The 441,667-nt window shown below is 71.7% G+C and carries 373 protein-coding genes, 6 pseudogenes and 2 riboswitches (1 of these 381 only partly in view); of the genes and pseudogenes, 201 read left to right on the forward strand and 178 right to left on the reverse strand.

Going from position 1 to position 441,667, the window contains the following annotated elements:
• Positions 1–1,072, reverse strand: partial view of a PucR family transcriptional regulator gene (locus ACZ561_RS00980; RefSeq protein WP_470987971.1) — the 5' portion only. Its footprint begins 116 nt before the window's first position; only the first 1,072 of its 1,188 coding nucleotides appear in the window; its start codon is at positions 1,070–1,072; its stop codon lies off the left edge, out of view.
• 87 nt (positions 1,073–1,159) lie between these two features.
• Positions 1,160–1,342: a hypothetical protein gene (locus tag ACZ561_RS00985; RefSeq protein WP_470987974.1), complete on the reverse strand. Its 183-nt coding sequence runs from the start codon at positions 1,340–1,342 to the stop codon at positions 1,160–1,162.
• Positions 1,343–1,583: 241 nt separating this feature from the next.
• Here ACZ561_RS00985 and pgfA point away from each other — a divergent pair, with 241 nt between their 5' ends.
• The 11 genes from pgfA to ACZ561_RS01040 all read left to right on the forward strand — a co-directional run bounded on the left by pgfA (position 1,584) and on the right by ACZ561_RS01040 (position 16,119).
• A complete protein-coding gene (gene pgfA, locus ACZ561_RS00990; RefSeq protein ID WP_470987977.1) occupies positions 1,584–2,540 on the forward strand; it encodes a cell envelope lipid trafficking protein PgfA in 957 nt (318 codons plus the stop codon).
• Between the two features lie 349 nt (positions 2,541–2,889).
• Positions 2,890–4,122: a glycosyltransferase family 4 protein gene (locus ACZ561_RS00995; RefSeq protein WP_470987980.1), complete on the forward strand. Its 1,233-nt coding sequence runs from the start codon at positions 2,890–2,892 to the stop codon at positions 4,120–4,122.
• Positions 4,123–4,186: 64 nt separating this feature from the next.
• Positions 4,187–4,864: a class I SAM-dependent methyltransferase gene (locus ACZ561_RS01000; protein WP_376445481.1), complete on the forward strand. Its 678-nt coding sequence runs from the start codon at positions 4,187–4,189 to the stop codon at positions 4,862–4,864.
• Between the two features lie 22 nt (positions 4,865–4,886).
• The gene (locus tag ACZ561_RS01005; RefSeq protein ID WP_470987983.1) at positions 4,887–9,173 is read left to right on the forward strand and encodes an alpha-(1->3)-arabinofuranosyltransferase domain-containing protein; all 4,287 of its coding nucleotides are present in this window, start codon (positions 4,887–4,889) and stop codon (positions 9,171–9,173) included.
• Positions 9,170–10,783: a condensation protein gene (locus ACZ561_RS01010; RefSeq protein WP_470987986.1), complete on the forward strand. Its 1,614-nt coding sequence runs from the start codon at positions 9,170–9,172 to the stop codon at positions 10,781–10,783. The genes ACZ561_RS01005 and ACZ561_RS01010 overlap by 4 nt, the downstream gene beginning before the upstream one ends.
• The gene (locus ACZ561_RS01015; protein WP_470987989.1) at positions 10,780–11,574 is read left to right on the forward strand and encodes a class I SAM-dependent methyltransferase; all 795 of its coding nucleotides are present in this window, start codon (positions 10,780–10,782) and stop codon (positions 11,572–11,574) included. Before ACZ561_RS01010 ends, ACZ561_RS01015 begins: the two co-directional genes overlap by 4 nt.
• 3 nt (positions 11,575–11,577) lie before the next feature.
• Positions 11,578–12,483 carry a DMT family transporter gene (locus tag ACZ561_RS01020; protein ID WP_470987991.1) on the forward strand — a complete coding sequence of 302 codons (906 nt, stop codon included), beginning with the start codon at positions 11,578–11,580 and terminating at the stop codon, positions 12,481–12,483.
• The gene (locus ACZ561_RS01025; RefSeq protein ID WP_470987994.1) at positions 12,480–12,725 is read left to right on the forward strand and encodes a Trm112 family protein; all 246 of its coding nucleotides are present in this window, start codon (positions 12,480–12,482) and stop codon (positions 12,723–12,725) included. Before ACZ561_RS01020 ends, ACZ561_RS01025 begins: the two co-directional genes overlap by 4 nt.
• 234 nt (positions 12,726–12,959) lie before the next feature.
• On the forward strand, positions 12,960–13,226 hold the full coding sequence (locus ACZ561_RS01030) for a hypothetical protein (RefSeq protein ID WP_470987997.1): 267 nt from the start codon (positions 12,960–12,962) through the stop codon (positions 13,224–13,226).
• Between the two features lie 37 nt (positions 13,227–13,263).
• Positions 13,264–13,752 (forward strand): MarR family winged helix-turn-helix transcriptional regulator, encoded by a 489-nt coding sequence (locus ACZ561_RS01035; protein ID WP_470988000.1) that lies wholly within the window; start codon positions 13,264–13,266, stop codon positions 13,750–13,752.
• A 294-nt stretch (positions 13,753–14,046) separates the two neighbouring features.
• The gene (locus tag ACZ561_RS01040; protein ID WP_470988002.1) at positions 14,047–16,119 is read left to right on the forward strand and encodes an MMPL family transporter; all 2,073 of its coding nucleotides are present in this window, start codon (positions 14,047–14,049) and stop codon (positions 16,117–16,119) included.
• Positions 16,120–16,353: 234 nt separating this feature from the next.
• On the opposite strand, the pseudogene ACZ561_RS01045 reads toward ACZ561_RS01040, so the two are convergent.
• Positions 16,354–16,973, reverse strand: a pseudogene (locus ACZ561_RS01045) (transcriptional regulator); the annotation flags it as partial.
• Between the two features lie 51 nt (positions 16,974–17,024).
• Here ACZ561_RS01045 and polX point away from each other — a divergent pair.
• Together polX and ACZ561_RS01055 are read left to right on the forward strand one after the other, a co-directional pair.
• Positions 17,025–18,767, forward strand: coding sequence for a DNA polymerase/3'-5' exonuclease PolX (gene polX / locus ACZ561_RS01050; protein WP_470988005.1), 1,743 nt, complete (start codon positions 17,025–17,027; stop codon positions 18,765–18,767).
• Between the two features lie 231 nt (positions 18,768–18,998).
• Complete coding sequence (locus tag ACZ561_RS01055; RefSeq protein WP_470988008.1) at positions 18,999–20,897, forward strand: FHA domain-containing protein; 1,899 nt, start codon at positions 18,999–19,001, stop codon at positions 20,895–20,897.
• A gap of 116 nt (positions 20,898–21,013) precedes the next feature.
• On the opposite strand, the gene ACZ561_RS01060 is transcribed toward ACZ561_RS01055, so the two are convergent.
• Entirely contained in the window at positions 21,014–21,661 is a 648-nt protein-coding gene (locus tag ACZ561_RS01060) for a TetR/AcrR family transcriptional regulator C-terminal domain-containing protein (protein ID WP_470988011.1), read from the reverse strand.
• A 137-nt stretch (positions 21,662–21,798) separates the two neighbouring features.
• Between ACZ561_RS01060 and ACZ561_RS01065 the strand changes: the two genes are divergently transcribed.
• Positions 21,799–23,625 (forward strand): ABC transporter ATP-binding protein, encoded by a 1,827-nt coding sequence (locus ACZ561_RS01065; protein ID WP_470988014.1) that lies wholly within the window; start codon positions 21,799–21,801, stop codon positions 23,623–23,625.
• Positions 23,626–23,746: 121 nt separating this feature from the next.
• The gene (locus ACZ561_RS01070) at positions 23,747–25,468 is read left to right on the forward strand and encodes an ABC transporter ATP-binding protein (protein ID WP_470988017.1); all 1,722 of its coding nucleotides are present in this window, start codon (positions 23,747–23,749) and stop codon (positions 25,466–25,468) included.
• A 30-nt stretch (positions 25,469–25,498) separates the two neighbouring features.
• On the opposite strand, the gene ACZ561_RS01075 is transcribed toward ACZ561_RS01070, so the two are convergent.
• The 3 genes from ACZ561_RS01075 to ACZ561_RS01085 all read right to left on the reverse strand — a co-directional run bounded on the left by ACZ561_RS01075 (position 25,499) and on the right by ACZ561_RS01085 (position 28,657).
• Positions 25,499–26,746, reverse strand: a complete 1,248-nt coding sequence (locus ACZ561_RS01075; RefSeq protein WP_470988020.1) for a PP2C family protein-serine/threonine phosphatase — start codon at positions 26,744–26,746, stop codon at positions 25,499–25,501.
• A 104-nt stretch (positions 26,747–26,850) separates the two neighbouring features.
• Positions 26,851–27,615 carry an IclR family transcriptional regulator gene (locus ACZ561_RS01080; protein ID WP_470988023.1) on the reverse strand — a complete coding sequence of 255 codons (765 nt, stop codon included), beginning with the start codon at positions 27,613–27,615 and terminating at the stop codon, positions 26,851–26,853.
• Between the two features lie 181 nt (positions 27,616–27,796).
• Positions 27,797–28,657, reverse strand: a complete 861-nt coding sequence (locus tag ACZ561_RS01085; protein ID WP_470988026.1) for a (2Fe-2S)-binding protein — start codon at positions 28,655–28,657, stop codon at positions 27,797–27,799.
• A 248-nt stretch (positions 28,658–28,905) separates the two neighbouring features.
• On the opposite strand from ACZ561_RS01085, the gene ACZ561_RS01090 reads away from it, so the two are divergent.
• The 4 genes from ACZ561_RS01090 (at position 28,906) to ACZ561_RS01105 (ending at position 35,035) form a co-directional block, all read left to right on the forward strand.
• On the forward strand, positions 28,906–30,105 hold the full coding sequence (locus ACZ561_RS01090) for an ATP-grasp domain-containing protein (RefSeq protein WP_470988030.1): 1,200 nt from the start codon (positions 28,906–28,908) through the stop codon (positions 30,103–30,105).
• The gene (locus tag ACZ561_RS01095) at positions 30,102–31,919 is read left to right on the forward strand and encodes an IucA/IucC family protein (protein WP_470988033.1); all 1,818 of its coding nucleotides are present in this window, start codon (positions 30,102–30,104) and stop codon (positions 31,917–31,919) included. Before ACZ561_RS01090 ends, ACZ561_RS01095 begins: the two co-directional genes overlap by 4 nt.
• Positions 31,920–32,045: 126 nt before the next feature.
• Positions 32,046–33,824: an IucA/IucC family protein gene (locus tag ACZ561_RS01100; RefSeq protein ID WP_470988035.1), complete on the forward strand. Its 1,779-nt coding sequence runs from the start codon at positions 32,046–32,048 to the stop codon at positions 33,822–33,824.
• Positions 33,821–35,035 carry a type III PLP-dependent enzyme gene (locus tag ACZ561_RS01105; protein ID WP_470988038.1) on the forward strand — a complete coding sequence of 405 codons (1,215 nt, stop codon included), beginning with the start codon at positions 33,821–33,823 and terminating at the stop codon, positions 35,033–35,035. The genes ACZ561_RS01100 and ACZ561_RS01105 overlap by 4 nt, the downstream gene beginning before the upstream one ends.
• 68 nt (positions 35,036–35,103) lie before the next feature.
• Here the strand turns inward: ACZ561_RS01105 and ACZ561_RS01110 are convergent, their stop codons facing one another.
• Entirely contained in the window at positions 35,104–35,688 is a 585-nt protein-coding gene (locus ACZ561_RS01110) for a LysE family translocator (RefSeq protein WP_470988040.1), read from the reverse strand.
• Between the two features lie 13 nt (positions 35,689–35,701).
• Here ACZ561_RS01110 and ACZ561_RS01115 point away from each other — a divergent pair.
• A pseudogene (locus ACZ561_RS01115) lies at positions 35,702–36,001 on the forward strand (Lrp/AsnC family transcriptional regulator); the annotation flags it as partial.
• Positions 36,002–36,294: 293 nt separating this feature from the next.
• On the opposite strand, the gene ACZ561_RS01120 reads toward ACZ561_RS01115, so the two are convergent.
• The 5 genes from ACZ561_RS01120 to ACZ561_RS01140 all read right to left on the reverse strand — a co-directional run bounded on the left by ACZ561_RS01120 (position 36,295) and on the right by ACZ561_RS01140 (position 42,963).
• A complete protein-coding gene (locus tag ACZ561_RS01120) occupies positions 36,295–37,242 on the reverse strand; it encodes an NmrA/HSCARG family protein (protein ID WP_470988043.1) in 948 nt (315 codons plus the stop codon).
• A 158-nt stretch (positions 37,243–37,400) separates the two neighbouring features.
• Positions 37,401–38,567, reverse strand: a complete 1,167-nt coding sequence (locus ACZ561_RS01125) for a low temperature requirement protein A (protein WP_470988046.1) — start codon at positions 38,565–38,567, stop codon at positions 37,401–37,403.
• A gap of 199 nt (positions 38,568–38,766) precedes the next feature.
• Positions 38,767–39,438, reverse strand: coding sequence for a DUF4389 domain-containing protein (locus ACZ561_RS01130; RefSeq protein ID WP_470988049.1), 672 nt, complete (start codon positions 39,436–39,438; stop codon positions 38,767–38,769).
• Positions 39,439–39,558: 120 nt separating this feature from the next.
• Positions 39,559–40,905, reverse strand: coding sequence for a nicotinate phosphoribosyltransferase (locus tag ACZ561_RS01135; protein ID WP_470988051.1), 1,347 nt, complete (start codon positions 40,903–40,905; stop codon positions 39,559–39,561).
• An 84-nt stretch (positions 40,906–40,989) separates the two neighbouring features.
• Positions 40,990–42,963 (reverse strand): serine hydrolase domain-containing protein, encoded by a 1,974-nt coding sequence (locus ACZ561_RS01140; protein ID WP_470988054.1) that lies wholly within the window; start codon positions 42,961–42,963, stop codon positions 40,990–40,992.
• A 114-nt stretch (positions 42,964–43,077) separates the two neighbouring features.
• Here ACZ561_RS01140 and ACZ561_RS01145 point away from each other — a divergent pair, with 114 nt between their 5' ends.
• Positions 43,078–44,901, forward strand: a complete 1,824-nt coding sequence (locus ACZ561_RS01145) for a sensor histidine kinase (protein WP_470988056.1) — start codon at positions 43,078–43,080, stop codon at positions 44,899–44,901.
• 7 nt (positions 44,902–44,908) lie between these two features.
• On the opposite strand, the gene ACZ561_RS01150 is transcribed toward ACZ561_RS01145, so the two are convergent.
• The 3 genes from ACZ561_RS01150 to ACZ561_RS01160 all read right to left on the reverse strand — a co-directional run bounded on the left by ACZ561_RS01150 (position 44,909) and on the right by ACZ561_RS01160 (position 46,547).
• The gene (locus tag ACZ561_RS01150) at positions 44,909–45,517 is read right to left on the reverse strand and encodes a response regulator transcription factor (protein WP_376439893.1); all 609 of its coding nucleotides are present in this window, start codon (positions 45,515–45,517) and stop codon (positions 44,909–44,911) included.
• Between the two features lie 167 nt (positions 45,518–45,684).
• Entirely contained in the window at positions 45,685–46,158 is a 474-nt protein-coding gene (locus ACZ561_RS01155; protein WP_470988059.1) for a VOC family protein, read from the reverse strand.
• A 161-nt stretch (positions 46,159–46,319) separates the two neighbouring features.
• Entirely contained in the window at positions 46,320–46,547 is a 228-nt protein-coding gene (locus tag ACZ561_RS01160) for a hypothetical protein (RefSeq protein ID WP_376439898.1), read from the reverse strand.
• 89 nt (positions 46,548–46,636) lie between these two features.
• Between ACZ561_RS01160 and ACZ561_RS01165 the strand changes: the two genes are divergently transcribed.
• Positions 46,637–46,822: a hypothetical protein gene (locus tag ACZ561_RS01165; RefSeq protein ID WP_470988062.1), complete on the forward strand. Its 186-nt coding sequence runs from the start codon at positions 46,637–46,639 to the stop codon at positions 46,820–46,822.
• Positions 46,823–47,061: 239 nt separating this feature from the next.
• On the opposite strand, the gene ACZ561_RS01170 is transcribed toward ACZ561_RS01165, so the two are convergent.
• The 5 genes from ACZ561_RS01170 to ACZ561_RS01190 all read right to left on the reverse strand — a co-directional run bounded on the left by ACZ561_RS01170 (position 47,062) and on the right by ACZ561_RS01190 (position 51,910).
• The gene (locus tag ACZ561_RS01170) at positions 47,062–47,874 is read right to left on the reverse strand and encodes a hypothetical protein (RefSeq protein ID WP_470988064.1); all 813 of its coding nucleotides are present in this window, start codon (positions 47,872–47,874) and stop codon (positions 47,062–47,064) included.
• 565 nt (positions 47,875–48,439) lie between these two features.
• Positions 48,440–49,774: a diaminopimelate decarboxylase gene (gene lysA, locus ACZ561_RS01175; RefSeq protein ID WP_470988066.1), complete on the reverse strand. Its 1,335-nt coding sequence runs from the start codon at positions 49,772–49,774 to the stop codon at positions 48,440–48,442.
• 16 nt (positions 49,775–49,790) lie between these two features.
• Positions 49,791–50,171 (reverse strand): SAV_915 family protein, encoded by a 381-nt coding sequence (locus tag ACZ561_RS01180; RefSeq protein ID WP_470988069.1) that lies wholly within the window; start codon positions 50,169–50,171, stop codon positions 49,791–49,793.
• Positions 50,172–50,511: 340 nt separating this feature from the next.
• Entirely contained in the window at positions 50,512–51,048 is a 537-nt protein-coding gene (locus ACZ561_RS01185; RefSeq protein WP_470988072.1) for a hypothetical protein, read from the reverse strand.
• 175 nt (positions 51,049–51,223) lie between these two features.
• The gene (locus tag ACZ561_RS01190; RefSeq protein ID WP_470988074.1) at positions 51,224–51,910 is read right to left on the reverse strand and encodes an SDR family oxidoreductase; all 687 of its coding nucleotides are present in this window, start codon (positions 51,908–51,910) and stop codon (positions 51,224–51,226) included.
• Between the two features lie 119 nt (positions 51,911–52,029).
• Here ACZ561_RS01190 and ACZ561_RS01195 point away from each other — a divergent pair, with 119 nt between their 5' ends.
• The 9 genes from ACZ561_RS01195 (at position 52,030) to ACZ561_RS01235 (ending at position 64,204) form a co-directional block, all read left to right on the forward strand.
• A complete protein-coding gene (locus tag ACZ561_RS01195; protein ID WP_470988076.1) occupies positions 52,030–52,590 on the forward strand; it encodes a TetR/AcrR family transcriptional regulator in 561 nt (186 codons plus the stop codon).
• 154 nt (positions 52,591–52,744) lie between these two features.
• Positions 52,745–55,051, forward strand: a complete 2,307-nt coding sequence (locus tag ACZ561_RS01200; protein WP_470988078.1) for an ATP-binding SpoIIE family protein phosphatase — start codon at positions 52,745–52,747, stop codon at positions 55,049–55,051.
• A gap of 126 nt (positions 55,052–55,177) precedes the next feature.
• Positions 55,178–55,825, forward strand: coding sequence for a TetR/AcrR family transcriptional regulator (locus tag ACZ561_RS01205; RefSeq protein ID WP_470988081.1), 648 nt, complete (start codon positions 55,178–55,180; stop codon positions 55,823–55,825).
• 227 nt (positions 55,826–56,052) lie between these two features.
• Complete coding sequence (locus ACZ561_RS01210) at positions 56,053–56,463, forward strand: RidA family protein (RefSeq protein ID WP_470988084.1); 411 nt, start codon at positions 56,053–56,055, stop codon at positions 56,461–56,463.
• A gap of 675 nt (positions 56,464–57,138) precedes the next feature.
• Positions 57,139–57,999 carry an ABC transporter ATP-binding protein gene (locus tag ACZ561_RS01215; RefSeq protein WP_376445908.1) on the forward strand — a complete coding sequence of 287 codons (861 nt, stop codon included), beginning with the start codon at positions 57,139–57,141 and terminating at the stop codon, positions 57,997–57,999.
• The gene (locus tag ACZ561_RS01220) at positions 57,996–58,970 is read left to right on the forward strand and encodes an ABC transporter substrate-binding protein (RefSeq protein WP_470988087.1); all 975 of its coding nucleotides are present in this window, start codon (positions 57,996–57,998) and stop codon (positions 58,968–58,970) included. Before ACZ561_RS01215 ends, ACZ561_RS01220 begins: the two co-directional genes overlap by 4 nt.
• A 4-nt stretch (positions 58,971–58,974) precedes the next feature.
• Complete coding sequence (locus ACZ561_RS01225) at positions 58,975–61,041, forward strand: iron ABC transporter permease (RefSeq protein WP_470988089.1); 2,067 nt, start codon at positions 58,975–58,977, stop codon at positions 61,039–61,041.
• A gap of 130 nt (positions 61,042–61,171) precedes the next feature.
• A complete protein-coding gene (locus ACZ561_RS01230; RefSeq protein ID WP_470988092.1) occupies positions 61,172–61,903 on the forward strand; it encodes a hypothetical protein in 732 nt (243 codons plus the stop codon).
• A gap of 66 nt (positions 61,904–61,969) precedes the next feature.
• On the forward strand, positions 61,970–64,204 hold the full coding sequence (locus ACZ561_RS01235) for an FUSC family protein (protein WP_470988095.1): 2,235 nt from the start codon (positions 61,970–61,972) through the stop codon (positions 64,202–64,204).
• 53 nt (positions 64,205–64,257) lie between these two features.
• Here ACZ561_RS01235 and ACZ561_RS01240 read toward each other — a convergent pair whose 3' ends face one another.
• The gene (locus tag ACZ561_RS01240) at positions 64,258–65,076 is read right to left on the reverse strand and encodes an SDR family NAD(P)-dependent oxidoreductase (protein ID WP_470988098.1); all 819 of its coding nucleotides are present in this window, start codon (positions 65,074–65,076) and stop codon (positions 64,258–64,260) included.
• A gap of 171 nt (positions 65,077–65,247) precedes the next feature.
• On the opposite strand from ACZ561_RS01240, the gene ACZ561_RS01245 reads away from it, so the two are divergent.
• Positions 65,248–66,180, forward strand: a complete 933-nt coding sequence (locus tag ACZ561_RS01245; RefSeq protein ID WP_470988100.1) for a MurR/RpiR family transcriptional regulator — start codon at positions 65,248–65,250, stop codon at positions 66,178–66,180.
• 346 nt (positions 66,181–66,526) lie between these two features.
• Positions 66,527–67,774, forward strand: a complete 1,248-nt coding sequence (locus tag ACZ561_RS01250) for an SLC13 family permease (RefSeq protein WP_470988102.1) — start codon at positions 66,527–66,529, stop codon at positions 67,772–67,774.
• 68 nt (positions 67,775–67,842) lie between these two features.
• Here the strand turns inward: ACZ561_RS01250 and ACZ561_RS01255 are convergent, their stop codons facing one another.
• Together ACZ561_RS01255 and ACZ561_RS01260 are read right to left on the reverse strand one after the other, a co-directional pair.
• Positions 67,843–69,066: an MFS transporter gene (locus tag ACZ561_RS01255; protein ID WP_470988104.1), complete on the reverse strand. Its 1,224-nt coding sequence runs from the start codon at positions 69,064–69,066 to the stop codon at positions 67,843–67,845.
• A 170-nt stretch (positions 69,067–69,236) separates the two neighbouring features.
• Positions 69,237–69,836, reverse strand: coding sequence for a malonic semialdehyde reductase (locus tag ACZ561_RS01260; protein WP_470988106.1), 600 nt, complete (start codon positions 69,834–69,836; stop codon positions 69,237–69,239).
• Between the two features lie 129 nt (positions 69,837–69,965).
• Here ACZ561_RS01260 and ACZ561_RS01265 point away from each other — a divergent pair, with 129 nt between their 5' ends.
• From ACZ561_RS01265 to ACZ561_RS01275, 3 genes are all read left to right on the forward strand, one after another.
• Positions 69,966–70,499, forward strand: coding sequence for a MarR family winged helix-turn-helix transcriptional regulator (locus tag ACZ561_RS01265; protein WP_470988108.1), 534 nt, complete (start codon positions 69,966–69,968; stop codon positions 70,497–70,499).
• Between the two features lie 129 nt (positions 70,500–70,628).
• Positions 70,629–71,171: a DM13 domain-containing protein gene (locus ACZ561_RS01270; protein ID WP_470988111.1), complete on the forward strand. Its 543-nt coding sequence runs from the start codon at positions 70,629–70,631 to the stop codon at positions 71,169–71,171.
• Positions 71,172–71,388: 217 nt separating this feature from the next.
• Positions 71,389–72,123: a class E sortase gene (locus ACZ561_RS01275; protein WP_470988114.1), complete on the forward strand. Its 735-nt coding sequence runs from the start codon at positions 71,389–71,391 to the stop codon at positions 72,121–72,123.
• A 109-nt stretch (positions 72,124–72,232) separates the two neighbouring features.
• Here the strand turns inward: ACZ561_RS01275 and ACZ561_RS01280 are convergent, their stop codons facing one another.
• The gene (locus tag ACZ561_RS01280; protein WP_470988116.1) at positions 72,233–73,087 is read right to left on the reverse strand and encodes a LysR family transcriptional regulator; all 855 of its coding nucleotides are present in this window, start codon (positions 73,085–73,087) and stop codon (positions 72,233–72,235) included.
• Positions 73,088–73,155: 68 nt separating this feature from the next.
• Here ACZ561_RS01280 and ACZ561_RS01285 point away from each other — a divergent pair, with 68 nt between their 5' ends.
• Positions 73,156–74,067 (forward strand): EamA family transporter, encoded by a 912-nt coding sequence (locus ACZ561_RS01285; protein WP_470988119.1) that lies wholly within the window; start codon positions 73,156–73,158, stop codon positions 74,065–74,067.
• A 73-nt stretch (positions 74,068–74,140) separates the two neighbouring features.
• Here ACZ561_RS01285 and ACZ561_RS01290 read toward each other — a convergent pair whose 3' ends face one another.
• From ACZ561_RS01290 to ACZ561_RS01325, 8 genes are all read right to left on the reverse strand, one after another.
• Positions 74,141–76,930: a fumarate reductase/succinate dehydrogenase flavoprotein subunit gene (locus tag ACZ561_RS01290; RefSeq protein WP_470989995.1), complete on the reverse strand. Its 2,790-nt coding sequence runs from the start codon at positions 76,928–76,930 to the stop codon at positions 74,141–74,143.
• A 40-nt stretch (positions 76,931–76,970) separates the two neighbouring features.
• On the reverse strand, positions 76,971–77,726 hold the full coding sequence (locus ACZ561_RS01295) for an ABC transporter ATP-binding protein (RefSeq protein WP_470988122.1): 756 nt from the start codon (positions 77,724–77,726) through the stop codon (positions 76,971–76,973).
• Positions 77,723–78,607 carry an ABC transporter permease gene (locus ACZ561_RS01300; RefSeq protein ID WP_470988124.1) on the reverse strand — a complete coding sequence of 295 codons (885 nt, stop codon included), beginning with the start codon at positions 78,605–78,607 and terminating at the stop codon, positions 77,723–77,725. The genes ACZ561_RS01295 and ACZ561_RS01300 overlap by 4 nt, the downstream gene beginning before the upstream one ends.
• Entirely contained in the window at positions 78,604–79,968 is a 1,365-nt protein-coding gene (locus tag ACZ561_RS01305) for an ABC transporter substrate-binding protein (protein ID WP_470988127.1), read from the reverse strand. Before ACZ561_RS01305 ends, ACZ561_RS01300 begins: the two co-directional genes overlap by 4 nt.
• Before the next feature lie 14 nt (positions 79,969–79,982).
• Positions 79,983–80,210 carry a 4Fe-4S dicluster domain-containing protein gene (locus ACZ561_RS01310; RefSeq protein WP_329123551.1) on the reverse strand — a complete coding sequence of 76 codons (228 nt, stop codon included), beginning with the start codon at positions 80,208–80,210 and terminating at the stop codon, positions 79,983–79,985.
• Between the two features lie 44 nt (positions 80,211–80,254).
• A complete protein-coding gene (locus ACZ561_RS01315; RefSeq protein ID WP_470988131.1) occupies positions 80,255–81,022 on the reverse strand; it encodes a GntR family transcriptional regulator in 768 nt (255 codons plus the stop codon).
• 169 nt (positions 81,023–81,191) lie between these two features.
• Positions 81,192–81,809 (reverse strand): dihydrofolate reductase family protein, encoded by a 618-nt coding sequence (locus tag ACZ561_RS01320; RefSeq protein WP_470988134.1) that lies wholly within the window; start codon positions 81,807–81,809, stop codon positions 81,192–81,194.
• Positions 81,810–81,920: 111 nt separating this feature from the next.
• Positions 81,921–82,565 carry a dihydrofolate reductase family protein gene (locus ACZ561_RS01325; protein WP_470988137.1) on the reverse strand — a complete coding sequence of 215 codons (645 nt, stop codon included), beginning with the start codon at positions 82,563–82,565 and terminating at the stop codon, positions 81,921–81,923.
• Positions 82,566–82,751: 186 nt separating this feature from the next.
• Here ACZ561_RS01325 and ACZ561_RS01330 point away from each other — a divergent pair, with 186 nt between their 5' ends.
• The 4 genes from ACZ561_RS01330 to ACZ561_RS01345 all read left to right on the forward strand — a co-directional run bounded on the left by ACZ561_RS01330 (position 82,752) and on the right by ACZ561_RS01345 (position 87,360).
• Positions 82,752–84,197: a glyceraldehyde-3-phosphate dehydrogenase gene (locus tag ACZ561_RS01330; RefSeq protein ID WP_329123563.1), complete on the forward strand. Its 1,446-nt coding sequence runs from the start codon at positions 82,752–82,754 to the stop codon at positions 84,195–84,197.
• 109 nt (positions 84,198–84,306) lie between these two features.
• Positions 84,307–84,503, forward strand: a riboswitch (cobalamin riboswitch).
• A gap of 12 nt (positions 84,504–84,515) precedes the next feature.
• Positions 84,516–85,574 (forward strand): ABC transporter substrate-binding protein, encoded by a 1,059-nt coding sequence (locus ACZ561_RS01335; protein ID WP_470989997.1) that lies wholly within the window; start codon positions 84,516–84,518, stop codon positions 85,572–85,574.
• Positions 85,571–86,584: a FecCD family ABC transporter permease gene (locus ACZ561_RS01340; RefSeq protein WP_470988139.1), complete on the forward strand. Its 1,014-nt coding sequence runs from the start codon at positions 85,571–85,573 to the stop codon at positions 86,582–86,584. Before ACZ561_RS01335 ends, ACZ561_RS01340 begins: the two co-directional genes overlap by 4 nt.
• Entirely contained in the window at positions 86,581–87,360 is a 780-nt protein-coding gene (locus ACZ561_RS01345) for an ABC transporter ATP-binding protein (protein WP_470988142.1), read from the forward strand. Before ACZ561_RS01340 ends, ACZ561_RS01345 begins: the two co-directional genes overlap by 4 nt.
• Before the next feature lie 24 nt (positions 87,361–87,384).
• On the opposite strand, the gene ACZ561_RS01350 is transcribed toward ACZ561_RS01345, so the two are convergent.
• A complete protein-coding gene (locus ACZ561_RS01350; RefSeq protein WP_470988145.1) occupies positions 87,385–88,077 on the reverse strand; it encodes a response regulator in 693 nt (230 codons plus the stop codon).
• A gap of 35 nt (positions 88,078–88,112) precedes the next feature.
• A complete protein-coding gene (locus tag ACZ561_RS01355) occupies positions 88,113–89,150 on the reverse strand; it encodes a sensor histidine kinase (RefSeq protein WP_470988147.1) in 1,038 nt (345 codons plus the stop codon).
• 600 nt (positions 89,151–89,750) lie between these two features.
• Between ACZ561_RS01355 and ACZ561_RS01360 the strand changes: the two genes are divergently transcribed.
• The 5 genes from ACZ561_RS01360 to ACZ561_RS01380 all read left to right on the forward strand — a co-directional run bounded on the left by ACZ561_RS01360 (position 89,751) and on the right by ACZ561_RS01380 (position 98,088).
• Positions 89,751–90,440, forward strand: a complete 690-nt coding sequence (locus ACZ561_RS01360) for an ABC transporter ATP-binding protein (protein ID WP_470988151.1) — start codon at positions 89,751–89,753, stop codon at positions 90,438–90,440.
• The gene (locus ACZ561_RS01365) at positions 90,437–92,827 is read left to right on the forward strand and encodes an ABC transporter permease (RefSeq protein ID WP_470988153.1); all 2,391 of its coding nucleotides are present in this window, start codon (positions 90,437–90,439) and stop codon (positions 92,825–92,827) included. Before ACZ561_RS01360 ends, ACZ561_RS01365 begins: the two co-directional genes overlap by 4 nt.
• Before the next feature lie 205 nt (positions 92,828–93,032).
• On the forward strand, positions 93,033–96,152 hold the full coding sequence (locus ACZ561_RS01370) for an AfsR/SARP family transcriptional regulator (RefSeq protein ID WP_470988155.1): 3,120 nt from the start codon (positions 93,033–93,035) through the stop codon (positions 96,150–96,152).
• A 358-nt stretch (positions 96,153–96,510) separates the two neighbouring features.
• The gene (locus ACZ561_RS01375) at positions 96,511–96,948 is read left to right on the forward strand and encodes an NfeD family protein (protein WP_470988158.1); all 438 of its coding nucleotides are present in this window, start codon (positions 96,511–96,513) and stop codon (positions 96,946–96,948) included.
• A 30-nt stretch (positions 96,949–96,978) separates the two neighbouring features.
• Entirely contained in the window at positions 96,979–98,088 is a 1,110-nt protein-coding gene (locus tag ACZ561_RS01380; RefSeq protein WP_376431717.1) for an SPFH domain-containing protein, read from the forward strand.
• A 74-nt stretch (positions 98,089–98,162) separates the two neighbouring features.
• On the opposite strand, the gene ACZ561_RS01385 is transcribed toward ACZ561_RS01380, so the two are convergent.
• On the reverse strand, positions 98,163–99,317 hold the full coding sequence (locus ACZ561_RS01385; protein WP_470988161.1) for a site-2 protease family protein: 1,155 nt from the start codon (positions 99,315–99,317) through the stop codon (positions 98,163–98,165).
• Positions 99,318–99,569: 252 nt separating this feature from the next.
• Positions 99,570–100,370 (reverse strand): ATP-binding cassette domain-containing protein, encoded by an 801-nt coding sequence (locus ACZ561_RS01390; RefSeq protein ID WP_470988164.1) that lies wholly within the window; start codon positions 100,368–100,370, stop codon positions 99,570–99,572.
• Between the two features lie 462 nt (positions 100,371–100,832).
• Between ACZ561_RS01390 and ACZ561_RS01395 the strand changes: the two genes are divergently transcribed.
• Together ACZ561_RS01395 and ACZ561_RS01400 are read left to right on the forward strand one after the other, a co-directional pair.
• Positions 100,833–104,444, forward strand: coding sequence for a protein kinase domain-containing protein (locus ACZ561_RS01395; protein WP_470988166.1), 3,612 nt, complete (start codon positions 100,833–100,835; stop codon positions 104,442–104,444).
• Positions 104,441–105,673: a protein kinase domain-containing protein gene (locus ACZ561_RS01400; protein ID WP_470988169.1), complete on the forward strand. Its 1,233-nt coding sequence runs from the start codon at positions 104,441–104,443 to the stop codon at positions 105,671–105,673. The genes ACZ561_RS01395 and ACZ561_RS01400 overlap by 4 nt, the downstream gene beginning before the upstream one ends.
• Positions 105,674–105,707: 34 nt before the next feature.
• On the opposite strand, the gene ACZ561_RS01405 is transcribed toward ACZ561_RS01400, so the two are convergent.
• Positions 105,708–106,430 (reverse strand): hypothetical protein, encoded by a 723-nt coding sequence (locus tag ACZ561_RS01405; RefSeq protein ID WP_470988171.1) that lies wholly within the window; start codon positions 106,428–106,430, stop codon positions 105,708–105,710.
• 16 nt (positions 106,431–106,446) lie between these two features.
• Positions 106,447–107,088: a DUF7019 family protein gene (locus ACZ561_RS01410; protein ID WP_470988173.1), complete on the reverse strand. Its 642-nt coding sequence runs from the start codon at positions 107,086–107,088 to the stop codon at positions 106,447–106,449.
• A gap of 172 nt (positions 107,089–107,260) precedes the next feature.
• On the opposite strand from ACZ561_RS01410, the gene ACZ561_RS01415 reads away from it, so the two are divergent.
• From ACZ561_RS01415 to ACZ561_RS01425, 3 genes are all read left to right on the forward strand, one after another.
• Positions 107,261–107,482: a hypothetical protein gene (locus tag ACZ561_RS01415; protein ID WP_329123581.1), complete on the forward strand. Its 222-nt coding sequence runs from the start codon at positions 107,261–107,263 to the stop codon at positions 107,480–107,482.
• Between the two features lie 75 nt (positions 107,483–107,557).
• Positions 107,558–107,917: an ArsR/SmtB family transcription factor gene (locus ACZ561_RS01420; protein WP_376431691.1), complete on the forward strand. Its 360-nt coding sequence runs from the start codon at positions 107,558–107,560 to the stop codon at positions 107,915–107,917.
• A gap of 94 nt (positions 107,918–108,011) precedes the next feature.
• Positions 108,012–109,379 carry an MFS transporter gene (locus tag ACZ561_RS01425; protein WP_470988176.1) on the forward strand — a complete coding sequence of 456 codons (1,368 nt, stop codon included), beginning with the start codon at positions 108,012–108,014 and terminating at the stop codon, positions 109,377–109,379.
• Here the strand turns inward: ACZ561_RS01425 and ACZ561_RS01430 are convergent.
• The 5 genes from ACZ561_RS01430 to ACZ561_RS01450 are packed head-to-tail and all read right to left on the reverse strand — an operon-like array spanning position 109,342 to position 116,820.
• Positions 109,342–112,407, reverse strand: a complete 3,066-nt coding sequence (locus tag ACZ561_RS01430; RefSeq protein ID WP_470988177.1) for an alpha-mannosidase — start codon at positions 112,405–112,407, stop codon at positions 109,342–109,344. The genes ACZ561_RS01425 and ACZ561_RS01430 overlap by 38 nt on opposite strands.
• 33 nt (positions 112,408–112,440) lie before the next feature.
• The gene (locus tag ACZ561_RS01435) at positions 112,441–113,721 is read right to left on the reverse strand and encodes a glycoside hydrolase 5 family protein (RefSeq protein WP_470988180.1); all 1,281 of its coding nucleotides are present in this window, start codon (positions 113,719–113,721) and stop codon (positions 112,441–112,443) included.
• Positions 113,722–113,758: 37 nt separating this feature from the next.
• Positions 113,759–114,604 (reverse strand): carbohydrate ABC transporter permease, encoded by an 846-nt coding sequence (locus ACZ561_RS01440; protein WP_470988182.1) that lies wholly within the window; start codon positions 114,602–114,604, stop codon positions 113,759–113,761.
• Between the two features lie 2 nt (positions 114,605–114,606).
• Positions 114,607–115,479: a carbohydrate ABC transporter permease gene (locus tag ACZ561_RS01445; RefSeq protein ID WP_470988185.1), complete on the reverse strand. Its 873-nt coding sequence runs from the start codon at positions 115,477–115,479 to the stop codon at positions 114,607–114,609.
• A gap of 57 nt (positions 115,480–115,536) precedes the next feature.
• On the reverse strand, positions 115,537–116,820 hold the full coding sequence (locus ACZ561_RS01450) for an ABC transporter substrate-binding protein (protein WP_470988188.1): 1,284 nt from the start codon (positions 116,818–116,820) through the stop codon (positions 115,537–115,539).
• A gap of 124 nt (positions 116,821–116,944) precedes the next feature.
• On the opposite strand from ACZ561_RS01450, the gene ACZ561_RS01455 reads away from it, so the two are divergent.
• The 3 genes from ACZ561_RS01455 to ACZ561_RS01465 all read left to right on the forward strand — a co-directional run bounded on the left by ACZ561_RS01455 (position 116,945) and on the right by ACZ561_RS01465 (position 121,704).
• A complete protein-coding gene (locus tag ACZ561_RS01455; protein WP_470988191.1) occupies positions 116,945–117,976 on the forward strand; it encodes a LacI family DNA-binding transcriptional regulator in 1,032 nt (343 codons plus the stop codon).
• Positions 117,977–118,249: 273 nt separating this feature from the next.
• The gene (locus ACZ561_RS01460) at positions 118,250–120,688 is read left to right on the forward strand and encodes an endo-beta-N-acetylglucosaminidase (RefSeq protein ID WP_470988193.1); all 2,439 of its coding nucleotides are present in this window, start codon (positions 118,250–118,252) and stop codon (positions 120,686–120,688) included.
• 215 nt (positions 120,689–120,903) lie between these two features.
• On the forward strand, positions 120,904–121,704 hold the full coding sequence (locus ACZ561_RS01465) for a TIGR01458 family HAD-type hydrolase (RefSeq protein WP_470988195.1): 801 nt from the start codon (positions 120,904–120,906) through the stop codon (positions 121,702–121,704).
• Positions 121,705–121,711: 7 nt separating this feature from the next.
• Here ACZ561_RS01465 and ACZ561_RS01470 read toward each other — a convergent pair whose 3' ends face one another.
• Positions 121,712–122,164: an SRPBCC family protein gene (locus tag ACZ561_RS01470; protein ID WP_470988197.1), complete on the reverse strand. Its 453-nt coding sequence runs from the start codon at positions 122,162–122,164 to the stop codon at positions 121,712–121,714.
• A gap of 208 nt (positions 122,165–122,372) precedes the next feature.
• On the opposite strand from ACZ561_RS01470, the gene ACZ561_RS01475 reads away from it, so the two are divergent.
• Positions 122,373–122,504: an RCC1-like domain-containing protein gene (locus tag ACZ561_RS01475; RefSeq protein ID WP_470990000.1), complete on the forward strand. Its 132-nt coding sequence runs from the start codon at positions 122,373–122,375 to the stop codon at positions 122,502–122,504.
• Positions 122,501–124,633 carry an N-acetylmuramoyl-L-alanine amidase gene (locus ACZ561_RS01480; protein WP_470988198.1) on the forward strand — a complete coding sequence of 711 codons (2,133 nt, stop codon included), beginning with the start codon at positions 122,501–122,503 and terminating at the stop codon, positions 124,631–124,633. The genes ACZ561_RS01475 and ACZ561_RS01480 overlap by 4 nt, the downstream gene beginning before the upstream one ends.
• Positions 124,634–124,857: 224 nt before the next feature.
• Here the strand turns inward: ACZ561_RS01480 and ACZ561_RS01485 are convergent, their stop codons facing one another.
• The 4 genes from ACZ561_RS01485 to ACZ561_RS01500 form a co-directional block, all read right to left on the reverse strand.
• Positions 124,858–125,073: a DUF6243 family protein gene (locus ACZ561_RS01485; RefSeq protein WP_470988201.1), complete on the reverse strand. Its 216-nt coding sequence runs from the start codon at positions 125,071–125,073 to the stop codon at positions 124,858–124,860.
• A 360-nt stretch (positions 125,074–125,433) separates the two neighbouring features.
• Complete coding sequence (locus ACZ561_RS01490) at positions 125,434–126,054, reverse strand: DinB family protein (RefSeq protein WP_470988203.1); 621 nt, start codon at positions 126,052–126,054, stop codon at positions 125,434–125,436.
• 112 nt (positions 126,055–126,166) lie between these two features.
• On the reverse strand, positions 126,167–126,853 hold the full coding sequence (locus ACZ561_RS01495; protein ID WP_470988205.1) for an HAD family hydrolase: 687 nt from the start codon (positions 126,851–126,853) through the stop codon (positions 126,167–126,169).
• 24 nt (positions 126,854–126,877) lie between these two features.
• Positions 126,878–127,360 (reverse strand): Lrp/AsnC family transcriptional regulator, encoded by a 483-nt coding sequence (locus tag ACZ561_RS01500; protein ID WP_362356832.1) that lies wholly within the window; start codon positions 127,358–127,360, stop codon positions 126,878–126,880.
• A 312-nt stretch (positions 127,361–127,672) separates the two neighbouring features.
• On the opposite strand from ACZ561_RS01500, the gene ACZ561_RS01505 reads away from it, so the two are divergent.
• Both ACZ561_RS01505 and ACZ561_RS01510 read left to right on the forward strand, forming a co-directional pair.
• Positions 127,673–129,175 (forward strand): FUSC family protein, encoded by a 1,503-nt coding sequence (locus ACZ561_RS01505; protein WP_470990002.1) that lies wholly within the window; start codon positions 127,673–127,675, stop codon positions 129,173–129,175.
• Positions 129,176–129,705: 530 nt separating this feature from the next.
• A complete protein-coding gene (locus ACZ561_RS01510) occupies positions 129,706–130,752 on the forward strand; it encodes a lactonase family protein (protein ID WP_470988208.1) in 1,047 nt (348 codons plus the stop codon).
• 76 nt (positions 130,753–130,828) lie between these two features.
• Here ACZ561_RS01510 and ACZ561_RS01515 read toward each other — a convergent pair whose 3' ends face one another.
• The 5 genes from ACZ561_RS01515 to ACZ561_RS01535 form a co-directional block, all read right to left on the reverse strand.
• Positions 130,829–131,749: a sirohydrochlorin chelatase gene (locus ACZ561_RS01515; RefSeq protein ID WP_470988209.1), complete on the reverse strand. Its 921-nt coding sequence runs from the start codon at positions 131,747–131,749 to the stop codon at positions 130,829–130,831.
• An 87-nt stretch (positions 131,750–131,836) separates the two neighbouring features.
• Complete coding sequence (locus ACZ561_RS01520) at positions 131,837–132,808, reverse strand: N-acetylglucosamine kinase (protein ID WP_470988211.1); 972 nt, start codon at positions 132,806–132,808, stop codon at positions 131,837–131,839.
• Positions 132,805–133,482, reverse strand: a complete 678-nt coding sequence (locus ACZ561_RS01525; RefSeq protein ID WP_470988214.1) for a uracil-DNA glycosylase — start codon at positions 133,480–133,482, stop codon at positions 132,805–132,807. Before ACZ561_RS01525 ends, ACZ561_RS01520 begins: the two co-directional genes overlap by 4 nt.
• A 34-nt stretch (positions 133,483–133,516) precedes the next feature.
• Positions 133,517–134,602, reverse strand: coding sequence for a WD40/YVTN/BNR-like repeat-containing protein (locus tag ACZ561_RS01530; protein WP_470988216.1), 1,086 nt, complete (start codon positions 134,600–134,602; stop codon positions 133,517–133,519).
• 201 nt (positions 134,603–134,803) lie between these two features.
• Positions 134,804–135,886, reverse strand: coding sequence for an NADH:flavin oxidoreductase/NADH oxidase (locus tag ACZ561_RS01535; protein WP_470990005.1), 1,083 nt, complete (start codon positions 135,884–135,886; stop codon positions 134,804–134,806).
• A gap of 124 nt (positions 135,887–136,010) precedes the next feature.
• Between ACZ561_RS01535 and ACZ561_RS01540 the strand changes: the two genes are divergently transcribed.
• A complete protein-coding gene (locus tag ACZ561_RS01540; RefSeq protein ID WP_470988218.1) occupies positions 136,011–136,376 on the forward strand; it encodes an ArsR/SmtB family transcription factor in 366 nt (121 codons plus the stop codon).
• Between the two features lie 194 nt (positions 136,377–136,570).
• Here the strand turns inward: ACZ561_RS01540 and ACZ561_RS01545 are convergent, their stop codons facing one another.
• Together ACZ561_RS01545 and ACZ561_RS01550 are read right to left on the reverse strand one after the other, a co-directional pair.
• Positions 136,571–137,992, reverse strand: coding sequence for an FAD-dependent oxidoreductase (locus ACZ561_RS01545; RefSeq protein ID WP_470988220.1), 1,422 nt, complete (start codon positions 137,990–137,992; stop codon positions 136,571–136,573).
• 112 nt (positions 137,993–138,104) lie between these two features.
• Positions 138,105–138,755: a DUF305 domain-containing protein gene (locus ACZ561_RS01550; protein WP_470988223.1), complete on the reverse strand. Its 651-nt coding sequence runs from the start codon at positions 138,753–138,755 to the stop codon at positions 138,105–138,107.
• A 193-nt stretch (positions 138,756–138,948) separates the two neighbouring features.
• Between ACZ561_RS01550 and ACZ561_RS01555 the strand changes: the two genes are divergently transcribed.
• A complete protein-coding gene (locus ACZ561_RS01555) occupies positions 138,949–140,478 on the forward strand; it encodes an LVIVD repeat-containing protein (protein WP_470988225.1) in 1,530 nt (509 codons plus the stop codon).
• Here ACZ561_RS01555 and ACZ561_RS01560 read toward each other — a convergent pair.
• The 4 genes from ACZ561_RS01560 to ACZ561_RS01575 form a co-directional block, all read right to left on the reverse strand.
• Positions 140,454–141,158 (reverse strand): TetR/AcrR family transcriptional regulator, encoded by a 705-nt coding sequence (locus tag ACZ561_RS01560; RefSeq protein ID WP_470988227.1) that lies wholly within the window; start codon positions 141,156–141,158, stop codon positions 140,454–140,456. The two genes, ACZ561_RS01555 and ACZ561_RS01560, sit on opposite strands and share 25 nt — an antisense overlap.
• 129 nt (positions 141,159–141,287) lie before the next feature.
• Positions 141,288–141,965 carry a phosphatase PAP2 family protein gene (locus ACZ561_RS01565; RefSeq protein WP_470988229.1) on the reverse strand — a complete coding sequence of 226 codons (678 nt, stop codon included), beginning with the start codon at positions 141,963–141,965 and terminating at the stop codon, positions 141,288–141,290.
• Between the two features lie 65 nt (positions 141,966–142,030).
• A complete protein-coding gene (locus ACZ561_RS01570) occupies positions 142,031–142,966 on the reverse strand; it encodes a M56 family metallopeptidase (RefSeq protein ID WP_470988232.1) in 936 nt (311 codons plus the stop codon).
• 86 nt (positions 142,967–143,052) lie between these two features.
• A complete protein-coding gene (locus ACZ561_RS01575; protein ID WP_470988234.1) occupies positions 143,053–143,610 on the reverse strand; it encodes a DUF5134 domain-containing protein in 558 nt (185 codons plus the stop codon).
• A gap of 144 nt (positions 143,611–143,754) precedes the next feature.
• Here ACZ561_RS01575 and ACZ561_RS01580 point away from each other — a divergent pair, with 144 nt between their 5' ends.
• Positions 143,755–144,306 (forward strand): GNAT family N-acetyltransferase, encoded by a 552-nt coding sequence (locus ACZ561_RS01580; protein WP_470988237.1) that lies wholly within the window; start codon positions 143,755–143,757, stop codon positions 144,304–144,306.
• Positions 144,307–144,322: 16 nt separating this feature from the next.
• On the opposite strand, the gene ACZ561_RS01585 is transcribed toward ACZ561_RS01580, so the two are convergent.
• Positions 144,323–145,006: a glycerophosphodiester phosphodiesterase gene (locus ACZ561_RS01585; RefSeq protein WP_470988239.1), complete on the reverse strand. Its 684-nt coding sequence runs from the start codon at positions 145,004–145,006 to the stop codon at positions 144,323–144,325.
• Between the two features lie 151 nt (positions 145,007–145,157).
• Positions 145,158–145,721, reverse strand: a complete 564-nt coding sequence (locus tag ACZ561_RS01590) for a helix-turn-helix transcriptional regulator (protein WP_470988242.1) — start codon at positions 145,719–145,721, stop codon at positions 145,158–145,160.
• A gap of 96 nt (positions 145,722–145,817) precedes the next feature.
• Between ACZ561_RS01590 and ACZ561_RS01595 the strand changes: the two genes are divergently transcribed.
• The 7 genes from ACZ561_RS01595 (at position 145,818) to ACZ561_RS01625 (ending at position 152,689) form a co-directional block, all read left to right on the forward strand.
• Positions 145,818–146,951 carry an LLM class flavin-dependent oxidoreductase gene (locus tag ACZ561_RS01595; protein ID WP_470988244.1) on the forward strand — a complete coding sequence of 378 codons (1,134 nt, stop codon included), beginning with the start codon at positions 145,818–145,820 and terminating at the stop codon, positions 146,949–146,951.
• Positions 146,948–147,970, forward strand: a complete 1,023-nt coding sequence (locus ACZ561_RS01600) for an alpha/beta hydrolase (protein ID WP_470988247.1) — start codon at positions 146,948–146,950, stop codon at positions 147,968–147,970. The genes ACZ561_RS01595 and ACZ561_RS01600 overlap by 4 nt, the downstream gene beginning before the upstream one ends.
• Positions 147,971–148,050: 80 nt before the next feature.
• Positions 148,051–149,457 (forward strand): DUF6421 family protein, encoded by a 1,407-nt coding sequence (locus tag ACZ561_RS01605; protein ID WP_470988249.1) that lies wholly within the window; start codon positions 148,051–148,053, stop codon positions 149,455–149,457.
• A gap of 29 nt (positions 149,458–149,486) precedes the next feature.
• Positions 149,487–150,245: an SDR family NAD(P)-dependent oxidoreductase gene (locus tag ACZ561_RS01610; protein WP_470988250.1), complete on the forward strand. Its 759-nt coding sequence runs from the start codon at positions 149,487–149,489 to the stop codon at positions 150,243–150,245.
• Positions 150,242–151,321 carry a threonine aldolase family protein gene (locus tag ACZ561_RS01615; RefSeq protein ID WP_376431766.1) on the forward strand — a complete coding sequence of 360 codons (1,080 nt, stop codon included), beginning with the start codon at positions 150,242–150,244 and terminating at the stop codon, positions 151,319–151,321. Before ACZ561_RS01610 ends, ACZ561_RS01615 begins: the two co-directional genes overlap by 4 nt.
• An 83-nt stretch (positions 151,322–151,404) precedes the next feature.
• The gene (locus ACZ561_RS01620) at positions 151,405–151,983 is read left to right on the forward strand and encodes a transglutaminase domain-containing protein (RefSeq protein WP_470988253.1); all 579 of its coding nucleotides are present in this window, start codon (positions 151,405–151,407) and stop codon (positions 151,981–151,983) included.
• Positions 151,984–151,996: 13 nt separating this feature from the next.
• Positions 151,997–152,689: a B3/B4 domain-containing protein gene (locus ACZ561_RS01625; RefSeq protein WP_470988256.1), complete on the forward strand. Its 693-nt coding sequence runs from the start codon at positions 151,997–151,999 to the stop codon at positions 152,687–152,689.
• 39 nt (positions 152,690–152,728) lie between these two features.
• Here ACZ561_RS01625 and ACZ561_RS01630 read toward each other — a convergent pair whose 3' ends face one another.
• A complete protein-coding gene (locus ACZ561_RS01630; protein WP_470988259.1) occupies positions 152,729–153,451 on the reverse strand; it encodes a lysophospholipid acyltransferase family protein in 723 nt (240 codons plus the stop codon).
• Between the two features lie 199 nt (positions 153,452–153,650).
• On the opposite strand from ACZ561_RS01630, the gene ACZ561_RS01635 reads away from it, so the two are divergent.
• From ACZ561_RS01635 to ACZ561_RS01660, 6 genes and pseudogenes are all read left to right on the forward strand, one after another.
• Entirely contained in the window at positions 153,651–153,986 is a 336-nt protein-coding gene (locus ACZ561_RS01635; RefSeq protein ID WP_376431764.1) for a TlpA family protein disulfide reductase, read from the forward strand.
• Between the two features lie 197 nt (positions 153,987–154,183).
• Positions 154,184–154,699: a flavin reductase family protein gene (locus ACZ561_RS01640; RefSeq protein WP_470988262.1), complete on the forward strand. Its 516-nt coding sequence runs from the start codon at positions 154,184–154,186 to the stop codon at positions 154,697–154,699.
• Between the two features lie 190 nt (positions 154,700–154,889).
• Positions 154,890–155,675 carry an electron transfer flavoprotein subunit beta/FixA family protein gene (locus tag ACZ561_RS01645; protein WP_470988264.1) on the forward strand — a complete coding sequence of 262 codons (786 nt, stop codon included), beginning with the start codon at positions 154,890–154,892 and terminating at the stop codon, positions 155,673–155,675.
• Positions 155,676–155,732: 57 nt separating this feature from the next.
• Positions 155,733–156,695: an electron transfer flavoprotein subunit alpha/FixB family protein gene (locus tag ACZ561_RS01650; RefSeq protein ID WP_376431600.1), complete on the forward strand. Its 963-nt coding sequence runs from the start codon at positions 155,733–155,735 to the stop codon at positions 156,693–156,695.
• A 167-nt stretch (positions 156,696–156,862) separates the two neighbouring features.
• A complete protein-coding gene (locus ACZ561_RS01655; protein ID WP_470988268.1) occupies positions 156,863–158,161 on the forward strand; it encodes a DUF6986 family protein in 1,299 nt (432 codons plus the stop codon).
• A 166-nt stretch (positions 158,162–158,327) separates the two neighbouring features.
• A pseudogene (locus ACZ561_RS01660) lies at positions 158,328–158,623 on the forward strand (protein kinase domain-containing protein); the annotation flags it as partial.
• Positions 158,624–158,704: 81 nt separating this feature from the next.
• On the opposite strand, the gene ACZ561_RS01665 reads toward ACZ561_RS01660, so the two are convergent.
• Positions 158,705–159,739 carry a LacI family DNA-binding transcriptional regulator gene (locus ACZ561_RS01665; protein WP_470988271.1) on the reverse strand — a complete coding sequence of 345 codons (1,035 nt, stop codon included), beginning with the start codon at positions 159,737–159,739 and terminating at the stop codon, positions 158,705–158,707.
• A gap of 129 nt (positions 159,740–159,868) precedes the next feature.
• On the opposite strand from ACZ561_RS01665, the gene ACZ561_RS01670 reads away from it, so the two are divergent.
• The gene (locus ACZ561_RS01670) at positions 159,869–160,825 is read left to right on the forward strand and encodes an ROK family protein (RefSeq protein ID WP_470988274.1); all 957 of its coding nucleotides are present in this window, start codon (positions 159,869–159,871) and stop codon (positions 160,823–160,825) included.
• Between the two features lie 23 nt (positions 160,826–160,848).
• Here the strand turns inward: ACZ561_RS01670 and ACZ561_RS01675 are convergent, their stop codons facing one another.
• Entirely contained in the window at positions 160,849–161,028 is a 180-nt protein-coding gene (locus ACZ561_RS01675; RefSeq protein WP_376431590.1) for a hypothetical protein, read from the reverse strand.
• Positions 161,029–161,232: 204 nt separating this feature from the next.
• Here ACZ561_RS01675 and ACZ561_RS01680 point away from each other — a divergent pair, with 204 nt between their 5' ends.
• On the forward strand, positions 161,233–162,276 hold the full coding sequence (locus ACZ561_RS01680; protein ID WP_470990007.1) for an NUDIX hydrolase: 1,044 nt from the start codon (positions 161,233–161,235) through the stop codon (positions 162,274–162,276).
• Between the two features lie 41 nt (positions 162,277–162,317).
• Here the strand turns inward: ACZ561_RS01680 and ACZ561_RS01685 are convergent, their stop codons facing one another.
• Together ACZ561_RS01685 and ACZ561_RS01690 are read right to left on the reverse strand one after the other, a co-directional pair.
• A complete protein-coding gene (locus ACZ561_RS01685) occupies positions 162,318–162,998 on the reverse strand; it encodes an MBL fold metallo-hydrolase (RefSeq protein ID WP_470988277.1) in 681 nt (226 codons plus the stop codon).
• Between the two features lie 69 nt (positions 162,999–163,067).
• Positions 163,068–164,432, reverse strand: a complete 1,365-nt coding sequence (locus tag ACZ561_RS01690; RefSeq protein ID WP_470988280.1) for a M20/M25/M40 family metallo-hydrolase — start codon at positions 164,430–164,432, stop codon at positions 163,068–163,070.
• Between the two features lie 158 nt (positions 164,433–164,590).
• On the opposite strand from ACZ561_RS01690, the gene ACZ561_RS01695 reads away from it, so the two are divergent.
• Positions 164,591–166,054 (forward strand): geranylgeranyl reductase family protein, encoded by a 1,464-nt coding sequence (locus tag ACZ561_RS01695; protein ID WP_470988283.1) that lies wholly within the window; start codon positions 164,591–164,593, stop codon positions 166,052–166,054.
• A gap of 106 nt (positions 166,055–166,160) precedes the next feature.
• On the opposite strand, the gene ACZ561_RS01700 is transcribed toward ACZ561_RS01695, so the two are convergent.
• Positions 166,161–166,622: a nitroreductase family deazaflavin-dependent oxidoreductase gene (locus ACZ561_RS01700; protein WP_470988285.1), complete on the reverse strand. Its 462-nt coding sequence runs from the start codon at positions 166,620–166,622 to the stop codon at positions 166,161–166,163.
• Between the two features lie 129 nt (positions 166,623–166,751).
• On the opposite strand from ACZ561_RS01700, the gene ACZ561_RS01705 reads away from it, so the two are divergent.
• Positions 166,752–167,456, forward strand: coding sequence for a TetR/AcrR family transcriptional regulator (locus ACZ561_RS01705; RefSeq protein WP_470988288.1), 705 nt, complete (start codon positions 166,752–166,754; stop codon positions 167,454–167,456).
• A 309-nt stretch (positions 167,457–167,765) separates the two neighbouring features.
• Here the strand turns inward: ACZ561_RS01705 and ACZ561_RS01710 are convergent, their stop codons facing one another.
• Complete coding sequence (locus tag ACZ561_RS01710) at positions 167,766–168,572, reverse strand: AfsR/SARP family transcriptional regulator (RefSeq protein WP_470988291.1); 807 nt, start codon at positions 168,570–168,572, stop codon at positions 167,766–167,768.
• Between the two features lie 100 nt (positions 168,573–168,672).
• Here ACZ561_RS01710 and ACZ561_RS01715 point away from each other — a divergent pair, with 100 nt between their 5' ends.
• The 3 genes from ACZ561_RS01715 to ACZ561_RS01725 are packed head-to-tail and all read left to right on the forward strand — an operon-like array spanning position 168,673 to position 172,816.
• The gene (locus tag ACZ561_RS01715; RefSeq protein ID WP_470988294.1) at positions 168,673–170,862 is read left to right on the forward strand and encodes an MMPL family transporter; all 2,190 of its coding nucleotides are present in this window, start codon (positions 168,673–168,675) and stop codon (positions 170,860–170,862) included.
• Between the two features lie 53 nt (positions 170,863–170,915).
• Positions 170,916–172,154, forward strand: coding sequence for a sensor histidine kinase (locus tag ACZ561_RS01720; protein WP_470988297.1), 1,239 nt, complete (start codon positions 170,916–170,918; stop codon positions 172,152–172,154).
• Positions 172,151–172,816: a response regulator gene (locus ACZ561_RS01725; RefSeq protein WP_470988300.1), complete on the forward strand. Its 666-nt coding sequence runs from the start codon at positions 172,151–172,153 to the stop codon at positions 172,814–172,816. The genes ACZ561_RS01720 and ACZ561_RS01725 overlap by 4 nt, the downstream gene beginning before the upstream one ends.
• Positions 172,817–172,966: 150 nt before the next feature.
• On the opposite strand, the gene ACZ561_RS01730 is transcribed toward ACZ561_RS01725, so the two are convergent.
• The 3 genes from ACZ561_RS01730 to ACZ561_RS01740 all read right to left on the reverse strand — a co-directional run bounded on the left by ACZ561_RS01730 (position 172,967) and on the right by ACZ561_RS01740 (position 175,955).
• A complete protein-coding gene (locus ACZ561_RS01730) occupies positions 172,967–173,713 on the reverse strand; it encodes a maleylpyruvate isomerase family mycothiol-dependent enzyme (RefSeq protein ID WP_470990010.1) in 747 nt (248 codons plus the stop codon).
• A gap of 102 nt (positions 173,714–173,815) precedes the next feature.
• Positions 173,816–175,033, reverse strand: a complete 1,218-nt coding sequence (locus ACZ561_RS01735; RefSeq protein ID WP_470988302.1) for an MFS transporter — start codon at positions 175,031–175,033, stop codon at positions 173,816–173,818.
• A gap of 274 nt (positions 175,034–175,307) precedes the next feature.
• Positions 175,308–175,955 (reverse strand): HhH-GDP family DNA glycosylase, encoded by a 648-nt coding sequence (locus ACZ561_RS01740; protein WP_470988305.1) that lies wholly within the window; start codon positions 175,953–175,955, stop codon positions 175,308–175,310.
• Between the two features lie 85 nt (positions 175,956–176,040).
• Between ACZ561_RS01740 and ACZ561_RS01745 the strand changes: the two genes are divergently transcribed.
• On the forward strand, positions 176,041–177,267 hold the full coding sequence (locus tag ACZ561_RS01745; RefSeq protein WP_470988307.1) for an ROK family protein: 1,227 nt from the start codon (positions 176,041–176,043) through the stop codon (positions 177,265–177,267).
• Between the two features lie 88 nt (positions 177,268–177,355).
• A complete protein-coding gene (locus ACZ561_RS01750; protein ID WP_470988310.1) occupies positions 177,356–178,120 on the forward strand; it encodes an SAM-dependent methyltransferase in 765 nt (254 codons plus the stop codon).
• Here ACZ561_RS01750 and ACZ561_RS01755 read toward each other — a convergent pair.
• Positions 178,093–178,713 carry a DUF4865 family protein gene (locus ACZ561_RS01755; protein ID WP_470988312.1) on the reverse strand — a complete coding sequence of 207 codons (621 nt, stop codon included), beginning with the start codon at positions 178,711–178,713 and terminating at the stop codon, positions 178,093–178,095. The genes ACZ561_RS01750 and ACZ561_RS01755 overlap by 28 nt on opposite strands.
• A gap of 29 nt (positions 178,714–178,742) precedes the next feature.
• The gene (locus ACZ561_RS01760) at positions 178,743–179,315 is read right to left on the reverse strand and encodes a TetR/AcrR family transcriptional regulator (RefSeq protein ID WP_470988314.1); all 573 of its coding nucleotides are present in this window, start codon (positions 179,313–179,315) and stop codon (positions 178,743–178,745) included.
• A gap of 197 nt (positions 179,316–179,512) precedes the next feature.
• Between ACZ561_RS01760 and ACZ561_RS01765 the strand changes: the two genes are divergently transcribed.
• From ACZ561_RS01765 to ACZ561_RS01775, 3 genes are read left to right on the forward strand one after another with little or no spacing between them, the layout of a single operon-like run.
• On the forward strand, positions 179,513–179,797 hold the full coding sequence (locus tag ACZ561_RS01765; protein ID WP_470988317.1) for an SHOCT domain-containing protein: 285 nt from the start codon (positions 179,513–179,515) through the stop codon (positions 179,795–179,797).
• Complete coding sequence (locus tag ACZ561_RS01770; protein ID WP_470988320.1) at positions 179,794–180,609, forward strand: ABC transporter ATP-binding protein; 816 nt, start codon at positions 179,794–179,796, stop codon at positions 180,607–180,609. The genes ACZ561_RS01765 and ACZ561_RS01770 overlap by 4 nt, the downstream gene beginning before the upstream one ends.
• The gene (locus ACZ561_RS01775) at positions 180,606–183,167 is read left to right on the forward strand and encodes an ABC transporter permease (RefSeq protein ID WP_470988324.1); all 2,562 of its coding nucleotides are present in this window, start codon (positions 180,606–180,608) and stop codon (positions 183,165–183,167) included. The genes ACZ561_RS01770 and ACZ561_RS01775 overlap by 4 nt, the downstream gene beginning before the upstream one ends.
• A 136-nt stretch (positions 183,168–183,303) precedes the next feature.
• Here ACZ561_RS01775 and ACZ561_RS01780 read toward each other — a convergent pair whose 3' ends face one another.
• The gene (locus tag ACZ561_RS01780; protein ID WP_470988327.1) at positions 183,304–183,915 is read right to left on the reverse strand and encodes an ATP-binding protein; all 612 of its coding nucleotides are present in this window, start codon (positions 183,913–183,915) and stop codon (positions 183,304–183,306) included.
• A gap of 196 nt (positions 183,916–184,111) precedes the next feature.
• Positions 184,112–184,417, reverse strand: a complete 306-nt coding sequence (locus ACZ561_RS01785) for a hypothetical protein (protein ID WP_470988329.1) — start codon at positions 184,415–184,417, stop codon at positions 184,112–184,114.
• Between the two features lie 176 nt (positions 184,418–184,593).
• On the opposite strand from ACZ561_RS01785, the gene cds1 reads away from it, so the two are divergent.
• A complete protein-coding gene (gene cds1 / locus ACZ561_RS01790) occupies positions 184,594–185,736 on the forward strand; it encodes an L-cysteine desulfhydrase Cds1 (RefSeq protein ID WP_470988333.1) in 1,143 nt (380 codons plus the stop codon).
• Here the strand turns inward: cds1 and ACZ561_RS01795 are convergent.
• Genes ACZ561_RS01795 through ACZ561_RS01805 form a run of 3 tightly spaced genes read right to left on the reverse strand, consistent with a single transcriptional unit; the run spans position 185,696 to position 187,523 of the window.
• Positions 185,696–186,196, reverse strand: coding sequence for an SRPBCC family protein (locus ACZ561_RS01795; protein WP_470988335.1), 501 nt, complete (start codon positions 186,194–186,196; stop codon positions 185,696–185,698). The two genes, cds1 and ACZ561_RS01795, sit on opposite strands and share 41 nt — an antisense overlap.
• A gap of 56 nt (positions 186,197–186,252) precedes the next feature.
• Positions 186,253–186,690, reverse strand: a complete 438-nt coding sequence (locus tag ACZ561_RS01800; RefSeq protein WP_470988337.1) for an SRPBCC family protein — start codon at positions 186,688–186,690, stop codon at positions 186,253–186,255.
• The gene (locus ACZ561_RS01805) at positions 186,687–187,523 is read right to left on the reverse strand and encodes a DeoR/GlpR family DNA-binding transcription regulator (protein ID WP_470988340.1); all 837 of its coding nucleotides are present in this window, start codon (positions 187,521–187,523) and stop codon (positions 186,687–186,689) included. The genes ACZ561_RS01800 and ACZ561_RS01805 overlap by 4 nt, the downstream gene beginning before the upstream one ends.
• A 136-nt stretch (positions 187,524–187,659) precedes the next feature.
• Here ACZ561_RS01805 and ACZ561_RS01810 point away from each other — a divergent pair, with 136 nt between their 5' ends.
• A complete protein-coding gene (locus tag ACZ561_RS01810) occupies positions 187,660–190,104 on the forward strand; it encodes a hypothetical protein (RefSeq protein ID WP_470988341.1) in 2,445 nt (814 codons plus the stop codon).
• Here the strand turns inward: ACZ561_RS01810 and ACZ561_RS01815 are convergent.
• From ACZ561_RS01815 to ACZ561_RS01830, 4 genes are all read right to left on the reverse strand, one after another.
• Positions 190,074–192,488, reverse strand: a complete 2,415-nt coding sequence (locus ACZ561_RS01815) for a right-handed parallel beta-helix repeat-containing protein (RefSeq protein ID WP_470988343.1) — start codon at positions 192,486–192,488, stop codon at positions 190,074–190,076. The genes ACZ561_RS01810 and ACZ561_RS01815 overlap by 31 nt on opposite strands.
• 179 nt (positions 192,489–192,667) lie before the next feature.
• Positions 192,668–193,285 (reverse strand): Rv1733c family protein, encoded by a 618-nt coding sequence (locus ACZ561_RS01820; RefSeq protein ID WP_470988346.1) that lies wholly within the window; start codon positions 193,283–193,285, stop codon positions 192,668–192,670.
• A gap of 99 nt (positions 193,286–193,384) precedes the next feature.
• On the reverse strand, positions 193,385–194,209 hold the full coding sequence (locus tag ACZ561_RS01825; RefSeq protein WP_470988349.1) for an MOSC domain-containing protein: 825 nt from the start codon (positions 194,207–194,209) through the stop codon (positions 193,385–193,387).
• Positions 194,210–194,246: 37 nt separating this feature from the next.
• On the reverse strand, positions 194,247–194,720 hold the full coding sequence (locus ACZ561_RS01830; protein ID WP_470988351.1) for a DUF6643 family protein: 474 nt from the start codon (positions 194,718–194,720) through the stop codon (positions 194,247–194,249).
• Between the two features lie 259 nt (positions 194,721–194,979).
• Between ACZ561_RS01830 and ACZ561_RS01835 the strand changes: the two are divergent.
• Positions 194,980–196,257, forward strand: a pseudogene (locus ACZ561_RS01835) (TerD family protein).
• Here the strand turns inward: ACZ561_RS01835 and ACZ561_RS01840 are convergent.
• A complete protein-coding gene (locus ACZ561_RS01840) occupies positions 196,258–197,439 on the reverse strand; it encodes a glycosyltransferase (RefSeq protein ID WP_470988354.1) in 1,182 nt (393 codons plus the stop codon).
• 58 nt (positions 197,440–197,497) lie between these two features.
• Between ACZ561_RS01840 and ACZ561_RS01845 the strand changes: the two genes are divergently transcribed.
• Together ACZ561_RS01845 and ACZ561_RS01850 are read left to right on the forward strand one after the other, a co-directional pair.
• Positions 197,498–198,283: a glutamate racemase gene (locus tag ACZ561_RS01845; RefSeq protein ID WP_470988356.1), complete on the forward strand. Its 786-nt coding sequence runs from the start codon at positions 197,498–197,500 to the stop codon at positions 198,281–198,283.
• A 62-nt stretch (positions 198,284–198,345) separates the two neighbouring features.
• Positions 198,346–198,921, forward strand: coding sequence for a hypothetical protein (locus tag ACZ561_RS01850; RefSeq protein WP_470988358.1), 576 nt, complete (start codon positions 198,346–198,348; stop codon positions 198,919–198,921).
• A 182-nt stretch (positions 198,922–199,103) separates the two neighbouring features.
• Here the strand turns inward: ACZ561_RS01850 and ACZ561_RS01855 are convergent, their stop codons facing one another.
• Positions 199,104–200,138 (reverse strand): O-antigen ligase family protein, encoded by a 1,035-nt coding sequence (locus tag ACZ561_RS01855; protein ID WP_470988360.1) that lies wholly within the window; start codon positions 200,136–200,138, stop codon positions 199,104–199,106.
• Positions 200,139–200,389: 251 nt separating this feature from the next.
• On the opposite strand from ACZ561_RS01855, the gene lnt reads away from it, so the two are divergent.
• The 4 genes from lnt to ACZ561_RS01875 all read left to right on the forward strand — a co-directional run bounded on the left by lnt (position 200,390) and on the right by ACZ561_RS01875 (position 205,476).
• The gene (gene lnt / locus ACZ561_RS01860; protein WP_470988362.1) at positions 200,390–201,991 is read left to right on the forward strand and encodes an apolipoprotein N-acyltransferase; all 1,602 of its coding nucleotides are present in this window, start codon (positions 200,390–200,392) and stop codon (positions 201,989–201,991) included.
• A 145-nt stretch (positions 201,992–202,136) separates the two neighbouring features.
• Positions 202,137–202,619 carry an NUDIX hydrolase gene (locus tag ACZ561_RS01865; RefSeq protein WP_470988365.1) on the forward strand — a complete coding sequence of 161 codons (483 nt, stop codon included), beginning with the start codon at positions 202,137–202,139 and terminating at the stop codon, positions 202,617–202,619.
• A 148-nt stretch (positions 202,620–202,767) separates the two neighbouring features.
• Positions 202,768–203,529, forward strand: coding sequence for a 3-hydroxybutyrate dehydrogenase (locus ACZ561_RS01870; RefSeq protein WP_470990012.1), 762 nt, complete (start codon positions 202,768–202,770; stop codon positions 203,527–203,529).
• 57 nt (positions 203,530–203,586) lie between these two features.
• Positions 203,587–205,476 (forward strand): helix-turn-helix domain-containing protein, encoded by a 1,890-nt coding sequence (locus ACZ561_RS01875; protein WP_470988368.1) that lies wholly within the window; start codon positions 203,587–203,589, stop codon positions 205,474–205,476.
• A 122-nt stretch (positions 205,477–205,598) separates the two neighbouring features.
• Here ACZ561_RS01875 and ACZ561_RS01880 read toward each other — a convergent pair.
• Positions 205,599–206,858, reverse strand: a pseudogene (locus ACZ561_RS01880) (MFS transporter); the annotation flags it as partial.
• 460 nt (positions 206,859–207,318) lie between these two features.
• Between ACZ561_RS01880 and ACZ561_RS01885 the strand changes: the two are divergent.
• The 3 genes from ACZ561_RS01885 to fabV all read left to right on the forward strand — a co-directional run bounded on the left by ACZ561_RS01885 (position 207,319) and on the right by fabV (position 213,248).
• Complete coding sequence (locus tag ACZ561_RS01885) at positions 207,319–207,678, forward strand: CU044_2847 family protein (protein ID WP_470988370.1); 360 nt, start codon at positions 207,319–207,321, stop codon at positions 207,676–207,678.
• Positions 207,675–211,805: an nSTAND1 domain-containing NTPase gene (locus ACZ561_RS01890; protein ID WP_470988372.1), complete on the forward strand. Its 4,131-nt coding sequence runs from the start codon at positions 207,675–207,677 to the stop codon at positions 211,803–211,805. The genes ACZ561_RS01885 and ACZ561_RS01890 overlap by 4 nt, the downstream gene beginning before the upstream one ends.
• A gap of 228 nt (positions 211,806–212,033) precedes the next feature.
• Complete coding sequence (gene fabV, locus ACZ561_RS01895; protein ID WP_470988375.1) at positions 212,034–213,248, forward strand: enoyl-[acyl-carrier-protein] reductase FabV; 1,215 nt, start codon at positions 212,034–212,036, stop codon at positions 213,246–213,248.
• 683 nt (positions 213,249–213,931) lie between these two features.
• Here fabV and ACZ561_RS01900 read toward each other — a convergent pair.
• The 3 genes from ACZ561_RS01900 to ACZ561_RS01910 form a co-directional block, all read right to left on the reverse strand.
• Positions 213,932–214,735: a VOC family protein gene (locus ACZ561_RS01900; protein WP_470988378.1), complete on the reverse strand. Its 804-nt coding sequence runs from the start codon at positions 214,733–214,735 to the stop codon at positions 213,932–213,934.
• 401 nt (positions 214,736–215,136) lie between these two features.
• Positions 215,137–216,042: a non-homologous end-joining DNA ligase gene (gene ligD / locus ACZ561_RS01905; protein ID WP_470988381.1), complete on the reverse strand. Its 906-nt coding sequence runs from the start codon at positions 216,040–216,042 to the stop codon at positions 215,137–215,139.
• 96 nt (positions 216,043–216,138) lie between these two features.
• Entirely contained in the window at positions 216,139–216,552 is a 414-nt protein-coding gene (locus ACZ561_RS01910; RefSeq protein WP_470988384.1) for a hypothetical protein, read from the reverse strand.
• Between the two features lie 632 nt (positions 216,553–217,184).
• Here ACZ561_RS01910 and ACZ561_RS01915 point away from each other — a divergent pair.
• From ACZ561_RS01915 to ACZ561_RS01925, 3 genes are all read left to right on the forward strand, one after another.
• A complete protein-coding gene (locus ACZ561_RS01915) occupies positions 217,185–217,532 on the forward strand; it encodes a hypothetical protein (RefSeq protein WP_470988386.1) in 348 nt (115 codons plus the stop codon).
• Between the two features lie 324 nt (positions 217,533–217,856).
• Positions 217,857–218,759, forward strand: coding sequence for a DUF4436 family protein (locus ACZ561_RS01920; RefSeq protein WP_470988389.1), 903 nt, complete (start codon positions 217,857–217,859; stop codon positions 218,757–218,759).
• 127 nt (positions 218,760–218,886) lie between these two features.
• Entirely contained in the window at positions 218,887–219,525 is a 639-nt protein-coding gene (locus tag ACZ561_RS01925) for a hypothetical protein (RefSeq protein WP_470988392.1), read from the forward strand.
• Between the two features lie 82 nt (positions 219,526–219,607).
• Here the strand turns inward: ACZ561_RS01925 and ACZ561_RS01930 are convergent, their stop codons facing one another.
• On the reverse strand, positions 219,608–220,018 hold the full coding sequence (locus ACZ561_RS01930) for a DUF2255 family protein (protein WP_470988395.1): 411 nt from the start codon (positions 220,016–220,018) through the stop codon (positions 219,608–219,610).
• Between the two features lie 220 nt (positions 220,019–220,238).
• Between ACZ561_RS01930 and ACZ561_RS01935 the strand changes: the two genes are divergently transcribed.
• The 14 genes from ACZ561_RS01935 to ACZ561_RS02000 all read left to right on the forward strand — a co-directional run bounded on the left by ACZ561_RS01935 (position 220,239) and on the right by ACZ561_RS02000 (position 242,180).
• Positions 220,239–220,409, forward strand: coding sequence for a thiazolylpeptide-type bacteriocin (locus ACZ561_RS01935; protein WP_376431800.1), 171 nt, complete (start codon positions 220,239–220,241; stop codon positions 220,407–220,409).
• Between the two features lie 444 nt (positions 220,410–220,853).
• A complete protein-coding gene (locus tag ACZ561_RS01940; protein ID WP_470988399.1) occupies positions 220,854–222,803 on the forward strand; it encodes an AfsR/SARP family transcriptional regulator in 1,950 nt (649 codons plus the stop codon).
• 115 nt (positions 222,804–222,918) lie between these two features.
• Positions 222,919–225,192: a TOMM precursor leader peptide-binding protein gene (locus tag ACZ561_RS01945; RefSeq protein ID WP_470988402.1), complete on the forward strand. Its 2,274-nt coding sequence runs from the start codon at positions 222,919–222,921 to the stop codon at positions 225,190–225,192.
• Positions 225,182–227,146 carry a TOMM precursor leader peptide-binding protein gene (locus tag ACZ561_RS01950; protein ID WP_470988404.1) on the forward strand — a complete coding sequence of 655 codons (1,965 nt, stop codon included), beginning with the start codon at positions 225,182–225,184 and terminating at the stop codon, positions 227,144–227,146. Before ACZ561_RS01945 ends, ACZ561_RS01950 begins: the two co-directional genes overlap by 11 nt.
• Positions 227,147–227,203: 57 nt before the next feature.
• Positions 227,204–228,877: a nitroreductase family protein gene (locus tag ACZ561_RS01955; protein WP_470988405.1), complete on the forward strand. Its 1,674-nt coding sequence runs from the start codon at positions 227,204–227,206 to the stop codon at positions 228,875–228,877.
• A 19-nt stretch (positions 228,878–228,896) separates the two neighbouring features.
• Positions 228,897–231,770 carry a lantibiotic dehydratase gene (locus tag ACZ561_RS01960; protein WP_470988408.1) on the forward strand — a complete coding sequence of 958 codons (2,874 nt, stop codon included), beginning with the start codon at positions 228,897–228,899 and terminating at the stop codon, positions 231,768–231,770.
• Positions 231,758–232,894, forward strand: a complete 1,137-nt coding sequence (locus ACZ561_RS01965; protein ID WP_470988410.1) for a lantibiotic dehydratase C-terminal domain-containing protein — start codon at positions 231,758–231,760, stop codon at positions 232,892–232,894. The genes ACZ561_RS01960 and ACZ561_RS01965 overlap by 13 nt, the downstream gene beginning before the upstream one ends.
• Complete coding sequence (locus ACZ561_RS01970) at positions 232,891–234,012, forward strand: peptidase M50 (protein ID WP_470988412.1); 1,122 nt, start codon at positions 232,891–232,893, stop codon at positions 234,010–234,012. Before ACZ561_RS01965 ends, ACZ561_RS01970 begins: the two co-directional genes overlap by 4 nt.
• A gap of 57 nt (positions 234,013–234,069) precedes the next feature.
• The gene (locus ACZ561_RS01975) at positions 234,070–235,032 is read left to right on the forward strand and encodes an ABC transporter ATP-binding protein (RefSeq protein WP_470988414.1); all 963 of its coding nucleotides are present in this window, start codon (positions 234,070–234,072) and stop codon (positions 235,030–235,032) included.
• Positions 235,029–235,784: an ABC transporter permease gene (locus ACZ561_RS01980; protein WP_376431819.1), complete on the forward strand. Its 756-nt coding sequence runs from the start codon at positions 235,029–235,031 to the stop codon at positions 235,782–235,784. The genes ACZ561_RS01975 and ACZ561_RS01980 overlap by 4 nt, the downstream gene beginning before the upstream one ends.
• Positions 235,781–237,742 (forward strand): TOMM precursor leader peptide-binding protein, encoded by a 1,962-nt coding sequence (locus tag ACZ561_RS01985; RefSeq protein ID WP_470988416.1) that lies wholly within the window; start codon positions 235,781–235,783, stop codon positions 237,740–237,742. Before ACZ561_RS01980 ends, ACZ561_RS01985 begins: the two co-directional genes overlap by 4 nt.
• 140 nt (positions 237,743–237,882) lie before the next feature.
• Positions 237,883–239,178: an amidohydrolase gene (locus ACZ561_RS01990; protein ID WP_470988418.1), complete on the forward strand. Its 1,296-nt coding sequence runs from the start codon at positions 237,883–237,885 to the stop codon at positions 239,176–239,178.
• Positions 239,179–239,339: 161 nt separating this feature from the next.
• Positions 239,340–241,721 carry an ATP-binding cassette domain-containing protein gene (locus ACZ561_RS01995; protein ID WP_470988421.1) on the forward strand — a complete coding sequence of 794 codons (2,382 nt, stop codon included), beginning with the start codon at positions 239,340–239,342 and terminating at the stop codon, positions 241,719–241,721.
• 72 nt (positions 241,722–241,793) lie between these two features.
• Complete coding sequence (locus ACZ561_RS02000; protein WP_470988423.1) at positions 241,794–242,180, forward strand: barstar family protein; 387 nt, start codon at positions 241,794–241,796, stop codon at positions 242,178–242,180.
• A gap of 3 nt (positions 242,181–242,183) precedes the next feature.
• Here the strand turns inward: ACZ561_RS02000 and ACZ561_RS02005 are convergent, their stop codons facing one another.
• The 3 genes from ACZ561_RS02005 to ACZ561_RS02015 all read right to left on the reverse strand — a co-directional run bounded on the left by ACZ561_RS02005 (position 242,184) and on the right by ACZ561_RS02015 (position 244,952).
• On the reverse strand, positions 242,184–243,536 hold the full coding sequence (locus ACZ561_RS02005) for an amidohydrolase family protein (RefSeq protein ID WP_470988424.1): 1,353 nt from the start codon (positions 243,534–243,536) through the stop codon (positions 242,184–242,186).
• Between the two features lie 354 nt (positions 243,537–243,890).
• The gene (locus ACZ561_RS02010; RefSeq protein ID WP_470988426.1) at positions 243,891–244,124 is read right to left on the reverse strand and encodes a hypothetical protein; all 234 of its coding nucleotides are present in this window, start codon (positions 244,122–244,124) and stop codon (positions 243,891–243,893) included.
• A 162-nt stretch (positions 244,125–244,286) separates the two neighbouring features.
• A complete protein-coding gene (locus ACZ561_RS02015; protein ID WP_470988428.1) occupies positions 244,287–244,952 on the reverse strand; it encodes a GntR family transcriptional regulator in 666 nt (221 codons plus the stop codon).
• A 331-nt stretch (positions 244,953–245,283) separates the two neighbouring features.
• Here ACZ561_RS02015 and ACZ561_RS02020 point away from each other — a divergent pair, with 331 nt between their 5' ends.
• Both ACZ561_RS02020 and ACZ561_RS02025 read left to right on the forward strand, forming a co-directional pair.
• Positions 245,284–245,487 carry a cold-shock protein gene (locus ACZ561_RS02020; RefSeq protein WP_033201600.1) on the forward strand — a complete coding sequence of 68 codons (204 nt, stop codon included), beginning with the start codon at positions 245,284–245,286 and terminating at the stop codon, positions 245,485–245,487.
• 138 nt (positions 245,488–245,625) lie between these two features.
• Positions 245,626–247,062, forward strand: coding sequence for a DEAD/DEAH box helicase (locus ACZ561_RS02025; protein WP_470988429.1), 1,437 nt, complete (start codon positions 245,626–245,628; stop codon positions 247,060–247,062).
• Positions 247,063–247,113: 51 nt separating this feature from the next.
• On the opposite strand, the gene ACZ561_RS02030 is transcribed toward ACZ561_RS02025, so the two are convergent.
• Together ACZ561_RS02030 and ACZ561_RS02035 are read right to left on the reverse strand one after the other, a co-directional pair.
• A complete protein-coding gene (locus ACZ561_RS02030) occupies positions 247,114–247,755 on the reverse strand; it encodes a hypothetical protein (protein ID WP_470988431.1) in 642 nt (213 codons plus the stop codon).
• Entirely contained in the window at positions 247,752–249,383 is a 1,632-nt protein-coding gene (locus ACZ561_RS02035; protein ID WP_470988433.1) for a protein kinase domain-containing protein, read from the reverse strand. Before ACZ561_RS02035 ends, ACZ561_RS02030 begins: the two co-directional genes overlap by 4 nt.
• 298 nt (positions 249,384–249,681) lie before the next feature.
• On the opposite strand from ACZ561_RS02035, the gene ACZ561_RS02040 reads away from it, so the two are divergent.
• Positions 249,682–251,745, forward strand: coding sequence for a phosphocholine-specific phospholipase C (locus tag ACZ561_RS02040; RefSeq protein WP_470988435.1), 2,064 nt, complete (start codon positions 249,682–249,684; stop codon positions 251,743–251,745).
• 42 nt (positions 251,746–251,787) lie between these two features.
• Here ACZ561_RS02040 and ACZ561_RS02045 read toward each other — a convergent pair whose 3' ends face one another.
• Positions 251,788–252,582, reverse strand: coding sequence for a DeoR/GlpR family DNA-binding transcription regulator (locus ACZ561_RS02045; RefSeq protein WP_470988438.1), 795 nt, complete (start codon positions 252,580–252,582; stop codon positions 251,788–251,790).
• Positions 252,583–252,731: 149 nt separating this feature from the next.
• Here ACZ561_RS02045 and ACZ561_RS02050 point away from each other — a divergent pair, with 149 nt between their 5' ends.
• Both ACZ561_RS02050 and ACZ561_RS02055 read left to right on the forward strand, forming a co-directional pair.
• The gene (locus ACZ561_RS02050) at positions 252,732–253,697 is read left to right on the forward strand and encodes an SIS domain-containing protein (RefSeq protein WP_470988441.1); all 966 of its coding nucleotides are present in this window, start codon (positions 252,732–252,734) and stop codon (positions 253,695–253,697) included.
• Positions 253,697–254,551 carry a class II fructose-bisphosphate aldolase gene (locus ACZ561_RS02055; RefSeq protein WP_470988444.1) on the forward strand — a complete coding sequence of 285 codons (855 nt, stop codon included), beginning with the start codon at positions 253,697–253,699 and terminating at the stop codon, positions 254,549–254,551. The genes ACZ561_RS02050 and ACZ561_RS02055 overlap by 1 nt, the downstream gene beginning before the upstream one ends.
• Positions 254,552–254,556: 5 nt before the next feature.
• On the opposite strand, the gene ACZ561_RS02060 is transcribed toward ACZ561_RS02055, so the two are convergent.
• From ACZ561_RS02060 to ACZ561_RS02080, 5 genes are all read right to left on the reverse strand, one after another.
• Complete coding sequence (locus ACZ561_RS02060; RefSeq protein ID WP_470988447.1) at positions 254,557–256,296, reverse strand: VanW family protein; 1,740 nt, start codon at positions 256,294–256,296, stop codon at positions 254,557–254,559.
• Positions 256,297–256,483: 187 nt separating this feature from the next.
• Positions 256,484–257,926 carry a GH1 family beta-glucosidase gene (locus tag ACZ561_RS02065; protein WP_470988449.1) on the reverse strand — a complete coding sequence of 481 codons (1,443 nt, stop codon included), beginning with the start codon at positions 257,924–257,926 and terminating at the stop codon, positions 256,484–256,486.
• A gap of 109 nt (positions 257,927–258,035) precedes the next feature.
• Positions 258,036–258,914 (reverse strand): carbohydrate ABC transporter permease, encoded by an 879-nt coding sequence (locus tag ACZ561_RS02070; RefSeq protein ID WP_470988452.1) that lies wholly within the window; start codon positions 258,912–258,914, stop codon positions 258,036–258,038.
• A 4-nt stretch (positions 258,915–258,918) separates the two neighbouring features.
• A complete protein-coding gene (locus tag ACZ561_RS02075) occupies positions 258,919–259,920 on the reverse strand; it encodes a carbohydrate ABC transporter permease (protein ID WP_470988455.1) in 1,002 nt (333 codons plus the stop codon).
• A gap of 108 nt (positions 259,921–260,028) precedes the next feature.
• Positions 260,029–261,375 carry an ABC transporter substrate-binding protein gene (locus tag ACZ561_RS02080; protein WP_470988458.1) on the reverse strand — a complete coding sequence of 449 codons (1,347 nt, stop codon included), beginning with the start codon at positions 261,373–261,375 and terminating at the stop codon, positions 260,029–260,031.
• Between the two features lie 202 nt (positions 261,376–261,577).
• Between ACZ561_RS02080 and ACZ561_RS02085 the strand changes: the two genes are divergently transcribed.
• The 5 genes from ACZ561_RS02085 (at position 261,578) to ACZ561_RS02105 (ending at position 268,400) form a co-directional block, all read left to right on the forward strand.
• A complete protein-coding gene (locus ACZ561_RS02085) occupies positions 261,578–262,606 on the forward strand; it encodes a LacI family DNA-binding transcriptional regulator (protein ID WP_470988461.1) in 1,029 nt (342 codons plus the stop codon).
• Positions 262,607–262,861: 255 nt separating this feature from the next.
• On the forward strand, positions 262,862–263,908 hold the full coding sequence (locus tag ACZ561_RS02090) for a phosphatase PAP2 family protein (RefSeq protein WP_470988463.1): 1,047 nt from the start codon (positions 262,862–262,864) through the stop codon (positions 263,906–263,908).
• A 45-nt stretch (positions 263,909–263,953) separates the two neighbouring features.
• On the forward strand, positions 263,954–266,173 hold the full coding sequence (locus tag ACZ561_RS02095; protein ID WP_376431863.1) for an NADP-dependent isocitrate dehydrogenase: 2,220 nt from the start codon (positions 263,954–263,956) through the stop codon (positions 266,171–266,173).
• A 132-nt stretch (positions 266,174–266,305) separates the two neighbouring features.
• Positions 266,306–266,596 (forward strand): hypothetical protein, encoded by a 291-nt coding sequence (locus ACZ561_RS02100; protein WP_470988465.1) that lies wholly within the window; start codon positions 266,306–266,308, stop codon positions 266,594–266,596.
• A gap of 88 nt (positions 266,597–266,684) precedes the next feature.
• Positions 266,685–268,400: a sigma-70 family RNA polymerase sigma factor gene (locus tag ACZ561_RS02105; RefSeq protein ID WP_470988468.1), complete on the forward strand. Its 1,716-nt coding sequence runs from the start codon at positions 266,685–266,687 to the stop codon at positions 268,398–268,400.
• 28 nt (positions 268,401–268,428) lie between these two features.
• On the opposite strand, the gene ACZ561_RS02110 is transcribed toward ACZ561_RS02105, so the two are convergent.
• The 6 genes from ACZ561_RS02110 to ACZ561_RS02135 form a co-directional block, all read right to left on the reverse strand.
• On the reverse strand, positions 268,429–269,313 hold the full coding sequence (locus ACZ561_RS02110) for a CAP domain-containing protein (protein ID WP_470988470.1): 885 nt from the start codon (positions 269,311–269,313) through the stop codon (positions 268,429–268,431).
• 126 nt (positions 269,314–269,439) lie between these two features.
• Entirely contained in the window at positions 269,440–270,321 is an 882-nt protein-coding gene (locus ACZ561_RS02115; RefSeq protein WP_470988472.1) for a universal stress protein, read from the reverse strand.
• Between the two features lie 339 nt (positions 270,322–270,660).
• Positions 270,661–271,071 carry a hypothetical protein gene (locus tag ACZ561_RS02120; RefSeq protein ID WP_470988474.1) on the reverse strand — a complete coding sequence of 137 codons (411 nt, stop codon included), beginning with the start codon at positions 271,069–271,071 and terminating at the stop codon, positions 270,661–270,663.
• A gap of 168 nt (positions 271,072–271,239) precedes the next feature.
• Positions 271,240–271,704, reverse strand: coding sequence for a hypothetical protein (locus ACZ561_RS02125; protein ID WP_470988477.1), 465 nt, complete (start codon positions 271,702–271,704; stop codon positions 271,240–271,242).
• Between the two features lie 230 nt (positions 271,705–271,934).
• Positions 271,935–273,203, reverse strand: coding sequence for an acyl-CoA dehydrogenase family protein (locus ACZ561_RS02130; protein ID WP_470988479.1), 1,269 nt, complete (start codon positions 273,201–273,203; stop codon positions 271,935–271,937).
• A gap of 161 nt (positions 273,204–273,364) precedes the next feature.
• A complete protein-coding gene (locus ACZ561_RS02135) occupies positions 273,365–273,823 on the reverse strand; it encodes an RrF2 family transcriptional regulator (RefSeq protein ID WP_470988481.1) in 459 nt (152 codons plus the stop codon).
• Positions 273,824–274,233: 410 nt separating this feature from the next.
• On the opposite strand from ACZ561_RS02135, the gene ACZ561_RS02140 reads away from it, so the two are divergent.
• Positions 274,234–275,082: a glutathione S-transferase C-terminal domain-containing protein gene (locus ACZ561_RS02140; protein WP_470988483.1), complete on the forward strand. Its 849-nt coding sequence runs from the start codon at positions 274,234–274,236 to the stop codon at positions 275,080–275,082.
• Positions 275,083–275,110: 28 nt separating this feature from the next.
• On the opposite strand, the gene ACZ561_RS02145 is transcribed toward ACZ561_RS02140, so the two are convergent.
• Positions 275,111–275,569: a rho GDP-dissociation inhibitor gene (locus tag ACZ561_RS02145; protein ID WP_470988486.1), complete on the reverse strand. Its 459-nt coding sequence runs from the start codon at positions 275,567–275,569 to the stop codon at positions 275,111–275,113.
• A gap of 189 nt (positions 275,570–275,758) precedes the next feature.
• Entirely contained in the window at positions 275,759–276,796 is a 1,038-nt protein-coding gene (locus tag ACZ561_RS02150) for an NAD-dependent epimerase/dehydratase family protein (RefSeq protein ID WP_470988488.1), read from the reverse strand.
• Between the two features lie 98 nt (positions 276,797–276,894).
• Here ACZ561_RS02150 and ACZ561_RS02155 point away from each other — a divergent pair, with 98 nt between their 5' ends.
• From ACZ561_RS02155 to ACZ561_RS02165, 3 genes are all read left to right on the forward strand, one after another.
• Complete coding sequence (locus tag ACZ561_RS02155) at positions 276,895–277,179, forward strand: DUF5133 domain-containing protein (protein WP_470988490.1); 285 nt, start codon at positions 276,895–276,897, stop codon at positions 277,177–277,179.
• 143 nt (positions 277,180–277,322) lie between these two features.
• Positions 277,323–277,682: an STAS domain-containing protein gene (locus ACZ561_RS02160; RefSeq protein WP_470990014.1), complete on the forward strand. Its 360-nt coding sequence runs from the start codon at positions 277,323–277,325 to the stop codon at positions 277,680–277,682.
• A gap of 23 nt (positions 277,683–277,705) precedes the next feature.
• Entirely contained in the window at positions 277,706–278,161 is a 456-nt protein-coding gene (locus tag ACZ561_RS02165; protein ID WP_470988492.1) for an ATP-binding protein, read from the forward strand.
• Positions 278,162–278,317: 156 nt separating this feature from the next.
• Here the strand turns inward: ACZ561_RS02165 and ACZ561_RS02170 are convergent, their stop codons facing one another.
• Entirely contained in the window at positions 278,318–279,220 is a 903-nt protein-coding gene (locus ACZ561_RS02170) for a SigB/SigF/SigG family RNA polymerase sigma factor (protein WP_470988495.1), read from the reverse strand.
• Between the two features lie 133 nt (positions 279,221–279,353).
• Between ACZ561_RS02170 and ACZ561_RS02175 the strand changes: the two genes are divergently transcribed.
• Together ACZ561_RS02175 and ACZ561_RS02180 are read left to right on the forward strand one after the other, a co-directional pair.
• Positions 279,354–279,830, forward strand: coding sequence for an ATP-binding protein (locus tag ACZ561_RS02175; RefSeq protein WP_470988497.1), 477 nt, complete (start codon positions 279,354–279,356; stop codon positions 279,828–279,830).
• A gap of 101 nt (positions 279,831–279,931) precedes the next feature.
• The gene (locus tag ACZ561_RS02180) at positions 279,932–282,907 is read left to right on the forward strand and encodes a hybrid sensor histidine kinase/response regulator (protein ID WP_470988500.1); all 2,976 of its coding nucleotides are present in this window, start codon (positions 279,932–279,934) and stop codon (positions 282,905–282,907) included.
• 49 nt (positions 282,908–282,956) lie between these two features.
• Here ACZ561_RS02180 and ACZ561_RS02185 read toward each other — a convergent pair whose 3' ends face one another.
• On the reverse strand, positions 282,957–285,272 hold the full coding sequence (locus ACZ561_RS02185) for a SpoIIE family protein phosphatase (protein ID WP_470988502.1): 2,316 nt from the start codon (positions 285,270–285,272) through the stop codon (positions 282,957–282,959).
• Between the two features lie 190 nt (positions 285,273–285,462).
• Between ACZ561_RS02185 and ACZ561_RS02190 the strand changes: the two genes are divergently transcribed.
• On the forward strand, positions 285,463–285,789 hold the full coding sequence (locus ACZ561_RS02190) for a plasmid stabilization protein (RefSeq protein WP_470988504.1): 327 nt from the start codon (positions 285,463–285,465) through the stop codon (positions 285,787–285,789).
• 43 nt (positions 285,790–285,832) lie between these two features.
• Positions 285,833–287,935, forward strand: a complete 2,103-nt coding sequence (ligA, locus tag ACZ561_RS02195; protein WP_470988507.1) for an NAD-dependent DNA ligase LigA — start codon at positions 285,833–285,835, stop codon at positions 287,933–287,935.
• A 27-nt stretch (positions 287,936–287,962) separates the two neighbouring features.
• Here ligA and ACZ561_RS02200 read toward each other — a convergent pair whose 3' ends face one another.
• The gene (locus ACZ561_RS02200; protein WP_470988508.1) at positions 287,963–288,574 is read right to left on the reverse strand and encodes a DUF6058 family natural product biosynthesis protein; all 612 of its coding nucleotides are present in this window, start codon (positions 288,572–288,574) and stop codon (positions 287,963–287,965) included.
• Positions 288,575–288,685: 111 nt separating this feature from the next.
• The gene (locus ACZ561_RS02205) at positions 288,686–289,981 is read right to left on the reverse strand and encodes a D-alanyl-D-alanine carboxypeptidase family protein (protein WP_470988510.1); all 1,296 of its coding nucleotides are present in this window, start codon (positions 289,979–289,981) and stop codon (positions 288,686–288,688) included.
• Positions 289,982–290,314: 333 nt separating this feature from the next.
• On the opposite strand from ACZ561_RS02205, the gene ACZ561_RS02210 reads away from it, so the two are divergent.
• Positions 290,315–292,177, forward strand: coding sequence for a potassium channel family protein (locus ACZ561_RS02210; RefSeq protein WP_470990016.1), 1,863 nt, complete (start codon positions 290,315–290,317; stop codon positions 292,175–292,177).
• On the opposite strand, the gene ACZ561_RS02215 is transcribed toward ACZ561_RS02210, so the two are convergent.
• Positions 292,170–293,678 (reverse strand): MFS transporter, encoded by a 1,509-nt coding sequence (locus ACZ561_RS02215; protein ID WP_470988513.1) that lies wholly within the window; start codon positions 293,676–293,678, stop codon positions 292,170–292,172. The genes ACZ561_RS02210 and ACZ561_RS02215 overlap by 8 nt on opposite strands.
• A gap of 102 nt (positions 293,679–293,780) precedes the next feature.
• Between ACZ561_RS02215 and ACZ561_RS02220 the strand changes: the two genes are divergently transcribed.
• On the forward strand, positions 293,781–294,290 hold the full coding sequence (locus tag ACZ561_RS02220; protein WP_470990019.1) for a CGNR zinc finger domain-containing protein: 510 nt from the start codon (positions 293,781–293,783) through the stop codon (positions 294,288–294,290).
• Positions 294,291–294,379: 89 nt separating this feature from the next.
• The gene (locus ACZ561_RS02225) at positions 294,380–295,603 is read left to right on the forward strand and encodes a cytochrome P450 family protein (protein ID WP_470988515.1); all 1,224 of its coding nucleotides are present in this window, start codon (positions 294,380–294,382) and stop codon (positions 295,601–295,603) included.
• A 13-nt stretch (positions 295,604–295,616) separates the two neighbouring features.
• On the opposite strand, the gene ACZ561_RS02230 is transcribed toward ACZ561_RS02225, so the two are convergent.
• The gene (locus tag ACZ561_RS02230; protein ID WP_376431915.1) at positions 295,617–295,862 is read right to left on the reverse strand and encodes a hypothetical protein; all 246 of its coding nucleotides are present in this window, start codon (positions 295,860–295,862) and stop codon (positions 295,617–295,619) included.
• 247 nt (positions 295,863–296,109) lie between these two features.
• Here ACZ561_RS02230 and ACZ561_RS02235 point away from each other — a divergent pair, with 247 nt between their 5' ends.
• The 3 genes from ACZ561_RS02235 (at position 296,110) to ACZ561_RS02245 (ending at position 299,193) form a co-directional block, all read left to right on the forward strand.
• Positions 296,110–296,958: a PP2C family protein-serine/threonine phosphatase gene (locus ACZ561_RS02235; RefSeq protein ID WP_470988518.1), complete on the forward strand. Its 849-nt coding sequence runs from the start codon at positions 296,110–296,112 to the stop codon at positions 296,956–296,958.
• A gap of 40 nt (positions 296,959–296,998) precedes the next feature.
• On the forward strand, positions 296,999–297,994 hold the full coding sequence (locus tag ACZ561_RS02240) for an MASE1 domain-containing protein (protein ID WP_470988521.1): 996 nt from the start codon (positions 296,999–297,001) through the stop codon (positions 297,992–297,994).
• 89 nt (positions 297,995–298,083) lie between these two features.
• A complete protein-coding gene (locus ACZ561_RS02245) occupies positions 298,084–299,193 on the forward strand; it encodes an AI-2E family transporter (RefSeq protein WP_470988524.1) in 1,110 nt (369 codons plus the stop codon).
• Positions 299,194–299,212: 19 nt separating this feature from the next.
• Here the strand turns inward: ACZ561_RS02245 and ACZ561_RS02250 are convergent, their stop codons facing one another.
• From ACZ561_RS02250 to ACZ561_RS02270, 5 genes are all read right to left on the reverse strand, one after another.
• Complete coding sequence (locus tag ACZ561_RS02250) at positions 299,213–299,695, reverse strand: NUDIX hydrolase (RefSeq protein ID WP_470988526.1); 483 nt, start codon at positions 299,693–299,695, stop codon at positions 299,213–299,215.
• A gap of 23 nt (positions 299,696–299,718) precedes the next feature.
• Entirely contained in the window at positions 299,719–300,453 is a 735-nt protein-coding gene (locus ACZ561_RS02255; RefSeq protein ID WP_376431925.1) for a D-Ala-D-Ala carboxypeptidase family metallohydrolase, read from the reverse strand.
• A gap of 118 nt (positions 300,454–300,571) precedes the next feature.
• On the reverse strand, positions 300,572–301,858 hold the full coding sequence (locus ACZ561_RS02260) for an NAD(P)/FAD-dependent oxidoreductase (protein ID WP_470988529.1): 1,287 nt from the start codon (positions 301,856–301,858) through the stop codon (positions 300,572–300,574).
• A complete protein-coding gene (locus tag ACZ561_RS02265) occupies positions 301,843–303,363 on the reverse strand; it encodes an FAD-dependent oxidoreductase (RefSeq protein ID WP_470988532.1) in 1,521 nt (506 codons plus the stop codon). The genes ACZ561_RS02260 and ACZ561_RS02265 overlap by 16 nt, the downstream gene beginning before the upstream one ends.
• Entirely contained in the window at positions 303,360–304,811 is a 1,452-nt protein-coding gene (locus tag ACZ561_RS02270) for an FGGY family carbohydrate kinase (RefSeq protein ID WP_470988535.1), read from the reverse strand. Before ACZ561_RS02270 ends, ACZ561_RS02265 begins: the two co-directional genes overlap by 4 nt.
• A 311-nt stretch (positions 304,812–305,122) precedes the next feature.
• Here ACZ561_RS02270 and ACZ561_RS02275 point away from each other — a divergent pair, with 311 nt between their 5' ends.
• Together ACZ561_RS02275 and ACZ561_RS02280 are read left to right on the forward strand one after the other, a co-directional pair.
• Positions 305,123–306,097 (forward strand): hypothetical protein, encoded by a 975-nt coding sequence (locus ACZ561_RS02275; protein WP_470990021.1) that lies wholly within the window; start codon positions 305,123–305,125, stop codon positions 306,095–306,097.
• A gap of 74 nt (positions 306,098–306,171) precedes the next feature.
• The gene (locus tag ACZ561_RS02280) at positions 306,172–307,701 is read left to right on the forward strand and encodes an amino acid permease (RefSeq protein ID WP_470988538.1); all 1,530 of its coding nucleotides are present in this window, start codon (positions 306,172–306,174) and stop codon (positions 307,699–307,701) included.
• A gap of 51 nt (positions 307,702–307,752) precedes the next feature.
• Here ACZ561_RS02280 and ACZ561_RS02285 read toward each other — a convergent pair whose 3' ends face one another.
• Positions 307,753–308,505, reverse strand: a complete 753-nt coding sequence (locus ACZ561_RS02285; RefSeq protein WP_470988541.1) for a GntR family transcriptional regulator — start codon at positions 308,503–308,505, stop codon at positions 307,753–307,755.
• A gap of 235 nt (positions 308,506–308,740) precedes the next feature.
• On the opposite strand from ACZ561_RS02285, the gene ACZ561_RS02290 reads away from it, so the two are divergent.
• Positions 308,741–310,081 (forward strand): DUF2252 domain-containing protein, encoded by a 1,341-nt coding sequence (locus tag ACZ561_RS02290; RefSeq protein ID WP_470988544.1) that lies wholly within the window; start codon positions 308,741–308,743, stop codon positions 310,079–310,081.
• 87 nt (positions 310,082–310,168) lie between these two features.
• Here ACZ561_RS02290 and ACZ561_RS02295 read toward each other — a convergent pair whose 3' ends face one another.
• On the reverse strand, positions 310,169–311,557 hold the full coding sequence (locus ACZ561_RS02295) for an FAD-dependent oxidoreductase (protein WP_470988547.1): 1,389 nt from the start codon (positions 311,555–311,557) through the stop codon (positions 310,169–310,171).
• A gap of 27 nt (positions 311,558–311,584) precedes the next feature.
• Positions 311,585–311,959 (reverse strand): ArsR/SmtB family transcription factor, encoded by a 375-nt coding sequence (locus tag ACZ561_RS02300; protein ID WP_470988550.1) that lies wholly within the window; start codon positions 311,957–311,959, stop codon positions 311,585–311,587.
• Positions 311,960–312,065: 106 nt separating this feature from the next.
• Between ACZ561_RS02300 and ACZ561_RS02305 the strand changes: the two genes are divergently transcribed.
• The 3 genes from ACZ561_RS02305 to ACZ561_RS02315 all read left to right on the forward strand — a co-directional run bounded on the left by ACZ561_RS02305 (position 312,066) and on the right by ACZ561_RS02315 (position 316,001).
• Positions 312,066–313,958 (forward strand): heavy metal translocating P-type ATPase, encoded by a 1,893-nt coding sequence (locus tag ACZ561_RS02305; protein ID WP_470988553.1) that lies wholly within the window; start codon positions 312,066–312,068, stop codon positions 313,956–313,958.
• Between the two features lie 439 nt (positions 313,959–314,397).
• Complete coding sequence (locus ACZ561_RS02310) at positions 314,398–315,492, forward strand: baeRF3 domain-containing protein (RefSeq protein ID WP_470988555.1); 1,095 nt, start codon at positions 314,398–314,400, stop codon at positions 315,490–315,492.
• 14 nt (positions 315,493–315,506) lie between these two features.
• Entirely contained in the window at positions 315,507–316,001 is a 495-nt protein-coding gene (locus ACZ561_RS02315; protein ID WP_470988558.1) for a DUF1269 domain-containing protein, read from the forward strand.
• Between the two features lie 111 nt (positions 316,002–316,112).
• Here the strand turns inward: ACZ561_RS02315 and ACZ561_RS02320 are convergent, their stop codons facing one another.
• The 13 genes from ACZ561_RS02320 to ACZ561_RS02380 form a co-directional block, all read right to left on the reverse strand.
• Positions 316,113–316,646 (reverse strand): PadR family transcriptional regulator, encoded by a 534-nt coding sequence (locus tag ACZ561_RS02320; RefSeq protein ID WP_470988561.1) that lies wholly within the window; start codon positions 316,644–316,646, stop codon positions 316,113–316,115.
• A gap of 32 nt (positions 316,647–316,678) precedes the next feature.
• On the reverse strand, positions 316,679–318,697 hold the full coding sequence (locus ACZ561_RS02325) for an oxidoreductase (RefSeq protein WP_470988564.1): 2,019 nt from the start codon (positions 318,695–318,697) through the stop codon (positions 316,679–316,681).
• Positions 318,698–318,995: 298 nt separating this feature from the next.
• Positions 318,996–319,844: an ATP-binding cassette domain-containing protein gene (locus ACZ561_RS02330; RefSeq protein WP_470988566.1), complete on the reverse strand. Its 849-nt coding sequence runs from the start codon at positions 319,842–319,844 to the stop codon at positions 318,996–318,998.
• On the reverse strand, positions 319,841–320,590 hold the full coding sequence (gene cbiQ / locus ACZ561_RS02335; protein ID WP_470988569.1) for a cobalt ECF transporter T component CbiQ: 750 nt from the start codon (positions 320,588–320,590) through the stop codon (positions 319,841–319,843). The genes ACZ561_RS02330 and cbiQ overlap by 4 nt, the downstream gene beginning before the upstream one ends.
• A gap of 6 nt (positions 320,591–320,596) precedes the next feature.
• Positions 320,597–320,938 (reverse strand): energy-coupling factor ABC transporter substrate-binding protein, encoded by a 342-nt coding sequence (locus tag ACZ561_RS02340; RefSeq protein ID WP_470988572.1) that lies wholly within the window; start codon positions 320,936–320,938, stop codon positions 320,597–320,599.
• Positions 320,938–321,636, reverse strand: a complete 699-nt coding sequence (locus ACZ561_RS02345; protein WP_376431959.1) for an energy-coupling factor ABC transporter permease — start codon at positions 321,634–321,636, stop codon at positions 320,938–320,940. The genes ACZ561_RS02340 and ACZ561_RS02345 overlap by 1 nt, the downstream gene beginning before the upstream one ends.
• Before the next feature lie 29 nt (positions 321,637–321,665).
• Positions 321,666–321,861, reverse strand: a riboswitch (cobalamin riboswitch).
• Positions 321,862–321,935: 74 nt separating this feature from the next.
• Positions 321,936–322,340 carry a PTS-dependent dihydroxyacetone kinase phosphotransferase subunit DhaM gene (locus tag ACZ561_RS02350; RefSeq protein WP_470988574.1) on the reverse strand — a complete coding sequence of 135 codons (405 nt, stop codon included), beginning with the start codon at positions 322,338–322,340 and terminating at the stop codon, positions 321,936–321,938.
• Positions 322,337–322,960 carry a dihydroxyacetone kinase subunit DhaL gene (dhaL, locus tag ACZ561_RS02355; protein ID WP_470988577.1) on the reverse strand — a complete coding sequence of 208 codons (624 nt, stop codon included), beginning with the start codon at positions 322,958–322,960 and terminating at the stop codon, positions 322,337–322,339. Before dhaL ends, ACZ561_RS02350 begins: the two co-directional genes overlap by 4 nt.
• On the reverse strand, positions 322,957–323,949 hold the full coding sequence (gene dhaK / locus ACZ561_RS02360; protein WP_470988580.1) for a dihydroxyacetone kinase subunit DhaK: 993 nt from the start codon (positions 323,947–323,949) through the stop codon (positions 322,957–322,959). Before dhaK ends, dhaL begins: the two co-directional genes overlap by 4 nt.
• A 136-nt stretch (positions 323,950–324,085) precedes the next feature.
• Positions 324,086–324,955: a xanthine dehydrogenase accessory protein XdhC gene (gene xdhC, locus ACZ561_RS02365; protein ID WP_470990023.1), complete on the reverse strand. Its 870-nt coding sequence runs from the start codon at positions 324,953–324,955 to the stop codon at positions 324,086–324,088.
• 1 nt (position 324,956) lies between these two features.
• The gene (gene xdhB / locus ACZ561_RS02370) at positions 324,957–327,362 is read right to left on the reverse strand and encodes a xanthine dehydrogenase molybdopterin binding subunit (RefSeq protein ID WP_470988583.1); all 2,406 of its coding nucleotides are present in this window, start codon (positions 327,360–327,362) and stop codon (positions 324,957–324,959) included.
• Positions 327,359–328,822 (reverse strand): xanthine dehydrogenase small subunit, encoded by a 1,464-nt coding sequence (locus tag ACZ561_RS02375; protein WP_470988586.1) that lies wholly within the window; start codon positions 328,820–328,822, stop codon positions 327,359–327,361. Before ACZ561_RS02375 ends, xdhB begins: the two co-directional genes overlap by 4 nt.
• 575 nt (positions 328,823–329,397) lie before the next feature.
• Entirely contained in the window at positions 329,398–332,757 is a 3,360-nt protein-coding gene (locus ACZ561_RS02380) for a S8 family peptidase (protein WP_470988589.1), read from the reverse strand.
• Positions 332,758–333,347: 590 nt separating this feature from the next.
• On the opposite strand from ACZ561_RS02380, the gene ACZ561_RS02385 reads away from it, so the two are divergent.
• Positions 333,348–333,701: a VOC family protein gene (locus tag ACZ561_RS02385; RefSeq protein WP_470988592.1), complete on the forward strand. Its 354-nt coding sequence runs from the start codon at positions 333,348–333,350 to the stop codon at positions 333,699–333,701.
• A 165-nt stretch (positions 333,702–333,866) separates the two neighbouring features.
• Here ACZ561_RS02385 and ACZ561_RS02390 read toward each other — a convergent pair whose 3' ends face one another.
• Positions 333,867–334,115 (reverse strand): hypothetical protein, encoded by a 249-nt coding sequence (locus tag ACZ561_RS02390; RefSeq protein WP_470988596.1) that lies wholly within the window; start codon positions 334,113–334,115, stop codon positions 333,867–333,869.
• Positions 334,116–334,244: 129 nt separating this feature from the next.
• Positions 334,245–334,787 (reverse strand): GNAT family N-acetyltransferase, encoded by a 543-nt coding sequence (locus ACZ561_RS02395; protein WP_470988598.1) that lies wholly within the window; start codon positions 334,785–334,787, stop codon positions 334,245–334,247.
• Between the two features lie 368 nt (positions 334,788–335,155).
• Here ACZ561_RS02395 and ACZ561_RS02400 point away from each other — a divergent pair, with 368 nt between their 5' ends.
• Positions 335,156–335,761, forward strand: coding sequence for a GOLPH3/VPS74 family protein (locus ACZ561_RS02400; RefSeq protein ID WP_470988601.1), 606 nt, complete (start codon positions 335,156–335,158; stop codon positions 335,759–335,761).
• 211 nt (positions 335,762–335,972) lie between these two features.
• Positions 335,973–337,433 carry an MFS transporter gene (locus ACZ561_RS02405; protein ID WP_470988604.1) on the forward strand — a complete coding sequence of 487 codons (1,461 nt, stop codon included), beginning with the start codon at positions 335,973–335,975 and terminating at the stop codon, positions 337,431–337,433.
• A gap of 56 nt (positions 337,434–337,489) precedes the next feature.
• Here the strand turns inward: ACZ561_RS02405 and ACZ561_RS02410 are convergent, their stop codons facing one another.
• The gene (locus tag ACZ561_RS02410) at positions 337,490–337,912 is read right to left on the reverse strand and encodes a hypothetical protein (RefSeq protein ID WP_470988607.1); all 423 of its coding nucleotides are present in this window, start codon (positions 337,910–337,912) and stop codon (positions 337,490–337,492) included.
• A gap of 217 nt (positions 337,913–338,129) precedes the next feature.
• Between ACZ561_RS02410 and ACZ561_RS02415 the strand changes: the two genes are divergently transcribed.
• The gene (locus ACZ561_RS02415; protein WP_470988608.1) at positions 338,130–338,621 is read left to right on the forward strand and encodes a hypothetical protein; all 492 of its coding nucleotides are present in this window, start codon (positions 338,130–338,132) and stop codon (positions 338,619–338,621) included.
• Positions 338,622–339,166: 545 nt separating this feature from the next.
• Here ACZ561_RS02415 and ACZ561_RS02420 read toward each other — a convergent pair.
• Together ACZ561_RS02420 and ACZ561_RS02425 are read right to left on the reverse strand one after the other, a co-directional pair.
• The gene (locus ACZ561_RS02420; RefSeq protein WP_470990026.1) at positions 339,167–339,610 is read right to left on the reverse strand and encodes a hypothetical protein; all 444 of its coding nucleotides are present in this window, start codon (positions 339,608–339,610) and stop codon (positions 339,167–339,169) included.
• Between the two features lie 306 nt (positions 339,611–339,916).
• Positions 339,917–341,122 carry a hypothetical protein gene (locus ACZ561_RS02425; protein ID WP_470988610.1) on the reverse strand — a complete coding sequence of 402 codons (1,206 nt, stop codon included), beginning with the start codon at positions 341,120–341,122 and terminating at the stop codon, positions 339,917–339,919.
• A 413-nt stretch (positions 341,123–341,535) separates the two neighbouring features.
• Here ACZ561_RS02425 and ACZ561_RS02430 point away from each other — a divergent pair, with 413 nt between their 5' ends.
• Entirely contained in the window at positions 341,536–342,507 is a 972-nt protein-coding gene (locus ACZ561_RS02430) for an endonuclease/exonuclease/phosphatase family protein (RefSeq protein WP_470988612.1), read from the forward strand.
• A 389-nt stretch (positions 342,508–342,896) separates the two neighbouring features.
• Here ACZ561_RS02430 and ACZ561_RS02435 read toward each other — a convergent pair whose 3' ends face one another.
• Entirely contained in the window at positions 342,897–343,094 is a 198-nt protein-coding gene (locus tag ACZ561_RS02435) for a hypothetical protein (RefSeq protein WP_470988615.1), read from the reverse strand.
• A gap of 539 nt (positions 343,095–343,633) precedes the next feature.
• Between ACZ561_RS02435 and ACZ561_RS02440 the strand changes: the two genes are divergently transcribed.
• Together ACZ561_RS02440 and ACZ561_RS02445 are read left to right on the forward strand one after the other, a co-directional pair.
• Entirely contained in the window at positions 343,634–344,002 is a 369-nt protein-coding gene (locus ACZ561_RS02440) for a DUF3885 domain-containing protein (RefSeq protein ID WP_470990028.1), read from the forward strand.
• 114 nt (positions 344,003–344,116) lie between these two features.
• The gene (locus tag ACZ561_RS02445) at positions 344,117–344,494 is read left to right on the forward strand and encodes a hypothetical protein (RefSeq protein ID WP_470988618.1); all 378 of its coding nucleotides are present in this window, start codon (positions 344,117–344,119) and stop codon (positions 344,492–344,494) included.
• A gap of 128 nt (positions 344,495–344,622) precedes the next feature.
• On the opposite strand, the gene lgt is transcribed toward ACZ561_RS02445, so the two are convergent.
• Both lgt and ACZ561_RS02455 read right to left on the reverse strand, forming a co-directional pair.
• Positions 344,623–345,516, reverse strand: a complete 894-nt coding sequence (lgt, locus tag ACZ561_RS02450) for a prolipoprotein diacylglyceryl transferase (protein ID WP_470988621.1) — start codon at positions 345,514–345,516, stop codon at positions 344,623–344,625.
• Between the two features lie 117 nt (positions 345,517–345,633).
• A complete protein-coding gene (locus ACZ561_RS02455; protein WP_470988624.1) occupies positions 345,634–346,182 on the reverse strand; it encodes a TetR/AcrR family transcriptional regulator in 549 nt (182 codons plus the stop codon).
• 580 nt (positions 346,183–346,762) lie between these two features.
• On the opposite strand from ACZ561_RS02455, the gene ACZ561_RS02460 reads away from it, so the two are divergent.
• On the forward strand, positions 346,763–347,875 hold the full coding sequence (locus ACZ561_RS02460) for an ABC transporter substrate-binding protein (protein WP_470988626.1): 1,113 nt from the start codon (positions 346,763–346,765) through the stop codon (positions 347,873–347,875).
• Positions 347,876–347,953: 78 nt separating this feature from the next.
• Positions 347,954–348,694: a VOC family protein gene (locus tag ACZ561_RS02465; protein WP_470988629.1), complete on the forward strand. Its 741-nt coding sequence runs from the start codon at positions 347,954–347,956 to the stop codon at positions 348,692–348,694.
• Between the two features lie 143 nt (positions 348,695–348,837).
• Here ACZ561_RS02465 and ACZ561_RS02470 read toward each other — a convergent pair whose 3' ends face one another.
• Positions 348,838–350,334, reverse strand: coding sequence for an IMP dehydrogenase (locus ACZ561_RS02470; RefSeq protein ID WP_470988632.1), 1,497 nt, complete (start codon positions 350,332–350,334; stop codon positions 348,838–348,840).
• Between the two features lie 242 nt (positions 350,335–350,576).
• Positions 350,577–352,031, reverse strand: a complete 1,455-nt coding sequence (locus ACZ561_RS02475; protein WP_470988635.1) for an MFS transporter — start codon at positions 352,029–352,031, stop codon at positions 350,577–350,579.
• 72 nt (positions 352,032–352,103) lie between these two features.
• Between ACZ561_RS02475 and ACZ561_RS02480 the strand changes: the two genes are divergently transcribed.
• From ACZ561_RS02480 to ACZ561_RS02490, 3 genes are all read left to right on the forward strand, one after another.
• A complete protein-coding gene (locus ACZ561_RS02480) occupies positions 352,104–353,093 on the forward strand; it encodes a GlxA family transcriptional regulator (RefSeq protein WP_470988638.1) in 990 nt (329 codons plus the stop codon).
• Positions 353,094–353,318: 225 nt separating this feature from the next.
• Positions 353,319–354,566, forward strand: coding sequence for an outer membrane protein assembly factor BamB family protein (locus ACZ561_RS02485; protein ID WP_470988641.1), 1,248 nt, complete (start codon positions 353,319–353,321; stop codon positions 354,564–354,566).
• A gap of 133 nt (positions 354,567–354,699) precedes the next feature.
• Complete coding sequence (locus ACZ561_RS02490) at positions 354,700–355,440, forward strand: class I SAM-dependent methyltransferase (protein ID WP_470988644.1); 741 nt, start codon at positions 354,700–354,702, stop codon at positions 355,438–355,440.
• Between the two features lie 46 nt (positions 355,441–355,486).
• Here the strand turns inward: ACZ561_RS02490 and ACZ561_RS02495 are convergent, their stop codons facing one another.
• Positions 355,487–356,596 carry a hypothetical protein gene (locus ACZ561_RS02495; protein WP_470988647.1) on the reverse strand — a complete coding sequence of 370 codons (1,110 nt, stop codon included), beginning with the start codon at positions 356,594–356,596 and terminating at the stop codon, positions 355,487–355,489.
• Between the two features lie 20 nt (positions 356,597–356,616).
• Here ACZ561_RS02495 and ACZ561_RS02500 point away from each other — a divergent pair, with 20 nt between their 5' ends.
• Positions 356,617–356,874 carry a hypothetical protein gene (locus ACZ561_RS02500; RefSeq protein WP_470988650.1) on the forward strand — a complete coding sequence of 86 codons (258 nt, stop codon included), beginning with the start codon at positions 356,617–356,619 and terminating at the stop codon, positions 356,872–356,874.
• Positions 356,875–356,932: 58 nt separating this feature from the next.
• Here ACZ561_RS02500 and ACZ561_RS02505 read toward each other — a convergent pair whose 3' ends face one another.
• The gene (locus ACZ561_RS02505; protein ID WP_470988653.1) at positions 356,933–357,607 is read right to left on the reverse strand and encodes a helix-turn-helix domain-containing protein; all 675 of its coding nucleotides are present in this window, start codon (positions 357,605–357,607) and stop codon (positions 356,933–356,935) included.
• 183 nt (positions 357,608–357,790) lie between these two features.
• Here ACZ561_RS02505 and ACZ561_RS02510 point away from each other — a divergent pair, with 183 nt between their 5' ends.
• The gene (locus ACZ561_RS02510) at positions 357,791–358,981 is read left to right on the forward strand and encodes a cytochrome P450 (RefSeq protein WP_470988655.1); all 1,191 of its coding nucleotides are present in this window, start codon (positions 357,791–357,793) and stop codon (positions 358,979–358,981) included.
• Between the two features lie 317 nt (positions 358,982–359,298).
• Here ACZ561_RS02510 and ACZ561_RS02515 read toward each other — a convergent pair whose 3' ends face one another.
• Entirely contained in the window at positions 359,299–359,562 is a 264-nt protein-coding gene (locus ACZ561_RS02515) for a hypothetical protein (RefSeq protein WP_470988657.1), read from the reverse strand.
• Between the two features lie 208 nt (positions 359,563–359,770).
• Positions 359,771–360,307 (reverse strand): hypothetical protein, encoded by a 537-nt coding sequence (locus tag ACZ561_RS02520; RefSeq protein ID WP_470988660.1) that lies wholly within the window; start codon positions 360,305–360,307, stop codon positions 359,771–359,773.
• A gap of 294 nt (positions 360,308–360,601) precedes the next feature.
• Between ACZ561_RS02520 and ACZ561_RS02525 the strand changes: the two genes are divergently transcribed.
• A complete protein-coding gene (locus ACZ561_RS02525) occupies positions 360,602–361,342 on the forward strand; it encodes a class I SAM-dependent methyltransferase (protein WP_470988663.1) in 741 nt (246 codons plus the stop codon).
• A gap of 185 nt (positions 361,343–361,527) precedes the next feature.
• On the opposite strand, the gene ACZ561_RS02530 is transcribed toward ACZ561_RS02525, so the two are convergent.
• Positions 361,528–362,259, reverse strand: coding sequence for a TioE family transcriptional regulator (locus tag ACZ561_RS02530; RefSeq protein ID WP_470990030.1), 732 nt, complete (start codon positions 362,257–362,259; stop codon positions 361,528–361,530).
• Between the two features lie 58 nt (positions 362,260–362,317).
• On the opposite strand from ACZ561_RS02530, the gene ACZ561_RS02535 reads away from it, so the two are divergent.
• Entirely contained in the window at positions 362,318–363,520 is a 1,203-nt protein-coding gene (locus ACZ561_RS02535; RefSeq protein ID WP_470988666.1) for an erythromycin esterase family protein, read from the forward strand.
• A gap of 180 nt (positions 363,521–363,700) precedes the next feature.
• On the opposite strand, the gene ACZ561_RS02540 is transcribed toward ACZ561_RS02535, so the two are convergent.
• A complete protein-coding gene (locus ACZ561_RS02540; RefSeq protein WP_470988669.1) occupies positions 363,701–365,803 on the reverse strand; it encodes a SpoIIE family protein phosphatase in 2,103 nt (700 codons plus the stop codon).
• A 337-nt stretch (positions 365,804–366,140) separates the two neighbouring features.
• On the opposite strand from ACZ561_RS02540, the gene ACZ561_RS02545 reads away from it, so the two are divergent.
• The 14 genes from ACZ561_RS02545 (at position 366,141) to ACZ561_RS02610 (ending at position 380,107) form a co-directional block, all read left to right on the forward strand.
• Positions 366,141–366,302 carry a hypothetical protein gene (locus ACZ561_RS02545; RefSeq protein WP_470988671.1) on the forward strand — a complete coding sequence of 54 codons (162 nt, stop codon included), beginning with the start codon at positions 366,141–366,143 and terminating at the stop codon, positions 366,300–366,302.
• A gap of 672 nt (positions 366,303–366,974) precedes the next feature.
• Positions 366,975–368,006, forward strand: coding sequence for a 2,5-dihydroxypyridine 5,6-dioxygenase NicX family protein (locus ACZ561_RS02550; protein WP_470988679.1), 1,032 nt, complete (start codon positions 366,975–366,977; stop codon positions 368,004–368,006).
• A gap of 33 nt (positions 368,007–368,039) precedes the next feature.
• The gene (locus ACZ561_RS02555) at positions 368,040–369,311 is read left to right on the forward strand and encodes an FAD-dependent oxidoreductase (protein WP_470988681.1); all 1,272 of its coding nucleotides are present in this window, start codon (positions 368,040–368,042) and stop codon (positions 369,309–369,311) included.
• A gap of 114 nt (positions 369,312–369,425) precedes the next feature.
• Complete coding sequence (locus tag ACZ561_RS02560) at positions 369,426–370,856, forward strand: MFS transporter (protein ID WP_470988682.1); 1,431 nt, start codon at positions 369,426–369,428, stop codon at positions 370,854–370,856.
• Positions 370,857–370,914: 58 nt separating this feature from the next.
• A complete protein-coding gene (locus ACZ561_RS02565) occupies positions 370,915–371,763 on the forward strand; it encodes an FAD binding domain-containing protein (protein ID WP_470988684.1) in 849 nt (282 codons plus the stop codon).
• A complete protein-coding gene (locus ACZ561_RS02570) occupies positions 371,760–374,153 on the forward strand; it encodes a xanthine dehydrogenase family protein molybdopterin-binding subunit (protein ID WP_470988686.1) in 2,394 nt (797 codons plus the stop codon). The genes ACZ561_RS02565 and ACZ561_RS02570 overlap by 4 nt, the downstream gene beginning before the upstream one ends.
• Positions 374,150–374,731: a (2Fe-2S)-binding protein gene (locus ACZ561_RS02575; RefSeq protein WP_470988688.1), complete on the forward strand. Its 582-nt coding sequence runs from the start codon at positions 374,150–374,152 to the stop codon at positions 374,729–374,731. The genes ACZ561_RS02570 and ACZ561_RS02575 overlap by 4 nt, the downstream gene beginning before the upstream one ends.
• Entirely contained in the window at positions 374,722–375,360 is a 639-nt protein-coding gene (locus ACZ561_RS02580) for an SRPBCC family protein (protein WP_470988690.1), read from the forward strand. Before ACZ561_RS02575 ends, ACZ561_RS02580 begins: the two co-directional genes overlap by 10 nt.
• On the forward strand, positions 375,357–376,034 hold the full coding sequence (locus ACZ561_RS02585; RefSeq protein WP_470988692.1) for an isochorismatase family protein: 678 nt from the start codon (positions 375,357–375,359) through the stop codon (positions 376,032–376,034). Before ACZ561_RS02580 ends, ACZ561_RS02585 begins: the two co-directional genes overlap by 4 nt.
• A complete protein-coding gene (locus ACZ561_RS02590; RefSeq protein ID WP_470988694.1) occupies positions 376,031–376,999 on the forward strand; it encodes an alpha/beta fold hydrolase in 969 nt (322 codons plus the stop codon). The genes ACZ561_RS02585 and ACZ561_RS02590 overlap by 4 nt, the downstream gene beginning before the upstream one ends.
• A gap of 8 nt (positions 377,000–377,007) precedes the next feature.
• Positions 377,008–377,487 (forward strand): MarR family winged helix-turn-helix transcriptional regulator, encoded by a 480-nt coding sequence (locus ACZ561_RS02595; RefSeq protein ID WP_470988697.1) that lies wholly within the window; start codon positions 377,008–377,010, stop codon positions 377,485–377,487.
• 84 nt (positions 377,488–377,571) lie between these two features.
• Positions 377,572–378,339: a maleate cis-trans isomerase family protein gene (locus ACZ561_RS02600; protein ID WP_470988700.1), complete on the forward strand. Its 768-nt coding sequence runs from the start codon at positions 377,572–377,574 to the stop codon at positions 378,337–378,339.
• 43 nt (positions 378,340–378,382) lie between these two features.
• Entirely contained in the window at positions 378,383–379,528 is a 1,146-nt protein-coding gene (locus tag ACZ561_RS02605; RefSeq protein WP_470988702.1) for an XdhC family protein, read from the forward strand.
• Between the two features lie 99 nt (positions 379,529–379,627).
• On the forward strand, positions 379,628–380,107 hold the full coding sequence (locus tag ACZ561_RS02610) for a MarR family winged helix-turn-helix transcriptional regulator (RefSeq protein WP_329124001.1): 480 nt from the start codon (positions 379,628–379,630) through the stop codon (positions 380,105–380,107).
• Positions 380,108–380,208: 101 nt separating this feature from the next.
• Here ACZ561_RS02610 and ACZ561_RS02615 read toward each other — a convergent pair whose 3' ends face one another.
• Positions 380,209–381,177 carry a helix-turn-helix transcriptional regulator gene (locus tag ACZ561_RS02615; protein WP_470988706.1) on the reverse strand — a complete coding sequence of 323 codons (969 nt, stop codon included), beginning with the start codon at positions 381,175–381,177 and terminating at the stop codon, positions 380,209–380,211.
• Positions 381,178–381,240: 63 nt separating this feature from the next.
• Here ACZ561_RS02615 and ACZ561_RS02620 point away from each other — a divergent pair, with 63 nt between their 5' ends.
• Complete coding sequence (locus tag ACZ561_RS02620) at positions 381,241–382,386, forward strand: epoxide hydrolase family protein (RefSeq protein WP_470988708.1); 1,146 nt, start codon at positions 381,241–381,243, stop codon at positions 382,384–382,386.
• A gap of 147 nt (positions 382,387–382,533) precedes the next feature.
• Here the strand turns inward: ACZ561_RS02620 and ACZ561_RS02625 are convergent, their stop codons facing one another.
• Positions 382,534–383,727, reverse strand: a complete 1,194-nt coding sequence (locus ACZ561_RS02625; RefSeq protein ID WP_470988711.1) for an FAD-dependent oxidoreductase — start codon at positions 383,725–383,727, stop codon at positions 382,534–382,536.
• Between the two features lie 105 nt (positions 383,728–383,832).
• On the opposite strand from ACZ561_RS02625, the gene ACZ561_RS02630 reads away from it, so the two are divergent.
• Positions 383,833–384,477 (forward strand): TetR/AcrR family transcriptional regulator, encoded by a 645-nt coding sequence (locus tag ACZ561_RS02630; RefSeq protein ID WP_470988714.1) that lies wholly within the window; start codon positions 383,833–383,835, stop codon positions 384,475–384,477.
• Between the two features lie 575 nt (positions 384,478–385,052).
• Positions 385,053–388,892 (forward strand): Pls/PosA family non-ribosomal peptide synthetase, encoded by a 3,840-nt coding sequence (locus tag ACZ561_RS02635; RefSeq protein WP_470990033.1) that lies wholly within the window; start codon positions 385,053–385,055, stop codon positions 388,890–388,892.
• A gap of 46 nt (positions 388,893–388,938) precedes the next feature.
• Here ACZ561_RS02635 and ACZ561_RS02640 read toward each other — a convergent pair whose 3' ends face one another.
• The 4 genes from ACZ561_RS02640 to katG all read right to left on the reverse strand — a co-directional run bounded on the left by ACZ561_RS02640 (position 388,939) and on the right by katG (position 394,969).
• Positions 388,939–390,480, reverse strand: a complete 1,542-nt coding sequence (locus ACZ561_RS02640; RefSeq protein ID WP_470988717.1) for a hypothetical protein — start codon at positions 390,478–390,480, stop codon at positions 388,939–388,941.
• Positions 390,477–392,468 (reverse strand): hypothetical protein, encoded by a 1,992-nt coding sequence (locus tag ACZ561_RS02645; RefSeq protein ID WP_470988720.1) that lies wholly within the window; start codon positions 392,466–392,468, stop codon positions 390,477–390,479. The genes ACZ561_RS02640 and ACZ561_RS02645 overlap by 4 nt, the downstream gene beginning before the upstream one ends.
• 64 nt (positions 392,469–392,532) lie before the next feature.
• Positions 392,533–392,679: a hypothetical protein gene (locus tag ACZ561_RS02650; RefSeq protein ID WP_470988723.1), complete on the reverse strand. Its 147-nt coding sequence runs from the start codon at positions 392,677–392,679 to the stop codon at positions 392,533–392,535.
• A 100-nt stretch (positions 392,680–392,779) separates the two neighbouring features.
• Positions 392,780–394,969, reverse strand: a complete 2,190-nt coding sequence (gene katG, locus ACZ561_RS02655) for a catalase/peroxidase HPI (RefSeq protein WP_470988726.1) — start codon at positions 394,967–394,969, stop codon at positions 392,780–392,782.
• Positions 394,970–395,214: 245 nt separating this feature from the next.
• On the opposite strand from katG, the gene ACZ561_RS02660 reads away from it, so the two are divergent.
• A complete protein-coding gene (locus ACZ561_RS02660; protein WP_470988728.1) occupies positions 395,215–395,640 on the forward strand; it encodes a Fur family transcriptional regulator in 426 nt (141 codons plus the stop codon).
• Positions 395,641–395,655: 15 nt separating this feature from the next.
• Here the strand turns inward: ACZ561_RS02660 and ACZ561_RS02665 are convergent, their stop codons facing one another.
• A complete protein-coding gene (locus ACZ561_RS02665; RefSeq protein WP_470988731.1) occupies positions 395,656–397,242 on the reverse strand; it encodes a DUF4139 domain-containing protein in 1,587 nt (528 codons plus the stop codon).
• A gap of 8 nt (positions 397,243–397,250) precedes the next feature.
• Positions 397,251–399,413, reverse strand: coding sequence for a DUF4139 domain-containing protein (locus tag ACZ561_RS02670; protein WP_470988734.1), 2,163 nt, complete (start codon positions 399,411–399,413; stop codon positions 397,251–397,253).
• Positions 399,414–399,638: 225 nt separating this feature from the next.
• Between ACZ561_RS02670 and ACZ561_RS02675 the strand changes: the two genes are divergently transcribed.
• Complete coding sequence (locus tag ACZ561_RS02675) at positions 399,639–401,117, forward strand: glutamate-cysteine ligase family protein (RefSeq protein WP_470988737.1); 1,479 nt, start codon at positions 399,639–399,641, stop codon at positions 401,115–401,117.
• A 69-nt stretch (positions 401,118–401,186) separates the two neighbouring features.
• The gene (locus ACZ561_RS02680; protein WP_470988740.1) at positions 401,187–402,500 is read left to right on the forward strand and encodes an MFS transporter; all 1,314 of its coding nucleotides are present in this window, start codon (positions 401,187–401,189) and stop codon (positions 402,498–402,500) included.
• Between the two features lie 2 nt (positions 402,501–402,502).
• On the opposite strand, the gene ACZ561_RS02685 is transcribed toward ACZ561_RS02680, so the two are convergent.
• Positions 402,503–403,018, reverse strand: coding sequence for a hypothetical protein (locus ACZ561_RS02685; protein ID WP_470988743.1), 516 nt, complete (start codon positions 403,016–403,018; stop codon positions 402,503–402,505).
• A gap of 84 nt (positions 403,019–403,102) precedes the next feature.
• Entirely contained in the window at positions 403,103–403,687 is a 585-nt protein-coding gene (gene thpR, locus ACZ561_RS02690; RefSeq protein WP_470988745.1) for an RNA 2',3'-cyclic phosphodiesterase, read from the reverse strand.
• 169 nt (positions 403,688–403,856) lie between these two features.
• Here thpR and ACZ561_RS02695 point away from each other — a divergent pair, with 169 nt between their 5' ends.
• From ACZ561_RS02695 to ACZ561_RS02705, 3 genes are all read left to right on the forward strand, one after another.
• Positions 403,857–404,531: a LamG domain-containing protein gene (locus ACZ561_RS02695; RefSeq protein ID WP_470988748.1), complete on the forward strand. Its 675-nt coding sequence runs from the start codon at positions 403,857–403,859 to the stop codon at positions 404,529–404,531.
• Positions 404,532–404,732: 201 nt separating this feature from the next.
• Entirely contained in the window at positions 404,733–405,590 is an 858-nt protein-coding gene (locus ACZ561_RS02700; protein WP_470990036.1) for an SDR family NAD(P)-dependent oxidoreductase, read from the forward strand.
• A gap of 33 nt (positions 405,591–405,623) precedes the next feature.
• A complete protein-coding gene (locus ACZ561_RS02705) occupies positions 405,624–406,796 on the forward strand; it encodes an FAD-dependent oxidoreductase (protein WP_470988750.1) in 1,173 nt (390 codons plus the stop codon).
• A 164-nt stretch (positions 406,797–406,960) separates the two neighbouring features.
• Here ACZ561_RS02705 and ACZ561_RS02710 read toward each other — a convergent pair whose 3' ends face one another.
• Both ACZ561_RS02710 and ACZ561_RS02715 read right to left on the reverse strand, forming a co-directional pair.
• Positions 406,961–407,878, reverse strand: a complete 918-nt coding sequence (locus tag ACZ561_RS02710; protein ID WP_470988753.1) for a S1 family peptidase — start codon at positions 407,876–407,878, stop codon at positions 406,961–406,963.
• A 653-nt stretch (positions 407,879–408,531) separates the two neighbouring features.
• Positions 408,532–409,746, reverse strand: coding sequence for a serine hydrolase domain-containing protein (locus ACZ561_RS02715; RefSeq protein WP_470988756.1), 1,215 nt, complete (start codon positions 409,744–409,746; stop codon positions 408,532–408,534).
• Between the two features lie 226 nt (positions 409,747–409,972).
• Between ACZ561_RS02715 and ACZ561_RS02720 the strand changes: the two genes are divergently transcribed.
• The 3 genes from ACZ561_RS02720 (at position 409,973) to ACZ561_RS02730 (ending at position 414,410) form a co-directional block, all read left to right on the forward strand.
• Positions 409,973–411,796: a glycoside hydrolase family 15 protein gene (locus ACZ561_RS02720; RefSeq protein WP_470988759.1), complete on the forward strand. Its 1,824-nt coding sequence runs from the start codon at positions 409,973–409,975 to the stop codon at positions 411,794–411,796.
• Positions 411,797–412,048: 252 nt separating this feature from the next.
• Positions 412,049–412,615, forward strand: coding sequence for a PadR family transcriptional regulator (locus ACZ561_RS02725; protein WP_470988762.1), 567 nt, complete (start codon positions 412,049–412,051; stop codon positions 412,613–412,615).
• 70 nt (positions 412,616–412,685) lie between these two features.
• The gene (locus tag ACZ561_RS02730) at positions 412,686–414,410 is read left to right on the forward strand and encodes an acyl-CoA dehydrogenase family protein (RefSeq protein ID WP_470988764.1); all 1,725 of its coding nucleotides are present in this window, start codon (positions 412,686–412,688) and stop codon (positions 414,408–414,410) included.
• Positions 414,411–414,428: 18 nt separating this feature from the next.
• On the opposite strand, the gene ACZ561_RS02735 is transcribed toward ACZ561_RS02730, so the two are convergent.
• From ACZ561_RS02735 to ACZ561_RS02745, 3 genes are all read right to left on the reverse strand, one after another.
• Positions 414,429–414,617, reverse strand: a complete 189-nt coding sequence (locus ACZ561_RS02735; RefSeq protein ID WP_470988767.1) for a hypothetical protein — start codon at positions 414,615–414,617, stop codon at positions 414,429–414,431.
• A 169-nt stretch (positions 414,618–414,786) separates the two neighbouring features.
• Positions 414,787–415,533, reverse strand: a complete 747-nt coding sequence (locus ACZ561_RS02740) for an SDR family oxidoreductase (protein ID WP_470988769.1) — start codon at positions 415,531–415,533, stop codon at positions 414,787–414,789.
• Positions 415,534–415,651: 118 nt separating this feature from the next.
• A complete protein-coding gene (locus ACZ561_RS02745; protein ID WP_470988772.1) occupies positions 415,652–416,548 on the reverse strand; it encodes an RNA polymerase sigma-70 factor in 897 nt (298 codons plus the stop codon).
• Between the two features lie 132 nt (positions 416,549–416,680).
• Here ACZ561_RS02745 and ACZ561_RS02750 point away from each other — a divergent pair, with 132 nt between their 5' ends.
• The 5 genes from ACZ561_RS02750 to ACZ561_RS02770 all read left to right on the forward strand — a co-directional run bounded on the left by ACZ561_RS02750 (position 416,681) and on the right by ACZ561_RS02770 (position 421,322).
• The gene (locus ACZ561_RS02750) at positions 416,681–417,316 is read left to right on the forward strand and encodes a LysE family translocator (RefSeq protein ID WP_376430472.1); all 636 of its coding nucleotides are present in this window, start codon (positions 416,681–416,683) and stop codon (positions 417,314–417,316) included.
• A gap of 170 nt (positions 417,317–417,486) precedes the next feature.
• Positions 417,487–418,185 (forward strand): VOC family protein, encoded by a 699-nt coding sequence (locus ACZ561_RS02755; RefSeq protein WP_470988774.1) that lies wholly within the window; start codon positions 417,487–417,489, stop codon positions 418,183–418,185.
• A gap of 28 nt (positions 418,186–418,213) precedes the next feature.
• Positions 418,214–419,107 (forward strand): hypothetical protein, encoded by an 894-nt coding sequence (locus ACZ561_RS02760; RefSeq protein WP_470988777.1) that lies wholly within the window; start codon positions 418,214–418,216, stop codon positions 419,105–419,107.
• Positions 419,108–419,301: 194 nt separating this feature from the next.
• Positions 419,302–420,615, forward strand: coding sequence for a diacylglycerol/lipid kinase family protein (locus ACZ561_RS02765; protein ID WP_470988780.1), 1,314 nt, complete (start codon positions 419,302–419,304; stop codon positions 420,613–420,615).
• Complete coding sequence (locus ACZ561_RS02770; protein WP_470988783.1) at positions 420,612–421,322, forward strand: phosphatase PAP2 family protein; 711 nt, start codon at positions 420,612–420,614, stop codon at positions 421,320–421,322. Before ACZ561_RS02765 ends, ACZ561_RS02770 begins: the two co-directional genes overlap by 4 nt.
• Positions 421,323–421,359: 37 nt before the next feature.
• Here ACZ561_RS02770 and ACZ561_RS02775 read toward each other — a convergent pair whose 3' ends face one another.
• The gene (locus tag ACZ561_RS02775; RefSeq protein ID WP_470988786.1) at positions 421,360–423,378 is read right to left on the reverse strand and encodes a serine/threonine-protein kinase; all 2,019 of its coding nucleotides are present in this window, start codon (positions 423,376–423,378) and stop codon (positions 421,360–421,362) included.
• Positions 423,379–423,652: 274 nt separating this feature from the next.
• Between ACZ561_RS02775 and ACZ561_RS02780 the strand changes: the two genes are divergently transcribed.
• The 6 genes from ACZ561_RS02780 to ACZ561_RS02805 all read left to right on the forward strand — a co-directional run bounded on the left by ACZ561_RS02780 (position 423,653) and on the right by ACZ561_RS02805 (position 428,906).
• Positions 423,653–424,087 (forward strand): PadR family transcriptional regulator, encoded by a 435-nt coding sequence (locus ACZ561_RS02780; RefSeq protein WP_470988789.1) that lies wholly within the window; start codon positions 423,653–423,655, stop codon positions 424,085–424,087.
• Complete coding sequence (locus ACZ561_RS02785) at positions 424,084–424,641, forward strand: hypothetical protein (protein ID WP_470988791.1); 558 nt, start codon at positions 424,084–424,086, stop codon at positions 424,639–424,641. Before ACZ561_RS02780 ends, ACZ561_RS02785 begins: the two co-directional genes overlap by 4 nt.
• Before the next feature lie 16 nt (positions 424,642–424,657).
• Positions 424,658–425,479 carry a maleylpyruvate isomerase family mycothiol-dependent enzyme gene (locus ACZ561_RS02790; RefSeq protein ID WP_470988793.1) on the forward strand — a complete coding sequence of 274 codons (822 nt, stop codon included), beginning with the start codon at positions 424,658–424,660 and terminating at the stop codon, positions 425,477–425,479.
• 94 nt (positions 425,480–425,573) lie between these two features.
• Positions 425,574–426,542: an ion transporter gene (locus ACZ561_RS02795; protein ID WP_470988795.1), complete on the forward strand. Its 969-nt coding sequence runs from the start codon at positions 425,574–425,576 to the stop codon at positions 426,540–426,542.
• A gap of 173 nt (positions 426,543–426,715) precedes the next feature.
• Positions 426,716–428,497 (forward strand): bifunctional metallophosphatase/5'-nucleotidase, encoded by a 1,782-nt coding sequence (locus ACZ561_RS02800; protein ID WP_470988798.1) that lies wholly within the window; start codon positions 426,716–426,718, stop codon positions 428,495–428,497.
• 109 nt (positions 428,498–428,606) lie between these two features.
• A complete protein-coding gene (locus ACZ561_RS02805) occupies positions 428,607–428,906 on the forward strand; it encodes a DUF1876 domain-containing protein (protein ID WP_362016706.1) in 300 nt (99 codons plus the stop codon).
• 56 nt (positions 428,907–428,962) lie between these two features.
• On the opposite strand, the gene ACZ561_RS02810 is transcribed toward ACZ561_RS02805, so the two are convergent.
• The 5 genes from ACZ561_RS02810 to ACZ561_RS02830 form a co-directional block, all read right to left on the reverse strand.
• On the reverse strand, positions 428,963–429,619 hold the full coding sequence (locus ACZ561_RS02810; protein ID WP_470988801.1) for a CBS domain-containing protein: 657 nt from the start codon (positions 429,617–429,619) through the stop codon (positions 428,963–428,965).
• Positions 429,620–429,705: 86 nt separating this feature from the next.
• Positions 429,706–430,944: a glycoside hydrolase family 64 protein gene (locus ACZ561_RS02815; RefSeq protein WP_470988803.1), complete on the reverse strand. Its 1,239-nt coding sequence runs from the start codon at positions 430,942–430,944 to the stop codon at positions 429,706–429,708.
• A 92-nt stretch (positions 430,945–431,036) separates the two neighbouring features.
• Positions 431,037–431,594, reverse strand: a complete 558-nt coding sequence (locus tag ACZ561_RS02820) for a 3'-5' exonuclease (protein WP_470988806.1) — start codon at positions 431,592–431,594, stop codon at positions 431,037–431,039.
• Positions 431,595–431,696: 102 nt separating this feature from the next.
• Positions 431,697–432,362, reverse strand: coding sequence for a GntR family transcriptional regulator (locus tag ACZ561_RS02825; RefSeq protein WP_470988808.1), 666 nt, complete (start codon positions 432,360–432,362; stop codon positions 431,697–431,699).
• A 68-nt stretch (positions 432,363–432,430) separates the two neighbouring features.
• Positions 432,431–433,606: a CaiB/BaiF CoA transferase family protein gene (locus tag ACZ561_RS02830; protein WP_470988811.1), complete on the reverse strand. Its 1,176-nt coding sequence runs from the start codon at positions 433,604–433,606 to the stop codon at positions 432,431–432,433.
• A 137-nt stretch (positions 433,607–433,743) separates the two neighbouring features.
• Between ACZ561_RS02830 and ACZ561_RS02835 the strand changes: the two genes are divergently transcribed.
• On the forward strand, positions 433,744–434,949 hold the full coding sequence (locus ACZ561_RS02835) for an acyl-CoA dehydrogenase family protein (RefSeq protein WP_470988814.1): 1,206 nt from the start codon (positions 433,744–433,746) through the stop codon (positions 434,947–434,949).
• 48 nt (positions 434,950–434,997) lie between these two features.
• On the opposite strand, the gene ACZ561_RS02840 is transcribed toward ACZ561_RS02835, so the two are convergent.
• Together ACZ561_RS02840 and yczR are read right to left on the reverse strand one after the other, a co-directional pair.
• Complete coding sequence (locus ACZ561_RS02840; RefSeq protein WP_470988815.1) at positions 434,998–435,501, reverse strand: FBP domain-containing protein; 504 nt, start codon at positions 435,499–435,501, stop codon at positions 434,998–435,000.
• Positions 435,502–435,616: 115 nt separating this feature from the next.
• Positions 435,617–437,086: a MocR-like transcription factor YczR gene (gene yczR / locus ACZ561_RS02845; RefSeq protein ID WP_470988817.1), complete on the reverse strand. Its 1,470-nt coding sequence runs from the start codon at positions 437,084–437,086 to the stop codon at positions 435,617–435,619.
• A 115-nt stretch (positions 437,087–437,201) separates the two neighbouring features.
• Here yczR and ACZ561_RS02850 point away from each other — a divergent pair, with 115 nt between their 5' ends.
• Positions 437,202–437,378 (forward strand): hypothetical protein, encoded by a 177-nt coding sequence (locus tag ACZ561_RS02850; RefSeq protein WP_470988820.1) that lies wholly within the window; start codon positions 437,202–437,204, stop codon positions 437,376–437,378.
• Positions 437,379–437,534: 156 nt separating this feature from the next.
• Here ACZ561_RS02850 and ACZ561_RS02855 read toward each other — a convergent pair whose 3' ends face one another.
• Positions 437,535–438,932, reverse strand: coding sequence for a DUF6777 domain-containing protein (locus tag ACZ561_RS02855; protein ID WP_470988822.1), 1,398 nt, complete (start codon positions 438,930–438,932; stop codon positions 437,535–437,537).
• A 94-nt stretch (positions 438,933–439,026) separates the two neighbouring features.
• Between ACZ561_RS02855 and ACZ561_RS02860 the strand changes: the two genes are divergently transcribed.
• Positions 439,027–440,352 (forward strand): streptophobe family protein, encoded by a 1,326-nt coding sequence (locus tag ACZ561_RS02860; protein ID WP_470988824.1) that lies wholly within the window; start codon positions 439,027–439,029, stop codon positions 440,350–440,352.
• 118 nt (positions 440,353–440,470) lie between these two features.
• Here ACZ561_RS02860 and ACZ561_RS02865 read toward each other — a convergent pair whose 3' ends face one another.
• Entirely contained in the window at positions 440,471–441,466 is a 996-nt protein-coding gene (locus tag ACZ561_RS02865) for a serine/threonine-protein kinase (RefSeq protein ID WP_470988825.1), read from the reverse strand.
• Positions 441,463–441,667: pseudogene (locus ACZ561_RS02870) on the reverse strand (hypothetical protein); the annotation flags it as partial. The pseudogene ACZ561_RS02870 and the gene ACZ561_RS02865, both read right to left, overlap by 4 nt.

Genomic DNA, 441,667 nt, shown 5'->3' on the forward strand with positions numbered 1-441,667 from the left:
TCAGCCGGTAGCGCACGGTCTGCGGGTGGACCCCGAGCCGGGAGGCCACCTCCGGGGCACCGCCCCGTGTCTCCAGCCAGGCCAGCAGGGTCTCGGCGAGACGGTGGGTGTGGGCCGGGCCACCCGACTCGTCCAGCTGTGCAAGCCGCCGCCGCGCAAGATCGTCGATCAACTCCCCTGCGGGCAGCAGTACCAGGGCTTCGACGTGCTCGGAGCAGTGCAGGAGCCGCCCTCGCGGCAGCAGATCCTCCTCGATCATCCCGACCGCGGCCTCGGCCCAGCGCAGCGACGTCACGGCCTCCGCCAGGGGAACCGACGGGCCGATCGCTCCGGACCAGCCGGCCACCGCCTGGTGCAGCAACTCCGCGCGACCGGGGGCGTCCGGGTCCGGTACGACCAGACGCGGCTGCTCGCCCTCCATGTCGAGCAGCACCCCGTCGCCCACGGCAGGGGCGACAGCCTCCAGGGCGGGGCGAAGCAGCACGGCGACCGCCGCCCTTTCCGGCAGTTGCCAGCCCACGTCGGCCGCGCGGTCGGCGAGGAGGGCGGACGGATCCGTGCGGTGCTCGGCGAGCAGGAGATCGACGAGAAGTCGCTGCCGGCGCAGCCGCTCCCCGGCCTGGCGGGCGACGGCCTCGGCGTACCCGCGTACCGACTGGGCCACCATGACGTCGAGGTACTCGAACGCGGACTCGGCGAGTTCGTACATGGCCGCGGACGGGATGTCGACCTGCTGCCCGATCTCCGCCATGCGCCGCCAGGAAAGGCGCACGCCCAGCCGGTAGATCCCCTGCAAGGAGTCCAGGCTGCGCCCCTGCGCGACCTCACTGCGCCCGAAGTCCTGGAACATCTCGGGGAGGGCGCGAGGCCGGTCCGACCCCGTGGTCATCTGCTCGACGAAGAGCTCCAGGGCGTGCCGGATCGCCACCAGGGCCTTCGGCTCTCCGGACTCGTCGGCGATGAACACCAGACCCGGATAGCTCCGTCGGATCTCGGCCAGGATGTCCTGTGCCAGCTCGGGGACCTGCGCCAGGGCGCGGTCGGCGAACTGCTGAATCCGTTCTTGTGGCACGTCGTGCCACGCTGACGACGCTTCCACAACATCGCTCCTGGATGTCCGGTCCACATGCGCTCGGTCACCGGCCCGCCTCTTCACAACCTAGCCCGCGCCGGAGCCCGGCGTGCTGGTCGTCCCTGAGGCGGGTGGTTCGGGGAACGTGACGAGCGGCACATTCTGCTGCTCGGGTGTGGCGCCGAGAGCGGCGACGATTCCGAAGGCGGCGCCTGCGGCCAGAACGGCGGCGGCGATGCAGGTCAGGAAGGCGGCGAGCAGTCTGGGCATGAGGATGATCGGCCTCTCAGTCGATGAGGTCTGTCACCCAGCGCGCCGGCCCGGTCCGGCGCGGTCAGTATGCGAGGCGCGTTGACAGAAGGTCAAGGGCCGCCTACTTTCGCCGTTCACCGCCACTGTTACTCCTGGGTAAGTCGTTCCTCCCCCCGGACAGGCCGCAATCCGTGCGTGTGGTTCCTTCCCGCGCAGCCCATGAGCCCCTCGCATATCGCACCCGTATCGGAGTACTCGTATGCGTCGTTCAATATCCCCTTTGTCCCTGGTTCTGCTGGGTTCCGGAGTCTTTCTGCTGGTGCTCACCCAGCTCCTCGTCTGGTACGTGGAGCCGCGCGCCAAGCGCACTCCGACCGATGTGAACTCCACGACGGTCTTCCGTGGGCAGGGCAGCTACTTCGACACCGGGTCCGTCGCCACCGTGGACGACCAGACGATCACGATCACCCGCAAGGTGCTGGGGAACGTGGCCGAGAGCGAGCGCAGCGGAAACGCGATCTGGGACGTGTCGACCCAGATCGACACGCCGAAGACACTGCCGCTGGCCGACCCGCGGAAGTCCCTGCAATGGACCACCGAACGCTGGGTGACCGACCGTCGGACGAACCTCCCGGTGCACTGCTGCGAGGAGAAGCCCGGGTTCGAGGGCGAGGCCTACCTGAAGTTCCCGTTCGATGTCGAGAAGCGCGCCTACACCTGGTGGGACAGCACCCTGGGTGCCGCCGTGCCGCTGGAGTTCGAGGAGGTCACCGAGGTCGACGGGCACGAGGGCTACCGCTTCGTCGGCACTGTCGAGGCCACCGCGACAGGCACCCGTATGGTGCCCGGCGTGCTGGTGGGCAGTTCGAAGCCGGGCCAGGTGCTGGCCGAGGAGTGGTATTCCAACGCGAGGATCGAGCTGACCGTGGACCGGCGAACGGGTCGGATCATGAACGCGGTGATCGCGCCGACCAAGACGCTGCGGGCCCCGGGTTCGCAGAAGGACGCGGTCACCCTGCTGTCCAGCGAGCGGCTGGAGTTCACCGACGCGACCCGCCTCGAGCAGGTGAAGCTGGCCTCCGAGGACGGCAGCCGGTTGAAGCTGCTCGGCGAGACCGCGCCCCTCGGGGGCGGGGTCCTTGGCGGCCTGCTCGCCGCCGTCGGCGTTGTGTCGCTGATACGCGGCCGTCGACGGTCGGAACACTCAGAAGGGTGATAAAGCGGCACAGGACCTGCGTCCCGAACTTGTCACCGGGCTGAGTAGCCGGAACGACTTGTCGAACGAAGACTGACGTTACCCCCGAGTAAGAGCAAGGTTGCCGGTGTGAGCGTGCTCCCACCCTCAGGAGTCCGCCATCGGCAAGGTGCTGAGACGGCCGCACCTCCACCGTCCGCGCCTCGATACCCGCAAGACCCGCAGTACCCGCAGGACAGAGCCAGCCCAGCGCTTCATCCCCGGAAGCCCGGCAATCCCCCCACCCGCCTGCCCCCACCCGCCTGCCTCCCGCAGCCGCCTTCTTCCCCCACCCGCCTGCCTCCCGCAGCCGCCGAGTTGGAGCACCTCTATGCCCCAGCGCGCGTCCGCTCTGGCCCTCGGCCAGAAGGACTCCCTCTCCGTCCCCACTCACGTCCGCACCGGCAGCCATGTCGCCGACTCGCTCGCCGCCGACCCGCTCGTCGCATCTCCTGGGACACCACTACCGCGTCCGCGTCGGATCACCTTTCTCGCCCGTCGCGACCTGGCCAACCAGGCCGCCGGCGGATCGGAACTGCTCATCGACCGGATCGCCGACGGCCTGACCTCCGGCGGCCATGAGGTCACGCTCGTGTGCGGCGGCCCGGCCGCCCAACGCGACTACCGGGTGGTCTCCGCGGGAGGTGACGCCGGTCACTTCCTGCGCGCCAGGACGACCTTCGCACGCGAGGTCGGCGACTGCGACCTGCTGGTCGAAGTGTGCAACGGCATGCCGTACCTGGCGCCGCTTTGGCATCGCGGACCAACGTTGTGCCTGGTCAACCACGTGCACACTGATCTTTGGCAGATGCGTTACCCGGGCCCGGCGGCACGGCTGGGACGCAGGCTGGAGCACTGGGCACTGGCCGGCACCCACCGCGACAACCTCATGGTGGCCGTCTCCGAGTCGACCGCCTCCGAGCTGCGTGACATCGGCGTGGCCGCGGACCGCATCCGGATCGTCAACAACGGTGTCGAAGACCCCGGCCCACTGCTGCCCGAGGCCAAGGAACCACTGTTCCTGGCCGTCGGCCGATTGGTGGAGTACAAGCGGATCGACCTGCTCCTCAGGCTGTGGGAGCGGGTCCGCCCCGTCACCGGTGGCCGGCTCGTCGTCGTGGGCGACGGCCCCGAACGGTCACGCCTCGAAGCCATGGCCGGCCCCGGTGTGACGTTCACAGGCCGGGTGTCGGACGCCGAGAAGCACCGGCTGATGTGCGAGGCGTGGCTGCTGCTGCACCCCTCCCTCGTCGAGGGCTGGGGGCTGGTCGTCACCGAGGCGGCCGCCCGGGCCACCCCCGCGATCGGATTCGACATACCCGGCCTGTGCGACTCCATCGAGGACGGGGAGACCGGGGTGCTCGCCCGGGGGGAGAGTTCGTTCGCCGCTGCGTGGTGCGCCCTGTCTCTCAGTACCGAGCGGCGCGCGGCCCTCGGACGTGCCGCCGTGCATCGTGCCAAGCGCTTCCGCTGGAGCGCGACGGTCCGTCAGTTCCAGGCGGTCGCCGCCGAGGCCGTGGCCCGCGCCGCCACCCCGGGACGCGGCAGGAGCGGCCGTGGCTGAGATCACCGAACACGAATTCAAGGATCCGTCGCTGAAGCGATCGGCCGCCCTCTTCCGGGCGTTCATGCGCGAGCCCAGCGATCCCGAACGGTGCTACACCCTGCTGGCCCGCGACTCGGTCGCACAGGTGGCACGGCACATCGACCTGCCCGGCAAGATCGTCGTGGACATCGGCGGTGGCAGCGGCCACTTCACCGAGGAGTTCCGCCGCCGTGGCGCGCAGAGCTACCTCTTCGAGCCCGACCTGCGGGAGCTGAGCGCCCGAGGCCCCGTCACCGAGGGCGCTGTGCTCGCCGACGGATATCTGCTGCCGCTCGCCGACGGGGCGGCGGACGTCTGTTTCTCGTCCAATGTGCTGGAGCACGTGTCGGACCCGCAGACGTTCATCAGCGAGATGGCGCGGGTCACCCGCCCCGGCGGACTGATCTACCTGTCGTTCACCAACTGGCTCTCCCCCTGGGGAGGTCACGAGACCGCGCCGTGGCACTACCTCGGGCCCGACCGCGCCCGCGCACGCTACGCACGGCGCACCGGCCGCGAGGCCAAGCACACGCTCGGCGAGAACCTCTTCCCCGTCCACATCGGTCCCACCCTGCGGCACGTCCGTGGCCGCGACGACGTGCAGGTCGTCACGGCGCGCTCCCGTTACTGGCCATTCCTCGCGAGCACGATCACCCGGGTGCCGGGACTCCGCGAGATCGCCACCTGGAATCTGCTGCTGATTCTCAGGCGAAGCCCATGAGTCTGCGAAGCGAGGAACGGTCATGACCACTACGGTCCAGGCGCCCACCCGGGCGCCGCAGCCCGGCCCGACGCCGTCGGCGGCGCTCGGCGAGCCGCGCGGACGACGCCTGCTGTTCGGCTTCTGGGCCGTCGTGCTGGTGTCGTTCCTCGCGGTGTCACCGGGGAAGATGACGTTCGAGACCAAACTCGGCGTCGCCCTCGACCCCTGGCGCTTCCTCGGCGACCTCGGTTCGCTGTGGAACGGCAACGTGGGCCTCGGCGGCATAGCCAACCAGTACATCGGCTACGCCTTTCCCGCGCTCCCTTACTACGCGTTCATGGACCTGCTGCGGGTTCCGGTGTGGTTGGCCGAACGGCTCTGGCTGTCGATCATCGTGACCGCCGCCTTCTGGGGCGCGCTCAGGCTCGCCGAGCGGCTGCGCGTGGGGACACCCGCGTCCCGGTTCCTGGGCGCTGTGGCGTACGCGCTGTGGCCCACCTTCACGATCGTCATCGGATCGACGTCCGCCGCCGCGCTGCCCGGCGCCCTGCTGCCCTGGGTGCTGCTGCCGCTGACCTCCGCGACGCTGAGCCACCGGATGGCCGCCGCGCGTTCGGCCCTGCTGATCCCCTTCATGGGTGGCGTGAACGCCGCCTCCACGTTGGCCGCGCTGCTGCCCGTGGGGCTCTACCTGCTCAGCCGCCCGCCCGGCCGGCGCCGGCGCGCGCTGCTGGGCTGGTGGATACCGGGAGTTGCGCTGGCCACCGTCTGGTGGGTGGTGCCGCTTCTCCTGCTCGGCATGCACGGCGAGAACTTCATGCCGTACGTCGAGCAGGCCGACACCACCACCGCCACCATGTCCGCGACCGAGCTGCTGCGCGGCGCCGGTAACTGGGTGGCCTATCTGAACTTCGGTGAGGCATGGCTGCCGGCCGGCTGGGCCGTCGCGACCTCCGTCGTCACCATCCTCGGCTCGGCGTTCGCCGCGGCGCTGGGACTCGCGGGTCTGGCCCGGCGGGACCTGCCGGAGCGCCGCTGGCTGCTGCTGACCGTCCTGGCCGTCGTCCTGATCACGCTCGCCGGGTACGGAGGAGCCTTCGGCGGTCCGTTCCACGGGGTCGTCCAGGACTGGCTGAACGGGCCGTTGAAGCCGTTCCGCAACATCTACAAGTTCCAGCCTGGACTGGCCCTCGCGCTCACCCTCGGACTGGTCCATCTGACGGCCGTGCTGTCCGAGAGCAGAGGTTCCCGCGCACTCCGCGGTCGGCGCTGGGTGCCTGCGGCCGCGGCGGTGCTGGTACTGCCCGGCCTGGCGCTCCCGTACGTCAACGGATCGATCCTGCAGCCCGGGGCGTTCACCAAGCTGCCCACCCACTGGGAGCAGGCCGCCGGCTGGCTCGAGGACAACGCCCCCGACAACCGTGCGCTGGTCGTCCCGGCGACGGCGCACGGCATCTACACCTGGGGTTCCCCCATCGACCAGCCGTTCGACGTGCTGGCCGAGACCCCCTGGGCACAGCGTGACTTCGTCCCCTTCGGCACTCCCGGAGCACGCCGCATGACGGACGCCGTCGAGCAGGCGCTGCTGTCCGGCACCGAGGTTCCGGGCCTTCGGGCGTACCTGGCGCGGGCCGGTATGCACGAGGTGGTCGTCCGCAACGACCTCGACCCCGACCAGATCGGCTATGTCCCGCCTCAGACGGTGAAGCGGACCCTGGAGTCGTCCGGCTACCGCAAGGTCGCCGGGTTCGGCCCGCTGGTGACCGGCGGACGCATCGCCGCCGACACCCCGCTCCAGGTGCAGGGGCTCTACCCGCGGCTCCAGGCCGTGGAGATCTACGAGCCGCAGGACCGTGACGGGAGGCCCGGCAGGGTCGGTGTCTCGGCCGTGGCCGACACGGCCGTGGTCAGTGGCGGACCCGAGTCGTTGCTCCAGCTGTCCGCCGACCCCTCGATGGCCGAGCGGCCGGCCGTGCTGGCAGGGGACGGGCTTCCCCAGGGCGTGGTCGCACCGGTGAAGGCGGTCGCGGACGGGCTGCGCCGAGCCGACACCCGGTTCGGCCTGGTCAACAACAACACCTCGTACACCTACACGGCGGACGAGCGCAATCACTCCGGCAGCCTGCAGAACCCGGGGGAGAAGCCCAAGCAGATCCTGCCGTCGGAGGGCACCGACCACCAGACGACGGCGGTGCTGCGCGGTGCCGAGTCCGTGACGGCTTCCAGCAGCGGCAACTGGCTGTTCCACCAGCCGCAGTACGACCCGGTGAACGCCTTCGACGGCAACCCGGACACCGCGTGGGCCGAGGGCAGCCCGGGCAGGCCGGTCGGCCAGTGGCTCAAGGTCGAGTTCTCCCGGCCGACCGACATCCCGGCCTCCGTCCAGCTGACGCCCCTGCCGGGCGACTCCATGCGCGCGGCGCCCACGCAGGTGCGGATCGAGACCGACCGCGGTGCGGCCGAAAGCCCGCTGCAGACGAACGGCCTGCCGCAGACCGTCAGGGCTCCGGCCGGCGAGGCGACCTGGATGAAGATCACCGTCGTTGCCGCGCAACAGGCCCGACCAGGCCTGTCCGGCGCCGGCTTCTCCGAGGTGGCGATCCCGGACGTGCAGGTGACGCGCATGCTGGCGCTGCCTGCCGACGCGGAGCGCACCGACGCGGCGACGACCGTGTACTCCCTGCACCGGGGCACCGACGCGGGCGGTCTGTCGCCCGTATCGGCCGAGGTGGGACTGCACCGGCGGTTCACCACCCAGGAATCGGGCGAGTACAAGCTGTCGGCGCGAGCCGTCGCGGTACCCGGCGGCCCGTTGGACGAACTTCTGGACCGTTCGGCCCCCGGATCGAAGAACCGGCTGACGGCCTCCGTTGACTCCACCAGCCGCAACGGCTCGTCACTCAGCGCCCGCAACCTGGTCGACGGTGATCTGACGACCGCCTGGATAGCGGGCGACCGGCCGGTCGTCCACCTGAGCTGGCCCAAGAAGACGAAGATCGACGAGATCGTCCTCGCGCCGGCGGGCGGGGTGTCCACCCGGCCCGAACAGGTGATGATCAGCTCCCCGGGCGGCGCCGCCGTGGCCGACGTGGACGAGAACGGGCGGGCCCGATTCCCGGAGATCGAGACGAACCGGCTCGACATCACCATCAGCAGGGTCGCCCCGCTCACCGTCCACAATCCGGTGGCGAACGCGCAGTTGCAGCTGCCGGTCGGGCTGAGCGAGGTGCATGTTCCCGCACTCGCAGATCTGCGGGTGCCGCCGCCGAAGCCGTCCGCGCGTTTCTCGCTGCCGTGCGGCAAGGGCCCGGACCTCGCTGTGGGCGGTGTCCTGCACAAGACGACGGCCTCCGGACTCGTCCGGGACCTCACCGAGCGGCGCCCCGTCATCGTCGCCCTCTGCGCGGGGGAGGAGAAGGACGGCACCCTCGAACTTCCGTCCGGCGATCACGAGGTGGAGGCCGGTGACGCGGGCCCGCTGGCGATCACCGACGTCACGCTGACCCGGGGCACCCCGCAGAAGACGGCGGGAGCGGCGGGTCGCGAGGCCACCGTCACCAGGTGGACCGACGACAACCGGACCGTCTCGGTGTCGGCCGGCTCCGGCGGGGCCGCGTACCTGCGGACCTTCGAGAACGCCAACGACGGCTGGAAGGCCACGCTCGACGGCAGGGAGCTGGAGCCGGTGCGCCTCGACGGCTGGCAGCAGGCCTGGGTGATACCGGCCGGGGCGTCCGGCACGGTGACCATGGAGTTCGAGCCCTCCGGGCCGTACAGAACAGCCCTGATCGGCGGTGCGATCGCGCTCCTCGCCCTCGTCGTCCTGGCCTTCGTGGGCCGTCGGCGTCACGCCGGTGGAGCCGACGAGAGGCTGCCCGAACCAGCGGCCCCGGGGATGCTGCTCGGGGTGCTTGCGCTGACCGCGGTCGTCGCGGTCGCGGCGGGGCCGTCGGCTCTGGTCGTGCCCGTACTCGCTGTGGCGGCGCGGATCCGCCCGGCCGTCCTCGTGCCGACCGCGGCGGCGGCGATGGTCGGAGCGGGCCTCGTCGCGGCCGTGGGCGCCGGGGAGCCGGTTGCCGCAGGGGAGGGCGCGTTCAGCGGCTTGGCGCAGGTGCTCGCGCTTGTGGCCCTGGCAGCCGCGCTGGTGACGGCGGTGAGGCCGGAGTCCGTGGCCGCCGGGCGTGGGCACGACGACGGACATGAGGACCACGACGGTGCCGACGCGCCGCAAGCCGGACCGGTCGTCACGGCCAGGCCGCGAAGCACCGGCGAAGGGCACCGGCCCGAGCCGCCTCTCTGGCGGCCCGAAGGCGGTGGCCCCTCGTGATCGCGCCGTGGACCGTCGCCGGGAGGGGGAGCACGCCCCCTCCCGGCACGGTCCGGATTCCCTTTCCGACCGTCGACGAGGTGTCGCGGCACTGCCTCAGTGACGAGGAACCGGAGAGCGTGCACATCGAGGTCCATCTGCCCGGACGGCTGGACGAGGCACGGCTGCGGGCCGCCTTCCGGGGGGCGCTGCTGGCACACCCCAGGGCGTTGATGCGGGAAGTGCCCGGCCGTCGGCACCGCCGGTCCTTCGCGTGGGAGCTGACCGATCAACCGGACAGCGACCCGGTGAGCCTCGCGGGACGGGGCCCCGACGCGTTGGCCGGGGCCCGGGCCCGCGCCCTGAGCGAATGCCCGCCGCTCACCCTGTCGCCGCCGATGCGCCTGGAAGTCGTCGAGGTGGACGGTGGAACGGCCGCCCCGGAGCCGTCGGCGGCGCGCGTGGCTTCCGGGACCGGGACCGTGCTGCTGCTGACGATGCATCACACGGCCCTCGACGCGGGGTCGGGGCTGCGGGTGCTCGCCACGACCGCCGAACAGTACGGCGGCGTGACCGGCCTCCCGGTCACCGGGCGGGTCCGTCCGGAGCGCTCGGGTCAGGCTCCGAGCTTGACCGGCGGCACCGGCGATGCCGTACGTGCGCGCCCCGTACGCGTCGCGCCGGACTCCCGGCCCCGGCCGGTACGTGCCCGCGCCGTGGGCAACGGCATGCTGCAGGCGGACCTGCCCGTTCCACGGCGTGCGGCGCGGAGCGGGGGCCTCGAGCCCTGGACCGTCAACGACCAACTGCTGGTCGCCGCATCGCTGATGGTGGGCCGCTGGAACGTCTCGCAAGGCCGGCCGGCCGGTCCGGTGAGGATCACGATGCCCGTGGACGACCGGCCGCGCGGCACGGAGATGCCGATGGGTAACGGAACCCGCCTTGTCGAGGTGGCCATGACCTCCGAGGACCCGCGCGACACCGACCTGCTGCTCGGTGAACGGCCGGACCCGGCAGCCGTGACCCGGTTGCTGCGTACGACGGCTCGGCGTACCCGCGCGCTGAAGTCGGCCCATGGCGCCCCTCTGGGCGCCGGGGCGAGTCTGCTGACCGCGCCGTTGCTACCGGTCGGCATCCGGGGCGTGCTCACCCGTGGCGCACGGCGGGCGGCGGCGCCTTGGACGTCGACGGCGCTGGTCACCAACATCGGACGCGTGCCGTACGAACTGGACTTCGGCGACGCCGGCCGGGCGACAGCCGTGTGGTTCTCCGCACCGGCACGGATGCCGCGCGGGCTGAGCGTGGCGGCGGCTTCCACCGGCGGGCGACTGCATGTGACGCTGCGCTGGTCGCGGGCGCTGCTCGGTGACGCGGCCGGTGCGGATCTGGTGGGCTTGTTCGAGGAGTCGCTGTCGGCGACGTCGCTCACCCCGGCCGGGGGAAACGCTCCTGGGACGGGGCCGGGAGCCCGCATCCGGGAGGGGGACGCCACCGCCGCGGACACCGAGGCCTCCCCGGCCCGGGATCACGCCCGGAGCCCGGGCGGGCCGTACCACCGCGACACACCCCATCCCGACTCGACACCACGTGGAGCCCGCTCCACCCACGACAGCTGGAAGAGGCCGTCATGACCCTCTCCGCCAAGGGCTCCGCAGCAACCGGGAAGTCGCCCGAAGCGGCGGTGACTTCGCCGAGCTGGCCGGTCCCCGGGCTGCGGGACTTCTACGAGAACCCCGCCGTTCCCGTCGCCTCCGGGGAAGCCCGGACACTGCGTCAGGCCCGGATGCTGGCCGATGCGCTCGGCCCCGTCGGGCCCGGCCGCCCGGCCGCGACCGTGCTCGACGTGGGCTGCGGGGACGGCTCGGCCGGCGCGACCGCAGCCCGCGTCCTGGACGGGCACCGCGTCGTGGGGATCGACTGGTCGCAGGACGCGCTGCTCCGGGCGGCCACGCGCCTGAGCCAGGTCGTCCGCGGCGAGCTGACCGGCAGTGGTCTGCCGTTCGCCTCCGGCAGCGCCGACGCCGTGCTGTTCAGCGAAGTCGTCGAGCACCTTGTCGACCCCGACAGTGCCCTCGACGAACTGCACAGGGTGCTGCGGCCCGGTGGGCATCTGATGCTCTCGACGCCCAACCTCGGCGCTTGGTACAACCGCGCCCTGCTGCTCGCCGGAGTCCAGCCGGTGTTCTCCGAGGTGAGTCTGCGCCGCATCCACGGCAGACCGGGCAGGGAGGTCGTGGGCCATCTGAGGCTGTACACGGCGCGCGCGCTGCGCGAGTTCGTGGCGGCGTCCGGGTTCGAGGTGGTGTCGGTCGCCGGTGCGCCGTTCCACGGAGTGCCGCGACCGCTCCGCCCGCTGGACCGCCTGGCCTGCGGGCTGCCGTCCCTCGCCTCCATCCTCCTCGTGCATGCGAGAAAGGTGTAGCCCGTGGTGTGGGGTGTGATCGCCGCGCTGGTGGCGAACGTCCTGTACAGCACCGGCTTCGTCCTGGAGAAGCGTGCGCTCGCCGGCATGCCGCGGCTGAGCGCCGCACAGCCGGGCCGCGCCCTGATCCTGCTGGCGTGCAGACCCTTGTGGATCTGCGGGGCCATGGCGCTGGCCCTGGGGTTCGCCGCGCAACTGGCCGTCTACCGCACACTGCCGATCGCCGCCGCCCAGGGCTTGTTCCTGTCCGGCCTGGTCCTCCTGCTGGTGCTCTCGTCGGTGGTGCTCGGTGAACGCCCCTCCGGCCGCGAGCGGCGTGCGGTGGCCGTCATCGGTCTGGCGCTGGTGATGGTGGTGGCCTCGCTGTACGGAACCAGCGAGGAGATCAGCCGCAGCGCGCCCACCGGCATCCTGCTGGCCCTGTGTGTACCGACCCTCGCGGCCGGGCTGGTGCTGTACACAGCCGCGGAGCGGCGCGCCCGCCGTCGCCATCGGCAGCCGACCACCGGAGTGGCCTATGCGGTCGCCGTCGGTCTGATCTACGGAGTCAGCTCGCTGGCCATCAAGGGCGTCTCCGGGCATCTGGACACCTCGGACCTCCTGGCCTCCGTGCCCGTCCTGTTCGCCTCCCCCTACCCGTACCTCCTCCTTCTGACAGGGGTCGGCGGACTGGTGCTGTCGCAGACCGCGCTGCAGCGCTGCCGGGCGTCACTGATCGTCCCGGTGTGTACGACGGTGACCTGTGTGTTCACGATCGTGAGCGGCACGATCGCGTTCGACGAACCGCTGCCCGACGACTCGTTGCGGCTGTTACTGCGTCTCGGCGGCACCGCCCTCGCACTGACGGTCCTGCTCACCCTGCCGCGACACGACGCGGACACCCCCACTTCCGAAGGAGCCCGGTCATGAAGCCCGACAACCCGCTGCTGAAGATCCTCGCCTGCCCGCTCGACAAGGGTCCGCTGATCCTCGACGAGACCGGGGGCGCTCTCTACAACCCGCGCCTGCGCCGCCGCTATCCGATCATCGACGGCGTTCCGCAACTGCTTCCCTCCTCCGGCGTGCCCGCCGTCGAGGAGGAACCTGTGATCGAGAACAACCATGACGTGTCCGCCGGACCATCCGACTCCGTTGGCCGGGACAGCGCTTGAATACGGTCGGGGTTGTCCCTGCGCGGAGGTTGGTGGACACGAACAAGGACCACGCGGAGCGTCAGGTGCGGCTGAGCTTCCTCGGGTAGCTCTTGTGCGAGTCACTCAGGAACCACGGGAACTCTGCCAGCTCCCTCGTTCACCTCAATCAGGGCCCGGTCGCAGATCGTGATCAGGTCGCCCAGGCCGAGCCCGACGAAGAGCTGACGTGTCCGTCGAAGAACGCGCCTCTTCGTGTCGGTCCCGGGTGATGTCGTTCTGCTCGGCACCGACGGCATGACGAACCCACTGATCCAGGAACGTGAATTCGTCATGCGCCTGGCCGACTACTGGGGCCGTAGCGAGGTTCCGACGCCCTCCGACTTCTTGTGGCAGGCGCAGTTGCGTGCCAAGACGTACGACGACGACCGCACGGTCGTCTGTCTGTGGGACCAGGGAGGAGCACGTCATGAGGTCCACCATGGGTGCCCGGGTGGGGGACGCCGACCGGAGGGCGGCTGATTCCGTGTTCCTCACGGCGTCCGCATAGGCTGACCGTGTGGATGACGGGCATGCGGAGACGATCGAGACGGATACCGGGAGCAGGGCCGATCTGCAGAAGTTCGGGGTCGCTCTGCGTCGGACCATCGGTGAGATGAACCGCCTGGTCCATGGCTTCGCTTCGACCGAGAGCCTGCACCCCACCGACGTCCATGCGCTCTCGTTCGTGCTCGACAACCCCGATACGGCCACCCCGGGGCTGTTGCGGGAGCATCTCGGCCTGACATCCGGCGCGGTGACCGCCTGCCTCGACCGCCTGGAGAAGGCCGGTCACATCCGGCGCAGCAGGGCCGACGACGACCGGCGGGTGGTACGCATCCACTACGTCCCGGGAGCCCGAGCAGTCGCGCGGGCCTATTTCATGCCGCTCGCGCAGGCGGCGGATCGTGCGCGCGGCCATTTCACAGAGGACGAACTCGCGGTCGTTCTGAGATATCTGGACGCGCTGAACGAGGAGCTCGGCGAGTTGCGCGTTCCCCGCCGCTGACGCAGCCCCGTGCGGTTCGCGCGGCCGGCATCTCCTCCAGGGGCACGTACGGGTCGACGAAGTACCACCCCCGCGCCCGACTGCCCCAGCGATGGGCGACGCCCGTTTCTCGATGGCTGCATCCGTGTCGTACCGGTGCGCGGAAGACGGGGTGGTGGCCGGTGATCGGTGATTCGGTTATCGGTGTGGGCGCGGGAGCCCCGTATGCCCTGACTGTCGGTGCCCGAGATGGTCCATGCTTCAATCTATCTTGATCATTGAGATTGTTGACTGTTGAGAGACGTTGGAGTGTTCATGTCCACACCCCTGCGGTGGGCGAGCAGACTGCTGCCGCTGCTCGTGCTGGTCGTCTGGCTCGTCATCGGGGGAGGCCTCGGCCCCTACGCCGGCAAGCTCGGCGAGGTCGCGACCAACGACCAGGCCGCCTTCCTGCCCCGCAGCGCGGAGTCGACACAGGTCCTGCGGGCTCAGGAGGCGTTCCGCCAGGAGAAGACCCTTCCGGTCCTGATTCTCTGGACCGCCGAGGGCGGAGATCGCATCGATCCGTCGGCACAGGCGGCCGCCACCCGGGCCCTGTTCACCTTGAAGGGCACCGCAGGCGTCGTTGGCACGCCTTCCCCGGCCTTCCCTTCCGAAGACGGCGAGGCACTGCGAGGAATCGTTCAGCTCCGCACCGACCTCGGCGACGAGCTGCCGGTGACACTGGAGGAGGTCGACGCCGCGGTCTCCGTCGTGCCGGGGACCGAGGTGTGGCTGGGCGGCCCCGCCGTCACGCAGGCGGACCTCGGCGACGCGTTCGCCGGCATCGACGGTCTCCTCCTCGTCGTCGCCCTCGTGACCGTCCTGGTCATCCTGCTCCTGGTGTACCGGAGCGTCCTGCTCCCGCTGATGATCATCCTCGGGGCGGTGTTCGCCCTCGGTCTGGCCTGCGCCGTCGTGTACGTCCTGGCCGATCACGACATCGTGCGGGTCGACGGGCAGGTGCAGGGCATCCTCTCCATCCTCGTCATCGGCGCCGCCACGGACTACGCCCTGCTGCTCGCCGCCCGCTACCGGGAGGAGCTCGGCTTGCGGAACGGCGACCCCGTGGCGGCCATGCGGGCCGCCCTCAAGCAGTCCTTCGGACCGATCGTGGCCAGCGCCGCGACCGTCGCGCTCGGCCTGCTCGCGCTCCTCTTCAGCGATCTCACCAACAACCGCGCCCTCGGCCCCGTCGGCGCCATCGGCATCGCCTGCGCCGTGCTCAGCGCCGTGACATTCCTTCCCGCCGTCCTGGTACTCCTCGGCCGGGCCGCGTACTGGCCGGCCCGCCCCAAGGCGAGTACCGGCGACGACGCACACCCCGTGTGGCGCAAGGTCGCGGCGCTCGTCGACCGCGCACCGCGCAAGGTCTGGGCCGGTTCGCTCGCCGCCCTGCTCGCCTGTGCCGCCTTCTCCTTCACGCTCGACTCCAAGGGAGTGCCGCTCGACGAGATCTTCGTCAAGGACGCCCCCTCCGTCGCCGCTCAGGCGCGTCTGAGCGAACATTTCCCCGCTGGTGCGGGCAACCCCGCCGTCGTCATCGCCGGCGCCGGTGCCGCCGAGAAGGTGCGCACCGCCGCCGGGGGTGTCGACGGAGTCGACTCCGCGGTTCTCTTCGCCGCACCGGGTACCACGCAGCCGCTCGTCGCGGGCGGGCGCGTCCGGATCGACGTCACCCTCGCGGACGCCGCGGACTCCGACGCCGCCAAGGACACCGTCGCCCGCCTGCGTACCACCCTCCACGCGGTACAGGGCGCCGACGCACTCGTCGGCGGCTACACCGCCCAGCGGTACGACACCCAGGTCACCGCCGAACGGGACAGGAAGCTCATCGTCCCCGTCGTGCTGGCGATCATCCTGGTGATCCTCGTCGGCCTGCTGCGTTCCCTGCTGCTGCCCGTGCTGCTCGTGGCGACGGTCGGGCTCAACTTCCTGGCCACGCTGGGCGTCGCCGCCGTCGTCTTCGAGTACGTCTTCGGATTCACCGGAACCGACTCCGCCGTACCCCTGTACGGATTCGTCTTCCTGGTCGCCCTCGGCGTCGACTACAACATCTTCCTCATGTCGCGGGTGCGCGAGGAGACGGTGCTGCACGGCACGCGCGAGGGCATGCGCCGAGGGCTGGTCGCCACGGGAGGAGTCATCACCTCGGCCGGTGTCGTCCTCGCCGCCACCTTCGCCGCGCTGGGGGTCATCCCGCTGGCGTTCCTGGTCCAGATCGCCTTCATCGTCGCCTTCGGCGTCCTGCTCGACACGCTGGTGGTCCGGTCGCTCCTGGTTCCGGCCCTCGTCAGGGACATCGGTCCCGCGGTCTGGTGGCCGGGCTCGCTCCGGCACCGCCCCTGACGTTCAGGCGATCGAGGGCGAACGCCCTCGATCGCCTGCCGCAGACGCCCCCTTCGCCCTGAACCCGGCGGCGGCGGGGCGCCCTCCGTGCCGAGGCTTCCTCGCCTCCCGTACGGGTGGATGGCCGCCATCTGCGGATGCTCGCCGACGTCCCGCGCTTCCACCGCGCCGCGTTCCGCCGATCCGGCGACGACCGGAGCCGAGGATGATCCACGGGCCGTCCTCGTACCTGTGTCAGCCTGCGGCGCGCCCGGCCGGCTCCCCGTACAGCCGGGAGATCACGCCGATCGCCTCGCGCAGTCCGGTGGGACGCGCCATGCCGGGCGCGGGCGTCCGGCCGAGCCAGCCGGGGCCCGCGAGAAGAACGAGGGGAGCCGTGCGTGCTCCCAGTACACCGAACGCCGTACCCGCGACGTGCCGGGCCAAGGAGTGGTTCGCGGTGGATCTCACCTGGGACCAGAGGGCCACGGCGGTCGGCCCCGACCGTCGTACCGCCGCGTCGAGGGCCTCCGCGGGCACGGCCGCGCCGAACATCCTGGTCGGCAGGCCCTGTTCGGTCAGTCCCGCCGCAAGCGCCTCCAGGGGCAGCGTGTGCTGCTCCGCGGGGACGCAGGCCAGCACGACCGGAGCGGCCGAGGAGGCGGTTGCCGGGCCCGTGACGGCGGCTCGTCGCAGCGCGGTGGAGACGTGCCAGGAGAGCAGGTGCTCCACCTCGACGAGCGGTCGTCGGATGATTCCCACTTCCGGCCCACCGCGTGCGGCGTCGGGGCCATGATCTCTTCCCATGCGGTGACCAGCCCGTACTTCGCCGGAACCTCCTGAAGCAGCCCTTCCATGGCCGGACCGTCGAGGCGTCGCCGGCGCCCCGGCGTGACTGCCCGGCCGGTGGGGGGCACCCTGGAGGCATGGCCCGAGCCAACGACCAGGTCGAGGCGCTGCTCCAGGAGTACGCAGAGTTCATCGCGATCCGGGGAGGGGAGGCCTTCAAGGCGAGGGCCTACGAGAAGGCCGCACGTGCCGTGGGGGGCTACCCGCAGGACGTCTCCACACTGGACGCGAAGGGGCTGCGTGAGATTCCGAACGTCGGCAAGTCCGTCGCCGACAAGATCCTGGAGTACCTGCGGACCGGCCGTATGTCCGTCGTCGACGAGGCCCGGACGGCCGTGCCGGCAGGAGTGCGCGAGCTGATCGCGATTCCGGGGCTGGGGCCACGGAAGGCCATGGTCCTGTACGAGGAGCTGGGCACCACCACCGTCGACCAGTTGATCGACGCCATTCACCAGGAACGGCTGCGCGACCTGAAGGGCTTCGGGGAGCGGACCGAGGAGAACATCCTGCACGGCATCTCGGTCCTGCGGAAGGCCGGCGAGGGCCGGATCCTCGTCAGCGCCGCCATGGACATCGCCGAGCAGCTCGTCGCGGAGCTCTCGGAGATCCGCGGCTGCGTCCGATGCACGTACGCGGGATCCCTCCGCCGTATGAAGGAGACCATCGGGGACATCGACATCCTGGTGGCGGCGCGCCGATCGGCCCCCTTCATGGACGCCCTAGTCGCCCTTCCGTCCACGGCCGAGGTCATCGCGCAGGGTGAGAAGAAGACCTCAGTACGGACCGTCGCGGGACTCCAGGTGGACCTGCGGGTCCTTCCCCCAACCTCCTGGGGCGCGGGGCTGCAGTACTTCACCGGCTCCAAGGCGCACAACATCCGCACGCGCGAACTCGCGGTGCGCCAAGGCCTCAAGCTGTCGGAGTACGGACTCTTCGACGCCGAGAGCGGCGAGAGCCTGACGTCCGCGACGGAGGAAGCGATCTACGAGAGGCTCGGGCTGCCCTGGATCCCGCCGACGCTGCGCGAGGACCGCGGCGAGATCGAGGCCGGGTTGCGCGGCGAACTCCCCGAGATCCTGACCGAGAAGGACATCCGCGGCGATCTGCACACCCACACCGACCTCACCGACGGGCTGGCCCCGCTGGAGGACATGATCGCCGCCGCCGCGGCCCGCGGATACGCCTACTACGCCGTCACCGACCATGCCCCGAACCTGTACATGCAGCGTATGACCGACGAGAAGATCCTCGCCCAGCGCGAGCGGGTACGCGCACTCGACGGCGTCCACCACAGGATGCGGCTGCTGCACGGCACGGAACTCAACATCGGCCCGGACGGCTCGCTGGACTGGCCCGACGAGTTCCTCGCGGACTTCGACATCTGTGTGGCCTCGGTCCACTCCCACTTCAACCAGAGCCGGCGGGAACTCACCCGCCGGCTGATCCGTGCCTGCGAGAACCCGTACGTCGCCGTCATCGGCCATCCCACGACCCGTCGGATCGGCAAACGCCCGGGCGTCGACGCCGACTTCGACGCGGTCTTCCAGGCATGTGCGCGGGCGGGCACGGCTCTGGAGATCAACGCGCATCCCGAGCGGCTCGACCTGTGCGACGAGGACATCCTGCGAGCGAAACGGTACGGCGTGAAGTTCGCCGTAAGCTCCGATGGGCACGCCATCACGCATCTGCCGTACATGCGCTACGGGGTGGCCACGGCCCAGCGCGGCTGGTTGACGACGGACGACGTCATCAACACGTGGCCGCTGACGAAGCTGCGCCGGTTTCTGAGCAAGCGGGGCATGCGCAACAAGGGCGGCTGAAGCGTGACGCCCGCCGGTGGGCACGGCGCACCTGCCTTGTGGCACAGGGGTGTTCGGCGACGAGGACCGTGTGGTGGCCGGGCGGCTCGGACGCCTTCTCAGCGGCCTCACGGCCGGATTAAGATTGCTCTGCGTGCCGGTCGACTCGCGGTGTGTGGTGCAGGGTGCTGTTGCTCGTGACCGGTTCCGCATTTCGTCATCGGATCCGTGACTCATGGAATTGGGTGACCCATGCCGCCTCGACTTGTCGGCCATCAAGGCTCACTGACAGGACAGAGCTATCCGATCGGCGCCACACCGGTAACCCTGGGCCGCAACAGCGACAACAGTGTCGTGATAACCGGGGGGAACGTCTCACGCTTTCACGCCGAAGTGCGTCGCGAGCGCCATGGATTCGTGCTGTACGACAGCGGCAGCAGTAATGGAACGCGAGTCAACGGGGTCCGTGTGACATCGCACGAACTGCAGCCCGGAGATCTCGTCGAGATAGGAACGGAGACGTTCCGCTTCGAAGCTGCCGATGCGATGGAGACCATCCTCGACCTCTCCGTGCTGCGGCCGCTCACGCCCGCCCGGGCGACGCCGGCGGCAGGGCCCGTGCTCAACGTCACGGTCACGGGCGGTGGCCCCGTCGGCCTGAGTTTCGCTCTGCTCCTGGAACACCTCATGGGGCCTCGTGTGGCCATCACCGTGTACGACGGTCGGTGGGTACAGGACGGGGCGAATGTCGTCTGGAAGAGCGAGGGGCAGGGCAACGTCAGGCGACAGCAGGTCGTCACCGTGCAGAGCCGCCAGTACCTGAACCTCCCCGAAGAGGTGCAGGAGCGGCTGTTCCGCGGCGACGCGTACTCCGAGATGTGGCCGGTGGGTCCCGACTCGCTCCGTGGCTACAACCCGAGAAACCTGCGGATCGCCTACATCGAGGACACCCTCCTCGAATTGGCCAACGAAAAGCCGGATCGGATTCGGCTGGTTCCTGAGGCGTTCGACCCGGCCGAGTACCACACGGCCGAGTCCAAGGACCACGTGCTCGCTGTGTGCGAGGGAGGCCGCTCCCGAACGCGGGAGTATTTCACCGACAAGTTCGGCAACGCCGACAAGTCCATCTACTCGCTGCACGGTCAGCACATCCAGGATGTCGTCCTGGGCCTGCGCGTCGCATCGACTCTGACGGACCCCATGACGGTCCTGCTGACCGTGGCTCAGAACCGGTTCCTCCTCAATGCCCTTCGCGGCGAGGGGTTCCTGAACATGCGGCTCACCGATGCCGAGGCCGCGGAAGTGGTCGGTATCGATCCGGTGCGGCATGTGTTCGAGGACTGCATCGCCTCACGCCCGTGCGTCATGGGGCGGGACGATCACGGCGACTTCCAGTGTTCGACGCACAGCACGCTCTTCCTGCCCGCGATGGTCAGGGGTTCGGCCCTGTGGAAGCGGGTGTTGGAGGGGCTGGCGCTGTTCGGTGTCGCCGAGAGGGACCTGAGCGCCGTCACGGCCTTCCGGCTCGACATGGTGCAGCGGCCCAGGTTCACGACCCGGCTGCGCTCGGCCACGTCGACCACTCCGGGGACCTACGGGTTCCTGCTCGGCGACGCCGCCAACGCCATCCATTTCTGGCCGGGACGCGGGCTCAACAGTGGACTGGGCTCTGCCATCTCGCTGGCTCGGTCCCTCAACGGAGCATGGACCGGAAGGCCGTTCCGGGACGCCGACTTCGCACGCCACGAGGCGGCCATGTCCATGCTCCAGTACCGGCACAAGAGCCGAGCCTGGAACACGATGATCACCACCGACGAGAACGGGGTCAGCTGCGCGATCAAGGAGAAGATCGCGCGGAGCATCGAAGAGTCCGAAGGGCAGGAGCTGGACAGGAAGGCGGACACCGACGCGCTCATGGAACGGCTGCGGGGCATTCGTGACCGGTTGTCGTCACGCGTCCCCGGCATGCCTGACGACTCGACGCTCCGGGACCACCTGGAAACCCTCAACTCCAGTACCCTGCGGACCCTGTTGGAGAGCGGGGCGTGGGACACCCTGATCGTCGGGGGCGAAGAGGTGGACATCGACATCTTCTACCGGCAGGACTCGCCGGCCGAGACCGCCCCCGAGAAGGCTCCCGCCGCGACGTGATCACGGAACGGGTGCCGGGGGCGAACCGCCCCTGGCACCCGCGGCGCGCGCGTGAAGGTCGTCACCACCTACGCATGGGTGAGGGCTTGCCCGGGTGAAACGGGCATCGACCGCCCTCACCCGGCGGGCGAGGTGCCCGCGAGCTCTCTCTCGAATCCGGCCAGCAGCGCGTCGAGAGCGAAGTCGAAGCGTGCCGCGGCCGTGTCCTCGCCCGCCTCCCGGGCCGCGGCGACCAGGAGTGGGTACGTCTCCGGGGCCAACGAGGCCAGGCTGCCGGCCCCGTCGACACGGCCCACCTGGGCGGCTGCGTGGCCGACGACGAAACTGGTCAGCGAGTAGAGAACGTCCAGGGTCCTGGGCAGGGGGAAGCCCGCCCCGTGCAGCATCTCCACCACTGCCTCCAGTGTCCGCAGATTGCGGGGCGTCATGGCGGGCCGGGAGAGCAGCAACGGCACGGCGTGCGGATGCGCGTCGAGCGCGGCGACCAGCGCGTGGGCGTAGGCACTCAGGTCCTCCCGCCAGGTGTCGGCACCGAACGCCGGGGGGACCGCCTCGGCGACGACCTGCTCGATCATCCCGTCCAGCAGGGCGGTCTTGTTCGGCACGTGGTGGTAGAGGGTCATCGCCTCCACACCCAGTTCTGCGCCGAGCCTCCGCATCGACAGGGCCTTGAGCCCCTCCTGGTCGACGAGTCGCAGTGCCGCCTCGAGGACGGCCTGCCGAGTGAGCCCCGCACGCTGCCCGGGAGCCCTCTGGGCCGCCATGGCGCCGCTCCTTCCATGCCGTACCCATCACGGACCGATTGACGATTCTTACGCTGTAAGTATAGCGTCCTGAAACGGCCTTACATCGTAAGAATCGATGTTCGAAGCCTCGACGGGGACGAGAGGACGAGCGGACGATGACCATCACCGAGCCCGCCGAAGCGAGGAAAGAGCCCACGCGGCCACCGGACGATGCCGGTCCCGCCCGGGCGCAGCCCCCGGAGGGGCCGGGTGCGGCAGGACTGCTGCGGCCTTACGCAGGGGGCTTCGCCGCGGTGATCGTCCTGCAGGTCGTCGGCGCGGTCGCGGGGCTGGCGCCGCTGCTCGCGGTCGTCGAGCTGGGCCGGCTCCTGCTCGAACCCGGTCCGGTCGACCCGGGTCATGTCCGGCTCGTCGTGGTCGCGGGCGCGGCGGGCCTGCTCGTCAAGCTGCTGCTGACGGCCGCTGCGGCAGGAATCGGGCATCTGCTCGACGGGCGGGTGCAGTTGGCGTTGCGTCGGCAGCTGGCCGCTCGCCTGGGTCGCGTGCCGATCGGCTGGCTCTCCCGACGCCATGGTGGTGAACTGGCCAAGCTGGTGGGCGATGACGTCGGCGCCGTGCACCCGTTCATCGCCCACACGCCCGGAGAGCTGGCATCCGCCTTCGTCGTGCCGCTGGTGTCGCTGGTCTACCTGTTCACCATCGACTGGCGGCTGACGCTGATCACACTGATCCCGGTGGTCGCGGCGGTGGCGTTGGTCCCGCTGATGATGACCCCGGCTCGGCTGCGCGAGCAGGCCGACTTCGACTCGGCGATGGCGCGGATCGCGCGCTCCGTCGTGGAGTTCGTCCAGGGCATCGCCGTGGTCAAGGCCTTCGGCGGGGGCGAGCGCGCCCACCGCGAGTTCCGTGCCGCCGCCGACGACTTCGTCGCTGTCTTCGGTCGCTGGGTGCGCGGGATCTCACCGACTGCCGCGGGAATGCAGCTCGTTCTCTCGCCTCCGTTCGTTCTGCTGACCGTTCTGATCGGCGGCGCGGCACTGATCGCCGGCGGGGGGATGGCCCCGGCCGACCTGCTGCCGTTCCTGCTGCTGGGACTCGGGCTGACCGCCCCGGTGGCGGCGCTCGGGCATGGCTTCGACGAGCTGCAGGCCGCCCGGCGCGCGGTCGGCCGGATCCGCGACGTGCTCGCGGTGCCGCCGCTGCCGGAGCCGGCCGATCCGGTCGCGCCCCGGGGCCACCGGGTGGAGCTGCGGGACGTTCGCTTCGCCTACGAAGCGGGTCACGACGTACTGCGCGGGATCAACCTCGTGCTGGAGCCGGGTACGGTCACGGCGCTCGTCGGACCGTCGGGAAGCGGCAAGTCCACGCTGGTCCAGCTGCTGCCGCGGTTCGTCGACCCGACGAGCGGCTCGGTACGCCTGGGCGGCGTCGATCTGCGCGAGCTGGGCAGCCGGGAGCTGTACCGGCAGGTCTCCTTCGTCTTCCAGGACGTCCATCTGCTGCGCGCCTCGATCGCCGACAACATCGCGCTGGCGGTACCGGACGCCGGCCAGGACGAGGTGGTGCTCGCCGCCCGTCTGGCGAACGTCCACGACCGCATCCTCGAACTGCCCCGAGGGTACGAGACGGTGATCGGCGAGGACGCCCGACTGTCGGGCGGCGAGGCCCAACGGATCGCGCTCGCCCGGGCGCTGCTGGCCGACACCCCCGTCCTGGTGCTCGACGAGGCGACCTCCTTCGCCGATCCGCTCACCGAGCGGGCGATCCGCCGCGCCCTGGACACATTGCGGGAGGACCGAACGGTCCTCGTCGTCGCGCATCGCCTGGAGACGGTCGCGGGCGCCGACGCCATTGCGGTCCTGGAGGACGGAGTCGTCGTCGAGCACGGCCCGCCGGGTGAACTGCTCGACACCGAGGGGAAGTTCTCCGCGCTGTGGCGCTCAGGACCGGCGGGCCCACCCGGATCGGGGGAGCGGCCGTGACAACGCACGGCCCGGTCGATCCGGGGCGTGACGTGTCCGCGAACCCCCGGACGCACGGCCCGGCCGATCCGTTGGCGACGTGTCCGCGAACCCCCATCCATCAGTGAGGAGTCGATTCCCGATGATCCGCGTACTGCTGCGCGTGCTGGGCCACCAGCATGCCCGGCCGATGCTCCGCACCCTCGCCCTGATGGCCGCGACAGCGGTCCTGGAGGGCCTGTCCTACGCTCTGCTGACACCAGTACTGCGGGCTTTGCTCGGGGGCGAGCCGGACCACGCCTGGCCCTGGCTGGGCGCGTTCGGGGCCACGGTGGCGGCCTACGCGGTGCTGCGCTACCTCAGCGACCTCTCGGGGTTCCGCGTCGGCACCGCGCTGCTGCGCGGCGTGTACCACCGACTCGGCGACCATCTGGCCCGGCTGCCGCTCGGCTGGTACGGCGCGGCTCGGGTGGGAGAGGTGTCCGTCCTGGCCGGTCAGGGCGTTCTCCGGGCCATGAGCGTGCTCGCGCACCTGCTGGCACCGGTCGTCTCCGCCGCCGTGACGCCGCTGACGATCGTCGTCGTGATCCTCTTCCTCAACTGGCAGTTGGGCCTGGCCGCGCTGACCGCCGTCCCCGTCGTGGTGGCGATCCAGATCCTGGCCGGACGTTCCGCGGCGGCCGAGGAGGCGGAGCGTGCCGCACGCGACCGCGAGGCCACCGGGAGGGTCATCGAATACCTCCGGGCCCAGCCCGTGCTGCGCGCCGGCGGCCGGACCGCCGAACGGTTCGGTCTCCTCGACGACGCCTTGCGGCAGGTCCAGAGTGCCTCCCGTCGGTCCACGCTGACCGCGCTGCCCGGCGCGCTGGGCCTGACGCTGACGGTGCAGGCGGTGTTCACCGCGGTGCTGGTGCTGGGTGCGTACCTCGCGCTCGGCGGAGGTATCGGGGCCGCGGAGCTGCTGACGGTCCTGGTGCTGGCCGCGCGATGCGCGGATCCGCTGCTGTCGCTGGCCGACCTCGGCGGCAGGCTGCGCGGCGCGCGTGGCGAGCTGGAGAGGATCGACGCGGTGCTGCGTACGGAGCCGCTGCCGCAGGCCCCCGAGCCGGTCGAGCCGGTCGGCCACGGGCTGGAGTTCGCGTCGGTCGCCTTCCGGCACGAGGGGCGCGCGGTGTTCGACGGCCTGTCGCTGTCCGTCCCCGAAGGGCAGCGGCTGGCCGTGGTGGGGCCGTCGGGCGCGGGGAAGACCACCCTGCTGCAGCTGCTCGCGCGGTTCTACGACGTGGACGCGGGCGTTGTGCGCATCGGCGGCGCGGACGTGCGCGCCGTCCGAACCGAGGCGCTGATGGCACAGTTCGCCATCGTCTTCCAGGACGTCTATCTCTTCGACGGCACGATCGAGGACAACGTGCGTCTGGGGCGCCCCGGCGCCACCGACGCCGAGGTACGGGCAGCCGCGGCTGCGGCGCGATTGGACGAGGTGATCGGGCGCCTGCCGCAGGGATGGTCGACCACCGTCGGAGAGGGCGGGGCCCGCCTGTCGGGCGGCGAGCGCCAGCGCGTCTCGATCGCCCGGGCCCTGTTGAAGGACGCGCCGATCGTGCTCCTCGACGAGATCACCTCCGCGCTGGACCCCGTCAACGAGGCCGCCGTCCACGCCGGCATCGAGCGCCTGATGGCGGGACGGACCGTGGTGGTGGTGGCTCACCGGTTGCGCACCGTCCAGCATGCCGACCGCATCGTCTTCCTCGATGCCGGCCGCATCGTCGAGGAGGGCAGCCACGACGATCTGCTACGCCGTGGCGGCCGCTACGCCGACTTCTGGAAGCTCACCCTGGCGTCCCCCGCGACGACGTTCGGCTGAGAGAGATCGGCCGGGCCGCTCGGCCGGGCGTCACGCCAGGCGGTCCTGGCCGTGTCGGAGCCGGCCCTGCCCGTACCGAAGGCTCTGGACGTCGATGACCTCTCCCTCCGCCGAGGACACCGCTTGAACGATCGCTGCTTCCGGAGCCGTGGGCTTGCGGAGCAGGAGCAGCGCCGCGTCGTCGTGCAGTCGGCCTCCCACGTGCGCCAGCAGTTCGTCGTGGAGCGCCGCGAGGGTACGCGTCGGTTCGTCGGACAGGTGCTGCGCCAGCCGCTCGGCGAGCGGGTAGAACTCGCGGCCGCGGTCGCGGGCCTCGGTGACCCCGTCGGTGTAGAGCAGCAGCTGATCACCGTCCGCGAAGGGCAGGACATGCAGGCCGGGGGTCTCGCCCGTGAGGGCGCGCAGGCCGAGGGGCGGGGCCGGGTGGGCGGGTTCCACCGGCGCGACCGAGGATCCGCGGACCAGCAGCGGAGGTGCGTGCCCACAGTTCACGACTTCCAGCACGCCGGGCCGGGGATGCCCGGCGACCACGGCGGTGACGAAGTCGTCGCAGCGGAGGTTACGGGCCAGACTCCGCTCGATCCTGTCGACGACGGCGAGGAGATCGGGTTCCTCGTAGGCGGCCTCGCGGAAGACCCCGAGCACCAGAGCAGCGACCCCCACGGCCGGCAGCCCCTTGCCGCGTACATCGCCGACGATCAGCCGAACGCCGTACGGCGTGGGCACGAGGGCGTAGAGATCACCGCCGATACGGGCCTCCGCGGCCGCGGCGCTGTAGCGGACGGCCACCTGGAACGGGCCGACGACGGCCGGAACGGGCTGGAGAAGTGCGTGCTGGGCGGCCTCGGCGACCGAGCGGACGGCGGCGAGCACCCGCTCGCGACGCCCGCGCAACGCGCTGGCCAGGCCACTGGCCAGGGTGACGGCCCCCAGGGCGGACAGTACGGCTGCGAGCTCATTCCTCGGCGCACCGTCGCGGATGCCGAGCGTCACGCCCAGCACCCCGGCGAGGAGACCGACACACAGGACTCCGCGAGGCCCGTTGGTGGTGGCGGCCAGTGCGGGCCCGGCGGCGAGCAGCGGCAGCCAGGTCAGCCCGGCTCCGCCGAGGAGGTCGACGACGACGATGACGGAAACGATCAGCACGGGCAGTACGGGCGTACCCGAGGCGAGCTGCACCGCGACGCGCTTCCGGGCCACCGACCCGGGGGTGACCCCGTGCTTCCTCGGCGGCCGTATCGGCTCGTGTGCGCCGCCGTGCTCTCGGGTGTGACTCATGTATCGCCCGCAGTCCTCACCTGTGCGCGGAGCATGTGCGCTCCGCGAATGTCTGTTTCATCCAGGAAAGGTGATGAGTGCCGAGCGTCACAAGGGCACGATTTTCAGATAGTGAGCGAGAGGCCCCTGGTCACGCGACTCGCGGCAGGGACCAGCCGCCTCCGGATCTCCTCGAGGCGGGAGACCCGGTCCGCCCGCAGGGAGACGCCGAGCGAGCCGAGCGTGTCCCCGCTGTACACGGGCACCGCGACACAGACCGTGCCGAGGCTGTACTCCTCCATGTCCGTGACGGCCGGGGCCAGAGGAGTGGAGTCGAGCTGCCGGAGCAGTTCCGGAACGTGGGTGATCGTCCGCGGTGTGAGATCCGCCAGGTGGTGCCGGGAGAGATAGTCCTTGCGGGAGTCCTCGTCCAGCTCCCGCAGCACCGACTTCCCCAGCGCCGTGGCGTGACCGGCGTCCTCCATTCCCACCCAGAGGTCGACCCGGGGCGCCCGGGGGCTGTCGACGATCTCGGCGACCCGGATCTCGCCGTCCTCGTAGAAGGTGAGGTAGGCGGCGGTCGCGCACTCGTCGCGCAGCGCGGCGAGCGCCGGACGGACCCTGCTCAGCAGCGCCTGCCCGCGGCCGGTGGTGTGGAGCGTCTGCACCTTGTCGCCCAGGACGAACCCGCCGTCGTCCAGCTTCCGCAGATATCCGTCATGGACCAAGGTCCGCAGCAGGTGGTAGGCGGTGGCCAGGGGCAGCCCCGTCTCCCGTGCCAGCTGCTTCGCCGGCGCGCCGTTCCCGTGCGCGCTCACGGCCTCCAGCAGGCGGAAGGCCCGCTGCACGGACGTGATGAGCGTAGGGCCGGGGCCATCGTGGGCAGCCATACGACCAGCGTGCGCCGGGTGCGCGGTACAGGCAATTCCCATTCGGCTCCGCGCGCCGCCGCACGGCGTGACGCCGCCGGCGTGGGTGGATCACTCCACGGACGGCCTACGTCGTTCTTCGGGGCCCGCGGACCCGGCGCGGGACGGAAACCGTGGACCGCTTCCAGGAGCGGTCCACCGTTCACTCGTCGACGTCCTCCAGCCTCCGGACGCGTTCCGCGTCGCATGTGCGGGGACAGGTCAGGCACGCCTGAGCTCGGTCGAGCTTGTAGTAGAGGCAGCATCCGAGCCGGGTGCGCGTGTGGTGGCCCCGGCCGCCGGGGCCGGTCAGCCGTCTGAAGTCGGCGCCACCCGGGAAGGGCGGGATGCCGTGCGGGAGCAGCTCCGTCGCGGCCCGCACGGCCTCGTCCTCCCGGTCGAGCATGCGGCCGAGGTACCAGATGCCGGAGACCAGATCGTCGGCCACCATGCCCCACAGAGCCCTCGGCCCACGCCGCACATGGGTGCCGATCGCGGCGATCAGGGGGCGTGCGTGATCGACGACGGCGGCGCGCAACTCGGCGCGCAATGCCTCCTCGTGGCCGATCACCCGGGTGCCGGGCAGTCCGGACGCCGGGTCGTCCGGCAGGCAGGCGAAGTCGGCACCGGGTACGACCTCGAATGCGGCCGTCGTGAGGTCCAGCCGGACCTCCGCCGGGTGAAGTCGCGGCACGCGACGCTCCAGACGCCACGGGCCGCTCATCAGCAGGCTGACGGACCACAGGTAGTCGTGGAGTGCGCGGGACGCGGCGACGTCTCGGCGGGGGGTGTGCCCGTGGCGCTCGTGGATGCGGACCGTCTCGGCGTGGATGAAGGCGTCCAGCGCGTGTTCGTCCTGGGCCAGGTCGGCGCCGGTGACGCAGTCCGCCGGGGGCCTGCCCGGGAGAGCGGTCCGGGCGTCGAGTGCGTCGCACAGCGTGATGACGCGGCCGTAGGTGCCGGTGAGGGCGGCGGTCGAGCTCACGGCGTGTGGCGCCGCCGCGGTTCCCGGTGCCATGGCCATCCCACTCCTTCGCGTGTCGACGACGCGTCGCGTCGGCGGGTTTGAAATAAGGTAAGCCTCACCTTACGTGGAGTCGATCCAGCTCATGACCGGGGGTCAGGTCGCTCGAGGTGAGCGGAAGTTGAGAACTTAGGTTTGCCTAACTTAGGCTGCGCAGTCGGTGGCGACACCGGGGCGCGCCGAACCGCCACGCCGCGACCGGCGCCGTGCGCCGACACCACTCACCACCCGACCCGAAGGGGCCGCCCGTGCGGTTGTATCTCCTCGCCCTCAACCCGACCGACTCGGTCACGGAGGGCTTCCTTCCGGCCGCCGCCCGGCTCGGCCTGGACGTCACCGTGCTCACGGACCAGCCCGCGGCACATCGCTACCGCGGTCCCGGCATCGAGGTCCTGGCGTGCGACGTACGTGATTTCCGTGCGGTGATCACCCGGATCTCGACGCACCGCACACCCGACGGGATCTTCACGAACAGCGACCACCTGCAGACCCAGGCCGCCCTGGCCGCCGACTACTTCGGTCTGCCGGGCAAGAGCTGGCAGGCCGCACTCCGAGCCAAGGACAAGGCGCAGATGCGCCGTCACCTCGCCGCCACCGGCGCCGACACGGTCTGGTCGAGGGAGATCGGTCCCGGGCGGGACCCGGCCGAACTCACCGAAGGGGAGTTCGCCGACGTCCCGTACCCGTGCGTGCTCAAACCACGGGAGGGCGTGGCCAGCGAGGACGTGGTGCTCGTCGACGGGCCCGCGGAGCTCGTGCTGCGCTGCAAGGAGATCCAGGCGCGGCGGCCGGAGGCGGCGCTGGTCGTCGAGGAGTACCTCACGGGCGAGTTGTACACCGTGGAGACGCTCGGTGACGGCCGCACACGCCATGTCCTGGGCGGGTTCCACACCGAGGTGTCACCACCGCCGTACTTCATCGAGCGGGCCATGACCTTCGTGGTTTCGCATCCCGAACCCGTCGTCGGGCAGGTCCTCGCGCAGCTCGACGCGCTGGGCGTCGGATTCGGTGTCTGTCACACCGAGTTCGTGGTGCACGAGGGGCGGGCCCGCATCATCGAGGTCAACTACCGTGCCGTAGGGGACCAATGCGACCTGCTGCTCGCCCGGCTCCTGGGAATCCCGCTGTTCGAGCACATCCTGCGGACGCATCTGGGGGAGCCGCTGCCACGGGTTCTCGGCGCCCGCACCGAGCGGGCCGCCCGGCTCGCGTACCCGTGCGCCGATCGCGCCGGGATGCTCACCGCCGCGCCCGCCGCCGTCGACCTGGTCCAGGACGGTGTGAAGCTGACGTACCGGCCGCTGCGCGAGCTCGGCGAGCGCCACGAGCTGTACCGGACCAACCGCGACTACCTCGGGGTGCTCCGCGCGATGGGGCCCGGCCAGGACGCGGTCGACCAGGTGGTCGCCGGCTTCCTCGCCGCACAACGCTGGGAGATCACCCCATGACCGCCACGACCACCCCGGGCGCCACCTCCTTCACCCCCGAGATGCCTGATGCCCCGGATGCCTGCGAACGCGACCTGCTCCTGCGTGTGCTCGGTGCGTTCCTGCGGGAGGACGTCGTGGGTCTGCGCACCCACGGCGTGAGGGTGGAACGGACGGACGGCCCGTGGCTGCGGCTCGCCGCCTCCGCCGGTGAGGACGCCTTGCTGCTGCCGCTCGCCGACGACGGATTCCAGAGCGCGACCACCGCTCGACTTCCCATGCTCGTACGGGAGTCGGACGGTCGGGAGCTGACCACCACCGCGGAGATCGTCGATGCCCTGGCCGCATGCGCGGACCCGGCCGATCGGGGCGGCTTCGAGGCCTTCGCCGAAGAATGCCGACAGACTCTCGCCACCATGCGGTTGCACGCCCGTACGCGCGGCGAGGTCGGCGGACTTCTCACCGCCCGCTACGGAGCCGACCCCGCTGCGTGGACCGGCCTCGCCGGGGGGCTGGCCCACGACACCCTCGCCGCCCGCATCGACCATCCCGTCTATCCCACCGCGCGAGGTCGCACCGGGCTCGACGAGCCCCAACTGCGGGCCCATGCGCCGGAGTTCCATTCCTCCTTCGCGCTGCGCTGGATCGTCGTACCCCGGCAGGCCGTCACCGTGCCCGAAGCCGACCCGAGCCTTCCCCTCCACTGGCCGACACCGGCGACGCTCGGGCTGCCGGACCTCCTCCCCACGCACATCGCGCTCCCCGTACACCCGCTCACGGTCGGCGCCCCCCTGCGTGAGGCCCTGCGCGCCACCGGCCTGGAGGAAACGGCCGTCCTCGCCGAGCCCGCGTACCTCGAGGTCGTGGCGACGCTGTCGATGCGGACGGTGGCCCTCGCGGCCGACCCGGCCGTCCACCTCAAACTGCCCCTGGCCACCTCCACCCTGGGCCTGCGCAACCGCCGGACCATCAAGCCCGGCACGCTCGTCGACGGCGCCGCCGGCCAGCGGCTGCTGGAAACGGTGATCGCCCACGAGCCGCGCTTTCGCGACACGGTCCTCGTCGCCGACGAGACGGCCTACGCCCATGCCGGGCACGAACTTCTCGCCTTCCTGGTCCGCCGATACCCGGCCGGTCTCGACGACTGCGTCGTCGTGCCCATGGCCGCGCTGCTGAGCCGGGCCCCCGGCGGCCGACCGTTGATCGACCACCTCGCCGACCGCTACTACCGTGGCGACCCGGTCGCCCTGCTCGATGCCGCCCTGACCCTGCTCTTCGACTGGCAGACCACTCTCTTCGGTTACGGCATCGCGCTCGAATCACACCAGCAGAACGTCTCTCTGGTGCTGGACGACGGACCGGACGGCCGCCCCCGCCTGCGGCTGCTCCTCAAGGACAACGACGGCCCGCGCATCAACACGGCCCGTATGCGGGACGCCCTGGCCGGCGACGCGCCCGACCCGTCCACCTTCGACGACGCCCGGATCTTCGGCGACGAGGACAGGCCCGTCATCGACCTGTTCGCCACCATCACGGTCCACCTCTGCGCGGGGGCCTTCGCCTTCGGTCTGGCCCGGCACGGCCGTGCCCCGCTGCACGTACTGCTCGGGCTCGTCCGCGACCGGCTGGCGGAAGCCGTCGAACGGCTCGGTACCGACCCGGGGCAGCCGGGCGCGATCCTGAGAACCCACGTCCTGGACGCCCCGGAGCTACCGGTCAAGGCCATGGTCTCCGCCGGCACCCTGCTCACCAAGGAACGCTCGGGCGCGATCGACATCAACAAGCACTACACCACCGGCCCCAACTACCTGCGCACCAACGGCATCTCGCACTGAGTCCCGCCGTGCCACCGTGTCTCGTCGCCGTTCGCGTCCCGCTCAAAGCCCCAGGGGTGGAGACGACGAGCCGAAACGCCCCCTGCCTTCCGACCTTCGCTCTCCCCGCACGTGCTGGAGCCCCTGATGTCGCTCACCGAATCGCTCGATACCGTGCCACCTCCCGGCGCCCCTGCCCCCGCGGTCCCGGTTGCCCCCACCGAACTGCCCACCGCGGACACGGCCGTGGTCCACACCCTCCTCAACTGCCTGGTGCGTGAGGTCTCCGGCCCCGAGGGGCAGACCACGGTCGTCGACGGTCACCTGCTGCTCCGGCTGCCCCGCGCGGGCGTGCTGCTGAAGGTCGCCCTACGGCGTACGTCCATGCTGGGGGCGCACCGCTTCGCCGGGCCGGTACTGGAGCGGCGCCCCGGCGGCGGCTGGTCGCCGGTCGACTGGCGGCTCCTGTCCGCGTACACCCAGGAGGAGCTGTGGCTGCGCACCGGGGTGCGCAACGAGGAGTTCCCGGACCAGGTCGCCTCCAGTCACGAGGCCGTCTCCACCGTTCTCGCCACGCGTGCGGCGCGGCCACGGCAGGCGCCGCTCGGCGTGTTCTCCCGCTACGTCGCCTCCGAACAGTCGCTGCTGTTCGGCCACCGTTTCCACCCCACCCCCAAGGCCCGCGGCGGCGACGACGCCGCCTCCTGGACGGCGTACGCACCCGAGGCCGAGGCGTCCTTCCCGCTGCGCCACCTGGCCGTGCGGGAGCACCTCGTCGCCGAAGACGGCGAAACCGAAACGCTCGACCGACTGCGTCCCGATGTCCCGGACGGCTATCGGCTGCTGCCCGCGCACCCCTGGCAGTACGAGATGCTGCGCGAACTCCCGGAGCTGCGCGCTGCGTTCGACCGGGGTGACGTCCACGACCTGGGCTCGGGCGGAGGACGGTTCGCGGCCACGTCCTCCCTGCGCACCGTGTACGACGGCGCGTCGTTCCTGAAGTTCAGCCTGAACATCCGCATCACCAACTGCCTGCGCAAGAACGCCAGTTACGAGCTCTCCGGCGCGGTCGCCCTGACCCGTGTCCTGGAGCCGGTACTGGCCGACCTCACCACGCGATTCCCCGGCAGCGGGATGCTTCGCGAACCCGCCTTCCGCAGCCTCTCTCTTCCCGGCCCGGACGGCACGCCGGACCGTGCCCTGCTCGAAGGGTTCGGAGTGATCGTCCGCGAGGGGCTCTCCAGGCGCCTGATGCCCGGCACCACCCCGCTGCTCGCGGCCGCGGTCGCCGACGAGTACCCGACCGGCCCCGGCCACATCTCCCGGCTTCTGGACGGGGCCGGCCCGCAGACCGCCCTCAGCTGGTGGGCCGCCTACCTCGATCTGCTCGTCCCGCCCGTCCTCGCCGCCTACTTCGACCACGGCGTCGTCATGGAACCGCATCTCCAGAACGTCCTCGTCTGCGTCGACGACGACGGGATGCCCGCCCAGGTCCTCTTCCGCGACCTCGAGGGCACCAAGCTCCTCCCCGAGCACCACGCCGACGCCCTTGCCGCGCTGCCCTCCGAGGTCGCCGGGCCCATGACCTACGACGCCCGGCGAGGGTGGGACCGGGTGCTGTACTGCCTGCTGGTCAACCACATCGCCGAGCTGCTCGCCGCCCTCGCCGACCTGCACCCGCGGATCGAACCCGACCTCTGGAACCAGGTGCGCGCGACCCTCCGGTCCTACGCGGACCGGCACGGCTGCCCGCCGCGGCTCGCCGCGCTCCTGGCCGGGGTCCCACTGCCGGCCAAGGCCAACCTGCTCACCCGCTGGGAACGGAAGGCCGACCGCGAAGCCGACTACGTCCGCCTCCCCTCCCCGCTCGCCGACGACATGCTGCGCGACGGCGTCCACAGCCAGAACCGCCCGAGGACCCGATGACCGACCCCACCGCCGCAGTACGCTCCCACGCCCTGGCACTTCCCGCGACCGAGCTGCCGGCGTATGTCTACGACCTGGCGGCGCTGCGCGAGCACGCCACGTCCGTTCGTCACGCCCTGCCCGAGAACGTGGAGCTGTACTACGCGGCCAAGGCCAACCCGGAGCCGGAGATCCTCTCCGCTCTCGCCCCGTACGTCGACGGCTACGAGGTCTCCTCGGGCGGGGAGCTCGCACACGTCGGCAAGGCGGTCCCGGGCCGTCCCCTGGCCTTCGGCGGTCCGGGCAAGACCCCGGCCGAGATCATGGCCGCTCTGGAACAGGGCGTGGCGCGTTTCCACGTCGAGAGCGCACACGAACTCCGTGTGCTCGCCGAGCTCTCCGCCCGCAGGCCGTCGCACTCCCCGATCGGAGTCCTGCTCCGCTTCAACCTCCCGCTCGCCGATGGCTCGCTCGCAGGCAGCTCCCTGGCGATGGGAGGGCTCCCCAGCCCGTTCGGCCTCGACCCCTCCGAGGCCGACGAGGTCGTCGGTCTCCTCGGCGGTGGCGCGTACCCGCAGCTGGAACTGCGGGGCGTACACGCCCACTTGGCCAGCGGCCTGGAGGCCGCGGAACAGGTGGCCGTCGCCGGGTCCGTGGTGACCTGGGCGGAGGCCCTGGCCGCACGGCACCGGACCCCGCTCACCGAGGTGAATGTCGGCGGCGGCATGAACGTCGACTATGCCTCGGCCGAGCGCCGGTTCGACTGGGCCGCTTACGGCGCCGGCCTCGCCCGTCTCGCCGCCGCGCACCCGGGGCTGACCCTGCGTATCGAGCCGGGGCGTGCGCTCACCGCCTACTGCGGCTGGTACGTCACCGACGTGCTGGACGTGAAGCGCAGCCACGGTCGGGAGTTCGCCGTGGTCCGAGGCGGCACACACCACCTGCGCACGCCGGCGACCAAGGGACACGACCAGCCCTGCGCCGTTCTTCCGGTGGACTCCTGGCCTCATCCCTGGCCGCGACCGAGCGCCCGGCAGAACGAGATCACCCTCACCGGCCAGCTGTGCACGCCCAAGGACCTTCTGGCCCGGGATGTGCCCGCGCCGGGGCTGAGAGCGGGCGACCGCGTGGCCTTCGGTCTCGCGGGGGCGTACGCATGGAACATCTCGCACCACGACTTCCTCATGCACCCTCGTCCAGGCTTCCACTTCCTCGACCGGGCGCGGAGCTGACGGGCGCCTTCCGAGCGGTCACCGGACGAGTTCGGCTGTTCGTGCCGGGGTGGAGCGGGGCGGGTTCCTCAGCCGGCCAGGCGTTCCACCAGCAGGAAGGCGCCGATGGCGATCATCATGGCACCACTGATGCGGGTGACGGCCCGGGCGGCCGAGGGACGGGTGCTCAGCACCGTGCGGGCCAGGACGGCGACGGCGAGGTAGACGACGGCGCACGCGGTCACGTGCACCGTGCTGAGCAGCCCGGTCTGCGCGGCGACCGGCCAGCCCGTGGCAGGGTCGATGAACTGCGGGAACAGCGAGAAGTACAGCAACAGCGCCTTCGGGTTCAGACCGCTGATCCCGAACCCCTTGAGCATGACCTGCAGCCGGGAGGCGTCCGCGCTCTCTCCTCCGGCCGTCGGTACGGCCGGCTGCCGCAGCACGCCCCAGCCCAGCCACAGCAAGTACCCGGCGCCCGCCAGGGTCAGGGCGGTGAGCGCTGCCGGAGAGCTCGCCATGATCACCGCCAGGCCCGCGACGGCCACCAACGCGTACGCCATGTGTCCGGCGATGAGACCGGTGACCGCCGGGCCGACGGAACGTCCCCGCAGCCCGGCGGAGATCGCGTAGGCCCAGTCCGCGCCTGGCGTGAAAACCAGCAGCAGGTCCACTGCCAGGAAGGCCGCCAGCGTCGACCCGGCCGCCGTCGGCCTGAACTTCGAGGCCGTCGTCTTCGCCACCCTGCGCTGGGAGGACCCCGACACCGTCACGACCTTCGAAGAGGCCCTGAGGGGCATCCCGCACGTGCTGCAGGCGCAGCGCCTGTTCGGCGAGCCCGACTACCTCCTGCGGGTCGCGACCGCCGACCTGGCCGCCTTCCAGGAGCTGTACGACCAGAAGCTCGCCCGACTCCCCGGCGTCCAGCGCCTGACCTCCACCCTCGTCATGAAGAACGTGATCGACGACCGGCCTCTGCCCGAGTAGGCGAGGAGGAAAGATCACTTCCGCCGAGGACGGCCGGGACACAACCCGGCGGGGCGCAGCGGGACCTCGTTCTCGAGGAATGCGGGTCGGCCGGTGACGAGGCTCGTTCCTTCGCGGTCGGCGATGCCCAGGAGCGACAGGTGGTCCTGTTCGTACCGGCTGGGAACCGCACGAGCGGATCGAAGTCGGCGAAGTGGTACCGGACGCTCGCGCATGACCCGGGACGCGCTGATCGACGCCCTGAGAGCGGTGAGGGCCCGCACTCGTTGCTCCGTGACAGCGGCCCGTCGCGCTCAGGAACGGGGGAAGTCCTTGCGGTGGGCCGAGAGCCAGGTCCTGAAGTCCTGGAGTCCGGGGTACAGGGCCCGTACGGCAGCCAGGTCGCGGGCTGCGGTGAAGTGCTCCTCGCAGTCACGGTAGAACTGGAACATGTTGCCCGCTTCGTCCGCTCCGGGGTGGCCCAGGGCGCGGTAGGCGTCCGGGGTCAGCGGGCGATACGCGAACGGCGCGCCGACCTGCTCGGTCAGTGCGGCGGCCATGTCGGCGACTCTCAGGTGTTCACCCGCGATGCTCACGGTCGCGCCGATGAGATCGGTACCGCGCTCCAGGACGGCCAGTGCCGTCCCGCCGATGTCCACGTAACTGATGCCGGACAGCCGACTCTCCGCCATCGGGAAGTTGAGCACCAGAACGCCGTCGTCGGCCGGCTGCGGGGCGAACATGTCGAACAGGTTCTCCCAGTAGAACGTGGTCCGCAGAAACGTCGTCGGCACGCCGGCCTCGATGAAGTACCGGTCGGCCTCGGCCTTGGCATCGAAGTGCGGAACCTTGTAGGAATCCTGGAGCGTGGGCATGCGGGTGTCGTCGAGCGGGATGCAGTCCCGGGTGTCCTCCAGCGTCGACCAGACGGCGTGCTGGACACCGGCGTGACCGGCCGCCCTGGCGAGCGCCTCGGCCTGCGCCTTTTCGTGCTCGGCGTTCATGCCCTCCCAGAAGTTGGTCATCAGAAACGCTCCGTACGCACCCTCGAACACCGGCCCCAGACTCTCCTCGTCGTCCATGTCGGCCCGGACCACCTCGCATCCGAGCCGCTCGAGCTCGACCGCGGGCTCCGATTCCGGCTTGCGGGTCACGGCACGCACCGTGAAGTCGCCGTCGTGCTTCCCGAGGATCGCGCGTGCGAGAGATCCACCTTGGCGCCCGGTCGCGCCGAACACGGTGACAATGCGCTTCTCCGCCATCGTCCCCGCCTCCTCCGTCCAGGTACTTCCCCCGATCGAGTGGCCGGGCGCGTCTGCCGGAGGCGCCTGCGGCGCGGCTACCCGGTCGAGCGCTCGCCAAGCACCGCTCCGCCGCGAAGAAGGGCCGGACGGCCAAGAACGGCCCCGATTGCCCCGACCTAGCCGGGGAGGGCCGTGCGTCGGCGTGCCAGGGCCTTGGCGTACAGCAGATGGACGATGGCCTCGGCCGCGAGCAGCAGGACCACGAGCCAGGGCGCGAGCGTGTCCGCGCCGAGGACGACGAGGAGCGGGATCCCGATCCCCGGGACCGCCCAGACGGCCACCTGGCGAAGGGGCCGGCCGAACCGCAACGCGATCAGGGCGTGCGCCGCGTGGTACAGCGCCAGGCCTCCACAGAGCGCCCAGACCGCGCCCCGGGCCAGGTGGTCGTGGCCGGACTCCTCCACCGCCGTGGCCAGTCCGGCGGCCATGGAGATGACGGCCGCGGTGACGAAGAAGTGCAGGAAGCCGGCCACGTCACGGGCGAGCAGGTAGGCGTCCCGCCCGCCGGCGGTGCCGATGACCCGCTCCGCGGCGGTCGAGGCGAAGTCGAAGTACGACCACCAGAGCGCGGCCAGCAGGACGAACCCGAGCACCGCCACCACACCGGCCGCGGCGGTCCAGACGTGGTCGGTGGAGGTGATCAGCGCCAGCACGGACTCGCCCAGGACGATGATCACGAACAGTCCGACCCGTTCGACCAGGTGGCCGGTGTGCAGCCGGCCGGGGATTCCCTGGCCCCGCGAGGTGAGCAGCAGGATCATCTCCGCGATCAGCAGGCCGGCCCAGACCGGGTAGATCCAGGGCGCCGGGACCGCGGCGGAGCCGGCCCAGAGCAGCGCGGAGAGCAGGCAGTAGGTCAGCGGCCGCCAGCGCGGCAGCGTCTGGGGCGCGGGGAAGCGGGTGGCCGGCCACCACAGGGCCAGCAGGACGAGGCGCGTCCCCGCATAGCCGAGGGCGTACGCGGGGGCCCGGTCGCCGTCGGCCTCCGGCACCGCGGCCGCCATCAGCGCCAGGCACAGCATCGCGGCCAGCATGGCGAGGCGGCGGCGGGCGCTGTCGTCCTTGAAGAGGTTGGCGGAGACCGTGAGGTTCGCCCACATCCACCACGGTGGGAAGTAGAGCGCGAGGAAGATGCCGAAATCGCGCCAGCTGGGATCGCCGTGGAGACCGTGCGAGAGCTGGGCGACGAAAGCGACGAACACCAGGTCGAAGAAGAGCTCCAGCCACCCGGCGTGCCGGGGCTCGGGCGAGGGCGACGGAGCCGTGGTGTGCGGAGTGCTCATCGGGCCATCCGGAAGGGCGGGTTCGACTGCGGCACGGACTGGCTGCATCAGATCACGGATCCGACCCCGTCGCCGCCCGCCGTCTCCGGCGTCGCCCCGGGATCCTCCGGAGCCGTCACCCGCACGTCCTGTGTCCCCGAGGAGAGCTGCCCCTGGCTCATGTCACCGCACCCGCGCCCGTCGTCCGGTGGGCGCGGGATCAACGCCCGTCGGCGGGCCAGAGCTTCTCGGCGGGCTCCTCGCCCCCTTGGTCGAGGCGGAACGGCGGGTAGGCGTCCGTCATGAGGCCCGCGTAGGCCGCGACCCGGAAGACCCAGCGGTTCAGGCCGACCACCAGGACGAACAGATCGCGCGGATACCGGCCGGTGAACGCGAGGGCGATGGCGGCGAAGAGGGTCAGCAGGGTGATCAGGCCACCGCTCCACCAGCTCGCCCTCATGCCACCGGCGAAGATGGCGATCACGAGGTAGTGCGGGATGGCGAGCAGCCACCACTTGACCAGGACGAGGCCGCGCGAGAGCCGCTCCGGGTAGGCGATGTCCAGCCGCGCGGGGTAGTCGGGCTCCGGCCCCAGGCTGAAGGGTGGGTAGCGGTCGGTGCCGAGGGCGCTGTACGAGTAGTAGGAGACGCGCCAGGCCCAGCGCAGCACTCCGAGATTGAAGTCGAACAGTGGTCGCGGATACCGCTCGGTGAACAGGATGGCGAAGAACGCGATCACGGTCACGATCAGAAACGCGATCCAGAGGAAGATCAGCACGATCCAGTGGGGGATCACGAGGAGCCACTTGACCAGCCACAACCAGCGGGACAGCGGGGTGTCGAGCCGGGCCGTCACCGTGACCGGAGGGTAGGAGGAACGGGAGGTGTCCATGAACGTCACTTCCTCGCCGGACCGGTAGTTTCGTGCGGGAGCCGGCCATGCGCCCCCACCTTCAGGATCACCCCGTTCCGCCCTCCGGCCCACCGGAGCACGAGCCCGCCGGAGTCCTCCTCACGGCCCCGCCTCCTGCCTGCCCTCAGGCCGCGCCTCGATCCGGTGGCGGACGACCGTCGTCAGGACCGTGAGCCGCGTCGACGCCGCGGGGACCGGGGCGACGGGGTTCTCGATGCGCCGGGCCGCCTCCGGGAGCTGCGCCAGGTCGGCCTCGAAACGGGCACGCGCGGCGTCCAGGGTGTCGGGCGGCTCCGTGCGGAGCCCGCCGCGCATCACGGTCCGCAGCAGCGGCTCCGTACCGTCCGGCGGCTCCTCATTCGCCAGACCCACGGTGTCGCGAAGCCCCGGGCCGCGGAAGACCTGCTTCGGTGCGGGCGCCGTCGTCCGGGCGGACGAGAGCCTCATGACCGGACGCCCGTCGTACTCGACAAGCTTGTAGGAAGCATCGAGATACGGGGCGTCGGCGGCGACGCCGATCTTCGCGCCCACGGCGAAGACGTCGATCGGTGCCCCGTCCCGTACGAGAGCGGCCACGCCGTACTCGTCGAGTTCACCGCCCGCGATGATCCGCACGTCCCGCAGCCCCGCCGCGTCGAGAGTGGCCCTGGCCCGGTGAGCGCGCGCTCCGAGGTCGCCGCTGTCGATGCGGATCGCGGACCCCGGACCGCGCCCCAGGTCCGTCAGGACGCGGGCGGCCGTCGCCACCCCACGGTCCGTGTCGTACGTGTCGACCAGGAGGGTCACCGGGCCCGGGTGGGCGCGCGCGAACGCCCGGAAGGCGTCCTCCTCGGAGGCGAAGGACTCGATGTGCGAGTGGGCCATGGTGCCGGACGAGGGAATGCCGTACTGGGCGGCGGCCGCGACATTGCTCGTACCGGCGAAGCCGACCAGCGCGCAGAGCCGCGCCGCCTGCAGGCCGGCCGCCGGTTCGTGGGTCCGGCGCGAGGAGGAGTCCACGAGGGACCGCCCGGCGGCGGCGAGCACACAGCGTGCCGCCTTGGCGGCGACCGCCGTCTGATGGCAGACGAGCGCCACCAGATACGTCTCCACGAGCCTGGCCTGGGGCAGGGGCGCGGTGACCTCCAGGAGGGGTTCACCGGCGAGGACGAGCCGCCCTTCCGCAACCGCGCGGACCTGGCCGTCGAAGGACAGCCCGTGCAGGGGCTCGAGCTCCTCGACCGGCCGTCCCAGGGCCTCCGCGAACGCACGCACATCGGACAGGCCCACCCGGAACCGCGAGAGGTGGTCGAGCGCGGGTTCGAGCCCGGCGGCCACGAGGAAGCCGTGCCCCGGCGGCAGGTCGCGCACGAAGAGGCTGAAGGTGGCCGGTGCCCGCATGTCCTCCCGCAGGTACGAGAGCGCCATCGTGACCTCGTACAGCTCGGTCGTGGTCACCAGGGACATACTTCGAGGATGCGCGGCCGATCTGCGCGCCGCACGCGCAACGGGCGTACGACGCCCGGTTGCCGCACGAGGCCACCCGGCCCGTCAGGCGAACGGGAACCCCGCCAGGTGGTAGTGGAGCAACATGCTCGTCGTCGCGATCGCGGCCGCCGCCGTGATGGAGAACAGCAGACGGCCCGCGACGGTCCACCATCCGCGGAGCCAGGCCCCGACCGCCCCCGCCACCACGCCCAGGGTCAAGGCCACCAGTGCCGTACCCAGCATCGTGACGGCGGACAGGATCGGCGACCCCAGGGGGACCATCTCCATCATCGCGTTGCCGTCCGCGACGACCGACGCGAGTGCGGCGGTGAAGGCCGCCGCGATCAGGCCGGTCACCGCGGCCGCTGCCCGGGTGGCCCGCGCGGCGGGCGGATGCGGGGTCCGGCCACGGGTGCGGCGCAGCAGGGCGGTTGCCGGGAACGCGATCGCACCGATGACCAGCCCGCCCACGCCGAGGGCGAGCAATCCCATGTGCAGGGACGGAGATTGACGCCAGGTCAGTTCCTCGTACGCCGTCGACGGCGTCGCCGACGAGACCAGTACTCCGCCCTTGGTGAAGGCGAGCGTCGCACCATGGCCGCCGCGTTCGCGGAAGAGGCCGTCGCCGAGGGCGAGCCAGCTCTGTTCGGTTCGGTCGGGGTCGAGGGAGAGACCCGTGGTGCGCAGTCCGTTCGGGCCGTCCCTCTCCACGCTGACCGACGAGACCAGGCCTTCGACCGCCATGAGGCCGGTCCGGCTGACCCGGGCGGGGCGGTACGTGCCGGTGTACGAGTCGAGGACGGGGTCCGTGGCGGCATCGCCGGCCGCGCCCGGTGCCGCGGTCGCCGGGCGGTCCGGGACCAGGGCGTCCACGATGCGATTGATCAGGTCCTTGCCGTCCCAGGCGGCCCGGCCGTCCTTGCCGTCACCGTTGAAGACGACGAACACCCCCAGATCATGGCCGGGGACAAGGAGCAGGTTCGAGTGGAATCCGGGGATGTCGCCGTCCTTGAACCAGCCGGTCCGCCCGTCGCGCCGCCACTCCTCGAAGCCGTAGCCGACGCCGGGCAGCCGGGGATCCTGCCGGTGGTGCACCTGCTGCATCAGGCGGTTCGCCGGAGCTGTGTCGGCGAGCTGGTCGGTCATCCAACGGCCCATGTCGGCGGCGGTGCTGACGGCCCCAGGCCCGGTCGGGCTCCACGCGCCGTACTGACCCTTGTCCTCGGTCCAGCCGGACGTACCGCCGGGCCGGTAGCCGCGGGCGAGACGCGCTGCGATCGGCTCCGGCTGCGGCTGGGCGACCGTGGAACGCGTCATGCCCAGCGGCCTGAGGATGTGCTCGTCGACGTAGGAGGGGAAGGGCCGGCCCGAGGTCTCGGCGACGATCTGGCCCGCGAGCGCGTAGCCGTAGTTGTCGTACGAGGCGATCGTGCCGGGGGCGCGGACCCGGGGCGGGCGGCGCGTCACGAGGCTTTCGGCGAGCGGTTCGACGTCCTGGGCACGGGCCCTGCTGCGGCCGACGAGGTCGCTGTCGAAGCCGCCGGTGTGGGTGAGGAGTCGGTCCAGGGTGACGGGGCGTCCGGGATAGGTGTCGGGGACGGTGACAGCGCGGAGGTGGTCGTTGACGTCGGCGTTCGGGTCGATCCTGCCCTCGGCGACGAGCTGGGAGGCGGCCTGCGCGGTGAACAGCTTGGCGAGCGAGCCGAGGAAGAAGACCGTGCTGTGGGGGTCCACCGGCGCCCTGGTGCCGATGTCGGCGACGCCGTAGCCCTTGGTCAGGACGGTCCGGCCGCCGGAGACCACCGTGACGGCCGCGCCGGGGATGCGGTCGTCCGCGAGGTAGTCGGCGACGGCGGTGTCGACGAGGGAGTCGAGAGCGCCGGGGGTGCGGGAATCACGGGCGTCAGGGAGGGCGGCGGGGCCGGTCGGAACGGCCGCGTGAGCGGATGTGGGTACGGAGACCAGCGCGGCGGAGGTGACCGTCATCGTGATCGTGGCGGCCATCGTGGCGAGGGCCCGTATCGGCGTCGTACGCATACGTCGACGATGTCGTCCGGGCGTGGGCCGCTCCAGTGCGAGCCGCATCGGCCTGTGTGTATTTCACATGGGTGGGCCGGGTGCGGTGCCCAGGCGTACGTCTACCGTGACCTCATGAACGCCCGCCAGGCCGACCGCACCGTCGACAGCACCGCCGACGGCTCCGCCGAGCCCGGTCCGACGCCCGCGGTCGTCTCCGTGGTCCTCGTCGTCGTCCTTCTCGGATTCTCCTTCGAGCCCGGTGTCCTCCTGCCGCGCCCGGCCGCCGTGCCGATGCTGCTGCTCCAGATCGTCACCTGCCTGCCCTCGACGCGGCGGCTGCGCGGGGCGTGGACCCTCGCCGCGCAGATCCTGCTCGCGCCCTGGTCCGGCCTGCCCGGGTTCCTCGGCGCCTCCGTGCTGCTCGTCATCGAACGGCCCGTCCGCTGGGCCCTGTTCGCGGTCGTGGTGCTCGCCGGCGGGCTGCTCGCCCCCGGAGACGGCGGTGTCCACTCCGTACTCAACGGCATCGGCAACGCTCTCGCCCACGGCCTGATCATCTACGCACTCACCCGACTCACCGACCTCTACACCGAACTCCGCGCCACCCGCGGCGCATTGGCGCGCGCCCGGGTCGCGGCCGAGCGGGAGCGCGCCGGGCGGGACCTCCACGCGGTGCTGGGAACGGCACTGGCGGAGATCGTCCGGCTGGCCGGACAGGGAACGCGGGGAGCGCGGCAGCTGGTGACGGTGGCGCGGGCGGCGACGGATCGGGTACGAGCCGCCCCGTCCGTGCACTCCGCCGACGGCGCGGACATCCCCCCGGGCGCCCTGACACCCCGGCTGGCGTGGCCCATCGTCGTCGCCACCCACCTCGAGTACCTGATCGTGGGTGTGGCCTTCCTGCTCGACGACGGGGTGACGGGTGGGCGATTCGCCGCGTACACGGCCGCGTTGGCGGCGGTCGTCGGTCTGCAGGCGTACCACTCCCTGCCGCGTCCGCCGGGCGTACGTCCCCGGTACGTGGCGTGGACGCTGGGCGCCCAACTCGCCCTCGCCCTGGGCGTACTGGCGGCTCCGGACGGCCCGTACCCCCAGTTGGTGGCCTTCGCCGCGGCCTCGGTGCTGATCGTTCTCCCGGGGCGCATCGCCTGGCCTGCGGCAGCAGCGCTGACGGGCCTGGTGGCGGTCGTGGCGCTCGTACGGACCGACGGCCCCGGAGCCCGGGGCGCCGCGGTCCTGGTCCTGGACGTCGTGGTGATCGCTCTGGTCTTCTACGGCCTGGCTCTGCTCACCGGCCTCGTCCACCAGGTGCGGGAGGCCCGCGGAGCACTCGCCTCGCTGGCGGTGGCCCGAGAGCGTCGGCGCATCGCCAGGGACGTCCACGATCTGCTGGGCTACGGCCTGTCGGCGATCGCGCTGAAGGGCGAGTTGGCGGACCGCGACCCGGACCCGGTACGAGCCGACGGCCATTTCGCCGATGCGGCGGCGCTGGCGGGCCGAGCGCTCGCGGACCTCCGGGCGATCCCGGGGGACGGCACGGATCTCACGCTTGCCGAGGAGGTGAACTCCGCCCGGAAGGTGCTCGCCGCCACCGGCATCGAGGTGCGGGTGCGGGGCGAGGTGGAGAACGTCGACGAGGTGTCGGAGGCGCTCTTCGCCACGGTGCTGCGGGAGGCGGTGACGAACGTGCTGCGGCACGCCCCGGGAGCACGATGGTGCGAAGTGGAGGTCGGTCAGAGGCTGTTGCGGGTGGCGGACGACGGCCGTGGGTCGCTGGCGGAGGGAAGCACCGCGGTGGCCGGCGTCGGCGGCAACGGGCTGAGGAATCTACGTGAGCGCGCGGCGGCGCTCGGCGGGCGGCTGGAGGCTGGGTCGGCCCCGGACGGAGGCGGCTTCGTCCTGACCGTCCGGCTGGTGACCGAGCCCGTCTCGGCGCCGTCGCGGGCCGGAGGATGACTCCGCGTCATCCCAGCCAGCCTTCCTCCCGTGCGATCCGCACCGCGTCGAGCCGATTGCGGGCCGCGAGCTTGGTGACCGCCGCGCCGAGGTAGTTCCGTACGGTGCCCTGGGTGAGGTGCAGTTCACGAGCGATGTGGTCGAGCTCGGCGCCGGTGGCGGCCAGCCGCAGCACATCGGTCTCGCGGGTCGTGAGCGGGCTCTCCTTGGCGGTGAGCGCCGCGGCGGCGAGCTTCGGGTCGATGACGTGATCCCCGGCGGCCACACGGCGGATCGCGGCGGCGAGCTGGTCCGGCGGGGCGTCCTTGAGCATGAACCCGCCGACACGTGCGGCGAGTGCGGACCGCAGCGCCTCCGGACGGCCCAGCGCGGTGAGGATCATGATCCGGCACTCGGGAAGCGCGACGGAGAGGTCGCGGGCGGCGGAGAGCCCGTCCGCGCCGGGCATCTCCAGGTCGAGAACGGCCACGGTGGGCCGGTGGGCGAGCGCGGCGGGGACGACGGCGTCCCCGCGGGCCACTTCGGCGACGACCTCCATGTCGTCCTCGAGACCCAGCAGGGCGACCAGCGCCCCGCGGATCAGGTGCATGTCCTCGGCCAGCAGAATCCGGATCATGGTTCCTCCCCCTGGAAGATCGTAACGGCTGCCGGGGGGCTCGGTCCCGAGGCGCGTTCCGCCGGAGGGACGTCCGGGGCGGGTGTCCCGCGTGGCCGTTGCGCGGTGCACGCGCTGCTGCGGGGCGTCGGGGTCCGCCGGTCCTCGTGGTCCTCGGGGGCGTGGGGTCAGGAGCCGTCCGCGGCGGCGAGCAGCGCGGCGACGTCCAGCTTTCCCATGGTGAGCATCGCCTTCATCGCCCGCTGGGCGCGTGCCTCGTCCGGATCGCTGAGAAGTTCTTCCAGGACGGAGGGCACGACTTGCCAGCTCAGGCCGAACTTGTCCTTGACCCAGCCGCACGGGCCCTCCTGTCCGCCCTCGGACAGCTTGTTCCAGTAGTAGTCGACCTCCCCCTGGTCCGCGCAGTCGATGAGGAAGGACACGGCCTCGTCGAAGGTGAACTCGGGGCCGCCGTTGATGGCGGTGAAGTGCGTGCCGTCCAGGACGAAGTCGACGGTCAGCACGGTCCCGGCAGGGCGGGGGCCCGCCTCCCCGTAGTGGGACACGTTCTTGATCTCCGAGTTGGGGAAGACCGAGCAGTAGAACTCCGCGGCCTCCTTGCCCTGTGTGTCGAACCAGAGGTTGGGGGTGATCCGGGGCATGGCGTTCTCCTGATCTCGTGTCACCGCCGTCCGGCGGCCCGGGAATCATTGCTCCACCACACCCCGAATCCGCGCAACCACCCCCCTGCGCCGTCTCAAGTCCATGCGGAAGGGGGAGGCCGGAAGCCGATCCGGGTGCCTCCGAGCGCGTGGCCCAGGGGTCAGAGAATGTGGATGCGCTCCAGGGATCCCGCGCTGTCGCGAATCATCAGGTCGCTGCCCTTGGCGCGTTCGCCTTCGACGAATCCGAGCAGCAGGACCGCCCGGTTGATCACGTCGGCCTTGCTGACACCGGTCGCGGCGGTGAGCTCCGCGATCGCGGTGACAGCCGGTGGGCACAACGTCACCGAGTACCGCTCGCTGTCGGGGTGGGCGGGGAGCTGATCCATGGCAATGCCTTCCTGACGACCAAGATGCATCGCAATTGAACCATGAACGCTCCCAGCATGCACCGCATTTGCATCACTTCGTTCGTGACGTGCGCTCCTGCCGTCGTGCCCCGCTCGGCGCGTTCGCCCACCCGGTGACCACGGGCGCCACATGCGAACTCGTCCGGGTCGAGGCGGGGACCAGCGACCGGGTCCGGGGCTGGATCCACGACTCCGCCTACGGCGACGGAAGCCGCATCGGAGAGGAGCTCGGCCGGGCGCCGGCAGGTCGGTAGTGCCTGGGTGGCCGGTCACCCGTGCGCGGGCGCCTGACGGGCCGCCGGGGCGCGCGGCTCGTACGGTCACAGTGACACCACCTGCCGATGGCGGTGTGGTTGCCGGTGGCTCCGCGTTCCCTTCGCACGGCGCGGAGCCACTTCCATGGGTGCGTCAGGGCTTGCCGTCGTAGCCCCACACAACGTCCCGGGTGTCGACGCAGCATGAGTGGATGGCAGGCCCGCCCCCTCGACCGGCTCTACGATCGATTGAGGCTCTTGGAGAGGGCCTTGTCGATGATGGACCGCTGGCCCGAGGTCGGGGGTTCGCCGCTCCTGAACGGCCCCACGGGCACGTTCGTGAACGTGATCTGTTCCCACTCCGCGCCGGTGCAGTCGATCCGATTCATGTTGTTCACGGGGCACTGGAGCTCCCATACGGCTCCAGTCGTGGTGGTCACCTTGTAGTTCAGGTCGTTGGCCTGTGACGACAAGGTCGCGCCGCAGACGGTGCTTTCGTCGGGGTAGTTGGGGTAGGTGGTCAGGTCCTGCTCGAAGTACACCGGCCCCGTGCGGGTCGGCCGGTGGGCCCCGAATGCGGCACCGTCGCGGAGGATGATGCTGAACTCTTCGGTGCCGTTGGGGAGCAGCGAGTCGACGTCCTTGCCGCACCCGGACGGGCCGGTGGCTCCTGTGTCTCCGGTGTCTCCCTTGGCTCCGGTGCCCGCGGGGCCGGTCGGGCCGGTCGGGCCGGTGTCTCCGGTGGCGCCCGCGGGGCCGGTCGGACCGGTTGGGCCCGTCGCCCCCTTGCACTTGTCCTTGTCCTTGTCCTTGTCCTTGTCCTTGTCGAGCGTCCCCGAGGCGCCCAGATACTTGTCGTCACCCTTGTCCTTGCACTTGTCGTGATCGCCCAACGGCGTTGACGACTGCGAGGTCGGGTGGTTTGCGGCCGCTGCGGGACTGGAGAGGCCCAGCGTGATGAGGGCCAGCGTTGCCAGCGCTCCCTCGGCTATCCGCCTGCCCTTCAGGGGGAGAGGCCCCATGACGCTGGGCGGCCTGTGCTCAGGACTCATGAATTGCTCCTTCTGGAACTGGCCGATGGCACGCTCGGAAAGCAGGTTCAGGCTTCTCGCGGGCGTCATTCGGTCCATGTGTGATCAGTGTGAGAGGCGCGATGGCCGATGGGGAGCACAGGCCGGCTGTGAGCACGGCGAGCGCTTGTAGCGGCACGTTCGGCCGGCACGCGAACGGCTGTCGGAGACCGATCTGAGCCTGGTTTCGGCGGCGAGGCTCATCGCCGTGAGGCCCCTTCGGGGTGATGGGAAACGCGCCTCCCTCAGCCAGCCACACACCACGTCCCCTTGCCCGGTCACCGACCACCACTCGAGGCCTCTCCCGCCACGTCACCGCAGGTCATGGCCGGGCTGCTGCGGTGCGTGACCACCTGAACGGCTTCACCCACCGCGGTTGCCGTCCAGCCCGACCCGCTCATCCCACCTGCCCCGCAGGGGACGGAGCCCTGCCCTCTTCGCCGCCTGCGCGCCACACCGGCCGACGGCGGGCGGAGCGGACGTACGGAAGTCCCGCCGGACCGGTGCCTGAGCACCCGTCCGGCGGGATCGTGTTCGGGCTCGGGCCCTATTCGCCGATGTCCCGGCTGCGGAGGTCGTCCAGCGTCTCGCGTCGTACGAGGAGGCGGGCCGTGCCGCCGTCGACCGCGACGACCGGGGGCCGGCCGACCATGTTGTACCCGGAGGCCATCGACAGCTGGTACGCCCCCGCCACGGGGATCGCGAGCAGATCGCCGGGGCGGATGTCACCGGGCAGCTCGACATCGGCGGCGAGGATGTCGCCCGCCTCGCAGTGCCGGCCCACCACCGTGGCCGCGCGGGTGTCGACGGTGGAGTGGCGGCCGACGAGACGAGGGGCGTAGCGCACTCCGTACAGCGCCGGGCGGGGGTTGTCGCTCATGCCTCCGTCCACGGCCACGAACACCTGGGCACCGGTGTTCTTCACGGCCAGCACCCGGTAGAGCGCCACTCCCGCGGGGCCCGCGACGGCACGGCCGGGTTCGATGGTGAGCCGGGGCGGCTCGAGCCCGGCCGCCGTACAGCTCGCCGCGAGTTCGATCCGCAGCCTGCGGGCCAGGGCCGTCAGGTCGAGGCTGGGTTCCCCGGGCCGGTACGCGATGCCGTGGCCGCCGCCCATGTCGAGTTCGGGCAGCACGAGACCGTGGGTGTCGCGGACGCGGGCCATCAGCCCCACCATGCGGCGCAGGGCGGCGACGTACGGCTTGACGTCCGTGATCTGGGAGCCGATGTGGCAGTGCGGGCCGACCAGTTGGAGCTGAGGCTGGGGCAGCAGACGGGCGATGGCGTGCTGCGCGGATCCGTCGGTGAGCGACAGACCGAACTTCTGGCCGTCCGTGCCGGTGCGGATCTTCTCGTGACCGCCGGCCGATACACCGGGGACCACGCGGACCAGCACCTTCTGCCGGCCGCGGGGGCCCACGAGCGCGGCCAGCCGCGCGATCTCGGACGGGCTGTCGATGACGATCCGGCCCACGCCGAGGCGCAGGGCCGACTCGATGTCGTGCGGCGACTTGGCGTTGCCGTGCAGGACGATACGGTCCGGTGGGAACCCCGCCGTGACCGCGAGTTCGAGCTCGCCGGCCGAGCAGTCGTCCAGTCCGAGGCCCTCCTCCGCGACCCAGCGAACCATGGTCCGGGACAGGAACGCCTTGGCGGCGTACAGCACATCGGCGTCGGGGAAGGCGGCCCGGTAGGTACGGCAGCGGGCCCGTACCTCACCCTCGTCCAGCACGTACGCGGGTGTGTCGAAGCGGTCGGCGATGTCGGCCAACGACACCCCGCCGACGGCGAGGCCACCGTGCGGCAGACGGGTCGTGGACGCCGGCCACACCGACAGGTCGTCCGCTTCCGCGGCGACCTCGGAGACCAGGGCAATGGTCATGGAACTCGTCCCCTTCTCAGACGGCCCGGACGGCTCGGACGGCCTCGACGGCCCCGGCGGCCTGGTCCGGCTGTCGGTCCGACCGGCGGTCCGGCGTGCGCGTGGGGACCGCGGGAGCGGACAGTGCCGGGTCGACGGTGACCAGGTCCGCGCCGAGCGGCGCGCAGAGCGCCCGCAGGACGGATTCCGACAGCCGGATGTACGGCTGGGCCTCGCCCAGCACCTCGGTCAGCCGGTCCGTGCGGGTGAAGCCGACGGCGGTACGCGTGCCGAGCGGCGTGCGGAACAGCCGAATCACGGTTTCCGCGCCGCTTCCCGGCCGGACGGGCACGTACAGCGGTCCGGCCGGGACCTGTTCTTCGGGCTCGGGATCGTCGGCGTACTGGAACAGACACATGGGCCCTCCCTGAGGAGCCGCGAACGGTTGGTGGGACCCCGGCCTGCCGAGTCGGCAGGCCGGGGCGCGTCATCGAAGCTATCCCCGCCGCCCAGCCTCCAGGGCAGCGCTTTGACGGCACCTTGACGGCGATGGATCGAGTCCCTACACACCACTGACGGTCGCCACGTGGGGCGTCAGCCGCCGGAGGCGCGGCAGCCGGCCCGGGGCCACGTCGTGCGTGTGGTCGTGGTCGAGGAAGGGCTGCCGCGGCGCCGGGTCGGTCACGCCGGACCGGCTGTTGAAGTCGCCTGCCGAGGACCTCGGGACCGAGCCACGGCGAACGCCGCGCGACGCGGTTCTACTGCAGGCCCGAGATTCGGAAGACGGTGAGGGCCGTCTCCCGGTCGACGCATCGGGCCAGCCGCTCCAGTTCCGCGCTGCCGTGGCGCAGGGTGCCTCGGGCCAGCGAGACCCGGGCGTCCGTCTTCAGCAGGTGCCACAGCGGAGGGTTGGCGATGAACACGCGCGGGTCGATCTCGGCCCGTGCGCCCGTGGCGTCGTACAGGATCAGTCTCTGCGCGACACCGTCGGACCAGCGCACGGAGGCCAGTCGGTCGGTGTGGACGGTTCTTCGGGCCGTCAGACCGCGGACGGTCAGCCGCCCCGGTGACGCCTCGACCCGAGGCGGAAGGAGTATCGCGAACGCCAGGGCGGCTAGCCCGGACCACGGCAGGGCCCGTAACAGGCTCAGCGTGCCGTTCCCGGCCTCGACGGTGAGGGACACGGCGAGCAGCACCACGGCGAAACCGGCGGCGGCACGTGCTTCCGAGGGCCAGCCCGTGTCGTGGACGGAGCCGGCCGCGTGGTACTCCGGCGGTACGAAGGGGAGTTCCATGAAGGGGACGGTAGGGCCGACCAGGTGGTCCGGCCCAGTGCCTTTACGGACCCTGTGTGCGGCAGTGCGGTGGCTTGACGTACCGCTGACGCACGGGCCGCGGACGGGCCCGGTCACGTGGTGGACGTACTCGTGACTCAGCCGGAAGGGAGTGACGCCACCGGTTCGGGGTGCCTCACGCCGGGGTCGGTGCCGCGGAAAGCCCCTGCTTGACCTGACGCGTGACCTCGTCGGCGAGGATCTCCGGCACGCCCTTCTCGATGCCGTCCAAGGCCTGGGCGGCGACCTCGGCGGGGTCGGCCTTCTGCTCGGCGGGGACGCGAGCCGCCATGTCGGTGTCCATGTACGCGACGTGCAGCGCCGAGACGGTGATGCCCCGGGGGGCCAGCTCCTCGCGGGCCGCGTCGGTCTGGGCCCATGCGGCCGCCTTGGCCGCCGCGTACGAGCCGAGGCCGGCCGGGTGGAACCAGGACAGGACGGACAGGACGTTCAGCACGGCGCCGCCGCCGTTGTTCTCGATGACCGGAGCGAAGGCCCGCGTCATGACGAGGGGCCCGTAGAAGTTCGTCTCCATCTCCAGCCGCACCGCGTCCAGGTCGCCCGAGAGCAGCGAGGTGCCGGTGGAGATCCCGGCGTTGTTGACCAGCAGCGTGGCGTCGGACGCGATGCGGGCCGCCGCGCGGACCGACTCCTCGTCGGTCACGTCCAGGCGCAGCGGGACGGCGCCCGCCAGATCCACGGTCTCGGGCCGCCGCGCCGCCGCGTACACCTTCGCCCCGCGCCGCACCAGTTGCTCTGCCAGATGACGCCCCAGCCCTCGGTTCGCCCCGGTGACCAGTGCGACCGCGTTCGTCAGTTCCATGTCTGCTCCCAGCATTGCGGGGCGGTTCCGGTGAGGGTGTCCGCCAATTAGATTATGTAAGCAATCTAAACCGTACACTAGAATAGATGCCAAGCGACATCCAAATGTGGAGGTGCCCGATGGGCCGCGTATCGCAGGCGCAAGCACAGGAAAACCGCCGGCGGGTCGTCGAAACCGCCTCCCGCCTCTTCCGGGAGCAGGGGACGCACGTCAGCGTCGCCGACCTCATGAAGGAGGCCGGTCTCACCCACGGCGGCTTCTACAAGCAGTTCGCCTCCAAGGAAGCGCTGATCGACGAGGCCACGGCCCACGCGTTCGCCGAACTCGCCCAGCGCCGCACGGCGGGTTCGGAGCGGTACGCGGGGCAGCCTGAGGCCGGCCGGCAGGCGCTGATCGCGGCGTACCTCTCCGTCGAGCACCGCGACAACCTGGCGGACGGCTGCCCCACCGCCGCGCTCGCCACCGACATGGCGCGCGGCCTGAGCGCCCAGGAGGCGGGCCGGGTGTACAGCCAGGGCGTGAGCGACTTCGCGGAGTCGCTCAGCACCGAGGACGAGGACGGCATCACCCGCCTGTGCACCATGGTCGGCGCACTCGTCCTGTCCCGCGCCACCAAGGGCTCCCCCCTCTCCGAGGAGATCCTCACCGCCGCCCGCGCGGCCCTGACGGAAGCCGACTGACCGCTCGTGCTCACGGTCCGCCGGGAGCGAGGCGGCGCGCAGCCGTCGGGGAGCGGCGCGGCGTCACCGTCCGTGGAGAGGGCCGCGACCATCGGTGGAGTGCGCGACCGCTTTCGGCGGCGCCCGCATGCCGGTCCGGCGTAACGTCGTCCTTGTGGACTTCACTGCGGACAGTCTTGTGTCCCGCGCCGCGCGTGAGCTCAGCCTGCGAGCAGATCAGCTGATCCAAGACGTGGAGCGGGCCCTGCGACGTGACGTTCCAGAGGTGTGGGCGCACGCGGACGTCGACGCGGCGCAGAACGTCGCCGAGCACGTGCTGGCCGCCTTGGACGGCCTCGAGCGCGGCATCGAGCCGGATCGCATCGAATCTCCGTCCGCCAACCAGGAGCGCGCCCGCCGGCTGGCCCGGCACGGGACGCCCGTCAGCGTGATGCTGCGCGCCTTCCGCATCGGGCAGGGCGTCGTTCTCGACGGGATGCTGGCGGAGCTGCCCCGGCTGACCGGCGACGCGGCGCTGGTCAGCGTGGCCGCGCGCAAGCTGGTCGCGACGATGACCGGGTACGTCGACCTCGCGTCCGAGTACGGCGTCGCGGCCTACCAGGAAGAGAGGGACCGACGTCTGCAAGGGCGGCTGTCGATGGTGAACGAGGCGAGTATGCGCATCGGCACCACACTGGACATCGCCCGCACCACCCAGGAACTGGCGGACTTCGCCATCGCGCACTTCGCCGACCTCGTCACCGTCGACCTGCTCGACTCGGTGCTCCGCGGACACGACACACCGATGGAGCCGCCTCTCGCACTCCGACGGGCCGCTCGCCGCTCGGTGGTCGACGGCGATCCGGACACGACGCTCCGGCCGCAGCAGCTCTTCGTCTGCGCGGACGGCACGCCGTCGGCCCGCGCCCTGATCACGGGCCGGCCCTCGCGTCACCACCTCGACACCGATGGGTCGGCAACCCTTGGGCCGGGCCCCGGTGTCGACGGCGACGGAAGCCGCTCGACGATCGTGGTGCCGCTGCGGGCCCGGGACTCCACGCTGGGCGTCGCGCAGTTCGTCCGCCACCGCGGCCTCTACGACGACGAAGACCTGCTCCTCGCCCAGGAGATCGCCGCCAGGGCGGCGGTGGCCGTCGACAACGCCCGCCGGTACACGCACGCGCGTGCGGCCGCCCTGACCCTGCAGCGCAGCCTGCTTCCGCACGACACCGCGGAGCAGTCGGCCGTGGACGTGGCCTTCCGCTACCTGCCCGCCGGCGCACAGGCGGGCGTGGGCGGCGACTGGTACGACGTCATCCCGCTGTCCGGAGCGCGCGTCGCGCTCGTGGTGGGCGACGTCGTCGGCCACGGCATCCACGCCGCCGCCACCATGGGGCGGCTGCGGACCGCCGTACGCACCCTCGCCGACGTCGACCTGCCGCCCGACGAACTCCTCACGCACCTCGACGATGTCGTCCTGCGTCTGTCGACCGAAGCCGTGCCCGACGCCGACCCGGATGGGGAAGCCGCCCCGGACGCCGACCTGAACGCCGACCGGGACGGGGAAGCCGACCCGGACGCCGACCCGGATGGGGAAGCCGCCCCGGACGCCGACCTGAACGCCGACCCGGACAAAGGCACCGACGCAGCCGGCGACAGCGAATCCGGCGACAGCGAATCCGCGGGGGACATTGGAGCCACCTGTCTCTACGCCGTCTACGACCCCGTCACCCGCCAGTGCACCTTCGCCCGCGCGGGGCACCCGCCGCCCGCCCTGGTGGCCCCGGACGGCACCGTGGAAATCCTCGACCTGCCGCCGGGCCCTCCGCTGGGCCTGGGCGGCCTGCCCTTCGAGGCCGCCGAGTTCGACCTGCCCGAGGGCAGCCTCCTCGCCCTCTACACCGACGGCCTGATCGAAGCCCGTGACCGTGACATCGAGACGGGCCTCGCCCTCCTCCGTCGAACGCTCGCCCAGCCGTCTCCTTCCCTGGAGCACATCTGCGACAGCGTGCTCGAAGCGCTGCTGCCGCCACGTCCGGACGACGACGTCGCACTGCTCATCGCCCGCACCCGCACCCTCGGTGATCGCCAGGTCGCCGACTGGGACGTGGAAGCCGACCCCAGCGCCGTCTCCAGGGCACGGTCGAACGTCACGCGGCAACTGGGCAGTTGGGGGCTGGAAGAGCTCGCCTTCACCGCCGAACTGGTGGTCAGCGAACTCGTCACGAATGCCATCCGCTACGGCCGACCTCCCATCCGGCTGCGCCTCATCCACGATCGCGCCGTCATGTGCGAGGTCTCCGACACCAGCAGCACCACGCCGCATCTGCGCCGCGCCGCCGTCTCCGACGAGGGTGGCCGCGGCCTGCTCCTGGTCGCCCAGCTCGCCGACCGGTGGGGAACGCGGCACGCCCGTCAGGGCAAGACGGTGTGGGCCGAGCTGTCGGAGTCCGCCGAATTCCCCATGTGGGACTCGGTGTAGAGCTGCCCCGGGACTCGGTTCCAGGGCTCGGATCGGGTGGATGACCTGCGTGTCAGAATGGGTCCGCCGTTCGTCGGTTTCTCCGTCGTTCTCCGTCGTTCACCGCACTGACGCACCGAGGTTGCCGTGACCAAGCCCGTGGGCCGCGTTCCCCAGAGAAGCAATGCGCGGTCCAACCGGGCACGCATCCTGGCCACGGCCCGCCAGGAGCTGGGACGGAACCCGGACCTCACCCTGGAGGAGCTCGCGCGAGCCTCCGGCGTGGTGCGCCGCACCCTGTACGGTCACTTCCCGGGGCGTACGGCTCTCCTCGAGGCGCTCGCCGACGAAGCCTCGGAGGCTCTCGACAGCGCTCTGGCGACCGCTGCGCGGCCCGAGGAGCCCGCTGAGCAGGCGCTCGCGCACTTCGTGTTCTCGATGTGGTCTCTGGGGGACCGCTACCGGTTCCTCCTGTCGCTGGCCCGCCGGGACCTCGGGTCGGACCGCGTGGCCGAGGTCCTGGCGCCGGCCCGAAGCGAGGCCACGGCGATCCTGGAGCGGGGACAGCGGGACGGCGCGTTCCACACCCTGCTGCCCCCGGCCGTACTGAGCGCCGGACTGGAAGCGATGACGGTCGCCCTGCTGGAGTCGGTCACCTCCGGGGAGCTGGAGGACGACGGGACCCGCGCGGCCGTCTCCACCCTCGTCGCGGCCGGAGTGCCGGAGAGCCGGGCACGTGCCGTGGTCGAGGCGGGCGCGTCGTCGGGGGCCGCGGAGCCGGGCTCCGACAACTGAGGCGTCGGGGCGGCCCCGGCTCGGGCGTCGCCGCGGCCGCGGTCTTCATCGGCGGTACGGCGGTGGCCACGCTCTCGGTGGCGGTGCCTCGCTCGCGCTTCAGGCCTGCCCGACTCGCCCGGTGGGAATGGATCACGGCCTTCCGCGGCTGTCCCGTACGGATCATGTCGGGGGGCGATCGCGGCCGCTCGGCTTCGTATGTGCCGTTCTGAAGGAGTGTCAGCAGCATGTCCGTCACACAGCCTGCCACCGAGCGCGTGCGCGTCACCGCGGAACCCGACTGGTACGCATCGGCCGGCATCTCGCTCGGGGTGCGGGTCGGGAACCTGGTCTTCACCTCGGGCCAGGCCCCGATCGACGCCCAGGGGGCCACGGTCGGCGTCGGAGACTTCGAAGCGCAGGCGCGACAGGCGCTCGCGAATCTGGCGACCGTACTGACGAACGCGGGCTCCGGCCTCGACGAGGTGGTCAAGGCGACCGTCTTCGTCACCGACATCGCGCGGCAGGACGTCTTCGCCAAGCTCCGCGCCGAGCACTTCCCGAACAAGCCTCACCTCGCGGAGTCGTTCGTGGAGGTCTCCTCGCTCGCCGACCCCGAGTGGATGATCGAGATCGAGGCGATCGGGCTGGTCCGGTAGCTCGAGCCGCACCGCCGGGGGATCGGGGGTTGCCGGGTCGGGGATTGGGGTCGGGGGTCGGGCCGAAGACGGGTCCCGCCTCCGGCTGACGTCCCGTCCGGCCCGGTCGCGCCCCGGCAGCACGGCCGTGCACTCCTCGGCGAGAGTCTCCGCGTGCGGCGGCAGCGTCTCGCCCGCCCGCAGGTGGCGCCGGACCAGGGCGACCGGCAGGTCCACCAGGGCCGGGGTGACCCGGTCCCGGCCCTCGGCGCCCGTCGCGCCGAGGGTCTCCGCGTGGGCGCCGGTCGACCGGTGTACCCGCTGGTTGCCCATGTCGGCGCGGTGTCGTTGCTCCTCGGACCCATCCCTCCCGCCCGAACTCGGCGGCGCCGTGCAGGAGCGGGGCGGCCTCTTCGGGGTGGGAGCGACTCCAGGAGGGGACGCACGGGCTGCCGCGGTGGCGGCCCGGTCCGGGTCGGCGTCGCTGTGCAGTGCGGAGAAGTGCCCGTCATGGAAGTGCGCGCCGTCGTCCGGGTCGCCCGTCACCGCCAGGGAGTTCACGGGTCCCCGGCAGGGTCGTCCGGGTGGCCGCGGTCGACGCTGCCGGGACGATTTTGACCTTGGCCGGTTTCCCTCTTGTCGCGGATCTCCGGGGGGTCTATCCGATCCAAGTAAGGATAGGCTAACCTCTCCTGCGTGCAAGCAGGTGAAGAGACCGTCGCGACCTCACGTCCCCACGGCCATGAACTTTCGGCCACGGGAGTCACCGTGGCCTACGAAGGCGTCGATGTCGTACACGACGCCTCCATGACGCTGCGGCCGGGCGAAGTGACGGTCCTGGTCGGGCCGAACGGCAGTGGCAAGTCGACGCTGTTGCGTACGATCGCGCGGCTGCAGCGGCCCAGGGCCGCCACCCTCGTCATCGACGGCGACACCGACGGCCTCGCGCTGAGCCCCCGTGAGTTCTCGCGCCGCGTCGCGCTCCTCACACAGGGGCGCCCCACGCCCAGCGGGCTGACCGTGCGCGACGTCGTCGAGTTCGGGCGCTACCCCTACCGGGGGCGCTGGGGCAAGGCCGACCCGGGCGGCCGGGCCGCGGTGGACCGCGCGCTCGCCATGACCGGCGTCGAGGAACTCGCCGAACGCGGTGCCGAGCACCTCTCCGGCGGACAGCTCCAGCGCGTCTGGCTGGCCGGCTGCCTCGCCCAACAGACCGGCGTGCTCCTGCTCGACGAGCCCACGACCTACCTCGACCTGCGCTACCAGGTCGAACTCCTCGACCTCATGCGCGATCTGGCGGACGACCACGGCATCGCCGTCGGCGCCGTCCTGCACGACCTCGACCAGGCCTCGGCCGTGGCCGACCGAATCGTTCTGCTCGACAAGGGGCGGGTCGTCGCCGACGGCGACCCCGCGGACGTACTGACACCGGAGCGGTTGACCGACACGTACGGCATCCGCATCGAAGTCGACACCGACCCCCTCACCGGTCGGCTGCGCACCCGTGCGATCGGCCGACACCACTCGCGAAGCGAAAGGCTCAGCACCACCTCATGAGACGCCTCCTCCTCACCGCGGCCGCCACCGTCGCGGCCATCACCCTGTCCGCCTGCGGGACCACCGAGCCCGCCGCCGACGACGCGAAGAAGACCGCCGAGCCCATCACCCTCACCGACGCCACGGGTGCGAAGGTCGAGCTCGACGGCCCCGCCGCCAAGGTCGTCGGGACCGAGTGGAACGCCGTCGAGAGCCTCATCTCGCTTGGCGTCGACCCCGTCGGCGTCTCCGACGTCAAGGGCTACAAGACCTGGGACACCGCCGTCCCGCTGAAGAACGAGCCCAAGGACATCGGCACGCGCGGCGAGCCGAGCATGGACACCGTCGCGTCGCTGAAGCCCGACCTCATCGTGGCCACCACCGACCTGCCCGAGGCTGCCGTCAAGCAGCTCCGCAAGGTCGCCCCGGTCCTCACGCTCCGCCCCGCGGACGCCGCCGACCCGATCGGCCAGATGACCAAGAACCTCGACCTCATCGCGCAGGCCACCGGCACCACGCAGCAGGCCGAGAAGCTCAAGAAGCAGTTCGAGGCGAAGCTCGCCGAGGGTGCCAAGGCCCTCGCCGACGCCGGTCTCGCCGGCACGAAGTACGCCTTCGCCGACGGGTACGTCGTCTCCAACCAGGTCTCGATCCGGCCCTACACGAGCGGCTCGCTCATCGGCGGCGTCAACGAGAAGCTCGGTCTGAAGAACGCCTGGACGGTCAAGGGCGACGAGAGCTACGGCCTCGCCGCCACCGACGTCGAGGGCCTCACCAAGCTGGGTGACGTGCAGTTCGCGTACATCGGCAGCGAGAGCGACAAGCCCAGCACGCCGTTCACCGGTGTCCTCGCCAAGGACAAGGTCTGGACGTCGCTGCCATTCGTGAAGAAGGGCAACGTCCACCGCCTGCCCGACGGCATCTGGATGTTCGGCGGGCCCGAGTCGATGAACAAGTACATCGACGCCGTCGTCGCCGCGCTGACGAAGTAACACCATGGCCGTCACCGCAACAACCCCCGCCACCCGTCCGTCGGCGGCCCCGTCCCGGACGGGCGCGGCCGCGGTGACGGCCGCCCTGGTCCTCCTCGTCGCGGCCCTCGCGGTCGTGGACATCACCCAGGGCACGGCCGCCGTGGGCGCCCCCGAAGTGTGGAAGGCGCTCACGGGCCGGGCCGAACCGGCCGACGCCTCCGTCGTCATTGCCTCCCGACTGCCGAGGATGACCGCGGGCCTGCTCGTCGGCGCCGCGCTCGGCATCGCGGGCGCCGCCCTCCAGGCGGTCAGCCGCAACGTCCTCGCCTCGCCCGACACCCTCGCCGTCAACGCGGGCTCCTACTTCGCCCTCGGCCTCACCGCCATCACCGGCCTCTCGCTCCCGCTCCTCGCCTCGTCCGGCATCGCGTTCGTCGGCGGCCTCGCCGCGGCGGCCGTGGTCCTCGGACTCTCCGGACTGGGCACCGGCACAGTCCGGCTGGTCCTCGCGGGCAGTGCCCTCACCCTGGGCCTCACCGCAGTCACCGAAGGCCTGCTTCTGCTGTTCCCCCGTCAGACGGAGGGGCTCTACCAGTGGAACCAGGGCAGCATCGCCCAGAACGGCTTCGACGGCGTCCTGCAGATGGCACCGATCGCCGTCATCGGCGTCGTCGGGCTGCTGCTTCTCGCCCGCCGGATCGACGCCCTGGCGCTCGGTGACGACGCCGCGCGTGGCCTCGGCGTCCCGGTCCGCGCCACACGCGTCACCGCCGTCGTGCTCGCCGCCCTGCTCTCCGCGGCAGCCGTGACCCTCGCCGGACCCGTCGGCTTCGTCGGCCTGTGCGCCCCCGCCACCGTCCGTCCCCTCGCCCGCAGGTTCCGCGGGTTCACCCGTACGCGGATGTACCTGCCGGCCGCCGGGCTCGCCGGTGTGGCCCTGGTGCTCGGCTCCGACGTGCTGCTCCGCGCCGTCGTCGCGGCGGACGTGGCGGTCGGCGTGCCGACCGGTGTCGTCACCAGCCTCGTCGGCGCCGCCTTCCTGATCGTCATGGCCACGCGGGCCCGGGACACGGCCGAGGGCGCCGCGTCCGAGCGGCTGCGCATCAGGAGCAGCACCGTCTTCCTCACCACCACCTGCGTCCTGGTGCTCGTCCTGGTCGGAGTGACCATCGCCTCCGTGCTCCTCGGGGACAGCAAACTGCTCCTGGGCGACGTGCTGAACTGGGCGCAGGGGCGGGCCGGACGGACCATGACCTTCGTCCTCGACACCCGCGTTCCACGCGTCCTCGCCGCCCTCTTCGCGGGCGCCGCGCTCGCCCTGGCCGGCACGCTCGTCCAGGCCGTGACCCGTAACCCTCTCGCCGAACCGGCCGTCCTGGGCATCTCCGGCGGCGCCGCGCTCGGCGCCGTCCTCCTCGTGACGACCGTGCCCCTGGCCGGAGGGTGGGGCCTGTCCGCGGCGGCCTTCGCGGGCGCCGCGATCAGCTCCGTCATCGTCTTCGGACTGGCCGCCCGGGGCGGGTTCCAGCAGAACCGGCTCGTCCTCGTGGGCTTCGGCGTCGCCATCGGGGCATCGGCCCTGATCAGCCTTCTCATCATCCTCACCGACCCGTTCAACGCGACGAAGGCGCTCACCTGGCTCTCGGGCTCCACCTACGGGCGGTCCCTGACCGACGTGCTGCCCCTCATGGCCGTCCTCGTCGTGGGCGTGTCCCTCGCGGCCATGCGGCGCACCGAACTCGACCTCGTGTCGCTCGACGAGGACACCCCGAGGCTGCTCGGGCTGAGTCTGGGACGGGGACGTTTCGGCTTCCTCGTCCTCAGCGTCCTGCTCAGCGCCACCGCCGTGGCCGCCGCAGGCACCATCGGCTTCGTGGGACTCGTGGCACCGCACGCGGCCCGTGCCCTCGTGGGCCGGCAGCACGCGCGCGTGATTCCCGTCGCGGTCCTCCTCGGCGCGATCCTCGTCTGCACCGCGGACCTGGTGGGCCGTACCGTGATCGCCCCGACCCAGCTCGGCGCCGGACTCATGACGGCCGTGATCGGCACGCCGTACTTCCTCCATCTGCTCATCCGCAGCCGCCGGTAGGGCGAGGTCGCCACCGGCCCCGGTCACCGCCCCCCCCGTCACCTCCCACACAGGGGAGGCGCCGACGGGGGGTGGTTGCCCTTCGGGCGCGCCCGCGAGGCGGTCGTCCAGGGCGGGGGAGAATGGGCGGATGGACACATGGAGCCCCCGGCCGGGCCGGGAACCCGCCCCCGCCCCCTACGGACGCCTGCGCGTCGAGGTCGAGGACCTCGCGCCGGCGCGCTGGCTCACCGAACGCCACCCCGGCCATGGTGACTTCGGCACCGTGGCCGGAGTCGCCGCGCCCGGATTCCCGGCGTACGCGCGCGTGCTGCACCCCGCGAGTCTCGACGAGCGCCCGGTCCGCTGGGACACCGTCGCCGCCGCCCATGGGCGGAAGGTCGACGCGCTGACGGACTGGCACGAGGTCATCGGCGCGGAGCGGTTCTACCAGAACCTGCACGAGTACGGTCTGCCCGGCGTGTGGGACGAACACCCCGCCGAAGGCCCCACGCCCGACGAGGTCGCGCGGGCCGTGATCCCCGTGCTGGCGCGGCACACGGGCACCCCGGAGCGATGCTGGTACGGGCTGTGGGAAGGGTACGGCCGCCGGGAATGGGGCGGGGTTCCCACCTTCCCCACTCCGGAGCGGGACGAGATCCTGCTGTCCGGACCGCTGACCGATGTGGTCTCCCCGGAGCTCGTCGACGAGTTCGCCGAACTCCCCGACCTGTGGTGGCCGCAGGACCGCGCCTGGTGCGTGGGCGGTGACGTCGACCTGGTGAGCACATACGTCGGCGGCTCGGATGAGCTGATCGCCGAACTGCTCGCCACGCCCGGCCTCGAGGTCCACCGGGTGTCGCCGGGGGACGCGGTCGGCTGATCGAGCGGGGCGGCCGGCACCTGACCGCGGGGTGCCGGAGCGCAGCGGGTGGCCGATCCTGGTGGCATGGGTGCCAACGGTGCCGACGGCCGTCCGGGCGCCAGAGGGGTGAGCCGCTCGCACGGTCTGCTCCGGTTGCCCGACGCCTATGTGGGCGCGGCCCGCCGCTCGCTGCGCGTCACGCTGGCCGCGGGGGCCGGGTTCTACCTGTTCCTGTACGGGTTCGAGCAGCCCGTCGCGGCCACGTACGCGCTCTTCTCCGCCGTGTCTCTGGCCGGTCTCTCGCACATCCCGGGGACCGGGCGGCAGCGGGCCGTCGTCCTGGTGAAGCTGCTTCCGGCCGCCTGGGTGCTGGTCGCGGTGGGCACCTTCCTCGCCGTACGGAACTGGAGCGCGGTGGCCGGGATGCTGGTCATCGGCTTCGCTCTGGCCTTCGTCGCCGTGGGCGGGCCACGCCCGGCGGGCGCGGCGCCGGGGCTCCAGCTGCTGTACATCCTGCCGTCGTTCCCGCCGTACGCCCCGGAAACCATCGACGAGCGGATGGCCGGCACCACCGTAGGGATCCTTCTGCTGATCCTCGCCGAGATCTTCGTCTTCCCCGAGCCACCGACCGTGCCGTACCGGGAGCTCGCCGCCCGCGCCGCCGTCACCGCCGAACGCTGCGCCGGGGAACTGGCCCGCCCGCCCTTCGCACTGTCGCCGACGACCGCGGAGGCGGCCGGAGCGGCGGCCGAGGCGCTGCGGCCCTCGCAGGTTCCGGAGGCGGAGCGGCCGGCCGGGGCCGGGGTCCGCTCCCGGGGCCTGACCCACACCGGCCTTTCGGCACGGACGCTCCTCAACCGACTGGTACGGCTCCCCGCCGTACCGGCGGGCCGGGCTCCGGAGGACGCGGGCCTGGACCTGCTGCGCGCCGTCGGGCGATCCACGGCGGACAGTGCCGCGCTGCTGCGCGGCGCCCCCGGAGCGGGGGCGCCGGACTCCGGACCTGCCCGGGAGCGGGCGCTGCTGGCCGCCGTACCGACCCGGTCGGTGGACCCCGCGACGCTCCGCCGCCGTGCGGACCTGCTCGAAGTGGCGGACGCCGCGCTGGCGCTGGCCACGGCCGCCGGACTGGCGGTACGGGGGCGGCTCGTCGACGGGGCCGACCTGCCGGTCGGCCGATTCTGGTACGCGCGCATGAGGGCGCCGCAGCTGTGGTGGCGGCGGCTGGTGGGAAACGCCGGGAGCCGGTCGGTGTTCTTCCAGAACGCGGTGCGGATCAGTCTGGCCCTATCGGCCGCCCGGGCCATCGCCGGCCTGGACACGCTGCCGCACGGCTTCTGGGCGCTCCTCGCGACGCTGACACTGACCCGCACGACCCTCGGCGCGACCTGGGGCAGCATCCGCCAGGCGATCGCGGGCACCCTGATCGGAGCCCTGTGCACGGCGGGGCTGCTCGCCCTCATCGGGGCGGACACCACGGTGTACGCGGCCTTGCTGCTTCCGCTGCTGCTGATCACCTTCACGGTGGGGCCGGTGAAAGGCGTCGGCTGGGCGCAGGCGTTCTTCGCGCTGGTGGTCTCCCTGGTGTTCGCCCAGCTGACGGCGACCACCTGGCGGCTGGCCGAGGTCCGGCTCCTCGACGTGGTGATCGGGAGTGCGATCGGTGCCGTCTTCGGCCTGCTGGCCTGGCCGCGCGGCGCGCAGACCGAGGTGCGGCGCTCGAGCACGATGCTGCTGCGCACCGCCGCCGAGGCCGTGGTCGCCACGGCCTCGACGATCGCGGCCGGAGGGGTACGGGATCCGGGCAAGCCACCTGTGAGCAGCTCGCTCCGGCACGCGCTCGTCCTGGCCGAGACGGCCTACGCGCAGTTCCAGAGCGAACCGCGGGGCCCGAAGGCGGCGGAGTCCGGATCCGGGCAGCCACCCGGTGCGGGGCGGCGGCCGGTCGACTGGCACGCGGCACTGCTGACCGGGCACCACACGCTGTGGGGCTCGGAGCGGCTGCTGTCGGCGCCGCCGACCGTACCGGTGGAGGGATCGGCGGAGCCGGTCGTCGTGGCGCCGCTGGAGCCCGCGGTGGCCGCCGCGCTGACCCGGCTCGGGGACCGGGTGGCGGGGCGGATGCTTCTGCTGTCCGCGGTCCTGGACCCGATGGGGGACACCCCACCGGCCCTGGCGCACGACGCGCCGGGGCCGGTGGGCGACGCGCCGGAAACCGCACCGGCGGAGGCACCGGGCCGCTTCTACGCGGTGGAGGCCTGGCTGGAGGCCCTGCTCCAGGACCTGGAACGGATCGACCCTTCCTCACGCCCGCCATGACGCAACGTCAGGCAGAGCCGTGCCGGGATCGGGCCCGCTTCCCTGGCGAGGCGTCAGGCGCTCGGCGTCCGTGGCTCGATGCGGAAGTCGAAGGCGAGCGTGCCGGGATCGAGGGCGGTCACACCGCCGTCGACGGTGAGCACCGCTCCGTTGACGAACGACGCGGCGGGCGAGAGCAACCAGGCGACGGCCTCGGCGACCTCACGCGGCTCGCCCGGCCGTCCGACGGGCAGGACGCGGGTGACCTCCTCGTACGCCGCCTCGAGCCCGCCCTCCTCCAGCCCCGCCTCCTCGGCGAACCGGTTCATCCGGCGGTCCGCCATGTCGGTGCGCACCCAGCTCGGGCACACGGTGTTGGCGCGCAGCCCCGCGGCCCCGTAGTCGACCGCGAGCGAGCGGCAGAGCTGGAGCAGCGCGGCCTTGGAGGTGGCGTAGGCGGCATTGCCCACGCCGTTGCGCAGCGCGGACACCGAGGCGACCGCGACCACGGCGCCCCGGGCGTCGAGCAGATGCGGGAGCGCGGCGCGCAGCAGATGGAACGGGCCGGTGAGGTTGGTCCGCATGACCTCGTCCCAGTCCTCGAGCGTCACCTCGCCCACGCCTCCGCCGCGCCCGATACCGGCGTTGAGGACGAGTCCGTCGAGGCGGCCGTGCGCGGCGAAGGCCGTGTCGACGAGTGCCCGCACCGCGTCCGGGTCGGCGATGTCGGACGGGACGGCGAGGGCCCCTGTCTCCTCCGCGACGAGGTGCAGGGGTTCGGGCCGGCGCCCGGAGATCACCACATGGTGACCGGCCGCGCGCAGCAGCCGGGCGGTCGCGGCCCCGATGCCCGTCCCGCCCCCGGTCACGAGGTACACGCGCTGGTCCGCCATGTCTTCGAGCCTCCGTCGTCGTCCGTTCGCCGTCGTGATCATACGTACGGAACCGGTCGTACCGAGGGCCCTCGCGGCCGGACGGGGCGCCCATGGCCGGTGTCGCGGCCCGATGAACGCCAGCCCGTGTGAACTATCTTGGGCTGCAGAGAGACGAGAAGGAGGCACCCCGTGCCATCTGGGCAGCAGGCGCGCGCACAGGCAGCCGCGATCACACCGGGCAGGCGCTCGTCGGAGGCGGCGGCCGAGGCGGCCTCGCCCGCCGAGCGGGTGCGATCGCTGTTCGGCAGCCACCGGCTCTCTCCCGCGCAGCGCCGCATCGCCCAGTTCCTGATCGACCACCTCACCGAGGCCGCGTTCCTGTCGATCACCGAGCTCGCGGAGCGTGTGGGCGTCAGTCAGCCGTCCGTGACCCGCTTCGCCTCGTCGCTGGGGTTCAGCGGATACCCCGCGCTCCGGGAGGCCCTTCAGCCCATCGCGCTCAGCGCCGCCGCCGGAGCCCCGGGCGAGAAGGAGGAGAAGCTCCGTAACGAACTCCAGTCGGCGGTCGACGCCGAGATCGAGAACCTGGCGGCCCTGCGGCGGGTGCTCGCGGACCCCGACCAGATCCTCGAGATCGGCCGTGAGCTGGCCCGATCCGTCCCTCTGACGGTCCTCGGTCTGCGGATCTCGGTCTCCCTCGCCGAGTACTTCGCGTATGCGGCGCGGCGCATCCACCCCGACGTACGGGTGGTGACACGGGGCGGCACCGTGGCCTACGACGGGCTGCTCCAGGCGCGCGAGGCGGGCGGGACATGGGTGATGGCCTTCGCGATGCCCCGGCACGCCAACGAGACCCTCGCCGTCGTCCGGGCCGCCCATGGCGTCGGACTGCGCGTCGCGCTGATCACCGATCTGGCGCTCGGGCCGCTCGTCGACGAGGCCGACGTGGTCTTCGCCGCCGGCACTGGGTCACGGCTCGTCTTCGACTCCTACGCGGCGCCCGGGGTGCTGTCCGCAGCCATCCTTCAAGCCATGGCTGACGCGGACCCGGAGCGCACACAGACCCGTCTCGAGAAGTACGAGCAGGCGGCTGACCAGCATCATTTCTTCCTGGACGACTGAGCTCCGCCCCGGGTGAATGGGCGACTTTCCGCCATCAGGTCGTATGAATTTTTTCATTCCCTTGCTTACTCGACGGTATATATGTTTACTACGGGTGCCCCCACGGGCCCGAACAGAACACCTAGACGTCGCCCCCTCCTCCTCAGACGACCTGGTGTTTCGACGGCAGCGCGCCGCGCACAGCGCGGGTGCATTCGTGGCGGCTCCGGTCTACCCCTGGGCCGGAGCCGCCGCGCAGAAGCCGCCGGGCGGAGTGGGCGCATCCATCTGAGACCCTGGTGCGCGTTCGTGGCCGCTGTCCGGCCGGGTTGGTTTCCGTTGCCGGGAGTGCGCGCTGAGTACCGTCGTGGCCGAGTCGCTGTCCCTTGCCCTGCTGCTCGGAGTGCTCGCTTTCGCTGTCGTACGGCCCCGGGGGCTGCCGGAGGCCGTGGCCGCGGTACCTGCGGCCGCCCTGCTCGTGGGGTGCGGCCTGGTGTCGCCCCAGGTCGCATGGGAGCAGCTGCGGGACCTGCTGCCCGTGGTGGGGTTCCTCGCCGTCATCCTGGTGCTCGCGCAGCTCTGTGCCGACGACGGGCTGTTCCGGGCCGCCGGTGACGCGGTTGCGCGAAGGTGCGGGCGCAGCCCGAAATCCCTGCTGGGCGGGGTGTTCGCGGTTGCCGCCGTGATCACGGCCGGCCTGAGCCTGGACGCGACGGTGGTGCTGCTGACCCCGGTGGTGTTCGCCACCGCCGCCCGGCTGGGTACCGGAGCGCGACCCCATGTCTACGCGACCGCCCACCTGGCGAACTCGGCCTCCCTGCTCCTGCCGGTCTCCAACCTCACCAACCTGCTGGCCTTCACCGCGAGCGGTCTGTCCTTCACCCGGTTCGCCGCACTCATGGCGCTGCCGTGGCTGGCCGCGATCGCCGTCGAGTACGCCGCCTTCCGCCGCTTCTTCCGTACCGAGCTGGCCAAGACCCTGGACCCGCCGGTCGAGGCCGAGCGGCCGGCGCCGGTACCCCGGGTCACGCTGTGGGTCCTCGCTCTGACCCTCGCCGGATTCGCCGCCACCTCCTTCGCGGGCGCGAGCCCGGCCTGGGCGGCGCTCGCCGGGACGCTGGTCCTCGGCGTACGGGCCCTGCGCCGGCGCAGCATCACCGTGCGCAGGCTCGGCGCGTCCGCGGCGCCCGGGTTCTGTCTCTTCGTGCTGGCCCTGGGCATCGTGGTCCGGGCGGTCGTCGACCACGGTCTCGGCGACGCGCTCGCCCTCGCCCTGCCGGACGGCGACGGACTCCTGCCGCTGCTCGCGATCGCGGCGGTCGCCGCACTCCTCGCGAATCTGATCAACAACCTGCCCGCGACACTCGCCCTGCTCCCGCTCGCCGCGCCCGCGGGACCGGGGCCTGTCCTGGCGGTGCTGATCGGTGTGAACATCGGCCCCAACCTCACCTACGTCGGCTCGCTCGCCACGCTGCTGTGGAGGCGCATCCTTCAGGAGCACGACGACAGGGTGTCCTTGGGCGAGTTCACCCGCCTCGGCCTCCTGAGCACACCGGCCGCACTGGTCGCCGCCACGGCCGCACTGTGGGCCTCCCTCCAGGTCGTCGGTCCCTGAGGTCATGAGGAAGGCCCCGGCTCGCCGAGCCGGGGCCCTTCTCTACACGAGTCCGCGCGACGCGGCGGTCAGGCCAGGACGAGGAGTGCGGCGAGGGCCGGGCCGATGGCTCCGCCGAGTTGGTAGAAGAGGACGAACAGGCCGATCGCCGCCGGTCGTCGGGCTGCCGGTGCGGGTTGGGAGGCGCGTACGGACAGGACGGCGTTGCTGCCGGTGGCGACGAACACGGCGCCCGCGGCGGCCAGGAGGAGCGCCGGACCCCAGGAGGCGAAGGCGGCGACGAGGGGTGCGGCCGTGCCGACCGCGACGAGAAGGGTGAGCACCTTGCGGTGGCCGAGGCGCACCGCCGCGGAGGCGAGCAGCCAGGAGAGGGCGGAACCGGTGAGGAGTGCGACCAGCTGGCCCGTGCCGATGGCCTCGACGCTCCAGCCCGTTCGCCGCTGCGTGAGCCGGGGGAGAGCGAACAGCAGGATGAAGTAGGAGGTGGAGAACGCGAAGGCGAGGAGGGCGGAGCCGAGGAAGGTGCGCGAGCGCAGTACGGCGGCGGGCACGAACCCGTCCGGACGGCGCCGTATGTGGAGTCCGAGCGGGACGAGCGCGGCCGCGGCGGTGAGACCACCCGCGAGGGGAGCGGTGGGGATCAGGACGAGTCCGGACACGACCGCCACGACCAGCCCGGCCCCGACGGCGTCGAACGGCGCGGTCCGCGGGGCGCCTCCGGGTGTGGAGCTCGCGGTGTGACGCCAGATCGCGGGCGCCGCGAGGAGGGCGAGGGCGGAGAGGGTGAGCGAGGTCCGCCAGCCGGCCACGTCCGCGAGAACGGAGCCGAGGAGCGGCCCTACGGCGCCCAGCACCCCGAATCCGGCGGTGATCGCCCCCATGCGCCGGGTGGAACCGGCGAGGTTCATCGCCACGGCCACCAGCCCCGCACCACCCGCGGCCTGCGCCGCCCTACCGAGCAGCGCCAGCGGGAACCAGGGCGCGGCCGCGACGACGACGGTGCCGACGAGGGCGGTGATCGTACTGGCGACGAGGGCCACCCGCAGGCCCCGCTGCCGGACGAGGGCCGCGGCCAGGGGTGTTCCGACCGTCATGGCCCAGGCGAAGGCGGTGACCATCCACGTCGCCTGCGTGGTGGAGACCGCCAGTGAGTGGGCGATGTCGGGAAGGATGAGGACCGGGGCGTTGGCTCCCGTGGCGATGGGTGCGGCGAGGAGCGCCAGCCAGAGGGCCGGGACCTGGCCGGGCGGCGTCCCGGTGGCGAGACGCGGTGCGGATACGGCGGCGGACATGGTGCCCCCTGGACGCTCGTGGGCGGGCGGATGACGGGCGGTGCGGGTGCCGGCCGGTGACGGGCTTCGGCGGTCGGGCTTCGGCAGTACCGGTGGCGTTCGGTTCCGATGGCGTTCGGTTCCTGTTGTGCCGTACGGGCCGCACCCGTACCAGGTGCGGCCCGTACGGGTCAGACGGTGGTGACGACCTCGTCGAAGTCCAGGCGAGGGGAGCGGGGGAACCAGGCGTCCTCGCCGGGCTTGCCGATGTTGATGACCATCAGCGGGGTGTGGTCGTCGTCCAGGAACTCCTTCTGGACGCCGGCGAAGTCGAGGCCGGTCATCGGGCCTGCGGCGAGGCCGGCGGCGCGGACGCCGATGATGAAGTAGGCGGCCTGGAGGGCCGAGTTCAGCAGAGCGGAGTCCTCGCGGACCGGCCGCTCGGCGAAGAACATGTCCTTGGCCTGCGGGAAGTGCGGGAGCAGGGCCGGGAGCTCCTCGTGGAACTCGTTGTCGGCGGAGAGGATCGCGACCAGCGGGGCGGCGGAGGTCTTGCGCTGGTTGCCCTCGGCCATGTGCGTGACCAGTCGCTCGCGGGCCTCGGGGGAGCGGACCAGGGTGATGCGCAGCGGGCTCTGGTTGAAGGCGGTGGGGCCGTACTTCACCAGGTCGTAGATCGCCTGGACCTGCTCGTCGGTCACCGGCTCGTCGGTGAAGGTGTTGGCGGTGCGGGCCTCACGGAAGAGGAGGTCCTGAGCGGCGAGGTCGAGGGCGAGGGGGGACGTGGTCATGGCAGGCTCCATCTGTTCAGCGTCGATAATTTCAACGTTGAGATAAAATCACTGACGCTCGGTCAACGTCAAGTGAGTCAACGTTGAGATATCCTCGGTGTGAGGCGGGGGCCACTGAGAGGGCACTTCATGGGCGACGTTGAGCGCGGCGGAGCAGACGCCGACGCCGTGGACGGCATCATCGGGCAGTGGGTCGAGGAGCGCCCCGACCTGACCGAGGCACTCTGGCCCGTGGAGGTGCTCGGCCGACTCCAGCGTCTCGGGGTGGTGCTGGAGAAGGAGTTCCGCACCTTCGCCGCAGAACGCAACCTGGAACTGGGGGAGTTCGACGTCCTCAGCACGCTGCAGCGGTCGGGCCCTCCGTACGAACTGACCGCCGGAGCCTTCCGTAAAGCGTCCATGGTCACCTCCGGAGCGATCACCAACCGCATCGACCGCATGGAGGCCAAGGGTCTCGTCGAGCGGATCCGGGACACCGAGGACCGTCGCTCGGTGAAGATCCGTCTCACCGAACGCGGCCACGAGATCACCCGTGCCTACATGGAGGACCACCTCCTCAACGAGGCGCGCATGTTGGAGATCTTCGACCGGGACGAGTGCGACGAGCTGGCGGGGAAGCTGAGGCGCCTGCTGCTCGCGCTCGGGGACACGTCGATCGCCTGACGGCGGCGAACGGCTCCTTCGGCGGTCTACGAGACGTAAGACTTCGGTCATCGACGCAGCTGTGGCCCATCGGTCTCCTGGCGTCGTTCCATGGGCGGCGGAAGACGAGCGATGTGGGAGGGACCCGACATGGGTCGAGAAGGCCGACGACGAGGGCCTCTGGTGGCGGGTGCGGTGATCGTCGCGATCGCGATGGCGGCCGTCGGGCTCTACTGGTTCCAGCCCTGGAAGCTGTGGCAGGACGAGACCGTGCGGGAAGCGCTCCCGACGACGGCCCCCGATGCGGGGGTGCAGGCTGCTCCGTCGTCCTCCGCGTCGGAAGGGCCGCGGACGGTCGCGCAGGGCAACCTGATCAGCCATGAGCACGCGACCACGGGCACGGTGAAGCTCATCCGTCTGCCCGACGGCACCCACACCGTGCGTCTCGAGGGCCTGGAGACCAGCAACGGTCCGGATCTGCGTGTCTGGCTGACCGACGCACCCGTCAAGGAAGGTGTGGCCGGCTGGCACGTCTTCGACGACGGGAAGTACGTCAGCCTCGGCAAGCTCAAGGGCAACAAGGGCGACCAGAACTACGCCGTCCCGGCGGGGGTCGATCCCTCCGGCTTCGGCAGCGTCACCATCTGGTGCGACCGCTTCGACGTCTCGTTCGGCGCCGCGCGGCTCGCTTAGGCCGGCCAGGTGCGGACCGCCGTCCCCCGGTCCGTCCAGGATTCGGGTCGGCCTCGGCGCCCCCGCGTCCTCGGGCGGCTGCTGACCGGGACCGCGAGCTGCGAGGGGAATGCCAGGGGAATACATGCTCGATTCGTGTCGTTCTGGCAGCTGACACGAGCTTTGTCGATGCCGCGACGCCGTTGGCCGAGCGGGTCGAGCGACCCTTCGGAAGGCCATGGACAGAGTCCGAAGCACCCGCCGCGCCACCGCCGCGACCGTCGTCGCCGTGCTTGCCGCGCTCGTCGGCTGTGCGGCAGCCGGGGGCGGCGGTGGTGCCGCCAGTACGTCCGTCTCGTCCGGACCGGCCCCCGGTACGACATCCGTGGTCTCCGTACCCACCTCGCCGACGGTGACCGTGACTCCCTCGTCACCGGCACCCGAGCCGGACCCCAGCAAGCGGTCCCGTAACGCCGACATGGCCATACCGTCGATCGGGGTCCAGGACCTGACCGTCGTGCCGTACGAGGGGACGACCGACGACCCGGCCGGGACCCGGATACAGGATCGTGGCGTGGCCGCCAGCCCGTACGGGAAGCGGGGCGGCGTCGGCCCGGGCGAGATCGGGAACTACCTCGTGACCGCGCACCGGCTCTCCGCCGGTGGACCCATGCACGACCTGCCCGCGGTCGACGTGGGCGACAAGGTCCTCGTCACCTTCGGGGACACCGTCTACGAGTACACGATCACCGAGACGCGGACGACGTCCTTCCGCTCCGCCGCCTCCCTCGCCGAGCAGCGGGCCGCGGTCCCCGGTGAGCCGGGCGAGAAGCCCACCCGCGCCATGATCACCCTCTCCACCTGCGCGACGCCCGAGGACAACGCGGCGGGCAACTTCTGGCGCGACGCCCAGGGCAACCCGGAGCACCGCATCGACAAGATAGGCGTCCTGTCGGCGACCCGGCCCGCCTGAGGCGTTCCACGCCCCGCGGCACAGGCTCGACCGGCGAGTTCCACGCCCCGCGGCGCAGGCCCGTCCCCGCGCGTTCCACGCCCCGCGGTACAGGCCCGACCGGCGCGTTCTACGCCTTGCGGTACAGGGCGGTGAGCAGTTCGATCACGCCCTGCGTCGCGGGGTGAGGATCGTCCCGCCACCAGGCGAGCCGGACGGCGATCGGCTCGGCGTCCCGCACCGGGCGGTACACGACACCCGGGCGGGCGTACTGACTGGCGGTGGACTCCGCTGTCATGCCGATGCGGCGACCGGTGGAGATCGCGGTCAGCCAGTCGTCGACGTCGTGCGTCTCCTCGGTCGCCGGACGGGAGTCCGGCGGCCACAGCTCCGGTGTCGTCGTACCGGTCCGGCGCTCGATCAGCAGCGTGTGGCCGCTGAGGTCGGCGAGCCGGACCGACCGGCGCCCGGCCAGGGGGTCGTCGGCCGCCATCGCGCACAGGCGCCGTTCCAGGCCCACGATGGCGGAGTCGAAACGGCGGTCCTCCAACGGCCTGCGCACCACCGCCAGATCGCAGGAGCCTTCGGCGAGTCCGGCGGAGGAGGAGTTGACGCGGACCAGGCGGAGCTCCGTCGCGGGGTGCGCGGCTGCCCAACGCCGCTGGAACGTCGGGGTGTGGCGACCGAGTGCCGACCACGCGTAACCGATCCGAAGGACCTGGTGACCGGAGGTGGCCTCCCGGACCAGGGCGTCCGCCTCGGCGAGCACCCGCCGGGCATGCGCCACCACCCGCAGTCCGGTGGCCGTCGGGGTGACCGAACGGGACGTCCGCCGCAACAGCCGTACTCCCAGCGCGCGTTCGAGGGAGGCCAGCGTCCTGGAGGCGGCGGCCTGGGAGACCCCGAGCGCGAGGGCGGCATCGGTGAAGGACCCCTCGTCGACGATCGCGACGAGACAGCGCAGCTGCCGCAGCTCCATATCCATGACTCAAGCGTATAGATGTGTGGGGCCATGCATTTTGCGCAAGAACCTCCGGCGAGCACGATCACCTCATGCACGCAGCCCACGGATCAGCGGGAGCGGGAGCGGCACCGGACCTGACCGCCCCGGTGACGCCCGCCCACCCAACCCGCCGAACGTCCCCCGCCGGCGTGGCCGCCATGCTCGGAAGCGGCCTGTCCAACCAGATCGGCGCCGCGACCGGCTCCCTCGCCTTCCCCGTCCTCGGCCCCGTCGGTGTCGTCGCCGTCCGTCAGTACGTTGCCGCACTCGTCCTGCTGGCCGTCGGACGGCCACGGCTGCGGAGCTTCACCTGGTGGCAGTGGCAGCCGGTGATCCTGCTGGCGGTCGTCTTCGGCACGATGAACCTGTCCCTCTACAGCGCCATCGACCGCGTCGGCCTGGGGCTGGCCGTGACCCTGGAATTCCTCGGCCCGCTCGCCATCGCCCTGGCCGCCACCCGCCGCCGGGTGGACGCCTGTTGCGCGCTCCTCGCGACGGCCGGCGTCGTCACCCTCATGCGCCCGCAGCCCTCCACCGACTACATCGGTATGGGCCTCGGTCTGCTGGCTGCCGTCTGCTGGGCGTCGTACATCCTGCTCAACCGCACCGTCGGCCGGCGCGTCCCCGGCGCGCAGGGCAGCGCGGCCGCCGCGCTGCTCTCCGCCCTGATGTTCCTGCCCGTCGGGATCGTCGTCGTCCTCCGGCATCCGCCGACGGCCACCTCCCTCGCGTACGCCGTCGCCGCCGGCGTCCTCGCCTCGGCCGTCCCGTACCTCGCGGACCTTCTCACCCTGCGCCGTGTACCCGCCCCGGCCTTCGGGCTGTTCATGAGCGTCAACCCCGTCCTGGCGGCCCTGGTCGGCTGGATCGGACTCGGGCAGGGCCTGGGCGCGCTCGACGGGGCCGCGATCGGAGCCGTCGTCGCCGCGAACGTCCTCAGCATCGCCACGGCCCGTCGCTGACCGAGCCCCGATCCCTGAACCCCGAACCGCTCAGGCCGGCGCGCCGGTTACCGGCCGCCGGCCCCCCCCGGGTTCAGGCGAGCGCGCGGGCGGCATGGGCGCGGACGTCGGCGTCAGGGTCGGTGGTGACGGAGGCGAGCGCGGTACGGGCCTCGGGGTCCTCCCGGTGGGGACGGAGGGAGAGGACGGCGGCCTTGCGGACGTCCGCGTTCGGGTCGGCCAGGGCCTTGGCCAGCGCGGGGACGGCCTGAGCGGGCGGCGCCGCCCGGAGTGCCGTCGCGGCACCGGCCCGGACCTGCCAGGCGGGTTCGCCGAGCGCCTCCGTGGCCGCCTCCGCGTACTCGGACGGGCAGCCGGTCGTCGCCAGCGAGGCGAGGGCGGCGCCCTTGACCAGGGGGTCGGGGTCGTCGAGCAGGGGCAGCAGCGGCGCGGGCGCCGGGGCGTGTACGGCCGCCAGACCTCGGGCCACGGCGACCCGGACCTCGCGGGCCGGGTCGGCGGCGGCCACCACCAGCTCGGGCACGGCGTCCACCGAGACCAGAGCCCGTACCGCGTGGATACGGACGTCGATGTCGGTGTCACCGAGCGCGTCGGCGTACACCGCGGCATCGGCGAGGCGCAGGGCGCGCAGGACCTCCAGCGCCGCGGAGCGAACGGCCGGGTCGGTGACACCGAGCGCCGCGCGCAGTCCGGCCCCCAACTGGGTTGAGGCGGGAAGTACTTCGACCAGTTCGCGCAGGGCGGCCGCGGCTGCGTGCCGGACCTGGGGCGCGGTGTCCCGCAGCCGTTCGGCGAGCGCGGGTCCGGCCCCGACCGGAACGGTCTCCGCCAGCGCCGCGACGGCGGTAGAGCGGACTGCCGGATCGGCGTCGGTGAGGTAGGGGCGGAGTGCGCCCAGATCGGGCGACTCCTCGGCGAGGGCGAGCAGCCGGAGAAGGGCGGGGCTCGGCCCGGCGGCCGTGTCCGCGGCGGACGCCCGGTCGGCGCCGGCCGGATCCTCGGCGCGAGCCGGATCCTCGGCCCGAGCCGGATGAACGGCCCCGACTCCGGTCGCAGTCGCGGCGACGTCCCGCCGCGCCGCCGGAGCCGCGTCACGGCGACCGGCCGTGGCCGTGGGCACCAGCTGCACCTCGCCCAGCCACCGCTCCGGCCCCTGCTCCGGCGTGAACTCCGGGACCGGGACGACATAGGGCTCGACCGGCCGGGCCGTGAACTCCATGGTCCCGGAGGCCGACTTGCGCAGGTCGAGGTGGTGCAGCCAGCCCGCGTCGTCCTGTTCCGGGTGGTCGAGGCGCTCGTGGTACAGGCCCCAGCGGGACTCGGTGCGGGCCAGTGAGGCCCGTGCCGCCATCTCCGCGCAGTCACGGATGAACGACACCTCGGCGCACCGCATCAACTCGTGCGCGGTGCGCGCCCCCATGCCCGTGATCTCCGTCGACATCCGGTCGAACGCCTCCACCGCCAGCGACAGTTTCGCCCCGGTCTTCGGCGGGGCCACGTAGTCGTTCACGAACCGTCGCAGCTTGTACTCCACCTGCGGCTGCGGCGGCCCCTCGGGGTTGAGCAGCGGCCGGTAGGCGAGTTCGTGGGCGTCGGCCAGCTGGTCCTGCGGCAACTCGCCCTCGTACGCCCGGTATTGGGCCGCGTCCTCACCCGCCAGGTCTCCGTAGACGAAGGCCCCGATCATGTAGTTGTGCGGTACGCAGGCCAGGTCTCCGGCCGCGTACAGCCGGGGCACCGTGGTGCGGGCGTGGGCGTCCACCCGTACCCCCGAGGCGGAGTGCCCGCCGCACAGACCGATCTCCGAGATGTGCATCTCGATGTCGTGGGTGCGGTAGTCGTGTCCGCGGCCCTCGTGGAAGGTGCCGCGGGTGGGACGTTCCGTCGTGTGCAGGATCGACTCGACGGCGCCGATGGTCTCCTCGGGCAGATGGCTGAGCTTGAGGTACACCGGGCCCCGGTCCGAGGCGAGTTCGGCCGCGAACTCGGCCATCATCTGGCCTGACCAGTAGTCCGACTCCACGAACCGTTCGCCGTGCCGGTTCACCTGGTACCCGCCGAACGGGTTCGCCACGTACGCGCAGGCCGGTCCGTTGTAGTCCTTGATCAGCGGATTGACCTGGAAGCACTCGATGCCGGTCAGGGCCGCGCCCGCGTGGTACGCCATGGCGTAGCCGTCACCTGCGTTGGTCGGGTTCTCGTACGTCCCGTACAGATAGCCGGACGCGGGCAGGCCGAGCCGGCCGCACGCGCCCGTGGCGAGGATCACCGCGCCGGCCCGGACGACGACGAACTCGCCGGTCCGGGTGTTGAATCCGGCCGCGCCGACGGCCCGCCCGTCGTCGGGGTGGGTGAGCACGCGCACCGGCATGACCCGGTTCTCGATACGGATCCGCTCCCGCATCTCCCGGCGCCGCAACTGCCGGTAGAGGACCTTCTTGACGTCCTTGCCCTCCGGCATCGGCAGCACGTACGAGCCGGACCGGTGCACCTGGCGGACCGCGTACTCGCCGTGCTCGTCCTTCTCGAACTTCACCCCGTACGACTCCAGTCGCTGGACCATCGCGAAACCGCGGGTCGCGGTCTGCCGGACGGTCGACTGGTCGACGATGCCGTCGTTGGCGCGGGTGATCTCGGCGACGTAGTCGTCCGGTTCGGCCCGGCCCGGTACGACGGCGTTGTTGACCCCGTCCATGCCCATGGCGAGAGCACCGGAGTGGCGGACGTGCGCCTTCTCCAGGAGGAGCACGTTCGCGCCGTGACCGGCGGCCGTCAGCGCGGCCATGGTGCCGGCGGTGCCGCCGCCGATGACGAGGACGTCGCAGGACAGTTCGGTCGCGTCGGCAAGGGCGGGGATGGCCAGAGGGGCGGCCGGGGCCTGTGGGGTGTCCACGGGGTGCCTTTCAGAGGGATGCGAGGATGCGCCGGCGCAGTTCGGCGATGGCGGGCTCCCGGCGCGCGTCGCGCTGCCGCGGGTGCGGGACGTCGAGCACCCGGCCGGAGGGAAGGAGCGCGACGCGGTCCCCGAGATGGAGGGCCTCGTCCACGTCGTGGGTGACGAAGACGACGGTCGCGCCGGTGCCGCGCAGGATGTCCACGAGAAGGTCCTGCATCTCGGCGCGGGTGTGCGCGTCGAGCGCGCCGAAGGGTTCGTCCATCAGCACCGCGCGCGGTCGGCCGGCCAGTGCGCGGGCCAGCTGGACGCGCTGACGCTGGCCGCCGGACAACTGGTGCGGCAGCTTGTGGGCGTGCTCGGCGAGGCCGACCCGGTCCAGCCACTCGGCGGCGGACCGCCGCCGTTCGGCACGAGGGACCCGACGGATCGCCAACGGCAGTTCCACGTTCGCGCGGACGGTCCGCCACGGCAGCAGGGCGTCGTGCTGGAAGACCAGCGCCCGGTCGGCGGCGGGCCCGCCGATCGGCGCCCCGTCCTGGGTCACCCGACCGTCGAGCGCGGGAAGCAGCCCGGCGAGCGTGCGCAGCAGTGTCGACTTCCCGCAGCCGGACGGGCCGACCACGGCCAGCAGTTCTCCCGGCGCGATCCGCAGCTCGTCGGCGGTGAGGACCGTCGCACCGTCCGCGTGACCGAGCCGTACGCCGTCCAGGGCGAGTTCCGCGCCGGTCGGCGCGGGTGCGAGGCGCGTGGGCGCGCTGCTCATGAGACCGACTCCTTCTCCGGGGCGGAGGCAGGGGCAGAGGCGGGGGCGGGTACGAGGGGGGTGGGGGACGCTGCCCGGCGGAGCCCCGTCAGGGGGACGCGGACGGCCGGTCGCGCCGCCGGCGTGGGCAGCCACGAGGTGACGCGGCGGCCCAGGAGCTCCACCGCGGTGGAGGTGAGCCAGCCCAGGGCGCCGATGGTGGCCATGCCGACGAAGACGCCCGGGTAGTCGACGACCGTGTACTCCTGCCAGGTGCGGTAACCCACCCCGTACTCACCCGAGATCATCTCCGCGGAGATCACACAGATCCACGAGACGCCGATGCCCACGGACAGGCCGCCGAAGATGCCCGGCAGGGCACCCGGCAGCACCACGGAGAACAGCACGCGCAGTCGGCCGCCGCCCATGGTGAGCACGGCCTCCTCCCACACCGGGGCGAGGGCGCGCACCGCGTGCCGGGTCGACACGAGGACGGGGAAGAAGGCGGCGGTGAAGGTGATGAAGACGATGCCCTGCTCGTTGGTGGGGAGCAGCAGGATCGCGACCGGGACGAGAGCGATGGCCGGCACCGGCCGTACGACCTCGAGGAGCGGGCCCAGCAGGTCGGCTGTCCACCGGGAGCGGGCGACTGCGGTGCCGACCGCCACTCCGAGCACCGCGGCCAGCAGGAAGCCGATCACGATCCGGCGCACGCTGTGCCCCAGGTCCTGCCAGTACGGCCCGGTGCCGACCCGGTCGGCGAAGGCGGAGGCCACCTCGCCGACCGTGGGGAACTGCTCGAACCGTAGCCACAGATTGACGTCCAGAGAGGTCAGCAGCTGCCACAGCCCGAGGGCCGCTCCGAGCGAGACCACCCGGAGCACCCAGCGGCCCGCGCTCATGACGCCAGGCCGACGGCGGCCGCGTAGTCGACGATCCGGGATCCGGAGTGCGCGGCGACGTACGCCTTCGCGCCGGACGGGGTGACGAAGGCACGCAGCTCGGCACCGTCGACGACCCACACCGCCTTGTCGGCGAACCACAGCGTGCCCGTCACCGCGTCCGGGACGTACGCGGCGCGCACATCGGCGCCCTTGGCGGCCTTCAACAGCTCCTTCGGGCCGGCGAACGTACGGGTGGTGCTCTGGCCCTTCAGCCACAGTTCGGGCTTCGCGGCGGTCGCCTTCGGATACGCGGGGGCCTGCGCGGCCCGCTTCAGCGGCGCCGGGTCCACGAAGGCGTCCACGTCGACGTCGCCCACGAGCTTGGCCGCCTTCAGCAGCGGTACGTCCTCCTTCAGAGCGGCGATCAGCTCCGGGCGGAGCTCCGGGTCGAAGGTGGCGATGCCGTTGGCGCCGTTGTAGAGGTAGACCACCTCGGCGGGCAGGCCGGTCTCCTTGGCGACCGACTCGGCCGCCGCGACCGGCTGGGTGCGGAGGTGGTCGGTGGCCCGCCGCTGCGCGGTGAGGAAGTCGTCGAGGATCCCGGCCCGCTCCGTGGCGAACTTCTCCCGGACGGTGACCCCGTGGAAGGTCGGCAGGTTCAGCTCGGCACCGTCGTACAGCGCCGTGGCACGGCCGTCGAAGGCCAGCAGTCCGGGCCAGGCGACGAACTGGGAGAGGGCGTCGGCGCTGCCGGCGGACAGCGCGGACGCGCCGACGCTGGGCTGCTGGTTGAGCTTCCGGATGTCCTTGTCCGGGTCGAGGCCGGCGCGCTGGAGGGCCCGGACGAGGGTGCCGTCGGCGGCCGAGCCGACGCTGGTGGACACCTTCTTGCCGCGCAGGTCGGCCAGCGACCGCACGCTCGAACCAGGCGCGGTGACCACGGTGTTGAGTCCGCCGCGCAGGTTGTAGCCGGTGACGGCGACCAGTCGGGTGGGCTGCTTGAGCTGCTTGCCGCGCGCCGCGTTGATGAGCAGGGGGAAGTCGCCCATGGAGCCGATGTCGATCTTCCCCGCGGTCATCTGGGCGGTGATCGGTGCACCGGTCGCGTAGTCCTGCCACGCGACCTTGTAGGTGACGCCGTCCTTCTTCCCGCGGGCGGCGAGCTCCTCCTCGAAGTAGCCGAGGGAGCGCAGCAGGGTGCCGGTCGTGACGGTGTTGATGGTCTTGGACTGGTAGCCGACGGTCACCGTGACCGTTCGTGCGCCGGCCGCGTCGTCGGCGCCCGCGGCACCGCCGCAGGCGGTGGCCGAAGGGACCAGCAGGGCGAGGGAGAGAAGCGGGCCGAGGGGGCGACGCGGGGGGATCTTCTTGCCGGGCATGGGAGTCGGGCCTTTCACCGGAGCAGATAGGGCATGTTGACGGTGACCGCGTCGGTGGGGCAGCGGGCCGCGCACGGGCCGCAGTACCAGCACTCGTCCACGTGCATGTACGCCTTGCCGTTGTCCTCGCGGATCGCGAGCGAGTCGAGCGGACACATGTCGACGCAGAGGGTGCAGCCGTCGATGCACTTGGACTCGTCGATGGTCACGGGCACGTCGGCGCGCTGCGGCACGAGGGGCATGGATGTCTCCGGGAAGGGGCGGAAGGGGGGAGGTGGGGCGGGGCTCAGAGGGAGCGGCGCAGTACGCCGCTCATGGTGATGCGGTCGCCGCGGAACCGGATGAACTCCAGGTCTACCGGTCGTCCGTCGGGCAGACAGGTCAGCCGTTCCAGCATCAGTACGGCGGCTCCGCGCGGGGCCTGGAGGACGGCGGCGGAGTGCGCGTCGGCGTTGACCGCTTCGAGGGTGATCTCGGCGTGCCCCAGCGGGCCGCCGGTCAGTGTTTCGAGGAGCCGGAACACGTCCGTGTTCTCCAGGTCGCAGCCGAGGAGTTCACCGCCGATGTCCATGGGCAGATAGGACAGGTCGAGGGAGAGCGGCAGCCCGTTCAGGCGGCGCAGCCGTTCGATGCAGAGCACGTCGGTGTGTTCGGGCAGGCCCAGCCGGTGGGCCACCGGTCCGGACGCGGTGACCGGTCCGACCGTACGTACCTCGTTGGTGACCCGGCCGTGCTCGTGCAGGGTCTCCGCGAGGCCCTGGAGGCGGTCCAGGCCGTGGGGGTACTTCTCGCACACCACGACGGTGCCGACCCCCGGCTGCCGCTCGACGAGCTGCTCGCCGCGCAGCAGGTCCAGGGCCTGCCGGACCGTGTTGCGACTGGCCCGGTAGTCGGCGGCGATGACGTCCTCCAGGGGGAGGACGCCGCCGGGGAAGCCGCCGGTCAGGATCTGGTGCCGCAGCAGGTCGGCGAGCTGCCGGGCCCGGTCCGCGCGCAGCCGCCGACGACGCGCGGCGGCGACCGGGAGGGAGGCGGGGGTGGGTTCGGCTGACATGTCTGGGAACGTACCGGCGCGATGGCCCGGATGGTGTTGCCGCAGTATTGCGCCACCTGACGCTCCGAAGGCGCCGCTGTGACCTGCGGTTTTCCGGATGGGACGACAAGATCCGCCACCCGCCTGTTCACCAGGTGGACACGACCGGCGGACCGCCCCGTCGCGCCGCCTAGGTATCGGTGCGGGGCAGGTGCCCCTTGGCCTCGTCGTAGCCCGCCTCGCCGGCCCCGCCGGCGGGGCCGTACATCAGGTTGAGGACGCCCGTCGCGAAGGTCTCGGAGGAGAGCAGCCTCAGCGGCGTCGGCGACTCGGCCTCGTCGAACAGCCGCATCCCCTTGCGTACGGCGATCGGGTGCACCAGCAGGTTCAGCTCGTCCAGCAGTCCGGCGGCGATGAGCTGCCGCACCAGGGACACCGAGCCGCTGATCGCGATACGACCGCCGCCGGGCTCGTCCTTCAGCGCCCTCACCGCGTCGAGGAGGTCGCCCTGCTGCTGCTCGGAGTTCCGCCAGGTGAAGGTGAGCGGCCGGCGCGAGACGACGATCTTCCGGGCGTCGCCGATGACCTTGGCGAAGGGAGCGTCCTCACCGCCCGCCGCCTCACGCTCGGGCCACGCCCCGGCGAAGCTGTCGTACGTCCGGCGCCCCAGGAGGAGCGTGTCCGCGCGGCCGATGACGGCGTCGACCGCGACACCCATCTCGTCGTTGAAGTAGGGGAAGTGCCAGAGGTGGGGATCCTCGACGACTCCGTCGAGCGAGATGAACAGCTGGGAGACGATCTTCCTCATGCGACGCTCCATGGGGGTGTCCGGCGATGGCTGCCTACCGACGGTAGACGCCACGGGATCCCGGAACTCATCGGTGGTGCCGGGGCGCGCCGGGCCTCGTGTCCCTTCCGCTCACTTCCGCCAGAACAGGTGGTGCGTCACGCCGCTCGGGCTGGGAACGACCTCGAGGTGGAACCGGTCCAGCAGCTCGTCGGGGGAGTCCCAGAGCCGTACCCCGGAGCCCAGCTCCACCTGTGAGACCGCCACGTGAAGGGTGTCGACGAGGTCGGCGTCCAGGTACTCGCGGATGGTGGTCGCCCCGCCGCCGAGTCGGACGTCCTTGTCCCGCGCCGCTTCCTTGGCCTGTGCGAGGACCGTCGCCGGGGAGCCGTCGACGAAGTGGAACGTGGTGTCGGAGAGCGTGAACGAAGGACGCTCGTGGTGGGTCATCACGAAGACCGGGGTGTGGAACGGGGGCTCGTCACCCCACCAGCCGCGCCACTCGTGGTCCTGCCAGGGTCCACGCTGGGGTCCGAACTTGTTGCGGCCCATGATCTCGGCGCCGATGTTGCGTGCGAAGTCCCGGGTGAAGTAGTCGTCGAGGCCGCGGGTCCCCCCGGGATCGGTACGGTTCGGCCAGCTCGCCGTGGCACCGGCCCAGGCGAACATGGCCCCGGGATCGGCGTGACCGAACGGTCTCTCGAGACTCTGGTCCTCACCCGCTCCGAATCCGTCACGCGAGACGACGAAGTTCTGGACCCTCAGCAGCTGCTCCACGCGCTTCCTCCTGTGTCGTCGACAACGACGAGGATAGGGCGGTGGTGGATACAGGGAGGTAATCACGCGAAAGGGATTTTTCCGCCTGCCCTGAGGTGTGCCTTCGGTCTCCCTCGGGTCCCCCTTGAACGATCAAAGGAAGGCCGGGTTAGCATATGAGCGCCGCCTAGCTCGAAAGATAAACCTGTGACTGTCAATGACGACTCGTTCACCAACTGGAAGATCCGCGAGGAGATCGCGGAGTCGATGATCCCGATCATCGGGAAGCTGCACCGGGAGCGGGACGTCACCGTCCTTCTCCACAGCCGCTCCCTGGTGAACAAGTCGGTGGTCAGCATCCTGAAGACCCACCGGTTCGCCCGGCAGATCGACGGTGAGGAGCTGTCGGTCACCGAGACGCTGCCGTTCCTGCAGGCGCTCACCGCGCTGGATCTCGGGCCTTCCCAGATCGACATCGGCATGCTCGCCGCGGAGTACAAGACGGACGACCGCGGTCTCTCGGTCGAGCAGTTCACCGCCGAGGCCGTCGCCGGTGCCACGGGTGCCAACAAGATCGAGTGCCGCGAGGGGCGCGACGTCGTCCTCTACGGCTTCGGTCGCATCGGCCGCCTCGTCGCCCGCCTGCTCATCGAGAAGGCCGGCTCCGGCAACGGTCTGCGCCTGCGCGCGATCGTCGTCCGCGGGGGCGGTGACCAGGATCTGGTCAAGCGCGCCTCGTTGCTGCGCCGCGACTCCATCCACGGCCAGTTCCAAGGCACCATCACCGTGGACGAGGCGAACAGCACGATCGTCGCCAACGGCAACGCGATCAAGGTGATCTACGCCAACGACCCCTCCGAGGTCGACTACACGGCGTACGGCATCAAGGACGCCATCCTCATCGACAACACGGGCAAGTGGCGCGACCGCGAAGGGCTCTCGAAGCACCTGCGTCCCGGCATCGACAAGGTCGTCCTGACCGCCCCGGGCAAGGGCGACGTCCCGAACATCGTGCACGGCGTCAACCACGACACGGTGAAGCCGGACGAGCGCATCCTCTCCTGCGCCTCCTGCACCACCAACGCGATCGTCCCGCCGCTCAAGGCGATGGATGACGAGTACGGCGTGCTGCGCGGTCACGTGGAGACCGTCCACTCGTTCACCAACGACCAGAACCTGCTGGACAACTACCACAAGGCCGACCGTCGTGGCCGCTCCGCGCCGCTGAACATGGTCATCACCGAGACCGGTGCCGCCTCCGCCGTCGCCAAGGCGCTGCCGGACCTCAAGGCGCCGATCACCGGCAGCTCGATCCGCGTCCCCGTCCCGGACGTCTCGATCGCGATCCTGAGCCTGCGCCTGGGCCGCGAGACCACCCGCGAGGAGGTCCTCGACTACCTCCGTGACGTCTCGCTGCACTCGCCGCTGAAGCGCCAGATCGACTTCACCACCGCGCCCGACGCCGTCTCCATGGACTTCGTCGGCTCGCGTCACGCCTCGATCGTCGACGCCGGTGCCACCAAGGTCGACGGTGACAACGCGATCCTCTACCTCTGGTACGACAACGAGTTCGGCTACTCGTGCCAGGTCATCCGCGTCGTCCAGCACGTGTCCGGCGTCGAGTACCCGACGTACCCGGTGCCCGTGGTCTGACCTCGGCGGTCCGGCCCGTCCGGGTCCCGGTGAACGGGGCGGCGGTGGAGCGGTGCGGCAGATCCCGAAAGGGATCGCGCACCCTCCCACCGCCGCCCCGTCGGCGTTCTGGTAGCTTGCGGTAGCCAGTCGAACTCACGTGCGTGACGTACGCGAGTCAGGGAATCCGGTGCGAATCCGGAGCTGACGCGCAGCGGTGAGGGCGACGGGCGGGGCACGAAGCCACTGGACCGGGAAGCCGGTCCGGGAAGGCGCCCCGCCCGGATGACCCCGAGTCCGAAGACCTGCTGGCGGATCCGTACGAAACGGGCCCCGCGCATGGGCCCTCTACGCCGAGGATGCACCGTGCCTCTCGCCCGCACCCCCCTTCCCTTCGCCCTGCTCGCGTCCGGGGCCCTGCTCCTCACCGGCTGCGGCGGCGCCGGCGACGGGACGGGGTCCGCGCCGTCCGCCTCCGCGCGGACGCTCGAGAACTGCGGCCGCTCCGTGAAGCTCCCGCCCGGCGGGCCGCGCCGGGCCGTCTCCCTGAACCAGGGCACCACCGAGATCATGCTGTCCCTCGGTCTCCAGGACCGGATGGTGGGGACCGCCACCTGGACCGACCCGGTGATGAAGGGGCTGGAGAAGGCCGCCTCCGACGTCCCGAGGCTGGCGGAGAACAACCCCTCCTTCGAGAAGGTGCTGGACACCGAACCCGACTTCGTCGCCGCCTCCTTCGGCTCCACCCTCGGCAAGGGCGGCGTCGCCACCCGCGAGCAGTTCGAGCAGCTCGGCGTCGCCACCTACCTCTCCCCGTCCGACTGCGTGGGCAAGGACAACAGCGGTGGAGGCGACGGCAAGCGCACCACGCCGCTCGCCATGGACACCGTCTACGGCGAAGTCCGCGACCTGGCACGGGTGTTCGGCGTCGAGGAGCGCGGCGAACAGCTCGTCGCCCGGCTCAAGGACCGGGTGGCGAAGGCCACCGCAGGACTCGATGTCGCCGACGTCAGCGTCCTCTACTGGTTCTCCGACGCCAAGTCCCCCTACATGGCGGGATGTTGCGGAGCCCCCGGCGTCATCACCCGGGAGACCGGCACCAAGAACGTCTTCGACGACACCACCGAGGAATGGCCCCAGATCGGCTGGGAGTCGGTCGCCGACCGGAACCCCGATCTCCTGGTGATCGGCGACCTCACCCGCAAGGCACAGTCCGGGGAGAGCGCCGCCAAGAAGATCGAGTTCCTGGAGTCCGACCCGGTCACCAAGAACATGGACGCGGTACGCCACAAGCGGTACGTGCTCCTCAGCGGACAGGCCATGAACCCGACCATCCGCACCGTCGAGGGCATCGAACAGGTCGCCGCCGCCCTGCGCGCGCACGGCCTCACGAAGTGACCGCCGCCCTGCTGCGCATCGCGGCCGGCTGCACGGCACTCGTCCTCTCCCTGGCCGTGGCGATCACCATCGGACCGGCGGACATCGGCGTCGGCGACGTGGCGTCCGTCGTCGCCTCCCACTTCGGCGGCGACCCTTCCGGGATCGGCCCGATCCGGGACGGCATCATCTGGAACCTGCGGCTGCCCCGCACCCTCCTCGCCGCCGTGTGCGGCGCCGGCCTCGCCCTCTGCGGCGCCGTGATGCAGTCCCTGCTGCGCAATCCGCTGGCCGACCCCTTCGTCCTCGGCGTCTCCTCCGGTGCCTCGACCGGAGCGGTCGTCGTGGTCGTTCTAGGCGTCGGCGGGGGAGCGCTCTCGATATCCGCCGGAGCCTTCGCGGGCGCCGTGTGCTCCTTCGCCGCGATGCTTCTGCTCAGCCACACGCTCGGCGGCACGACCGACCGGGTCGTCCTCTCCGGCGTCGCGTCGATGCAGCTGTTCTCCGCCCTCACCTCCTTCGTCGTCGTCACCTCCGCAGACGCCGAGACGACCCGCGGGGTGCTGTTCTGGTTGCTCGGCTCGCTCAGCGGCGCCGGCTGGAGCGACGTATGGCTCTGCCTCGCCGTTCTCGCGCTCACCCTGGCCGTCTGCCTCGGCCATGCCCGTACCCTCGACGCCTTCGCGTTCGGGCAGGACGCGGCGGCCACCCTCGGCGTACGGGTCGTCCGCACCCGGCTCGTCCTGCTGTGCGCCACCGCGCTGCTCACCGCCGCGCTGGTCAGCTCGGCGGGCGCCATCGGATTCGTCGGCCTCGTCCTGCCGCACGCGGCCCGCGCCCTCGTCGGGCCCGGACACGGCCGGCTGCTGCCCGTCACCGCCCTCGGCGGAGCGGTCTTCCTGGTCTGGGTGGACACCCTCGCCCGGACGGTGCTCGAACCCCAGGAGGTGCCGGTCGGGGTCGTCACCTCACTCGTCGGCGTTCCCGCCTTCGTCCTCGTCCTGTACCGGAGCAGGAAGGCTCACCGATGACACTCGCCGCCGAACGCGTCTCGCGCACCGCCGGCGGGCGGCTGATCCTCGACGGGGTCGGCATCGCCCCGAAACTCGGCACCACGACCGCGCTGCTGGGCCCCAACGGCTCGGGCAAGTCCACCCTGCTGAGGCTGCTGTGCGGTGTCCTGGCGCCGTCCGCCGGTGTCGTCACCCTCGACGGCCGACGGCTCGCGGACCTGCGTCGCCGGGACGTCGCCCGGCGCGTGGCGGTCGTCGAGCAGCAGGCCGACACCCTCGTCGAGCTGAGCGTCACCGAGGTCGTGCGCCTCGGCCGCATCCCCCATCGCCGGGCCTGGTCGCCCGGGACGGCCGCCGACGAGCAGGCCGTACGGGACGCCCTGCACCGCACCGGCCTCACCGACCGCGCGGAACAGCCCTGGCACACCCTCTCCGGAGGCGAGCGCCAGCGCGTCCAGATCGCCAGGGCCCTTGCCCAGGAGCCGAAGGAACTCCTCCTCGACGAACCCACCAACCATCTCGACATCCAGCACCAGCACGATCTCCTCGACCTGGTCTCCGGACTTCCGGTCACCACGATCGTGGCCCTCCACGACCTCAACCTCGCCGCGATGTACTGCGACACGATCGTCATGCTCGCCGGTGGACGGGTGGTGGCCGCCGGAGCGCCGAGCGAGGTGCTGACCGCCGAACTGATCGCGGAGGTCTACGGGGTACGCGTCACGGTCACCCACCCGGACGACGACGACCGGCCCCACCTGCGCGTCCTGGGCACGCTCGCCACCCGCCGCTGACGTCTCGTCCGAGGACGGGCGGGGTCAGAACCCCCGGCGCGGGTCGCCGTCGGAGCCCGGTGTGACGAGGCCGGTCTCGTAGGCGGCGATCACCGCCTGCGCGCGGTCGCGGAGCCGGAGCTTGGAGAGGATGCGGGCGACGTGCGTCTTGACCGTGGCTTCGCTCAGCCGGAAGCGGACCGCCAGTTCGGCATTGCTGTCGCCCCTCGCCAGCGCCTCGAACACCTCCAGCTCCCGCGGTGTGAGCGCGGAAAGATCGCGGTGCAGGGAGGTCGTGCGCTCCCGCGACACGGCGAATCGCTCGACCAGGCGGCGCGTGATGGCCGGGGCCAACAGGGCGTCCCCGGAGCGGACCAGACGGACCGCGGCCGCCAGGTGCTCGGGGGTGACGTCCTTCAGCAGGAAGCCACTCGCGCCCGCGCTCAGGGCGGCGTAGACGTACTGGTCGAGGTCGTACGTGGTCAGGATGACGACGCGGGGCGGCGACGTCCCCTCGTCCTGGAGGATGCGGCGCGTGGCCTCCAGACCGTCGGTGCCCGGCATCCGAATGTCCATCAGGACCACATCGGGCCGGGTACGGCGGACCACGGCGACCGCCTCGTCCCCGTCGGCGGCCTCCCCGACCACCTCGATGCCGTCGGCGGACAGGATCATCCGGAAGCCGGTCCGCACCAGGGCCTGGTCGTCGACGATCACCACTCGGGGCGCCTCGGTCACGGCGCCTCCACCGGAATCACGGCTCTCCACCGGCATCACCGCCCCTCCACCGGAATCACCGCGCGGATCCCGTAGCCCCCGTGTGGGCGCCTGCCCGCGTGCAGCGTACCGCCGTAGACCGCCAGGCGTTCGCGCAGTCCCAGGAGCCCACGGCCGCTCCCGGGGCCGGCCGGAGGACGCGCCGTACCGCCTGTGTCCGCCACTTCCACCCGTACCTCGCCCGGCGCGTACTCCACGGTGACCGACACGCTCGCCCCCGCGGCGTGTTTCACCGCGTTCGTCAGCGCCTCCTGCACCACCCGGTACGCGGCCAGGTCGACGCCGGCCGGCAGTTCGGTCGCCGGGGTGCCGCGCACGGTCAACTCCACCGGCACGCCGGTGTCCCGCACCCGGGCGGCCAGCTCCTCCAGCCGCTCGAGACCAGGCTGCGGGGCCAGGTCCACGGTCGCGGCGGGATCGGGGCCGTCGGCGGCCATCGTGAGTAGCCCCATCACATGGCGCAGCTCCGACATCGCCGTGCGGCCCGCCGCCTCCACCGCCAGCAAGGCCTCTCTGGCCAGCTCGGGCGACGTGTCCAACACCTTGCGCGCGGCCCCCGCCTGAATCGTCATCATGCTCACGTTGTGGGTGACCACATCGTGCAACTCGCGCGCGATCCGGGCGCGCTCCTGCTCCACGGCCCGCAGCAGTGCGGCCTGTTGCTCCTCCTGCAGTGCCTGCGCCCGCTGCCGCCAGCTGTGGATGCCGTGCGCGGCCACAGCGACCGGGAGCAGGACGAGGACGGGGACCAGATCCCCGTCCACCTTGGGGACCAGAGGTGTCGCTCCGTACAGCACGACACCCGCGAGCAGCGAGGCCGCCGTGGCCATGCGGTGCGGGCTGTACATCGCCGCGCTGTACGCCGCGATCAGACCGGACGCGAAGGTGACCGTGATCGCGTCCTTGGCGACATCGCCCTGGTACAGCACCGCCGTCGCCCCCACCACCGCCCAGTACGTGGTCAGCGGGAAGCGGCGGCGCAGCACCAGCGGCAGCGCGGTCAGCACCGCCGCCATCAGTTCCCAGAGTTCCACCGGCGGCAGCGTGTGCTCCACGGTCGGCACGACGTGTTCGGGCCCGGGCGTCGGCCCCGGCGATACCGGCGACACCGGCGGAACCGGCGGGACGGGCGGGACTGGTGGGACGGGCGGCACCGGCACGACGTGTTCGGCCCCGGGCGTCGGTATCGGTGGCACTGGCGGCACCGGCGGCACTGGTGGTACCGGCGGAGCCGGTGCCGCCGGGGGCTGGTCGGGCTCCCAAGGGGCCAGTTCCACATACGAACGGTTCAGATCGCCCACCACGGTCCACACCGCGGCCGCCAGTGCGAGCACCGCATCGGCCACCCAGGACCGGAGCGACAACGGCGGCGGCGCGCCGACGGACCACAGCGTGCGCAACCGGCGGACGACCGACTCCATTTCCCTGTTCACCGCGTCAGTGTGCCAAGCGGCAGGTGGGGCCGGATCAGCCGTGAGACGCATCCCCGTGCTCCACGGGCGTACATCGCCGGGATGACACGGCCACGACGTCCACCGAGCACGGTACGGATCTTCCACACCGCGGCCGACGTGCGTACATCCCCCTCCCTCCTAGCGTCGATGCCGCCCGACCGACCCAGCTGTGGAGGACCCATGACCGACCCCCTCATCGACGTACGCGAGGTGTGCAAGGCGTACGACGGAGGCTTACCCGCACTGGACGGGCTGACGCTGCAGGTGCGTTCCGGTGACGCGCTCGCCGTGCTCGGCCCCTCCGGCAGCGGCAAGTCGACACTGCTCAACATGATCGCCGGCCTCGACCGTCCCACCGCGGGCAGCGTCAGCGTCGACGGGCTGCGCGTCGACACCATGAACGAGACGGCCTCGGCGAAGTACCGGCGCTCGCGCATCGGCATGGTCTTCCAGTTCTTCAACCTCCTCGACGACCTCACGGTGACCGACAACGTGCTCCTGCCCGCCCAGCTGTCCGGCATGGCGCCCGCGAAGGCAGCGGCCCGCTCCGCCGAACTCCTCGCACAGCTCGGCATCGACCGGCACGCCCGGGCCTATCCCGGACGGCTCTCCGGCGGCGAGCGCCAGCGCGTCGCGGTCGCCCGGGCCCTGATGAACCGCCCGCCGCTGCTGCTCGCCGACGAGCCCACCGGCGCGCTGGACACCGCCTCCGGCGCGGACGTACGCGACCTGCTCCGCGAACTCAATGCCGCCGGGCAGACCATCGTCCTCGTCACCCACGACCTGGCGCTCGCCGAGTCCTGCGCGACACGGACGATCGAGCTGGTCGACGGCCGGATCGCCCGCGACGTCCGGGCGGTGGCCCGATGAGCCGCCCCGTGGCACGGCGCGGCGCCCTGGGCCGGGTGGTCCGGGGCGGGGTCGGGCGGCGCCGCGTGCAGACCGTGGTGATGGCGCTGACGACGCTGCTGTCGGTGGCGGCAGCGGTCCTCGCGGCCGGGCTGCTCGTGGCCTCCCAAGGGCCGTTCGACCGGGCCTTCGCCCAGCAGCGAGGGGCCCACCTGACCGTGCAGTTCGACAGCTCCGCGATCACCGGCAGACGGCTCGCGGCGACCGCGAACGCCGCCGGGGTGGACGTGGCCGCGGGCCCCTTCGCCGTTGCCTCGGTACGGCTGTACGACACCCAGGGCGCTCCGCCGGGCTTCGAACCGCCGGCCCTGACGGTGGTGGGGCGTGGCTCGCCCGAGGCCCCCGTGGACCGCCTGGAGCTGATCGAGGGGCGCTGGGCGGGTGCCCCCGGGGAGATCGTGATGGAGCGGGGCGCGGCGCGGGACCGCACCCTGCTCGGGACCCGCTTGCTGGCCGGTGACACCGAACTGACGGTGGTCGGGATCGCCGAGTCGGCGGGGGAGAGCGCCGACGCCTGGGTCGTACCCGCGCAGCTGCCCGGCCTGACCGGCACACCGTCCGGCGCGCGGCCGGGTGCACCGACCGGACTGCAGATGCTCTACCGGCTCAGCGACTCCGCGACCCGCGCCGACATCGAGGCGGGCCGGGCGGCGATCGCCGCCGCGGTGCCGCCGCGGGCGATCGCGGGCACGCAGTCGTACCTCGACGTCCGGCAGACCGCCCAGGCGAACACCGCCGCCTTCGTCCCCTTCATCACCGCCTTCGCCCTGCTCGGCCTCGCCATGTCCGTCCTGGTCATCGGGATCGTCGTCAGCGGCGCCGTGGGCGCCGCGACCCGGCGGATCGGGATCCTGAAGTCCCTCGGCTTCACGCCGCTCCAGGTGGGGCGGGCGTACGTCGGCCAGGCGCTGATCCCGGCCTCGGTGGGGGCCGTGCTGGGCGTGGCCCTGGGCAACGTGACCGCCGTGCCGCTGATGGCCGAGGTGGCGGAGGCCTACGGGACGTCGGCGGTTCTCATTCCCCTGTGGGTGGACCTCGTGGTGCCGGCGGGTGCCCTGGTGGTGGTCGCCGCGACCGCGTTCGGCCCGGCGCTGCGGGCGGCGCGGCTGCCCACCGTGCTGGTGCTCGGCGCCGGCCGGACCGGGGGCGGTCGGCGGGGGCGGCGCGTACACCGTCTGCTGGGGCGTCTGCGGCTGCCGCGGCCGGTCGCCATGGGGCTCGGGAGTCCGTTCGCCCGGCCGGCGCGGTCGGCGACGACGGCCGCCGCGGTCGCCTTCGGGGCCCTGGCGGTGACGTTCGCCGTGGGCCTTGGCAGCACGCTGGTCGCGGTCAAGACGGACGGGGACCCGGACCGCGGCGGCACCGTCACGGTCCGCACGGTGGCCCGTCCGGAGCCCGGCGCCGCAGGACCCCCGGAGCCGGCCGACCCGGCGAAGGTCGCCGCGGCGATCGAGGCCCGCCCGGACACCGCGTCCTTCCACCGGACCGCCAAGTCACAGCTGGGCGTGGCCGGTCTCAAGGGCGGCGTACCCCTCGTCGCGTACGACGGCGACACCGCAGGTGCGGGTGCGGGCGTCACGATGGTGTCGGGGCGCTGGTTCAGCGGCCCCGGCGAGGCGGTCGCGGCCGCGCGTTTCCTGCAGGCCGCGGGGGTGCGGGTGGGGGAGACGGTCGCCGTGTCGGACCGGGGGCGCACCGTCCGGCTGCTGATCGTCGGCGAGGTCTTCGACCTCGGCGACAAGGGGATGGCCCTGCGCACCGACGCCTCGTCGGTCGCCGCGCTGGAGACACGCTTCATGCCGGCCGACTTCAGCGTCGAGCTCACGCCCGGTGCGGACCCGGCCCGTTACGTCGAAGAGCTGAACGCCGCCCTGACGCCGCTCGGCGCGTGGGCGGCGGTCACGGAGGCCGGCAATTCCAGCGTGATCCTGGCGATGCAGGCGCTGATCGCGATGCTCACGCTGATGCTGGTCGCCGTGGCCTGCCTGGGCGTACTCAACACGGTGGTGCTCGACACCCGTGACCGGGTCCGGGACCTGGGCGTGTTCAAGGCCCTGGGAATGACCCCTCGTCAGACGGTCGTCCAGGTCCTCACCTCGGTGGGCGCGATCGGTCTGGTGGCGGGGGCGGTCGGGGTCCCGCTCGGCGTGGTGCTGCACCGCACGGTGATGCCGGCGATGGGCCGCGCGGTCGGCACCACGATCCCGGGCGCCCACATCGACGTCTACGGTGCGGGGTTGCTCGCCGCACTCGCCCTGGCAGGCGTGGCGATCTCGATCACGGGCGCGCTGGCCCCGGCGCTCTGGGCGGCGCGGACACCGACCGCACGGGCGCTGCGGACGGAGTGACAGGACGGTCCTCCCGGAGCATGATCGCTAGGATGGCGCCGGTCGCCGAGGAGCGGTCGCGTCGCATGTCAACACCGGTCGTACACCGGAGTGTCGGCGCTGTTCGTCCCTCGGCGCGGAACCGTCGAAACGGTCTGGCCCGGGGGAGGCTGAAGCTGTGAGAATTGTCCTGTTGGGACCGGTCGGAGCAGGTACGGACGACGCGATGCCGATCGATGTCGGAGGGGTCCGCCTGCGGATGCTGCTGGCCCGGCTCGCGCTCGAAGGCGGCCGACCGGTGTCCGTCGACGCGCTCGTCGACGGACTGTGGGGCACCGAGTCCCCGGCCGAGGCGGGCAACGCCCTCCAGGCCCTGGCGTCCCGGCTGCGCAGGGCCCTGAAGGGTGCCGCGACCGTGGAGTCCGTGGCCGGCGGGTACCGTCTGTCGGTACGCGACGAGGACGTGGACACCCACCGGTTCGAGGAACTGGCCGCACGGGGCAGGCGTGAGCTGGCCGCGGGCCGCCTCGACGAAGCGGCGTCCGTGCTCGCCGAGGCGCTCGCGCTGTGGCGCGGGCCCGCTCTGGCGGATGTGCTGGACGCCCCGTTCGCGCGGGCCGCCGCCACGCGCCTCGACGACCTGCGGGCCGCCGCGGCCGAGGACCGCTTCGACGCGGAGCTGCGACTCGGCCGGTACGCCGAGGTCCTCGCCGACCTCGAATCGGCCGGCACCGAACGCCCGTTGAGTGAACGTGTCGCGAGCCTGCGGATGCGGGCGCTGTCCGCGGCGGGACGCCAGTCCGACGCGCTCGCGGTGTACGAGCAGATGCGCGGCCGACTCGGCGAGGAGCTCGGCGTGGACCCCTCGGCCGAACTCCGGGAGGTCCATCTGGCTCTGCTCCGGGGCGAGTTGACCGCACCGACGGCCCAGGCCGAGGCCGCGCCCAGCCGCCTCCCGGCCCGGCTCACCAGCTTCGTCGGCCGCGACCGTGAACTCGACCGGATCGCCGCTCTGTTGGCCGCGTCCCGGCTCGTCACCATCGTCGGCTTCGGTGGCGCCGGCAAGACCAGGCTGTCGCTCGAAGCGGCGAGCCGGCACCGGGCCTACCCGCGCGGGCGCGTGTGGTTCGTGCCGCTGGCCGGTGTGGGTCCAGGGGACCGGCTCGCCGACGCGGTGCTCGGCACGCTCGGCTCCCAGGACGGCCGACTCTACGACGCGGGGCGTTCGCAGGCTCCGGTCGACCGGCTGGCCGAAATCTTCGACGGCGGCGAGGCGGTCCTCGTCCTCGACAACTGCGAACACCTTGTCGAGGATGCCGCCGAGCTCGCCGAGGAACTCCTCCACCGCCTCCCTCAGTTGAGGATTCTCGCCACCAGCAGAGAGGCGCTCGCCATCACCGGCGAGGCGCTGTGTCCGCTCGGCCCGCTGGAGCTTCCCGCGCCGTCGCGCGAGCTCGCCGAGGCCGCCGACTCGGCGGCCGTGCGGCTGTTCGTCGACCGCGCCGTAGGCGTCCGGCCGGGCTTCGCGCTCGACGACCGCACCGTGGGCGCGGTGGTGGAGATCTGCCGCCGCCTCGACGGGATGCCGCTCGCGCTGGAACTGGCCGCGGCCAAACTGCGCGCGATGAGCGCCGATCAGATCGCGCGCCGACTCGACGACCGCTTCCGCCTGCTGACCTCGGGCAGCCGAACCGCGCTGCCCCGCCAGCGGACGCTGCTCGCGCTGGTCGAGTGGAGCTGGGACCTCCTCGACGAAACCGAACGGGCGCTGGCCCGCCGACTGTCGGTGTTCCCCGGCGGTGCCACGGTCGCCGCCCTCGAGGGGGTCTGCGCCGACGAGTCGCTGCCGGCCGCCGACGTGCTGTACGTGCTCGGCTCCCTGGTAGAGAAGTCCCTGGTGACCGCCTCCGACGAGGACGAACCGCGCTATCGCATGCTGGAGACGGTACGCGCCTACGCCGCCGACCGGCTCGTCCAGGCCGGGGACGACATCGCCCCGCGGTTCGCCGGCCACTTCCTCGCGCTGGCCGAGGAGCTCGAACCCCTGCTCCGTACCGGCGAACAACTCCGTGCGATCGCGGTCTTCGACGCCGAACACGACAACATGGTCGCCGCGCTGCGGTCGGTGCTCGACGCGCGGGACGCGCCGATGGCCTCCCGGTACGTCCGGGCGATGTTCTGGTACTGGGGGATCCGGGGCATGACCACCCAGTTCGAGACGTTCCTCGGTGAGGTCATGGAGTTCGGCGACGCGCTGCCGCACGAGGCGCGGCTGGCGTTCGGTCTCGTACGCAGCGCGGCGGGCGCCCCGGACGGAGAAGGCGCGGCCGTGCCTCCGTCGGAGGAGGACGTCGACTCCGCGGAGGTACTCGGCTTCCACCCGGCCCTCCCGCTCCTGCGCATGTCCCAGCTGGTCGGCGACGCCGACCGGGAACGCGGGCTCCAGCAGTCCCTGAACTCGCCGGACCCCTGGGTGCGGGCCAGCGCCTACTGGGCACATGACTTCGTCCTCAGCGAGCAGGGGGACAGGGAGACCGGAGCCCACGCCCGGCGTGAGGCGCTCCGAGGCTTCGACGAGGTCGGCGACCGCTGGGGGCTGGTGATGAGCCTGCTGCCCACGGGCTCGACCCACTCGCTGCGCGGCGAGCACGACCGGGCCCTCCTGGCGTTCGAGCGGGCCGTGGCGATCAGCTCCGAACTCGGCACGGAGGAACACCTCCTGTGGACCAAGTACCGGCTCGCGATGGAGCGGATCCGGATCGGTGACCTGGACGGAGCCCTGCGCGACATCCGGGCCGCGGAGCGACAGGCCAGGGAACGCGGCCATCGGCGAGTGGAGGCCGGTCTGCAGCCGGTGCTCGCCGCCGCGTACCGTGCGGCGGGCGATCTGGCCGGCGCCGACGAGGCCCTGGACCGGATGGAGACACTCGTACGCTGGCTTCCCTACCCGGAGGAGACGTCCCGGGACATCATCGCGGTGAGCCGGATGGCGAACCGGCGCGTGGAGGGAGCGGTCGAAGAAGCCCGTGCACTGCTGCCCAGGGCACTGCGCGGCCTCACCGCTCGCGGCGACAGCGACGGCCTGGCCGGGATCGCACAGCAACTCGCCGCGTTGCTCGCCCTCGAGGAGGATCCCACCGGCGCGGCGACCGCTCTGGGGATGAGCCAGGCGATCCGTGGCGCCTTCGACGAGGGCGACCCGGAGCTGCGCGCATTCGTCACCGACCTCACCGTGCGCCTCGGCGAGGCCGCCTACCGTGAGGCGTTCCGCCACGGCGCCGAGATGCCGAGACAGGAGGCGCTGCACCGGCTGAACGAGGAGGCGGGCCTCGCGCCGAAGCCCTAGGGGTCGTCGTCAGGGCGGAGGGAGGAGACGTCGGCGACACCGATCGGATTCGGCTGGAACGGCTCCTTCGCCGTCACGGACCGGCCCCGGGCCGGGGTGCTCGTTTCGACTGCGCCACACTGCCCGGCAAGGGCCTCCTGGTCCTGGCCGATGCGCGCCAGGACGTCGAGCGGTTGCGCCGTGGCCTGACCGGGGCACCCCGATCACCGGGCCACCCCCGATCACCGGACCCGGCCCGTCAGGGGCGGCTCCGGTGCTTCTCCGTGACAGGTGGCGGCGTATCCGGCCGGAAAGGTCCCTTTTGTTCCGGTTCTGGGGGATATGTTGATGGGTAAGTCTTCTGAGGGAGGCTGACTCGATGCCGTGGTTCGTATGGCTGCTCGCCGCCGGGGTGCTTGGTGTCGCGGAGTTTTTCACCCTGACGCTGGTCTTCGGGTTGCTGGCGGGCGCCGCCCTGGTTGCCGCCGTGGTCGCCGGTGTCGGCATCGGGCTTCTCGGTCAGCTGGTGGCGCTCGGAGTGGCAGCGGCAGCGGGCCTCGTGCTCGTCCGTCCTGTCGCGCTGCGGCACATGGCACAGGCACCCCTCATGCGTGAGGGCAGCGACGCGCTGATCGGCAAACGGGCCGAAGTCATGCAGGAGGTCACGGCGACCCGCGGCCTGATCAAGGTATCCGGCGAGGAATGGTCCGCCCGTACCCTCGACGAAAGCCAGGTGATCCCGGTGGGAGCACTGGTGGATGTCATGGAGATCGAAGGCGTTACTGCTGTCGTCTACCCCCGCGAACTCCTTCCGTGAAGCGGCCGAACCCATCCCTACGGAGGAATTGTGGATCCGGTTGTCATCCCGATTCTCGTGGCGGCGATTGTTGTTGTCTTCCTCGTGGCCGCCACGGTGCGGATCGTCCCGCAGGCGCGCCGCTACAACATCGAGCGGTTCGGCCGGTATCGGCGGACGCTGCAACCCGGCCTGAACTTCGTCGTGCCGGTGGCGGACCGCGTCAACACCAAACTCGACGTGCGCGAACAGGTGTATTCGTCCGAGCCCAAGCCGGTGATCACCGAGGACAACCTCGTGGTGAACATCGACACCGTGCTCTACTACCAGATCACCGACCCGCGGGCGGCGGCCTACGAGGTGGCTGACTACCTGCATGCGATCGATCAGCTCACCGTGACCACCCTGCGGAACGTCATCGGCTCCATGGACCTCGAGCAGACGCTCACCTCACGTGAGGAGATCAACACCCGGCTCCGCACCGTCCTCGACGACGCCACCGGCAAGTGGGGCATCCGGGTCAACCGCGTCGAGATCAAGGCCATCGATCCACCGCACACCATCAAAGAGGCCATGGAGAAGCAGATGCGGGCCGAGCGTGACAAGCGCGCGGCCATCCTGCACGCCGAAGGGGAGCGGCAAGCCAAGATTCTCACCGCGGAGGGCACGAAGCAGAAGGACATCCTGGAAGCGCAGGGCACGCAGCAAGCCATGATCCTGCGGGCGGACGGCGAGGCCAAGGCGGTGGAGCGCGTCTTCCAGGCCGTTCATCGCAACAACGCCGACCCGAAGATCCTGGCCTACAAGTACCTTGAGACGCTCCCGCACCTGGCGAAGAGCGAGAACAACACGTTCTGGGTGATCCCGGGGGAGCTGACCGAGGCAGTTCGCGCTGTCAGCCACGCATTCGGCGATCGTTCAACGATGGGTCTTCCCGCATCCGCGCAACCGGAGGAAACAACCACCGCCGATGCCGACGGCGCGCCGGACGAAGGCGGGGCTCCGGAGCTGGAGGCAGGCTCGCCGCTTCCGCTTGACGCTGCCGCCGCTGCTGACGAGGTCGCGAAGCAGGCCGCCGCCGTGGTGAGCGACGCGAAGGCCGAGGCCGAGGCCGCGAGGGCGCCCCAGGTGCCGGGCCGGGGGCAGACGTCCGGCGATTGAGCGCCGTCCGGCGAGGGCCCGGGAATCCGGACGGCGGGGGCCCGGCCCGTCGGTGGACGACCACCCGGGTCTCGTCATTCGTCCGCGTCGTTGTTCGGACCGCTGTCCGTGCCGCGAAGCGAGTGGCGCTGGACGAGCCGGGCGATGTCGCGTGCGGTGATGATGCCCACCGGACGTCGACCGTCGGTGACGAGGATCCGTATGCCGCTCCTGCTCGGGCGGGCCCGTTCGAGGACGTCTTCCAACAGGTCGTCCGGCGCACAGGTGGTGCACTGCGAGAGCGGGGTCGCCAGGTCACGGACGCGCAGTTCCCCGCGCTGCGTCATGGGGATCTTCGCGAACCGGGTCAGGTCGACCAGGCCGCTGGGGCGCCCTTCGAAGTCGGTCAGGGGGAGGGCGGAATGGCGGGCCCGCATCGCCACGTCGTCGACACAGCGTTCAACGGTGAGCCAGTCGGGGCAGGTCTCCACCGGGCTCGACATGGCGTCGGCCGCTCGTACCCCGTGCAGGGCTGTGGCCATTCCGGCCTGCCGTCGTTCCGCGTTGGCGACGACGAGGACGAAGAAGCCGATGAACGTCAGCCACAGGCCGCCGAAGGCGCCACGAAGGACGGAGATCCAGCCGCCGACGATCAGAAGGAAGCCGAGTACCTGGCCACCGCGTGCGGCTGCTCGTTCGGCCCGGTCCCGATCTCCCGTACGCCACCAGATCACCGACTGCACCACACGCCCGCCGTCCAGCGGAGCGGCGGGCAGCAGATTGAACAAGCCCAGCAGGACGTTCACCCATGCCAGCCACACCAGGACGGCGGCCGGCACCGCCCAGCCGAACAGTGCGTTCAGCCCGACGCCCGCCCCGAGCGCCGCCGCGCCGACGACAAGGCTGGTGAGCGGCCCGCCGACGGCCACCAGGAAGGCCGCGCCGGCCGTGCGGGGCCTGCCCATCTGCGTCATCCCGCCCAGCGCCCAGAGCGTGACGTCCTGGACGGGGATGCCCTTGCGCAGGGCGATGATCGCGTGCGCGGCCTCATGAGCCAGCAGGCTTCCGATGAGCAGAAGGGCCCCGGCCAGGCCGGCGACCGTGTACGTGGTGATCGACCGGTCCGGGATCCAGACGGGGAGCGTCTGACTTCCCAGGCTGTATCCGAAGAGGAGCACGAGCAGGGGCACGGTCCAGTGGACGCGCAGCGGCACGCCGAGAACTCGTCCGATCCGTATGGAGCCGTTCATCGCCGTCTCCCATGGCTGAAGCAGGCGGTTCTCCGCCCGAGCCACCCGCCCCGCCGCGCCCACGGCGATCGGATCAGTGCGGTGTCCGCCTACTCACAGTGTTGCTCGTCGGGCCGGCGCCCGGGGCCCACCGCAGGAGCGCCCGGCACGACGGGGCCGACCCCGTCGGAGGACTCCGCCCGCCGGATCCGGCCCGCTCCTGAGAGGGGGCCGGCCGCCCTCTCAGGCCGGAGCCCGGGCCGCCCCGGCGGATCACGGCCGGCCCCCTCGGGCAGTCGCCCCCTGGTCCGCCCGCCCCGTCAGAGCGAGGAGTACCTCGCCCAGGCCCGGGCGGCGCAGGCCCACGTCCTCGGTGCCGATGCCGGCGCGTTCCAGGCGTCGGACCAGGGCGGACAGCAACATCGGGTCGGAGGCCGGCACGGAGAGCAGACCGGAGTGCCGGTCGTGCGAGGGGGCGGCGCCGGCCAGTTCCATCAGGATGCGCTCCACCGCGGCCTCGTCCCCGGGCAGCGTCGGGCGCACGCACAGCCAGGGCTCGCCGATCCGGCGCTTCAGTTCGTCGGGGCGTGCCTCCGCGACGACCCGGCCGCGGTCCATCACGGTGACCCGGTCGGCCAGGCCGTCGGCCTCCTCCGGCCGCTGCGTCGTGAGCAGCACCGAGCTCCCGTGCGCCGCCAGTCGCCGTACGACGTCCCGCAGTGCCTCACGGGCACGGAGGTCGAGCCCGGCGTCCGGCTCGTCCAGGAGCAGCAGCCGTGGCCTGTCCAGCAGGCGACCGAGTGCGTCGAGTGTCCCGGCGCCGGGCAACGGTGGTCCGATCAGCTCGCGGACCCGCGCCCGCTCCCGTACGAGGTCGTGGCCGCCGACCGTCGCGCGGCCCGCGTCCGGCTGCTCCAGAGCGGCCAGGATCCGTACCACGGTGGTCTTGCCCGCGCCGTTCGGGCCGAGAAGCGCCCGCACCTCGCCGACCTGTAGCTCCAGGTCGACCCCGTCCAGTGCGACCGCGTCCCCGTAGCTCTTGACCAGGCCCTCGGCCCGGATCGCGTACGACATCCGTCCCTCCCTCTCGGCCCCTCGGCGCACCCGACGGACCGACTCGACGGTGTCCGACCCGGCTGACAGACCGCTGACCGCGCGATGACAGCCCCCGCCCCGCCCTCGAACCGAGGCGATCGAACCGCATCGCGCAGAAGACGCGCAAAGAGCGTGGCGCCACTCGTCAGCCCCTCCAACGTCCTGGGCTCCAACAGCGTCAACACCCAGTACTCCTCGGCTTCATCGGCGAGCCCCGCGTCGACCTCCTCCAGCTGAACATCGCGCTCAAGGCCCTCGTGGCCAGGGGCTGATGCCCTGTCGCAGGAGGGACGGGAGTCGGCGGGCCGCGGAACGACCCGGTCCGTCGGCTCCCGTCGTACGCCACACGGACGGCGACATACGGCTGATGGCCCTGCGTGGAACTCCCGGTGGCGACCACGACCCGACCCCTTCGTCATCCACGATGGGCACAATGGACCCATGACGGTGGGGAGTTGGCGGCGCGGGGACGTCGTTCTGGATCTGTACGAGGTGCTCGACGTGCTCGACGGCGGCGGGATGGGGCTGGTGCACCGCGTCCGCCATCGTGCGTGGAACACCGAGCTCGCGGTCAAGGTGCCACGCCCCGAGCTCGTGGCCACCAACGCCGGGCGCACCGGCTTCGAGGCCGAGGCGGGCATGTGGGTCGGGCTCGGACTGCACCCCCACGTCGTCAACTGCCTCTACGTCCGCAGGATCGACGACATCCCGTGCGTGTTCGCCGAGTGGGTGGGTGGCGGTTCGCTCGCCGAGCTGGTACGGGACGGCCGACTGTACGCGGACGCGGACACGGACACGGACACGGACACGGTCGCGGGTGACGGGGGCGTGCCGTCCCCCGCCCGTGTCCTCGACCTCGCCGTACAGATCGCTTGGGGCATCGACCACGCGCACCACCAGGGCGTGATCCACCAGGACGTCAAGCCCGCCAACATCATGGTCGACATCGACGCCGAGTGGACCGCGAAGGTCACCGACTTCGGCATCTCCGGTGCCCGGGCGGCGGCGGGGGAGAGCACCACCCCGCCGCCCGGAGCGAGCCTCGCGGCCAGCTACGGCGGCCGGACCCCCGCGTACTGCTCACCGGAACAGGCCGACGCGGCCGCCGGCGCACGCGTCACCCTGACGCGCGCCACGGACGTCTGGTCCTGGGCGCTGTGCGTCCTCGAGATGTTCATCGGCGACCGGCCCTGGCTGTACGGACAGTCCGCGCCCGAGGTGTTCGCCGCCTTCCTGGCGTCCGGCGGGCGCGCCGGACCGGGGACACCCGCCATGCCCCCGGCACTCGCCGCACTGCTTCACGACTGCTTCGCGATCGACCCGGCCGCCCGCCCGCGAGGGATGGCCGAACTCGCCACGGCCGTCACGGAGATCTACGCCGACGTCGTCGGCACGCCCTTTCCGCGCCCGGAGCCCCAGGCGGCCAATCTGCTCGCCGACGGTCTCTCCAACCAGGCGCTCTCCCTCCTCGACCTCGGGCTGCCCGAGGAGTCCGAGGAGCTGTGGCGCACCGCCATGGACATCGACCCGCACCACCCGTCCACGGTGTACAACTGGGCCCTGCACCGCTGGCGGGAGGGCACGCTGACCGACGAAGAGGTCCTGAGCGAGCTGAGCACCGCGCGCACCATCCAGGGGGTCCGCTGGCAGGCGGACCATCTGCTCGGCCTCGTCCACGTCGAGCGGGGAGACGACGAAGCGGCCCGCACGCTGCTGGCGTTCGCGCCGGACCTGCCCGAAGTCGAGCTCGCTCGCGCCGAGTTGGAACGTCGCGGCCCGACGCGGGAGTGGGTACGACTGCCCGGCCACGACAGGGCCGTGACGGCGCTGGCGGTCGACGCGACCGGCGATGTCGTCCTCACCGGCGGCAAGGAGGGCCGGATCCGGGTGTGGTCGACGGCCGAGGGAGGCAGCTGCCGGTACGAGCTGCCCGCGTCCCCGGGGAGCGACGCGGCACCGGTCACCGCCGTCGCCCTCACCTCCGACGGTCGTACCGGGCTCTCCGCGCGGGGCGAAGGCGTCCTGGAGGTGTGGGACCTCGGATCCGGGGCCCTGCTGCGTACCCTCCCCGGCCTCGCCACGCACGTCACCGCGGTCGCGCTGAACGGCGCGGGCCTCGCGGCCGTCGCATACGACGGCGGGTCCGTCCAGGTGTGGGACCTGGCCGGCCGGTTGATCCGGGAGTTCGTCCACCCGCCCGCGCCGTACCGGAAGATGGACCCGACGACGCGCCGGATCGGCTCGGAGACCTTTCACAGACCTTCGACGGCAACGGCGCTCGGGCTGAGCGAGGACGGCTCCGTCGTCGTGTCGGCCGCGCCGTCCGACGGCAGCGCCGTGGTCTGGGACGTCGCCGCGGCACGTCCGCTGCACCAACTGGTCACCTCCGCAGACTTCCACACCACCGGCATCGACGGGGTCGTGCTCGGCGCCCATGGCACGTACGCGCTGCTGACCGGCCGTGCGGCGGGGATGTTCCGTGTCTGGGAGACCCGGACCGACCGGATCCGTCACACCGCGCGGAACCTTCTCAACCCCCACGACGTCCTCGCGCTCAGCGGTGACGGAACGGTCGTCGCCTCCGTCGGCGTGGACGGTCTCGCACAGCCGCTGCGGATCTGGGACACCCGGAACAGCCGCTGCCTGCGCACGATCTCCACCGCGGCCGTCGACGACCTGCGGTTCATGCAACCCGCGTGCGTGGCCCTCAGCGGGGACGGCCGACTCGTCGTCGTGGGCGACGACTACGGCGGCATCCGGATGTGGCGTCTGCCGGAGTCCGGCTTTCGCGCCGGCTGGAGTTACGCCCGCCCGCGGACCGCGCTCGCCCTCGAGGACGGCGAGACACGGGCGCTGCGAGCGCTGGAGCGCGCGGAAGAGCTGGCCGAGCAGGGCTCGTTCGTGGCCGCCGCCGAGGAGCTGCGGGCCGCCCGGGCCATCCCCGGCTTCGAACGCCACCCCCAGCTGCGGAGCGCGTGGAACGACGTGGGGCGCGTCGCCGGCCGCAGCACCGACCTGCTCGCCATCTGGCAGCGCTACGACCTCTACAGCAACTTCGCCCTCACCCTCAAACCGAGCTTTGCCCTGAGCCGCGACGGCGAACTGGCCGTGACCGGGGGAGCCGACTGCCGGATCCGCGTATGGGAGCTCCAGACCGGCCAGTGCCTCCACACGTTTCCCGAGCGCGTGGACAACACCCACACCGTTCTGCTCGCCGAAGAGCCGGGTCTCGCCGTCACGGCGGACTGGGGAGGCGCCGCGCACGTATGGGACTTCGAGAGCGGTGCCAGGCGCTGCCAGTTGTACGGGGACCGGGGGCACGTCACCAAGGCCGCCATGGATCGGGTCGGCCGGTACGCGCTCATCGGCGACAGCGAGGGTGCGGTGTGCCTGTGGGATCCGACCCGCGGCGCGCGGATCCGCACGATGCTCGGGCACGAGGGGAAGGTCGGCGCGGTCGGGCTGAGCGAGGACGGGAAGTACGCCGCGTCGGCGGGGTTCGACGACCGCATCGGCAGACTCTGGCAGACGGCCACCGGACGCCCGCTGGCCGAATTTCCCGTCGGTCCGGGCGAGACCACCCTGAGGTTCGACGTGGACGGTCGGCGGCTGTTCGTGAACGACGCACAGCAGGTCACGGTCCTGGACGTACGGACGGGCCGGGAGATCGGCAGGCAGGAGGCCGCCTACCACTGGACGCTCGCGATGAGCGCCGACGGGCGCGTGGCCGCTTCCTCCGGCATCGGCACGGTGCGGGTGTGGGACACGGAGAGTGGCCGCACCCTGCGCGAACTCTCCGAGTTCACCGAGGTGTACGACCTCAGCCCCGACGGTCGCTACCTCCTGACGGGCGGCAGCGACCGGGTCCTGCGGATGTGGGACGTCCGCACGGGAGAGTGCGCGCACCGGCTCGAAGGACACTCCATGGACCTTTCGGGGGTCGCCTTCACCGCCGACGGCCGCAACGTGGTCTCGGCCGACTTCCGGCCGTCGATCCGGCTGTGGGAGCTGGACTGGGACTACGACTTCACGGCCGGGACCGGCGCCGCGTGAGCGCGTGGGTCACCGTCGCGGTCCACACCCCGGACGGCGTCGAGGAGTACGTGTACGGCGAGCCGGTCGGGCATGACGTGGGAAGGTCGGACGCGTGCGGTATCCGGATCGCCGACCGGTACCGCAGCGTTTCCCGGCGCCACTGCCGACTCGACATCGATCCGCCCGGACTGCGCGTTCGGGATCTGGGGAGCAGCTACGGCACGTACGTCAACGGCTCCCGGCTCGGCCTCCTCACGGAGCGCCTGCTGGCGGACGGCGACGAGATCGCGATCGGGGCCGTACGCCTGCGGATCGGCGTGGAGGAGCGGGCGGACGCGCCCCCGGAGGAGACGGTCGCCCCCACGTTGCCGACCGTCCCGGACTACGAGGTCCTCCGGGAGCTGGGCCGCGGGTCGCAGGGCATCGTCCACCTGGCCCGCCACCGACGTACGGGCGAGTCGGTGGCGCTGAAGCGGGTCCTGGCCGTGGGGGTGGTCGACGAGCACGCGCGCTTCGCGTTCCGGCGCGAGTTCGAGAGCATCCGCGCCCTGCGCCATCCGAACATCGTCGAGTTCCGCGACAGCGGCAACCGGGACGACACGTTCTGGTTCGCCTGCGCATACTGCTCCGGCGGCTCTCTGGAACGGCTGGCCGCCCGGCACGAGGGCCGCGTGCCCATACCCCAGGCGCTGTCCGTCGCACGGCAGGTGCTGGCGGGTCTGGAACACGCGCACCGGGCCGAGCTGCCCGCCGCACGTCTGGCGGACGGCACCGAGGCCACGGCCCGGGGTCTGGTGCACCGCGACGTGAAGCCCGCCAACATCCTGCTCACCGGGGAGGCGACGGACGACGGACCGGTGGTCAAGCTCGCGGACTTCGGTCTGGCCAAGGCGTTCGAGCACGCCGGCCTCTCCGGGCACACCCGGACGGGAGCGCTCGGCGGCACGATCCCCTTCACACCCCGTGGCCAGCTGCTCGGCTACAAGTACGCGGGACCCGAGGTCGACGTCTGGGCGGCGGCCGCCTGCCTGTACTGGATGCTCACGGGCGCCACGCCACGCGACTTCCCGCCGCACAAGGATCCGGTGGCGATCGCGCTGCGCGAGCCGGTCGTACGGATCAGGGACCGCGACCCCTCGATCCCGCCCCGGCTCGCGGACGTGATCGACGCGTCGCTCGTCGACACCCCGACCGTCGGCATCAGGACGGCGGAGGAACTGTCGCGGGCCCTGCGGGAGAGTGACTAGGTGTGTGGTCCGGAGGGCGCCTCCAGGCCCCGGCTCACTCGCCGGAGTCCTGTACGCGCCCCAGTCCGACCCGGGTCGTGAACCCCGAGCGGCCGAGCGGCAGCACCTCCTGGTCGGAGTACGCGACCGCGCGCAGGGCCTTGTCGTGGGCCTCCCGCTGCTTCTGTGAGCAACGGCTCCTGTCCACCTCGATGGTGGGCACGACCGAGGGCAGGTGGTGGTGGAACCGCTCGTCGGTCGAGGCGAGCCGCTCCGCGTACGACGGGTCCGCCGGATAGCTCAGGGACAGCGCGACGGGCGGCTCCTCATCCCGCCGGCCGGCAGCCTCCCGCAGCGATCCGGCCACATAGCGCAGGGCCAGGGTGAGCTGCAGGCCGAAGTCCTTGTTGCCGGGATCGGGCGGATACGGCCAGGTCGCCGACTCCGGTACGACATAGTGCACCCGCACCCGGCTGACCGGCAGAGTCACCACCAGCCCTGGCCATCGGCCGCCCCCCTCGACGGTGAAGTCCGGCCGCTCGGACTCCACCGACCAGAGCAGAGCGATCCATTCGACCATGCTCACGGCCTCGGGCGGCAGATTGTCCGGACTGTACGGACCCCGGCTGCGCCTCTCGAGCGCGTGCTCCCGCATCACCGCCAGGATCCGGGCCCCACCCGGGGCGATCTCCAGGGCCAAGGGGGAGGCGGCGAGCTTCGTCATGGTCCTGCAGACCGACTCGATCAGCACGGACATCGCCGGACCCGTGTCGGTCATCCCGGTAGTCCCGCCCTCAGTCGACGAGCGCGACGTAGAGCGGGCTGGCGAGCAGCACGGTCATGTCGTCCCGAGGAGCCAGCTCCGGGTACGGGCACGGGCCGTGCACCAGCCGCTTGGCCAGGAACTCGACGGTCTGCGCGGGGCCGCGGAGGGCGGCATTGGCCCGCATGACGGTGGCCAGGGTGTCGGACCCCGCCGGCGTGCCGCTCTCGTGGGCGAGCGCGGTCAGTTGTTCGAACAGTACGGGCAGCAGTGAGGCGCTGAGCCGGTTCTGCGTGAGGGGCGCGGCGGTGACGGTGCTGAGCAGATGGTTCGTCGACCCGCCGAGACCGACGATCGTGCGATCGCTCCGACCGCCGAAGTAGACCGCCTCGTCGTCGCCGAGTACGGACCACTGCATCGGCAGCACCCCGTGCACGTACTGGCCCGGCTCGTCCACGTCCCCCAGGTCGGCGTGGTCCTCCAGGTGCCGCACGACGCGCTCCAGGCGCGCGACCCGATCCGTGCCCGCCGCCTCGACGCTGCGCTTGGCGGTCGCCAGCTTCAGATCGACGCCGAACTCCGTGACACGCTTGCGCGCCCAGGCGGGGTCGATCTGTGACAGCAGCATGTCGACCTTGGCGTCACTGACGTAAAGGTAGTAGCGGACCGACACAATCCATTCCCCTCTCGCGGTGAAGCGGATGTTACCCGTCGAACCAGCCCCGAAATCGGCGTACTTGAGGTCGGAGGGGCCCGGCGGAGGGCCGAGGGGGCACGGGGGTCGGACACCGGGCGGGCGCTCGAGTCTGTCCTGAGGCCATCGCGCGGGGCATACTGGCATCACGATGACGAACCGATCCGCGCCCCGGCGCCACCTGTCCACCAGCCCCTTCGCGGCTCCCGTCGATCCCGTGATCAAGGAGTTCGCTGTCGGTGACCGCGTCTCCCACGATCGTCACGGGCTCGGGAAGATCATCGGCCAGGAGCCGACGGGTGCGCTTCTCGTCGACTTCGGAGCCACCCAGGTCCGCGTCCTCAGCCCGTACAAGGGGATGCACAAGCTCTGACCGCTCGTTTCCCCGAATCCGCCCCCGGTGCCCCGTGCCAGGGGCGGTTTTCTTTGCCGCGCCTACGATGGCCCCATGTCCGAACGCGAGGGAACCTCAACAGCGAGCGTTGTGCACCAGCGCACCCCCGGCGCTGCCGAGCTCGCCGCCGCGGCCGGTGTGTTCGCGCTGCTCTCGGATCCGACCCGACTGCATCTGGTGTGGCTCCTGACGCGCGGGGAGTCGGACGTCGGCGCCCTCGCGGAGGCGTGCGGCGCGGCCCGGCCCGCGGTGAGCCAGCACCTGGCCAAGCTGCGTCTGGGCGGACTCGTCCAGCACCGCAAGGACGGCCGGCGGGTGGTGTACACGCTGCCGGACGGACATATGCGGCGCCTTGTGGTCGAAGCGATCAGTCATGCCGATCATCAGGTGACGGGGGAGCCCTGGCACGACTGACCGGGCACCCTCGGTTATAGATTCAACATGTGCGCAACCATGCACGTGTCGGCTACGGTGGTGAACACCCCGTAGCCGAACGAGGGCGTGCCTCATGCTGTCCGTGCTGCGCAACCGCACCTACCGCCGTCTGTTCACCGCCCAGGTCGTCGCCCTCGCCGGCACGGGACTCGCCACGGTCGCGCTGAGTCTGCTCGCGTACGACCTTGCCGGCGCCGACGCCTCCGCCGTCCTCGGGACCGCCCTCGCGATCAAGATGGTCGCGTACGTCGGTATCGCCCCGCTCATCAGTGCCTTCGCCGACCGCATACCCCGGCGCGCGCTGCTGGTCGCCATGGACCTCACCCGTGCGGCGGCCGCCCTGGCCCTGCCCTTCGTCACCGAGGTCTGGCAGATCTACGTCCTGATCCTGCTGCTCCAGGCCGCCTCGGCCGCCTTCACGCCGACCTTCCAGGCCACCGTCCCCGACGTGCTGCCCGACGAGCGCGACTACACCCGCGCCCTGTCGCTCTCCCGGCTCGCCTACGACCTGGAGAACCTCTTCAGCCCCGCTCTCGCCGCCGCCCTGCTGACCCTCGTCCCCTCCGGACTGCTCTTCACCGGCACCGCCGCAGGCTTCCTCGCCTCCGCCGCCCTGGTCGCCTCGGTCCTGCTCCCGAAACCCGAACCGGTGGAGCGGACCGGCGGCGCGTACGCCAAGGCCGCCTACGGGACCCGTCTCCTCCTCGCCACGCCACGGCTGCGGGCCCTCCTCGCACTCGACCTGGTCGTCGCCGCGGGCGGAGCGATGGTCCTCGTCAACACCGTCGTGCTCGTACGGGAGGTCCTGGGACGCCCGGACGGCGACGTCGCCCTCGCCCTCGGCGCGTACGGAGCGGGCTCCATGGCCGTGGCGCTGCTGCTGCCACGACTGCTGGACCGGGTCGGCGACCGCGCGGTGCTGCTCCCCGCCGCCTTCGTGACGGCCGGGGTTCTGGCCCTCCTCCCGGCCGGCCTGGCGGCGAGCCCCGGCCCCTGGTCCTGGCCGGCCCTGCTCGCCGCCTGGCTGCTGCTCGGAGCCGCCTGCTCAGCGGTCCTGACCCCCGGCGGGCGACTGCTGAGGCGCTCGGCGGCCGGCGGAGACCTGCCCGCCGTCTTCGCCGCCCGATTCTCCCTCGCCCACGCCTGCTGGCTGCTCACCTACCCCCTCGCGGGCTGGACCGCCGCGCACGCCGGCCTCCCCCTCGCCGCCGGTGCGCTGAGCGCCGTCGCCCTCCTCGCGGCCGTCGTCGCCGTCCGGCTCTGGCCGCGCACCGACCCGGACGAACTGGAACACGTCCACGCCGAGCTGGCGCCGGACCATCCGCACCTGGCCGGTACGGGCCGGCGCCACGCCCACGACTACCGCATAGACGCCCTCCACCCCCGCCGGCCCGCTCCGATGCTCACCGCGCGGCCCCGGGGACCGCGAAACGCAGCGTGAGCAGCTGGAAGGGGCGCAGGGCGAGCTCGAGCCAGCCGTCCGCCACGGTGACAGCGCCGGCCGGGACGTCGTCCAGCGGGCGCTCCAGCAGGTCGCACACCGTGACGCCGCCGAGGTCGAGCTCCGTGGTGAGCCGGGCGCGGGCCCGGCCGCCCCGCGACTCGTAGAGCCGGACCACCACATCGCCGCTGCGGTCGTCGGCAAGCTTCACGGCGCTGACCACGACGGCGTCGTCGTCCACGGCGACCAGCGGGGCCACGTCCGCGTCCCCGGGCACCCGGCGCTCCGGCAGATTGACGCGGAAGCCCTCGCGGACGGCGTCGCCGACGGAAGCGCCGGGCACCAGCGCATGGCGGAAGCGGTGCACGCCCTGGTCGGTGTGCGGGTCCGGGAAGCGCGGGGCGCGCAGAAGGGACACCCGTACCGTCGTCGTGGTGCCGCCGTCGCCGGTCCGTACGGAACGGGTGACGTCGTGCCCGTACGTCGACGCCGTCACCAGGGCGACACCCCAGCCGGGCTCCTCGAAGTGGACGAAGCGGTGATTGCACGCCTCGAACTTGGCCGCCTCCCAACTGGTGTTGGTGTGCGTCGGACGGTGCAGATGGCCGAACTGGGTCTCGGCGGCGTAGCGGTCGGCGTGCAGATCCAGCGGGAAGGCGGCCTTGAGGAACTTCTCCGTCTCGTGCCAGTCGACCTCGGTCTCCAGATCGAGACGCTTCGCACCGGCGGCCAGGGTGAGCGTCTGGATCGCGCGGGACGAGCCGAAGGAACGGGTCACCCGCACCGAGACGGCCCGCCCCGTCTCCATGGCCACGGCCACCTCGTCCGCGTCGGTCAGGTCGGTCACGGTGTTGCGGTAGAACTGGTCGACATCCCAGGCGTCCCACATGTTCGGGAAGTCGGGGTGGATCTGGAGGAGGTTGGCGGCCGCGCCCGGCGCGACCGTCTCCCGCCCGTCGGCGAGATCGACCACCGACACCACCAGACCGCGCTCGTCCACGACCACCCGCAGCAGCCCGTTGGCGAGCACGAACCCGCCGCCGGTCCGGGCCTCCACCGTGCACTCCTCGGGTGAGCCGTCCGCCGCGGCCACGGCCCTGCGGCCCCCGCCCGCCGGAACGCCCGCCCGCGCGTGCGGAGCCGCGTTGAAGACCACCTCGCCACCCGCCACCGGGTCACCGGCCAGCACCCGCTGCGCCCGCCCGATGATCCCGGTCAGCTCCTCGGCGACCGCCGCGTACGTCCGCTCCGCCTCACGGTGCACCCATGCGATCGAGGAGCCGGGCAGGATGTCGTGGAACTGGTGCAGCAGCACCGTCTTCCAGATCCGGTCCAACGCCTCGTACGGATAGGGCACTCCGGACCGTACGGAGGCCGTGGCCGCCCACAGCTCCGCCTCGCGCAGCAGGTTCTCGCTCGCCCGGTTGCCCTGCTTGGTCCGCGCCTGGCTCGTCAGCGTCGCCCGGTGCAGCTCCAGGTACAACTCGCCCACCCAGACCGGCGGATGCGGGTACTCGGCCTCGGCCTTCGCGAAGAACTCGGCGGGCCGCTCCCAGCGCACCCGCGCCGAGCCCTCCAGATCCCGCAGCCGCGCCGCCTTCGCGATCATCTCGCGCGTGGTGCCGCCGCCCCCGTCGCCCCAGCCGGTCGGCGCGATCGAGTGCCGCGCCCGCCCCTTGTCCTTGAAGTTGCGGACGGCATGGGCGATCTCCTTGCCCTTCATCGAGCAGTTGTACGTGTCGACCGGCGGGAAGTGCGTGAAGATCCGCGTCCCGTCGATGCCCTCCCACAAGAAGGTGTGGTGCGGGAACGTGTTGACCTGGCTCCACGAGATCTTCTGCGTCAGCAGCCACTTGGACCCGGCCGCCTTGATGATCTGGGGCAGCCCGCCCGCGAAACCGAAGGTGTCCGGCAGCCACGCCTCCTCGTTCTCGACGCCGAACTCCTCCAGGAAGAACCGCTTGCCGTACACGAACTGACGGGCCATCGCCTCCGAACCCGGCATGTTCGTGTCCGACTCCACCCACATGCCCCCGGCAGGCACGAACCGGCCCTCCGCGACCGCCTTCTTGACCCGCGCGTACACCTCCGGCCGGTGCTCCTTGATCCACGCGTACTGCTGCGCCTGCGACATCGTGTAGACGAACTCGGGCTCGTCCTCGAGGAGCGCCGTCATGTTGGCGGTGGTCCGTGCCACCTTGCGTACCGTCTCGCGCAGCGGCCACAGCCAGGCCGAGTCGATGTGCGCGTGCCCGACCGCGCTGATCCGGTGCGCCGACGGCTCGGCCGGCGCCGAAAGCACCGCGACCAGCTGCTCACGGGCGGCCGCCGCGGTCCCGTTGACGTCCTGGAGATCGATCGCGTCCAAAGCCCGTTCGATCGCCCGCAGGATGTCCCAGCGCCGGGCGCCCTCCACGGGCAGCTCCGCCATCAGCTCGCCGAGCACCTCCAGATCGATCACCAGCTGCCACACCGTCTCGTCGAAGACGGCCAGATCCATCCGCTCCAGCCGGTACTGCGGCCGGTCGCCCGCCGTCTCCTTGTCGCCGAGCTCGGTCGGCAGGAAGGGGTGGTAGTCGAGAATCACCGGGTTGGACGCCGCCTCCACATGGAGCAGCACCTCCTCCCCACCGGCGGCCGGGGCGGCGATCCGCACCCACTGGTTGCGCGGGTTGAGCCCCTTCACCGGCGATCCGTCGGGCCGGTACACCAGTCCCTCGCACTGGAACCCGGGCATGTTCGCGTCGAAGCCGAGATCGATCAGCGCCTCGACCGTCCGGCCCGCCCAGCCCGCCGGAACCGTGCCGGAGATGGTGAGCCAGCTCGTCCCCCAGGGCGCGCCCCAGGCGTCGCCGGCGGCGATCGGGGTCCGCGGCGCGGCGATCCCCTCCGCCACCGGTACCGGCTCGTCGGGCGCGGTCCAGATCCCCACGTCCAGAGGCACCGACTCCGGATGGATCGCCGGCCGGATGCGCTCGTCGAGGACGCGCCGGAGCCGGGACTCGATCAGGGTGCGGTCGTCATGCATGGCAGTCGCTCCATCACGTAGAGAGGGTGGTGGTCAGGCCCGGCCGACGTCGTCGACGGTGACCGTCTCGGTGATCCCGCGTGCGGTGAGATGATCGCGGTCCGACGCCCGCGACGCCAGTACGGCGGTCGGCCGCGCGCCGTCCGCGGCCAGCCGCATGAACGCCTCGAAGAACGCCCCGCCGGGTGCGCATGTCGAACGCTTCGGCGCGTCGTCGGGCAGGTCGAGGACGAGAGCCGTGGAGCGCGGTCGCGGGCGACGCGTGCGCGCACGGGCCTCCGTCACGGCCTCGGCGAGCGCCCTTCCGGCCGGCTTCACCACTCGGTCGGTGGTCAACAGGCCGAGGTTGTACTCCAGTTCGGGGAAGTCGGCGAGCGAGCGGTCGACGTCGTGGGAGCACCACCAGGTGATGCCCCAGAGGCCTTGGCAGTCGAGCGCGGCGTCCACCGTCGTACGGGTGAATGCGCCGGCCCGGTCGGCGGCGATGTGCGGGGCGGGCGCCCCGACCTCCTGCAGCCAGACCGGCCGCCCCGGGTCGTCGGCCCATGCCTTCGACAACTCGACGAGATACGCGGCGTGTTGCCCGGTCGCGACCGAGTCGGCGCCGTAGCGCTGCGCGGTGCCGTTGAAGACCCAGGAGTGCACGGCCGTCACCGCGCCGATCCTGGCCGCGTGGGCGGGCGTGAACGGATGGTCGTCGAGGTACCAGGCGGCGTCGTACTCCGCGTGCAGATGCAGCCGGCCGGGCGCCCCCCGCTCGCACGCCGCCAGCATGTGGCGCAGCCAGTGCTCCGCCTCGCCCGGGGTGATCCGGTCCGGGTCGGGGTGCGGATCGCCCGAGAACTGGTTGATCTCGTTGCCGAGGGTCATGCCCAGGAAGGTGGGCCGGTCGGCCAGGGCGGAAGCGAGAGTGCGCAGATAGGTGGCCTGGCCGTCGAGGACCTCGGGGTCGGTGAACATGTTGCGCCGGTGCCAGGTCAGGGTCCACGAGGGGCGGAAGTCGAAGCTGGACAGATGGCCCTGCAGCCCGTCGACGGCCGCGTCGAGGCCGCGCTCGGCCGCCGCGTCGACGAGCTCCACCAGCTGCTCGACGGCGCGGGGGCGGATCAGTGTGCGGTTCGGCTGGAAGACGGGCCACAGCGGGAAGACCCGGACGTGGTCCAGGCCGAGGGCGGCGATCGAGTCCAGGTCGGTGCGGACGGCGTCGAGGTCGAAGTCGAGCCAGTGGTGGAACCAGCCCCTGCTGGGGGTGTAGTTGACGCCGAAGCGAGGGGCGCGCTCATGCTCGGCAGGGAGGTCCTGGGGAGTGGTCATGCGTGGTGTCGAGTCCTTCCCGAGTCCGGTGCGGAGGTCATCCCTTGATGGCGCCTTCCTCGACGCCCTTGAAGAAGAACCGCTGGAGCGCGGCGAACACGGCCACGATCGGCAGGAAGGCGATCATGGTGCCGGCCGCGATCAGCCGGGGGTTGGCGGTGAACGTTCCGTCGAGGTACTGAAGGCCGACGGTGAGGGTGTAGCGCTCGGGGTCGTTGAGGACGATCAGCGGCCACAGGAAGTCGTCCCAGGCGCCGATGAAGGTGAAGATCACGACGACGCTCAGCATCCCCCGTACGTTGGGCAGGCCCACGTGGATGAGGCGCTGCCACACCGTGGCGCCGTCCACCAGTGCCGCCGCGTCGAGTTCGGGCGGCACGGCCTGGAAGGCGGTGTACATCAGCAGCACGTTCAGTATGGCGATCGCCCCGGGCAGCGCCACCCCGAGCAGGGTGTCCGTCAGCCCCATGCTCCGGACCGTCACGTACTGCGAGACGATCGTGACCTCGCCGGGCAGCACCAGCGTGGCGAGGAACAGGCCGAGCACCAGGCGGGCTCCGCGGAACCGCAGCCGGGACAGCGCGTACCCGGCGAGGGTGGCGCCCACGACATTGCCGGCCACGGCGATCGCCGCCACCGTCAGAGAGTTGACGGCGTAGGTCCACACCGGGATGGTCTCGGCGACCTGGGCGTAGTTGGAGAGCGTCCAATCCCGCGGCAGGAAGTCCGGCGTACGGGAGTAGACGTCCTCGCCGGGCCCCTTGAGCGAGGTGGACAGCTGCCACAGGAACGGGCCGATCGTCAGCAGCAGGACCACGGTCAGGAGCAGATAGCGGGCCGCCTTCGCGGCCGGGGCGGGCGTGCCGAATCCCCGTGCGGTCATGGTCAGGCCGCCTTCCGGTTGAGCCGTGCCAGGAGCAGCATCGGGCCGACGGTGATGACGAAGAGCAGCAGGCTGAGGGCGGAGGCGTAGCCGATGTGCCCGGTGAAGCCGCGGCTGTACATCTGGATGAGCATCACCACCGACATGTCCCGGCCGCCGGGGCCGCCGGTGCCGTTGGACAGGACGTACAGCTCCGAGAAGACCCGCAGGGCGGAGACCGAGATCAGGACGGAGACCAGCATCATCGTGGTCCGCACTCCGGGCAGGGTGACGTGCCAGAACCGGCGTACTGCGGAGGCCCCGTCGACGGCGGCGGCCTCGTGCAGCTCGCGGCCGACGTTCCCGAGCGCCGACAGGTAGATGACCATGTAGTAGCCGAGCCCCTTCCAGACGGTGAGCCCGATGGCGCTGAAGAGCAGGAGCCAGCGGTCGGTGAGGAAGTCGACCGGCCGGTCGGCGAGCGCGAGCTGTCCGAGGAGACCGTTGATCAGGCCGCGGTCGTCCAGGACCCATCCCCAGATCAGCGCGACCACGACGGCGGAGGCGACGACCGGGGTGTAGAAGGCGGTACGGAAGAAGGTGATGCCCGGGAGCTTCTTCTCCACCAGGAGGGCGAGGAGCAGCGGCATCAGGGTGAGCAGCGGCAGACAGATCAGGAGATAGACGATGCTGTTGATCAACGCGTCGATCAACTGCTCGTCACTCAGGGCCCGTTCGTAGTTGGCGAGGCCGGTGAAGCGGCCGCCGCCCAGTGGCTTGGCGTTGGTGAACGAAAGGATCACCGTGTTGAGGGCGGGCCACAGGTTGAAGACGACGAGCCAGACCACGGCCGGCCCGGCGAGCAGCCACGGCGTGAACCAGCGCCGGTGTGTCATGGGGTGCCTTCCGGAGAGGGGGAGCGGCGCCGGGGGAAGGCGGCGCCGCTCGCCGGATCAGTCCTTGAGCAGCTGGTCGGCGCGGGCGACCGCGGTGTCCAGGGCCTCCTTGGAGCCGGCCTGGCCGCTCAGCGCGAGGGCGATCTGCTGGTTGATCACCGTCTTGATCGCGTCGTTCGCCTGGACGGGCTCCAGCATCGTGGCCTGCGCGAGCGAGGTGAAGGCCGTGACCTTGGCATCACCGGCGTTGGTGCCGTCGCTCTTGCTGAAGAAGGGGTCCGAGGCCGAGGCCTTCGTCGAGGGGAAGATGCTCGTGAGCCGGGCGAAGGCGGCCTGGTTCTCGGCGTTGGTCACCCAGCGGGCCAGCGCCAGCGCGGTGGCCCGGTTCTTGGTGCCCTTCGAGACCGAGAGGCCCTGGACGTACAGCGGCGGGGTGCCGATGGCGGGGGAGGAGACCACCTTGGGGGCGAGACTCGGGTTGTCGGTGGCCAGCGAGGTGATGTAGTTGCCGCCGGCGGTGGTCCACGCGGCCGTGCCGGAGCTGAACAGCTTGGTGTTGCCCGCGTACGTCTCGGTCAGCACGTCCTTGGGCAGCAGCCCCTCCTCGAAGGCGGCGCGGTAGGTGTCGAGGACGGCTGCGGCCTCGGGGGTGTTGAAGGTGAAGCGCGTGCCGTCGTCCGACATGAGCTTCACCCCGGCGTTGGCGAAGTCCATGAGACCGGGCTTGCGGCTCATCAGATAGACCGAGCCGTCGGACTTCTGCTTGACGGTCCTGGCCGCCGTGATCAGCTCGTCCAGGGAGGCCGGCGGCTTCTTCGGGTCCAGGCCGTGCTGGGTGAGCAGCGCGGAGTTCCAGTAGTTGACGTCGGTGTTGAGGTACCAGGGGTAGCCGTACGTACCGTCGCGCCCGCCGAAGCGATAGGCGTCGGTGCCGCCCTTGACGTAGTCGGCGTCCAGCTTCGGGTCGGCCTTCGCCACGTCCAGCAGCATGGACTGCTTCACCAGCGGCAGAGCGAAGTCCGGCGGCAGATTGACCACGTCGGGGAGGGTGCCGCCGGCCGCCTGGCTGAGCACCTTCTCGGAATAGCCCTCGCCGGGCTGGTCGAGCCATTCGACCTCCACGCCCGGGTTCTTCTTCTCGAAGGCGTCGATCACGCCCTCCATGTACGCGGTGAACTTCGGCTTCAGGGCCCAGGTCTGGAGCGAGACCTTGCCCTTCACCTCGCCGACGGGCGCCGCGTCCGTGTCGTCGGAACCGTTCGGGTCGCCGAGGCCGCAGCCGGCGAGCGTGGCCGCGGCGACCGCGGCAACGGCCGCCCGCATCCAGTGGCTTGTTCGCATATGAGAGGTCTCCCGGTCTGTTCCGGCGGAGGATGCAGAGTTACTAAACCGGTCTAGCGATGGGGGACTATGCTCCCGCTACACTCCGCTGTCAAGACAGTGCGCGAGGAAGGAAGGGCGCTGCGTGGCCAGACCGACGATCGCCGACATCGCCCGCCGGGCCGGGGTGTCCAAGGGCGCGGTGTCCTTCGCGCTCAATGGCCGGCCGGGAGTGAGCGAGGTGACCCGGGAGCGCATCCTGCGGGTGGCCGAGGAGATGAACTGGCGGCCCCACAGCGCCGCGCGCGCCCTCGGCGGGGCACGGGCGGGCGCCGTCGGCCTCGTTCTCGCCCGCCCGGCGCGCACCATCGGCCTGGAGCCGTTCTTCGGCCATCTCCTGAGCGGACTGCAGGCCGGACTCTCGGCGCGCGGCACGGCGTTGAACCTGCTGGTCGTGGAGGACACGGCGGCCGAGATCGAGGTCTACCGGCGCTGGACCTCCGAGCACCGGGTGGACGGCTTCGTCCTGGTCGACCTCCAGGTCCGCGACCCCCGAATCCCCGTCCTGGAGGAGCTGGGCGTCCCCACCACGGTCATCGGCGGCCCCGGCCGGCACGGCAGCCTGCCCAGCGTCTGGGCGGACGACCGCGAGGCGATGGTGTCGATCGTCGACTACCTCGCGGCCCTCGGCCACCGCCGGATCGCGCACCTGGCCGGCCTGCCGGCCTTCCAGCACACCCAGCGCCGTATCCGTGCCGTACGGGACAGTGCGCGGCGCCTCGGTCTGACCGAGGCGGTGTCGCTGCCCACCGACTTCAGCGACGCGGAGGGCGCCGCCGCCACCCGGGCGCTGCTCGCCCGGCCCCAGCGGCCGACGGCGATCATCTACGACAGCGACGTGATGGCGGTGGCCGGGCTCGGTGTGGCCACCGAGATGGGCGTGGCCGTCCCCGGCGAACTGTCGATCGTCTCCTTCGACGACTCCGCCCTCGCCCGCATCGTCCACCCCGCCCTCACCGCGCTCTCCCGCGACACCTTCGCCCTCGGCGAGCAGGTGGCGCGGGAACTGCTCGCGCTCGTCGACGACCCGGCGGCGGCGCGGGACATCAAGAACCCGACACCGCGCCTGACGGTCCGTGAGAGCACGGCGCCACCGGCTCTTGACCCGGCGAACTAAAGCCGTTTAGCCTCCCGGGGCGAGACGGACCGATGGCGCCACCCGTCGCGATCGCTCCCGCGTGCATCGGTCCGCACGGCCCCGCGCGGCCCCCGGGGTCGCGTCGGTCGGCACAGCACGCGGGGCACAGCACGCACGGCACAGCACGCCTCGCGCCATCCGGCCCGCCCGCCCGAGCCCCACGTGCCACGCACCACCCGTCACGCGTCATCCGCACCACCAGTACCTCCCGTACGCCCAGCACCCCCACCCTTCGCTGGACCGGAGTATCGGATGAGACGACACCTGCCCCTTCTGCCGATCGCGGCGCTGTTCGCCGCCCTGCTCGGCCTCGCACCTCTCACGTCCGCCGCGAGCGCCGCCGGAGCCGAGGCCCCGGCGCGGCCGCAGGCGGCCGGCGAGCAGCCCCATGCCTCGTACTGGCACCCGAACACCCTCCTGGGCTGGGATCCGGCCACCGATCCCGACGCGCGGTTCAACCGTTCCCGCGTCCCCCTGCGACCGCGCGTCTCCGATCCCGCGCTCAAGGCCAACGCCAACGCCCGAGCCGGCGAAGGGAAGATCGCCTCCCTGGTCTCCTTCGGCCCCACCTCGAACAACCCCTCGCAGGGCTCCACCAACCCGCACTACTACGCCTTCGGTCACTGGCAGTACATCGACAAGCTGGTCTTCTGGGGCGGCTCCGCGAGCGAGGGCCTGATCCTCGCGCCCAACGCGACCGTCATCGACGCCGCCCACCGCAACGGCGTGAAGGTCTACGGCACCGTCTTCTTCCCGCCCACGGCCTACGGCGGCCAGATCCAGTGGGTGCGCGACTTCGCGAAGAAGACCGGCTCCACCTACCCCGTCGCGGACAAGCTCGCCCAGGTCGCGCAGTACTACGGCTTCGACGGCTGGTTCATCAACCAGGAGACCGCGGGCGGCGACGCGGCCCTCGCGACCGAGCTGCGCAACGAGATGCGCTATGCCCGCTCCCTCGGCCCGGTCGAGTTCATGTGGTACGACGCGATGACCGAGTCCGGTGCGGTGAGCTGGCAGGACTCCCTCACCTCCGCCAACGACTCCTTCCTGCAGGAGGGTTCGCTGCGGACCTCCGACTCGATGTTCCTCGACTTCGGCTGGAGCGCCTCGGGACTGAGCTCGTCCCGTACGCTCGCACGCTCCCTCGGCCGCAGCGAGTACGAGCTGTACTCCGGCATCGACACCGAGGCGAACGGCTCCAACACCTCCGTCCCCTGGGCCGCGGTCTTCCCCGCCGGGCAGCCGCACGTCACCTCCCTCGGCATCTACCGGCCCGAGTGGACCTTCACTTCGTCGGCGAACCGGGCCGACTCCCATGCCAGGGAGGCGCGTTACTGGGACGGCGCCAACGGTGACCCGTCCGACACGACGACGACCTCGGCCTGGAAGGGGCTCGCGCACTACGTCCCCGAGTCCTCGCCCGTCACCGCCAAGCCCTTCGTCACCTCGTTCGGTGCGGGCCAGGGCGACTTCTTCCACTCCGGCGGCGTACGGGTGGGGTCGACCGGCTGGAACAACCTCTCGCTCCAGGACGTGCCCCCGACGTACCGCTGGCTGGTCGCCTCCACCGGCTCCGAGCTCACCCCCTCGATCGACTTCAATGACGCCTACGAGGGTGGCTCCTCGCTGCGTCTGACGGGCACCCTCGACGCGGTGAACACCGTCCGGCTGTACCAGACGAAGCTGCCGGTCGCCGCCGACACCAAGCTGTCGGTCGTCGTGAAGACCCCGGCCGCGGGACCCACCCGTCTCAAGGCCGCGATCTCCTTCACCGACGCGCCGACCACCTTCACCACCCTCGACCTCGGCTCCACCGGCACCAACGGCTGGGAGCGCAAGACGCTCGACCTGTCCGCCCACGCCGGCCGGACCATCGCCCAGATCGGTCTGCAGGCCGCCGGGTCCGTCGCCTCGTACGACGTGAAGGTCGGGCAGATCGCCGTCTACGACGGGGCCGTCGACGCGGCGGCCGCACCGACCGCCGTCACCGTGCTCGGCACCACCGACGTGAGCCCCACGCGCAAGTCGCTGCGGCTGTCCTGGACGGCCTCGGCCGCAGGCTCCGTGCACCACTACGAGGTGTACCGGCGCAACACCGACGGCACCCGTACCTTCCTCGGTGCCACCCCCAACGACGCCCTCTTCGTCCCGCAGCTCGACCGCGTCGGAACGGAGACCTCGACGACGCTCGACGTCGAGGCCGTCTCCACCGAGTACGGCCGCTCGCCGGCCGCCACCGCCACCGTCGGCTGGTCGGGCACGACCGAGTCCAATCTCGCGCTGAACCGCCCCGCGACCGCCTCCGGCCAGTGCAACGGCACCGAGACACCCGCCAAGGCTGTCAACGGCACCGTCTCCGGCGGAAACGGCGACAAGTGGTGCAGCACCACGACCGCCAAGTGGCTGGAGATCGACCTCGGTTCGGTCCGTACGGTGGACCGCCTCACGGTGAAGCACGCGGCCGCGGGCGGCGAGAGCGCGTCCTGGAACACCCGGGACTTCACCCTGAAGATCCGCGGATCGACCGCCGACCCGTGGACCACCGCGGCGACCGTCACCGGCAACACGGCGGCCACCACCACACATCCCGTGGCCGCCGCGGCACGCTACGTACGACTGGAGATCACCAGGCCCACCCAGACCACCGACCCCGCCGCACGGATCTACGAGTTCGAGGCCTGGGGGTCTTGACGGGGGTGAAATAAGGAGGAAAATCCCTAATACACCAGAAAACCAGAGCGAGCCGCACTCGCCGGCGAAGACGTTCGCCGACCCGCGTGACCCACTCGCTGGCTCTGGCCAGGCCCCCGGCAGATCCTCCCGGATCTCAGGGCAATCAGCGACGGCTGAGAAGCCCGAGTGCGGAGATGGACTACCGGGGACTGCATGTGTGGAGGCTCCTCCCCATGTCACGTATCCGAGCGGCACTGATCGACATCGACGGCGTGCTCACCGTCTCCTGGAAGGCGCTGCCCGGCTCTGTGGCGGCCATGGAGCGGCTGCGCGCCGCCGATGTCCCGCTCGCGCTCGTCACCAACACCACCTCGCGGACCCGCGCCTCCGTCGCCGCCCGGCTGGCGGGCGAGGGCTTCCCCATCGGCGCCGACGACATCCTCACCGCGCCCGCCGCCACCGCGGCCCATCTGCGGAAGCACTGGCCGGGGGCGCGCGTTCTGCTGATCAACACCGGTGACGTCCGCGACGACCTCGGCGGCCTGACGCTGGTCGACGAGGGCGGCCCGGCGCCGGACGTGGTCGTTCTCGGCGGGGCGGGCGACGCGTTCGGCTACGCCTCCCTCAACCGGGTCTTCCGTCATGTGCGCGACGGCGCGCGGCTCGTCGCGATGCACCGTAATCTCTACTGGCGCACCGCCGACGGGCTCGACCTCGACACGGGAGCCTTCCTCATGGGTCTGGAACGGGCGGCCGGCGTCGAGGCCGAGATCACCGGCAAACCCTCGCCCACCTTCTTCGCCACCGCGCTCGCCCGCCTCGGTGTCGCCGCGGGCGAGACGCTGATGGTGGGTGACGACATCGAGTCCGACGTCCTCGCGGCCCAACGCTGCGGCATCACCGGCGTCCTGGTGCGGACCGGCAAGTACCTGCCCGGGGCCGTCGAGGCGGCCGACGGCGCACCGGACCATGTGCTGGACTCCTTCGCCGATCTGCCGGATCTGCCCGAGATCCTCGGCAGGCGCGAAGGATGATCGTCGATCAGCGAGCCGCTCCCGTCTCCAGAATGTCCTTGAGGGTCTGCTCGTTCCTGGGCATCTCCTTGCGTACGTGCGGGCGCACGACGAGGGGGACCAGCGCCTTGCCGATACCGTGACCCTCGAAATCGAGGGCGATCGTCACCCGTGAATGCTCGCCGTCGTCGATCGGCTCGATCCTGCCCTGGACGTCTCCGCGCACCGGGCCGTCGATGCCGTGGATGTGCCAACTCGTCGGCGGATCGAGCTCGATGACCTGCATGATGCTGACCATCGCCCGATGCCCCATCCGCCGCGTCACGGCGACCTTCGAGCCGACGGCGACAGGCCCCTCGCCCAGGAGGCGGACCGAGACGGCGCTCTCCTGCCAGTCGGGCAGGTGGGTCGGGTCGGTCACGTAGGAGAAGACCTCCTCGGGGCTGCGGGAAATGTCGATGGATTCCTTGATGGCAGACATTTCGCCCTCTTGATCGTCTTCGTCGGGGCTGTTGTTACTTCATACAAATGATCCCACGGGTGGCGGAACGTCGCCATCGTGTCGAAGTGAGTAGCGGTACTCATGCCGCCCACCCGTCCGAGCGGGACGATCCCCGGAAGTCGGCGCCGGGGCAGCTCCGGGGACGGCACCACGACGAAACCACCCCACCCCCGGCGGGGTACGCGAGCTGAGCGGCGTAACGGCGGTCGCCGCCGGTTGCGGCCACAGCCTCGCCCTGCTGTCCGACGGCACCGTCCGCGCCTGGGGCGGAAACAGCGCCGGGCCGCGGCCGGCTGTCTCAGGGCTGTCCCGTAAATGATCTTCTACGGGTCTGGGCGTGGGCTCTCTCGAGCCGAACCGACGCAAAGCACCGCTCCTGGGCGGGCGACCTCTGGCCCCGTACTGATCGGCAACTGCTCCGGTGCGGTGACGGGCCCGCGTGTGTTGGGCGTGTCGGTCGGACCAGGAGGCTGTCGCCCCAAGGATGGTGGCGGCCGCAGGACCGGCCTCGAAGACAACTCCGACCGCGATGGCGAAACGGGACGTGGTGTGGCCAGAAGACGAAGGGCGCGACGGGGTCTCGGCGCAGCGGGTGTGTCGGTAGCCCTCATCTGGGGCTGCGCCGCCGCTGGCAACGCCCAGCCGTCCGATGTGACACCGGGTGGCTTCGAGCGGGCGGCCGAGCAGGCAGCAGCAGAGTTCGGTGTGCCGAAGGAAGTGCTTCTCGGCGTCAGCTACGAGTCCACCTGGTGGGAGGGCAACCATGGCCGCCCGAGCACCAAGGGCGGCTACGGCCCGATGCACCTGACAGACACGACGTCCGGGAACACGTACGCCCACCGCCCGGGCGAAGGGCCGGTGGACGCCACGGGCACCGACGACCCTTCCGAGCACACCTTGCAGGCTGCCGCCGCAATGATCGGCGTCGCACCCCGGACGCTCAAGAGTGACGAACTGCAGAACCTCCGAGGGGGCGCTGCTCTCCTCGCCTCGTATCAACGGCAGATCACCCGTGAGTTGTCGCCGGATCCCGGCAGCTGGTACGGGGCTGTGGCACGGTACAGCCAGGCCGCCGACACCGCGACGGCCGGACAGTTCGCCGATGGCGTGTTCACGGTGATCCGCACAGGTCGGCAGCGGGTGCGCGAGGACGGCCGGACGGTGTCGCTGTCGAAGAGGCCGGACGTCCGTCCGTCGAAGGCGCAACTCGCCTCCTTGAGGTTGCGGACGCTGCCCGCAGCGGCGGTGCCGGAGTGCCCCGGCGAGCTGAACTGCCGGTTCGTTCCCGCTGCTGCCTCGAACTACCAGGTGGCTACACGGAACTCCCAGGGCATCGACGTCGACTTCATCGTCATCCATGACATCGAAGGGCCCTACGACGCGGGAATCAGCTGGTTTCAGGACCCGTCCAGCGGGGTTTCCGCGCATTACGTGATGAAGGCCGACGGCAGTGAGGCAACCCAGATGGTTGCCACCAAGGACATTGCTTTCCATGCCGGGAACTACTGGGTCAATCTGCACGGCGTCGGTATCGAACTGGAGGGGTACGCCGCCCAGGGTCCCACCTGGTTCACCCCGACCCAGTACAAGGCGACTGCCGCGCTGGTGGGCTACCTCGCACGGCGCTTCGACGTCCCAATGGACCGCAAGCACATCATCGGACACGACAACGTCCTCCCACCGAGGCCGGCCCGCGCGCCGGACGCACACTGGGACCCCGGCCCCTACTGGGACTGGGAGAAGTTCATGGCTCTCCTCGATGCCGATGCGCCCCAGAAGCTCGGGGCGGAGGGAGGGGCCGGAGGGGAGAACATCGGGATCGGACAGGCGGTCATGATCGCCCCGGAATACGGCAAGAACCCGCAGACAGTCACGGTGTGCGATCCGAAGTGCCATACCCAGACCCAGCCTTCGAACTTCCTCTACGTCCGCGCGGCGCCCGGCGACGATGCCCCGCTCGTGTCCGATCGGGCCCTCCATCCGGACGGAGCGGCGGGAACCAACCGCATCGACGACTGGGGAGCCACCGCGATGTGGGGGCAGGAGTTCGTCGTCGCCGACGTGCGAGGGGACTGGACGGCCATCTGGTTCGGTGGGCAGAAGGGATGGATCCACAACCCTGCGGGCATCCACACCCGCCCCGCCCCGAACGCGCGGATCGTCCGTCCCGCGAGTGGGGCAGAGTCCGTCTCCGTCTACACAACGGCCTACCCTCGCGTCGGCGAGTACCCCCCGGGAGTGGCTGCGTCGGAACAGACGCGGTTCGACATGTACGCGTTCCCCCAAGGGCAGGCGTACGTGGCCGCTCGCACACCGGTGGGCGCCGACGACTTCTTCCCTGCCACACCCACGCGCCCGGAGGTCGTGGTCATTGGTGACCAGAAGTACGACGTGATCCAGTACAACCGCCGCCTTGCCACCGTGAACCATGCGGAAACGCGCCGCTGACACCCGGATCCGCGAAGCAGAGGTGCGTTGGCTGGTGGTGCAGCTCGGGCGGTGGCGGTGACGGGGCTGCCGAAGCCGCGGCTGCGACGGGTGGTCGGCCGAGGGGCGGGTGGTCGGCCGAGAGCTGACCGGGACCGGCCGTGCCCGAAACGGCAGCAGGGCCCGGGCCGCGCGTCGCGGTCCGGGCCCCGCCCCGAGCGATGCCGCCCCGTGGCGGAGGTGCGTCAGCTCTGCGCGGTGTCGTCGCTCGCCTGCGCGGCGGCCTCAGCTGCCCGCGCCTTCTCGCGCATCTTGCGCACCAGCTCCGCCTTCCGGTCGGCTGCACCCTGGCGGTCGAGGTTCCGGTGCGGACCGTTGTTCTGCCGTTCGGCGCGGGACAGCTTCTTGCGCTGGCCGCCGCCCTGGCCCACGGGATTGTTGATGTTCTTGCTGTCGGTCACGGGTTCTCCCGGTAATGATGTGAAGTGATCTACGGATTCATCGGTGGGGGACGGGCGGCGACGTCGAAGGACGTCAGCGGGCCCGTCACGCTCTCACTCGTGAATCGGCGTCTGGAAGAACATGACAAAGACGGTACCCGGTTCCGTCGGCCCCGCGCGCCAACCTTCCGCCGCCCCGGCGTCGGCCGGGCCTTCGGTGAGCGCCCGGGGTCAGCCTCCTTCCGGGCACCCCGGCACCGCCGGCACCCTCCGGTGGGCGCCGCCCGCCCGGGGCGGGCGCGGTGCCGGGGTCGGACTGAAGCGACCGTCCGCAGTCCCGGCGTGCCTCAGCCGCCGGCACCGTGGTCGCCCGGACAAGTCCTACGCGTTGCGTTCCCGGTGGAGGTCCCGTAGGAGTGCGATCTCGGCTCCGTGGTGCAGCAGTTCCTGGTTGACCCACCAGACGACGTCGAGGAAGGCGTCCTCGGGATCGCTGCCGTGCGGGTAGCTGCTGAGGCCCACCGTGTCGAGCGCCGTGTCGTCGGCCGAGAGCAGCGCCTTCCGCCAGGCTTCCGCTCCCGCGTCGAAGGCCTCGATCGCCGAGGAGGCGTCGCCGCTGATCAGGTAGTCGTCACGGGTCAGGCTGTGGCTGCCGTCGGTGTGGTCCGCGCGCAGCGTCATGAGCTCGCTCAGATGACTCAGCCGCCAGGCGATGGTGGTGAACGGCGGGGGAGTGGGGTGCGGAGGCGGGGTGGCGTCCCGCCCCCACTCGCCCACTCCGGTCAGGACGGTCGCCCGAGGGCCCGGGCCGTCGCTGCGGCGGCGCACCGACCAGCAGCCGGGAACCGGCTCCCAGAGGTACTCCTCGTCGGTGAGCGCCTCGACCCCCACGTCGGTGCCGTTGCCGCTGTCCACGAACGGCCCCGCCATGCGTTGCCGGAGCCTGAGCCGCGCGAAGTCGAACTGGTCGAGCAGCGGGATCAGTCGGGACGGCAGGGACATGAATGCTCCATGGCGCGGTGGGGCGGGGCGTCCGTACCCTGCCACACGACCATGCCGCCCGGCGCCCGGATTTCCGCCGGTCCGATGGCCGGAGGCGCGACGGCCGGAGGATCTACGCCAGGTCGTCGAGCCAGGCCAGCGCCGCATCGGCGGTGAACTCCGCCTGCCCGCCACGGAACACCAGATCCGCCGCGCGGAACGCCGGATCGTCCACCGTCGCCGCCACGTACGGCAGCGCCACACACCGCATCCCGGCCGCCCGCGCCGCCTCGGCTCCCGGGGCCGCGTCCTCGAACACCACGCACCGCGCCGGCTCGGCCCCGAGCCGGCGCGCCGCCTCCAGGAAGACATCCGGCTCCGGCTTGCCCCGCTCGACCTCCTCCGCCGAGACCAGGGTGCTCAGCAACGTGTCCAGGCCCGTCCCGCCGAGGACCGCCTCGATGGCCGTGCGCGACGAGCCGGACGCCACCGCCATCGGCACCCCCGCCGCGTACAGCCGCTCCACGAGGGTCCGCATCTGCGGATAGACCGGGGTGGACGCCCGCGCCAGCTCCAGATAGTTCCGGTTGGTGGCGGCGAGCAAGACGTCGACGGGCGCCTCGATCCCGTACCGCTCCCCGAGGATCTCCAGCGTCTCCCGTGTCCCGATGCCGATGAAGCGGGTGTGCCGCTCCCAGTCGAAGTCCGTGTCCCCGGCGAACGCGACGAGGGTCCGCCTGGTGGCCTCGAAGTAGTTCGGTTCGCTGTCCACCAGCGTTCCGTCGAGATCGAAGATGACCGCAGGGCGCGCAGTGCTCATGGGACCCAGCATCTCAACCCGGGATCAAGCACCTCGGCCCGACGCCCGCCCCACCGCCTCCACCAGGGGCAGCAGCCGGTGCGGAACCCGCTCGCGCAGCGCCATCTCCGTACGGGTGCGGACCACGCCCGGCAGCTGGATCAGCTGCTGGATCACATCCTCGAGATGGCCGTTGTCCCGGGCCACCACCCGCGTCAGCAGGTCCCCGCCGCCCGTGATCGAGAACGCCTCGACGATCTCCGGCACGGCGGCCAGAGCGTCCCCGACCTCGTCCAGATGCCCCTGTGTGACCTCGATGTGGACGAAGGCGAGCACAGGATGACCGAGCGCCGCGGGGGAGAGCACGGGACCGGTGGCGGTGATCACCCCGTCCCGCTCCAGCCGGTCGATGCGGGCCTGCACCGTGCCCCGGGCCACCCCCAGAATCCGTGCGTACTCGCGCACGCTGGTACGTGGCTGCTCGATCAGCAACCGCAGGATGCGCGTGTCGAGCTCGTCCACAGCCATGGTCCGTTGGCCTCCTTCTGGCCGAGTTCTACTCGCGAAGACTGTACCAATGGCACACCTTGAGTCGGTTGAGTTGAGCCAGTGGGTGACCAGGTGTTTTCCTCTGAGGAGAGTACGAAGAGATGGCGCCGCGCACGCGCCGGACCGGCGACGAGGCCGGGAACCGGACCCGCGGCGCCTTTCCCATGTCCAGGGGCCGCCACAAGCAGGCCGGGGCACGAGATCATGCGAAGAGGGTGTGTGTACGGCAGCGGGGGCGGAACAACCGTCGTGAAGCAGCTCCGGGCAGCCGGGCGTCGGCTCGTCCGACTCGTGTTCGTGGCACCCGACCCGGGCCGGGTGAGGCTGCGGGTCTCCTCGCGCGCCGTCCTCGGCGTCGGACTCTCCGTCGCCGCGGCCGAACTCGCCGGACTCTCCCTCACCGCCTCGATCACCGGCGGCCTGGCCGCGCTGCTCGCGCTCTTCACCGTCGGCGACCCGACCGTACGCCGGCAGCTGGCCACCACGGCCCTGCTGCCCGCCGTCGGCTTCCCGGTCCTCGCCCTCGCCACCACCCTGCACGCCGCGCCGCTGCTGCGCGACGCGTCCTGGCTGCTCGTCGTCTTCGCGGGCGTGTACGCACGCCGCTGGGGCCCGCGCGGGCACGCGCTCGGCATCTTCGCCTTCATGATGTTCTTCGTCACCCAGTTCCTGCACGCGCTGCCCGCTCAGCTGCCGGAGCTCTACGTGGCGGTGGCTCTCGCCCTCGCCGTCTCGGGCACGGTCCGGTTCGTCGCCTGGTGCATCGAGCGGCGCGTCCCGCCGCCCGCCGCACCCACGCCGCTGCCCGGCCGCGGCCTCCACCGGCCCACCACCCGGCAGGCGTTCCAGGCCACCGCCGCCTGCGCCGTCGCGCTCGCCGCCGGTCAGTTCATCTCCCACGAGCGCTGGTACTGGGCCGTCGGCACCGCATGGTGGATCTTCGTCAACACCGCCTCGCGCGGGGAGACCCTGGTCCGCGGCTTCCGCCGGGTCGTCGGCACCGTCACCGGTATCGCCGCCGGACTCCTGATCGCGATCCCGCTCGCCGGCGCGCCCGCCCCGACCGCCGTACTCGTCGCCGTGTGCGTCTTCGGGATCTTCTACACCGCCCCGCTCTCGTACAGCTGGATGATGTTCTTCGTGACCGTCATGGCCGGGCTGCTGTACGGACTGCTCGGCGTCCTGCACCCCGGGCTCCTGCTGCTCCGCTTCGAGGAGACCGCGGTCGGTGCGCTCGGCGCCGCCGTGGGTGTCGCCCTGCTGCCCGTGACGACCCACGCCGCCACCAACGCCTGGATCGAGCGGGCGGTGACCTGTGTGCACGACTGCACCACCGTCGCGGCGCGCCGGCTCGCCGGCGACCCGGACGCCGACCCGGCGCCGCTCGCCGCCGAGCTCGAGGTCCTGCTCGGCCGGGTCCGGCTCTCGCTGGCGCCGCTCGTCCACCCGCTGAGCCCGCTGCGGGCCCGCAAGGCCCGCGCCCGCCGCGTCCTCGCCCTGCTCGACGACTGCGCCCGCGAGATCCGCGGTCTCGCCGCGGTCGCCGCCGACCCCGACGCCTCCCACGACGCCCGGCTCGCCGCCGCCTCCTGGCGGGTCGAGGCGGCCGTCCACGCCCTCGTCCCGCCGACCCGTCCCGCGCGCTCCACCTCCGTCGAGGAGGAGGCCCTGCCGCCGCACCACCCGGGCGCCGAAGCGGCCCTCGGCCATCTGTACGGCCTCGAGCGCGCACTGGTCGACCTGGCCGCGCCGATGCGCACCTCCCCGAGCGCCCCGCTCGTCCCCGCCGCATAGGTCGTCTCCGCAAGGTCTCGCCTGGTCCGCGACGCCCGGCACGCCCGCTCGCCGCGTTGGCCACAAGCCCAAGCAGCTCCGCTGCGAGGGCTTCCGGCCGCCTTGCGATCGCACGCACGCCGCGGGCCCCGCCCTGCGGGCGGACGGCGATACTTTGCGGACACTCCCTGGGGGTGTTTCGCCGGTCGGGCCGGGCTCACGGCGTCCGGCACCGCGCCTCGCCGCGTTGTCATCGGTCGGCATGGTCCCCGTAGCCCTTCGGGCACGGGAGGTGGCCCCACCGCCATGCCTTCCGCCACCGCCTCGCGATCCGTCCCCTCGGCCCCGGGGCCTGGGGAGATCCCATGCACCGGACGCCGCTCCCTGATCCGGCCTGATCGGCACGACACCCCCTGGCGCCCTGCTCGTCCCCGCGTCGAGGATCGGCTCCTTCCGGCCACGTGATCCAAGTTGGTCTAGACCGCCTGCTAACGTCGGCCCCGACGACGCGGGCGGTCGGCCATGACCGCCCGGCGGAGAGGGGAGACGCCATGGGCGGCACAGACGCGCGGAGACCTCTACGGGCCTTCATCGGATCGTTCACCTCGGCCGGGGGCCGCGGCATCCTCACCGCCGACGTGGACGCCTTCACCGGCGCATTGACCGTCACCTCCGAGACCACCGCGCTCGCGGACCCGTCCTTCCTCGCCCTCGCGGGCACGGTGCTGTACGCCGTCTCCGAGGCCGAGGAGGGCGCCGTGGCCGCCTTCGACGTGACCGGAGCCGTCCCCCGGCTCCTCGGCGCTCACGTGGCCGTACAGGGCTCCGGGCCCACGCACCTCGCCGTCGCCGGGGGCCACGTCCTCACGGCCAACTACGGCTCCGGCAGCGTCACCGCCCTGTCCATCGGCCCGGACGGCGTGCTCGGCCCCGCCACCGACGTCGCCCGGCACGAGGGCTCGGGACCGGTCGCCGAACGCCAGCGCGGCCCGCACGCGCACCAGGTCCTGCCCGCGCCCGGCGGGCCCTGGGCGACCGCCGTGGACCTCGGCACCGACTCCGTACGGATCTACGCCCTCGATCCCGCCTCCGGGGCACTGCGCCCGCATGCGGAGACCGCCCTGCGTCCCGGCACGGGCCCGCGCCACCTGGCCTTCCATCCGGCCGGCACCCACGCCTACGTCCTGAACGAGCTGGAACCCACCCTGACCGTCTGCCGCTGGGACGGGGCGACCGGAGCCCTGGAGCCGATCGCGGAGACATCCGTGCTGCCCGAGGGCGCCACGGGGGCGAGCTACCCCTCCGGGGTGGCCGTCTCCCCCGACGGCCGCTTCCTGTGGGCCGCCGTACGGGGCGACGACAGCATCGCCGTCCTCGCCCTCGACCCGAATGCCGAGAAGGCCGCCCTGGTCGCCTCCGTACCCAGTGGGGGTCACTGGCCCCGCGACCTGGCCCTCGATCCCTCAGGGCGCCGGCTGTACGCGGCCAACGAGCGCTCCGGCGACGTGACCTGGTTCGACATCGACGCGGAGAGCGGTGTCCCGCGCCGCGCGGGCGCGATCGAGGCCCCGGCCGCCACCTGCGTGGTCTTCGGCTGAACCCGCGGATCCGGCCATAGGGAAGGGCCCGCATCGGATATCTCCGATGCGGGCCCTTTCCTATGCCGTGGATCGATCAGACGGCCGGGGCACCCTGCTGCTGCGGGGCGATGCCCAGCGCGGCCGTGTACTGCGAGAGAACCAGCTTGCCGATCGCCGGGTAGGCGCCCAGCGGCTCGGCCGCGGCGCAGTCGGCCTCCTTGGCGGCCGCGTCGAGCAGGCCGTCGGCCAGCTCGGGGCCGATCAGGTACGGGGCGAGCGCGAGCTGCACCGAGCCGGAGCCGCGCAGCTGCTCGGCGATCGCGGTGATCGAACCCTCCTGGTCCAGCGCGGCGGCCATGACCGGGACGGCCAGCCGGGCGGCCAGCAGCATGCCGGTGATGCCGGCGGCCTGCACGGCCTCCTCGCCACCGACCGTGGCCAGGACGATGCCGTCGGCGGCGGTGGCCACCGTGAAGAGCCGGGCGCGGTCGGCGCGGGCCAGACCGGCCTCCGAGAGGCGCACGTGCAGGGCCTCGGCGAGCAGCGGGTGCGGGCCGAGGACATCCGTCAGCTCGGCGACGTTGCCGCTGTCCATCACGGCCTGGCGGATCCGGCGCATCAGGGCGCTGTCCGGGCCGGCGAGCAGCGGCACCACGACGGCGGCCGGGCCCTCGGGGGCGCTGACCTCACGGCCGGCCGCCAGGGCCAGCTGGTACCGCTCGGTGCGCAGCGTCTCGGCCCGCGCCAGCACGGTTCCGAGGGTGGGGTACTCGGCGTCGTCGCCGTCCAGGTAGCCGATCGCGGCCTCCAGGCCGGGCAGCTCGGAACGGGCGATGCTCACGACCTCGTCGGCCAGCGAGCGTATGGCGGCCGACGGCGCGCCGGGGACGGCGAGAACGAGTGCGGGAGCACCCTCGGGCGCCGCCACGGGTTCGGGGCGACGGTGCCGTCCGGGCTGGCGGGGTCGCGGCATTCGTACAGGCAGGCCGGAAGCAGGCCCAGTGGGGGAGCTCATGGCGCCGCATGTTACTGGTTTCGACCGCCGCGCAGGGCACTGAGGTGCAGCAGCGCGTTATCTGCCCCTCTTTGTCCGAACCGTCGTTTACCGGGTCAATTGCAGCAACTGAGGCTCCGTGGGCAGCCGAAGTGTGTCCGTGGCCAGCCAACCCGCGAGTGCGAGCGACCCGGCGAGCGGATCCCCCGCCGCCGATGTCGGGCGGGCATGCGGCAATTGTTCCGCCAGCTCGGCGCGCAGCGGTACGAGGAGTGGGTCGCCCATCTTGAACAGACCGCCCGTCAGGGCCACTTCGGACTCACCCGCGGCCGGGCACACGGCAGCCGCGGCCTCGGCCACATGCGCGGCGGCCTGCCGCAGGATCGCCGTCGACACCACGTCGCCGGCCGCGGCGCAGTGAGCCACCTCGGGGGCGAAGGAAGCCAGCACGGCGGGCCGGTCGGTCCGTGGATAGAGCGCTCCCGGCAGCCCGGCGGCGGGACCGAGCCGCTCCTCGGCCCGGGCGAGCAGCGCCGGTGAACCGCCCCGGCGCCCGTCGAAGGCCCGCATCGCGGCCTCCAGGCCGGCCCGGCCGATCCAGGCACCGCTGCCGCAGTCGCCGAGCAGATGGCCCCAGCCGTCGGCCCGGCGCCAGGTCGTGAGATCCGTGCCGAGCGCGATCAGGCCCGTGCCGCCCGCGACCACCGCCCCGGGCCGCTGCCCGAGGGCCCCCGCGTACGCGGTGACGGCGTCGGCGGCCAGCGCCAGCCGCCGTACGCCCAGCGCCCGGTCCAGAGCGCCCGGCAGCACGGCACGCAGCTCGTCGCCGAGCGTCGCCATGCCGGCGGCTCCGACCGCCACGGCGACCATGTCCCCTGCCCCGGTGCGGGCCTTCATCGCCTCGACGGCGGGCAGGACCTGTGCGAGGAGATGGGCCGCCTCGATTCCGCCGGGACCGGTCCGCACCGGCTCGCGCGACGTCACGGTCTCCACGGGGCGGGCGTCCGACGCCCGTGCGAGGGCGATCCGTAGCCCCGAGCCGCCCGAGTCGATCCCGACGACCCAGCCCGCGTCCGTCACGGCAGTCGCCAGTCCACCTCCTGCGCCCCCTGGCGCAGGAGCAGTTCGTTGGTGCGGCTGAACGGCCGGGAGCCGAAGAAACCGCGGTCCGCCGACATCGGGGAGGGGTGCGAGGACTCGATCGCCGGCAGATCGCCCAGCAGTGGACGCAGGTTGCGCGCGTCACGGCCCCACAGCACGGACACCAGCGGCTTCCCGCGGGCGGCCAGCGCCCGGATGGCCTGCTCGGTGACGGCCTCCCACCCCTTGTCGCGGTGGGCGCCGGGCTTCCGGGGCGCGGTGGTGAGCGCCCTGTTGAGCAGCAGCACACCCTGGCGGGTCCAGGGCGTCAGATCGCCGTTCGAGGGCCGGGGCAGCCCCAGATCGGTGTGCATCTCCCGGAAGATGTTGTCCAGGCTCGGTGGCACGGGGCTCACCTCCGGCGCCACGGAGAAGCTCAGGCCCACCGCGTGCCCCGGCGTCGGATACGGGTCCTGGCCGACGATCAGGACCCTCACCTCGTCGAAGGGCTGCTGGAACGCCCGTAGGACGTTCGCTCCCGCGGGCAGGTAGGTTCGCCCGGCGGCGATCTCCTGACGCAGGAAGTCGCCCATAGCGGCGATGCGTTCGGCCACGGGCGCGAGCGCGTGCGCCCACCCCGGTTCGACGATCTCATTCAACGGTCGTGCTGCCACGGGCGTCACTCTACTGGCGCAGTGCCCGGGCGCCTCACCCGATCACCGCCGCCCGCACGCAGAGCACGTCCGGCAGGTGCTCGGCGAGCAGCTGCCAGTTGTCCCCGTCGTCCGCGCTGGCGTACACCTCGCCGTTGCGGTTGCCGAAGTAGACGCCCGCCGGGTCGGCGTCGTCCGTGCACATCGCGTCGCGCAGGACCGTGCCGTAGTGGTCGCCCTCCGGCAGCCCGGCCGTCAGCGCCTCCCAGCCGGCCCCGGCGTCACTCGTACGGTAGACACGGCAGCGGTGCCCGGCCGGCACCCGGTCCTCGTCCGCGTTGATGGGGAACACATAGGCCACACCGGGCCGATGGGGGTGCGCGGCGACGGCGAAGCCGAAGTCGGAGGGGAGACCCGCGCCGATGTCGGTCCACTTCGCGCCGGCGTCGTCACTGCGGTACACACCCCAGTGGTTCTGCAGATAGAGCCGGTCGACGTCGCCGGCGTCCTGCGCGATCTTGTGCACGCACTGGCCGAACTCCGGGTCCGGATCGGGCAGGAAGACCGCGGACACCCCCCGGTTGGAGGGATTCCAGCTCGCCCCGCCGTCGCGGGAACGGAACACTCCGGCCGTCGACACCGCGACCGTCACCGCCTCCGGATCGCGTGGATCGGTCACGATCGTGTGCACGGCCTCGCCGCCTCCGCCGGGCACCCACCGCGACCGGGTCGGGTGCTCCCACAGCGGGCGGACCAGCTCGAACGACGTACCGCCGTCGTCGGACCTGAACAGGGCGGCGGGCTCCGTGCCCGCGTAGACGACGTCCGGGGAGTGCGCGGGCGCGGGGTGCAGCTGCCAGACCCGCTCCAGCGAAGCCCCCGTGTCCTTGGGGAACTTGACCGCGGGCTTCGGTGGCTCGGTCCAGGTGGCTCCGAGGTCGTCGGAGCGGAAGACGGACGGGCCCCAGTGGGAGCTGTCGCCGCCCACGAGGAGCCGGGGCGTGGAGCGCCGGGTGTCGATGGCGACCGAGTAGATCGCCTGCGCGTTGAAGTGGGGATCGTCGAACTCCCACCGGCCGTCGCGCCTTCGGCCGATGAACAGACCCTTGCGGGTGCCTACGGTCAGTACTACGTCGGACATGGCCGACACCTCCAGGACGCCGTTGTCGCGGATACGGGCCAGTCTGCACCCGGCCACTGACAGCGGCTCCTGGAACGGGCTTCTCCCCAGGTCACGGGCGTGTTCCGCGTCAACCTGGAGAGAGTCCGAAGCGCGTTCCCGTAGCGAGGAAACCGATGCGGGGGTTCCGAAGCGGGGATTCCGCGGCGGGAACGGGAGGGCTCAGATCGCCCAGGCGTACTGGCTCGGCGCGTGGGTCTCGGCGCCCAGCTCGCGCGCCGCCCGGCGGGCCCAGGAGGCGTCGCGGAGCAGCTCGCGCCCGAGCAGCACGGCGTCGGCCTCGCCGTTGGCGACGATCTTCTCCGCCTGGTCGATCTCCGTGATCAGCCCCACGGCCGCGACGGGCAGATCGGTCTCGGCCTTCACCCGGGCGGCGAAGGGCACCTGGTAGCCGGGGCCGACCGGGATCTCGGCCGGGCCGCCGTTGCCGCCGCTGGAGACGTCGAGCAGGTCGACCCCGTGCTCCCGCAGCAGGCGCGCGAAGCGGACCGTCTCGTCCGGGGTCCAGCCCTGCTCCTCCAGCCAGTCGGTGGCCGAGATCCGGAAGAAGAGCGGGAGCTCCTCGGGCCACACCGCCCGTACGGCGTCGACGACTTCGATGGCCAGGCGGGTGCGGTTCTCGAACGAGCCGCCGTACGCGTCGGTGCGGCGGTTGCTGTGCGGGGAGAGGAACTCGCCGATGAGATAGCCGTGGGCGCCGTGCACCTCGAGCACCTCGAAGCCGGCCGCCAGGGCCCGGCGGGCCGCGTCGGCGAACTGTCCGGTGATCTCCGCGATCTGCGCCGTCGTCAGCTCGGTCGGGACGGGGTAGCCCTCGGCGAACTCGACGGGGCTCGGCGCGACGGGCTGCCAGCCGTGGTCGTCGGTGGCGACCGGACCGCGGCCCTCCCAGGGGCGCTTGGTGGACGCCTTGCGGCCCGCGTGTCCGATCTGGATGCCGGGGACGGTGCCGTGCTCCTTGAGGAACCCGGAGATGCGGCGGAGGGCCTCGACCTGGGTGTCGTTCCAGATGCCGAGGTCCGCGGGGCTGATCCGGCCCTCGGGGGCGACGGCGGTCGCCTCGACGAGGATGAGGCCGGTCCCGCCGGTGGCGCGGGAGGCGTAGTGGGCGAAGTGCCAGTCGTTGGCGACTCCCGCGTTCGGCCCGAACACCTCTGCCGAGTACTGGCACATCGGGGCCATCCACACGCGGTTCGGGATGGTCAGCGACCGCAGGGTGTAGGGCTCGAACAGGGCGACGCTCATGACGGACTCCGTTTCGGTGACCTCGAAGGACGCTCGTACGATACTCATCGTAGTACGTCACCTGTCAAACTACGAGAGTTCTCGTACAATGGGCGCGTACCCCGGATGAAGTGGAGCCGCCGCCGTGACGACCGCGATCAACCCTCGGGTTCTGGACCACCCCGCGCGGGAGGAGATCCGCCTGGAGGGCGTGCTGCACGCCCTGTCCGACGCGGTGAGGCTGACGATCGTGAGCGACATGGCGCGCGAGGGCACCGAGTTGAGCTGCTCCTACTTCGACCTTCCGGTGACCAAGTCGACGACGACGCACCATTTCCGGGTGCTCCGCGAGGCCGGCGTCATCCAGCAGATCTACCGGGGCACCGCCAAGCTGAACGCCCTGCGCCGCGAGGACCTGGACGCCCTCTTCCCCGGCCTCCTGGACAGCGTCCTGCGGGCGGCCGGGGACCAGACGGAGCGGCTGGGGGAGTCGACCGCGGCCGACGCGTAGCGCCTCCACGCCCGGCCCCCGACCGTCTCGTAGCGCCGACGCGCCGGCTCCCCGCCCGGCTCGTAACGCCGACGCGCCGGCTCCCCGCCCGTCTCGTAACGCCGACGCGCCGGCTCCCCGCCCGGCTCGTAGCGCCTCCGCGCCCGGGCGGGGGCGGTGGCCTCGGTTCGGCCGTGACGAGAGCCCGGGCGCGGCTACGCCTCCCGGTCCGCGCTCTCTCGCGCGGCCGCGCGAAGGTCCGCATCCTCCCGCGCCGCCGCCCGAAGGCCCGGCCAGTCCGGGATCTTCACCCGGCCGCGCCCCAGTGAGCGGCCCAGGTCCGACTCCGCGCGCTCGATGGAGAGCCAGCCCCGCCAGGCGACAGGCTCGTGGCCCAGGTCCCGCAGCGCGCCGATCGGGTCGGCCGGAACCGGCCGCCCGGCCAGCTCCGCCGCGTCGGCCAGCAGGGAGGTCACGGTCTCCTTGGCGCACGGGCGGTTGGTGCCGATCACACCCGTGGGGCCACGCTTGATCCAGCCGGCGACGTACTCGCCCGGCGACGGAACGCCGTCCCGCAGCACCCGGCCTGCCTCGTTCGGGACCGTCCCCCGGGCCTGGTCGAAGGGCAGCCCGGGCAGGGCGACCCCCTTGTAGCCGACCGCCCGCAGGACCAGTTGGGCCTCGATCTCCTCGTACCGCCCCGTGCCCCGCACGCCACCGGCTCCGTCCGGCTCCGTCCGCTCGAAGCGGACCGCGGCCACCCGGCCGTCCTCGCCCAGCAGCTCCACCGGCCGCAGGAAGAACCGCAGGCTGATGGTCCGCGCGGCCTCGGCCGCGCCGTCCCGCGCCGACGCGTCCGAGCCCTCCGCCGCACCCGCCGCCCACCCTCGGACGACCTCCAGATTCCGCCGGTTCACGGCGGGCAGCGCCGAGGAGTCCGCGAACGCGGGGTCCAGCGCCAGATCCGCTGGATCCACGCTCACCCGCGCGCTGTCCAGGCCGCCCAGCTCCCGCAGTTCCTTCGTCGTGAACTTGGCCTGCCCGGGGCCCCGACGCCCCACCATGTGCACCGCGCGCACCCGGCTGGCCGCGAGGGCGGCGAGGGCCCCCTGCGGCACGTCCGTGGCCCGCAGCTCGTCCGCGGCCCTGGCCAGGATCCGGGTGACGTCCACCGCCACATTGCCCACGCCGATCACGACCGCCGAGCGGCCGTCGAGACGGAATCCGTTGCCCGCGGCATCGGGATGCGCGCTGTACCAGGAGACGAAGTCCGTCGCCGAGTGGCTGCCCGCCAGATCCTCGCCCGGCACCCCGAGCCGACGGTCCCGCGCCGCGCCCACGCAGTACACGACCGCGTGGTACAGCTCCAGGAGGCGCTCAGGGGTCAGCCCCCGCTTGCCCACCTCGACGTTGCCGACGAACCCGACCCGCTCGTCCTCCAGGACCGTCCGCAGGTTCTGCTGGAGTGATTTGATCTTCTCGTGGTCGGGCGCGACACCGTAGCGGACCAGACCGTACGGGCAGGGCAGCCGGTCCAGGACGTCGACCCGCACCCCGGGCACCCCGGACTGCTGGACCAGCGACTGGGCGGTGTAGACCCCGCTGGGCCCGGAACCGACGACAGCGACACGAAGCACGGTCGTACTCCTTCCCGCCGCGGGGATTCCCGCCGAGAGACTTCCAGCATGGCACCGGAAGCCCCGGCAGGGGAGACGCGCGACAGGCCCGGCCGGCCCGGGACGGGCTCCGCTACATCGAGCGCATCCGGTTGATCTCCGCCGTCTGCTGCGCGATCACGTCGTTCGCCATCTCCTCCACGAGGACGTTGTTCCCCTCCCCCAGCACCTCCGCCGCCATCGTCACCGCGCCCTCGTGGTGCGTGACCATCAGCTTCAGGAACAGCTCGTCGAACGCCTTGCCGTTCGCCTTCCTCAGCTCCGCCAACTGCGTCTCGGTCGCCATCCCCGGCATCGTGTGGTGGTCGTGACCGCTCTGCTCGCGCGGGCCGCCGTTGTTCTTCAGCCAGCCCTCCATCGCGTCGATCTCCGGCTTCTGCGCCGCCGTGATCCGGTCCGCCAACTTCTTGACCTGCGTCGACCCGGCCCGGTCCGGAGCGAGCGCGGTCATCGTGAGCGCCTGCTTGTGGTGCACGACCATCATCTGCGCATAGGTGAAGTCCGCCGCGTTGGGCTTGTCGTCGGGCAGCAGCCGGGACGCCTCGGCCGGCGATATCCTCCGCGCCGGCTCGCCAGGCTTGCCCGGAGCCACCACCGAGGGAGCCGTGGAGTCCTTGCTCTGCGGCGCCTTCCCGTCCGGGGCCGAATCGCAGGCGGACAGCGCCCACACCGCGGCGACACTCAGCGCGACGGCGGCAGCTCCACGGATACGGCGGTTCAACAAGGCGACCTCCAGGGGTGGTTCCGAGGGACCGGGGGGACAAGCGTCGGGCACCGTTCCTAGCACGCTTCTCAGGGGCATCGAGCAAAAACATTCATTACATGTGTGTTGCCATCTGTTGAGATGTGCACGCTAAGGACGATACTGCCGGGGTCCATCACCCGTTCAACTACGAACGGATACAAGGGAGGACGGAGTGACTTCGTTGCGTACCACGCGCATCACGCGTACCCCGCGCGCACGGATCAGAGGTCTGGGTGTGGCGACCGCCGCGGCCGGACTGCTGGTCAGCCTGCTCGCGGCCGGCCCCGCGGCCGCCACGCCCGACCCGGGTGACGCCACCGCGCAGGGCACCGTCTCCTCTGCACAGGCGGCCGAGGCCCGGTCCGCCATCCAGAGCGGCGAGATACCCGGCGTGGACGAGATCGTCCACAGTGACAACATCCAGCACCTCGTGAACATCCCCAAGGATGCGCTCGCGGGCACCAACTCCGACCTGGCCTTCCAGGGCAAGTACGCCTTCGCGGGCAACTACGACGGCTTCCGCATCTTCGACATCAGCAACCCGCGCGCCCCGAAGACGGTCGCCCAGGTCCTCTGCCCGGGCTCCCAGAACGACATCTCCGTCTCCGGCAACCTCGTCTTCCTCTCCACCGACTCCTCCCGCAGCGACAACTCCTGTGCCAGCGTCAGCCAGCCGGCCACGGAGAAGTCCTCCTGGGAGGGCATGAAGATCTTCGACATCAGCGACATCCGCAACCCGAAGTACGTCGCTGCCGTCGAGACCGCGTGCGGCTCGCACACCCACACGCTGGTGCCCAAGAAGAAGGACGTGTACGTCTACGTCTCCTCGTACTCGCCCAACGCCGCGTTCCCGGACTGCCAGCCTCCGCACGACGGCATCTCGGTCATCAAGGTGCCCCGCAAGGCGCCCCAGAAGGCCGCGATCGTGAGCTTCCCGGTCCTGTTCCCGGGCGAGGGCCCTGACGGCGGCGGCAACCCCGGCGGTCCCACCAACCCGGGTGTCTCCAAGACCACCGGCTGCCACGACATCACCGTGTTGCCGGGCAAGGACCTCGCAGCCGGCGCCTGCATGGGTGACGGCATCCTCTTCGACATCGAGGACCCGGAACGCCCGAAGGTCATCGACCAGGTCCAGGACAACGTCAACTTCGCGTTCTGGCACTCGGCGACCTTCAACCAGAAGGCCGACAAGGTCGTCTTCACCGACGAGCTCGGTGGCGGCTCCGGCGCGACCTGCAACGCGGCCGTCGGCCCGAACCGCGGCGCGGACGGCATCTACGACATCGTCGGCAAGGGCAAGCACCGCAAGCTCGTCTTCCGCAGCTACTTCAAGATCCCGCGCCACCAGGCGGACACCGAGAACTGCGTCGCCCACAACGGCTCGCTGATCCCGGTCAAGGGCAAGGACCTCATGGTCCAGGCGTGGTACCAGGGCGGCGTCTCCGTCTGGGACTTCACCGACTCCCGCAAGCCGAAGGAGATCGCCTACTTCGAGCGCGGTCCGCTCTCCGCCACCACCATCAGCACCGGCGGTTCGTGGTCCGCTTACTACTACAACGGCTACATCTACTCCAACGACATCGCGAAGGGCTTCGACGTCCTGAAGCTCGACGACCGTCGTACGGACCCGGCGAAGCGGATCCGGATGGACGCGCTCAACGTCCAGACCCAGCCGGACTACTTCGACGACTTCGAGGACTGAGTCTTCGAGGTCTGTGCCGTGGGCGACTGACACGGCACCCGGAGCTCTGACACCGAGGCCGTGAAGGGAATGCCGTCGGGCGGACCGCCGTCCGGCGGCATTCCCTGCTCCCAATCCAGTCCGTAGCGCTGGAACAGCTCCGACCGCAGCCGCGCCACCGGCATCGGCGCCCCCGGCAGCAGCACCGCCACGACGGCGCCCATCAGCAGCGCCCGCAGCAGCGGATAGTCCGCGTCCACGTTCGCGGAGCCGTACCGCGTCACCGTGTCCCGCAGCAGGAACGCCAGCCGCTGCTGCTCCGGACACTGCACGAACCCCTCGGCCTGCAGGATGCCCGCCATGTGCGTCCGCATCAGCACCGGGCGGTCCACGGCCAGCCCCAGGATCGCGTCGATGGCCCGCGCCATCCGCTCCCGGCCGTCGTCGGTCCGCGGCTCGCGCTCCAGCGCCTCCTCGAGCGTCAGGTGCATCAGCCGGTGCACCGCCGACTGCAGCAGCTGGCGCTTGCCCGGGAAGTAGTACGAGATCAGACCACGTGCCGAACCGGCCCGCTCGGCGATGTCGCCCAGCGTCGTCGACTCGTACCCGCGCTCGGAGACGAGCTCGACGGTCGCCTCGAGGAGGCGCTCCCGAGAGCGTCGTCGAAGCTCTTCATTGACCGATGGGCTACGCGGGGACATGCTTGACTCCTGCGTTGACTGGCTCGCAGCCAATATACTCAGCGCAGCCTGCTGTCGCGCCTTCGTGGCTGGTCAGCGGGTTTGCCGTCTGTTCTGGGCGACGCGGGGGATCGTCCAGGACAGGCGGCTTCATCGCGTCTCTCCCATTCTCCTCCGTCCCGTCCCCGGCGGACCGGCCCGCCCGGCGCCCCGGCCGTACATGCGGAACGTGATGATCGACACCATCACGAGGCAGAAGCCGAGCAACCAGCCGGCCACCACGTCCGACGGCCAGTGCACTCCCAGATAGACCCGGGTCCACCCCACACCGAGCACCGACACCAGGGCCGCCACCACGATCACGCTCCAGCCCCGCCATGTCTCCCGCCAGTGCAGGGCGAGCACCCAGAGCAGCAGCCCACAGCTCACCGTCGCCGTCATCGCGTGCCCCGAGGGGAACGACGCGAACTGCGCCGAGTCCACCGGATCCGGCCAGTCCGGCCGCTCCCGGCCGACGGCCCACTTCATCCCCTGCTGGACGGCCGCCGTCACCAGGCCGGCCGTCGTCAGCCACAGGGCCAGCAGCCGCTCGCGCCGCCACCACAGCACCACCACCGCGACGGCGAGCAGCGCGCGCATCGTCCATGGGTCCCACACCCAGTCGCTCAGGATCCGGTTGAGCTGGGTGAACCCGGGCTCGGCGACGGCGCTGCGGTGCAGCTCCTCGGTGACCGACCGGTCCAGGGAGAGCAGTGGTGGCCAGCCCACGGCCACCAGGACGAGCATCAGCACGGCCAGGGCAGCGGAGACCACGGCGGAGGAACGCATGGGCCGATCTTCCCCGACCCGCGCGCCGGCACGCCGGAATCCCCGACTACGCGCCGGAACCCCCGTTATCCGAGCGCCCTGAGGGCGGGCACGAACGCCACCAGGACCGGTACGACCGGGACGAGCGCCGCGGACGCCGTCAGCCCCAGCCTCCGGCTCGCGGTGAGCCGCGGAGCGGCCGTGAGAAGGCGATTGACCCGCTGCGGAAGATCCGCGTCCGGTGCGGTGCCCGGCCCGAACACCCCGCGCTCCTCGTTCAGTTCCACGAGCGCCAGCGCGATCGTCAGCCGCCCGAACCGCCGCGAGGCCACATCGTCGGCCGCCAGCTCCACCAACCGGTGCATCTCGCCCCTGAAGGCCGCGAAGACCGGAATCCCCGGGAAACCGCCCGCCAGCGCCCCCGAACAGTGCAGCAGCCAGTCGTGGCGCGCCCGGGCGTGTCCCTGCTCGTGCGCGAGCACGGCATCGAGCTGGCGTCCCTTGAGGCGGCGCAGCGCCGCCGTCGTGATGACCAGCTGCGGCGCGGTCCCCGGCAGCCACCAGGCGTCCGGACGTTCTCCCTCCAGCACCACGAGGCGCTCGCTGCCCGGCTCCTCGCCAGGCAACAGCGGGGAACGGACGAGCAGTTCGCAGCGGCGCTGCCGACGACGCGCCCGCGCCCGGCGGATCTCCCGGCCGAGCATCGCGCCGGTCCACAGCCCACCACAGGCCAGGACCACGGCAAGCGCCGCCGACCAGGGCTGATGGGTGCCCAGTTCGTATGCCTCGAGCACCCCGTGCGGCGCGCCCGCGAAGACCTGACCCCGTACCACCTGCCAGGCGGCCGCCGCGCTGAACGTCATCGACAGCGCGAAGCTCAGCAGCACCGCCGCCACCACGCACTGCCACACCCACAGGGCCACCACGGGCTCGCGTTCCGCCCAGTCGGACCGTGACAGCAGCCGTGGGGCCACGGCGGCGGTCAGGACGCCGAGCGAGAGCAGCGCGAGGGAGACCAACATGGCGTCCAGCCTATGAGTGGCGTACTACTCGGGGGTATGGCCTCGCACGCCAAGTGACGTACGCCACGGTTTCGACGTGGCCGGCGTCAGAGGGTCACGAGCATCGCCAGCATCGCGAGCGCCATGGACAGCCGGCACACCAGAGCGAACTCCGGCCGGGTGGCCCAGGCCGTCGGCGTGGCGCCCGCGGGCACCGCCACCGGGACCAGCCGCGTCCCCGTGCGGAGCACGTAGACGACGTAGTACGCGAGGAGCGCACCCGTGACGAGCGGTACGCCCGCGGAGGCCCCTGCCCCGTGTCCTCCGTGCGCTCCCTGGGCCGGGGCCGCCATGACCAGCGCCATGTAGACCATCGCCAAGGAGCCCAGCAGATGGTGCAGATGATGTCCGCCGCGCCGCACCGTCGACAGCGCGTGCAGGGCCGCCGCCCCGAACACGGCCGCGTACACCGCCCACGACCAGGAGGGCGGTGTGAGCACGGCGGGGGGCAGCGCCATCGCCGCCATCCCGAAGCCCATCACGGCCTCGCCCCCCGCCGTTCTGCGCTCCTCGCCCGCGCACCGGCGCATCCGCAGCAGGCAGTACACCCCGCTCGCCCCGCAGAGCGTCAGCAACAGCCAGGCCGACAACGCCGGTCCGTGCACGGCACACCTCCCCGTGGGTTCCTCCGGGTCGATGCCCATGCCCGGCCGGGCGTACGCGAGCGCACAGGCGTACGCGGGGGAGCACGGCGCTGGGGCGTTACGCTCGGGGGGATCGTCAGCGCCCCGAGGGGAGACCCGAACAGCATGGACACCGCCACGCCGCAGGACACCGGTCGGATCGGCTACCGCGACGCCGTCGAGGACGACGTCCCGGTCCTCGTGCCGCTCGTGGAGTCGGCCTACCGCGGCGACTCGAGCCGGACCGGCTGGACCACGGAGGCGGACATCCTGCAGGGGCAGCGGACCGACGCCGAGGGGGTGCGTGCCGTCATCACCACCCCGGGCAGCCGCATGATGGTGGTGGAGCGCGACGGCGAGGTCGTCGCCTGCTGCCAGCTCGAACGCCGCGGCGACGCCGCCTACTTCGGCATGTTCGCGGTCCGCCCCGAACTCCAGGGAGCGGGTCTCGGCCGCCTGATCATCACCGAGGCGGAGCGCCGGGTGCGGGAGATCTGGGGCGTGCGCGAGATGCACATGACGGTGATCTCCGTGCGCGAGGAACTCATCGCCTGGTACGAGCGGTGCGGCTACCGCCGTACGGGAGAGATGACCCCGTTCCCGTACGGCGACGAGCGCTTCGGCGTCCCGCAGCGGGACGACCTGCAGTTCGAGCTCCTGGTGAAGCCGCTGGTCTGAGGGCCGGGCCCGCGAATCAGGCCGTGAAGCGGCCGGTGCGGCGGATCTCCGGATAGTCGGTCGTCGCGCCGTCGAGCTCCAGGGCCCGTACCAGCCGCAGGTGGTCCTGGGTGTTCACCACCCAGCCGATGACCCGCAGGCCCTCGGCGTGTGCGCGCTCGACGGTCTCCAGGGTGAGGTGCCGGATGTTCAGGACGAGCGCGCCGGCACCGACCGCCTTGGCCCGGTCCACGACGTCGGCGTCCCACAGGTCCGCCACGAGCGCGGTACGGACGCCCGGGACGAGCCGGGAGATCTCCGCGAGGGCCTCGTCGTGGAAGGAGAGGACCTCCACGCGCCCCACCAGGTCACGCCGGTTCATCACCTCGGCGAGCACCTGGGCGGCGGCCACGTCCTTGATCTCGGCCTGGAGCGGGGACCGCACCGCGTCCAGGACCTCTTCGAAGACGGGGACGTGCTCCCCGGCGCCCGCGTCCAGCTCGCGCAGCTCGGCGAGGGTCTTCTCGGCGATCGCCCCGCTGCCGTCGGTGGTCCGGCCGACGTCGGCGTCGTGCATGACGACGAGTGCGCCGTCCTTGCTCAGATGGAGGTCCAGCTCGATGACGTCCATGCCGACCTGCTCGGCCCGGACGAAGGAACGCAGGGTGTTCTCGGGCTCGACGCCCATGACTCCGCGATGACCGATGGTGAGGAAACTCAAGATCTTCTCGCTTCCGTCGATGTCCGGGCCCAGGTCCCTCCGGGCTCCCGGTGCGGCTCGGGGCGCAGCCTAATGACTTCACCGCAAGAAGGAAGCGCATGCGCGCGGGGCGTCGGAACCTGACACTCCGGGCGTCACACCCACGGGCCCCTCAGTGCCCCGTGTCACCCCTCGCCGGGGCCTCCACCAGTGCCTCCAGGTCCGTCAGCATCGACTCGGCGAGTTCCAGCTCCGCCAGGTGCTGCCGTTCGCTCCAGCGCAAAGCAAGTGCCGGATGGTGCCACTCGGGCTCGGACTCCGCGCGGGCGAGCGCGTCCCGGACCTCCTTGAGCTCACCCTGTGTACGGGCGATGTGCTCCTCGACGAGCGTCCGCAGCCGCTCCGGGGCCGCGAGATGCCCCAGCCAGACCCGCAGCACCAGCGGATGCTTGAGCACCACGGGCCCGCCGTCGCCGTCCGCCCAGTCGGCCAGCGCCGCCCGGCCCGCCTCCGTGATCGCGTACCGCCGCTTGGTCCGCGGCTCCTCCGGACCCGACCGGGCCGACATCACGTACCCGCGCGACTCCAGCCGGCGCAGCTCCGCGTAGATCTGGCTGATCGCCGGCGACCAGTAGAAGAAGCGCAGGGACGCGTCCGCCCACTTCTTCAGCTCGTAGCCGGTGCGCTCGCCGGGGAACGAGAGCAGCCCGAGCACCGCCCAGGCCGTCTGCGGCAATCCGTGTTCCGTCTCTTGCCTCTTCGCGACCTGACGACTAGTCATATGGCTAATCGAAACAAGGACAGCTTCCCGACACAACCCCCTGGAGGGCATATGAAGTTCTCCGTCATCTTCGAGGCGCAGCTGGCCGACCCGACCGTGGAGCACGAGCACCAGGTCATCCACGACTGCGTCGAACAGGCCGTCCTGGCGGAGGAGATGGGCTTCGACCGGATCTGGGCCGTCGAGCACCATTCTCTGAAGTGGTACGCCCACATGTCCGCCCCCGAGGTCTTCCTCAGCTACGTCGCCGCGCGGACGAGCCGCATCCGCATCGGCCACGGCGTGGTCTGCATGCCGTTCAACTTCAACCACCCCGCCCGCGTCGCCGAACGCGCCGCCATGCTCGACCTGCTCTCCGGCGGACGTCTCGACCTCGGCGCCGGGCGCGGCGGCACCGAGCAGGAGACCTCGCTCTGCGGGGTCGACCGCGACCGTACGACCCAGGAGGTCGAGGACGCCCTGAGGATCATCGGCAGGGCCTGGCAGAAGGACGAGCTGGAGTACAGCTCCGAGCTGATCAGCATCGATCCGCATCCGATCCTGCCCCGCCCGCGCCAGACCCCGCATCCGCCGCTCTTCCTCGCCTGCAGTCGCACGGAGACCCTCGCCCAGGCCGCCGAGCTCGGCATCGGCGCGCTCGTGATGGGTTTCGCCGGGCCCGAGTCGATCGCCGAGATGCGCCGCGCCTACGACACGGCCCGCGCCGCACGCACCGGCGACCGGTTCGTCTCCACGGTCGTCAACGACCACTTCTCCGTCCTCTGCCCCACGATCGTCCTCGACGACCGCGCCGAGGCCCGCCGCATCGGCATCCGGGGCCAGCGTTTCTTCGCCCAGTCGATCGGCCACTGGTACGGGGGAGCGGGCATCCCCGACGAGGCGGTGGTGGAAGGCGCCGACGAGGCCGCCGACATGCGCCGCGCCGCCGAGCAGGTCGTCGCCCGGCTGCACGAACAGCGCATACCGGTGCGCCCCTCCGCCACGGCCACCTTCCACGCCGACCACGCCTACGGCACCGCCGAGGACGCGATCGCCTACGTGGAACGGCTCCGGGACGCGGGCGCCGACGAGATCATGTGCCTGATGCAGATGGGGACCGTGCCGCAGGAGGCCTGTCTGGAGACCCTGCGTCAGTGGGGCGAGAAGGTCATCCCGTACTTCACCGAGGGCGAGGGCGCACGATGACGGACACCGCACCCCCCGGCCGTCCCGACACTCCTCCGGCCGACCGGCTCGACCCCGAGGCCCGTCCCTTCGTCGATCTGCTCACCGCCGTCTTCCCGGACATCGGCGGCGCCGTCACCGACCCCGTCGAGGCCCGGAGGCTGCTCGCCGGCGCCCCCGCGCCGCCCGGTGCGCCGCCCGTCGTCGGCTCCGTGGAGGACAGGACGGTCCCCGGCCCCGAGGGCGCCCCACCGCTCCCGGTGCGGATCTACCGGCCCGAGGGGGACGCGAGGCCCCGCCCGACCGCCGTCTTCCTCCACGGCGGGGGCTGGGTGCTCTGTGGCCTGGACACCCATGACCGCTCCTGCCGGATCCTGTGCCGGGAGTCCGGATCCGTCGTCGTCTCCGTCGACTACCGGCTCGCCCCCGAGGTGCGCTTCCCCGCACCCGTCGAGGACGCCTACGCGGCGCTTCTGTGGGCCGCCGCGCACATCGACGAGCTGGGCGGCGAGCCCGCGGCCCTCGTCGTCGCGGGGGACAGCGCGGGAGGCAACCTCGCCGCGGCGGCCGCGCTGCTCGCCCGCGGCCGCCAGGGCCCCGCGCTCGCCCGCCAGGTGCTGATCTACCCGGCGACCGACCTGGCCGGCGCCCACGCGTCGTACCGGACGAACGGCGAGGGCTACTACCTCACCGACGTCCATATGCGCTGGTACCGCGACCACTACCTCGGTCCGGACGGTGACCCCCGCCATCCGCTCGCCTCCCCGCTGCGCGCGGAGCTCGCCGGCCTGCCCCCCGCCCATGTGGTCACCGCGGGCTGCGACCCGCTGTGCGACGAGGGGCGGGCCTTCGCCGCCGCCCTGGCCGCGGCGGGCGTGGAGGTCACGGAGGACCACCACCCGGGGATGTTCCATGGCTTCCTGGCCCTGCACGAGTACCTCGGTGCGGCGGCTCAGGCCCTCGCCGCCGCGGGGGATGCGATCGCCTCAACGCTCCCCGACAGGAAAATTGACGGTGACGAAGGGGGTCTCGCAGGATAATTTCTCTTGCTCCTCTTGTCCGGAGGAACCGCGGCCGGATACGGTGTCTTGACGCGAGGTTCTCCTGTGGAGGAAGTGACATGACGGAAATTCTTGTGCAGGACGTGACCGGTGGGGGGATATTCACCGATACCCCGGTGATCGAGCACCCTGCCTGGCCCGAGCTCAAGAATGCCGTGGAGGAGATCCGTCCCTGGCAGAGCAAGGACGGGTCCATCGACTTCGAGACCGAGGGCGCGCCGTCCCGCGCCCTCGCCCAGAGTGCGGTCGAGCGCATCGTGGCGGCGGTCGAGCAGCTCTCCCCGCTGCTCCCGCACGACGCCGCGTACCACCGCGCTCTCGTCGCCGACCTGCGCAAGTGGGTCGAGGGCGGCTTCCAGGTACCGGACTTCCTGGACTCCCTGCTGGCCTTCCAGCCGGCCGCCGACCGCCAGGACGGGCTCCAGCACCTGGCGCTCTTCCCGATGTACACGCAGAACGGCAACCCGGACCGCAACCTCGAGGCGGTCGTGCTGCGGATGGTCTGGCCCGAGTGGCTCTCCGAGCTGGAGCGCACCCGCTACGACAACCCGCTGTTCTGCGGCATCACGTTCGAGGACTTCACCGCCGGGTACGACACCAACTCGGCCGTCCTCTTCCCCGAGACCATCGCCGTGCGCGAGGCCCCCGAGCGCTTCAGCTGGGGCGGCATCTTCTGCGACCGCGAGGCGGCCCGCTTCCGCAAGGTCACCGAGGCCGCCGTGGACATCCTCGGCATCGAGCTGCCCGAGGACATCGCCGCCATGGTCGAGGACCAGAAGCGCTGCGAGTCCGCCTTCGTGCTCTGGGACATGGTCCACGACCGCACCCACAGCCATGGCGACCTGCCGTTCGACCCGTTCATGATCAAGCAGCGCCAGCCGTTCTGGATGTACGGCCTGGAGGAGCTGCGCTGCGACCTCACCGCCTTCAAGGAGGCCGTGAAGCTGGAGGGCGAGGGCAACGCCCACGGCCGGGACGTGCAGTACGCCGTCCTGTTCGACCGGATGTTCCGCTTCCCCGTCACCGGCGACCGCAACCGCAACTACGACGGTATGGGCGGCCAGCTCCTCTTCGCGTACCTCCACAAGCACGACGTGGTGCGCTGGACGGACAACACGCTCAAGATCGACTGGAAGCGGGCCCCCGAGGTCACCAACCAGCTCTGCGCCGAGATCGAGAAGCTGTACCGCGAGGGCATCGACCGCCCCAAGCTCGTCCACTGGTTCAAGGCGTACGAGCTCGTCTCCACCTACCTCGCTCCGCACCCGGGGTCGAAGTGGGCCAAGGGTCCGGACGCCCTGGACCTCTCCCTGCCGCCCCGCAAGCTCGTCGACGACGTGCTTCCGGACGAGTTTCCGCTCAGCATGTTCTATGAGGCCCTGTCCAAGAAGCTGAAGGACGTGATCGCCTCCACCAAGGGCATCACCGCCGCGAACGCTTCGCGGACCGAGCAGGCTGCCGCGTGAACCCAGTCACGGAGGAGGAGGGGACGACCATGAACGGCAACGGGAACGGCGGGCCGCTGGAGGGTGCCGTCATCGCGGTCGCGGGAGCGGCCGGTCCGGCGGGACGGGCGACGCTGATGCGCCTCGCCGAAGCCGGAGCCATCGTCGTCGGTGCCGACGCCGACCCGGCCCGCCTGGCCGAGGCTGTAGACGCCGCCCGGTACGCCCACGGCGGCGCCACGGTCGTCGGCGACACGGTCGACCTGTTCGACCTGGGCGCGGCGCGGGAGTGGGCCGACAAGACGGAGAAGGAGTTCGGCCGGATCGACGGGCTCGTGCACCTCGTCGGGGGCTGGCGCGGCAGCTCCTCCTTCGGCGAGACCGACCTCGCCGACTGGAACTTCCTGGAGAAGCTCCTCATCCGCACGGTCCAGTCCACCTCGCTCGCCTTCCACGAGCCGCTGCTGCGCAGCGACCGCGGCCGCTACGTGCTGATCAGCGCCGCGGGCGCCTCGAAGCCCACCGCCGGCAACGCTGCCTACTCCGCCGCCAAGGCGGCGGCCGAGGCGTGGACGCTCGCCATGGGCGACGACTTCCGCAAGGCAGGGGGCGACGAGGGCCCCCGGGCCGCTGCTGCCATCCTGGTGGTCAAGGCACTGGTGCACGACGCCATGCGCGCCGAGCGCCCGAATGCGAAGTTCGCGGGCTTCACCGACGTCACGGATCTGGCCGACGAGATCGCCGCCGTCTGGGACCGGCCCGCACAGGAAGTGAATGGACAGCGTCTGTGGCTGACCCCCAAGCCGTGACCCCGGCTCTGCCCACCAGGACCGACGCGCGTCGTCACCACGACCCGTCGGTCCGGGGCTTCGCCAGCGACAACTACGCCGGAGCCCACCCGGAAGTGCTCGCGGCCATCGCCCTCGCCAACGGCGGTCATCAGATCGCCTACGGCGAGGACGACTACACCGAGCACCTCCAGCGGATCATGCACAGCCACTTCGGCCCGAACGCCGAAGCGTTCCCGGTCTTCAACGGCACCGGCGCGAACGTCACCGCCCTGCAGGCGCTGACCGACCGCTGGGGCGCCGTGATCTGCGCCGAGTCCGCGCACATCAACGTGGACGAGGGCGGCGCGCCGGAACGGATGGGCGGCCTCAAGCTGCTCACCGTGCCGACCCCGGACGGCAAGCTCACGCCCGAGCTCATCGACCGGCAGGCCTGGGGCTGGGAGGACGAGCACCGGGCCATGCCGCAGGTCGTCTCGATCACCCAGAACACCGAACTGGGCACGGTCTACACCGTGGACGAGATCCGGGCCATCGTGGAGCACGCCCACGGCAAGGGCATGAAGGTGCACCTCGACGGCGCCCGGATAGCCAACGCCGCCGCCTCCCTGAACGTGCCGATGCGCGCGTTCACCAACGCGGTCGGCGTGGACGTCATCTCCTACGGCGGCACCAAGAACGGCATGCTCTTCGGCGAGGCCGTGGTCGTCCTCAACCCGGACGCGGTCAGCCACATGAAGCATCTGCGCAAGCTGTCCATGCAGCTCGCCTCCAAGATGCGCTTCGTGTCGGTCCAGTTGGAGGCGCTGCTCGCCAAGGACCTGTGGCTGCGCAATGCCTCCCACGCCAACGCGATGGCCCAGCGCCTCGCGGCCGGCGTGCGGGAGGTGGACGGGGTGGAGATCCTCTACCCGGTCCAGGCCAACGCGGTCTTCGCGCGGCTGCCGCACGAGGTCAGCACCCGGCTCCAGGAGCGCTTCCGCTTCTACTTCTGGGACGAGGCCGCCGGCGATGTGCGCTGGATGTGCTCCTTCGACACCACGGAGGACGACGTCGACGCCTTCCTCCAGGCGCTGAAGGAGGAGATGGCGCGATAGCGCCCCTCCCAGCGTGGCATAAGTATGCGACCGACCGGAAAGTCATTGACTTCCGGTCGGTCGTCTTTCTAGGGTCCCGGTTCATGGAGCTGATCCAGCAGGACCCCGAACTCTCCGCGTACCTCGCCGCGGACGAGGTCATCGACCATGAGCACCCCGTCGTACGGGAGACCGCCTCCGCGCTGCGTGCCCGGCACCCCGACGTCGGCGCGTACGCCCGGGCGGCGTACGCGTTCGTACGGGACGAGATCCCGCACTCGAGCGACACCGGCGACCTCCGGGTCACCTGGCGCGCCTCCGACGTCCTCGCGCGCCGCACCGGGATCTGCCACGCCAAGGCGCACGCACTCGCCGCGCTGCTGCGCGCCGAGTCGATCCCGACGGCGCTCTGCTACCAGAAGTTCGAGGTGCTCCACGGGCTGGTCGCGATCCGCCTGCCCGGCACGGAGACCTGGCACCGGCAGGATCCGCGCGGTGGTGAATCGGGCCGGGAGGCGGAGTTCTCCCTTGCGGGGGAGCGCTTGGCGTTCCTGCCCGATCCGGAGTTCAATGAAGTGGACTACGCGGTGTTGTATGCTGCACCACATGCGGGAGTGCTGAGTGCCATGCGATCGGCGCCGGACAGCCCGGAACTCTTGCGGATCCTTCCGACCGACCTCTGACGCAAGGACGACGATGCCCCTCACCCTGACAGTCTCCGACGAGGTGCGCACCCTCGTGCCCGGCTTCACCCACCTCGCGGTCGAGGCCCACGGACTCGTCAACGGCCCCAGCGACGAGGTCAGTTCGGCACTGCTGGACGACGCGGCCCGGCGCCTGGCCGAGCGGCTCGACGGGCAGACGCCGGACAAGGACCCGCACGTCGCCGCCTGGCGCGCGGCGTACTCCGCCTTCGGTGCCAAGCCTTCCCGTACCCGCAACTCCGCCGAGGCCCTGGCCAAGCGCGCGCTCGCGGACGGTGGACTGCCGCGGATCAACCGGCTCGTCGACGCCTACAACGCGATCAGCGTCGCGCACCTCATCCCGGTCGGTGGCGAGGACCTCGACAAGATCAAGGGCGAGATGCGGCTCGTACGGGCCACCGGCGACGAGGCGTTCGTGACCACGGCGGGCGGCGAGGAGACCGTGGAGCACCCCGAGCCGGGCGAGGTCATCTGGTGCGACGAGGCGGGCGTCACCTGCCGGCGCTGGAACTGGCGCCAGGGGCCCCGCACCCGAATCGACGACGACACCGTCAACGCGGTCTTCCTGCTGGAGTCGCTGACGCCCATGACGCGCGAGGAGCTCGTCGCCGCGGGCAACGAGCTCGCCGAGTCCCTGGAGAAGCTGAACCCCGGGGCGCGGATCACCGTCCGCGACCCGGAGTGACGTTTCGGCCGGTGGCCTTCCGGCCGGTCGGGCCGACGGTCAGCCGGCTTCCTTGACCTGGGCCGGAGTCGGAGCCGTACCCCCGAGGTGCGCGGGCACCCACCAGGTGTCGCTCGCGTCCTTGGGGCGTACGGGATAGGCGCGCTGCGCGGCCTCCAGGAGCTCCTGGCAACGCTCGCGCAGCCGCCGGGTGATGGCACCCGCGTACTGGTCGGCGGGGGCCTCCACCGGCTCGCCCACCCGGATCGTGACCGGGATGTGGCTGCGCTTGAAGTTCCGCGGCCGGCCCTTGGTCCAGACGCGCTGCGTACCCCAGAGCGCCATCGGGATCAGCGGGACCCCGGCCTCCTGGGCCAGTCGCGCCGCGCCCGACTTGAAGCTCTTGAGCGTGAACGACTGCGAGATGGTCGCCTCGGGGAAGACGCCGATGATCTCCCCGGCCCGCAGTGACTCCAGCGCGTGCTTGTAGGCGTGCTCGCCCTGCGAGCGGTCCACCGGGATGTGCTTCATGCCGCGCATGAGGGGACCCGACACCTTGTGCCGGAACACCGAGTCCTTGGCCATGAAGCGCACCAGGCGCTTCTGCGGCAGCGCGGCCAGGCCCGTGAAGATGAAGTCCAGATAGCTGATGTGGTTGCTGACGAGCACCGCCCCGCCCGTGCGCGGGATGTGCTCCGAACCCTGCGTGTCGATCTTCAGGTCCAGCGCCTTGAACAGGGTCAGTGCGGCGCCGATGACCGGCCGATACACGAGTTCTGCCATCTGAGAGGAACCCCTTCTTCTGTTCCTGGGGAGGGTTCTCCCGGCGGAAGTTACGCAGCCGTAGGTTTTCGGCTTTGGGCAGATCGTGCCCCATGTGGGCCCTGGTGACCAGTCCTGACGGCTTCGCAGGGGGAGATTCTCGTCACGCCCGGTGGTCGTGGCGGGAATCGAACGGTGCCATGGAACGCTGCACAGGGACGTGGAGAGCAGGGAGCGGGACGTGACGGACGAGCGACTGGGTGCCGACCGGCTGGGGGTCGAGCTGGGGGAACGGGCCACCCTCGTGCAGTTCTCCACGGCCTTCTGTCAGCCCTGCCGCGCCACGCGCCGGACCCTGTCCGAGGTGGCGGAGATGATCGAGGGCGTCGGCCATGTGGAGATCGACGCCGAGGAGCGGCTGGATCTCGTCCGCGAGATGGGGATCGTACGGACCCCGACCGTGCTCGTCCTCGACCGCGACGGGCGCATCGTCGTCCGCGCGGCCGGACAGCCCCGCCGGGCGGACGTCATCGCCGCGCTGGGGCGCGCCGTCTGACGCGGTGACACTTCTCCCACATCCCGGTACGCACTTGACTGCACCCGCCAACGATCGTCAGGCTGGCGAGGTGCCTGCAGAAATCCTTCTCTACGGGCGGGCCCACGTGGACCTGGCCCGCAACGCGAGCGCGCGCTGTCCGGGCGTCTGAGAACCCACGGACCGCTCTCACGATGCCCTCGCAGAAGGACAATTCCATGACGATCTCGCCCGAGCTCCGCACCATCGGCGCCCCTCGGCAGGCCTCTCCCGATCTCCTCCGCTCCGTCTTCCGCCGGCACGCCGCGGGTGTCGCGGTCATCACCGCCCACGGGGAACACCCCGTCGGCTTCACCGCCACCTCGCTCAACTCCGTCGCGGCGGAACCTCCGCTGATCTCCTTCGGCGTGGGCACCACCTCCTCCAGCTGGCCCGTGCTCTCCGAGGCCGAGCACGTCGGCGTCCACATACTCGGCGAGCACCAGCAGGAGCTGGCCGGCACCTTCGCCCGCAGCGGGGCCGACCGGTTCGGCGGTCCGACGCGCTGGAGCGTGGGGCCCGAGGGCGTCCCGATCCTGGACGACGTACTGGCCTGGCTGGTGTGCCGGGTGGTGGCCCGTGTCCCGGCCGGGGATCATCGGATCGTGATAGCCCAGGTCGTCGCCGGGGACCCGAGTGGGGTGGGCCGGCCGCTCCTCTATCACCAGGGACGCTTCAACGCTCTGCGTGACTGAGGGTTCCCTTACCTGAGCGTTGGCAAGGTCACACGCCTGAGCGCTTGCTTACTGGTAACGGACTGGCTGTACTGACGAGTAATATTCCGGTGGGGGCGGTCGAACGCCCCAACCGGAAACCCGCCCTTCAGGCGCCTATGCTGCGAGCAACAAGGCAGCCCAGTTATGACGATGCAGTAGGAGAGCCGGCGTGAGCTTGAGGATCGTTGTCTGTGTGAAGTACGTGCCCGACGCCACGGGCGATCGGCACTTCGCCGATGACCTGACCGTCGACCGCGACGACGTCGACGGCCTGCTGTCGGAGCTCGACGAGTACGCGGTCGAGCAGGCGCTCCAGATCGCCGAAGAGGCCGACGACGCCGAGGTCACCGTCCTCACCGTCGGCCCCGAGGACGCCAAGGACGCGCTGCGCAAGGCGCTGTCCATGGGCGCCGACAAGGCCGTCCACGTCGAGGACGACGACCTGCACGGCACCGACGTCATGGGCACCTCGCTCGTGCTCGCCAAGGCCATCGAGAAGACCGGCTACGACGTCGTCATCGCCGGTATGGCCTCCACCGACGGCACCATGGGTGTCCTCCCGGCGATCCTCGCCGAGCGTCTGGGCGTCCCGCAGGTCACGCTGCTCTCCGAGGTCTCCATCGAGGACGGCGTCGTCAAGGGCCGTCGCGACGGCGACACCGCTTCGGAGCAGCTGGAGGCCACGCTTCCGGCCGTCGTGTCGGTGACGGACCAGTCGGGCGAGGCCCGCTACCCGTCCTTCAAGGGCATCATGGCCGCCAAGAAGAAGCCCGTGGAGTCCCTGGACCTCGACGACCTCGACATCGAGGCCGACGAGGTGGGCCTCGAGGGTGCCTGGACCGCGGTCGACTCCGCAGCCGAGCGCCCCGCGCGCACCGCGGGCACGATCGTCAAGGACGAGGGCGAGGGCGGCAAGCAGCTGGCCGAGTTCCTCGCGAGCCAGAAGTTCATCTAGGGCTCGCGCGAGCCGCTGAAGTCCGCCCCCTTTTCGTTCGCAGGAGATTGAATCCCCATGGCTGAGATTCTCGTCTACGTCGACCACGTCGACGGAGCCGTCCGCAAGCCCACCCTGGAGCTGCTGACCCTGGCCCGCCGCATCGGCGAGCCCGTCGCCGTCGCGCTGGGCAACGGCGCCGCCGACACCGCCGCCGCGCTCGCCGAGCACGGTGCGGTCAAGGTGCTCACCGCCGACGCCCCCGAGTTCACCGAGTACCTCGTCGTCCCGAAGGTCGACGCGCTGCAGGCCGCGTACGAGGCCGTCTCCCCGGCCGCCGTGCTCGTCCCGTCCTCCGCCGAGGGCAAGGAGATCGCGGCCCGCCTCGCGGTCCGCATCGGCTCCGGCATCATCACCGACGCCGTCGACCTGGAGGCCGGTGACGAGGGCCCGGTCGCGACGCAGTCCGCGTTCGCCGCCTCCTTCACCACCAAGTCCCGTGTCTCCAAGGGCACCCCGGTCATCACGGTCAAGCCGAACTCGGCCCCCGTCGAGGCCGCACCCGCCGCCGGCACCGTCGAGGCCCTGACGGTCTCCTTCGGCGCGCTGGCCACCGGCACCAAGGTCACCGCGCGCACCCCGCGCGAGTCGACCGGCCGTCCGGAGCTGACCGAGGCCGCGATCGTGGTCTCCGGCGGCCGTGGCGTCAACGGTGCCGAGAACTTCGCGATCATCGAGGCGCTCGCCGACTCGCTCGGTGCCGCCGTCGGCGCCTCGCGCGCCGCCGTGGACGCCGGCTGGTACCCGCACTCCAACCAGGTCGGCCAGACCGGCAAGTCGGTCTCGCCGCAGCTGTACATCGCCTCCGGCATCTCCGGTGCGATCCAGCACCGCGCGGGTATGCAGACCTCGAAGACCATCGTCGCGATCAACAAGGACGCCGAGGCGCCGATCTTCGACCTCGTCGACTACGGCGTCGTGGGCGACCTCTTCGACGTCGTCCCGCAGCTGACCGAGGAGGTCAAGACCCGCAAGGGCTGACTTCCGCGGGCTTGACCTGCACGTCTGTACGGTCCGGGGGCCGCGTGGTGATGATCACCGCGCGGCCCCCGGCCGTTTCGGACAACCATTGACGCAGGTCCCGGCGGACTACTAACTTCGCTATACGGATTGTTGATTCCGTGAAGCGGAAAACAGGAGGATGTGGGATGGGTCAGCAGGAGAAGGTGTCGACGAGCCTCGCCGGAGCGGTCAGCGAGGGCATCAGCGCCTCCCTCGCAGCGGTGGACGCCGAGCTCGACCGGCGTTACCCGGGAGACCCCGGCACCCGTCAGCCCGTCCACACCGTCTACGTCCCCGGCAACGTCTTCGACGCCGGAACGATCCGTTCCTGGGGCGACCAGGCCCTCGCGGCCCTCGACGAGCACGCCCCCGACGCCGCCTCCTTCGCAGCCGTCCTCGGCCTCTCCGGCGATCTCGCCGAGGACGTCTACGGCCGCGTACGGGCCAAGCTGGAGCGCGAGCCCATCGAGGACCTCCGCGTCGACTTCGAGGACGGCTACGGGGGACAGGGCGGGGCCGCCGAAGACGCTGACGCCGCCCGCGCCGCCCGGCTGATCTCGGAGGCGTACGAGAAGGGCACGGCGGCCCCGTACATGGGCATCCGGATGAAGTGCATGGAGGCCGCCGTACGCGACCGCGGCATCCGCACCACCGACATCTTCCTCACCGGCCTCATCGAGAACGGCGGCCTGCCCGACGGCCTCGTCCTCACCCTCCCGAAGGTCACCTACCCCGAGCAGGTCACCGCCTTCGTCCGCCTCCTCGAAGCCTTCGAGAAGGCCCACGGCCTGGACGCCGGCCGCCTCGGCTTCGAGATCCAGATCGAGACCAGCCAGTCCATCCTCGCCACCGACGGCACCGCCGCCGTCGCCCGCATGATCGGCGCCGCCGAGGGCCGAGCCACCGGACTGCACTACGGCACCTTCGACTACAGCGCCTGCCTGGGCGTCTCCGCCGCCTACCAGGCCAGCGACCACCCGGCCGCCGACCACGCCAAGGCGATCATGCAGGTCGCCGCCGCCGGCACGGGCGTACGGGTCTCCGACGGCTCCACCAACGTCCTCCCGGTCGGCTCCACCGAGCACGTCCACGAGGCCTGGCGCCTCCACTACGGCCTCACCCGCCGCGCCCTGGCCCGCGCCTACTACCAGGGCTGGGACATGCACCCGGGCCACATCCCCACCCGCTACGCCGCCGTCTTCGCCTTCTACCGCGAGGGCTTCGAGGCCGCCGCCAAGCGCCTCTCCGCCTACGCCAACCACGCGGGCGGCGACGTCATGGACGAGCCCGCCACCGCCAAGGCGCTGAGCTCCTACCTGCTGCGCGGCATCGACTGCGGCGCCCTCGACACCGCCGAGGTCGACGCCCTCACCGGCCTGACCCGCGCCGACCTCGACCGCTTCGCCGCCCCGCGCCGCGGCGACCTCACGGCCACGGCTCAGTAACCGCTCGGACCCCCCCCGAGCGTCACCCGCCAGTGGGTGTCACCCCGGCCCCGTGCTCTGTACGCGTTCAGCGCAGGCGACAGAGAACGGGGCAGCGGTGTCTTCGGGGGAGAACGAGCGGCCGGCCGGCCGCTACCGAGTCGTGCGCCAACTGGGCCGCGGCGGCATGGGCGTCGTCTGGCGCGCCGTCGACGAGGTCCTGGGCCGCGAGGTGGCCGTCAAGGAACTGCGGACGTACGACGACTCGTCGGGGCCCGAACTGTCGATCTGCGTCTGCGGATGCAGCGCGAGGCCAGAGTGGCGGCCCGGGTACGCCACCCCGGGGTCATCGCCGTCCACGACGTGACCGAGCATCAGGGCCGCCCCGTCATCGTCATGGAGTTCGTCGACGGGCCGTCGCTCGACGGCGTCCTGAGCGAACGCGGGGTCCTGGAGCCGCACGAGTCGGCCACGATCGGCGCATGATGCCGGGCCTGCCGGTCTGCTGACCGCGGGCGCCGTGCGCGTCACCGCCCGCTCCGCCGCACCCCGCCCGCGTCCCGGCTACGCGGGCGGCGGCGGGATCTCGCCCGAGCCGCGCGCGATCAGCCGGGTCTCCAGGACCACTTGGGCCGGTGCGTCGTCGATGCCGTCCAGACGACGGAAGAGCCGTTCCGCCGCGGTCCGGCCCAGCGCCGCGGCGTCCTGGGCGATGACGGTGATGCCGAGCAGGTCGGCGAGCTCGATGTCGTCGAACCCGACCAGCGCGACCGGGCGTTCGCGGTCGGCGAGCGCCCGGACGGCGGTGACGGTGACCCGGTTGTTGCCCGCGAAGAGCGCGGTGACCGGCTCCGGTCCCGACACCATGGCCGTGACCGCCTCCCGGACCCGGTCCGGATCCGTCGGGCCCAGGGACACCCAGGAATCCTCGACGGCCAGTCCCGCGTCCTCCATCGCCGCGCGGTAGCCACGAAGACGCTCGGTCGCGGTGTGGATGCGCGGCCGGTCGCCGACGAAGCCGATCCGGCGGTGGCCGTGGGCGATCAGGTGGGCGACCCCGGCGCGAGCGCCTCCGAAGCTGTCCGAGAGGACGGCGTCGGCGTCGATCCGGCCCGCGGGACGGTCGACGAAGACGGTGGCGACGCCCGCCTTGATCTCCGGTTCGAGATACCGGTGGTCCGTGCCCGCCGGGATCACGATCAGCCCGTCGACACGCCGGGCGCACAGCGCGAGGGCCAGCTCCTGTTCCCGGTCCGGGTCCTCCGCGCTGGAGCCGTTGATGAGCAGTGCCCCGTGGGCTCGGGCGACCTCCTCGACCGCGCGGCTGAGCGGACCGTAGAACGGGTCGGCGAGGTCCTCGAGAACGAGGCCCACGGAGGCGGTGCGGCCCTTGCGCAGCACGCGGGCGCTGTCGTTGCGCCGGAAGCCGAGCGAGTCGATGGCTTCCTGGACCCGGCGTTCGGTGTCGGGGGTGACGCCCGGTTCGCCGTTGACGACCCGTGAGACCGTCTTGAGCCCGACGCCGGCCCGGGCGGCGACGTCCTTCATCGTGGGCCGATTGCCGTAACGGTGCTCGGGGCGGCGGGCGGTGTCGGCCACAGTGAGTGGATCTCCTCTGTCTCGTCTCTGTCTCGTCCGAGCATAGGGCCTGGACAACGTTGTCAGAGCAAGGGAGACTGTAGGTCACAGCGATCGACCGCTCCCGCCCCTTCTGGAGACACCGCGCACATGCAGAATGACCTCGTTGTCGCCCTGGACTTCGGCGGCACCAAGATCGCCGGCGCGTTGGTGGACGGCGACGGCGCGATCCTCGCACGGGCTCAGCGACCCACCCCCGCGCGGGAGGACGCCGAGACGGTGATGCGCGCCGTCGAGTCGGTCCTCGCGGACCTCGCGGCCTCGCCGCTGTGGGAATCGGCGCACGTGGTGGGCATCGGGAGTGCCGGTCCCGTGGACGCCTCCGCGGGCACCGTCAGCCCGGTCAACGTGCCCGGCTGGCGCGGCTTCCCGCTCGTCGAGCGGGTCCACAAGGCGACCGGCGGGCGGCCGGTCACCCTCGTCGGGGACGGGGTCGCCATGACGGCCGCGGAGCACTGGCAGGGCGCGGCCCGCGGTCACGACAACGCGCTGTGCCTGGTCGTCTCGACCGGTGTGGGCGGCGGCCTGGTGCTCGACGGCCGCGTACACCCCGGCCCCACCGGCAACGCCGGTCACATCGGCCACATCAGCGTGGACCTGGACGGAGACCCGTGCGCCTGCGGCGGGCGCGGCTGTGTCGAGCGGATCGCCAGCGGGCCCCACATCGCCCGTCGCGCCCTGGACAACGGCTGGCGTCCGGGCCCCGACGGCGACACGTCGGCCGCGGCGGTCGCCGCCGCCGCACGCGCCGGGGACCCGGTCGCCGTGGCCTCCTTCGAACGCGCCGCCCAGGCGCTCGCGGCGGGCATCGCCGCCACCGCGACCCTGGTCGAGATCGACATCGCCGTCGTGGGCGGGGGAGTGGCGGGCGCGGGAGACGTGCTGTTCGACCCGCTCCGGCGCGGACTGCGCGCCTACGCCACGTTGTCGTTCGTCCGCGACCTCGTCGTCGTCCCGGCACTCACCGGTACGGACGCCGGTCTGCTCGGCGCGGCGGCCGCTGCGGCCCCGCGTATCCCGGACGGAGCGCCCCGGGTGGGGCGCTGACGGAGCTTCACCGCCCGGTGTGGTCAACCGCCCACCGGCTCCGGCGTCCTCTGCTCCACGATCACCAGGAACGCGTCGGACTCCAGGTCCATCACGACCTCCGCCGGGAGGCCTTCGTCCCGGCGGGCGCTGGCGAACTCCTCGGCGGGCCAGCTGCCCCGTGGTCCTCCCGCCGGAAACCTCTGCAGTACCGTACGGCTCATCTCCGCACCCCCTTGCCTCGCCGGTCCAACGACGCCCGGTCTCGAAGTGTTACGCACCGGCCCGCACGCGCGTTCGTGGAGTGAGGCGTCTCACAGCCCGTGCACCCATCCTCTCCACGTCGACCCGGCGCCCTCCGGTTCCGCCCGGGGGTTTCCGTGGCAGGGTGTTGCGGGCAAGCCACTGTGGGCTATCGAAGAGGGGGAATCGTGATCGTCTGGATCAACGGGACGTTCGGCGCGGGGAAGTCCACCACCGCGCGCGGGCTGGTCGATCTGATCCCGAACAGCACGCTGTACGACCCCGAGATCATCGGCTCGACGATGAGCCGGCTGCTGCCGGAGAAGCGACTCGACGAGGTCGACGACTACCAGGATCTGCCGATCTGGCGCCGACTGGTCGTGGACGCCGCCGCCGCGCTGCTCGCCGAGGTCGGCGGTGTGCTCGTCGTCCCCATGACCCTTCTGCGCCAGGAGTACCGCGACGAGATCTTCGGGGGGCTCGCCGCCCGGCGCATACAGGTCCGGCACGTCCTGCTCGCCCCGGATGAAACGATCCTGCGCGCGCGGATCCGGGGCCGTACACCCGATGACTCGGACCCGCAGGCACTGGAGCGCGTACGCCAGTGGTCCCTCGACCACATCGAGCCCTACCGCACCGCCCTGCACGACTGGCTGGCCGCCGACGCGCACGTCGTCGACACCTCCGCACTCACACCGGCCGAGGCCGCCGCGTCCGTCGCCGAGGCCGTCGCCTCCGGCGAGGCCGCACCCTGCGGCATCGTCCAGACCCCCGAACCCGGCGGCGAGACGCTCGCCGCCGGGGTCCTGCTCTTCGACGAACAGGACCGATTCCTGCTCGTCGACCCCACCTACAAGCCCGGCTGGGAGTTCCCCGGGGGTGTCGTCGAGCCCGGCGAACCGCCCGCCCGGGCCGGTATGCGCGAGGTCGCCGAGGAGATAGGCATCGAACTCGACTCCGTACCCCGCCTGTTGCTCGTCGACTGGGAACGCCCCCAACCTCCGGGCTACGGCGGCCTGCGCCTCCTCTTCGACGGAGGCCTGCTGCCGACCGCGGACGCGGACCGGCTCCTCCTGCCCGGCGCCGAGCTCCGCGGCTGGCGCTTCGTCACCGAGGAGGAGGCGGCCGAACTGCTGCCCCCGGTCCGCTACCGTCGCCTCCGCTGGGCCCTGCGCGCCCGCGAACGCGGGACGGTGCTCAACCTGGAGGCCGGCGTGCCGGTCGGCTGACGACGCCCACGGGCGCCCTTCGGCCCGAGAGGGCCGATCGACTACGCCGCCGCCTCCGCCAGTCGACGGGCGGTGTCCGTTGTCACCGGGTCCCCGTGCCCACAGCACAGGACCGACGGCTTCAAATCCGCCAGACGCCGCATCGAATCCATGGCGCGCTCGCGGTCCACATGGAACACACCGAACGTCACGCCCTGCACCGTCGCCACCGTGTCGCCGGTGAACAGGACTCCGTGCTCCGGAAGGTGGACCGCGAGCGAGCCGGGCGTATGACCCGGTGTGTGCACCACGACCGCACCGTCCCCGAAGCCCAGCGCCTCCCCGTCCTCCATCTCCCGGTCGACCCGGGTCGCCGGCGCCGCCGGGACGGTCAGACCGCGCTCGTACAGAGGGATCTCCCAGTCGAGCAGGACAGGATCGGGGACCGGGGCCTCGCCCCGGATCACGGCGGCGTCGAGGCGGTGCGCCACGATCTCGGCGCCGAACCGGTCGGCGAGCTCCTGAGCCGAGCCGACATGGTCACGATGGCAGTGCGTGAGCACGATCCGGCGCAGCGCCGACGGGTCGAGCCCCGCACCCCGCATCGCCGCCTCGATCTGCGGCGCCGAGCCCGCCCAGCCGGCGTCGATCAGGGTCAATTCCTCGTCGTCCCGCCACAGATAGGCCTGGCCGATGGAGAAGTGCAGCATGTGCAGTCGAGGCGTGATCTCTATGAAGTCCATACGGCGAACCTACGCATCCGCGCAGGTCCGCCCCATGGTTCTACGCTCTCGGCGAGCTTCGCCGAACGCTTAACCCTGCTTCGAGCGGGCGTAGTTGAGCAGGAAGTGAGCCTCCGCCACCGACAGGCGCTCCAGCTCCTCGGGCGACACCGACTCGTTCACCGCGTGGATCTGCGCCTCCGGCTCGCTCAGACCGATCAGCAGGATCTCCGCCTCGGGGTAGAGCGACGCCAGCGTGTTGCACAGCGGGATCGAGCCACCCATGCCGGAGGTCTGCATCTCCTGCCCGGGGTACGCGATCCGCATCGCCTCCGCCATCGAGACGTACGCCGGGCTGGACACATCCGCCCGGAACGCCTGGCCCTGACCGACCTGCTCGAAGGAGACCCGGGCGTTCCACGGCACACGCTTCTCGATGTGCGCGTACAGCAGCTTCGTCGCCTCGGACGCGTCCTGGCCCGGCGGCACCCGCAGGCTGATCTGCGCCCGCGCCGTCGACGGAATCGACGGCGTCGCTCCCGCCACCGGGTGGCAGTCGATGCCGATGACGGTCACCGCCGGACGGGCCCAGAGACGGTCGGCGACCGTGCCGGTGCCCGGCAGACCGACACCCGCCAGAACCTTCGCGTCCGCGCGGAAGTCGTCCTCCGGGTACTGCAGCCCCTCCCACACCGCGTCGGCCGGCAGACCGTCGATGACCGTCGAGCCGTCCTCGGCGCGCAGCGTGTCCAGGACCCGGATCAGCGCGGCCAGCGCGTCGGGCGCGGCGCCGCCGAACATGCCGGAGTGCAGGTTGCCTTCGAGGGTGTCGATCCGGACCCGGATCATCGTCATACCGCGCAGGGTCGCGGTGACCGTCGGAAGACCGAGCCGGAAGTTGCCGGTGTCGCCGATCACGATGGCGTCGGAGGTGAGGAGTTCGGGGTGCGCCTCGGCGTACCGCTCCAGACCGCCCGTGCCCTGCTCCTCCGAACCCTCCACGATCATCTTGACCGTGACGGGCACTCCGCCGTTCGCCTTGAGGGCGCGCAGCGCCAGCAGGTGCATGATGAAGCCGCCCTTGCAGTCGGCCGCACCGCGGCCGTACCAGCGCCCGTCGCGCTCCGTCAGCTCGAACGGCGGGGTGACCCAGGCCGACTCGTCCAGCTTCGGCTGCACGTCGTAGTGGGCGTAGAGAAGAACGGTCGGGGCACCGGCGGGGCCGGGCAGCACGCCGTACACCGACTGCGAACCGTCCGGGGTGTCGAGCAGTGCCACGTCCTGGAACGCCTCGGCGCGCAGGGCGTCCGCCACCCAGTTCGCGGCCGCCTCGCACTCGCTCCGTGGTGCCACGGCCTCGTCCGCCACCGACTCGAAGGCCACGAGCTCCGCGAGCTCCGCCTTGGCACGGGGCATCAGCTCGGCGACGGTCTCGGCGATCGGATTGGCGGTCATGGGCACGCTCCTGGTGGGTGCGACGTTGTAAGGACGTCGCCGTATGTCGGTTGTACGGCGAACGTATGGCCGATCCTACGGCGCGGGGCCTCACCTACCGCGCCGTAGGATGCCCGAAGAGCATGGACCGTCGGTCGGATCAGGAGCAGAAGCACATCGTGAGCAGCGAGAACGCAGACGCCGAAGAGGTACGCGCGGGAGAGTCGCGGGAGGCGACCGTCTGGGACGTGGTCGTGGTCGGGGCCGGCCCGGCCGGTGCGTCGGCGGCCTATGCGGCCGCGGTCACCGGCCGCCGTGTGCTCCTCCTGGAGAAGGCCGAACTGCCCCGGTACAAGACCTGCGGCGGAGGCATCATCGGGCCGTCGCGGGACGCACTGCCGCCCGGCTTCGAACTGCCGCTCCAGGACCGGGTGCACGCCGTCACCTTCTCCTTGAACGGCCGCTTCGCCCGGACGCGCCGCTCACGCCGGATGCTCTTCGGGCTCATCAACCGGCCGGAGTTCGACGCCGGGCTCGTCGAGCAGGCGCAGAAGGCGGGCGCCGAGCTCCGCACGGGCGTCACCGTCTCCCGTGTCGAGCAGCACGGTCCGGCCGTGCCCGACCGGCGGACCGTCGCCGTGGTGCTGGCCGACGGCGAGACGCTCCTGGCCCGTTCGGTCGTCGGTGCGGACGGCAGCGCCGGCCGCATAGGCGCCCATGTCGGCGTCAAGCTCGACCAGGTGGACCTCGGGCTCGAGGCGGAGATCCCCGTGCCGCCGTCGGTGGCCGAGGACTGGAAGGGGCGCGTCCTCATCGACTGGGGGCCCATGCCCGGCAGCTACGGCTGGGTCTTCCCCAAGGGCGACACGCTCACCGTCGGCGTCATCTCGGCGCGCGGCGAGGGCGCGGCCACCAAGCGCTATCTGGAGGACTTCATCGCCCGCCTCGGGCTCGCCGGCTTCGAACCGGCGATCTCCTCGGGGCATCTGACGCGCTGCCGAAGCGACGACTCGCCGCTGTCGCGCGGCCGGGTCCTCGTCTGCGGCGACGCGGCGGGGCTCCTCGAGCCGTGGACGCGGGAGGGCATCTCGTTCGCTCTGCGTTCGGGCCGGCTCGCGGGGGAGTGGGCGGTACGGATCGCGGAGTCGAACGACGCGGTCGACGCGCGCCGCCAGGCGCTGAACTACGCGTTCGCGATCAAGGCCGGCCTGGGTGTGGAGATGGCGGTCGGGCGGCGGATGCTCGCGCTCTTCGAGCGCAGTCCCGGACTGCTGCACGCGGTGATCACGGGCTTCCGTCCCGCCTGGAACGCCTTCACGGACATCACCCGGGGGTCGACCACGCTGGCCGGCCTGGTCCGCTCGAACGGAATCGCGCGGCGGGCGCTCGACGTCCTGGACCGCCGGCTGGACACCGGGGCGGGTACGGCGAAGCGCGGTGTCACGGAGCCTGCCGTCGCGTCCGGACCGGCCGAGCCGCAGGGTGCGGTGGTCTCGGGGGGCGCGGCGAAGGGCACGGACGAGGTGGACGGCGCGGACGTCACCACGGGCTCCGACGGCGCGACCGAGGGCTCCGACGGCGCGGCGGGCGCGACGAAGGTCGCGGGAGAGTCCGAGCGTGCTGGGGACGCCGAGGCGTCGTGATGTCGCTCCGGTAGGTCCGGCGTCATGGTGGGGCGGGCCGCATCGGTCCGGCGGAACGGTCGGGTGCGTCGGTCCGGCGGCACGGCCGGCCGGGTCCCGCCCCGCCTCAAGAGGTCGTGGTGATCCGGAAGACGGGGTGCTTGGGGGCGATCGCCCTCAGCTCCTCGTCCGTGGAGTCCGGCCCGACCCCGCCGAAGAACACGCCGACCTCGGCCTTCCAGCGCTTGAGGTAGGCGCGCAGCAGGACCGGCTTCTCCTCGTCGGCCAGCTCGACGGCGGTGAACGTCTGGACACGCTTGCCGAGGTGCAGTTCGCCGCCGCCGGCCGCGCGCATGTTGTGGGTCCACTGGACATGGCCGCGCGGGGCCACCAGGTACTGGGCGCCGTCGAACGTCATCAGGTTGACGGGGGTGGTGCGCCATTCGCCGCTCTTGCGACCGCGGACCGCGAGAACACGGGAGCCCCAGACGCTGATGCCCCGGCGGGTCATCCAGGCGACGAATCGGTTGAGGACGTTGACCGTGATCCAGCCGGGCTTCATGACGTGGGGAGCGGGCTGAGCGGACATGGCAACCTCCGGTTGAGAAACTGTGAGCACTGCTCTCGCTTGAGATCAGTGTGCACGGATCGGCGCGCCAAAGCAAGAGCGGTGCTCTCGTTTTAGTGCGGTGCTCCGAAAGATGGCAGACTGTTCTCCATGACCAGCGTTCAAGGAGCCCGGGCCCGCGCCCGCATCGAGATCACCGCCGCCATCAAGGACGAGGCCCGTAAACAGCTCGCCGCCGAGGGTGCCGCGAAGCTCTCCCTCCGCGCCGTCGCCCGCGAGCTCGGCATGGTGTCGTCCGCGCTCTACCGCTACTTCCCCAGCCGCGACGATCTCCTCACCGCGCTCATCGTCGACGCGTACGACGCCGTCGGCGCCGCCGCCGAACAGGCCCTCGCCGCCACGGACGCCGGCCGCGCGCCCGACGCCCTCGCCCGCTGGACGGCCGTCTGTCGAGCCGTCCGTTCCTGGGCCGTCGCGCACCCCCACGAGTACGCCCTGATCTACGGCTCTCCCGTGCCCGGCTACTCCGCCCCGCAGGACACCATCGGCCCGGCCTCCCGCGTCGGCCTCGTCCTCATCACCATCGCCCGCGACGCCTTCACCACCGACGGCATCGCCCCGCCGCCGCTCCCCGGAAGGCTGCGCCCCGAGGCGGAGCGCATGGCCGCCGACTTCGCCCCGGATCTGCCGCCCGCGCTCGTCGTCGCCCTGGTCGCCGCCTGGTCGCAGCTCTTCGGGCTCATCTCCTTCGAGGTGTTCGGGCAGTTCAACCGCATCGTCGAGGAAGGGGAGGAGTTCTTCGCCGCGTCCGCCGCCCGACTGGGTCAGGACATCGGCCTGCTGTCCCGCGCCTAGCGCGAAGCCGCACCCCTCAGACCGCATCAGGCCGCATCAGGCCCGAACGCGCGCCCCTCGGGCCGGGCCATGGCCCGAACGGGCAGCTCGGGCCGGAGTAACTCCCGCAGGCGCGCCCTTCGGGCCGGAGCAACGCCGAACGCGAGCCCAGGGTCGGCCGCATCGCCCGACCGCGCGCGCCTCAGGGCGCTGCGCCGTGCGAAAGCGGGCCCCTCAGGCCGGAGCAACGCCCGAAAGCGGGCCCCTCGGGCCGCCGCATTGTGCAAGAGCGCGCCCCTCAGACCGGAGCCTCGCCCGAACGCTTGCCCCTCAGGCCGCCGAACCCCGCTCCGCCGGGCCCCGCCCCGCCATGTCCGCGACTCCGCCGAAGAGCGTCGGGTCCTGTCGCAGGATCCGCTCGTGCAGGGCGCGCAGGGCGGGGCCCGGGTCGGCGCCGATGGCCTCCGCGATCCTGCGCCGGGCCTCTTCGTACGCGACCAGCGCGTCGGAGGAACGCCCTCCCCGGTACAGCGCCAGGATCAGCAGCGCCACCGGCCGCTCCCGCAGCGGATGGGCGGCCACCAGACGCACCAGCTCGTGGACGCATTCGTCGTACCGCCCCTGCGCGATCGCGCCCTCGAGGCGCGCCTCCAGGACCAGCATCCGCTTCTCCGCCCAGCGCCGCCTCTCGGCCTCCAGATAGGGACCGGGCAGCCCCTCCGCGTACTCGCCGCGCCACAACGACTCGGCCTCGCCCGCCAGTTCCCCGGCCCGGCGCAGATCCCCGATCTCACGTGCCGCGATCGCGCTGCGCAGCAACTCCCGCCGCTCGCACAGGTCGTCGATCCGGGCCCCGGTCAGCCGATAGCCGCTGCCCGTCCACACCAGTTCGGGCCCGCCCTCGCCGAGGGCGCGGCGCAGCCCGGAGACGTACTTCTGGACGAGATTGCGTACGTGTACGGGGGTTTCGGGCCCCCAGACGGCGTCGACGAGGCTCTCGTACGCCATCGACCGCCCGTCGAGGTGCAGCAGGACGGCGAGCACGGCCCGTTGCTTCGGCGGCCCGAGCGGCACCTCGACCCCCGCGCGCAAAGCCCGCAGCGGTCCCAGGAGTTCCCATCGGATCGTTTCGGCCATGCGCCGAGACTACCCGGAGCCGGCCTTCCAGTGGATCTTCCAGTGGATCTTCCAGCGGGCGTTCCAGTGACCGGTCAGTACGTCGTCCGAACGTGGCCCCATGCAGCAAGAACCGTCGCCGCAAGCCGGCCCCCGTACCCCCTTCGCTCCGCTCACCCGCCTCGGCCGTCTCGCGGTCCGACGCAGCGGAGCCGTGCTCGTCACCACCCTGCTCCTCTTCCTCGGCCTCGGGGTGTACGGCGCCGGCGCCCAGGCCGATCTCGACCTCGCCCGCTGGGACGCCCCCGGCTCCGAGTCCGCCACCGCCGCCCGCATCCTGCGCGAGGACTTCTCGACCGGAAACCCCAACCTGGCCCTCCTCGTGACCGCCCGCGGCGGTGACATCGACGACCCCGCCACCGCCCGCGCCGCGCGGGCCCTCGCCGACGAGGTCGCCGCCCTGCCGGGCGTCGTGGACACCCGTACGTACGGGAACGGCGAGAGCCCCGCCCTGCGCTCCGAGGACGGCAGCCGCGCCCTGATCCTCGCCCGCCTCGAGGGAAGCGCCACCGAGACCCGCGCCCGACTCGCCACGCTCTCGCCCCTGCTGACCCGCACCACGCCGGAACTCACCGTCGAGGTGGGCGGCCAGGAGGAGATCTCCCGCCAGGTCGGCGAAGAGGCCCGCGCCGATTTCCTCACCGCCGAGGTCCTCGTCCTGCCGGCCGTCGTCCTGCTCCTGATCCTGGTCTACCGCCGCACCGCCGCCGCGCTGATCACCGTCGGCACCGGGCTGCTGTCCGTCGTCGGAACGCTCGCCGGACTCCGGCTGCTCGCCCAGTTCACTCCGGTCTCCACCTTCGCCGCCAACATCGCGCTCGTCCTGGGCCTCGGACTCGGCATCGACTACAGCCTCTTCCTCATCACCCGGTACCGCGAGGAACGCGCCGCCGGGCACCCCCAGCCGGAAGCCGTCGTCCGAGCCACCGCGACCGCCGGCCGCACCGTGCTCTTCAGCGGCGTCACCGTCGCCGTCTCCCTCTCCGCCCTGCTCGTCTTCCCCTTCTTCTTCCTCAGCTCCTTCGCCTACGCCGGCGTCCTCGTCGTCCTCACGGCCGTGGCCGGTGCCGTCCTCGTCCTGCCGGCGGCCCTTGCCCGCTGGGGCCGTCGCATGGAACGCCCCGCCTCGACGTCCGCCGGGCGCGGACTGTGGCACCGGATCGCCCTGCGCGCACTGCGCCGTCCCGCGCTCAGCGCCGCCGCCGTGCTCGGCGTTCTGCTGATCGCCGGCTCCCCGCTCCTGGGCCTGCGGTTCGGCCTCCCCGACGAACGGACCCTGCCGGCCGGCACCTCCTCCCGTACGACGTCGGAGATCGTCCACCGGGAGTTCGCCGCCGAACCGACCGACACCGTCCATGTCGTCGTGCCCTCGCCCGTGGACCGAACGGAACTCGCCGCGTACGCCTCCGGGCTCGCACGCATCCCGGGCGTCCACAGTGTGGAGCCGCCCCGGTACGGGAAGAGCGGCTCGGCCCTCCTCGCGGTCCTCCCGACCCAGCAGGCGATGTACGGGGACGTGCCCGCCTTCGTGGAGCGGATCCGCACCGCCGACGGTCCGCCCGGCATCCTGGTCGGCGGCTACCCCGCCGAGACCACCGACTTCCGCGCCACCCTGCTCGACCGGCTGCCGATCGTCGTCGGACTCGTCCTCGCCGCGACCTTCGTCATCCTCTTCCTCCTCACCGGCAGCCTGCTGCTCCCGGCCAAGGCCACGGTCCTCAATCTGCTCAGCCTGTCGGTGATGTTCGGCTGCCTCGTCTTCGTCTTCCAGGACGGCCACTTCGCCTCCGTGCTCGGCTTCACCCCCACCGGCTCGATCGAGCCGAGCATCCCGATCCTGATGTTCTGCATCGTCTACGGCCTGTCCATGGACTACGAGGTGTTCATGCTGGCGCGCATCAAGGAGGAGTACGAGCGGACCGGCGACACGGAGCGAGCCGTCGTCGAGGGCATCCGCCGCAGCGCCCCGTTGATCACCGCCGCCGCCGGAATCCTCGCCCTCAGCTTCGCCGCGTACGCGACCGGCGGCGTCGTCTTCCTCAAGGAACTCGGTGTCGGCGCGGCCCTCACCATCCTGGTCGACGCCACGCTCATCCGGGTCGTGCTCCTCCCGGCCACCATGCGGCTCGCGGGCCGCGCCAACTGGTGGGCCCCCGCCCCACTGCGCCGCCTCCACCGCCGTATCGGTCTGAGCGAGGCGCCACCGGCCGAACGGGCGCCGGGCGGTGTACTCCGGCGGGAGTACGTGTGATCACCACGCCCGGCTGACGCCCCGGCGGCCCGACCGCGTCTAGCGTGGCGGGCATGGACGAACCGCGCAGAGACGGCCAGGGCGGCCCGCCCCGGGCACGAGACGGCCAGGGCGGCCCGCCCTGGCTGCGGCAGTGGGCCGACCGGGAGCCCGGAACCGGACTGCCCTGGCGGTCCACCCTGCTCCTCGCCGTCTTCGTGATGGTGGGCTCCGGCTTCGCCGCGCGGAACCAGCCGGACCGGGAGTCGCTGGACGCCCTCGGCCGCTCGCTGCTGCTCGTCGGCTCCGCCCTGCTCCTGCTGCGCCACCGCCACCCGGTCCCCGTGGTCTTCGGCACCGCGGCGCTCACCCTCGGCTACTTCGCCGCCGGCTACCCCTACGGTCCGGTCTTCCTCCTCGTCGCGGTCGCCTGCTACGCCGCGGTCGTCAACGGCCACCGGCGGTCGGCCTGGTGGGCGCTGGGCCTGCTCTGGGTGGGGCATCTGCTCCTCGCCCACTGGCTCCACCGCTACCTGCCCCCGGACGGGGACTCCGCGGCGCCCTGGGGCCAGGAGATCCCGGTCGCCCTCTTCGTCGTCGCGATCCTCGCCGCCTCGGAACTGGTCCGCGTCCGCCGCGAGCAGTGGGCGCAGCAGCGCGCCGAACGCGCCGCTGCCGAGCGGCGCCGCGCCGACGAGGAGCGCCTGCGGATCGCCCGCGAACTCCACGACGTGCTCGCTCACTCGATCTCCGTCATCAACGTGCAGGCTGGCGTCGGTCTCGCCCTGCTCGACACCGACCCCGAGCAGGCGCGCACCGCGCTCACCACCATCAAGGCGGCGAGCAAGGAGGCGCTGGGGGAGGTCCGGCAGGTGCTCGCCACGCTGCGCGCCCCCGGCGAGGCCCCGCGCACCCCGGCGCCCGGCCTCGACCGGCTCCCGGAACTGGTCGAACAGGCGGCGTCCGCCGGTCTGACCGTACGCACCTCCACCGAGGGGGAGTCCGTGGCGCTGCCGCCCGGCACCGACCTCGCGGCCTTCCGCATCGTGCAGGAGGCGCTGACCAACGTCGTCCGCCACTCCGGGTCCCGCACTGCCCGCGTCGTGATCGCGTACCGGCCCGGCGGCGTGGAGCTCCGTGTCGACGACGACGGACCGGCGACCGGCGGCGACGCCGGCGGCAGCGGCAACGGAATCGCCGGGATGCGGGAGCGTGCCGCCGCGCTCGGTGGCACGATCGAGGCGGGCACCCGCCCCGACGGCGGCTTCCGGGTGCGCGCCGTCCTTCCCGCCCGCCCGAAGGAGACCCCGTGATCCGTGTCCTGCTCGCCGACGACCAGTCGCTGGTACGGGCCGGCTTCCGCGCGCTCCTGGACGCCCAGCCGGACATCGAGGTCGCGGGGGAGGCCGCCGACGGTGACGAGGCCGCGGCGAAGGCGAGCGAGCTGCGCCCTGACGTCGTCCTGATGGACATCCGGATGCCGCGGCTCGACGGCCTGGCCGCCACCCGGAGGATCACCGGCGACCCGGCCCTCGGTGCGGTGAGGGTGGTCATGCTGACCACGTTCGAGCTCGACGAATACGTCTTCGAGGCCATCCGCTCCGGTGCCTCCGGCTTCCTCGTCAAGGACACCGAACCCGACGAGCTGCTGCGGGCCGTGCGCGCCGTCGTCGAGGGTGACGCGCTGCTCTCGCCGGGGGTGACGCGACGGCTCATCGAGGAGTTCGCCGCCCGGTCGAAGGCCCCGCCCGGCGCGTCCGGTCTCGATGAACTCACCGAGCGGGAGCGGGAGGTGATGGCCCTGGTCGGCATCGGCCTCTCGAACGAGGAGATCGCCCGGCGCCTGGTCGTCAGCCCTCTGACCGCCAAGACCCATGTGAGCCGGGCGATGGTGAAGCTGGGCGCGCGGGATCGGGCCCAACTCGTCGTCCTGGCCTACGAGTCGGGTCTGGTGCGCCCGGGCTGGCTGGGCTGAGGACGGGTACGGGGCCGATGGCTCGGGGCGGGTCCGGGCTCGCGCTGCGGGGGTCGCTGAGGTCCGTGTCCGGGCTTGCGCTCCGGGGGGCGCTCAGGTCCGTGTCCGGGCTTGCGCTGCGGGGGTCGCTCAGGTCCGCGCCCCGCCTTCTCACGACCAGGTGATGCCCGACGTCTCCCGCCACAGCCGGGCGAGCGACGCGTCGCCCTCCACGGTCACGGCGCCCTCCGGAAGCCGGTTCCAGAGCGTCAGACAGAGACGGTCGGCGGGACCGCTCAGCTCGCAGTCGGCCGGGCCCGTCGCGTCGCGCGCCGTGCGCGGTGCCTCCTGGGAGAGCCGTACCGTCCATACGTCCCCGGTGTCCGTCGCCCGGACCCGCAGGGTCTTCGGCTCGGGTGTGCGGACGCGGCTCCGGTCGCGGCCGTGGAAGGCGCGCAGCAGCTCGTCGATGCCGTCCACGGCGACTACCGGGTCCACCGGACCCGGAAGGCCCGACGGCAGTGCGGACTCGGCGTCCGCGCGGTGCACGGTCGTCTCGTGGGCCTGCCTCCGCGCCCAGAAGGCGAGCGGGGAGGGAGCGGGCAGGAAGGTCCAGCACTCCAGGGTGTCGGGCGCCGCGCGCAGGGCGGCGACCAGCAGGGCGTGCCCCTCGCGGAAGTGGGCGAGGAGCTCCTCGCCGTCGAGATCCGGCTCCCCTCCATCGGGGTGGTAGGAGGTGTGGCCCTCGGCGACGAACGCCGTGGCCCACCGGTGCACCATCGTCGTGTGGCGCAGGAGGTCCCGCACCCGCCACCCCGGGCAGGTCGCCACCTCGGCGTCCGTGCCCGCCTCGGCCGCGGCGTCGGCCAGGCCCCTGCCCGCGGCGTCCAGGGTCTCGATGTGCTCGTCGATCTTCATGATCCCCATGTGGCGGATTCTGCCAGGGGACGGCGCGGGCCGGGGCGGAATCACGCCTGCGGTGGCCTGCCGCGCGGCCTGAGGGCGGCTGCCCGGGCAGGGCTACTCGGCCTGCGCCGGGACCCGTACGTTCCTGGCCGCGTAGCCGATCACCGCGGCACCCGCCGCGAGGACGGCGACGGTGGTCAGGGCGACCGGCAGGGAGAACCAGTCGGCGAGGAATCCGATCGACGGCGGGCCGAGCAGCATGCCGCCGTAGCCGAGGGTGGAGGCGGCGGCGACCCCGCTCGGGCCGGCGAGGGCGCCCGCGCGGGCCACGGCCACCGGGAAGATGTTGGCCAGGCCGAGACCCGTGACGGCGAAGCCGAGCAGTGCGGCCCAGACGCTCGGGGCGAGCGCGCCGAGCACCATTCCGGCCGCCGCGGTCGCCCCGCCCGCCACGAGCGTGCGGGTCTGGCCGAGCCGTTCGAGGAGCGCGGTGCCGGAGAGCCGGCCGGCGGTCATGGTCAGCGCGAAGAGGGAGTAGCCGGCGGCGGCGACGCCCGGATGCGCGTGGAGGTCCTGTTCCAGGTGCAGCGCGCCCCAGTCGGCCAGTGCGCCCTCGCCGTACGCCGTGCAGAGCGCGATCACCCCGAAGACGAGGACGAGCCCGCGTGAACCGGCCTTGCCGCGGGGCCGGTCGGGGGCGACCGCTTCCGGCGGGGCGGGGGAGGGCTGCCTGAGCAGTACGGGACCGGCCACGGCCGTCAGGAGCAGCCCGACGACCGTCAGAGCGAGGAGATGGGTCGCGGGTGCGAGGCTCCCGGCGACGAGTCCGCCGAGCCCCGCGCCGACCATCCCGCCGAGGCTGAACGCGGCGTGGAAGCTGGGCATCACGGGGCGGCGCAGGGCGGCGACGAGGTCGACGGCGGCGCTGTTCATGGCCACGTTGATGCCGCCGTACGCGGCGCCGAAGACCAGCAGGACGAGGCCGAGCGCGAGCGGTGAGTGGGTGAGGGCGGGAAGAGCGATGGAGAGCGAGAGCAGAACGGCGGTGACGACGGTGACGGCATGGCTGCCGTGGCGCCGGCAGAGGCGCCCGGTCAGAGTCATGGTCACCACGGCGCCGGCCGACACCCCGAGGAGCGCGAGCCCGAGGTCGCTGGCGGAGGCCCCGGTCTGCTGCTTGATCGCGGGGATGCGAACCACCCAGCCGGCGAAGAGGAAGCCGTCGAGGGCGAAGAAGAGCGTCAGGGAGGTGCGGAGGCGGGACAGGGAGGGAGCGGTGTCTCCGCCAGGGCCCCCCGGAACGGCCGTCCGTACTTTGTTTAGTAGCGGCACAAACTCAGGATAGGGGTCGGCGGACGTGGATTCAACCTGGACGCCGGCGGAGCTGCGGTGCTCGGCCCGAGGTGTCGGCGTGGTCGGCGGTGCTCGGCCCGAGTGCGGGCTCGGTCTGCTCGGCCCGAGGTGTCTGCTGGCTCGGTGCTGCTCACCCGAGTGCTGTCGGGGTCGCGGTGCTCAGCCCGAGGCGTTGTCGGGGTAGGTGCTGCTCAGCCCGAGGCGTTGTCGGGTAGGCGCCGCTCACCCGAGATGCCGTCGGGCGCGGCGGGGCTCAGCCCGACGCGTCGGCGGTGTCCCGTCGCAGCGACGCCCGTACGAGCGCGGCGGCAAGCAGGGGGAGGTCCTCGCGGGGGACGAGTCCCGCGAGTGCGGCGGCGTCCACGGGGAGGTGCGCGCGCCGGGCGCCCTCCAGGGCACGCTCGTCCAGGTAAGGGGCCAGTTCCGGCCAGATTCCCTGGACCTCGCGCAGGAAGATGTCCGCGCCGGCCGGGCCGATCCCGGGCATGTCCTGCAACTCCGACCGCAGCACCTCCACGTCGCCGTCCGCCGCCTCCCGCATCCGCCGCAGATCGCCGCCGTAGTCCGCCAGGACCAGCTCGGCTTCCTCGCCCAGCTGCGTCGAGGTCCGTTCGTCATAGCGCCGATAGCCGCCCTCGCCCAGCGCGTCCACCCGCTCCTGCCATGTGGCGTCCCGCATCCGCCGCGGGCTGCGCATCCCCGCGTCGAAGAGCGCCCTGGCCGTCGCGACCGCCGTCTCCGCGCGGATCCGGGCGCTCAGCAGATGGGCCAGGACGAGCAGCTGGTACAACGGCTGCGGAGTGTTCTTGAGCCGGATACCGGCCTCTTCGGCGTACGTCCCGTGCTCCTGGTCCTCCAGCAGGGCCCGGACGCGGGTCGTCGACGTGTCGGAGCCTGTCATGACACCTCCCGTTTCCCGCCGCGCCGCTACCCGCTGGGCACCCGCCGAAACCGCGCCACCGTCCGATCATGGGAGACTCGCCCCCATGAACGGCAAGGCGACGACGACCAAGACACGGCTGGACAGGGGGCGCGGCGCGCTCGGGCCCGCACTGGAACTGGTGCACACGGGCCGCGCGCCGACCCGTGCCGTGCTCACCGCCGAACTCGGCGTCACCCGCGCCACCGCCGGTGCCGTCGCCGCCGAACTGGAGGCCCTCGGCCTCATCCGCGTCGACTCCAACCCCGGCGCCGCCGCCGGATCCCAGGGACGTCCCTCGCACCGCCTCGCCGTCGACGACAAGGGCCCCGTGGCCCTCGCCGCACAGGTCCACGCCGACGGCTTCCGCGCCGCGCTCGTCGGCCTCGGCGGCACCATCGTGGCCACGGCGCCCGGCTGCGTCACCGTCTCCGCCGACCCCGCCCAGGTTCTCGGCGCCGTCGTCGACGCCGGCGCCGCCCTGCTGGAGGAGAGCGGCCGCCGCTGTGTCGGCGCGGGCCTTGCCGCGCCGTCCGCCGTCGCCGAGCCCGAGGGCACCGCCCTCAACCCGCTGCACCTGGCCTGGCCTGCCGGTGCGCAGGTACGGGAGATCTTCGCGGAACGCGTCCGCGCCGCCGGCATCGAGGGCCCGGCCTTCACCGGTAACGATGTCAACCTCGCCGCCCTCGCCGAGCACCGCCACGGCGCGGGCCGTGGCGCCAAGGACCTTCTCTGCGTCGCGACCGGACACCGGGGCGTCGGCGGCGCGCTCGTCCTCGACGGCCGTCTGCACACCGGGAGTTCGGGCCTCGCCCTCGAGGTCGGACACCTCACGGTCAACCCCGAGGGGCGCCCGTGCCACTGCGGCAGCCGGGGCTGCCTCGACGTCGAGACCGACCCGCTCGCCTTCCTCACCGTCGCCGGACGCGCGCCCGGCCCCGAGGTCTCGCTGCTCCAGCAGTCGCGCGACCTGCTGCGCACCAGCCCCGACGACCCTGGCGTACGGGCCGCGACGGCGGAGCTGATCGACCGTCTGGGGCTCGGTCTCGCCGGCCTCGTGAACATCCTGAACCCGGACCGGATCATCCTCGGCGGTCTGCACCGCGAACTGCTGGACGCCGACCCCGACCGACTGCGCGCGGTCGTGGCGGACCGCAGCCTGTGGGGTCGCAGCGGCGGGGTTCCGATCCTCGCCTGCACCCTCGACCACAACAGTCTGGTGGGCGCTGCGGAGTTGGCCTGGCAGCCGGTCCTCGACGACCCGCTGGCGGCTCTGGGCAGGCCGGTGGTGTGAGGAAGCGGAAGGCCGGACCCCATGCCTGAAGCCCCTCACCACGATTTCGGTTGGGCAGACGGCGTCACTCGCACTAGCGTTCCGCCCCATGACAGATAACGATCTTCCCCCGCGCCTCGGCAGCCTGACCTTCCACGGGCCGCTCTCCGAGGCCCGCGCCAACCGCATGATCGAGCGGCTCGCCGCCGCCTCGCCCGCCACCGTGCTCGACATCGGGTGCGGCTGGGGCGAGTTGCTGATGCGCGTCCTGGAGGCCGCGCCCGGATCGACCGGTGCCGGCCTCGACATCAACGCCGAGGACCTGGCCCGGGGCCGGGTCCTCGCCAAGGAGCGCGGACTGGCGGACCGGGTCGAGTTCGTGGAGGAGTCGGCGCTCGGCACCACCCGCGGGCCGGTCGACGCGATTCTCTGCCTCGGTTCCAGCCAGGCCCTCTGTGACCCCGACCAGCCCCACGACCCGGCCGCCGCCCTGCGTGAACTGCGGCGCCTGGTAAACCCCGGCGGCCGTGTCGTTCTCGGCGAGGGCTTCTGGCAGCGCACGCCGACGGAGGAGGAGCTCGCCGGGATGTGGCCCGGCGCGCATGCCGGGGAGCACTTCCTGCTCGGACCGCTCGTCGACCTGGCGATCGAGGCCGGCTTCCGCCCCGCGTGGATCGAGACGGCCGGCGCCGACGAGTGGGAGGAGTTCGAGTCCGGCTACCGCAACGACACCGAGCTCTGGCTGGCCGCCCATCCCGACCACCCGCTCGCCGCCGAGACCCGCGAACGGGTCGACCGCCAGCGCTCCACCTGGCTCAACGGCTACCGCCGTGTCCTCGGCATGGCCTATCTGACGCTCGTCCCGGTGGGCTGAGCCGCCAGGTCCGCCCGCTCCGGCGCCGACACGTGCAGCACCTGGAAACGCTCGTACGCGCCGAATTCGGGGACGGAGCCCGGGGCCGAAGCCGCAGGCTCCTCCGCCCACAGGGTGAAGTGCAGCAGCTCCCAGTGCCGGGGATCGATCGCGAGCGCGCTCGCCACCACGCCGTCCTCACGGGCCTCGCGTGCGTGGCGGGCGCGCGCCTCCGCCACGGCCTGCGCCGGAGCGATGCCCATCGGAACGGGGAGCCTGCGGCGCGTCGCGGTCCGTGGCGCCCGGTCGGCCGCCGGCCCCTCCTCGTAGGCGAGACCCGTCCAGTGCTGCACCACCGGCCGGCCGAAGTCGTTCACGATCCCATGGAATCCGGGGCCCCAGAGGAACGAGTTCATCCCTTCCGGAGTGGTCCAGAGGTAGAAGGGCGCGTACTGGTTCACGGGCGAGCCGTCCTCGCGTTCCCTGATCAGATACGCCTTGAGGCCGAGGCCGGGGAAGTCGTCGAGGAGATGACCCTTCGTCGCGACCCGGTCGCGGATGATCCCCATGTCGTAGTCGGCGGGCAGGGTGATCTCGTACTGCATGGCGTCCATCGGGCGGTCTCCGATTCTCTTGTGCGCGCTCAGTCGGCACGGCTCGACAGGGTCGACAGCAGGGCGAGCAGGCCGCGGACGGCGGTGTCGAAGGCGGCGGGGGAGCCGGACGCACGGGCCAGCACATAGCCGCCCTGCACGGTCGCCACGATCGTGGCCGCCAGCTCCGCCGGATCGATGGGGCCGGTCAACTCCCCGCTGTCCAGGCCCTCCTGGACGACGTCGGCGAGTCGGCCGCGCAGCCATCCGAGTGTCTCCTCGACGGGAACTCGCAGTTCGTCGCTCGCGACGACGTCCGGGTCCATCGTCAGCCGCCCGACCGGGCAGCCGCGCAGCACGTCGCGCTCACGCAGCAGATACGCCTCCAGCCGCGCGTACGCCGAGCTCCCGTCGCCCAGGACGGCTTCCGCCGTGGCCCGCGTCTCCTCGGCCGTACGACGGATCGCCGCGAGCGCCAGATCCGGCTTCCCGGCGAAGTGGTGGTACATGCTGCCCTGCCCGGCGCCGGCGGCCTGCTGGATCGCCTTGGGGCTCGTCCCCACGTAGCCACGCTCCCAGAGCAGCTCCCTGGTGGCCTCGATCAGTCGCTCGGACGTCGTCATGAGGGAAGTGTACATACCAGTAGGTACAGAAGTCTCGAGTGGGCGGGAGCAGTCGGCAGCGCGGTCCGTACTCCCCACGTCGTACGGACGAAGCCGCTGGCCGTACGACGACCCGGACCGCCTCCGCGAGCGAGTCTCGAAGCAACGTCACGCGACACACGCGACACACGCGACTTACGCACGAGGAGTTGAGAGACATGAACACACTCGCCCACGCCGGCCCCGGGCCTTGGGTCCTGTTCATCCCGCTCGTCTGGGCGGCCGTGATCCTGACCGTGGTCACGGTCCTGCGCCGGACCGGACGGATTCGCGGCCGTCGAGGCCCCGGGCCGCGCCCGGCCTACGACGAGCAGTCTCCGATCGCGCTCCTCGGCCACCGTTTCGCAGCCGGTGAGATCGACGAGGACGAGTACTGGCGGCGGCTGACCGTCCTGGAGGAGCAGTTCGGTCGTACCGCGGGACCCAAGGGGCGTGCGGCATGACCACGACCACCGCCGCGGCCACGCGCGCCGCCCGCACCGCCGCCCGGGTCGTCGACGCCGTGAAGGTCTACGGCGTCGGCGACACCGAGGTCAGAGCCCTGGACGGGGTGAGCGTCGACTTCCCGGCCGGTCGCTTCACCGCGATCATGGGCCCCTCGGGGTCCGGCAAGTCCACCCTCATGCACTGCGCCGCCGGGCTCGACACCCTCACCTCCGGCGCCGCGTTCATCGGTGACACCGACCTCTCCGCCCTCGACGACCGGCGGCTGACGCTGCTGCGTCGCGAGCGGATCGGCTTCGTCTTCCAGGCGTTCAACCTGCTGCCGACCCTCACCGTCGCCGAGAACATCACCCTGCCCCTGGACCTCGCCGGAACCACCCCCGACCGGGCCGGGCTCGACAGGCTGATCGACACCGTCGGCCTGCGCGACCGGCTCCACCACCGGCCGAGCCAGCTCTCCGGCGGCCAGCAGCAACGCGTCGCCGTCGCCCGCGCCTTCGCCGGCGACCCCGACGTCGTCTTCGCCGACGAACCCACCGGCAACCTCGACTCGCGCTCCGGCGAGGAGGTGCTGCGGCTCCTCGGCCGGACCGTACGCCAGACCGGCCGTACCGTCGTCATGGTCACCCACGACCCGGTCGCCGCCGCCCACGCGGACGAGGTGGTCTTCCTCGCCGACGGCCGCCTCGTCGACCGGATGACGGAGCCGACCGCCGAGCGTGTCCTCGACCGCCTGAAGGCGTTCGACGCCAGGTCCACCACCCAGGGGGCGGGCGCCAGGTCCAATACTCAAGGGGCGGTGACGTCATGAACGCCGCCCGAGCCTCGCTGAAGATCAGCCTCTCCGCACTTCGCGCCCACAAGCGGCGTCTTGTCGGCACCTTCACCGCCATCCTGCTCGGCGTCGCCTTCCTCGCCGGCACCCTCGTCATGGGCGACACACTGCGCGCGAGCTTCGACTCGCTGTTCGGCAACGCCAGCAGCGGTACGGATGCCGTCGTCCGCAGTGCGAGCGTGGTCACCGTCGAGGGCGAGAGCCAGGGGACCCGCAGCCCCGTCGACGCGTCCCTCGCCGACACGATCGCCAAGGTTCCTGTCGTCGCCGCGGCGGTCCCCCGGATCGAAGGCGCCGGTCAGCTCGTCGCCGCCGACGGAGACCCCATCGGCGGCCAGGGCCCGCCCACTCTCGCCGGCAACTGGATCGAGGACACGGAACTCAACCCGTACGCCCTGGCCGAAGGCCGCGCCCCGGAGAAGTCCGGCGAGGTCGTCGTCAACCGAGGCGCCGCGAAGGCGGGCGACCTGTCCGTCGGCGACACCACGGTCCTGCGTACCCCCGACCCGGTGAAGGTCACCGTCGTCGGTCTCGCCACCTTCGGCGGCGAGGACGGCATGGGCCAGGTGACGTACGCCGGGATGACGCGCGCCGACGCCGAGAAGTACCTCACGCCGAAGCCCGGCGACGCGGCGGGCATCCTCGTACGTGCCGGCCCGGGCACCTCGCAGCAGGAACTGGTCGCCGCGCTGGCGCCGGTGCTCCCCGAGGGCGTCGAGGCGATCACCGGAGAGCGGTCCGCCGCGGAGAACACCGAGATGATCTCGGGGCAGTTCCTGACCCTCTTCACCACCTTCCTGCTGGTGTTCAGCGGGGTGGCGCTGCTCGTCTCCGTCTTCTCGATCCACAACACCTTCGCCATCGTGGTCGCCCAGCGCACCCGCGAGAACGCGCTGTTGCGCGCGCTCGGCGCCTCCCGTCGGCAGGTCGTCGGCTCGACACTCGTCGAGGCCGTGGCGGTCGGTCTGGTGGCCTCCGTCGCCGGGCTCCTCGGAGGCATCGGTGTGGCGGCCGGGCTCCAGGCGCTCTTCCCGGCGATCGGCTTCCCCTTCCCCGAGGGCGCGCTCGTGGTCAGCGGCCTGTCGATGGCGCTGCCCTTCGCCGTCGGACTCCTTGTCTGCGTCGGCTCGGCGCTGATGCCGGCCGTGAAGGCGGGACGTACGGCCCCGCTCGCCGCGCTGCGCGAGACCGCGGTGGACGAGTCGGGTGCCTCGCGGATGCGCGTCCTGGCCGGCTCCGGACTGCTGCTCGCCGCGATCGCGGTCGTGCTCACCGGAGTTCTCGCCACCCCGTCGCTGTGGCTCGCCTCCGTGGGGGCCGTGCTGGCGCTCGCCGCGTTCGTCGTCCTCGGCCCGGTGGCGTCCTCGGCCGCGGTACGGGTCCTCGGCGGCGCGCTGCGCGGGACGAACCGCGGGCTCGCGCGCCGCAACGCGCTGCGCAGCCCCAGGCGGACCGCCGCCACGGCCACCGCTCTGATGATCGGCGTGGCGGTGGTCTCGCTCTTCACGGTCTTCGGGGCCTCGCTGAAGGCCACGATGGACCAGACGGTCTCGCGCTCGTTCGCCGGTGACGTCGCCGTCAGCACACCGTCGTTCGGCGCCGGGGGCGGCGGGCTCAGCCCGCGGCTCGCCCCGGCGATCGCCGAGCTGCCCGAGGTGGAGACCGCCGTCGGCCTCGGTCAGGGCGTCGCGGAGATCGACGGCGAGGGGCGGGCCCTGACCGTCACCGAACCGACCGCGCTCGCCCGCTCCTTCGACCTCGGAGACGTACAGGGGTCGCTGAACGGCCTCGGCACGGACGGCCTCGCCGTCGCGGACACCGAGGCGGCCAAGTCCGGCCTGAAGCCCGGCGACACCACCGAGCTGGCCTTCACCGACGGCAGCCGGCACACCTTCACCGTCAGGGCCGTCTACCAGCAGTCCGAACTCGCCGGCGACTACGTCGTCAGCCGCGAGGCCTGGGCCCCGCACCGCGCCCAGGACTCCGACACGCTCGTCGCCGTGACCTTCGAGGACGGCGTCTCCGTCGATGCGGGCAAGGCCGCGGTCGAGGACGTCGCCGAGCGGTACGGCAACCCTGAGGTGCAGACCCGCGACGAGTACGCCGCCTCCTCGGCGAGCGGCATCGACATGATGCTCACGCTGGTCTACGCGCTGCTCGCACTGGCCGTGCTGATCGCCCTGCTCGGCATTGCCAACACGCTCACCCTCGCGGTCCATGAGCGCACCCGTGAACTCGGCCTCCTGCGCGCCGTCGGCCAGACCCGGGCCCAGCTGAAGGCGATGGTCCGCTGGGAGTCCGTCCTGGTCGCGGCCTTCGGCACGGTCGGCGGACTCGTACTCGGCGGCTTCCTCGGCTGGGTGCTGGTCACGGCGTCCGACGGGGCGAGCGACAGCGCGTTCGCCTTCGCCGTACCGCCGTTGCAGCTCGCCCTCGTGGCGCTGGTCGGCCTGACGGCGGGCGTCGTGGCCGCGTGGCGCCCGGCCCGGCGGGCGGCCGGGCTGGACGTCCTGCGGGCGATCGCGACGGAATGACGCCGGTACCGGAACACGCGTACCGGATCACCCATGTCGGATCTCTTGGATCCCGCGTGGATATCGGATCCTGGATCTTGGATTTTGGATCCGATACGTGTGGTCCGGTCCGCGGCATTCCCGCCCCGCCCCCGACTCAGCCCATGAGAACCGAGCGGGCGACCGACGGGGCGCGGGCGGGCTCCGTCGGGGACCCGAAGGGCACACCCTCGAGTCCCGTGCCATGCGCACCGGGGAAGCGGGTCTGGTCGGCGAACGGACCGTCGGTCGTCGCGCCGTGGACGGCGTGCGACCGGAAGGGGACGGCCACCATGGGGGTCGGCGCGGAGAGAGTGAACCACACGACCTTCCCCGTCTCGCCGTGCGGGCGGATGCCCCAGCTCTCGCTGACCGCCTCGATGATGGCCAGACCGCGGCCCGACGTGGCCAACTCGTCGATCCCGACGAGGTCCTGGGCCCCCAGGATTCCCGTCCTGCCGGCGAATCCCGGTATCCGCGGGTCGTGGTCATGGACCGAGACCATGAGTCGGTCGAGGAGCAGCTCGATCTCGACGGTGCACCTCTTGTCCGGCTGTGCGTGCCGGTGAACATTGGTCAGCAGCTCGGTGACACCGAGCGCCGCATGGTCGATCAACGCATCGAGATGCCAGTAGCGCAGATGCGCCGATACGATTCTGCGGACCTGACCGATCCGCGACGGCAGGGCCTGGAGCTCCACCGTGCAGTGCCTGCTTGGCTCGCTGATCACGGCTGCGACTCCCCGAAGTAGGTCCGGAAGAAGACGAAGATTCGGATCTGTCATGCGGTACTGCAGGGCGGCGGGCTGGATCACAGCGTCACCGCCGGTAAACCCTCGGTGAGGTGGTTCCAGCGTGAACCAGTGGTGAGTGGCCCGCAACTCGCGGCGACCCACCGCAGGTCACCGGAGTGTCATCGCTCCGCGCCTACCTCTTCCTGGCCGCCTTCTTCAGTGCTTCGAGGAAGCGTCCCGGGTCCGACGCCCGGTCCTGCGGCCCGTCCATGGTCAGGCGGTAGCGCGTCCCGTTGACCGTGGCCACCGTCTCGTCGGGCTTCGCGAACCAGGGCCGTCCGGCCCGCACGGAACTCACCGGGGCGCTGTCGATCTCGCTGCCGTAGCTGGTCAGCAGCGACAGCCGGCCGTCCTCGATCCGGACCTCGCCCGCCCGGGTCAGCGAGCGGGGCCAGCGCTCGATCCGTACACCCGTGGCCGTGAACTCGGGCTCCGTCATATCGCTCCGCCCCCTTCGCACCGGTTGTTCCGACCAGTGTGCCCGGCGTGCGGCAGGCGCACCAGAGTGCCCTTCTGCAAGGGACTCCTATGGACCCCCAAAGTGAACGTTTGTGCAGGTGAGCGAGTTATCGTCACCAGTGGGGACCGTCGGGGGAAGGATGAGGAGAGGGACGCATGAGCACCACGGAGAACACGGTGTCGGGCAGCGCGCCACGGGCCGCGGCCACCATCGACATCGACCGCAGCGACCCGGCGTACCGCGCCTGGCTGAAGGAAGCCGTCCGCAAGGTCCAGGCCGACGCCAACCGCTCCGCCGACACCCACCTGCTGCGCTTCCCGCTCCCGGAGAAGTGGGGCATCGACCTCTACCTCAAGGACGAGTCGACCCACCCCACCGGCAGCCTGAAGCACCGTCTCGCCCGCTCCCTCTTCCTCTACGGCCTCTGCAACGGCTGGATCCGGCCCGGCAAGCCCGTCATCGAGGCGTCCAGCGGCTCGACGGCCGTCTCCGAGGCGTACTTCGCCAAGCTGATCGGGGTGCCCTTCATCGCCGTGATGCCCCGCACCACCAGCCCGGAGAAGTGCCGCCTGATCGAGTTCCACGGCGGCCAGTGCCACTTCGTGGACGACTCGCGCAAGATGTACGAGGAGTCCGCGGCGCTCGCCGAGCGGACCGGCGGGCACTACATGGACCAGTTCACCTACGCCGAGCGGGCCACCGACTGGCGGGGCAACAACAACATCGCCGAATCCATGTACCAGCAGCTGAGGCTGGAGCGGTACCCCGAACCCACCTGGATCGTCGCCACGGCGGGAACCGGCGGCACCTCGGCGACCATCGCGCGCTATGTGCACTACATGCAGCACGACACCCGCATCTGCGTGGCCGACCCCGAGAACTCCTGTTTCTTCGACGGCTGGACGAACAACGACCCGCTCGCCTCCTCCGACTGCGGTTCGCGCATCGAGGGCATCGGCCGGCCGCGTATGGAGCCGAGCTTCGTGCCGGGCGCCATCGACCGGATGATGAAGGTCCCGGACGCGGCCAGCGTCGCCGCCGTCCGTGCCCTGGAGGCAGCGATCGGCCGCAAGGCGGGCGGCTCCACCGGTACGGGACTGTGGAGCGCGCTGAAGATCGTCGGGGAGATGGTCGAGCACGGCCGTACCGGCAGCGTCGTGACCCTGATCTGCGACCCGGGCGACCGCTACCTCGACAAGTACTACTCCGACGCCTGGCTGGCCGACCAGGGCATGGACATCGCGCCCTACGCCGCCGCTATCGACCGGTTCCTGGAGACGGGTTCCTGGCCGGAGTGAGCCGCCGGTCCAGGCTGCGCATCGCGTCGCGGAAGGACTTCCCGACGCCCGGGCGGGCCAGGCGCATGGCGACGAGGCAGGGCCGGGGGCCGTCGACGGCCATCGTCCAGCGGACCCGGGTGCCTGGTCCGGCGGGGGAGAGGGACCAGTCCTCAAGCATGGCGCTGACGCCCGGTGCGTTGGTCTCGTCGATCCGGTAGGCGTAACGGGTGTCCGGTTCGTCGGCCATGATCGTCTCGTGGAACACGATCCCGCCCCGCAGCCGTACCGTACGGCCGGCGCCGTCGGCGGTCGGGGCCGCCGAGGCCACCGCCGCGAACCAGGCGGGCATGCTGCCCAACTCCACCGCCAGTGAGCGGTGCACGGCGGACGGCGGGGCCGCCACCTCCGCCGTGAAGACCAGACGAACGGGCGCGGATGTGGCGAAGTCGAGCTCCACGGGCCTGAGTCGGCGTGCCATGGGACCGTACCTCCGGAGGGCGGGGCTGAAGTGCGCACACCCTAGCTGACGTTCTGTCACATGCCCAGCAGTCCGTCCATCGCCCGTCCGAACAGCCACCGCCCGGCGCGGGCCAGTACGAGATCGAAGGCGCCCGGAACGCCGCGGAGGCGAAGCTCCTCCACCCACACCGCGCGGGAGCCGCCGCCCGGCGTCCCGTACACCTCGATCACGGCCCGCCCGAGCACCACCCTGCCCCGCTTCTCCAGCAGGCACCTGCCGGGCCGCCCGGCCGCCGGGGGCTCCCAGCGCACGACCTCCATGGGATCATCGAAGGCGAGCCGTCCGATGCCCGTACGGGCCACGAACCGCGTTCCCACGCCCACGGGCCCGGGAGAGAGCAGCCGCGTCCGGGTCAGCGGCACCAGACGGCCGTGCGCGCGGAAGTCGGTGAGGCGCCGCCACACCTCCTCGACCGGCAGGGCCGAGGAGCGCTCGACGCGGAAGAGGCTCACACCGCGTCGTCCTCGTTCTCGTCCTCGCTCGCCACCACCAGACCCGGCAGCAGCTCCGCCATCTCCGCCCGGGTCTCCGACGACAGGCCCGCGTCCGTCACCAGCGTGTCCACCTCGTCGAGCCGGGCGAACGAACTCAGCCCCACCGTCCCCCACTTGGTGTGGTCCGCGACCACCACCACCCGGCGCGCCGAGCGCATCAGTCTCCGGTTCGTCTCCGCCTCCGCGAGGTTCGGCGTGGAGAGCCCCGCCTCCGCGGAGATGCCGTGCACCCCGAGGAACAGCACGTCGAAGTGGAGCGAACGGATCGCCTGGTCGGCCACCGGCCCCACCAGCGCGTCCGACGGAGTCCGTACGCCACCCGTGAGCACCACGGTCGCCGCACCGGGCCGCGACTCGCCGCCCGCGTAACCCGCCGTGTGGAAGACGTCGGCGACCCGTACCGAATTGGTCACCACCGTCAGATCCGGCACATCGAGGAGCTTCTCCGCCAGGGCGAACGTCGTCGTACCGCCCGACAGTGCGATCGCCGAACCGGGCGCGACCATGCGCGCCGCCGCCCGGGCGATGTCCTCCTTCGCGCCCAGCTCCAGCGCGGACTTGGCCTCGAACCCCGGTTCGTGCGAACTCGTCTCCACCACCGGCACCGCGCCGCCGTGCACCTTCTCGACGACACCCTGGCGGGCCAGTGCGTCCAGGTCCCGGCGGACCGTCATGTCGGAGACATTGAGCCGCCGCGTCAGTTCGTTGACCCGTACACCGCCGCGCCGCCGCACCTCGTCCAGAATGAGGGCGCGCCGCTGCTCCGCGAGGAGATTCTGATGGTCGCTCACCACCGGGGGCCGTTCCTTCCGAAGGGGACTGGGGGATTGCCGTCGGATTCGGTGAGAGCCCGTGCACGAGTGCACGGCCTTCCGCGATCCTGTTGCCTGTCGTCGAATCCTGCCACCCAGAGAGCGAGACGCCGAAGTGTCCCCTGCCACACCTGCCCCGAAGAGCGGAGGTGCGGCGCTCGAGCTCCTCGTCCACGGTGTCGGCGGCGCCACGCCGCAGGACATGCTGGGCGACCCCCGTACGGTCCGGGTCACCGGCGACACGACCGCCGCCATGCACCGCCGCACCGACGACCTCGACGCCGAGGAGCACCCCGAGCGCTACGCCGAACGGCCGGTTCCGGAGGCGTACTGCTGGTCCAACCTCACCTCCGGCAACGGCGCCCGCGCCCTGTGGCTGCTGCTCCTGCCCTTCATGGTCGTCAACCTCGCCCACTGGATGCGTCCGCCGGCCAAGAGGCGCCCCGGTCTCGTCCGGCTGTACGGGGTCCTGGTGCGGCTCGTCGCCCTCACCCTCACCGTGCTGCTCACCGCCGCCGCATGCGAGGTCGCGCTCGATCTGACGGCCTGGCAGTGTGCCGGATCCGCCGCCTGCACGGAGGACCGCTCCTGGCTCGGCTTCCTCTCGGCCGAACGGGGCGGCTGGTGGTCCCAGCCGGGCCGCCGTCTCGCGCTCGCCGCCGTGGTCCCGGCCGCGCTCGTGGGACTGCTCTGGTACCTCTCCAACCGGACGTGGAGCGCGTACGAGGCCCAGCGCCCGCCCACGGGGTACGACGAAGCGGCGGCGGCGCCGACGGAACCGGCGGACACCTCGCCGGCCGAGTCCGGGTCGGACGCGGCGACGGCGGACACCGAAAGCGCCGACGCCCCCACCCCCATCGAACTCCGCCCAGCCCTCGGCCGGCCCGGCTTCTGGTACGGCCGCCGCCTCGTCGCCCGGCTGCGCGCCGCCCACACCGCAGCGGGCCTTCTGACGGTCGCCTCGGCCGTCACCGGAGCCGCCGCCCGCCATGACCGTGGCGCGTCCGACGCCCTGCTGAAAGCCTTCGCCTGGTCCCTCCAGGCGGCCTTCGTCGTCCTCGCCGCCGTCGTCCTCTGGGTCGTCTGCCGCCGCGGCCGCAGCGAGAAGCGCCTCGACCTGCGGCTCGAACGGGCCATGGTCTCCTGGCTGCCCGGCGCCTCCCTCGTCCTGCTCGCCCTCGCCGTGCTCCACGCCGGCTGGTCCCGCCCCGAGTGGCGCTCCGCCGGCACGCTGCCAGGCGACGCCGCCTTCGGCGTCCTGACCCTGGCTCAGGGCGGCCTCGTCGTCGCCCTCGCTGCGGTCGCCCTCCTCCTGCACCGCCCCCACCGCGAGCCGCGCACCGCCCTGTACGGCCTCGGCGGCCCGGCCGTCGCCATGCTTGCCTGCGCCCTCGGGGGCGTGATGTCCGGCGGAGTCGCCCAGCGTATGGCCGACTGGCTCGACGGTCCCGGCACCCCGGGCATGGGCGCCGGCTCTCCTGTGGCCCCGCCCGTGCTGCTGAGCTGGCAGGCGTCCGTCATCCCCGTCCTGCTCCTGATGCTCCTCGCCCCGGTCGTCTTCCTCGCCGTACGGACCGCGCGTGCCGCCCGCCGCCTCGGGCCCGTCGTCGAGGCCGAGTACGGAGCCGAGGTCTCCGACCCTGTTCGTACCGCACGGATCGCCGCGGGCCGGGCCACCGCCGGACTCACCGACGCCGCTCCCGCCCTCGTCGGGATCGTCTCGGGCGCGACCCTCCTGCTCGGTGCCGGTTCCGTCGCAGGGGCCTGGGCCAGCGGGAACGTACCCGGCCGGGCCTTCGACGGCGCGCACCCCGCGATCGCCTCCGCCGCCGACACGGCCCAGTCCCTCGGCTCCTGGATGATCGGTTTCGGCTTCCTGCTCTTCGTCACCTGGGGCCGGCGCGCCTACAGGGACGCCTCGGCCCGTCGCACCATTGGCATCCTCTGGGACGTCGGCACGTTCTGGCCGCGTGCCGCGCATCCCTTCGCCCCGCCCTGTTACGCCGAACGGGCTGTGCCCGACCTCACCTGGAGGATGAGCTCCTGGACCAGGCACACGGGCGGCCGGCTCGTCATCTCCGGCCACTCCCAAGGCAGTGTGCTGGCCGCGGCGGCCGTCTGGCAGCTGCCGCCGACGACCCGCGGTCGGGTCGCGCTGCTGACCTACGGCTCCCCGCTGGAGCGGCTCTACGGCCGCTGGTTCCCCGCCTACTTCGGCCCGGGGCCGCTGCGCGCCCTGCACCGTACGGTCCACTGCTGGAGCAACCTCTACCGCGCAACCGACCCGATAGGCGGACCCGTACGGGTCCCCGCCGAGGGAGCCAAGCCGGCCGTCGACCGCGCCGTGCTCCTCGATCCGCTCGTCTACGGCCGCACCCACGAACACCCGCTGCCGGAACCGATCCTGGGCCACTCCGACTACCAGGCCGACCCGGTGTTCGCCGCCGAACGGTCCGTACTCCTCGACCGGTTGCCACCCGCCCTGCCCCGCCAGCGTGACGGCGACGGGGGAACGAACGATCAGGCGGATCAGGGGAGTTCGGGAAGGTCCTCCGGATAGAGCAGGGTCAGGTCGTCCGTGTTCACCTCGGCGAGCACGGCGACCCGTCCGGCGTGCCGCTCCACCATCGACTCGAACGTCTGACGCGCGGTACGGCCGTTGCCGAACGCCGGCCCCTTCGGCAGTTCGGTGAAGTACTTCCGCAGCGCCTCGTCGGTGCCCTCGGCGAGCCGGTACTCGTGCTCGTCCGCCTGCTGCTCCACGATCCGCAGCAGCTCTTCCGGTACGTAGTCGCTGAAGCTGATGGTCCGTGAGAAGCGGGACGCCACGCCGGGGTTGACGGTCAGGAAGCGTTCCATCTCCGCCGTGTAGCCGGCGACGATCACCACGACCGCGTCGCGGTGGTCCTCCATCAGCTTCACCAGGGTGTCGATCGCCTCGCGCCCGAAGTCCCGGCCGGAGTCCTCGGGCGACAGCGCGTACGCCTCGTCGACGAAGAGCACACCGCCGCGCGCCCGGTCGAAGGCCTCCTGGGTGCGGATCGCGGTCGAGCCGATGTGCTCGCCGACCAGATCGACCCGGGACACCTCGACCAGATGCCCGCGTTCCAGGACGCCCAGCGAGGCGAGGATCTCGCCGTAGAGCCGGGCGACGGTCGTCTTGCCCGTGCCGGGGTTGCCGGTGAAGACCAGATGGCGGCGGACCGAGGCGGCCTTGAGGCCGGCCTCCTGCCGTCTGCGCCCGACCTCGATCATGTTGGTGAGCGTGCGCACCTCGTGCTTCACGCTCTCCAGGCCCACCAGCGCGTCCAGTTCACCGAGTACGTCCTTCGAGGAACGTGCCTCCGGAGCCGGCTCGGGGACAGGCGGGGCAGGAGTGACGACGGGGGAGCGCGGCGCGGGAACCGTACCGAGCAGCCCCGCCGACTGCGTCGCCGTCAGCACGGTCCCGGTGTCCGGGGCGGGATTCGTCCGCACGGCGCTCTCGTCGCTCGTGCAGTCCTCCGCGACCGGACCCTCGTCGGGGAACTCGTACCCGCCGCGGGCGCAGCGCTCCGTACGGCACTTGCGCAGGGTCGTGCGGCAGCCGTCCATCACATGGAAGCCGTAGCCGCCGCTGCCGGTCACCCGACAGCCGTGGAAGGAGCCGCGCCCCTCGGCGGAGACGTAGAACCCGGCCTCGGCGGGCGAGGTGACCGTGCACCGTTCGATCGTCGGGTCGGCGCCCTTGGTGACGATCACCCCGGTCTGTACGGCGTCGATGGTGCAGCCGCCGAGCGTCCCGCCGCTGCCGTGGTCCCGGAACCAGGCGCCTGTGGACGCCTCCCGGATCCGGCAGTCGTCGAGCTGCGCGGTCGCCCCGTCGCTCACCGACACAGCCGTGTTCCGCACCTGCGACAGATCGCTGTCGACGACGTCCGCGCGCGAGCCACGGTCGAGGACGAACAGCGCGTCAGGTACGTCGTGCACTCGGCACGCCTCGAGGACGGCGGTCGCCCCGTCGCTGATCCAGACCGCCGGGTAGTCGCCCGTACTGTCGTGGATCTCGCACTGGTTGGCGTCCACCCGGGTGCCGGGGTCCCACACCGAGAGCCCGTTGCGGCCGAAGCGGCGCACAGTGGAGCGGGTCAGCGTGAGCACGGAGCGCGAACGCAGGTCGATCGCGTTCTCGGGGATGTCGTGGATGTCGCAGTCGGAGAGGGTGAGGACCGCGTCCGTGTCGAGCGTGATGCCGTCGGCGGAGGTGCGGTGCAGGGAGGAGTCGGTGAGGTGCGCGGTGGCGCGGGCCGCGATCTGCAGACCGGTGCCCTTGATCTCGTACACCTCGCAGCCGATGGCCTCCAGGCCGCTGCCCTCGCCGTTGACGGTGATCCCGGCGCCCGAGGCGTGATGGACCCGGCACCGCTCCAGCCGCGGATGGGCGCCGCCGCGCACGGAGACGCCGGACTGCCCGGCCGAGACGATCTCGCACTCCTCGAACACCCCGCCGGCGCCGTCGAGTACGGCGATGCCGACGCCCGCCGGATTGTCGACGGTGCAGCGCCGGACGGTGGGGCGGGCGGCTCCGCGGACCTCGAGGCCGGCGGCCGACCGGGTCACGATCCGCAGATCGAGCAGCTCCGGGGTGCCGTCCTCGACGAGCAGCGCCGGCGCGGCGGTGTCCTGGCCTTCCACATGCAGGTCCTGGACGGTCGCGGACGCCCGTACGGTCAGCGGTACACCGTCCACGGGGGCGATGCGGACCGAGCCGACACCGCCTTCCGGGCCGCGCAGGGTGACGGCCCGTTCGATGACGAGGTTCTCCCGGTAGGTGCCGGGCGCGACGGTGAGGACATCGCCGTCCCCCGCGGCCTCCAGGGCTGCGGCGAGGGACGCGTACTCACCCGTGCGGCGCCGCCACCGCGATGTGCCGGTGTGCGTCACCTGGACCGTGCCCTGTGCCATGGGTGTGCTCTGCCCCCGCCTCATGCGTCGCTGCTCATCGGATGCCCCACCGTAGCGCGCGCGACGGCGAGGGGTTGACGGGTCGGCCGCTCGTGCCGGGTACGTCCGGTCGACGGGGTCGGCCGGACGCGCCCGTACGTCGTAGGGGAAGGCGTGGCTGGTCGCGCCGGGTGCGTCGGTCAGCTGCCCGCGCCCGTACGCCCCCAGTCGGGACCGGCCTTGGCCCATGCGCGGTCGAGGCGTTGGTACCGCCGGTGTACCAGCCGCCGTACGACAAGGCGCCTGGCCGCCTCGACGAAGACGCCGGCCAGGGCGGCCGTGAGCAATCCGATGGCGATCGCGTGGGCGTGCGCGGTCTCCGGCTCCATGGGCGCCGTGACCGGGCGGCCGCCGCGGTCCGTCCAGAGCCGGAACGTGTCGCCCGGATCGGCCAGTTCGCGCCGGATGGTCACCGTACCCGTGCGCGACGTGCCGTCCGGCGCCGTCCAGCGGGCCACGACGGACCGGCGGAGCGGCTGTTCGTCCCCGGACTCGGGGCTCGTGAGTCCCGGCGCCGGGGTGTCGGCGAGCCGGACGACCCGCGCCGTCGTGGGCTGGCGCAGCCGGGACTGGGCCTGGACCGCGCGCTGGAGGGAGGCGTCGGTGCGCACCCCGGAGATCCAGCCGGCCGTCGGTACGGCGAGCGCGAGCAGCACCACGGCCGTGAGCGCGACCCACGCCTCGATCAGGTCTGTGGTCCGGCGCAGGGGATTGTGCCGCCAGCGCCAGACCCCGGCGGCCGCTCGCACGCCTCGCACCCCCTCGTCCTCGGCTCTCTCAACGAGTCTGCCCCCGGGGAGGGTTCCCTGCCCGTCGGGACGGGAATTGCGGAGCGATCGGGGGGCGGCCGCCCCACTTCAGTCGATGATCTTGACCTCGTCGCCCACCCGGACGGTGCCGACGGTCTCGGGCACGAGGTTCTGGCCGAAGATCAGCCGGCTGCCGTCCTTGCGGTGGAGGGCGAGCGTCCGCAGCGGCTCCTTGCCGCGCTCGGCGGTCCGCTGGTCGGTGGTGGTCACGACACACCGGCCGCAGGACCTGGCGACCCGGAAGGTGACCTCGCCGATGGCGAGCCGGGTCCAGCCGTCCTCGGCCCAGGGCGCGGTCCCGTCGATGACCACGTTCGGCCGGAAGCGGTTCATCGGAAGGGGGCCCTCGTCGGCGTGATCGCCCTGGGCGATCAGCGAATTGAGGGCGTCGAGGGAGGCGGTGGTGGTGGCCAGGAGCGGAAAGCCGTCCGCGAAGCTCACCGTTTCGCCGGGCAGCGCGAACTCGGGCTTGATCGGACGCCGGTGGTCCGGCTCGTCCATGTGGACGAGCCGGACCTCGGTGCCCAGGTACTCGCTGAACCATGTGTCGGCCGAGGGATCGGCCGGGACCGCCTCCACCGGAGTCTCGAAGACCTCCACCCGGATCGTGGACGACAGCCGCGGCACCTCGACCGACAGCGTGGGGCGGCCGGACGCGGACACCTCGATGCCACCGCTCGGCAGCGGTTGGGCCGAGGCCAACGCCATCTGCGGATGACGGCGTTGGGTCACGACCTTGCCCGACGAGTCCACGACGGCCCAACGGCGGTCACCGGCCAGTCCCCATGGCTGGACCTCCGCCTCGGCGGGTGCGTAACCGCGCAGCGCCTTGACCGGGTGGACATGGACGGAGCGCAGGCGAGGGATCGACATGTCGCCATCCTGCCAGTAGCTCCGTGTTTGGTGTCGCTCAGTACCCCTGACCCTGGTACGGGCGGTTGTAGGGGTCCTGGTACGGCGCGGGCGCCGGGGCGGGCCGTGCCGCCGGGCGCATCGCCTCGTACCCCGTATTCACCGGGCGCTGGGGCTGCTGGGGCTGGCCGCCCGGGTAGCCGCGAGGGCCGGCGGGCTGCTGGGGGATGTACGGCGCAGGAGCGTGCTGCAGCGGAACCGGAGCCATCTGCTGCTGCATCGGCTGCGGGTATCCGTAGGAACCGCCGCCGTTGTAGGCGGGGGCGGGCTGGCTGGGTCCCGCCGGGAGGGCGGGCAGGGCCGCGGGCAGCGCCGGCAGATAGCTGTTGCCGGTGTCGTACGCGGAAGGCACTCGGATCGGGGCGATCTGAGGCGTGCCCCGCTCCGCGACCAGGGAGTCGTAGATGGGGGTGTCGGGGAACGACGGCGCGGTGTAGTAACCGCCGCCGTAGGTGGAGCGGGGGGAGGTCATGGCACATAAGTTAAGCCCACGATGTGCTGGTTGGGGAGCCCGATAAGAGGGTTGTTTGACGGGTTCTGAGTGACCGTCGATCCTTAATGCGATCGAACGTGACAAAAACGGTCGCTCCGAGAGGCTCCGGCGGACCGCTGATCTTGAAAACACGAGCTGGGAAGGGGTTACCCACGGGTTGCCCCGGGCGCCCGGCATGACCCGGCATTAGGTTGACGTAAAGAAATCTTGATGTGCCGCGAGCCGTGAGCGGGGGATCATGTCCATGCTTAAGGGAGCCAATGTTCCGGTGGCGGCGCGCACTGTGCGCGTCGAATTGGGCTGGCGTTCAGGTGCGGGAGTGCCGGATGTCGATGCCTCGGCGCTACTCCTTGTGTCGGGGAAAGTGCGCTCCGATACGGACTTCGTTTTCTACAACCAGCCGGAGCACGCTTCGGGCTCCGTCCGGCACGAGGGAAAGCGGGCCGCAGAGGGTGGAAACGATGCTGCGGACGGCGCGATGGCGGACGTCGTGACCGTGGATCTGGTGCGCGTGGAACCGGTCGTCGAGCAGCTCGTCCTGGCGGCCTCGGTCGACGGCGGGGACTTCGGCCGGGTCCCGGGTCTGTACATCCGCGTGGTGGACGCGGACAGCGGCGCCGAGATCGCCCGGTACGACAGCACCGACGCGAGCGTCGAGACGGCATGCGTCCTCGGCAACCTCTACCGGCGGCAGGGGGAGTGGAAGTTCCGGGCGGTGGGCCAGGGGTACGGCTCCGGCCTGGAAGGCCTGGCGACGGACTTCGGCATCACGGTCGTGGAGCCCGGGCTCCCGGAGCGGCCCGCCGTGGTCGTGGTCGCGCAGGAACCCGCCGCGGCCGTGGTGGCGCCCCCCCACGAATGTCTCGCTCACGAAGATCACCCTGACGAAGGACTCGCCGAAGGTCTCCCTGGCCAAGCAGGGCGGCACCTCCGGCACCCTGCGGGTGAACCTCAACTGGCAGGTCCGCAAGCAGAACACGGGCTGGGGGGCCAAGCTCGGCCGAGCGGTCGGGAAGGGCGGCACCGCTTCCGTCGCCCCCGTCGCCCTCGATCTCGACCTGTGCGCCCTGTACGAGCTCACCGACGGAAGCAAGGGCGTGGTCCAGGCGCTCCAAGGCTTCGGGTCGCTGCACGACCCCCGTACCTCCATCTCGACGGGGACGACCGCACCGGGGACGTCGACTCGGGCGAGAACCTCACGGTCAACCTGGACCACACGGCCGGGTTCCGCCGCATCCTCGTCTTCGTCACCATCTACTCGGGCGCCCGCGGCTTCGCCGGTCTGGACGCCACCGTGACCCTCCAGCCCCAGCACGGTGCCCCTGTCGAGTTCTCCCTCGGCGAATGCGCCGGCCCGGCGACCGTCTGCGCGCTCGCCCTGCTCACCCAGGAGGACGGCGACCTGATCGTCCAGCGGGAGGCGCGTTACCTCGACCCGCTGCTCGGGATCAGCATGCAGCGGACCGTCGACGAGGCGTACGGCTGGGGCATGAAGTGGACGCCCGCCGTCAAGTGATCACCGGTCCGGGGCCGGCCGGGGACGGGCATAGGTCCGCCCCTTCCAGGCCGCGCCCCGGCCCCGGTAGTGCTGCACCGCCGAGTCCACCGTCATAAGGAGATAGAGCAGCGCGGTGAACGGGAGCGTGGGAGCGAGCCAGAGCGGCTGCCGGTAGTAGCGGAGCATCGGGAGGTACGTCCCCGCCATCACCGCCCACGCGATCCCGCCCGCCCACGCTGCCGCGGTGTCACCGCCCACCACCCCGGCCACCAGCGCCACCGGGGGAGCCAGGTAGACCACGGCCAGCCCGGCCACCGTGCCGGCCAGCACCAGCGGATTGTGGCGGAGTTGGGCGTACGCGCTGCGCGAGACCATGCGCCACAGATCGGCCAGGCGTGGATACGACCGGATGCTGTCCACCCGCTCGGCGAGACCCAGCCAGATCCGCCCGCCGACCCGCCGCACCGCGCGGGCCAGCGACACGTCGTCGATCACCGCCTGCCGGATCGAGTCCGGCACCCGTGCCCGCTCGGCCATCGACGTCCGCAGCAACACACAGCCGCCGGCCGCCGCCGTGGCCAGCGGGCGTCGGCGGTTGATCCAGCGGAACGGATACAGCTGGGAGAAGAAGTAGACGAACGCCGGCACGACCAGCCGCTCCCAGAAGCTCGCCACCCGCAGCCGGGCCATCTGGGACACCAGGTCCAGATCGCCTCCGACGGCCGCGGCCACGAGGCGGCGCAGACTGTCCGGCTCATGGGCGATGTCCGCGTCCGTCAGAAGCAGGAACTCCGGGCCACGCGCGCGTGCCAGGCCGATGCCGTGGCGCAGCGCCCACAGCTTCCCCGTCCAGCCGGGCTCGGGCTCGCCCGGCGAGGCCACGGTCAGCGGCAGCCCTCCGTACCGCGACGCCAGCTCACCGGCGAGCTTCCCGGTGCCGTCCGAACTGCCGTCGTCGACGAGGACGACCTCCGCCTCACCCGGATAGTCCTGCGAGAGCAGCGACGGCAGGCTCAGCGGAAGCACCTCCGCCTCGTCCCGTGCCGGCACGACGATCGTGACCCTGGGCCAGTCGCCCGGCCGCACGCGCGCGTGCGCCTTCGGCAGGCGTTGATCGGTACGCCAGAAGAACCCCTGACCCAGCAGCAGCCACCCCCAGGCGGCGAGCGAACCCGTGGCGATCCAGGCAATGGCGCTCATTCGCCGCAGTCTGCCCCAGATCGCCGGGGACGCAAGGGTGGTCGGCTAGGGTGATCGGGTGAAGATCGCGCTCATGGACTCCGGAATCGGCCTGCTCCCGGCAGCGGTCGCGGTTCGCCGACTGCGGCCCGACGCCGATCTGGTCCTCTCCTCCGACCCCGACGGTATGCCCTGGGGCCCCCGCACACCCGAGGACCTCACCGAGCGGGCCCTGACCGTCGCCCGGGCCGCCGCGGAGCACGAGCCCGACGCGCTGATCATCGGCTGCAACACCGCCACCGTGCACGCCCTGCCCGCGCTGCGCGCCGTGCTGGAGCCCCGCATCCCGGTGATCGGCACGGTCCCCGCGATCAAGCCCGCCGCCTCGGAGGGCGGCAAGGTCGCCATCTGGGCGACCCCGGCCACCACCGGCAGCCCGTACCAGCGCGGCCTGATCCGCGACTTCGCCGACGGCGCCGAGGTCACCGAGGTGCCCTGCCCCGGACTTGCCGACGCGGTGGAGCACGCCGACGAGGACGCCGTCGAGCGGGCCGTCGCGGCCGCCGCCGCCCTCACCCCGCGCGACGTGCGGGCCTTGGTCCTCGGCTGCACGCACTACGAACTGGTCGCCGAGCAGATCCGCGCCGCGGTGCAGTCCGCCGACCTGCCGCCGGTGGTTTTCCACGGCTCCGCGGGGGCAGTCGCGGCACAAGCGCTCCGTCGGATCGGCGTCGAGCCCGTGCCCACCGCGACCCCGTCCGGCGGTCTGACCGTTCTGCTGAGCGGACGGGCCTCGGATCTCCCGGCCGCCGCCCTGAGCTACGCGGAAGGCCGCCTGCTCCGGGCCGCGGCGCCCGCCCGCTGACGGAGCCGCCGTCCGGCCCCGAAGGGGCGCCGTACGGGCGGAACGTGAGTAGGCTGCCCCACATGAGGGACCATTTCGGACATCCCCGGCACCACCGGCCTCTGGGCATCGAAGCGCCACTGCCCGAGGTGTGGATCGGCCGGGCCACCAACCGGATGCAGTGGGTGGCCGCCGTCGCCGGTGCCGCCTGTATGGCGCTCGGCATCACCCTCGCGGTCGACTCTGCGTGGACCTCCGGCATCGCGGCCTTGCTGATGGCCGTGATCGGCTGTGTCGCCGCAGGGCTTCTCGTGCTGTTCGGGACGCTCGCCTTCGTCCATGTCGAGGTCAAGGTGGACCAGCGGGCCATGGAGGTCCGTTGCGGCCACATCGGAGTGCCGCGTCGGCGCATCCTGCTCGCCCATGTGGTCGGCGCCGACTACGTCGCGAAGGTCACCCCCCACGAATGGGGTGGCTGGGGCTACCGCTGGCGCCCGGAGAAGGGCAAGGGGGTCATCGTCCGCCGGGGCGAGGCACTGGTCCTGAAGCTGGACGACGGCCGGACGTTCACGGTCACGGTCGACGACGCCGAGTTCGGCGTCCGTGTCATCCGCGACCGACTGCGCCCCCCGACACCGACGGGGCCGACGGGCGCCTGAGCGTTCGCCGTGTCGCCGCACCGGGGGTCCGTCGTCGGGCGGTGGAGTGCGGTGGACGGCCGGTGGGCTCGTTCGTCGTTCGTCAGCCGTCGTTCGTCAGCCGGTCAGCCGGTCAGCCGTCGTTCGTCTGCCGTCTGCCGTCTGCCGTCTGCCGTCTGCCCTCAGCCGTCGTTCGTCTGCCGTCAGTCATCGGTCGGCGCCGGTGCCGCGCGGGCCGTCGCCAGGCCCGCGAGAAGACCGGCGCCCACGGTCACCGGGGTGAAGCTCAGCGCGTTGCCGACCGTGGCGAGCGCCGCCAGCGCGGTCAGGGTCGCCGCCGCCGTCAGGACCACCGCCGTCCGCCGGGGCGAGGTCCACAGGCCGCACACCAGCCAGCCGTAGGTCGCCCCCAGCAGGACGACCCCCGGCACCCCCTGCTCCGCAGCCTGCTGGAGCGGGGCCGAATGCGGCTTGCCGTCGGCGTACAGGGTCGTCCGGGCGGTGGGGCTCAGCGCGCCGAAGCGTTCCGGGCCGACCCCGACCAGCGGGTTCTCCTTCGCCATCGCGGACGCGTCCTGCCACAGCAGCACCCGGTGCCCGGTCAGCTGGCCCTCCAGGGAGACCGCGAGCCCCTCGGGGAGCCGCTCCTCCGCCACGGCCCAGGACACCCCCACGAACAGCCCCGTCGCCAGCACCAGCCCCGCGAGACCGAGGAGCCGGCGTCGCATCCGTACCGCCGCGAGGGAGCAGAGCAGGACACCGAGCGCCGCGACGAAACCCACCACGGAGCCCAGGACCAGCGCCACGGCCGCCACCCCGAGCGCGAGTGTCCGCAGCAGAAGACGGACCGGGACCGAATCGGCGGCCGAGGCCGCGCAGCAGGCCGCGCCGGCGGCCAGGACGAGCAGCGCCGCGGCCGCACCCGTGTGACCGGGAGGTACGGAACCGGTGGGGGTGGCGCCCGGGATGCTCGGCCCGGAGGTCAGCGCGAGGCCGAGCGCGGCGAGGGACGCGGCTGCCGAAGCGGCCACCGGGAGCAGCGTGCCGGAGATCCGGCCGCAGGCGTAACCCGCGGCGAGCGCGAGTACGGCGAGGAGGACGCCCTCGGGGCGGGCGTCCCGGCCGGTGGCGGTGACGAGCGACCACAGCACGACGGCGCCGAGGATCAGCACCCCGGCGACATCCGGTGCCCGCCCACGCTCACGCACGGCGGCCCGCTCAGCCGCAGGTGCAGCCATCCCCGTCGTCCCCCCGCTCCGTCTGGCGGACACCGTAACGGGGCTGCCGGGGTTTGGGGAGCGAATGCGCAGGAACGTTGCGGCAGAGGTGAGGGAACGGTGATGGCGGAGGGCCGCGCCGCGTCGGGCCCGTGCGCCGCTTCCTGCGCGGCCCGCGTGTCGCGTGGTGCGCGACTCCGTGCGCGACGGCGTCGGCGGGCCGCCCGAGCCGGGGTCCTCCGGGCCCGGGTACGCGCCGTAGACTCCGCAGGGTGAGCACCACGATCACCCCCGTCGACGCCTCAGGACCCGCCGCCACCCCGGAGCCCGGTCCGTCCGGCCTGCGGCGCCTCGTACGGCCGGGAGCGGCCGTGCTGTCGGGCGTGCTGCTCTTCCTGAGCTTCCCGCCCCGTCCGCTGTGGTGGCTCGCGCTGCCCGCGTTCGGCCTGCTCGGCTGGGCCCTGCGCGGCCGCCGTCTGCGGGCCGGGTTCGGCCTCGGCTACCTGGCCGGTCTGGGCTTCCTGCTGCCGCTGCTGATCTGGACCGGCTCCGAGGTCGGGCGGTTCCCGTGGATCGCGCTGTCCGCGGTCGAGGCTCTGTTCATCGCCGCCGCCGGTCTCGGGATCGCGGCCGTCTCCCGGCTGCCCGGCTGGCCGGTGTTCGCCGCCGCGGTGTGGATCCTCGCCGAGGCGGCACGCGCGCGTGTCCCCTTCGGAGGCTTCCCCTGGGGCAAGATCGCCTTCGGTCAGGCCGACGGTGTCTTTCTGCCCCTGGCGGCGGTCGGCGGCACCCCGGTGCTCGGCTTCGCCGTCGCGCTCTGCGGCTTCGGCCTGTACGAGGTGCTCCGTCAGGTCCGCGCGTACCGTGCCACGGGCGTCGTCCCGCGCGGCCCGCTCGCGGCGGCGGCGCTCACCGTGCTCCTGCCGGTGACCGGCGCCCTCGCCGCCCTGCCGCTCGTCGACGACTCCGCGGAGGACGGCACCGCGACCGTCGCCGCCGTCCAGGGCAACGTGCCCCGCCTCGGCCTCGACTTCAACGCACAGCGCAGGGCCGTCCTCGACAACCACGTAGCCCGCACCAAGGAACTGGCCGAGGACGTCGCGGACAAGAAGAAGCCCCAGCCGGACTTCGTCCTGTGGCCGGAGAACTCCTCCGACATCGACCCTTACGCCAACCCCGACGCGGCCGACGCCATCAGCGAGGCCGTGCGGAAGATCGGCGTACCGACCGTGATCGGCGCCGTCGTCGCGCCGGACACGGGCAAGCTGCGGAACACGCTGATCCAGTGGGAACCGAACAAGGGCCCCGTCGCCACGTACGACAAGCGGCATGTCCAGCCCTTCGGCGAGTACATCCCGATGCGGTCCTTCGTACGGATCTTCAACAGCAATGTGGACCGCGTCAGCCGCGACTTCGGCGCGGGGACCAAGGTCGGTGTCTTCGACCTCGCCGGCACCAAGGTCGGCCTCGCGACCTGCTACGAGGCCGCGTTCGACTGGGCCGTGCGGGACACCGTCACCCACGGCGCCCAGCTGATCTCCGTACCGAGCAACAACGCCACCTTCGGCCGCAGCGAGATGACGTACCAGCAGCTCGCCATGTCGCGGGTGCGGGCGGTCGAGCACAGCCGCGCCGTCGTCGTACCGGTCACCAGCGGCGTCAGCGCGATCATCAGGCCGGACGGGGAGATCGTGGCGAGGTCGGAGATGTTCACCCCGGACGTCCTGGTCGAGAAGGTGCCGCTGCGCTCCTCGCTCACCCCGGCGACACGGATGGGCACGCTCCCCGAGGCGCTCCTGGTGGGCGTCGCGGCCGCCGGTCTCGGCTGGTCGGTGCTGCGAGCCGTGCGGGCCCGCCGGAGCCGCGAAGCCTGAGGAACCCCGGCCCTCGGTTCGCTGTGTCCGTGGTCGTCCGGCCCTGGGCTCCCCGTCCCTGAGGTCGCCCGGCCTCGGATCCCGTTCCCGAGGGTTCCTGATCGGACGTGAGTGTTCTTGATCCAGAAGGGCTTAGGGTCGGGACATGGGTACCCCTGACTTCATCCGCGAACTCCGGGCCAGCGCCGGCCACCAGCTGCTCTTCCTGCCCGGTGTGAGCGCCGTCGTCTTCGACGACCGGGGCCGTGTGCTGCTCGGTCGCCGGACCGACACCGGGATGTGGGCGATCGTCGGCGGCATCGTCGAGCCGGGCGAGCAGCCCGCCGCGTGTGCCGTGCGCGAGGTGTACGAGGAGACCGCCGTGCACTGCGAGGCCGAGCGGGTCGTGATCGTCCAGACCCTGCGCAAGCCCGTCGTCTACCCCAACGGCGACCAGTGCCAGTTCATGGACATCACCTTCCGCTGCCGCGCCGTCGGCGGCGAGGCGCGCGTGAACGACGAGGAGTCGACGGAGGTCGGCTGGTTCGAGGTGGACGACCTGCCCGAGATGAAGCGGTTCTCGCTCTTCCGGATCCAGCAGGCGCTCACCAGCGAACCCACATGGTTCGACCCCATGCCCTCAAGCTGAAGTATGGGCTCGGAACACATCGGTTGGCGATGGAGCGCTTCATAAGGTGCGGAGCATGAGCGCCCCCACCACATCAGGTCCCGCACCGGCACAGGTATCGGCACCACTCGCGCAGGGCCCCGCACCCGCCGCCACGCCCGGCTCCGTCATGCTCGACCTCACCGGCCGCACGGCGCTCGTCACCGGCGCGGCCGGCGGCATCGGCCGGGCCTGCGCGCTCCGGCTCGCCGCCGCGGGGGCCCGTGTCAGAGCTGTCGACCGGGCCGGTGACGGACTGGACGCACTGGTCGAGGACGCAGACGGTCTCGCCGGCGTCGTCGAGCCGCAGCTCCTGGACCTCACCGACCTCGACGCAGCGGAGGCCGCGGCAGCCGGCACCGACATCCTCGTGAACAACGCAGGGCTCCAGCTCGTCCGCCCCATCGAGGAGTTCCCGCCGGACGTCTTCCACACCGTCCTCACCGTGATGCTGGAGGCCCCGTTCCGGCTGATCAGGGGCGCCCTGCCGCATATGTACGCGCAGGGCTGGGGCCGGATCGTGAACCTCTCCTCCGTGCACGGTCTGCGCGCGTCCGCCTTCAAGTCCGCCTATGTGGCCGCCAAGCACGGTCTGGAGGGACTCTCCAAGACCGCCGCGCTCGAAGGTGCCCCGCACGGCGTCACCTCCAACTGCGTCAACCCCGGCTACGTCCGCACGCCCCTGGTCGAGCGCCAGATCGCCGACCAGGCCGCGGCCCACTCCATCCCCGCCGAGCGGGTCCTGACCGACGTCCTCCTGAAGGACTCGGCGCTCAAGCGGCTCATCGAGCCCGCGGAGGTCGCCGAGGCGGTGCTCTACCTCTGCACACCCCAGGCGTCGTTCATCACCGGAACCTCCCTGGCCCTCGACGGCGGCTGGACCGCGCACTGACGACAGGTTTTCCACAGGGCTGGTGCGATCACCCCTACGACAGGTATCCCTGTGTCCATGTCCCATGAACAGGTCTCCTACCTGGAGCTCCTCGCGCGAGGAGCCGCCACGGAAGGCTTCGACCGGCCCGTGCTGCTCGCCCGTGCGAGCGGCGCGGGCCCCGAGGAGCTGGCCGAGCTCGAACAGGCCAAGCAGCTCGCCCTGCGCGTGCGGGCCGAGCTGGAGGGCAGGCGCCGCCGCGAGGCCGAACTGTCCGCCCTCTTCGAGACCGCCCACGACCTCGCGGGACTGCGCGACCTCGACGCCGTGCTCCGCGCCATCGTCCAGCGCGCCCGATCCCTGCTCGGCACCGAGGTCGCCTACCTCAGCCTGAACGACACGGTCGCGGGGGACACGTACATGCGCGTCACCGAGGGCTCGGTCTCGGCGCGCTTCCAGCAGGTCCGGCTCGGCATGGGCGAGGGGCTCGGCGGCCTCGTCGCCCAGACCGCCCGGCCGTACGTCACCGAGAACTACTTCGACGACCCCCGCTTCCAGCACACCGCCACCATCGACTCCGCCGTGCGCGACGAGGGCCTCGTCGCCATCCTCGGCGTGCCGCTGACCCTGGGCAGCCAGGTGATCGGCGTGCTGTTCGCCGCGGACCGGCGTGCCCGTGTCTTCGAACGGGAGCAGGTCGCACTCCTCGGCTCCTTCGCCGCGCACGCCGCCGTCGCCATCGACACGGCCAACCTGCTCGCCGAGACGCGGTCGGCGCTGGCCGAGCTGGAGCGGGCCAACGACATCATCCGTGAGCACAGCGGAGTCATCGAACGGGCCTCGGAGGTCCACGACCGGCTCACCGAACTCGTGCTGCACGGCGGCGGCGTCCATGACGTGGCGGCGGCCGTCTCGGAAGTCCTCGGCGGAAGGGTCGAGTTCATCGACGCCGGTCTCGACTCCGCCCGGCTCGCCGACGGCCACGCCCTGCGCGAAGGCGACCGCTGGGTGGCGGCCGTCTCGGCCGGCGGCGAGACCTTCGGCGCCCTTGTCCTCCACGACCAGCCCGACCTCGACCCCGTGGACCAGCGCACGCTGGAGCGCGCCGCCCTGGTGACCTCCCTGCTGCTGCTCGCCCGCCGCTCGGCCGGCGAGGCCGAACAGCGGGTACGGGGGGAGCTGCTCGACGACCTCCTCGACGCCCCCGATCGCGACCGCCGGCTGCTGCGCGAGCGCGCCGCCCGTCTCCGTACGGATGTCGACGCGCCCCATGTCGTACTCGCCGCCCGCATGGACCGGACCGGGTCCGGCGGCGAGGGCGACGCCGGGGTACGGGAGAGCGCGGACCGCCAGCGACTCTGGTCGGCCGCCTCGCATCTCGCCGCCACCCGGCGAGGGCTGGCCTCCGCACGCGACGGCGGGACGGTGCTCCTGCTCCCGCTCGGCCCGGGGGAGTCCGCGGCCGAGCTGGCCAGGCAGACCGCCAAGCACCTCGGTGGCGCGCTGCGCGAGAGCGTCACGGTGGGCGCCTCGGCCCCCGTCGCCTCGCCACTCGCCACACCCGACCGGGTCGCGACCGCCTACGAGGAGGCCCGGCGCTGTATGGACGCGCTGCGCCTGCTGCACCGTTCGGGCGAGGGCGCCGCGGCAGAGGACCTCGGCTTCCTGGGCCTGCTGCTCGCCGACACCCGGGACATCGACGGATTCGTCGACCGCACGATCGGCCAGGTCGTCGCGTACGACGAGCGGCGCGGCACGGACCTGGTCCGCACGATGGACGCGTACTTCGCGAGCGGTATGAGCCCCGCGCGCACGAAGGACGATCTGCACGTCCACGTGAACACGGTCGCCCAACGCGTCGAGCGCATCGGCCGCCTCCTGGGCCCCGACTGGCAGTCCCCGTCGAGAGCCCTGGAGATCCAACTGGCTCTCCGCCTCCACGCGATGTCGTCGGCCGTCACCCGCTGAACGGAGCGACGGACGAGCGTCCTCCCGCACCGCATGTCGAACAGTCGGGTGCCGACGGCACGAAGCGGCCCCCTCAGCCTTCTCGGCCGAGGGGGCCGCTCGCTCCCCGTCGAACAGTGCGGTCAGGCGTCGGCGCGGACCTGGGCGGCCGCGGCCCGCGGGGCGTCCTCGGCCACCTCGGACAGGTCGCGGTTACGGGTCTCCCGGGCACATGCGATGGCGACGACGGTCAGGAGCGCGGCGGCGATCACGTACAGGGCGATCGGCGTCGAGGAGCCGTAGTCGGCGAGCAGCGCGGTCGCGATGAGCGGGGCGGGGGCACCCGCGGCCACCGAGGAGAACTGCGCGCCGATGGAGGCGCCCGAGTAGCGCATCCGGGTCGCGAACATCTCCGAGAAGAACGCGGCCTGCGGCGCGTACATCGCCCCGTGCAGGACCAGGCCCACGGTCACGGCGAGCAGCAGGGCGCCGAAGGTGCCCGAGTCGATCAGCATGAAGAACGGGAACATCCAGGCACCGACGCCGACCGCGCCGATCAGATAGACCGGCCGGCGGCCGATCCGGTCCGACAGCGCGCCCCAGGCCGGGATGACGGCGAAGTGGACGGCGGAGGCGATGAGGACGGCGTTCAGCGCGGTCTGCTTGGAGAGGCCCACCTGGGTCGTCGCGTAGACGAGGATGAACGCGGTGATCACGTAGTAGGAGATGTTCTCCGCCATGCGGGCGCCCATCGCGATCAGCACATCGCGCCAGTGGTGCTTGAGCACCGCGACCAGCGGCATCTTCTCGACCTGCCCGGCGGCAGCCGCCTTGCGCTCCTCGGCGGCGGCCAGCGCGGCCTTGAACACGGGCGACTCGTCGACCGAGAGCCGGATCCACAGACCCACGATCACCAGCACACCGGAGAGCAGGAACGGTATGCGCCAGCCCCATGAGAGGAACGCCGAGTCCGAGAGGAGCGCCGTGAGCGCGGACAGCACAGCGGTCGCGAGCAGCTGCCCGGCCGGCGCCCCGGTCTGCGGCCAGGAGGCCCAGAACCCGCGCCGCTTGGCGTCACCGTGCTCGGAGACGAGCAGCACGGCCCCGCCCCACTCCCCGCCGAGCGCGAAGCCCTGCACCAGCCGCAGCACGGTCAACAGCACGGGAGCGATGGACCCGACGGCGGCGTGGGTCGGCAGCAGACCGATCGCGAAGGTCGCGCCACCCATCAACAGCAGGCTCAGGACCAACAGCTTCTTGCGCCCGAGCCGGTCACCGTAGTGCCCGAAGACGAGCGCGCCCAGCGGCCGGGCGGCGAACCCGACCGCGTAGGTCAGGAAGGAGAGCAGCGTTCCGACGAGCGGGTCGGACTCGGGGAAGAAGAGCTTGTTGAAGACCAGCGCGGCGGCCGAACCGTAGAGGAAGAAGTCGTACCACTCGATGGTGGTGCCGATGAGACTCGCGGCGACGATGCGCTTGAGATTCGACTCGGCGGGTGGAGCCGACGCGGGGGAGGCCATGTGCACCACTTCCAGGGGATGTGCGGGGACGTTTTGGTGTTGCCACACCGTAGAAACACGCAGGTCACTGGCGTATGTGGTGGGACACCATAGTTCAGGGCGTCGGGGTGCGCGTCACCACCATGGGGAGCCGGGGGAGCCGCCGCGATCGCCCGTTCCCCAGCGCCCCGGGCGCCGGCGGACCTCCATCCGGCCGGTCCACCCGGTGGGCTGCGCCCGGCCGTTGTGGCATTCGAGGCCGTAGGCGAACGGCCCAGCCCGGCGTGCGGCATATGCCGCGTTCGTGGACGGTGGTGGAGTCCGTGGATGCCCACGCGACGGCCCGAGCTGGAGAGGAGGCGTGGTGACACCTCTGATTCGGATTCCGCTGGACGGCGGCGGCTGTGTACTGGTGGAGCAACCTGGTCTGCCGGACGGGGGGCCGGTGAAGGCCGGTCGCTTCGGCGACACCGTGCGCGAGCTTCCGGCCACACTGGAAGGAGCGCTCGAGCCGGTCACGGAGGCCGCCCGAGCGGCTCTCACGCAGCTGCGCAAGGCCCGCCCGGACGAGATCACCATCGAGTTCGGTGTCGACCTGGCCTTCGAGGCCGGAGCCGTGATCACCAAGAGCCAGGCCAGCTGTCATCTGAAGGTGACCGTGTCCTGGAGGGACGGCGGCTCCGACCATCCGCACACCACCTCGAGTGAGGGCCGACAGCCGTGACCAGCGCGAACAGTACGTCCGGCGACGGCATCGCTTCCGATCTGCCGACGGCCGTGGCCCAGATCCTCACGCCGGACGGCAGAGTGGCCGGTACCGGATTCCTGGTGGCTGACGGCGTCGTGGTCACCTGCGCGCACGTCGTCGAAGCGGCCGGAGGCGGGCCCGGCACAGTGGTCCTGCTGACCTTCCCGCACGTGGTGGGCGCCGACCAGCTGGCGGGCACCGTACCGGAGGAGCTGTGGCGTTCCGCCGAGTACGAGGACGTGGCCTTCGTCCGGCTGAGCGGTACGCCGGCCGGGGCGAGCATCCTGTCGCTCGGCTCCTCGGAGGGCTGCCGGGGCCACACGGTGCGCTCGTTCGGCTTCCCCGCACAGGCCCCGCCGGAAGGACACCTCGGCTTCGGCGAGACCGGCGATCTGCTGCCCGCCACGGACGGGCGGGGCGCACACCTTCAGCTGACCGATGCCAACGACCTCACCACCGGCTTCAGCGGCGGGCCCGTCCTCGACGAGGTGACCGGCCTGGTCATCGGCATGCTCACCGAGATCACCGCCCCCGACGCGTACGAACGGGGACTGAGCATCGCGTACGCCACTCCCACCCAGGTCCTGCGCGAGGTCCTGCCGGAGCTGGCCGAGCGCGAGGTGTGCCCGTACCGAGGTCTGGAGCCGTTCACCGCCGAGCACGCCCGGTGGTTCCACGGCCGGTCGGAGGCGGTACGGCAGGTCCTGGCGAATCTGGGGCGGCAACGGCGGCTGACGCTGCTGCTCGGACCGTCCGGGTCGGGCAAGTCGTCGCTGATCCAGGCCGGTGTGTTGCGCGCACTGGCGGCGGGGGAACTGCCGCGCAGCGACCGGTGGCTCCCGGTGCTGACGCGGCCCAGGCAGGACATGCTCGCCGAGATCGAGCGGGCAGGTTTGCCCGGGGCGAGCAGCGACGGCATCACGGCGGCGGTCAACCGCAGGCTGGCGGCCGAGCCTTCCTGCCAGCGCGTCCTGCTGATCATCGACCAGTTCGAAGAGCTTCTCGTGCAGACGAAAAACGGTCGGCTGCGGGACATGCTGAATGTCGTCGACGAGGTCACCTCGGCCGCCGACGAGTACACCAAGATCACCATGATCCTGATCATGCGGGACGATTTCTATCCGCAACTGGCTGCTCTCGCCCCCCGGCTGCTGGACGCGGCGATGCCGGGACTGCTCAATGTGCCGGGCACCCTCAGCCAGCAGGATCTGCACGACATCATCGTCCTGCCGGCCGAGGATGTGGGGCTGCACTTCCAGCCCGGGCTGGCCGAACGGATCATCGGTGACGTCCTGGACATCACCACCGAGTCGGCCGTCACCCGCCAGGCACCCGTCACCGTGCTGCCGCTGCTGGAGATGACACTTCAGCAGCTGTGGAACCGGCGGCAGGACGGCTACCTCACCCACGACGCGTACCGGCGCATCGGAGAGGTCAGCGGAAGCGTGACCACGTGGTGCGACAGCGCGCTCGACGAGTTGTCTCCCGCCCAACGCGACATCGCGCGGCGCGCGCTCACCTCCCTTGTGCACCCCGCCGACCCCAGCCACCACATCACCGCCGTACGCACCCAGGTCCCCCTCCACGAGCTGCGGGACCTGGCGGCCGCCCCGGGCGACAGCGGCGAGCAGGCGGCTGTCGATTCGGTCATCGCCGCGCTCACCCGACGCCGCATCATCACCACCCAGACGCTCCGGGCCCCGCTGCGTCCCGGTGGCCCGCCCGGGGAGCCGGTGGCCGAGCTGATCCACGAGGCGCTCATCCGCGACTGGGGCGCACTGCGGGAGTGGGTCGACCAGGACCACCGTTTCCAGGAGTGGCTCGACCGCACCCGCGATCGCCAAACCCGCTGGGCCGCCCAGAAGCACCCGGGGGACCTGCTCGGCGGGACGGCGCTGGCGGAAGGCGTCGAGTGGTCTCAGCAGCGGCGGCTGCCGGCGGAGATCACGGAGTTCCTGACGGCGAGCAGTGAGCGCCAGCGGGCCGCGATCCGGCGCAGCCGGGTGCTCAACGGCGTCCTCGGGGGGCTGCTGGTGCTGGCGCTTCTGGCGGCGGGCGGTGCGGTGTGGCAGTGGAAGAGGGTGGGCAGCGAGAAGGAGGCGGCGCTGTCGCGGCAGCTCGCCGCACGGTCCGACGAACTGTTCTACACCAACCCGGAGTTGGCCGCGTTGCTGGCGGTGAAGGCGTACCGCACCAGTCGCACGTCCGAGGCGACCGAGAGCCTGCGCGACGCCGGTGCCCTGCCGGCCCACCGCCGTCTGTCCGAGCACACCGGCGAGGTGCGTGCCGTGGCGTACAGCCCCGACCGCCGCACGCTCGCCACCGCGGGCGCCGACAAGACGATCCGCCTGTGGAACACGGCCACGGGCGAGACCCGCACCACGCTGAAGGGACACAGCGACGGAGTGAATGCCGTGGCCTTCAGTCCCGACGGCAGCACTCTGGCCACCGCCGGTGCCGACAGGACGATCCGGCTCTGGGACACGGACACCGGCACGCCACGCGCCACAATCCAAGGACACACACAGGGAGTGACGTCGGTGGCCTTCAGCCCCGACGGTCGCACACTCGCCACCGCCGGCGACGACTCCACCGCACGACTCTGGGAGGCGTCCGGTGGCAAAGCCCTCGCCACGCTCGAAGGACACACACAGGCGCTGACGTCGGTGGCCTTCAGCCCTGACGGCCGCACACTCGCCACAGGTGGCGCCGACACTACGGTCCGTCTCTGGGACGTGGAGACTCGCAAGACCCGCACCAGGCTCACGGAACACAGCCAGGCGCTGACGTCGTTGGTGTACAGCCCGGACGGCCGGACGCTCGCCACCGCGGATGGTTACGACGTCCAACTGAGGGACGGGGACACCGGCAAGATTCGCATCACGCACGAAGGGGCGGCGTCCCTGCTGGCCTTCAGCCCGGACAGCAGGACGCTGGCCGCCGCGAACGACCGCTTCGTAGGGCTCTGGAACTCGACCACGGGCAGAGTCGGAGCCACGCTCACGGGGCACTCGAACAGTATTCTTGGGCTGGCGTTCAGCCCTGACGGCCGCACGATCGCCACCGCCAGTCGCGACAAGACGGTACGTCTGTGGGAGACGAGACCTCCGGACGACCGCACCACACTCACGGGGCATGACGGCGCGGTGTGGGCGGTGGCCTTCAGCCCCGATGGCGACACGCTCGCCACCGCCGGAGCCGACAAGACCGTCCGCCTCTGGAACACGGACACGGGCAAGACCCATACCACTCTCAAAGGCCACGGCGACGAGGTGCATGCGGTGGCCTACAGCCCCGATGGCGACACGCTCGCCACCGCCGGCGCCGACAAGACCATCCGCCTCTGGAACACGGACACGGGCAAGACCCGCGCCACACTCAAAGGCCACGGTGGCACGGTGTGGGGTGTGGCCTTCAGCACCGACGGCCGGACGCTCGCCTCCGCCGGTGCCGACTCCACCGCACGGCTGTGGGACACGGACACGGGAAAGCTCCTCATCACATGCGAGGGACATCGTGACGAGGTGAACGCGGTGGCCTTCAGCCCCGACGACCGGACGCTCGCCACCGCCGGCGACGACTCCACGGCACGGCTGTGGGACACGGCCACGGGAAAGCCCCTCAAGGAACTCACGGGGCACAACGCCGAGGTGTGGGCGGTGGCCTTCAGCCCGGACGGCCGCACACTCGCCACGGGCAGTGCTGACGGAACGGCTCGCTTGATGGATCCGGCCACGGGTGGAACGCGCATCACCCTGACCGAGCATGCCGCATGGGTGAACGGTGTGGCCTTCAGCCCCGATGGCAAAATGCTCGCCACCGCCGGCGATGACGGCGCCGTCCGGCTCTGGGACACGGTCAGCGGCAAGGCTCGTACCGCACTCACCGACGACGTGGCCTTGGCGTCCTTGGCCTTCAGCCCGGACGGCCGCAAGATCGGCACCACCAGCCAAGACGGAACCGTCCGCATGTGGGACGTGGCCACCTCCTCCGAACCCACCCGGGCCATCGAGCACATCTGCCGCATCTTCGGTCGCGACCTCACTCCGGAGGAACGCGCGGCTTACTTTCCCGACGAGTCAGGGGCATCCGTATGCCCCTGACAGGGATGCTGATGTCGCAGTCGAGACACGCGAAAGCCGGAGAAAGGTCGCCTGCACGGTCGTGGCTGCTCCTGGCTCGACCGGGAAGTGGTGAAACTCTCCAAGATCGACTCGTGATCGTTGTTCCTGGAGGGGCAGCTGGTCGCCGGCCTGCTGGGCCAGACTTTCAGGGCACGGTGGCCCGGCCGGCCGCCGCGTTCCCGTCCCGGCCTACCAAGGACTGCCATCGTGAACGAGCGCGTTCTCACCCCCCGCAACCGGGGTTTTCTCTTTCTAGACTCCCACCCGGCGGGGTGTGGGCAGCTGGTGGCCGACATGTGGGAGGCGTGCCCCGCCCCCGTCGCCGCGCCGGAGGGCGATGGACCGGTGGCGCTGGTCATCGGTTCCTCCGCCGGATACGGTCTCGCGGCCACGCTCGCCGGACTCAAGCGCGCCGGTATCCGCGGCATCGGTGTGTCCTTCGAGAAGGCCCCCACAGCGCGGCGGACCGCGACGGCCGGCTGGTACCGCACCGCCGCCACCGCCGACATCGCCCGCACTGCCGGGCGGGACCTGGTCTTCCTCAACGGCGACGCGTTCTCCGACCCGATGAAGGAGCAGGTCTCCGACCTCATCGAGCGCCGCTTCGGCGGCCGGCTGGACTATCTGATCTACTCGGTCGCCGCGCCCCGGCGAACCGACCCCGACACCGGTACGACCTACGCCTCGGTCCTCAAGCCGATCGGCCGGGCGAACCGCACCAAGACCCTTGTCTTCGACGACGAGGGTGTTCCCGAGGTCCGCGAGGTCGAGACCGGGCCGGCCGAGGGCGACGACGTGGAGCAGACCGTGGCCGTGATGGGCGGCGCGGACTGGGAACGCTGGATCGACCACCTCGCCGGGCGGGGACTGCTCGCCGACGGGTTCGCCACCGCCGCGCTGTCGTACATCGGCTCGTCGCTGACGGCTGCGATCTACCGGCAGGGCACCATCGGCGCGGCCAAGGCCCATCTGGAGGCCACCGCTCGTACGTTGAACGAGCGGCTCGAGAAGATGGTGGGCGGGCGGGCCGTGACCTCCGTGAACGGCGCCGCCGTCACCCAGTCCTCCACCGCGATCCCCGGCATCGCCCTTTACACAGGCCTGCTGCGCGGCGTCCTCGGAGACGACCTCGTTCCGCCGATCCGTCAGCTCGCCACCCTGTGGGACCAGCTCACCGGCGCCGCCCCGCTCGCTCTGGACGACGAGGGTCGTATCCGTCTGGATGCCTTCGAACTGACCGCTGATGTCCAGGCGGCCGTTGCCGAACGCTGGGATACGGCAACCACGGCGACCATCTCGGACCTGGCCGACCTGGACTGGTTCCGGGCCGAGGTCCGACGCCTCTACGGATTCTCCGTACCCGGCATCGACTATGCCGCCCCCGTCGCCACCGATGTCCCGTGGCCCGACCACACCTCCTGACGCCCGCCCGAAGAGATGCCGGAGGAAGGGCCCTGCTGAGCGGCGTCACCCTTCAGCGGCGGCCCGTTCCCCTCTCTCGGATCGGGGCACAGGAGGAGCCGGACCGGCGGGGGTGGCCCGCCGGTCCGGCTCCGAGGGAGGGTGACTTCAGCAGGCGTCGACCCAGTCGTACGACGAGACGTTGTCATTGACGAGCTGGCCCTTGCCCGCACCCGGGCTGAAGAACCTCAGGCCGGAGAGGCCGAGGCCGGGAAGGGAGTGGCCCTGGTGGAGGCAGACCCACGAGCCGCTCCAGTGATGGGGACACTCGTCTCGAGGGAACGCAGCGTGCATCCGGAGCGTCGCTGCAGCGCGCGCAGCGCCCGCCCCAACGCGCGGGCGGGATCCTCGTCGTCAGGCCGGTCGGCAGCCACAGTGGCGTCCTTCTGTTCCGGGCCGCACATGATGATGCGGTCGACCGGCCCCGCAGGAGGGGCACAGGGTGTCACAGCAGGTCAGAAGCCTAGGGCGCGGCGGACCTTGACGGCAACAGGGCACACTCTCCCGAGGGAAGCCGAGGGCGCCGGTTGACGCGGGGCTGTGGAACGGGCCCGGTGTTCCCCACGGTCGGCACGCGTCAACCGCACGAAGCCCCGGTGCGCCCATGAGGTTCCGAGTGAACCGGCCTGGCGAGGCGTCCGTTCCTAGGACTCGCTCGGTGAAGGCGTCAGCACGACGAAGTCGGCGCCCGCCGGGTCGACGCAGACGGCCAGCCGGCCGACGCCCTCCGCGTCATCCGGTCCCATCTGGATGGTGCCGCCGTTCTCGGTGACCTTGGCGACAGCGGCGTCGCAGTCCGTGACGTTGAAGACCGGGTGCCAGTACGGCCGCCCGTTCGTCAGAGCGAGATTCTCCTCGGGCATCTCCATGAGGCCGCCGTGCATGCGCTCCTCGGGCAGTCCGGCGGGGGTGATGAGGCTGTACGTCCCTCCGCCGCCCGGCAGTTCCATGTCGCCGAACTGCCAGCCGAAGACACCTCCGTAGAACTCCTTGGCGGCCGCGGCGTCGCTCGTGTACAGCTCGGTCCAGGACAGTGAGCCCGGCTCGTCCATGAGCTCGGCTCCCGTGTTCTCTCCGGGCTGCCAGACGGCGAACTGGCCTCCCAGCGGGTCGCTGTACTGCGCCATCCGGCCCCACTCGTCGAGGTCCCTCGGCGCGACCCGCACCGTGCCGCCGGCACGCTCGACGGCCTGGGTCGTGGCATCCGCGTCGGCGACGTCGTAGTAGATCATCCAGGCCGAGCGGGCGCCCTTCTCGGTGAGCTTGCCGAGCCCGGCGACGATCTTGCCGTCCTTCCGGAACATCCCACCCTCCATGTCCTCCCCTCCCTCCATGGACTCGTAGTCCCATCCCAGTACGGCCCCGTAGAAGGCCGCGGCGGCCGGGACGTCGGGGGCGCCGAGGTCGATCCAGCAGGGGGAGCCGGGGACGAAGTCGGTGGTGATCACGGAAATGTCCTTTCGTAGCCCAGGTGTCCTCAGCCTGGCACGGGCCACCGCACCGCGCCGCTCGACCGCTCCCGGCGCCTCCGAGGAGGTCCTCCGGACGGCCGTGGCGAGGACGTGGCACGCGCCGTGCCGCGCGGTGACGACCCCCGACACGGTCGTGGACTCCGCCTGCGCCTGCGCCGAGGCGGGTTGCACCGGCCTCGCCCGCATCCGCCGGCGCGGCCTTGTCCGGATCGGCGGCGCGCCCTCGTCCGGATCGGGGGGCGCTTCAACTGCCGTCCCTCCGCTGGGCGGAGACCCTGCCTGCCCTCCGCGACGTGTTGTACGAGACGGCCGGTGAACGACGGGCGATGGACTCCTGCCCCCTCAACGGCCCCGACCTGCCCCGACTTCGGGCGCCGTCAGAGCTTCGCGAGCCTTCGGCGCGCCGCGGCCAGGGAGCGGCCGCGACGCAGAGGCTCCTGCCAGGGATCGTCCCCGTCGAGCCGCTCCGCGACGGTGGACAGCGTCCACCGCCGGGAGGTGAGCCGCGGATCGTCCAGCTCCTCCCAGCTCATGGGGGTGGCCACCGGAGCGCCGGGCAGGGCTCGGACCGCGTAGGGGGCGACGGTGGTCTGGCCGTAGGCGTTGCGCTGGACGTCGAGGTAGAGACGGCCCTCGCGGGCCTGCTTGCGGGCCGCCGTGGTGAGCCGGTCGGGATGCCGGGCGGCCAGGATCTCGGCCGCGTCCCGGGCGAACGCGTGGACGTCGTCGAAGTCGGCGCCGCGGTCGAGGGCGACGACCACGTGCAGGCCGCGGGAGCCGGTGGTCATCAGTGCCGACGGCAGCTCGAGTTCGTCCAGGAGCTCGTGCGTGACCACGGCCGCCTCCCTGACCTGCTGGAAGTCGTCGCCCGACGGGTCGAGGTCGAAGACCAGCCGGTCGGGGTGGTCCGGCCGGTCCGCCCTGGACAGCCACCGGTGCGGTGTGACGCACGCCTGGTCGACGAGGTAGAGCAGCGTGGCCAGGTCGTCGCAGACCGCGTAGGCGACGGTGCCGCCCTCTTTGGGCAGCTCGGCGCGGTGGATCCAGTCCGGGAAGTGGTCGGGAGTGTCCTTCTGCATGAAGCGGCCTTCGTCGATGCCGTTCGGGTGCCGTTCGAGCATCAGCGGACGGCCCCGCAACTGCGGCAGCATGCGCCGTGCGACGGTGCGGTAGTACTCCGCGAGGTCTGTCTTGGTGATGCCGTCGGCGGGGAACAGCTCCTTCTCGGCCCGCTTGATCTCGATCGTTCGGCCGCTCGCCCTGACGGACTTCGTGGTCGTCATCGCGTCCTCCCGGCGGGTCGTCGGCGCCGGTGCAGCGCCAGGGCGTCCTGGGCTCCGGCCGGCGTCGAAAGGCTCCTCACGCGCACTCGGCCGCGCTCACGGCTGCGAGCCGTGCCGTAGCCGGCCGTGTCGCGTATCCGTACCGGTCGGCCCCGATTCGTCGCCCTTGGGGCCGGTCGCCCGCTCCCACATCCCGGGTCGAGCGTCACCGGCCTCGGGCTCGGCGCGGGTTTCGTGCGGTGGCTCCGCCGGTCCGTGGGAAGCCGCGTGGCGCGGAGTTGCCGCGCTCCGCCGGCGTCGGGCCAGGCCACCGAAGATCAAGGCGAGGGCGATGAAGAAGACCAGGGCCATGCCGATGCCGGCGAGGAAGGCGCCGAGGGTGTTCACGGTGGCCGGCGTGTAGCCGAGCATCGTCACGGTGTAGTCGGGGCCACCGGAGCTGTTCTCGGCGACGACGAGGCCGGTGAAGGCTCCGGCGGCGGCGAGCAGAAGAAGTCCGATCAGAAGCATGACGATTCCTTTCGTGGCGATGTGCGCCTGCCCGACACCCGCGCGGCTAACCCCGGCAGCCGCGCGGCCCGCCCGCACGCCTGCGGTACGCCGTCAGCCCTGCCGGCTCCCTCAGGAGGCCGAGAGGCCCATGACGGGGCCCGCGGCCAGATGCGAAAGAGCAGGCCCTTCGGGCCCCTTCCTCCAGATCACCCCAGCAGCGGGCTGGGTGTCGGCGCGGCATGGGAGACAAGAGACAGTGCCTGGGGCGGTGCCCGGCTCGCCGGGCGGTCAGCAGGGTGGGAGTTCAAGCGGCCAGGGCCTGTCTTCCGGATCCTGGCGGCACCCATGGCCAGAAGCCGGATCAGTAGATGATCTCTGTCCATGTGGATCGTTGCGTGCGAGACTGCGCGCCGGGCTGATGCTCATGGGGGGACAGAGTGGTGAGGGTCTGGACGAGCACGGCAGCGCGAGCGTGCCTTGCTCCGGTGCTGAGCGGCGCGATGATGCTGTCCGTTGCGGGGTGCTCACCGGAGCAACGCCCACTGGCGGCGGTGTACGTGGACCAGCAGGGCACCGCACACGCGCTGCTGAGATCGTGCGACGACGACGGTCGGGTCCGCGGTCCCTGGCTGCGTGGCACCGTTGTCCGCGTGACGAAGGAGGCCACGTCGGACGAGGTGCAGGGCACCGCGCCGGAAGCGTCCCGGACGGAGGAGCACTGGATCGGCTGGGACACCCCCGGGCTGCACAAGGCTGCGGACTTTCCGCTGTTCGCCCCGCCCTCACCGTGGGCAGCCGAGACCCGTGGTCCGCAGACCCTGCAACCGGGCTACTCGTATGAGCTCGCGTTCGCCGATCCCGACGACTCCTATGCCTACAGCGGCTCAGTGACGTTCGACGCCAAGCAACTCGCGGGGGTGCCGGACGGAGAGGTTCTGACCCTTCGAGGCACCATGACGAGAGAGTCATTCGAGGTCCTCGCACGCAAGGCCTGTTGACCACTCTCACCTGCTCCGCCGGCCGCTCGCGTTCCACCTCACATCCGGCCGGGCCGGAGACGCCCCTGCCGGCACGTCCAGGCCGGGGTGGGTAGGGAAACGAATCGCCGGGCTGCCCTGTACGCCCCGACACGCCTGCTCGAATGCGGCGGATCGTCGGCCCGGTCGGCGAGGATCGCACCGCGGCCACCGTCCCGCGTCTCGGGCAAGAGGGCTGCCCGCGGCGGCAGGCCAGGCTTCGGCGGGCGCGCCGCCCGACGCGAGGCCCGCTCCCGTCGTCGGCCGGACGAGTCCGTCCCCTTTCCCAAGCTCGTCGGAGTCGCCGTGACCCCACCCTCGGACTCACCTCGCTCACGCCGCTACAGGGCGTCGATCCTGCCGGTACTGCTTCCCATCGCGGTCCTGATCGTGGTGGCGGTGTCCGTGGGGTCGTGGCTGCAGTTCACCGAGCGGCAGGTGATGGACACGGTCCACACGGCCGGATCGGGAGCAGCGGACCGGGTGGATGTGGAGGCCACCGTCCAACACGTCGACGCCGCGGCCAGAGAGTTGGTCATGCGAATCCGGGTCACTCCGCGCGGGACCCTCGGCGAGGAGGACGGGATCGCCCCGGTGGCCGATCTCAGCCTCCAGACCTCCGCGGCGACCCTCAGCGACCTGGCGTTCAAGGCGCACGAGCGCCTCACGACTCGGGACGTGCAAGTCGCGATGACAGGTGGATCGATCAGCGACTACCCGTTCGACACCTACGAGACCGACATCGAGTTCTGGGCACAGCTGGGTGGCGAGGAGGTGCCGGTGCGGTTGCTGTTCTCCAACAACGACACCCTCTTCTCGATCTCCGCGACGCCCACGCCCAACCCGCAAGAGGCGGTCCTGGGGCTGGTGCTGTCCCGATCGGGCAGCCTGCTCGTCTTCGCGGTCTTCATGATGGTCGTGATGTGGGCGCTGGCGGCGTCCGTGCTCATCGGGGCCTGGTACCTGACGACCCGCAGCGAGGGCCTGGTCTGGCCGGCCCTCGCCTGGATGGCCGCCACCCTGTTCGCCCTCTCCGCATTCCGCAACACCGCCCCCGGCACACCTCCGATCGGCTGCGTGCTGGACTGGTTCGCCTTCCTGTGGGCCGAGACCATCATCGCCCTCTGCCTGATCGCCGTGGTCATCACGAGTGTCCACACCGCCCTCCGCCGTGACCTCGCCCACGACACCCAGGGCCTGTCTCCTTGATCGGTACTGAGGTCGGCGAGAGGGAGCACGAGGGAGGGCGCGCCAGATCCAGCTGACTGTGCTGCGCGCCCAGGGCGCCCTGCACCTGGCGCAGGGCGGGCCGGTCGGTCTCACTACTGTTTCCGTCATGCGCATGAAGATGATCGCGGCCGCCGGGTTCCTCGGCCTGCTGCTCACAGGCTGCGGGACCGGCGCGGACGACGACTCCGTGCCGAAGCCCGCCTATCCGGAACTGCCCCAGAAGATCGTGAAGCCGGTACCGCAACCGACGGGCGAACTGCTCCCGTCGTCACCGCCCGGGGCCGCCTTCCACGAGACCGTTGCAGTCGACTTGCGCGACAGGCTTCTCGACATGGTCAACACGGACGGGACGACGACGGCCCAATGCCCCGCGTCCCTCAAGCCGAAGGAGGGCGCCAAGGCCATGTGCGTGAGCACGTGGGAGGGCCTCAGGATCGAGTGGGACATCCTCGTCTACACGTTGCCGGACCCTCCGTACGAACTGAAGTGGGGCGCTGAACCTCGCATGGCGATCCTCACGCGGGACGGCGCCGCCAACGCCGTCTACGGCTACTACGCGCCCGATCTCGTGCGCTGCAACAACATTCCCGAGGCCGTTCTCGTCCCCATCGAGCGGGAGATGAAGGAGTACACCTGCCAGACCGTGACGGACGGCAGAGCAGGCAAACCCATGACGGCACGAGTCACCTTGAGCGGCCCGTTCTTCCGCTGTCAGACAAGGAGGGAGGTCCACGCCTGCGGCTGAACGGGCAGCGACCCTGGATACCCGCCCTCGACCGGTGTGATCCTCGGCCCGGCGACGACGTCCAGCCCTGGGCCCGACCGGCTCAGCGAGGCACGAGCCGCAGCGTCGAGGCGCGCGACTGCGGGGTCAGGACCGTGTCGACGATGCCGGTGTAGCGGCCGTACTTCGCCCGGTAGGCCGCGTCGATGCGATCGTACTCGGCGGGGTCGGCGTCCTGGAAAGCGACGTCCTTGGTGATGCCGCCCGCGCGGACGCGCCCTTGGTGGCGGGTCTGGGTACCGCGGAACCACGGGCCTTCGCGGCCCTTGACGGACCGGACGTAGACACGGTCGCCGTCCCGCACCATCCACATGGTGACGGGCGCGCGCAGCGTTCCGTCGCCGCGCTCCGATTCGAGGTTGATCTCCTCGACAGCCCCGATGCGGTCGAGTTCGGCATCGGTCCATTCCGTCATGGCGGTCTCCCAGGGGTCGGTGTCCTGTTCTGTGATCATCACTCTGCCCGCGCGGGCGTGGAGGCGCTCGCCGGAGAACCCCGGGTCCCCCGAACCGCGCCCCGGACCGCGCCCGGCCCGTCCGCTGGCGCGCCGTGCCAGCGGCATGCCAGCGGGAGACGTGCCGAACGGTGAGCGGGGGTCGCTGGAATGGTCCCGTACCGGTACCCACGAGGTCGCCGGTCATGGCGATCCGCGCCCTCACTCATCGGGAGGCACCATGAACAACGACCTGAGCACCCTCGCGGACGAGATCCTCAAGCTCGAGGCCGAGACCTTCGAGATCTCCGACTACTCGGACGCCAGTGAGGTCGTGCTGGCCGGCTGCACGAGCACCAGCTCCACCTCGACCTCCAGCTCCACCTGCAGCACCACCTCCTGCTCCGCCTGACCTCGGAGCCGGTGCGATAGCGCCCGGTCGGTGCCCTCCCCCCAAGGGAGACCAGCGCCGAGCGGGCCTTTCGCATGCCCGTCGGACCGGCCTCGGCGGCGATGCCGCCCGTCTCGGGCAGGCCCCGCCGGCGTGAAAACCGCGACAACGCTCGGGGAACGCCGCGTCACTGCGAACTCGCTTTCAGAAGAGGGTTGTTCGTCGCACGACGCCGACAGGCCCGTCACCAGTGACGCTGCTGCAGCGACTCCGGCGGCCCCGCCCGGAGCTCCTTCGCAGCCCCCCTTGACCGGCGATCTACGCCAGTAGAAACTCACCACTGCCACACGACCGATTGTTTGGTGAAGCCGCCTTCACACATGCTCCGTGGCGCCAGGACGTACTTCCCTGAAGTGCCGGTCGACCGCCGGTTCGGCAGGTGTTCGACGGTCAACGGGGGTACTCGTGCGTTTCCAGTTGCTCGGTCCGCTCAGCATCACCGACGGGCGTGACGTGGTCGTGCTTCCGCCGGCCAAGCCGACGTCGCTGCTGGCGGCGTTGCTGGTCCGCCCCGGCGAGGTGGTCCCGACGTCCCGTCTGCGGCAGGCGGTCTGGGGCGAGGAGCAGCCGGCGACGGCGAAGGCGGCGTTGCAGAGCTGCGTCCTGCGGCTGCGCCGCCTCTTCGCCAAGTACGACATCGAGGCGCAGGCGGTGGTCGCGGTCGCCGGGGGCTACCTTCTTCCGGCCGACGGCGACACCCTGGACCTCCTGCACTTCCGCCGACTGACCTCCGAGGCGGACGGGGCCGGTGAGTCCGAACTCCCCTTGCTGCGCACGGCACTCGGCCTCTGGCGAGGGCCGCTGCTCACCAACGTCCCCTCCGAGCTCCTGCACCGCGACGAGGTGCCCCGGCTGGTCGAGGAGCGCCTGCGCGTCCTGGAACGTGTCTGCGAGATCCAACTGGACCAGGGACGATGTCGCGAGGTCCTGGTGGACCTCTGGGAGGCCACCAGGGCCCATCCCCAGCACGAAGGACTCGCCGCCCAGTTGATGCGGGCGCTCTACCGGGTGGGACGACAGAACGAGGCGCTGGCCGAGTACCGGCGGATCCGGGCGCACCTCCGGGACGAACTCGGCGTCGACCCGGGCGCGGATCTGCAGAGACTCGAACTGGCCATCCTGCGGGGCGACGAACCCCTCGGCCCCGCCCTGGAGACTGCCGCGCCGGCGTCGACGCCGCACATCGCCCCGGCGCCCGGCGCGACCACGGGCGACGCCGCGTCCGGCACCCCGGGCGCGCAGCACACGCGCACCGCTCCGGCCGAGCCCTACGCGCCAGGCCATCTGTCCCCGGCCGAGGTCCGTCCGGTCGGCGGCGCGCACCGGTCCGCCCACGCGCCGGGACCCCGGTTACCCCACGTCCCCGGCTTCACCGGACGCCCCCGCGAGACCGCCGACCTGGTCAGCCACCTGAGCGGAGGCCACCGGCCCGACGGGCGGACCGACGCCGCCCCCGTTCTCGCGGTCGTCTCCGGCGGCCCGGGCATCGGGAAGACCGCGCTGGCCCTGCACGCCGCGCACCTCGTGGCCGACCGGTACCCCGCGGGCGGCCTGCTGGTCTCACTGAGCGGCCCCGACGGCACACCTCGACCCGCCGACGAGGCCGCCGCCGAACTGCGCTCCGTACTCCCCTCCGGTGCGTCCCGCGGATCGAGCCTGGTGATACTCGACGACGTCGTGCACCCGGACCAGGTGCGCGGGCTCCTCGACGTGACCGGCGCGGGCGCCGTCGTCGTCACCAGCCGGATGGGACTTGCCGCCCTGGTCGCCACCCACGGCCCGGCGGTGCTGCAACTCGGCGCTCTGTCGCCGCGGGAGTCCTGGGCACTGCTCACCACCGTTCTGGGCCAGGAGCGGGTGGCGGCCGAGACCTCGGCCGCGCGAACCCTCACGGACATGTGCGGCCATGTGCCGCTGGCCCTGCGGATCGTCGGGGCCCGGCTGCTGACCCGGCCCAAGATGCCCCTGGCGGACTACGCGGTATGGCTGCGCCGGGACCTGCCCGCCCGGCTGGCGTTGCCCGACGACCCCCGGATGTCCGTACCGCTCGCACTCGACGGGGCGCTGCGCCGGCTGCCCGCCCCGCTGGCCGACGCGCACCTGCGGCTGGCACGACTGGGCGGGCAGATCACCGCGCCGGCCGTGGCCGCGGCCCTCTCCGTCCCCGAGACGGATGCCGAGGAGTTGCTCGAGCGGCTCCTCGACCACGGGCTCCTCGAGGAGGACGAGCCCGGGACCCTCCGTATGAACGAGTTGTTCCGCGCCCACGCGCTCCACAGGGCCGCACGACCCGGCGGCATGCCGCAGGCCGTCGCCGCCACGGCCCGGCGCGCGCTTCCGTCCGGAGCCACCTGACGGTCCGCGTCGCTCCGCGCGGAGCGGCCTCGCCGGCCGCACCCGTACACCCCGCATGTCCCGCCTTTTCAGAACGAGCGGCCGACAGGCCCCGACCCGGAGGTGCGATCCCCGCATGCTCACGACGCCGTACGAGGAGACCGCCGACACCCGGCCCAGGGTGCGCCGCGACGTGCTGTTCACCGAGACGCCCAAGGGCGTGATCTTCCACAACGCCGACGGTGGCTTCCAGCTCAACTCCCCGTCCGCCTACGCGTACGTCACCCTCCTCGTCCCGCACATGGACGGGCGCCGGACCGTGGCCGAGATCTGCGCGGGCTTCAAGGACTCGCAGAAGGCGATGGTGGGAGGTCTGGTCAAGGCGCTCTACGCCCGCGGATTCGCCCGGCCCGTACCGGACCCCGCGCAGCCGGGAGCCGGCGCGTCGGTGGAACCGGCGGTTGCCGCCCGCTTCGCGCAACAGATCGCGTACATCGATCACTACGCCGACGATGCCGAGGGCAGGTTCGCCGCGTTCCGCGGCACCCGCGTCGCCGTGCTCGGCGACGGCCCGGTCGCCCGCTGGTGCGCGCTCTCCCTGATACGCAACGGCTGTGCCGCCGTCGGTGTGGAGACCGCACTGGCCGAAGGTCCCGCCACCGCTGCGGAGTTCGGCGCGCTCCGGGCCGAGGCGGAGGAGCTCACCGCGCAGGGCAGCCCGGCCGAGGTGGCGGTACTGCCCGACGCCGGATCCGGGGGAGCGGGCGACTGGAACGCGTACGACGGATACGACGTGGTGGTGGCCGCCGGTGGTCGCGACGCGTTCCGGACCGCGATCGCCCTGCTCGGCCAGGGCGTTCCGGACGGGCGGTTCCTGCTCCCGGCCTGGACCTTCGGCGGACGCGCGGTCGTCGGACCGGTCGTCGAACCCGACTCGGCGGGATGTCCGGCCTGCGCGGCGCTGAGGCTCGGCGCGACAGGGGACGCGGCCGTCGCGGCCGACCTCTGGAGCGGCCTGGCCCTGGGGGGTGGTGCGAGCGGACCCGCGCCGCGCGGCCCGCTCGCGGCGATGCTGGGCAATCTGCTCGGCTACGAGGTGTTCCGGCTGGTCACCAAGGCGCTTCCGGCCGAGACCCGAGGGCAGGTGCTGCTTCAGGACATGGCCTCCTTCGACGTCCTGGCGGAACGGCTGTTGCCCCATCCGCGCTGCCCGTTCTGCCCGGCCAGGTTCGGGGCTCCCGATCCCGTCGACCTGACCGATGCCCCCGAGCGGCCCGCCTTCCAGCCGGTCGTCGCCGCGGCCCCGGACGACGGCGCGACCGAGGGGCCGCTCGCCGAGCTCGACCGTCGCTCGCTCGCGGTCCGCCCGTCCGTCGGCGTCTTCACCCGGTACACGGACGATCCGGTCACACAGACACCGCTGAAGGTCGGCGCCGTGGAGGTCGGTCTGGGAGCGCCCGGACGGCGAACCGTGGTCGCCTTCGACGTCCAGCACACCGCCGGTGCCCGTCTGCGGGCCCTCAACGCCGCCGCCGAGGTCTACGCCGAGCGGGTCGTACCTGCCGTGCTCGCACCGGACACGATCTCCCACGCGGGACGGCCGGACGCCCCGCGAGCGGTGAACCCGGACGCGCTGACCACCGCCACCGGTGCCGGGGGCGATCCGGTGGCCTCCTGGGTCCTGGCCACATCGCTGCTGACCAAGGAGGAGACACGGGTGCCGGCCGGCGCCGTGCGGCCCTTCGGACCGGACAACCAGGACCGCCGGTTCGAGCCGTCCCGCGCCGGGGCGGGCGCCGGCGACGGCCTGCCGGCGGCCGCGGCCGCCGGCCTGCTGTCCGCGATCGCCCACGACGCGCTGCAGCGATCCGTACGAGGGGCCGGGCGTACGACGGTGATCCCCCCGGCCGTGTTCGCCGACGTCCCCGAGGCGACCTTCCTGCTGCGTTCCGCCGGGCATCTGGGCCTCGACGTCGAACTCCTCGACCTCGGGGAGCAGGATCACACCGGGGTGTCCGTCGTGCTGGCCAGGACCCGGACCGCGGAATCGGGCGAACCGGGACGCTGGGCCACCGGCGCCGCCCTGGACCGCTCGGACGCGGCCACCGACGCCCTGCGCGACCTGCTCGGCGCGGTCCAACTCGCCGCGGAGGAGGCGTGGGGCGCGCCCGACACCGGTGACCCGCTCCTTGCCGACCTCGACGCCTTCCTGATTCCGGTCACGGCACAGGACGGCGCCACCGGATCGACCACCGCCCCGTCCAGGGCGACGTGGACGGACGTGCTGGACCGGCTGGCCGCCACCGGGCGGGACGCCTTCGTGGTGCCCACCCACGCCGCGGACCTGCCCGCCGCAGGGATCCACACCGTACGGGTTCTGCTCACCAAGGCGGCCGGCGATGACCGTTGACCTCGTCGAGGCCGTCGTCGAGGAGACGGAGGAGCCACGGCGCGAGGCCTGCCGCCTCTTCGCCGAGGAGCTCCGTCACGCCCTGACGGAGCTGACGTCGGAGCACGGCCGCCGGCTCCCCGGCATCACCGTCTCCGCCCTCGGGGTACGGGACGCCTTCGCCACCCCGATCCGCACGGACGGCGCCGACCGCGCGACGCTTCCCGTGCACCTGTACGGCCGGCAGGCGATCGTCGGCCCCTGGCCGGCGAAGGGACGGGCCGGCTGCGCCGAGTGTCTGCGGCGCCGCTGGCAGGGCGTGCGCTCGGTGGGGCTGCGGGAGGGCATCGAACTGCGCGGCGACACACGAGAGGCGGGGCCCTGGCCGTACCGCGTGCCGTTCGCCGCGCAGGCCGTCGCCGCCCTGATCGCCCGGCTCGCCGCCGCTCCGCGGGACGAGCGACAGCCGTTCCCCGACGTGTGGCTGCTGGACCTGGAGAGACTGACCGTCCGTCACCATCCTCTGGTGCCCGAACCGGACTGCCCCCGGTGCGGCACACCGCGGCCGATGACCGCGGAGTCCGCTGCCCTCGTCCTGCGTCCCGCGCCGAAGTACCGGCCGGGAACCAGCAGGGTCCGGCCGGTGGACGCGTACGGCATCCAGGTGGACGCCTTCGCCAACCCCCATTGGGGCGCCGTCGGGCCCTCGGTGGTGTGCGACGTCACCTCGCCGACCACCTCGGCCACCGTGGGCTGCTTCTCCAGCCGCTCCGGGGACTATCTGCGGGAGACGTTCTGGGGCGGTCACGCCGACACGTACCACGCCAGCACCCGGATCGGCGTGCTGGAGGGCCTGGAGCGCTTCGCCGGGATGCGAGCCCGGGGCCGGTCCCTCGCCCTGACCGCCTCCTTGGACGACCTCGGGCCGACCGCCGTCGACCCACGCGAGACCGGTCTGTACACGGACGACTTCCACCGGGCCAACCCATGGGTGCCGCCCTTCGCCCCGGACCGTGCCGTCCCCTGGGTGTGGGGATGGTCGCTGCGGGACGCGCTGCCCCGCCCCGTCCCGGAGGTCCTCGCCTTCTACCACAAGCCCGGGATCGAGCACCGGTTCGTCCAGGAGAGCTCCAACGGCTGCGCGTCCGGGGGCAGTCTGGAGGAAGCCGTGCTCAGCGGCCTGATGGAGGTCCTGGAGCGGGACGCCTTCCTGCTGGCCTGGCACGGAATGCAGCCGCTCCCCGAGATCGACCCGGCGACCAGCGCCGACCCGCGCACCCGGGTCATGGTGGACCGGATGGCCATGTACGGGTACCGGGCCAGGTTCTTCGACACCCGGATCACCTTCCCGGTTCCCGTGGTCACCGCGGTCGCCGAGCGGTTCGACGGCGGCCCGGCCCGGATGTGCTTCGGGGCCGGGGCGTCCCTGGACCCGGAGGCGGCGCTCGCCGCGGCGCTGTGCGAGATCGCCACCGACTCCGTGCAGCTCCTGCAGCGCTTCCGGCGCGACGAGGCCGGATACCGCGCCATGGCCGAGGACTTCGAGAAGATCACCAGCCTCCACGACCATCCGCTGGTCTACGCGGTGCCGGAGATGGGCCGGCACGCCGACTTCCTGCTCCGCCCGTCCTCGCCCCCGGAACCGCTCCAGCGTGGACGCGTGGCCGATCTGCGATGGTCCCGCGCCGACGGCTCCGGTACGGACGTGCGGGACGACCTGATCGCCGCGGTGGACGCCGTGACCTCCGCCGGCTTCGACGTGGTCGTCGTCGACCAGACCGTGCCCGAGCAGCGCGCGCTGGGTCTGCACACCGTGAAGGTGCTGGTGCCGGGGTTGCTCCCGCTCGACTTCGGCTGGACGCGACAGCGTGCCCGGCACATGCCCCGGATGCGCACCGCCCTGCGTGAGGCGGGCCTGCGGCCGGGCGACCTGACCGAGGCCGACCTCAACCCCGGCCCGCACCCGTTCCCGTGACCGGCCGCCTGTCCGTACCGGCGCGAGCGCGCCACGAACCGAGGAAAGGGGGAACCCATGGGGTACGCCCATGAGTACGCGCACGCCATCCTGCACCGCGGCCGCGTGCCGATGGAACCCACCGACCATGTCGTGAACTGGGCCGACGGCCCGCGCAGGGGAAAGTACTACCCGAACGCCGAGGCGTTCGCCCTGCCGGGAACCGAGGACCTCCCCGACGTACCGATCGCGCCGGGCCTGCTGCCGGACGCGGGCAAGGATCCCGGCGCCGCCAGGCATTCCCGCACCGCCAGGCATCCGGCCACCGCCGCCGACGGCCCGCGCGGGTTCAGCCTTCCGCTGCTGTCGGCCATGCTCAGGGACTCGTACGGGTTGACCGGGCGCCGCCTCGGGATCCAGGCCAACACCGACCTGGCCGGGCTGCCGTTCTACACCCATGCGAACTGGTCGCGCGGCACCGCGGGCGGGGGCGGCCTCTACCCGGTGAGCGTCCACTGGGCGTCCGGCCCCTCCGGCCCTCTCACCCCCGGTCTCCACTACTACGACGTCCACCGGCACGCCCTGCAGCGGCTGTTGGCCGGCGATGTCACGGGCCGCGTCCGCGACGCTCTGGGCGCGGACGCGCCCGCCGAGGCCCTTGACACCGACCAGTACCTGATCCTCGGCGTCAAGTACTGGCAGAACTCCTTCAAGTACAACAGCTTCTCGTTCCACGTGGTCTCCACCGACCTCGGCACCCTGGTGCAGACCTGGCGGATCTGGGCCGCGGCACGGGGACTACGACTCGCCCCCGTGCTGTGGTTCGACGAACCCGCGCTGAACGAGCTGCTCGGCGTACCGGGCGAGGAGGAGGCGGTCTTCGCGGTCGTTCCGCTGCACTGGGACGGGCCGCGCCCCGGGCACGCAGCATCTCAGGACGCGCCGCGCACCTACCCCTGCCACCGCCCCGCCGTCCGACACCGGGATGTCGAACGCTCCCGTACCCTGCTGGACTTCACCACGCTGAGGGACATGCACGAGGCGACCCTGGACGGCGCCGCCGCCCGTCCCCTCCCCGGTGCGCTGGCCGCCGCGGCGGCCCTCCCGGACGACGGCGACGGAGTACGCGTGGCTCTGACCGAGTCTGCCCTGCCCGGCACCGGCGTACGACGGGTTCTGCGTGACCGCCGTTCCAGCTTCGGCAGGTTCGACGCCCGGCGCCGGGTCTCCACCGGGGACCTGTCGGCGGTCCTGGCAGCCTGTGCCGGGACCCGACTGGCCGGGGACACCGATCCGTCCGGTGAGCTCCGGCTCGCCAAGCTCTACGCCTTCGTCAACCACGTCGAGGGCGTCGAGCAGGGCGCGTACGCCTACGACCCCGACCGCGGCGACCTGCGCCTGGTCGCCGCCGGCCCGCAGGGCTCGTTCCTCCAGGCGAACTATTTCCTGGCCAACTACAACCTGGAGCAGGCCGGCGCGGTCCTGGTGCCCACCGTGCGGACCACCGCCGTGCTGGACGCAGTGGGCGACCGTGGCTACCGGCTCGCCGTCGGCACGGCCGGAGCCGTCGCACAGAGCTTCTACCTGGCGGCCTCCGCACTGGGCCTGGGCGCGGGTGTGGCCCTCGGCTTCGACAACGTCTCGTTCGTCGAACGGCTCGGCCTCGCGGACGGCGACGAGGCCCCGCTGCTCATCATGGCCCTCGGTCACGAACGGCCCGGGCCGGCCGACTTCCACCACGAGATCGCCTGACGGCCTCGGAGGATCCCCCATGACACCCACAGAGTCCGGCGCCCCGGACACCGGCGTGCCGCACCCCGGCGTCCCGGACACAGCCGTCGCGGGCACCGCCGTCGCGGGCACCGGCACGGAGCCCGGCACCCACTGGGAGCCCGGCAGACGCTTCGTGCTCCGCGCGGCAGGTCTGCCCATCGAGACGGTTGCCGGTCTGCGCTGCCCCGGCACCCGCGGCTGGGCCGACGCCGTACTGGCCGAGGAGGACCGGCTGACCTCCGCCGGAGCGGCCCTCAGCGATCTGCTGCACGCCCTGGTCAAGTCGACCACCGGTCCCGGCGAGGGCCCGGACGACGCCGCGGTGCGCCGCCGCCTCCTCGACCTGCGGCGGCGGGTCTTCAACAACCGGCTGCCGGCGGACCCCGATGCCGCCGTCCGGCTGGTGGCGGAGCTGGACCGGGAGGCCGGCGAGCGCACCGCTCGCTGGCTGCGGGACCGTGCGCGTCTCGGGGAGCTCATGGCCACCGGAGCCGAGCTGTTCGCCGGTGAACTCCAGGAGAGCCGAGGCGCGTTGCGCCGCGCGCTGACCGAGGATCGGCTGCGACGAGGCCTTCTGCTCGCCTCGCCCGCCCTGGACGGCCGGCTGGACGCCTACCTGCGCGACACGAGCCGGGGGCCGGGCAACCGCCTGCGCAAGATCGAGCGTTCCGCCCTCACCTATCTGTACCGCACGGCCTGCAAGACCAGCCCCTTCAGCACCTTCACCGCCATCGGCCTCGCGGGCTTCGCGGGTGACCCGGCGGACGACGGTGCCGCGCTGGAGCTCGGCGAGGACTGGGTGAGCCACGTACGGCTCAACGTCGTGGTGCTGCGCAGGCTGACCGAGCTGATCGCCGCCGACCACGAACGCCGCCAGGACCTGCCGGTGGTCCTCTCCCCGGGCTGGAAACGGGACGCAGATCGCATCCGCTACGTACGCCATGTGACGACCACGGGCGACGACAGCGCCGCCGTCACCTTCGACGCGGTCCGCGACCGGTTGTTCTTCCTGGGCAGCAGCGGCACCCTGGACCGGCTCCTGGAATGGCTCGGCGGCCACGACGGCGTGGTGCGCCACCGGGACCTGGTGGACTGGCTGGAGACGGAGCACCGGACCGGACGGGACGAGTGCGAGCGGTACGCGTCGGCCCTGCTGAACGTCGGCATGGTGCAGGTTCCCGCGCTCCGCACGGACGTGCACAGCCGCGATCCGCTGCGGTCCTACCAGGACGCCCTGCGCTCCCTCGGGGCGCCGTGGGCCGTCCGGCTCGTCGACCTCCTCGACGGACCGGCCGCCTGCCTCGCCCGCTACCCCGAGGCCGACGTCGACGAGAGCCGCACTCTGCTCAGCACACTGCGTGGTCAACTCCAGGACGTGCAGCGGGAACTGGGGGCAGCCGAGCCGACCCTTCCGCAGACCTTGCTGTACGAGGACGTCAGCGCGGGCGACGACCTGGTCTGCGGACCCGCCGTGCTGAACGGAGAGACCGGTCGGGCGCTACGGGCCGTCGAGGGTGTCCTGCCGCTCTTCGACCTGACGCTCCCTCAACGCATCACCCTGCTCGGCTTCTTCGTCGCCCGGTACGGCCGGGGCGGCCGCTGCGACGACCTGCTGGGCCTGGTCCACGACTTCCACGAGGACTTCTTCGACCAGTACGTGTCCTTCACCGCCAAGCGCGCCTCCTTCGACGCTGACGGCGCGTACGTACCCGAGGAGAACTGGCTCGGGCAGAGCGAGATGAAGGCCCTCGACCGAGCCCGAAAGCACTTTCACGGCGGTATGCGAGCCCTGTGGGAGCAGCACGGAGCGAAGGACGGCGAGGAGATCGAACTGGCCGGTGACCTGCTCACCGGAACGGCAGCCGAACTTGCCTCGCTCGCGGGCCGCTTCGTCCCGCAGAGCCACCATCTCCAGCTCTCCCGGCCCGACGGAGGACGGCGGCTCGTCGTCCTCAACAAGTCCTACGGCGGACTGGCCTTCCCCTTCAGCCGGTTCACCCACCTCTACGACGGCACCGGACCGGACACGGACACCGCGTCACCCGGCTTCTCCGACGCCCTGCGCGAGGAGATCGCGGACCGCCGGTCGGACGGCACCGTCTTCGCGGAAGTCACCGGAGGGCCGGTCACCAGCAACCTGAACCTGCACGGCCGGCTCACCGACCACCAGATCGTCTGTCCGGGCGAGGCCGGCACCGCGCCCGAAGAGGCCCGCATCCACCTCGACGACCTCTACGTCGAACACGACGAGCCGGCCGGCCGTCTGGTGCTCCGCTCCCGCCGCCTCGACCGTGAGGTCGTGCCGGTCTACCTCGGCTATCTCGTGCCGATCGCGCTGCCCGCCATCCCACGCACCCTGCTTCTGCTCTCCCCGTCCACCATGGCCCCCTTCGACGTCTGGGCGGGGGTGCCCGAAGGCGAGGCGGAGGACGGGGTCACCCGCAGGCCCAGGGTCCGCCACGGAAACGTGGTGGTGAGTCGGCGCAGCTGGACCGCGCTCGCCGAGGTCCTGCCGGCCCCCCGCCCCGGCACAGGGGAGGAGGAGTACTACCTGGACTGGCAGCGCTGGCGGCGCGCCCACGGGCTGCCCGACCGCTGCTTCGCCACGGTCTCCCACCCGGGTCAGGGCCCGATCGGAGCCAAGCCGCTCTACGTCGATTTCGACAGTCCGCTCTCCTTGTCCGCCCTCGACGCCCTCGTCGTGCGGAAGCCGGGCACCCGGGTGGCCTTCCAGGAAATGCTCCCCGCCGAGGACGGGCTCCACGTCACCTCGCGGCGCGGCCGGCACGTCGCCGAACTCGCCGTGGAGACCTTCACCACCCGCCATGTCCCGCAGTCCGGCCAGGAGGTCGCACCGTCATGCCCGAACTGACCGAGCCCGCGGCCTTCCGGGCGGCCCCGGAAGGCACCGAACCCTCGCCCTGGCTGGCGCTGCACATCTTCTACGCCGCCAACCCCCAGCCGCTGCTCGTCGACTGTGTCCGTCCGCTGGTCGACCGGCTCACCGAGGACGGTCTGCTGTCCGGGCACTTCTTCATCACCTACTGGCTGGAGGGGCCGCACGTGCGGCTGCGCCTCCGCCCGAGCGGGCCCGGCGCCGAAGCCGAGGTGCGTCGCCGCGCCGAAGAGGCCATCAACGGCTTCCTCAAGAACCGCCCGGCCCTCTACGAGGTCGACTCCGGTTTCCTCAAGGACTTCTACAACGCCCTCTTCGACATCGAGTTCCCCGGCGAGGACCGCGCCAGGTACATGGGCGCGGACGGCCGGATGAACCTCAGGCCCAACAACTCCTTCTCCTACGAGGTCTACGCCCCCGAGTACGCCAAGTACGGCGGACCGGCCGGGGTGGACCTCGCCGAATGGCACTTCCGGCACTCCAGCGACCTGGTCCTGGAGGCGTACCGGAGCATGAACCTCCATCTGCGGACGGTACTGCTCGGGACATCCGCCCAGCTGATGATGGTGATGGCGAGCTGCTTCCTGCCCGAGGAGGAGCGGCTCGCGGAGTACCTCGACTCGTACTACGCCTTCTGGCACCGGCTGTTCCCGGGGACCGGCTTCATCGGATCCACCGAGTACGAGCAGACCTACGAGCGCATGGCGCCCTCGCTCGGCAGCCGGTTCGCCCAGCTCAGGCAGGCGGTCACGAGCCGCGACCTGGCCCGGCTGCCGGCGTTCCTGCGCGGCTGGGCCGAGCACTGCCTGGAACTGCGCGACCGGGTGGTGGACCTCACCGATCGCGGCCGACTCGCCTTCCCGGCCTGGGAAGGCCCGGCCCGTGAGGACACCGGTCAGGAGCGCGCCGAGGATCCCGACGCGGCTCCCCTGGTGACCGTGACCCATGCGCCGGCGGTGCTGCCCCGGCTGCTTTCGCCGTACATGCACATGACCAACAACCGGCTGCATGTGACGATCCGGGACGAGGCGTACCTGGCGTTCGTTCTGGGCCGGGTGCTGCGTGAGCAGCCGGGTGACGGACCGCGGGAGGCCTCATGAGCGCCACGGAGCACGCCGGCCGTGCCGCCGCGGCCCGCGCCTACCGGCCCGCGCTGCGGCCGGGTGTGCTGATCGGCCCGCCCGTGCTGCGCGGACCGCGCACCGTGCACCTCATCAAACACCCGGTCAGCGGCGCCACGTTCGAGGTCGGCCCCAAGGAGTACTTCGTCATCAGCAGGCTCGACGGCACCCGGAACCTCGACGACGTCGTGTCCGAGTACGCGGCCCGCTTCCACCTCAGGCTCCCCGAGGAGCAGTGGACCCGGCTGCTCGGCCTGCTCGGCACCCGCGGACTCCTGGCCGGCTCCCCGGACCCCGCGCCGCCCGAGCCGCCGCCCGCCCGCACCGGCACGTTCTGGAAGGGCAGCCGACGGACCGTCGCCGACGCGCACGGGACCGCGGGACGCCTCCACCGACTGCTGTCGCCAGTTCTCCGCCCATGGGTGCAACTGCCTTTGGTGGTAGCCGAGTTGTTGATGATCGGCACCGTGCTGGCGGATCCGGTGACGTTCCTCGGCGGCACCCTCGACCTGCTGACCCGCCCCCTCGCGCTGATCCCCTTCGCGGTCTTCCTCTGGTTCAGCATCTGCCTGCACGAACTCGCCCACGGCATGGCCGCCCGGCACTACGGCGGTGTGGTGACCGAGATCGGGCTGCGCTGGCGGTTTCCGGCCGTGATGATGTACTGCACGGTCGACAACTACCTGTTCCTGCCCGGCCTGCGAGCCAAGTCGGTCGTGGCCGCCGCCGGCGCACACGTCAACCTGGTGCTCCTGCTGCCCTTCGCGCTCTGGTGGGCGCTCCTGGAGCAGGCGGACCCCATCCGCCCGCCGCTCGCCGGAGTGCTCTTCATCGGCATCGTGCAGGCCCTGAGCAACCTGGTGCCGCTGCCGCCGCTGGACGGGTACCGCATCCTCGGCCACGCCCTGGGCACCGCCAACCTCGCCCCGGAGACCTGGACCTACGTGGCGCTGCGGCGGCGCGGGCTGGAGGCGGTCGCCGCGTATCCGCGGCGGGCCCGCCGTATCCACACCTCCTACGCCGTCACGGCCGTCGCCCTGGTGCTGCTCGCGGTGGCCGGAACCTGCACGGCCGTCCTCCTGCTGCTCCTCCGATGACCTCGACCTTCCGACTCGACGGCGAAAGATCACGCAACTCATGAATGAGGTACCCGTATGAGCTCCACCGCCCCCCTCGCAGATCCCGGATCCCAACCGGCCGTCGCGGTCGGAGACGTGACCAAGACCTATGGCGACCGCAGGGCCGTCGACGGGGTCACCCTGACCATCCGGCGCGGCGAGTTCTTCGGGCTGCTCGGCCCCAACGGCGCCGGAAAGTCCACCCTGGTGGAGATCATGGAAGGGCTACGCAAGGCCGACTCCGGCACGGTCACGGTCTTCGGCGAGTCGCCCTGGCCGCGCAAGACCGCTCTGCTGCCGCGCATGGGTGTGCAGACCCAGTCCTCGGCCTTCTTCGTACGGCAGACCGTCCACGAGCACCTGCGCACCGTCGCGGCGCTGTTCGGCGCCGACCGCGCGGCCGTCGACGCGACCCTCGGCGCCGTGGGCCTCGACGGGCAGCACGACGTCCGGGTCGACGACCTCTCCGGCGGCCAGCGGCAGCGGCTCGCCATCGCCTCGGCCCTGGTCCACGGACCCGAACTGATCTTCCTCGACGAGCCGACCGCCTCACTCGACCCGGAGGGCCGCCGCGATCTGTGGGAGGTCCTGCGGGGTCTCAAGGCGGAGGGCCGGACCATCGTCTACACCACCCATCACCTCGACGAGGCGGAGGCGCTCTGTGACCGCGTCGGCATCCTGGTGGCCGGCCGACTCGTCGTCACCGACGAACCGCAGCACCTGATCCGGACCTTCGGCGCCAGTAGCCGACTGCTGGTGCCGCTCGGCCGGATCGAGGAGGAACGGGCCCGGTCACTGCCCGGCGTGGACGGCGTCTCGGTGCAGGGCGGACACCTCGTCCTGGAGACCCGCGCCACCGGCCGGGTGCTCGCCGCCCTCGACGCCGTGACCGGCCTCGACGGCGTGCAGACCCGCACGCCCAGCCTCGAGGACGTCTACCTCGAACTCACCGCCCGGCGGACCCCCCTCGCCCCGAACAACCAGGAGCAGCAGGCATGAGCGCCTACTCCGCCCTGACCGCAGCGGGCTACCGCGCCCAGGTCCGGGACAAGACGACCGTCTTCTTCACCTTCGCCTTCCCGCTGATCTTCCTCGTCGTCTTCGGACTCGTCTTCCGTGGCCGGGCCGTCGAGGAGAGCGGCTTCTCGTACCTCTCCTACACGGCCTCGGGGGTGCTCTCCTGGGGCGTCGCGAATGCCGCCGTGTTCGGTATCGGGTTCACGCTGATGCAGTGGCGGGCGGACGACATCCTCCGGATGATCCGTATGTCGCCGGCCCCGCTGTCCTCCGTCATCGGGTCCCGCTACGTCCTGGCCCTGGGCGTGGGGTTCGTCCAGTCGGTGCTGTTCGTCGGCGTGGCGATGCTTCCGGGCTTCGGCCTCGTGCCCGCGTCCCGGTGGCCCCTGCTGATACCCGTCATGCTGCTCGGCATCACGACCTTCCTGCTGCTCGGGGTGATCATCGGCAGCATCGCCGACACCCCGGAGTCGGTCGCCGGCATCGCCAACTTCCTGATGCTGCCCATGGCCTTCCTGTCCGGGTCGTTCTTCCCCCTGGACTCCATGCCCGAGTGGCTGCAGCGCGTCTCGCTGATCCTGCCGCTGCGCTATCTCAACGACGCGGTGTCGGCCGCCCTGACGGGTCGGGGAGACCTCTCCGACATCGGCGTGGGGTGTGCCGGGCTCGTCGCCTTCGCCGTCGTCTTCGGGGCGGTCGCGGCGCGTACCTTCCGCTGGACGAAGACCTCATGAGCACCGCCGCCCGGCTGCTTCCGCATCCGATGGAGGAGGCCCGCGACGCCCTCCAGACCTTCCTGGAGGGCCACTTCGGCGCCGACGCCCCACGGGTCGTGCCGGTGGGTGCCGTCGGCGCGCGGGGTGCGGCCACCGAAGCACCGGACCCCTGGGGTGCGGACCGTCCGACGGCGCTGGTCCACCTCAGCGCCTCGGCGGTCCTGCTCGGCCCCTGGGGAGGAGACGGCAGCGCACCCGCCTGCGGCCGCTGTCTCGCCCTGCGATGGCAGCGGCTGCGCAGCCGCAGCGAGCGCAACGCCCTGGAGACCGGCGGCCTCGACGGCCCCCGCCCGGCCGGGGCCTGGCCGCTGCTCACCCCTCACGTCCACGACACCGTGGCCGCGCTGTGCGAGGCGCTGCTGCGCGGGGGGACCCGCCCGGTGCCGCCCGCCGAGCACCCGGCCGACCGCGCCCTGCCCCAGGTGACGCGGCTCGACCTCGCGAACCTCCTGATCAGGACGTATCCGCTGCTCGCCGACCCGCTCTGCCCGGACTGCGGTCCGCGAGCCCGGGCCCAGGCGCCGGGCGACGTGCGCGCGCTCACCCTCGAACCGCGTCCCAAACCGGACCCCGGCACCTACCGGCTGCGCTCGGCCTTCGCCTACCCGCTCCCCGTCGACGCCCTCGCCAATCCCGTCTGCGGCGCCCTGGGGGCCGGTACCTGGACCGACGTCACCTCGTCCACCACCGCTCCGGTGGCCGGCAGCGCGTTCGTCCGGGGGTACGCGGGGCTCCACGACGTCACCTGGAGCGGGCAGGAGAACTCGTTCGCCACCAGCCGCCGGCTCGCGTTCCTCGAGGGCCTGGAGCGGTACGCGGGCACCCACCGGCGCGGCGGCCACGCGCCGGTCGTCGGCTCGTACGACGAACTGAAGGCCCAGGCGATCGACCCGGCCGCGTGCGGCCTCTACGGCCCGGAGACCTACCGGGACGACCCGATGGTCAGGCCCTTCGACCCCGGCCGGCCCATCCCCTGGGAGTGGGGCTGGTCGTTGCGCGACGAGCGCCCGGTGCTCGTACCGTCGCGGCTGGTCTACTACAGCATCCCGCTCGCCGACGACGACTTCGTCTTCGAGTGCTCCAACGGCTGTGCCATCGGCGGCTGCCTGGAGGAGGCGGTACTCGGCGGGCTGCTCGAACTCGTCGAGCGCGACTCCTTCCTGAACGGCTGGTACGGCGCGGTCCGGCTGCCCCGGATCGACCTGGCGTCGGTCGGCGGCCCGACGGCAGCCGCCATGGTCGAACGGGCCGCCCTGCAGGGTTACGACGTGCACGCCTTCGACAACCGGATCGACCTGGCGATCCCGGCCGTCACCGTGGTCGGCGTGCGCAGGGACGGGGGCCCGGGCACCTTGTCCTTCGCGGCCGCGGCCTCCTTGGACCCGAGGTCCGCGGTCGAGGGGGCACTGTCCGAGGTCCTGAGCTACATCCCGCACCTGGCCCGGCAGACCGCCGAACGCCGCGCCGAACTGGAGGCCATGGCCGACGACTTCGCCCTGGTACGTCATCTGAAGGACCACCCCCAGCTCTACGGACTGCCCCGCATGGCCGAGCACGCGCGGGGCTACCTGGAGCGGTCGGAGGCCCGCCCCTTCGACGAGGTGTACCGGGACTGGGAGAGCCACGGCCGCCCCCGCACCGGCGACCTGCGGGACGACGTCGCCGTGGTCAAGGACGAGCTGGTCCGGGCCGGCCATGACGTCGTCGTCGTCGACCAGACCTCACCCGAGCAGGAACGGATGGGGCTGCGGACGGTCGCCACGGTCGTGCCGGGGCTGCTGCCGATCGACTTCGGCTGGAACAGGCAGCGCGCCCTGCTGATGCCGCGGCTGCGCACCGCGCCACGACGCGGCGGACACCGGGACCGCGACCTCACCGACGCGGAGATCCGCCGGGCTCCGCACCCCTTCCCCTGAACCACCCCTTCCCCTGAACCACCCCGCGTCCCCTGATCCCACCCCGCGTGTCCCGATCCCACCCCCGGATCCCCAGAACCCACGCCACCCGGGCCTCCCCACGCCACGGCGGAGGCCCGGCCGTTCCCCGGAGTCCGCCCATGAACCCGCCGTCCCTCCTCGTCCTCGCCGGAGACGTCCTGCGGCCGGCCCTCACCCTCTACCTGGACCTCCACGCGCATCCCGAGACGTCCGGGCAGGAAGCCCGTACCGCGGACCGCTTCGCCCGGCGACTCACCGCGGCCGGCTGCGACGTCACCCAGGGCGTGGGCGGCCACGGCGTCGTCGGCGTCCTTCGCAACGGGGACGGCCCCCGCGTCTGGCTGCGGGCGGAGCTCGACGCGCTCCCGATCCGCGAGCGGACCGGGCTGCCGTACGCCAGCGGCAACGACGCCATGCACGCGTGCGGCCACGACCTGCACCTGGCCGCGGCGGCCGGTGCCGCAGAGCTGCTCGCCCGTCTCTCCGACCGATGGCGGGGCACCCTGCTGGTGGTGGGACAACCCGCCGAGGAGACGCTCGACGGGGCCGAGGCCATGCTGCGCGACCGACTGTACGAACGGTTCGGCAGGCCCGATGTCGTGCTCGCCCAACACGCCGCACCGATGCCCTCCGGCACCGTCGCGCACGCGACGGAAGAGACGCCGATGGCGGCGGCCGGCGCGGTGCTCGACGTGACGGTGCACGGACGGGGCGGTCACGCCGCCACCCCGCACCTCGCGGTGGACCCGGTCGTCGCCGCGGCCGCCATCGTGACCCGGCTCCAGACCGTCGTCGCCCGCGAGACCGCCCCCGCCGACCAGGTGACGCTGACCGTGGGCACGCTACGGGCCGGAACGGCCGCCAACGTCATTCCGGACCACGCCACCCTCGGCATCGGGATCCGCGCGTCGAGCGAGGCATCCCTCGACCGGGCCCTGTCCGCGGTGCGCCGCATCGTCCTCGCCGAGAGCTCCGCCGCGGGCGCCCCGAAGGAACCCGAGGTGACCGTCACCTCCCGCTCGGCGGTCCTGCGCTGCGACCCGAGCACCACCGCGTCGATACGGCGCTCCCACACGCGTCTCCTGGGCCCGGGACGGGCCCTGACCTGGCCGGGATCCATGGCCACGGAGGACTTTCCGCTGTTCGGGGATGCCGGAGCCGGGATCCACGGGCAGCACGGAGTGCCCCTGGTCTACTGGATGCTCGGCGTGCTGAACCCTCCCGAATGGGGCCGGGCCGCGGGCGACGGCCCCGCCCCTCCCGAATGGGGCCGGGCCGCGGTCGACGGCCCCGACACCCCACCGCCACCCGCCCCGAACCACTCCCCGTACTTCGCGCCCGACATCCGCAGCGCCCTGCGCCCGGCGATCGCCGCGATGACGACCGCGGCGCTCGACCGGTTCGTCGCCACGTGAGAGGGCCGGCGATCGGAGCACGACGGATCAGGAATCAAGAAGCGTGGACCCCGCGCCGCCACTAGCGTGACCGGTACGGAGAGGGCAGCGTCCACGCGAGCCGGGCGACGCCCGCGGAGACCGCCGAAGCGGCCCGCCCAACAGATGGAGACACGAAGAGCATGGCCAAGAGGACGAACACGCAGACGCCCGCGCCGCGCGCCACCGACAACCACGACGTGATCCGTGTGCTCGGCGCCCGCGAGAACAACCTCAAGGACGTCAGCATCGAGATCCCGAAGCGCCAACTGACGGTGTTCACCGGAGTCTCCGGCTCGGGCAAGAGCTCGCTGGTCTTCGACACGATCGCAGCGGAGTCCCAGAGGCTGATCAACGAGACGTACAGCGCCTTCGTGCAGGGCTTCATGCCGACCCTCGCACGGCCCGATGTCGACGTCCTCGACGGTCTGACGACCGCCATCAGCGTCGACCAGCAGCGGATGGGGGCCGATCCCCGGTCCACGGTCGGCACCGCCACCGACGCCAATGCCATGCTGCGCATCCTCTTCAGCCGTCTCGGGAAGCCGCACATCGGCCCGCCCAGCGCCTACGCCTTCAACGTGCCCACGGTCCGGGCAGCCGGTGCCATCACCGTCGAGCGCGGTGAGAAGAAGGCGGTGAAGGCGACCTTCAGCCGTACCGGCGGCATGTGTTCCCGCTGTGAGGGGCGTGGCTCGGTCACCGACCTCGACCTCGCCCAGCTCTACGACGACTCCAAGTCGCTCGACGAGGGCGCCCTGACCATCCCCGGCTACAAGCCGGGCGGCTGGAACTACCGGCTGTACAGCGAGTCCGGTCTCTTCGCCTCGGACAAGCCGATCCGCCGCTTCACCAAGCGTGAGCTGCACGCCTTCCTCCACCACGAGCCGACCCGGATGAAGATCGCGGGCATCAACATGACCTACGAGGGTCTGATCCCGCGGATCCAGAAGTCGATGCTCGCCAAGGACAAGGAGGGGATGCAGCCTCACATCCGCGAGTTCGTGGAACGGGCCGTCACGTTCACCACCTGCCCCGAGTGCGACGGCACCCGGCTCGCAGAGGGCGCCCGGTCGTCGAAGATCAAGCGGGTCAGCATCGCCGACGCCTGTGCGATGCAGATCAGCGACCTGGCCGAATGGGTCCGCGGCCTGAAGGAGCCCTCGGTGGCCCCGCTGCTCACCGCGCTGGGGCACACCCTCGACTCGTTCGTGGAGATCGGGCTCGGCTACCTCTCGCTCGACCGGCCGGCCGGCACGCTGTCGGGCGGCGAGGCACAGCGCGTCAAGATGATCCGCCACCTCGGCTCCGCGCTCACCGACGTCACCTACGTCTTCGACGAGCCGACGATCGGACTGCACCCCCACGACATCCAGCGGATGAACGACCTGCTGCTGCGGCTGCGCGACAAGGGCAACACCGTGCTCGTCGTGGAGCACAAGCCGGAGACGATCGCGATCGCCGACCACGTCGTCGACCTCGGCCCCGGCGCCGGTACGGCGGGCGGCACCGTCTGCTTCGAAGGCACCGTCGAAGGGCTGCGGGCCGGCGACACGGTCACCGGCCGCCACCTCGACGACCGGGCCACCGTCAAGGAGACGGTACGCAAGCCCACCGGGGCCCTGGAGATCCGCGGCGCGACCGCGAACAACCTGCGGAAGGTCGACGTCGACGTTCCGCTCGGGGTACTCGTCGTCGTCACCGGTGTCGCGGGCTCCGGCAAGAGCTCCCTCGTCCACGGATCGATCCCCGCCGGCGAGGACGTGGTCGCGATCGACCAGAGCCCGATCCGCGGCTCGCGGCGGAGCAACCCCGCGACATACACCGGACTGCTCGAACCGATCCGCAAGGCGTTCGCGAAGGCCAACGACGTGAAGCCGGCGCTGTTCAGCGCCAACTCGGAGGGCGCCTGCCCCACGTGCAACGGCGCCGGCGTCATCTACACCGACCTGGCCATGATGGCCGGTGTCGCCACCACCTGCGAGGACTGCGAGGGCAAGCGGTTCCAGGCGTCGGTGCTCGAGTACCACCTCGGCGGCCGTGACATCAGTGAGGTGCTCGCGATGTCGGTCAACGAGGCGGAGGAGTTCTTCGGCGCCGGTGAGGCCCGCACGCCGGCCGCGCACAAGATCCTCGAACGTCTCTCCGACGTCGGGCTCGGCTACCTCACCCTCGGCCAGCCGCTCACCACGCTGTCCGGCGGCGAGCGGCAGCGGCTCAAGCTGGCCACGCACATGGCGGAGAAGGGTGGCGTCTACGTCCTCGACGAGCCGACGACCGGCCTCCACCTCGCCGACGTCGAGCATCTGTTGGGGCTGCTCGACCGGCTCGTCGACGCCGGAAAGTCGGTCATCGTCATTGAGCACCACCAGGCGGTGATGGCGCACGCCGACTGGATCATCGACCTCGGCCCCGGCGCCGGCCACGACGGCGGCCGTGTCGTCTTCGAGGGCACACCCGCCGACCTCGTCGCCGACCGCTCCACCCTCACGGGCGAGCACCTCGCGGCCTACGTGGGCAACTGACCGAAGCCGCACAGGACCGAGGGGGTGTCCGGCGGACCACAGCCGGACACCCCCTGGCGTTAGCCTTGTCGAGTGACAACGATCTTCGTGCTGGACGGCAGGCGCATCGAGACGCTGGAGGACTTCTGGCGGGTGATGGGCGAAGCGGTCAACGGCCCCGGCGGCTACTTCGGAAGCAGCCTCGACGCGTTCAACGACTGCCTCCGCGGAGGCTACGGCGCCCCCGAGAACGGCGACTTCACGGTGGAGTGGCACGACCACGCCCACTCCCGGCACGCGCTGTGGCACCCGGAGACCGCCCGCCAACTGGAGCTCCGGCTGAAGCGCTGCCACCCCGACAACAGGCCGGCGGTCGCCGAGAGGCTGGACGCGGCACGCGCCGGCCGGGGACCGACGGTCTTCGACTGGATCGTCGAGATCTTCGAAGCCCAGGCCCCCGGAGCACTGGTGCTCCGCTGATCCTCAGTCGAGGAACTCCCCGTCGCGGGCCACGACGACTCCGCTGTGCACGACCATGTCACGCCGCGGCATGTCCACCACGACCTGAGGCAGGCATCCGCCCCGTACGAGAACGAAGTCGGCCGGGGCGCCGGGCTCCAGGTCCGCGTGGTCGAGCCCCATGACGTCGGCGCCTCCGTGGGCCGCGACGCGGTAGCAGTTCGTCAGCTCCTCGTCGAGGCGTACGTCCGTCACCCACCCGAGCAGATGCGCGCGGTGCAGCATGTCGGCGTTGCCGAACGGGCTCCAGGAGTCGCGCACACCGTCGGAGCCGAGCCCCACTCGCACCCCGTGCTCGCGCAGTCGGGCGATCGGCAGCACGAGGGAGTCGGACGGCGCCACCGTGGTGAGGGCGATGTCCTGGTCGCCCAGGTCGGCGGCGAGGGAACCGAGTTCGCCGTCGGTCAGGCCGGGCAGACAGAAGACATGGCTGACGGTGACCTTGCCGGCCAGGGACAGGGCGCGCGTGCGGTCGATGATGCCGCGCATGGCCTTGATCCCCTTCTCGCCACGGTCGTGCAGGTGGATGTCCACACCGACGCCGTGCCGGTCCGCGATGCCGAAGACGAGGTCGAGCTGCTCGTCGAGGGCGTCGTCGAATCCGATCGGGTCGATACCGCCGATCATGTCGATGAGGCCGGCGCGCGCCGCCTCCTCCAGCAGCTCCGCCGTGCCCGGGGTGCGGACGACGCCGTGCTGGGGGAACGCCACGATCTGGACGTCGAGGGCGTGGCGCAGCCGCTCCCGCGCCTCAGCCACTCCCTCGACACCCGCGAGACCGTAGGCCGGAGCCACATCGGCGTGGGCGCGCATCGCCCGCGTGCCGCGGGTGACGGCGTGGGCCATCAGCCCGTACGCGCGCTCCGCGACGGGGCGGCGCTGGCTGCGGAACAGCTCCACGTCCTGGGCGACATAGTCGGCGATGCCGCTCGCCGGCTTCCGTGACACCCAGGAGCCGCCCCAGGTCGTCTTGTCGGGGTGGATGTGCGCGTCCACGAGGGAGGGAAGCGCGATCCGGCCGCCGCCGTCGACGACCTTCGCGCCGCGCGGCGCCGGGCCGTCGAAGACGCGGCCGTCGACGACCACCAGGTCCGTGGGCTTCGCCGCGCCGAACGGTCGCACGTTACGGAAGACCACGGCCTTGTCGCGGCGCCCCTTCGCGCCGGACACGGCTGCCGACGCCGACCCTTCGGCGGACACGGTCGCGGCCTCGGCGGGGGTGCCGACGGCCCAGGTGGCGGTGGAGGCCAGGGCGGCGGCACCGGCCAGCATCGTGCGACGGGAGAGCGCGCTGGGGGAGGGCGAGGACGGCTTCATGGGGACTCCTTCGGCGGGGTGGTGAGGGGGGAGGGGGTTCGGTGGCTCTGTCGAGGAATGCTGGACAGCCGGGGCGCGGTGGTGGCGAGCGGGGGATGTCCGGCTGCGGGGGATGTCGGCTGTACGTACGGGAGTTGAAGCGGCGGCGGCACGGGGCGGGCACGACGCTGCGGCGGCCTGGGACAGGGGCCATCGTGCGGGCGTCGGCCCGTACCTGACGGGCCGACGCGCGGGCGCATGGGCCGCGTGGCGTGGGCGCCGACGGGACTTGGGCCCGTCCATGTGCCACGGCGCGCGCCTGGGGCGCACGGGCCGTCGCGCTGTCCGACGGCACCCCGACGCGCGGCCGCCAGGTCAGACCGGGATGCCCGCCCGCACCACGCGGACCGGGCGCATGAGCGTGGTGATGTCGGACAGCGGGTCGGTGTCCACGAGGATCGCGTCGCCCGCGAAGCCGCCCACACGGTCGGAGGGGGCGGCCACCGCGGAACCGGCCGCGGCCACGGTGGCGGCGAGCGCGGCCGCACCGGCGAGGACGCCCCGACGGGTCAGCCTGCTGGGGGGTGGCGGCGTGGCTTCGACGCACATGGGAGCTCCTTGGGGAGTAGGAGAGGCGGCTCCCCGATTTTGTATACCAAACGCGAGAGGCGGGGCAAGGGAGATGCCCTGGTGATGCTGTCGTTCCTGGAGAACGGCAGAGTGTCGGGGATGCCGTGGACGGCCCACTCCCGCCTTGGTATACAAAGAACCTCAGGTGTCGCCGAAGAGCGACCGCAGGGCCACGGCCCTGCTGTCCCGTACGTGCAGCAGCGTGCTCGCCCCCGCCGCCTCGGCGTCGCCGGCCGCGATGTGCCGGAACATCTCGGAGTGCTGGGCCCTCATGTGGGCGGGCTCCGCGCGCAGGCCGAACAGCAGGCGCAGCTGCCAGCTCAGCTGCTCCATCGTGCGCGCGAGCAGCGGATTGCCCGACAGCTCCACGACGCCCTCGTGGAACGCGGTGTGCGCGGCCACCTCGCGCGTCCCCTCGTCCGCCGCGGCCGCCGACTCGGCCTGACGCAGCGTCGCCTCCAGGGTGGCGAGTCCTTCGGTGTGTCCCGCCGTCGCGGCCCGCGCCGCGAGGCGCGACGCCTGGACGGCCAGCGGTTCCCACACCTCGTACAGGTGCTCCACGTCGGCGCGCTCCAGGCGGCGTACGCGTACCCCGCTGTGCGGGAGCAGTTCGAGGAGCCCTTCGGCGACCAGCGCGCGCAGCGCCTCGCGCACCGGCACGCGCGACATGCCGAGCTCCTCGGCGACCTCGCGTTCGACGAGCCGGGCGCCCTGCGCGTACCGCCGGTCGACGATCCTCTGCAGCACGGCCTCGCGCGCTCGCGCGCTCAGCGAGGCCGTCGAGCCGGTCTTCCTGTCGTCCGCCACGTTCCCGGCCCTCCGTTCGGCGTGTCCCGGGCGAGGATACGTCCGGCGACCTGCGCGGCACCGGCTCTCCGGCCGGTCCGGGCCGACTGCTCGAGGATCTTGCCGCGAAGACAAGATGGAATGGGCAATTCCGTGCGCAGATGACCACGCCGTGCTACAGTCGAGATCAGTTGCAGTTGTGGTTCCCATAGACTTCAAGTGCCTTAGGCGATGATGAATCGTCGGGCACTTTTTGTATTTTCGGTGCTGTTTCCGGACGGGGAAATCATCGCGGCGACGCCGGGATTCGCACAGTGCGGATTCCCGGGTAATGCCCCGAAGGAGATATGGCATGGCTACTGGCACCGTGAAGTGGTTCAACTCGGAAAAGGGTTTCGGCTTCATCGAGCAGGAGGGTGGCGGCCCGGACGTGTTCGCCCACTACTCCAACATCGCGACCTCCGGCTTCCGTGAGCTGCAGGAGGGCCAGAAGGTGACCTTCGACGTCACGCAGGGCCAGAAGGGCCCGCAGGCGGAGAACATCCTCCCCGCCTGACGTCCTCAGCGTCTTGACGCAGCTGGGACCCTCACCCGAGTGGTGAGGGTCCCGGCTCGTTGCGTTTCTCGGCCGTTTCCCGTCATCCCGGCCATTTCCCGGCACGCAGGTGCCCACCCAGGTTCCACAAAGGTTTCCATGAGCAGTTCAGCCCGCCCGGACCACACCCGTCGTACCTCCACGTCCAAGGACGAATTCGCGCAGCCGGTCAGCCACACCCCGGCCCTTTCCGCCGTCGCGTCCTTCGACGAGCTCGGCCTGCCCGCCGAGGTACGGGAGCTGCTCACCGCGCACGGCGTCGACACGCCCTTCCCGATCCAGGCCGCCACCCTGCCGAACGCCCTCGCCGGGCGCGACGTCCTGGGGCGGGGCCGCACCGGATCCGGCAAGACGCTCGCCTTCGGGCTTCCGCTGCTCGTCCGCACCGCCGGCCGTAGGGCCGAGGCGCGCAAGCCACGGGCGCTCGTCCTTGTCCCCACCCGCGAGCTGGCCCAGCAGGTCACCGACGAGCTCACGCCGTACGCACGGGCGCTGAAGCTGCGGATGGCCACGGTGGTCGGCGGCATGTCGATCGGGCGGCAGGCGACCGCGCTGCGCGACGGCGCCGAGGTCGTCGTCGCGACCCCCGGTCGCCTCATGGATCTCGTCGAGCGCAAGGACGCCCGCCTGGACCGGGTGGACATCACCGTCCTCGACGAGGCCGACCAGATGGCCGACATGGGCTTCATGGACCAGGTCACCGCACTGCTCGACCTCGTACGCCCCGACGGCCAGCGGATGTTGTTCTCCGCCACCCTCGACAAGAACGTCGACCTCCTGGTCGAGCGCTACCTCCACGACGCGGTGGTCCACTCGGTCGACCCCTCGTCCGCGGCCGTCGGCACCATGGAGCACCACGTCCTCCAGGTGCACGGTGCCGACAAGTACGCCACCGCCACCGAGATCGCCGCCCGCGACGGGCGCGTGATCATGTTCCTGGCCACCAAGGCCTCGGTCGACCGCTTCACCGCGCACCTGCTGGGAAGCGGCGTACGGGCCGCCGCCCTGCACGGCGACAAGTCCCAGCCGCTGCGCACCCGCACCCTGGAGCGGTTCCGGAACGGCGACGTCACGGTCCTCGTGGCCACCAACGTCGCCGCGCGCGGCATCCACGTCGACGACCTCGACCTGGTCGTCAACGTCGATCCGCCGGCCGACCACAAGGACTACCTGCACCGTGGCGGGCGCACCGCGCGGGCCGGGGAGTCGGGCAGCGTGGTCACGCTGGTCATGCCCGACCAGCGGCGGGACGTGGTCCGCCTCATGGCCGACGCGGGGCTCCGCCCCCAGGTCACCCAGGTCCGTTCCGGCGAGGCCGAACTCAGCCGGATCACCGGCGCAAAGGCTCCCTCCGGCGTCCCCGTCGCCGGCAGCGCGCCGAGCAGCGAAGGCCCCAAGCGCGGCGGCAAGCCCTTCCGCGGCATGGGAACCGTCCCCGGCAAGCCGGGCCGCGCCAAGAACGAGTCCCGGCGGTCGGCCGAGGACCGCAAGATGGCCGAGGCCCGCAAGGCCGCCCGCGTTCGCCGCGGGCGCTGACGCCTCAGCCGCCCCGGGGTTCGTCGAACCCGGCCTCGGTCGTACCCGGGCTCAGCCGCACCGGTACGTGAAGCGGGTCTCCGCGGTGTGCCCCGGGGAGGGCGAGACGATCACCAGCCTGGCCGTCGCCCGGTGCTCGCCCCGGCCGCGGAACGTCCACAGCAGATGCAGGCGCGCCTCGGTCTGATGCCGGGCGAGCCGCTCTCGCAGCAGCCCGGACGTGGTGCCGTCGCTGCGCTCCCAGCGATACGTCACGGTGCCCGGCCGCCCGTCGGTCTCCACCACCGCCACGACGTCCGCCGTACCGTCGCAGCCGAGCGGCTGCGCGGGCGCGGCGACCGCCACCCCGCGTACGGACACGGTCGGCCCGAGCCGCTGCCACGCCAGGAACGCCAGCACGGCCAGCAGCACGACACCCGCCAGGGCGTACCGCCCCAGCCCCCGACGGCGGGGGCGCGGGGGAGCTCCGCCGGGGTCCTGCCCGGGCAGCGTGCCGTGCCAGATCTGCGCCGTCGTGGGACCGTCGACGGCCCGTCGACGGACGGCCGCGGTCACGCCGGGGCCGAATCGCAGGACCTCGCCCTCGACGCGGTCGGGCTGTACGTCGTCCGCCGGTCGTTCGAACCACTGGCTGCCGAGCACGGTGGCGCTGTACTCGTCCGAGTCGTACGGGCGGTGTCGTGGATCGCTCATGAGACCGTGCACCCCCGGGTCAGGACCTGCTGCGTGGAACCGCCGTTCGCGGCCGAGGGGTCCGTCGCCGCCCGCACACCCCAGTAACAGCCCTTGCCCTGGAAGGCGTGGGTCAGCGTGAACGTGTAGCGCGTAGCTCCGCTGCGCCGAAGGCTCTCGGAGCCGTCGGCGGTGCCCGGCTCTCCCTTGGCGTCGCTCGTGAACCAGCCGACGAGGACGGTCACCGGGCCGGTCCCGTCGGTGACGACCTCGAAGGTCGCCTCGGCGGTGCCCGTGCCGGTCTGCCGCAGGCCGGTGACGGACACCGACTTCACGCCGACCGGCCGTGTGCTCGTGGGCGGACTGGTCACCGGATCCGTGGGGGGAGCGGTCGTGGTCGGAGCGGCCGTCGTCGGAGTCGCCGTCGGAGTCTCGGTCGGCGACGGTGACTCCGACGGCGGGGGAGTGGTGGAAGGAGTCGATCCGGTGGACGCCGAGGGTGCGGCTTCCGGAGGCGTCGTTCCCGGAGACGTCGTCCCCGAGGGCTCGGCCGTCGGGGACACCGAGCCCGTCGGCAGCGCGCTCGTGGTGGCGAAGGCCTCGGCCGTCGTACGGCCCGCACCCTCGTCCCCGGCGCGCGCGGCGACGGCGGCCAGCAGGGCCAGGATCAGCGCCCCCACGCCGGCCGGAAGCACCTTCGGCCACAGCCGCGTCCCACGACCCCCGCTCGGCGGCAGGGTGGTCGTGTGGAGGGCGGTCGTGCCCGAGGCCTGCCCGCCGCCGTTCGAGGGGAGGAGCAGAGGGATGAGGGCCGCGAGCGCGGCGAGTCTGCGCTGACCGCGCTCCTCCCAGTCCGGCCCGTAGGCGGCCGTGGCGACCGTCTCCAACTCGGTCACGAACGCCGCCGCGTTCGCCGGCCGCTGCTCCGGAGCCTTGGCGAGACCGCGCCGGATCAAAGGACGCAACGGTTCCGGCGCGTCCGCGTCGGGGACCGGGGCGTCGAGGTGCTGGAGCGCCAGTTCGGCGATGTTCTGGCCGGTGAACGGCTTGTGTCCGGTGAGGCATTCGTAGAAGGTCGCGGTCGCCGCGTACACATCGGCGGCGGGGGAGGCGGGCTCGCCGTTCCACTGCTCGGGAGCCATGTACGCGGGGGTGCCGGCGACGCCGGGCCTGCTGCCGCGGTCCGTCGCGATGCCGAAGTCGACGAGCTTGGACGAGCCGTCGGCGGCGACCAGGACGTTCTCGGGCTTGTAGTCGCGGTGCACGACCCCCGCCCGGTGCGCGGCGGCAAGACCCAGGAGCGAGCCCTTGAGCACGACCAGCGCGGCCTCGGGGCCGGTGGCGCCCTCCCGGGCCAGCAGCGCGCGCAGCGCGAGCCCGTCGACCAGTTCCATGACGATGGCCGCGCCGCGCGGGGCCTCCACGTACTCGTACAGACCCACGACGTACGGCGAGTCGAGGCCGCCGAGCAGGCGCGCCTCGGCCCGGAAGCCCCGGATGAACGCGGCGTCGCTCCGCAGGCGTTCGCCGAGGTACTTCACGGCCACCGGCACACCGGTCGCATCATGGACGGCGAGGACCACCCGCCCGCTGGCGCCCGAACCCAGTTCCCGGTACTCCGTGTACCCGGGGACCACCCATGCGTCCATTCCGCCCCCCTTCCTCCTTCATTGGGGACAGATTCCGGCCACGGCCGGTTCCCGGGAAGGGCGCACGGGCGGCGCATGGACTTCTCGTACGACCCCATGGACTCTTCGACGACCGCGCTCGGCCGTGCGACCGCGGACTCTACGGTGATTCCGGCCGTGGGGACGCCCGTCCGGTTCCGCGTTCATGTCCTGTACCGCGCCCCCACGTGTCGACGACACGTCCCCGTCCCCTCACCCACTGATCTTGGGCTCGCTCGGACCACCGTCCCCCCGGAATCCATCAGAGGTGCTCAGACCCATGACGGAACTCAATCGGCGCCGCTTTCTCCAGATAGCCGGTGCCACCGCCGGCTTCTCCGCCCTCGGCAGCAGCATCGCCCGGGCCGCCGCCATTCCCGCCGCCCGCGCGTCCGGGACCCTCGCCGACGTCGAGCACATCGTCGTGCTGATGCAGGAGAACCGCTCCTTCGACCACTACTTCGGCGCGCTGAACGGCGTCCGTGGCTTCGGCGACCCCCGCCCGATCACGCTGCCCAGTGGCAAGTCGGTCTGGCACCAGCAGGACGGCACCAAGACCGTGCTGCCGTACCACCCGACGGCCGACGACCTCGGGATGCAGTTCATCGCCGGGCTCAACCACGACTGGGCGGGCGGCCACCGGGCGTTCAACAACGGCAAGTACGACCAGTGGATCCCCGCCAAGTCCGCGGGCACCATGGCGTACCTGAACCGCAACGACATCCCGTTCCACTACGCGCTCGCCGACGCGTTCACCGTCTGCGACGCCTACCACTGCTCGTTCATCGGGGCCACCGACCCCAACCGCTACTACATGTGGACCGGTCACACCGGCAACGACCGCACCGGCGGCGGCCCCGTTCTCGGCAACGAAGAGGCCGGATACAGCTGGAAGACGTACCCCGAGCGGCTCGAGCAGGCCGGGATCTCCTGGAAGATCTACCAGGACATCGGCGACGGTCTGGACGCCGCCGGCCACTGGGGCTGGATCAACGACGCCTACCGCGGCAACTACGGCGACAACTCGCTGCTCTACTTCAACCAGTACCGCACCGCCCAGCCGGGCAACCCGCTGTACGACAAGGCCCGCACCGGCACCGACGTCAAGAACGGGGGTGGCTTCTTCGACATCCTGCGCGCCGACGTGGCCGCGAACCGGCTCCCGAAGATCTCCTGGATCGCCGCCCCCGAGGCCTTCACCGAACACCCCAACTTCCCCTCGAACTACGGCGCCTGGTACATCTCGCAGGTCCTCGACGCGCTCACCTCCAACCCGGAGGTGTGGAGCAGGACCGCGCTGTTCATCACCTACGACGAGAACGACGGCTACTTCGACCACGTCGTCCCGCCCTACCCGCCGGCCTCCGCCGCCCAGGGTCGCTCCACCGTCGACACCTCCCTCGACTGGTTCACCGGCAACGCCGGATACGCCGCAGGCGCCTACGGCCTGGGGCAGCGCGTGCCGATGCTCGTCGTCTCGCCCTGGAGCAAGGGCGGTTACGTCTGCTCCGAGGTCTTCGACCACACCTCGATCATCCGGTTCATGGAGCGCCGCTTCGGGGTCCAGGAGCCGCAGATCTCGCCCTGGCGGCGGGCCCTCTGCGGCGACCTCACCTCGGCCTTCGACTTCGCGCTCGAGGACACCGCGCCGGCCGCGCTGCCCGACACCTCGGCCTACGAGCCGCCGGACAAGGAGCGGCACCCCAGCTACGTACCGAAGCCGCCCACCAAGCCGGTGCTGCCCGTCCAGGAAGCAGGGGCACGCCCGACCAGGCCACTGCCGTACGAGCTGTACGTCGACGGCTTGGCCACCCCGTCCACCGGTCGCTACACCCTCACCTTCGGTGCGGGCGCCAAGGCGGGGGCCCACTTCTACATCACCGCGCCGAACCGCACCGACGGTCCGTGGACGTACACCACGGGGGCGGGAGCGAGCCTGCCGGACACCTGGAACACGGCGTACTCGGCGGGGACGTACGACCTCACCGCCACCGGGCCGCAGGGCTTCCTGCGCCGCTTCCGGGGACCCGGCACGAAGGCCGGGCCCGAGGTGACGGCCCGTCATGACGGCGTCGGTGGCAACCTGGTGCTGACGATGAAGAACCCGGGCGCTGCGGGCGTCACCCTCACCGTCACCAGCGCCCCGGCCTACGGCGGCCGGTCGCGGACCTTCGACGTGGCCCAGGGCGCCACCGTGACCCACACCGTGGACCTGAGCGGCAGCGGGCGCTGGTACGACCTGTCGGTCGTCTCCAGCGGTGACAGCACCTTCCTGCGACGCTTCGCGGGCCATGTGGAGACCGGTGCTCCCGGCGTCAGCGACCCCGGCATCGTCACGGGCTAGCACAGGAGACGGGCGGTGCGGTGGGTCGGACGGCGGGGCGGGTCAGACGGTGACGACCCGCACGCCGGCGTCCGTCAACTCCCGCACCGCGTCCGCCGGGATCGCCGCGTCCGTCACCAGGACGTCCACGCGGTCGACCCCGCAGATCCTGGCGAAGGCCCGTCGGCCCAGCTTCGAGGAGTCGGCAGCCACGACGACCCGGCTCGCCCGCTCGGCGAAGAGCCGGCTGATCCCCGCCTCGTCCTCGTGATGGGCCATGAGCCCGAGCCGCGGGTCGATGCCGTCGACACCGAGGACGACGACGTCGAGCACGACCTCGTCCAGCACTCCCGCGGCCAGCGGGCCGACCAGTTCGTACGTCTGCGAGCGGGCCACGCCCCCGGACACCACGATCTTGATCTGTGGGCGGACGGCGAGCTCGCCCGCGATGTTGAGCGCGTTGGTGACCACGGTCAGGGCCGGCGTTCCGGTCGTCTCCCGCGCGCCACCGCCCGCGAAGCGCAGGGCAAGGGAGCGGGCCACCTCGGTCGTCGTCGTCCCGCCGTTGAGACCCACGACCTCGCCCTCGTGGACGAGCTCGGCCACCGCCGCGGCGATCCGCTGCTTCTCCGGGGCGTGCCGGGAGGACTTGTAGCGCAGCGGCAGCTCGTACGACACCCCTTGCGGCACCGCCCCGCCGCGAGTACGGACAAGGAGCCGCTGTTCGGCGAGCTCGTCCAGGTCCCGGCGGATCGTGGCCGGGGAGACGTCGAGCGTCGCCGCGGCGTCCTCGACCTCCAGCCTGCCGGTGGCGGCGAGGAGTTCGAGGAGCGTGTTCCACCGCTCGTGCTTCGACATGATCGCGATTTTAGCCCGAACGGCCGTGGGATCCCTGGACCCAAGGCTTCAACTGATGGATACTGCGCACAGAACAGGTGCTCGAAGTTGCTTGAAAGTATGGTGATACGAGCAAGAATGAGCATCACTCGCCAGTGAAGGAGCCGCACGTGCCCACCTCGGGACTCTCCCCCTCCCGCACCGCCGTCGAAATCGCGTCCCAGCCCGCGTCCTGGCGCAAGGCCGCCGAGACCCTGCCCCAGCACCGTGCCGCCCTCCCGGTGCGCGGCGAACGCGTCGCGGTGGTCGGCTGCGGCACCTCCTGGTTCATCGCGCAGGCCTACGCCCAGCTCCGCGAGGACGGCGGTCACGGCGAGACCGACGCCTTCGCCGCCTCCGAGTTCCCCCTCGGGCGCCGCTACGACCGGATCCTGGCGATCACCCGCTCCGGCACCACGACCGAGGTCCTCGACCTGCTGAACCGCGTCAAGGGCAGCGTCGCCACCGGAGCCCTGACCGCGGACCCGGAGACCCCCGTCATGACGGCCGCCGACGCCGTGGCCGTCCTCGACTTCGCCGACGAGGAGTCGGTGGTCCAGACCCGGTTCGCCACCACCGCCCTCGCCCTGCTCCGCGCCCACCTCGAGGCCGAGGACGCCCTGCCGGCCGGGGTCCGGACGGTGGAACGGGCGGCCAAGGACGCCGAGCGGGCCGTCGCCGAACCTCTCGCCGCCGAGATCACCGGTGCCGAGCAGTACACCTTCCTCGGCACCGGCTGGACCTACGGCCTCGCCCTCGAGGCGGGACTGAAGATGCGCGAGGCCGCCGGCGCCTGGACCGAGGCGTACCCCGCTATGGAGTACCGCCACGGCCCCATCAGCATCACCGCGCCGGGCCGGGTGGCCTGGTCCTTCGGTCCCGTCCCCACCGGACTCGCCGACGACGTCGCCCGCGTGGGCGGCACCCTCGTCGCCGAGTCGGGCGACGCCGACGACCACCTCGACCCGATGGCCGACCTCGTCCGCGCGCAGCGACTCGCCGTCCTGCTCGCCGAGGTGCAGGGCCAGGACCCGGACCGGCCCCGCAATCTCACCCGGTCCGTCGTCCTGACCTCCGGTGGGACGGAGCGGTCCTGATGCCACTGACCACCACCGGCGAGATCGTCCTCGGAGCGCGCGAGCGGAACGCCGGCGCCGGCGCGTTCAACGTGATCCAGATCGAGCACGCGCAGGCCATCGTGGCCGGGGCCGAGGCGGCGGGACTCCCCGTCATCCTCCAGCTCAGCGAGAACACGGCGCGCTACCACGGCTCGCTGGAACCCATCGGCCTCGCCACCCTCGCCATCGCCCGCCGGGCCGCCGTCCCGGTCGCCGTCCATCTCGACCACGCCGAATCGCCCGAGCTCGTGCGCGAGGCCGTCGCCCTCGGCTTCGGCTCCGTCATGTTCGACGCATCCACTCTCCCGTACGAGGAGAACGTGGCCGCCACCCGCGAGATGACGGAGTACTGCCACCGCCACGACGTCTGGGTGGAGGCCGAACTGGGCGAGGTGGGCGGCAAGGACGGCGCCCACGCCCCCGGGGTGCGCACCGACCCGGACGAGGCACGGGCGTTCGTCGCCGCCACCGCCGTCGACGCCCTCGCCGTCGCCGTCGGCAGCTCCCACGCGATGCTCACCCGGGACGCCGTCCTCGACTTTGCACTCGTCTCCCGGCTGCGCGAGGCCGTGGGCGTACCCCTCGTGCTGCACGGCTCGTCCGGGGTCGGCGATGTGGACCTCAGCTGGGCGATCAGCGCCGGCATGACGAAGGTGAACGTCTCCACCCATCTGAACAAGGCCTTCACCCTGGCGGTCCGGACCCACCTGGGCGAGAACGGTACGACCGTCGACCCGCGGCGCTACCTCGGCCCCGCGCGCACCGCCGTCGCCGAGGCGGTCACCCACCTGCTCCATGTGCTCACGGCGGAGGCGCCACTCGTGCGGACCTGATCACGTCATTCGCAGGTGACGCGGTCGCGCGGCGTGTAGTGGGTCCGGAAGGTCTCCCGGCCCACCTCCGCCCCGTCGTCGCGGAAGACCCGGTCCACGGTGATGTCGAAGCCCTCCAGCGGGGGCTGCGGCTCGCACTTGGGACCGGTGCCCTTCCGCTCGGCGGGCTCCGTGAGGTTGGTGCGGGGACCCTCCACGGCCTCCACCGCGTCGTACTTCTTCGTGCCGAGGAAGGTGATGGTCACCGAGGAGTCCGTGGCCTTCGCCTGGATGTAGATCCACGCGTCGGAGTTGTTGCGGAACTTCAGGTCCAGCGTGCCCCAGGCCACGGTCGCCTCCCGGCCCGGCGGGTACCGCTCGATGTAGAAGGAGTGCGCCCCGTACTCGACCGGCTTGACCCCGGCGAAGAAGATCGCGTTGAAGACCGTGGTGGCGACGGCGGAGACACCGCCGCCGGGCGCCGAGTGGTACTGCCCGTCCAGGATCATCGTGCCGTCGACGAAGCCGTTCTCCTTGGTGCGCTCTCCGACGGTCCTGTTGAAGCTCCAGACCTCGCCCGGCTTCACCAACGAGCCGTTGATGAGCTCGACCGCCCGGCCGATGTTGGTCGTCCGATAGGGCGCGGTGGGGAAGTTGACCGTGAAGGTCGACATCTGTTCCCTGATCCCCATCTCCGCCACCGACTTCCGGGTGAGGACCGGCTGGATCAGCTGGGTGGCCACCGGTCCGGTCCGCGCGGCCTCGCCCTTCTTCGGCAGCAACGGCATCACCGCGTCGCCCAGGGCCTTCGCTGTCACCTCATGGCCGGCGCGGCCGTCGGACAGCACCACCACCCGGCCGTTCTCCACGCCCAGCGTCGCCTCGACCGGCCCGGTGGCGATGGCTTCGAGTCGGCCCGCGACCGCCGGGTCGCGGATCAGCGCCTGGGAGTTCAGCGTGGGGACGAGCCGGCCCTTGTCGTCCGCCTTCACCGTCAGATGGGCGCCGAGCGTCGTCGGCGTGATCCGCAGGCTCTCGCCGTCGACGGTGAGAGTGACGGGCCCCGACATCGCGGGGGTCCCGAACTCGTTCAGGAACCGCACCGTCTCCGTCTCGTCCACCTTGGGCGGGGACACGGCGGTCGGCAGCGTCACAGGATTCTCCGTCGCCGGCTCGGGATAGTTGTCGCGCAGAGTGTCGACGGCACCGTCGACGTCCAGCTTCTGGCCGTCGCGGGCCTGGACGGTGACGGCTTGGCCCTCCTTGAAGGAGACGGACCCCTCCACGGTCGCGCGGTCGTAGGTCCGAGCCGTCTCGGCCATCGCCGTACGGGCCTTGGTCTCGTCGAAGGCGACGACGGGTTCGATGTCCCGCTCCTGGCTGGAGAACAGCCGTCCGATGACGGTCACCGGGTCGCGGGAGGGGTCGGCGGCCTTTTCGACGGTCTTCTCGACGTCGACGCTCAGGCCCGCCGCGGCCGGTTCGACGGTGCCGGTGCTCTGACCGATCCGTACGGGTACCGGGGCGGTCCAGGACGCCGGTGGGGAGGACGTCAGCTTCGCGCGTGCCTCTTCGCGGCTCATGCCGCCGATGTCCACGCCGTCGACCCGGGTGCCCTCGGATATCTCGTCGCCGGTGGCGACGAGTCCCGCGGCGTACAGTCCACCCGCGGCGACCAGGACCGCTCCGACCGCCGTCACCGCGATGCGTATGCGCCGGTGGCGGCGGGACGGAGCGGCCGCGTCGTCGTGCGTGGAGCCGCGCACACAGCCTCCCGGTGCCGTCGGGTACCCGAGATCCACCGGCGACGTTACGCCGAGAGGGTGTCGTACGCATGTCGTACCCCTCTGACCAGCAGGTATGTCGTGCCCTCGGCCCCGACAGGGGAGCAGGCGCATTTCTCCTGGTCCTGGCAGCAACGCGCCCACCCGACCCCGCCCCACTCCGCCCGACTCAGTCCTCCGTCGGGTCCGCGAGCTCGTTCGACCGCGCCACGCGTGCGTACCAGTGCGCGCTCGACTTGGGGGTGCGAGCGAGTGACGTGTAGTCGACGTGGACGGCGCCGAACCGCTTCGCGTAGCCGTACGCCCACTCGAAGTTGTCCATGAGCGACCAGAGGAAGTAGCCGCGGACGTCGGCACCGTCGGCGATCGCCCGGTGCACGGCCGCCAGATGGCCATGCACATAGGCGATCCGGTCGGGGTCGTGGACCGTGCCGTCGGCCCCGACCTCGTCCTCGTAGGCGGCGCCGTTCTCGGTGATGAGCAGGGGCAGGTCCGGATAGCGCGCGGAGACCCGGGTCAGCAGGTCGTACAGCCCGCTCGGGTCCACCGCCCAGCCCATCGCCGTGCGTTCGCCCGGTGCCCGGTGGAAGGCGATGTCGTCGCCGCCCGGCCAGGGCGAGTGGTCGCTCGCCCCGTGGCCGTCGTCCTGCGGCTTCTCCGCCCCCTCGGCGACCGCCGACACGACAGTCGGTGTGTAGTAGTTGATGCCGAGAGAGTCCAGCGGCTGTCGGATCGTGGCCGTGTCGCCGTCCTGTACGAAGCCCCAGTCGGTGAGGGACGCGGTGTCGGCGAACAGGTCCTCGGGGTACGCGCCGTCGAGCAGCGGGCCCAGGAAGACCCGGTTGCCGACCGCGTCGATCCGGCGGGCCGCCTCCCGGTCCTCGGCCGAGGGCGTGAGAGGCCGGATCTCGTGCAGATTGAGGCTGATGGAGAGCCGGGCCCGGCCGGGCAGCGCCGCGTGCAGGGCCTGGGCGGCGAGACCGTGGGCCAGGTTGAGGTGGTGGGCGGCGCGCAGGGCGGCGACCGGGTCGGTGCGGCCGGGGGCGTGGACCCCGGAGCCGTAGCCGAGGAAGGCGGTGCACCAGGGCTCGTTGAGCGTCGTCCAGCGCGTGACCCGGTCGCCGAGCGCCTCGCCGACGAGCGCCGCGTACGTGCCGAACCGCTCGGCGGTGGCCCGCTCGGGCCAGCCGCCGGCCGACTCGAGGTCCTGTGGCAGGTCCCAGTGGTAGAGGGTGACGACCGGCTCGATGCCGGCGCCGAGCAGCTCGTCGACGAGGCGGCGGTAGAAGTCCAGGCCCTTCTGGACGGCCGGGCCGCGGCCGGTCGGCTGGACCCGCGGCCATGCCACCGAGAAGCGGTAGGCGCTCAGGCCCAGGTCCGCCATCATCCGTACGTCGTCACGGAAGCGGTGGTAGTGGTCGACCGCCACGTCGCCGGTGTGGCCCTCGAAGACCTTGCCGGGGGTGCGCGAGAAGGTGTCCCAGATCGACGGGGTACGGCCGTCCTCGGCCGCGGCGCCCTCGATCTGGTACGCGGCGGTGGCGGTGCCCCACAGGAATCCGGCCGGAAACCGGCGGGTCGTGGTGCGAGGTCGGGGATCTGTCGCGGTCATGCGGAAGTGCTCCCGAGTGAGAGGAGTGTACGTACGGAAGGAGGACCGGAGAGGGACGGCGCCCCGGTCGGGGACGGAGACGGGGTGAACCCGTCACGGAGCACGCCGGTCAGCTCTTGACGGCGCCCGAGGTGATGCCGCCGACGATGTGCTTGCCGAGCACGGCGAAGACCAGCAGCAGCGGCAGGGTGGATATCAGCGCGCCGGTCAGAACGACCGCCTGGTCGACGGTGTGATTGCCCGCGCCGAGGCCGGCCAGGGCGACCTGCAGGGTCGGGTTCCCGTCCGGGGTCAGCGCGATGAACGGCCAGAAGAAGTCGTTCCACGCCTGGACGAAGACCAGCATCCCGAGCACCGCCATCGCGGGCCGGGCCACCGGAAAGACCACGTGCCAGATGATCCGCAGGCTGTGGGCGCCGTCCATGCGGGCCGCCTCGACCAGCTCCACCGGGAGCGCCTCGATCAGATACTGCCGCATGAAGAACACGCCGAACGCGGCGACCAGGGACGGCAGGACGACCGACTGGAGCTGGTCGACCCAGCCCAGGTCGGTGATGATCCGGTACAGCGGGATCACGCTCAGCTGCGGCGGGATCGTCATCGTCGCCACCACGAGGGCGAGCATGGCGTTGCGGCCCCGGAAGGGCAGCTTGGCGAAGGCGAAGCCGGCGAGCGTGGAGAAGAGGACCGTGGACACCGCGACGAGGCCGGCGACGACGGTGGTGTTGATCAGCGCCTCACCCATGTCGACCTGGTTCCAGGCGAAGGTGAGGTTGTCGAAGAGCCGGGGGCCGGGCAGCAGCGGTGCCGGAGCCTCGACCACGCGCTCGCCCGAATGGGAGGCGGCGACGAGGTTCCAGTACAGCGGGAAGAGCGAGACCAGGGCGGCCAGTCCCAGCAGGACGTAGGTCAGCGGGCCGGCGTGGTGCTGGCGGCCTGCGGCCGGGCGCCCGAAGAGGCGCTTCCCGTCGAGGGTGGTGTGCGTCATGAGGTCAGGCCCCCAGTTTCGTGCGGTTCGCCCGGGCGAAGAGCATCCGGACCGCCCCGATCAGCATCAGGAGCAGGAGCATCACCCAGGCGATGGCGGATGCCTGTCCCAGAGCGCCGGTCACCCAGCCCTTCTCGTACATCAGCAGGCTCAGCGTCTGGTACTGGTTGCCGCTGCCGCCGCTCACGCCGAGACTGCCGCCGAAGATCATCGGCTCGCCGAAGAGCTGTGTGGCGCCGATGGTGGACACGATGATCGTGAACAGGATCGTCGGGCGGATCGACGGGATGGTGACGCTGATGAACTGCCGCCAGCGGGAGGCCCCGTCGAGCGCCGCCGCCTCGTAGAGATCCTGGGGCACCGCCTGCATCGCGGCGAGGTAGATCAGCGCGTTGTATCCGGTCCAGCGCCAGATCACGATCGTCGAAATGGCGATCTGGGAGGGCCACTTGGAGGACTCCCAGTCCACCGGGTCGAAGCCGACCCAGCCGAGCACCGTGTTGATCAGACCGTAGTCGGTGTTGAAGAGCTGGGCGAAGACGAGCGTCGCCGCCGCGATCGAGGTGGCGTACGGGGCGAGCACCGCGACGCGGAAGAAACCGCGGCCGCGCAGCTTGTAGTTGAGCAGATGCGCCAGGCCCAGGGCCATGAGCAGCTGGGGGACGGTCGAAATGACCCCGATGGTGAAGGTGTTGGCGAGCGCGTTCCAGAAGAACTCGCTGTCCGCCAGGTTGGCGTAGTTGTCCAGCCCCTTCCACTCCGCGTCGCCGCCGAGCTCGACCCGGTGGAGCGAGAGCCAGCCCGTGTAGAGCAGCGGGAAGAGCCCGAAGGCCGCGAAGGTGAGGAAGAAGGGGGAGACGAAGGCGTACGGGCTGAGCCGCAGGTCCCACCGGTAGAACCGGCTGCGCCAACCGCTGGGAGGCGGAGGGGCGCTTCGGTGGGTGGGGGAGGAGGGCGGGGCGGGCGGCGGGGTGCCGTCGGCCGCGGCCCGGAGGGAGGTGGCCACGAGGGGCGTCCCTTCGGTGTCGGTGCGCGTGCGGTGCGTTCGGAGGAAGGAGGCCGGAGGGCCGGACGGCCGCCCGACGGGGGAGCGCCGGGCGGCTCGTGGGCGCCGCTACTGCTCGATCTTGTCCTCGATGAGCTTCTTGACGTTGTCCCACGCCTTCGCGGGATCGGTGCCGCGCTGCTCGATGTCGAGGATGCCGTTGTCGGTGATGAAGGTCTTCACCTGGCCGTCCCAACGGCTGATCGGGGCGGGCGTGATGCCGGCCGCGGCCTCGGAGTAGATCTTCCCGACCGGGGCCTCACCGAAGTACGGCAGCTTGGCGTCCTGCACCACCGCGGAGGTCAGGGTGTGCTTGGTCGAGGGAATGTTGCCGTTCACGCCGAAGACCTTGGCGTGCTGCGCCGGCGCGGTCAGCCAGGCGGCCAGCTCGGCGGCTTCCTTGGCGTGCTTGCCCGACTTGGGGACGCCGAGGAACGCGCCGCCCCAGTTGCCCGCCACGGGCGGTGCGGCGATGTCCCACTTGCCCTGGTTGGCCGCGCCCGCCTGGTCCTTGATGATGCCCGTCATCCAGCTCGGGCAGGCGACGGTCGCGAACTTGGAGTTCTTGAAGGCGGCGTTCCAGGTGCCCTTCTCGTCGAACTGGCGGAGCTTGGCGGTGATCCCGCCCTGCGCCGCCGCGACGGCGGTCTCCCACGCCTTCTTCACCCCGGGGCTGTTCTCGTAGTCCAACTCGCCCTTGGTGTCGGCGTACTGCACCGGCTCGCTGGAGATGACCGCGTTGAACAGACCGCTCGCGGAGTCGTGGAAGGACGTTCCCGCGGGGGCGTTCTTCTGGTAGTTCTTCCCTGTCTCCAGGAACTTGGCCCAGTCGCCCTGCCACAGTGCGCCGACCGCAGCTCGGTCGGTCGGCAGCTTCGCCTTGGCGAACAGGTCCTTGTTGTAGCAGATGGCCATCGGGCCGATGTCGGTACCGAGGGCGATGACCTTGCCGTCGGAGGTGGTGGCCTGATTGACCTTCCAGTCGAGGAAGGCGTCGAGGTCGGCCCCGCCGCTCTTGCTCAGATCGACCCACTTGTCGGCCATGGCGGGGCCGGTGGCCTCCGCGATGTAGCCGACTTCGAGGGCCTGGATGTCGGCGAGACCGCTGTTGCGGGAGAGGCGCAGCTTGAGGGTGTCCCAGTACTTCTGGCCGTCGGCGACATTGGACTCGACGATCTTGATGTTCGGGTGCGCCTTCTCGTACTCGGCGTAGAGCTTGGCGCCGGTCTTGTCGTCGTAGCCGAAGGAGCCGAAGGTGCCGATGCGCAGGGTGATCTTCCCGTCGCCGCCGGCTTCGTCGGAACCGCTGCCGCCGCAACCGGTGATCAGGGCGGCGCACGCCGTGAGGCCCGCGACCGCGGCCATGGTGGTGCGCCGGCGCCCCTCTCTGGTGCGTCTGGTGCTGGAAGTGCGCATACGACTCTCCTCGTCCGGGTGGTGCGATGCGTGGGCTGTGGGGCCACACGTGGGAGCGCTCCCACTGCGTCTCGCCGGAAGACTGCTGGCTGGCTCGCACGGGTGTCAAGAGGTGGACCGGGATCCGTTACGTGGACTGTGGGAGCGCTCCCACTCTTGATAGGGTCACGGGTAACGCAGGGGACACGAGGGGAGACGGCAGATGGTGGTGAGCGGGCGCCAGACCGGCAGGCCCACCCTGGAGGAGGTCGCGGCCAGGGCGGGCGTCGGCCGCGGCACGGTCTCCAGGGTGATCAACGGCTCCCCGCGGGTGAGCGAACACGCCAAGGCCGCCGTCGACCGGGCCGTCGCCGAACTCGGCTACGTACCCAATCGCGCGGCGCGGGCGCTGGCCGGCAGCCGCACCGACGCCGTGGCGCTGGTGATCCCCGAGACCGAGGCCAGGCTCTTCGCCGAGCCGTACTTCCTCGACATCATCCGCGGAGTCAGCGCCGAACTCGCCGATGCCGACAAGCAGTTGCTGCTCACGCTCATCCGCAGCGACAAGGAGCGCCAGCGCTTCGAGCAGTACCTCGCCGCCCAGCGGGTGGACGGCGTGCTGCTGGTGTCGGTCCACGCCGACGACCCGCTGCCCGACCAGGTGCGGGCGCTCGGGCTGCCGGCCGTGCTGAACGGTCGCCGTGCCGAGGCCGAGCCGGTGGCGTACGTCGACTCCGACAACGTCGGCGCCGGGCGCTCGGCCGTCGCCCATCTCGCCGGCCGGGGCCGCCGCCGCATCGCGACCATCACGGGTCCGCTCGACATGTACGTGGCCCGCTGCCGCCTCGACGGCTACCACCGGGGACTCGCGGAGGCCGGGCTCGCCCCCGACGAATCCCTCGTGGCCACCGGCGACTTCACCGAGGACGGCGGACGGCGGGCCATGCACGAGCTGCTGGAGCGCAGCCCCGACCTCGACGCCGTCTTCGCCGCCTCCGACGTCATGGCGGCGGGCGCCCGCGCCGTCCTGCGCGCGTCGGGGCGCCGGGTCCCGCAGGACGTGGCCCTGGTCGGCGTCGACGACTCGCCGGTGGCCCGCCACATGGACCCGCCTCTGACGAGCGTGCGTCAGCCGATCGAGGAGATGGGGCGCACCATGGCCAGGCTGCTGCTCGAGGAGATCGCGGGGGCGTCGGAGGAGCGCCACCACCGCGTCCTGCCGACGGAACTGGTCGTCCGCGACTCTTCCTGACGTCCCGGGCCCGCTCTTCTGCGCCTCCTGCTGATCGCATCCGCCCAGCGGCCCCGCCAGGATTCGCCGACCCGCCGACCCGCCGACCCGCCGACCCGCCGACCCGCCAGGACCCGCCGACCCGCCGACCCGCCGACCCGCCAGGACCCGCCGAGCCGACGACCCGCCGAGCCGACGGCCCCGGAAAGACCGTTCGGCGATTCGTTCGGGTGCGCACAACGGGCGCCCCGGACCGCGCCGGGTTCGAATCGGAGCATGGCACCCTACGACAGGCTCCGCGCCGACCGCAGAACGCAGTCGCTGGAGACCGGCACCTGGTGGTACGCCAACATCGCCGGTGAAGCGGCCGACTCCTTCAGTGCCCGAATACGCAAGAGGATGCAGCGCTCCTGCCTCGCCGCGGTCCTGCTGCTCGCGGTCGTCTACGCCGGCCTCGTGCTGACCGCCACCGGCCAGCGCTGGGAGAACGCCGTGCTCACCGGCCGGCTCACCGACGAGACCCTGGCCGCCGCCCACGAGGCGAACCGCACCCTGCAGCACATCACGGTGTACTCCCTCGCCGTCGCCATGCTCGTGCTGACCGTCATCGGGGTGCTGCGGCGACGGCACGCCCTCACGCTCGCGGCACTGGGCACCGTCGGCGTCTCCCTCTTCCTCGCCGAGATGCTCAAGGGCTATGTCCTCGCCCGCCCGGATCTGGTCCACGCGCCCGCCCACCTGACCCACAACAGCTTTCCCAGCGGACACACCACGGTCGCGATGAGCGTGATGTTCGGCCTGGCCCTCGTCGTCCCGTACCGGGTCCGCGGCCTCGCGGTGGGCCTCTGCGCCCTGTGGGCGACGGCCGTGGGCGCGTACACGGTGGCCGCCGGATGGCACCGGCCCAGCGACACGATCGGGGCCGACCTGCTCGTTCTCGCCGTGGCGTGCGGACTCGTGGCCCTCCTCGCCCGCCGCGGCAAGGTGGGCCCCGCGCGCTCGCGCCGCTTCCCGCTGCGCACCGTCTTCGTGATCGTTCCCCTGGGCATCGCCGCCGTCGGTGGGCTCGGCGCCGGCCTGGTCCTCCTCGTCGACTCCATGTTCCTCATGGAGCCCACCGATCCGAACGTGTCCCACGTCGCCTACCAGGCCGGACAGGGCCTCGCCGTCGGTGCGAGCGCCGCGGCCACGCTGGTGCTGCTGGCCCTGCTGCGCCACGTCGACCTGGACGCCGTCCCCACTCCGTACCGGCTCACCGGCACCATCGTTCCCACAGAGGAGGCAGGGCCCTTTCCCACCGAGGCGGATCACGAGATATCTTGATGTCGAGCAATCTCGCAGACGCAGACGTGGAGCGGAGCACACCCGGTGACTGACTCGACCATCATCTACACCCACACTGACGAGGCGCCCGCCCTGGCGACGTACTCGTTCCTGCCCGTGATCCAGGCCTACGCCTCGACTGCCGGGGTCAATGTCGAGACCCGTGACATCTCCCTGGCGGGACGCATCATCTCCGGCTTCCCCGAGCGTCTCGACGAGGGTCAGCGCATCGACGACGCGCTCGCCGAGCTCGGCGCGCTGGCCAAGACGCCCGGCGCGAACATCATCAAGCTGCCGAACGTCTCGGCGTCCATCCCGCAGCTGAAGGCCGCGATCGCCGAGCTCCAGGCGCAGGGCTACGCCCTCCCGGACTACCCGGACGACCCGCAGACCGACGAGGACAAGGACGTCCGCGCCCGCTACGACAAGGTCAAGGGCAGCGCCGTCAACCCGGTCCTGCGTGAGGGCAACTCCGACCGCCGCGCCCCGGGCTCGGTCAAGAACTACGCCAAGACGCACCCGCACCGCATGGGCGCCTGGTCCTCGGACTCGAAGACCAACGTCGCCACCATGGGGCAGAACGACTTCCGCTCCACCGAGAAGTCCGCGACCGTCTCCGAGGCCGGCACGCTGCGCATCGAGCACGTCGCCGCCGACGGCACCACCACCGTCCTGCGCGAGTCGGTCCCCGTGCTCGCCGGTGAGGTCGTCGACGCCTCCGTCATGCACGTCGCCGCCCTGCGCACCTTCCTCGGCGAGCAGATCGCCCGCGCCAAGGCCGAGGACGTCCTGTTCTCCGTGCACCTCAAGGCCACGATGATGAAGGTCTCCGACCCGATCGTCTTCGGCCACGTGGTCCGCGCCTTCTTCCCGAAGACGTTCGCCGCCCACGGTGCGGCGCTCGCCGCCGCCGGCCTCTCCCCGAACGACGGCCTCGGTGGCATCCTCAACGGCCTGGCCGCCCTCCCGAACGGTGCCGAGATCAAGGCGTCCTTCGACGCCGAGCTCGCCGAGGGCCCGGCCCTCGCCATGGTCGACTCCGACAAGGGCATCACCAACCTGCACGTGCCGTCCGACGTCATCGTCGACGCCTCGATGCCGGCCATGATCCGCACGTCCGGCCACATGTGGGGCCCGGACGGCCAGGAGGCCGACACCCTCGCCGTCCTCCCGGACAGCAGCTACTCCGGCGTGTACCAGGCCGTCATCGACGACTGCCGCGCCCACGGCGCCTTCGACCCGTCGACCATGGGCTCCGTACCCAACGTCGGTCTGATGGCGCAGAAGGCCGAGGAGTACGGCTCCCACGACAAGACCTTCGAGATCGCCGCGGCCGGCACCGTCCGCCTCGTCGACGCCGCGGGCAACGTCGTCCTGGAGCAGGAGGTCGCCGAGGGCGACATCTTCCGCGCCTGCCAGACCAAGGACCTGCCCATCCAGGACTGGGTCAAGCTCGCCGTGACCCGCGCCCGCGCCACCGGCGCCCCGGCCGTCTTCTGGCTGGACGAGACCCGCGCGCACGACGCCCAGCTGATCGCCAAGGTCAAGCAGTACCTGCCCGAGCACGACACCGAGGGTCTGGAGATCAAGATCCTCGCCCCGGTCGACGCCACCACGTTCTCCCTGGAGCGCATCCGCCGCGGCGAGGACACCATCTCGGTCACCGGCAACGTGCTGCGTGACTACCTGACCGACCTCTTCCCGATCCTGGAGCTGGGCACCAGCGCCAAGATGCTCTCGGTCGTCCCGCTGATGGCCGGCGGCGGCCTGTTCGAGACGGGCGCCGGCGGCTCCGCCCCGAAGCACGTCCAGCAGCTCGTCAAGGAGAACTACCTCCGCTGGGACTCCCTCGGCGAGTTCTTCGCCCTGGCCGCCAGCTTCGAGCACCTGGCGACCACCACGAGCAACGCCCGCGCCCAGGTCCTCGCCGACACCCTCGACCGCGCCACCGGCACCTTCCTCAACGAGGACAAGTCGCCGACCCGTCGCGTCGGTGGTATCGACAACCGCGGCAGCCACTTCTACCTGGCCCTCTACTGGGCCCAGGAACTGGCCAAGCAGACCGACGACGCGCAGCTCGCGGAGGCCTTCGCCGGCCTCGCCAAGACCCTGACCGAGCAGGAGGAGACCATCGTCTCCGAGCTCAACGCGGTCCAGGGCTCCCCGGCCGAGATCGGCGGCTACTACCAGCCCGACCCGGCCAAGGCCGCGGCCGTGATGCGTCCGTCCGCCACCTTCAACGAGGCCATCGCGTCCCTCGCCTGATCCCGGCGCGACAGCTGTTCCGCCCCGGCCGGAGTTCCTCCGGCCGGGGCGGTCCTGTCAGTGGCGGAAGGCCCTGCGGACGGGGTGGTCCCGTCGGTGGCGGATGTGGCATCCGGGTGTGAACCTGGATGGATGAGCTGGGCATCATGGACGACCCCCGGCGTCTACACCGGGCGTGGTGGCGTGCTGACCGAGGAAGTCGGTGCGGTCACGGGCGACCTGACCGTGCACACCACCTGGGCAGATGGCGAAGCACGTGTGGCCGTGCAGTACAGCGGCGCGTCCGACTGGTTCACGATGTCGGGCAGTCCGGTTCCGTGCGCCACCGAACTCGAGAGCCGCGAACTCCACGAGGCCGCGGTCGAAGCCGTACGGGTGGGGAACGCGGCCACCGTGCCGTATCTTCCGCATCCACCGGCATAAACATCGGCGCGAAGTGTTATCCCACCCGCGCCCGCGGGTCTCCCTCACGACGGGGACGGACAGACCCAGGCACGAGGGAGCAGGCAGGATGCACAGCGACGAGCGCGGCACGGCCGCACTGGTGGACGCGGCCGTGGCCGGAGACCCGCATGCCGGAGAGCGGCTGATACGCGCATACCTTCCGCTCGTCTACAACATCGTCGGCCGCGCGCTCGATGGGCACGCCGACGTCGACGACGTCGTGCAGGAGACGATGTTCCGCGCCCTGGACGGCCTGCCCGGGCTGCGCGACCCCGAACGCTTCCGGTCCTGGCTCGTCGCGATCGCGATGAACCAGATCCGCCACCGCTGGCGCGAGCGGCAGGCCGGGCCCGTGCCCGGCCTCGACCGGGCGACCGAGCTCGCCGACCCCGCCGGAGACTTCGTCGACCTCACCATTCTGCGACTCGGCCTCTCCGGGCAGCGGCGCGAGGTCGCCGAGGCGACCCGCTGGCTCGACGAGAGCGACCGCGAGCTGCTCGCCCTGTGGTGGCTGGAGGCCGGCGGCGAACTGAGCCGCGCGGAACTCGCCGACGCCCTCGCCGTCCCCCCGGCACACGCGGCCGTCCGAGTCCAGCGGATGAAGGAACGGCTGGAGACCGGCCGCGCCGTCGTCCGAGCCCTCGCCACGCGGCCGCCGTGCGCGGAACTGCTCGGCATCACCGCCGGCTGGGACGGACACCCGGCACCGATCTGGCGCAAACGCATCGCACGCCACGTCTCCACCTGCGCCACATGCGGCCGCAGCCGCTCGGGCCTGGCCCCCGCCGAGGGCCTCCTGGTCGGCCTCGGCCTGGTGCCACCGCTGCTGGCCTGGGGTGCGGCCCGCCCGGACATCCAGACGGCCGCCTGGGCAGGCCGGTCCCCGGACACGGCTGCGGGGGGCGACTGGGGCGCGGGGCAGGCCGGCGGCCAGGGATCCGACGGGGGCATGGGGCAGACCGGCCCGGGGCCCGACCTGACGCCGTACGGGGGAGCGCCTGCGGATCCGGGGGCCGCCGGGTCGTCGGCCGGGCAGGCGTCCGGAGCGGATCCCCATCCGGACTTCGAGCCCGGGCCGGGGCTCGCCGGTGACGGGACGGGCTCGGTGTCCGGCGGCGGAGGCGGTGGCTTCGGTGAGGCGGGGCGCTCGGTCCCCGTGCCGGGGGCGGGCCGTGGGGGGTCCGGCATGCGCCGGTCCGTCGTCGCCGGGTTGGTCGCCGTCGGCGTCCTCGGCGGGCTCATACTCCTCGTGCCGTCGGAGCCCGAGAGCCGGCAGCCCTCACCCCGTACGCCCGCGGCGGCGCCACCCCCGGCGCCGAGCACCGTACGGGCGTCGACGGCCGCGCCCCGGCCGAGTCCGACCTCCGCCACGCCGACCCCCACGCCGACGCGGACCCCGACCGCCGAGGAACGGCTGACCCGACTGGTCAACCAGCGCCGCGCGGAAGCGGGTTGCGCCCCGCTCCGGCAGGATCCCCGACTCACCGAGGCCGCCCGGGACTACGCCCGGGACATGGTCCGGCGCGGCTACTACGCGCACAGCAGCCCCGAGGGCGAGTTCGCCGACGCGCGGATCTCGTCGGCGGGATACACCTGGTCCGCCTGGGCCGAGAACCTGGCGCGCAGCGGGTCCGATCCCTCCGCCGTCTTCGAGAGCTGGATGGACGGCGCGATGCACCAGGAGAACATGCTGAACTGCCGCTACAAGCACACGGGAGTCGCCGCCGTCTCCGGCCCCGACGGCACGGTGTGGGTGCAGAAACTGGCCTCGCCTGCCTCCTGAACCCACACCGCGCGAGGCGCGGACCCGGTCAGCGGGCGGTGCCGAAGTTCTGCACCCACCAAGGCCCGTTGGCCGTCAGCTTCACCCCGACACCGATGTCCTTGAACGAGCAGTTGAGGATGTTGCGGCGGTGCCCGTCGCTGTTCATCCAGTCCTCCATCGCCGCCGCGGGGCTCTTCGGGCCGCGGTGGATGTTCTCGGCCCAGCTCGACCACGCGTACCCGGCGGCCGTGATCCGGTCGCCCGCGTCCCGTCCCTCGGGGCTGGTGTGCTCGTAGTAGTTCCGCTCCGCCATGTCGTCCGCGTGCGCCTGAGCCGCACTCCGCAGCTTGCTCTGGGAGCGGAGCGGGGAACAACCCGCCTTCTCCCGCTCGGCGTTGGCGAGCAGCACGACTTGCTCGACGTACTGGTCCACCTTCCCGACGACGGGCGCCACCGCCTGGAGCGGGCCGGGCACCGCAGCCTTCTGCCGTGCCGGCGTGGGGCGGGCGGGCTCCGGCACGGAGGTCGGCGACGGGCTCGGCGCGGAGGCCGACGCCGGTTCGGATGGAGGCCCGGACGGAGGCGGGGACGAGGACGGAGTGACCGGAGGAGCGGCCCGTACGGCCGCTGGTGTCCGTTCCGAGGGTGCGGCCGACGGGACGGCCGTCGGCACGGACCCCTCGGCCAGGGGCGCCACCCGCGACAGGGCGACCGCGTCCGGGCGGGTGCCCGCACCCTCCTGCGAGCCCAGGGACGCGACGTACGCTCCCGCCGCCACGGTGAGGACGGCGGTCGCGGTACCCGCGACGGTCACGGCGGTACGGAAGGACGGCACGAGGCGCGCGCGCCGTCCCGCACGCCGTCCTCTGCGGTGCCTGCCACCGCCGTTCGTCCGCCGTTCGCCGGGGCTGTGCTCGTCGTGGTGCTGCATGCGCTCCGCTCTCTTCTCCGAGTCCACCGGACCGTCCGGCGCAAGGGAGAGCCGCCGGGACTAGGTCCATAACCCTTTCCTGCCCCCCACCTGTCGACACGCCTCGTCAACGAGGTGCGCCACCGCTCACTCCTGCGGTACGACCGCAACCGGGCACGGCGCCAGGTGCAGCGCCGCATGGGCGACCGAACCGATCCGGGTCCCGATCGCCCGGCGCCGCGCCCGCCGGCCGACCACCAGGAGCCGGGCGTCGCCCGAGGAGCCGAGCAGTACCTGGCCGGCGCTGCCGATCTCCACGTGTTCGGCCACCCGCACCTCGGGGAACCGCTCCCGCCAGGGCGCCAGCGCCTCGCGCAGCGCCTTCTCCTCGTACGGGACCAGGCCGCCGGCCTCGTCGGCGAGCGACAGCGCCGTCGACGTGGGGCTGTACGCGTACAGCGGCGGCAGGTTCCAGGCTCGTACCGCGCGGACGGACGCGCCCCGGGCCGCCGCCGTCCCGAACGCGAAGCGCAGCGCCGGAGCGCTGTCCTCCGCCGAGCCCTGCTGACCGACGACGATCACCCCGCCTTCCGGGTCACCGCTGCCCTCGCCGTCCCGGGAACGTACCGCCACCACCGGCCGATGGGCGTCCGCGATGATCTGCTGACCGTAGGAGCCGAGCAGGAATCCGGCCACCGCCCCGTACCCGCGCGAGCCGATGACGAGCATCTCGGCCTCCTTCTCGACGCTCAGCAGCGCGGCGACCGGGGTGTCGTGCAGCACCTCGGCGGTGAGGGTGAGACCGGGATGCCGCTCGGCGATCGTCGACTCGGCCTTCCGCAGGACGTCGTCGGCCGTCCGTTCCTGGCTCGGCCGGTCCTGCTCGAGCGGGATGTCCAGGGGCTCCCACCGCCAGGCGTGGACCAGACGCAGGGGCAGGCGCCGGCGTCGCGCCTCGCGGGCGGCCCAGTCGGCCGCCGCGAGACTCTCCGGCGAACCGTCCACTCCTGCGACGATCTCTCGACTCATCGGGTGACTCCGTCCCTCCGTGGGCGGGCCCGGCCCGTCGACCGGTCCCTCTCCCGTCCAGCGTGGGACCGCCGACCACTCGACGAGACGGCCGGAGGTCCCGCCATGACGGTACGTCGGTCCCGGTTCCGCCGCCTCCGCTGCACCGCGTGGGCGCGGCGCCTCGACCGGCGCTGAGTCATCGTCAGGGTGACGCGTCGGAAGGCGGGCGGAGAGCATCCGCTCGGTCGACGACCGCGGTCGGTCCTGTCAGGGTTCCGGTCGACGATGTGCACGGTCGGCTCCGCCACGTCGTCGAAGGCGCCGCCGGCCGCGCCGCCGCTTCGACGGCCGACCGCGTCAGGCGCCGGTCGGTGTCGGGCCGTCGTGGCGCCCGCGCCGTGTGACGGCGGCGGCCAGGGCGGAGAGAGCGTAGGTGCCGACGAGGCTTCCCACCATGACCGTGCCGACGCCGATCACGAAGCGGCCACTGGAGTCGTCCGACCAGTCGTAGAAGGCGGCGACGGTCAGTCCGGCCGTGGTGCCGAGTACGGCGCCGGGGATCCGGTGCCGGGCCGCGGCCCAGTACACCGGCGCCACCAGAGTCAGCACCAGCCCGATCACCTGCCACGCCTCGTACGGGCCGGTGACCGACCCGTCGGGGTGTACGTCGCGATGCTGGTCCCAGCCCAGCCAGGCGGCCCATGCCGCAACCGGCACGAGCACCAGCGGCAACAGGGTGGCGGCGGGTTTCAGTGGTATCCGAGGCATGACCCCGGCATCCCGGCCGCCCGGACCCCGGCGCAGAGCGCACGTACTCACCTCCCCTGAGTAGCAGGGCGACCACCGGCGCGCGGCGGTCGGCCGACGCGACGGAGGCCGCCCGGTGCGTGATGCGCGGGGCGGCCTCCGTCGTGCGCGGTGGGCCGTGGAGGACGGTCAGCCGCAGTTGTGCAGTCGGTACGAACCGCCCTGGAAGGCCAGAGTCCCGTTCTGGTCCCACATGTTGACCTCCTCGGCGACGCACAGGCCGGCGCCGTTCACCCAGTTCGGCCCGGCGTAGCTGCTGAAGTAACCGGGGTCCTCGTCCCAGTCCTTGATGGTCCGGCTCGTTGTCATGGCATACGTGGTGAAGGACATACGAGTGGAGATTCCGGCGAGCGGCCCCCGCTTCACCACGACCTGACAGTTCTGCGAGCCGTTCCAGTAGGTGTAGACGTCCGCGATCTTCTTGCCGGCGTGCACACCGTGGTCGGCGTTGATGCCGTAGCTGTCCACCAGGCCACCGGTGCAGCCGTAGCCGCCGGCCGACGCGGCGGGTGCGGTGACGACCGGCGCGACGACACCGACGCCGAGGACGACGGCGGCGCTGGTGAGCAGGCGGGCAAGCTTGTGGGTGCGCATAGGGTCGGTTTGTCTCCCTGATCGGCGCCCGGGATCCGAAGTGGTCAACTCAACGGTCTCCACCGGGCATTGGAGTTTGACTCTCGATACGCGAGTTGATCTTGTCGAGAGCCGGATCAGGAAGTGTCTGTGATCCCGGTCACCGGGAGGGTCGGCCGACTCCGGCCGGCGGAGGCGCCGCGGCGCCGACTTCGCCGCCGGGGAGGGCACCTCACGGTCCCGGCGGGGGCTCACGCTCGCAGTGTCAGTCGCGGATGGGTGCCGTTCAGGTAGTGGTCGCCGATGTCGCGGAGGCGGTGTGCCGGGGACGAACTCGCCGTGAGAGCACGGGCGTTGCGCCAGAAACGGTCGAAGTCCGGTCCGCCGCCCGCGGTGTCGGCGACGAGTTCGAGTATCCGTGTGGTGATCTGGACCGCGGATCGGCTGGTCACCGCCTCTGCCGCGGCGACCAGTACGGCGATGTCGGCCCGTTCCTCGACGCCGAGGGACCGCTCCGCCCGCAGTCCGCGCGCCAGGGCGTCCGTCGCCCGCTCGACGACCGCCGCGGCGGTGTGCGCGGCCGTGGCCAACTCCCCGTACGCCAGCAGGAGATACGGGTCCTCCCCGTCGCCCACCGGGTACTCGTCGGTCGGCGGCGGGGCGGCCTGGGTGGCGCGGCTGATGTCCCGGGCCTCCGCGAGCGCTCCCTCGGCGATGCCGAGACCCACGTGGAGCAGGAGAAGTCGCCGGGCGAGCGGGGCCAGCGTGGTGAAAGGGGCCACGGCGTGCTCGTCGCCGGAGAGCGAGCCCAGGATGTCCCGGGGACTCACCGCGACCTGATCGAAGGTCACGGTCCCCGCGCCGGCGAGACGCTGGCCCATCCGGTCGGTCGCGGCCTCGGTGAACACCGCGGGATCCGCGGGATCCACCAGTGCGACCAGGGTCTCACCCGTCCCCGTACACCGCGCCCCCACGATCAGCCGATCGGCGACGACGACGCCGGAGGCGAACGACCGGCGCCCTTCGAGAACGTGACCGCCGTCGACCGGTGTGAGGGTCGGCTCGGGCCGGCCGGCCGTACGGGACGGTTCGATGCCGCCGGCGAGCAGCCACCGCTCCTGTGCCGTGCGGTTCTCCAGGTTCCCCAGGTTCTCCGGGGCGCTCGAGGCCGTGGCGCCACCCGAGAGGAAGCGGGCGGTCCAGGACAACACGTAGTGGTGGGCGAGGAGTTCGCCGATCGAGCTGTCCGCCGCCGAGATCTCGCGGATGACCGCGCAGGCGGACCGCCAGTCGGCGCCCCGGCCGCTCGGCCCCGGTGGGGTGAGCAGCGCGGGCAGTCCGGCTTCCCTGAGTCGGGCCACCTCGTCGAACGGGGCCTTGCCGGCGCGGTCCCTGGTCGGCGCGTCGACCGCGAGGTCGTCGGCGAGTTCCCGGGTGACACGGGGCCAGATCTCGTCGTCGGCCGGGCGGTCGACCGGCCCGGAGGTGGGCCGTATCGCTGACTTCTTCGGCGTTCTCACGTCACCTCACATGATCCCTAGTATTCCCACTGGAATACTAGGGATAGTGGCAGAGGGGTGACGGAGGCCTCAAGGGGCGTTCGCATGGTGGACAAGGAGGTCTCGCACAGCGAGACCGGTGTGGGGTCGTCGTCGAGTCGCTGGCGGGGGTCGGGCGCCGGTCAGGGGTTCGTCCATGCCTCCGGGTCGTCCGCCAGCTCGGAGATCCCGGCGGGCAGTTTCGCCGCGGCCACGTCCGCGAGCGACACCCCGTCCAGTACGTGGCGCACATTCGCCCGCAGCGCGATCCACAGCGTGAGCAGCGACTCGGCCGGGCCCGTGTACGAGAGCTCCGGAGGGCGCACCCCGCGCACCGACACCAGGGGGCCGTCCACACATCGGATCACGTCCGCGACGGAGATCGAGTCGGCCGGCCTGGCCAGCCAGTACCCGCCGTTCCCGCCCCGCTGACTCAACACCAGACCGCCTCGGCGCATGTCGCCGAGGATCCCCTCGAGGAACTTGTGGGGGATGTCCTGGACCTCCGCGATCGCCTCGGCCTTCAACGGCCCCGTGTCCTGGGCGGCGGCGAGCTGAAGTGCGGCACGCACCGCGTAGTCGGCCCTGGCTGAGATGCGCATGGCCCGCATTATTCCGCACCCCGGTGACCGGATTCGTACGCTCGCGGGCGCGGGTCTCAGGGCGGTCCGCACCCTTGACGCGGGCCGTGACCGCCCCGACACTCGGGGACGGGAATCCGAGCGAAAGGGTAGGGAATCATGGGGCTCACGGCGGGAACGGACGCGGCTCGCACCGTCCGGCTGCCCCGCTCCCTGCCCCTGACCTCGCGACGCCACATCGACCTCCTGCGTGTGTGCAGCGCGGCGAGTCGTGTGCCTTTCGGGCGCACCGGCACCGCCGTCCCCACCGCGCGCTGAGTCCGCGGCCGCCTTCGCGGCGTCCTCTCCTCCTTCCCGTATCTCTGCTGCCTCCGAGCGCGTGTCGATGGCGCGCTGTCGTGACCCAGCACCGAGCACCCTCAGGGAGAAGCATGTCCGTCATCCCGTCCGTCGTCGCACCGCCCGTCTTCCGTGGCCGGATCGGCTGCGACGTACGCAGCGGCCACTACGCTGTTCCGCACCGCTACCGGCTTCATCTGGCGCTTTCCTGCCCCAGCTGTCTGCGCGTCGCCGTCACCCACAGCCTGCTCGGACTCCAGGACACGCTTCCCCTCACCCTGCTGCCCGCCACCCCCGACACACCCGGCGGCGGTTACGTCACGTTGCGCCCGCTGTACGAGGCCAGTGCCCATCTGTACGCAGGGCCCGCCGCCGCCCCCGTGCTCAGTGACGGCTGGACCGGCCGGATCGTGAGCACCCATGTCCCCGACATCTTGCGTGACCTCGCCCTGCGCTTCCGCGGCACCGGCCCCGAACTGCTGCCTGCGGGCCGCGAGTCCGAGATCGAGGCGATCGGCGACCTGTGTGAGCGAAGCGTCAACCGTGCCGCGCAGCGCGCCGGCGAGCTGGGCCTCGACGACCTGGCCGCGCACCGCGACCCGCTCACCGTTCTCCTCGCCGCCCTCGGTCGGCTGGAACGGAGGGTGGAGCGACAGGCGTACGTGCTCGGCGACGAGATCACCGCCGCCGATGTGCACGTCTGGGTGACGCTCCTCCAGCTGGACACCGTGCACCGCTGGCACCTGGACGCCGGAGCGATGGAGCGTGTCGCGGACCATCCCGCACTGTGGGCCTACGCCCAACGCCTCGCCGCGCAGCCCGCGTTCGGGCGCCACCTCGACCTCGACGGCATCGTGCGCCGTCATCGCGCCCACTGCCGGGGTCAGGAGGCGGCGGGCGCCGCCATGAGCATCGTGGACTGGCAGGCGTACCGCGTCTGAGGACACGTAGGGGACGGCACCGGAACCGTCAGACGAAGGGCGGTTCCCAGTCCTTCTTGACCTCGAAGCGGTAGTCGCGCCGGTCGAGCACCCGGCCGTCCCCGTCGACCAGCGAGGCGGACACGTCGTAGACCCCGCGCGCCCGCGGTCCGCTCGGGACACGCTCCGGTGGGAGCTCCAGATCGTACGGCCCGCCGTGCCGGAAGTTCCCGAGCACCACATCGACCCCGCCCAGCTCGGCGCCGTCCTTGCTCCGCTGGTCGACCACCCGCAGGCCGGTCACCGACGGACCCTCGACCCGGAAGCGCACCACGGCGCGGAATTCCGCGCCCTCCTTCACCGTGAAGGGTTCCGGTGCCGCCCCCGACGGAGGCACCGGCAGCGAGATGTCGCCCGGGCCGGTGAACCGGAGCGCCAGTCCGAGCAGCCGGACGCCACGGCCCTCCTGGAGCGGAACGGCCGCGGCCGGGTCGGCGAGGGAAACCATGGTGTGCTCGTCTCTCAGGACAGGGCCTCGCGGACGAGGCCGGGGTCGGGACGCAAACGCGGCTACCCGAATCGCTCCCGCCCATGCGGCGGGCTGCGCGTCCGGGAGCGCCCGCCGGCCGGCTCGGGCCGGGCGGCCGAGCCGGCCCGCCGATCGATACGGGCCGGGCCTGGCCTCGATACGGGCCCGTCAGCCGACGCGGCGCCCGGCGAGCGGAGCCGTCGCGTCCCCGCTACCCGCGCGTACGCCCCGCAGAAAGGTGCCGAAGGCCTCGACGGGGGTCATGGACGGCGCCCAGTCGAGCTCCCGGCGGGCGCGCTCGGTAGCGAGCACGGGGAGGCGCAGCACGGCGTCGAAGAGGTCCGGGGACGCGCCGGCCACCCGCAGTTTCCAGGCCGCCGAGAGCACGCCGCGTACCGCGCCGTTCGGCACCTTGATCGCCCGGGCGTCCAGGAGCGAGGCGAGGGCCGCGGTGTCGATCGCCGGATCCCCCGCCAGGTTGAAGGCACCCCGGACGTCACGTACGAGCGCCCGGCAGTAGGCATCGGCCGCGTCGTCGGTGTGCAGCGCCTGGAACCGCAACCCTTTCAGCTCGGGAAGGAGTGGCAGCAGCTCGGGGCGCATCAGTCCGCCCGGGAAGAAGCGGCCCGCGAAGATCCGGCGCTGCTCGCTGGCCGACTCCTCCTTGAAGAGGAAACAGGGCCGCATCCGTACCACCCGCGTCGTCGGATGATCGCGCTCGAAGGTGTCCAGGACCCGTTCGAGGTAGGCCTTCTCGCGGGTGTAGGCGGCGCCGGGCCAGCCGTGCGTGGGCCAGGACTCCGAGACGGCGGCACCGTTTCCGGGGCCGGGGGAGTAGGCCCCGATCGACGAGGCGTGCACCAGGACGGGCACCCGCGCCGCCGCCACCGCGTCGAGTACCCGCAGCGTGCCGAGGACGTTCGCCCGCCATGTCTCGGCCACGTCGTGGGTCGGCTGGAAGCGCCAGGCCAGATGGACGACCGCATCGGCGTCCGCGATGTACTGCGCGAGCCGCGGTTCGTCGCCCTCCAGCGACAGGTCCACCTCGGCCCACTCGGTCTTCGACAGGGTCAACGAGGGTCTGCGGCGGGCGAGTCCGAGGACGGAGGCGATCCGCGGCTCTCGTTCCAGGGCCCGGACCAGGCTCGTCCCGACATTGCCCGTCGCGCCCGTGACGACCACCCTCAGTCCCTCACTCGCCTTCATACTTCGACCTTCCGTCATCCCCGGCCGACGCGCACGCCGGGCCGCACCATGACGGATCGTGTTCGGTTGGGTCGCGCGGGTGAAGGAGTGACCCGAATATGGAGCAACGGAGCGGAGGGGGTGTGTGCCAGGAGGACATGATGTTGCTGCCCGACAGAAACACGATCGACCGGCTGCTGCGGCACTACCGGGCGCAGGAACGCGCGGTCCTGGCCAGGCCGGGCGACCTGTCGGTCCGCAGGCGCTTCGAGGACACGGCCTACACGCTGTGTGTGCTGATGGGCGAGCGGACGGCGCGTGAGGCTGTCTTCGCCGCCGAGCGGTACGTGGCCAAGGCGAGCCCCGCGTCCCGGCAAACACTCGAAGGGATGCCCGGCGCGTGAGGGACTGAGTGAGCGAGTGAGCGGGTGGCGTGGGGTCGGCGATCGGGTGAGCGAGTAGGCGGGCGCGTGGGGCAAAAGGAGAGTTCCGGGGCATGAGTGGGGTAGATGCCCCTGTACGGAAGCGGAGGGAGGCGGGTGACCCGATGGCGTCGGAGCGGTTCACCGTCACAGCGGCGCCCGGGCCGCAGCCCGGAGTCGTGGTGCTTGCCCTCACGGGGGAGCTCGACCACGACACCGCGGACGCGCTGCGCGGGGAGCTCGAGGGGCGAAACGGAGCGGTGCGGATCCTGGTCGACTGCGAGGGGCTGCGGTTCTGCGACTCGACCGGCCTGAACGTCCTGCTGCGGGCCCGTCTCCACGCGATGGAGGCCGGCGGCCGCCTGGAGCTGGCCGGGCTACGACCGCCGGTGGCCCGGATGTTCGAGATCACGGGAGCGCGGACCGTTTTCCGCGTGTACGAGAACGTGGCCGAGGCGCTCACGGATCGACGGGCGGACGGCTAGGCGGGGCGATCGCGGAGGGAGCGGTGGGCAAGGAAACCGTGGAGGAAGACCAGGTCCGAAGGCTCGTGCTGTTCGGGACCAAGGGCGTAGTGATGCGCTGTCGCGACTTCACCGCGGACGCCCTCACCGACTGGGGCTGGCTCCCGGCCGAGGACGACGAGGCCCGGGAGCGGGCGGACGACGTGCTGCTTCTGGTCTCGGAGGTGGTCACCAACGCCTGCCTCCATGCGGGAGGCCCCGAGGAACTGGTTCTCCGCCACCGCCAGGACCGCCTGCGGGTCGAGGTCTCCGACGCGAACCCGGAGCACCCCAGGCGGCGACAGCCCCGAGCGCCATCGCTGCCGGGCGGTCACGGGCTGATGGTCCTGGACCGGCTCGCGGGGGACTGGGGGTCGGAGCCGCGCGAGCGCGGCAAGGTCGTGTGGCTGGAGGTCGGCCGCCCGTCCCGACCGCCGTGGCGCGGGGACGGGCGGCCGTGACACCGCCCGCGGCGCCCCGCCGCCGACCGCCGTGCTACTCCGTCGACGCGGGCAAGGTCGTGTGGCTGGAGGTCGGCCGCCCGTCCCGACCGCCGTGGCGCGGGGACGGCAGACCGTGACACCGCCCGCGGCGCCCCGCCGCCTACCGCCGCCCCGCTACTCCGTCGACACCCGTCGAGCGCTGTCGCGGTCCTCCAGCAAGCCCGTCCTGAGCTCGTCCAGGATCCGGGCCAGTAGCCGGGAGATGTGCATCTGCGAGAGGCCGAGCCGCTCGCCGATCTCCGCCTGGGTCAGCTCGTCGCCGAAGCGCAGCGCGAGGATCGTGCGGTCCCGCGCGTCCAGTCCTGCGATCAGTGGTTTCAGCGACTCCAGGGAGTCGATCAGCTCGAACGCGTGCTCCTCCTCGCCGAGGCGCCGGGCGCCCGCCGTGAGGGAAGACTCGTCGTCGCCGGTCGGAGTGTCGAGCGAGCGGGCGACGTAGCCGTTCGACGCCTGTTCGCCCTCCGCCACCTTCTCCTCGTCGATGTGCAGATGCGCGGCCAGCTCGGCCCTGCTCGGGCGCCGGCCGAGCCGCTGCTCCAGGGTGTCGACGGCCTTCGCCAGCTCGATGCGCAGCTCTTGGAGCCGCCGCGGTACCTGGACGGACCAGCTGGTGTCCCGGAAGAAGCGCTTCATCTCGCCGACGATCGTGGGCAGCGCGAACGCCGAGAACTCCACGTTCCGGCCGACCTCGAACCGGTCGATCGCCTTGATCAGGCCGATCGTGCCGACCTGGACGATGTCCTCCGTCGGCTCGGCCCGGTTCCGGAAGCGGCGGGCCGCGAACTTCACGAGGCTGAGATTCAGCTCCACCAGCGTGTTCCGTACGTACGCGTGCTCGGGAGTGCCTTCCTCCAGGCTGCCCAGGCGGGTGAAGAGCGCCGTGGACAGGGTCTGGGCGTCCGTCGTGCTCACCTCGGTGGGCCGGTCGATCTCGGGCAGACCGTCCAGCGCACGGCGGCGCACGGCGGCCGGCTCCGTGGACGACGGCTTGCCGCAGGGCTTGCTACGGGTGGACATAAAAGGCTCCCTCGACGGGTGGCGTGGGCCTTCGCCGCCGTGGGGGCGGCGGGGGTCCGTCGTTCGAGCGTCCTGTAGAGAACCATTCCCTTTGGTCGTGGTTTGACACTGTCTGTCCGGGCAGTCGTGTCCCATGACGACAACGGCACTCCAGTACGCCTTGCCCGACGGCCCCGGCGTGGTGGGCGAGTGCCGCGACCTCACCCGCCGGGCGTTGCTCGACTGGTTCGGCCCGGTGGGAGGCGCGCAGGAGGTCCTCGTGGAGGACGTCCTGCTGCTCGTCTCGGAGGTCGTCACCAACGCGTACACCCACGGTGGCACTCCGTACGAACTCCGTCTCGACCGCACCGACGGGCGGCTGTGGGTGCAGGTCAGCGACACGAGTCCCGTACGTCCGCGGCCCCACGGCCCGCACATCGCGAGCCGATCCTCGGGACACGGGCTCTATCTGCTCGAACGCCTCTCCTCGGCGTGGGGCTCGCTCCGGCGCGGTGAGGGCAAGGCGGTCTGGTTCGAGATGAAGCTGACGTCGGTCCCTGCCGTGGAGGACGCCCCCTCGCCGGCCGGCGCCGCCCCCACAGACGCTGCCGCCCGCCCTCGCCGTGCCTAGAGTGGAGGAGCGGGGCGGGGGCCGTCGCGGGCGCACCACCCCGGATCCGCGGCGGGACCCGATCCGCGTCCCTGCCGTCTCCCTGCCGCGCGAGGTCCGCGATGGAGAGTTCCCCCCGACCGCCCGCGTCCGAGCCTCGCGTGCCGCCGGAGCACCTGGGCGAGGACGGGCTGGGAAAGCTCCTGGCCGGGCTCACCGCCGTACGGGACGGTGATCTCTCCGTCCGTCTCCCGGACTCCGCCGGAGGCATCCTCGGTGAGATCGCGGCCGTCTACAACGACATGGTCGACCAGCTGTCCCTGGTCACCTCCGAGGTCACCCGTGTCGCCAGCGAGGTCGGCGGGCAGGGCCTGCTGGGTGGCCGGGCGCGCGAGCCGCGGGTGAGCGGCGTGTGGCGCGAGCTGACCTCCGGTGTGAACACCATGGCAGACAACCTGACGTCCCAGGTCAGATCCATCGCCCAGGTCGCGACCGCCGTCGCCCTCGGCGACCTCACGCGGAAGATCCGGGTCGACGCGCGCGGCGAGATCCTGGAGCTGAAGGAGACCATCAACACCATGGTGGACCGGCTGTCCTCCTTCGCCGAGGAGGTCACCAGGGTCGCCCGCGAGGTCGGTACGGAGGGCAAGCTCGGCGGCCAGGCCACGGTGCTCGGCGTCTCCGGCACCTGGAAGGACCTCACGGACAACGTCAACTCCATGGCCGACAACCTCACCAACCAGGTGCGCAACATCGCCCAGGTGACCACGGCCGTCGCGCAGGGCGATCTGACGAGCCGCATCGACGTGTCCGCGCGCGGCGAGATCCTGGAGCTCAAGACCACCATCAACACCATGGTCGACCAGCTGTCATCCTTCGCCGCCGAGGTCACGCGCGTGGCCCGCGAGGTGGGTACGGAGGGCAAGCTCGGCGGCCAGGCCGAGGTCGAAGGCGTCTCCGGCACCTGGAAGCGGCTCACCGAGAACGTCAACGAACTCGCCGGAAACCTGACCCGGCAGGTCCGCGCCATCGCCGAGGTCACCGGCGCCGTCGCCGAGGGCGACCTCACCCGCTCCATCACGGTCGACGCCCCCGGCGAGGTCGGCGAGCTGCGGGACAACATCAACGCGATGGTCGAATCACTGCGGGCCACCACCCGCGCCAACGAGGAGCAGGACTGGCTCAAGACGAACATCGCCCGGATCGCCGCGCTCATGCAGGGCACTCGCACCCTGACCGACATCGCCGAACTCATCATGACCGAGGTGCCGCCGCTGGTCTCCGCGCAGTACGGCGCCTTCTTCCTCGCCCGCCACGACGCGCGCGGCACCGAACTCGTCGTGACCGCGTCGTACGGAGCACCCGAGGAACCCGCCACGCCGCCCCGCCGCTTCCGGCTCGGCCAGTCCCTCGTCGGCCAGGCAGCCCAGGACCGGCGCACGGTCGTCGTGGAGCGGCTGCCGGTCGGATACGCCACGGTCTCCTCCGCGGCGGGCTCCGGTGAACCGGCCATGCTGATCATCCTGCCCATCGTCGTCGAGGACCAGGTCCTCGGCGCCGTCGAACTCGCCTCGCTCCAGCCCTTCACCGCCATCCACCGCGACTTCCTGGAACGGTTCGTGGACACCGCGGGAGCTGTCGTGAGTTCGCTCGTCGCCAACCTCCGCACCGACGAACTCCTCGCCCAGTCCCAGCGGCTCACCGATGAACTGCGATCCAGCTCCCAGGAGTTGCAGGCACGGCAGCAGGAACTGCAGCGCTCCAACGCCGAACTGAAGGAGAAGGCGGCGCTGCTCGCCGAACGCAACAAGGACATCGAGTCCAAGAACCTCGTCATCGAACAGGCCCGCCAGGAGCTGGAGGCGCGCGCACAGCAGCTGTCCCGCACGTCCATGTACAAGTCCGAGTTCCTGGCCAACATGAGCCATGAGCTGCGCACCCCGCTGAACAGCCTGCTGATCCTGGCCCGGTTGCTCGCCCAGAATCCGCAGGGGAATCTGTCGGAGAAGCAGGTCGACTACGCCGAGGTCATCCACTCCGCGGGCTCCGACCTGCTCCAGCTGATCAACGACATCCTCGACCTGTCCAAGGTCGAGGCGGGCAAGATGGACATCCGCCCCGAACGGTTCCCGCTCCACCAACTCCTGGAGTATCTGGAGGCCACCTTCGGACCGGTGGCGGACGAGCGCGGGCTGAGCTTCTCGGTCACGGTCTCCTCGGACGTGCCCGAGGAACTCACCACCGACGAGTCCCGGCTGCGGCAGATCCTGCGCAACCTGCTCTCCAACGCGCTGAAGTTCACCGACGAGGGCGGGGTGGACCTGACGATCGAGTACGCCGAAGGGGACGAACCACCGGCCACGATGCGCGCGAGCGGACCGGTGCTCGCCTTCCATGTCACCGACAGCGGGGTGGGAATCCCCGCCGAACGCCTCGAAGGCATCTTCGGAGCCTTCCAGCAGGGCGACGGCACCACGGCTCGCCGCTACGGAGGCACCGGGCTCGGGCTCTCCATCAGCCGTGAGGTCGCCGGCCTCCTCGGCGGCGCCATCGACGTCCGCTCGACGCCCGGTGAGGGCAGCCGCTTCACCTTCTACCTGCCCGCCCCTCGCACTGCTTCGTCGGGCGTACCGACCGGGACCGAGGAGGTGGCCGCCGACGCCGGCACGTACGAGGCCGCGGGGACCGGCAGTGCCCACGCCCCCGGCGGTCACGACCCTTGGGCGGCGGGCCACACCGTCCTCGTGGTCGATGACGACGTGCGCAACGTCTACGCGCTCACGGAAGTGCTGGTGGGCCACGGCGTCCTGGTGCTCCAGGCCGACAGCGGCCGCGCCGGCCTCGACCTGTTGGCGTCCCACCCCGAGGTCGAACTCGTCCTGATGGACGTCATGATGGCCGGCATGGACGGGTACGCCACCACCGACGCCATCCGGAAGCTGCCCGGCCGCGCCCACCTGCCCGTCATCGCCGTCACCGCCAAGGCCATGCCCGGCGACCGGGCCCGCGCCTTGGCGGCCGGGGCCAGCGACTACGTGGCCAAGCCCGTCGACGCCGAAGAGCTCATGGCCAAGGTCCGGCAGTGGCTGGCCACGTGAGGCCGTCGAGCGCCACGTTCCTCGCGCGCCGGTACCCCCGCGCACACCGTCACCGTACGAGCACCGCGACGATGCTCGTGTCGTCGTCCGTGTCGCCGGTGGCCGCCTCGAGAAGCCGTTCCACCTGCTCGTTCGGCGGGTAGCCGGTGAGCCGTTCGGCCGCCGCGGCGAGCTGCGCGAGCCCGTGGTCGAGGCCGTCGTGGCGCCGTTCGACCAGCCCGTCCGTGAAGAGCAGCAGTGTGTCGCCGGGCCGCAGGGCGGTGTGGCGCTCCTGGTACGCGTACGAGGGCACCGCGCCCAGCAGGAGGTCGTGCGGCGGTTCGAGGAGCTGCGCCGCGCCGTCGCGCAGAAGCAGCATCGGCAGGTGCCCGGCGCTCGACCAGACCAGGCCGCGATCCTCGGGGTCGTACAGGGCGCAGACCGCGGTCGCCGTGGGCTGTCCGCTGGTGCGCAGCGTCATCTCGTTGAGCCACTCCATCAGCCGTCTCGGTGACTCGCCGGTGCACGCCAGGCCGCGCTGGGCGTTGCGCAGCGCCACCATGCCGGTGACCGAGTCGATGCCGTGGCCCGCCACGTCGCCGACCGTCACGAGGACCTTGCCGCTGGGCAGTGGCTGGACGTCGTACCAGTCGCCACCGACCCGGTACTCCTCGGTAGCCGGCCGGTAGCGGGCCGCCACCATCAAGTCCGGCAGCTCCTGAAGATCGGGGACCTCGGGCACGATCGCCTGCTGGAGCTGCAGGGCCAACTGGTGCCGGAGCTCGGCCTGGGTCCGTACCTCGGTGAGCTGGTCGAACGTCGCGGTCAGCGCGGCCTCGGTGCGCCGGCTCGCCGAGACGTCCTGGTACACCCCGGCGAGACCGATGACCGAGCCTGCGTCGATGAGAGGCTCCGCCGCCACCCGGACGTGGCGTACGGCCCGGTCCTCGAGCACGATCCGCAGGACCGTCTGCGCGCCGGTGCGACGCTCCACCAGCGTCCTGAGCAGCTCGGTCAAGGCCTCCCCGTCCTCCGGGTGCACCAGCCCCCGCAGCCCCAGCAGGGGTACGGGTGGCTCGTCACGGCCCCGGCCGAAGACGGCGTACGCCTGCTCCGACCACACCGTGTCGCCGCCCGTCAGGCTGTCCTGGAAGAGGGCCACGCTCTGCAGCCTGGACACGGCGCGCTCCGAGGCCAGCCCCGGATCGGTGGTGTCGTGCCACAGCACCACGGCCCGCTCGTCGCCGGCGGGCAGCACGCGCACGTCGAGCAGGGGCGCCGGATCACCCGGCTCGGCGGCCATGGACGCGGGCAGCCGGGCGACCCGCTGGGTGCGCCCGGTCCGGTGCGCGCGTCGTGCGAGATGGGCGAGGTCCGCGTGGAGCCGGGGGAGGACGAGCACCAGGGAACGGTCCTCGGCGGGAGGGGCGCCGCCGAGCGTCGCCACGGCGGAGTCGTTGAGGTGCTCGACGGTCGGCGGTGCGACGGCCGGGCCGACCTTGAGGAGCATCGCGGGATGCACGAGGGCGTCCAGGACGTCCACGAGGACCGGTGCGGCGGACGGGGACGAGTCGGCCGCGTCGAGGACGGTGCCGGCCACGTCCGTCAGGCCCACCAGAGCCCTGCGCAGCGGCTCGTCGAAGGGGTTCGGGCCGGGCCAGGCGACCAGCGCCAGGCCCACCGTCGTACCGCGCAGGCGCAGGGGGAGCAGCGCCCGCGCCGCGTGGGGCGCGGGCCCGGGCAGAACCTCGCCGTTCTCGGGGCCGGAGTCCAGCCAGACCGGCGAACCGTCGGTGAGCGCCGAGCGGAACGCGGGGGGCGCCGCGGGAGGGATCCACTGCCAGGCGGCCGCCTCCGCGGCCCCGACGCCCGCGTGTCCGGCCAGCCGCAGGCACCCCCACGCGTCGCGTCGCCACAGCCACAGGCTCCCCGCGCCGAGCGGTACGAGACCGCCCTCCAGGAGCGCCTGGGCCGCCTCGCCGACGGTGTCCTTCGTCTCGGCAGCCGTGGCCGCGCGCCGTGCGCGCCGCTCGTCGGGGGTACTGAACACGACGGGAGGGGCCGCGGACTCGTCCGGCGGGGCGACAAGGGGCGCGGCTGTGGCCTCGGCTGCTGCGGAGCCGGTCCGTGCGAGTCTCTCGGCCGTCGTACCGCCGACGGCGTTGACGATGTCGGCGGCGAGATCCTCGATGCCGAGGCCCGTGGCGTGGGCGAGGGAATCCAGGTGCTCCGCCGCATCGGCCGGGGACGCGCCCAGCTGGGCCGCGAGAACACCCGTGGCCAGGTCGACGAGATGCCGCCGGGTGAGCTCGGCACGCAGCCGCCTGTTCTCGGCCGAGAGACCGCTGATGCCGGGCTCCGGAGCTTCCGCCGCAGGCGTCGTCACGGCTCCTCCCGTCCCTCCACCGAGTGGTTGTCCGGAATGATCGCGTCCGCTCAGGATTCTACCGGTCGGCCCCCCTCGGGTGTCTGAACCCGAGCCCCCGGGTACCCGCCCGGACGGAACGGACTGGTGTTCCTTCCCGTCCTGTATCCGGGCCTCACGGAATCACGGAATCACGGAAGAGAGGCGCGCCATGCCCCGTGGATCGAGCCCCAAGAGGGAACGGCAGTACGAGCACATCAAGGAGAGCGCGAAGGACCGAGGCGAGGGCGAGAAGCGCGCCAAGGAGATCGCGGCGCGCACCGTGAACAAGGAACGGGCCCGCGCCGGCGAGTCGAAGACCGCGAGCAAGAGCTCCACGGAGGACATGTCCTCCTCCCGACGCGGCGGCCTGCGCTCCCACAGCGGCTCCCAGGGTCCGACGTACGACCAGCTCTACGCCGAGGCGCAGCGGCGCAACATCCACGGCCGCTCGTCCATGGACAAGGCGGAACTGAAGCGGGCGCTCGGCGGCAGCTGACCGGCCAGGGCCGATTGTCAGTGGTGCCCGGCACGATGTACCCATGACAACGACTCCGGTTCTTGCCGATGCCGCCGCGTACGCGCAGGCTGTCGAGGAAGCCAAGCAGGCAGCCGCCGCCTACTACGCGGGTGGCACGTCCCCGCTCGACGACGACGCCTATGACCGCCTCGGCCGGGCGATAGCCGCATGGGAGTCCGCCCACCCCGACCAGGTGCGCGCGGACTCCCCGACGGGCAAGGTCGCCGGGGGCGCGGCGGAGGGCGACGTCCCGCACACCCGGCCGATGCTCTCGCTCGACAACGTCTTCTCGGCCGAGCAGTTCACGACCTGGGCCGCGTCCCTGGAGCGCCGGATCGGCCGCGTGGTCGAGCGGTGGAGCGTGGAGCCGAAGCTCGACGGACTGGCGATCGCCGCGCGCTACGAGCGAGGGCGGCTGACCCGGCTCGTCACACGGGGCGACGGAACGGCCGGCGAGGACGTGTCGCACGCGCGAGGCACGATCGTCGGGCTGCCGGAGCGACTCAGGGAGCCCGTCACGGTCGAGATACGCGGCGAGGTGCTGATGACCACCGAGCAGTTCGAGGCGGCCAACCCGGTACGGGTCGCCCACGGCGGCGAGCCCTTCGCCAACCCGCGCAACGCGGCGGCCGGGACACTGCGCGCCAAGGACCGTCCGTACCGCGTGGAGATGACCTTCTTCGCCTACGACATGCTGCCGCTGGCCGCGGCCGACGCGGACGGGCCCGCGGCGGACCCGGACGGCCTGGACGAGCTCGCCCACAGCGAGCTGATCGCACGGGCGGTCGCCCTCGGCCTGCACACCTCGGGCGCCACCGCCGTGCCCGGCCGTGCGGTCACGGGCACGGAGGAGGTACTGGCCCGCGTCGCCGAGATCGCGACCCTGCGGGCCGAACTGCCCTTCGGTATCGACGGGATCGTGATCAAGGCCGATGTCGCGGCCGACCGGCGCGAGGCCGGCTCGGGCTCCCGCGCGCCGCGCTGGGCGATCGCGTACAAGCTCCCGGCCGTGGAGAAGGTCACCCGACTGGTCGGGGTCGAATGGAACGTGGGCCGCACGGGCATCATCGCGCCCCGCGCCGTCCTGGAGCCGGTGGAGATCGACGGCAGCACGGTCACGTACGCCACGCTGCACAACCCTTCCGACATCACCCGCCGTGATCTTCGCGTGGGCGACCACGTGATGGTCTACAAGGCGGGCGACATCATTCCGCGGGTCGAAGCGCCCGTCGCACACCTGCGGACCGGCGAGGAGGAGCCGATCGGTTTCCCCGAGGCCTGCCCGCAGTGCGGCTCGGAGATCGACCGCAGCGAGCAGCGCTGGCGGTGCGCCCGCGGACGCGACTGCCACCTCGTGGCCTCCCTTTCGTACGCCGTGGGCCGCGACCAGCTCGACATCGAGGGGCTCGGCGCGAGCCGGATCGTCCAGCTCGTGGACGCCGCCCTGGTCGCGGACGTGGCCGATCTGTTCACCCTCACCCGCGAGCAGCTGCTCGGCCTGGACCGGATGGGGGAGACCAGCACGGACAATCTCCTTGCCGCGATCGCCACCGCGCGCACCCGGCCGCTCGGACGTGTGCTGTGCGCCCTCGGCATCCGGGGGACGGGACGCTCCATGTCCCGTCGCATAGCCCGCCACTTCGCCACCATGGACGCCGTCCGGGCGGCCGACGCGGAGGCGATGCAGCAGGTCGACGGAATCGGTGCGGAGAAGGCGCCGGTCATCGTCGCCGAACTGGCGGAGCTCGCAGCGGTCGTCGACAAGCTCGTCGCCGCCGGGGTGAACATGACCGAGCCCGGAGCCACCCCGCCGCCCCCGCCCGGCACCGGGACGGAGTCCGCGTCCGAGGCCGCCACCGCCGAGGCGGCCGGGCCGCTCGCGGGCCTGTCGGTGGTCGTCACGGGTGCCATGACCGGCCCGCTGGAGGCACTGAGCCGCAATCAGATGAACGAACTGATCGAGCGCGCGGGCGGCAAGTCCTCGTCCAGCGTCTCCAAGCGCACCGGCCTGGTCGTCGCGGGCGAGAAGGCAGGCTCCAAGCGGACGAAGGCCGAGGAGCTGGGCATCCGCCTGGTGGACCCGGACGAGTTCGCCACCCTGCTGGGCGACTTCCTGCCGGCCTGACCCGGGAGCCGGGGAGCCCCGGCGCGGTCAGGGCGCTTCGGTGGGCCGGGGGAACCGGGCCCGTATCGCATCGACACAGGTGTCCCGCGAGGTCGGGCCACCGAAGCGCAGCCGGTCGTACCCCGTGAAGGCGGGCTCAAGCCGGTCGAGCTCGTCGACGAGCGCGTGCAGCGCCGCCGTCCACCGCGGCGACCCCACATCAGGGGCCAGTTCGGCGGCGCCGATCGCGGCCGTCAAACGGTCCTTGCGCTGGATCGTCCGCGGAGTGACGGTGTGCAGGCAGACGTACCGTCCGCTCAGATACGCCTCCCACTCGGCCACGGCCACGGCCGGGTCGTCCCAGTGCGCGGTGAACCAGGAGCGGAGCCGATCCGGTCCGCCGGCCTCCTCGGTCAGATCGAAGAGCGAGGCCGGCACCATCTCCGTACCGTCCGAGCGCAGATAACCAGGGAGCGGCAGGAACCCGTCCAGCATGCGCCGACGGGTCTCGTCGACATCACGACCCCGGGACGCGCACAGCTCGCCCAGCGCGACGAACTGCGACGAGACGTAGGCGTCGTCGGCCGCCGTCATCGGGTGGTCACCGTTGACGGCGCGAAAGCGGTCGGCGACCTGACGCCGCAGGTCCGGTCCGGACATCACATACCCCCTTCGGGATCGCCGCAGGGTCCTTCCCCGACGGCGTTCCCGCAGGCTAGGCGCAGGATCGTGCGGCGGTCGCCGAACCGTCGTGGACAGGGGGTGAGCTCGTCAGACGCCCTCGTCGCCGCGCCGGGTCGAGCGGCGGCGCCACAGCCAGACGGAGATCGCGGCCCCGAGCGACGCCCCCACCAGGGCCAGGGGCAGCCCTGCCCAGGGACGGGACGGCACGGCCTCGCGGGAAACGGTCCTCGCCGGTGCGGCGAGCGCGGCCACGTCCGCCGCCTTTGCCGCCGGAGTGGTTCCCGACTGCGGACCGGCATGGCCCGCCTTCGGCGCCGACTCGCGGGCCGGCCGGTCCTTCGTCGCCTTCACCTCCTCCACCGTCCGCTTCGGCTTCTCCTTCGCCTTCGCCTCGTCCCGCGCCTGTGCGAGGGAACCCACCGGCTGCACCCGGCCCGCCGCGTCGAAGCCCCAGTCGAGGAGCGTGCGCCCCTCCTCGTACACCGCGAGTCCGCCACCCGACTGCGGGTTCATCACCGACACCACCAGCGTCCGCGAGCCCCGCCGCGCCGCCGCGATCAGCGTGTTCCCGGCGCCGCTCGTGTAGCCGTTCTTGACGCCGATGAGCCCCGGATAGCGCTCCACGCCGTCCTCCCCGGTCAGCAGCCTGTTGGTGTTGCGGATGCCGTACGACCAGTCCCCGGACGGGAAGTCGGCGTACCGCGTGGAGGCGTACCGGACGAACGACGGATCCTGCAGCCCGGCCCGGCCGAAGACCGCCAGGTCGTAGGCCGACGACACCTGACCCGGTGCGTCGTACCCGTCGGGCGACACCACCCGGGTGTCGCGCGCCCCCAGAGAACGGGCCTTCTCCTGCATCTGACGGGCCATGGACTTCCAGCCGCCGTTCATCGCCGCGAGCACCCGGACCGCGTCATTGCCCGAATTGAGGAAGACCCCGTTCCACAGATCCGACACCTTGTACGTGTAGCCGGCCTGTACGCCGACCATGCTGCTGCCCTCGCCGATGCCCGACAGCTCCGACTCGGTGACGGTGTGCCGCTGCTCCTGGTCGAGAAGAGGGAGCGCCGTCACGGCGAACAGCGCCTTGAGCGTGCTGGCCGGCGGTAGACGTCGATGGGCGTTGCGCGCCGCCAGGACCTCGCCGGTCGAGGCGTCCGCCACCACCCACGACAGCGCGGAGACGGAGGACGGTCTGTCAGGCGCTCCGGCCAGCGGCTGGACCTGGGTTCCCGAGCGGTGGAGCCGGGCGGGGTCGATGACACGGGCGGCGGGAGGTGGGGGTTCGGTGAGGGACGATGCCGTGGCCGCCGGGACGGGCAGCACGAGCAGCAGCGCCGCGGTACCGGCGGCAACGTGACGCACAGCTGACATGACGATCATTCAGCCACCGTAGGAAGCCCTGGCGGCGCCCGCAGATCGTAGTGCGCCGACCGGCGTACGACGAGTGGCGGACGGGCGATCGTCGCCCCGGACGCGCCCGGCCCGGAGGCTCGGACGACCCGCGGGCAGTGACCCGCGACCGGCGGTCGGGCTGTCGGCACGGCAGGGCATCCTGGTGACGTGTCCTCACTTCCGTACCAGAGCCCGCCCGTTCCGCCGGATCCCGTGGAGCGCCCGCCCGCGGCACCGCCCGCCGCCGACCCGCAGGGCGGGCCGTTCGGCGCACCGGTGTTCCGTGGCGAGCGTCCGCCGCGCCCCACCCCGGTCGGCCACATGATCGTGTGCGGGGACGACGTCCTCGCCCACCGGCTCGCGGGCGAGCTCAACGACGTCTACGGGGAGCGGGTCACCCTCCTCGTCCCGGCGAGGACCGAGGCCCAGCCGCAGCCCGCGGGCCGCCCGGGGCGTGCTTCCGCGCTCTTCGGGCGCGTGACGGCGGCCGTGACCCGTACCACCCTCGGAGAACAGCGGGGCGTGCCCGCCGGCCGGGCGGTACGTGTCGTGGAGACGACGGAGGTCGACGACGCGGTGCTCGTCGAGGCGGGGGCGGAGCAGGCCGCGGCCCTCGCCCTCGTCCATGACGACGACGAGACGAACATCCGGGCCGCGCTCGCCGCGCGCCGCCTCAACCCGCGGCTGCGCCTGGTCATCCGGCTCTACAACCGCAAGCTCGGCCAGCATCTGGAGACGCTTCTCGACCAGGCCGCGGCCATCGCCGAGCCCTGCCTGGACCCCAAGCTCCTCGACGCCTCCACGACCGTCCTGTCGGACGCGGACACCGCCGCCCCCGCCCTCGCGGCCACCGCTGTCGCCGGCACGAGCAAGGTGGTGCAGGCCGGTGGCCTGTTGCTGCACGCCGTCGAGCGGACCCCGCCCGCCCGCGGCGAGGTCGCCGACCCCGGCCTGTGCACACTCGCCCTGCTGTCGGCGACCACCAACGACCCGGCCGGCTGCGAGGGCTCGGAGCGCAGCGGCGACCAGGGCCCGCTGCTGCTGCCCGACGACCGGGCGGTCGCGGCCGCTCCCGGGCGGGGCACGGTCGCCCTGGAAGCGATCACGTACGCCGGTCCGATGCTGTCCTCGAACAGGTTCGGCACCTCCGCCCTGCCCGTCGGCTCGCTCTTCTCCCGCCGCCTGCGCTGGTCGCTCGCGGGGGTGACAGCGGCAGTCGGCGCGATCGCCCTCGCCACCTGGCTCACCACCGGGGACCACCCCCTGCACGCCGCCTACCTGACGCTCCTCGACCTCTTCGCCATCGGCGACCCCGCCGTCGAGGACGCGACCAGTCGTCAAGTGCTCCAGATCCTCGCCGGTTTCGTCGGCCTCCTCCTGATGCCGGTCCTGATCGCGGGAATCCTGGAGGCCCTCGGCACCTTCAAGTCGGCGACCTCGCTGCGCCGCCCGCCGCGCGGGCTGTCCGGGCATGTGGTCCTCCTCGGCCTCGGCAAGGTCGGCACGCGTGTCCTCGCGCGATTGCGGAGGCTGAACATCCCCGTGGTCTGCGTCGAGTCCGACCCGGAGGCGCGCGGAATCGCGCTGGCGCGCCGGTTGCGCGTGCCCACAGTGATCGGGGACGTCACCGACGAGGGTGTCCTGGAGGCCGCCCGCGTCCACCGCGCGCACGCCCTGCTCGCCCTGACCAGCGTCGACATCACCAACCTGGAGGCCGCGCTCTCCGCCCGCTCCGTCAAGGCCGACCTCCGGGTCGCCCTGCGGCTGTACGACGACGACTTCGCCACGGCCGTGTACCGCACCCTGCGTGTGGCCCACCCCGACGCCCTCACCCGCAGCCGCAGCGTCTCCCACCTGGCCGCGCCCGCCTTCGCCGGCGCCATGATGGGCCGCCAGATCCTGGGCGCCATCCCGGTGGAGCGCCGCGTGCTGCTGTTCGCGGCGGTGGAGGCCGCGGGCAACCCGCTGCTGGAGGGCCGCACGGTGGCTGAGGCGTTCCGCCCGGGCGCCTGGCGGGTGATCGCCCTGGCGACGGGTTCGGCGCCCCTGGGACGCCACGGAGCGGGCCTGGTCTGGCAACTGGAGCCGGACCGAGTCCTGGCCGCGGGGGACCGGCTGGTCCTGGCGGCCACGCGCCGAGGGCTGGCGGAGCTGCTGGGGCGTCAGCCACGGGGGGCTATGTGACATCTGGTTCCGGGGCTCGGGCCGGGGCCCGGCGGAGCAGGTGGTGGAGCGCCGCGGCGGCGAACTGAAGGGTGGCGGCAGCCAGCAGAAGGGTCGCGGGCCGCGTGCCGGAGGCGAGCCCGGTCAGAGCGGCGCCACCCGCCGCCGCCGAGATCTTGAGACCGGCACCGAGGGTGAACACCTGGGTCCGTACGTCGGCGGGGGCGTGATTCGCCCTGATCCGTAACGTTGCCGTCAGCAGCGGACCGTCGCACAGCCCGGCCGCGCCGAACAGGGCCGCGCAGAGCCACGGCGAGGGAACGAGGGCGGCCGCGCCGAGGGCCGCGCCGGTGCCCAGGAGCGTGACGCCGACCAGCCGCCCGGCCGGCACACGCGGCCACACGCGGTCCACGGCGAGCGACCCGACGAGCGCGCCGACGGCGAACGCGGTCATCAACAGCCCACCGTCACCGGGCCGACCGCGCTCGGCGGCGAGCAGCACGGCCGTGGTGGTGAGACCACCGAGGCCGAGGAAACCGAGGCAGGTGGCGGCGGTGACGGCCCTGAGCTCCCGCACGTCCCGAACGGCCACGAGCCCGGCGAGGAGGTCACCACGTAACGACCGCCGAGGGGCGTCGGCCTTCTCGCGAGGCCTCGTGCGTGGCCCAGACATGGTGGGTGGGCTCCCGCCGGTCGACCGGCGGGAGCCCACCCCAGGCCCCCGCGCCGTTGGCGACCCCGCTTCCGGTCCCGACGTCAGCCTCGGCGGCGACTCCGCTTCCGGTCCCGACGTCAGCCTCGGCGGCGACTCCGCTTCCGGTCCCGACATCAGCCCCGGCGGCGACCCCGCCGCCGCCCCAGGCCCCCGCGCCGGCGGCGTCCCCGCCGCCGCTCCCGATGTCCGCCCCGGCCCCGATCCGGTCCGCCCCGCACCCAAGGGCTCCCGATCCGGCCGTGACCCGCGCTGTCCGGTCAACAGGACCGTGGCCGTTAGGGTCGCGAGGGCTGCCGAGGCGGCGAGTACGGCCAAGGCGGCGGCCGGACCGGCGAGCGCCGCGATCACTCCGGCCAGGGCCGGGCCCGAGACCGCGGCGGCGTTGTAGACCGTGGCGTCCCAGGCGTACGCGCGGTCCCGGGCCGGGCCCTCGGTCACGAGCGAGGCAACCAGGCCGGACAGTCCGCCCGAGACCACCGGGCCGCAACTCCCGCCCAGGGCCGCGACGGTGAGCGTGACGGCGACCGGCGCGTGACCCGTCACGTACGCCAGGCACGCGACGGCGGCCGCGAAGCCGGCCAGTGCGCCGCCGTAGAACAGGGCCGGTCTGCGCACCCGTTCGGCGAGCGCCCCGGTCAGCGGGGCGGCGGCGATGTGCGGCGCCATCCACGCGGTGAGTACCAGGGCGCCCAGGGCCGCTTCGCCGGTCCGGGCCAGCGCCAGCAGCACCAGGGCGACCGGGAAGCCCTCCTCCGCCAGGCGGGCCGGGAACGCCGTCGCCAGATAGAGCCGTACCGCTCTCCCCATGACCTCCACCCCCGTGTAACGTCTTGTCTCAATAAGACGTTACACGAAAGGCGTGGTGCTCCCGTGAGCGAATCCGGCCACGGATTCCGGCCCGTACAACGGATGATCGACCTCGCCAACGCCGTACGCGCCACTCCCGACCTGTCTCGCGAAGCCCTCGCCGAGCTGCTCGCGCACCACGGGGAGAACGCGCGGGACCTCACCCCGACCGCGTTCTCGGTGCACGATGCCGACGAACTGCGCGCGGCCGTGGTCCGTATCACCGACGTCCTCACCGAGACCGATCCCGACCGAGCCGCCGAGGAGATCAACTCCCTGCTCGCCGCGCACGCGGGGCCGCCCCGGCTCTCGCGCCACGACGGACACCCCTGGCACCTGCACATCGACCGGGGCGACGACGCCGACTGGGCCGACTGGTTCCTCGCGGCCGGCGCCCTCGCGCTCGCCCAGGTCCTCACCGAACACGGCCGGATCACCTGGGGCGAATGCGCCTCCGCCCGGTGCGCCACGCTCTACCCGGGAACCGGGCCCGGCAGTGCGCAGCGGTACTGCTCCGCCGCCTGCGCCTCCCGAGAGCGCGTCGCGGCCCATCGCCGCCGCGCCAAGGGGTGACCAACTCGGCGCCCCCCCGAGAGGGGTTGACCGTAGGATCTGACCGCTCGCGAGCCTCATCGATCCGCCTTCGCCGTCAGGAGTGCCCGTTGAACGCCTCGCCGTACCGCCTCGACCCCGCCGGCGGCTGCCCCCACGCGGCCAATGCCCGGCTGCTCTCCCAGGGCTCCGTGACGCCCGTGGTGCTGCCCGGAGAGATCGAGGGCATGGCCGTACTCGGCCACGACGCCCTGCGTGACTTCCTCGCACACCCGGAAGTCGCCAAGAGCGCCCGGCACTTCACCGCGCTCACCGAGGGCCGCATACCCGACGGCTGGCCGCTGCGGACCTTCGCCACCGTCCAGGGCATGACCACCGCCGACGATGCCGACCACCGCCGACTGCGCTCCCTGGTCAGCAGGGCGTTCACCGCCCGCCGCGTCGAGCAACTGCGGCCCCGGGTCGAGTCGGTCGCCGCCGGACTCCTCCACCGGCTCGCCGAAGCCGCCGACGCCGGCGACGGCATCGCCGACCTGCGTCGTCACTTCGCCCTGCCGCTGCCCCTCGGTGTCATCTGCGAACTCCTCGGCGTGGACGAGAAGTACCAGGACCGGCTGCACCATCTCTCCAGCCAGGTCGTCGCCACCGACATCGGCCCCGCCCAGGCCGTGGCCGCGAACAGGGAACTCCTGGAGGTGCTCACCGCCATCGCCGCCGACCGCACCGACCGGCCCGGCGACGACCTCACCAGCGCGCTGATCGCCGCCCGCGACGAGGGCGGCGACCGGCTCAGCCAGCCCGAACTCATCGGCACCCTGGTCCTGTTGATCATCGCCGGTCACGAGACCACGCTGAACCTTGTCACCAACGCTGTCCGCGCGCTGTGCACGCACCGGGATCAACTCGCCCACGTCATCGCGGGGCGCGCCGACTGGGCCGACGTGGTCGAGGAGACCCTGCGCTGGGACAGCCCGGTCAGCTACTTCCCGTTCCGTTACCCCACCCGCGATCTGACCGTCGACGGCACGCTGATCCCGAAGGGCACCCCGGTCCTCGCGGCCTATTCGGCGGCCGGCCGCGACACCAAGGCCCATGGCCCGGACGCCGCCCGCTTCGACATCACCCGCGTCCCCGCCGCCAAGCACCTCTCCCTGGGCCACGGCCCCCACTACTGCCTGGGCGCCCCGCTCGCCCGCATGGAGGCGTCGATCGCCCTGGAGGCGCTGTTCACCCGATTCCCCGACCTCGACCTCGCCGTCCCCGAGCCGGAGCTGACCCGCCATGCGAGCTTCGTCGGCAACAGCGTCCGGTCCCTCCCGGTGCGTCTCGGGTAACCCGTCACGCCCCTCACCCCGCTCGGCCGCGATCCGGCGCGGGGGAGGCGCGCAGGGCCGAGACGAGGCGCAGGAGATGTGCCTCGTTGCCCGAGAGCCCCGCTGCCCGCAGGGCCGCGTCGGCCTCGGCCATGGGGTGGGTGAGCATCGCCGCCGCGTACGGCTCCAGACGCGGATCGGTCAGCACCGCCTGGGTGGACTCCAGCAGACGAAGGTACGCCTGAGCGGCGGCGCGCTCACGGACGGAGAACGTGGTCATGTCGGGCTCCCTCTCGACAGGTTGGACGCTTCCACCCTCTCCTACGGGTCTGACAATGAGGGCGGAGGTGACATCGCTCGGGATGTCGGACACCGCCACCCGGCTCCAGGGCGGCCCGGCAGGCCGCCTCCGGTGGTCACCCTCGGTGACCTGGGCGTTCGTGCCGCGGAGCGGGGCTCCCTGTGGAGCCATGGGGCACCGGCGGCTAGGGTGAAGTCGGGAGTCGGCGGAACCCCCCGGAGCCGTGATGCGCGGACACCGTCCCGATCCGCCCGACAATGCGCAGCAGCTTCTGGTCGCACTCGGGCAGCTCGTCGATCAGGCCCTGGAGCGGATCAAGTTCCAGCGGGCCAGGGTCGAGCTGGCCATGGCCTTGCAGCGTCACATGCTCCCACCGGGACTCCCGGAGGTGCCCGGGTTGCAGTTCGCCGCCAGATACACGCCCTCGCGGGACGGACTGGACGTGGGCGGCGACTGGTACGACGCCTTCGTGATGAGCGACGGGTCCCTGGGGCTCACGATCGGCGACGTGCAGGGCCACGATGTGGAGGCGATCGCCTTCATGGGGCAGGTGCGAACCAGCTTGCGTGCCATCGCCGAGTCGACGAGCGACACCCGAGAGGTGCTGGAGCGGACCAACGATCTGCTGATCGCAATGGGGGGCGGCCGGTTCGCGACCTGCTGTTTCCTGCGCTTCGACCCTGTCACCCGCGATCTGACGGTGTCCCGGGCCGGCCATGTCCCCATGATCTGGGCCACGGCCGCGGGCCAATGGGGCGTCGCGCTCGACAGTGGTGGACCGCCGTTGGGCATCCTGCGGGGCGAGAAGTATCCGGTGACCCACCGACGTCTGAGAGAGGCCGGCGTCCTGGTGCTGGTCACCGACGGAGTGGTGGAGGGCCCGCACTACCCGATGGAGTCCGGTCTGGCCGAGGTCGCCAATCTGGTGCGCGCGGGATTCGACGCAGACCCCGACGTGCTCGCCTCCGCCGTCGTCAAAGTGGCTGATCAGACCGGGCACCGGGATGACGCCGCGGTCCTCGTCGTGCGCTACGAAGGCCCCCAGGAGACTGTCCCGCCCCCGGAGCAGGTCTGACCACGGCGTCCCCGCCGGAGTCGCAGGGATCCCGATGCGCATGCAGACTGCTGTCGTGCGCGGTGCGGAGATGAGTCGCTACGGGCGTGCTGCGCTGCGCGTCCTTGCCGTCGCAGCCGTCTACTACGGCGCCGCCCGGATCGGGCTTCTCCAACAACTCGTACGCGAGCAGGTCACACCCCTGTGGCCGCCGACCGGCGTCGCGCTGGCCGCGCTGCTGCTCATGGGCCTGCGTGTCTGGCCGGGCATCGCCCTCGGTGCGTTTCTGGCGAACGTGTTCCTCGGGCCCTCGGCGGTCGCGGTGCTGGTCATCACCGTGGGCAACACCCTCGCGCCGGTCTGTGCCTTCCTGATGCTGCGCAAAGCCGGATTCAGAGCCGAGCTGGACCGCTTGCGGGACGTCCTGGCGCTGATCTTCCTCGGCGCCCTCGCCGGCATGCTGATCAGTTCGACCATCGGCAGCGGCGTACTGGTCCTGTCCGGAGCCGAGGACGCGGGCGACTTCTGGTCCACATGGTCGGTGTGGTGGACCGGTGACGCCATGGGGATCCTCGTCGTCACACCGTTCCTGCTCGTGCTACGCAGGGCCCGGTGGCCGGTGCGGGCCCGGCCCGCCCGCTGGCTCGAGGCGGGGGCGCTGGCCTTCGGTACGGTCTTCGTCACGCTCCTGGCCACGCGCACGACGGACTCGCCCCTGCTCTTCCTCGTCTCTCCCCTCCTGATCTGGGCGGCGTTCCGCTTCCAGCTGGCCGGAGCGGCGCCCTGCGCGCTCGTGGTCTCGACGCTGGCGATCGTGGCCGCCACCGCGGAGAAGGGTCCGTTCGAGGGCGAGGATCTCTTCTCGAGCATGGTCACGCTTCAGGCGTTCAACGGCACGACGGCGCTGACGGCTCTCCTCCTCGCGGTCGTGATCACCGAACGCAACAACACCCATGACGAGATCAAACGGGTGTGCATGCGGTTCGCGGAGATGGTGGCCCAGATGGAACCGCGGCCTGATCCGTTCGAGTTCCCGCCCGAGGATCCGCCGCCCTGACGTCCGAGCGCTTCTGTCGTCGGACGCCCATGCCCTCATGGGGCAGCAGCGGTTACACAACGTGCCCGCGGCATCAATAGGGTGACCCCATGTCTGCGACGTTGAGTTCCACCAAAGCCGCCGCCGCGCTTCGCACCGCGGCACGAGTCTCCGCGGAGTCCCTGCTGGTCCTCGTGATGGCCGCAGTGAGCCTGTGGATCGTGGGCCGCATGTGGCCGGTCGTCTGGCCGCTCATAGTCGGCCTGTTCCTCACCACCCTCACCTGGCCCCTGGCTCGCTTCCTGCGCCGGCACGGGTGGCGCCCCGCGCCGGCCGCGGCTTTCGTGACCGTCCTGTTCCTCCTGGTCGTCACGGGCGTCCTGGCGCTGATCGCGGTGCCGGTGGCGTCCCAGTCCGGCGAGTTGGCCGACGGGGTGGTCGAAGGGATCCAGAGGCTGCGGGAGTGGGCCGCCGGGCCGCCGCTGAACATCGGCGACGACCAGATCTCGGGCGCGTTCGACTCCGCGATGGCCCGCATCCAGGACAGCGTCGGCAGCCTGGTGACCGCCGTCGCCACGGGCGTCGGCACCGTGTTCAACGGCGTCGTGACCGCCGTCCTGGCGCTCTTCCTGATGTTCTTCTTCCTCAAGGACGGCCCGCGCTTCCTGCCGTGGCTCACCCGACAGCTCCCCGGACGGCTCGCCGTCGACGTTCCGGTCGTCGCCGAGCGCGGCTGGGAGACCCTGGGCACGTTCGTGCGGTCCCAGGCGTTCGTGGGCCTGCTCGACGCCGTCTTCATCGGCCTCGGACTGTGGATCCTGGATGTGCCGCTGGTCCTCCCGCTGGCCGTGCTGACGTTCGTGTCCGCGTTCGTGCCGATCGTGGGTGCGCTCTTCGCCGGCCTGGTCGCGGTGCTGATCGCCCTGGTGTCCAACGGGCCGACCGACGCGCTGATCGTGCTGGCGATCATCGTCGTCGTGCAGCAGCTCGAGGGCAACGTCTTCCAGCCCATGATCCAGAGCCGTGGGCTCGGTCTCCACGCGGCCGTGGTCCTGTTGGCGGTGACGCTGGGCGGGAGCCTGGCAGGCATCGTCGGCAGCCTGCTCGCCGTGCCCGTGGCCGCACTGATCTCGGTGATCTGGAGCTATCTGCGCGAACAGCTCTCCGAACCCCTGCCGGAACCGGAACCCGACGCGCCGCTCACCGACGTCGCTGTGTGACGGGTTCGCAGGGGACGAATCAGGGCCCGCCCCGCCCGTCAAGCCCTGCGGCGAGCCGCTCGAGGAAGACCCGCTGACCCGACACGAGGAGCGGAGCGGCTGCCTCAGGGGTGAACCAGCCGACCCGGTCGATCTCCGGGAACTCCCGCTGGGTGCCCGAGCCGCGGGGCCACTCCATCGTGAACGTGCCCGGCACGATTCGGGTCGGGTCGAGGTCGGATTCGACCGCCCAGATCGTGACCGTCTTGCCGTTGGCCTGCCGCGCCTCGCCGAGCGCGAGCCGCTCGCCGTCGGGCGCCGGCAGGCCGAGTTCCTCCTCGAACTCGCGGCGGGCGGCGGCCTCCGGTGTCTCCTCCGGGCCGTACTCGCCCTTGGGGATCGACCAGGCCGAGACGTCCTTCGAGGCCCAGAAGGGGCCGCCCATATGCCCGATGAGCACCTCGAAGTCACCGTCAGCCGTCCTGCGGAAGAGAAGGAGCCCGGCACTGCGCTTGTCCGACATGGCGTCCAGTGTGGCGGAGCGCGTCAGATGCCGCAGCTGCTCGCCGACCAGAACCGGGAGGCACGGGTGTCCACATGCGCGTGGTCGCCGTGGCCCGGGTAGCCGGGGCCGAGGATCCCGTTGAATCCGTGGTTACGGGCCTGCTTGGCCAGCGTGCACAGCGAGGGCGAGCCCGTGAGGTCGATGCCGTCCCCGTAAAGGTGCCGGCTGTCCGACGCCCCGCCGACCGCCGAGTTGCACGCCCGCGAGCGGAATCCGCTGCTCACCGAGATCGGCACGTCGCCGAGCGCGTGGCGCAACGCCTCCAGCTTCCACATCGCGCGCAGGGCGTTCGACCTCGCGGTGGCCGCGGTGACGGCACCGCCGGAGAAGTCGCCGTTGCACTTGTTGAGCTCGGCATAGGTGAAGTGGATCGGCGTGCAGTCGGCGTCCTGGAGCGCGTACAGCTTCGAGAAGGTCGCGGGACCGGCGACGCCGTCGGCGGCGAGTCCGTACGCCTGCTGGAAGCGGGTCACCGCGGCCTTGGTGGCGGGGCCGTAGTCGCCGTCGACCGTCAGCACGGCGCCGTAGCCGGGATATCCGGCGACCCGGATCTGCAGCTGGGTCACGTCCGCGCCGGACATGCCCGAGGACAGGGTGCGGCCCCAGGTGTAGCACTCGTCGGCATGTGCCGTACCGGATGTGGCGACCGTGCCCGCCAGTGCGGCGACCACCAGAAGAACCATCGAGAGCAGAGATCTGACCATGCGCCGGGCCATGACACCTCCGTGTCGGAACCGGACGGGACCTCCGCCCCGATTCCGCCATGAGCATGACCATGCGGAAGGTCGTGGTCAACGGTTCCGGACGTTCGCCATTGGCCCAGGCCAGTGGCGTCTACGGGACGATCCGGACCGTCACCGGGCCGCCCGCCGGGTCCACCTCGCGCGCCCATGCGGCGCGCAGCCGTACGGAGCGGTGCGGCCACGCCGTGCCCAGGAGCCTGACGCGGTGGAGGATCCGGCCGTCCTGCGCGACCTCCACGACCGGGCGCACCAGTGGCTCCCTCACCCTCAGCAGAAGCGGACGAGCCGCCGCCGCGTCGGTGACCCGGTTCGGCGCCACCCACCCCACCGGGCCGTCCGCGACCACGGGCACCGCCGACAACGGCCACACCTCCCCCGACAGATAGCGGAGGACGGCGTCCGCCACCCCGCGCCCCTCGGCCGCCGCCACGCCCGCCGATTCGACTCCGCGCAGAACGTTGCCCGCCGCGAAGACACCCGCGGACCCGGTACGGAACGAGCCGTCCACCGAGGGCCCTCGCGTACCGGGGTCCAGCGGCACCGCCCGTGCGCGGGCAAGCTCGTGGTCGGGGATCCAGTCACCGGTGAAGACGACCGTGTCGCAGCGGATCGTGACGTTCCGTCCGTCGGGACGGCTCAGGCGGACCCCGGTGAGTCTCCGCCGTCCCAGCAACTCGGTCACCACGGCGCCCGTCAGGAGCGGAGGGAGAGCGGTGGCCGTGAACCGCCGTGGCTCGCGCGGCTGCTCGGTGACCATGGCAACCACGTCGGCCCCACCCCGGCGCAGCGCCCGCACCGCGTGGTGGGCCACCGGTTCCGCGCCCACGACGACGGCCCGCCGCCCGAGCCGCGCACCACGCACCCCGTGCAGATACACGGACTGCTGGAGCTCGCCGGTCGTCAGTACGCCGGCCGGCCGCGATCCCGGCACCAGGCGTGCGGTGCGCGGCCGTTCGCGCGCGCCGGTCGCCAGGATCACCGCCCGCGCGCTGATCCTCTCCAGCCCGCTCGGGGAGGTGACGTCCAGGGTGAGGGGGCCCGCCCAGCCGGTCGCCGAGACTCCCGTACGGACCGTGGCCCCGGCCAGGACCGCCGCTCGCGCCATCCGCCGTGCGTAACCCGGTCCGTCCGTGGGGCGACCCGGTCCGGTCAGGCCGAAGCCGCCGTGGGCGCAGTGGCGCGGCACCCCACCGGCCTGCTGCTCCCGCTCCAGGACCTCGATCCGGTACCGGCTCGCAGAGCCCGGGGCAGGGGGCGAGCCGGAAGCCGCGCCCCAGCCCGAAACCGTCGCCGCGGCGAGCCGAGCCGCCGCCGCGAGTCCTGCGGGCCCCGCGCCGACGACGAGCACTTCCACCGTACGGTTCACCGCTCCGACCACGGGGTCTCCGCCTCCTCGAACATCGCCCGGACCGTCGCCCCGCACGAGAACCCCTGGCACCGGCCGCCTCGTGCCCGCGTCCGGCGCCGCAGACCGTCGAGTGAGCCCGGGGGGATCGTCGAGGCGAGCGCGGCTCGGATCTCTCCCCGCGTGACCCTTTCGCAGTGGCAGACGATCGAACCGAACTCCGGGTCACGCGCGATGAGTTCGGCATCCCGATACGGGCGCGGGAAGGCTTCTCCCAGATTCGGCATCCGCACCGGGGCGAGCGGACGCTCCGCCCCCAGGGCCAGCCCGCTGTCGGCGAGCAGCTCCACCACGTGTGCGGCGATCCCCAGGGACGCGGTCAGGCCGGTGGACCGGATGCCGCCCACCGTGACGTAGCGCCGGCCGGGATGAGCGGCGATCCGGTAGTCGTCGTACTCGGTCGCCGCCCGTAGCCCGGCGTACACGGCGGTCACTTCCTCGTCGAGGAGCTCGGGGAGGATCCGTCGACCCTGCGCGCGCAACGCCGCCAGACCGTCGGCCGTCGAACCGGTGGCCGACCTGTCGTCCAGGTCCTCGGCCGTCGGCCCGAGCAGCACGTTCCCGTACACCGTCGGCGCGACCAGGACGCCCTTGCCGAGCGCACCCGGCACGGGGAGCAGGATGTGCCGGACGAGCGGGCGCGCGAACTTGTCGAAGACGATCAACTGGCCGCGCCTGGGCGTGACCGTGAAGTCGTGTCGGCCGAACAGCGTGTCGAAGCGGTCCGCGTACAGTCCGCACGCGTTGACGACGTACCGGGCACGCAGCACGCCGCGCGGGGTGACCAACCGGTGCGGATCGCCTGGGTCGGCTTTCTCCACACGGCAGTTGAGATGCAGATCGACCCCGGAGCGGACGGCCTGGGTGGCGTACGCGAGTGTGGTGGTCCAAGGGCAGATGATCGACTCTCCGGGGACGTCCAGCGCGCCGAACGCGCCGGGCCCCAAGTGCCTTTCCCGTGCAGCCAGTTCCCTACGGTCGAGAAGCCGTGTGGTGCGGTGGCCATTGCGCACCGCCTTGTCCGCGAGGCCGGGGAGCGCGGCCAGCTGCTCCTCGTCCCAGGCGACGAGCAGCGCGCCGAGCGGCTCGACGGGGATTCCCGTCTCGTGGGCGTAGTCGGCGAGCAGACGTCGCCCGTCCCGTACGAGTCGGGCCTCCAGGGAACCGGGCACGGCGTCGAATCCGGTGTGCAGGATCGCGGTGTTGGCCTTGGATGTGCCCTCGCCGACATCGCCGGACGCCTCGACGAGCGCGACCCGCAGCGGCCGGCGGGCGAGCTCGCGGGCGATCGCGCAGCCCACCACCCCGGCGCCGACCACCACGATGTCGTACTCCGAGCCCGGCGCGGAGGAGCCCGGCAGCGCCCCTCTTCGGGTCACGACGCCGGAGGTCTCGGGCAGTGCCCGAGCCCCGCCGCCCAGGCCGCCCACGCGAGCTCCCGCCCCCGTACCGCCTCCGCCCAGCCATCCCGCCGTCATGGCCGTGACGATCCGGGGGAGCCGTCGAGGAGCGCCGTCACGGCCGTGCGGAATCCGTCCAGCCGTTCCTCCGCCTCTGTGCTCGTGATGGCGGGTTCGTACACGGCCGACGGTTTCCACTCCGGAACGGCCTCCTCGACGGTGAGGCCGGAGTCGAGGCCGAGCCGCGCCACCGTCCCGACGCCCAGCGCCGTGGCGTCCGGCAACGCCGATACCTCCACCGGAAGTTGGAGGAGATCGGCCTGGGTCTGCATCAGCAGTGCGGAACGGGTCAGGCCCCCGTCCACGCGCAGCGCGGTCAGCGGTCTGCCGAGGTCGGCGCCGGCCGCGCCGGCCAGCTCCACGACCTGGGCGGCGATCCCCTCGCACAGGGCGCGCACCAGGTGTCCACCGGTCGTGTCCAGGCCCAGGCCGTGCAGCGAGCCGCGTACATCGCCTCGCCACCACGGTGCGGCGAGCCCGGCGAGGGCCGGGACGAAGGTGACTCCGCCGGAATCCGGGACCGCGCCGCCCACGGTGTCGAGGTCTTCGGCGCCCGAGATCACCCCGAGGTCGGTCAGCCAGCGCACGGCGGACGCGGCCGTGTACACCTGGCCGTCCAGGCAGTAGCTCGTTCGCCCGGCGAGTCGCCAGGCCACACAGCTCACGAGCCCCGAGTCGCCGCGGCGTGGGGTCGGCCCGGTCTGTGCCAGCAGGAACGCCCCTGTTCCGTAAGTGCATTTGGCCGCGCCGGGCTCGGTGACGCTCTGGGCGAGGAGGGCCGCCTGCTGGTCGACGAGGAGTCCGGTCAGCGGGATCGGCGGCCCGAACGCGGTGGTGACGCCCACCCGGGTGTCGGCGTCGACCACGCGCGGCAGGCGTTCGCCGCCGAGCCCGAAGACGTCGAGGGCGGGATCGGACCAGGACACGGTGTCGAGATCGAGTAGTCCGGTGCGTCCCGCCGTCGCGGCGTCCGTGACGAACGCGCCCGTGAGGCGGTGCACGAGCCAGGCGTCGCTCGTGGTGACCACGCCCGCGCCGGTGAGGTGGCGTCGGATCCAAGCCATCTTGGGGGCGGCGAAATAGGGGTCGAGCGGAAGACCGGTCCACCGCCTCAACTCATCGGCATGTGAGGAGAGTTCCGTACACACGCTCTCCGCCCTGCGGTCCTGCCAGACGAGTGCGTCGGTGAGCGGCTCGCCCGTCGCGGGGTTCCAGGCGAGAACGGTCTCGCCCTGATTGGCCAGGCCGACCGCCGCGACCGGGGTGCCCGCCTCGGTCAGCGCGGCCCGGCCCGCGGTGACGACGGAGTCATACAGGTCTGCCGGATCCACCTCGACCAGGCCGCCCGGCAGATACCGCGGCCGCACGGGTGCCGTACCGGAGCCGATCACGCCCCGCTCGGGGCAGACGACAAGCGCCTTCGTCCCGGAAGTGCCCTGGTCGACGGCGAGTACCGGGCCCGTCATGGTCGTACTCCCGTCCCCGAAGCACGTTCGGTTCTTGATCGCGGAAGCGGACAGACTGGTGCACGCGGCCCGTCCTCGTCAAGCGGTGCATGGCCGGGAGGTCAGCTCGTCACGCATATGTGAGGGATCTTCAATTTCGTTCAGTGGCTGGATAGTTACGGTCAGAAGCGAAAGTGGATCGGTCTCGTCCATGCACCTCTATAGTGATCGCCGATCAACGGCCGGGACGCCCACCCGGGGACTGACCACCCCCGCCGCCCACCGAGGACCCACCGAGGACCCATGTCTCCCAGCGCACGCCCCGCTTCGTGATGGCAGGACACGGCTTCCGGCCCGTCTACCATCCGGCGGGCCACGACCACGCCCTGCGTCACGCCGTCCAGGACCTGCGGACCGGCCGCTGGGTGTCCATGGCCCGATTACTCGACGAGACGCCCGGCTGGGACGGCTGGACCCGGCGCACCCAGGTCCTTGCCGCCGTCGCCGCCGGCACCGATGTCGTAAGGATCTGGCGGTCGGAACAGCCGGACAGCATCTCCGCGACCGTAATGCACACCCGGGTCGCCGTGGAGCGGGCCGTACGCGCCCACCGCGGCGGCCACCCCCGCACCCGCGCTCTCTGGCAGGAGGCGTGGACCGCCTGCCGCGATGCCGCCGAACAGGCGCCCGACGACCCCGTCCCCTGGGTCTGTCTCCTCGCCCTCGCCGCGCTCGACGAGCGCCAGCGGATGGAGGAACACCGGCTCCGCCCGCCCGCGCCCATGCTGGCGCCCGGCCCCTGGGGACTCCTCGCCGAGGCCGAGAAGCGCGACCCGCATAATCGCGAGGCGCACCACCGGATGCTGCAGTTCTTCTACGGGCGCCAGTCCGGACCCCTCTCCGAAGCGGTCAACTACGCACAATGGGCAGCCGGTTCGGCCCCCACGGGCTCCTCCCTGCACGCGCTCCCCCTCTACGTCCGGGTGGAGCGCTACCGGCGCGAGCGCGGCCAGGAGCACGCACTCGACCTGCACTGGGTCGCCGAGGACGCCGTCCGTGACGCCAGCCGCGCTCTCGACGCCTGGTTCCTCTTCTGTGCCACCGCCGAGGCGTCCCTCCTGGACCTCAACCACCTCGCCCACGCCCTCTTCGGTGCCCTCCGCTTCGCCGACGCGGCCCGCGTCTTCGAGGCCCTCGGGCCGTACTGGACGGTCCTGCCCTGGGCGTACCGCACGCCACGGCCCGACGACCGGGCCCTCGCCGAAGAGGTCTTCGTACGGGCCCGCGCGCGCTGTATCGACCCGTGACTCCGAAGGCGCGACGTACCCGCACCGCCCCGCTCGACTCCCCAGCCCGCCCACCCACTTCCGGAGGTACCGGCATGTCCCGCACCGTCCCCGCCGACGAGATACGCAGGCCCCCCGCCGCGCAGGACGAGGAGGCACGGCTCCGCGAGCTCGGCTACCAGCCCGTCCTCGCTCGCCGCATGGGCGGCTTCGGCAACTTCGCCATCAGCTTCTCGGTCATATCCATCCTGTCCGGCTGCATGACCCTCTACGGCTTCGGTCTCAGCACCGGCGGACCCGCCGTCATGATGTGGGGCTGGGCGGGCGTCGGGCTCTTCGTGCTGTGTGTCGGCCTCGCGCTCGCCGAGGTCACCAGCGCCTACCCGACCTCCGGCGCCCTCTACTACATGGCCGACCGGCTCGGCGGCCGGCGCTGGGGCTGGTACACCGGCTGGCTGAACCTGCTCGGTCTGCTCGGCGCCATAGCCGGCATCGACTACGGCGCGGCCCTGTTCACCGGAGCCTTTCTCAACCTCCAGTGGGGCATCGTGCCCACGGCCGGTTCCACCTTCCTGATCTTCCTCGCCATACTGCTGCTGCACGCCGTACTCAACCTCTTCGGTGTACGTCTGGTCAGCGTGCTCAACTCGATCAGCGTCTGGTGGCATCTGACCGGTGTGGCCGTGATCGTCGGCGCCCTCGCGTTCATCCCCGACCGGCACCAGTCGGCAGAGTTCGTCTTCACCGAGTTCGTCAACGACACGGGCTGGGCCAACCCGTTCTACGTCGCCGCCGTCGGTCTGCTCCTCGCCCAGTACACCTTTTCCGGCTACGACGCCTCCGCCCATCTCTCGGAGGAGACCTCCAACGCCTCGGTCAGCGCGGCCAAGGGCATCGTCCGCGCCATCTGGGTCTCCTGGATCGCCGGTTTCGCGCTGCTCGCCGGACTGACCTTCGCCATCCAGGACTACGCAGGTACGCAGAACAGCGCCACCGGCGTCCCGCCCGCCCAGATCCTGCTCGACGCGCTCGGCTCCGGCGGCGCCACCGTCCTGCTGCTCGTGGTGATCGTGGCCCAACTCTTCTGCGGCAACGCGGAGGTGGCCGCCGCGAGCCGGATGGTCTTCGCCTTCAGCCGCGACAACGCCCTGCCCGGCTCCGCTCTCTGGCGCAAGGTCAGCAGCCGTACGCAGACCCCGGTTCCGGCCGTCTGGCTCTCGGTCGGGTTCGCCGCGCTCCTCGCCGTGCCGTCGCTCTACTCCGCCACCGCGTACGGGGCCGTCACCGCCATCAACGTCATCGGCATCACCCCTGCCTACGCCATTCCGATCTACCTGCGGCTGCGGGCGGGCAAGCGGTTCACTCCGGGGCCGTGGAACCTGGGGCGCTGGAGCGCCCCGATCGGTTGGATCGCCGTGATCTGGGTAGCCGTGGTCACCGTGCTGTTCTGCCTGCCGCAGAAGTCCCCGGTGACCATCGACTCCATGAACTACGCCGTCATCGCGCTTGCCGTCGTCCTCCTGCTCGCCAGCGTCTGGTGGTACGTGGCCCGCCGCTCGTACGGCACTCCGTCGGCGTACGGCAACGCCCGCGAGGAGGCGGAGATCGCGGAGGGCATCGTGTGAGTTCCGTGAGCCGGCGCACAGTTCGCGGCGGACACGGGTGCGGACGGATCGTCAGCCACTGAACTCGTAGGTCCACGCCGCCCCGTGCGCCGCGAAGTCGATGTCCGTGATCTCCAGCGCGTGACCGTGCTGGTCGCACACCACCCGGTGGACGACCAGCCGGGCCGTGCCGTCCCCGACGCCCGTGGCGGAGGCCGGTGGCACCGCGATCGACTCCCGGCGGGTGAGCCGGAGTCCGGCCTGGTGCATCCAGTGGTAGAGCAGCCGCAGATCGGGCTGGGACAGGGCGCTGCCCACCCGTCGATAGCGGGCGAGCTGCGGTACCTCGGCGACCGCCGGCCTGGAGAACCAGGACACCGAACGCTGCAGCGGAGTGCCGCCGGGGGAGAGGACCACATGGCGGTGGACGAGGGTGGGTTCGCCGGGGGCGAGGGTGAGCCGCCCGGCCGTCGAGGCCGGCGGCGCCTCCCAGGAGAGCGAGGCGCGGACCAGGGCGTCGGCTGCCTCCGTCCCGCCGGGAAAGGTCTGCCGATGTGCCGTCAGGGCCGGTACGTGCGACCTGTGTTGGGTTCCTGCGGCGAATGTGCCGCGGCGGTCGGTGACGACGAGCCGTTCCGCGCGTAGCAGTTGGAGCGCGCTGCGGACGGTCTGCCGGTTGACGTGGTAGCGATGCGCGAGGGAGCGCTCGGACGGGAGCCGGCTGCCGGGGGAGATCTGACGTTCGGCGAGGTCGCTCCGCAGTGCGGCGGCGACGCGAAGGTAGAGCGGGACCACCGCCGCCTGCTCGGGTTCGGGCTCAGTCATGTTCCAAGCCTCTCTTTGCTCAGCGTGACTGCTCGGGTGCCTGGCCGTCACGACTGCTCACCGTGACGGTCCGGACCGCGTGGGTGATCAATTTCTACCATTGGTCTAAACCATCAAGGAAGAGGGGTTGGGAGGAGTGGCCGAAATCGGGACCGCCCCGGGGTGCGCGCGGCGCCGTCTGACCTTGTAATGAGTGACGACCGGTAAGCGCGGTGGAAGAGGCGGGTGAGGCCGGATGACGACACCGGCGGAGCGGGCCCAGGCCGGCAGAGCGGCCCGCAAGAGCGTGCCACGGTCCTCGCACGGCCGGTGGATCCCGTCCTCGCAGCGCCCTGACCCGCTGGCCGTGCTGGAGCGGCAGGCCGTCGACCGCGTACCCGAGCTGATCCCCATCCGGTACGGGCGGATGGTCGTCTCACCCTTCGCCTTCCTGCGCGGCGCCGCCGCGGTCATGGCCGCCGACCTCGCCGCCCAGCGTCACACCGGCCTCACCGTCCAGCTCTGCGGGGACGCCCATCTGCTCAACTTCGGCGTCTACGCCTCACCCGAACGGACGCTTCTCTTCGACGTCAACGACTTCGACGAGACCCTGCCCGGTCCGTTCGAATGGGATGTGAAGCGGCTCGCCGCCAGTGTGGTCGTGGCAGCCCTCCAGAACGGCACCACCAAGGCCAAAGCCCACCGGGCCGCGCTCGTCGCCACCGAGTCGTACCGTACCGCCATGGCACGCCTCGCGGAACTCGGAGAGCTCCCCGTCTGGTACGAGCGGATCGACGCCGACGAACTGACTGCACTCGTACGTCCCGACCGGCGTGCGCGCCTCGAGAACCGCCTCGCCCGTGCCCGCCGCCGTACCAGCCTCCAGGCACTCGCCAAACTCACCGAGGAGGACGCGAGCGGTGGTCGCCGCATCGTCGACGATCCACCACTCCTCGAACGCGTCACGGACGTGGACCGCGTCACCCTCGGCAAGATCTTCAGCGACTACCGCAGTTCCCTCCCCGAGGAGCGCCGACTGCTCCTGGACCGGTTCCACTACGTGGAGGCGGCGCGCAAGGTCGTCGGCGTCGGCAGCGTAGGAACCCGCTGCTTCGTCCTGCTGCTCCAAGGCCGCGACGACGGCGACCCGTTGATCCTCCAGATCAAGGAGGCCGGCCGCTCGGTCCTCGAGCCGTACCTGTCGCCGAGCGCTTACACGCATCAGGGACAGCGCGTCGTCTGCGGACAGCGCCTCACACAGGCCGCCAGCGACATCTTCCTCGGCTGGATGACCGGACCCGAGAAACGCCACTTCTACTGGCGTCAGTTGCGCGACATGAAGGGCTCGGCCGAGGTGGAGACCATGTCCCCTGCGATGCTCCGCGCGTACGCGGGCCTCTGCGGCCGCGCCCTGGCCCGCGCCCACGCCCGCTCCGGCGACCGTATCGCCATAGCCGCCTACCTCGGCTCGTCGGACGTCTTCGACCGGTCGATAGCCGACTTCGCGATCCGGTACGCGGGCCAGAACGCCGACGACTACGCGGCGCTGAGTGCCGCGATCGCCGCCGGAGTGATCACGGCGGCGCCGGGGATCTGACGACCCTCGCGCCGCCGCCGTCGGACCCCGGAGCGGCCGCCGGTGTTCCGATCGTCGCCGTCGCCCCGGACACCGCCGTCGTACGCCCTACGCCTCGCGTCGCATCGGCGGCTCTGCAGGGGTCCGTGGCACCGGGCCGAAGAGCACCGCGCGGGCCACGGCCGGGGCGAACAGCGTCGTCATCGGAGCCGTCAGGGTCAGTACGGAGCGGAACGCGGCGCCCACGACCGGATCCCCGCCGTACCGCTGCTGCAGTCGGCTCAGGTACCAGCCGACCGGCTTGTCCACCGCGCGCGCGGTGATCGCGTTGCCGGTGGCGCCCGGCATGTTCTTGTCCGCGCCGGCCGAGATGTCCCAGGCCTGCTTCGAGGAGTCGAGGAGTGCCCTCTGGACGGTACGGGTGGTCGGCGTCTTCCTGGGGTCGGCCAGCGCCCCGCGCAGGGCGACCGCGTTCAGGGCCGCGACGGTCATGCCCTGTCCGTAGATCGGGTTGAAGGCGCACAGCGCGTCGCCGGTGGCGAGGAAGCCGGCCGGTCGGCGGCCCGGACGGTCGTACCGGCGACGGATGTTGGCGGTCTGCCGGAAGCCGTGGACCGGGGACTCGGGCGTGGCCTTCGCCAGCCACTCGCTCAGGATGGGGTGGGGGAGCTTCGCGGCGAACGCCTCGAACCCGTCGTCGTCCGTCGGGGGCCGGTCGTCCCGGAGCCCGGACAGGGTGACCAGATGGAGCCCGTCCCCGATCGGCAGCATCACGCCGCCGTACACCTGTTCAGGGTTCGGCACGACGTTGAAGCCCAGCGCGTCCATGTCCAGGTCCGCGCCGGCTCGGTACATCCGGGTCGCGTAGGACAGGCCGGTGTCGATCGTCTCCTCGTGCGGGGCTTCCGCCCCGATGGCGGCAAGCCAGTCCGAGGCGTGCGTGCCACGGCCCGACGCGTCGACCACGAGATCGGCTTCGAGGGAGCGGCTCTCCCCCGGGTTGCCCGTTCCGCGCTCGCGCAGCTGGACGCCGCGCACCCGCGACGCGTCGCCGATCAGACCGATGGTCTCGGTGCCCTGCACCGTCTCGACCCGAGGGTCGGCGAGGACCCGACGGCGCACCAGCCACTCCAGTTGGGCACGCGGTCCGGTGTAGAGGTGGGTGGTGGCAGGGTGGCGGCTGAACCAACGCCCGTTCTGCCACTGAACCATGTCCTCCGGCATTCCCACGCGGGGAGCGCCGAGTTCTCGCAGTTCTCCGGTGAATCCGGGGAGCAGTTCGTCGAGCGCCTGCTGCCCGGCGTCGAGAAGCACATGGACGTGCCGGGACTGCGGCACACCCGGCCGGGCGTCCGGTCCCTCGGGGAAGCGGTCGCGCTCGACGACCGTCACCCTCTCCGCGTGCTCGCTGAGCACCCGCGCCGCCAGCAGGCCCGCGAGACTTCCCCCGATGACCACCGCGTGCCGTGTCCCGCGGTGCCCCAACTCGTCGGCCATCCCCGCCCCTTCCCCGATGTGGATCTCCTACTGAGCAGTATCCACGGTCTCGCGGGGCACGTCGCGTGCGCCGAGACGAAGGTGCTCGATGTGGTACACGGCCTCGTCGAGGAGTTGGGCGACATGGTTGTCGTAAAGGCTGTACTCGATCCGGCGGCCCTGCCGGACCCCGGTCACCAGGCCCAACGCGCGGAGCAGGCGCAGCTGGTGGGAGACGGCGGACTGCTCCATGTCGACGGCGTCGGCGAGTTCGGTCACTCCGCACGGGCCCTGGCGCAGCTTGGTGAGAATCATCAGCCGTGAGGGCGTCGCGAGTGCCTGGAGGGTGGCGGCGATGGTGGCCGCGGACTCCGCGTCCAGGTGGGTTGCCGGGGTTGTCTCGCCGTTCACGCCGTGTCCCATGCGCTCATCGTAGCGGCGGCGATAAACTGACGAATGAAGACCTCTTCATGTATTCCGCTATGGTGTTGGCCTCCGCCCCGACGTCCGATCGAAGAGGTGCCCAGCCATGGCTTCTCCGGTGCTCGATGCCCGGACCACCGCCCCTGCGGACAAGGTCCCGCCGGCCTCCCGCCGCACGCGTGCGTCCGCACTGCCCGAGGTCCGCTGGGCCGCGCTGTCCGCCCTCGCCTTCCTGCTCGCCCTGCCGCTGGACCTGACCGGCGCCCCCGCCTGGGCCTGGGGGCCGCTCTACGCGGTCAGCTACGCCGCCGGAGGCTGGGAGCCCGGCTGGGCGGGGCTCCAGGCACTGCGGGAGAAGTCCCTCGACGTCGACCTGCTCATGGTGGTCGCCGCGATCGGCGCAGCGGCGATCGGCCAGTACCTCGACGGCGGCCTCCTCATCGTCATCTTCGCCGTCTCCGGCGCCCTGGAGGCGCTCGCCACCCGTCGCACCGCCGACTCCGTACGTGGCCTGCTCGACCTCGCGCCCGCGAAGGCGGTACGGCTGACGGCCGGGGCCGAGGAGCCGGTGGACGTGGCCGACCTGCGGATCGGCGACACCGTTCTCGTACGGCCGGGGGAGCGGCTGCCCGCCGACGGCAGGGTGCTCGACGGCGCGAGCGACGTCGACCAGGCGACCATCACCGGGGAGTCGCTGCCCGCGGCCAAGTCGCCCGGTGACGAGGTCTTCGCCGGCACCCTCAACGGAACCGGAGCCCTGCGCGTACGGGTGGACAAGGACGCGGCCGACTCCGTCATCGCCCGGATCGTCGCCCTCGTCGAGGAGGCCAGCGCCACCAAGGCGCCCACCCAGCTCTTCATCGAGAAGATCGAGCAGCGCTACTCCGTCGGCGTCGTCGTCGCCACCCTGGCGCTCTTCACGATCCCGCTCGCGTTGGGTGCCGACGTCACAAGTGCGCTGCTCCGCGCCATGACCTTCATGATCGTGGCCTCGCCCTGCGCGGTCGTCCTCGCCACCATGCCGCCTCTGCTCTCCGCGATCGCCACCGCCGGCCGCCATGGCGTCCTGGTCAAATCGGCCGTCGTGATGGAACGCCTGGGCGCGGTCGACCGGGTCGCGCTCGACAAGACCGGCACCCTGACCGAGGGCACGCCCCGGGTGACGCGCGTCGAGGGGGACCCGGAAGCGCTCGCCCTCGCTGCCGCGGCCGAGCTGCCCAGCGAACACCCCCTGGCCCGCGCGGTGGTCGCCGCGGCACGCGCCCGCGGCCTGGCGGTCCCCGAGGCGAGCGACTTCGTCTCGGTACCCGGTGAGGGCGTACGGGCCGTGGTCGAGGGCCGCGAGGTACGTGTCCGGCGCGCGGACGGCGACCATGCCGACACCACCGTCGAGGTCGTCGTCGACGGCACCCGGGTCGCCGTCCTCGAACTCGCCGACAGGCTCCGCGACGGCGCCCCCGAGGCGGTGGCCGCCCTGACCCGCCTCACCGGCACCACCCCCACCCTCCTGACCGGCGACAACGCGGGGGCGGCGGGCCGGGTCGCCGAGCAGACAGGGATCACCGACGTGCGGGCGGCACTGCTGCCGCAGGACAAGGTCGAGGCGGTACGGGCGTGGGAGCGGGCCGGTTCGAAGGTCCTGGTGGTCGGCGACGGCGTCAACGACGCGCCCGCCCTCGCCGCCGCCCACAGCGGCATCGCCATGGGCCGGGTGGGCTCCGACCTGGCTCTGGAGACCGCCGACGCGGTCGTCGTACGCGACGAGCTCGCGACGGTCCCCGCGGTCCTGGCCCTCTCGCGCCGCGCCCGCCGAATGGTGGTCCAGAACCTGGTGATCGCGGGCACCTGCATCGGCGCCCTGGTGATCTGGGACCTGTTCGGCCACCTCCCGCTGCCGCTCGGCGTGGCAGGCCACGAGGGCTCCACGGTCCTGGTGGGACTCAACGGCCTGCGACTGCTGCGCGACGCGGCCTGGCGAAAGGCGGCGACCGGGGAGTGACGGCCGGTGGCGCGGGCACACCGCCGGTGCGCGGGTCGGAGCGAGCCGGGCGGTCGCCCAGGCCGACCCGCCGTCACGCGGCTCGGAGTGAGCCCACGCGAGGGCGCGGGCCCAACCGCCCGATCACCCGGGTTCGAGGGATCGGTCGGAGCGAGCGCAGGCCGACCCCGTCGCTGGGCCCGCGCGCACCCGTTCGCCGCGTCCGGCGACGCCGAGGCGCCGGGAAACGCGGTCGGGAAGGGGAGAGCGGGGCCCCTGATGAGGCGCTCCGCTCGCGGACGACCGCGCTCCGGGCGACGATGGCCCTACGGAGGAGTCCTCGACGTCTCCGCGGCCCAGGCGCGCACCGAAGTGCGGCCGGCCGACCAGCCGGCGGCCTCCGGTACCCGCCGTGACCTGCCACGGCTTCGCGCCCAAGCACTCCGAAAGGTCGGCTCCCATGCAACCCGCGCTCAGCACCGACGTGCTTGCGAAACTGCGTCAGCCCCGTCCCTATCCGGCCGTGTCGCTGCTCATGCCGACACACCGTCGAGAGCCGGACAACACCCAGGACCCCGTCCGTCTCCGCAACCTCCTGGCCCAGGCCGGGGAGCTGCTTCAGGCGGACCCGGCGGTGACCCGCGAGCGGCGTACCGACGTGCTGAGCCAGCTGGAGCAGGCCCTTGCGGAGGTCGATCTCGTCCATGCCGAGGACGGTCTTGTGATCTACGCGGCGCCCGGAGAGCACCAGGTCTGGTCCGTGGCCCGCTCCGTGCCCGAGCGCGTCGTGATCGCCGACACCTTCCTCACCCGCAACCTCGTCGCCGCGCAGGCGGCCGAGCAGCCCTTCTGGGCGCTCGCCGTGGCCGCCGACCGGGTCTCGCTGTGGAACGGCGACGCCGAGCACGTCACCGAACACACCGAGGACGGCTTTCCGCTGACGCGGAGCCTGGAGGACCCGGACGCGGAGCGCAAGGAGCGCATCGGCGACATGCCGAGCACCTTCCGTGACGAGCAGACCCGCCAGTTCATGCGCCAGGCGCACGAGGCGCTGCGCAGGGTGCTCAGCTCCTCCCCCCGCCCGCTGTACGTGCTCGGTGAGGCCGCGGCGGTGTCCCTCCTGGAGGAGATCGGTCCGCTGGGCAAGGACACGACGATCGTCCAGCGCGGCGGGCTGGCCGCCGGTCCGGCCGCCCAGGTGTGGCAGGCGCTCGAGCCCCTGCGTACGGACAAGGCGGCGGCGGAGAAGGCCGCGGTCGTCTCCGAGCTGGACGCGGCACAGGGCCGACGCGAGTTCGCCGGCGGTCTCGACGAGGCCTGGAAGGCCGCGAAGGAGGGCCGTATCCGTCTGCTGGCCGTGGAGGAGCACTTCCAGGCGATCGTCCGCGACTACGGCGACCACCTGGAACCGGCCGAGGCGGCCGACCTCGACTCGCGGGACGACATCGTGGACGAGATCGTCGAGCAGGCCCTGCAGACAGGGGCGGAAGTGCGCTTCGTACCCGACGACACGCTGACCGGCGCGGGCCGGATCGCCGGCGTCCTGCGCTACTGACCACGGAGGAACAGATGTCAGATCTCATCGTCATCGGCTACGAAGAGCGCTCGGTCGCGAACAAGGCCTTCAAGACGGTTCAGGAGCTGGAGAAGGCCCACGTGGTCGACCTCGGCGGACTCGCGGTCGTCTCCGTGGACCTGGAGGGCGAGATCCATGTCGACACGCCCAAGAAGAGCGAGAAGACGGCCGTCTCGGCCACGGCGGGTGCGCTCTGGGGCCTGGTCTTCGGAATCGTCGTGCTCACTCCCGGGCTCGGCGTGGTGGGTGCCGCCATCGGAGGACTGATCGGCAAGCTGAGTCAGATGGGCATCGACAAGGGCTTCCGGGAGAAGGTCCAGTCCCTTCTCGAGCCCGGTTCCTCCGCCGTGGTGATCATGGCGTCGAAGATGAACGAGGAGAAGTTCGCCGCCGCCATGCAGGGTTACGGCGGAACGGTCCTCAAGACCTCGCTCGCGGAGGAGGACGAGAAGGAGCTCGTGGACCAGCTGGCCGGCGACGCCGGGTAGGAGGACGAGAAGGAGCTCGTGGACCAGCTGGCCGGCGACGCCGGGTAGGAGGACGAGGCGCGGGCCGACGACCAGGAGCGGAGGTCGGCACGTCGGCTCGTCGAGCGCGCCTCAGCGCTCCAGCTCCGCCAGCGCGTGCGTCAGCCACTCCACCCAGAACCGCTCCAGATCGATCCCGCCCCGCAGCACCAGATGGCGCAGCCGGTCCGGCTCGCTCTCCCGGCGCGCGGGCGGAAAGTCCCGCCCCTCGATCGCCAGGTACTCCTCCAACTGGCTCCGGTGCAGGTCGAGATGGCGGCTCAGCTCCTCCCGCATGCCGGGCGCCCCGACGACCGCCGCGGCCCGCATCCGCAGCAGCAGCGCCGCCCGCATCGGCTTGGGGTCCTCGCTCCGCGCCACCCACTCGGTCAGCTCCTCGCGGCCCGCGGGCAGGACCTCGTACTCCTTCTTCTGCCCACGCGCCGGCACCGGGGCGGGCAGGGCACGGATGTGCCCCGCCTGCTCCAGCTTGCCCAGCTCGCGATAGATCTGCTGATGCGTGGCCGACCAGAAGTAGCCGATCGACTTGTCGAAGCGACGCGTCAGCTCGAGGCCGGAGGACGGCTTCTCGAGCAGCGCGGTCAGGATCGCGTGCGGGAGGGACATGGACGCATCCTAGAAGCGGCCGGCCACGGTGATCACAGGGTGGCCGCCAGTCGCGTGCCCTGGTCGATCGCGCGCTTGGCGTCCAGCTCGGCGGCCACGTCGGCGCCGCCGATGAGGTGCGCGGTGCGGCCCGCGGCGATCAGCTCCTCGTACAGCCCCCGGCGCGGCTCCTGGCCCGTGCACAGGACGATCGTGTCGACCGGAACGGTCTGCGGCTCGCCGTCGATCGTGAGGTGCAGCCCCTCGTCGTCGATCCGCTCGTACGAAGCGCCCGCGACCATCGTGACGCCCCGGTGCTTCATCTCGGCGCGGTGGATCCAGCCGGTGGTCTTGCCGAGTCCGGCGCCGACCTTGGTGGTCTTGCGCTGGAGCAGGTGGACCTGGCGCGGCGGCTTCGGCCGCTCGGGGGCGCGCAGTCCGCCCCGCGTCTCGTACGAGGTGTCGACACCCCACTGGCGGAAGTAGGTCTCGGGGTCCTGGCTCGCACCCTCGCCGCCGTCGGTGAGGAACTCGGCGACGTCGAAGCCGATGCCGCCCGCCCCGATGATCGCGACGCGCTCGCCGACCGGCGCGCCGTCCCGCAGTACGTCGAGGTAGCTGACGACGCTGGGGTGGTCGACGCCCTCGATCGCCGGGGTGCGCGGGGTGACTCCGGTGGCGACGACCACCTCGTCGTAGCCGTCGAGGTCGCCTGCCGCGACGGGGGTGTTGAGCCGGACCTCGACCCCCCGCTCGTCGAGCTGGGTGCGGAAGTAGCGCAGCGTCTCGTCGAACTCCTCCTTGCCCGGCACGCGCTTGGCGATGTTCAGCTGTCCGCCGATCTCGGCCGCCGCGTCGAACAGGGTGACGGAGTGGCCGCGTTCGGCGGCGGAGACGGAGAAGGCGAGTCCGGCCGGGCCCGCGCCGACGACCGCGATCCGCTTGGCGAGACGGGTGGGAGAGAGGACGAGCTCGGTCTCGTGGCAGGCGCGGGGGTTCACCAGGCAGGAGGTGATCTTCAGGCTGAACGTGTGGTCCAGGCACGCCTGGTTGCAGCCGATGCAGGTGTTGATGGTGTCGGCGCGGTCCGCGGCGGCCTTGGCGACGAACTCCGGGTCGGCCAGGAAGGGACGGGCCATGGAGACGATGTCGGCGCGGCCCTCGGCGAGGATCTGCTCGGCCACCTCGGGGGTGTTGATGCGGTTGCTGGTGACGAGGGGGATGCTCACCGCGCCCATCAGCTTCTTGGTCACCCAGGTGTACGCGCCACGGGGCACCGAGGTCGCGATGGTGGGGATGCGGGCCTCGTGCCAGCCGATCCCGGTGTTGATGATGGTGGCGCCCGCGGCCTCGATCTCCTTGGCGAGGGCGACGACCTCCTCCAGGGTGGAACCGCCCGGCACCAGGTCGAGCATCGAGAGCCGGTAGATGACGATGAAGTCCTCGCCGACCCGCTCACGGATGCGCCGGACGATCTCCAGCGGGAAGCGGACCCGGTTCTCGTAGCTGCCGCCCCAGCGGTCGGTGCGGTGGTTGGTGGCGGCCGCGATGAACTCGTTGATCAGGTAGCCCTCGGAGCCCATGACCTCGACGCCGTCGTACCCGGCGGCCTTGGCCAGCTCGGCGCAGCGGGCGTAGTCCTCGACGGTCTGCTCGACCTCGGCGTCGGTGAGCTCGTTGGGGACGAAGGGGCTGATCGGCGCCTGGATCGCGCTGGGTGCGACGAGTGCGGGGTGGTAGGCGTACCGGCCGAAGTGCAGGATCTGCATCGCGATGCGCCCGCCCTCGGTGTGCACGGCCTCGGTGATGAGCTTGTGCTCGCCGACCTCGTCCTCGGTGCTGAGCTTGGCGCCGCCGTCCCAGGGGCGCCCGGCCTCGTTCGGGGCGATGCCGCCGGTCACGATCAGGCCGACGCCCCCGCGGGCGCGCTCGGCGTAGAACGCGGCCATCCGCTCGAAGCCGTTCTCGGTCTCCTCGAGGCCGACGTGCATGGAACCCATGAGCACCCGGTTCGGCAGGGTCGTGAACCCGAGGTCGAGCGGGCTCAGCAGGTGCGGGTACGGGGTGGTCATGGGGGCGCCTCCTCGCGCAGTGTCGTCGTGACTGTTGTAGACGACCCGAGGGGCGTTGTGCAACAAGTTGCATAAGCAGGGGAGGGTGATCTGCGCGACGTTGCACACCACGGCCCCCTGGCGGGGATCCGCCAGGGGGCCGTCGTGGTGCTTCGAGCGCCTCAGGTGCTCAGATGCGTGAGGCGCCCCGGGCGCGCGGCTGCTTCCGGCGCCTCGGGCACCTGTGGGGGAGCGGTCGCGGCGACCAGCTGCCTCTGGTGCCTTATATGCATAAGACGCCTCGTGCGCCTCGTGCGCCTCACGCGCCTCGCGGTGCCGTGACCCAGATGTCCAGGTCCTCCGCCGTGCGCGGACCCTCCGCGTCCGCGCCGAGCAGGCCGTGCGCGCGCAGCAGTCGCGTCACCGCCATGCCCCAGGGCCGACGCAGGCGCGCCGCGTCGAGGAGCTCGTCGTCGGCGAGCAGCTCCTCGATCGGGCCCGTCCGCAGCCCCTCGGGCGAGAGCACAGCGGCCTCGTCCGCCCAGCGCAGCGCCAGATCGACATCGTGCGTGGCCATGACCACCGTCGTACCGGAGTCCCGCAGCCGCCCGAGCACCTCGAGGAGTCGCTCCTGCCCGTGCGGGTCGAGCCCGGCCGTCGGCTCGTCCATGATGAGGACGCGCGGCCGCATCGCCACGGCGCCCGCGATCGCCGCCCGCTTCCGCTGCCCGTACGACAACAGATGGGTCGGGCGGTCCTCCAGGGCCACGATGTCCAGCGCCTCCAGCGCCTCGCGGACCCGGAGCCGTACCTCCTCCTCCGGAAGCCCCAGATTCATCGGCCCGAACGACACGTCCTGGCCGACCGAGGCCGCGAAGAGCTGGTCGTCCGGGTCCTGGACCACCAGCTGCACGGTCGTCCGCAGCCGGGTCAGCCCCTTCCGGTCGTACGACACCTCCTCGCCGTCCAGCCGCAGTGCTCCGTTGCTGCTGCGCAGCCCCCCGCTCAGCAGCCGCAGCAGCGTCGTCTTGCCGCCGCCGTTGCGGCCGAGGAGAGCCATCGCCCGGCCCTCCGGCACGGCGAAGTCGATGCCGTCGAGGACGACCGGCCCGTCCTCGTAGGCGAACGTGGCCTTCACCAGTTCCACGACAGGAGGTGCTGGGCTCACGGCAGGGACCTTTCCAGTACGAGAGTGAGCGTGACGAGACCGGCCAGGAGGCCGGCCGTCGACGCGAGGAAGCGGGTCGACACCGCCGCCTGGGGCACCAGGACCCGCAAGGTCCCGTCGTACCCCCGCCCGGCGAGCCCCGTCTGAAGGCGCTGCGCCCGGTCGAAGGCGCGCACGAACGCGGTCGCACCGAGCCCCGCGAGGGAGCGCCACGTCGCCGCCCGCGTGGTGAGCCCGAGCCGCGCCGCCTGCGCCTGCCGGATCTTGGATATGGCGTCCAGGAGCAGGAAGCTGATCCGGTACATCACGAGCGCCACGTCCACCACGGGAGCCGGCACCCCGGCCCGTACGAGACGCGGCAGCACGTCCGAGACGGGCGTGGTGAACGCGAACAGCAGCACGCCCAGGGACGCGGCCGAGGTACGCAACAGCAACTCGCCCGCGTGCACCGGTCCGTCCGGCGCGAGGGCGACGAGCCCCCGTGCACCACCGACCTCGAACAGGAGCGGGATCGCGCCCGTCACACAGAACCCCAGCGGGATCCGGAACGCCCGCCACAGCTGGCGCCCCGGCACCCCGGCAGGACCGAGGAGCACGGTGAGCGTGGCCGCCGCGACGAGCACGGCGCCCGGCCAGGGCGGCAGACAGACCGCGCAGAGCGTCAGACCGAACCCGAGCACCGCTTTCTCGCAGGGGTGACGGCGGCGCCAGCGACTGCTGTGCGCCGCCGCGTCGATCGGCAGCATCGGCGCCTACTCGTCGCCGGACGCCGACCGCAGCGCCTTCGCCTCGGCACGGGCCTCACCCTGCTTGCGGCCCCTGTGCACGCCGAAGTAGTACGCCAGCACGCCGGCGCCGAGCGCCGCCTGGAGCGAGAACAGCGCCGACTCGACCTCGCCGGACGGCGGCTCGTACAGCGGGCTGAACCACGGCTCGTAGTCGGGAGCGATCTCCGTGATCGCCGTCTCCGCCTCGGCGTCGGCCCCGGTGAACGGCTCCTCCTTGTGGTCGCCGAGCCCGAGCACCAGCGGGAACACCGCCAGAGCCGCGACGACGAGCAGCAGCAGGGTGTTGATCTTCGCGTTCCGGCTCATCAGGCGCTCGCCTCCGCGTTCTCGTTCTTCTTCCGGGACGGGAGCAGGACGCCGAGGCGGGTCAGGTCCCCCTTGCTGGACTGCGTGAGCAGCCGCATCACGAGCACCGTGAGCAGCCCCTCGCTGACGGCGAGCGGGAGCTGGGTCACGGCGAAGATCCCCCCGAACTTGGCCAGCGCGCCGAGCACACCGCTGCCCGGGTCCGGGAAGGCCAGCGCGAGCTGCACGCTGGTGACGCAGTAGGTGGAGATGTCGGCGACGAACGCGCCGAAGAACACGCTCACCATCAGCGGCACGTTGGACCGGCGCAGCAGCCAGTACGTACCGAAGCCGGCCCATGGGCCGACGATGGCCATCGAGAAGACGTTGGCACCGAGCGTCGTGAGCCCGCCGTGGGCGAGCAGCAACGCCTGGAAGAGCAGCGTGATCGTGCCCAGGACCGCCATCACGGGCGGCCGGAACAGGATCGCGCCGAGCCCCGTACCGGTGGGGTGCGAGCAACTGCCCGTCACCGACGGAATCTTGAGCGCGGACAGGACGAATGTGAACGCACCGGACGCACCGAGCAGCAGGGTGGACTCGGGGTTGGCCTTGACCTCACGGGTCAGCGCGCGAACACCGTGGACAACGAAGGGAGCGGACGCGACGCCCCAGGCGGCCGCGTGCACAGGGGGCAGATACCCCTCGGCTATATGCATGGTTGGGAGACCCTCTCCAGCACCTCGTGGATGGACAACGCACCTTGGCCGGTCTCCTGGCTGACGGGTCATGCCGCCGCGACTCCGCCTTCCCAAACCGCCGCGGTCTCCCGCGGTGGTCCAGTGGCTTCCCCGGAGGGATGGAGCCGGACTTCCCGATCACAGTGGCGAGGGCCGCACCGGTACCGCACCGGTTTCCCGTACACCAAGGCGCTGTGACAGTAGTGGGTTGACCAGGTACATCACAACACGGAGGCCCTTCCGGACGGTGTGTGACAGATCTCGCGCGCGCCCCCCTCTCACTCCTTTCGATACGTGTAGGCCTCCGAGGCCGCGGCCACCACGGCGTCCAGATCCCCGCCCGCGCTCGCCGTGACGAGGGCGGCGACGGCGCCCTCGACGAACGGGGCGTCCACGAGCCGTGCCCCCTCCGGCAGCTCGTCCTCCTCGGCGAGGAGCGCTTTGACCGTGAGCACGGCGCTGCCGAGATCGACGAGCAGCGCCACACCGGCACCCCGGTCGACCTCCTGCGCCGCCCCGACGATCAGCTGGGAGCTGGTGCCGAGGCCGCCGTCCGGTCTGCCGCCCGCGGGGGCGATCGGCGCGGTCGCTCCGCCGCCCGCGAGACCCTGGGCCAGTGCGACGACGGCGTCGGCCACCTCCGCGCTGTGCGAGACGAGGACGATTCCGACCTGCGCGGTCACTCGGCCGCCGCCTCGGCGAGGGCGGCGATCAGCAGCGCGGACGAGGTGGCCCCGGGGTCCTGGTGCCCGATGGAGCGCTCGCCCAGATAGCTCGCCCTGCCCTTGCGCGCCTGGAGGGGTACGGTCGCGAGGGCGCCCCGCTCGGCCGCGTCCAGGGCGGCCGCGAAGGACTCGCCGAGCCCCTCGGTTGCCGGAACGAGGGCGTCCAGCATCGTCTTGTCACCGACCTGCGCACCGCCGAGCTGGGCGACCGCAGCGACTCCCGCGGTGAGCGCCACCGCCAGCTCCTGTCGCGTCACCGCCGCAGCCTCGCCGAGACTCTTGCCCGTCCGGCGCAGCAGCGTCCCGTACAGCGGCCCGGACGCGCCGCCGACGGTGGAGATCAACTGGCGCCCGGCAGCGGCGAGTACGGCGCCCGGCGTCGTGGGCGGATCCTTCTCCAGCGCATCCGTCACGGCGCCGAACCCCCGCTTCAGATTGGCCCCGTGGTCGGCGTCGCCGATCGCCGAGTCGAGCTCGGTGAGGCGATCGGCCTCGCGTTCGACGGCGGCCGCGGCGATGGTCAGCCAGCGCAGGAAGAACGCGGCGTCGAACTCGTCGACTTCGGACACTCCGCTCACCGGCCCCAGCGCAGGGCGGGCGTCTGCACGGGCGCGTCCCACAGTCGCAGTATCTCTTCGTCGGCCTCGCACAAAGTCACCGAACAGCCGGCCATGTCGAGGGAGGTGACGTAGTTCCCGACCAGGGTGCGGGCGACCGGCACCGCACGTTCGGTCAGGACTCGTTGAACCTCGGCGTTGAAGCCGTACAGTTCGAGCAACGGGGTGGCGCCCATGCCGTTCACCAGGGCGAGGACCGGCCCGGACGGCCGCAGATCGTCCAGCACGGCATCGACGGCGAAGTCCGCGATCTCCCGCGAGGTCATCATCGACCGCCGCTCACGCCCGGGCTCGCCATGGATCCCGATGCCCAACTCCAGCTCACCGGTGGGCAGATCAAAGGTGGGACTGCCCTTGGCGGGCGTGGTGCAGGCGCTCAGCGCGACACCGAAGCTCCGCGACCGCTCGTTCACCCGCCGCGCGATCGCCTCCACCCGCTCCAGCGGCGCGCCCTCCTCGGCCGCGGCCCCGGCGATCTTCTCCACGAACAAGGTGGCCCCGGTCCCGCGCCGCCCGGCCGTGTACAGACTGTCCGTCACCGCCACGTCGTCGTTGACGAGAACCTTGGCGATCTGGATCCCCTCGTCCTCGGCGAGCTCGGCCGCCATCTCGAAGTTGAGGACGTCCCCGGTGTAGTTCTTGACGACGAACAGGACCCCGGCCCCGCTGTCGACCGCGGCGGCGGCCCGCACCATCTGATCGGGCACGGGCGACGTGAAGATCTCCCCGGGGCAAGCGGCCGCCAACATCCCGGGCCCCACGAACCCCCCGTGCAACGGCTCATGCCCGGACCCACCTCCGGACACGAGCCCCACCTTGCCGTCCACGGGCGCGTCCCGCCGCAGCACGACGCGATGCTCGACATCGACGGTGAGCTCGGGATGCGCGGCGGCCATCCCCCGCAGCGCATCGGTGACCACGGTCTCGGGAACGTTGATCAGCATCTTCACGGGCATCTCCTGGCAGCGCTGGCAGGTGTGGTGCGACCTCCAGCAGTATCTGCCGTGCGTGTCCCCGATCACAGACCCCCACCGTCCGGTGCGTCGCCGCCGCTTCCAGCGCGGCGCGACACCAAGGGCCGCCAGATCAGGTCGCCATCCGGCTGTTCGCGGGTTCCCGCACAGTGGCGACTGCGGTCGGCCCGTTCCGGTGGCCGTCCTGTTCGAAGGTGCGGAGCAGGTCCGCCGCGACGCTCACCGCGATCGTGGCCGGTTCCTTGCCGGTGATCCCGGCGATTCCGATCGGGGTCTTGATCCGGTCGATGGTGGCGGCGTCGTGGCCGCCCTCGGTGGACAGGCGTTGCCGGAACCGCGCCCATTTGGCGGCCGAGCCTATGAGCCCGATCGAGCCCAGTCCGGGGGTGCGCAGTGCGGCGTCGCACAGTGCGGCGTCCTCGGCGTGATCGTGGGTCATGATCAGAGCGTGGGTGCCGGGAGGCAGCTCCGTGAGCACCTCCTCCGGAAGCAGCGGAATGTGGTGCACGTGGATCTGGGCCACAGCGTCCGCGAGCACCCCGAGCCGTTCGTCGGTGAGTACGTCGGGGCGGGTGTCGATCAGGTGCAGATCGAGGTCGTGGCGGGCCAGGATGCGTGCCAGCTCCAGCCCCACGTGCCCGACACCGAAGATCGCCACCGCTTGGACCACCGGCAGCGGTTCGAGCAGGACGCTGACGACACCGCCGCAGCATTGCACGCCGTGCCGGCTGGTGACCTTGTCGTTGAGGGCGAACTCGATCAGCTCCGACTCCGGATCGGGCGAGCCGATCAGCTCGCGGGCCCGATCGATCGCGACGGCCTCGATGTTGCCGCCGCCGATCGAGCCCCAGGTCTCCGTCCGTCCCACGACGAGCTTGGCGCCGGCCCTGCGGGGTGCATGGCCGCGCACGGTCGCGACGGTCACGAGCACGCCGGCTTCCCGGCGGGCTCGCAACCGCGCGACCGCGGTGACCCACGTCATGTCAGGCATGGCTCAGAGCGCTCGTGTCCGTGGGGATCGCCCCGGCCCCGGGAGCGTGATCGTCACGCCGCACGGCGCTCCCGCGGGCCGCTTCGACGGCCCAGTACACCGCCTCCGGTGTCGCGGGAGAGGCGAGTTCCACGCTGACTCCGGCGGGCCCGAACGCCGCCGCGGCCTGCCGCAGAGCTTCCCGCACCGAGAACGCCAGCATCAGCGGAGGCTCACCCACGGCCTTGGACCCGTAGACCGCGCCCTCCTCGGTCGCGTTCTCCAGCAGCCGCACGTTGAACTCCTCGGGCATCTCCGAGAAGCTCGGCAGCTTGTACGTACTCGCGGCCTGGGTCAGCAGCCGGCCGCGGTTCGGCCCGTCACCGGTGTCCCAGCGCAGGTCCTCGAGCGTCAGCCACCCCGCGCCCTGCACGAAACCGCCCTCGACCTGGCCGATGTCGATCATCGGAGACAGGCTGTCGCCGACATCGTGGACGATGTCCACGCGCCGGATGCGGTACGCGCCGGTGAAGCCGTCCACCTCCACCTCTGTCGCGGCGGCACCGTAGGAGAAGTACTTGAACGGCGAGCCCCTGAACGTCTTCACGTCCCAGTGCAGGCCCTCGGTCCGGTAGAAACCGGCCGCCGACAGCTGAACTCGCTGGAAGTACGCGGTCCGCACCAGGTCGTCCCAGGCCAGCTCCTTGTCGCTGCCCAGGACGCGCGCGACGCCCTCGACGATGCGCACGTCCGAGGCGTTCGCCCCCAGCTGCGTGCCGGCCACCTGCAGCAGTCGCCCGCGCAACTGCTCGCAGGCGTTCTTCACCGCCGCACCGTTGAGATCCGCACCCGAGCTGGCGGCGGTGGCCGAGGTGTTGGGCACCTTGTCGGTCCGCGTCGGGGCCAGCCGTACCTTGTGTGACGGGATACCCAGGGTGGTCGCGGCCACCTGCAGCATCTTGGTGTGCAGGCCCTGCCCCATCTCGGTGCCGCCGTGGTTGATCAGGACGGAGCCGTCCTTGTAGATCAGCACGAGTGCGCCGCCCTGGTTGAAGGCGGTGAGGTTGAACGAGATTCCGAACTTGATACCGGTGACGGCCAGCGCCCGCTTGGTGTTCGGGTGCGTGGCGTTGAAGGCCGCGATGTCGCGCCGGCGATCGGCGATGCCGGCGTCGTCCCGAACCTGATTCCAGATGATGGAGATCCGTTCCGGATGAGTGACCGGCTGTCCGTACGGCGTCGTCTGCCCCTGCCCCTGCCGGTAGAAGTTGCGCTCCCGCAGATCCATGGGGTCCAGGCCGAGCAGTGGCGCGCACCGGCCCAGGATGTCCTCGATCACCAGCATGCCCTGCGGTCCGCCGAAGCCGCGGAAGGCGGTGTTGGAGACCTTGTTGGTCCTGGCGATGCGTCCGGTGACGCGCGCGTGGGGAATCCAGTAGGTGTTGTCGATGTGGCACAGCGCGCGGGCCACCACCGGCTCGGACAGGTCCAGACTCCAGCCGCCGTCCGCGGTCAGGGTGGCGTCCAGCGCCTGGATGCGGCCTTCGGCGTCGAAGCCGATCCTCCACGCGGCGTGGAACCCATGACGCTTGCCGGACATGGTCAGGTCCTGGGTCCGGTTGAGCCGCACCCGAACCGGGCGGCCGGTCAGTGTGGCGCCGAGCGCGGCGACGGCGGCGAACCCGTGCGGCTGCATCTCCTTGCCGCCGAAACCGCCGCCCATCCGCAGACACTGCACGGTCACCTCGTGGCTGTGCAGGCCCAGCACGTGCGCGACGATCTCCTGGGTCTCCGAAGGATGCTGGGTGCTGCTCTGGACGAACACCTGCCCGCTCTCGTCGACGAGCGCCAGCGCCGCGTGCGTCTCCAGATAGAAGTGTTCCTGATCGGAGAACTGGAACTCGCCGGTGAACACGTGCGCGGAGTCGCCGAAGCCGGCGTCGACGTCGCCCGTCACCATCATGGGCCGGGCGCCGTGGAAACTGTCGGCCGCGATCGCGTCCTGCAACGTGATCACAGAGGGCAGTTCCTCGAGTTCGACCTCGACCGCCGCCGCGCCGATCCGGGCCGCCTCCAGCGTCTCGGCGAGTACCCAGGCGACCGCGTGGCCGTGGAACATGACCTCGTCGGGGAACAGCGGTTCGTCGTGCTTCATACCGGCGTCGTTGACGCCGGGCACATCGGCACCGGTCAGTACGCGGACCACACCGGGCACGGCGAGCGCGGGCTCGGTGCGCAGCGCCGTGATCCTGCCGTGGGCCCTCATCACCTGGACCGGGTGGGCGTGCAGCACGTCCTTGGTCCGGTGGACCAGGTCGTCGGTGTAGAGCGCGGTTCCGGTGACGTGCAGGTTGGCGCTCTCGTGGGGCATCGAGACGCCGACGACGGGCCGTGCGGGACGCTCGGACAAATGGCTCATGACGAGACCGCCTCGGTGGTGTGCGCGTACAGCTTCAACAGGCTCTGGCCGAGCATCGCGGAGCGGTAGGCGGCGCTGGCGCGGTGATCGTTCATGGGTGTGCCCTGGGCCTGCAGCACCCCGGCCGCCGCCTCGGCGGTCTCCGCCGTCCACGGCTTGCCCTCGAGGGCCGTCTCGGTGGCGAGGGCGCGGATCGGAGTGGCGGCCACGCCGCCCAGACCGATGCGCGCCTTGCGGACGATCCCGTCCTCGATGTCGAGCGCGAAAGCGACCGCCACGCTGGAGATGTCGTCGAAGCGCCGCTTGGCAATCTTGTGGAAGGCCGACACCGGCGACAGCTGCAGCGGGATGCGCACCGCCCGGATCAGCTCCCCGGGCCGGCGCACGCTCTGCCGGTAGCCGGTGAAGTACTCCGCGAGCGGGACTTCGCGCTCACCGTCGGCGTCGGCGAGCAGCACCGACGCCTCGAGCGCCAGCAGCACCGGCGGGCTGTCACCGATGGGGGAGCCGGTACCCAGATTGCCGCCGAGGGTCGCGCTGTTGCGGATGAGCCGGGACGCGAACTGCGGGAACAGCTCTGCCAGCAGCGGGATCCTGCCGTCGAGGCGTCGTTCGATCTCGGTGAGCGTCAGCGCCGCCCCGATCACGATGTGGTCCGATTCGACGCGAAGTTCCCGCATTTCGGGCAGGCGATCGACGGCGACCACGCAACTGGCCCGCCGGGCGCGGATGTTCACCTCCACGCCCCAGTCGGTGCTTCCGGCGACCACCACCGCGTCGGTCCGCTCGCGCAGCAGCCACAGCGCTTCGGGCAGGGTGCCCGGCCGCAGGAACGCGCTGTCGCCCTGGGTGTACGCGGTGGCCACCGGCTCGGGCGGGGACTGTTCGCGGCGCTGCGCCAGGGCGTCGTCCTGGGTGGGCGTACCGACGGCGAACGCGGCATCGCGGATCGGGCGGTATCCGGTGCAGCGGCACAGGTTCCCGCTCAGCGCGTGCAGATCGAAACCGTTCGGGCCGTGCTCGGAGTCGGCGCCCTCGGCCGGGTCGGCGTGCGCGCAGCGGTCGGGTCGGTAGTACTCGGCGGCCATGCTGCAGATGAATCCCGGCGTGCAGTAACCGCATTGGGATCCACCGCGGACGGCCATCTCCTCCTGCACGGGGTGCAGCGTGGGTGGTTTGCCGGGTTCCCCGGCGGTGGCGAGACCTTCGGAGGTGATGACCTCCTGACCGTCGAGCGCCGCGGCCGGGACCAGGCAGGCGTTGACCGCCACCCAGTCGGTGGGCTTGTTCACCCCAGGTCGGGCCACCAGGACCGAACAGGCACCGCATTCACCCTCGGCACAGCCCTCCTTGGTGCCGGTGAGGCCACGCTCGCGCAGGAAATCCAGCACCGTGGTGTGGGGTGCAGCCGGTGAGAGTGGAGTTTCTTCCCCATTGACCGTGATCCGCGCCGCTACCATGGCACATCCTCATTTCGGTGTGCGGTCGATCCAATTGCCCAAGTCGCCATTTCGGAAGCCTTCTGTATTCGGTGGCGCAGCTCAAGAACCCGGCGCGTGGCGGCACGCAACGACGTGCCGAAGCCGGTGACAGAGATCGGAAGATGCCGGGGCCGCAAACGGGCACGCCGGTGAAGGGGCTGCTCAGCAGCCGTGTGCTACACGACCCGGAGTCCAGGCGGTCTCGTGAGCGAGGCGATGTGCTTCGGAGATGGTCGACATCCGAATGCGCCTCCTTCCATGAACTCACGAACCGGTGCGCTCGAAAATACGTCGCAGCAGGTCCACCGGTCAAGCCTTGGTGCGGAGAGTGCGGAGAGTGCGGAGAGTGCGGAGAGTGCGGAGAGTGCGGAGAGTGCGGAGAGTGCGGAGAGTGCGGAGAGTGCGGAGAGCACGGAGAGCAATTGTCTCCGCCGAAATCGCGGACCGTGGACCGGGCCCGCGGCGGCGCCGTGCGGCGAAGTTCCCCGAACGCACGGCGCCACCACCCCGAGGTGGTGGCGCCGTGACCGGCTACGTCGGTCGACAGGGCAGCGTCACTTGCCGAACCACGCGTTGCGGATGGTCAGCGTCGACATGTTGTCCTGCTGGTCCGTGACCACGGCGGAGAAGGAGATCCCCTTGTCCTTCGCCGGGTTCTTCACGGAGATCCTGCCGTTCTGGACCTGCACGAGCTGCCAGGTGCTCCCGTCGTCGTAACTCACCGAAATGCTCAGTGATTTGAGGTTCTTCCCGGCCGCCGAGCCCTGCACGGTCACCGGGACGACGACCGGCGCGTGCGCCGGCGCACGCGAGGCGAGATCGACGGGGGCGGCGAAGCGGACCGTGGACACCGGCAGCGCCGTGGTCTCCGCGACCTGCTTCGAGCGGAACGTGAAGCCGGTCTCCACGCGGGTGGAGGCAGCCGCGATGTTCGCCGGGCGTTCCACGGAGGTCACCAGCCGGTACTCGGCGTCGGCGGCGTCGACCGTGAAAGGCTGCGAGCCGCTCAGCGGGTCGTCGTTCTCGCCGACCTTGACGCCGTCGCGGTACAGCGTCGACGTGGCCGAGGTGTACGGCGTGGATCCCGTGTGGCCCTCGCCGTCGGCGAACAGGGGTACGGCGCCGATGAGCTGCTGCTCGCCCGTCGCCGGGTCGGGAGCGGTGCGGAAGACGCCCGTCCGCTCGCCCAGAAGCGGGCCGACGACGCCCGTGTTGAAGGTCTCCCGATACGTCCTGCCCGCCTCGTACCGCTTCGGACGGACCATCTCCCAGCTGCCCTCCCAGGCCGGGTAGCCCCACTCGTCGGGCTCGCCGAGCTGGTTGACCTTGGTGAGCCACTCGACGCCGTCGGCGGTGGAGACAAGGAACGTGCGGGTGCCCGGCGCCGCCTGGGGGGCGGAGAACCCATTGCCCTCCGGTGCGCCCGGGAGATGGGCGAACGGGGAGGCGAGAGCGGACTTCCCGGGGGCGGAGGCCCCGAGACCGACCTTGAGCGTGGCCAGCTCCTTCGCCTTCACATGCTTGGTGTAGCCGGTCGCGACCAGGTTCGTCCTGCCACCGAAGGCCACCGAGTACTGGGTGGTGGCGTTCTTGAGGAAGTGCGCGTCCCAGGTCTGCAGAAGGGAGCCGTCGGTGACGGCCGGACCCATGTGTGCGGTGCGGAAGCCGGTGAAGCCCCTGAGGACCCAGCCGTTGCCGATGCGGCCGCTCTCGGTGGCGACCTCGTAGTACGTACCCCCGTAATCCGCCCGGTCGATGCCGGGCACGGTGAGGTCCACCGGCTTGGCCGTGCGTGCGTCGGAGGTGACCGTGGTGTCGCCGGAGATGTCCAGCTTCGGCTGGGCGAGCCAGTCGGTGCCCTTGGTGAAGTCCGACGGGTCCTGGTAGACGGCCGTGTTCAAGGTGTACGAGCCCTTGGGCACACGGATCGTGTGGGTGCCCGGCTCGTTGTCGATGCGAGCCGCGAACCCGGCGGCGGGGCCGGCGACGCCGTTGAGCGTGCTGGAGAAGTTCCGGGCGTCCGTGCCGTCACGGCCGACGGTCCTGAGCGTGAGGTCGTACGACTCGGCCTCCCGGACGGCCACCGCGGCCGTGCGGACCGACTGGCCCGACCCGGTGGCGGTGACGTAGCCCGAATACGTGCCGTCGGAGTCGCCGACCCTGGTGTCCGCGACGAGGTCGACCTCGGCCCTGCCACCGGCGGGCACCGTCACCTTCGAGGTGCCGAGCGTGAAGAACCCGGCCGGGGCCGGGTTGCCCTTCGGGTCCAGGGTGGACACCGAAAGGTCGAGGGTGATGTCGGTGGTCCCGAGGTTGCGGTAGGCGACCTTCTGGGTGGCGGGCCGGTCGTCGCCGTGAGGCCACTGCGCCATGCCGAAATTCAGCGAGACCGGATCGGAGATGACGCTCTGGGCCAGCGCCTTGTCGATCTGGATGCGGCCCGAGCCCTGCTGGAAGGCGGTGTAGGCGCCACCCTTGGCGGACGCGGTCAGCGCGCCCTTGAGCTCGGTGGACTTCCAGGCCGGATGCCGCTGCTTCAGGATCGCGGCCGCGCCCGCGACGTGCGGGGTGGCCATCGAGGTGCCGTCGATCTGAAGGTATCCCGGTGCGGGATGCGGTGTGCCGGGGCGCGTGTCGATGGCGCTGCCGGGTGCCGCGGCCGCGGTGATGGCGACCCCGGGCGCGGTCACGTCCGGCTTGACGGAGCCGTCGCCGACCCGTGGGCCGATGCTGGAGAAGGGCGCGAGCTTGTCGTCCTTGTCGACGGCGCCGACTGTCAGTGCGGCGTCCGCACTGCCAGGCGAGCCCACCGTCGAGTCGCCGGCCTCGCCCTCGTTGCCCGCCGCGATGGCGAACAGGATGCCCTTCTCGGCGGACAGCCTGTCGACCGTGGCTTCCAGCGGGTCGACACCGGGGCTGTCGGCGCCGCCGAGGCTGAGGTTGACCACGTCCGCGCCTTCGGCGGCGGCCCACTCCATGCCCGCGACGACGGCGGAGTCGTCGCCGTAGCCCTCGTCGTCGAGGACCTTCCCGCTGATCACCTTGGCGCCGGGGGCGACGCCCTTGAACCGGCCACCGGACCTGGCTCCGGTGCCCACGGCGATCGACGCGACGTGGGTGCCGTGTCCGACCCGGTCCACGGTGTCGGGGGAGGCGGAGAAGTTCTTCTCACCGACGACCTGGGGCTCGAGGTCGTCGTGGGTCTTGTCGACGCCGGTGTCGAGCACGGCGATCGTGACGCCCGTGCCGTCGTACCCCGACTCCCACGCCTTGTCGGCGCCGATCTGCCGGACGCTGCGGTCCAGGCTCGCCGCGCGCACCCCGTCCAGCCACACCTTGCCGATGCCGGAGGCGGTGGCGCGCGCGCCGCTGCTCTGCCGGTCGGTCAGCGCATCCCACACCCTGGCGACATCGTCCCGGGACGTACGGATGGCGTCGGCGTTGATGGTCGGGAACGTGCGCCGCAGCCGGGTGTCGCCGGCCGCACGCACCTCGGCGCGTGCGGCACCGGCACCCCCCTCGTACTGCACGATCAGCTTGATCCCGTCCCGATGGCTCTTGCGCAGCCGCGCGTCGGTGAGCACGTCGAGGTCGAAGAGCCGCTGGTCCAGCTTGCCGGCGGCGATCAGGCGCCGCGCGTCGCTGGGCACCACCAGGGTGTGGTCCTCGAAGCGCTGCACCTGTACGGGTATGTGTTCACGGCCCTCGGCGGACTCGAAGCCCACCATCCGGCCCTTGGTGTCCACCACCACGCGGTCGCCCGTAATGAGCGGGATTCGCTGGTTGCCGTCGACGTACGTGATGTCCGATGTGGCCGTCGTGTTCGCGGCGAGCGCCGTCACGGGGCCGGTCATGCCTGCCACCAGCGCCACCGATGTGGCTGCCGCGATGGTGAAGGCGCGTGCTCTGTGCACGTGTGCGCGCAAGTCTCCCCCAGGAGATTGGGATGAGGTCGAGTGGTCATTCCGGCCGGGGCGCAACGGCGCCCGCCGCCGGTCAGCGCAGTATGTGAGTCGATCAACGGCGGTGCGGGCGTGGGGGATTGACCTGCGTGGTTTCAAGCCATCCGGAAGGCCCCGAGTTCGACGGGGCCAAGACGGCTCTGTGACGGCTCCATGACGACCGAGCGATCCTTGCGCGACACCGGAACCCGCCGACCCTCCGGATCCCAGGCCCCGCACGCCTTTCGAGGGCCGGTGCCCCCGGGTCGGAGTGTGTTCCTCCCATTGGCCGTATCCGCATCAGGATGGAACTCCGCTCTTCGGCAGGCTGCCGACACTGCGTCGCCAGGTGCCGCCGGCTGTGGCCGGCGGGCGGGCCACCGGGCCGTCACACCTGCCACCTGCCGACGGCGTCCAGCGCGTCGCCCTGGAGGAAGGTCGTCCCAGCGGCGAATGGCGGGGCAGGGTGGCGCGGGCCAGAGCATGCCGGCGGGTGAATCAAGCCCGGAACTCCATGAGTTGCGGCCTGATCCGACGTGAAGGCGCAGGTGTAGGCTCTGCGGATGACCTTGGAATGGGAACAGGTAATCGTTCACTCGGTAGATCCGGCGGCGCTGGGGCAGTGGTGGGCCGAGGCTCTTGGTTGGGTTGTGGTCCACTCCTCCGATGATGAGTTCGAGATCCGCCCGGCGCCGGATCGTATGCCGGGGTTGGATTTCGTCCGGGTCGATGAGACCGAGAAGGCGAAGAGCCGACTGCATCTCGACTTCAGGCCTGATGACCAGGAGGCCGAGGTGGCCCGCCTTGTGGCCCATGGCGCACAGCATGTCGACATCGGCCAGGGTGACCAGTCGTGGGTTGTCCTGGCAGACCCGGAAGGCAACGAGTTCTGCGTCCTTGGCCAGCGGCGTCAGTAAGCGGGCTGTCTGAGCCTCGTACGACCGCCGGCGCTTCGAACTCCGCATGCACCCTGACCACATCACGGTGCGTCGATCACGCAAGGGGGCCGAGGCCTCCCGAGGCGCCGGCAGGGCTTCTGGGCGCGGACACGGTTCACGGCTACGGCCCCGCACAAGCCTTGGTCACCGCCACAGATCTGTTCCGTCGCGTCCACCCGGATCCATCGTCAGCAGGTCCTCGTGAAGACCCGAGAGGACACGGCCGGTGGGAGACCCGTCCTCGCCGGACTCCATGACCATCCAGCCGGCATCGATTCCGGAGACGTTCACGTCCGCGCCGCAATCGAGCTCGTCAACGGTGGCGAAGACGGCTTCATAGGCAATGGCCCGAGCCAGGAGGACCAGGTCCTGCCTGTGCGCTCCGGCATCCACTGCTCGTCGTTGTCTCCCCTGGCCAGGAGGCGCGTACGGGATCGCTTCTCGGCCACCGGGTCACCGTGTGCGACGCGCGCCCTGTGCCGGAAGGCCGGCCTCTGGAGGTTTCGACCGTCCGGCAGCGGCCTAGCTCTTCGAGTCCGGCTTCCAGTCCTGCACGAGGAGCCCGAGCAGTACCTCGTCCAGGAACTCGCCCATGACCCAGGCGGAGGAGCGCAGCACGCCCTCGCGGACGAAGCCGTTGCGCTCGGCGGAGCGCAGCATCGCCGCGTTGTCCGACAGCGTCTCGATCTGCAGCCGCTGCAGGCCGCGGACGACGAAACCGTAGTGGCACAGCACCGCGACCACGTCGGTACCGTAGCCATTGCCGCGGGCGGACGACAGCAGCCCGAGGCCGATGTGCGCGGACCGGTTGTGGTTGTCGATGCCCCACAGCACCGCGGTACCGACCAGCGTGCCGCCGTCCAACTCCACCACGGAGAAAGGGACATGGCCGTGCTCCGTGTCGTCCACGATGAGCGGCGAGTCCTTCGAGCCGGGTGTGATCGGCCGCCACGGCCGGCCTTGGGCCCGCGAGTGGTTGACCACGTCGTCGTAGAGATCGGCCTGCAGGACCGGGATGTCGTTCTCGTGCCGGGCCCTGAGCCCGACCTTGTTGCCCCTCAGCATGCAAGCTTCCTATCCGACTGAGCGGACCGTCGGCAAACCAATAAGACGTGCCGGTCGAACCGGGCCGCGAGCGAAAGCCCGGCACACACGTGACCGATGACCTGACGGGGACGCGGTACAGCGGGGCCTCTGAATGAGCCGGAGCGACATTCTCCGGCCGGCTGACGCAGCCGTCCGCTGTGTCGTCGAGGCACCGCGTCCAACGCGGCCGGGCGCAGGACGCGCTGACGGCCTGGGCGGTACGACACCAGCGACAGGAGTTCCCCGGCGATACTGATGGTGACAGTCGCCCTGCCGCTGGACCGGCCCCGGACGCAGGCCTGGCCGGTGGGACGCCTCTTTGTCGATGTCTCCGAGGGGAGCCGTTCATGACCACGGCGAAAGACCTGTTCATCATCGCCATGGACCCGGGGCTGAAGCGTTCCGTGGGACAGGGAGACCTGTCGCTCGCACTCGCGGGAGCCGAGCTGATCGACCTCATCGGTGCGGGGGCGGTCACCGTGGACCGCGACCGCATCGTGCCGGGCGGGCCGCCGGTGCCGGACGATCGGCTGCTCGGCGAGGCCGCGGCAGCGCTCGCTCGGCAGACGCCTTACGAGCGGATCGAGGACTGGCTGTGGCGCCGAGGCCAGGACCTCTCGGCCGCGTACCAGGCCGCCCTGGAGGAGGACGGTGAGCTGACGCGGAAGCGAAGCGGCCGGTCGCCCTTCGGCTCGGAACGCGTGGAACCGGTCGATACGCCCGCGCGCCGCCGGGCGGCCGACCGCTGGGAGGAGAAGGAACCTGTCCTGGCCGCCCTTGCCTCGGTCGTGGGCATGGAAGGGGGACGATCCGACGACGAGCCAGGCCTCGATGACGAGGCGGTGACGACGGTGGTGGCCATCGTCCACGACGCGGTGATGGAACTGGAGGCCGTACGCCAGAGGCGGTCCATCGAGAACTCTGCCTTCGCCAACCTCTGGCGCGGACCGTGAGTCCGGTGGGGGTGCGGGCACGGGTCCGGGACCGGGTGTCGGACCGGGACCGGGTGTCGGGGTGCGGGCGCGGGTTTGGTCCGGGTCTGCGGTCGAGGCCGACGGCGCGGCACTCCCCGCGCCGCGCGCCCCGTCGCCGGAGATCTTCATGACATAGTGGTGCATTCCTGTACGTGCCGGACTCGACGGGCCCCTTCCGAGGAGTGCTGCTGTGGCATCTGCCGGGGCGACGCGGCCCAGCGGGCTCGGCTGGAACCGTGCCACGGCGGCTCTCGCGCTGCTGTCGTTCGCCATGTTCACGGTTTCGCTCGACCAGTACATCGTCGTTGTCGCACTGCCCGACATCGCCCGCGACCTGGACTACTCCGCGCAGTCGCTGCAGTCCGTGATCAGCGCCTACGCCGTGGTCTCCGCCGGCTTCCTCCTGTTCGGAGGAAGGGCCGCAGACCTCCTCGGGCGGCGCCGGATCCTTGCCGCCGGCCTCACCCTCTACGCGGCCGCGGCTTTCGTGGGCGGACTGGCGACGGGGCCCGGAATGCTCCTGGCCGCCCGCGCGGTTCAGGGCCTCGGCGGCGCGCTCGTCTTTCCCACGACCCTGGCGCTCATCAATGTCACCTTCCGCGAAGGCCGCGTGCGCAACCGCGCGTTGGGGATCTGGGGCGGTGCAGGCGCCGCCGGGCTGGTGATCGGCGTACTCCTCGGAGGACTGCTGACCCATGCCTTCGGCTGGGAAGCGGTATTCCTGGTCAACGTCGCCCTCGCGGTCCCCGCACTGGTCCTCTCCTTCGTGCTGATCCCCAAGGACCCGCAGCGCGACCGGACTCGCAGATTCGACCTGCCCGGTGCGCTCACCGTCACCCTCGGCGTCACACTGATCGTGTTCGCGCTGGTCCAGGGGCCGGGGCTCGGCTGGCTCTCGCCCGGCATCCTGCTCAGTGCTGCGGCCGGGCTCCTCCTGCTGGGAGTCTTCGTGCTCGTCGAGCGGCGCAGCAGCGATTCGCTCGTGCCGCCGCGCCTCCTGGCCAACCCCAGCCTCGTTACGAGCGTCGTCATCGCGTTCATGTTCATGGCGACCTTCGGCTCGGTGCTGTACTTCCTCTCGCTCCACTTCCAGCAGGTTCTCGGCTACGACGCCCTGGAGACCGGCGCAGGATTCGTCGTCCCGACGGCGGTCGTCGTCGCGGGGTCGATGACCGCGGGGCAGCTCGTGACCCGTTTCGGTCTGCGGCGCACACTGCTCGGCGCACTCGCGGTCGGTGCGGTGGGTGCCGTCCTGCTCGGCGCGACTGTCTCCCCCGACGGCTCGTACGCAGAGCTGGTCCCGGGACTCGTCCTGCTCAGCGCCGGTGACGGCATCGTGTTCACCGGCATGTTCATCGCCGCCGGGACCGGGGTGCCCGACCGGGATCAGGGCATCGCCTCGGGGATCGCCTCCACCGGCTCCGGGATGGGCGCCGCCGTGGGCCTCGCCCTCCTGGTGCTGGTGGCGACGGCGGGTCTGGGCGGACTCACGGGGGAGCAGCTGAGCGACGGGACGGCGAACGGGATCAGCAACGCCCTGTTCGCGGTGGCGGCGGGCATCGCCCTGACCTTCCTCGTCGCCCTGTTCCGGCCCGAGGGCAGGCCCGGAGCACAGGACGCGCCGCCGCCGTGCCAGGGTCGGCGCTGCTGACGGCTCCCCGACGGACGGCTCCCCGACGGACGGCTCCCCGACGGACGGCTCAGCGACTACGGCGTGTCCGCCTCCGTGGCCGTGTGCCGCGCCCCGCGCTGCTTCCCCGGGCCGCACCGGCGGGCCCGTACGAAGCGCAGCAGGCGAGTGATGCCGTAACCGAGCAGCCAGGGCAGCACCGTGATGCCCCCGACGTACACGGCCAGGTAGCCGAGGAACTCGTACAACTGCTCCGGCGGTTCCACCGCGCCGTCCACCCGCACCGGCCGGTCCCACCGGCTCAGCGGGAAGATCATGAAGACCGCCGAGGTCACCACCGGTATCAGCGGCACCGACACCGACCACACTCGAGGTCGAGGACCGGGCGCGGAAGCGCACCACACCCCCAGCGAGAGCATGAGGAACGGCCCGAACGGCACCCACAACACCGCTGGGTACAGCAGCAGCACCCACCACTCGTCCGAGTAGCCGAACATCATCGGCGTCGCCCCCCCGGAATCGCCCGCCCCGCAGGGCTTCCTCCCCTGCCACATGCCAGGGCGAACCTACCGCCGGCAGGTTCCGGACAGCACCCGAGTTTCGCGGCCGCCGGGGCCGCGTGCCCGTAACCGGAGACCGGCGCCGACGAAGCGCTGCCCAAGGGCCGAACGGTGTCCTGCCGGATCGGGAACCAGGGCTCCCGCCCCTGACGTCGACATGATCATGATTGCGAATGCGGAAGAGCTGGCCGAAGACTGGGAGTCGATCCGGCAGGGATATTTTCTGGGCGAGCACGACGAGACCTTGCTGGAGTGCGTGGAACAGCTCCGCAGGGCACGGGCCGCGGTGCCCCCGGATCCGGATGTCACCGCGTTCTTCACGTTCGGGCTGGTGCTGATGTACGGCCACGCAGCCACGGAGGCCGAGCCCAAGGCTGCGAACGAAGCCATGGAGGCGCTGCTGGCCGCGGCTTCGGATCCGGCTGTCGCCAATGGGGCCTGCAGTCACGAGATCCATCCGTGCGACGAAAGTGATGTCGACGGGACGTTGGAGTCCTTCGAGATGCTGCTGTCGTTGCTGGCCGGCGACTCGGAGTACGAGTGGACGGACCTCGACTACCCCGACAAGGAACCGGAGGGAGAGTCCCGATGGCGTTGCCCGCGCAATGTGGCGGGCTTCGCCCGGTGGGCTGCGGCGGCGATCCGTTGAGCTGAACAACGTGGCAGGCGCCCGCGCCTGGCAGGGCGCGTCGTTGTGGCGAGATGCCCGTCCGGTGCGGCCGCGGGTCACCCCCTGCCGGCCGAGAACCCCGTGCCCGAGAGGCGGCCCGCACCGTCACCACGCCCAGCGGCCCCGGGGTGACCAGACGCCGAGCCGGGCGCCCCTGACATCACGACAAGCGGCCCCTCTGCCGACCCGGGAGTGGGGCCGCCTCGTGTACGGCTGCAGCCCTCCCCGTACTCGTGACCAGTGGCCGACGACCGCGCACCCGACCCGACCGTGTCGGGGGCGATGGGGCGCACTCGTCACGCCGCAATCGGCGTCACCTAGCCTTATGGAACAAGCTGAGTGAGTGTTCAAGAACGTCATCTCTGAGGCCGCGTTCCTCACTCTCGCGCTTGAGGCCGGGGCCGGAGCAGGTGCGAAAGATAGTTGTGCCATAGGGGCCCTGAGCTTGACCCGTCGGTCGCGAGATCACATCCGGACCGTACGGCGGCTCTGACCGCGATTCCGTGAATGGCGTTGGGAGCAGCTCAGTGAGAGCGCCGGCGACGGTGATACGCGAACGTCAGGGCCAGCAGCAGAGGGCCCCACAAGGTGAACAGACCACTGACCGTCATCGCCAGCACGTCCCACCCCTCGGCGTACGGGAAGCCGTCAGCACCGCCCAGGCGGAAGGCCCCGAACACCCAGTGGACCATCAGGGCGGAGAAGAAGAGGCCGCCTATTGTCGCAGGGAGGATGACCGCGAAGGGCGGGATGCGTCTGCCGCCCAACTTGGGGACCCAGGTGGGCACGACCTCGCCCCACCGGCGGACCAGGCCGAGGCTGAGCAGGGCGAATATCTCGGACAGAACGCTGAGTCCGACGACGTAGGGAATGTTCCACGGTGACGGGGGCAGGACCTCCCCGCCCATGCCGTAGCCGAAGGCGATGGGAAGACGCCACAGGCACACAGGCAGCGCGACCAAAGGCATTGCATGGGCTGCGGCAGCAGCCCACCGGGGAACGGGCCGTTCTGTCGCTGTCGTGTTGAGGTGCGCCGTATGGGTTGTCATGCCTCCACTGTGTCTGGGCAACCAACGAGCCCGGATCAACTCCACGGACGATCCGCCTCCGCCTGAAGGGCGAGGAGCGCGGTCCAGGAGTGGGACCCCGTCGCTGCCATCACCGACGTCATGGCCAGGTTTCACGGAACTGCGGGCGGAGCCCGTACGGCACGGCGCTGACACAGCGCGCGGGACCGTCACGACGAGCATCTTCCGTGATCCCGACGAAACGCCCTAGTCCTGCCAGTAGAACAGCAGCGTCTCGACCGTGAGGGACCCGCGTCCGCCGAAGTAGTAGACACAGAGGTCCGTGACCCGGATCGCGCCGGTTTCCGCGTCGATCCAGCGGAAGCCCGCCCGTTCGAGCGCCCGTCGGCCGGCGGAGTCGTCGTCCTCGGCGGTCGCGAACGGGCCGAGGGTGCTGATCAGGAGACGGTGCTCGCCGACCTCGATCACGTGATAGGTCCCGTCCCCCTGCTGGTTGTCCTCGCCGCACGAGACCGGGGGCTTCGGCGCGAGGCCGGCTGTCGTGAGGGCGGCCATCGCGCGGCGGAGCTGGTCGTCCACGTCGGGGCGGGCGGGCGGTTCGTCGCACAGGGCCTCGAGCCGCCACCGCGGGTCGCTCGCGCGCTCGCAGCCGTGACCGTACTCGTGGACGATCACACCGCGTAGTTCCTCGTCCAGGCCCTCGACCTCGACCCGGGGGTATCCCAGGCGCTCGTAGACAGCCCGGATCTCGGCCTCGTCCTCGGTGAGGCCGTGCAACGCGTACGCCGCCCACAGCTTTGCCTCGGTCGTCGGCGCCTCGTCGAGGTAGGCGCGGAGACGGTCCGGGTCGGTCGCGAGCGACTGCGCAAGGTACGCGACTCCCCGGTCCGGGTCCGCGAGCGCGTCGGTCACGTCGTCGTCGGCGCGATGCCGCATCCGGACGCGGAACGCCCGGTCCTCGGGTCGCTCCATGCCGAGTTCGGCCAGGATCGCGGCGGTCCCGTATCGGTCGACCAGCCCGTCCAGACCGGCTTCGCCTGCGACGCGGGAGCGTTGCCACGGCGAGGCGGCGAGAGTCGCCAGCTCGCGCGCGGCCGAGCGGTCGCCGAGCAAGCCCCGTGCCTTCAGGAAAGCCGTGGCCATTCCGTACGAGGTGTCGGCCCGGCGGTCCTCGTGTCGCAGCCAGGGCAGCAGTTCCGCCTGATCCGCGAGCAGGTCGAGCAGGGCCCTGCGCACCTCGGAAGTGTCGCAAGGATCCTGGATGCGCGCGGTCAGCTCGGGGACGTACCGCTCCGGGATCCGGCCGGTCAGCGCGATCACGCAGGGCCTGCGGCGCCACCACGGGTGCGCGGGGTCCGCCGCGTACCGGGCGAGTTCCTCCGCGTCGATCTCCCGCAGGCCTGCGATGTCTTCGCGTCCGGCATGCGGGATCAGGGCCTCGATGCTTCGCATTCGGGGATGCTACTGCTCCCGCAGCGCTGTGAGCAGGGCATTTTCACCAACGCGCGCACTTGGTCTGCCCTGGTGGGACACCATCAACACTTGGCGCTGTCCAGCGAAACTGACCTCGCCGTCAAAGAGGCGCCGTCCGTGCTCGGGTTGCGGCCGTCGGGGGTTTGCCCCGACTTCACCCACCCGGCACCCGCGGCCTGTGTCCGCCATGCCGACGGTCAGGAGACTGGACCAGTACTTGGGGAAACCTCTGCTGCGACAAGGGTCTCGAACACCGCGTCGCTCTGGTGGCTGCAGATGCGCCGGCCGATGTGACGTGCTGAGTGCTTCGGGGCGTGCCTAAGATCATCTCTGCCGCATCAAGCGGCGCCCCAGCCTGGGGGAGGGCTGGCACTTCATGGGAGGAAGACCTTATGGGACGGTTCCGCAGGATCCGGATCGCTCTCGCGGGCGCGTTGTGCGCCGCGATGCTGCCCGCGGCCGCGGCCCAGGCGGAGACGACGAGCCCGAAGACGTACAACATCTGGCAGTGGAACGTCGCCGGGCACAAGCTCAACGACGGCTCCGTGACCTCGGGCATGGTGGAGGGGGCCGTGTCGTCGATCGTGTACCGCAACGCGGACTTCGCCGCGTTCAACGAGCTCTGCGCGAACCAGTGGCGCACGCTCGTCACTCAGCTGCGAGCGGCGAATTGGCCGGACGATCCTGACAATTTCGGCCGCTTCGAGGCCAGCAGGACGGCGGGCAACGAAGATGTCTGTGATGGGGAGGCGTTCGGCAACGCGATCTTCAGCAAGCGTCCTCTCGGCACCGCCGACCGGATCAAGCTCCCGGACGACGGAACCGACGAGAAGCGGAACATGCTCTGCGCGCCGCTCCTCGCCGACGCGGCCACCCGCTTCTGCACGACGCACATCACGGTGGAGTCGAACGCCGACAAGCTGAATCAGCTGCAGGCCGTCCAGGTGCAGCTCGACGCATGGGTCAACGCCGGCCAGACGGTCATGATCGCGGGCGACCTCAACGTCCAGCCCGACTACCCCTCGCTGGACACGTTCTACTCGGCCACCTTGGACACCACCATCAACGGCGGCAACAAGGGGTTGTTCCGGGAACTGGACGACACCGACCCCGTCAAGACGGTGGCCCCCACCTGCCTCGGATACGGCGAGTGGACAGCCGACGACGACACCGTCAGTCAGTCAAAGTGCAACACCAAGCGGAAGATCGACATGATCTTCGTCTCGGAGGCGGCGCTGGCCAGCCCGGGCAGCTACAGCGCGGACTCGCTGTCGATCTCCACCACCTGCGATCGCACGGAGAAGTCGCCGGACGGCCGCTGCTCGGATCACCGCATCCTCATCGGCACCGCCACCGTGAAGTAGAGGGCCGGACAGAGGCAGTCGGACCTGGCGACGAACGCGACGCCCAGGGCGGAAACGCACCGTCGGGGACCGCGCATACGCGGCCCCCGACGGGATGGCACGACTGCCCGATACACCAACGCGTCCGACGACGGCCCGCAGAGGGTCGGAAGCGGGCCGTCCCGACACCTTGCGGGTTGTCGACCAACGGGCGGGTGTCGAGGATCTCCATCTCGTGCCGCACCTACCGGGAAGGCGGGCGGCTGTGGTCGCTTGTGCAGCGAACCGGGAGCCAAGCCGCCCCGAGGTTACGTCGGCGACGGAGGCGAGATGCTTCTAGCGAGTCTCCGCGTTCGGAACGAGGCGAGCCCCCGGTCTGCGGTGACCGGGGGCTCGTGGGAGATCGAGAGCTAGTAGCGGCACCGGACCCAGACGATGCTCAGGCTGACAGCGCCGCTGCCGAGGCTGTAGCTGGCGCCGCGGATGAGGTGGTGGTGGACGCGGTGTCCACGCAGGTTGAGGCGTTTCCGCAGGTTACGGGCCACACGGGTGACCCAGCTGTCCGCCGGTCGGCTGCCGTCCCCGGCGCCGTGCCAGATACCCTGCATGAGAGTGTTCCTTTCGTCTTCTGAGGGCTGGGATACCGCGCAGGGAGCCCTCCCGACCTGGCCGTCGGGGTTGCAGGGCTCCTTCAGCGCGTCTCTGCAGTGGTTGTCCCGTCCTGGCTCGCCCCGAGCCCCGGCAGGAGCACGCAGGCCCCGCGGTGCCGCCCGGCGCGTAGCCAGCGGTACCGAACTCCTCGAGTCCGCGGCGGGCGGTACCGTGGGGATCGAGGGTCTGGGGGTCGGCGAAGGCCGATGCAGTTGCCTTAGAGGCCGCTTCTCCTGGGCGGGCATGCCGGGCATCATGGGCGTCGGTAGGGGTTAACCCGGGAGGACGAGTGCACCAGGGTGTCTGAGGGCGGGCAGACGGCTTTGACGGAGCTGTGGCATCAGCGCTGGCCCAACTGCCCTCCGGTTGGGTACAAGCTCCGTGATCCGTATCGGGATGTTTGGGTGCGCTTCCACAGCCTGCCGGAGTCGAAGCGATACGCGGCGAGAGTGAGTACGCCGTCCTCCTGGAGCGTTACAACACGGTCCTCGATGCGTTGTTCGCCGGTGGGGACGTGTACGTGATCACACCGGTCTGGACGACCGAAGCCGAGGTTCCGCCGTTCCAGCCTGACGCTGGCTACTGGCAGAGCCTGCTGGTGGAGGACGATCCGGACCCGAAGTTCCGCACCTACTGCCACCTCTTCGTGGCCCGCCGGCCCTGGCGACATGGCTGCCTCGACGAATTGCTGCGTGACATCGCTGACGACAAGGTGGCGGGGGTCCTCGTCACTGACACTCAGATGCGACGCATCCACCACCCCTACGACGGTGGCGCCGACGTCTTCCTCGTCACGCCCGAGGAACGGAATCGGGCGCGCGATCGGTATGCCGGCTGGCTCTCCACCCATCCGTCGGGTCTCTGACGGATCGGGATCACGGCCCTGCCCACGTTGCCAGATTCAGGTAGTCAGCCGACGATGTGCAGCGCCGCTATGGCTACGACGGCGTGGGCACCGCTGGGCGAGGAGAATGGCCGTATGACGGTCTTTCGCTGTGCCAACTGTCAGCAGCCTGCTACCAGCGATGTGGTGCCGGGGGAACCAGTGATGGGCCCTGAGCGGCCGCCGAGCCACGAGGTCGTTCCGCCTCGGATGGCCCTGGGAACCTTCAAGACCAACTTCGACGGCACCCTTCTGATATTTCATCCGGACGACGTTCCAGGAACCGCTCTTCACTCCGATCAACGGCGCGTCAGCGGTTGCTGCGGGCTCGCTGGCCAAGACGGCCCCAATCTCGTCTGTGCTCGATGTGGCGTCGAAATCGCGACGAAAGAGTCCGACTGCTGGACCGACAACCTCGTGGCAGTGATCGCCGCCGCAGTGACCGATGTGCCCAAGGGAGCCACCAGCAACTAGAGGGTGAAAGAGTGAGTGCCGGTCCGCACGCCGCTCGCACGGCGTGGACCGGGGCGGCCTCATCCCGCGCGGACGCGCCGAGGCGAGCCCCCGCTCCGTGAACAGCGCCCGGCCGTCGGTCTCACGCGTCATCCTGCGTTACCAGCTCCTGCCCTGAGGGCGACGCCCGGGCGCGGCTCGTCGTCGCGCTTGCCCTCGTCCTTGGGTCGTGACACGTCGTCCATGCCCTGGTGACGGCGGATCGATACGGCGAGGTAGGCGATGGCGCCGACGAAGACCACGACGGAGGTCCAGCCGTTCAGGCGCAGGCCGAGGAACGCGTGGGATTCGTCGATGCGCAGGTACTCGGTCCAGAACCTGCCGATCGTGTAGGCCGCGACGTACAGGGCGAAGGTCCTGCCGTGACCGAGCGCGAACCGGCGGGCCGCCCAGAGGACCAGTGCGGCGACGCCGATGTTCCAGAGGGACTCGTAGAGGAAGGTGGGGTGGTACGTCGCGATGCCGAGCATGTCGGACGGGCGGTGCGCGGGGTCGATCTCCAGGCCCCAGGGGAGCGTGGTGGGGCGGCCGTAGAGTTCCTGGTTGAACCAGTTGCCCCACCGGCCGATCGCCTGGGCCAGGGCTATGCCGGGGGCGACCGCGTCCGCGTAGGCGGACAACGGGATCCGGCGGCGACGGCAGCCGATCCACGCGCCGACCCCGCCCAAGGCGATGGCGCCCCAGATGCCGAGCCCGCCCTCCCATACGTACAGGGCTCGGATCGGCACGCCGTCTTCGCCGAAGTACGCGTCGGGGCTGGTCACCACGTGGTACAGCCGTCCACCGGCGATGCCGAACGGCACTGCCCACGTGGTGACGTCCGCGATGACGCCCTGTTCGCCGCCCCGCGCAACCCAGCGCCGGTTGCCGAGCCAGACGGCCACGAACACGCCCAGGATGATGCAGAAGGCGTACGCCCTCAACGGAACGGGGCCGAGGTGCAGGACCCCGGTCGAAGGACTGGGCAGGTAGGCGAAATCCATGGTCACTCCGTCGAAGTCTCAGTCCGGGTCAGGGCCGTGAGCCCGAGGGTCCATGCCTCGGCGTGCGTCCTCCGGCGGCGCGGGAGGTGCAGCCCGAAGGCTCCTCGGCGATCGTCGTCATGCGGTGTCTTCCCGGGGCCTGCCCCGGATGGCCTGGGCGAACGCCTCGCAGCCGGTGCGCCATGCGGCGTCCAGGTCTGCGCCGGGCGGGAAGCGGCCGTCGAGTTCGAGTACGACCATGCCGTGCGCGAAGGCCCAGAACGAGCGCGCGATCTCGATGTCGCCGTGCACCGCGCGGGCCAGCGGCGTCGCCGCTCGATCTTCGAGTCCGTCGGGAAGAGCGGCGCGAACCAGCGGCCGAGTGTGGGTGATGCGGTAGAGGTGCGGGCCGACGAGGGCGTGTCGTCGGTAGGCGCGTGCGAGCACGAGCAGGGGCGGTTCGACGCCGATCTCGGCTTCGGCGGCCTCGAGTTCCTCCGCCAGCAGGGTCATCCCCTGCGCCTGGAGCCCGGCTTCGACAGCGGCCTTGTCGGGGAAGTGCTTGTACAGGGAAGGCGCCCGGATGCCGACGCGTTCGGCGATGCGCCGCATCGACAACGCATCCGGTCCCTCGGAGTCGAGCAGTTCGCGGGCGGCGGCCATGATCTGCTGCGCGCGGTCAGTCACGGAGGGCCGTCCCCGTGAGGGCGATGCTGCTGGGCCGTCGGGATCCGGAAGGTGTCATCCGTACGGTGGGCGGGACGGGGAACGCGGCGATCCCGGGACACCGGAGGGGCCGGTTCGGGACGCTGTCGCGCGAGGTGCTGCCGACTGTGGCGGTGTTCATTGCGGCGCCCTCTCACCTACCGACCGATACGGCTAACGGCGATACCCGGGTGGCGTCACGCTAGGGCTAACGGTGTTAGCCGTCAAGTTTCGGGAAATGAGGGCGAGTTGGGTGCCCGCCATCTCGTCGAGCGTGACCGAGTCCTGAGCGCCGTCAAGGGCGACCGTGCCGAGGCGGGCGACGCCCCGGGGGCGCTCGCTCGTCGTTGCTCTCCCTCTGGGGGCATCCGACGCTTACCGGAACGGCCGTTCGGCCGTGCTCGACCTCGAACCGGCGGTGCGTCATCGCCGTCCCTACGGCCGCCTGCGGCGGACGTACCGAAGCCGGCCGCAGTCGGTTCAACTACTCTCGGCACCACTGACGTTCACCGACCGATCCGGGCCCACTGCGACCGAATCGTCACGTGGGAGACTCCATCGCATGACTACGCCACCATCGCCGCCTGGCGCGGAGCCGAATGACGCATCTGTCGTCCGGATCGGGGCCCTCCTTCCGCTCACTCGGCCTGGATGGGTCGAGGCGGGGCAACACCTGCTCGCTGGCCTTGAGTTGGCCGTTCGAGAAGTCAATGACGGCGGCGGGATCGTCGGAAGACCGCTCGAGCTGGTGGTCCGGGACACCGCGGCTGACCCGCAGAGAGCCGTGGCGGCCGTGGATGAATTGGCTCGCCTGGGCGTTGCCGCCTTGGCAGGGGAGTACCACAGCGTCGTCGCCCGCGCCGCTGCTGCCAGGGCCGACGCCCTCGGTCTGCCGTTCCTCTGCTCGTCAGCGGTTCTCGACACGCTCACCGAGGAGCCCACGGAATGGGTCGCGCGCCTCGCCCCTGCGCAGTCCCACGGCTGGCGGATCTACGCGGACTTCCTCCTGAGCGCCGGCCACCGTCGCATCGCCGTGGCGGCCGAGCCGAGTGTCTACTGGGCGGCTGGTGCAGGCATCCTTCGGGACCATCTCGCTCCACGCGGCGGCACCGTCATCGAACTCGACGCGCGCGCGCTCACTCCCACGGCGTTGTGCGACGAACTCGTCGACAATCGCGCGACAGCCCTCCTTCTTCTGGTCGGCCACCCGGAGCCGGCAGCGCCGATCGTCAAGTCCGTCCGCCGCGATCGGCGGCTCGCCGAGATCACGATCGGTGCTCCGGCCGGACAACCGGAGTTCGCCGAATGGGCGACCTTGCTGGGTGACGACGGCGCCGCGATCCCGTTCCTGCGCTATCTGCCCGAGCATCTCAGCCCCCTCGGTGCACGGGTCGAAACGGCCCTCCGCGAGCAGCTGGGCGAAGCGCCCTCCTTCGTCGCCTTCGAGGGCTACGACACGGTCGCAGTCCTCGCCGAGGTGCTCCGTTCGCACGGCCTGGACCGGGTGCGAACTGCCGCATCCTGGGCGCGCGTCGCGGTCCAAGGGACGCGCGGGCAGATCCAGTTCTCCCGCACGCCGGGCATCAACGTGTGGCAATGGGCTTGGGCGCCGGTCCAGGTCGTTGATCGGGATCCGGCAGAACCCGATCGCTTCCGGATTCTCCGCGCCGGCTGAGCGAGCACGGGGTGCGACTCCCAAGATCTGTCGGAACCTGAGGCTGTCGGTGCAGAGACGGCGCATAGGATCGCCGGCATGGGACTGCGACCTGTTCAGGTGAACATCAAGGCTCTCGATGGCTTGGCGGTTGGCCGGTTCTGGGCGGAGGCGCTCGGCTGGAGTGTCTTCCAACCCGGCGTGACCACCTATGTCGGACCCGCCGGCGACCTCGTCTGGCCGGACCCGGTCGCCGTCTGCGTCGACATCGTTCCCGTCCCGGAACCCAAGACGACAACCAAGAACCGTGTGCACCTCGATCTCGCCACCACCTCCGTGGCCCATCAGGAGGAGTTGGTCGCGCGTCTTCAGGCTCTCGGTGCGACGCCCGCCGACGTGGGCCAGGGCGATGTGCCGTGGACGGTCCTCGCCGACCCGGAGGGCAACGAATTCTGCGTGCTGGAGCCTCGCGAGGTCTACCGGGACACGGGGCCGATCGCCGCGGTGGTGGTCGACTGCGCGGATCCGCGGGCCATGGCCCGCTTCTGGGATGAGGCGCTGGACTGGACCCTGCACGAGGTGACCGACGGGAGTGCGGTCTTTCGCTCCGCCAAGGGCGTCGGCCCGTATCTCGAGTTCCTTCGCACGCCCGACGTGAAGACCGTGCCGGACCGCGTCCATCTCGACCTGCTGCCGTCCCCCGATGACGACAAGTCATCGGAGGTGGCCCGGCTGCGCGCCCTCGGCGCCACCGACCTCGACCTCGGCCAGGGCGACGTCCCGTGGACGTGCCTGACCGACCCGGAGAGCCACGAGTTCTGCGTCCTCGCCCCGTCGTGACACTCCAGTCTTGACTCGGTCGGGGCGCGGCCGCGTCTCTCCGACGAGGGCTCGGACGGACAGTCGTCCGTCCGCCTCAGGATCCTGTGACCAGTCCGGCCGCACGTTCGTGAACGACCGGACCCACGTACCTCGGCGTCTGGTCAGGAGACCGTCGCCGGGGTGTCCCGCAGAGTGACGTTGGCGTGGCTCTCCTGGAAGCTCTGGTCCGAGACGAGGGTCAGCCTGGCCGTGGACTGGAACTCCGGCAGGGTGGCCGAACCGCAGGAGACCATCGTGGTCTTGAGCTTGGCGACGGTCAGGGCGAGCCCTTCGTCGAGGTCACCCGCGTAGGGGACGTAACCGTCCACGCCTTCCTCGAAGACCAGCCCCTGACCGCCCTGGCCATAGCGCTGCCAGTTACGGGCTCGATTCGAGCCCTCGCCCCAGTACTCCTTCACGAAGCCGTCACGGGTGGCCAGCTTCGCGCCGGCCGCCTGGTCGAAACGCGCGAAGTAGCGTCCCATCATGACGAAGTCGGCCCTCATCGCCAGCGCCAGGGCCACGTGGTAGTCGTGCACCAGCCCGCCGTCGGAGCAGATCGGCACGTACGCGCCGGTACGCTCGCGGAATGCGTCCCTGGCCGCCGCGACGTCCAGTACGGCGCTGGCCTGGCCGCGGCCGATTCCCTTCTGGTCGCGGGTGATGCAGATGGAACCGCCGCCCACGCCGACCTTGACGAAGTCCGCCCCGGCCTCGGCGAGGAAGGTGAAGGCCTCGCCGTCGACCACGTTGCCGCCGCCGACCGGGATCTCGGGATAGTGCTTCTTCACCCAGGTCAAGGCCTGCGCCTGCCAGTCGCTGTAGCCGTCGGACGAGTCGAAGCACAGTGCGTCCACGCCCGCCTCCACCAGGGCCGGGACGCGCTCCTGGAAGTCATGGGTGTTGACGCCGGCCCCCACGCGCAGGCGCTTGGCGGCGTCCACGGCCTGGTTCGGGAAACGCTTGTTGTCCGTGTAGTCGGATCGGAACACCAGATGCTGCAGGTTGCCCTCGCCGTCGAGTACGGGCAGGCAGTCCAGGCGCTCGTCCCACAGCCGGGCGTTGGCCTCGGAAAGCGTGGTGTCGGGCCCGACGTACGGCAGGTCGGCGATGGCGGTCATCCGCCCGCTGACGGGTTCGGCCAGGTCGTGACGTTGAGGGTGGAAGTCGCGGGAGGTCACCAGGCCGAGCAGGCGGCCGGTGGCGGTCCCGTCATGAGTGACCGCGGCGGTGCTGTGACCCGTGCGGCGCATGATCTCGACCAGGAGACCCAGGCTGTCGTCAGGTCGGAGGTTGGTGTCGCTGGTGACGAATCCGGCCTTGAAATTCTTCACGTGGCGGACTGCTGCGGCCTGGTCGTGCACCGGCTGGTTGTGGTGCAGGAAACTCAGTCCGCCGTTGCGGGCGAGCGCGATCGCGAGCTCCGGTGTGCCGACCGCCTGCATGATCGCGGACGTGAAGGGGGAGTGCAGCTCGATCGCCGACGCCTCACCGACGATGTGCCGTACCAGGGGTGTGCGCAGGTCGACCGTCGCAGGCGAGCAGTCGGTCCGGGTCCGGTTCGGCAGGAGCAGAAACTCGTTGAACGTCCGTGAGACCTCGGCGATGATCTGTGCCACTTTTCCTCCTGTCCCGTCGGCCGGGCCCGACTGCCCCGCCGTGAGGATCGCCCCCGTGTTCCAGGGCCCGGGCAGGCAGGGGTCGGCAAGGCAGTCGTGGAGGTGCCACAGACTGCGGCAGAGCCCTGACCGGCCCGTGGATCGAACGGGGTGCGGTCGTGACCTGGCACCCTATCGATTGCCCGGCCGGTGCACGAATCGTGGGCGAGGCGGTGCGCGGCGTAACGGCGTTGTGGGGCAGCTCAGTTCTCGTCCGGGCTGTGCGGGCTGTCTGTGCTGTGTGAGCTGTGCGGGCTGTCCGTGCTGTCTGTGCCGTCCGTGCCGTCCGGCCCGCCCGGCGCTCCCGGTTTGCCGCTCTCCGTGAGAGCAGCGCGGCGCAGGGTGCGGATGGCCGGGATCGCGAACAGGGCCACGCAGCCCGCCAGGCAGACGCCGGCCGACACCAGCAGCAGCCGTTCCGGGGAGGCCAGCGCGGCGGCCGGCCCCGCCAGTATCTGGCCGAGCGCGATCCCGGACACCGAGCCGGCCAGCTCGTACGCGCTCACCCGGTTCAGCACCGCGGGTGGGGTGTGGGTCTGCACGCTGGTCGCCCACATCACCGACCAGAATGCCAAGGCTCCGCCGCCGAGCACGTGGCCCGCCAGCAGCACCGGCAGACCGGCGCCCAGCGCCACGCAGAGCGGCAGCAGGGTGTAGAGCGCCATCGCCGCCGCGCCGGCCGCCAGTGGCCGGGCCGGGCGCAGCCGCAGAGCCAGCAGGCCGCCGAGCACTGTTCCGAAGCCGAGGAAGGAGACCACAAGGCCGTAGGCGTTCGGGCCGAGCCGGGCTCCGATCAGCGTCGAGCTGAGCGGTACCAGTGGGCCGAAGAGCAGCACGCCGAACACCACCCAGATCAGGATCACCGCCCACATCCAGGTGCGGGCGCGGAATTCCTGCCACCCCTGGCGCAGGTCGCGGCGGAGTGAACTGCCGGTGTGCGCAAGGGAGTCGGCGTCGGATCCATCCGCCGTGTCCGTGCGCGGGGTGGTCGGGGCGAGCCGGATGAGCACCAGGCACAGGGCACTGAGCAGGAAGGTGCCGGCGTCGATCGCGTACACGGTCCCAGCGCTGGTCAGCGCGATCAGGAGCCCCGCCAAGGCCGGTCCGAGCAGATGCGCGAGCGCGTCGGCCACCTTGAGCGTGGCATTGGCCCGCTGCGGTTCGCGGGCGACCAGCGGGACCATCCCGTTCACCCCCGGCAGGAACATCGCCACGGCCGCACCGGCCAGCGCCGCCATGGTCACCAGCAGCCAGAACGGCGGCGCCCCGGCGAAGAACGCGGCAGCCAGCACGCCTTGGGTGAGCACCCGGACGAGGTCCGCGCCGACCATCATCCGGCGGGCGCCGAACCGGTCGGCCAACACCCCGCCGAACAGGACCAAGAGGACGAAGGTCCCGGTCCAGACGCCGAGAACGGAGCCGACCCCGGAGATCCCGTACAGCGGGCCGACCGCGAGCGCGGCGGCCACCGGCATCATCGCGTCGCCGAACAGCGAGACCGCGCGGGCGGTGAAGTAGAGCGTGAAGCGCCGGTCCCACAAGGGGGGCCGGGCGGGCGGCCGGGAGGTGTGCGGATCTGTCCGGGCGGTCTGGGTGGCCTGGGCAGTCTCGGTCTGGGTCTGGGGCTGGGTCTGCTTCTGCGTCTGTGCGGTGGTCACAGGACAGATATTGGACTGGACCAATCGGTTCAACCCAGTGTCCTGAACGACATGAAGGGGTACTTTCGCGCCATGACGCTTCGTTCGCTGCCGAAGTCCCCGGCGCCGCACCGGGTCGTGGCCCTGCTGCAGCCGCCGCAGTCGACCTTCCCGTTGGCCTGCGCGACCGAGGTGTTCGGCGACCACGGCCCGGCGATCCCCGCCCGCTACGCGTTCGAGATCTGCACCGAACACCCCGGTCCGGTGCGCACCCAGGCCGGCTACGACATGCTCGTCACGACTGGCCTGGACGCGTTGGAGCGGGCGGACACCGTGCTGGTCCCCGGCTGGCAGCAGCAGGTCGGCACCGAGGTGCCGACGGCAGTGGTCACGGCGGTCCGCCGGGCGCACCAGCGCGGTGCGCGGATCGTCGGCATCTGCTCGGGCGCCTTCGTGCTCGCCGCCGCCGGACTCCTGGACGGTCGGCGGGCCGCCACCCATTGGGCCCGGGCCACCGAGCTGGCCGCCAGGTTCCCGCAGGTCCGGGTCGACCCCGCGGTGCTCTACGTGGACCACGGCGACGTCGCCACCAGCGCCGGATCGGCGGCCGGCGTGGACCTCTGCCTGCACCTGGTGAGCGTCGACCAGGGCGCCGCGTACGCGATGCGCATCGCCCGGCAGATGGTGATGCCGCCGCACCGCGAGGGCTGCCAGCTGCAGTACGCCGAACTGCCCACCTCCGGACCGGTGACCGACTCGCTGGCCCCGCTCCTCGAATGGCTTGCCGGGCGCCTTGACCAGCCGGTCAGCGTCGCCGACATGGCGGTCCGCTCGCAGGTCTCGCCCCGCACGCTGACCCGGCGCTTCACCGAGCAGCTGGGCATCAGTCCCGGACGCTGGCTGCTGGACCGGCGGATCGCCGCCACCCGGGCGCTGCTGGAGGAGACCGACCTGCCCGTGGAAACCATCGCGCACCGGGTCGGCCTCTCCTCGGCCGTCAACCTGCGCCGCCGCTTCCACGAGGCCCTGCGCACCACACCCGCCGCCTACCGGCGAGCCTTCCGCGCGGACAACACCGGCTAGGTTCTGCCGTCGAATCTCACGCTCACGGTGCTGCGAGAGCGGCGGCTGCTCCGGGTCGCGATGTCGCGCCACCGCTTCAGTGGGTGAAGCCCCGTTCCCTTACGCCTCGCCGCTTGTAGAAGTCGCAGTCGGAGGACGTCTGTTGCGGCAGCCGCGTGGTGTCCGCTGATCGAAGATCGCCTAGCCTGTTGACTTTTGCGCCGATCGAACCAGGGGTGGGATCGTATGACAGGACGAACGAACGACGCGGGCGTCGTTCGACCGGAACCGACGGGGAGGTGGCGCGCAGCGCTCGCCGTGACCGTCGTGGCGGCCATCGGGCTCGCCCTCATCACGGGTCTCGTCTACCTCGTCATGCCGGGCTACCTGCCCTTCAATGCCATGACCACCGTCTGGGAGGCGCCGCGTGACGGCGAGGCCGCCGAGGGCGGAAACGACACCTGGCTCGTCGGCGACACCGTCGTCCGCAGCCGCTTCGACGGCGCGACCGCCTACGACGTCCGGTCGGGGAAGAAGCGCTGGGAGTACCTCGTGCCCAACCGGGCCGAGACGTGCGCGTCGAGCGCCGACGCCGCCGCAGGGGTCGCCTTGATCGCCCACCGCGAGGCGAGGCCGAAGCAGAAGGACTGCGTCACCGTCGTGGCGGTCGACCTCACCAACGGCCGGGAACTGTGGCGCACCACTGGTGTCTCGGCGGCGTTCCTGGACGACGTCGTCACCACCGGCGGCGGCCTTGGCGTTCTCCTCGACGGTGGCCGCCTGCGCGCCGTCGACCTGAAGACCGGTGCCCCGCGCTGGACGGCCCCGCTGTCGAAGGGCTGCGCCCCGCACGGCCTCGGCCTCGCCCCGAAGCAGGTGATCGCCGCCTTGATGTGCGGCACCGAGGCCACGCTTGCCGCGTTCGACCCGGTGAACGGCACGACACGGTGGACCGTGCCCGTCGACGCCCGGCGCGGTGTCGACGCGGATGCGGAGCTGCGCGTCGTCTCCGCCGATCCACCGACGGTGCGGGTCCATGAAGCGGACGGCAGCGCCCTGAGCGCCGTCCTCGCCTTCGGATCGGACGGCCGCGGTCAGAGCAGGATCGACGCCGTCGGCGACTACGGCGCGATCTTCAAGACGGTCGTCAAGGACGGACGGCTCTTCGCTCTCGCCGATTCGGGGAGGGGGCAGGGCGGCGGCCCCTTCAGTGGGGTCGTCGCGTTCGACCTGGCCACCGGCGGCGAGCTGTGGCGGAAGGGGGGCGGGGGTGACGCGTTCGACGTGGCGGACGGCCGGGTGACCGTGGTGAGGCCCAGCTACAAGAACGGCGACCTGATGTTCGTCATCGACGCGGCCACGGGCGACGAGAAGGACGAGCGGACGTTCCGCGACCGGGTGGCGAGCGCGGGCGGCGTGCTCACCTATCAGGACCTGGTGGTCGTGGCCGGAGGGGGTGAGGGGCGCCCCCTCACCGTGTACGAGCGCTGGTGACAGGAGATCGCGGGTGACCCCCCGGGGGCCGACACCCTGACCGGTGGCACTCACCCTCACCGCCCGCCACGGGGCCCGCGGGCCGCTCCCCGGGCTGTTGACCGACCCCGGCGGGCAGTGCTGGAGTCGGCGCGTGGACAGCATCCCCGCCAACCGGCGGCTCTGGAACCGGATCAGCAGCGCCTACCAGCACGAGCATGACCCGCAAATCGGCGCCACACCCCGACTGTGGGGCATGTACTCCATCCCCGACGCGCACCTGCACGCCCTGGGCGACGTCACCGGCAAGCGCGTCCTCGAACTCGGCTGCGGCGCAGGCCAGTGGTCCAGGGCGCTCGCCGCCGAGGGCGCCACCGTGGTCGGGCTCGACCTGTCCGAAGCCCAACTTGCCGCGGCGGCCCGCGCGATGGGAGCGGCCCCCTACCCGCTGGTGCAAGGCGCCGCCGAACAACTCCCCTTCGCCGCCGACAGCTTCGACCTGGTGTTCTGCGACTTCGGTGGGCTCAGCTGGGCGCCCCCGCACCTGGCCGTCCCGCAGGCCGCACGCGTCTTGGGCCGAGGTGGGCGCCTGGTGTTCAACGTCGCCAGCCCATGGTTCGAAGCTTGCTACGACGAAGCCGCCGGCCGCGTGACCACGACGCTGCAGCAGGACTACTTCGGTCTGCACACCATCGCCGAAGACGACGGCGCGACCAGCTATCAGCTCACCTACGGCGACTGGGTCAAGGTCCTGCGGGGCGCGGGTCTCATCATCGACGATCTCATCGAGCCGCGGCCCGAACGCGGAACACCCAACGGCTACAACGAAACCGACCCACCCGACTGGGCATACCGCTGGCCGGCGGAACTGCTCTGGGTAACCCACAAACCGTAAGTTCCGACGCGCCGAGACGTGAAGGCATCCCCTCGCCGGACACGCCCTAGATGAGGCCCCGTGTGCGGTTCTCCAGGATCTCCCGCAGCCATGAGTTGCGGACGGCCGGCAGCCGGACCAGGGTGTGTCGGAACACTCCCACGTCGGCTCCGAACGGGTGGTCGGGGCGCGACATGGGCGGGTCGAGGTCGTCTCGGAGGACGCCGTCGGGGATGCCGCCCGACGTGGGGGCGGGCAGATGCGGCTCGGGGATCGCCAGCCGCAGCCACACCCCGACCGGCAAGGGCACCAGGTGCGCCGAGGCGGCCGGGCCGTCCGAGTCGGCCGGGGCCCAGGCTTGCCCCGTCTGCGGATGGCTCGGTACGAGGAGGATGTCGGCTCCCTCGTCGGGGGCGGGCCGTCCCGGTCCCGCCAGGACTGCGCGCCGCGCCGACGGGCCCGCGGGGAGCAGAGAGTCGAGGGTTCGTCGGAACAGCTCCCCGATCAGACCGTCCGGGACCGTCACCGGCCGACCCTCCGAGGCCACCAGGAGATGAGCGAGTGCCCGGCCGGCCGCGGCCGCCCACTGCGGGCTCCACGACCAGAAGAGGTTCGACCCCAGCCGCGACCCCCACGTGCAGATCGGTTCGAACGGAGGCGTGCCCTTCTCGGCAGCCATCAGCTCCGTCCAGGACAGCGGTTCGGTGTCGGCACCGTCGACGGGGAGGCGGCGCACGGCATCGGGTGCGAGCCATACCGCCTGCCAGAGCGAGCAGTCGTCGATCCGGGTCGCCACGGGCAGGCCGCAGGCCTCGCAGGCCATGTTGGGGCCGTCGCCCGCGTCGAGGCCGCAGCAGGCGCCGCCACGCTTCTCCGGGATGAGGCGGGTGTTGCGGGTGTCTCCGGGTGCGATGACGATCGCGCCGGGCGCGCCGTCGGACAGGGCGTGGACCGGCGCGTGGACACCACGGGCTGTCGCCTCGTCCGGATGGATCTCCTCCCACCGTCGCCACGGCGGCCCCCAGGGCTCCGGGTTCACGGCGAACGTGCCCGACTCCATGAGTACCGGAAGCTGAAGCCCGTTGCCGAACCTCTGATGGGCATGGGCAGGAAGGGCGACCTGGGAGAGCGAGGTGGTCAGCTCGGCGCCGCATCCCGCGCACACGAAAACGAACAAATGTCCTCCGTCCGGGAATCATGCATCATCGCAGCTCGGCGGCGGCCGGCCAATCAGGTTTCCGGACGGCCCGGCGGTGGTTGCGCGGGAACGACTGCTATCCGACCGCCGATGAGCTCGACGCGGTGCTACGTGGGCCGGCCCCGCTGCCGTACGACCGGCTCGCCGGGCACGCCGACCCGCAGGGGATCGTCGAGGCGGGACTCCGGCCGTACGCATGGGACGGGGCCCGCTGGCCCCTGGTCCGGGACCGGCCGGTCGGCCGATCACCCGCCTGACGTTCGAGATTGCTCGCGCAGGCATCTCGGATCGCCGCGCGGGACGAGGGGAGAACCCTCACGCCAGGAGCGCGCGCCAGCGGTCGGCCGACTCCGTCACGTCCTCGATGACTCGCTCGAGGAAGGTCCCCACCTTGGCCAGTCGCTGCCCCACGGGCGTGTCCAGCCCCAGCGTCTCCGCCGCCGCCATCGCAGCCTGCGCCGACTCGAGCGTCTGTCGTGAGCTGATCACGATCGAGTGGTACCAGGCGTCGTCGTCGACCACGTAGATGTCGCAACGCCGCTGCGGATCGCGCTCACGCCGGACGTAGCCCTGCTGGACCAGGAAGTTCACGGCCACGGATACGGAAGCCGGGCTGACCGTCAGCCTGCGGGTCAGCTCCGCCGCAGTGCGCCTGCCGTGCTCGGACAACAACAGGTCGACATGCACGCGCGCCGTCATCCTCGGCAGCCCCGATCTGACCGCCAGCTCGATGATCTCCTCCTCCACCGTGCCGCCCGGCACTCGCGCCGCGCGCGGGGGTGCCGGTGGGCCGCGCCGCGCACGCTGGAGAGTCGCCCCGTGCGCCTGCTGGGGCTGGTAGTCGCGGGGGCCGCCGTTGCGGGCGATCTCCCGGCTGATCGTCGAGGTCGACCGGTCGAGCCGCCTGGCGATCTCGGCGTAGGAGAGCCCGTCGGCGAGTCCGGCCGCGATGCGCTGGCGGTCCTGCTGGGTCAACCGTCCTCCTGGCATGCCGTCAGTATTGCCTTCGCTGCGATCCATTGCAATGCTGCGTTGCATTCACTCTCAACGTCATTGCATCAATTTACCGCCCTCTAGCTGGGGATACTCCTTCTGGAAGATTGACGGAATTCCGAATGCAACGTAGCTTTCGCGATGCGTCAAATCCGAGATGTCGCGAGACGAGGAATGGCCATGAGTGAATCCCTCCACACCGTCACGACGCTGCCGACGGAGCGTCGGCCCGGCTGCCCCTTCGACCCGCCGACGGAGCTGATCGATGCCCGCCGGCACGGCCCCATCAGCCGCTACACACACCCCGGCGGGAAGCCCGGCTGGATGATCACCGGATACGACCTGGTCAGGTCGGTCCTGGCCGACCCGAGGTTCAGCTCGCGCAAAGAGCTCCTGAACGTGGTCGACTTCGAGATCCCTCCGGCGCCGCCCGGCGAGTTCCTCCTCATGGACGAGCCTCAGCACGCTCGCTACCGGAAGCCGCTGGTGGGCAAGTTCACCGCACGCCGGATGCGCCTGCTCACCGAACGCATCGAGCAGATCACCACCGAATGCCTGGACGCCATGGAGAAGACCGGACCGCCGGCGGACCTGGTGACCGCGTTCGCCAAGCCCATCCCCACGATCATCATCTGCGAGCTGTTGGGGGTGCCCTACGGGGACCGGGACTCCTTCCAGGAACAGATCGACAAGTTCATGAACGGGGAGACGAGCGACGAGGACCTGATGGCGGCCTACACCGCGACCCAGGACTACCTCGCACAGTTGGTGGCCGCCAAGCGCGAGAACCCCACCGACGACGTGCTCAGCGAACTCACCGACAGCGACCTGACCGACGAGGAGCTGCAGGGGATCAGCCTGATCCTGCTGGCGGCCGGATTCGACACCACCGCGAACATGCTGTCCCTCGGCACCTTCGCGTTGCTCCAGCACCCGGCGGAACTGGCCGCGCTGCGCGCCGACCCCGCGCTCACCGACCAGGCCGTGGAGGAGCTGCTGCGGTATCTGAGCGTCGCCAAGACGTTCATGAGGACGGCACTTGAGGACGTCGAGGTAGGCGGCCAGGTCATCGAGGCCGGCACGACGGTCGTCCTGTCGTACAACACCGCCAACCGCGACCCCGAACGCTTCGCCGATCCTCACGTGCTCGACCTTCACCGGCGGGACGGCGCACATCTGGCCTTCGGCCATGGCATCCACCTGTGCCTGGGCCAGCAGCTGGCCCGCATCGAGATGCGGGTCGCGTTCTCCGCACTGCTCAACCGCTTCCCCACGCTGCGCCTGGCCGTACCGGCCGAAGAAGTCGGCCTGCGGCCGGAGACGGCGGACATCCACGGTGTGAAGAGTCTCCCGGTCACCTGGGACGTCTGACGGCGAACCGGCGGCGGGGGAGGTGGCGTTCGGTCGACCGGCGGCGGGGGCGGTGGCGTTCGGTCGACCGGCGGCGGGGGCGGTGGCGTTCGGTCGACCGGCGGCGGGGGCGGTGGCGTACGGTCGACCGCCACCGCAGGTTCTTCGCCTGCGAGGGCGGTGCCCGCGTCCCCGTCGCCGTGCCCCACGGAGCGGCGTGTGGTTCCACGACCGGAACGGCAGACGCGTGAACGACGGGAGCGGACACCTGGTCACCTCCGCGTCACCCTCGCCCATTCTCTGCCCCCGCCCGTGACCCCACTCCGCTCAGGGGCAGGTCAGCGGCCGGTCACCCGCACCCGCAGGAGGTAGGGGGCGCCGGTGCTGATCGCCTCGGCCTGTTCGCGCAGATCGGCTGGGGCGAACCCGAGCAGCGCACGGTCGGCGGCCGCGTGCAGCAGGGGCAGGATCTCGCCCGGGGGCCGCCCGCGGTGTGTCACGGCGAGCTCGGCGAACGCCCGCTGATACGGAGATCCGTACGCGCTGGCGCTGTCGGCCAGGAGGTGATCCAGGTGCTGCCGGTCCACGCTGATCTCAGTCATGAACTGCTCCCTTGCGCCGGTGGCCGGCAAGGCCCGGCCCATCTCCACGACCGTACGATCAGGGTCTGACAGCGGGCCTGCGCGCCCCCGCCCTCCCGGAGGAGGAGTCGCGCGGCCTCGCCTCAGGGCGGACCGGCCGTGGCCGAGGCGTGGGGGGTGGGGGCATGGCGTGAACGGCCGCAGCCGGGGTGCCCGGCGGGCAGCGATGTCAGTCCTCGTCGGCGCTGGACAGGGCGTCGGTGATCAGACGGGTGGCGAAGTCGCGGTCGTCGGTCAGCCGGTTGATGTGTTCCGCGAGCAGGAAGGCGGTGGCCTCCAGGGGGTTCATCTCGTCCTCGGTCCAGTCTCCGTACTGCCGGCGCCACAGGCTGGGACTCAGGCCGGTGCCCGCTGCGACGAGCAGGCCGGCCATGGTGGGGATGGCCTCGGGGCGGACGCTCCGGGGCATCTTGCGCATCGAGGCCACGAGGTTGGGCACGACGTACGCGATGACGTCCTTGTCGTGGTCCTCGTAGGCCATCCGCAGCCACTGCATGAACATGAAGACGAGCGTGCACGCGCCGTCCAGCACGTCATCGGCCTCGCTGGGAGTCAAGGACGCGGTGAACTGTTCGATCAACTGCTGCTGTTCGGGGTCGCTTTCGGTCCTGGCGTCGTAGACGGCTTTGAGCCGGGAGTCGATCATCATGAGCGCCGCACCCACATCGCCGGCGGGAGCGTACTTGGGGTCACAGGGCGACGGCACAGGGTTCCTCCTCATGTGACCACGGCAGGAAGCGCGGCATGCCCGTACGGTAGACCGCCGATCGGACGGGGAGCCTGCGTTTCCCGAACGTGGACCCCTGGGGGAACGAAGCGCCCGCCCTGCGACTCGGCTCGCCCACATGCGTACCTCGGATGCCCGGCCGGCCGTGCCCTGTTGCGGGTGGTGCCGGGAGCCTGAGAATCTGCCGGATGTACGCACCGGAGCGTCAAGGGGGGACCGATGGACCGTCAGCGAGCGACCACCCGCACCGTGTTCGGCGGCTGAGGTCCGGCGATGGACGCCACGACCGGATCCCGCGCCCTCTCGTTCAGCACGGCCGCGGCGCGGTACGCCGCCCACCGGCCCTCGTACCCGCCCACGCTCGTCGAGGCTGTGAAGGACCTCGCCGGCCGCGACCCGGCCGGTGCCCGTGTCGCCGATGTCGGCGCGGGCACCGGTATCGCGACCGCCCTGCTGGACGCCCACGGAGCCAGGGTGGTCGCGGTCGAACCGGGCGAGGGGATGGCCGCCGAGTTCCGCCGCCGTCATCCGCGCATCCCTCTCGTACGCGGGGACGGCAACCGGCTGCCGCTCGCCACGAGTTCCCTCGATCTGCTCACCTACGCCCAGTCCTGGCATTGGACCGACCCCGATCAGGCCGTACCCGAGGCGCTGCGCGTGCTGCGGCCCGGCGGCGCCCTGGCCGTCTGGTCGAACAACCCGGACCTGCGCGTCGGATGGATCGCCGACCAGCACACCCGGATCGAAAAACGCTTCGGTCCGGGCTTCTACACCAACAAACGGCCCCGCTCCCAAGGCGGCCTGGAGTTCGCGACCCGGCTGCTGCCCTGGTCGCGCCGTATCTCCGTCGACGACCACCTGGCCAAGCTGTCCACCCACTCCCTGTTCCTGATCGGCGAACCGGGCACGGACGCGTTCCTCGTCGACGAGCATCGACGCCTGACCGCCCTATTCCCCGACGGCTGGATCGAGGAGCACTACGTGGTCGATCTGAGGGTGGCCCTGCGGCCCTGACCCACTCGGCTACCGTGCGGGTACCGAACAGGTGCGAGGCGGCACCCCAGTGCGGGCGGCGAGGTGTGCGGCGGCACCCCATTGCGGGACCGGCCAGGTGCGGCCGCGGCACCGGCCTACGACCAGCCGGGGATCGAACGGTCGGCGGGCGACACGTGCTCTTCGGTGAGGCGGCGACCGACGTCTCATCCGCGCTCGCGGAGGTACGCCTCCAAATCGGCGGCCCCGGTCAGCATCGCCCGCCCGCGCGCGGACAGTCGGCCGCGCCAGTCGTACAGTGCGGCCTCCAGCGGCTCCAGTCCGCCGGCGGCCCGCATCTGCGCGAGCAGTGGGGCGATCTGTTCCAGCAGGTAGCCGCCCCGCCTGAGTTGGTGGGCCAGCCGGGCGTCCCGAACGTCGGCTTCGTCGTAGACGCGGTACCCGGTCAGCGGGTCGCGGCGCGGGCGCACCAGCCCGGCGCGCTCCCACGTGCGCAGCGTCGCGGGTCGGATGCCGAGTTCTCCCGCCAGCGGCCCGATGAAGGTGCCTCCGGGCCCGGACACCGCGGCCGGTTCGGATGCCGCACCGGGCTCCAGGTCACGCAACGCGTTCTCCACGGCCTGGAGGGTGCGGCGGTCGTCGAGGAGCTGGGCATGGCTCTCGTCGATGAGGCGGAACGCCTCCTCGGCCGTGCCCTCGTTCACCGCCCGCATGATCGACGTCGCTGTCCGATGGCCGTGGCCGGGCACGAGAGCGAGGAACGCGCGAAGTGCCCCCGCGTGCAGCGGGGTGTAGGTGCGGTAGCCGTGGGGGGTGCGACCGGCGGCCGGAAGGATGCCGGCCTCCTCGTAGTTCCTGATCGCCTGCGTGGACAGACCGTGCTCGCGTGCCAGATCGACCGGCCTGAGCCGCTCCCCGCTTTGAAGGTTTCGACCCATGATCCCGTCGATGTCGTGGGAAAGTTTCAACCGAAAGTTCAACGATACCGTTGAAGGCATGGCTACCGACATCAAGGACACCGCCCATGCCGTCGAGGCCGCCGGCGTCATGGGGCTGCTCCCGGTCCGGCCGCGGTTGCTCGCGCTGGGCGAGCCAACCCACGGCGAGGACACGCTGCTCGACGTGCGCAACGCGCTCTTCCGACAGCTCGTCGAGGAGGAGGGCTACCGGACGATCACGATCGAGAGCGGCTGCCTGGCGGGCCTGATCGTGGACGACCACGTCACCTCGGGCGCGCGCACCCTCGACGAGGTCATGGAGCGCGGCTTCACCCACGGCTTCGGCGCGTCCGCGGCCAACCGCGAACTCGTGCGCTGGATGCGGGAGTACAACGTCGGCCGACCCACGTCCGAACAGCTACGCTTCGCCGGTTTCGACGGCCCGCTGGAGATCACCGGCGCCGAGAGCCCCCGTCAGGCCCTCATCGCGCTCCACGACTACCTCGCGGCCGGCGTGGACACGGACCTGCTCCCCTGCACCGCGGACACACTCGACCGCCTGCTCGGCGCCGACGACCGGTGGACCGACTCCGCCGCGATGATGGACCCGGCGCGGTCCGTCGGACAGTCGGCCGAGGCCAAGGAACTGCGGCTGCTCGCCGACGATCTGGTGGCGCTGCTCGACGAGCAGACACCGCATCTGATGGCGACGACGTCGCGGGAGGAGTGGGACCGGGCGCGCCTCTACGGGCGCACCGCCACCGGCCTGCTGCGCTACCACCATTGGATGGCCGACACGTCACCGAGCCGCCTGGCGCGGCTCGTGGGCCTGCGGGGCGGGATGATGGCCCACAACCTCCTCGCCCTCGCCGAACGGGGCCCGGCACTGGTCTTCGCCCACAACGGCCACCTCCAGCGGAACAAGAGCACGATGCGCCTGGGCGATCTGCGGCTGCAGTGGTGGAGCGCCGGCGCGATCGTGAACTCCAGCCTGGGCGAGGGGTACGCCTTCCTGGCCACGGCGCTCGGCACGATCCGGCACCAGGGAGTGGGCACCCCGCCGCCGGACACCGTCGAAGGACTCCTGTACGCGCTCCCGGAGGACCGCTGCGTCATCGACGCCCCGCGGCTGGCCACCGCCCTCGGTGATACGCGGCCGGCGCCGCGCGAATCCCCCTGGTTCGGCTACTCCCCGATCGACCCGGCCCACCTGGGGGACAGCGACGGCATCGTGTTCGTCAAGGACGTTCCGCAGGGTTAGTGCCACCGGCGGTGGGTCAGATCCGCCCGTCTCCCCGGAGCGGTTCGGCGTCCTGCGTGGGTCGGGCCTGACCCGGCCTCGGAGGGCGCCGCCGGCCCCAAGGGCGCGGTCCGACGCGAGGGCGTCGGCCGCGTTCCGCCGCTACCGCCCGCGTCCTGCGTCTGGGGTACGTCTCCGACTTCAGTCCCGGTCACCAGGGCTGAGTTCCGGGTCTTGACGCCGGATCCGGGCGAGGACGATCACGGCGTCGTCGGTGGGTGCGTCGGGCAGCATGCGCGCCAGGATGTTGTCCGCCGTCTCCTCCAACGTGCCGGTCGAGTATGCGAGTTGCGACCGGAGCGCTGCCATTCCCTGGCCGATGTCGACGCCGCGCGCCTCGACAAGGCCGTCGGTGTAGAGCGCGAGGGTGTCGCCGTCGTGGAGCTCGATCTCCGTCGTACGGAACGGCACGTCGCCGACCCCCAGCGGTACCCCCAGCACCTCGTCGATCGACTCGACCGCGCCGTCCGCCCGTCGACGCAGCGGCGGCAGGTGACCCGCGTTCGCGATGCGGGCCAGGCCTGTCGTCGGGTCGTAGCGGATGTAGAGACAGGTCGCGTACGCGATGCCGGCGTCCTGTGCGCAGGCGTCGAGTTCCCTGAGCAGACTGTCGGGTTCCAGGTTCTGGCGGGCCAGCGCCTTGGCGGTGATGCGCAGGCGCCCCATCGCCGCCGCCGCGGGCACACCGTGCCCCATCACGTCACCGACCACCAGCGCCACACGGCCGCCCGGCAGGTCGATCACGTCGTACCAGTCGCCGCCGACCTCCGTGACGTGGCTGCCGGGCAGATAGCGGTGGGCGACGCGCACGGACGGGTTGTTCGCGAGCGCGGTGGGCAGCAGTTCCCGCTGGAGGGTGAGCGCGATGTCCTGGACCCGGCTGTAGAGCCGCGCGTTGTCCAGGCACAGCGCGGCCCGCGAGGCGAGCTCGCCCGCCAGGCTGAGGTCCTGCTCGGTGAAGTCCGGGCGGGTGTCGGAGCGGCCGAACATGGCGATTCCCTGCACCGTGCCCCGTGCGATGAGTGGAGCGATGAGCAGAGACGTGAGACCGCTGTCGACGAGGAGCTGGGCGCGGGCCTGGTGGATGACCGTCCGGGTCATGAAATCGGCGTTGACGGGGACGCAGACGGGTCGGCCCGTTCTGAGAGTCTCGTGGATGCTGGAGCCGGGCGGGTAGGTCACGCGCTCCAGGCCGCCGACCAGCTCGGGGGCGGGAGGCGGCAGGCACGTACCGGCCGCGATTCGGCGGGTGACCAGTACCGCTTCCGGATCGAACACCTCGCGTTCGTCCTCCCACTCCACGACCTCCACCACGGAGGCGTCGCAGAACTCGGGAACGACCGCGTCGACCAGTTCGCGGGCGGTGACGTCCACGTCGAGCGTCGCGCCGATGCGGGTCGCGGCCCGGTCCAGCAACGCCAGTCTCTGCCGCCCGGCGGCCGCCTCCACGATGGCCTGCTCACGGTCGGTGACGTCCACGAGGAGACCGCCCAGACCAGGCCGCGTGCCGACGGCCTGGCTGAGGGGGAAGAAGCTCACGGAGCGTACCTGGTCCCGGTCGGGGCGGCCCGGCGTACGCAGGACGACCAGCGCGTTCACGACGGGCCGGCCCTCGTCGGCGACGGCCCGCAGCATGCGCTGGTACGCGTCCCCGTCGGACGTGATCATGAACTCTTCCATGGTCCGCCCGATGTGGTCCTCGATCGGGATCCCGTCCATGTCGGCCAGGGCCTGGTTGAGATGGACGTAGCGCAGGTTCTCGTCGAGCATCACGAGGCCGATCGGACACGTCTCGAAGAGCGCGTCGAGAAAGGCGAGGTTGGTCTTCACCCGGTCGAGCCCCTCGCTCTCGCTCGCCAGCCCCAGGATGACGGTGCCGCCCTCGGCGCCCGTCACCGGGAAGACCCGGAACCCACAGTCGAAGACCCTGCCGTCCTGGTGCAGCGTCGGCACGCGCGTCCGCCAGTAGCCCAGGGTGCGGCCGCGCTCCGCGAGGCGCTCCGCCGCACCGATCCCGTCGAGCGGGGCTGCGGGAAAGAGGACGGCGGCCGGCCGGGACAGGACGTCAGGGGCCTCGTAGCCGAAGAGCCGCTGCGCACCGGGCCCCCAGTAGCAGATCCGGCCCTCCTCGTCGATGCCGAGCACGGCCACGGCCACGTGTTCCAGCAGCGTCCCGGGTTCCGACCAGAGAGGCCCGGGCGGCTGCTCGTCCCACGGCCGACCCCCCGGTCGAGGCGAGGACACCTGGCCCCCTTTCCGGGCACGGACGAAGGGCGAGTGCGTTACTCACCGGCGGAGCGGGACCCTCACGTCAATTCTGCCCGCGCTCCGCTGTTCGGACATCACGGAGGCCGGGGTGGGGCTCCGAGGAAGCACCAGCGGGTTTGGGGCAAGGGCGTCGGCGCGCGCCTGGACCCTCCCGCGGGGAGGTCGGGAGGGGCGGCGCGGCCCCGCCCGCTCGGGGCAGGCGGGGCCGTCGCGCGATCCCGTCTCCGGGGGTGGACTGCGAGGACCGCGCACCGACACACTGCCACCACGGGAGCCGGTGCGACAGAGTCGTGCATGAAAGAACCTGCGGCATATGCGAGTACCCCGGCTGCTCTCGGCGGTCGGAGGCGTCGGCGTGCTCACGATGATCGGCCCTGGCGGCACCGTCGCCGCGTCAGGACGCGGGGACTGGGCCGGCAACTCGCCGGGCAGCAGCCCGGTTTCGGCGGGGGCGGTGACCGGGTCGCCGGTGTGAGCGGGTGGCAGGCAGCACGTGGGCTCGGTCGGTGAAGTCGACGGGGGTGACAGCGAGTACCGGCGCCGTGGACCAGTGCACTCGCCCATCCAGGTGAAGTGCAGAGAAGTGTCATCGCCGCAGGCGCAAGCCCGACCTCCAGAGGCCCCCGGCGTACAGCCAGGCGGTGGTGAGCAGCGGATCGCTGCCCGCTCGGCCGCGTTCCGCGGTCGCACGTGAAGGACTCGGTTTACATCTGAGCCCTCCTCAGGGGGCGGCGTGCGCCGTCGGGAATCGGCCAGGGGAGAGGCGCGCGGGGCAGGTAGTCCGGGTGCGGATGAATAAGATCCGAGCACGTACGGCCGCCTCCGCGCAAGGGTTCGCGTCCCTCGTCTTCGCCGCCCATTCGGAGGCCTCATTCGAGGGTGTGGGGCGAGTGCGTGAAAAGTGCCAGGTCGGGACCGTCTGGCGGCGAGGTGGCGTGCCGGTTGGTGGAGGCGCCGGCAATCGAATCGGGTCGACCCTCTTGCCAGAGCGAGATCGTACGTGCTCGGATTAATCCCGTCGGCGGTGCTCCGGAGTGCCGCAGCCCACGGCGTCGACTTCCTTCTGCATGGCTTGATCCATGCCCCACTCGTATGCCCGAACCGGCGGCCAACCGTCTCACCAACCTCCCATCCCTAGGAGCGAGACATGCTCGACCTCACCTCTGTTGATCTGCTCGACGCGTTCACCCGTGAGCTGAAGCTGTGCAAGCTCACGCCCGACGAGCACGTCGTCGTCCTGTCCGAGCCGAGCAGTCGCGGTGACTACGTCGCCGCCGCCTTCGGTGCGGCGAAGGCCTGTGGCGCCCATGTCATCGCCGCCACCGTTCCCGGCGGAAACCCCTCTCCCACCGACAGCACCCACACCGGCGCCGGCCCCGGCCTGACCGCCGTGCTGAACGACAGCACCGCCCAGGAGCTGCTCAAGGCCGCCGACCTCGTCGTCGACCTCACGCGGGAAGGCTTCATCCACGCCCCTCTCCAGCAGGAGATCCTGCGCACCGGCACCCGCATTCTCTTCGTCTGCGACGCGCCGGACGTCCTCATCCGCAATCTGCCCAAGCCGGAGGACAAGGCCGAGGTCCTCAAGGGCGTCGAGCTGGTGAGGAGTGCCTCCACGATGAGGGTGACCTCCGAAGCCGGTACCGACCTGATCATCGAACTGCCGGGTTCCAAGCCCGAGTTCCAGGTGGGCTTCGCCGACGACCCGGGCCGCTGGGACCACTGGCCGAGCACCATGGTGCTCTGCTGGCCGCAGTTCTCCGACGGGCGGATCGTGCTGGCCGAGGGCGACATCCTGCTGCCGTTCAAGGAGTACGTACGCCAGCCGGTCACCCTGGAGATCGCCGGCGGGCGCATCGAGAAGGTCTCCGGCGGCGCCGAGGCCCATCTGCTGAACACGTTCTTCGACGACGCGAACGACGAATGGGCGCGCAGCCTGTCCCACATGGGCTGGGGCCTGATGCGCACCGCCGACTGGTTCGCCACCGCCCTGTACGGCAAGGAAGAGCTGATGGGCATGGACGCCCGGGCGTTCGCCGGCAACTTCCTCTGGTCCACCGGGCCGCACCCCGTCCTCGGCCGTGAGTCGTACGCACACCTCGACATCGCCATGCGGGGCTGCACCGTGTCCGTCGACGACCAGGACGTCGTCAGCGCGGGCCGACTCGTCGACTACTGATCCCGCCCTGCCGCACCCGCATCTGGAGAACACATGGCATCCACCCAATCGTTCGAAGTCGTCATCGTCGGAGGCGGGCTCGGCGGGATGACGGCCGCACTGGCCCTGCGCCAGCGAGGCCTCGGCGTCACCGTGCTCGAACAGGCACCGCAGTTCGGCGAGATCGGCGCCGGCATCCAGACGGCGCCCAACGCGAGCCGCATCCTGCTCGGGCTCGGACTGCGCAGGCAGCTGGAGGCCATCCACACCGAGCCCCAGGACCAGGTGCGGCGCAGGTGGAAGGACGGCAGCATCATCGGGCTGACCCAGCTCGGCGACGCCTGCAAACAGCGCTACAACGCCCCGTACTGGCACTACCACCGCGCCGACCTGCACGGCGTCCTCACGGACGCCTGCGTCGACCCGGCCGGTCCCGGACCGGTCGTCGCACTGCACACCGGAACCACGGTCACCGAGCTGGACCGCGGCAATCCCCGGCGGCCCACCGCCGTGACCGAGGACGGCCGACGCTTCGAAGCCGATGTGCTGATCGGCGCTGACGGCATCCGTTCCCGCGTCCGCGACCTCATGGGCCTCCCCGACACGCTGCAGTTCTCCGGCGAGATGGCCTTCCGGGCACTGATCCCGGGCGACCTCATCGCCGCCGACCCGGCGACCCGATTCCTGATGGACCGCTTCCAGAGCACCATCTGGTACGGCCCCGAACGGCACCTCGTCCACTACGTGATCCGCGGCGGCGAGTACCTCAACGTCGTCGGATGCGTCCCGTGCACCGACGACGTCGCCCAGAAGTGGACCGCCCAGGCCGGCGCCGACGAGCTCGTGAACGCCTACCCCGGCTGGGACGACCGCGTCGCGGCGATGCTGTCCAAGGCCAAGGACGACGTCATGAGCTTCGCCCTCTACCACCGCCGCCGCGACCCGGTCTGGGTGGACGGCCGCGTCGCCCTCCTGGGCGACGCCTGCCACGCCATGCTGCCCTACCAGGCACAGGGCGCCTCCCAGGCCATGGAGGACGCCGCCGTCCTGGCCGAGGAACTGGGCCGAACCACCGTCGACGGCACCGAGCTCGCGCTGCGCCGCTACGTCGACCGGCGCGCCAAGCACGCCGGCATGGTCCAGGACGCCTCGCTGCAGAACAAGACCTTCTACCACTATCCGGACGGCCCTCGTCAGGAGGCCCGTGACGCGCTGCTCAAGCGCGGCTTCGACGGAGAGTCCGACGTCTCCTACGACTGGTTGTGGAGCGGCACCCCGCTCAACGACCCGGATCTGGGCGCCTACGACTACCGCTTCGCCCGCTGACCCGGCCACCCGGACCACTCCCGTTCCGGCAACCCCCCAGCCCCACCCCGCTCTTCCACCCCCGGTGTCCGCCCCGCGCGGGCGCGTCCCCTCGAACACCCCCGTGGAGCGAACGTGAAAACAGGCGACCAGATTGTTCAGGACCTCCCATGGAGATGGGGCGTCCAGGGAAAGATCTTCATCATCGGCGGCCTCGGCTACCTCTTCGACGCCTACGACATCGCGCTCAACGGCTTCCTGATGCCCCTGCTCGGTGAGCACTTCGACCTGACGCTCTCCCAGCGCGGCCTCGTGGCCACCGCCAACCTGGTCGGCATGGCCCTGGGCGCCGTCGTCTGGGGCGCGGTCGCGGACCGCATCGGCCGCAAGAAGGCCTTCAGCGTCACCCTGCTGATCTTCGCGCTGTTCTCGGTGCTCGGCGCCTTCGCCCCGAACTACGCCGTCTTCCTGGTCCTGCGATTCGTCGCCGGCGTCGGACTCGGCGGCTGCATTCCCGTCGACTACGCCCTGGTGGCGGAGTTCTCGCCGCGGAAGTACCGCGGGCGGGTCCTCACCGCGCTGGACGTGTGGTGGCCGGTCGGCGTGACGCTGTGCGGTCTGGTGTCGACCATGATGCTGACACTCGACGACAACTGGCGATGGATGCTCGCCACCATGAGCCTCCCGGCGCTGCTCCTCTTCTGGGTGCGCCGGGGCATCCCGGAGTCGCCGGTCTACCTCAGCAAGAAGGGCAGGGAGGCCGAGGCCCGCGCCGTCATCGACGATCTGGTCGCCCGCACCGGAGCGGCGGTCGAGCCCTACGTCATCCCCGCCCGGGTGGAGGAGTCCCGGTCGAGGGGGCCTCGGGCCGCCTACGAACAGCTCCGCGACGTCTGGAAGTTCAGCCCTCGCATCACCTCCGCCGCATGGCTCCTCTTCGCCGGCGTCATGCTCGTGTACTACGCGGCGCTGAGCTGGATGCCGTCCATCCTCAAGGAGCAGGGCCTCGGCGACACGGCCGCCTTCATGAGTACGACGCTCATGAGCGGCGTGGGCATCCTCGGTGTCCTGGTCTCCACCGCACTGGTCGACGTGGTGGGCCGGAAGTGGCTCATCGGAGTCACGGCCCCGCTCGCCGCGCTCGCGCTCCTGGCGTTCGCGCTGATGCTGGACATGCCGACCGGATCCGTCGTCGCCATCGCGGTCTTCGGCCTGCTGATGCAGCTGACCATCCCCGCCATGTACGCCTATGTGTCCGAGCTGTACCCGACGCTGCTGCGGGCCAGCGGCTTCGGCTGGGCATCGTCCTTCAGCCGGGTGCTCACCGGCTTCGCCCCGCTGCTGTTCGGCTCGGTCATGTGGCCACTGCTGGGGCTGCCGCTCACCTTCGCGGCACTCGCCCTGGCTGTCGTGGGGTCCGTCGTCTGGATGGCGGTAGCGGCCCCCGAGACCAAGGGACGAGCGCTCGACGACGACGCCGAGGGCCGTGCCGACGACGCCGAGGACCTGTCGGGACACGAGCCGGCCGAGCTCCCGGTACCGGCACCCGGTCGGGCGGTGCTCTGAGGGCTCGCCCGCCCGACCGGGCCCACCTCCCCGTCTGACTCCGTACGACAGGAGAACCATGAAGCCCGCTCCCTTCCGCTACCACCGGGCGCGCGACATCGAGGGCGCAACGGCGCTCCTCGCCGAGCTGGGCGACGAAGCCAAGGTCATCGCCGGCGGCCAGAGCCTGGTCGCGATGATGAACTTCCGACTGGCCAGGCCGGCCCACCTGGTCGACATCGCCGGCCTGCGTGCACTCGACCATCTGGGCGTCGACGCCGACGGCGGGCTGCACATCGGGGCACTCACCACCCACCACACGGTGGAGATCGCCCCGTCGCACGTGCTCGGGGCGGGCTTCGACGTCATCCGTGACGCCATGGCGTGGATCGGCCATCTGCCGATCCGCACCCGCGGCACGGTCGGCGGCAGCATCGCACACGGCGACTCGACCGCCGAGTGGTGTCTGCTCGCCGTACTGCTGGACGCCGAGATCGTGGTCCGGAGCCCGCGCGGCCGGCGTCGCATCCCGGCCGGAGAGTTCTTCTTCGGCTACTACACGACCGCCCTGGACCCCGACGAGATCCTCGTCGAGGTCGTCTTCCCGCGCCCCGCGCCGCACGCGGCGCTCACCGAATTCGCCGAGCGCCGCGGTGACTTCGCCATCGTGGCAGCGGCCGTGGACCTGGACGTCGACGGATCCGTCGTCCGCGGCGGCGCGGTGGCCCTCGGCGGTGTCGCCGCGATGCCGGTACGGGTCCCCGAGGCGGAGGCGGTGCTGGCCGCCGGCGGTTCCTTCCGGGACTGCGCCGAAGCGGCGGCGGCCGCGGTGGACCCGCCGGGCGACGCGAACGGCAGCACCCAGTACCGCAAACACGTCACCCGCACCCTGGTCGAACGCGCCTGTGAGGAGGCGATGTCCCGATGAAGTCCACCAAGGACGACCGTCTGGTCGGCAGGTCGGTGGCCCGCCGCGAGGATCCTCGGCTGCTGACCGGGCGGGGCCGCTTCGTCGACGACATCGAACTGCCCGGCATGCTGCACGCCCAGTTCGTCCGCAGCACGGTCGCCCACGGCGTGATCACCGCCGTCGACCTGACCGACGTGCGCCGAGTGCCGGGCGTCGTCGCCGCGTTCACTGCAGCGGACCTGGAGATGGGCGACATCACGGCCCAACTCGGCCGCCCACTATCGGAGTTCGTGCCCACCGCCATGCCGGTCCTCGCCCGCGACCGGGTCCGCTACGTCGGCGAACCCATCGCCGTGGTCGTCGCCCGCGACCCGTACACCGCGGAAGACGGACTGGAATCGGCCAAGGTCACGTACGAGTCCCTCCCGCCCATCACCTGCGAGGAACAGGCCCTCGCTCCCGGTGCCGCCCTGGTCCACGACGAGGCCACGCACAACACCCTCGTCGACGTCTCCCTGTTCGCCACCGAGGGCATCGACGACGTCTTCGACAACGCACCCTGCGTCGTGCACGTGGAGACGAGGACGGGCCGGCAGAACGCACTGCCGCTGGAGACCCGCGGTGCGGTGGCACACTGGGACGACCGGGAGGAACAGCTCGTCCTGCACACCTGCACCCAGGTCCCGCACCAGGTGCGCACTGTCGCCTCGCGCTGTCTCCGGCTCGACGAGCGCGCGGTGCGGGTGATCGTCCCGGACATGGGCGGCGGCTTCGGGCTCAAGTGCGCGGTCGGCCGGGAGGAGATCGCCACCGCGGCGGCGGCACGGCGGCTCGGGCGGCCCGTGAAGTGGATCGAGGACCGCAAGGACGCCCTGTCGGCCTCCTTCCTCGCCCGCGAACAGCACTACACCGCACGCGCCGCCTTCGACGCGGACGGCCGGATCCTCGGCCTCGACGCGGACGTGGTCTGCGACATGGGCGCCTACTCCTGCTACCCGTTCACGGCCGGCATCGAGCCGCTGATGGCCTCCGCCGAGATGCCCGGCGTCTACAAGGTCCCCGCCTACCGCGTGCGCGGCCGTGCCATCACCACCAACAAGGCACCCACCGCCCCCTACCGGGGCGTGAGCCGCCCGCAGTACGTGATGGTCGTCGAGCGGCTCATGGAACGCGCCGCCCGTGAACTGGGCCTCGATCCACTGGAGATCCGACGCCGGAACGTCATCACCGAGTTCCCCTACACCGGCGTCAACGGCATCACCTACGATCCCGGCTCGTACCTGGAATCCCTCGACCTGTGCGAACAGGCCCTGAAGGAGACCGGATGGTACGCGCGGCAGGCCGCGGCGCGGGCCGAGGGACGCCACATCGGGATCGGCTACAGCTGCTTCAGCGAACGCACGGGGTACGGCTCCGCCGCCTTCGCCGCGCGCAAGATGGAGGTCGTCCCCGGCTTCGACTTCTCAGAGGTCCGCATGGACACCAGCGGTGCCGTCACCGTCACCACCGGCACCATGAGCCACGGCCAGAGCCACGAGACGACCATGGCGCAGATCGTCACCGACGCCCTCGGCGTCGACCTCGCCAAGGTCAAGCTCCACCAGGGCGACACGGACCGCATCACCTACGGCTGGGGCAGCTTCGCCAGCCGCTCGATCGTCGTCGGCGGCAGCGCGGTGGGTCTGGCGGCGACCAGGCTCGGCGACAAGCTCCGCTCGATCGCCGCCGCCGAGTGGGGCATCTCCCCGGAAGGGACCGCACTGGACAAGGGCCGGGTCCGCCGCCTCGACGATCCGGACACGACACTCACGTACGAGCACCTGGCCGACACCGCGTACCTCAAGGCGCACCTGCTGCCCATGGACATCGAGCCGGGCCTCACCGCCACCGCCGTCTTCGACGTCTTCAACGACGGCACCTTCTCCAACGCCACCCATGGTGTCGTCGTCGAACTGCACGAGGGCACCGGCCAGGTGGAGATCCTCGCCTACGTCTGTGTCGAGGACTGCGGTGTGGCGATCAACCCGCAGGTCGTGGAAGGCCAGTGCCGGGGCGGCATCGCCCAGGGCATCGCCGGTGCCTTGTTCGAGCAGGTGACGTACGACGACCAGGGCGAGCCCTCGGCCACCAGCTTCATGGACTACAAGGTGCCCACCGCCCACGAGATCCCCGATGTCTCCATCCACCACCTGGAGACCCCGTGCGCCTTCACCGAGACAGGCGCCAAGGGCGCCGGGGAGGGCGGCACCATCGGGGCGCCCGCCGCCGTACTCAACGCCGTCAACGACGCGCTGCGCCCCACCGGCGTCGAACTGGACAACACGCCCATCACACCGGAGACCGTCCACCGCGCCCTGACCGCAGCAGCACCGGTACCGCCGGCACCAGCACGGGAGCAGACAGCATGAACGACACCAGCGGCCTGGGCGACGACGTCCAGCTCCTCACCCTCGACGTCAACGGCACCTCGCACGAAGTCATCACCGCACCGCGCCGCACTCTGGTGGACGTGCTCCGCCACGACCTGCGGTTGACGGGCACCCACGTCGGCTGCGAGCACGGCATCTGCGGCGCGTGCACCGTGCTGGTCGACGGGCTCCCGGTCCGGGCCTGCCTGATGTTCGCCGCCCAGGCGGAGGGAGCGAGGATCACCACCGTCGAGTCTCTCGCCGACACGGGAAGCCACTCCGACTCCCGCTCCGGCTCCGACTGCGACTCCCGCTCCGGCGAACTCAGCGATCTCCAGCGGGCCTTCACCGAGAACCACGGCCTGCAGTGCGGCTTCTGCACCCCCGGCTTCCTCATGCTCGCCGAAGGCTTCCTCGCGGAGCGGCCGGAGGCGACCAAGGAGGAGATCAGGGAGGTCGTCGCCGCCAACCTGTGCCGGTGCACCGGCTACCAGACCATCGTGGAGGCGATCGACGCCTGCGCGACCGCCCGGCGCGCTCAGCGGGCCGCGTGCTCCGAGGAGACTCCATGCAACTGATCAATACCGTTCCGGTCAAGGCCGCGCCCGACGCGGTGTTCGCCCTGATCAGCGATGTCCAGCGAGTGGCGTCCTGCATGCCGGGAGCCGCTCTCGAGGGCCGAGACGGCGACGCCTGGCGCGGCGCCGTCAAGGTCAAGGTGGGCCCGATCACGGCCGCCTATGCCGGCACCGTGCGCTTCCTGGAGGTCGACGCCGAGAAGCGGCGCCTGCGTGTCCACGCCAGCGGCGCCGACACCCGCGGCAGCGGCGACGCCGAGGCCGAGGTCTCTCTGGAAGTGCTTCCGTCCTCCGACGGCGCGCAGCTGAACCTCACCACGGATCTGGTGATCCGGGGCAAGATCGCCCAGTTCGGCAAGGGCGCCATCGCCACGGTGTCCGACCGGATCCTCCAGCAGTTCGCGCAGAACCTCGGGGACCTGCTCCTCGCCCGGAGCGACGCGCACGGCCCCACCCCGGCCCCGGCTTCGGCCGCGTCCTGGTCCCCGGCCGCCGCGCCCGCCGCCGCGTCCGCCGAACTCGACGGGCTGTCGCTGATCGCCGGCCCGATGCTGAAGAAGTACGGCCCGGTCGGCGCCGCCTTCCTCTTCGGGCTGTTCCAGGGCTGGCTCCTGGGCAGGCGCCGATGAGCGCCGGACTCTACGGTGCGAGCACCGATCGCACCTACAAGGCGGCCGGTTTCGGTTCTCCGGTCAGGCGTGGCGGCTGTCCGGCGATCGTCGTGGTGGACCTGACCCGGGGCTTCACCGAGGACTCGTACCCCTCGGGTTCGGATCTGACCGAGGTCGTGTCCGCGACCACCGACCTGATCGAGGCGGGGCGTCCGGCGGACGTGCCGGTGGTCTTCACGGCCATCGCCTACACCGAGGCAGAGGCGTCCGGGGACTCGATCGCCTGGCTGCGCAAGGCGCCGGGCCTGCGGGAGCTGGTCGAGGGCAGCGACGCGGTGGCCGTCGACCCGCGGTTGCCGATGCGGCCCGAACACGACGTGCTGGTGGTGAAGAAGGGCGCTTCCGCGTTCTTCGGAACCAATCTCGCCGGCACCCTGACCGGACTCGGCTGCGACACGGTCGTGGTGTGCGGTGCCACCACCAGCGGCTGCGTACGGGCCACCGCCGTGGACGCCGTCCAGTCGGGATTCTCGGTGCTCGTGCCCCGCGCCTGCGTGGGCGACCGGGCGGAAGGGCCGGCGGACGCGGCGCTCTTCGACATCCAGGCCAAGTACGGCGACGTCATCAGCCTCGAGGACGCGGTCCGTTACGTCAGCTCTCCGCCCGCTCCGTTCGTGCGGGCTCGTTCATGAGGAGAAGTCCCGTGTCCCAGCGATCGGTTCTGCAGGCCGCGCTCGCCGACCTGGCCGACGTGCCCGCCACCAGCCGGTGGGTCCGCTCCGGCGGCATCCGGCTCCACGCGCTCGACTACGGCGGCGCTCTGCCCCCACTGGTGATCCTTCCCGGCATCACCAGTCCCGCGATCACCATGGACTTCATCGCCCGCGAACTGACCGACCTTGTCAGGCCGGTGGTACTGGACGTCCGCGGCCGGGGACTGTCCGACGACGACGACGGCGACGGCTTCGGACTGGAGGCGTACGCCGAGGACACCGAGGCGCTGATCAGCGGCCTGGGGCTCGACGCCCCGCTGCTGTTCGGCCACTCCATGGGCGCGCGCATCGCGGCCGTCGTCGCGGTGCGGGCCAAGGTGGCCGTGCGCGGCGCCGTCCTGGCCGATCCACCCATGAGTGGTCCCGGCCGAGGACCGTACCCCACCAGCCTGGAGGCCTTCCTACGACAGCTGTCCGAGGCCCGTCGTGGCACCGATGCCGACGAGGTGGCCGTCTCCTGGCCGACGTGGCCGCGGCGGGAGCAGGAACTGCGGGCGCGCTGGCTGTCCAGCTGCGCCGAGGAGGCCGTCGCCGGCACCCACCGCGGCTTCGAGCACGAGGACTTCTTCGACTGGTGGCCCCGGGTCCCGACGCCCGTCGCCCTGCTGTACGGGGCGGACAGCCCGGTGGTCACCGCCGCCGGTGTCGAGGAGGCCTCCCGAGCGAACCCGGCGGCCACCCTCCATGGCATCCCCGGCGCCGGACACATGATCTTCTGGGACGCGCCGACGACCGCCCTCGCGGCCCTGCGCACGGCCCTGAGCACCGTCCTCTCCCAGGCCGCCACCGACCCTCGCCGACCCGGCACCGACCGCCGGCCCGTTACCGACCCCCAGCCCGCCACCGACCCCGAGCCCGCCACCGACCCCCAGCAGCGTGCGTAAACGTGGTCATGTCCGATGCGGAACCGACTTCCGAGGCCGCAGCCCAGGCACCGGCCGCCCTGACCGGGGCCCCCGGCTACCAGGTGCGCCGCCTCTACCAGGCGTACCTCGCCGCGTGGCTGCGCGAGGTGGACCCCGTGCTCACCGGCCCGCAGTTCGCCGTCCTCCAGACCGTCCAGGCATGTCCCGGACGCGATCAGCGCTCCCTCGCCGCCGCGGTGGCGCTGGACACCTCGACGATGGCGGACGTGGCCCGACGTCTGGAGACCCGGGGGCTGATCACCCGCCGTACCGCGGCCGACGACGGCCGCCGCAAACTGCTCCATCTCACCGAGGAGGGCGAGCACCTTCTCCGTGAGGCCGACCGGCGCGCACGGGCGCTGGACCGGCTCCTGATGGAGCCGTACGGCGACGCCGAGCATCACACCCTTCTGCACACGCTGACGTCCCTCGCCGACCACTGGGTGGGACTGACCTCGGGCTCGTAGCCCTCCCCACCGCCGGATCGCCGTAGTCGGCGCTCCGCACGGGGGAGTGGCACCGACCCACGCCGCACACCGGAGGACAAACCCATGACGGACCATCACATCGGCATGATCGTGCCCAGCTCCAACCTGACCATGGAGACCGAACTGCCGCGGATGCTGGGCGCCCGCGAGGCCGTCGAGCCCGACGACCGTTTCGTGTTCCACAGCAGCCGGATGCGCATGAAGCACGTCACCCCCGAGGAACTGCGCGGGATGAACGCACAGACCCGGCGCGCCGCACTCGAACTGGCCGACGCCCGACCCGACGTCGTCGCCACCGCCTGCCTGGTCGCCATCATGGCCCAAGGCCCGGGCCACCACTGCGTGGCTGAGAACGAGATCACCTCCGTGCTGCGCGCCGAGGGTGCCAAGGCTCCGGTGGTCTCCAGCGCCGGCGCCCTGCTCAGCGGCATCGGGGCCCTCGGAGCCCGGCGCGTCGCCATCATCACGCCGTACATGAAGGGGCTCACCGCCCAGGTCGTCGAGTACATCGAGGACGCCGGCATCGAGGTGGTCGACGCCCTCAGCCTCGAAGTGCCCGACAACCTGGCGGTCGCCCGACTCGACCCGGCCGATCTGCGCGAGCACTGGCGACGCCTCGACCTGCGCCGGGCCGACGCCCTGGTGCTGTCGGCGTGCGTACAGATGCCGTCCCTCGCGTCGATCCAGCCGGTCGAGGACGAAGCGGGGCTGCCCGTGCTGTCGGCGGCCACGTCGACGGCGTTCCGCATCCTGACGGAGCTCGGCCTGCCCCCCGTCGTGCCGGGTGCCGGCAGCCTGCTCGGCGGGCGGGTCGCAGTGGCCCAGCCGTGAGCGGAGCGCACCGTCGATTCGGCCGGCGTGGGAGGAGCGGCTCATGCGTGACGTGATGGACCCGCTGATGTCCTGGTGGGCCGAGGGCAAGGCAGCGGCGCTGGCCACCGTGGTGGCCACCCACTCCTCGGCCCCGCGCCGGCCGGGCGCTTCGATGCTGGTGGGCCCCGGGGGCGAGGCGGTCGGCAGCGTCTCGGGCGGCTGTGTCGAAAGCGCCGTCTACGAGTTGGGCCGGGAGGCGCTCATCGGGGCGCGTCCGGTGCTCCAGCGGTACGGAGTGGCCGACAGCGACGCCTTCGCGGTCGGGCTGACCTGCGGCGGCACCTTCGACGTGTTCGTGGAGAGGATCGACCCAGCTACGTTTCCGCAGCTGGGTGAGGTGGCCGAGACGGTACGGGCCGGACGGCCGGTCGCGGTGGCGACCGTGATCGCCGGGCCGCCGGAACGCCTCGGCCGCCGCATGGTCGTCCGCCCGGACCGGGCGGCGGGCGGCACCGGCTCGGAGCGTCTGGACCGTCTCGTACGCCATGACGCCCGCGGTCTGCTGGACGCCGGCCGATCCACTGTGCTGCGCTACGGCGCGGACGGAGCGTGCCGTGACGGAGAGCCGGACGTCCCGGGCGCGGGTCTGCGGGTGTTCGTCGAGTCCTTCGCGCCACCGCCCCGGATGATCGTGTTCGGCGCCATCGACTTCGCGGCGGCCCTCGCGCGTACGGGATCGCTTCTCGGCCACCGGGTCACCGTGTGCGACGCGCGCCCGGTGTTCGCCACCCAGGCCCGGTTCCCCGGCGCGGACGAGGTCGTCGTGGCGTGGCCGCACCGGTATCTCCGCGCCGAGGCGGACGCCGGGCGGATCGACGCGAGAACCGTGCTCTGCGTGCTGACCCATGACCCCAGGTTCGACGTCCCGCTGCTCGAGGTCGCGCTGCGCCTGCCGGACGTCGGCTACATCGGGGCGATGGGCTCCCGGCGCACCCACCAGGACAGGTGGAACCGGCTCACGGAGGCAGGACTGACCGAGGCCGAACTGAAGCGACTGTGCAGCCCGATCGGCCTGGACCTGGGCGCCCGGACCCCGGAGGAGACCGCCGTGTCCATCGCGGCCGAGATCATCGCGATGAAGGGAGGGGGCAGCGGTCTCCGGCTGGCCGACCGTCCGGGGTCGATCCATCCCGATTCTGGTCTCTGAGGGCGCGGGTGCTCCCACGCGTCACCCCCTGCGACGACCACAATATGCGCCGTCACCCGCCCTCGCTCTGCGTCGGCCGTGCGTGCTTAAGTAGGCCCCATGGCCGACCAGACTCCGCCCGCCGAGACCACCCCGGAGATTCCCGCTGCCCTGACAGCCGCACCCGGCTATCAGGTCCGCCGCCTCTACCAGGCGTATCTCGCGGTGTGGGCACGCGAGGTGGACCCGGTACTGACGGGCCCCCAGTTCGCGGTGCTGCAGACCGTGGAGGCCAACCCCGGCCGGGATCAGCGCTCCATGGCCGCCGCCGTCTCCCTGGACACGTCCACCATGGCCGACGTGGCCCGCAGGCTGGAGAACCGCGGCCTGCTCGACCGCCGCACCGCGGCCTCCGACGGCCGCCGCAAGCTGCTCTACCTCACCGACGCGGGTCGTGAGACCCTGCGCGAGGCCAACGACCGTACCCGGTCGCTCGACAAGATCCTCCTGGAGTCCTTCGGCGAGGCGGAGCGCGCACCACTCGTCGCCACGCTCCAGGCGCTCGCCGACCACTGGGAGGGACTGGCGGAGGGCTCGTAGCCTTCCCACGACCCGGCGCCGTGGGGTCACCTTGCCGTCGTGGCCCTTCTGCTCCCGGGCGTCGCCCTGTCCGGAACACGCGGACGAAGAGTGCCTCGGCCTCAGTTGACAGGTGGTGTCGCGCGGCCGTAGCGGTCCGCGAGACGGCGCAGGTGGTCCACCAGTTCCGCGGGCTCGGTGACGTCGAAGTCGAAGTCGAGCATGCCCAGGTGGAGGGCGAGGGTCTGCACGGTGTCCGCGCCGGTGATCAGGAGGCACCTATCGGCGTCGATCGCCTCGACCGTGCCGACCGCGGGGTTGATCCGTTCGACCACCGCCGCCGCCGGGGCATGGACGGTCACCTGTGCGTGGTGGCGCCAGGCGGCGCCGGACACACGACGGGAGACGTACGCCGCGATGTCCCCGCCGGGCGGTTCGCGAGGGGCGAAGCGCGGTCCGGTCGGGGTGCGGGGCCGGATCCGGTCGACCCTGAAGGTCCGCCAGTCCTCCCGCTCGACATCCCACGCCACCAGGTACCAGCGCTGTCCCCAGTTCACTGCCCGATACGGCTCCGCGACGCGGCGGCTGGGCCGGCCGGCGTGGTCCAGGTAGTCGAAGCGCAGCCGTTCCTGGTCACGGCAGGCGGATACCAGGGTCGTCAGTACGTCCGCGGAGACGGCCGGGGCCGGACGGTCGGCCGGCACGGCCACGGTGTACGCCTGGAGTGTCCGCACCCGTCGGCGCAGCCGTGAGGGCAGCACCTGCTCGACCTTGGCCAGTGCCTGGAGCGAGGTCTCCGCTGTGCCGGGGACGGCGCCCCGCGCAGCGATACGCAGCGCGATCGTCACCGCGACGGCCTCCTCGTCGTCGAGGAGCAGCGGGGGCATCGCCGCCCCGGCGCCCAGCCGGTAGCCGCCGGTGGCTCCGCGCGTCGCGTCCACGGGATAGCCGAGTTCGCGCAGCCGGTCGATGTCGTTGCGGATGGTTCGTCCGCTCACGCCAAGGCGCTCCGCCAGTTCGGATCCCGGCCAGGCTCGCGGGGTTTGCAACAGGGAGAGCAGACGCAGCAGACGCGCGGAAGTGTCGAGCATGAAACCAAGCCTGCAGTGTTATTAGGAAGGCAGCGTGCCTATAGGCAGAATACCGTTCTAGCCATGGAGACCAACAGCAACACCGGCGCCCGGATCCACCCGTACCGCATCGACATCGCGCAGGAGGAGCTCGACGATCTGCGCGATCGGCTGGCGCGGACACGCTGGGGCAGTGAGATCCCCGGCACCGGCTGGAGCAGGGGTGTGCCCACCGACTACCTCAAGGCTCTGGCCGCGTACTGGGCCGACGGCTTCGACTGGCGCAAGGCGGAGGCGGAGCTCAACGAGTTCCCCCAGTTCACCACCGAGATCGACGGCCAGAACATCCACTTCCTGCACGTCCGTTCGCACGACGAGGCGGCTGTCCCGCTGCTCCTGGTGCACGACTGGCCCTGCTCGTTCATGCAGTTCGTCGATGTCATCCGACCGCTGACGCAGGACTTCCATGTCATCGTGACCTCCACGCCCGGCACGGGCTTCTCCGGTCCGCTCGGCGAGGCCGGCTGGAACACCGGCCGCATCGCAGGCGCGTTCGTGGAGCTCATGGGCCGGCTCGGCTACGACTCCTACGGCGTTCAGGGCACGGGCGGCGGCGCCTGGATCGCCGCCGAGATGGGGCGCCAGGCACCGGACAAGGTCGTCGGCGTCCACGTGAACGGCCTCATCACCTTCCCCTCCGGGGACCCTGCAGAGTTCGAGGGGCTGACCGGACCCGAGCAGGAGCGACTGGCCCGGCTGGAGAACTTCCAGCAGGACAAGATGGGCTTCAACGCCATCCAGTCCACTCGCCCGCAGACCCTCGCCTACGGGCTGCACGACTCGCCTGTCGGCCAACTCGCCTGGATCGTGGAGAAGTTCAAGGAGTGGACGGACCCTGCCGCTGAGCTCCCCGAGGACGCCGTGGGCCGCGACCGTCTGCTGACGAACGTCAGCGTCTACTGGTTCAGCGGTACGGCCGGCTCCTCGGCGAACCTCTACTACGAAGCGGGCCACGACGCGAGCGCCTGGGCCCCGAAGGCGCGCGGCACCGTCCCGACCGGCGTGGCCGTCGCCCTGGGCACGGATGTCGCCATCCGCCGCTTCGCCGAGCGGGATCACCACATCACCCACTGGAGCGAGCTGGAGCGCGGGGGCAACTTCCTCGCGCTGGAGCAGCCGGAGGAGTTCGTCACCGACGTCCGCGCCTTCTTCGCCGGACTCGGGGCCTGACACCTGCGGTCGGGCGGCGCCACCGGGGCAGGCCGGCCCGGCGGCGGCACCGCGCGCGTGCCCGGGCAGTCCACGGCGTCGAAGCGTCGGGTGGGACTGTCGGGGCCGAACGACTCCTGGGTGAGGCGCACGCGGTGCCGCGGTCCCTCAGAGTCGTGAGCGACGGGCCGGGAGGTCTCCATCCGTTCGGCTGGTGGGCAGTTCGCCGCAGTCGTGGGTGTAGAGCCAGGCCGTGGCCCTTTCGAAGAAGAGCGGGACCGCCACCGGCACCACCAGGTCGCGCATCCTCCGCGCCAGCGGGCCGGCCGTCTTGGCGTCACGGTTGTCCGAGGCCGCCTTGACCATCTTGGCGATGCGGTCCGAGCGGGCGGCGTCGTAGGCCGAGAGGGCGGCGGACACCGAGGGTTCCGTGGCCAGTGACCGGGCCAGGACCAGTGCGTCCTCCAAGGCCATCGACGCGCCTTGACCCGCGCCGACGGGGTGTCCGGCGTCGCCGAGCAGCGCGATGCGGTCGTTGTGGCGGACCGGGACCGCGCCGAGCCTGTGCATCAGGGTGGGGCGGTGCAGTTCGACGGTCGCCGCGAGGATCGCGGACGGCACCTGCTCGTGCCGGTAGAGCCCGGTGAGGCGGCGAAGCCACTCCTCCTCGGTGAGGCCGAACTCCGGCTGCGCGGGACACGAGACCTGGGCCGACCACCAGACCTTCCCGTCGGGGGCGGCGAGGTGGATGAAGGCGCCGTTCCGGGCGAACGTCATGTTGAAGAAGCCGGGTTCGGTCTCGATGCCCTCGGCGATGCCCGAGATGCTGTAGAGGCCGGCGTACTCGGGAGTGGGCGCCTGCGGGTCGAGCAGCGACCGAGTGGCCGACCAGATGCCGTCCGCGCCGATGAGCAGCGTCGCCTCCTCCGTACGGCCGCTCGCGAAGACCGCCCGTACGCCCTTCTCGGTGGTGGCCGTATCCACCAGGCGCTCACCCGTGACAATGGCGGCTCCGGCCGCCAGGGCCTCCGCGCGCAGCGCCTCGACCAGGTCGCCCCGCATGAGGGTCACGCTGTGCAGCGCGTCGCCGCTGAGCCGGCCTCGCGGAACGTCTCCCAGCAACTTGCCCGAGCTCGACCACATGCGCTGGCCGGGCACGTCGATCCCGGCGCGCTGCACCCGGTCCAGCACGCCGAGGGAGCGCAGCACGCGCAGACCGTTGGACGCCAGGCTCAGGAACGAGCCCACCTGGCCCGCCGGTTCGGCGTACGCCTCGTACACCGTGACCTCCACGCCAAGTCGTCGTAGCGCCAGGGCACTTGCCGCGCCCGCCACTCCGCCGCCGATCACCATGACGTTCATCCCAACCCCCTGAATCGATATTCAATGAATCCATGTTCATCGAACTGTGGTTCACAATGAGGCAGGGGACTGACGCACGTCAAGCCCGACGAGAGGACTCACGTGATGGGCGTACGCAAGGAGAAGGCCGCCGAGACCGAGGCGGCGCTGAAGGACGCGGCCCGGCGGCTGTTCGCCGAGCGCGGCTATCTCGACACGAAGATCACCGACATCACCCGCGAGGCAGGGCGCGCCACCGGCTCCTTCTACGCCCACTTCGCGGACAAGAACGCCCTGCTCCAAGCCCTGATGCAGGATCTGAACGCACAGGCCGACACCGAGATCGGCGCGGGCGGCCATCCGGTCGACCACGATCTGACGGACCCCGACCAGCTGCGCGCCCATCTCGCCGTCACCTGGCGGGTCGTGCGCGACCACCTGCCGGTGGTCGTGGCCCTGATGCAGACCACCTTCGCCGGCCCGCCCGGCGAGGGCCGCGCATGGGCGAGTCTGGCCGAGGAGACGGCGACCCTCCGCGAGCACCTGGAGTGGCTCCGCGGGCGAGGCCACCAGCTTCCGGGCGACCCGGCGCTGGTCGCCGCGGCCATGGGGGCGATGGTCTCGATGCTCGGGTTCGCGGTCATCACGGCACGAGAGGACGGCCCGCAGGCAACCGACGAGGAGGTCGTCGACACCCTTACCGCCCTGCTGCTGCACGGCCTGGCGGGACCCGCGTCGGGCGCGAACCGACCACGCCGCGCACCCCGGTGAGACTCACGGGCCCGCCGTCGAGGACACGCGCCGTACCCCGTAGGCGGGGAGAAGCGGCCGGCCCGGGCATCGCCGGGAATGGGCAGTGGCTCTTCTGGGGACAACCTGAGGTCAGGTTCACGCAAACGATGCACCTGCCCAGGACGCGCGTGGGCTGAGGGGCGTCCCCAGTCACACCACCCGACGGGACATGCCCCGCCACCTCCGCGCGCACAGGATGCGGACCCGCAAGGCGTGTGTTCGTATGGGGCCGTTGGACCTGAGAGGGACTGCGGCGCCGCAGTGCCCGCGCGGCTGGGGGCCGTCCCGCTCGGTGCAGCGCCGCCCCATGGCCCTTTCCGCCCGTGAGTCCCGCATCCTCCCCGCGCCCGCCGCGTGTGTTCGCAGAGCGCATCGAGCCCCCGTAAGGAATCCGGATGACCGACTCGCCTCAGGAGCCGGCTTGGACTCACCGGGAACATCCGCGGCCCGGCCCGGGCGGACGGCCATCTCAACCTGCCAACGGGTACGGCAAGGAGGGCTCCCCGGAGCGCGAGCGAAACTGGCTGGGCGCGGTCTGGGCCGCCGCGCCGGCCATGCCCCCGCGCACCCTGCTCGACATCCTGGAGGCGTCCGTTCGGGGGTACCCCGACGCACCCGCGCTCGACGCAGACGGCCTGGTCCTCAGCTATCGCGAGCTGTGGGACCGGGCCGGCCTGCTGGCACGTGACCTCGCTGTGCTCGGTGTCGGCGTGGGGGACCGGGTCGGAGTCCAGGTGCCGTCCGGAACCGTGGACCTCTACACCGCCGTGCTCACGGTGCTCCGCGCGGGCGCGTCCTATGTCCCTGTGGACGCTGAGGACCCGGACCGGCGTGCCGCGGTCGTCTGGGCCGACGCGGAGGTCTGCGTCGTCATCGGCGAAAGCGGGACCGTCCGTCCGGTCCCCGGCCGCGTGCCGTGCGGCCAGGCGGGTCAGCCGCGGCCGGCCGACGACGCCTGGGTCATTTTCACCTCCGGTACCTCGGGCCGCCCCAAGGGCGTGGCCGTGACGCACCGCTCGGCTGCTGCCTTTGTGGACGCGGAGGCACAGCTGTTCCTCCGGCACCGACCGCTGGGACCGGGGGACCGGGTGCTGGCCGGGCTGTCCGTCGCCTTCGATGCCTCCTGCGAGGAGATGTGGCTCGCATGGCGCCACGGCGCCTGTCTGGTTCCGGCACCGCGCTCGCTGGTCAGAGCCGGTGCCGATCTGGGGCCGTGGCTGCTGGAGCGCGGTGTCACTGTCGTCTCCACCGTTCCGACCCTGGCCGCCCTGTGGCCGGCCGAATGCCTCACGAGAGTGCGGCTGCTCGTCCTGGGCGGAGAGGCGTGCCCCGCCGAACTGGTCGACCGGCTCGCCGCTCCACAGCGCGAGCTGTGGAACACCTACGGTCCCACGGAGACCACCGTGGTGGCCTGCGCCGCCCGGCTGGTCCCCGGTGAGCCCGTGCGCATCGGCGCACCGTTGGCGGGCTGCGAACTGGCCGTCGTGGGCCCGGACAACCAGCCCGTGGCCTCGGGCGAGATCGGAGAGCTCGTGATTGGCGGGGTCGGGACAGCCCGTTACCTGGATCCTGCCAAGGACGCCGAGAAGTTCCAGCCGCACCCTTTTCTGTGCAGCCTCCGCGCCTATCGCAGCGGCGACCTGGTTCGCGCCGACCCTCTGGGACTGGTGTACGTGGGGAGGGCGGACGAGCAGGTGAAGCTGTCCGGCCGCCGTGTGGAACTCGGCGAGATCGATGCCGCGCTCCAGTCGCTGCCCGGGGTATGTGCCGCCGCGGCCGCCATACGGGCCACTCGGGCGGGCGGCCAGGTCCTGGTTGGATACGTGGTCCTGCAGGGGGACGGCCGCCGGCACTTCGATACCGCTGCCGCCAGGGTCCTGCTGCTCGCCCGGCTGCCCCAGCCGCTGGTCCCCCTGCTGGCTGTCGTCGACGGTCTTCCCACCGGCACGTCCGGCAAGGTCGACCGTGACGCCCTGCCCTGGCCGCTGCTTGAGCGGCATGCCACGTCAACAGGCACCGCTCCGGGGGCGGCCCCAGGGCCGACCGGCACCGCAGGATGGCTGGCCGACCGCTGGGAGAGCCTGCTCGGACTCCGCCCCGAGGAGGAGAGCGAGTTCTTCGCTCTCGGCGGCACCAGCCTGTCCGTCGCGCAGCTGGTGTCGACACTGCGCGAACGCGTCCCCGGGGTTTCCGTCACCGATGTCTACCAGTGTCCCCGGCTGCAGGACCTCGCCGCACGGCTGGATGAACTGGAGGCCGGCGGCGAGGTCGGGCGCACGATCCTGCCCACCCCCCGCTGGACCGGCGCGGTGCAGCTCGTGGTGGTGACCGTGCTGTGCGCTGTCGTCGGGATACGGCTGCTGGTCGTACTGGCCGTGCTGGACAATCTCCTCGGTCCGCGGCCCTGGGTCCCACGGAGCTCATGGTGGCTGATCGCTGCGGGCTGGCTGGCTCTGTTCAGCGCCCCCGGCCGCGTCGTGATCGGGGCGGCCGTCGGCCGATTGCTCACCGCCGGGTTCCGACCCGGTACGCACCCCCGTGGCGGCTCGGTGCACCTGCGGTTGTGGGCGGCTGAACGAATGGGGACCGTACTCGGTATGGCCTCACTGCTCGGCACTCACTGGGCTGCCCGCTACGCCAAGGCGTTGGGCTGCGCGGTGGGGCAGAGCGTGGATCTGCACGCCATGCCGCCGGTGACCGGGATGGCCCGTTTCGGCTCCGGATGTGTTCTGGAGCCCGAGGTGGACGCGGCCGGCTGGTGGCTGGACGGCGATGTGCTCCATCTGGGCCGGGTCGAGATCGGGGACGGCGCCCGAGTGGGCGCCCGCAGCATGCTGATGCCCGGTGCCAAGGTGGGCAGCGGAGCGGATGTCGCACCCGGCAGCTGTGTGGATGGCGAAGTACCTGCGGATGAGCGGTGGTACGGCTCACCGGCACGGCGGATATCCGCTGCCCCGCGCGCGGGCCACGACTGGCCGCAGCCGGTCCGGCGACGCTCGCGGCGCTGGGAACTGGCCTACAGTGCGGCCTTGTCGGCCCTGGGGCTGCTGCCCCTGGCGGCCTCCCTACCGGCGCTGCTGGTCCTGAACCGTCTCGTGGGCGACGAACCTGGCCTCGGCGCCGTCATGCTCGACCTGCTGCTGCTGACCCCGCTGCTCGTCCTGCTGGCGATGGGCTGCTATGCGACGCTGACCGTCGTGCTGGTGCGGCTCGCGGGCCGAGTTCTGACTCCCGGGTACCATCCCACGTGTGGCAGGGTCACCTGGTGCGCCTGGTTGGTCTCACGGCTCATGGGTATGGCCCGGACCTCGCTCTTCCCTTTCTACGCGGGCCTGCTGACGCCGTTGTGGCTGCGACTGCTCGGGGCCAGGGTCGGGCGGCAGGCGGAGGTCTCCACCGTGCTGGGGCTGCCGGGACTGATGCGGGTAGGCGACCAGGCGTTCCTTGCCGATAACACCCTGGTGGCGCCGTTCGAGCTGCGTGGCGGCTGGCTCCGGCTCGACTCTTCCTGCGTCGGGCGGCGTGCTTTCGTCGGCAACTCCGGGATCGTGAGACCGGGCCGGGAGCTTCCCCAAGACGCCCTGGTCGGGGTGCTCTCGGACGTCCCCGCGCATGCCGAACCCGGATCGTCCTGGCTGGGCAGACCAGGCTTCTCATGGCCCCGGGTACGGGAGAAAGGGGATCCTGGTCGGACCTGGGCCCCGCCGCGGAGACTGGTGCTCGCCCGGGCAGCCGTGGAGGCGTGCCGGCTTGTACCGATCATGGGTACGGCCTTCATCGGCAGCCTGGCCGCAGTAGCACTCCAGGTGCTCGCCGTACGCTACGGGCTGCTGGTGGCCGCGGCCCTGGCGGGAGTGGTGCTGCTGTGCGCGGGCATACTCGCCTGTCTGGCCACCACTGCTGCGAAATGGCTTGTGGTGGGGCGGTTCAGGACAGGCCGCCACCCACTGTGGAGTTCCTTCGTCTGGCGGAACGAGCTCTATGACACCTTTGTCGAGGAACTGGCCATGCCCTGGCTCGGCCGGCTGCTGCTCGGTACGCCGTTCCTCAACCTGTGGCTGCGCTCGCTCGGCGCCCGGATCGGCCGCGGCGTGTGGTGCGAGACCCACTGGCTGCCCGAGACCGACCTGGTCCGTATCGGGGACGGAGCCTCGGTCAACCGCGGTTGCGTGGTGCAGACGCACGTCTTCCACGACCGGGTGTTGCAGCTGGACCAGATCCGACTGGACGCGGGAGCCACGCTGGGGCCGCACTCCATCGCGCTGCCCGGTGCCTCGCTGGCGGCCGGCACGGTGGTGGGGCCCGCGTCCCTGGTGATGCGCGGGGAGCGAGTACCGGCCAGGACGCGGTGGTTGGGGAACCCGATCGCTCCGAGCACGCCGGCGAGTTCTTGACCGAGATCCGCGAGATCTACGCGACGTTCGTGGTGCGTCAGGTGCGTCAGGTGCGGCTCGCGGTGCAGTCCGCCGGGGTGGGGCGGCCCGTCGGCCAGGCGAGGCCGACGAACCGGATGCGGCCCGGTGCGTCGGGGGCGAGTTCCACCACGGAGACCGCCTTGTTGTACGGGTTGCCGTAGTTGTCCAGGCAGATCCAGCCGCTCGCGCCGTCGACCTTGCCCATGCCGTGCAGCCGCAGCCATGAGTCGCTGATGCGGCCGAGCGTGGGGATGACGGGGTCGCCGTCGTCGCGCATCCGGATGGCGGTGATCGCGGTGAGACCGGCGTCGTAGAACGTGATGGTCCGCGAGTCGGTGAGTTCCACCGGGCCGATGTTTCCGACCTCTTTGCTGGTGGCGAGTTCGGCCAGGGTGCGGAAGGCGGCGGCGGAGCCTCCCGTGGCGGGCGCCTTGCGGTCGGTCCACGCCTCGGGGTGGGCGACGGCGGCGTACTGGAGGGTCACGCCCTTGCGGAAGGCGTCCCAGTCGAGCAGCTTGTCGGAGGAGAGGGTGGAGGCGCCGGAGCCGGTGATGACGGTGTACTTCTTCTCGGCGCAGCCCCGGTTGCCCAGTTCGTTGACGAACTGCCGCAGCTGGACGGGGCGTCCGGCGAAGTAGATGACCTTGGCCGCCGAGGTGCAGATCGTGTCGACCATCTGGTCGAAGGCGTTGGCGGTGGTGCCTTCCTCGTGGAACTCCTCGGGCGCGCGGAACTGCTCGGGCGCGCGGGGCGATCCGAGGGTCCGTTCGGCGAAGGCCCGCTTGAGCGCGTCGACGTAGTTGTCGCCGGTGCGGATGTCCTCGACGACCAGGGTGTGCTTGGGATCGATGCCCTTGTTGAAGTGGGACAGGGCCTTGGCCTGGTCGGTGGTCGTGGGCACGACCCGCGCGAGGCCCGGGTACGCGTCGGGGCGTTCGGCGCTGTTGCCGGAGTCGTCGGCGGTGATGGGGCCGCCGACGACGGGGATGCCGCGCTCTCGGGTGAGGTAGGCGATGGCGGCCTGGGTGGTGGCGGTGGAGACGTCGAAGCCGATCACGGCCCGGAGGTTGTCGGTCGTGGACTCCGACATGGTGCCGAGCTGTTCGGCGACGGGTCGCCAATGTGTATGACTGCGACCGGGGTTGGCGAGCAGGAGCCGTATCGCGGGCTTCTTGCTGTTGGAGTCGTGGTTGGCGCGGTGCTGGGCGAGGTACGCGCCCTGCACCTCGTGGAGCGTCTTCTGCTGCTCGAAGGTCTGCGCCGGTGCCATCGGCAGCATCACGGCGACGGACACGTGCGGTTCGCCCTTGATCCGCTCGTTCTCCGCCTTGATCCGTGCGCTGACCTCCTTGAGGTTGTCCGCGAAGACGAAACTGCCGTCGGTGACGCCCGTGCATTCCCGGGAGCCTTCGGGGCCCCGTTCCTCGATGCCCTTTCCGCAGGCCGGATCCGGTCCGAGGACGACGATGCCGGCCCACACGGCGGCGCCGAGCAGGGCCAGGGCGAGGACGAGAGCGGCCGCCTTGGTGAGAGGTCCGCCGGGGAGTCTCGAGATGAACGACGTCATGACGCGGCACCTTCCTGAACGGGCAGGTCGGGAGCCTGTGCTCCGGCCCGCAGACGGGCCGGCCAGGCGGCGGACGCCTCGCGGTAGGCGGCGTGCGCGGCCTTGTTGCCGTACAGGGTCTCCAGCGCGATGCGGACGGTGGTGAGCTCGTCCTCGCGCGGGGCGAGGGTGAGCGGGTCGGACAGCCGCCACAGCAGGGGCACCAGGGAGGCGACGGCATCGTGGTGCGGGCCGGGGGCGTCGCTGCCGCAGGCCGTGCACGACAGGGTGGGGCTCCCGGCCGGGGGCTCGTAGCCCTCGCGGGGATGCGGTGCGGCGCAGATCAGGTTGAGCGAGGTCAGCCATGCGCCGGGCGGGGCGACGGTGAACCGGTGGTGCAGGACGCTGACCACCTCCTCGATCCGGCCCAGGGCGAGCGTGTGGTGCAGATAGGTGTCACTGCGCGGGTCGCACAGGGAGCGCAGCCGCAGGTGGGTGTCGCGCCAGCGCTCGTGGGTGACGGTGGCGGTGAGGCGGTGCCGCAGCAGCAGATCGAGGGCGCGGTCGCCGTCGAGGCAGGAGCGGGTCCGGTAGTCGTCGGCCTCGCGGACGCGGACGGCGACCATCTCCTCGGAGTGGTCCTCGGGATGGGAGAAGGTCCACAGTCCGCGACGGGTGCCCGCGTCGGCCGCGGCGGACAGCAGCACCAGGCGCTCCCGCATCACCGGATCGGGCAGCAGCTTGGCGAGGAGCGCGGGTGCGGCCTCGTCGAGGAGTTCCCCGCCGCGTATCGTGCCCACGTCCTCGACACGGCGCACGGCCGCGTCCGCCAGGATCCGGGCGCTCGCCGCCCGGCCGCCGCTGTAGCGGGCGACGACGCGGGGCAGGTGGTCGGGGTAGTCGACGAGGCTGAGCATCTCCGCGATGTGGGCAGGTTCGATGTCGGGGACGCTCAGCACCAGGGGCCGCGCCTGCGGTACGGCGTCGCCGCCGACCTCGCCCAGCGGCGGGTACCCGTGGCCCCTGCCGAGCAGGGTGGCGAGGGCGACGGGCCGCGTCGGGGCCTTCCCCGTCGTGTCGCCGCCGTGTCCGGCGTCGAGGAGGTCGAGGAACGCGCGTCCGACGTCGGTGTGGGCATTGTCGAGGAGCAGGAGCGGTCGGGGCTTCTTGTTGAGCCTGCGCAGTGTGCCGTAGTTGGCGTCGATGTCGTCGAGGAGGGCGGCGACGAGGTGTTCCTCGGCGGCGCGTCTGCGGTCGTCGAGCCTGCGGAAGCCGCGGACGAACTGGAAGAGCCGCTGCAGCGAGTCGCCCTGGTAGCCCTGGGAGCGATGCAGCCGGCCGCCCCACCAGGCGAGCGCGCCCTTGTCCGGTTCGCTCTTGACGAGCTGCGCCCGGGCGGCGTCGAGGACGATCCCGGCGATGGTGTCCAGGCCGGGGACGGCGGACAGCACCAGCGGGAGGTTGTCCGTGACGAGGTCGAACCAGCGGCCGAGGCTCTCCCTGCGGCGGCGTACGTCGGGGTCCTCGGCGGTGATGAGCGTACGCAGATCCGCTTCCGCCCGACGCAGGTCGGGCGGTCGCACATCGTTCTCGCCGCTGTTCAGCGGGCGCCAGGCGGTGACGACGAGGAGCCCCAGCGACAGCCGAGGGAAGGCCATCGGTCTGCCGAAGTGCCGTACTTCCAGACCGAGTTTGTACGCGAGGAGATAGAGCAGGTGCGTGATGCGGGAGGCGTTGGGGACGTCGTCGTCGCCGTCCGCGATGCCGGGCTCACCGAATCCCGGAGCCCCGAGGTCGACCCGGGCGAGCGGCACCCGGCCGTTGTACGCGTCATGGACGGCGCCCAGCAGGGCGGTCTTGCCGCTTCCCCGTCCGCCGACGATCCGGACGACCGGCGCGCCCTTGGGATAGGCGAAGGGGACCAGGTACCCGTCCTTGTGATGCAGCCCCACCAGTCGCGGGACGAACCCCTCCTGCAGAGCCTGCTGACCGTACAGTCTCCCGCCCATGGCGCTCGCGCCTCCCCCTGTCACTTGCGCATCAAGAGATCAACTCGGCGTGCACAGAAGGAACTTACCTGACAGGCGCCTGCTCGGCAGCGGGGTTGTGGACCATCAGTGCACCCCGGCAGGCCGTCGCCCCGAGAGCGTCCTCCGCGAAGTCGACCATGACGGCGGTCTCGCCGAAGCGGAGAGGCGCTCTGGCCGCGTCCTCGGTCATGGGGTGCGGGGTGCGGGCTTGTCCTCCGACGCAGAGAGCTGCGCCCGGTCCCGGGCTGAGGCCCGGTCGGCCGCCGGAACGGCCGACCGGGACACCGGAGTCAGGACAGGTCGAACCGATCGAGGTTCATCACCTTGTCCCACGCCGCCACGAAGTCACGCACGAGCTTCTCTCCCGCGTCCTCCGAGGCGTACACCTCCGCGATGGCTCGGAGCTGAGAGTTCGAACCGAAGACGAGATCGACGGCGGTGGCGGTCCACTTGACGTCGCCCGTGGCGCGATTCCGGCCTTCGAACACGTTCTCCGTCGCGGTCGACGCCTTCCACTCGGTGTCCATGTCGAGCAGGTTCACGAAGAAGTCGGTGGTCAGCGTCTCCGGCCGGTCGGTGAACACGCCGTGCCGGGACTGCTTGAAGCCGGTGTTCAGGGCTCGCATCCCGCCGATCAGAACCGTCATCTCGGGCGCGGTCAGCGTCAGCAGGTTGGCGCGGTCCAGCAGGAGCGTCTCCGGCGGCAGCTTCTCTCCCGCCCGGAGGTAGTTGCGAAACGCGTCCGCCCTCGGTTCGAGCACGGCGAACGCCTCCACGTCGGTCTGCTCCTGCGAGGCATCCGTACGCCCCGGCGAGAACGGGACCGTGATGGCATGCCCGGCGTTCTTCGCGGCCTGCTCGACGGCCGCGCAGCCGCCCAGGACGATCAGGTCGGCGAGCGAGACCTTCACTCCGCCGGCCTGGGAGTCGTTGAACGCCTGCCGGATCTGATCGAGGGTCCGCACGACGTCGGCCACCTCGGGCAGATCGTTGACCTCCCAGTCCTTCTGCGGAGCAAGCCGGATCCGTGCCCCGTTGGCCCCGCCGCGCTTGTCGGTGCCACGGAAGCTCGCCGCCGACGCCCAGGCGGCGGTGACCAGCTGGGAGACGGACAGGTCCGAGGCGAGGATCCTCCTCTTGAGATCGGCGATCTCCGCGTCCCCGACCAGCGGGTGATCGACCGCGGGGACCGGGTCCTGCCACAGCTGCGGCTCGGGAATCCACGGGCCGAGATAGCGCGAGACGGGCCCCATGTCACGGTGCAGCAGCTTGTACCACGCCTTGGCGAACGCCTCCGCGAGCCGCTCCGGGTTCTCGTGGAAGCTCTTGGAGATCGGACCGTAGACGGGATCCAGCTTCAGCGAGAGGTCCGTCGTCAGCATCATGGGAGCGTGCCGCTTCGACGGATCATGGGCATCGGGCACCGTGCCCTGGGCCGAGGGATCCGTGGGAGTCCACTGGTGCGCGCCCGCCGGGCTCGTCGTCAGCTCCCACTCGTACCGGAAGAGATTGTCCAGGTACCCGTTGTCCCACTTCGTCGGCTCCGAGGTCCATGCGCCCTCGAGACCGCTGGTGAGCGTGTCGACCCCCTTGCCGCTTCCGTACGCGTTGTGCCAGCCGATGGCCTGTTGCTCGATCGGAGCGGCCTCGGGCTCCGGACCGATGTATTCGGGATCGACCGCGCCATGGCACTTGCCGAACGTGTGGCCGCCGACGATGAGCGCGACCGTCTCCTCGTCGTTCATGGCCATACGCGCGAACGTCTCGCGAATGTCCCGGGCGGCGGCGATCGGATCCGGATTTCCGTTCGGCCCCTCCGGATTGACGTAGATCAGTCCCATCTGCACGGCACCGAAAGGACCGGACAATTCCCGGTCACCGCTGTAGCGCTCATCTCCCAGCCAGGTGTCCTCGGGTCCCCAGAAGATCTCCTCGGGTTCCCAGATGTCCGGTCGCCCGAAACCGAACCCGAACGTCTTGAACCCCATGGAATCCATGGCGCAGTTGCCGGCGAAAACCAGAAGATCGGCCCAGGAGATCTTCCGTCCGTACTTCTGCTTGACCGGCCAGAGCAGACGGCGGGCCTTGTCGAGGCTCGCGTTGTCCGGCCAGCTGTTGAGCGGGGCGAAACGCTGAGCACCGGAGCCGCCACCGCCCCGGCCGTCCTCGATGCGGTACGTTCCCGCCGCGTGCCAGCTCATCCGGATGAAGAGCGGACCGTAGTGGCCGTAGTCGGCGGGCCACCAGTCCTGCGACGTCGTCATCACCTCCATGACGTCCCGCTTCAGCGCGTCGACGTCCAGGGTCGCGAACTCCGCCGCGTAGTCGAAATCCTCATCCATCGGATTGGACTGGGACGAGTGCTGGTGGAGGACCTGAAGGTCCAGCTGATTCGGCCACCAGTCCCGGTTCGTCTTGGGGCGAGTCTCCGTCGGGGCCGGGGAGGAGATTGCCGGGTTCTCGCTTTCGCTGCCGGACACGTCCGTCCTTCTTCCTGTCGCGGTGTTTCCGTCTGCCGACCGCTCGCTCGTGACGTCGTCTGCTTTTCTGGTTTCGAGCACTGCGACTCGGCGTCCGTATGGTCGCGCACCGCAGACCGCACCGCTAAGAGAACACGCAGGGCACCACCGCGCAACAAGCAGTCGAAGTCCGAAGCCGTCCGGGACCTGGCGCAATTGCCGACGATTCTCACGCCCCGGAATACATCCGAGAAAGGTGAAATCCTATGAGCGACCTGCTGGAGCGGCTGCGCGGTCGTGGCTGGCGGATGACCTCACAGCGGCGTGTCGTCGCGGAGGTCCTCGACGGCGAGCACGTCCACCTCACGGCCGACGAGGTGCACGCCCGCGCGGCGGAGCGGCTGCCCGAGATCTCCCGGGCGACGGTCTACAACACCCTGGGCGAACTGGTCCTGCTCGGTGAGGTCGTGGAGGTCTCCGCCCTCGGACGTGCGAAGCGGTACGACCCGAACGCGCACCAGCCGCACCAGCACCTCGTCTGCGCCGGCTGCGGCACCGTCCGCGACGTCCACCCGACCGGCGACCCCCTCACCGGCCTCCCGGAGGAGGACCGGTTCGGCTTCACGGTGTCCGACGTCGACGTCACCTACCGGGGGCTGTGCCCCTCCTGCGCCTCCGGTCCGCCCCGCTGATCGCGGGGGCGGAGTTCAGATCCCGGCGACCTTGGCGCTCGCCACCAACTCGTAGACCAGGGTGACCGTACGGCGGCCGCCGGGCGGGAGGGCGACGTCCCAGCGGACGATGCCTTCGGCGTCGACCACGTCAGGAGCCGGGGAGCATGCCTCCTTGCGCAGGCGTACCTCCACCGCCGAGACCTCGGAGACCGGGATCCTCTCCCGGAGGACGACCACCCGCTCGCCTCGCTCTCCCGGGGCGGAGAACCGGGACAGGTGCAGCCGGACCGTGCGGGTGACGACCGTACGCTGCGTGATCCCGGTGGAGTCGCGGGACTCCTCGGACGCCCGGACCACCCGGTGGTCGTCACGGCTGCCGAAGGCGAGCTCGACCGGGGCGCCGGGGGTGGTGAAGTCCAGCGTGCCGCGGCCGCTGAATCCGCTGCCGCGGACCAGGTCCACGGGCCCGGCGAGCAGCACATGGCCGGACCGGTTGTCGAACCGAACCACCTGCGTGACCAGCGGAGACACCTCGGGCGAGCAGGCGTACTCGCTGCTCGTGGGCGCGGTGAAGACGGAGAGCGGCACCCGGTGGGCGCGACCGTCCGAGGGCACGGAGACCGCGGCGGGAGCCTTCAGGACCCGTGCCTCGCCACCGTCGTCCACCCCCGGCAGACCGAGCACCGGCACAGGGCCGAGGTCCCCGATCTCCTCCTCGCGCAGCTCGACGTCGACCGTGCGGCGCTCGGCCGCCGTCCGGTCCTTCAGCGTCAGCCGGTCCTCGCCGAGCGACGGCGGTTCGGTGGCCAGCGCCGACCGCGCCGTCGACAACGTCAGCCGTACGTCCGACCAGTCCTCGCCGGTACGCTGCCAGACCATCGCGTCGGTCTCCAGCGTCAGCGAGTCCCCTTCGAGCACGGCCCGATAGGCGGGCCGCCACAGCGCACACGGGACGAGATGACTCAGACGCAGCCCGACCGGCCCCGCGACCGCGGCCTCCACCGTCAGCTCCACATGGCCGAGCAGCTCGGCGGGCTCCTCCTCCGAGACGGTCATGGCCCGCTGCGCCGCCCCGAGTTCGGTGGCGAGCGCGGTCAGCCGGGCCTCCACGGTGCGGAGTCGCTCGCCGTGCGCGTCGCGCTCGGCGTCCACCCGGTCCAATTCGGCGGCCCAGCGCCGACCTTCGGACTCGCCCGACCCGGCGCCCTCGCCGATCTCCCGCAGCAGATCGGCGGCGAGGCGGCCGAGCAGATCGAGCCGGGTGTACAGCCGGTCGCGGCGCTGCATCAGGGCGAAGCGCTCCTCCTCGAGGGCGTGCACGCGGAGGCGTAGGGCGGAGTCCTCGTCGACAGACGGCTGCGGCCCCCTGGGCGTCCAGCTGCGGACGATCCGTACGTCGAGCACGGTCGCGGGGTGATCGGCGGTCAGCTCGGCGTGGAGCGTGCGGTCGACGGCCAGCGCGCTGACCGGCCCGAGACGCAGCCGCTGGACGCCGGCCTCCAGATCGAGCACGACGGAGCGCTCGATGTGAGCCCTGTCCTCCAGACAGGTGACGGCGGTGACGGGGACCGGGACGGTGGTGGGGACGGGCACGGCGGTCGGCTTCGAGTCCGTGGACATGGCGTGTCTCAGCTCCTGCGGTTGCCGCCGACCAGGGCTTTGCCGGCCGGGATACGGATCTCGTAGCCGCCGTCGAGGGCGGTGGTGCCACCGGCGGGCAGGTCCACCCGCCAGACGCGGGTGCCCGGGGCATGGCGCTCGGTCCCGGCTCCGTCGGCGGGTGTCGTCCAGTCCGCCCGTTCCTCGATCCGGATGTCCGGTTCGGAGGCGACCGGAACCCGCTCGCGGACCTCGACGGTGACGGGCCGCGCGAGACCGTTGGCCAGCTCCACATGGAGGCGGTGGTCGAGCACGGTGACGTTGTTGCGCAGGCCCGCGGTCGACTCGTTCACGTGCGTACGACGGGTCACCCGGATGCCCTCGGCCGGCCCGAGCCCCACTCGGCGGACACCGCCGGGGGCGAGCGTGGGCAGCGCGGCGGTCAGCAGGAAGTCGTCGTCGACGGTGACCTCCACCGGCCCCGCCAGCAGAGCCTGGTCGGTGGCGTTGGAGAGCACCAGCGTCGCGTAGACGGTCGGCTCCACGGACGGCACGCAGAGGTACTCGGTGCGCAGACCGACCGGAATCTCCCCGACGGTGACGGTGTGCCAGGTGCCGTCCGACGGAACGTCGGCGCGGGCGGCGGCGTCGAAGCGGTGGTCGAAGGAGCCCGCCGACTCGCGGGGCCGAACGGCATGCCCCGGCAGCGGCAGCGCTGCCACCGCCTCGGCGCGACGGCGATGGTCGGCCGCCACCGCGTCATGGGGCGATGCGGGGAACAGCCGCCCTCGGCGGCCGCCCGGCTCGGCGGGGCCGCTCAGGACGAGAGCGGCGTAGTCCAGCTCGGCGCCGCTCGGCTGCGGAGGACCGGCCGGCGGAGGCGTAGGAGGTGGCGGCGCGGCGGCGCCAGGAGCCGGCGGGGCCATGGCGGCGGGGGCCATGGGGGCCGGGGCGCCCGCGAAGCCGCGGGAACGCGGCATGCCGCCCGGCGGGGCGGGGGCCGGCGGCCGGGAGGGGGAAAGCTGCGGGGGAGCCGGCTGGGCCTGGTCGGCCATCGCGCCCCCGTACGTGTCGGAGGAGGAGCCGTACGCGCTGCCCGGCACCGGGAGCGCCGAGGGCGGCCCGCCGAAGCCCTGTGGCGTCGGTGGCGGTGGAGGCGGTACGGGACCGGACGCGGAGCCGGTCCGGGAGGCCGCCGGTGCGGCGGTCGTGACAGGGCGGGGGCCGGCCGCCTCGTACCCGGCGAACAGGTCGGCGAGGCCTGCCGGGGGCTCGCGCCAGCCGGAAGGCGCGGGGGCGGGCTGACGGCGTCCGATCCGGATCGAGCGGAGCTTCGGCAGGTCGGTGCGGCGCCGAAGGTCGGCGGTGGCCAGGGCGATGCGTACCCCGGTCCAGTCCTCGCCGGTGCGCTGGGCGACCGAGGCGCGCAGCACCAGACGGCCGGTGCCGTCGCCCTGACGATGGGTGAGACGGTACGCAGGCACCCAGACGGCACCCGGCACTCCGTACTCCACCTCCACCTCCACCTCGTCCGTGACACCGGTGCCGTCGAGGGTCAGGACGGCGGAGACCGTGGTCTCCACATGCGCCGGCGGTGCGTCGGTCGAGGCGCGGGCGAGCCTGTCGGCTGCGACGGCGAGTTCGTGCTCGAGCTGGAGCAGTGCCTGCTCCAGCTCGACGAGGCGGCTGTGCAGGCCCGACAGTCGCTCGTCGACGAAGTCGGCGAGTTCCAGCCATGCGTCGACCGGGGTGCGGCGGTGCGGATCCTCGGGCTCGCGGGGCGGCGGCACCGGGCGCAGACTCCGGACCTCCTCGATGAGGCTCAGCTGCCGGTCCCGGCGTCCCCGCGCCGCCGCGTGCGCGTCGCGCAGTCGATCGACCTCGCGCCGCAACTCGTCGCGCGAGCCGGTGCCCGTGCCGGCGTCGGTGTCAGCGTCGGAGTGCGTGCGTGTGTCGGGGCCGAGCGGCTCGGCCTCGACCTCGATCCGGGCCTCGGTGACACGCACCCCGGGGGCGCCCAGGACGCGGGCCCGCAGCGAGCCGGGGTCCAGCGAGCGGGGCAGTCCCGTCACCCGTACCCGGCCGCCCGGGGGCACGCTGCCCCGGGCCAGCCGGAGGCAGAGAGCGCCCTGCGCGTACACCACGACCGCATCGAGGGTCGATCCCCAGTTCTGCGCCGTTCCAGCCGTCATGCGCCCCGCCCCCGCCCCGCCGTGTCCATGCTGAGCGAAGCCTACGCCCGAGCGGTCCGACCGTGTGGCCACTGTGGAAACCCGCAGGTCACGGTCGTACGGGGTGGGACGTGTGCGGTTTCGGTACCGCCCGGCGCCCGCCGTCCGCGGCTTCGGTGGTTGGGCGGCCCACGGAGTGGGACGCTGAAGGTGGGGGTCCGTGCCGACGAGACTCGGGAGGGACCGATGGGACGTGATGTCCCGGCGCTGGAGTTCACCCGTGAAGACCGTCGCCGGTTCCGGAACAAGGTGCACTCGTGCCTCGACGTGTTCGCGACGATGCTGCGTGAGTCGCGGTTCGACTTCGAGCGGCCGCAGGTCGGTCTGGAGCTCGAACTGAACCTCGTGGACGCCGCCGCCGAGCCCGCCATGCGCAGTACGGAAGTCCTGGAGGCGATCGCGGATCCCACCTGGTCGACCGAGCTTGGCCGCTTCAACCTGGAGATCAACATCGAGCCGCGGCGGCTGGTCGCGGGCGGTCCCGACTCCTGGGAGCAGGAGATCCGTGAGGCGCTCAACCACGCCGAGGAGAAGGCCGCGGCGATCGGTGCGCATCTGGTCATGATCGGCATTCTGCCGACGCTGGAGCTGAAGGACGCCGGCCCCGAGTCGCTGTCCGGGGATCCGCGGTACCACCTGCTGAACGAGCAGATCTTCGCCGCACGAGGTGAGGACCTGCTGATCTCGGTGGACGGGGTGGAGAAGCTGCGGACCCATGCGGGGACGATCACGCCGGAGGCGGCGTGCACCAGCACCCAGTTCCACCTCCAGGTCTCGCCGGACGAGTTCGCGGACTACTGGAACGCCGCGCAGGCCGTGGCGGGGGTGCAGGTGGCCCTGGCGGCGAACTCGCCGTTCCTGTTCTCCAAGGAGCTGTGGCGCGAGACGCGCATTCCGCTCTTCGAGCAGGCCACCGACACCCGGCCGGACGAGCTCAAGGTGCAGGGAGTACGGCCGCGGGTCTGGTTCGGCGAGCGATGGATCAACTCCGTCTTCGACCTCTTCGAGGAGAACGCCCGCTACTTCCCGGCACTGCTGCCCCTGTGCGACGACGAGGACCCCGAGGAGACGCTCGCCGAGGGCGGGATCCCCGGACTGTCCGAGCTCACCCTGCACAACGGGACGGTCTACCGCTGGAACCGCCCCGTCTATGCCGTGGTCGACGGCGTGCCGCATCTGCGGGTGGAGAACCGGGTACTGCCCGCGGGCCCCACGGTGGCCGACGTGCTGGCGAACGGTGCCTTCTACTACGGGCTGACCCGGGCCCTGGTCGACGAGGACCGGCCCGTCTGGTCACGGATGTCCTTCTCGGCCGCGGAGGACAACCTCCATGCCGCCGCGCGCCACGGCATCGACGCGCACGTGTACTGGCCCGGGATGGGCGAGGTTCCGGTGACCGAACTGGTGCTGAGGCGACTGCTGCCGCTGGCGGACCGCGGGCTCGAACGGATGGGCATGGAGGCGGCCCGGCGGGAGCCGCTGCTCGGGGTGATCGAGCAGAGGTGCGTCAGCGGCCGTAACGGTGCGGTGTGGCAGTCCGAGATGTTCCACCACATCCACGACATCGACCACGCGGACCGGCACCAGGCGCTGCGGCGGATGACCCTCCAGTACATCGAGTACATGCATCTGAACGCTCCGGCGCACACCTGGCCGGTCGACTGACTCTCCGGGGGCGCGCTGGCGGCGAAAGAGCGAGGCGTACGCAGGGCCGGGTCGGGGCAGGTCGTGATCATGACAGACACGCCTCCGACGAGCCTCGACCCCACCCCCGTGCCCACCGGCCCGCCCCCGTCCCGGCGGCCGTTACGGCAGCTGCTGGCGGCCTCGGTCGGCAACGCGGTCGAGTGGTACGACTGGTACGCGTACACCTTTCTGGCCGCGTACATCGCGAACCAGATCTTCCCCAAGAGCTCCGGGAACTCCCTGGTCCCGCTCCTGTCGACGTTCGCGGTCTTCGCCGTCGGCTTCTTCATGCGCCCGGTCGGCGGCCTCCTCATGGGCGCGGTCGCGGACCGGCGCGGCCGACGGACCGCGCTCACCGCCACCATCCTGCTGATGGGCGGCAGCAGCCTCCTGGTCGGTCTGACCCCGACGTACGCGGCCGCCGGCGTCCTCGCCCCGGTCGTGCTCGTCATCGCCCGTCTGCTGCAAGGACTGTCGGTGGGAGGGGAGTTCGCGGCCTCGACCACCTTCCTCGTCGAGTCGGCCGGACGCGGGAGGCGCGGCCTGCTCTCGTCCTTCCAGTACGTCTCCACCTCCGCCGGACAGCTCGCCGCCTCCGGCATCGCCGCCCTGCTCGTCGGCGTGCTCGGGGAGGACCGGATGAACGGCTGGGGCTGGCGGATTCCCTTCCTGCTCGGCGCGGTGCTCAGCCTCGCCGGCTTCTGGATCCGCAGGGGTGCTGACGAGACCCGGAGCGTCGCGCAGCGCGACGCGCCCCGGCCCGGGCTCTTCGACGCTCTGCGCCACCACCCGCGCGCCTCGCTGCTCATCGGCGGCATCACGGCCGGCGGCACCCTCGCCTACTACACATGGACGTCGTACCTGCCGACATACGCGGAGCTCAACACCGGGATCGACAAGGCGGACGCGCTGCTCGCCGGGACCCTGTCCCTGGCTTTCTTCGCCCTGCTGCAACCGGTCGGCGGGCTGCTCTCCGACCGCTTCGGACGCAAACCGTCCCTGCTCTTCTTCGGGCTCGGATTCGCGGCCCTCGGCGTGCCGTTGCTGCGCGCGCTCGACGGCTCGTTCCTCTCCCTCCTCCTGGTGCAGTGCGCGGGCATGGTGCTGCTGACCGGCTTCACCTCGATCTCGGCGGCCGTGAACGCCGAGATGTTCCCCGCCCGTGTGCGGGCTGCCGGGATCGGCTTTCCGTACTCGCTGACGGTCGCGCTCTTCGGCGGTACGGCACCGTACGTCGGGACGCTCTTCAAGGAGCTGGACCGCCCCGGCTTGTTCCCCTGGTACGTGGCCGTCCTGTGCCTGGTCTCCTCGGCGGTGTATCTCCGTCTGCCGGAGACCGCCCACAAGGAACTCGATCGCTGACGCTATCCGCGTACGGCGGTGAGGTGGTACGTCGTGTCGACCCAGAAGCCGCCGGTCGTGCTGCCCTTGATCTCCAGGACGTACTGTCCTGGCGTCAGGGGGGCGATGCCCGCCCATATCCCCCACGCGAGATGCATCCGCAGGCCCACCCGGAACAGCGGCGCGGTGAACTCCCTCAACGGAAGCGGCACCCCGTTGAGGAAGGCCTTCGCCTCCGCCACGTCCATGGTCAGCGGCTTCCGCGAGTGGTGCTTGGTGTGTTGGGTGTTGAGCACGGGAAAGAAGACGGGGCGCTCGGAAGGCACGTCACACGTCCGCACGACGCGGCCACCGTAGGTTCCGGCCAGAAACCACAGGTCCTCCGGCTGCTGCCAGGCCGCGTGTCGACCGGTCCTGTCGGCGACCGGGCTGACGTCGTCGGGCGCCGACAGCGCCCATTGCCACCAGCGTGCTGCCAGCGCGCCGCCATCCGTGTCGCTGATGTCCCAGGAACCGCTGTTCCGAGCCGTGTCGCTCATACCCCACCCCTTCCCGGGGGCGCACACCCCCGGCTGTCGATCAGGCGAACCCTACCGACGAGGCCGCCTCCCCTCGCGGGGGTGTCACCGACCGCCCGTGAAGTCCCACGCCTCGATGTCCCGGTAGCGGATCGGACCCGGGCCGCGGCCGAAGTTGCTGCCGACCAGGTGCAGGCGTTCGGCGTGCCAGGGGCGGCCGCTGAAGGAGGCGAGTCCGGCGGCGACCTGCCCCACGCCGGCGGGATCGTCGCGGCGGGCCCGCGCCAGCGTCAGATGGGGGCGCAGGGGTCGGTCCTCGAACGCGACACCGCAGTCCCTGACGACGGCGCGGACGTCGGCGGCGAGGAGGTGCAGCCCTTCGAGATCCCCGTCGATCCCGCTCCACAGCACCCGCTCGTCGAAGGACCCGGCGCCGCGCAGCGCCAGCCGCAAGGGCCGACGCGTCTGCGCGAGGTGCGCGAGCGGCTCTCGCAGGAGCGGAATGGTCGCGGTGGACACCTCTCCGAGGAATGCCAGGGTGATGTGCCAGTCCTCGATGCGGTTCCACCGCATGGTCGGGTACGCGTCGTAGGCGGGCCGCAGCGCCTCGGCCAGTTCATCCTTCGCGCCGTCGGGCGGCGCCAGCGCTATGAACACGCGGACGGTCGGGACCTGGATCTTTTCGTTCACAGAGACTTCGTACACCACGGCCCACCGCCGACCGTCACCCCATGGCCGATCACCCCATTGCCTCCCGTGACGACTTCACGACAGTGAGTGAGGGGTTCCGGATATCGGAGGAGTACACGGGCAGATTCCTGAGGGACACACGCACCGTCGCGCACCAGGGGAGCTGCCCATGTCGACACGTCCGCCGGCCGCCGAGCCGGTCTTCACCGCCGACTTCGCCTCTCCGGAGCAATGGACGGCGGGCCGCTCCTGGGCCTATCCCGACGGCGGTCCCGTCAACCCACGGGACAACAAGCTGGACCACCTGGTGGCCGACCCCGCCTACAGCCGCTCGGGCCTCTTCCGGGCGACCCGGCGCCGCGACGGTCTCTGGGACGCGGGGCTCCTGACGACGGAGGGAAGCCCCGAGGGCTTCGAGGTCCGCGCCGGTGACGTCCTGGAGGCGCGGGTGCGGCTCCCGGAGGGGAACGGCGCCTGGCCGGCGATCTGGACCTGGCGGGACGGCGGCCAGGAGATCGACGTCTTCGAGTACCACCCCGACAACCCGGATCTCCTGGAGCTGTCGAACCGGGTCCGCGGCGGATACCACTACCACCGTGACCCCGCTGTCCGGCCCGGCGGCTGGGTTCGGCTGCGTACCGAGTTCGGTGCGCGCTCGGTGGTGTGGTGGGTCGACGACATCGAGGTCTTCTCGGACGGACGGGGCGTCGGACCGTCCTGGCACGCCTATCTGATCGTCAACCTCTCCGTCTGCGCCGGCCGCTACCACCCTGCGCCCGACCCCGAGGCGACGGAACTGTCCTACGAGGTGCGGGACTTGCGCGTCTACCGATCGGCGTCGTGAGAGGCGACCCGAGAAGCGGCAACCGACGCCTGCCGACGGCGACTTCGCCGGCTTCGTCGTGAAGACGGAGACCTCCCCACTGCCCGAGACGGTGCCCTCGGTCGTCGGCCACGCCTCAGGGTGCCCATGGGTGTGTCGTGGCTGGTGGTGGCAACACCAGGACCAGCTCCCGCTCCCCACGGCACCTTCGCCCCACCCAGGATGGTCGTCATGAAACCACCTACCGCACCCACTGTTCTGATCACCGGCGCGACCCAGGGGCTGGGGCGCGGGATCGCGCTGGAGCTCGCCGGACAGGGCTACACCGTCCTGCTCCACGGCAGGGATTCCGGTCGGCTCGAGGCGGCGGCGGAAGAGGTCCGGGCCGCGGCGCCGCAGGCCACCGTCCGGAGCTATCTCGCCGACCTCGGCGACCTCGACCAGGTCCGCGCGATGGCCGACCGGATTCGTACGGCCGAGCCACGGCTCGACGCGTTGGTGAACAACGCGGTCGCCGGGGGCGGCGCCGAGCCGCTCCGCCGGGAGGTCAGCGCACAAGGGCACGAACTGCGTTTCGCCGTCAACCACTTGGCGCCGTACGCGCTGACCCGGGCGCTCCTCCCCCTGCTCACCGCCTCGGCCCCGGCCCGTGTCGTCAACGTCGCCTCGATCGGGCAGGAGCGCATCGACTTCGACGATGTCATGTTCGAGGAGGGGTACGAAGGGCTGCGGGCCTACTGTCGCAGCAAGCTGGCGATGATCAAGGCGACCTTCGAGCTGGCGGCCGAGCTCGAAGGCACCGGAGTCACCGTCAACACCCTCCATCCCGCGCATCTGATGGACACCCGCGGAGTGCGCGAGTACGGCCTCACGCCGGTGACCGGGATCGAGGAGGGGGTGCGGCCGACCGTACGACTTGTCACCGATCCCGAGTTGGCGCACACCACCGGCCGCTACTTCGACCGGTTCACGGACGCCCGCGCCCACGAACAGGCCTACGACACGGACGCCCGCAAGCGGCTCATGGCCCTGACGGACGCGCTCGTCGGCGGCGGCTTCGCGGGCCCGAATACGGAGTGATGCGCCGCACCGGTCCCGGCTACAGTGCCGGACATGGGGGTCGACACGGATGTGGCGGTCGTGGGGGCGGGGCCGGTCGGGCTGAGCGCTGCCCTGCTGCTTGCCCGGGCGGGGCTCGGGGTGGTGGTGCTCGAACGCCGTCCCGGTCCGGTCACGGAGTCCCGGGCGACGGATCTGCACGCGCGGACCCTTGAGGCCCTGAGCCCGAGCGGCCTGGCCGATGCGCTGCATCCACTGGGCCGTCGCGTGGACACGGTGGAGATGTGGGCGCAGGGGCGCAGGCTCGGTGGCTTCGACCTGTCAGGGCTGCCTTCCCCGTACCCGTACATCCTGACCGTCCCGCAGTGCGCGACGGAGGGACTGCTCGCCGCGGGGGCCGAGCGCGCGGGTGTCCGTGTCCACCGCTCGGTGCCCGTCCGGTCGATCGACGAGGACGCCGACAGCGTGACCGTACGGTCCGACGCCCTCGACCCGCTGCGCGCCAGCTGGGTGGTGGCTGCCGACGGTGCGTCGAGCACACTGCGCGCCCTCGCCGGTACGGCGTTTCGCGGCCGGACCTATGCCGGCCTGTGGCAGCTCGCCGACCTGCGGGTCGAGGAGCCCTCGCTGGACCCGACGCGCGTCCACATGGTCGGCGGGCCGCGCGGGCTTCTCGTGGTGCTCCCGATGCATCTCGACGGCTGGGCCCGCGTGGTGCTGCACCGGCCGCACGGCCTCGCGCCGGGAGACGACGACGGCCCGGCGGGGCTCGCCGCCGAGGCGTCCGCCCGGGGATGGACGGCGACCGTCCGCGAATGCCGCTGGACGAGCACCTTCCGCACCCAACGGCGCCTCGCCGCGCACCACACGAACCGGCGGGTGCTGCTGATCGGCGACGCCGCCCATGTGTGCAGTCCGATCGGCGGGCAAGGACTCAACCTCGGCCTGCGGGACGCCGTCTCCCTCGCCGCCGTTCTGCCCGACGCGACCGCCCACGGCGGCCGCTCGGCGGCCGACGCGCTCACGGCCTGGCACCGCGCACGCCGCGCCGACGCCCTGCGCGTGCTCGCCCGTACCGACCTTGCCACGCGCGCGTGGACACTGCGCTCGACACCCGCCCGAGCTGTCCGGGACACGGCCCTGCGTGGCATCCTCGCCACCCCGGCCGGCCGGCATCTGCTCGCCGAGGCTGTCGCCGGGCCGCGCCCGCCCCGACCGCGCGCCTGAACCGTCTTACGTTCCCGGTGCCGGCCCCGGGTACTTCGGTCGGACGGGGACCGACGCGCGTACGTCAGCGGTGAGGCCGGCAGCCCCCGAGGGGACCGCCGGCCGACGTGCTGAGTGGGAGACCTGCGGAGTCCGCCGACTCCGCGGATCCCACGCCCTCCGATCTAGAAGACGCTTACTCCGTACGCGCTCAGGGCCTCCGTCACCGGCTGGAAGAACGTGGTGCCGCCGCTGGAGCAGTTGCCGCTGCCGCCGGAGGTCAGGCCGAGCGCGGTGGTGCCGGAGAAGAGCGCGCCGCCGCTGTCACCCGGCTCGGCGCAGACGTTGGTCTGGATCAGGCCGTAGACGATGTCGCCACCGCCGTAGTTGACGGTCGCGTTGAGACCGGTGACCGTACCGCTGTGCAGACCTGTGGTGCTGCCGCTGCGCTGCACCGACTGGCCCACGGAGGCGTTGCCGGCGCCGGTGATGTCGCGGTAGCTGCCGTTGTAGAGGTAGACCCGGCCGTCCGCCGCAGAGGGATTGGAGTGGCGGATGATGCCGTAGTCGTTGGTTGGGAAGCTGGTGCCGGCGCGGGTGCCGAGCACCGTGGTGTTGGCCGAGTTGGTGTACCAGGTGCTGCCGATGTTGGTGCAGTGACCGGCTGTCAGGGCGTAGTAGGTCGAGCCGCTGCGGACGTTGAAGCCGAGCGAGCAGCGCCCGCCGCCGGCGTAGATGGCCTGGCCGCCTGCGATGAGCTTGTTGAACGTGCCGGGAGTCCGCTTGATCTCCAGGGCGCCGGCGCGGTCACCGGCAGCCTTCTTGATCTTGGCGATCTCGGCGGCGGAGACGGTGGAGTCGGCGGTGAGGACGATCTTCCCGGTCGCCTGGTCGGTGTACCACGCGGTGCCGGGCACGTCGGCTCCGCGTACGGCCTGGTCGGTGACGGCGAGTTGGGCGGTGGTGGCCCGGACGTCCTCGGTCGTGGCCGCGGACGAGGTGGGGACGGCAAGCGCTGAGGCGGCGAGCAGCGCGGAGGCCACGGCGACGAGCCGTGCGCCCTTCGCGACGCCGCCGAGGGGGGACAGGCGCTTGAGGTTCACAGGATCCTCCGGTGGGGGAGTGGGGGGAATCGCTGGGTGGGCGATCCCTTGCGCCGGGCAAGCGGGTCCGGGCCGAAGGGTGCTCCGACATGGACCTGTCAAATCCGACAGGAGGAATCCTCGAATCCGGGTGGCCGTGGCGGCAAGAACGCCTTTCGGCCGATCTACGCGCGTTCATGTGGTCCAACGCCTCGCGGGTGTCGGGTGTGCCCCGATTGGCTGCCGTGGCAGGCGTGACGGAGTCGGCGTGCGCAAACGCTTGCAGCAGTTTGCTGACGATCTTTCAGGAAGGTGCCCTGCAGGTCGGGATGGCTCTGCGGTGACCTGTCAGCGAAGCGGAAGGGGCCGTACCGTTTCGCCAGCTCAACCGCCGGGGTGCCCCCGATCCCGCGCCCCGCACGCCACCGTCGGCGGCGCCCCGGCAGGAGGGCCCCGGCCGTCCGCCGGAGCGGTAGCGGGCGCACAGATCCGGCCGCTGCCTCCGGTCGTCCCGGGCGGCCGACTGATCCCCGCCGTGGCGGGGGAGGGGTCGCCCACGGGCCTGTGGTACAGGTGCGGACGCCCCTCAATGCCGCAATCGTGCCGCTCCGTCCGGGCCGACCGGGTGTCCGGTTCCCGTCGCAGCCCGAGGCCGTCGGGGTGGGTGCTGCGTCTCAGAGTGACGCGTACACCGCCTCGACCAGTGCCATCTTGCGAGGATCGTCCGCGATGTTGGGGCCCATGCGGTTCATCACGTAGCCAAGGGAGACTCCCGCTTCCGGGTCCGCGAGGCCGCAGGAGCCGCCGAAGCCGTCGTGGCCGAAGGCTCGGGGATTGGGGCCGTAGGAGGCGTTGGGGCCGCTGAGCCAGAGGCCGAGGGCGCATTCCGTGTCGTGGGCGAAGCCCGCGCCGAGAACCAGGTCCCGGCAGGCGCCCTGCCCCTCGCGGGCCTGTTCGGCGGCCGCTTCGGACAGGATCCGCTGCTCGCCGGATCGGCCGCGCCCGGCGAAGAGGCCGTACAGCTCGGCGACCGCGCGCGCCGTTCCGTGCCCGTTGGCGGCCGGTAGCTCGGCGGCACGCCACTCGGGGCTGTTGGCCTGGGTGGCGCCGACCATCGGATTGGCCAGCGCGGCCTGCGCCGCGGGCTCCAACTGGGCGAACAGAGCGGCCTGTTCGCTCGCCGAGGAGGTGTGGGGGTGTACCAGCTCGGCCACTCGCACCGCCTCCTTCTCGGGGAGGCCGATGGTGAAGTCGATGCCGAGCGGTCCGGTGATCTCGTCGCGGAGGAATTCGCCGGTCAGCCGTCCGGTGATGCGCCGGATCACCTCGCCGACCAGGAAGCCGTACGTCATGGCGTGGTAGCCGGAGCGGGTGCCGGGCTCCCACCACGGCTCCGTCGCCGCCAGCCGAGCGGTCGTCACCTCCCAGTCGTAGAACTCCTCCAGCGTGAGCGGCTCGCGCAGACCGGACAGCCCCGCGCGGTGGGAGAGGAGATGGCGTACGGGCAGAGACTCCTTGCCCCCGGCGGCGAACTCGGGCCAGTAGGAGGCGACCGGCGCGTCCAGGTCGAGCAGTCCGCGGTCCGCCAGAAGGTGGGCGCAGAGCGCGGTGACGCCCTTGGTCGTGGACCAGACGTTGACCACGGTGTCGTGCTCCCACTGGCGTGTACGAGCGCCGTCCGCCCAGCCGCCCCACAGGTCCACCACGGTCTCGCCGTGGACCTGGACCGTCACCGCGGCCCCGAGCTCGTCCCTCGTGCGGAAGTTGGCTTCGAAGGCGTCCCGTACGGCGGTGAAGCGAGGGTCGCAATGTCCTTCGATCGGGGGCGTGGGCGCAGGCGCGGGTGCGGGTCCGGGCTCGGGTGAACGGGCCGGCTCGGGATCGGGCATGACGTCCTCCAGGGGCGCTCGGCGGTCGCGAGCAACATACCGACTGGTCGGATCGGGGGGAAGGGAGTGTGCACCGGGTGCGCGGGCGCCGGCGACGGTTCGCGGCGGGCGCCGGCGACGGTTCGCCCGGTCGGTCCATCCGCGTTGCCGACGCGACCACCGGCGGGTTCCGTGGACACGAGCAGTGGCACCGAAGGCCCGGAGTCGCGGGAGAATCGAGGTCCTCTTGCCCGGTTACCCTCCGATCGCCGACCACGGACTGATCGGTGACCTGCAGACCGCCGCCCTGGTCTCGGCCGAGGGCGCCGTGGACTGGTTCTGCGCACCCCGTTTCGACTCGCCGAGCATCTTCGCCTCCCTGCTCGACCAGGAGCGCGGCGGCCATTTCACCATCGCCCCCACCCTCGACGACATGAACGTCCGCCAGCTCTACCTCCCCGACACGGCCATCCTGATCACCAGGTTCCTCACCGCGGAGGGGGTGGGCGAGGTGGTCGACTTCATGCCGGTGGACGACCGGCCGGACGTGCCGACGGACCGGCGCCGCTTGGTGCGGGCCATGCGGGTGGTGCGCGGGACCCTGACCTTCGACGTACAGTGCCGGCCCCGCTTCGACTACGGACGCGCCCCGCACACCCTCACGCTCGACGGCAACGCCGCCACCTTCCACGGCCCCGACCTCGACGTGCACCTGCGGAGCACCATCCCCCTGGACGCCGACGGCCAGGACGTCCATGCCACCGTCACCCTCCAGCAGGGCCAGCGGGCCGGGATCCTCCTGGAGACCTCCGCTCCGGGAGCCGCCCCGGCGCCGGTCACCGAAGAGGCGGTGCAGGCGACCATGGAGGAGACCCGCGTCTTCTGGCACGAGTGGATCCGCCGCTGCCGCTACCGGGGCCGCTGGCAACACATGGTCAACCGCTCGGCCATCACCCTCAAACTGCTCATCTACGCTCCGTCCGGAGCCCCGGTCGCCGCCGTCACCATGGGGCTGCCCGAACAGGTCGGCGGCGAGCGGAACTGGGACTACCGCTACACCTGGATCCGCGACGCGTCCCTCTCGCTGCGCGTGCTGCTCGACCTCGGCTACTTCGAGGAGACCGACGCCTTCCGCCGCTGGCTCGGCGACCGCTTCCGCGTGCCGCGCCCGCCCGGCAGCGAGCCGATGCAGATCATGTACCGCATCGACGGCGATCCCCACCTGGCCGAGGAGATCCTGGGACACCTCTCCGGGTACCGCGACTCCTCTCCCGTGCGCGCGGGGAACGGGGCGGCCGATCAGCTGCAGCTCGACATCTACGGCGAGTTCGCCTACGCCATGACCCACTCGGCGGACCTGGCCGAAGTGGCCGGCTACGAAGCGTGGAAGGGGTTCTCCTCGCTCCTCGACTGGCTCGCCGACAACTGGGACCGCCCCGACGAGGGCATCTGGGAGACCCGCGGCGGCCGCAAGCACTTCACGTACAGCCGGATGATGTGCTGGGTCGCCCTCGACCGCGGCATTCGGCTCGCCACCCAGTACGCTCGCCCCGCCGACCTCTCCCGCTGGATCGAGCAGCGCGACGCCATCCTCGTCCAGGTGATGGAGCGCGGCTGGAATCCCCGGCGCAAGGCGTTCGTCCAGCACTACGACAGCGAAGTCCTCGACGCGTCGCTGCTGCTCATGCCGCTGGTCGGCTTCATCTCCCCGAAGGCGCCCTCGTGGCTGTCCACCCTGGACGCCATGGACCGCGAACTCGTCACGGACAGCCTCGTCTACCGCTACAACCCCGAGGCGTCCCCCGACGGACTGCGTGGTTCCGAGGGCACCTTCTCGCTCTGCAGCTTCCTCTACGTCGAGGCCCTGGCCCGGGCGGGCCGTCTCGAGCAGGCCCGCTTCGCGATGGACAAGATGCTCACGTACGCCAACCACGTCGGGCTCTTCGCCGAGGAGATCGGCCCGACCGGCGAACAACTCGGCAACTTCCCGCAGGCGTTCACCCACCTCGCCCTGATCACCGCGGCGATGGCGCTCGACGAGGAGCTCGACAAGGCCGCCGAACGCCGCTGACCCGGAGCGGACCCGCCCGGGGAAGGAACGGGCGTCGGCGACAGCTGACCGGCGCGATCCGCCGGCCGGACTGCCCGAGGGCTCCGATCTCCTGCGCGATCCGGACCGTACGGCCGGCCGACTCGCGATGCTCCGTCGCGCGGACGTGGCCCGGTAGGCGTCGCGCGTCTCCTCGTGCTGCCCGGGTGAGCCGCGTCTCACCCGGGCGGTCGCGCTTGCCTATGCAACGAGTTGCATAGAAGGATTCCGGGTGTGGCGATCGAACACGCGATTCTTGTGTCCTTGCTGGAGAAGCCCGGGTCCGGCTACGAGCTGGCCCGGCGCTTCGAGCGGTCCATCGGGTACTTCTGGACCGCCAGCCATCAGCAGATCTACCGCGTGCTCAAGCGGATGGAGAGCGACGGCTGGGTCGATGTACGGGACGTGCCACAGCACGGCCGCCCGGACAAGAAGGAGTACACCGTCGCGGACCTGGGACAGGCGGTGCTGTCCAGCTGGCTCCACGAGCCCATCGAGCCCGAGAGCATGCGGCACGACCTCGCCGTGAAGATCCGGGGCGCGGCCTTCGACGACCCGGCCGCGCTGATCCAGGAAGTGGAGCGGCACCGGGGTACGCACATGGAGCGTCTCGCCCACTACCTGGCCGGCGAGGAACGCGACTTCCCGGGTACGGAGGCGGCCGCCGCCTCCGGCCCGCTCGACGCGGGCCGGGAACTCCAGCACGTCGTACTGCGCGGCGGCATCGCGTACGAGCGGATGACGCTCGCCTGGCTCGACGACGTCCTCGCCACGCTCCACCGGCTCGCGGCCGAGCGCTGAAACCCCGCACCGCCACGACCACCCGCGCCATCACGACCACCGCACCCCATCGGACCGAAAGACGGAGCACATGGCCGACTCGCTGCTGTTCAACCCCCACACCTACGACCCGGCACACTTCGACCCCGAGACCCGCCGACTGCTGCGCGCCACCGTCGACTGGTTCGAGGAGCGCGGCAAGCGCCGGCTGATCGAGGACTACCGCACCCGGGCCTGGCTGGGGGACTTCCTCGCCTTCTCCGCCAAGGAAGGACTGTTCGAGACCTTCCTGACGCCTTCCGCCGACGCCGCCGAGGGGCAGCAGGACAAGCGCTGGGACACCGCCCGTATCGCCGCCCTGAACGAGATCCTCGGCTTCTACGGCCTCGACTACTGGTACGCCTGGCAGGTCACCATCCTCGGCCTCGGCCCGGTCTGGCAGAGCGACAACGCCGCCGCCCGCGCCCGCGCCGCGGAACTCCTCTCCCAGGGTGAGGTGTTCGCCTTCGGCCTCTCCGAGAAGTCCCACGGCGCCGACATCTACTCCACCGACATGCTCCTGGAGCCCGACGCCGCGGGCGGCTTCCGCGCGACCGGGTCCAAGTACTACATCGGCAACGGCAACGCGGCCGGACTCGTCTCCGTCTTCGGCCGCCGCACCGACGTCGAAGGCCCCGACGGCTATGTCTTCTTCGCCGCCGACAGCCGCCACCCGGCGTACCACCTCGTCAAGAACGTCGTCGACTCGTCGAAGTACGTCAGCGAGTTCCGTCTCGAGGACTACCCGGTGGCCGCGGAGGACGTCCTGCACACCGGCCGCGCCGCCTTCGACGCCGCCCTCAACACGGTCAACGTCGGTAAGTTCAACCTGTGCACCGCCTCCATCGGCATCTGCGAGCACGCGATGTACGAGGCCGTCACCCACGCGCAGAACCGCATCCTCTACGGCCGCCCCGTCACCGCCTTCCCGCACGTGCGACGCGAGCTGACCGACGCGTACGTCCGCCTCGTGGGCATGAAGCTGTTCAGCGACCGCGCCGTCGACTACTTCCGCACCGCCGGCCCCGACGACCGCCGCTACCTCCTCTTCAACCCGATGACGAAGATGAAGGTCACCACGGAGGGCGAGAAGGTCATCGACCTGATGTGGGACGTCATCGCCGCCAAGGGCTTCGAGAAGGACAACTACTTCGCCCAGGCCGCCGTCGAGATCCGGGGCCTCCCGAAGCTCGAGGGCACCGTCCACGTCAACCTGGCGCTGATCCTGAAGTTCATGCGGAACCACCTGCTGGACCCGGCGGCGTACGAGCCCGTACCGACCCGCCTGGACGACGCCGACGACACCTTCCTCTTCCGCCAGGGCCCGGCCCGCGGTCTGGGATCCGTCCGCTTCCACGACTGGCGAACCGCGTACGACGCCTACGCCGGAGTGGCGAACGTCGCCCGCTTCCGCGAGCAGGCCGACGCGCTGTGCGAGTTCGTCCTCACCGCCGCGCCCGACGAGGAGCAGAGCCGCGACCTCGACCTCCTCCTCGCCGTCGGCCAGCTGTTCGCGCTCGTCGTCCACGGCCAGCTGGTCCTGGAGCAGGCGCGCCTGACGGACCTCGACGAGGACGTTCTCGACGAGCTGTTCGCCGTCCTCGTGCGGGACTTCTCGGCCCACGCCGTCGAGCTGCACGGCAAGGACTCCGCCACCGAGCAGCAGCAGCTCTGGGCGCTGGGAGCCGTTCGGCGCCCGGTCGTCGACGAGGCACGCTCGCGCCGGGTCTGGCAGCGCGTCGAGGCGCTGTCGGGCACCTACGAGATGGCGCCGTAACGCGCCCTCACCCCTCGCTCAGCAGGCGGTCCCGTCCGGGACCGCCTGCTGAGCGAGGGGGTAGTCGCCGACGTGGCCCGCGACGCAGGCGTTTCTCCTGCCGTGGGCGGTGTGGCCGCGTCGCCGGAGGTTCCCCGCCATGAGCACGGGGACGACACCGGCGGCGCCGACCCGGTGCGGCGGCTCGGTCGTGGGCCAAGGAAGCATCCGGTCGAGACGGCGCAGTTGTACGGGGCGACGAACGGTGCCTCGTCCGCTTGGTGGAGTCCGGCGTCCTCGTCGACCGCGAGCCCCGCGGCGGCCACCCGAACCGTGGATCGTCGTCGTCCTCGCCGCACACCTCGGCTCCGGCGCGGATCGGTCCGGCCGCCCGCCGTCAGGCCGAGGGGAAGCGCCCCTTCAGGAACTGGTCGAACGTGACCGTGCCCACGGCTCGCTCCGGCGTCAGATGCCCCCCGGCGCGGAACCCGCCGTACGCCCTCCCCACCAGGCGGGCGTTCAGGAGCGGGCGCCGTCGTCCGCTCGCTCGCAGATAGGACCGGGCCAGCTCCGGAAGCGCGTGGACCTCGGGGCCGCCCATGTCCGGTACGCGCCCCGCGGGCGCCCCTGAGGCGAGCTCGGCCAGCCGGGCCGCGACCTCCGACACCTCGATCGGCTGGTCGGCGACTCCCGCCGGGAGCAGCATGACCGGCAGCGTCGCCGAGGCCTCCAGGACCCGCAGCACCAGGTCGTGGAACTGCGTCGTACGCAGGACGGTCCAGCCGAGCCCCGACTCCTCGATCATCCGCTCGACGGCGAGCTTGGTCCGGTAGTAGCCGAGAGGCACCCGGTCGACTCCGACGATCGAGATGTACGCCAGATGCCGCACGCCCGCCTCGCGCGCCGCCTCGATCAGATGGCGTGCCGCCTGCTCGTCGCCGCCACGCGGCGAGCTCGCGCAGTGCACGATCGTGTCCACGCCCGACACGGCCTCGGCGAGCCCCGTGCCCTCGCGCAGGTCCACGGCATATGGCCGGGAACGGCGGCTGAGGACGCGCACCTCGTGCTCTCCCGCGGAGCGCAGCCGCTCGGTGACGAGCCGGCCGAGGGTTCCGGTGCCGCCGGTCACCAGGATGGTGGTCATCGTGGGTGTCGTCCCTTCGCTGAGCGGGCGCCCCCCGATGGAGCACCCGTCATCCGCTGAGAACCGGTGAGCCCCCGGGTATGTGACAGCCTCCTGTGTGACCGTGCTCACCCGCCGGTCACGCCGTCGGCGAGGCGGTGAACTGCCGCCCCGCGAAGGTGAGTTTCTCCGGGTTCATCACGACTCGCACCTGGGCGGCGGCGGCGTCCCGCAGCTCGAACGAGACGACGGCGACGAGCAGGTCCCCGACATGCGCCACCACCGCAGGCGCACCGTTGACCTCGGCGCCCACGAGAGCGGAGCCGTCCGGGAAACGCGGCAGGACGCCCGCCAGGAAGCGCATGACCGTGTCCCGGCCGACCAGAGGCCGGCGGGCTGCGGTGACCTTGCCGCCGCCGTCGCTCCACCAGATGACGTCCTCGGCGAGCAGCTTCTCCAGCCCTGCCAGATCGCCCTCGCGCGCCGCCCTGACGAAGGAATCGACGAGCTCCTGCCGCCGCTGGACCGCCGGAGTGAAGCGGGCCTCGGGCGTCGCCACGCGCTGGACCGCCCGGCGGTACGTCTGGCGGCAGTTGGCCTCGCTCAGGTCGAGCACCCCGGCGATGTCCCGATGGGTGTAGCCGAACGCCTCACGCAGGACGTAGACCGCACGCTCCGTCGGGGTGAGCCGCTCCAGCAGCAGCAGGAGCGCCGTCGACACGGCGTCGCGCTGCTCGGCGGACTCCATGGGACCGAGTGCGCCGTCCCGCGTGAACACCGGCTCCGGCAGCCACGGCCCCACGTACTGCTCACGTCGTGCACGGGCCGAAGTGAGCCGGTTGACACAGAGGTTGGTGACGACCTTGGCGAGCCAGGCACCGGGGTGCTCGATCGCTGCCCGATCCACGCCGCTCCACCGCAGATACGCGTCGTGCACGGTGTCCTCCGCCTCTTCGGCCGACCCGAGCAGGCGGTAGGCCAGGCCGAACAGCCTGGGTCGGTGGGAGGTGAACTCCTCGGCGGTTCCTGACGTCATGCCCCCAGCCTTCCAGAGGCGCGGAGGAGAGTACCGCTCACGGCTCGGAGGGGAACTCACCGGTTACCGACCGCCGCCTACGGGCCACCGCGCCGCAGAGGGTAGCGCAGCCGCCCTCTATCGTGATCTTCCATGGCAATGAGCACCGCGCTGTGGTCCTTCGCTCTCGTCGTCGGACTCCTGACACTCACCCCCGGCCTCGACACGGCCCTCGTCCTGCGTACCGCCGCCCTCGGCCGCCGCACCCGTGCCTGGGGGGTCGTCCTGGGCATCCAGACCGGCACGCTCATCTGGGGCACGCTGACCTCCCTCGGGGTGACGGCGCTTCTGACCGCCTCGCACCTCGCCTACGAGATCCTCCGCTGGGCCGGCGCCGCATACCTGCTGTGGATGGCCGGTCGCATGATCGTCGACACCTTCCGCGGCCGGCGCGCGGAGATCGATCCGGAGCAGCAGCTCACGGGGGTCGACACCCTCTCCGGCGGCTGGCGCCAAGGGACCCTGACCAACCTCCTCAACCCCAAGGTGGGCGTCTTCTACGTCGCCGTCCTGCCCCAGTTCATCCCCGAAGGCGCTCCCCACTTCACGACGGGAGTGCTGCTGACCGCCGTCCACATCACGCTCGGCATGATCTGGTCGACCGTCCTGATCGCCTCCGCGTCCGCCCTCGGCACCTGGCTGCGCAAGCCGCGCGCCCGCAGGATCCTCGACCGGGTGACGGGCACGGTCATCGCGGCCTTCGCGGTCCGTCTGGCACTCACCGACTGACGGCGGCGGGGCTCGAATCCCCCGGAGCCCGCGCCCTCGAAACTCGCGCGTTCGCCGACGCCGTCGCGGCGCAAACGTGCGTGTCCCGGGCCGCAGCCGGTGCGGGGATCAGCACCGGAAGTGCCGGGCGGAGGCCGGGCGTTGTCGGTGCCTCGCGCTAGGTTGAGCGCATGACCGATGGAGAGGCGAAGACCGGACGGATCAGGCCGCAGCAGTTCCATGAGACCGCGGGCCTCGAGGACTGGCGCGTGCTGGGCGAGGGGGCGTGCGCGTACTTCCGTACGGGATCGCTCGCGGCGGGTGCGGAGCTCGTACGGGCGATCAGCGAGCTGCCCGGTGTCGGAGACGGACACCCCGACGTCGACCTGAGGTTCGCGGGGGTGACCGTGCGACTGATCACGATCGCGGGCGACTACTACGGCCTGACCGAGGGGGATGTCGAGCTGGCGAGGCAGATCTCCGCGGTGGCCCGCACGTTGCGCATACCCTCCGACCCGTCCGCCGTGCAGACCGTACAGGTCACCGTCGACGCCCTCGCGGGACCGGAGGTCGTGGCGTTCTGGCGCGCCCTGCTCGGATACGAGGACCGTGCCAACAGCCCTGAGGACCTGATCGACCCGCAGCGCCGCGGGGCGCCGTTCTACTTCCAGCAGATGGACGCACCGCGCCCGCAGCGCAACCGGGTCCACGTCGACGTCTGGGTGCCCTACGACCTCGCCGAGAAGCGGATAGCGGCGGCGATCGCGGTCGGCGGCCGACTGGTGACCGACGCCCACGCGCCGTCGCACTGGGTGCTCGCCGATCCCGAGGGCAATGAAGCCTGCGTCGGTGCGGCGGGCCCGCCGGGGCGGGCACGTCCTACGCCGTAAACGGCGCCGACCGGCGGATAGTGGAGGCGTGGACGTCGAGCAGGTCATCGAGGAGTTGTACGGGCTGCTGCCCGAGGAGTTCACCGCCGCCCGCGACGCGTACGTCGCCGAGGCGCGCACGGCGGGCGAGGCGGATGCGGCGAAGGCGGTCTCGGGCCTGCGGCGGCCGACGACGGCGGCGTGGGTGTCGAATCTCTTCGTACGGGCACGGCCGGCGGACGTCGATCGCCTGCTCGCGCTCGGCGAGACCCTCCGGGAGGCCCACCGCACGCTCGACCCGGCGAAGATGCGGGAAGCGAGCGGGCAGCGGCACAAGGTGGTCGCCGCGCTCGCCCGCGAGGCCGCCGGACCGGCGCGGGACGTCGGACACCCGGTGAGCGACGCGGTCCTCCACGACGTCGAGCAGATCTTCCACGCCGTCCTCGCCGACCCCGGCATCGCCGAGCAGTGGGCGACGGGCCGGCTCGTCAGGGCACCCGAGGTGCCGGTCGGCTTCGGCGGGATCGTCCCAGAGGCCACAGCTCCCCGACCGGAGCCCGCGAAGCCTGCGAAGTCTCCGAAGGCCGCGAAGCCTTCGGAGCCCGCGGCCAAGCGGCAGCGCGAGGCGGACGCGGAACGCCGCGAAAGGCGGGAGCAGGATCGTACGGAGGCCGAGGCAGCCGCCGCGGAGGCCCGCGCCCGCGACGAGGCGCTGCACGCGGCCGAAGAAGAGCGCAGTGCGGTGCTTCACGATGTCGCCGCGGCGGGCGAGAGCGTCACCGAGCTGGAACGGCGGCTGAAGGAGGCCAAGCAGGAGAAACGCGCGGCCCAGGACGCGGCGGCCGAGGCCGAGAAGGCCGTGAAGGAAGCCGGCCGCGCGGCAAGGGACGCGCACCGTGCCGCCGACCGGGCGAGGAGCAAGGCGGAACGGTCGGCCGATTGATGTCCCGTCAGGAGCGCCACCGGCCGCGCGGTTCAGCCCTCGCGTCAGGCGATCGTCCACCGCTGAAGGGCGGAGCCCGTGTCGGGCCGTTGGGCCACACGGGGAATTCGGCACGGGATAACGTCTCCCTAACGGCGCCGTCCGGGGAGCCGGACAGGGCCGAGTGGGGGAGGCTGGGACAGGAGGTGGTACCGGTGCGTGGTTCCGGACGGCACAGGGGAGCGGCCCGGCTCCTGGCACGTTGCGCGCTGCTCGCGATCGCAGCGGCGGTCGTCGTGCTGTTCCTGGCGCTGGGCAAGGCTGGGCCGATCGTCCTGCTGACCGGGCTCGGCGGCTTCGTCGTCACCGCAGTCGGACTGTGGTGGCTGCTCGCCGGCCGGGGACCGCTCCGGCTGCTCGGCGCGCTGATCGCGGTCGCCGCACCCGTCGGCGTACTGATCCACTACATCCAGAAGGGCGTCTGGGGCAACGCACTCATCGCCCTCGCACTGTACGGCCTGGCCCTGATCTGCGCGCGGGCCGCGATGCGCGCCACGGGCAAGGCCTACGTGATGCGCGGCAAGGCCCGGCCGCTGCCCCGCAAGCCTGTCCTGATCATGAACCCGAAGTCCGGGGGAGGAAAGGTCGGCCGCTTCGGACTCGTGGAGCGCGCCGAGGAGATGGGCGCCACGGTGCATCTCCTCGACACCCAGGGCGGGACCGACGTGGAGGCGCTGGCCCGCGAGGCCGTCGCAGGCGGAGCCGATCTGCTCGGGGTGGCGGGCGGTGACGGCACCCAGGCGCTGGTCGCCGGGGTGGCCGCCGAGCACGATCTGCCCTTCCTGGTGATCTCCGCCGGTACGCGCAACCACTTCGCCATGGACCTCGGCCTCGACCGGACGGACCCGTCCCGGTGTCTGGACGCCTTGACCGACGGTGAGGAACTCCGGATCGACCTGGGGTTCGTCAGCGGGCGGCCCTTCGTCAACACCGTGTCGTTCGGGGTGTACGCGGACATCGTGCAGCGTCCCGAGTACCGCGATGCGAAGGCGGAGACCATCCTCAATCTCCTGCCCGATCTGCTCCAGGAAAGCAGCCGGCGCCTCGACGCGACCGCCGGTGAGAAGCAGCTCGCCGGACAGCAGGCGATCCTGGTGACGAACAACCCCTATGCCGCACCGGACTTGATGGCCACGGGCCTCCGGACTCGGCTCGACCGCGGGAAGCTCGGTGTGATCGGCCTCCGTGTGGAGGGCATGGCCCATGCGGCCGACCTCGCCGTGCGGGGACGGCGCTCCCAGGGACTCAACCTCCTGACGGCGCGCCGGGTGGACGTCACGGCCGGAACGGACACCGTCCCCGTCGCGGTGGACGGCGAGGCACTGAACCTGCCCACGCCGGTCGTCTGCACCGTCCGTCCGCGTGCCCTGCGCGTCCTCGTCCCCCGCCACCGGCCCGGGACCGTGGCACCGAGCTCGCCCCTGAACTGGCGGTGGGTCACCGCACTCGCCCTGGGACGTGCACGATGAGGCCCCCACGGGAGGAGGAGACCACGGGGGGCGGCGCCCCGGTCGGCGCCCCCGTCGGCACGCCCGGGCGGCGCGGGCCACGGGCCCTGCGGCGGAGCATCTCCGCCGCGCTCCACGACCTGCGCGTCGTCGACGGAGCCGTGTACGCGGCGGTGGCCGCGACGCCCACCCCCACGCTCGACACCGGGCTGCGACGGCTGTCCACGGCGGCCGACCACTCCAAGATCTCGCTGAGCGTCGCCGCCGCGCTCGCCGTCGTCCCGGGACGCCCCCGGCGGGCGGCGCTCGCGGGGGTCGGGGCGATCGCCGTGGCCTCGGCCGTGGCCAATCTGGTCGGCAAGCGTGTGGTCCGTCGGAGCCGCCCCGACCGGGAGGCGGCCCGGGTGGCCGTCGGCCGGCACGTCCCCATGCCTGCCTCGGCCTCGTTCCCCTCCGGACACACCGCCTCGGCCGTCGCTTTCGCCACCGCCGTCGGAGTCGTCCTGCCCGTGGCCGCGGTACCGCTCGGCGTACTGGCGAGTGCCGTCGGCTACTCCCGCGTCCACACCGGAGTGCACTATCCCGGCGATGTGGCCGCGGGCGCGGTCCTCGGCGTCGCGAGCGCTGCCACGGTCCTTGCCGTCGGGGCGTCCTGGACCACGGTCCGGCCCGCCGACGGGACGGTGCTCGCCCACGGCGGGCTGGTGGGCCGCCTGGGCATCGTATGAGGGAGCGGCCCGGCAGGGTGCCGACCGGTGCCGCCGGTCAGCCCCCCACCGGATTCGCCGCGTCGCGCCAGACCTTCACGTCCACGGTGATGTAGTCCGTCGCGCCCGGCGAGGGCGCGGTGCCCCGGAAGGTGATGAGACCGACGTGGCCGGTGCCGCTGATCAGGCACAGCCGGTCGCCGACGGCAAGGTCCTTGACCCAGAGGTACTTCTCGCTGCCGGTCTGTGCGAGACACGAGTCCAGCGTCCCCGCGGCGCGGGGCGCGAGCCGGGTCAGCTGGCTCCGACTGGTGGAGCCGGGAGCCACGACGGCGCCGGAGGAGTACACGGCGTACGTGAGGTCCTCGTCGATGGTGCCCGCGTCGGCCTTGGCCCGTACGGGCCGGTCGGCCAGATACAGGTCCTGCTTGGTCCTCATCCGAATGCCGCCGTACGTGGTGGCGGGCGGCTGCGGGGCCGTGGTGGCCGACGGCTTGGTCGAGGCGGTCGGCGGCCGTGACGCCGTCGGCTCGGCGGACGCGGGAGGGGCGGTACGGGTGGTGGCGGACGGGGTGGGGGACGCCGAGGCGGACGCCTCCGGGCTCTTCGACGGCGGCGCCGACGGCCCGCCGGTACCGGTCGGGTGCTGCTCCGCCGACGGGCTCGAACCATGCCCCACCTGATCGTTCGCCTCATCGGCACGCTCGCCGGGGCGCAGGACGCCTGACAGGAACAGCGCCCCGGTGACCGTGGCGGCGGTCAGGACGACCGCCCCGGCCGTGACCAGCCCCCGCCGCTTGGTACGACGTTGCGGCTCGGAGCCCGGGCGGCCGGGATCGGTCGGAGCAGCGTACGGCGAGACACCCGCGGAGGCCGGCCCGCCGAACGCACCGGCGGGGAGGCCCGAGGCGGAGCCGGGCGCCGGAACACCGGGGGACGTCGGTCCGAAGACGCCGGCGGTCTCGCCACCCGGGACGGCGGACGGGGCGGGCAGGGGAGCCACGCCGGGTCGCGGGGCAGCGCCCGGGTGGGGGAGGCGCAGGGCCATCGTGTCCTCCGGGGCGGGAGTCGGCCGCGCCTGCTCGGGGCGCGCCTGCGCGGGCCGTCCCTGCGCGGCCCGCGCCTGCTCCGGTCGGCCCGGCTCCGGTTGCTCCGGCTCCGGCTCGCGGACGGCGTGCTGGGCGAGTTGCCCCGCCACCGACGCCGGGAGCCAGCTGTCGGAGCGTCGCAGGCCGCGGTCCGGCTCGGCGGCGGCGCACAGCCGGATGACATCGGCCGGGGTGAGCCGCTCGGAGGCCACCTTGCGCAGGCACCCGGCCACCAACTCGGTTATCTCGTCGGGAAGTTCACCGAGCTGGGGCTGCTCGTGGACGATGCGGTACAGGATCCCGTGGGAGGGTCCGTCGCCGAAGGCGCCCACGCCGGTCGCGGCGAACGCCGCGATCTGGCCGAGCGCGAACACGTCCGCCGCCCCGGTGATCTCCCCTCCGAGCGCCTGCTCGGGTGCCATGAAGGCGGGCGTTCCGATGGCGGACCCGCTGTGGGTCAGGGCGGTGGCGTCCGCGGCGCGCGCCACACCGAAGTCGATGACGCGGGGCCCGTCGAGGGCGAGCAGGACGTTCGACGGCTTGAGGTCGCGGTGAACGATCCCGACCCGGTGGATGTCCTGGAGCGCCTCCGCGACCCCCGCCGTCAGCAGCAGCACCGTGGACATGGGCAGCGGGCCGTGCCGCTTGACGGCCTCCGCGAGCGAGGGCCCGGGAACGTAGGCGGTGGCCAGCCAGGGCGTGGGGCCCTCGGTGTCGCTGTCGAGGACCGGGGCGGTGCACACGCCCTGTACGCGACGGGCATTGGTGACTTCCTGGCGGAACCGTTCGCGGAAGTCGGGGTCGTCCGCCAGCTCCGGGCGGATGACCTTCACGGCGACGGGTCGCCCGCCGGGCGTGTACGAGAGGTAGACACGCCCCATGCCGCCGGCTCCGAGCCGTGCGACGAGGCGGTAGGCCCCGACGGTGCGCGGATCGTCGTCCCCGAGCGGCTGGAACGTCTCCGAACTCGTCCCCGTACCCGTCTGCACGTTCCCGCCCCCGTGGTGCTCAGCTGTCTGTCGTATGACTGGCGGAAACCCTAGCGGTGTTCGAACAGCCGTGGAGACGGAGGGCGGGCCGGAGCGAAGGCCTGACGGTCCATCATGCGTCGCACGCGTCGCCGTGGAGCCTGCCGGTGAACGCGGCGGCCGGCCCCCGGCCATGGTCGGCCTCATTTGAGTGGACGAGCCGACGCGACCCGGACCACGGAGCGGACGCGGAATATCTTGTGGTGCAAGGTAGTCGGCGACTATCATGCACCGCATGACAAAGGAGCTGCCGACGGTCGGTGACCAACGGCGCAGCCAGCTTCTGCGCGGCGTGCTCGACCTGTGCCTGCTGTCACTCATCGCCGAACGGCCCCGTTACGGCTACGAGTTCGTGGAGGCGCTGACCGAGAGCGGGCTCGAGCTCGTGAGTGAGGGCAGCATCTACCCGCTGCTGGCCAGGATGGAGCGCGCGGGGCTCGTCGAGTCCTACCGCGCCCCGTCGTCCAGTGGCGGGGCGCCGCGCAAGTACTACCGGCTGTCCGAGGCAGGCCGGGCCGAACTGGACCACGGGAGGGCGGTGTGGCGGGAGTTCGCCACACAGGCCGACCTGATTCTCGCCGGCATGGCCGGGACACTGTTGCCGGCCGGGACGAAGCAGCCGACCGTGACGACCGAGACCGAACGACCCACGGGGGAAACGACACCATGACGAACGAGCGCGTGATCGCGGTCTGCCGCAGCAACTGGGAGTACCGGGGCATCGACGACGCATCCTTGCGCGAGATGCTCGCCGAACTGACCGCCCACCTGGAGGACGCCGCGGCGGCCGGCCGCACCCCGCAGGACGTCGTCGGCCGGGACGTCAAGGCCTTCGCCGCGTCCTGGGCCAGGGCGCGGATGCCGCTGCACCGTCGTGTGCTGAGGATGGCGGCACTGATTCCGTTCGTCGTCGGCATGCTGCTGCTGTTCTCGCACCTCATCCACTGGACGACGGTCGTGGACATCACCATGGGGCGGCTGGCCTTCTGGCTGAGCATCGGCCTCGTCACCGTACTCCTGGAACTTCGCCGAGGCTCCCTCGGTTTCCGCAAGGGCTGGGTCGTGACGCTCGTCGTCGGATTTCCCGTCCTCTTCCTCACGGACAGGCTGACCGGGGACGAGGCGCTCTTCGCTCAGCCCTTGTGGGGCACCGCCCTGCTCACGCTCCCGGGCATCGCGTACCTTGTCGCCGAACGGCGCGCCACGCCGCCGAAGGAGTCCTGAGCCGAGGGAGACGAGCATGGTGGGAGCGCCGGACGGTCGGTCTCGGGGCGTGCTGCCCGAAGGGCTCGGCGAAGCGATACGCGAGACCGCCGCGGACATCGCCGGCGTGCTGCGCGAGGACACCGACACCGGACTGCCCGTGCCCCGCTCCACATGGACCGTCGGGGAGGCCGCCGCTCACCTGGCGCAGGCCAACGAGCTGATGGCGGCGATCGCCGCGGGACACCCGCGCACCCACGGCGACGGGACCCCGCAGAGCCTGGCCGCGGCCAACGAAGTGGTCCTCGCCGCCTTCGACGAGCGGGCGGCCCGGCCCCTGGCCGAGATGATCACCGACCAGGCGGAGGCCTTTCTCACGGCGATCGAGGATCGTTCCCCCGATCAGGCGCTCGACACGCCCCTGGGCCCGATGGGACCCGCCGCGCTCGGTTCGTACCTGCTCACCCACATGCTGGGTCACGGCTACGACCTCGCGCTGGCCCTCGGCAGGCCTCATATGCTCGATCGGGCCCGGGTCGAGCTGACGCTGCCGTTCATGATCACCGCCATGCCCCGGGTCGTCGACCCCGCCGCCGTGGACGGCCTCACCGCCCGCTTCACCGTGCGCCTGTGGGGCGGATCCCGCTTCGGAGTGACCGTCGCCGACAACGCGGTGCGGGTCACGGCCGAGCCGCCGGCACAGCCGGACTGCACGATCCTCACCGAGCCGGTCGCCTTCCTGCTGCTCGGCCTCGGACGGACCGATCCCTGGGGCGTCATCGCCACCGGCCGGGCGCTCAGCTGGGGACGCAAGCCCTGGCTCGGCCCCCGCTTCCCCCGCCTCTTCACCGCCCCCTGACCCGGAACGGGGGTGCCGCCCCGCACCCAGAACCGTTACACCTCCTCGCCGTTGGAACTCATGAGCATGGTTCAACGAATCGAGGAGCGTCGGCATGTCCGATCAGTCCGCCGTGGCGGGCGGCAGCCACCGGGTCCGGTTGGCGGAACGGTGTCGTGAGATCACCGAGGCCCGCTGGTTCGCCACCGCGGTCTTCCTCCTCATCCTCGGCAACGCCGCGGTGCTCGGCGTGGAGACGTACGCGGGCGTCACCGCCCGGTTCCACGCCGAGCTGCAACTGGTCGAGCACCTCTTCCTGGCGGCCTTCACGACGGAGATGCTCCTGCGCTTCGGCGTCCACGCGGTCCGACCACGGGACTTCTTCCGCGACCCCTGGAACGTCTTCGATCTCGTCGTGGTCCTGACCGCGTTCGTCCCCGCGGCGCGCGAGAACTCCACGGTCCTGCGCCTGCTGCGGCTCGCCCGCGTGCTGCGCGCGGCCCGGTTCCTGCCCCAGCTGCGGATCGTCCTGGTCGCCGTCGGCCGCAGCCTGCCCGGTACCGTCAGCTTCCTGCTGGTCGGCGCGCTGCTGCTCTATGTGTACGCGATGGTGGGCTGGGTCTTCTTCGCCGGGCACGACCCCCAGCACTTCGGATCCATCGGCCGGGCCGTGCTGACCCTCTTCCTCCTGATGACGCTCGACGGGCTCGGTGACGCGGTCCGCGAGGGTCTGCAGATTTCCCGCTGGAGCTTCCTCTACTACGTCTCGTACGTCCTCATCGCCTCCTTCGTCCTCGTGAACGTGCTGATCGGCGTCGTCATCAACTCACTGGAGGAGGCCCGCGAGATCGAGAAGGCGGAGACGGAGAAGGAGGAAGCGGCCGAGGCGATGCGCGACGACGCAGAGGCGGTCGAAGGGGCGGTCGACGGGGCCGTCCACGCGGAACGCCTGCGGGACCGGATCACCGCGGCCCGGCGCGCTCTCGACGACGTGGAGTCGGCTCTCTCGTCCCTGCCGCCACCGCGTGCTCACGCGCGCGTGGACGAACCGCCAGCCGTCGACGAGACCCGATTCGGGGCCTGAGACCACGGCAGTTGGGCCTCCGGCCAACCTGCGTTCCCGTCCTCCACACCCAGGACCCCGCCTCGCTGAAGCGGTCATTCCCCATGCCTTGGAGCGCAGTACGACGTTCATGGCCATGACATCGGACGGAGCTGAGATGAGTGTGCTCGTCCCACTCCGAAGGAGTCATCGCCTTGAGAAACGTCCTTCGCCGGATCGGCGTCATCGCCGCGGGCACCGCCCTCCTCGGCGGCACGCTCTCCGTCTCACCGGCCGCCGCCGACGATGCCGTCGATGTCCAACTCCTCAGCATCACCGACTTCCACGGCTATCTGCAGCCGCCCACCGCCGGGCAGGGTGGAACCATTCCCGCGGGCCGCGGCACCTCGGTCACCGTGGGCGGTGCCGCCTATCTCGCGACCCACCTCAAGCGGTTGCGATCGGACCACCCCAACTCCGTCTTCTTCTCCACCGGGGACAGCTTCGCCGGCTGGCCCTTCGAAGTGGACGCCTTCCAGGACGAACCGACCATCGAGGTCCTCAACAAGCTGGGGCTGCGCTTCTCGGCCGTGGGCAACCACGAACTGGATGTGTCCCCGGACTTCCTGGTCAAGCACATGGAAGAGGGCCGGTGCTTCGGCAGGATCGGCGTGGACAGCTGCTTCACGGACTCCACCGGACGCCGCTTCCACGGTGCCGACTTCGACTTCCAGTCCGGCAACATCGTCTCCGCGCAGACCGGACGCCCGGTCGTGGATCCGTACCGCATCGAATGGTTCCCCGCCGGCGGCAAGCGCGTCCCGGTCGGTTTCATCAGCACCACGATGGAGGCCGCCGTCACCGGCTCGACGTCCTACCAGCCGCAACTGCGCGCACTCGACCAGGCACGGACCATCGATCGCTACACCAAGGAGCTCAAGCGCCGCGGAGTCGAGGCCATCGTCCTCAACGTGCACGAAGGCGGTTCGCCCAAGTCCGCCGCGACCTCCGGCTACGACGAGTGCGACTCCGCCTACGGGCCGGTGATCGAGCTGGCGAAGAAGGTCACACCCGAGATCGACGCGGTCGTCACGGGAGACTGGCACTCCCGCTTCAACTGCATGGTGCCCGACCCGGCCGGCGTGCCGCGCCCGGTCGTGGAAGCGGGCAACCACGGAGCACTGATCAGCGAGATCACCCTGGCCCTCGATCCGAGGACGGGCGAGGTCCTGAGGAACCGCACCCGGTCCGTCAACCATGCCGTGACGCGCGACGTGGCGCCCGACCGCGACGTCCAGAAGATCGTCGACCACTGGGCCGCGCGCGGAGCCCAGCGCTCCGCCGAACCGCTCGCCAAGCAGACCGGCTCCTTCACCCGTACGTCCAACGCCGCGGGGGAGAGCACCGCAGCCGACCTGTACGCCGACGTGCAGTACTGGAACGCCAACCGCACCCGCCAGGGGCAGGCCGATCTGGCACTGATCGCCGCGCGCCCCGCGAAGGGCAGCAGCGCCGTCCGCGGCGACCTGCCGTACGCCAAGGGGAACCTCCCGGGCGACGCGGACGGCCGCGTCCTGTTCGGCGAGTCCTGGAACGTCTACGGCTACGGGAACCCGGTGCTCACCGTCGGAGTGAAGGGACGTCAGCTGGACGCGATCCTTGAGCAGCAGTGGCAGAAGCAGGCCGACGGGTCGGTGAAGTACGCCCCGCTCGCCGTCTCCCGGAACGTCGCGTACACGTACGACCCGGCGCGCCCGGTCGGCGACCGCGTCTCACCCCGCGACGTGCTGATCAACGGCCGGCCGCTGGATCACGCGCGCACCTACCGGGTCGCCGCCCTCGCGTACACGGTCATCGGAGCCGACGGCTACGGCGCCTTCGCCGGCCACACCGCCGCGGTCCGCACCGGTGCCGATCACGAGAGCTTCGTGGATTACCTCAGGGCCCACAGGACGATCTCCCCGGCGCCGCTGAACCGCGTCCGCATCAAGAGCTGACGTGATCGAGCGGTCGTCGCCGCGCGCCCACGCGCGCGTGGATGGATCCTGGGAGTAGGAAGGGACGCACGGCGGTCTCACGCGTCCCGACGGTGCGAGGAGGCAGACCATGACACGGACCCTTGAGTGGACGGTCGGCCTGGAACTGGTCGAAGAGGACGGCAGGACCAAGGCCGAGGCGCATCTGAACACTGGCACGTCGACCCTCACCGGCCACGGCAGCGCACGGTGCAACCCGTCGGACGTGGATGTTCCGGCCATCGGCGACGAGCTCGCCGCCAGCCGGGCCATGAAGGACCTGGCAGGCCAGCTGATGCGAGAGGCCAACCGTGAGATGGAAGCGGTGGGCGCGGGGACGGTACCCCAGCACACCGGTCCCGGATACGGCTGGCCCGAGGCGGTCTCGTAGCGGGACCGCCGCAGGACCGGGCCCGTCGGAGTCCTGCCGACGGGCCCGCTCCGCTGTCAGGGAAGGGGCGGAGCCTCGCTCCCGGCCTCGGCCACCGGAGCATCGCGGTCGCTCCTGTCCTGATCGTCGTCCTCGTAGGACAGCCGGTCCACGACTTCCACGACGCCGTCCACGCTCTCGCAGAGTCGGACGAGGACCGGCGCGATGCTCTTGCGCTCCAGCGTGCCGCTGAGCGTCACGCGACCCTCGTCGACGTCGATGTGGAGCGCGGCGGGGGAGATCTCCAGGATGCGCATGACCACGTCCTCCAGGATTTCCTCCTGGATGGCACGGTCGCGCCGCAGGAACAGCTGGAGCAGATCGCTCCGGCTCAGCACTCCGATGAGCTGCCCGCCGGCGTCCACCACCGGCAGCCGCTTCACCCGGTGCCGCTCCATGAGCCGGGCCGCCTCGATCGCCGTCCAGGAAGGGCGGGCCACCACCACGGGGCTGGACATCATGGCCCCCGCGGTGCTCGGCCCGCCCTTGGCGGTGTGGCGGCGCAGCAGATCCGCCTCGGACACCACACCGACCGGCCGATTGTCCTCGTCGACCACCGGCACCGCCGTGATGCCGTACTCGTCGAGCAGTCGCGCGATCTCCTTGAACGACGTCCCCGGCTGCACGGCCACCGCGGTCGGCGTCATCAGGTCGGCCACACTGCGGTTCCGCATGGTCGGTTCCGTCCCTTCTTGGCTCCTTCGTCCATGATCCCTCACGCGGAGCGGGAGCAGGTGCAGGAGCTCGGGACGGCGGGAGGTCAGTCGAACGGGTCGAGTGTCACGTACGCCTGTCGCGGGTCGCCGTCGTGCACCAGGGACTCGTGCGCGCCGACGTCGTCGAAGGCGAAGCCGTACGCCTTGCCGTCCGTCATCTGTGCGTGGATCTTGCGCGAGTAGTGGTTGGTCACCGCGTCCTGGTAGAAGCCGGCGGACGTGGTGTCCGGCTGGTTGGGGTTGGTGAGCAGGGTGGAGCGGTTGTATCCGGCGCAGAGGGTACGGGAGATGGGGCCCCGGACCTGGTCGTTCGGGGCGTCGAGCCGCTTGTAGCAGCCGAAGACGCTGTCCGAGTCGGGCTTCTGGAAGGAGGTGACGACGGCGCCCGAGCTGTTCGTGAAGTTCATGACGTTCCCGGAGACCCGGCCGTAGTACTTCACCGACGGCTGGTTCGCGAAGGGGGTCACGGTCAGCGTCGAGCCGGCGTACTTGGTCCAGACGCGGTTGATGTAGTCGTCCATGACACCGGCCGGGAGTGCGCCGGCCTCGATGCCGTGGCCGGGGGCGAGGGCCCGCAGGACGGTTCCGTCGCTCCGGGTCTGGACGAGGCCCGCCCAGCCGCCGGGCTGGCCCCTGAGCGCGTCGAGGAAGCCTTTGTAGCCACCGGGCTTGAGCCGGCCCGTCGTGGCGACGCTCCCGTCGGGACGCTTGACGCCGACGGCGTACGGGGCCGAGACCATGTCGACCTGGGTGCTGTTGATCCAGAGTCCGGAGTCGTTGAGCGTGTACTCGGACCAGTTGAAGAGGATGTTCCGGTTGGGGTCGCTGGGGTTCTGTACGGCGGGCTGGACGAGGCCGCCCGTCGCGAGCTTGAAGACGAGCTTCTGGCCGTAGCTGAAGTAGATCCGTCCGGAGAACTTCGGCAGACGGATCGTCATGGACCCGCCGTTCGCAGGGCCGGCGATGGACGCGTCGGGCGCGGGGACGGGGACGGATCCCCCGGCGGGCCAGGGGTGGAAGGTGCCGTTCGCATCGGCCCAGCCCTGGCGGCCGGTGGAGAGTTCGGTGCCGAGGTTGTAGACGTACACCGGCTCACCGCGGCGTGAGTTGTTCGTGAAGGTGAGCGGGATCGTGGCGGGGACGGCGGCCGGCGCGGCGGCGGGGTCGGCGCCGGCCGCCTGGACCGTGGGGGAGGGCCCCGCGACGGCCACTGCGGTGCCGACGAGGGCGGCGGCGGTGACCGGTGCGAGCAGCGCGAGCCTGCGTCGATGGCGGGAAGGCATGGGGAGGGCTCCTCTGGGTGGGGGTCATGAGGAAGCTGAGAGCGCTCTCAGAATGGTGAGGATGTGATGGCCCTGTCAACCTTCTGAACGGTTCAGGCGGGCCAGGAGCCGCGCTCGTTCAACCGCAGAACGAGCGCCGCGATGTTCCAGGCGTCGTCCTCGCCCCGGTGGTGGCGGCCCTCCAGCGGGATCCCCGCGATCTCCAACGCGCGGGCCATGCCAGGGCGTCTGGCCAGGCCGTTCGCCTCGGTGAAGACCGCCTTGGCATTGGTGTGACGGTGCCCGAAGGGGTACTCCGTACCCGTCACCCGGCACTGGTGCGTGAACTGATTGCGGTCGTAGTCGCCCCAACTGGCCCACGGGCGGGCCCCGCTGGCGTGCTCGACGGCGAGCAGCCGGCAGGCGGCGGCGAAGTCCAGACCGGTGTCCACCTCCGCCTGCGTGAGACCGGTCAGCTCCGTGCAGAACGAACTGACCGTCGAACGCGCGGGTTTGACGAGCACGCGGTGCCGGCCGATGCGTTCGCCCGCGTCCAGATCGACGACGGTGAGACCGATCTCGATGATCTCGCTCACCGCTCCGGGCGGCCGCTTCCCCTCCCAGCAGGTCGCCTCGACGTCGACGATGTTCAGCAGGCGTTCGTGGTCCATGACGTCGAGGCTAGAGGGACGGTACGGAGCGGTCATCCGGATTTCCGCCCGGTGGCCACGGCGGTCTGCCCGGGCGAGTCGGCCTCACCCCCGGCCACCGTCTCACTCCAGGTCCAGGACCTCCCGCAGAGCCGCGACCGCGTGCGCCCGGTGATCGCTCAGCTCGCGCACCGCGGCGCTCTCGTCTCCGTGGCGCACCGCCGAGATGACCGCTCGGTGCTCGCGCACGGCCAGCTCCCGGTTCTGCACCTCCGTGTAGTACAGCGAGCGGTAGGCGTCGGTGGCGTCCCACAGTGTGCCGATGAGCCGGACCAGGCGCGGCATTCCGGACGCTTCGATCAGGGTGAAGTGGAAGCGGCGGTTGGCCCCCGCCATCGCCGTCACATCCCCGTCGTCGGCCGCCCGTTCCACCTCCCGCTGGATCCTCTCCAGCGTGGCGACCAGTCCGTCCTCGCCGCGGACGACGGCCAGCCGCACCGCTTCCGTCTCGAGCAGCTCCCGGATCCGGTAGATCTCCTCCAGATCCGCGAGGGACAACTCGGCGACGAAATACCCCCGGTGGATGTGGTGCACGACGAGACCCTCGGCCTCCAGGGTCTTCAGGGCCTCGCGCAGCGGCACCCGGCTGACGTCGAGCCGGGCGGCGAGCGCGTCCTGGCGGATCTGGTCGCCGGGCCGCAGCTCGCCCGTGGTGATGGCGCGCCGCAGCTCCTCGAGGACGAACTGCTGGGCGGTCGGCGGCCGCCGCTTCTGCACCGCGCTGCTCATCGCCTGTGCCCCCTTCATCGTTTCCCTGACCGGCGCGCGGTCCCGCGGCGCCGGATCCGTACATCTTCCTATGGCTTGCGGGGGAGAAGTCCCAGCTCGGTGAGGAGGGACTCGGTGTGCTCGCCCAGTCGCGGGGGAGCGGCGCGGTAGACGGGCGGGGTCGCGCCGAACGCGATCGGATGGACGACCTGGCCCGGGCCGGCCGCCTCGACGGGGACGCGGGGTTCCAGGCCGAGACGCTCCGCCAGGTCGAACGCGGCAGCGAGATCGTTGATCGGCCCACAGGGCACGCCGGCCGCGGTGAGCTCCTCGAACCAGCTGTCGGCGGTCCGCTCGGCGAGCGGACCCGCCAGGGCCCGGAGCAGCTCCTCGCGGTGGGCGACTCGGGCGGCGTTGGTGGCGAACCGGGCCTCCTCGGCGAGATCGGCGAGCCCGAGCCGTGCGCAGAGCGTCCGGAACTGGCGGTCGTTGCCCACGGCGAGCACGAGCGGCCGGTCCTGCGCCTCGAACACCTCGTACGGGGCAATGCTGGGGTGCCGGTTGCCCATGGCGCGGGGCACGACCCCCGCGCCGAGGTACGCGGCCGACTGGTTGGTGAGCGCGGACAGCAGCGAGGTGAGCAGCGAGACCTCGACACGCTGACCCTCTCCGGTACGTTCCCGGTGGCGCAGGGCGGCGAGGACGCCGAGGCCCGCGTGGAGTCCGGTGATCACGTCGACCAGCGCCACCCCCGCCTTCGTACCCTGCCCGCCGGGCTCGCCGGTGACGCTCATCAGCCCGCCCATGGCCTGGACGAGAAGGTCGTAGCCGGGCAGATGGGCGCCCTCGGCCGCGCCGAAACCGGTCACGGAGCAGTAGACGAGCCCGGGGTTCGACGTCCGTACGTCCTCGTACCCGAGGCCGAGCTTCTCCATCGTGCCGGGGCGGAAGTTCTCCACCAGGACGTCGGCACGGTCGACGATCGCCCGTGCCGCCTCCCGGTCCGCCGGGTCGGTCAGGTCGAGGGCGACGGAGCGCTTGTTCCGGTTCACTCCGAGGAAGTACGTGGCCTCGTCGTCGGCGAAGGGAGGACCCCACGCGCGCGTGTCGTCCCCCGAGCCGGGCCGCTCGATCTTGATCACGTCGGCGCCGAGGTCGGCCAGAAGCATCGTCATGTACGGACCCGCCAGTACCCGGCCGAAGTCGGCGACGACGATCCCGGACAGGGCGCCCGGAACGGGCACCCCCAGATGATCTGCGTGCATACCGCTCTCCTCCGCCCGGCGATCGGATCCAGGGGGAACGTACGGATCAGAGATCAGATATTCAATACTGGATCCAAAATCCGATCTCCCGCTACGCTTCGGCACGCCGAGTAGCCGCACCCGCCTGGAGGCCGTCCGTGAAGCCGTCGCCGCAGTCGTCGAACGCGTCGAAGTCGTCCCCCGTCCACCCCTTCGATCTGTTCGCGATCGACGGACTGCTGACGGACGAGGAGCGGGAGATCCGTCGGACCGTCCGCGCGATGGCGGACCGCGAGCTGCGCCCGCACCTGGCCGAATGGTTCGAGCAGGGCGCCATCCCCGCCCGCGAACTCGCCCGGAAGCTGGGCGGTATCGGTGTACTCGGCATGCACCTGGAGGGCTACGGCTGCGCGGGCACCAACGCCGTCGCGTACGGTCTGGCCTGTCTGGAGCTGGAGGCCGTCGACTCGGGTCTGCGCAGCCTGGTCTCCGTCCAGGGCTCGCTCGCCATGTACGCGATCTGGAAGTACGGCTCGGAGGAGCAGAAGCAGCAGTGGCTGCCCGGGATGGCGGCCGGCGAGTACATCGGATGCTTCGGGCTCACCGAGCCGGACGCGGGGTCGGATCCCGGATCCATGCGCACCCGCGCCAAGCGGGACGGTGGCGACTGGGTGCTCAACGGCACCAAGATGTGGATCACGAACGGGTCGGTCGCCGATGTCGCGGTCGTCTGGGCCCGCACCGACGAAGGCGTTCGTGGCTTCCTGGTGCCCGCCGGCACCCCCGGTTTCAGCGCGCCGGAGATCAAGCAGAAGCTGTCTCTGCGGGCGAGCGTGACCAGCGAACTGGTCCTGGAGGACGTACGGCTGCCGGCGGAGGCGATGCTGCCGGAGGCGCGGGGCCTGTCAGGGCCGCTCGGCTGTCTGAACGAGGCCCGGTTCGGAATCGTCTTCGGCGCCCTCGGAGCGGCTCGCGACTGCCTGGAGACGGCGATCTCCTACGCGGGCGACCGCATCGTCTTCGAACGGCCCCTCGCCTCCTACCAGCTGACCCAGGCGAAGCTCGCGGACATGTCCCTGGAACTCGGCAAGGGGATGCTGCTCGCACTGCACCTGGGGCGCCTCAAGGACGCGGGGACCCTCACCCCCGAGCAGGTGAGTGTGGGCAAGCTCAACAACGTACGAGAGGCCATCGCCGTCGCCCGCGAGTGCCGGACGATCCTGGGTGCGAACGGCATCACACTGGAGTACCCGGTGATGCGCCACGCCAACAACCTGGAGTCGGTGCTCACCTACGAGGGCACCAGCGAGGTCCACTCCCTGGTCATCGGCAAGGCACTCACGGGCGAGCAGGCCTTCCGCTGATCCACGCCGCCCCGGGGCGGGCGGGACGGTTGACGACGACGCGGCCCGCTAGCCGGCCGTCACCTTCGTGAGGAAGGCGTCCAGGTTCATCGTCATCCGCTGGATCCGCCCCTCGACGGTCAGCGACTCCTCGGGGCGCCCGGCCCGCAGCTTGGGCTGCCGCTTGCCGCGGACGTAGAGGGAACACGCCAGGTCGGCGCAGACGTAGATGCCGACCGTGTTCCCCTCACGGCCCCGGCTGCCGGCGAGCGGCGCCGCGAGCAGGGTCACGCCCGAGGAGGCGTGCCCCGTCAGACAGACCTGGCAGAGGCTGGACTTGACCGCGCTGGTACGGCTCGTCGCGGGCACCCGCAGTGTGATGCCGAGCGGTCCGTCCTCACGGGGGACGACGAGATGGGCGCGCAGCGGGGCGCCCGGGTCGACCCAACCGAGGAAGTCGAGGTCCTGCCACGGGAGTTCGGCGAAGTCGAGCGGCAGTCTGAGCCGGCTTGCCTCGCCCTTCGTGCAGTTCACGAACGACGAGCGGATCTGTTGGTCGGTGAGAGGTTCCACTCGGTGGACCGTACACGGACCCCGCGGGGCGGGGCATCCCGATTTCGCCCCGCCCCCGCCCGCCTCCGCCCCCGCAGGCCGCCTCCCGACCCTTTCCGGGTCCCGTCAGATCCCCTCAGGCCACCCAGTCCGGCAGGTCCGGGTCCGAGATCCGCGCCGGGGCGCCCGACAAGGCCGCCGCAAGCCGCTCGGCCGCCGTGTCGTAGACGTCGACAGGGAGCGCGAAGGGGATGCGCAGCCTGTGCTCGTGCGTGCCCGGGTCCACCCCGAACCGGGATCCGCCCTCCACCCGTACCCCATGCCGTAGGGCTCGTGCGGACAGCGAGGAAGCGATCGGACGGCCCAGGTCGATCCAGAGGCACAGCCCGCCGGTCGGCGGGGTCCAGTGCCACTCCGGGACATGGCGCGCCAGCGCCGTCGTCAGCGCCTCGCGGCGCCTGCGCAGCTCCTCCGCGCGGCGCGGCAGGATGGTGTCCAGACGGTCGATCAGCTCGGCGGCGACCAGCTGGTCGAGGACCGAACCCGCCAGATCGGCGGTGATGCGGACCCGCGCCAGCTCGGTGACCACCCGCGCCGACGCCCGGGCCCAGCCTACCCGCAGCCCGCCCCAGCAGCCCTTGCTGAGCGAACCGACGCTGATGATCTGCTCGCCGTGTCCGGGCCCCGCGACCGCCGCGAAGGGCCGCGGAGCCGGCACATCCAGGGCGATGTCGGCGAGCGTCTCGTCGACGACGAGCCAGGTGCCGGTGCCGTGTGCCGAACGCGCCACCTCACGACGCTGCGCCTCGGGCATCAGATGTCCGGTCGGATTGTGGAAGTCGGGGATGAGATAGGCGAGTCGGGGTGCCGTCTGGCGCAGCGCCGCCTCGATCAGCCCGCTGTCCCAGCCGGACTCCGTGACCGGCACGGGAGTGATGCGCAGCCGCCGGCCGCGCATGGCGTCCAGGGCGTTGGTGTACGAAGGGTTCTCGGCGAGCGCCCGGTCGCCGGGGCCGCCGAGCAGCGCCAGGGCGAGGGACACCGCCTGCTGGGCCCCGGTCGTGACGAGGATCTGCTCCGGGCGGGTGGGCAGCCCGCGCCGCGTGTAGCGGTCGGCGATGGCAGCGCGCAGCTCCGGTAGCCCGAAGGGGTGGTACCCCTGGGCGCGCGCGTAGCGCGGCAGCTCGGCCGAGGCCACGGCGAGCGCTTCGGCGAGTTCGTCGACCGGGGCCTCCGGTGCGGCGAGCGCGAGGTCGATCGCGGCGTCGGAGTGGCCGTGGAGCGTGGTCAGGCTGATCGGCGCCTGACTGTCCGGGAGCGCCGTCCAGGTGCCCGCGCCCCGGCGGCTGTGCGCGTACCCGCTCTCCCGCAGCAGGTCGTAGGCGCCGGTGACGGTCGTACGGCTCACCGTCAGTGCCGTGGCCAGCTCCCGCTCGGCGGGCAGCCGCATCCGCAGCGCGACCCGTCCGTCGAGAAGCGTCTCCCGGATGGCGCGGGCCAGCTCCCGGTAGCCGAACCTGCCCTCCGGCGGCCGGGTGAGCAGCGCCGCCAGCTGGCGGCCCGTCAGTGTGCGGTCCGCAGTGCGGACCACTCGAGCCTCTGCCATGCCAATCACTCCTCATTGGCTCTGCTGTCCAGACCAATAAGCCTACAGACTCCTGCTCAGTGGCCTGGTCGCCGCGTCCCGAACGGGGCGGAAGGGAACCGAGAGGAGACGAGCGATGTCCGGACACCTCACCGACCGTGACGAGAGGATGTGGCAGCGGCGGGCCGAGGAGCGGGTGGCGGAGCCCCTGCCGATCGGCGCCTGGATCCGCGGGCTCGGGACGGCGATGACCCGCCGCCCGGAGACCGGACGGCGTGCCGCGACCCGGCTCCACGCCTGCGAGCCGTCGTGACCGTCCGGGGCCCCTACTGCGGCACGGAGAGGCGCGGGCGCTGCGGCGCAGCGCCGAAGACCCCGTACCGGACGGCGCCGGTACGGGGTCTGGGTCACGGTCGGTGCGGCCGGTCACGCCTCGGCGGGCCCGGCCTTGGCCGCCGGGAACGGCCGGTCACGCGATCGGATGAGCCTCCCGCCCGGGTTTCGGGGCCGGTGCGGAGGACAGGCCGGTCCCCGACCCGGGGGCGACCGGGCTGCTGACGGAGGTCTCGGGGTTCTCCGCCGAGGCCGACCCGGTCGTCCCGTCGGTCGTGCCGTCGGTCGGGCCGTTCGTGGTCTCCTCCGTGGTCGTTGTCTCGTCCGTGGTCGTCCCGTCCGTCGCCGGATCCGACTCCGGCGGCGTGACGGGCCCCTCCGTGGCCGGTGCGGTCGTGGTGGGGGTGTCCGAGGGGCACGGCTTCCCGGTCTCGCCACCCCTCGGCGTCACACAGGTCGCCGGGGTGGATTCGGACGTCGAAGGGGAGCCGGTGCCCGAGTCGGTGACGGTCGGTGACGGGGGAGCCGTCGGCCGTGTGGTCGGCTTGTCCTGCTTCCCCTTGTGGTCGCCGGGCTTGCGGGCGAAATAGCCGTCGTCCTCGGGGTCGTAGACGACGAAGACGTTCACCACCTGCACCGAGGGCGCCACGACGACCACCTGGGACGGCTGATAGCCCGGCCAGGCGGTACCGGTCGTCTTCGGTGCCTTCTGGGGGACCGGAGTCGTCAGCGGATTGCCGCAGGCGCAGCGCACGCGGGGCACGCCTCGGTCGTCGACCAGCACCGCTGTGCCGGCCTGGAGCACCGCCTGGTACGGGGTGGCGGCGCCGCCCCGGTAGCCGTGGTTGGTCACGCGGGTGTCGACCCGTAGCTGAAGCGGGGTCAGGGAGCGGAGATAGCGGGGTACTTCGTTGGCGGAGATCTTCTGGACCGAGGCGAAGGCCGCGTTCTTGGCCGGCTCGTCGGTCAGATAACGGACCTGCTGCTCGACGTCACAGCTCGCCACGTTGCGCGTGCCCCCGTAGAGGCCTGGAGCGGAACCGCTGTAGGTGCGCACGGCGTTGGCATCCGCCGTTTGTGTCGCGCTGGGCAGCGGCGCGGCCGTCGGTGAGGCGGTGGGGGTGCGGGCCGTGGACTTGGTGAACGGGTCGGGGCCCGTCGCGGAGGCGCTCTGCAGGAACACCTCGCCGCCGCCCGCACCGCTGTCGCCGCCGTTGCCGTCGGGGCGGGTGAGGACGACGACCAGGGCGATGGCGGCCACCAGGATGGCGGTGATCGAGGCGACCTTGGGGACGGAACGCCACCAGGGGCCGCCCGAACCACCGCCCGCACCGCCGCTCGTACCCCCTCCGCCGCCTCCGTCGCCGCCCGGGCCACCGGAACCGCCCGAGCCGCCCCCCGAGCCGTCATGCGGCCGATCGGGGGGCGGTGGTGGACCGGCGGCCCCTGGGCTGCTGCTCGGGCCCGAGAGGGGACCCGAAGGCGGACCTGAGGGAGGAACCGAGGGGCGGCCGGACGGCGGGTGGGAAGTCACGTTTTTTCCCTTTCTTCCGTTCCGCGCCCATTGTGTGCGCGGAACCAGTCCCGCCCGCAAGCGGACGGCACCCGCCGGTACTAGCGTGGACAGCGTGAGCCGTCAGCAGCCCACCTCGTCCCGACCGGCGCCCGGCGCCCGGCAACTCGCCCTCCACTGGGGCGAAGCCCTGGCCGCCGTCCTCGCCGGTTTTCTCGCGATGGCCGTCGTCGCCGCGCTCGGCCTCTGGGCAGCAGGCGCCGCCGACCTGCCGGGAGGCTTCGTCAACGTCGTCGCCGCGGTCGTCGTCATGGCCGCGGGCGGTCAGATCGACCTTTCCGGCGACGCCGGCGCGCTCGCCGGTACGAACGCCGAACTCACCGCCATGCCGCTCACCGTCACCCTCGTGGGCGCATTGGTCACCGGTTTCTGCTTCCTGCTCCCGCTCCGCCACCACGCCGTCGCCAGGACCCGTGACCTCCTCGCGCGGGCCGCCCGCACCGTCGTGCTGTGGCTGGTCGCCCTGGCCTGTCTCTCCGCCGTCGCCCAGCACGACTTCCCCGTCTCGATCGGCGGCGGCGAGACCGAGGACACGGTGTCCGACCTCTTCGGTGAACTCCTCGACGCGGCCGATCCCACCGTCGGCTTCCGCACCGACCTCGGTGCCACCCTCGGCTTCGGTCTCCTGTGGATCCTCGGCGTCCTGCTGATGGCGCTGCTGGTCTCCCGCAGCACCCCGCTGCCACCGCGGCTCGTCCGCCATCAGGAGGCCGTACGCCCGGCCGCGCACGCCATGTTGCTGCTGGTGCTCGCGTACGTCGTCGTCGGTCTGGTCATCGGCATTGTCGTGGCGACCACCAGGGGCCACGCCGCCGAGACCTGGGCCGTGATCCTGCTCGGCCTGCCCAACGTCAGCTGGCTCGCCCTCGGCGTCGGCATCGGGGGCTCCTGGGAGGGCACGGTCGAGGGGCCGTTCGGGTTGCCCATGCCCCCGATCCTCGACGCCGTGCTGCGCACCGACACCGCCGGCCTCTCCACCGTGGACCTGTCCTCGCTCACCTCGTACGACTCCCGGGCCTGGTGGCTGCTCCCCGTCGCCGCCGTCCTGGTGCTGGCCGTGGCCTTCCTCGCGGCCGTCCGCTCGTCGGCCCGTACACGCCTGTGGCAGCACGCCCTCCGCATGGGGATCGCCTTCGGCCTGACCATGCTGGTCATCACCCCCGTCACGCTCGTCGAGGCGCGATTCGGACTCTCCATCCTCGGGATCGGCGAACTCGAATCACTGGGCGGCCAGGTGGTGCTGCGGCCCGCCGTCTGGAAGATGGCCGGCCTCGCCGTCCTCTGGGGGCTCGTCGCGGGCTTCCTCGGCGGACTGCTCGCCAAACCGGTCCACCGCCGCGGCGAAGTGGACGAGGGCCGGAAGGACACGCGTACCCGCTGACGCTCACGCACACACGGTCGAACACCTGCTGCTCACGCACATGCGACACCTGCTGGTCAGGACGCATCTCGGAACACCGGCTGCTGGTCAGGACGCATCTCGGAACACCGGCTGCTGGTCAGGACGCATCTCGGAACACCGGCCGGGCCCATGTCGGCGGCGGGGGCGGCGGGGTCGGCGGCTCCGGGTGGCGGCGTGTTCCACCCCGCTCGCCCGGACCCTTGCCGCCCCGCTCCAGCGCGGCCCGCAGCGCGCCGACGAACTCCAGACACGTCCCGTACCGTTCCTCCGGCGCCTTGGCCAACGCCTTCGCGAGCACCTCGTCCCCGGCCTCCGGTAGCTCCGGCCGCACCGAGGAGAGCGGTGGCGGCGGATCGTACTGATGCGCCCAGAGCAGCGCCATGTCGTCGTCGCGGCGGAACGGCGGTGCCCCGGTGAGCGTCTCGTAGACCACGCAGGCCAGGCTGTACACGTCGCACCGGCCGTCCACCGGCTTCCCCGAGATCTGCTCCGGCGCCACGTAGTCGAGGGTGCCCACGAACTGCCCCACCGTCGTCAGACCGGTCAGCGACAACGACTTCTTCGTGAGCCCGAAGTCCGTGAGGTACACATGCTCCGGATGGTCGCGATCGGTCCCTTCGGCGACCAGGATGTTGCCCGGCTTCACATCCCTGTGCACCAGGTCGTGCGCGTGCGCCGCGTCCAGCGCGGACGCCACCTGGACGGCGATCCGCCCCGCCTTCTCCGGCGGCAGCGCGCCCTCACGGTCCAGGAGCGCCCGCAGGTCCTGCCCGGCGACGTACCGCATCGCGATGTACAGCACGCCCTCCGTCTCGCCCGCCTCGAAGACCGGCACGATGTGCGGATGGTCGATCGCCGCAGCCACCCGCGACTCGTGCGCGAACCGCTTGCGGAAGGTGTCGTTGCGGGCCAGTTCGGGGGCGAGGAGCTTCAGGGCCACCATCCGGTCGAGGCGCAGATCGCGCGCCCGGTAGACGACCGCCATCCCGCCGCGCCCGATCTCGGCATCCACCACGTAGCTCGCGATGTGCTTGCCGACGAGCCCGGAATCCCGGCCGACGGGGAGATCCATGTCCCGGGACGCGTCGGTCATCGGTCCTCACCCGACAGGTTCGACGCGTCCACGACCCGGGTGGGCGGCGGACCGTCCGGCGGCTTCCGGTGGTCTTCTTCACCCGACAGGTTCGACGCGTCCACGACCCGGGTGGGCGGCGGGCCGTCCGGCGGTTTCCGGTGGTCTTCTTCACCCGACAGGTTCGACGCGTCCACGACCCGGGTGGGCGGCGGGCCGTCC

The sequence above is a fragment of the Streptomyces sp. NPDC039609 genome, assembly GCF_055596705.1.

What these genes read in the sequence shown, in the direction of transcription:
- ACZ561_RS00985 (WP_470987974.1), bottom strand. Translation starts at nt 1,342, where the DNA reads ATGCCCAGACTGCTCGCCGCCTTCCTGACCTGCATCGCCGCCGCCGTT.
- pgfA (WP_470987977.1), top strand. Translation starts at nt 1,584, where the DNA reads ATGCGTCGTTCAATATCCCCTTTGTCCCTGGTTCTGCTGGGTTCCGGA.
- ACZ561_RS00995 (WP_470987980.1), top strand. Translation starts at nt 2,890, where the DNA reads ATGCCCCAGCGCGCGTCCGCTCTGGCCCTCGGCCAGAAGGACTCCCTC.
- ACZ561_RS01000 (WP_376445481.1), top strand. Translation starts at nt 4,187, where the DNA reads ATGCGCGAGCCCAGCGATCCCGAACGGTGCTACACCCTGCTGGCCCGC.
- ACZ561_RS01005 (WP_470987983.1), top strand. Translation starts at nt 4,887, where the DNA reads ATGACCACTACGGTCCAGGCGCCCACCCGGGCGCCGCAGCCCGGCCCG.
- ACZ561_RS01015 (WP_470987989.1), top strand. Translation starts at nt 10,780, where the DNA reads ATGACCCTCTCCGCCAAGGGCTCCGCAGCAACCGGGAAGTCGCCCGAA.
- ACZ561_RS01025 (WP_470987994.1), top strand. Translation starts at nt 12,480, where the DNA reads ATGAAGCCCGACAACCCGCTGCTGAAGATCCTCGCCTGCCCGCTCGAC.
- ACZ561_RS01040 (WP_470988002.1), top strand. Translation starts at nt 14,047, where the DNA reads ATGTCCACACCCCTGCGGTGGGCGAGCAGACTGCTGCCGCTGCTCGTG.
- polX (WP_470988005.1), top strand. Translation starts at nt 17,025, where the DNA reads ATGGCCCGAGCCAACGACCAGGTCGAGGCGCTGCTCCAGGAGTACGCA.
- ACZ561_RS01055 (WP_470988008.1), top strand. Translation starts at nt 18,999, where the DNA reads ATGCCGCCTCGACTTGTCGGCCATCAAGGCTCACTGACAGGACAGAGC.
- ACZ561_RS01060 (WP_470988011.1), bottom strand. Translation starts at nt 21,661, where the DNA reads ATGGCGGCCCAGAGGGCTCCCGGGCAGCGTGCGGGGCTCACTCGGCAG.
- ACZ561_RS01065 (WP_470988014.1), top strand. Translation starts at nt 21,799, where the DNA reads ATGACCATCACCGAGCCCGCCGAAGCGAGGAAAGAGCCCACGCGGCCA.
- ACZ561_RS01070 (WP_470988017.1), top strand. Translation starts at nt 23,747, where the DNA reads ATGATCCGCGTACTGCTGCGCGTGCTGGGCCACCAGCATGCCCGGCCG.
- ACZ561_RS01075 (WP_470988020.1), bottom strand. Translation starts at nt 26,746, where the DNA reads ATGAGTCACACCCGAGAGCACGGCGGCGCACACGAGCCGATACGGCCG.
- ACZ561_RS01080 (WP_470988023.1), bottom strand. Translation starts at nt 27,615, where the DNA reads ATGGCTGCCCACGATGGCCCCGGCCCTACGCTCATCACGTCCGTGCAG.
- ACZ561_RS01085 (WP_470988026.1), bottom strand. Translation starts at nt 28,657, where the DNA reads ATGGCCATGGCACCGGGAACCGCGGCGGCGCCACACGCCGTGAGCTCG.
- ACZ561_RS01095 (WP_470988033.1), top strand. Translation starts at nt 30,102, where the DNA reads ATGACCGCCACGACCACCCCGGGCGCCACCTCCTTCACCCCCGAGATG.
- ACZ561_RS01100 (WP_470988035.1), top strand. Translation starts at nt 32,046, where the DNA reads ATGTCGCTCACCGAATCGCTCGATACCGTGCCACCTCCCGGCGCCCCT.
- ACZ561_RS01105 (WP_470988038.1), top strand. Translation starts at nt 33,821, where the DNA reads ATGACCGACCCCACCGCCGCAGTACGCTCCCACGCCCTGGCACTTCCC.
- ACZ561_RS01120 (WP_470988043.1), bottom strand. Translation starts at nt 37,242, where the DNA reads ATGGCGGAGAAGCGCATTGTCACCGTGTTCGGCGCGACCGGGCGCCAA.
- ACZ561_RS01125 (WP_470988046.1), bottom strand. Translation starts at nt 38,567, where the DNA reads ATGAGCACTCCGCACACCACGGCTCCGTCGCCCTCGCCCGAGCCCCGG.
- ACZ561_RS01130 (WP_470988049.1), bottom strand. Translation starts at nt 39,438, where the DNA reads ATGGACACCTCCCGTTCCTCCTACCCTCCGGTCACGGTGACGGCCCGG.
- ACZ561_RS01135 (WP_470988051.1), bottom strand. Translation starts at nt 40,905, where the DNA reads ATGTCCCTGGTGACCACGACCGAGCTGTACGAGGTCACGATGGCGCTC.
- ACZ561_RS01140 (WP_470988054.1), bottom strand. Translation starts at nt 42,963, where the DNA reads ATGCGTACGACGCCGATACGGGCCCTCGCCACGATGGCCGCCACGATC.
- ACZ561_RS01145 (WP_470988056.1), top strand. Translation starts at nt 43,078, where the DNA reads ATGAACGCCCGCCAGGCCGACCGCACCGTCGACAGCACCGCCGACGGC.
- ACZ561_RS01150 (WP_376439893.1), bottom strand. Translation starts at nt 45,517, where the DNA reads ATGATCCGGATTCTGCTGGCCGAGGACATGCACCTGATCCGCGGGGCG.
- ACZ561_RS01155 (WP_470988059.1), bottom strand. Translation starts at nt 46,158, where the DNA reads ATGCCCCGGATCACCCCCAACCTCTGGTTCGACACACAGGGCAAGGAG.
- ACZ561_RS01160 (WP_376439898.1), bottom strand. Translation starts at nt 46,547, where the DNA reads ATGGATCAGCTCCCCGCCCACCCCGACAGCGAGCGGTACTCGGTGACG.
- ACZ561_RS01170 (WP_470988064.1), bottom strand. Translation starts at nt 47,874, where the DNA reads ATGAGTCCTGAGCACAGGCCGCCCAGCGTCATGGGGCCTCTCCCCCTG.
- lysA (WP_470988066.1), bottom strand. Translation starts at nt 49,774, where the DNA reads ATGACCATTGCCCTGGTCTCCGAGGTCGCCGCGGAAGCGGACGACCTG.
- ACZ561_RS01180 (WP_470988069.1), bottom strand. Translation starts at nt 50,171, where the DNA reads ATGTGTCTGTTCCAGTACGCCGACGATCCCGAGCCCGAAGAACAGGTC.
- ACZ561_RS01185 (WP_470988072.1), bottom strand. Translation starts at nt 51,048, where the DNA reads ATGGAACTCCCCTTCGTACCGCCGGAGTACCACGCGGCCGGCTCCGTC.
- ACZ561_RS01190 (WP_470988074.1), bottom strand. Translation starts at nt 51,910, where the DNA reads ATGGAACTGACGAACGCGGTCGCACTGGTCACCGGGGCGAACCGAGGG.
- ACZ561_RS01195 (WP_470988076.1), top strand. Translation starts at nt 52,030, where the DNA reads ATGGGCCGCGTATCGCAGGCGCAAGCACAGGAAAACCGCCGGCGGGTC.
- ACZ561_RS01210 (WP_470988084.1), top strand. Translation starts at nt 56,053, where the DNA reads ATGTCCGTCACACAGCCTGCCACCGAGCGCGTGCGCGTCACCGCGGAA.
- ACZ561_RS01220 (WP_470988087.1), top strand. Translation starts at nt 57,996, where the DNA reads ATGAGACGCCTCCTCCTCACCGCGGCCGCCACCGTCGCGGCCATCACC.
- ACZ561_RS01225 (WP_470988089.1), top strand. Translation starts at nt 58,975, where the DNA reads ATGGCCGTCACCGCAACAACCCCCGCCACCCGTCCGTCGGCGGCCCCG.
- ACZ561_RS01230 (WP_470988092.1), top strand. Translation starts at nt 61,172, where the DNA reads ATGGACACATGGAGCCCCCGGCCGGGCCGGGAACCCGCCCCCGCCCCC.
- ACZ561_RS01235 (WP_470988095.1), top strand. Translation starts at nt 61,970, where the DNA reads ATGGGTGCCAACGGTGCCGACGGCCGTCCGGGCGCCAGAGGGGTGAGC.
- ACZ561_RS01240 (WP_470988098.1), bottom strand. Translation starts at nt 65,076, where the DNA reads ATGGCGGACCAGCGCGTGTACCTCGTGACCGGGGGCGGGACGGGCATC.
- ACZ561_RS01255 (WP_470988104.1), bottom strand. Translation starts at nt 69,066, where the DNA reads ATGTCCGCCGCCGTATCCGCACCGCGTCTCGCCACCGGGACGCCGCCC.
- ACZ561_RS01260 (WP_470988106.1), bottom strand. Translation starts at nt 69,836, where the DNA reads ATGACCACGTCCCCCCTCGCCCTCGACCTCGCCGCTCAGGACCTCCTC.
- ACZ561_RS01265 (WP_470988108.1), top strand. Translation starts at nt 69,966, where the DNA reads ATGGGCGACGTTGAGCGCGGCGGAGCAGACGCCGACGCCGTGGACGGC.
- ACZ561_RS01270 (WP_470988111.1), top strand. Translation starts at nt 70,629, where the DNA reads ATGGGTCGAGAAGGCCGACGACGAGGGCCTCTGGTGGCGGGTGCGGTG.
- ACZ561_RS01275 (WP_470988114.1), top strand. Translation starts at nt 71,389, where the DNA reads ATGGACAGAGTCCGAAGCACCCGCCGCGCCACCGCCGCGACCGTCGTC.
- ACZ561_RS01280 (WP_470988116.1), bottom strand. Translation starts at nt 73,087, where the DNA reads ATGGATATGGAGCTGCGGCAGCTGCGCTGTCTCGTCGCGATCGTCGAC.
- ACZ561_RS01285 (WP_470988119.1), top strand. Translation starts at nt 73,156, where the DNA reads ATGCACGCAGCCCACGGATCAGCGGGAGCGGGAGCGGCACCGGACCTG.
- ACZ561_RS01295 (WP_470988122.1), bottom strand. Translation starts at nt 77,726, where the DNA reads ATGAGCAGCGCGCCCACGCGCCTCGCACCCGCGCCGACCGGCGCGGAA.
- ACZ561_RS01300 (WP_470988124.1), bottom strand. Translation starts at nt 78,607, where the DNA reads ATGAGCGCGGGCCGCTGGGTGCTCCGGGTGGTCTCGCTCGGAGCGGCC.
- ACZ561_RS01305 (WP_470988127.1), bottom strand. Translation starts at nt 79,968, where the DNA reads ATGCCCGGCAAGAAGATCCCCCCGCGTCGCCCCCTCGGCCCGCTTCTC.
- ACZ561_RS01310 (WP_329123551.1), bottom strand. Translation starts at nt 80,210, where the DNA reads ATGCCCCTCGTGCCGCAGCGCGCCGACGTGCCCGTGACCATCGACGAG.
- ACZ561_RS01315 (WP_470988131.1), bottom strand. Translation starts at nt 81,022, where the DNA reads ATGTCAGCCGAACCCACCCCCGCCTCCCTCCCGGTCGCCGCCGCGCGT.
- ACZ561_RS01320 (WP_470988134.1), bottom strand. Translation starts at nt 81,809, where the DNA reads ATGAGGAAGATCGTCTCCCAGCTGTTCATCTCGCTCGACGGAGTCGTC.
- ACZ561_RS01335 (WP_470989997.1), top strand. Translation starts at nt 84,516, where the DNA reads ATGGGCCCTCTACGCCGAGGATGCACCGTGCCTCTCGCCCGCACCCCC.
- ACZ561_RS01345 (WP_470988142.1), top strand. Translation starts at nt 86,581, where the DNA reads ATGACACTCGCCGCCGAACGCGTCTCGCGCACCGCCGGCGGGCGGCTG.
- ACZ561_RS01360 (WP_470988151.1), top strand. Translation starts at nt 89,751, where the DNA reads ATGACCGACCCCCTCATCGACGTACGCGAGGTGTGCAAGGCGTACGAC.
- ACZ561_RS01365 (WP_470988153.1), top strand. Translation starts at nt 90,437, where the DNA reads ATGAGCCGCCCCGTGGCACGGCGCGGCGCCCTGGGCCGGGTGGTCCGG.
- ACZ561_RS01370 (WP_470988155.1), top strand. Translation starts at nt 93,033, where the DNA reads ATGCCGATCGATGTCGGAGGGGTCCGCCTGCGGATGCTGCTGGCCCGG.
- ACZ561_RS01375 (WP_470988158.1), top strand. Translation starts at nt 96,511, where the DNA reads ATGCCGTGGTTCGTATGGCTGCTCGCCGCCGGGGTGCTTGGTGTCGCG.
- ACZ561_RS01385 (WP_470988161.1), bottom strand. Translation starts at nt 99,317, where the DNA reads ATGAACGGCTCCATACGGATCGGACGAGTTCTCGGCGTGCCGCTGCGC.
- ACZ561_RS01390 (WP_470988164.1), bottom strand. Translation starts at nt 100,370, where the DNA reads ATGTCGTACGCGATCCGGGCCGAGGGCCTGGTCAAGAGCTACGGGGAC.
- ACZ561_RS01395 (WP_470988166.1), top strand. Translation starts at nt 100,833, where the DNA reads ATGACGGTGGGGAGTTGGCGGCGCGGGGACGTCGTTCTGGATCTGTAC.
- ACZ561_RS01405 (WP_470988171.1), bottom strand. Translation starts at nt 106,430, where the DNA reads ATGACCGACACGGGTCCGGCGATGTCCGTGCTGATCGAGTCGGTCTGC.
- ACZ561_RS01415 (WP_329123581.1), top strand. Translation starts at nt 107,261, where the DNA reads ATGACGAACCGATCCGCGCCCCGGCGCCACCTGTCCACCAGCCCCTTC.
- ACZ561_RS01420 (WP_376431691.1), top strand. Translation starts at nt 107,558, where the DNA reads ATGTCCGAACGCGAGGGAACCTCAACAGCGAGCGTTGTGCACCAGCGC.
- ACZ561_RS01425 (WP_470988176.1), top strand. Translation starts at nt 108,012, where the DNA reads ATGCTGTCCGTGCTGCGCAACCGCACCTACCGCCGTCTGTTCACCGCC.
- ACZ561_RS01430 (WP_470988177.1), bottom strand. Translation starts at nt 112,407, where the DNA reads ATGCATGACGACCGCACCCTGATCGAGTCCCGGCTCCGGCGCGTCCTC.
- ACZ561_RS01435 (WP_470988180.1), bottom strand. Translation starts at nt 113,721, where the DNA reads ATGACCACTCCCCAGGACCTCCCTGCCGAGCATGAGCGCGCCCCTCGC.
- ACZ561_RS01440 (WP_470988182.1), bottom strand. Translation starts at nt 114,604, where the DNA reads ATGACCGCACGGGGATTCGGCACGCCCGCCCCGGCCGCGAAGGCGGCC.
- ACZ561_RS01445 (WP_470988185.1), bottom strand. Translation starts at nt 115,479, where the DNA reads ATGACACACCGGCGCTGGTTCACGCCGTGGCTGCTCGCCGGGCCGGCC.
- ACZ561_RS01450 (WP_470988188.1), bottom strand. Translation starts at nt 116,820, where the DNA reads ATGCGAACAAGCCACTGGATGCGGGCGGCCGTTGCCGCGGTCGCCGCG.
- ACZ561_RS01460 (WP_470988193.1), top strand. Translation starts at nt 118,250, where the DNA reads ATGAGACGACACCTGCCCCTTCTGCCGATCGCGGCGCTGTTCGCCGCC.
- ACZ561_RS01465 (WP_470988195.1), top strand. Translation starts at nt 120,904, where the DNA reads ATGTCACGTATCCGAGCGGCACTGATCGACATCGACGGCGTGCTCACC.
- ACZ561_RS01470 (WP_470988197.1), bottom strand. Translation starts at nt 122,164, where the DNA reads ATGTCTGCCATCAAGGAATCCATCGACATTTCCCGCAGCCCCGAGGAG.
- ACZ561_RS01480 (WP_470988198.1), top strand. Translation starts at nt 122,501, where the DNA reads ATGATCTTCTACGGGTCTGGGCGTGGGCTCTCTCGAGCCGAACCGACG.
- ACZ561_RS01490 (WP_470988203.1), bottom strand. Translation starts at nt 126,054, where the DNA reads ATGTCCCTGCCGTCCCGACTGATCCCGCTGCTCGACCAGTTCGACTTC.
- ACZ561_RS01495 (WP_470988205.1), bottom strand. Translation starts at nt 126,853, where the DNA reads ATGAGCACTGCGCGCCCTGCGGTCATCTTCGATCTCGACGGAACGCTG.
- ACZ561_RS01500 (WP_362356832.1), bottom strand. Translation starts at nt 127,360, where the DNA reads ATGGCTGTGGACGAGCTCGACACGCGCATCCTGCGGTTGCTGATCGAG.
- ACZ561_RS01510 (WP_470988208.1), top strand. Translation starts at nt 129,706, where the DNA reads ATGGGCGGCACAGACGCGCGGAGACCTCTACGGGCCTTCATCGGATCG.
- ACZ561_RS01515 (WP_470988209.1), bottom strand. Translation starts at nt 131,749, where the DNA reads ATGAGCTCCCCCACTGGGCCTGCTTCCGGCCTGCCTGTACGAATGCCG.
- ACZ561_RS01530 (WP_470988216.1), bottom strand. Translation starts at nt 134,602, where the DNA reads ATGTCCGACGTAGTACTGACCGTAGGCACCCGCAAGGGTCTGTTCATC.
- ACZ561_RS01535 (WP_470990005.1), bottom strand. Translation starts at nt 135,886, where the DNA reads ATGAGCGTCGCCCTGTTCGAGCCCTACACCCTGCGGTCGCTGACCATC.
- ACZ561_RS01560 (WP_470988227.1), bottom strand. Translation starts at nt 141,158, where the DNA reads ATGTCCCCGCGTAGCCCATCGGTCAATGAAGAGCTTCGACGACGCTCT.
- ACZ561_RS01565 (WP_470988229.1), bottom strand. Translation starts at nt 141,965, where the DNA reads ATGCGTTCCTCCGCCGTGGTCTCCGCTGCCCTGGCCGTGCTGATGCTC.
- ACZ561_RS01570 (WP_470988232.1), bottom strand. Translation starts at nt 142,966, where the DNA reads ATGTTGGTCTCCCTCGCGCTGCTCTCGCTCGGCGTCCTGACCGCCGCC.
- ACZ561_RS01580 (WP_470988237.1), top strand. Translation starts at nt 143,755, where the DNA reads ATGGACACCGCCACGCCGCAGGACACCGGTCGGATCGGCTACCGCGAC.
- ACZ561_RS01595 (WP_470988244.1), top strand. Translation starts at nt 145,818, where the DNA reads ATGAAGTTCTCCGTCATCTTCGAGGCGCAGCTGGCCGACCCGACCGTG.
- ACZ561_RS01600 (WP_470988247.1), top strand. Translation starts at nt 146,948, where the DNA reads ATGACGGACACCGCACCCCCCGGCCGTCCCGACACTCCTCCGGCCGAC.
- ACZ561_RS01605 (WP_470988249.1), top strand. Translation starts at nt 148,051, where the DNA reads ATGACGGAAATTCTTGTGCAGGACGTGACCGGTGGGGGGATATTCACC.
- ACZ561_RS01610 (WP_470988250.1), top strand. Translation starts at nt 149,487, where the DNA reads ATGAACGGCAACGGGAACGGCGGGCCGCTGGAGGGTGCCGTCATCGCG.
- ACZ561_RS01620 (WP_470988253.1), top strand. Translation starts at nt 151,405, where the DNA reads ATGGAGCTGATCCAGCAGGACCCCGAACTCTCCGCGTACCTCGCCGCG.
- ACZ561_RS01625 (WP_470988256.1), top strand. Translation starts at nt 151,997, where the DNA reads ATGCCCCTCACCCTGACAGTCTCCGACGAGGTGCGCACCCTCGTGCCC.
- ACZ561_RS01630 (WP_470988259.1), bottom strand. Translation starts at nt 153,451, where the DNA reads ATGGCAGAACTCGTGTATCGGCCGGTCATCGGCGCCGCACTGACCCTG.
- ACZ561_RS01640 (WP_470988262.1), top strand. Translation starts at nt 154,184, where the DNA reads ATGACGATCTCGCCCGAGCTCCGCACCATCGGCGCCCCTCGGCAGGCC.
- ACZ561_RS01650 (WP_376431600.1), top strand. Translation starts at nt 155,733, where the DNA reads ATGGCTGAGATTCTCGTCTACGTCGACCACGTCGACGGAGCCGTCCGC.
- ACZ561_RS01655 (WP_470988268.1), top strand. Translation starts at nt 156,863, where the DNA reads ATGGGTCAGCAGGAGAAGGTGTCGACGAGCCTCGCCGGAGCGGTCAGC.
- ACZ561_RS01670 (WP_470988274.1), top strand. Translation starts at nt 159,869, where the DNA reads ATGCAGAATGACCTCGTTGTCGCCCTGGACTTCGGCGGCACCAAGATC.
- ACZ561_RS01675 (WP_376431590.1), bottom strand. Translation starts at nt 161,028, where the DNA reads ATGAGCCGTACGGTACTGCAGAGGTTTCCGGCGGGAGGACCACGGGGC.
- ACZ561_RS01685 (WP_470988277.1), bottom strand. Translation starts at nt 162,998, where the DNA reads ATGGACTTCATAGAGATCACGCCTCGACTGCACATGCTGCACTTCTCC.
- ACZ561_RS01690 (WP_470988280.1), bottom strand. Translation starts at nt 164,432, where the DNA reads ATGACCGCCAATCCGATCGCCGAGACCGTCGCCGAGCTGATGCCCCGT.
- ACZ561_RS01700 (WP_470988285.1), bottom strand. Translation starts at nt 166,622, where the DNA reads ATGTCCGCTCAGCCCGCTCCCCACGTCATGAAGCCCGGCTGGATCACG.
- ACZ561_RS01705 (WP_470988288.1), top strand. Translation starts at nt 166,752, where the DNA reads ATGACCAGCGTTCAAGGAGCCCGGGCCCGCGCCCGCATCGAGATCACC.
- ACZ561_RS01710 (WP_470988291.1), bottom strand. Translation starts at nt 168,572, where the DNA reads ATGGCCGAAACGATCCGATGGGAACTCCTGGGACCGCTGCGGGCTTTG.
- ACZ561_RS01715 (WP_470988294.1), top strand. Translation starts at nt 168,673, where the DNA reads ATGCAGCAAGAACCGTCGCCGCAAGCCGGCCCCCGTACCCCCTTCGCT.
- ACZ561_RS01720 (WP_470988297.1), top strand. Translation starts at nt 170,916, where the DNA reads ATGGACGAACCGCGCAGAGACGGCCAGGGCGGCCCGCCCCGGGCACGA.
- ACZ561_RS01730 (WP_470990010.1), bottom strand. Translation starts at nt 173,713, where the DNA reads ATGAAGATCGACGAGCACATCGAGACCCTGGACGCCGCGGGCAGGGGC.
- ACZ561_RS01740 (WP_470988305.1), bottom strand. Translation starts at nt 175,955, where the DNA reads ATGACAGGCTCCGACACGTCGACGACCCGCGTCCGGGCCCTGCTGGAG.
- ACZ561_RS01745 (WP_470988307.1), top strand. Translation starts at nt 176,041, where the DNA reads ATGAACGGCAAGGCGACGACGACCAAGACACGGCTGGACAGGGGGCGC.
- ACZ561_RS01750 (WP_470988310.1), top strand. Translation starts at nt 177,356, where the DNA reads ATGACAGATAACGATCTTCCCCCGCGCCTCGGCAGCCTGACCTTCCAC.
- ACZ561_RS01755 (WP_470988312.1), bottom strand. Translation starts at nt 178,713, where the DNA reads ATGGACGCCATGCAGTACGAGATCACCCTGCCCGCCGACTACGACATG.
- ACZ561_RS01760 (WP_470988314.1), bottom strand. Translation starts at nt 179,315, where the DNA reads ATGACGACGTCCGAGCGACTGATCGAGGCCACCAGGGAGCTGCTCTGG.
- ACZ561_RS01765 (WP_470988317.1), top strand. Translation starts at nt 179,513, where the DNA reads ATGAACACACTCGCCCACGCCGGCCCCGGGCCTTGGGTCCTGTTCATC.
- ACZ561_RS01770 (WP_470988320.1), top strand. Translation starts at nt 179,794, where the DNA reads ATGACCACGACCACCGCCGCGGCCACGCGCGCCGCCCGCACCGCCGCC.
- ACZ561_RS01775 (WP_470988324.1), top strand. Translation starts at nt 180,606, where the DNA reads ATGAACGCCGCCCGAGCCTCGCTGAAGATCAGCCTCTCCGCACTTCGC.
- ACZ561_RS01785 (WP_470988329.1), bottom strand. Translation starts at nt 184,417, where the DNA reads ATGACGGAGCCCGAGTTCACGGCCACGGGTGTACGGATCGAGCGCTGG.
- cds1 (WP_470988333.1), top strand. Translation starts at nt 184,594, where the DNA reads ATGAGCACCACGGAGAACACGGTGTCGGGCAGCGCGCCACGGGCCGCG.
- ACZ561_RS01795 (WP_470988335.1), bottom strand. Translation starts at nt 186,196, where the DNA reads ATGGCACGCCGACTCAGGCCCGTGGAGCTCGACTTCGCCACATCCGCG.
- ACZ561_RS01815 (WP_470988343.1), bottom strand. Translation starts at nt 192,488, where the DNA reads ATGGCACAGGGCACGGTCCAGGTGACGCACACCGGCACATCGCGGTGG.
- ACZ561_RS01825 (WP_470988349.1), bottom strand. Translation starts at nt 194,209, where the DNA reads ATGTCGATCCCTCGCCTGCGCTCCGTCCATGTCCACCCGGTCAAGGCG.
- ACZ561_RS01830 (WP_470988351.1), bottom strand. Translation starts at nt 194,720, where the DNA reads ATGACCTCCCCCCGCTCCACCTACGGCGGCGGTTACTACACCGCGCCG.
- ACZ561_RS01840 (WP_470988354.1), bottom strand. Translation starts at nt 197,439, where the DNA reads ATGAGCGCCATTGCCTGGATCGCCACGGGTTCGCTCGCCGCCTGGGGG.
- ACZ561_RS01850 (WP_470988358.1), top strand. Translation starts at nt 198,346, where the DNA reads ATGAGGGACCATTTCGGACATCCCCGGCACCACCGGCCTCTGGGCATC.
- ACZ561_RS01855 (WP_470988360.1), bottom strand. Translation starts at nt 200,138, where the DNA reads ATGGCTGCACCTGCGGCTGAGCGGGCCGCCGTGCGTGAGCGTGGGCGG.
- ACZ561_RS01865 (WP_470988365.1), top strand. Translation starts at nt 202,137, where the DNA reads ATGGGTACCCCTGACTTCATCCGCGAACTCCGGGCCAGCGCCGGCCAC.
- ACZ561_RS01870 (WP_470990012.1), top strand. Translation starts at nt 202,768, where the DNA reads ATGCTCGACCTCACCGGCCGCACGGCGCTCGTCACCGGCGCGGCCGGC.
- ACZ561_RS01875 (WP_470988368.1), top strand. Translation starts at nt 203,587, where the DNA reads ATGTCCCATGAACAGGTCTCCTACCTGGAGCTCCTCGCGCGAGGAGCC.
- ligD (WP_470988381.1), bottom strand. Translation starts at nt 216,042, where the DNA reads ATGACGACCACGAAGTCCGTCAGGGCGAGCGGCCGAACGATCGAGATC.
- ACZ561_RS01910 (WP_470988384.1), bottom strand. Translation starts at nt 216,552, where the DNA reads ATGCTTCTGATCGGACTTCTTCTGCTCGCCGCCGCCGGAGCCTTCACC.
- ACZ561_RS01925 (WP_470988392.1), top strand. Translation starts at nt 218,887, where the DNA reads ATGCGCATGAAGATGATCGCGGCCGCCGGGTTCCTCGGCCTGCTGCTC.
- ACZ561_RS01930 (WP_470988395.1), bottom strand. Translation starts at nt 220,018, where the DNA reads ATGATCACAGAACAGGACACCGACCCCTGGGAGACCGCCATGACGGAA.
- ACZ561_RS01935 (WP_376431800.1), top strand. Translation starts at nt 220,239, where the DNA reads ATGAACAACGACCTGAGCACCCTCGCGGACGAGATCCTCAAGCTCGAG.
- ACZ561_RS01945 (WP_470988402.1), top strand. Translation starts at nt 222,919, where the DNA reads ATGCTCACGACGCCGTACGAGGAGACCGCCGACACCCGGCCCAGGGTG.
- ACZ561_RS01950 (WP_470988404.1), top strand. Translation starts at nt 225,182, where the DNA reads ATGACCGTTGACCTCGTCGAGGCCGTCGTCGAGGAGACGGAGGAGCCA.
- ACZ561_RS01955 (WP_470988405.1), top strand. Translation starts at nt 227,204, where the DNA reads ATGGGGTACGCCCATGAGTACGCGCACGCCATCCTGCACCGCGGCCGC.
- ACZ561_RS01960 (WP_470988408.1), top strand. Translation starts at nt 228,897, where the DNA reads ATGACACCCACAGAGTCCGGCGCCCCGGACACCGGCGTGCCGCACCCC.
- ACZ561_RS01965 (WP_470988410.1), top strand. Translation starts at nt 231,758, where the DNA reads ATGCCCGAACTGACCGAGCCCGCGGCCTTCCGGGCGGCCCCGGAAGGC.
- ACZ561_RS01970 (WP_470988412.1), top strand. Translation starts at nt 232,891, where the DNA reads ATGAGCGCCACGGAGCACGCCGGCCGTGCCGCCGCGGCCCGCGCCTAC.
- ACZ561_RS01975 (WP_470988414.1), top strand. Translation starts at nt 234,070, where the DNA reads ATGAGCTCCACCGCCCCCCTCGCAGATCCCGGATCCCAACCGGCCGTC.
- ACZ561_RS01980 (WP_376431819.1), top strand. Translation starts at nt 235,029, where the DNA reads ATGAGCGCCTACTCCGCCCTGACCGCAGCGGGCTACCGCGCCCAGGTC.
- ACZ561_RS01985 (WP_470988416.1), top strand. Translation starts at nt 235,781, where the DNA reads ATGAGCACCGCCGCCCGGCTGCTTCCGCATCCGATGGAGGAGGCCCGC.
- ACZ561_RS01990 (WP_470988418.1), top strand. Translation starts at nt 237,883, where the DNA reads ATGAACCCGCCGTCCCTCCTCGTCCTCGCCGGAGACGTCCTGCGGCCG.
- ACZ561_RS01995 (WP_470988421.1), top strand. Translation starts at nt 239,340, where the DNA reads ATGGCCAAGAGGACGAACACGCAGACGCCCGCGCCGCGCGCCACCGAC.
- ACZ561_RS02005 (WP_470988424.1), bottom strand. Translation starts at nt 243,536, where the DNA reads ATGAAGCCGTCCTCGCCCTCCCCCAGCGCGCTCTCCCGTCGCACGATG.
- ACZ561_RS02010 (WP_470988426.1), bottom strand. Translation starts at nt 244,124, where the DNA reads ATGTGCGTCGAAGCCACGCCGCCACCCCCCAGCAGGCTGACCCGTCGG.
- ACZ561_RS02020 (WP_033201600.1), top strand. Translation starts at nt 245,284, where the DNA reads ATGGCTACTGGCACCGTGAAGTGGTTCAACTCGGAAAAGGGTTTCGGC.
- ACZ561_RS02025 (WP_470988429.1), top strand. Translation starts at nt 245,626, where the DNA reads ATGAGCAGTTCAGCCCGCCCGGACCACACCCGTCGTACCTCCACGTCC.
- ACZ561_RS02030 (WP_470988431.1), bottom strand. Translation starts at nt 247,755, where the DNA reads ATGAGCGATCCACGACACCGCCCGTACGACTCGGACGAGTACAGCGCC.
- ACZ561_RS02035 (WP_470988433.1), bottom strand. Translation starts at nt 249,383, where the DNA reads ATGGACGCATGGGTGGTCCCCGGGTACACGGAGTACCGGGAACTGGGT.
- ACZ561_RS02040 (WP_470988435.1), top strand. Translation starts at nt 249,682, where the DNA reads ATGACGGAACTCAATCGGCGCCGCTTTCTCCAGATAGCCGGTGCCACC.
- ACZ561_RS02045 (WP_470988438.1), bottom strand. Translation starts at nt 252,582, where the DNA reads ATGTCGAAGCACGAGCGGTGGAACACGCTCCTCGAACTCCTCGCCGCC.
- ACZ561_RS02055 (WP_470988444.1), top strand. Translation starts at nt 253,697, where the DNA reads ATGCCACTGACCACCACCGGCGAGATCGTCCTCGGAGCGCGCGAGCGG.
- ACZ561_RS02065 (WP_470988449.1), bottom strand. Translation starts at nt 257,926, where the DNA reads ATGACCGCGACAGATCCCCGACCTCGCACCACGACCCGCCGGTTTCCG.
- ACZ561_RS02070 (WP_470988452.1), bottom strand. Translation starts at nt 258,914, where the DNA reads ATGACGCACACCACCCTCGACGGGAAGCGCCTCTTCGGGCGCCCGGCC.
- ACZ561_RS02080 (WP_470988458.1), bottom strand. Translation starts at nt 261,375, where the DNA reads ATGCGCACTTCCAGCACCAGACGCACCAGAGAGGGGCGCCGGCGCACC.
- ACZ561_RS02085 (WP_470988461.1), top strand. Translation starts at nt 261,578, where the DNA reads ATGGTGGTGAGCGGGCGCCAGACCGGCAGGCCCACCCTGGAGGAGGTC.
- ACZ561_RS02090 (WP_470988463.1), top strand. Translation starts at nt 262,862, where the DNA reads ATGGCACCCTACGACAGGCTCCGCGCCGACCGCAGAACGCAGTCGCTG.
- ACZ561_RS02100 (WP_470988465.1), top strand. Translation starts at nt 266,306, where the DNA reads ATGAGCTGGGCATCATGGACGACCCCCGGCGTCTACACCGGGCGTGGT.
- ACZ561_RS02105 (WP_470988468.1), top strand. Translation starts at nt 266,685, where the DNA reads ATGCACAGCGACGAGCGCGGCACGGCCGCACTGGTGGACGCGGCCGTG.
- ACZ561_RS02110 (WP_470988470.1), bottom strand. Translation starts at nt 269,313, where the DNA reads ATGCAGCACCACGACGAGCACAGCCCCGGCGAACGGCGGACGAACGGC.
- ACZ561_RS02115 (WP_470988472.1), bottom strand. Translation starts at nt 270,321, where the DNA reads ATGAGTCGAGAGATCGTCGCAGGAGTGGACGGTTCGCCGGAGAGTCTC.
- ACZ561_RS02120 (WP_470988474.1), bottom strand. Translation starts at nt 271,071, where the DNA reads ATGCCTCGGATACCACTGAAACCCGCCGCCACCCTGTTGCCGCTGGTG.
- ACZ561_RS02125 (WP_470988477.1), bottom strand. Translation starts at nt 271,704, where the DNA reads ATGCGCACCCACAAGCTTGCCCGCCTGCTCACCAGCGCCGCCGTCGTC.
- ACZ561_RS02135 (WP_470988481.1), bottom strand. Translation starts at nt 273,823, where the DNA reads ATGCGCATCTCAGCCAGGGCCGACTACGCGGTGCGTGCCGCACTTCAG.
- ACZ561_RS02140 (WP_470988483.1), top strand. Translation starts at nt 274,234, where the DNA reads ATGTCCGTCATCCCGTCCGTCGTCGCACCGCCCGTCTTCCGTGGCCGG.
- ACZ561_RS02145 (WP_470988486.1), bottom strand. Translation starts at nt 275,569, where the DNA reads ATGGTTTCCCTCGCCGACCCGGCCGCGGCCGTTCCGCTCCAGGAGGGC.
- ACZ561_RS02150 (WP_470988488.1), bottom strand. Translation starts at nt 276,796, where the DNA reads ATGAAGGCGAGTGAGGGACTGAGGGTGGTCGTCACGGGCGCGACGGGC.
- ACZ561_RS02155 (WP_470988490.1), top strand. Translation starts at nt 276,895, where the DNA reads ATGGAGCAACGGAGCGGAGGGGGTGTGTGCCAGGAGGACATGATGTTG.
- ACZ561_RS02160 (WP_470990014.1), top strand. Translation starts at nt 277,323, where the DNA reads ATGGCGTCGGAGCGGTTCACCGTCACAGCGGCGCCCGGGCCGCAGCCC.
- ACZ561_RS02170 (WP_470988495.1), bottom strand. Translation starts at nt 279,220, where the DNA reads ATGTCCACCCGTAGCAAGCCCTGCGGCAAGCCGTCGTCCACGGAGCCG.
- ACZ561_RS02175 (WP_470988497.1), top strand. Translation starts at nt 279,354, where the DNA reads ATGACGACAACGGCACTCCAGTACGCCTTGCCCGACGGCCCCGGCGTG.
- ACZ561_RS02180 (WP_470988500.1), top strand. Translation starts at nt 279,932, where the DNA reads ATGGAGAGTTCCCCCCGACCGCCCGCGTCCGAGCCTCGCGTGCCGCCG.
- ACZ561_RS02190 (WP_470988504.1), top strand. Translation starts at nt 285,463, where the DNA reads ATGCCCCGTGGATCGAGCCCCAAGAGGGAACGGCAGTACGAGCACATC.
- ligA (WP_470988507.1), top strand. Translation starts at nt 285,833, where the DNA reads ATGACAACGACTCCGGTTCTTGCCGATGCCGCCGCGTACGCGCAGGCT.
- ACZ561_RS02200 (WP_470988508.1), bottom strand. Translation starts at nt 288,574, where the DNA reads ATGTCCGGACCGGACCTGCGGCGTCAGGTCGCCGACCGCTTTCGCGCC.
- ACZ561_RS02205 (WP_470988510.1), bottom strand. Translation starts at nt 289,981, where the DNA reads ATGATCGTCATGTCAGCTGTGCGTCACGTTGCCGCCGGTACCGCGGCG.
- ACZ561_RS02210 (WP_470990016.1), top strand. Translation starts at nt 290,315, where the DNA reads ATGATCGTGTGCGGGGACGACGTCCTCGCCCACCGGCTCGCGGGCGAG.
- ACZ561_RS02215 (WP_470988513.1), bottom strand. Translation starts at nt 293,678, where the DNA reads ATGGGGAGAGCGGTACGGCTCTATCTGGCGACGGCGTTCCCGGCCCGC.
- ACZ561_RS02220 (WP_470990019.1), top strand. Translation starts at nt 293,781, where the DNA reads ATGATCGACCTCGCCAACGCCGTACGCGCCACTCCCGACCTGTCTCGC.
- ACZ561_RS02230 (WP_376431915.1), bottom strand. Translation starts at nt 295,862, where the DNA reads ATGACCACGTTCTCCGTCCGTGAGCGCGCCGCCGCTCAGGCGTACCTT.
- ACZ561_RS02235 (WP_470988518.1), top strand. Translation starts at nt 296,110, where the DNA reads ATGCGCGGACACCGTCCCGATCCGCCCGACAATGCGCAGCAGCTTCTG.
- ACZ561_RS02240 (WP_470988521.1), top strand. Translation starts at nt 296,999, where the DNA reads ATGCAGACTGCTGTCGTGCGCGGTGCGGAGATGAGTCGCTACGGGCGT.
- ACZ561_RS02245 (WP_470988524.1), top strand. Translation starts at nt 298,084, where the DNA reads ATGTCTGCGACGTTGAGTTCCACCAAAGCCGCCGCCGCGCTTCGCACC.
- ACZ561_RS02250 (WP_470988526.1), bottom strand. Translation starts at nt 299,695, where the DNA reads ATGTCGGACAAGCGCAGTGCCGGGCTCCTTCTCTTCCGCAGGACGGCT.
- ACZ561_RS02255 (WP_376431925.1), bottom strand. Translation starts at nt 300,453, where the DNA reads ATGGCCCGGCGCATGGTCAGATCTCTGCTCTCGATGGTTCTTCTGGTG.
- ACZ561_RS02265 (WP_470988532.1), bottom strand. Translation starts at nt 303,363, where the DNA reads ATGACGGCGGGATGGCTGGGCGGAGGCGGTACGGGGGCGGGAGCTCGC.
- ACZ561_RS02270 (WP_470988535.1), bottom strand. Translation starts at nt 304,811, where the DNA reads ATGACGGGCCCGGTACTCGCCGTCGACCAGGGCACTTCCGGGACGAAG.
- ACZ561_RS02275 (WP_470990021.1), top strand. Translation starts at nt 305,123, where the DNA reads ATGGCAGGACACGGCTTCCGGCCCGTCTACCATCCGGCGGGCCACGAC.
- ACZ561_RS02280 (WP_470988538.1), top strand. Translation starts at nt 306,172, where the DNA reads ATGTCCCGCACCGTCCCCGCCGACGAGATACGCAGGCCCCCCGCCGCG.
- ACZ561_RS02285 (WP_470988541.1), bottom strand. Translation starts at nt 308,505, where the DNA reads ATGACTGAGCCCGAACCCGAGCAGGCGGCGGTGGTCCCGCTCTACCTT.
- ACZ561_RS02290 (WP_470988544.1), top strand. Translation starts at nt 308,741, where the DNA reads ATGACGACACCGGCGGAGCGGGCCCAGGCCGGCAGAGCGGCCCGCAAG.
- ACZ561_RS02295 (WP_470988547.1), bottom strand. Translation starts at nt 311,557, where the DNA reads ATGGCCGACGAGTTGGGGCACCGCGGGACACGGCACGCGGTGGTCATC.
- ACZ561_RS02300 (WP_470988550.1), bottom strand. Translation starts at nt 311,959, where the DNA reads ATGGGACACGGCGTGAACGGCGAGACAACCCCGGCAACCCACCTGGAC.
- ACZ561_RS02305 (WP_470988553.1), top strand. Translation starts at nt 312,066, where the DNA reads ATGGCTTCTCCGGTGCTCGATGCCCGGACCACCGCCCCTGCGGACAAG.
- ACZ561_RS02310 (WP_470988555.1), top strand. Translation starts at nt 314,398, where the DNA reads ATGCAACCCGCGCTCAGCACCGACGTGCTTGCGAAACTGCGTCAGCCC.
- ACZ561_RS02315 (WP_470988558.1), top strand. Translation starts at nt 315,507, where the DNA reads ATGTCAGATCTCATCGTCATCGGCTACGAAGAGCGCTCGGTCGCGAAC.
- ACZ561_RS02320 (WP_470988561.1), bottom strand. Translation starts at nt 316,646, where the DNA reads ATGTCCCTCCCGCACGCGATCCTGACCGCGCTGCTCGAGAAGCCGTCC.
- ACZ561_RS02325 (WP_470988564.1), bottom strand. Translation starts at nt 318,697, where the DNA reads ATGACCACCCCGTACCCGCACCTGCTGAGCCCGCTCGACCTCGGGTTC.
- cbiQ (WP_470988569.1), bottom strand. Translation starts at nt 320,590, where the DNA reads ATGCTGCCGATCGACGCGGCGGCGCACAGCAGTCGCTGGCGCCGCCGT.
- ACZ561_RS02340 (WP_470988572.1), bottom strand. Translation starts at nt 320,938, where the DNA reads ATGAGCCGGAACGCGAAGATCAACACCCTGCTGCTGCTCGTCGTCGCG.
- ACZ561_RS02345 (WP_376431959.1), bottom strand. Translation starts at nt 321,636, where the DNA reads ATGCATATAGCCGAGGGGTATCTGCCCCCTGTGCACGCGGCCGCCTGG.
- xdhC (WP_470990023.1), bottom strand. Translation starts at nt 324,955, where the DNA reads ATGACGTGGGTCACCGCGGTCGCGCGGTTGCGAGCCCGCCGGGAAGCC.
- xdhB (WP_470988583.1), bottom strand. Translation starts at nt 327,362, where the DNA reads ATGAGCCATTTGTCCGAGCGTCCCGCACGGCCCGTCGTCGGCGTCTCG.
- ACZ561_RS02375 (WP_470988586.1), bottom strand. Translation starts at nt 328,822, where the DNA reads ATGGTAGCGGCGCGGATCACGGTCAATGGGGAAGAAACTCCACTCTCA.
- ACZ561_RS02385 (WP_470988592.1), top strand. Translation starts at nt 333,348, where the DNA reads ATGACCTTGGAATGGGAACAGGTAATCGTTCACTCGGTAGATCCGGCG.
- ACZ561_RS02395 (WP_470988598.1), bottom strand. Translation starts at nt 334,787, where the DNA reads ATGCTGAGGGGCAACAAGGTCGGGCTCAGGGCCCGGCACGAGAACGAC.
- ACZ561_RS02400 (WP_470988601.1), top strand. Translation starts at nt 335,156, where the DNA reads ATGACCACGGCGAAAGACCTGTTCATCATCGCCATGGACCCGGGGCTG.
- ACZ561_RS02410 (WP_470988607.1), bottom strand. Translation starts at nt 337,912, where the DNA reads ATGATGTTCGGCTACTCGGACGAGTGGTGGGTGCTGCTGCTGTACCCA.
- ACZ561_RS02415 (WP_470988608.1), top strand. Translation starts at nt 338,130, where the DNA reads ATGATCATGATTGCGAATGCGGAAGAGCTGGCCGAAGACTGGGAGTCG.
- ACZ561_RS02420 (WP_470990026.1), bottom strand. Translation starts at nt 339,610, where the DNA reads ATGCCTTTGGTCGCGCTGCCTGTGTGCCTGTGGCGTCTTCCCATCGCC.
- ACZ561_RS02425 (WP_470988610.1), bottom strand. Translation starts at nt 341,122, where the DNA reads ATGCGAAGCATCGAGGCCCTGATCCCGCATGCCGGACGCGAAGACATC.
- ACZ561_RS02430 (WP_470988612.1), top strand. Translation starts at nt 341,536, where the DNA reads ATGGGACGGTTCCGCAGGATCCGGATCGCTCTCGCGGGCGCGTTGTGC.
- ACZ561_RS02435 (WP_470988615.1), bottom strand. Translation starts at nt 343,094, where the DNA reads ATGCAGGGTATCTGGCACGGCGCCGGGGACGGCAGCCGACCGGCGGAC.
- ACZ561_RS02445 (WP_470988618.1), top strand. Translation starts at nt 344,117, where the DNA reads ATGACGGTCTTTCGCTGTGCCAACTGTCAGCAGCCTGCTACCAGCGAT.
- lgt (WP_470988621.1), bottom strand. Translation starts at nt 345,516, where the DNA reads ATGGATTTCGCCTACCTGCCCAGTCCTTCGACCGGGGTCCTGCACCTC.
- ACZ561_RS02460 (WP_470988626.1), top strand. Translation starts at nt 346,763, where the DNA reads ATGACTACGCCACCATCGCCGCCTGGCGCGGAGCCGAATGACGCATCT.
- ACZ561_RS02465 (WP_470988629.1), top strand. Translation starts at nt 347,954, where the DNA reads ATGGGACTGCGACCTGTTCAGGTGAACATCAAGGCTCTCGATGGCTTG.
- ACZ561_RS02480 (WP_470988638.1), top strand. Translation starts at nt 352,104, where the DNA reads ATGACGCTTCGTTCGCTGCCGAAGTCCCCGGCGCCGCACCGGGTCGTG.
- ACZ561_RS02485 (WP_470988641.1), top strand. Translation starts at nt 353,319, where the DNA reads ATGACAGGACGAACGAACGACGCGGGCGTCGTTCGACCGGAACCGACG.
- ACZ561_RS02500 (WP_470988650.1), top strand. Translation starts at nt 356,617, where the DNA reads ATGCATCATCGCAGCTCGGCGGCGGCCGGCCAATCAGGTTTCCGGACG.
- ACZ561_RS02505 (WP_470988653.1), bottom strand. Translation starts at nt 357,607, where the DNA reads ATGCCAGGAGGACGGTTGACCCAGCAGGACCGCCAGCGCATCGCGGCC.
- ACZ561_RS02510 (WP_470988655.1), top strand. Translation starts at nt 357,791, where the DNA reads ATGAGTGAATCCCTCCACACCGTCACGACGCTGCCGACGGAGCGTCGG.
- ACZ561_RS02515 (WP_470988657.1), bottom strand. Translation starts at nt 359,562, where the DNA reads ATGACTGAGATCAGCGTGGACCGGCAGCACCTGGATCACCTCCTGGCC.
- ACZ561_RS02525 (WP_470988663.1), top strand. Translation starts at nt 360,602, where the DNA reads ATGGACGCCACGACCGGATCCCGCGCCCTCTCGTTCAGCACGGCCGCG.
- ACZ561_RS02530 (WP_470990030.1), bottom strand. Translation starts at nt 362,259, where the DNA reads ATGGGTCGAAACCTTCAAAGCGGGGAGCGGCTCAGGCCGGTCGATCTG.
- ACZ561_RS02535 (WP_470988666.1), top strand. Translation starts at nt 362,318, where the DNA reads ATGGCTACCGACATCAAGGACACCGCCCATGCCGTCGAGGCCGCCGGC.
- ACZ561_RS02545 (WP_470988671.1), top strand. Translation starts at nt 366,141, where the DNA reads ATGCGAGTACCCCGGCTGCTCTCGGCGGTCGGAGGCGTCGGCGTGCTC.
- ACZ561_RS02550 (WP_470988679.1), top strand. Translation starts at nt 366,975, where the DNA reads ATGCTCGACCTCACCTCTGTTGATCTGCTCGACGCGTTCACCCGTGAG.
- ACZ561_RS02555 (WP_470988681.1), top strand. Translation starts at nt 368,040, where the DNA reads ATGGCATCCACCCAATCGTTCGAAGTCGTCATCGTCGGAGGCGGGCTC.
- ACZ561_RS02565 (WP_470988684.1), top strand. Translation starts at nt 370,915, where the DNA reads ATGAAGCCCGCTCCCTTCCGCTACCACCGGGCGCGCGACATCGAGGGC.
- ACZ561_RS02570 (WP_470988686.1), top strand. Translation starts at nt 371,760, where the DNA reads ATGAAGTCCACCAAGGACGACCGTCTGGTCGGCAGGTCGGTGGCCCGC.
- ACZ561_RS02575 (WP_470988688.1), top strand. Translation starts at nt 374,150, where the DNA reads ATGAACGACACCAGCGGCCTGGGCGACGACGTCCAGCTCCTCACCCTC.
- ACZ561_RS02580 (WP_470988690.1), top strand. Translation starts at nt 374,722, where the DNA reads ATGCAACTGATCAATACCGTTCCGGTCAAGGCCGCGCCCGACGCGGTG.
- ACZ561_RS02585 (WP_470988692.1), top strand. Translation starts at nt 375,357, where the DNA reads ATGAGCGCCGGACTCTACGGTGCGAGCACCGATCGCACCTACAAGGCG.
- ACZ561_RS02590 (WP_470988694.1), top strand. Translation starts at nt 376,031, where the DNA reads ATGAGGAGAAGTCCCGTGTCCCAGCGATCGGTTCTGCAGGCCGCGCTC.
- ACZ561_RS02595 (WP_470988697.1), top strand. Translation starts at nt 377,008, where the DNA reads ATGTCCGATGCGGAACCGACTTCCGAGGCCGCAGCCCAGGCACCGGCC.
- ACZ561_RS02600 (WP_470988700.1), top strand. Translation starts at nt 377,572, where the DNA reads ATGACGGACCATCACATCGGCATGATCGTGCCCAGCTCCAACCTGACC.
- ACZ561_RS02605 (WP_470988702.1), top strand. Translation starts at nt 378,383, where the DNA reads ATGCGTGACGTGATGGACCCGCTGATGTCCTGGTGGGCCGAGGGCAAG.
- ACZ561_RS02610 (WP_329124001.1), top strand. Translation starts at nt 379,628, where the DNA reads ATGGCCGACCAGACTCCGCCCGCCGAGACCACCCCGGAGATTCCCGCT.
- ACZ561_RS02615 (WP_470988706.1), bottom strand. Translation starts at nt 381,177, where the DNA reads ATGCTCGACACTTCCGCGCGTCTGCTGCGTCTGCTCTCCCTGTTGCAA.
- ACZ561_RS02620 (WP_470988708.1), top strand. Translation starts at nt 381,241, where the DNA reads ATGGAGACCAACAGCAACACCGGCGCCCGGATCCACCCGTACCGCATC.
- ACZ561_RS02625 (WP_470988711.1), bottom strand. Translation starts at nt 383,727, where the DNA reads ATGAACGTCATGGTGATCGGCGGCGGAGTGGCGGGCGCGGCAAGTGCC.
- ACZ561_RS02630 (WP_470988714.1), top strand. Translation starts at nt 383,833, where the DNA reads ATGGGCGTACGCAAGGAGAAGGCCGCCGAGACCGAGGCGGCGCTGAAG.
- ACZ561_RS02635 (WP_470990033.1), top strand. Translation starts at nt 385,053, where the DNA reads ATGCCCCCGCGCACCCTGCTCGACATCCTGGAGGCGTCCGTTCGGGGG.
- ACZ561_RS02640 (WP_470988717.1), bottom strand. Translation starts at nt 390,480, where the DNA reads ATGACGTCGTTCATCTCGAGACTCCCCGGCGGACCTCTCACCAAGGCG.
- ACZ561_RS02645 (WP_470988720.1), bottom strand. Translation starts at nt 392,468, where the DNA reads ATGGGCGGGAGACTGTACGGTCAGCAGGCTCTGCAGGAGGGGTTCGTC.
- ACZ561_RS02650 (WP_470988723.1), bottom strand. Translation starts at nt 392,679, where the DNA reads ATGACCGAGGACGCGGCCAGAGCGCCTCTCCGCTTCGGCGAGACCGCC.
- ACZ561_RS02660 (WP_470988728.1), top strand. Translation starts at nt 395,215, where the DNA reads ATGAGCGACCTGCTGGAGCGGCTGCGCGGTCGTGGCTGGCGGATGACC.
- ACZ561_RS02665 (WP_470988731.1), bottom strand. Translation starts at nt 397,242, where the DNA reads ATGTCCACGGACTCGAAGCCGACCGCCGTGCCCGTCCCCACCACCGTC.
- ACZ561_RS02670 (WP_470988734.1), bottom strand. Translation starts at nt 399,413, where the DNA reads ATGACGGCTGGAACGGCGCAGAACTGGGGATCGACCCTCGATGCGGTC.
- ACZ561_RS02675 (WP_470988737.1), top strand. Translation starts at nt 399,639, where the DNA reads ATGGGACGTGATGTCCCGGCGCTGGAGTTCACCCGTGAAGACCGTCGC.
- ACZ561_RS02680 (WP_470988740.1), top strand. Translation starts at nt 401,187, where the DNA reads ATGACAGACACGCCTCCGACGAGCCTCGACCCCACCCCCGTGCCCACC.
- ACZ561_RS02685 (WP_470988743.1), bottom strand. Translation starts at nt 403,018, where the DNA reads ATGAGCGACACGGCTCGGAACAGCGGTTCCTGGGACATCAGCGACACG.
- ACZ561_RS02695 (WP_470988748.1), top strand. Translation starts at nt 403,857, where the DNA reads ATGTCGACACGTCCGCCGGCCGCCGAGCCGGTCTTCACCGCCGACTTC.
- ACZ561_RS02700 (WP_470990036.1), top strand. Translation starts at nt 404,733, where the DNA reads ATGGTCGTCATGAAACCACCTACCGCACCCACTGTTCTGATCACCGGC.
- ACZ561_RS02705 (WP_470988750.1), top strand. Translation starts at nt 405,624, where the DNA reads ATGGGGGTCGACACGGATGTGGCGGTCGTGGGGGCGGGGCCGGTCGGG.
- ACZ561_RS02715 (WP_470988756.1), bottom strand. Translation starts at nt 409,746, where the DNA reads ATGCCCGATCCCGAGCCGGCCCGTTCACCCGAGCCCGGACCCGCACCC.
- ACZ561_RS02730 (WP_470988764.1), top strand. Translation starts at nt 412,686, where the DNA reads ATGGCCGACTCGCTGCTGTTCAACCCCCACACCTACGACCCGGCACAC.
- ACZ561_RS02735 (WP_470988767.1), bottom strand. Translation starts at nt 414,617, where the DNA reads ATGCTTCCTTGGCCCACGACCGAGCCGCCGCACCGGGTCGGCGCCGCC.
- ACZ561_RS02740 (WP_470988769.1), bottom strand. Translation starts at nt 415,533, where the DNA reads ATGACCACCATCCTGGTGACCGGCGGCACCGGAACCCTCGGCCGGCTC.
- ACZ561_RS02745 (WP_470988772.1), bottom strand. Translation starts at nt 416,548, where the DNA reads ATGACGTCAGGAACCGCCGAGGAGTTCACCTCCCACCGACCCAGGCTG.
- ACZ561_RS02750 (WP_376430472.1), top strand. Translation starts at nt 416,681, where the DNA reads ATGGCAATGAGCACCGCGCTGTGGTCCTTCGCTCTCGTCGTCGGACTC.
- ACZ561_RS02755 (WP_470988774.1), top strand. Translation starts at nt 417,487, where the DNA reads ATGACCGATGGAGAGGCGAAGACCGGACGGATCAGGCCGCAGCAGTTC.
- ACZ561_RS02770 (WP_470988783.1), top strand. Translation starts at nt 420,612, where the DNA reads ATGAGGCCCCCACGGGAGGAGGAGACCACGGGGGGCGGCGCCCCGGTC.
- ACZ561_RS02780 (WP_470988789.1), top strand. Translation starts at nt 423,653, where the DNA reads ATGACAAAGGAGCTGCCGACGGTCGGTGACCAACGGCGCAGCCAGCTT.
- ACZ561_RS02785 (WP_470988791.1), top strand. Translation starts at nt 424,084, where the DNA reads ATGACGAACGAGCGCGTGATCGCGGTCTGCCGCAGCAACTGGGAGTAC.
- ACZ561_RS02790 (WP_470988793.1), top strand. Translation starts at nt 424,658, where the DNA reads ATGGTGGGAGCGCCGGACGGTCGGTCTCGGGGCGTGCTGCCCGAAGGG.
- ACZ561_RS02795 (WP_470988795.1), top strand. Translation starts at nt 425,574, where the DNA reads ATGTCCGATCAGTCCGCCGTGGCGGGCGGCAGCCACCGGGTCCGGTTG.
- ACZ561_RS02805 (WP_362016706.1), top strand. Translation starts at nt 428,607, where the DNA reads ATGACACGGACCCTTGAGTGGACGGTCGGCCTGGAACTGGTCGAAGAG.
- ACZ561_RS02810 (WP_470988801.1), bottom strand. Translation starts at nt 429,619, where the DNA reads ATGCGGAACCGCAGTGTGGCCGACCTGATGACGCCGACCGCGGTGGCC.
- ACZ561_RS02815 (WP_470988803.1), bottom strand. Translation starts at nt 430,944, where the DNA reads ATGCCTTCCCGCCATCGACGCAGGCTCGCGCTGCTCGCACCGGTCACC.
- ACZ561_RS02820 (WP_470988806.1), bottom strand. Translation starts at nt 431,594, where the DNA reads ATGGACCACGAACGCCTGCTGAACATCGTCGACGTCGAGGCGACCTGC.
- ACZ561_RS02825 (WP_470988808.1), bottom strand. Translation starts at nt 432,362, where the DNA reads ATGAGCAGCGCGGTGCAGAAGCGGCGGCCGCCGACCGCCCAGCAGTTC.
- ACZ561_RS02830 (WP_470988811.1), bottom strand. Translation starts at nt 433,606, where the DNA reads ATGCACGCAGATCATCTGGGGGTGCCCGTTCCGGGCGCCCTGTCCGGG.
- yczR (WP_470988817.1), bottom strand. Translation starts at nt 437,086, where the DNA reads ATGGCAGAGGCTCGAGTGGTCCGCACTGCGGACCGCACACTGACGGGC.
- ACZ561_RS02850 (WP_470988820.1), top strand. Translation starts at nt 437,202, where the DNA reads ATGTCCGGACACCTCACCGACCGTGACGAGAGGATGTGGCAGCGGCGG.
- ACZ561_RS02865 (WP_470988825.1), bottom strand. Translation starts at nt 441,466, where the DNA reads ATGACCGACGCGTCCCGGGACATGGATCTCCCCGTCGGCCGGGATTCC.